The organism is Grimontia kaedaensis, from assembly GCF_023746615.1.
Taxonomy (GTDB): Bacteria; Pseudomonadota; Gammaproteobacteria; order Enterobacterales; family Vibrionaceae; genus Enterovibrio; species Enterovibrio kaedaensis.
Genome location: NZ_CP082276.1, coordinates 576,715 through 1,038,087 on the forward strand (window position 1 = coordinate 576,715; position 461,373 = coordinate 1,038,087).

Below are 461,373 nucleotides of genomic sequence, written 5' to 3' on the forward strand. Positions count from 1 at the left end.
CAACCAAGAAAGCTTTCATCGGCATATCAAAGATGCGTTGGATTCTATCGATATCAAAGTGAAAGATATGAGCAAGCACGTGCAATTTGATACGGAAGAAAACTGCGAGAAAGAAAACAAGGGTAAATGGAATGTGCGTTTCCAGCAACAAGGCTTTCAGGTGTAAGGGTTTCAAGAAAGCATCGATGGAGGCTAAAGTGTCTTCGAACGTTTCTTCTGGGCTCTTAAGATTCACCATTAAGGCAAGCCTTTTCTAGATTGCGGCGAATGAATCATTGCTGAGTCACCCTCTAAAAGGGTGACCTGACAAGGTTTAGCTCTGTCTATACTCCCGAATTAGTCAGTTGAGCGCATGAAGTGCGATATACACTAGGGAGTATTGATGAGATCTATATCTTTGGCACTGGGTTTTGTTTCGATCAGCAGCCTGTTGTTTTTCCCCTTAAGTGCAGCAGCAGCTGTCGAAGGACTATCTGCCCATAAAGACAATTACTTCCTTCCTTTCTACAAAGAAAGTCGTGTTAACCAACAACGGTTCGAACCCCTAAACCCGAATGGAACAGAAGCGAAAGACACGTTTATACAGTTCCAGTTCAGTGCAAAGTACCAATTGTTTGAAGTTGGAAAAGACGGTCTTTACCTGGCCTATACCCAGAGATCTAACTGGGAAGCCTACGATACATCTGCCTACTTCAGAGACAGTTCCTATAACCCTGAGCTTTTCTATCGGCTGAATTTGGAGGCTTGGCAAATTGACATTGGTGCTGAGCATGAATCTAACGGGGCCGGTGGTGACAATGAGGTGAGCTGGAACCGCATTTATGTTGATGCCAGAAGAGATTGGGCGTGGGGTTATATAAGCTTTAAACCATGGGTCAGGGTAGGAAACGTAACCTACAATCCTGATATTTCCGATTTTCTGGGCTATGGACGGTTAACAGTAGGTTGGCAGCCCACAGAAACACAAGAAGTCAAACTGACAGTCAGTAACCTGTTTGCTGATGAATTGGATCACTTGTACTACGGTGTCAGTTGGAACTTACCTATCTACCAAGGCTTGAGAGGTTATCTAAAGGCAGAAACCGGATATGGACTTACTGTGTCAAATTATCGCTTCGATGAAACGGCTTACGGTGTGGGTGTTGCATTTAGTTTCTAACCCATTAAGAGACCTTATGAATTAAGTATGAAATGTTGGGCGTAAATTAATTTTACGTCATGAAATATGTACAGGTCTGTATCTGGTTCTTTTGTCATGCTTAAGTTCTAATTGTTATTTTGTAACGTTAGCAGAGTTAGACAGCATGCTTAGGGCAAAAATTGACCAGCCTGGCAAAGACTTACCTGAGATTCAGGCAATAAATTGCTTAGACTGGTAAGAGCAGGTGTCTAACTCTTTGAATACTCGGAGTGACAATATTGGTCTGCAATTTGCTGTGTATCATGTCAGATTCATTTCTATAACTGAGGGACCGATGAAGTGAAGAATACTGTTGTGCCAACTCATTTTGATATGGCATATGCTGGTTTTGGTTCTTTTGCGTTGATATCTGGCTCTCTTGATGAGAAGAAGTATGACTGCGTTTGGCGCGTCTAGGAGTGACGTTAGCTGCCCACCTCAACCTTGAATCTTCAGGCCAGGGTAGAAGTGCTTGGGGAGAGTGTTGAAAGTGGCAAACCCGTTACCAGACTAGAGATACCCTAGGTTTTAACAGTATTGAGATGTTTTATGGGGTAGCTAAAGTTGGCGTAATATTCAAGCAATCTAATAGCACTGGCTAGTGTTTATTTGGTTTATAGTTACTCTTCTCTACAATTAAATATGTAATTAATTTTTTTATTCGTTTCATCTTATTTAAGAAAGTAGGTGATTTGTACCAACTTCATTTCTAATGCTTTTGTAATGCCCCTTATTGAGTCATTTGTCCAATAAACAATAAATCGCGACTGAGGTCTGGTTTTATTATTTCATGCCTGTAATTTAGTAAATTATACCTTGTCTATGCTCGTACTATTGAATAATCATAATTATAAAATTTTTACGCTTATATAGTCTCCTCGATGAAGGTTATCGGCATAGGCGTTTTAGCGAAAAGCTGATAAGAACCACAGAAAGTTTCTCCATAGGATTTTTCTGTGAGTATCTAAAAATACTAATAAATACATGACGTTGGTTGGCAAGGTTCTAAGGTGGTACAAGCTTAACAAGTGAATCATAATTGAATGTTATGCATTTTGTCGCAAGCATTTACGGCGAATTTATTTTGCATTGCATTGAATTTTTACTTGTTCTCTTCTTTTTCCCTCCAAAGTTCTTTTTGCTGTAAACACAGATTAATTAGCGATCTCTAACATAGTCGTTTCTTAACGAAAGAAACCCGGCTTGGGTTTGTTTTTCTTAATTTCTTCTGCCTCGGATGTAGCAGGAGAGGTTGGCTGCTTTGAAGTGTTTTTCTCCGATTTGAATAACACCTTAATGCAGCGTGAAATCGATGCTTAAACATGTTTAATCCGTAAAGTCTCTATAGCGAAAGGAGAGCGTAAAATGGCGAAAGAGGGAAGTGTTGCTCCAAAAGAACGTATTAACATTAAATACGTTCCAGCAACCGGCGATGCTCAGGCGGAGATTGAACTCCCGCTGAAAATGGTCGTTTTGGGCGACTTCAAAGGTCACCCAGAAGACACCTCAATCGAAGAACGCGAAGCCGTATCTGTCGATAAAAACAACTTCACCTCGGTCATGCGAGAGAGCAACCTTTCGGTGACTACTTCAGTGCCAAACGTGATGACAGAAGAGGAAGGTCAAGATCTTCCTGTCGAATTGTCGTTCAAGTCTTTGGCGGATTTCTCCCCAGATTCAGTAGCAAACCAGGTGCCTGAGCTGAAGAAGCTTGTTGAGCTTCGCGAAGCACTGGTTGCTCTCAAAGGCCCGTTAGGCAATATCCCTGCTTTCCGCGCCCGTCTCCAAGAGCTGCTGGCATCTGAAGATTCCCGCGAGAAATTACTCGCTGAACTGGAGCTGGTGGGTGCTGAAGAGCAACCGGCTGACGAACAGTAATCAACGCAGAAGAGAAAAGGATTTTGTTAATGTCCGTACAAGAGAAAACGCTTGAGAGTTCTGCCTATGAATCTGGCAGTCTGCTCGACGACATCATGGCTCAAACCCGCATGGCACCTAGCGAAGAAGGCTATGATGTTGCCAAAAAAGGTGTAGCTGCATTCATTGAAAACCTGATTGGTTCAGACCAGCAGGAAGAACCAGTCAACAAAGCTCTGGTAGACCAGATGCTGGTTGAACTGGATAAGAAAATCAGTGCCCAGATGGATGAAATCCTCCACAGCGAGCCTGTTCAGCAAATGGAATCTTCATGGCGTGGCCTGAAGTTGCTGGTTGACCGCACTGATTTCCGCGAAAACATCAAAATTGAAGTGCTCCATGCTACGAAACAAGAACTGCTGGATGATTTTGAATTTGCTCCTGAGACCACGCAATCTGGTCTTTACAAGCATGTTTACTCAGCAGGTTATGGCCAGTTTGGTGGTGAACCAGTGGGTGCTATTGTTGGTAATTATGCGTTCACGCCAAGCACTCCAGACATGAAGCTGCTGCAATATGTCGGTTCAGTAGGGGCAATGGCTCATGCGCCATTCCTGTCTTCAGTGGCACCGGAGTTCTTCGGTATCGACTCTTTCGAAGAGTTGCCAAACCTGAAAGATCTGTCTGCTACTTTCGAAAGCCCGCGTTACACCAAATGGCGTTCACTGCGCGAGTCTGAAGATGCGCGCTACCTGGGTCTGACTGCACCACGTTTCCTGTTGCGTGTTCCTTACGATCCAGTTGAAAACCCAATCACGTCTTTCAACTACCGTGAAAACGTATCGGATTCACACGAAAGCTACCTTTGGGGCAACACTGCGTTCGCACTGGCTTCACGTTTGACCGATAGCTTCGCGAAATACCGCTGGTGTCCGAACATCATTGGTCCACAAAGTGGCGGTGCAGTGGAAGATCTGCCTGTTCACCTGTTTGAATCATTGGGTGCGCTTCAAGCAAAAATCCCTACCGAAGTGCTTATCACTGACCGCAAAGAATTTGAGCTGGCCGAAGAAGGCTTTATCTCTCTGACAATGCGTAAAGGCAGCGATAACGCCGCGTTCTTCTCTGCTAACTCTATCCAGAAGCCAAAAGTGTTCCCGAACACCAAAGAAGGCAAAGAAGCAGAGACCAACTACAAGCTGGGTACCCAGCTGCCATACATGATGATCATTAACCGTTTGGCGCACTACATCAAAGTGCTGCAACGCGAACAGATCGGTTCTTGGAAAGAACGTCAGGATCTGGAGCGTGAGCTGAACACTTGGGTTCGTCAGTATGTCGCAGATCAGGAAAACCCACCGGCAGAAGTCCGCAGCCGTCGTCCACTTCGCGCAGCGAAAGTGGAAGTGATGGACGTGGAAGGCGATCCGGGTTGGTATCAGGTTTCTCTGGCTGTTCGTCCTCACTTCAAGTACATGGGCGCGAACTTCGAACTGTCTTTGGTAGGCCGTCTGGATCAGTAATCCATGGCTTTACCTGACGCAGAGGACTCCGCGTACGGCGTCAGCTTCTTCCAACGGTTAGAAACTGACGCACCAAAGCGGTCTGTCACTCAGGGACCAGATACCGATGAGGTTCTGCAGTCGTTGAAAAGAAATGTCACCAATCTTCTGAATGCGCGAATGGGAGAGTCCCTTAGCGCACCGGATCTTGGGTTGGTTGATTTCAACGACGCGTCCCTGAGTTCACATGACTTGGCTTTGCAGATACGCCGAGCCATTCGACGATGCATTGAAACCTATGAACCACGGATAAAGAGCATGGATATCCATGTGTTACCGGACAACGGTTCTCCGCTGAATCTCAGGTTTCAAGTTACCGCATCAATCAATGCAGGAGCCTTGCACAGGAATGTGCAAATGGAACTTCTGTTGGATAGCAATCGAAAGTACAGAGTAGTTTAAGTGTCACGGAATCGATTTTTCAGGGATGAGCTGGCGTTCTTGCGTGAGCAGGGCGTGGAGTTTACAGAAGTTTACCCTCAGCTTGCCCGCTTTCTGAACAGCAGAAATACCGACCCGGATGTCGAGCGTTTACTTGAGGGTTTTGCATTTCTGACGGGAAGATTGCGTGAAAAAGTCGAAGACGAATTTCCTGAACTCACTCACTCGATTATCAATATGCTGTGGCCGAACTATCTTCGTCCGGTCCCCAGCATCAGCATTGCACAATTCTCCCCAGACGAAAAAGCGCTGACTTACGCCCAACAAATCGAGAAAGGCACACAACTTGATGCCAATCCTGTGTTTGGCACTGTTTGTCATTTCAGGACCTGTCGTAATGTCGATATTTATCCATTGCGTCGCGACAAAGTCTCCACCGTTCATACCCGAGATGCATCGCTGGTTGATGTTGAGCTGACGATTCTCGGCGATCAAATGGCGGGTCAGCTGGGCTTGAACTCACTGCGTTTCTTCCTTGGAGGTGAAACCTACAGCGCTGAAATGCTTTATCTCTGGTTGAGTCATTACCTCGATAAAGTTGAAGTGGTGACTGGCGACAAAGTTGTCACTTTACCCAAAAACAGTTTCAGAGCCGTCGGCTTTGACAGCGATGATGCCATCTTGCCGTATCCGAAAAACGTCTATGAAGGTTACCGCATTTTGCAGGAATATCTCTCGTTTCCTGAAGCCTATCTGTTTTTCGATGTCCCCAATCTTGGCAAGTTTGTCCCTCAGGAAGCGCAGGGGAAAATTACACTGCGATTCAGCTTTTCAAAAACGCTTCCGCCTGATGTCCGCGTGAAAGATGAAAGTTTTGAGCTTTACTGCACGCCGATCATCAACCTCTTTTCTCACGATGCGGATCCGATTGATCTCAACGGGAAAAGCACTGAATACAAGATTACGCCTTCCAGCCGTTATGCCTCGCACTACGAAATATTCAGTGTGGATTTGGTTCAGGGCTGGCAGGAAAACAATGTAGGACGCATTCGCGGTCAGGTTCGCACCTATACGCCATTTGAAAGCTTTCAGCATGAAATCGAGCGTGCGCGCGATAGAAAAGCGCTCTACTACCGCGTTCGTGTGAAAGACAGTGTTCACACTGATGGCTTTGATCACCATATCTCTTTCGTCCGAAGTGATGAGACCGAGTGTGTGGATTTCAGCGAGGCGATCTCTCTAAGTTTGACCTGCACAAACCGTCAATTGCCTTTGGAGCTAGGAAAAGGCGATATCAGCATCCCAACGGATTCTTCGCCCGCGTATGCCAAGTTCAGCAACCTGACCGAACCGACTGCGCCCATGCGCCCAATGCTTGATGGCACCTTACTTTGGACGCTGATTTCCAATTTGTCGCTTAACTATCTGTCATTACTCTCCAAGGATGCGCTCTCTTCAGTTTTGCGAGCTTATGACTTCCGCGCCTTGGTTGACCGTCAGGCAGAGCGTGTATCACGCCAGCGTTTGGATGGCATTGTAGATATCCAATCCAAGCCGATCGAAAAACTCATTCGTGGCCTTCCGGTTCGCGGATTGCGTTCAGAAATTACCTTAACCCAAAGTGCGTTTGGCTCTGAGGGCGAGCTTTACATTTTCGGTACCGTACTTAGCCGATTCTTCTCACTTTACGCCAGCATCAACTCCTTCCACGAGTTGGTGATCATCAATGCTGATAATCAGGAAAGGTATACATGGGGCATTCAGAACGGACAGCAACCTCTGATATAGAGGAAACTGTTGCCCCTGACTTTCATGAAAAGGACGGGGGCGATAACAAGAGATCGGGCCTGCCTAAAAACGTCAGAGCCTACAACTTCTACCAGTTGGTGGAGCTTATGCACCACCTCAATGATTTGGATCCGGAAAGTGAAAAGTCGACCTCCAGCAAGCTGCTGTTCGGCAACCACCCTGGTCTAGGTTTTGCCGCCAGCGATGTCACTGCGCTGGAAGAAGTGAACGGTGACCGCTATCGCCTTGAAACCACATTCCTTGGAATGAGTGGAGCACAATCGCCACTTCCGGGCTTTTTCCTCGAAGAAATACTGACAGAGAGTGAGGAGACTGGCCTCAGAAAACCGTTTCTGGATTTCTTCAACCACCGAATTATCACACTGGTTTACCAAATCTGGCGCAAATATCGCTACTACATCCGCTTCCGTGAAGATGCTTCAGATGCTTTTTCTGCACAGCTTTTCGCACTGGTCGGTTTGGCTGACAGTGACCTTCGCGGTGAGACCCCGATTAATTGGTGCAAGATGCTCTCTTACGCCGGCACGTTGGCTGGACGTAGCCGTTCCCCTCAAGTGGTCTGCGGCATCATTGCGCATTGCTTTGATCTGGAAGATGTGACCATCCGCCAATGGGAATTGCGTCATGTTGATATTCCCCAAGATCAAAAAATGAGTCTGGGAATGGCCAATGTGGCATTGGGTATGGACACGGTGATTGGCGATAAAGTCGCAGATCGCAGTGGCAAATTTGTGATTTGCATTAATGGACTCACACAAGCGCGTTTCCGCGATTTTCTCCCTTCTGGGAAGGAATACATGCCTTTGCTCACACTGGTGGAGTTCGTGCTGCGCGAGCAAATGGCTTTCGATTTGGAACTTGGTTTGAAGCCTGACCAAGCACCGCCTATGCGTCTTTCAGCGCAAAATCCGGCATCACTAGGTTGGTCATCCTTTACGGGCGAGTTAGACCGACCGCGGATGGTGCGCATTCAGGCTCGGCAGTAGAGGGAAATATGTCTCAACACTATCCCAAGATAGAACAGGAATCGCGGTTGCAGCAGGCAACACTCACGGTAACTAACACCCAGAACCTAGAAGCAGGTTTGTCCGCAACGCACGTGTTTACTAATGAAGGTGGCTCAATTGGTTCTAGTGGTGCCGATGAATGGAACCTGATCGACAGAGAAGGCCGAGTGTTCCCGCATCACGCTGAGATCGTTGAAATCGATGGCGAGCTTTGTCTGCTAGATGTTCGCGGCGCGAGCTACATGAATGGCGCCACGATTCCCGTGGGCGCAGGCAAATCCGCGCGTTTGAAAGACAATGACATAGTCCTGATTGGCCCTTACCAAATCCGCATTCACTTAAGCGCTGCTGGCTCAGATGGCTCGGGCAAGCAGCACGGACTAGAGAGTGTTTTCCTGACGGAAAAAGACGCGACGCAGATTGGTGCCGAACGCGAAGACAGTGATGTTGAAAACCCTGATGACGCGGTAATTGATGACCCCTTGGCAGCACTTGACGCTGCGGCTCCCCAAATTTCTTCTGGTGATGACCCATTGAGCGAGCACCAGGAAATGTCTGCTGAGCAGTTGAAAGAAAGCTACCTGCTGGCAAAAGACACCGAATGGCATGGCGCAGAGAAAACCGTTCATGCAGACAGCGAATACGAAATGAGTTCAGCGATCACGCTGAAACGGACTTTACCCTATGAGGATGCCCTGATGGATGACAAAACCCTTGAACGCCTGGAACAAGAAGTAGGGCGTGACTACGCAAATGCTGACAAGTCAGAAAACGCTTATGGCGAAAACGGATTCAGTGGTTTTGCATCAGGCGAATATGGCAGCGAGGCATCATCGGAAGACGGCAATCACTTGGTAACAGGCCCCATCTTCCGTGGTCTTGGCGTTCAGGCGGGGAACAGCAGCAACATGGCTGAAATGCAGGCACTGTCAGAAGAAATGGGCGCTTCCCTACAATCTGCGATCCGTGGCCTTTTAGCGTTGCATCAGCAGGTCGAAGAAAGCCGCTTTGGCATGATGAACAAGAACCTTCAACCTATTGAAGACAACCCACTTCGCCTTGGTCTGCCCTATGAAGAAACGGTTGAAACCATGTTTGATCGTGACCGCAGTATGGTTCACCTATCTGCCCCTTCAGCGATCAGCGAAAGCTTGACTAACATCCAACACCATAACGAAGCCGTGCAAAGCGCCACCGTGGAAGCACTAGGCCAAATTCTCCGTGCATTCTCGCCGGAGGTGCTGATGCGCCGATTCAGTGCTTATCGCCGTCCTGGTGAAGTGTCGCCAGAGTCTGCAGATGCATGGGCATGGAATATGTACAAAAACTACTACAAGGAACTGACTTCAGACCGTCAGCGTGGCTTTGAAAAGTTGTTCTGGGAAATCTTTGATCAGGCTTACGACAGAAAGATTCGTGAGAAACAGCTGGAGGTATAAGGCGATGAAACGTCTGCTAGGTTGCTTTCTGTTACTCACGCTTTTTGGTTGTTCGAGCAGCGATGAAGCGCTGCCAAAAGATCAACCGACAACGGTGACGTTCAGTTTAGTGGCGACACAAAAGGTCAATCCCAACATCAGTGGCGATGCGACACCGATTGAAGTGCAGATCTTTGAACTGGAAGATGACTCCATGTTCCTGGCGTCAGGCTTTGACCAACTGGCAGGCGATGCTGAAGCCGCGCTGAAAAGTAATTATGTCGACCATCGGGATTTCTCTTTGATTCCGGGGCAATTCAAATTTATCGACCATTTTGAAATCGATGAAGCGACGCGCTACATCTCCGTGATGGCGCGCTTCTCTGACCCAGATGTCAGTGATTGGAAAAAAGTCGTCAAGGTTCTGCCGGTCGGTCGGGTTTACCACCTGCTTATGTACTTCGATGGTACCGAAGTGGTTCTGGATAAAGTGGAGTAAAAATGTCAGCGAGAAACCGGGTTGTCTGGAACGAAGGGCTTTTTGTTAAGCCACAGCATTTTCAACAGCAACAGCGCAATTTGGAATATCAGCTGGATGAGCGCGTAGGCTCTGTCAGCCGCTATCTCTATGGCCTGACTGAAATGACGCTGAACGCTGAGTATCTAAGCTTTGGTCGTATTGCGCTCGATAGTGCATCAGGCGTGATGCCGGACGGGACTGTCTTCCGCATTCCGCAGGAAGACATGCAGCCAGAAGCGTTAGAAGTGGCTGACAGCTCACTGGCGAACCAAACGATTTACTTGGCGATTCCTCTTCGCAGTGACTCAATCACCGAAGTGACTTGGCCGGAAGGAGCAGGCTCAGGCCGATACACTTCTGTGAGTCAGGAAGTACGTGATATTCACACTTACCAAGGTGACATGGCACCGATTGATGTGAGTCCGGTTTGCCTGCGTTTGATGCTGGAAAAAGAAGACCGCAGTGCTTACGCCTCCATCGCGATTGCCCGCATTCTGGAAAAGCGTCCTGACGGCAGCGTGTTGCTCGATGACAGCTTCGTACCTTGCCACTTGAACGTTGGTGCAGTGTCCGTGCTTCATCGTTTTATTGGCGAAATGGCGGGACTGATGCGTGAACGTGCAAAGAACATTTCCCAACGCATTGGCGCGCCAAGCCAAGGTGGTGTGGCAGATGTTTCCGACTTTATGTTGCTTCAATCGTTGAATCGCATGCAGCCGCAACTCCAACATCTGTCGCGACTGCGTAGCCTCCACCCAGAAAGGTTGTATGAAGCTTTGTCTTCCATGTGTGGTGAGCTGGCAACCTTCACCGATGAAAGCCGCATGGCACCGGAATTTGGTAGCTATCAGCACGACATGCCGGTTTCTTCATTCAAGCCGGTGATGACCAGACTTCGTCAGTCTCTCAGCATTGTGCTGGAGCCGCGTGCAGTCTCTATTCAACTTCATCAACGCAAGTACGGCCTTATGGTGGCACCGCTTCAGGATCCTTCGCTGGTCCGCGATGCCGATTTCATTCTGGCAGTACGCGCCCGTATGCCAATGGAAGAGCTTCGCAAGCTTTTTGTACAGCAAACCAAAGTGGCTTCTGTGGAAAAAATCCGCGAACTCATTTCACTGCAACTACCAGGTATTCCGGTTTCTCCGTTGCCGGTCGCGCCACGTCAGTTGCCGTACCACGCGGGATACACCTATTACCAGCTGGATAAAACCAGCGCTGCCTGGGCGATGTTGGCCAATGCCAGCGGTTTCGCCTTCCACGTCGCCGGTAACTTCCCGGATCTCGACCTGCAATTCTGGGCAATAAGGAGCTAAGCCATGGCAGAAATGTATATCGATGCGCCGGATAAAGAGCGCCATTACGACCACCTTTTGTTTGACGAAGCGACCAATATCGACGCGGATCAGGATTACTGGTTCAAGCTGCGCGGCGACAACATCAACCCACTGATTGATGCAGCGACCCCCCTACTGGGAATGGCCCTTCGAGTGAGAAAACTCTCCGAATGCCACAACGTGGAAACCATCTACAAACAGGCTGTAGAAGAAGTGAAAGCCATCGAAGTGGAGCTGACAGAAAAAAGTTACGACCACGCAGTGATCCTCGCATATCGCTACGTGCTTTGTTCTTTCGTCGATGAAGCCATCATGAGCACGCCGTGGGGCGCAGACAGTGTGTGGGCAGAGCATTCTTTGTTGACCCGCTTTCACAACGAAACTTGGGGCGGTGAAAAAGTCTTTACCATCCTGTCCCGTCTGGAGAGCGAGCCAGAGCGCTACAAGTCGCTGCTGGAATTCATCTTTCTTTGCCTGACGCTTGGGTTTGAAGGGCGTTACAAGGTGATGGAAAAAGGACGCGAAGAATATGAAAAGGTGATCACAAAGCTTCACCAACTGTTGCGTCAACTGGATGACAACGAACAAGTCTCGCTGACAAGTGCTGCGAATAACGTGGTTTCTACCAAATACCGCCTGAGTAAGCAGGTACCAGTGTGGACGATCTTCGCAGGCTTTATCACTTTGCTTGCGGTGGTGTTTACGGGGTACTCCATCGCACTCAGCAATAAAACATCCAGCGTGCTTGAACAGCTTAATCAACTTCTTCAGTAACAGGTGAACCCGTGATCCGAATAGAACTACATACGTTAATTGGCAAACTTAACCAGCAGACCAAACTGGCGCTGGAGCAAGCGGGGGCGCTGAGTATAGAGCGACAAAATCCGGAAGTGACGGTAGAGCATTTGCTTTTCACTTTGTTGGATAACCCGCTGTGCGATGTACGCGTGTTGCTGAAAAGCGCGGAAGTAGACCATACGCACATTCGTCAATTGACTGGCGATGCGCTCAGCCGTGAAATTGTGCCTGAAAACACACCTTCTTTTTCTCCGCTGCTGGTTGAGCTTCTTCAGGATGCGTGGCTTCTGGGCTCGACTGATCTTGGTCATTCAGAAATCCGCTCGGGTGTTATTTTCCTCGCGGCACTTATCCGCCCGGATCGTTATTTGCCGCTGAACCTTATCCGTCAGCTTGAAAGCGTCAATCGCGAAACGATGAAGAAGCATTTCACGCGACTGACAGAAGACTCCGCTGAAACAGCGGTCAAAGTGGATTCGGCCAAAGGAAAACAAGCAGTACCTGCTGAAGCTGAAACCGCACTGGCGAGATTCTGTACCAACTTCTCGGCAATGGCCAAGCAAGGTGAACTCGACCCTGTGCTTTGCCGTGATGACGAAATTAATCTGATGATCGATATTCTGTGTCGTCGCCGCAAAAACAACCCGATTGTCGTTGGTGATGCCGGTGTCGGTAAAAGTGCCGTTGTAGAAGGCCTCGCTCAGCGCATCGTTGATGGCAACGTGCCGGACTCGTTGAAAGGCATTGATCTGATGTCCTTGGACTTGGGTTTGCTGCAGGCGGGTGCTTCTGTAAAAGGTGAGTTCGAAAAACGCCTGAAAGCAATCATTGATGAGGTAAAAACCTCTCCGGTTCCTATCATTCTTTTCATCGACGAAGCCCACACCATGATTGGTGCAGGCGCACAGGAAGGTGGCGGTGACGCGGCGAACCTGTTGAAGCCAGCTCTGGCACGTGGTGAGCTACGCACCGTCGCGGCAACTACTTGGAAAGAATACAAAAAGTACTTTGAAAAAGACCCAGCATTGAGCCGTCGCTTCCAACTGGTGAAGCTGGACGAACCGAATGTCGAGCAAGCAGTGGATATCATGCGCGGTTTGCATGGCGTTTACGAAAAATCTCACCAAGTGCTGATCAGTGACGACGCTCTGGTGGCAGCGGCGGAGCTTTCCGAGCGTTACGTCTCTGGCCGTCAATTGCCGGACAAAGCCATCGACGTGCTAGACACCGCCTGTGCACGGATCGCGATTAACCAGAGTTCACCACCGCGTCGTCTGGCAGAGTTGGAAACCCGCACCATTCAGCGTCAACGCCAAATCGATATGTTGAACCGTCAGGCAGAGCTTGGCTATGACGTAGACGAAGCGCTGCTTGCATCACTCGAAGCTGACGAAGCAAAAGATCTCGAAGAGCAGGGGGCTTTGCGTGAAGCATGGCGTGTTCAGAAAGATCTGGTTGCTGATGTGATTGAAAAGCGTCAGCAGATTCTTACAGTGCCATCAGAAGATGAAGAGCCACTGAGCGACGAGGATCGCGAAGCCATTCGCAATGAATTACGCGGTTTTTATGCCGAGCTTGACGCCATTCCACACACTGAGCGTTTGGTTCATCCACATGTGGATGCGCAGCAGATCGCCGAAGTGATTGGTGACTGGACGGGTGTTCCTGTCGATCAGATGAACACTGATGAATTGAGCCGTATTACCCACCTTCCAGAACTGCTGGGTAATGAAATCAAAGGCCAGGATGTTGCGCTGGAAGTGATTCACCGTCACTTATTGACTGCTCGTGCTGACCTGCGCCGTCCAGGTCGTCCGAAAGGGGCTTTCTTGCTGGCTGGGCCAAGTGGTGTCGGCAAAACCGAGACTGTGGTGCAACTTGCCGAACTTCTCTACGGCGGCAAGCAATTCCTGACCACCATTAACATGTCTGAATATCAGGAGAAACATACCGTTTCACGTCTGATTGGCTCGCCTCCGGGGTATGTAGGCTATGGCGAGGGCGGCATCTTGACCGAAGCTATCCGCAAAATGCCTTACTCCATCGTGCTGCTTGATGAAGTAGAAAAGGCGCACCCGGAAGTGTTGAATCTCTTCTATCAAGCGTTTGACAAAGGCGAACTGGCGGACGGTGAAGGCCGTGTGATTGATTGCCAGAATGTAGTCTTTTTCCTCACTTCAAACCTGGGCTATCAGACCATCGTCGATTACGCAGAACAACCGCAACTACTGGAAGAAATGCTGTATCCAGAGCTGGCCGCTTTCTTTAAACCAGCACTGCTGGCGCGTATGGAAATTGTGCCTTATCTGCCACTTAGCGGCGATACGCTCAATGCCATTATCAAAGGCAAGCTAAGCCGCTTAGTGAAAGTGTTTGCCCAGCGTTATGACGCGGAAACAGAAATTGATGATGCGCTGGTGGGCGAAATTCAACGCCGTGCTACGCGCTCGGAAAATGGCGCCCGCATGCTTGAAGCCATTATCGAAGGTCAATTGCTGCCACCAGTATCGCTGGCTTTGCTCAATAAGCTTGCCGCTAGAGAGCCTGTGCAGCGCGTTTATCTCACCGCAGAAGACGGCGAGTTTGTCAGCGAGGTGGAATAAGCAATGGCAGATTGGCTTTCACTGGCAGCAACACTTTCTGGTATCCGTGATCAGCAAACGCTCGCGGACACCTTTGTTGATGCGTTGAAATCAAACCTGCAGATCAGCAATGTGTGGGTCATGCTCCCTTGCCAGCAGGGCAGAAAGCTGTGCGCCAAGGGTAATGGCCAACATTTTGACTGGGAAGTGGACGATTTCAGCCATCCGTTTGCGCATGTTTTCCAATCCTCATCAGCCATGCTGCTGGATCCAACCAAGTTAAATTACTGGCAGGAAAATGCGGTTTTCGTTGAGCTCATGAATCATCGCAAGCGCGGTGAAAGTGTATTGGTGATGCCGCTTCCGCCGGGCGCGAGAAAAACCAAAGCAATTCTGACTATCACAGGTTCTTCTCATGAACTGAGCAGTTTGCTGGCTGATCCTCAGTGGCAAAGCATTTGCGAGATCTTCATTAACCAAAGCCAGATTATTCAGGATTTGGGTGAAGAGCATCGCCAGATTTCAGCGCTGAGTTCATCCATCAAGCGTATTCGCAACGATGAGCAGAAGCGCGAACAAGCTTATGAGCTGAAAAACGTATTGATTGGCGAAAGCCGACTGATGCAGGAAATGCGAGAGAAAGTCGTTACTGTGGCGCAATCTTCGTTGAACGTGCTGATTTGTGGCGACACAGGAACGGGTAAAGAACTGGTTGCCCGCGCGGTACATGAACTTTCAGACCGCAAAGGAAAGCCGTTTATCGCCATCAACTGCGCGGCGATTCCTGAAAACCTCCTGGAAAGTGAGCTGTTTGGTCATGCGAAAGGTGCATTCTCTGGCGCTGACCGCGCCAAGCAAGGACTGATTGCTGATGCGCAGGGTGGCACATTGTTCCTTGATGAAATCGGTGACATGCCGTTGGCACTGCAAGCCAAGCTGCTGCGTGTGCTTGAAACCCGCACTTACCGTCCAGTGGGCGCTTCCAGCGAAGTGAATGCAGATTTCCGCTTGGTAGCGGCGACACATGTGGCGATGGAAGAAAAAGCCGAAGAGGGCAGTTTCCGTCGAGATCTTTACTACCGTCTGAATCAGTTCCCGGTCTTCATGCCAGAGCTGAATATCCGCAAAGAAGATGTTCCAGAGCTTTGTAAACACTTCATTGCTGAATACAACAAGCAGGCAGGCGTGCACATTGCAGGTATTCGCTATGCCGCGCTGGATTTGCTGAATCGACATAGCTTTCCTGGGAACGTACGTGAATTGAGAAACCTCATTGAATACGCCTGTGCGCTAACGGTGAATGGTGAAGAAATTACCCCTTCAAGCTTTAGCGGTCGCGTGTTGCAGCAAACCAGCCCAGTCGCCGCGAATTCTGATGATGTGAATTCTGAAAGTTATATCGGCGTGGATATTGATGACATCAACAACCTCAAGGCTGCTGTTCAGAACTTCGAAAGCAGCGTGATTCGCTATCGTCTGTCCAGTTACGGCGGCGATCGCTCAAAAGCTGCGGAAAGCCTTGGTTTACCCAAACGTACTCTCGCGCACAAATGCCTGAAAATGGAGATTGACTGATATGACGTACCAACCAATCTCTTTGTGTTTAATGGCGGGGCTGGCGCTCTCAAGCGCAAACACGCTGGCAAACGAGACTGATAACAAGGCACTGATTCAAAGCGCCTCAGAGTGTGTGAATATTCCAGCAAGGCTCGACCGGTTGGCGTGTTTTGATGAGGTGTTCAAAACGCCTGTTTCTGGTCAGCCAGAAGCTAGTGTCATTGTGCAAAAACCGGAAGCATGGGAACGTGCTAAACAGAGCGAATCTGAACGAAATGAAGATGAGACCGGTTTTGCGCTTCGCTATGCCAATCGGGCTGAACCTAAATCTGGCATTTGGATGACAGCGACTGCATTGCCTGACAGAAACCAGAAAAAGAATGAAATGCCCATTCTGATGTTCAGCTGTATCGACAATATCAGCCGGGTTGAGTTGATACTGCCAACCGCAACATCTGAGGGCAAAGCGGAAGTGATGGCTTCTTCAGGTTACAGTGTCACACAGCGTTGGTTAAGCGATGACACTGGCAACATCATGCGTGCGGGTCGTGGTATTCCAGCTATTGATGTGATGAAGGCTTTGATGTCCGGTCAACGCGCGGTGCTTCGCTCTGATTTGGAGGCGATCGGTAACCTGACGTTTGATACTGCCGATTTACGCGAGAGCATCAAACCCATGCGCCAGACATGTCGTTGGTAGAGGAGCAAATCATGGATATGCAAACCTACCGAGAGAGAGTCGCGAAGCCGATTGCCGGAGAAAACCCGGTCGGTGAACGTCTGCTTGACGATGCGCTGTTGGACTTTGTTGAAACACAAATGATGAAAGTCGGCTCACTTTCTCACGCAGAAGTGCAGTGGGGGGAAGCTGAACAAAGTGCGATGAAGCTGATTGAGACGCAAACCAAAGACCTCAAACTGCTGACTCATCTTCTGCAGTGTTTGCAGTATCAGTCTTCACCGGAGCGTTTCACTCTATCGGTGTTTATCCTGGCGGATTTCATCGCAGCCTACTGGGAGACTTGTTATCCCGCTCCCGGCCCGCGTGGCGTATTGCCGCGTCGTAAGTTCTTTTACCAGATTGTTCAGCGCACTGAGAAAGCGGCTGAGAAGCTCGACTTCTCCATGTTCGATGTCGATCAGAAAGAAGACGTGGAGAACGCGCTAAAAGAACTCGAAGCGGCGGCAGAAGAAAAAGATCTGCCGACAGAAGGTGTGTTAGATATCGCTTCCTTGCTGAAACGAAAACTGGCAAATCCAGAGCCGCAAGTTCAACAGGCACCTTCGTCTACACCCTCTGAAACGGCGTCCTCGTCAGCCAGTGCACCTTCTCCGAAACTGGAGATAGACGGTAGTTCAGACCGCGCTGTTAAACAAACGCTATTGAAAGTGGCTGAGTTTGTCTCTGAGTTGGATGGCGGCATTGCATTGGCACTGCGTCTTCGTCGCTTTGCCGTGTGGTTCTCTATTACCTCTGCGCCGGATGCAGAGGCGAACGGTGAAACACAGCTTATGCCGGTCTCAGCAGACCGCATTTCAGAGTATGAAGATCAACTTAGCCGAGGTGCTGACCACGCGCTTTGGCGCAAGGTAGAACAGAGCCTCACAGTCGCACCTTACTGGATTGACGGTCATTTTCTCAGTTATCGCATCGCGCTCAAACTCGGCAACACAGAGTGGGCAGATACCATCGCTTCGGAAGTCCGGAGTTTTGTGAAGCGTGTGCCTGCAGTGGCCGAGCTTAGCTTCAAAGGCGGCATGCCTTATGTCGGCGAAGAAACACGTCGTTGGCTTGATGAAGGTGACACCTCAAGTACGGGCTCAGCAACCACCTCTGATTGGGATGGAAAGCGTAAAGAAGCATTCACCCTCGCAGATGAAGGCGGCCTGTCGGTGGCGTTAGCCATGCTCAATGATGGCCTATCAACATCCAAAGAACCCAGAGACCAGTTTTATTGGCGCATGCTCTCAGCAGATGTCATGAAGCGTCACAACCTTTCTGCCATGGCAGATCAGCACTACCACCAACTTTTAGAGCAGGCCAACCATACCTCGCTCACCGATTGGGAACCCGCATTGATTCAACGTTTAGAAAACATTGCGAAGTCATAATTTAAGCAGGGATCGAAACAAATGTTCAGCAAGTTAAAATCGCTTCTTCTGAAAATGCTACCCGCCATGAAATCGGCGTTACCTATATTGCTGGTGGCCATTTTCGTCTTGATCAATGTCGCGATATGGTGGGCGGGTCCGTGGCTTAAAATTGACGAGAGCCACCCGCTGGAGCCCGTTACAGCTCGCCTTATTACCAGTGTAATTTTCTCCCTTTTCTGGTTGGCGGCTTGGGGCTTTTTGCAATGGCGAAAACTCAAAGGTTACCATGCAGATCAGGCGCGGGAACGTCAGCTACAGGAAGACCCAATCCAACGCTATGAAGAGCGTCAGGAAGCTGAGCTCAATCAGGTGATGACTGCGCTACATAAGAGCCTGAACAAGCGAAACTACCTGTATGCTTTACCTTGGTATTTGGTCCTTGGGCCAGAGAATGCGGGTAAAACCAGCTTAATTAACCGTTCAGGCCAGAACTTTGTTTTCTCATCTGTCATGCGTGCATCGGGCACGAAAAGTGAAAATCCGTTTTCCTTTGACTGGTGGATTGGTGATGACTCAGTACTTATCGACCCCGATGGTGAGCTGCTAACGCAACGGGCAACGAGTAGCGATGGTGAAGGGGAGATGGAGCGCCGCCTCTGGATCCACTTCGTCAGATGGCTTGAAAAAACGCGAAGCCGCCGCCCATTAAACGGTGTGGTGATTGCGCTGGATGTGGCGAAGCTTGCCACTGCCACGACGACTGAGCGTCTCGCGCACGCTAACCTGATCCGTGCCCGTCTGCGTGAGCTGATGGAAACCCTGTCTACCCGTCTGCCTGTTTATGTATCGCTGACTAAGCTCGACTTGCTTCATGGATTCGAACCCTTCTTCCGCAACTACTCGAAAGCTGAGCGCGAAGAAGTCATGGGATTCACTTTTACACTCGATTCCGTGGATGATCTTGATAGTTGGTTAAATGAGTTTGATAAAGACTTCGGGCAGTTTGTCGAGCGCGTTAACAAGATGCTGCCAACAGCTTTGATGCAGTGTTTCGATGGTGAAGATCGCACTGCAATCTACAGCTTTAGCCGCCAGATGGCAGGTCTGCACGATGTGTTGAAACAATTCCTGCAAGATGCGTTCGGAAGTGATCAGTTCTCCACTTCAGCACTGGTGCGTGGGGTATATTTCACCTCTGTATATCAACAGGGTGTGCCAACCAATGCGTTCATCGATTCTGCCTCTCGCCGCTATGGTATTTCCCATGCGGTGAATACGGCACAAAACGCTGCAAACTCGACCACTTACTTCACGCAGAACCTTTTCAACAAAGTGATCTATCCGGAAGCAGGTTTGGCGTCGGATAACTTCCGTGTGGCGAAAACCAAGCGCCGCGTGATCATGTTGTCGGCCGTTGCCTGTGGTATTGCGTCAATTCTATTGATCGGTTCCTGGCACAAGTACTACCTGAAAAACGTTAAACAGGCGGATGCAGTATTAGCCAAGGTTAACGAATACGAGAACAACTATGCATCTGAGGCGATTATCGATAATGGCGTCGATATCCTCGCGCCGTTGGATACGATTCGTCAGGCAACACTGGAGTTTGGGTTTTTCCGTGAAAAACCGAAGTTCATTTCAGATTTAGGTTTGTACCAAGGCCATGTCATTGGGCCACAAGTCGAAAGCACGTATCTCAGCCTGCTTGAAAATCGTTACTTGCCAGCTTTGATGAAAGTGGCAGCTGCAGATGTTGTTGGTGCAGACGATGACGAGAACAAACTGGGATCGCTGCGTGTTTTCCGCATGATGACGGACGATGATGGTCGTTATCAGAACATGGTGCAGAATTATTTTGCCAGTAAGTGGCAAGAACAGTACGAAGGCGACCGTGAAACACAAGAGCGCCTGATGCAGCACTTGGATTACGCGATGGAGCATACCGATCTGGTGGGTGATCGTGTTGATGGGCAGGAAGATGCAGAGAGAGTGCTGGCGCCATACGATGGACTTATTTACAACGCTCAGCGCGAACTGAGCCGTATGCCAATCGAGCAACGTGTTTATCGTAACCTCAAGCAAGCGTCGACGGCGATTTTAGGTTCTCCAGTCAATTTGGCAACCTCCATCGGACCTGTGTTTGATGTGGTCTTTACCGAGCGTGTTTCGGAAGCGAACAACCTTGATATCCCCCGTATCCTGACCAAGAAAGGTTTCGAAACCTACTTCATTCCTGAATCAGACTCTGTTTCAGAATTGGCGCTGGTAGATAGCTGGGTGTTGGGGCAGGTTGAATCGATAGATTTCTCTGATGAAGATAAGCGCGTATTGAGAGATAAGATCCGCAGCCTGTATGTGGCGGATTACTCCGATACCTGGCGTCGTGCGACTAACGATATCGATGTGAAATCTTTTCCGGATATCTACAACGCAGTGCTTGTGCTGGAAAGTGTTACAGGTAACAACCAGCCTCTGCACCGCTTGCTTGAAGAAGTCACGGATAACACAGATTTATTCCCGGCCTTGCCTGAAGGCGACGCAGCAAAAGAAGAATTGCTCAAGTCTCCGCGCTATCGTGTTGCAGCGATGGTTGATAACCAATTCTCCTCATTGAATGGACTTTCGGAAACCGAACCGGGTAAACCGATTTACCTTGATGAAGTGATGGATGCGGTCACCCAATTGACAGCTTACATGAAGTCAATCAACGATGCTCCGGATGTCGGTAAAGCGGCATTGGACGCGACCAAAGCGCGTCTCTCGCTGAACAACTCTGATCCTATTTATGTGCTGCAGCGCATTGCGTCTGGCATGCCACAACCTTACGACATCATGCTGAAAAAATTGGCAGATGAGAGCTGGTATGTGATTCGTCAGGAAGCCATTCGTTATCTGGAAGTTCGCTGGGCGGCGGATGTATTCAATCCGTTCCAAAGCAAACTCGCCTCGCGCTATCCGTTCAATGTACGTTCATCTAAAGATGTGGCGCTGGAAGACTTCGAAGCTTTCTTTGCCCCTAATGGCATTCTGAATAACTTCTACGAGACCAATCTGCGAATGTTCCTCGAAGATACGGGTGAATTTACTTCAGAAGAAGGGGGTAAAACCCTTATCCGCCGGGATGTGCTGAATCAAATTGACCGTGCAAGAGCGATTCAAGGTGCGTTCTTCAATCGTAAGGGCGTGCTGGATGTGGAGTTCACGCTTGAGCCGATTGAGCTGAGCGCAAATAAAAGACGTTCTGTCATCAACATTGATGGTCAGTATGTTCAATACAGCCACGGACCGCGCAAAAACGTAGGATTGGTATGGCCAAATACACTTCGTGAAGCTGCGGTCAGTAAAGTCACTCTGGTTCCTGTGGCAGCGAATGCTTCGCCAAGAGGGATCAGTATTCGAGGACCTTGGGCGTTTTTCCGCTTGCTGGAACAGGCCGAGGTTGTGGGATCAAGCTCAACCAGTGTTGATTATCGCTTTAACATTGACGGTGGAAACGTGATGTACCGTCTGCACTCTGAAGCAGACAGCAATCCGTTTACGGCGTCGATATTCCGAGGATTCAACCTGTCGCGGACCCTATATTAACGACAATAAAACCAAGCTACCAAAGGTCAACTGACCCTTTATCAACCGACAATAGGTAGCTTGATATAAAAACAAGGACAAACACAGTGTCGCAGTGGATGTTGACGGACATCGATGGCGTAAAACTGGCAGAAAATAGCGCAAAACTGCGGGACTCTTCTGACTACCAGAAAATACGCAGCGAGATAAACCGACGCTTTAACCCGCTTGCTGGCTCGACGAACTGGACGAAGGTTCGTGAGCTTTGTGAAAAAGTGGCAATAGAAGAAGGGGCAGATCTTCTCGTTGCCATCTACTTCACGGTTGCCTCGATGAAAACGCAGGGCCTTTCCGGTTTTGCTAACGGTTTAGAACTTCAGGTGGCGGTGTTGCGTGCGCCTGACGATGAGAACATGCCTCATGCTAAACGTGCTGAGCTCTATCGCTGGATGCTTGGACGTATCGGCGAGGAGGTTCGCGCGATTCAGCCAAGTATCGGCCAGCTTCGTGATTTATACCGTTGTGAGCGCGCCCTTGAAGCGATAGATAGAAATCTTTCCAAAGATGGCGGAGGTAAAGTCGACGATTTGGACGTGCTTGGCTTTACCATCTTCGAGCATATCGATCGCTTAGAGCGCCAAAGCAAAGGTGTTGCAATCGCGCCTCCTTCCGTTGAGGTAGAAGTGAAAAAGCAAAACGTCGGTGCAATGATTTTTATCAGTGGTCTGCTTGTTGGTGCAGCTTCGCTTTACGGACTGTTGGAAGTGCAGGGGAGCGCTGAAACGCCGCTTTCAACCCTGACTATTGCGGGCGCTGAACCCAAGGTCATTTCCTTGGAAGAAGCACAATCGATCCGTGCGGAATACGGCTCTCAGGCTTTGAAAGAATATCAGGCACAGTTGCTTCCAAGTTATGCTGACAAAGTGTCGATACTGACAGCATCGAATATTGGCGATAACTTTGCAGCGGGTATGGAATATGCCGATAGTCTTCAATACCTTTTCCCTGATACGCCGGAAGCGGAACAGGTCGCCAAGTCACTTCAACACTGGCAGTCTGGATTAGTTGCAGAATTTGATGCAATAAATGAAAAATTCGAAACCGCCCGAACTCGAGCTGCGAATATCAGCTTGTATGCCAAAAGTGGTCGAGCAGACCAGGTTCAAGCTCTCGCTCGAGGGTTGGAAAATTACGCTATTAGTTTGTCTCCGCTAGTCGCCCGAATTTCTTTTGCTGAAAAACTGATCAGTGATGGTGACGTTGAAAAGGCGAAACAGGAGCTAGATGTCTTAGATAAGCAACTGAAAGCATTAGTGATGAAAAAGATGTTAGTGAGAGAGACGTTGTTTGAGAGTGAGCAATTAGAAGTTAAGCAAGAATAGGGAGCCATTTGGCTCCCTATTCTGTGTAGGTGTGAGTTGGATTTAAAAACTCAGCGACGGACCAAATACGAGAGCATCGTTGCTGTTGTCGGCTTGTATGAGGAGGAATTAGTAGTTGCTCCAACTAACTTTCACCCCGTCGCCGCTTGGCTTACGACGTGAATTGTTGGGTTTGCGATTATTCGGCTTAGCCTTGTTTGAGTTTGGTTGGCTTGCATTGCCATTGCCATTGCCATTGCCAGCGCGGCGCGGCTTACCTTCACCGTTGTTCGTGCGATTGCCAGTATTGTTACCCGCTGGCTTTTGGCCCTGCTGTCCGCCATTACGAGGCTTACCTTTATACGGCTTTTTCTTCTGTGGCGCTTTGTCAGTGTTTGGCTGACCGTTGTTGGCTTTTGTCACACCTGATTTAGGTGCTGCTTTTGCCTCTCCGTTTTGAGCTTTTGGTTTTTTAGGCTTTTTCGGTTTCTTTGCTTTGATGGGGCGAGTATCCAGCGCCTTCTCTGGCAGTGCATTGGTTGGTTTGAAACCTTCCAGTTCCTCACGGCGTAACAGGTGTTGAATCAAACGCTCTATACCAAACAGATCATCTGCGTCGTCCGCACACACCAGTGAAACTGCTTTGCCGGGTTCACCTGCGCGACCAGTACGACCGATGCGGTGAACATAGTCTTCAGCCACATGTGGAATTTCAAAGTTCACCACTTGTGGCAGTTGTGGAATGTCGATACCACGGGCTGCAATGTCAGTAGCAACCAGCACGCGAACGTCACCGGATTTAAAGTCAGCCAGCGCTTTAGTACGGGCGCTTTGGCTCTTGTTTCCGTGAATAGGCGCAGCAGTGATGCCCTCATCGTTCAGGAAGTGGGAAAGCTTGTTGGCGCCGTGCTTGGTGCGGGTGAATACCAGTACCTGTTTCCAGTCGCCATCTTTAATCAGCTTTGCCAGCATGGCTGGTTTCTTTTTCTTGTCCGCTGGGTAGATCCATTGCTCAACGGTGCGAGCTGTTGAATTCGCTGGCGTTACAGAAATCTCCACAGGGTTGTTAACCAAGCCTTTCGCCAGGTCGCGGATTTCATCAGAAAACGTTGCAGAGAAAAGCAGGTTCTGTCTGTTCTTCGGCAGCAGATCGAGGATCTTTTTGATGTCGCGGAAGAAGCCCATATCCAGCATGCGGTCTGCTTCATCCAATACAAGCACTTCAAGCTGCGAGAATTTCACCGCGTTTTGCTGATAAAGGTCCAGCAGGCGGCCAGGAGTCGCCACCAGAATATCCGTACCTTTGCGAAGGTTCATCATTTGAGGGTTAATCTTCACGCCGCCGAAAACCACGCTGGAGCGCAGGCGAAGGTGGCGGCTATAAACCACTGCATTTTCGTGTATCTGTGCCGCCAACTCGCGGGTTGGGGTCAGGATCAGTGCACGAATGTGATTCGGACGCGTACGCGAACCTTCGCTCAAACGCTCAAGGATCGGCAGAACGAAACCCGCGGTTTTACCTGTACCTGTCTGCGCAGCGGCCATGACGTCCTTCCCTTCCAGGACAGCAGGGATTGCCTGAGCCTGAATAGGAGATGGTGTGTCGTAACCTTTTTCCTGAATAGCACGAAGGATTGGCGCAGAAAGACCTAGATCGGTAAAACCCATAAATTAACTTCTCGGTAAGTGAGTGCCCAAAAACGGGCTCGGTCGGCAAGTGTGCCGAAGACTGGGACAAAGGGGCGCTATTCTGCGCTTTTACCTTGGATAGGGCAATGAATATCTGAAAATGGCTGGATGGGGGTATATGTATGTGACGATTTACGCCAAACATCAATCATAAATACAGGCACTGCTTCAAGGATAAGACGTTGATGATCAGTGCGCTAGATATACTCAGTTGAATATCCATTCGGATCTATCCTATGCAGAAACCTTCCCATTTACTTATCGCATGCAATGAATGTGGATTAGTTTCTGCCATTCCTCATATGGAAGGCAGCAGTAAAGCGAGTTGCCCTCGATGCGGGCATACACTGGTGAGACAGGTCGAAAACAGTGCTTCCAAAGTGCAGGCATACGGTACTTCCTGCCTTGTCATGCTGCTGCTCAGTTGTGTTTTTCCTTTTATGTCATTCAGTGCCAGTGGGATCAGCAACAAGATTTCATTGTTGGATGCGCTGGAGGTCTTTCATACTTTCGACAACAACGCGCTCGCCGCTATGTTGCTCATCACTATTATTGTTTTGCCTGCTATATACATCAGTCTTGTGATGTTCCTTTTTCATGTGGCGAACAAATCTTCTAAGGGTAGGGAAGTGAATACGCCACCTTCACTGTTAAAACAACTTAGCCGCTTGGTATTTCGCGCAGAGATTTGGTTGCTGGTAGATATCTTCCTGGTTGGCGTGATTGTCAGTCTGGTGAAGATTGCCTCATTGGCAGACGTGGAGCTGGGTACCGCTTTCTGGACTTACTGTGCTTACAGTACGCTGGTCGTGTTTTTCTCCCGGGCGATTGATAAAGAATGGCTGTGGGAAAACCTGTTTCCAACCTATACGAGTAGAGACGTTAAACCGGGTGATACCCACCTCTCAGGAAATCACATTGGCTGTCGTGTCTGCCAACAAATCAACGAACCTCAGCACAAACATTGTCAGCGCTGCGACAGTCGACTTCATCCCTATAATCCAGCCATGAATGTAGGCTGGTCGTGGTCTTTTCTGGTTAGCGCCGTCATTTTCTATGTGCCAGCGAATCTCTATCCGATGATGTACACCGCCAGCCTTGGAAGCATTGAACGTTCTACCATCATGGATGGCGTTGTCCTGCTTTGGAATCTGGGGTCTTACCCCATCGCCGCCATCATCTTTATTGCCAGCGTATTCGTGCCCATGACCAAAATGCTGATCATGGTATGGCTGCTGAGAGCTGCGAATAGCGGTGTGGCAGAAGACAGTGACGCACTAAAAAAGCTCAAATACTACCGCTTTACTGAACTCATTGGTCGATGGTCAATGATTGATGTCTTTGTGGTCGCCATTCTTTCCGCCTTGGTCAATCTCAAAGGGCTGATGAGCATTAGCCCTGGGCCCGCAGCATTCTATTTTGCGCTGGTGGTGTTTTTCACTATGTGTGCCGCATTGATTTTTGACCCCCGTGTTTTCTGGGGACCGCTTAAACATCGTGACGCAGCAAGCACATCACCAGTCTTAAATGACGCTGTATAACAACGAAAAACAAGAGATAACAACGTATGAGTGATGAAGAACAAGTCACCGCGAAAGTGAAAAAAGGACGTTCCTTTTCTGCGGTTTGGATTCTGCCGATAGTGTCTCTTGCTGTGGGTATTTGGATGTTTTACCAATACGAGAGTAACCAAGGCACCTTAATCACTTTGCACGTTCAAACGGCAGATGGCTTAGAAGCGGGCAAAACCGAAATCCGTGCCCGTGATGTCAAAGTCGGCGTAGTCACAGATGTTCAGCTCAATAGTGATTATTCCGCCATTGTCGTTAAAGCAAGGATGGATAAGACCGCGGATCGTATGCTTCGGGAAGATGCCACATTCTGGGTGGTGAAACCGCGCATTGGTAAGGAAGGGGTTTCAGGACTCAGTACTTTGCTTTCAGGGGCATATATTGCGCTGCGGCCGGGTGTGTCAAAAGAATCTCAGGATACGTTTACTGTGCTTGAAGTGCCTCCCATTGCACCGCCCGATGCAAAAGGGCTTCGACTTGTGCTGACTTCGCCAAAAGCCGGGAAGCTCTCGGTGGGGGACCCTGTGCTTTTCGAAGGTTACACCGTTGGTCGCGTTGAACGGGTCGGCTTTGATTTGGAGAAAGAAAAGGCGACATACCAGCTTTTCATTTTCCAGCCTTACGATGCATTAATTCAGAGTGAAACCCGTTTCTGGCTAACGTCCGGGCTGGATATTCGCCTCAATGCCCAAGGTTTTGCGGTGCAGATTGCTTCGCTTGAATCTCTTGTGAGCGGTGGCGTGAGTTTTGGTGTGCCGGATGGACAAGCGAAAGGGTATCCCATTACGGAACAAATGACGCTATTTAAGCTCTATGATGATCTAAAGCAGGTTCAGGATCAGATGTTCGACAACTATCTGGAATACGCGTTGCTGTTCAGCGAATCCGTCCGCGGATTGAACCCAGGCGCACCTGTGGAGTATAGAGGTGTCCGAATCGGCACAGTGAAAAAGGTGCCGCTCCATCTTACGGATAAAAAGCGGGGCTTTGCTTCCAAGCAAATTCCTGTGCTTATTCACATCGAGATCGAGCGCATTCTTGAACCGGACGTGGAAATCACGCCGTCTGAGTTGAAAGAAGCGTTTGCCGCCGAGTTTAAGCATGGGCTTCGCGCAACATTGAAAACCGGGAACTTGTTAACCGGTGCGCTTTATATCGACACCGACTTTTTCCCTGATGAGGCCAACAGTGAGTTTTTAACAAGCTATCGCGGGTATGACTTTTTCCCTTCCGTATCTGGTGGTTTCGCTCAATTTCAACGTCAGATTGGCAGCATTCTTAACAAGATTAACAAGCTTCCTGTTGAAGGTGTGTTGACCTCTCTTGAAGAAACGTTGGATGCTTCCCAGGAAACGATGGCAACCCTAAATTCCGCGGGTAAAGAGCTGGATGGATTGATTCAGCGTCTAGATGGCTTGCTTGCTCAGGACGGAGCCCAAAACCTCCCTCAAGAATTGAGAGAAACGTTGGAAGAACTTCAGCGAACCTTACGCGGCTTCAACCCGGATTCAGAGTCTTATCAGAAACTTCAGGAAGCGCTGACAGGTTTTAATGACGCGATGGACGGATTCAGCCCGCTAATGAAAAAGCTTAATCAGAAGCCAGATTCTCTGATATTCGGTGAAAGCCAACTTTCTGATCCTATTCCAGTGAAAGGAGACCGCTAATGAAGAAGCCTTTGCTTGGATTGCTTTTCGCCGCTTTGTTGGCAGGGTGCAGCAGCACACCGGATTTAGCGACCAAAACCTATCTGCTTCCAAAAGCAAAATCCTCAGATGCTGCATTGAGGAAAAGTCAGCCAATATTGTTGATCCAAACTGTGAAAGTGGCTGGGTATTTGGCGGGCGAGGGGATTGCGTACCAAACCTCCGACACTGAGATTGTTATTGCCCAAAACAACCTTTGGGGAGAAAGCCTGTCGCAGCAAGTGACTGAGCGTTTGGTCAACCAACTGCGAACGTATCAGACAGATTATTGGCCTATGTACCCAAATGCATCATTGAATAGTGTGGAAATGCCCAGACTTCAGGTAAACATCAATCGCTTTGATGGAGACTATTTGGGCAATGCCACCGTGGCGGGTGATTGGGTCTTATTGGGAGCCGATGGAGATGTGATTGAGTCCCGAACTTTCTATGCGCAGGAACCCCTGGAAGACGAAGGGTATCAGGCCTTGGTGAATGCACTGTCAAAAGCGCTAGACTCCGCGGTTAGGAACATTGGCTTTGATCTCAATAAAGTGTCGTTTCGCTAATCAAAGTCATAGGATGACTGTCATCTCACTGTCATAATTCATCCCCAAGATCCTGCACCGAAAAATAAAATTAGGGAGATTCGGATGACACATCCAACTTGGGAATTGCCGGTAGAGTCTGGCGCATTAATTTTGACCCCTTGCCCGGGAACCAAAGAGATTTCGTTGTTGGAGAGCCTTCAGCAGCTCAAAGCGCAGGGTGCGACGGCAGTTGTAACTGCGATTAACGAAGAAGAAATGGTATCCAAAGGCGTTGAACAACTGGGTGAACTGGTTCAGGAACTCGGTATGGAGTGGTTCCACATCGTTATTGAGGACGATGAAGCACCAGACGCGACGTTCATGGCGAAGTGGGAAGCGAGCCAATCTGAATTGCATGAAGCGATCGCAAACGGTGACAAGGTTGTCATGCACTGCATGGGTGGTTCAGGCCGCACCGGTTTGCTGGCTGCGCACTTATTGCTAGAGCGCGGTTGGGAGCTGGAAGATATTATTCGTGACGTTCAGGCGCTTCGTCCGGGCGCGTTCACCAAACAGCCTCAAATCGATTATATCCACGCTTTTGTGAGTAAGTGATACCTCAAGGGCGGTTCACAAAAAGCCGCCCTTTACTTCTCTTTGCTATCTATCTTGATGATGGATTCCGTCGATTAACTCACCACTATAACCTCTCAACCCATCCAGCTAATTTCTGTCTATGTATGGAAAATCATACCATTCAAGAAAGAAATACATATTTTTCAATGAAAATTACTGTCAAGTTGTAAGAACGATTACATTGTTTCTAATGCACTGAAAGTTAGACGTTAGAACACTCGTGCTTTTTTCATCGCTTGCCTGCTAAGACTGTCTGACTCTTGCTTTTGCGACACGCCAAACTTTGATAGTTAGCCATCATCCTTTGTGTATTGCAGCACTGATACTGTGTCTGTAGTGGCATATCTTCCGTACGATGATTTAGTCATTTTTAGTCGGGGATCTGTCAGACCACTGTGCCGCTCCCAACGCCAGTTAAATCGATTTCTGTCATGGTTGAGGAGGTCACTCATGCCCGTTGCACTGACATATCCCGGCGTTTACATCCAGGAAATTCCCAGCGGCAGCCGCTCAATAAGTGGTGCTGCGACATCTATCGCTGCGTTTGTCGGTCGCTTTTCCCGAGGACCTTTGAACACACCGGTTCGTATGTTCCATGTCGGAGATTTTGACACCCATTTGGGGGGCGTTCACACCGACAGCGAAGTTAGCTATTCAGTGTCGCAATTTTTTACAAATGGCGGCGGCGAATCTATCGCGGTACGTATCGGAGGTGGGACAAACGGCAGTGCATCCGTTCAAAGCTGGAATGGTGGTACGACATTGGTGTTTAACGCCGGACGCCAGTTCCAGGGACAATCGGTGACCGACCCCGGTGGCTGGAACAATCACATCCGCATTGATATCGACTACATGACGTCTGATCCGGCTTCACTTTTCAATCTATCCGTTACCGAGATCAGACATGTCGATGGCATTGAAGTCCCCGTTCGTAATGAAACTTATCGCAATGTCTCGATGGTCTCGACCAACACACGCTTCGTGCAAAACGTGGTGAATGATGACTCTGTGCTGGTTCAAATCCCTAATTTTGTCGGGACAGACATGCCCGCACCAAGCGGTTTCTATTCCGATGTGCAGGATCCACTGCAATACGCTGGAGTGGCTGCCAACAATACGCTGCAAATTGATCTCGGGAACGGTGTCCACAACGTAGATGTTGATGCCACCACACCACCTACTACCCCAGCAGGCGCGGCGCTGATGCTGCAAAACGCTATTCGTGATACGCGACCTTCCGACCCACTTTGGGCGCAATGCTTGGTGGTGGTTCGGGGTGACAGATTGGCGATTTTCAGCGGCAGAAACAGCACGCAATATCGGGCCGGACAGGTTATCTCGATTGCCGAATCGGCCGGTGACTTCGGTACCGTGATGGGTCTGGTAGGCGCAGGTGCAAGGGCGAACGTCCAGCAGTACGCGATGAACACAGCAGCACCAGCGGGATTCCAAAGCGCGTCGACTGAGGGCGCAGCAGAAGACCTTTCTCTGCTTTCCATCGCGCAACAAGCCGCGCAATTCCGTGGTAACCGCAATGCCAGAACCGGTATATACGCGCTGGAGGATGTTGATATTTTCAATCTGCTGCTGATACCGGAAGCGTCAGATCTGAACAGCGGTAATGTCGCGGATATGTCGAGCGTAATTAGCCCAGCGATTGCTTACTGTGAAGAGCAACGTGCATTCATGCTGATTGATCCGCCAGAGAATGTGAATAGCGCTGAAGAAGCCATTGAATGGCTGGATGAGGTGGCAGGAGCAGGTCTGCGTCACCGTAACACAGCTGCTTACTATCCTCGCGTTCAGGTGCCTGATCCGAATAACGACAACCGTTTACGGACCATAGCGCCAAGCGGTACTGTCGCCGGTGTATATGCTCGTCGTGATTCGGAAGCGGGAATTTGGACGGCAGCAGCAGGCATCACTGCCAGCCTTCGCAATGTGATTAGTTTCAACCACAACCTCACCAACAATGAGATCGGACAGCTCAACCCCATTGGTTTGAATTGCCTGCGAAATGGCGGCATCAGCGGCAATATCGTTTGGGGGGCTCGAACTCTGCGAGGTGCCAACGAGCTGGCCTCAGAGTGGACGTATGTTCCTGTTCGCCGTACTGCGCTTTTCATCGAAGAATCCCTTTTCCGCGGTCTGCAATGGTCGCTGTTTATGCCGAATGACGAACCTTTGTGGTCGGAAATTGGCATTGCCGTTACCAGCTTTATGCAGGGGCTATTCCGTCAGGGGGCGTTTCAGGGCAGTGCGCCGGAACAGGCTTATCTGGTGAAGTGTGATGCCGAAACGACCACACAAGCCGATATCGACGCCGGTATCGTCAATGTACTGGTGGGCTTTGCGCCCCTCAAGCCTGCGGAATTTGTCGTCGTCAGTCTGCAACTGATGAACAACAGTGGAAGCTAAACTCTCCCGCCGATGGCGTTGGTCATCGGCGACTTCAATGAATTCTATGGACATGTAGCGAGGGGGCGTTATGTCTCAGCTCAACGTGAACGGTCAACGGGTTGTGCCGTATCCCGGGTACAAATTCATCATCAAGGAAGCTGGTGGTGAAGTGTTGGCGGCGGTGCAGAAAGTTTCTGGTCTCAGCCGCACGGTGGAGGTCAATGAATACCGTGCAGGCGGCGATCCATCCCACACGCGCAAGTCGCCAGGGCAGGTGAAATTTGAAGCCATCACTCTGGAAAGGGGTGTGACGGAAAATCTGCAATTCGAACAGTGGGCGAATAAGGTTTGGCGAATCGGCACTGAGCCAGGCGGTGAAGTATCGCTGGCAGATCTCCACAAAAACCTGATTCTGGAAGTGATGAATGAAGCTGGCCAGAAGGTGCTGAGTTACAGCATTTATCGTTGCTGGGTATCGGAGTACAAAGCCCTGCCTGGACTCGATGCTTCCAGTTCAGCGTTCATGATTCAGTCCATCAAAATCGAAAACGAAGGCTGGGAGCGTATGACGGTGACGCCAGCGCAAGAGCCAAGTTTCGTTCATCCGGAACAGTGAGTAGACGCTGATGGGAATGGTATTGCAGGCATTGAATGATAATCGTCAGGTGGAAGTCTGGGAAGCGGCTTCTGCAAGTCGAGCGCAGGAGCGAGCGGCAGTACTGGCGGGGGCGTTTGTGCCTGATTCGCTGAAGCCTTTATTGCCTGATTGGACGGTTGCAGGCCGTGATCATTTATTGATGCTTGCATACCAGCGCCAGTTTGGTGATGCCATCGAAGTAGAAGCGGCTTGCAGTGCCTGTGGAGAGAAAACCAAACTCTCATTTACTGTCTCGCAAATCCTGAGTACCGCCTCACCAGAACTCTCCAGCGCGTGGAATGCGGTGAAGGCTTCTCTGGATACGGATGCGTACCTCCCGGCTTATCACGACGTGGATCTTGAAGGGATCCCTTGTCAGTTTCGTCTTCCTCGTATTGCGGATTTAAGCATGCTGGATAGCAGCGAAGCCATGATGTTTCAATTCGCACAGCGAGTGATCGACCCCGAAGGTTTCCAACAAATCCGCGCTTCTCTGGCTGAGAAGGAGAATGCTGAAGGTGCCTGGGAGGTGCTGTTCGAACAGATTGAACAGCAAATGCTGGCCTGTGAGCCTCTTTCTATTGTGTCACTAAATTCGGCTTGTCCGGAGTGCGGTGCGGAAACCTTGCATCAATTTGATATTGCCAGCCAGTTCTGGGCACAGCTCTCTGCCAGTGTTGAGAAACAGCTTTGGGATGTGCATTTGCTCGCGTCCGCATACGGTTGGTCCAGCCAGGATATTCTCACCATGAGTCCTGCCCGTCGCCGTCGCCACATTGCGATGATTATCGAGTGAGGAGGAGAGTACGATGAGTCGAGGTCTCAGCCAATTTCTTCGCCGCAATGTCTCCGGTGAGCAATCGCTTAAACCTGTTGTGCATTCCTATTACTCCCACGCTGGAGAGACCATATCGAACACAGGGGCAGAATTTGTAAGTGACAGTGTCACTGAGTGGCTGACACCCGAGCCGACAAATTCGAAAGTCGAGCGAACTCCAAACCAGCACAGTGAAACCTCTCCGGCAGCCACATCAAACAATTCATTGTCGCAACGTATTGATAAAAATATTGAAACTGGCTTTCACAGGGAAGTTGACTCCTTACAGCTTCCAACGTCGCCCGATATTCCCGCTTCACCAGATAAGGTGATGAGTCACTCAATAAAGAGTTCCAAAACGGATGTGCAGTTAACTTCCGATGAGCAAGATTCATCAAACGTCGAGCGCCGGGGAATCACAGATAACCAGCCGACGAATTCCACTAACGTTGAGGCTCCCTCAAGTGATTTTAGTCACCCTGAGTCCAACAACATGACCCTCGCGGAGCTGAGGGATTTAGAGCAAGCGTCTCACTCTGTGGTGCCTGAAACTCAGCAACGGTCCGCTAAACGTCGTGACTTCACCAAGCAGGTGGCCGCGTCGATCTTAGGTAATGAATCGGATTCTACCCGAACCGACAACAAGTTATCGGCTTCGCCCGTTGAATCAGCTCTTTCAGCAGCAAGTGAAGGGAGCCCACAAGGCCATCTAGAAGTGTCTGTGACCATTGGTCATGTTTCCATTGTGCCAACGCCAAAAGCGGCAGAGAAAAAAGTGCCAAGCTGGAAGCCGCCAGTCAGCCTGACTGATTACCTCCGTGAACGACAGGAGGGCAAACGGTGAGCAGCGCACTGGCCATTGCAGGTATCACTCAACTTCTCCGGGATTTGCTGAATGATGGCTTGGTTGATCACGATGTGGCAACCATGGTCAACACCAATGTACCTGTTCACGCGCTTCCACCCGACCAAATGTTGGCGCAAGAAGAAGATAATGCGCCTGCGCTGAATGTTTTTCTTTATCACACTGAAGTCAACGCTGCCTGGGCAAACCAATGTTTGCCAACCCGAAACAGCGACGGCGATAGAATCAATAACACACCGCTGCCGCTGGATTTGTATTACATCGTGAGTGCGTATAGCACTGCTGATTTGCACAACGATGTATTGCTTGGCTATGCCATGCAAATTCTTCACGAGCATCCGGGGTTTACCCGCGCAGAAATTCAAACTGCGCTAAACCCTTCACCCGCGATTGCTGCGGGCCTTCCACCGCTTCTCCAAGCGCTGGCAGACACAGGTTTGGCTGATCAGGCTGAGGCGATTCGTATCGCGCCCCACCCAATGCCAGTGTCGGAAAAATCCGCGTTATGGAGCGCATTGCAAAGTCAGTATCGTCCCTCCGCGACTTACCGCGTATCAACCGTGTTGATGCAAGTTGAACAAGGCACGCGGGAAGCGCTTCCGGTATTGACCATTGGCCCCGGAAATACTGGGCCCGATGTCCAGCCAAGTCTGGTTCCGTCAGTTCCCCAACTGGCGCGCATTATCCCTCCCGCCTTGCAGCCCAGTGCAAGGTTGGGAGATACCCTGGACACCGAAGGGTTTGCGCTGGATGGCGCGAATCCTCGATTTACGCTCTCGCATATCTCACAGGAGGTGGAACATACAATCAATGCAGAGGCGGGCGGAACAGCACGCGCGCAGTCAGTGACACTGCCGAATGCTGCAGCCAATTGGGCAGCAGGTATCTATTCACTTCTCTTTACTGCTGACGTTGGTGGTCAACCATTACAATCTAATCAACTTTCCGCCCAAATCGCCCCAGTGATGACCTTGCCGCCCACCAGTGTGGTGCGAAATGGTCAAACTGTGGTTGTCACGTTAAGCGTTACGCCGCATGTTCATCCCGGACAACAAGCCATGATGTGGCTCGGTTCAGAAGGGGCGACGGCGGAATCTGTCGCAGTGGCGACAAACACCCTTGTTTTTATCTTCGGGCCACTGGCTGCAGGCAGTTACCCAGCCAGATTGCGTGTTGATGGTGTCGATAGCTGGTTTATCCTTCGTGACAGACCACCTGTTGCTCCTGACTTTACCCCTCGGGCACCGATTTTCGATCCGACTCAGGTAGTGGTGGTGCCGTAATGTCTGAGTCCATCCAATTTTCTATTTCTGAGCAGCAACAAGCCAAAGAGCTGCAATCTCTTGAGCGCTGGCAGGCGTTGAACAACGCTCATTTAGCCGCCTTGGTAGATTGGGCGCTCAAATTGCTGTCAGACGAAGATAGCACCACATCGTTGGAATCGGTTTCATCCGTAAATGCTCGATTTCGTTCTGAAACTAAAGTGGGCAACCCGATTTCAATCAATGTCTTGAACGATCAGTTTGGACTGAATGAAAGCGACCAGAGCGTATTGGCTTTGGTGATTGCCGCCGCCCTTGAACCATTGGTGGGAGAGCGTTGCGCGACACTTTCCGGCAACCACTCAACTCAATTTCCGAATGCGATGCTTTGTGTATCACGGATTCCGGAATGTGACTGGAGCAGCTTTTCACCGCATTCCCCACTTCGTTATTGGTTGCTGGTGGAATGGCAGCCGTTAGGTTCTGGCGACGGAGTATTGAGTGCCGATGAGCGGGTGGTGAATTTTGCCCGAGGTCTTAGCTATATCGATGAACGTCTTTCCGTATTGCTTGAACCTGCAAATGTGGAATCGGCCACTTCTCTTATGCCATCCCAGCGTCAACAACTGGACGCTGCATTGAATTACCTTTCTCAAAGCCAGCGTTTTGAAATGCAGAGCACCGCGACGGTGTTTGAACTTTTTGGTGATGATGCCTTTGCTAAGCGCACAATGGCGGTCTCTATTTCGACCGAATTAAATATCGGTTTGCAACGCATCAATGCAGTTAATCTACCTTCACGAGCTAACGATTTAGATGCACTGGCAAGACTCTGGCTGCGGGAAGCAAGCCTTATGCCCATGCTTGTTTTGGTGGAAGAAGCTGACGATGCGCTAAAGCAAAAGCTGGTAGCGCAGTTCACCGCGAGATTGCGGGGATTGGTGTTGATTGACACAGGGCGATCTCCAGCAGCCCTTTCGACCAGAAATTTCCCGCTTGAAGTAAAACGACCAACGGTGCAAGAACAGGAATCGATTTGGTCAGAGTTGCTTCCGGTTGAAGACAAACAGCTCCCTGCAAGATTGGCCGAACAGTTTTCGATGAGCGAGCCAGACATTTTCCGCTCCGCTTCAGTGGCCGCTGCGCAAAGTGGCTCAGATAGCGACTCAGAATTTGAAAAAACACTCTGGCAAATCTGCCAACGTGGCGCGTCTACTGAGCTTTCAAAACTCGCCCAACGCATCGAGTGCAAAGCCAGTTGGGAGAATCTGGTGTTACCGGAATCCCAAACCAAGATGTTGGAGCAGCTTGCTTCTCAGGTTGCTCTTCGTAGTCGTGTTTATCAGTCCTGGGGATTTCGTGAACGCATGAGCCGGGGCATGGGCATTAGCGCCATGTTCAGCGGCGAAAGCGGGACAGGGAAAACCATGGCAGCAGAGGTGATTGCCAATACCCTGAACCTCGATCTTTACCGCATCGACCTTGCCAGTGTGATTAGCAAATACATCGGCGAAAGCGAGAAGCAAATGCGCGCCTTATTTCAGGCGGCTGAGCGCTGTGGAGCCATCCTTTTCTTTGATGAAGCTGATGCACTGTTTGGCAAGCGAAGCGAGGTGAAAAACAGCAATGATAGATTCGCCAATATCGGCATTGATGACTTGCTGCAACGGATCGAAATGTTCAACGGATTGGCGATTCTCGCCACCAATCTAAAATCCCAAATCGACAAAGCCTTTATGCGTCGTCTGCGCTTCGTGGTCGATTTCCCTTTCCCTGCACCAGCGGAAAGAGAACGGATCTGGTGTTCTGTTTTCCCACCTCAAACACCGTTGGCCGCGGACGTAAACCCAGCTCGGCTTGCGAAGCTGAATCTTACTGGCGGCAGTATCCACAATGTTGCGTTGAATGGTGCGTTTCTCGCGGCGCAACACAATGAATCGGTGTCTATGCGGTGGTTGATGGAAGCGGCCGCGGCAGAGCTTCAAAAGCTGGAACGTCCTATTAAAGCGGGGGACTTAGATTATGGCTGAGTTCTCTTCGCTACAACCCCAAAAATCCCATGCCAAGAAAGCGGCCAATACCCCGCGTAACGGTTTTGTGATTCAGAAAAAATGCGGTTGTGGAAATGCAGCACCGACAGGAGGCACTTGTTCTGCTTGCGCTGCGAAAGCAGCAGCGAACAGTCCTGTATTGAAAAAGCCCGCTATCAGCACGAGTGCGACTCAGCCTGATGGCGCTATTCCGCAATCTTTAAGAGAGCGCGCGGAACAAACCTTCGGTACTGCGCTGCCGGATGTGAATTTCTACACCGGTGGTACGGCGCAAAATTATGCCCGACAACTCGAGGCAAAGGCATTTACCGCAGGCAATGATGTCTATTTCGGTAGCGGATTCTATCGGCCTGACACACCGGAGGGCTTAAGTTTGATCGGGCATGAGCTGACGCATGTGGTTCAGCAGCGTAGAGGACTGGCGTTTTCGAAGCTTCAAGGTGCGGGTGACACTTACGAGCAAGAAGCCGATCGGGGTGGTGATGCATTTGCTGCGGGTAAGCGCTTCAGTGTGTCGTCACCGCAAGGCTCGATCGGACGTTTCCCACAAAGGATGGGTGCGGCAGAATCTGCGGAAGTCGTGGGCTCGGAATCACCTTCCCATGACCTTGAATTTCTCGGCGAGATGATGGAACAGTCCGAGGTTGAAAGCCTGTTTACAGATTTACAGTCGCTGGAGACTCCAGAGAGCAAGCTCTATCTCATCCCAGAATCTGCGGTGGAATCTTTCGGCGATAACCGACCGCAGCCTTCGGCACCCATTCCTCAAGCTAAGTTGTTGGATGGCGTATCACGACGGGGAAGACTTCCAGTAATCCAGCGGGCAATCGTAGCAGGTTGTAACGTGCCAACGATGACAATGGGTCAAATTGGTGTCGCTGCACACCGCCAGATTGGCGGGTTCTGTGGCGCACTTCACCAAGCGATTTCTCCCACTACACCTTGTTTGGGAAATGGCCACCCTGGTTTTCAGATTCCCGGTTCAACGCGACCTGATATGGTGAAGCAATGGTCTCAAGGTCCTTTTGTTGATGAAGTTGGGGAAATCAAGCCTGCTTCTTGGTTAAACGGTCGTCAGGTTGATGCTGAAGCCCAGTTAAACCGCGATATTGCCAATTACCAGCGAATCATTGGCCCAGCAGCTACCATGTGGTCTTACGCCTTTCCGACCATGCCCTTCGTTGCCAACCCTTTGCAGAATATCGATGTATGGCCTGCCATCGGCGGTTCTGCTTCTAATGGTGTTTATTACTACCGCTGCCGTAATACGCGCAGAAGAAGAGCCCCGAGAAGAGTGCGAATCCGCGTTCGGTTGCCGGTTCCAGTTTTGCTGCCGCGCACTGTTCCCAGAGTTGTCCCACAGCCAAATCCACAGCCTGTGCCTTCACCAAGGCCCGTTCCGCGCTCAACACCAAGACCTGTGGAGCCACCTTTAGAGCCTTGGCGTATGCCAGAACTTCCCGAAATGCCGGATTTGCGCCCAGCCGTTAAACCGGTCGTTGCAGGGGCTGCTGCGGTGGGCATTGGTTATCTTATATATCGCGGTGTTCGGATGATCCCATCATTAGCGCCACCGCTTTGGTGGACCATTCCTGGCAATCTCGCGGTGCCATAGGAGGATGAATGAAAGTCACGATTAGGTTCGATCAGATCGAAATCGCTGAAAACGCCTCCTATCGCGAAATTTATCGCGTGATGTCTGACGCCGTTCGGGAAAACTGGCCGGGTATGACATCCGTCTCATCAGAGCATCAAAGGCTGGCACAGCAGCAAGCAGCGGCTTCAGCGGCAAGGCAATTATCCCGGACTGTTGCAGCTAGGAGGGCGCGCTAAATGCTGTCTTCCCAACCTAACTACCTAAAAGCGGGAATTGTGCTGTTGGATCCACAAAGCGCGGAGCCAATGAGTGCCATTCCGTTGCTGATTAATCCGGAATCACTCAATACCCAGTTTGAGGTGAAATCGCCATCGACCTCTGAAACCCGCAGTGAACAACTGCGCCTCAATGGTCCACCAAAAGAAACCATTACGTTTGATGCCATTCTCGATGCGACAGATGCCATGTCACGGGGTGACGAGGACGCAGTGAAATACGGAATAGGGCATTACATCGCTGCGCTTCGTAGCCTGATTTCACCAACCAAACGCCAGCTTTTAGACAATGACACGCTGGCGCGACAAGGCAAGCTCACCATTATTCCGATGACCCAGCCTTTGCCTGTTTTCAGTTGGGGATTGCGTCGAAGAATGCCTGTGAAAGTCGGTAGTCTTTCTGTGGCAGAAGAGTTTTTCAGCGCGCAGTTAAATCCTATCCGCGCCAAAGCCAGCCTTTCACTGCAAGTGTTGTCGGTCGATGATTTAGGCTTTGACCATCCTGCTTCGTCGCTCTTCCTGCATTACCTTGATGGCATCGAGAGGCAAGCAGCGAGAGTCATCAAACCCGCAGTAGATGGATGATTAGGGGCGAATAGCATGACTGATCTTACCCAGTACCTTCTCAGTAACACCGACGAAACCGCAGACTTTGCGCCAAGCAGCCGTTATGCGGGTGCGCCTTTAAAAGTGATGACGGACAGCAATGACACCGAGAGGGTTTTTGTAAGCCGTCGTTTCGTCCCCCAACCCGCGGCGGAAGGTACCGCACCCATGCTTTTGGTCAGGGAAGGAGACAGGTTGGATTTGCTGGGGGCAGCGTATTACGCGGAGCCATCGCGTTGGTGGCACATTGCGGATGCCAACCTGGAAGCTTATCCCGATGATTTGGTGGCGACACCGGGTCGGAAAATTGCCCTTTCTTCGGGCAATGGGGAGGGCTGATGTCTGATGTTGTTATGAGCCTCTACATTGGGCCTGTTGCGCCGGTTCCGGTTTCAAAAGCCGTTATCAACGCCTTTGTTTCCTGTGAAGTGCAATCCAAAACCGAGGGGCCTTCTGGTTTTCAATTGGTGTTTGAAGTTGACAACAATTCGCCGCTGCACACCATTTTTATGCTTGCCAGTAACAATCCTATCCCGTTGGTGCGCACCGTGGTTACGGTGGAAATGCACGGCAAGCAAAGCGTGTTGATGGACGGTGTTATCACTCAACACAATGTCAGCCCTGCCAGCGCTCCGGGTGTATCTCGGGTGACGGTGACCGGAAGTGATTTGACGCATGTGCTCAGCTATCTCGATTTCAGCTTTATGCGCTTTCCCGCCATGCCCGATTTTGCCCGAATCAACTTGGTACTGGCGAAGTATGCGTTCCTTGGGCTGGTCCCAAAAGTTATCCCGTCTGTGTTGATTGATGTGCCAGTGCCGACAGACCGCATACCCACTCAGCAGGGAACCGATCTCGCCTATATCCAATCGCTGGCCGATCGCGTGGGGTATGTGTTTTACACAGAAACCACGGATACCGTGGGTGTGTCTGTCGCGTATTGGGGGCCGGATGTTCGTATCGGGAAAGTGCAGAAACCGCTCAATGACGACTTGGATGCCAACCGTAACGTGACTTCGTTGTCTGGCTCATATGACGCGCAGGAAGCTTACATTCCGCTGATCACTATTCAGAATCCTCAGACCAAAATGCCACTGACGATTCCAGTGCCAGATTTCAATCCACTCAATCCGCCACTGGGCTTGATTCGCCCCATCACTTTAAAGACCAAAAATATCTATGAAACGGCTAAATATTCGCCGGTTCAGGCGGCCATGATCGGCATGGCGAAAGCGGCTCAATCTGCGGTTCGTGTGTTGAAAATGACAGGGTCGTTGGACGTACTGGCTTACGGTTCTTTGTTGATGGCTAGGCGCTTGGTGTATGTGCGAGGTTCGAGCCCAGCATTCAATGGCATTCATTATGTGGAATCTGTTACCACCACCTTTAAGGAAGGCGAATTGAAGCAGGATTTTCAATTGAGTAGGGACGGTTTGCTGTCGACCGTTAACAGGGTGTCCGCATGACAACACCTCTTTACGGTAAATTCCGCGGCACCGTGGTCAACAATGTCGACCCAATGCAGCAAGGGCGGATCCTCGCCACGGTTCCCAGCGTGTCAGGCATGGTTCCCGGAAGCTGGTGTATGCCTTGTCTGCCTGTGTTGGGTTTGAACTCAGGGATTTTCTCGGTTCCACCTATTGGTGCAGGCGTATGGATCGAGTTTGAACAAGGGGATGTGGATTACCCCATCTGGACGGGATGTTTTGCAGGTTCGCCTTCGGATGTGCCGACGCTGGCGCGAACCGCAGTGCCGCCCATTTCAGCCATCACGCTGCAAACCATGGCTAAGAACGGCATTGTGATTTGTGATATCGGCGGGCCAATGGGCATGGGTGGTATCACGTTGCAAACAGCAACAGGGGCAACGCTGTCAGTGACTGACGCGGGCATTTTCATCAACAACGGCAAAGGGGCGCAGATATCTATGGTGGGACCAACCGTGGATATCAATAACGGCGCGTTAACCATTACCTAAGAGGAATGCAGCAATGCCAGGAGCGATTCTTCATATTGGTGCCACAGTCACCTGCGCCCATGGTGGGCAGGCGACACCCACAGTGCCTAATCCAAGGGTGGTGGTGTCGGGACAACCTACCGTGCTGCAAACATCACCTTATGCCGTCGCCGGTTGTGCCATGCCACCGCCGAACGCTGGCAATGGTCCTTGTGTGACGGGGCAGTGGCTTTCTGGCTCAGTACGCGTTTTGTCATTGGGGCAGCCCTTCGCGTTACAAACGGGACAATCTGTTTGCGCACCCACTGGCACGCCTTTGCTCCCATCCGTGGCTCAACCGCGTGTACTGGCGACCTAAGGGAGTGAATCCTTATGGCTTATCCAGATTTTCCTTATCGCATTGATACCCAGGGCCGGACAGCGACCACGACGCGGTTGGGTGCCATTCGCGATCGTATCGAGCAGCTGCTTTTCACCGAGCCGGGCGAGCGGGTGATGATGCCAACATTCGGGTGCGGGCTGAACCGCCTTCTTTTCGCGGGCGTCAGCGAAGCGGTGATTGAGAACACACGGCGTCTGGTGGCAACCTCGCTGCAAACCTGGATGCAGGACGATATCGATCTTTCTGAGGTAGACGTCTATTTCGACAATGGCGCGCTTTTCATCAATGTCGCCTACATCGTTTTACCTACCGGAGAGCCTCAGCAGGCCACGTTTGAGCGGGAGGTGTCAGCATGATCTATTTTTGCTGCGACCAACGCCGACGTGAGGCAGTGCGCCAGTCAGATTTGAATGGCATCGACTTCGTTGAAGTCATCGATCGTGAAGCGGCGCTGGAAACTGATCGTCAACGGTTTCTTCATCTGTATTTGGTCAATGATCCCGGCGCGTTTGTTTACACCATCGATAACATTCGCATTGAAGGGCCGAATGCCATTGAAATAGTCAATGTCACGATGGGACTGGACGGACAAACTAATGTATTGGTAATTGAAGTCGCCGAGCCCGGTGATTTCTCGCCTTACACCATCAACATTGTCACCAGCGCATTAAATCCATTGCCACCACCAGAGATAGATCCTGCGCTGGCATCGGTTAGCTTCTCTTTCAAAGTAGAATGCCCCTCGCCATTCGACTGTCAAAGCAGTTGCGATTGCCCTGAACCTGAAACCCTTGATACAGAGATAGATTACACGGCGAGAGATTTCTATTCCTTCCGCCGCATGATGCTCGACAGGCTTTCCGTGACGGCGCCAGCCGCGGCGACCGGACACCCCGCAGACCTTTCTACTGCATTGGTGGAAGTGCTGGCTTATACCGCTGACCAACTGGCTTACCAACAAGATGCCGCCACCACGGAAGCCTATCTTAATAAAGCGCGCTCGCGGATTTCGCTCAAACGCATGACAAGGCTGGTGGATTACAGTGTGGATGAAGGCTGCAATGCCCGCTGTTTTTGCCACTTTGCGGTGTCGGCAGATGTACATCCTATTGCCCCAGCTACCTTGGTCATTCCCCAAGGCAGCGCTGTGTGCACCCAACTGAGTGAGCAGCCCAGAACCTTCGCGAGAAACGACGCCTTGCTGGCGCAAAGTGGCGCAGTGTATGAAACCTGCCATGATGTACCTGCACTTTATTCCCTCCATAACGAAATCACTTTTTATACCTGGAGTGACGCTCGTTGCTACCTGCCAAAAGGCGCTGTCAGTGCCACTTTAAATGGTCATTTCCCTGACTTGGAAGCGGGCATGTATATGGCATTTGAGGAAGTGATGGGGGCACGAAGTGGCAGTCAGGCTGACCGACAACTGTCGCACCGTCAGGTGGTTCTCATCACACAAGTGCAGGCATTTGATGTAGATGGTGAACCGCTCCTCGATCCGGTGACAGAATCGCCCATTACTGAGATTGTTTGGCATGGCGCGGATGCCTTGCGTTTCCCTATGTGCATTTCATCAGAAACTTCCATTGAGGAAGGACGCCGATACCTTGAACCCGTCACCGTTGCCCGGGGCAATATGGTGCTGGTGGATCATGGTCAAACGATCTCTGGCGAGCGTTTACCAGAAGTGCCACTGCCAACGCTGAGTTGGGCGCCGGGGCAGGGCATGCAAGCTGTTAGTGCGAAAGGAGCCAGCTGCGCAGAAGCCAATTGCGAGCAGGAACAGGCTGAAACCATCACCCCAAGATACCAGCCGACTCTCGCCAATCGTCCACTGACGTTTTCCCCTGACTATATGCTAGGCGCACCCGCGACGGAGCTTTTAAAAACACCTTCACCGAGCGAAACATTCGCCAGTGTCTCTCTTGATGCTGATGATGGCGTGGAAGTGCGTCCCTATCACGTCGTTAGGGATATGCTCGCGGCAGACGATTCCTCCTTGGTATTTACCACGGAAATCGAGCGTGATGGTACGGTGTCACTGCGTTTTGGTGACAACGTCTACGGTCGTCGTCCGTTGCCCGAAACCCGGTTTACAGCCACCTATCGGGTGGGCGTTGGGTCAGCAGGTCACATCGGTGCGGACAAGCTCTACCATCTCGCTCTGCCTATTCCAGAAGTAATCGAAGTACGCAATGTCACGCCCGGTGAAGGAGGGCGAAACCCAGAAACCAATGCGGAAATCAGAAAACGTGCGCCTTTCCTGTTCAAAACACAAGAGCGGGCAGTCACGCGGGAAGACTATCAAACGCTGGGTCGACGGGTGGCAGGTATTCAGGACGTCAGTTGTGCCTACATCCATACGGGTAGTTGGATGACGACCTTTGCCTTGCCCGATCCGGAAGACAGGGTAGAAGTGTCTGACACATTGCGAACCACGCTTCGTGACCATTACGAAAAATTCCGCCTCGCTGCCCATGATGTAGAAGTGTCGTCTCCGGTTTATGTTCCCCTTGAAGCGACGCTTCATGTTTGTGTTGCGCCGAATACGTCAAAATCCCATGTTCGCCAGCGCCTGTTAAAACTCTTCTCGTCAAACCGTTCACCCGATGGGGCTTTGGGTTTGCTTCACCCCAATCGGTTCCGTGCTGGAGAAACGCTCCATCTCTCACCGTGGTTGGCTGCTGCTCAAAATGTGGAAGGAGTGATTGCAGCTAAAGTGACACGATTCCGTCGTTTTGGGGACCCAAGAACCAGTGGATTGGTAGACAGAAAGCTCGAATTCGGCCGCACTGAAATCGCACGGATTGACAATGACATTAGTCATCCGGGCAATGGCGTGTTCCTTCTCGATATGGATGGAGGGCGTTGATATGGCAAACCATGAATCACATTGTGGCGCTTGCAGCGGCATCGAGGTGCTGACACCGAAAGCACCACAAAATACCCAAGGCTTATCCCGAATCGGTTATCGAAGCGGAGAATACCAAGATTTTTACGCCAGCATGACCGCGAGACTCTCTTCTGCCAAACATGGTGCTTTGGGTGTACTGACTTCCCGCGATTCTGGCGATTTTTCTTTGGCACTTATTGACGCCTGGGCCGCCAGTTGTGATGTGCTGACCTTCTACAACGAAATGTGGCTAAACGAAGCCTACGTTAACACCGCGATGGAAACCGGTTCACTTCATGAAATGGCGATGCTGATTGACTATGCGCCTCATCCTGGCGCAGCAGCGACAGCAGATCTGGCTTTCACCATCGCTGCGGGTGAAGGAATACCGGAAGAAATCACAGTGCCTGCAGGCACCAAAGTGCAGAGTACGCCGGGGCAAGACGAAAAGCCGGTTATCTACGAAACGCTGGAAGACCTGACAGCGCGGGCAGCTTGGAATGCGATGCGCCCGAAACTCACTGCGCCACACCCATTGACGGCAAGCACGACTCGTATTCCTTTGCCGGGTACCAATCTTAATTTGAAACCGGGCGACGCCGTGTTTTTTGTTTCTGACGATGAGCAACAGGTTTTTGCCACCATCAACGCGGTGACGCCTGTGTTGGCCGACATTGCCATAGACCCAGATGCGAAAGATCTTACCTTGCTGGACATATCGCCAGTCGGTGAAGGGCCATTAGTTACAGCTCATTCCGGCGCGACGGGCTCCATCACCACAGTATTTGCTGCTGAAGCGGGAGGGTATGTAGACAAGTCCATCAAGGGGAAAGAGCTTCGCACCGTGTTGATGGAAGAAAAAACCAGTGAAAAAGCCTTCTTTTCCGCGTTGGCGGCACAATCCAAAACCGTCAGACAGGTTCAGGTATTCCGCACCAAAGCGGGGATTTTCGGCCACGCTGCGCCGCCTCTCGATACGCTCCACTATTCGTTGACGGGGACATCGCCTGTTTACAAGAAAAGTGGCAGTGATGTGATTGTCGAAGACGTTGTTTCTGGCCCTTACGCCGGGTTGGAAGACGCTCAGTGGGCGGATGGCAAACTGGAGGTGATGGATGAAAACGCCAATCGCGTTTATCTGGAACGTGCAGTGTCTGAAATCAGCAAAGGCGGCACGGTTGTTCTGAAAGACGGGAGGAAATGGTCGCGCTATAACGTGACAGACACTGCCGAAACCTCTGCTTCATTCTTTTCTGTCACAGGTAAAAGCTCGCGTTTAACGCTCAACAATGATGATCACTTTGATGATCTATCCATCCGTGGAACCACGTGTTTTGGTGCCAGCGAATGGATTGATATTGCTGATCCGCCTATCACTGCGCCAATGGATGAAAACAGTATTTCGTTGGAGCTGAACAGTCTGTTTACTGCAGAAGAAGGACGAAAAGTTGTTCTGAAGGGTCAAGCGGATGGGTTCGGGGAAGAGCCTGTGGTGACGACACAGATAATCCAATCTATCACGCATGAAAACAGCACATCTACACTAACGTTCTCCGCGCCGATTGGCGTTGCCTATTTACCACAAAGCTTGCGCATCCACGCTAACGTAGCCTATGCAACACAAGGTGAGTCGGTGGCAGAAGTGCTGGGTGATGGCAGTGCGACGCCGCATCTTGCCTTCACTGCCAAACAAACGCCCCAAACCTTTGTGCCGGCAGCAACGGCGACAGGCGTGAAACCAACGATGGAAATCCGCGTTAACAAGATCCTGTGGAAGCAAGTGCCGCACTTCCTCGATGCTTCACCAACAGATCGGGTTTACACATTACGCATCGATGAAAACGGCTACAGCCATGTGGCGTTTGGTGATGGTGTGTTGGGGGCGATGCCGGGCAAAGGGCAACAAAATATTCGAGCCAGCTACCGTAAAACCTTGGGTTTGGAAGGCAGGGTGAAAGCAGGGCAACTTAATCTACTCATGTCCCAGCCCTTGGGTTTGCAGGGCGTAAACAATTTACTTGATGCGGAAGGTGGGGCTGACCCAGAAAGCTTCGATGAAATCCGCGTCAGTGCGCCGCTTTCCTGCCGAACCTTAGGGCGGGTAGTTTCCCTGACAGACTACGCCGATTTTTCCCGCGCCTATGGCGGCATCGCCAAGGCGACATCGCAATGGCTTCATCTGAGCAGTGGGCCTCAAGTCGTGGTCACCGTGGCGGCAGAAGCAGGCGCTCAAGTACCGGAAGGTGGCGATTTACACGATGCCTTAACGGAAGCGTTGGTGGCAGCTGGTGATCCATTTGCACGTTTTGTCTTGCGCAGTTTCAGGCAAACGTTTTTCCGTCTAGGCATAAAAATCAAAGTCAACGAAGACTATCTTGCTGATGATGTGATTTCCCGTACGGAAAGCCAGCTCCGGGACTCGCTTTCCTTTGAAGCTCGCGATTTCGGCCAACCGGTTTTTGCCAGTGAAATAGTAGCTTTGCTCCACAAAGTAGATGGCATAGATGCAGTGGTGGTTGACAGACTCTACACCGGAAACACGCCGACACGTCATGACGTTATTGCCGCTCCCGTTGCCGAAATAGTCTCGGGGGAAGTCGTAGGTGCCACGATATTAAGCCTACACCCTGAAGCGCTTGATTTTATGGAGGCCAGCTTATGAGTAGCTTGTCACCGGAATCCATATACAACCTCTTGCCAGAGGTTTACCGTCGGCGTGACGAAGAGCAGGGCTATCCGCTCAAAGCGCTGATGGAAATATTGGCTGAGCAGGCAGCCATCGTGAAGCATGATATCGACAGACTTTACGATAACCAGTTTATTGAAACCTGTGACGAATGGGCGGCTCCGTATTTGGGCGAGTTGGTGGGTTATCGGTATGGTCCGGAGATTCCCGGTGTCAGCCAACGCGCGTCTGCTGCCAATCAGATTCGCATCACCCGTCGTCGCGGTGTTGCCTTAGCCTTAGAGCAACTGGCGACAGACACCACACGTTATCCCGCCAGAGTAGTGGAATTCTTCCGCTTGCTGTCGAGACCTGAGCATTTGGCAGCACTTCGTCCAAACAATCACTACACCTTGGATGTGAGAAACAGCGTCAAGTGCGAATCCATCGGCACAGCCTTTGATTCTGCCAGCTATAGCACCGCAGTAGGTCGAATCAGTCAGGGTGAAGGGCTACATCATTTCCGGAATGTCGGTGTATTCATGTGGCGTCTCGCTCATCATCGTCAATCCATTGTGCCTGCTTATCAGGTGGATGCGCGACGCTACCTGTTCAATCCGCTGGGGTGCAATACTCAATTGTTCAATCAGCCTATCCCAGAGCCAAATATCAATCATCTCGCCGAAGAAGAAAACCTGCCTGTGGCGCTGAAACGAAGAAGCGTTGCAGGTTCGCGTTTGGCAACTTTTTATCCTCATGCTTTTGCCGTGGTGATTGACGGAATTTTGCAGACGGCTGATCAACTACAAATCTGCAATTTGAGTGATGACGGCGCTGACTGGGCGCATTCGCCAGTCGATCGTATTTCCGTTGATCCTGAGTTAGGCAGGCTATCACTTCCGACCTCAATACCCGTGCCGGACACCGTCGAAGTGACCTACCACTATGGCGCAGCCGCAGATATTGGTGGAGGGTCTTACCCTAGAAGCGAAGGCTTTATCGTCTTCAATACGCCATCCCAAGAGATTGGTGAAGGCGAAGCCATTCAGCCTGCGCTGGATCTGATTCAAAACGGCGGTGTTGCCGAGATTGGTGTTTCCCATGTGTTCACCGAAGCGCTTAATGTATCGGTCAATGCCGACCAAACATTGTCGTTGCGTGCTGCTGATGGGCATCGCGCCTTTGTTGAGCTTGATGGCGATGACATGACACTCATCGGCGGTGAAGAAGCAGAGATTGTCCTTGATGGATTAGTGGTAACAGGTGGACGTTTGCTGATCCCCGATACTGGCGACAACGCACTTCGCCGTTTGGTGCTGCGCAATGTCACGCTTGTGCCGGGGCTTTCGTTGAACGTTGACGGAGAGCCGACTTCGCCAGAGCAGCCTTCGCTGGTGGTTGAAATTCCCAATGTGACTGTTGAAATTGAACGTTCCATTATCGGCGGAATTCGCACTGTAGAAGGCGCGTCTGTCACGATAAAAGACAGCATTCTGGACGCCACATCCAATTCGCGAACAGCTTTCGCTTCGCTTGATGGTGCCAGTCATGGCGGTGTGCTGACACTTTGCGAAACCACCGTGATTGGTAAAATAGGTGCCCGCTCATTTCCCTTGATTTCCAACAGTATTCTGGAAGCGGCGTTGGCGGAAGGTGACGATTGGACAGCGCCAGTCTGGGCACTTCAACGACAGACGGGCTGTGCGAGATTTTCCTTTATTCCGCCAGATTCGCGAGTGCCACGTCAGCATCGTTGCCAGCCACAGTTTGCAGCATCAAAAGCAGTGGAGGCAGCAGAAGCAAGATACCCTGCGCTTTCCGACTCGGCGAGAACCCATATTATTCGCGGTGTTCGCGCACGTGTTGCGCCTGCGTTTACGTCCACCCGATACAACGACCCTGCCTATGGTCAATTGTTGCTTTCTGCTCCTGAGGAAATTCGTCGCAGCGCGGACAGTGGCAGTGAAATGGGCGTTTATCACCACCTCTATCACCCGCAGCGGCACAATGCTTTGCTGTTTCGTCTCAATGAATTTCTACCCATCGGCCTTGATGCGGGCTTGATCTATGTGACCTGAGGAGGAACTCATGGCTATAGATATTTCAGGAAAAACGTTTGACCCACGCCATAACTACTCCGAACTGGTGTCAATGCAGGGAAGAGTGGTGTCGGATACGCCACTCAATGAAGGTGCGGCGATTGTGGATCGACGCTTTCGTGCAGAAACCATCGATTTAGCGGGATTCAGCGGATATCCGGCTCATCTCCCAGAAAGTTTCCGGGTAGAAATCTCGGGTGGAGAATTGCTGATCCACCCCGGCCGCTATTATGTCGATGGCCTAATGGCGGAAAACTTCGGTCACGGGGAACACAACTTCTATCTGCCATTGGAAGAGTTGCGGAGCTCAGAACCTGTCCCTTTTGACTCGCAGCCTTATCTTCCCATTATGGAACCGCTTGAACTGGAAGATGGTCGCTATTTGGCCTTTTTGGACGTTTGGAAACGTCCGGTCACGTTTCTTGAAGATCCAGAACTCATCGACCCCGCTATTGGCGTAGATACCAGCGCACGGGTGCAAACCGTTTGGCAGGTAAAACTTTTCGCTGTGGATGACGGTGTCACCTGCAATACCGATGATGAAGATATTGAAGGATGGGAAGCGTTTACTGAACCTTCTTCTGCACGTCTTTCTACCCGAGCAAACCCAGCATCAGCGGTCGATGATCCTTGCTTACTACCACCAGAAGGCGGTTATCGAGGTTTGGAAAACCGCACTTACATGGTGGCCGTGCATGACACTAATGAAGATGAAGTGCCACTGCTGAAATGGTCCCGAGTTAATGGTGCGTTTGCCGGACGAATCCTCGCACAACCTGCAAACAATACCCTGACGTTAGAGCAGGTAGCGAAAGACGATTACCTCAGATTCAACGCGGGAGATTGGGCTGAAATAACGGATGATGTGCGAGTGCTGGAAGGTAACCCTGGCACCATGGTGCAAATCCTTTCTGTGAATGATGCGACCAATACCGTTGTACTCACAAACCCCTTAGGTGTTGGCGAAATTATGCTGATGCCCGCATCGAATGCCGCTAATCAGTCTATTCATCCAATACTGCGCCGCTGGGATCAATCTGGTGTGGTTTTGGACACTGACGGTAATGAAATCGTTAATCTGGATGCGCCAGGAAGTGATGGCTTAATCCCAGCACCAGAAGGCACATTCATCGCTTTGGAAGATGGCGTGGAAGTGGCTATCTCGCTGGAAGGTGGCGCCGGAGAATACCATGTCAGCGATAACTGGAGCTTCATTACCCGCTATGCAGACAGCTCGGTAGAAACGCTGACAGAAGCGCCTCCTCAGGCCTTTCATCACCACTACTGCCGACTGGCGGTTCTGGATGTACTGGGAGGAGAGTTTGTTGAGCCGATTTTTCAGGACTGCCGTGACCCGATTGGCACAGCTGGCTGCTGCACCGTGGTGGTTCGTCCGGGCGAAGATATTCAAGCCGCGTTGGATAGTCTCTCCCCAGAATTTGGTGGTTGCGTGTGCCTGAAAGTGGGTGTTCATACCATTCGTCGAGCGCTTCGAATACGTTATCCCAATGTGACGATACATGGGGAAAGCCATGGCGCACAAATCAGAAATTTGTCGGGAGAATCCGCCATTACAGTGCAATCTGAAGATGGTAGTGCACTCAGTGGCATTCACCTCTCAACGATAACTATTCTTAACGAGGGAGCGACGAAAAAGCCTGAAGGCATTATTTCATTGAGAACCGTTCAGGATAGCTTGGTCGAAGATTGCGTGATGTTGACACTCGAAGATAGTAACCAGTCAAGTCATCACCCTGGAGTAGGTTTGTTTGACTGTCAGCGTATCAGGGTCAGTCATTGCCAGCTGGAAGGTTCTCCGTTTGGAGTCTGGATTGATGATGGTGGGGAAGACATCACCATCAACAACAACGTCATTCGTTTCAATGCAAAGCAATCGCCCGGTTTGATTGGCATCGCTGTCGCCAAAATCACAGGAAGGGCGCGAATCACTGACAATGACATTCATGGGTTTGCCCATGGTGTTGTGATAAATAACCAACCTACAGGCCCTGCATTCTCAACGGCTGCATACAGTGAAGTGAAAGGCAATCGGATAACACTGAGCCGCCTGGCAAGTCACATGGATGCGGTAGCTATCGAGTGTCAGTGCGCTTACGGAATAGTGTCGGAAAACCAGATCCTCCTCTTAGCGGAAGACAGCACGGGTGTGATGGTAGGTGGTGTTGGCACTCTGATCGAACGTAACCGGATTCAAACTGAAGAGCAGGTTGAAACCCAAGTGGCGGTCTTGGTTGGTAGTGAGGATGACGATCTCCTTACTGGTGGCATTACGGTGGCGCAAAACTGGTTTCACGGTTGTCGCGGCGGTGTGGTTGCTGAGAATGTGATAGGGCTTCGAATCGTTAATAACGACATATTTGGTGATAGCGGCGAAGAGCTGGCGGTGTCCGTGACGGGTTGCACTGTAGTCAGGATCGAAAGCAACACCATGGTGTCGGCTGCTTTGGCAGTGTTTACTAGCGAATGTGAAGACGTTCAAATCAACAGCAATCAAATCCACGATGATGCCGCTGCCATTGCCTGTGAACGCAGTGTGCGTGTTGATATCACTAATAATCAAATTGCCAACTGTACCCACGGCGGGATAGTCGTTCTTCTGTGTATCGCGCGAGCTGGCATTATTGGAAATCGGCTGAATTATGTCGGCGTATCTGGTGCCAGTATTTTTGCTTCATCGATCATGAGCCTGTTCCACCTCGGCGAGTGTCATATTGAATCCAACGAAGTGCTGAATACTGGCGTTGGGCGAGACGAAATGGTGAACCAACAAAGAACCGTGGGCATCGGAGCGCTGTATGTGCTTGAAGCCCGAGTGGAAAGCAATCTGGTTTCCTATTCTGATTTGCTGATACGGGAACGTGTTTTGGAAGACCGCGCCTTGTTAATGCAAGGATTAATGGAAATTTCATTCCCTTTTGGCGACAGACGCGTGGTGTTTCTTGGCTATGCCTGTCAGGTAGCCAACAATAAATTCCTTGGCCGTGGTGCTGACACCTTGGTAGAAATCCTTTCAAACAGATTGAACGACAATATTCGTGTTCGTTTTGAACGTGTCCTGTTCAACAACAACTTCATTGAGCACGTCGGAAACAACGACGACAACATCGCGAACGGCGCGACAGTCATCCTCAATGGCAGTCAGGCCTCTGTGATGGGTAACCACGTCAAATCCGGTACTTTCTTCCTTCCCTCGTTCAACTTCAACGGTATGGAAGGGCCTTTTATTGGCAATGTCGTCCGCGGCTCTATCATCAATCACCCTGAATTCCCTGCGCCTGAGTCTGGCTTTAACACTCAGGCATAACCAAGGAGCGAAATCATGGCAAAGGCAAGCACAGTATTGAAAAAACACCTTTCGCTCATCAGCGAAATGGAAAAGGCGGGTCAACCGAATAACGTGAAAAATCCGGTAGTGAAAACCCGCACTGCCGCTGCGGCCAAAAAGGCAAAGGTTGAAAGTCGTATCAAAGAGCTGGAAGAACAACGCGCAGCGTTCAATAAGAAAATGGATGAAGCGATAACGCGAGAGAAAAAACAGCTCATTGAGATAGAGCGGTTCGAAAAGATGGTCGCGGAGCCAGAAGAACCCAAAACCGAAGAAAAGCCGAAAACAAAACCCAAGCCTCGCACACCAAGAACACCCAAGGTAAATACCGAGGCCGTGCTAAAAGCAACAACGAAGAGAAAGGTTTCACCGGCTACGCCGAAAAGAAGACCGACGAAGAAGTGATAATTAAAAGCCTTTCGAAATGGTTTGATTCAGAGGGTTACGTGCAAAAAGCCCTCTTTTGAGAGGGCTTTGTTACTAATCAGCCATATTTTTCAAAGTTACTTATCGACCCACTTGTTGCATACCTTTGGCCAACCTTGCTCCCACTCTATCTGTCTGAGTTGCAGTGTTGGTTTGTAGTTATTAGTAGAATCATAGGCGTGGTGCACCAGCCAGTCTTGATTGTCTTCTGTGAAGACATCGTTGTGGCCTGTTCCAATTTGCTCACCATCTTTGTCTAGTAGTTTTGTGCCGCCGCCTTCATTCAATAGCCTTCCATAGCTATCTACATAAGGTCCTTGTATATCTTTAGAACGGCCTACCCTGATTTCATATTTTGTGTCTGGGCCTTTACAACAACTGTTGTAAGACATGTACAGGTAGTAAAAACCATTTTTGTACTGGATGAATGGTGCTTCAACCACAAATTCGCCAGTGGAAATATCGGTAATGGGACGGCTGGCTAAAGTGATCATTTTACTGGGATCGATTGGCTTCAGGGTCTTAGGATCAAGTTCCAAGAGATGGATACCTCCCATGTAAATTTGAGGAATAACACCTGCAAGCGATATGTCACCCATTGTAGAACCAAATACTAACCAGGGTTTTTGGTCGTCATCGACGTAAAACATGGCATCGATAGCGTTATAGTGCCTGCCATAACCGCCACAAATGATCTCTCCCAATAAAGGTTTTGAACGCAGTATTTCACCATGATCCACCCATTTGTAATCAGGCGCTTCTGGGTCAAGAGTGGTATTTGTCAAAAGGCCAGTGGCTGCATTGCAAGTGCCTGATTTATGTGACTGATAAAAGTAAACGTACTGCCCGTTATAAAACGAAATATCTGGAGCGCCGATGTGATCAAGGTTCTCGATGGAATCTGTCAGCCATACAGGTATTTCTGAAAATACATTGCCACGATAGTCCCAGTTGACTTTATCTAATGAGGAATAAAATGCGCCGAGGGGACTGCTGGAATATAAGTAGTAATATGAGCCCTGCTTTTCCATGGTGGGGTCATGAATGTGTTCGCTTATGGCTTGATAATTCGCGATATTTGGAGTGGCATCAATACAGGTTTGATTATCGTTACATCCTTGAAGAAGAGCGGCAGTAAGTAGTGTGTACGGGATAAGGCGAGGTGTCATTTTTCGCTCCTATATGACTATGTTGTTGATACTTTTTTTTAGACTAGGAAAAAAGACTAAGCAGTTGTTTCATTACTGGGCTTCAATTGAATGTATTTACCTCATTTGATGGGTTTTGAGAGGCAATCTACGAATCAAGGTTTAGTTGACCTTTTGCTGTGCTCAAGAGACAGCAGCAGTTCATCTGGGTTTCAATAGTTCTTTGAGGGGTCATGTTTAACAAAGGGTATTTAAAGTCGTTGGGTGGAGATGAACGCAAAAAGTACTGCAGTGGAGATAAGTAGGTAAATCTGCGATTTGTGGGTTGAATAGCGCAAAAAGGGCAGTAGTTTCCCCGCCTATTTAATGCTGGCCATCTCCGTCATTCCTTCAGAAATGTTATGAATCGCGTGAGATAACGAATCATCGGGCTTTCTATAAAACAGCCTGACTTCAAACGGGATATTCCATTTTTCATCGCCTGCCAGTGCAAGCTCTCCACGCACCAATTCATCCTTCACAAATGAATAGGGGAGCCACGCCAGGCCATAGCCGCCAAGCACCATGGATTTTAGCGTGTGGGCGAAGGGGTTTTCATAGCGTCTGTTCAGGTAACACGCTTCTTTGTTGAGCAATTGGTCGATTGATTTACCAAATAAAGACTGATGGGTGTAAGCCACCAAAGGAATCGGGTTATTGGCTTCACCGGGAAGGTGAAACATGGCTTGCTTGTTGGTTGCTAGCGAGACTGGGACTAAGGTTTCTTGGCCAATGACAGTGCTTTGAAAACGGTTGTCATCAATAGCGTTTCCAAGCTCGTTGTGGGTATAACAAAGCAGGTAATCAACAGACCCATTTCTAAACATTTCTATGCAATCAGCAAGACGATCAGACGAAAGTTTTACATAAACAGGGCCGACTTCTTTTTCGATTTCATGCATCCATGACATAAAGACGGTTTGAACGATCGAGTTCTGTGCAGCAACAGAAATTTCATTGGTTCGGGTTTTCTTCAATGCCCGGGCAGACTCTCTGGCAAGATGTAGTCGATTGAGGATCTCTTCCGCTTCAACCAAAAAGGCTTTGCCTTGTTCGGTGAGTTCCAGTTGCGGAGAGTCGCGGTTCACGAGATCTGTGCCCACCCATTGTTCCAAGGCTTTGATGCGGCGACTGAACGCGGGTTGGGTGACAAATCGCTCCCTGGCGGCAGACGTAAAGCTACTTGAATGCGCCAGACAAACAAAATCTTCCAATAACTTAAAATCCAATACTCCCTCCGAGCCAGTTACAGCGTGGCTTGGTGCCAATGTCGTTCGCGAACTGCATTCTTTCGATTTATTAAAACTATCAGAAAGTGTACTTATCGTAGGCTTAAAGATAAGAAAATGGCCTATTCACCACTAAATTTATGGATAAGTGTGAAAAGTTTTTCTTTTCTAGGGTAAGAGAAGTATCGATGTTTAATGCTATGAATTTATGAGAGTTATTTAGGGGCATAACTTTTCGGTATGTAGGGCAACCGAATTGGCATGATGCAAAATTGGCTCTCCTGACCATGCTTAATTGAGTGTTTTCAGCCGCACGCTACCTCGGCGGCCGAAAACCAATATGGATGAATCGCAGCGAATGTCCAGCGCTGCAAAGCATGGAAAATCAGACTAGGGAGAAGTCTCATGAAGTACCGCAACAACGTCAGTTCTTTACTGAAAAGTGCAGTAAGTGTCGCCATTGTCGGTGCCTTACCTTTCACTGCCCAAGCGGCTGAAACCATTCGCCTGTCCACTTATGTCAACGAGTCCGACATTCGCTATCAAGGTTTCCAGAAATTTGCAGAACTTGCGGCAGAGAAAAGTAATGGCGACTTGAAAGTTCAGGTTTTCCCATCCGGCACCTTGCATGGCTGGAGCGAAGGTGTAGATGCGGTTCAAGGTGGCGTATCGGATATCAGTTGGATTCCTGCTGATAAACGCTTGCCATGCTACCGCGTCACTTCACTGTATCCCGTGGCCATTAACCTTGAAAAACAAATCGAGCTTGATGCTGATTACGCGGCATTGATTGAAGCGGAAGCGGCGAAAGCTGACCTTATCCCGCTAATCAATTCTAATTATTCCTACGACCAAGAGTGGTGGTTTGAAGAGCCTGTATCAGACATCGGTAAGCTGAACGGGAAGTTGGTTCGCTCAATTGGTCCTCTGGTGAGTTTGATGATCGAAACCTGGGGCGGCAAGCCAGTGTTCGTTGCACCGAAAGAGGTGTTTCAGTCAGCAGAGCGAGGCGTGGTTGATGGCATCAACATGGGCGTCGCGACATACAGTTCATGGAAACTGTGGTCGGTGATGCCTTACATGGTTAACGCCAACATGTTCTACGGCAACATCATCTACATGATGAACAAAGACAAGTTTGATGGCCTGAGCGCAGACAACCAGAAAGCATTGAAGGAAGCGGCGAAAGAAGCCGAGGCTTGGCTGAAACCGCGTTATGAAACTTGGGTCGATGAGCGTGTCGGCAATGCAGTGATGGCGAACGGCGGTTCAGCGGTTTCCATGTCTGAAGAACGTACGGGTGAACTTCTTGCGGGTATTCAGGAGAAATGGACGCCGGAAGTAAATGGTGCCTGTGGCGTGCCACTGGCTGACAAAGTCCGGAGCTTGTTTGCAGCGCACAGCGAATAAATGAAGAGGTGCGCAGTATGAAATCAAACCTGTTAAAGGCTTTGAACTGGCTATCTCTAGCGTTGCTCTACTGCGGTGCCGTTATCGTGCTGATCCAGGCTGTCTGGATCAGCTACGGTGTTGGAGTTCGCTATATCCTCGACTCGCCAGACGGCATGGTGACAGAAGCGACGGCATTGTTACTGGTGCCTGTCGCGTTTCTCGGTATTTCGTATGCGCTGTTGAATGATGCCTATCCCAAGGTGGGGATCGTGCGCGACAAGCTACCTGCGACCCTACAATTTTGGGTCGACAAGCTGAACATGTTGGTGATGTTGCTGATTGGCGCATTCTTCTTTACTGCATCAGCGAAAGCCATGTTCAAGTCGATTGATTCCGGTGCGGCATCCGAAATTCTTCTCTGGCCACGATTCTATTTTTGGATCCCTGTCGTGTTATCCCTGATGGCCTTCTGCCTGACTGCAACTTATTTGCTGCTCGCTGGCAGACCACCTCGTAAGCCGCAAGGAACAGCGGCAACGGATAACGCTGAACTCAGCCAAAACAAACAATAACAAGGAAGTGTTATGGAATGGTACGTAGTTGGGCTAGGTATGCTGGGCTTGTTGATGGGATTCATCATCATTGGCTTGCCGATCCCCTTTGCACTTGCCGCTGCATCAATCCCATTTTTGCTCGATATCCTAAGCCTGAAGTCCTCTTTGGTGACGGTAGAACTGAAACTTTGGGGCGTGTGGTTTGACTACATTCTTCTGGCGGTTCCGCTGTTCGTTTTTCTCGGTGAATTGATAGGGCGTTCCTCGATTGGTCCCAACCTTTACTGGTTTATGCACAGTAAGCTGCCGCTACGCGGTGCGGCAGCGTATGGCAGTATTGGTGCGTGTGCAGGTTTCGGTGCTGTATGTGGTTCGAGCATGGTCGGCTCGCTTACTATCGGTGGTGTTGCCTTGCCGCAAATGCTGAAGCTGGGTTATGGGAAACGCCTGTCGAGCGGTGTGTTGGCTGCAGGGGGGACGCTAAGTGTTCTGTTGCCGCCGAGCTTGATCTTGCTCTTCTATGGCATCGTGACAGATCAGTCTATTGGCTCGCTGTTTATTGCGGGTGTGGTACCCGGATTGGTATTGGTGACCATGTTTTTCATTATTGTCGCGGTGTGGGGGAAGGTTGCACCTCAAGATATTCCGGGACAAGAAAGCATTCAGCCGATCCCTTGGCTGGTGGCGCTGTCCGCACTGACGCCCGTGATGATCATCGGCTTAGTCATCACCATCTCAATCTATGCCGGTATCGCGACACCAACAGAAGCGGCGGCAGTTTCTTCGGTTATCACCCTCATCATGGCTTTTTGCTTTGGTGGCCTTCGTTGGGATGGCTTGCTTGAATCCCTCAAGTCTACGATGCAGACCATGGGATACCTTGGCTTGCTGCTGTCATCAGGGGTGTTATTTGGCTTCGTGATGACCTACCACCAAATCCCGCAACAGTTTACCCAGCTGTTCGTTGAAATGGATTTATCGCCTTACGCCGTGCTGGCAATGATTGTGGTGTTCTACATTATTCTCGGCATGTTCTTAGAACCTGTCTCCATGACCTTTATTACCCTGCCAACCCTGTTCCCATTGGTGCATGCGGCAGGCTTTGACCTGATTTGGTTTGGGGTGGTTTATACCATCACCATGGAGATAGCAGTACTGACACCGCCTGTCGGGCTCAATCTCTTTGTTATACAGAGTCTCGCCAGAGATGACGTGACTATTGGGGATGTGATCGTTGGCTGTGTTCCGTTTATTTTCGCGCTTGTGATTTTGCTGCTGTTGTTGGTCGGACTGCCTGACACAGCGCTTTGGCTCCCTGAGTTAATGGAATAATAACGATGAATTGTATACGTGTAGGAACCGGACCCACGTTGGTACTGGTTCATGGGTTTCTCAGCAGTTTGACCTATTGGGAAAAACAGATTGAATTGTTTTCAACGCGCTTCGACGTTGTCGCGTTCGATTTGCCGGGATATGGGGGAAAGGCCAAAGAAACGGGTCTGGACAGCGTTGAAGGCTTTGCAGATTTTGTATTGGGAAAACTGGATGAACTAGGCATTGACTGTTTTCATCTGATGGGACATTCAATGGGAGGAATGATTGCCCAGGAAGTGGCAATAAAAGCGAAAGACAGGGTGATGGGTTTAGTGCTGTACGCAACCGGTCCGAATGGCCGCTTGCCGGGGCGCTTTGAATCGCTTGAAGACAGCATGGCACGCGCCGAAAAAGAGGGCACAGAGCAAGTGGCTCGGGATACCGTCCGAACCTGGTTTTCTGAAGGGGAAGAGGATCCTGATTTTGTTGGGGGAATGGCACTTGCTGAACGTGTGTCCACACAAACCTATATCAATGGGCTGCGTGCGATGGCGGGGTGGAAGTCTCTGGGACGCCTCGATCAGATTGAAGCGAAAACGCTGGTGTTGTGGCCAGACAGCGATCGCTCCTATATGTGGGAGCAAACCGAAACACTGTGGCGAGGAATAAAAGATACTAACCTCGCGGTGGTGCCGCTGGCGGCGCACAACACTCATCTTGAGAAAGCGCGGATTTTCAATCTACTGGTGATTGAATTTCTGCAAAGCGAAAAAGTGAAACAACGTCAGTTGGCAGTTACGAGCTAGTCGTGATCCCTCCGGAGTGCATCCAGGTAGGCGATGTGCTCCGGAAAAATTGCACAGCATCCACCCACAATATTTGAACCCGCATTCAACCAGGCACGAACGAATGCTGCGTATTCATCGGCAGGTAAATCACGAACTGTAGTGAGTGAATCATTGGCTTCATGGTCTTGATGGATGACCGTAAACCCATTGGCATACGCGCCGAGGGAAATTTGCTTGCCGCTTTCGTCAATGATGGCTTTTGCTACCGCAATGGCATCCAACATCACTTCGGGCTGTGAACAGTTAAACAGCACGCCATCGACGCCTTTTTCACAGACAACGCGAATTGCATCTGCCACAGATTCACCAGAACGTAATCGAGGTTGATCGATTTCAGTGTCCATTAAGCTGAAAGCAAAGTAAGCAGGCTGATTGGTGGTTTGGAGTACGTCGAAAATCGTTTCGAATTCTTCAATCAAGCTAATGGTTTCAGCTATCCAAATATCTGAGTAACCCGCTTGTGCATCAACCAGTGTTTGAATAATAGGACGCGCTTTTTCTGCTGAGAAAAGATCAGGGCGGTAGGAACCCAAAACCGGAGGAATACAACCTGCAACGTTGACTTTCTTCTCGCTGTCATCAGCGGCACGGCGGGCAATTTGTGCGGCAGACTCAGCCAGTACAAAGCCTTGTTCCTGATATCGCTGCTCGCCCAAGTGGAAAGGGACGCAGGCATAGCTGTTGACCGTGATGACATCGCATCCCGCATCAATAAAGTTCTGGTGCGCCTGATAAACACAATCTGGCGCTTCAATCAGCGCTTGAGCGCTCCATAAAGGCTGGGAAAATGGGGCGCCGATACGTTGAAGCTCTCGCCCCATGCCGCCATCTAATAAAACAAACATCCGTGATCGCTCTTTCTTGTTGTACCCCAAACAGATTTGGGTATTTCAAAACTTTTGCGAAAGGTCTCACAAAATATTTGCGATGTCTAGACGGGTTAGACGGCTGCTTTGGTGGTGTCTTTTTTACCCTGTAACATCAAAAGGCCAAATACGCCCAGCGCATATAGCATCGACCAGCCAAGGCAGACGAAAACAATTACACAAAGTGCCAGCGCAATCCCTGCCTGCCATCTCGCTGCACCATCCAGAAGTTTCAATGCTGCGAGCATCGCCATCAGATAAACCAACACGAACACACTGTTGGCGAGCTTGAGAAAAAACTCCAAATCTAAGCCTGACCAATACCCTATGATGCAGGACGCTGCCAGTACGCTACCGACACTTAAGGTCGCATTCTGGGGAACGCCACGGGTCGAAACCTGAGCCATTTTTCCTTCTGGCTTGTTCTCTCGCGCTTGCGCCCAAACCATACGTGAAAGGCTTTGGGTGTAAAGATTGACACTCGCGAAGCAGGCAGAGAAACCAATCACACTGATCAGCATTTTAAAGTTCGGGCCAAACAAGTTCTCACTCAACCAGGGGATTGAAGCGCTATCAAACTGTGGGGTGCCGTAAGCGCCGAATTTCAGTATAACCACAGACATGGCCCAGTAGGTCGCACCAGCTACGAAACAGCCGGCGATAATGGCGATGGGGAAATCCCTTTCCGGGTTTTTAAATTCTTCCCCCATATGGGCGAAAGCTTCAATGCCAACAAAGCACCAGAACATCACACCAAGCGCAGCACCAATGGGCCATAAGGACTCCTCGCTGATGGTGGGCATGTTCAGGTCGGTGACACCAACGCCGCCTTTCCACAGAAAAGCGCCAACCAAGAGAAAGATGCTGATGGCGATAAGGGTTTGCAGTTGACCCGAAGATTTAGCGCCCATCAAATTGACACCCACCAAGAGCGCGACGGTAAGAAGTTGAGCTGTTAGAGAGCCGTTAATCGGCTCAGGCAAAAGCTGTTGTAGAAAGCCCGCGGCAAGAGCAACAGCTGCTGGAACACCAACGGGAATCACACTGACAAACAGCCAGGCAACGCTCCGCTCTGACCTCTTATCAAAAGCTTTGCGGACGAAATAAGCGGTACCGCCTGCATTCGGGTAGCGCTTACCTAATTGGGCGAATGTCAGAGCTATCGGGCAAATAGCGACAAACAGGAAGAGCCATGCCCAGAGGGAAAACTCACCGGCGATACCTGCTGCAATTGCAGGGATCATGAATAGTCCGGTACCCAAAAGGGTGGTGGAAAGTTGGCCGATACCGGACAGCAATGTGATTTCTTTTTTGAGTTGATTCATGGGGCGTCCCAGCCAGTATTTTTGTATTGATGACTGCTGCCAGATTAAAACTGATTGAATGAAAAAGCATCGCGCAGAGTGTCTTTGTTCAGCGTCAGATTGACGGTTTTTATTGCTGAGGCTGACAAAGTGACAGTTTTCGCGCAATATCCTGCGAGAGAAGTGATTTACGAAAAGAGAATCGAAAAGAGAACATGGATAAGTTCGACCAACAAATATTGGATATTCTGCGTGTGAATGCACGTCGTTCCGTCAGCGAAATCGCGCGGGACGTCAACTTGTCACGCTCTGCGGTGACAGCGCGAATCAAAAAGCTTGAGCAAGACAAAGTCATCCTTGGCTATCACGCCGATGTGGTAGAGAACAAAAGCGTCGAAATGGTCTGCGCGTACCTTGCATTGAAATACGACACTTCATCCAGCCAATACCACTGTGAGGCTTATGCAGAAACCATTCGCCGGATTGAAGGGGTGAAATGGTGTCATGCGATTAGCGGCGAAACTGACATGATGCTGTATGTGGAAGTACCCAGCATGAACCGTATCAATCAAATCCGCGAAGTGATTCAGGCGATTCCAGACATCAAACAGGTAGTGACCCATATCGTGCTGACTGAGTTTTTCAACACGACTAAGTAAGTGAAGCTTACTTATTCACGTATTCACACTGCCATTAGATAAAGCCTCTATCACTTGTGGGCATGTCTCTTAGTGTAAGTTTGATCACAAAACATGCTGCTGCTGTTTTTGACAAACGTTATATGATACGAAACGGTAGAACCGTTTAGTTAACTTAATTCCATATAATCAATGTATTAGTTAAGTCATGCTCTCGTTATGCCGAAAAGTAACCGGGGCCCCTTCAATATAGGTATTGGCGTAAGTCAAAAAAGTTTCTCAGTCTGAAATAGCAATGAATTTTTCTATTTTTTAACTGTTAGGGACAACGACATGCACCTTTCACGATTCCCACGTTTGCGCTTTGCGCATCTACCTACACCGCTTGAGCCAATGAAGCGCCTTTCTGAAGCTTTGGGCGGGCCAACAATCTGGATCAAGCGCGACGATTGTACCGGTCTGGCTGGCGGTGGTAACAAAACCCGCAAGCTCGAATTCCTGATGGCAGATGCACTTGAACAAGGCGCAGACACCATCATTACCCAAGGCGCGACCCAAACTAACCATGGACGTCAGACAGCAGCAATCTCCGCGAAATATGGTTTGGAGTGCCATATTTTGCTGGAAGATCGCACTGCGTCGGAGGACCCGGATTATGTACTCAATGGCAACGTGATGCTGGAACAACTGTTTGGCGCATCACTCAGCAAATATCCAGGCGGTACAGACATGAATGCTGCGATGGAAGATGTTGCTGCCACACTGCGTGCCGAAGGCAAAAAACCTCACATCATCCCGGGTGGTGGCTCGAATGCAATTGGTGCATTGGGTTACGCCAACTGTGCGTTGGAGTTGGTCAACCAAGCCAATGAGATGGGCTTGAGAATCGACCACCTTGTTCATGCGACGGGCTCTGCTGGCACACAGGCAGGCTTAGTCACTGGTCTTATCGCCACCAACAGCCAAATCCCTTTGCTTGGTGTTGGCGTTCGTGTACCTCAACCACAGCAAGAAGGGAATGTTTTCAAGTTAGCGGAAAAGACCTGTGATTTATTAGGTATCTCTGGCGCGGTTAAACGTGAAGACGTGCGTGCTAACTGTGATTACGTCGGAGATGGTTACGGCATTCCGGCTGAAAGCACCATGGAAGCAATAGAAATGTTTGCCCGCTACGAGGGCATTTTGCTGGACCCAGTTTATTCTGGCAAAGGCGCAGCGGGACTTATCGACCTTATCCGTAAAGGCGAATTCAAAGACTGCGACAACATTGTGTTCTTGCATACAGGTGGCGCTCAGGCATTGCCGGGCTATCGCGATGCTTTTGATTTCGAGAGCTACTGCTAACACCAACTAATACAATGAAGTGGTTATCTCTATCAAGCCTACCTTCTAGGGGCTGTTGACCTTTGGTGATGATTTTTGCAGCAGTTTGTGGGGATTTTATGCAAGGCAGAGGCTTCGATGTGTAGCTGGCCTGCATGAGAAGCCGATAACGCAGCAGAAATTCCCCACAAACGCGGCCCGAAGGGTTCGACTGCGCGTCCCGTACCCTAAACGTTTTATGCTTTGTTGAGGTGTATTTGCTTAGAGTGACTAGGCGGCACACACCTCGCCGCGCCTAAAACGTTTATGGCTAGAACAAAATTTAACCACCAAAGGTCAACAGCCCCTAGCTATTGATAAAAACGCAGCACTTCGCTGCGTTTTTCATTAATCACAAATTTTACAAAGCACAGTGAAATGTTATGTTATAACATTTTACTGTTGTCGCATCACTATTAGAGCAGATTTAGAAAGAGGTAAATTCTGATGGCTAAACTCCCTGTGACTGTGCTCTCGGGCTTTCTAGGTGCCGGAAAAACAACGGTGCTTAGCCATATTCTCAATAACCGTGAAGGGAAGAAGGTTGCGGTGATTGTGAATGACATGAGTGAAATCAACATTGATGCTTCCATGGTGAAGAATGAAGTTTCACTAAGTCATCAGGAAGAGAAGTTGGTGGAAATGAGCAATGGCTGTATTTGCTGCACCCTTCGCGAAGACCTCCTGCTGGAAGTGAACAAGCTATCCCAGGATGGAAAGTTTGATTATCTGGTGATTGAATCGACAGGGATTTCAGAACCCTTGCCCGTCGCAGAAACCTTTACCTTTGCCGATGAAGACGGCGTGTCTCTTTCCGATGTTGCGACCTTAGATACCATGGTCACTGTCGTCGATGCAGTGAACTTCCTTAAAGATTATGACGAAGCAAAATACTTGATTGAAACTGGCGAGTCGCTCGGAGAAGAGGATGAGCGCAGCGTGGCTGATTTGCTGATTGATCAGGTGGAATTCTCTGATGTCATCTTGATAAGCAAAACGGACCTCGCTGAGCCCGCCGACATTGAAAGGCTGACGGCCATCCTCAAAACCCTTAATACCCGCGCCCGAATCATTCCTATCTCACATGGACAAGTGAATGTTGATGATGTGTTGAATACCGGACTGTTCGACTTTGAACATGCACAGCAAGCACCTGGTTGGCTTCAGGAAATGCGCGGTGAGCATGTACCTGAAACTGAGGAATACGGTATCGGCAGTTTTAGCTATGTTGCGCGCCGACCGTTCAACCCAGAGAAGTTTTTTGAGTTTCTACACAATACACGAGACTTTGGAAAGCTGATCCGTTCGAAAGGATATTTCTGGCTGGCTTCCCGTCCTGAATTTGCTGGGCAGTGGAGTCAGGCTGGTGGCATTGCGCACTATGGTTTTGCCGGTTTGTTTTGGAAAGCTGTTCCTGAGGCTCATTGGCCGACTGAAGAAGAATACCTTGCGGCAATTCGCCAAACCTGGGTTGAACCATTTGGCGATATGCGCCAAGAGTTTGTGTTTATTGGCCAGGGACTCAATCAGGATGCGATGACACAGGCGCTGGATGACTGCCTGTTATCTGAAGAAGAAATGCTGAGAGGTAAAGATTATTGGAAGAGCTTGAATGACCCATTCCCACAATGGGAAGCAACAGGTTGATACCTGTGTGGTTTGAAGCCTTCTTGGACAGGGGATAAAACGCTATGAATACAAAAACAAAAATACTCACAGAAGAAGAGATTCTGAAACAACCGGAATCGAAGTATATGGACGACGATCAGTTGGCTTTCTTTAAACAAAGATTGATCGACCTGCATGACAGCACACTTGAAAGGATCAAGTCAGCGAAAGAACAAATGGTCAGCCCGATGGATTTCAGCGACCCCAGTGACCGTGCCACTTGTGAGGAGCAGTCTGCATTGGCATTGCGAATTGTTGATAGAGAACAAAAGCTGCTTCCTAAAATCAAATTGTCGTTGGAACGTATTCGCTTGGAAACCTATGGATATTGTTTACAGACTGGTGAGCCGATTGGCATTCCTCGCTTACTTATTCGACCGACGGCTGAATACTGTGCAGATGTCAAAGCGATTCTTGAAATGAAAGAAACGCAATTTAAGGACTGATTATTACATAGAGGAAATAATCTGTTTCGGATTTGGTGGATTATCAAAGCTCAGCTTGAAATCTATACTCACTTCATCACTGAAAGAGGAGGTGAGTTATGGATGAGCAACGTGCCATCAATCTTTATTATTTCCTCAGATCCCAGAATGCACCGCAGTCTCAGATCAATGAGGTCGTGGAACGAATCAACCAGTCTTACGGTATCAACCTAAGAAGCTTAGACACCCAGTACCGTAAGCAAAGAGGTTATTCACCCAATCGATATGATATCAACACCTATGGAACGGCGGGTTCGAGAACCATGAATCAAACCCGCCAAATGCAAAAGCCAGCACATTAGTGCTTGATTGAAACTGGTGCCTATAACTCTTTCTGGGCAAACATTCATATGTTCCCGGAGCAAAGCGAGCAGGCACACATTGACCTCAAAGGTAGTGTGATGTTGCCCATTCACAACAGTACCTTCGATCTGGCGATGCATGACTGGAAAGAGCCGATGAAAGAGGCGCTGGAAATTAGCAATGAGCGTGGCGTGACCATGGTTAGTCCAGAGATTGGTCAGCGTTTGGCTATCGGTGGGACGTTGCCAGTGGTCGAATGGTGGAATTAGGAATGATGAAGAAATTAGGACTTGCGGTGGCATTGGCTGCCGCTGTCTTAGTCAGTATCCCAGCTTCCGCATCGGTAAAAAACGATGTGGAATACCTCATTGCGCAGATGAAAAGCTCGGATTGTACCTTTGTACGCAATGGTTCGGAATACGATAACCTGCAGGCGGCCGAACATCTTCAGAATAAGTGGGAATACGCCGAAGACAGGGTGGAATCGACGGAAATGTTTATTGAAGAGGTGGCTTCGAAAAGCTGGTTTACTGGCCGTGCGTATCAGGTGAAATGTGGCGAAGAAACCCAAACCAGCCAACAGTGGCTAACCGAGCGGTTGGCGGCAAAAGAAAAGTCAGATTAGCGCCTGTTTCCACCGAAAAGCTCAGCAAGATAAGCAGAAATCACGCTGCTGAAAATCCCGATAATCACTGCGACAGCAATAACCACCAAAAAGGTAATGGCGGCAATAAAAATAGAGCCGATAAAAAGGCCGACTAACGGAAGAATCACAAAGAAAACAAAAGCAATGACCAATGCAGCAACGATTAATGCGCCAGCTTGGAGCGCCAAGATGGCAACCGGGTTAGAGATTTCTTTTCCGTTAATGACAACTCTTCTGTTCATCTTTCCCTCCTCAATGTACACCCACAGAATAGCACTTCGTTTTGCGCAGTTTTTCAGACGACTTAACAAACTTGGGTAGAATTTGGGCATAGGGGAGAGGAAGCCTGACGATGTTGTTTCGTCAGGCTTTTTTGATCAGAAGTGATAAGCGACTGTCGCACCAACCAGCCATTGGTGTTTGCTGTCAACGATTGGGGAGTCACCAACTTCACTGCCTAATTCTGTGTATTGGGCAGATTGGGTCAGGTTCCAGTTCTCGCTGATAGGATAAATCAGCTTATAACCTACTTCATAAGCGACTGAGCTGCCACCCGTGTACTGAGGTCGGTTGGCGCGTGCTTCTTTTGGCTTTACGCCGAAGTAGTAGTCCACAAAGTCTTTGCTTTGGAACATCACCCCTGCGAAGGAAACCAAATCCGCGTCGCCAATAGAAAAGATGTCGAAGTATCTCACACCAGCCAGATAGCCTTTGTAAGCCCCAGATATATCATGCTGGAAGTAAGTGGAGACCACGCCAGTACCAACTTGGAAGTCAGCATTTAATCCAAGATCGACACTGAAATTCCTATCGTCCATACCTTTTAGAAAATCTGAGGTATCGTCATCGTAACCAATACCTGCGCTGGTGAGATGAACACCAAGATTGACCAGATCGCCGTCGGTTCCATAAAAGCGGTAGTTTGCGCCACTGAAGTCAATGTTGAAGTCTTCACCGTGGTAGCCAAAGTTAAGGAGTGGAACGACAGAGTGATCTTGCTCTTTGAAGAGATCGCTGGTGGCAGCTACGCCTGCTTCAGCTATCCAACTGCTTTGCTTGCTGTAGATGTTACCGTTGAGAATATAAGTTTGATTCGCTGCCTGTACCGCAGGTGCAGCGGCGAGAATGGAAAAGAGTAATGCAGATTTATTCATGATTCTGTCCTTGTTTGTGCACTTAATGAACACCGTACAAAACTCGGCTAACTGACAATAGAATCAATTTGTCATGGGTTTGTCAGCGATTGTCAGGGTCTTTGGTTTGGAATGGTTAAGATGAGTTTTGCTCCTCCTTTTGTGCTTTCTTCGAACACGGCATGCCCGTCGTGTTTTTCAACGATAAGTTTGACGATGGCAAGACCCAGTCCATGGCCCATATTGGCTTTGTTCCGGGAAGGGTCGACACTGAAAAACGGCTCAAAAACGGATTCGCGATATTCGTCAGGGATCCCGGGGCCATCGTCTTCAACAATGATCTGGGATGATCTTCCGTTTTGTTGGCAAATGACTTTGACGGTTGATTCCGCATACCGCACTGCATTCGTTAATATGTTTTCTATAGCGCGTTTCAACAAGGGTTTATCAGCCAGAAGTGAGATATCAGGCTCGATAACCAATTCTATTTCACGATTTTCACGGTTGGGTAGTCGCTCAACCAAATGCTGGATAAAGGACAAGGCAAGGAAGGCTTCTTTCGTCAGTGATCTATCCTGGCGACCAATTTTGGCAAAGTAGAGCAACTCATCGACCAACTGCTCCATCTCTTCTGTGTCTTCTATAATGCTGGTGACTTTTTTTCGCAACTCCTCTGACTGAGCTTCCTCCTTGATAAGCTCTGCCTGCCATTGAATCCGGAAAATGGGCGTGCGGAGGTCATGAGCAACGGCTTGTGTCAATGAGCGGTTGCTGGTTATCAATAGCGAAATCTTGTCAGCCATTTCGTTAAAGCTATCGTTTAGCTTTCCGACTTTACTCCCACTATTTGTTGGTGCTCGGGCGTTTAAATTCCCCTTAGCAAAGTCGGCCGTTACACTTTGTAACACCCTAACTCTGCGGCTGAGAAACCAAATGAGCCAAGTTGAATAAACAAGGAAACCACCCAAGATAAACACAAAGAAGAGGGAGTCGCTAAATTCTATTTTCTGTCTAACCAGGGTCTCTATGTCGGGGGCGAGGTGGTAGAAACTGGGCGAGTCAGAAAGTGTGAACCAAAGCCCTCTATTTTCATCAAGAAATGAGAAAGGGTGGGGGATGTTATCGCCAGAAAAATAGTCTTTCACTTCTGCCGGAATGTTGTCAGCATGGACGAGATTTAGCGTATTTGCGGTCGATTTAGCATATTCTGCTAACAGTTGTTTTATCGCTGTATCATCGTGTTGCTCATCCAAAGTGTTAACTAAGTTTTGGAAAGCGGCAGCTTCCATGTCCTCAAGCATATAATCGTAATCAGTCGTGAGCTCATAAACAAAAAAGTTAAAGGCAAAGCTACTCACGATGAAAAGGACAAAAAGCCCGATAAAGGATTCAATATAGATACGCCACATATTTAACCTGGTCTTGTTATTCCTTCCATGCGTCCGGCACAAAGAGATAGCCTTTACCTCTCACCGTCAGTATCCGGTGGGGTGATGAGGGGTTATCTCCCAGTTTTTTCCGAAGACTGACGACCTTGTTATCGACGGTGCGATCCAGTCCATCGTACTCAATGCCACGAACGGTGAGTGTAAGTGTTTCTCTCGATAAAACTTCGTCAGCAGAAGTGGCGAGTAACCATAAGAGGTCGAATTCACTGTCTGATAGAGCAATATGCTCACCAGACAACTCACACCACCTTCTTACCTTGTTGAGAGATAAACTCCCAAAGTTTAATACGCTGACAGTCTCTGGCTCTGTCGTTACGGGCATTTCATTTTTTGAATCATCTCTTCGCAGTAAGGCACGCAATCTAGCGAGCAATACGCGGGGTTTAATCGGTTTGGTGACAAAGTCATCAGCCCCAATTTCTAGTGCGGCGACATGGTCGAAGTCGTCATCGCTTGCCGTCAGCATCAACACCTTACCGGAGAACTGCGAACGAATCTGTCGGCAAATTGTCAGGCCGTCGATATCCGGAAGCATCAGGTCGAGCATAACGATGTTGGGCTGTTCAGAAAGAATTGCACCAATCGCACTTTCACCATGATCAAACTCCTTTACGTCAAAATCCTGCTCACGGAAGTAGGAAGAAAGAAGTTGTCGAAGCTTGGTGTCATCTTCAACGATATAAAGCAGAGGTTTGGGTGACATTGAAAATCCTCATACCCGTATACATGTTCTATCAACGGGATAGCACGCTAAAACTGGTTTGTCACCGCTTTAGCGTGAGAGTTGAGGGCTTTGTACGAGAGTGGTTTAAAAAGGATAAAGTTGGCTCGAAGAAGCCAGTGGAAGGTAGGTGCTTCGGAACCCCTTATTCCACTCATGCAACATATAGCCGCCGGGATCTTGTGTAAAACCTACAGGCGCATCACTTCGATGATCCGTCAAAAAGGAACTCGCTGTTGCGGGGGAGGACAAGACTGTGGCTCCACCTATTGTGCTAACAATGCTGTTATGAAGATGGCCGCAGATAATCCGCACTTCACGGGGTGATTTCTCCAGAATCTCTGCCATTTCATCTGCGCCTTCCAGACCAATGGCATCCATAAACTGAATACCCGAAGCAAAGGGAGGGTGATGCATAGCAATCAAAGCGGGTTTATCTGGGTGACGTGTCAATGCATGTTCGAGAAAAGCCAAAGCAGTGGGAGATAAACGACCACCGCCTTGGCCTGGAATTACGGTATCCAGACCAATGATATCGAGGTCTGGGAAGTGTTTCACCCAGTTGATTTCTTCACTGATCGCTGGTGTCAGATTCTCAAAGCAGTGATGCATAGAAGAGCGAAGATCATGATTGCCGGGTATCACGAAATAGGGAATACCCAGACGCCTTATTACAGACTTAAAGGCTTCGTAGCTCTCGACGTCGCCGTGGTCAGTGATATCGCCAGTCACGATGATGGCATCGACGTGTCCAAGCTTCTCTAAATCCTGCTCAATCTTAGTGATGGCCTCTTCAAACAAGGTCAGCGTGTCGAGCACGCCGGAAACCTTGTTGGGAGGGCAGACAACGTGCGTGTCTGTCAGTTGTATGATTCGTGTCATAACGCCCTCCTTACTTGATACCTGCACGCAAGAACGCTTGCACGAACTGACGTTGGAAGATCAAGAACGCGATAAGCAGTGGTGCAACCGACATCATTGTCGCAGCAGAAATCACGGATATATCTACACCGTTTTCCGGCGCACCAAATATCGACAAACCCACGGTGAGTGGTCGGGTATCGTCAGAGTTAGTCACAATCAAGGGCCACAGGAAGTTGTTCCAGTGGGTCGAGACAGAAACGAGTGCATACGCGAGATAAGTCGGCTTTGCGAGGGGCACATAGACTTTCATCAAAATGCCAAACAGCGAACACCCTTCGACGCTGGCTGCTTCATGCAACTCATAAGGCACCGATTTAAAGGACTGGCGCATCAGGAAAATACCGAATGCACTGGCCATGTATGGCATACCCACACCCAAGATAGTGTCGAACAGACCAAGCTTGGATGTGACTGCGTAGTTTTCGACGATCAATACTTCAGGAAGAATGAACAGTTGCAGCAAGACCAGAATGAAGACGAAGTCTTTACCCGGAAATGACACCTGTGCAAACGCAAAGCCCGCCAGAGTAGTAATGATGAATTGCCCAATCAAAACCACTGTTACCAAACAGAAGGTGTTGATGAAGTACTGAATCCAAGGCGCACCTTCCCAAGCGACGCGGAAGTTATCGAGTGTCCAACCCGAAAGCAGGTTGAAATTCACGGCATCTGATGTGGTGTGGAATGCAGCCCAGAACGCAAACACTAAGGGTGATATCCAAATGACGGCAAGCAGGAGCGCACCAAAGGTATCGAGATACTTTTCGACAAATTTCATTGATAGTGCGTCCTTTTATCCAGATAAGTGAACTGAATCGCTGCTGCAATCCCAAGTACTATCAGCACCAGCACTGTCATGGCAGCAGCATGTGGTGCATCGAAGAAGGCAAACGCCATCTCCCAGATGTAGTAGAGGATCAGTTTGGACGCGTCGGACGGCCCACCCTTGGTCAGAATGAACAGGTGGTCAATCAGCTTCACCGAGTTAATCATGGCGTTGACAACAATAAACAGGGTGGTGGGCATCAGCAGTGGCAACACAATTCGGCGTGTGTAAGTCCAGCGACTGGTGCCTTCAATATCTGCGGCTTCTTTGTAGTCTGCAGGAATGGTCTGCAAAGCAGCGAGATAGAAAATCATGAAGAAGCCTGCTTCTTTCCAGATGGTGACAATAATCACCGCCCAAAGCGCGGTTTCAGGTCTGCCCAACCAATTGACTGATTCAAAGCCAAACAGCGCACCGATTTGATCGAGTACGCCCAAATCTGGCGTGTAGAAGAACAGCCAAAGGTTCGCAGCGGCAATCATGGGAAGTACGGTTGGGGTGAAATACGCGGTGCGGACAAAGCCCTTGGCCGATATTTTTGAGTTAGCCCAAAGCGCCATAATGAGTGCGATAGCGATCGAAGCCGGAATGGTAATCGCAGCATAGAAAAGATTGTTTTCGACGACGATCCAAAAGGTCGGATCGTTAAACAGATCCGAGTAGTTTTCCAGCCCGGTAAATTCTGAAGGGCGACGACGCGTTCCTTTGGAAAATAGACTTTCCCATAGGGTAGCTACCGAAGGGTAGAACGCGAAAAGCGTCAGTAAAATGGCAGCGGGAGTCAGCAGAAGCCAGCCATACATGTGCTGTCTGCGGCGCTCCATTTCAGCGTAATGATTCATAGTACTGCTCAACTTCCAGAGAGTCCCCCCACCTGAGTCAGGTGGGGGAGACGTGCTTATTGATAATCGCGCAGGAGACGTTTTGCGGATTTCTGAGCTTCTTCAAGCGCAGCTTCCGGTGTTTTCTGGTCGGTCAGGGCAAACTGAATCGCGTTATTCAAACCTTCACGGACACGCGCGGTTTCGTAAGTGGAGAACTCGGCAACCGCATGCTCAAGTTGGTTACGCGCAACCAATGCTGGTGGGAACGCTGCTGTGTATTCTTGCAGCGCTTCGGTTTCGTATGCGCCTTTCGACACACCCATGTAACCGGTCGCGATCGACCATCTTGCGGCTTGTTCTGGTGAAGTCATGAACTTGATGAGCTTCATGGCTGCGGCTTTTTCTTCGTCAGAAGTGTCTTTAAAGATGTAGAAGTTGCCGCCACCGGTCGGTGAGCCTAAACGGACATTGCCTGGCAGCATAGCGACGCCAAAGTCGAACTTAGCGGCCTTTTTGACTGCCGTCAGGTTACCGGTTGAATGCCACATCATTGCCGTATTGCCTTCAAGGAAAGCTTGGCGAAGTGTGCCCCATTCAACAGTGCCTGTCGGCATGACACCATGCTCCTGTGAGAGTGATTTCCAGAAATTGAGTGTTTCGATCACGGCCGGATCATCGAAGTAGGTGGTGAGGCCATCGTCAGACATCAGTTTCTTGCCATTCTGAATCGCCAGTGCCTGGAACATCCAGTATGGGTAACCAGTGGAAGGGATCATGATGCCGTAGGTGTCGTCGTTAGTGAGTTTCTTACTCACTTCAACCAACTCATCCCAGGTTGTCGGCGGCTTTTCCGGGTCAAGACCTGCAGCACGGAACATGTCTTTGTTGTAGTAAGCAACAATGGTGGAACGTTGAAACGGAATACCCCAGGTTTTGCCTTCCGCCTGACCGTTTTCCATCAGTGCAGGATAGAAATCAGCCAACCAAGCTTTGTCGGCATCACCTTGCATCAGGTCGTCAAACGGTGAGATCAAATCTTGCTCAATCAAGTCGTATACGTCGATAGAAAACATAACGGCCAACTGTGCAGGCTCGCCAGAGTTCAGTGCGGACAGTGCGCGCACACGGGTGTCATCGTAGTTACCAGAGTAGATAGCGTTAACCTTGATATCTGGGTTTTGCGCTTCAAAGTCATCAACAATCCCGTCAACCACTTTTGTTAGCGCGCCACCCACTGCGATGGGGTAGTACATGTTCAGTTCTGTTGCCGCCATTGCTGACTGCGAAGCGAGAGTAAACGCACCGGCAAAGGCACAACTCATTAACTTTGAGAACTTCATAGTTTCACCATTGGTTACGTATTTAATTTCGGAATCAGCTTTCTTTTTGGTGTTGAGAAAGACCGTTCCACTCCTTGTTAATTGATTCTTTTTCCATCACCGTCAAAGAAGTGCAGAGCACTGTCCTCAAAGGTTATGTCTACGGTGCTTCCTTCTTGAAGCGATGAATAGCCGTGAAGCTTGACCACTAAGCCTTTGGCTTTGGGATGGTCAAGCAGAACATGGGTTTCATCACCCAGATATTCGCTTTCAGAAACGATACAACTGATTCGGCCTTGGCCTGCCCCTACCAACTCCACGTCTTCGGTACGCAAGCCAACTTTGTGCGCGTGCTCAGTGCCAGGAATAACGTCGCCGTCGATCAAAGCCATCGGTGGGGCACCAATAAATTCAGCCGCAAAGGTATTTTGAGGAATGTTGTAGAGCTCCTGCGGCGTTCCTGCCTGCATGATGTGACCGTCTTTCATCAAAATGATCAGGTCAGCCATACTCATGGCTTCCGTTTGGTCGTGGGTGACGTACACCACAGTCATGCCCAGATCTTTCTGGAGTTTTTTGATGTCTTTTCGCACAGAGTGACGGAGCTTGGCATCCAGGTTGGAGAGAGGTTCATCCATCAGACAAAGGGGTTGACCTGCAACAATCGCACGCGCAAGAGCTACACGTTGACGCTGTCCACCGGAAAGTTCGCCCGGCTTACGCTCTTCGTATCCCAGAAGGCCGGTGATCCGCAGTGCGTTCTCAAGTTTCTTTAGGCGTTCATCTTTGGGCACCTTTCGTACCTTCATGCCAAACATGACGTTTTCTGCGACAGACAGGTGCGGGAAGAGTGCATAAGACTGGAATACCATGGAGAGATTTCGCGCTGAAGGTGCCATTTCAGTTACGTCGGTGCCTTCAATGCGAATAGAACCCTCATCAGGGATCTCCAAACCGGCTAATAAGCGCAGTGTTGTGGATTTACCGCAACCAGAAGGACCCAACAAGGCAACAAATGCGCCTTCTGGGATATCGATAGAAATGTTTTCAACACCAAGTTGTCCGTTCCACCTTTTTGCGATGTTGTCGAACGAAACAAAGGGTTCTGTGTTCATGAAGCGTCGCCTCCCACTAACTTCAAACGATCTCCGACACGGTCACTCAGCGCTGAAAAGTCATCGCCGGGATGTTGGTCCATGATGATCAAATCCACGTCGAAAATACTCCCGCCAATAGCAGGGGCTGTTCGCGTCAACTTAGTACTGTCCATGACTAAAATGGACGTTTTGCAATGGGTGCGAATGGCTTCGCGAACCCTCACTTCAGAGGCATGGAAATCCAACATGCCTCCGTCTTCCGATACGCCAGCTACGCCAAAAATGCCGTACTCAGCACGATAACTGTTGAAAAACTCAAGCACGCCGTCACCGAGTACATCCCGGTCAGGCATGCGCACCTCTCCACCCGGAATGATGATGCGGTTACTTGGCTCATTACTCAGAACCATGGCGGCATTGAGGTTATTAGTCATCACCGTCAGCCCAGACTTCGCAGTCAGCGCTTCGGCCACAATCGTCGGTGTCGAACCAATAGAAATAAACACCGTGGCACCGTCAGGAATAACATCAGCCACTGCTTTAGCAATAGCGCGTTTCTCTGTTGGGTTTGTTGCTGCACGTAAGTCATAAGGTGCATTCAACTGCTCTTCAAAAGACTCGACACCGCCGTGACGACGGCGAAGCAGGTTTTCGCTGCACAACTGATTAAGGTCGCGCCGTACGGTTTGGGATGACACTCCCAATATTTCCGTGAGTAATTCGACAGATACATTGCCGCGCGCTTGTGTCAGTTCGATGATCTTTTCGCGTCGAATCTCTGTTTTCGATTTGAGTTTGGTTGCTACCGTCATAACTGCTCACATCTCCACTTTCATTTCAATCTAAGATCATATTTAACAAAAAGCCAACATATAATGAGCAAACGAACATAAAAATGTTCATTTGTTGATCAAAAGCGCAATGTTGATTACCTTATTAATAAGCGAATGCTCAAGCGGTATGGGTATAGAGGTGAAACAGAGAAGTGAGAACACGCACGTCGTGCGCTAGGTGATATAAGAATGACAGGAACATCTGTACTAATTAATTTGTTGGGAGGCGTAGCACTGCTGCTGTTTGGTCTTGCGCTGGTCAAAGAGCATGTATTGAAAACCTTTGGTGGACGGATCCGCCGTAGTTTGGGACGGTCGGCTTTTAACCGTTGGCGCGGGTTTGGTGTCGGCCTTGGAGTGACATGCCTGCTACAAAGCAGCACTGCCACGGCGCTATTGGCCAGTTCGCTGGGTAGCCAGGGGCTGGCAACAGCAAGTGGTTTAGCGATTTTACTGGGTGCGGATGTTGGTACCACTCTAGTAGCTAAACTCCTGACATTCGATTTAAGTTGGCTTGCCCCTGTGCTGTTATTTGTTGGTTTTATAGTCATGTCTTCAGGGAAGAAGGATAAAACCAAGCATATTGGCCGAATCATGATTGGCCTTGGCATTATGTTGCTAGCGTTGAAAATCATCGTTTCTACGTCAGTTCCTATGCGCGATTCTGTGGCAATTCAATCCTTGATGGGAGCGCTTAGCGATGAGCCTTTGTTGGCTGTCATCGTCGGTATGTGTATTGCGTTTCTGGTGCATTCGAGTCTTGCAACCGTTTTGCTCATTGTGGCAATGGCCGGTTCTGGTGTGATTACCCTGCAAGGTGGAATGGCGCTGATTCTAGGTGCAAACCTAGGCGCAGCCCTACCAGCTGTGATGAATACGGTTAATGCAACACCAGAAATTCGAAGGGTGCCTCTCGGGAATTTGGGCTTCCGCGCCGTCGGTGTAGTGATTACTTTGCCTCTGCTGGATGTACTGAATTCAATGGCGTTGTTTGCGTCTGATGAGCCCGCAGTAGTACTTGTTAACTTCCACCTTCTTTTCAACGTATTGTTGGCGATGACATTTTTGCCCTTGGTGACGCCTAGCGCACGTTTGCTCGAAAAATGGGTACCAGCGAATACCTTGGATAAGGCAGACAACAAGCCTCGTTATCTGGATAGAAAAGCATTTCGTACACCTTCAGTGGCACTGTCTAATACTGTTCGGGAAGTGCTGAGAATGGGGGATTTGCTGAGAGGCATGCTTGATGGCGCGTTTGAGGCGTTGAACACCCGCAACCCTGCACAGTTACAGCATATTAAGCGTTCGGATGATTTGGTCGATGAGTACTACGAGAAGATAAATCTTTATTTAACGGAGCTCAGTCGTCAGGACATTCCTAAGAAGTATCGCCGCCGTTGCTATCGCATTTCGTCTTATACGACCAATCTGGAGCATGCAGGCGACATTCTCGAATACAGCATGACAGAGGTCATCAATAAAATTATCCAACAAAATATTCTGTTGCCTGATTATGAGCGTAAAGCGATTGATGAACTCAAGAACTGCATTTACCGTAACATGGAACTCGCCTTCAGCGTGCTACTCACTGGTGATGTAAACAATGCGCGTGCGTTAATTGAACAGAAGAGCGTAGTAAAAAACATTGAGCGCGAGGCAATACTGGCTCATCAAAAAGGCCTCCGTGATCAGACGATTACCGTTGTTGCTGGTAGCTCTTTGTATTTGGACTTATTGAGAGATTTAATCCGTATCAACTCTCACTTTACGTCTATTGCGTACCCTATTTTGGATCAAGCGGGCGAGTTAAGAGCCAGCAGATTGAAAAATACCCAAGCGGAACCGTCAAACAGTGCGGAACCAACGATTAATAGCAATGAATCTCCAACGTAAGGTTGCTTGAGTTTTCACTAAGGAAGGAAGAATGACCGTTTTCAAGAATACTTACCTCATCATGCGCCATGGACAGAGTGAAGCAAATGTGGCTGATATCGTGGTGAGCGATCCTGCTATTGGTTGCGCCAACTATGGGTTGTCTCCACTCGGTCAAACGCAAGCCAAAGCATCGGCGCAAGCTTTCCGAGATAAAGGGATAGCGCTTATTGTCTGTTCCGATTTCAAACGTACCAAGGAAACGGCGGCCATTGTTGCTGATGAACTCTCCCTGCAATCGGCGGTTGAGGATATCCGACTGCGAGAGCGTTTTTTTGGTGAATGGGAAGGGCAATCGTCATCTGCGTATGAAAACGTGTGGGCTAAAGATTTGCAGGATTCAAACCAAAGCTTTAATGGTGTTGAAAGCACCGTGAGTGTCCGCGATCGTTCTATTAGTTTGATTAAAGAGCTAGAAAACCAATATGAAGACAAAGCCATCCTGTTGGTTGCTCACGGTGATATCTTACAGATCATGAAATCGGCTTTTCACGACATTGAACCGGGTCAACACCGCACTTTGCCTCACCATGAAACCGGTGAAATCAAACTACTGGTGTCTAAAGGGGATAACATTCACCTGCCGCTCTAAAGTTAATAATAACGAAAACTGTTGAAAACTCAGGGTGGTACGTTGTGTTTCTCTGGCGAGAAAACGTACCACTTTCTGTAGTCATCTCTTCTTTCCTGACTTCCTTTGATCGCTGACCTTATACTCAAATCATCGTTGTGTTAAAAAAATGTTATGCGTGAGCATTTAGAAACATCGAAGGAGTAAACTCCTCATACAAATACGATCATTTCGAGGGTTTCCCCATGAAGGAAAATGGACAAACAAAATCAATTCAAATCATCGGCGTGCCTGTGGATCTCGGCGCTTCCCGGCGCGGAACAGATGGTGGCGTTTCAGCGGTTCGCATAGCGGGGCTTGGTGAGAAGCTGACAAAGATGGGTTATACAGTGACAGACGAAGTGGACGTTGCCGTTCCTTCTAAGGAGTCGAGACCCAAAGAGACCACAGGCAATATGCGTTTCCGCAGTGAAATTCTGCAGGTTTGTCGGGACCTTGCCGTCGTCACACGCGATGCACTAACCAAAGGCAATGTGCCGCTGGTTGTTGGAGGTGACCATTCCCTCGCAATTGGTTCGATTTCCGGCATCGCTGACTATTTTCAGGAGAAGGGCGGCGAGCTAGGCCTTGTTTGGTTTGATGCTCATGCAGATATGAATATTCCGGGTATTTCACCATCGGGCAATATTCACGGAATGCCGCTATCCCATCTGCTTGGCTACGGCGACAAGGAATTCACAGGTATTCTCAGCGCCAACCCAAAAATAAAGTCTGAAAATGTGGTGCTGGTGGGCGTAAGGGATATTGATGAGAAAGAAAAAGAGCTGATCAAGCAATCCGGCATCAAGGTTTACAGCATGCGAGATATCGATGAGCTTGGTATGAGCCGCGTAAGCGACGAGATCCTGGAAATTGTGACTAAAGGAACAGTGGGTTTCCATGTCAGCTTTGACGTGGATGGATGCGACCCCGAAGTGATGCCGGGTTCAGGGACTTTGGTTCCGGGCGGGGTGACATATCGCGAAGCGCATTTGTTGTTAGAAAAATGCGCGGAGACTGGATTGATGACTTCCATGGATTTGGTGGAATTGAACCCATTCCTGGATAAAGGAAATATCTCCGCCGAACGTGCCGTGTCACTGGTGCTCAGCGCGTTTGGGCAAAGCGTACTATAACTCTCCTCTGAAGGCTGCCGTGTTTCCACGGCAGTTCATTCCCTGTTTCTTTTTCCTCTCTATAATCGCTCTGTGTAACAAAGGTATTTTTATCTGACTCCCTTGTGAAAGTAAGCTATGTTGATGACTTATCAGAGAAAATTGAGAGGGTAAAGATGGAGCGTAAAAATATCCGAAATGTCGTGTTTGATGTAGGCAATGTAATTGTGCGTTGGTCACCATTGGAAATTGTTAGGCTGACTTTCGGGAACAAAATAGAACACGAATCTATTGCCAGAGAGATTTTTCAAAACGACATCTGGATGGACTTAAACAAAGGCTTGATGACGGAAGAGGAAGCCCAAAAACGCTACCAATCTGAAATGGGTTTCTCGCCAGACACCACAAACAAGCTCTTTTACTACGTGAAGCAATCCCTGATCCCTCTATATGGTTCACATGAGCTTATTCAACGCGTGAAACGCGCAGGTTATGGCGTATACGCATTAACCGATAATGTGCACGAAATCGTTGCCTTCCTCAAAGCAACCCAGGACTTCTGGCAATTGTTTGATGGGGAAATTGTGTCGGCAGAAGTTGGTCTACTCAAACCCCAGCCTGAAATCTATCAGGCGCTTTTGACCCGCTATGATTTGAATGCAGTAGAGACCGTTTTCCTTGATGATATGCCTCATAACGTCAAAGGTGCTCAAGATGTTGGCATCGCAGCGATTCAATTTGAAAATGCTGAGCAGGCAGAAGTGAAATTGAAACATCTTGGGGTACGGTTTTGATTTAGCTGAACTGAAACATCTTCAGAGCAAATCATCAAAATGACCGCGGTCCTTGACTATGGAAAGGTCGTGCGTTGAAGCTGGCAAAGATCTTTAATGATCAGCTTTACCATTTCCTTATTTAACCTAATCACCTTGTGAGAAGATATTGGGATAATCTGGGTCGTCTATATTTAACATAATTTACCTCCAATAATTGGTATCTGAAAAACAAGGATAATTTAAGGAATTTATTAAGTGCACATGAGTTCATAATATGCAGTAATTAGTTTTATGTATGCTCTCCTGATAGGGGTGTCTATTTTCTTTGGCACTTTGAGTCTGCAAGGGACTTGTTGGAATTTTGTATGTGAGCAAAGTCAAGATTACAGGTTTTCTTTTGATGAGCAATCCTTCCTACTTGTTTATATTTTCTGCGCATTTTAATTGCTGGAGTATCATTACCTCTAAACCGTGACTTGAAACGACAACATTTGTGAAAAAAGCTAACCTATCAGTAGGGTCAGAATAACGACATTAGAAACTGGGCTTAGACTCAGTGCTTATAAAAGGATTGTGGTATCAAAGGTATGTTGATGCTCGACAAAATCAAAAAGAAATTATCGAAGGTATTTATTGGCGGTGATAGTCATACAGATTTCACTGCATTGAGAACCAGTGAGGATGTCTACAAATGCATCCAAGAGGCAGATAAAGTGAAAACTCAGCTCGCTGAGTTTATGGGTGATAGCGCCAAAAACACAAAGTTTGTTTCACTGGGAGAAAATTGCAGTTCCGCTTGGTACCTAAAGCAGCTAGGACTCAAAAAAGCGTCTTATCCGTTTGACTGGGTGTTCAGCTCTCCAGAAATTATTCTCGATTGTTTGAATGACAACTTCGAGAAATATTTAGATAAAGGCCTTATAGTCCCAAAGCGTGGGGGTACTTCGGCTGGACACTCTTATTATCATGATGATTTATTTAATCATCGAAACCCCTTAGCAAGTGATAATGACTATAGTTATCTTCAAAGATGCTGCGATAGATTGACTGGATTGGTTCAATCACAGCATAGCGCTTGTTATTTGATAACCTTGATTAATGAACCAGGTAAAAGACTAAATTGGGCAAATGGGTTCAACAAGCAATTCGCTATGCCGGAAGGCGAGAGGCTGCAGTCAGTATCCAGTTTGGTTGAATACTTAAGAGAACGAAATGAAAACTCGAAATTTGTTCTCGTGGATCACTACACAGATAGTGACAAACCTTTAAAGTGCGGACGAATGAGTGATGACGTCTTCTTTATGCAGTTCCATGCTAGAGGAAAAAGCACTGGGGTTTTGTATGAGAATGAGCTTGATGACTTTTGTTTTAAACTAATTTTGACAGGGCTGTATGGAGAAGCAAAAGGATCATAACGCCATACCCAAACTATCGGTTGAGAGCGAGAGTGACAAAAAAGGGTTGGCAAATGCCACCCTTTCTAAAGCAGATGCATGATTAATCGTTATCCTCTCGTTCAATCTCGCGAGCAACATAGTCACCGTTGATAATCACGCCTTCAACTTCTACATATTCGCCTTCCAGGAAATCGAAGTCTAAGCCGTCATCAAACTCTGTGTTTGCATCAGTAAATATCTTCTGCTCAAGAACTTCGAATGACTGCTCCACGTCCTTGGTATTTTCAATGGTACCTTTGCGTTCGAATTCAAACTTGTCCCAGTCGACATCAAAATCGAAGTCATCTTCAAACTCGATTTCTTTGGCGATGGTGCGTTTGGCTTAGTTGACGTATTCCACCTCAACTTCTGCACCAAGACGCAGATCTGCCTTTGAGCCATCATCAAACTTGGTAGAAAGGTCGATATCGAAAATACCTCGATAGTTAAGTTCGAAGCGGCTTTGATCATTCGCTACCCAGGTAATTACTCCTTCAGTTTCACCTCGGCCAAGTACACCGTTAAAGCTCTTGAGTTTTAGCGTTTCTGCAGTTAGCTCACCTTTGAACTCGTTGTATGTGCCGAACACTTCGACCCACGCTACATTTCGAAGATTGCCGGTTTTGTATGAGCTTTGAGTCGAATAACACAGTTAGTGAGTTGCCAATCTTAAACGTATTATTGTTGACGTTGATGTTTGAAATGCGGCCCTCGGCTTCGACCATGCCATCAGCATCATACTCAAACTGAATAACGCTCAGTACTTTGTAACCTGCGTTGGCGGTTGGCAATGTGGAAACCATCACCCAATCGCCCTCTGAAATTTTATTCGACAGACGATCAAACTGAAGCCCTACACCATTTACTGTTTAGCTCTTTCCATTGATATCAGTGATCTTGCCAGTGAAAGTAGGGTCGAGCTGAACATTCGCGCTGGTTGCACGTGAAGAGGTGTTCAACGACACCATCATATCGGCCTCAAGCGCTTCATTGCTTAGGTTATGACCAGCATATTCCAGTTGCGCTACCTGATACGGACGATTGTTGACGGTAATGGTTGAGCCATTCACGTTCTGGATTTTGCCTTCTACAGCGCTTGGTGTTGGGGGAGCGGACGTCTCGCCGCTTTCTTCACCGCTGCCGCCGCACGCTGTTATAGCCAAAGATAGAAGAGGAAAAATCGCGTAACGTTTCATTAAGTGAGCTCTAAATAAGTGTGGGTATTTGACGGCGCGGAATGTATTACTGCGTATGTCCGAGGATTTCTGGGGGAATTGTAAGGGCTCTGTCATCGAGAACTCGACTGATGATTGCTTGTTCGTGTCGTTACTTTTTCAGTCAGTGGTTTATAAGAAAACGTTTCAACATGAATGGGTTGTAATGCAGCACTGTATAAAATTTGAGAATGCGATACGCGGCTGAGACGGAGAAATACTCTGACTGAAGTCAGGTTGAATTTTCGACGGTCTCTTTGTAAAAGAAATAATGAGATAGCGTATTTTCGCTGTGTATCAACACACTGCAGAGCTACCAATCATGAAAATTCAGCCATATGAAGATATCGAAGACGCAACCATCGTGGCAGAGACTAAACTGATAAATGGCGTCTATGTCATGGATCGACGCGATCGTGGAGACCGACGTAAAAAGCGAGGCAAATATCACGGGTATGATCGCCGTGTGAGCGCTGATCGTCGTGGTTCAACAGGCGTTGATGAATTTATCTAGTCCAATGCGCCTCCCTGCGTTTTAGAAGCGGCGACTTATTCAGGTCGCCGTTCGCTTTTTCCCTATCTAAAAATCCAGCCTTGTTCGCCATTCCTAATTTGTTACCACTCGGAATAATTCGGCAAAAAAACCATATAAAAATCATGATATTTGTGATGGGAAACATAAGACCCATCTCAAGTTATTGGTCACGTGTATCAATAGTTGGGCGCGTAATTGAGCCAGATCAAAGTCTTGCACACTGGCGGGGTGTTACAAAATTCAGGTACGAAAGAGGTAGGACAAGCCTATCTTCGTGCACCCTACATATTCAAATAACAACTCCAGGAGAATCGCAATGACGAGCGCATTTTTTATCCCTACCGTTAACCTGATGAGCGCAGGTTGCCTTGTAGATGCTGCTGATGCCATTAAGTCTCACGGCTTCAAAAATGGTCTGATTGTGACCGACAAGGTACTGAACGAAATCGGCGTTGTAGAAAAAGTTGCGGCTCTTCTGGCTGAGCGCGATGTGCAAACTGCGGTGTTTGATGGTACACAGCCAAACCCGACCATTGGTAACGTTGAAGCGGGTCTGGCTATTTTGAAAGAAAACGGCTGTGACTTTGTGATTTCTCTTGGTGGCGGCTCTCCACATGACTGTGCGAAAGGTATTGCGCTGGTGGCAACCAACGGCGGCAACATTAGTGATTACGAAGGTGTCGATCAATCTGCGAAAGCCCAGTTGCCACTGATTGCTATCAACACTACTGCGGGTACCGCGTCTGAAATGACCCGTTTCTGCATCATTACCGATGAAGCGCGCCACATTAAGATGGCGATTGTTGATAAGAACACCACGCCGCTGATTTCAGTGAATGACCCTGAACTGATGCTTGCAAAACCTGCGTCACTGACAGCAGCAACCGGTATGGATGCGCTAACTCATGCGGTAGAGGCGTATGTTTCAACTGCAGCATCTCCAATTACTGATGCGGTTGCGATTAAAGCGATTGAGCTTATTCAGGCGAACCTGCGCACCGCCGTGACTGATGGCCAGAACCTGGTTGCGCGCGAGCAAATGGCTTACGCGCAGTTTATGGCGGGGATGGCGTTTAACAACGCATCTCTCGGTTATGTACATGCCATGGCACACCAGTTAGGTGGTTTCTACGACCTTCCTCACGGTGTATGTAACGCCATTCTGCTGCCGCATGTGCAGCGCTACAATGCGCAGGTTTGTTCAAGCCGTCTGCGTGATGTAGCAAAAGCGATGGGTGTAAATGCAGATGCTTTGTCACCAGAAGAAGGTGCAGAAGCAGCACTTAACGCCATTCAAGAACTGTCAAAAGATGTGGGTATTCCAGTAGGTTTGGAAGTACTGGGTGCGAAAGCAGATGACATCCCAGTATTGGCGGATAATGCCCTGAAAGATGCTTGTGGTTTCACTAACCCGAAACAAGCTACGCACGAAGAGATTTGCGAGATTTTCCGCAACGCAATGTAATCTCATCAACATGACTAAAAAGCCGCTTTTCGAAGCGGCTTTTTTGAACCATAAAGCAAGGTCTCCCGTAACTTTTTGTTGTTCAGAGGAGGCCACCATGAAAACACCACTCACCAAACTCGAAAAATACTTCGTCATCGACAAGCTTATTATCCATTCTCTTGATCTCTGCCTCTATCAGGCCTCTGTCGTTATTGATGGGGAAGAGCACTTTGTGTGTTATGACGACGGTAACTTCCTCCGAACCCATTCGCTGATCGAAATTCAAAAGTGTTGTAAAAACCTAAAAGCGAAAGAAACAGTTCTCCGTCAGGAAAGCGCCTACGACGAAATGGTTGGTGCGCCAGCCAAAGGCGAAACAAATGCGCTGGAAGTGCCTTTGAAGGACTGCGGACTTTACTGAGCCCTGTATCAAAATTGCCTCACCGGACAGGAAACCTGACTGATACGCTCAATCAGTCAGAGAAGGGAGTTCGGTAGATGTTAGATCATGGTGTTCGCAAGTACGTTACTGACAAGTTGACACAAATGGGGTTCGATACGGACCCTTACGGCGCCGAACCTACCTTGGTATTTATCTTGGCTGCCATTGGTATTGCGGGCATCAGCTACCTGCTTGTTCATCGCGTTATCGTTCGCTACGTGAATCTCGCCATCAGCAAAAACAAGCAATCTTGGGCTAACAGCCTAACCAAACATGAAGTATTAGAAAAACTCGCTGCGCTTGTGCCAGTGATGATTCTTGATGTCTTGGTTCCACCCATTCTGACCCATCATCCTTTGCTTGCGACCATGTCAGACCGATGCCTTGGCATCGCTGTTATCGTGATGTTTATCTGGATGATGTTTGCGCTTCTTGATGCCCTTCATGATATTGCCTACCTAAAAGGCATCAGCCGCCGGATGCCAATCAAAAGCTTTGTTCAGCTCATCAAGCTATTCACTTTCTTTGTCGGCATCGTGATCTGTATTTCTATTTTGTCGAACGAATCACCCATCATTTTCCTCAGTGGATTAGGCGTGGCGACAGGCCTTGTCATGTTGGTGTTCAAAGACACCATCTTGGGTTTTGTGGCGGGCATTCAGCTTTCCGCTAACCGTATGGTCAGCCTGAACGACTGGATCCAAATGGATGAATACGGAGCAAGCGGCACGGTAGAGGAGATCTCTCTGACAACGGTGAAAGTGCGCAACTTTGATAACACCATCAGCATGCTGCCGGCCTACGCGTTGGTACAGAGCGCATTTATCAACTGGCAGGGGATGTCCGATTCGGGTGGCCGTCGTATTAAACGCTCTGTACATATCGACTTAACTTCTATTCGTTTTCTCTCCGAGGGTGAGATCGAATCGTTGAAAGAAATACGCATCCTACGCGAATTTTTGTTTGAGCGGGTCAAAGAGATCAAAGAGTTCAACGAGAGCTTTGAAGATGTCCATCACGCCGCGAACCTGCGTCAAATGACTAACGTTGGAGTATTTCGCGCGTATCTTGCTGTTTACCTTCGCGCACACAAGGATGTTCATAATTACATGACGTGTATGGTGCGCCAATTGGAACCCACCGCGGAAGGTTTGCCGCTTCAGGTTTATGCTTTTGTGAACAACACGGACTGGGTGTTTTATGAAGGGGTGCAGGCAGACATCTTCGACCATATATACGCCATCATGCCGATGTTTGGTTTGCGACCCTTTCAGTCATTTGGTGGCCATGATGCAGTCAATATTGGGTTGGGTAGTCAGCAGAATAATGCCGCGCCGATTGGTGACCAGATAGGACGATAGCTTTCCACCCGCATGATCTGCTTTGCCGTGGTAAGGTGTTGGTAAATCTTGATTTGGGAAACCGAAATGGAAATTCGACACATCAGTTGGCAGGAAACCATCGACATTCGTCACAGAGTGCTGTGGCCAGACAACCCCCCTGAGTTTTGTAAAGCGAAAGGGGACGATGAAGCCCTTCATCTGGGGGCATACGTCAATGAGGAGCTGATTTGCGTGGCCTCGTTGTTCTTTGATGGTGAAGTGGTGCGCTTGCGAAAATTTGCAGCATTACCTGACTACCAAGGTCAAGGTATTGGGTCTTCGGTATTGAGAGCAGCGTTTAAAGAAATGAAGGCACGTGATGTTTCAATGTTTTGGTGTGATGCACGTGAAGCTGCCATGGGGATATACCGAAAATTTGGGATGAAACCATCCGGAGAGCGCTTTTATAAAGGCGACATTCCTTACTTTAAAATGTCGATAAACTTCGCAGATTCTCCCTAACTATGTGCCATGTCCCACGCCTAGAGAATGAGCGTTTGAATCTAATTCCGTACGGTATATTCTTTAATCTCAGCGTTTTAAACATACAAATCTTCAGTCGTTTAGTTGAAGGATAGCCAAATACGATGGGTACATTTTGGGGTAAAGTGAATGACTCTCTCGCCGATACACTCAATGACTTTTTTGAGTATCGCGGGCGAGTGTGGATCGTGAGTATTCGCGAGAATCAATTGTTGAATGACTCTTTGATTGTTTCCGAAGATTCTTTCCGTGAACCTATGGACTGGATGGTTGACCAAGGCTATCCCGATGATGTCCTCGAAGAGCTGGAATACCTCAAGTTGTCTCAATCGATCAGTGTCAAAGTGGGTGATATCGAACACTGCATCATGCGCGTGAAATAACACGACGAAACTACGAAAATCCCTCCAAAATCAAAGTGCAAAGTCGGTGCATCTTCTGCACCGACGATGATCATACCTCTTCACCATACAAACCCATTTCAATAGTAATTATATATAAATCAGTCAGTTAAAAAGTTGGCAAGATGGTTGCTATTAAAAGTATGGCGTGCGAATGCAGAACTTCTGCAAGCGTTACGTTTACTCCTTGCTGTCGTTGTTGGTTTCTCTGTCCTATCGATCCTCCGTTGATTGGACAGGGAAACATTTTTTTATCGGCATCCTAAAACCTCAGATTTTCACCTACCGCTAGTTTCGTCCGAGTTCATTTATAAACCCAAACAACCTGGAGATGCTCACATTGAGGGCCTCCCTTCGGGCTAGTTGACTGACGCTGTGCTCTTTGTTGTTCCTTTTTGATGGAGGTGACTACACCTGCAAAGGAACGCCGCGATCACAACGCCAGTCAAACTCGCTGAATCCAGCATCCTCAGGTTATTTAGGTATATGTGGTTTGCTTATCCTGCTATTTCCCGATGGTCGACAGACCCTTGCGTGGATCAAAATAGTGCAATTCTGCACCCAATCTGTTCGGCTTCTTCAGGTGGTAAATTGGAAAAAAAAGTAAATGTCATTAAATACAACGATATAAAAAATTGGCAAGCCCATTGCTTCTAACATCATCAGCAACGCACCAAAGATGTATCGTTCGAAAGCGTTCTGACAATTTGAAAATAGACAACTAGGGTTCCGATGCTGACAAGGAAAAGCATGCCTGGTCCGAGAGTTGTCAACCTCACCTAAATCAGCGCGATGCTGGCTAAGAGGTCACACGGAGGGATAAAAGCCCGGGAGATTCGTTTGATATCTCTTTGGTGCTGTCGGTTCGTGAAAACTCAAGGTAGAGGTAGTTATGAAGTTATATTCTTCCGTTCTTCGCAAAATTTCCACTCGTCTGGCGCTTGCCGCCACATTATGTCTCACTCTGATCTCAGGCCCAGCGCTCGCTGAAGATAAGCCAACGTTTCGTTTGGCTTGGTCAATCTACGTTGGTTGGGTGCCGTGGGATTACGGTAACAGTGAAGGCATTATCAAGAAATGGGCTGACAAGTACGGTATAGAAATCGAAGTTGTTCAGGTCAATGACTACATCGAGTCGATCAACCAATACACCGCGGGTGCATTTGATGCGACAGTGATGACCAACATGGATGCACTGACCATTCCTGCCGCGAGCGGCGTTGATTCAACGGCACTTATCGTCGGTGACTTCTCAAACGGTAACGACGGCATCGTGCTGAAAGATGCCGCTGAGCTGGCCGATATCAAAGGCCAACGCGTCAACCTGGTTGAACTGAGTGTCTCGCATTACTTGCTGGCGCGAGCGCTTGAAAGTGTAGGCATGTCTGAGCGCGACGTGACTGTGGTAAACACCGCTGATGCGGACTTGGTGTCGGCGTTTGCCACAAAAGACGTGACCTCCGTAACCACGTGGAACCCGCTGCTGGCAGAGATTGTATCTATGCCAAACGCATCAAAAGTCTTTGACTCTTCTCAAATCCCCGGTGAAATCATCGACCTTCTGGTGGTAAACAGCGACACCCTGGCGCAGAACCCAGAACTGGGTAAAGCCCTGACGGGTGCTTGGTATGAAATCATGAGCCAGATGCAGATGGACGACGAAGTTGGCACCAAAGCGCTGGAGTTTATGGCGGCATCTTCTGGTACTGATTTGGCTGGTTACAAAGCTCAGTTAGATTCAACCAAAATGTTCTACCAGCCAGCAGATGCAGTGACCTTCACTGAGTCTGAAACATTGAAAGACACCATGGGTAAAGTGGCTGAGTTCTCATTTAAGCATGGTTTACTGGGTGAAGGCGCGCCTGATGCGGGCTTTATCGGAATTGAAACCCCTGCGGGTGTGTTCGGCGACAGCAGCCACGTTCTGCTTCGATTCAATCCAACCTTTATGGATATGGCAGCGAAAGGCGAGCTGTAAGGCGGGCTTATGACGCGAATTATTAACCTAAAGCCGTCGCCATTTGGTCGCTCGGTTCTAGCTTGCCTGCCGTTTGTGCTTCTGATCGCCGCCTATTTGGTGGCATCAGATGCCCGCTTAGCAGAAAACCCTAACGATAAACTGCTCCCGTCATTTGCCAGCATTGCCGATGGTATTGAGCGTATGGCGTTTGAACCCAGCCGTCGAACCGGAGAGTTTCTACTATGGGTCGACACCTGGGCGAGCTTGGAACGTCTATGCCTCGGTGTGGGTATCAGTGCGCTGTTGGCGCTGGTGGTGGGTGTGGCGAACGGCATGATCCCCTATGCACGGGCGCCACTGTCTCCTATGGTCAGAGCAATGTCTCTGATCCCTCCGATGGCGATCCTTCCGATTTTGTTTATTGCTTTGGGCTTGGGAGAGCTGTCAAAAGTGGTGCTGATTGTTATTGGTATTACTCCAATGATGATCCGCGATTTGCAGCTTCGCACAGAAAGCCTTCCGAGCGAACAAATCATCAAGGCGCAAACACTGGGGGCGAATTCATGGACCTTGCTGGTTCGGGTCGTGTTACCTCAGGTAATGCCTCGCCTTATCGAAGCAGTGCGGTTGACGCTTGGCAGTGCGTGGTTATTCCTGATTGCCGCAGAGGCGATTGCCTCCACTGAAGGTCTTGGCTATCGCATCTTCCTCATCCGCCGCTATCTGGCGATGGATGTGATTCTGCCTTACGTCGTCTGGATAACCATTCTTGCCTTCCTGATGGATTGGCTGCTGCAAAAACTCTCCGCTAAATGCTACCCGTGGTTCCACGCGACTCAGGGAGGGAAATGATTATGGACAACTCAAATACACCCATTATCGAAGCCAAAAATGTCTGGAAAGAATATGGCGACCATGTGGTGCTGGAACGTCTGAACCTGAAAGTGATGCAGGGGGATTTCATCAGCATCCTTGGTACTTCGGGTTGTGGTAAATCCACCTTTCTCAATATGTTGCTCGGCACCCAGGCACCTTCACGCGGTGAGCTGCTTTTGGATGGCAAGCCTCTGAGTTCGGAACCAGGCCCTGAACGCGGCATTGTGTTCCAGAAATACTCAGTGTTTCCACATATGACAGCGTTGCAAAACGTCATGGTGGCTGATGAATTCGAATTGGCGAAAGTACTCGGAAAAGTGTGGGGAAGCAGCAAGGGCGAGTTGAAAGATCGTGCCATGGCACAGCTAGAAAGGCTTGGCCTCACACACGCGGCCAACAAGTATCCCGCTGAAATGTCAGGCGGGATGCAACAGCGTTTGGCGATTGCTCAAGCGTTGATGAAAAAGCCACGCATCCTGCTGTTAGACGAACCTTTCGGGGCACTAGATCCGGGTATTCGGAAAGATATGCATGTGCTGATCAACGATATTTGGCAGGAGCAAAACCTGACCATCTTTATGATCACCCACGACCTTCATGAAGGCTTCAAACTGGGTTCGCGTCTTTGGGTGTTCGATAAGCCAAGATTCGACCCACAAGAACCAGACCGTTATGGGTCGCAGGTGACGTTTGATATTCCGCTGAATGACTTAGGTCAGGAAGAGATCATCGCTTCAATACAGGCGAAAGAACAAAAGGAAGTGGCATAAGCCACCGGAAACCAGCTTCGATAGCAAAGGAGATAGCAATGACACTGAATAGCTTGTTTAAGCACAGTTACCAAGGCGGGCAGCATGGCTCGCTGGAAGTACCTGCTGGTTACAGCTTACGGTTTACCGCGAAAGACAGCGGCGCAAACCTAAGTTTGTTGATGTACAACCCGCGTAATACGTCAGAGCGCATCAACCTGCCGGACACGCTGAAATGCCAGCACACGTTTAAGCTCACCGCAGGCAACTGCGTGTATTCCGACATGGGGCGTATTTTCTGCTCCATTGTCCGTGATGACGCGGGATGGATCGATAGCATTGGCGGCCTCAGCAACAGCCAACATGTCACCAAAAAATGGGGCGCGCGCGATTATCAGCATCACCGTAACCTTTGGATGCAAAACGGCCACGATGCCATGTTGGTTGAAATGGCGAAGTTTGGATTGGGATTACGTGATGTCGCCGCACCGATGAACCTCTTCAGCAAAGTCTCCACGACCGATGACGGTGTGCTGGCATTTGATAGCGAAAACACCGGTGCAGGTGATGTGATTGAGCTGCGATTTGAAATGGACACTATTGTGCTGTTGAGCACCTGCCCACATCCGATGAATCCATCTTCTACTTATCCGAGAACGGGCGTGGACGTCGAAATGGTGCGTGCTGAACCAATCACAGAAGATGATGCTTGTTTGAATCACTGCGATGAAAACCGCCGTGGATTCGTCAACACCCGCCAATATCAACCGCAACTGATGGGATAAGGAGCCAGTCATGATTGTTGAGAGCCAACTTTGCACCCAGGAAGCCAAATTGAAAGAGGTTGTGGATGCTGGAGATTACTACTTCAAAGTCATGAAGCAGGGAGAGCGCATGCGCATTACCGATCTTGAAGGTAATCAAGCCGCGGACACCTTGTTTTATAACGCTAACAACACCGAAGAACGTTATTCGGCGATGGATACACTTCGCGAGCAAGGCAATGCCTACCTGACAGCGGGCTCAATGTTGTTATCAAATCTGAACAACCCGATGCTGGAAATTGTCGCGGATACCTGTGGTCGCCATGACACCTTGGGTGGTGCTTGTTCAACCGAGAGCAATACTGTGCGGTACGCGCATGAAAAGCGCTGCATGCACGCTTGTCGTGATTCCTGGTTGCTGGCAGTCACAGAAAACCCCGAGTATGGCCTGACCAAAAGAGATATCAGCCACAACGTGAACTTCTTTATGAATGTGCCAGTGACAGCGGAAGGCGGACTGACCTTCGCGGATGGCATTAGCGCGCCGGGTAAATATGTGGAGCTGGAAGCCAAAATGGACGTGATCGTGCTGATCTCTAACTGTCCACAGCTCAACAACCCTTGTAATGCCTATAACCCAACGCCGATTGAAGTGGCAGTGTGGGATGCCGCTTAACGCTGAGCACTAAGTAATACGCGCGACAACAAGGTTACCAAGGAGAGGTAAGGGACGACCCTTCACGCAGGAAATGCACCTCAGGTCTTTGTCCGGGACGACCCGGGTAGATGAAGACAATGCTATGTTCAAAAAAATTCTTATCGCCAATCGTGGCGCCATCGCTTGCAGAATAATTCGAACGCTTGATGCCATGGGCATCGCAAGTGTGGCGGTTTACCACGAAGACGATGCAGGCAGCCTGCATACTCTCAACGCTTCAGAGGCATACAGCTTAGGCGAGGGCAGTGCCGCTGAAACCTATCTCGATATTGACAAAATTCTTGCCATCGCCAAACAAACGGGTGCCGAAGCGATTCATCCCGGCTATGGCTTTTTAAGTGAAAACCCAGAATTTGTGGCGGCCTGTGAACGTGAAAATATCGCTTTTCTTGGCCCAACCAGCGAGCAAATCAATCTCTTTGGTTTGAAACACACTGCCCGCGAATTGGCGGAAGGCGCCTATGTTCCTCTGTTGCCGGGAACAGGCCTGTTGGAAAGCGTTGAAGAGGCGCTTAGCAAGGCAGAAAAAATGGGTTATCCGGTCATGCTCAAAAGCACCGCTGGTGGCGGTGGCATCGGCATGCGCCTTTGTGAAAATGCCGAACAGCTTCAGGATGCCTTTGAGGCAGTAAAACGTCTGGGTGAAGCTAACTTCAGCCATAGCGGTTTATTCATGGAGAAGTTCATTACCTCAGCCCGCCATATCGAAGTTCAGGTGATTGGTGACGGTGAAGGTAACGTGATCGCGTTGGGAGAGCGGGATTGTTCTGCACAGCGTCGTAACCAGAAAGTGATGGAAGAGACACCGGCTCCCAATCTGAATGAAGAGACCCGCCAAGAGTTACAACAAACAGCTATTCGTCTTGCCGCGTCGGTGAACTACCGAAATGCGGGTACGGTTGAATTTATCCTCGACCAATCTACCCAACAGTTTTACTTCCTTGAGGTTAATACGCGCCTTCAGGTTGAGCATGGTGTGACTGAGCTGATCTTTGGCGTGGACATTGTTCGTCTGATGGTAGAAATCGGCTGTGGCGAACATGCTGATCATTGGCAAGAGGCTCTAGAAGCCAAACCAGTGGGACATGCTATTCAATTCCGTCTTTATGCAGAAGATCCAAACAAACAGTTTCTGCCATCAACCGGCTTAATCACTCTGTTAGATTTCCCAGAAGGTGTTCAGGGCAATGCCGTGAGTCAGGACGAGAATGGGCGCACGGTACGCATTGATACTTGGGTGGAAGCGGGCGTGGAAGTCAGCCCATTTTTCGACCCGATGATTGCCAAAGTCATGGTGCATGAACCCTCAAGAGAACAAGCACTGGATAGCATCACCAGCTTGCTGGAAAACACCGCTCTTTATGGCATAGAAACCAACCTTGATTACCTTGCACAACTTTCCCGCGAGCCTCGGGTGAAGCAGGGAGAAGTGCTGACATCGAGTCTGGCGTCATTTGATTATCAGCCTCATTCTATCGATGTATTAAACAGCGGTACCCAAACCACCATTCAGGATTACCCCGGTCGCAGTGGCTATTGGCATGTTGGTATCCCGCCGTCTGGCCCCATGGATAACCTGAGTTTCCGTTTAGGTAACCAGTTATTGGGCAACGATGAAACCGCTTCAGGTTTGGAGGTCATTGCTAACGGACCCACCCTCAAGTTCAACGCTGACACCCAACTGGTGGTGACGGGTGCTGAATTGCCCGTCACGATTAATGGCGTTGAAGCGCCGATGTTTACCGTACTGGCAATATCGAAAGGCGATACCGTCGCGCTTGGCGTGGTCCAAAACAAAGGGGCGAGGGCGTATCTATCAATCAAAGGTGGATTTGATTGCCCTGAATACCTTGGCAGCCGCTCGACATTTACTTTGGGCAAATTTGGCGGACATGCCGGCCGTGCATTGATGGCAGGAGATGTACTGCACCTCAATAGCACTCAATTGGATAAAAAACGCGTTGGCGAAGCATTGCCAGCTCCGGACCTTTCCATGACGCATACGCTGCGTGTTATTTATGGCCCGCACGGTGCGCCGGATTTCTTTACTAATGACGATATCCAATCGTTTTTTGATGCCGAATGGGAAGTTCACTTCAACTCAAGCCGCACGGGTGTGCGTTTAATTGGGCCAAAACCCGAGTGGGCGAGACCAGACGGTGGTGAAGCCGGGCTCCATCCTTCTAACATTCACGACAATGCTTACGCCGTCGGAACAGTGGATTTTACCGGTGATATGCCTGTGATTCTCGGGCCAGATGGCCCAAGTCTGGGCGGCTTTGTTTGTCCTGCCACAGTGATAAAAGCCGACCTTTGGAAGCTTGGACAATTGAAGGCGGGAGATAAAATCCGTTTCCAGGCGGTGTCTTTGGAGCATGCCGAGCGTGCGGAACGTCATCAGTTAGCAGCCATTGGTATGTTGTCTTCGAAGGAATTGGCATTGCCAAGTGCTTCAACCCGAACTTCTCCGGTATTGAAGGAAATCCCAGCGGATAAATATGGCGAGCAGGTGGTGTATCGCCCAAGTGGAGAAGATTTTCTGCTCGTGGAATATGGCCCACAAATGCTCGACGTGAAACTGCGCTTTCGTGTTCACGCATTGATGCTGGCGCTGGAAAAAATGGCGATCCCCGCCATTAAAGAGCTGACCCCTGGTATTCGCTCGCTTCAGGTGCACTTCGATAATCTGCAAATCAGCAGTGAAGCAATGCTTTCTCTGCTCGAAAAAGCAGAGGCGACCCTCGGCGACATCAGCACATTGGAAGTGCCCTCCCGGGTCGTTCACTTGCCGCTTTCCTGGGATGACCCTTCCATCCAGTTAGCAATGAAAAAGTACGATGAAGTGGTGCGTAAAGACGCGCCATGGAGCCCGGACAATATTGAGTTCATCCGTCGTATTAACGGACTGGAAAGCAGAGAATCGGTGCAGGATATCGTGTTTGATGCGAGTTATCTGGTGATGGGCTTGGGTGATGTTTATCTTGGCGCACCTGTCGCGACACCGATGGACCCTCGCCACCGACTGGTGACAACGAAATATAACCCAGCGCGTACCTGGACGCCTGAAAATGCGGTGGGTATCGGTGGTGCTTACATGTGTGTATATGGCATGGAAGGGCCGGGCGGTTACCAGTTAATGGGGCGCACACTCCAGATGTGGAACCGATACAACCAGACCGAGGCATTTACTCAGCCTTGGCTATTACGCTTTTTCGACCAGATTCGCTTCAATCCTGTCTCGCCTGAAGAGCTCACTCAAATTCGCCGTGATTTTCCACGTGGCAAGTTTGATGTCCGCATTGAAGAAACCCGTTTTAGTCTCGCTGAATACGAGGCCATGCTGGCGAAAGAAAGTGAGTCTATTAGCGCGTTTAAAACTCAACAGCAAGCTGCGTTTGACGCAGAGCGTCAGCGTTGGGAAGAGACGGGACAGGCGAACTTTGTTGCCGAAGTCGTGGACAACGCAGAGACAAGCCTCGACGTGCTAGAAACCGGCCAGTTTCCAGTGACCGCTCAGTTGGCAGGTAATGTGTGGCAACTGCTGGCTAAACCCGGCGATACCATCGAAGTGGGGCAGCCACTGCTTATCGTTGAATCAATGAAAATGGAAATAGAAGTGACAGCGTCACAATCAGGGCGCGTGGTTCGAATGTCTAGAAGCGAAGGGGAGCAAATTCGCGCCGGACAAACACTGTTAATCATGGAGCAAATCTAAATGGAATTTACGTCAATTCAACAACTGTTGGCGGCTTATCAGTCAGGTGACATCACGCCGGCAGATTATCTCTATTCCAAGTGGAAAAAAGCGCAAAACGATCAGCATAATTGCTGGATTAGCCTGATCAGCGAAGCGCAATTGGATGGCTACCTCAAGGCGTTGAGAAACCACAAACCGGAAAATAAGCCGCTTTATGGTGTGCCATTTGCCATTAAAGACAACATCGATCTGGCGGGATTGCAAACGACAGCAGCCTGCAAAGAGTTTGCCTACACACCAGGTCAATCCGCGTTTGTGGTGCAAGCCTTAATCGAGGCGGGCGCGGTGCCACTGGGTAAAACCAACCTCGACCAATTCGCGACAGGGTTAAACGGCACACGCAGTCCATTTGGGGCTTGTAAAAACAGCATCGACCCAGCTTATGTTTCCGGTGGTTCAAGTTCCGGCAGTGCAGTCTCCGTTGCTCTGGGTCAGGTCATGTTCTCTTTGGGAACAGACACTGCAGGTTCAGGCAGAATACCTGCTGCTTTTAACCGTTTGGTAGGCATGAAAGCGAGCATTGGACGGATCAGCTGCCGTGGCGTAGTTCCGGCATGTAGAACGCTTGATTGCGTGACATTGTTTGCACACAGCGTTGAAGACATTGAATACCTGCTGCCTATCGCCGGGCAGTATGATTCGGGTGATGCTTACGCCCGTGACTTTTCTGAGTCTGATGCTGACATCGTTTATCTTTCTGATGCCGTCAGGATTGGTGTACCGAAGACAGAGAACCTGGAGTTCTTTGGTAATGCTGACTTTCAGCGTCGGTTTGAGCTGAGTAAAGAGAAGTTAGCGGCAAATGGTGCTGAGCTGGTGGAGATGGACATTCAGGATTTCCTGGATGCTGCGACCTTGCTTTATCAGGGGCCTTGGGTAGCAGAGCGTTATGCCGCCATAGAAGGCTTTTTCGATGAGCATGAAACGCAATGTGAACCGACGATTCAGGCGATCCTTGGCAGCGCTGCCAAGTTTTCGGCGGTTGATGCGTTCAATGCTCAGTATCAATTGAAAACGCTGAAAAAGCGCTGTGATGCCAAGCTGAAAACCGTTGATGCAGTCATCGTTCCGACGTCTGGGACGATTTACACCATCGAAGAAATGCTTGATGACCCCATCCAGAAAAATACGGACTTTGGTTATTACACCAACTTCATGAACCTTCTGGATTATGCTGCGATTGCGATTCCGGCGGATGACGAAACGGAGCAGATGCCATTTGGCATTACGCTGTTTTCTGACCAAGGCAGTGAATCCAAGCTGCTTGACCTAGCTAAAGCTTATGCCGCCAACAAAGCCGTTTCGGTGGGTGAGTCGATTGATGAAACCATGGTCATTGCCGTTTGTGGCGCTCACATGGAAGGTTTGCCACTGAACCATCAGCTGAAAGATCGCCACGCGAGCTTTATCGATAAACGCCGCAGTGCACCGAGTTACCGTTTCTATGCGCTGGCAGGCGAAGGCCCAAAACGCCCTGGCATGGTTCGCGTGAACGAAGCTGGCGTCAGCATTGAAATGGAGCTTTGGGAAGTACCGACATCCCGCGTGGGTGATTTTCTCGCTGGCATTCCAAGCCCTTTGGGGTTGGGCAAAGTGGAGTTGGATGACGGTACCTGGGTGACTGGGTTTATCTGTCAGGCATCTGCTATTGAAGGCGCAAAAGACATTTCATCCCATGGAAGCTGGCGTTTGTATCTGACTAACAATAGCTAGCTAGAAAAGCAGGCCGTAAAGCCTGCTTTTTTTGTTTGCTTTTGGCTCGCTGGGAGATACACTCCGCGCCCTTGAACTTTGAGAGACTCATTGTGAATGAAAAAGGTAATGCTGAGTGTGGCGCTGGCGTCAGCGACACTGCTTTCAGGTTGTGTAACGTTTCCAACGCGACAATCTGAACAAGTGAAAGTCATCTGGGACGACGTAAATGCTATTCAGGGATGTAAACACAAAGGCACGGTGATCGGCTCGGAAGGCCACTTCTATGATTACTGGCTTCATGCAGACAAAGACATGGTTTGGGGAACCCTAAACCAAATGCGTATCAAAGCGGCAGAAAAAGGTGCGAATGTTCTCTATTTGTATCAGCCGCTTAACTTCTCTTCTTCGGTAACCATGTTCGGCAATGCGTATGCGTGCGAAAATACTGCTGCTATCGAGGAAACGATGGCTGATTCAGACGCCGTTGAGATCGAAGTAAGCAACGAACTAGAAGCGTCTGAAACGCCGTAATTCGGCTATCTTCAGAGGTATTTTAAAAGGTCGCGGATACTCACCGTGGCCTTTTTTGTATCCTCGATTTCACGTACCTCTCTGAAAACATTCGCACCACTCATTATGCAAATGATAATGATTAGTATTTGACTCAATGAATTTAAATGTTATGTTATAACGTAGCAATCATGAGTTGGAGGGCATTATCATGAAACCAGGTATCCATCCTGAATACAGAACTGTGGCGTTCCACGACACAGGCGCAAACGAATACATTCTTGTCGGTTCGACAGTACAAACCAAACGTACGGTGGAGTTGGATGGCAAAACCTATCCCTATGTGACGCTGGATGTTTCATCGCATTCGCATCCTTTCTATACCGGTAAACAAAAAATGGCGAAGCAAGATGGTCGCGTGGCGCGATTCAATCAACGCTTTGGTGGCAAAAACCTGAAGGCAGGGAAGTAAACGATGCAAGTATTGAGTTCACTGAAAAGTGCAAAGAACCGAAGCAAAGATTGTCAGGTGGTGAAACGTCGTGGACGTCTCTATGTGATTTGCAAATCCAATCCGCGCTTCAAAGCGGTTCAGGGAAAAGTGAAGAAGAAGAAGTAATTAACTGTCTTCTGGCTATGCCGCTGATAGATGACAAAATGGAACGGGTTACTTTTGGGTTGCCCGTTTTTTGTTTTTGACTGGCACTATTCTTGACACGAGATGATCCTGTCTTTTGAATTGTACGCTAGCTTTGCAACACATTCCTCATAGAAATAAAGCTCTACGTTTTCAAAGATTGGGTTGTCAGACTTTAGCCGAATATTTTTGCCTGATTCCATGATATCGATGTAAGAAATCCGATTCTCGTTTTCAAAGTGCCAACCACCAATTGATACGGGTGAGCTAAATAGTAATCTTATCAGGGCCCCGTCTTTGGAAGGCTTGGAAGGGTGAGAAACAGGCATTGCATCTTTTGGTATCACAACAGCGGGAGTATTACTGATCGTATCAGGGGGGGCTTCTGTTAAAAAGTCTTCACCAGCTTGTGGGGGCTCAGGCAGCCATATTGGCGCTTCCTCAGCATCTTGTCCTTCTGGCTCTTTCGAGTGATTGAGGTATGAACCAACACTGAACTCTTTCTCTACTGAGAAATTCAAGACAACAGAAGCAACAAGAAATATGGCGATGAAAGGCCAAAACATCATACTGCTGTTAATGTCTGCGTAGACGACATTACCTGTTTCTAAGTAATTTTTTTTATAGAATGAGTCATAAAGTGAAAACACTTTTTTATCATACAGCCTTAGCCTTGAGTTTAAAGTTACACTTCGGAATCGACTTGGAATCCCATCATAGACCTTTTTTATATATGTTTTGTTTTTTAGAAATAGAGGGTTATGCGTGGTTTTATGAGAGAAAGAAACTAAGTCTCTTAACTTTTCTGGGATAGATAACGGTGATTGAGTAATGATAAAGAAGTCTGTATGAAACTTCCTATGCTGTGCAAATAACTGAAACCATCCTTCATCATTTTCTCTCGCTGCAAATTGAAATTCATCAATAACAAAAATGACTTCCCTTTCTGCCTCATCAACAATAGGAATAACGTCGGATAGTGCAATATCTTCGATATATACAAGGTTGGGGTTGTCTACATGTACTGGGATATTAGTGACGACGAGTGTACCTTTTTTAAGGTTAGGAAGTATGTGATATTTTACTGCTTCATAAGACTTTCCTGTGCCTGGGCGACCGTATATTAAAGAAAGCAATTTTCAAGCCCTCAATATTCTGATGATAGTTATGACAGGTATGGCAAGAAGACCACAAAAGACGACGAGCGAAAAACCGAGGAAAAATGCCTCGTTGACCAAATCTGATGGCGTGAGCCCTTTGTCATCAGCTATCTCAGTGAGTTTTAGTACTGCTTCTGTCAGTTGGCTCAACACTTGATCACATGTACTAGAGTTCCCGTCGTTACTCGAATTACAGGTGTTGTTGCTGGGATTATTATCGTTCATCTATTATCCGCGAAACTGACCAGTGCACCCACGTGTCAAAAGCACACTTAAGTCAGCGAGCGTTGACAAGCGGATCTATTATTAAATTATAGATACTAAACAGGTGACTAGTAATGGATGCGATCAGTTTTCTTGTAGGTTCTTTATGTGGGTTTGTGTTTATTCTCCCTATTTTAATGTCTATTGTTAATTGATGTTTATGAATATAAAGAATTAAATAGATAGACGTTATTATATGGTCTTCGATACGGTATAAATTCCTCAGCTCTGTACAACTTTCACTCCTTTGTGCTTATCTATTTGGGCTATTTCTCATTTTGATAAAAGCTACGATTTCTTTGTTTTTGATTTTATTGAGTAAATATTTTTTATTGATTTTCTCATTTTGAGAACTAAATTGAGAAGGGTGAGGTAATTTTTATCATTCCTTGTTAAACGCAGGTCTGCAAGGAAGCTGTTGAGGATCTCTGCTATGAAAATAAAATACTTTTTCGTTCTTGTCGCTGCTTTGTTTGTACCATTTGAAGTACTTGCAGATGCAACTGAAAGTATCGGTCAAGTATCAAGCTCGATTGACTTGGGGTCAGTCGAAGATACAGCATCCGATGTGGGTGTTGCGGCAGTTGCCGTAGCAGCGACAGTGAAAGCGGTAGGAATAATTAAAAACGTCATTAATCAAGCCTAAATAAAACCACTAGACAAAACGAAAGGTGGCATATTTGGGTTTCGATTGAGGCGTAGGTCGGAAACAATACCTACGCCTTTTTCTTGTTAGTCCAAGTGCTTCGCTAGGCCATCAGCAAGCCTCGAAATCGCCATCACCAACTCGTCTTTTGTCGCATTGGTAAAGTTTAGCCGAAGAGCTGCTTGTGCTGCTTCTGGTTGCGGGTAGAAAACCGGACTTGGTACGACAGCAACACCTTCTTTCAAGAGCTCTTTTGCCAACTCAAACGTGTCGCAGGTTGGCAGGGTGACCCAAACAAACATGCCACCATCAACAGGTTTAATTTCACATCCTTCCGGCAACTTATCTTGCAATTCTGAATACAATGTTTCGTAGCGCGATTTGTAAAGCGTACGGATAGTATCAATGTGGTAGTCAAAGTTGTCATGTTTCAGAAGGCCGAGCAAAAGCGCCTGCATTGGCACGCTGGAATGTAGATCCGCACCTTGTTTGATTTTGATGAGTGGTTCAAGGTAGCTGCTTTTGCCGCTTACAATGCCAATGCGCAGACCGGGCGAGGCAATTTTAGAGAAAGAGCGCAGCACGATTGAGTGCTGCGGGCAGAAGTCGGAAACCAGTGGAATCGCTTCACCTGAAAAACGCAATTCGCGGTATGGAGCATCTTCAATCAGTGCCACATTGTATTGTTCACAAAGCGCCGCCACTTGCTTACGGGTTTCCAGCGACCAACACACACCCGTTGGGTTATGGAAGTCCGGCACTGCATAAAACATCTTTGGTGACTGCTCATAGAATACGGTGCGTAGGGCTTCGATATCCGGGCCAAATTCGGTTTGTGGAACAGTGACGATATCTGCTTGTACGAGACCGAACACCTGCATTGCACCCAGATAGCTTGGTGCTTCCATCACGACTTTATCGCCAGGGTTCACGTAAGCGCGGGCAATCAGGTCAAGCCCTTGTTGAGAGCCAGTGCAAGCCATCGCAATATGAGTATCAGGCAGTTGGAAGTAATCATTCAGGAAGTTCAATAGTGGCGTATAACCTGCAGTGGCACCGTATTGAAAGAGTTCTGGCATATCAGAAAGGCTTTCCAGCATTGGCTTCATTAAATCAATAGGAAATGTCTTTTCATCAGGCAGACCACCTGCCAGTGAAATAACATTTTTGTCTGACGCCGCAGCAAGAATTTCACGAATGTATGACGATGGGGTCTGTTGAAGAGACTTAGCGATTTCCATGTTTGCACCTGATTGAGTTTTTATTATTGGCCCCGTTTGAGGGGATAGGATTTATATTACTCCTCGTTGATTGTTTTCGTGTGTCCATTTATGCTCTAAAACATGTCCATTTATGCTATTTCCATTAATGAGCCAACAGCATATTTCACGCATCAATGATGTGCTCTATTACATTCACAAAGATATCAGCCGCGACTTACCTGCAAAGAAGCTGGCTGATGTGGCTGCATATTCAGAGCAACACTTTCACCGTATTTTCAAGAGTGTAGTGGGCGAATCGATTCACCAGTACATACGAAGAACCCGCATGGAGTATGCGGCGAATCAGTTGATGTTTGATGCGGGATCATCCGTGCTAGAGATTGCCAATAAATGTGGCTTTAATTCGGTGTCTTCGTTCAGCCGTGCGTTCAAAGCGACTTTTCATGTCTCACCGGGAGAGTGGCGAAGGCATGAGTTTGAAGGTGACGAAAAGCCTTACTTACGTGACCCAGAAGTGGCGGCGGGTTATCACAGAGTCTCAACCCGACAACTACCGGAACCCAAAATCGTAGAAGTGCCAGAGCGTTTCGCAGCATATGTTCGTCATGTTGGTTATAACCGCTCTATCAAGAACGCTTGGCGGGTGATTAAAGCTTGGGCGAACGCAGAAGGACGAGATGACATTATTCAGTTTGGCTTGCATCACTCAAACCCAGCATGGGTTGAGTTGGATAAATGTCGCTATGTGGCCTGCATTGCCATTGATAAGCCCATAAAAGTACGGGGGGTAGTCAACCAGCTAGTGATACCTGGAGGATTGCATGCGGTATTCAGGCTGACGGGCGTTTATGGTGAATTGCTTCCACAAATCAGTAAGGTACTGGAACAATGGCTTCCGGCTTCTGGTTTTAAGCTGAATTCGACGCCCGCGTATGTTCACTATCATAAAAACCATTTCCTGAATGAGGATGAACAGTTTGAGCTCGATTTCTATCTTCCTATCAGTTTCTATTAGCTACGCAAAAACCAGAAACAAGAAAGCCGCCAAGTTTGGCGGCTTTCTTGTTTATATCAGCGACGATTTACGCAGTTTGCGGATTAGGTTGGTAGCGACCTGGCTTATGGTTGATTGCCAGTATCAGATTTGTGGAAATAGCGCCGACAATAGATAGGGCAATCAACCAGAAATCAACGATAAATAGCGACATCACTACAATACTGCAGTCCAGGGCCATCTGTACTTTTCCGGCGCGGATACCAAAACGTTCCTGTAAGTACAGGGCGAGAATGTTGAAACCGCCCAGACTCATCTTGTGGCGGAAGATCACCAACATACCCATACCAATCAACCCGCCGCCGATAATAGCAGCGTAGATAGGGTCAATGCGGGCAATCTCAATCACATGGTGTAGATGATCAACAGCGACTGAAACAATAGTAACTGCAATGAAGGTATTGAGGGTGAATCGCCAGCCCATACGCATGACAGACAAAACGTAAAACGGCAGGTTTAGAGCAAAGAAGATTTGACCGAAGCTAAAGGAGCTGACCTTAGTAAGGAAAATGGCAAGCCCTGCTGTACCACCAGTCAGTAAGCCGACTTTGTTGAAAAAGATAACACCAAGAGAAACAAGCGCACTGCCAAGTAGCAAGGCAAGTAAATTTTCTCTCAGACTATGTTCCTTATCCATGATGTAGATTCCTTCCTTGGGGCGCCACCAAAAGTAAAAGGCAGCGAAAAACAGCGCACAAGATGCGTAAATCAGGAGAGAAAGTCGAGGTTAATTGGGACATTGGAGAACATTGTGGTGTGGAGCAGGATTTACACATTGGGTTAACAGGGATGAGTTTTGACTGAGGGAAAAACCCAAAAACTTGTACAAGACTAATTATTTGTATCACTTTTGCGAGGTTGGGTTAGTCTCTTAAACTATTCATCAATATCTATTTTTCTTTTTTCATATTGTCGTATAGCTTTATCAACCGGGCTCCAAAAAATGTTGCACTGCAAGCAATTTCGTTCAGCTAGATTTAGAGTCAGTGAGCAGATTGCCCGGAAAAACCGGGCATCGTATTACTCTATGTGTGTTGGTGTATACGCGATGAAGAATAACAACTCAATGCAACATCTATTCACCAAGTTAGTATCAAGGACCGTTGAAGCTTTGTGGAGCCCATTAAGGGCAGTACGTGATGGGATGCTCTGGCTGGTTCCGTGTTTGATCCTCTCTAATACCTTGGTATTCACCTCCAGCCTTCTCGACTTTTTTGGTTTTTCCGCTCCCATCCTTCAGGAAAATCTCACCCAACTTATCGACATGTTGGTGCGGCTTTACCCCTATCTTTTTGCCGCTTCAATAAGCTCAATGTTCGCTATTTATTGGCGCTTACCCAGGCCGCCTGTTGTCATCTTGAACATGGCATACGTGGCTGTGACTGCACAGGTAATGGGCAGTGAAGACAAAGCCGTCGATACTTTACTCCTCTTCGTTGGGTTGACCTTACCGCTTTATGCTGTGCCTTTACTCTCCAAGATAAAGCGCTTTCGTTGGACAAGGGTTCTAAGCAGTGAGATTGCCGGTAAACCGGTAAAGGATTCCATGAATCTGATGTTGCCTGGCGTGATTGTTGCTGGACTTGTTGCAGTAGTGGCAATGGGACTTTCCTGGGTATATCACCTGTTCGATATGGAAATTATGTTGCAGACGCTCCACAACACGGATTTTGAGAATTCTCCTATTGAATCTGGGGCTGTCTTTGCTTCACTGAATTCTGTGCTCTGGTTCTTGGGGATACATGGCTACTATGCGTTAACCCCATTGGTTGAACCTCTAGTCCATGCGCTCGAAATCAACCGGACAACCGTGATGGCCGGCGGCGAAGCTCCGAATGTGATGAACCTTTCAACCATGGCACTGTTTGTGTTTGTGGGTGGTGCTGGTTCGACGCTTGGGCTTTCATTTGCGGTGTTGATGTTCTCCAAGAGCACTAAGATGCGGTTGATAGCTTTAACAAGTATTCCTCTTGGTCTGTTTAACATTAATGAGTTACTTCTCTTTGGCTTGCCGATCATCTTTAACTTGCGTTTATTCCTACCATTTTTGCTGACGCCTTTGATCAATGTTTGGGTTGCGGTTCTGGTACTGAATAGTGGACTTGTCACTATTCCATATACGTTGGCACCGCTAACCAGCCCTGTCGTGATCAATGCTTATATCGCGACAGGGGGAGATATCGCTGCAGTGGTCTTCCAGATAGCGATTGTTGTGATGAACATCTTTGTGTATCTGCCGTTCCTGAAAATGGTGGATGAGCAAGCGAGCAAGCAAAACGTTTATCTTCCATCGCTTGATACCACATATACCCGCAAGGAAGAGGAGGCTTATGTACTGTCATACGACCCAGTACGCGAGTCTCTGTTGCGTCTGCGCGAGATTGAAGTGACCCAGCTTCACATGGAGTCATTTTCCCATCGTGAGTTCTTTCTTGAGTTCCAACCTCAGATCAGCTGTGAAACCCGCAGGGTTGTTGGTGTAGAAGCCTTGATTCGGGTGAAAGATCAACAAGGTAATGTCGAGCTGCCTGGAGATTTTCTGCCCGTGTTTGAAAAAGCCCAGATGATGAGTGATATCGACATGTGGGTGGTGGATAAGTGTGTTGAGCAGTGTCATCAGTGGATGGGTCAAGGATTGGAAATCCCTATCAGCGTGAATATTACTGCCGATACATTGAGTGATGGGCATCGCATGGAAAGGATCGTCACCAAAATAAGCAGCATACCGGGTTTGATTCACTTTGAGATCACCGAAGGCGCTTTGTTGGGGAACGAAAAAATGGTGGGCGATTCAATCCGTCGTCTGCATAAGGTGGGTGCATCCGTACACATCGACGATTTTGGTACGGGTTATAGCTCGTTGAGTTACCTGAACCGCTTTGACATTGATGCGCTTAAAATTGACCAGAGTTTTGTCCGCGCACTAGCAGACGAAAAGGGCAAAAAAGTGTTCAATGGACTGATAGCGATTGCCCATGAACTGGGCATGAAGATCATTGTTGAAGGGGTGGAAACCCAAGAGCAGTACAATTACGTCGCCAAGAAGCATGATGTCAAAGTACAAGGTTGGTACTTCGCACGCTCAATGGGGGCTAATGACTTCTTTGATTACTCGGAGCGATATGCCCGGGCGTAAAAAAAGCCCCGGGTTAGGGGGCTGGATACAGAGATCAAAATTTTAATGCGTTAAATCTATTGAGATGCATATTTTGCATGAGCCAATGCCCAGTAAAATTTATCATGATAGATAAATAGCCTCCTGTTTACCACTTGCTGCCCCTTACTAATACGCTGGTAGTGAAAAATGGTAGGTTTTTGAATCCTCCATCATGAAGTTCTAGAGCAAAAGTGTGAGTTGACTATCAGTACAAAGTACGGTTTATATTTCAATTGGCTTAAGCCCTATGTGCTCCCAGATGAACAGAAAACAAAAACCCGGCGGAAGCCGGGTTTTTGTTTGGCTACTGGCTCAACCTCGAACAGGTTATTGCCTCATGGGTGACCAACTCCAGTGAGGTTTAAACGTGGCATGGCACGTCGAAAAGCAGTGAGTTGAGGGAATCGACTTTGATCATTTCATCGGCATTAATATCAAGCTGTATCGCGATTATCCGATTGTAGAGAGACCAGTGTTTCATCAGAAGCCTGTCATGGTCACCTTCGCACTCTGGCCAAGTTTCTGCCATCATCGGGCGCAAGCTGGTGGCGGCATGGACGGTTTGTAGCATCTGCCATTTCATTTCCCACATATCGATAGGATTTTCTGGATTGTCGCGGTTGTATTCATCAAACAGCGAAGAGAAAGCGGCGGAAAACTCATCTTTTGAGCGCAGGAAGTAACGCAACAATGCGTCGTCGTCTTGTCGCACAGCATCAGCGATAAACTGGATTGGGCGAGGGTGAACCAGCGTGAATGCACTCATGTAGGACAGGAAGTGATAGACACGTTGGGCGCTGGTGTATGACTCGGGAAGATAGTTGAGGATGGCGGTAATGTAACGCTGCATGAAGTCATCCATACCGTCACTCACTGCTTGCCAGATCTGCTCTTTGCTGCCGAAGTGGTGGCGGATCAGACTGTGTGAAACACCTGCTTTTTCGCTGATGTTTCTGAGTGATACGCGCTCAAAACCCTGCTCGGCAAACATGTCTGCTGCTGCATGGAGAATGTCGCATTTCGTCTGCTCTGCTGCTTCCGCACTACGACGGCCTTGCTTTCGTTCTTGCATATCTGTCTGCAGTTTCCCCTAAAACACTGTGCATATTTACCAGATCCCAGAAAAGGACTCCAATATTTTTATTATACACATGGAAAATATATTGATCTGTTCGTATTCGGTCTTATACTGCACAGGTGTATAATATAAACCTATGGAGTGAGAGTTGTGCGATATCAACGAATGAAACGCACCCTCGGAAATGTCCTCGCCCTGCTTGTCATGGTGGGATTGTTGTCTGGATGCAATGAAGCCGTCTCTGAAACGCCGGAACCTATGCCAGTGAAGCCTGTAAAGCTTTTGGCAGTGGAAGATTATGTACTGTCCAGTTCGGATAACTTTTTGGCTGAAATTGATGCTACAAATCGTGCTCAGCTTTCTTTTCAGGTTGGTGGTGAAGTCCAGCAACTGAATGTGCGAATGGGGCAGCGCGTTGCCGAAGGCGATGTGCTTGCGACGCTGGATGACAGTGATCTGACTTTATCTCTGGATTCAGCGAAAGCCAGTTATTCTCTGGCGCGCACTCAATGGGAACGCTCTCAGCGCCTTTACGCGAAAAAGCTCGTGAGCACTGATGTCTATGAGCAGGCGGAAACCAACTACAAAGCGGAACGCGCCCGTTACGAGCAAGCCAGAACAGAGTTGGGGTACACCCAGTTAATCGCGCCATTTGATGGTGTCGTTTCCTACACCTTCGTCAAACCGAATCAAGTGGTTGCTGCGAAACAGCAAATCCTGAACATCATCGACAATACAAAACTGGATGTGTCTTTCACTATGCCAGTTAGCTTTGTGGAGAAAATGGGGATTGCCAACCTGCCAGCCCAAACCATGTGGCTTTCTCTGGATAGTGAACCCAACGTAAAAATCCCCGGCGCATTCAAAGAAATCTCGACCCAGCCAAATACCGATACCAATACCTATCAAGCGACCATGACTGTCGTTCGTCCTGAACACCGTAACTTATTGATCGGTATGACAGGGCAGGTACACATTGTGCGATTAGAAGCAGGTCTACAGCTCTCGTTGCCTGAAAGTGCATGGGTCAGCCGAAATGACAGCGAAGGGACGGTTTGGGTAATGGACCCATCTACCCATCGCGTCGCAAAAGCGGCAGTTTCTCTGACGCCACAAGGCAAGATTCTCTCTGGTCTGGATGAAAAAGACCTGGTGGTTGTCGCCGGTGTAGAAACGCTTCATGAAGGTCAGGAAGTGAAAGCATGGGAACGTGAGGAAGGGATTTGATGAAAGTAAAAGCACTCACTGCCGCCATGATTAGTGCGCTTATGCTGACTGGCTGTCAGACAGAAGAACAGAACGTGACGGCGTCACTTTTATATGTGTCGACCGTACAGGTTGATGCTCCGGTGAAGAACCAATTCCGTACCTTTAAAGGGGAAGTGGTGCCTGCGGAGAAAACGCCTATCGCGTTTCGAAGCACAGGTGAACTTCGCGAAGTTTATGTTAAAGCCGGCGACCATGTAGAAGCGGGTCAGTTGATTGCACGTCTCGACGACAACGCCGTCCGTCAAACTTACAACGATGCGAAAGCGCGATATACCCTGGCTTCCCGACAGCTTGAGCGTGGACGTGGTTTACGTTCAAACGAAATGATCTCAGAAGCGGAACTGGATGAGCTACAAGCCAATGCGCAATTGGCACGCGCCCAGTTTGCTTTAGCGCAAAACCAGTTGAAATACACCGAGCTGAAAGCGCCATTCACAGGCACGGTTTCTGATGTGCCAAAAGAGCGCTTTGAGCGCGTTCAGGCAGGTGAACCAGTGGTAAATCTGTATCAGGACAACAAGGTCTATGTGCAGATTGAGCTTTCTGACAACCTGCTTTCGATGATCAACCCAACGGGTGAACGCATTCCTTACACACCGCAGGTGACCTTCTCCGGCATCGATGGCGCATACCAAATGCGTTATCTCGAACACACCAGTGAACCGAACGAGCAAACGGGCAGTTACGAAATGTGGCTTTCCATGGCACAGGTTTCACCGGAGATTTTACCAGGTACCACAGCAACTGTTTCTGTCGACATGGTGCAGGCTGGTATCTCAGCTGTTGATGGCTACAAAGTGCCGATGACAGTGCTCCAGGCTGGTGACGAAAAAGGCCGTTTCTATGTGTGGAAGCTCAAAGACGATCAAGTTAACCGCATTGAAGTGGCCGTCTCAGAAGTAACGGGCGACGGCGCCATTGTCGCGTCTGGCATTTCTGAGGGAGACATTCTGGTGAACTCAAACCTGCGCAAACTGCGTGAGGGTAAAAAGGTTGAGGCGACGGAGAAAAGTAACGGATGAACATCGCTGAATATTCAATAAAAAACAAAGTCATCAGCTGGCTTTTCATCGTCATCCTCGCAGTAGGAGGTGTGTTCTCTTTTCTCGATTTAGGACGACTCGAAGACCCTGCATTTACGATTAAAGATGCCATGGTGGTCGCGACTTATCCGGGGGCGACACCAAAAGAAGTCGAAGAAGAGTTGACGTATCCGCTGGAAAAAGAAATCCGTCGTTTACCTTACATCGACAAAATCACGTCCACGTCCTCAAGCGGTATGTCGCAGTTGATGGTGTCGATGAAGATGGATTATGGCCCGGATGAACTCCCGCAAATTTGGGATGAAATGCGCCGTAAGATTAACGATCTTCAACCCTCTCTTCCGAGCGGCGTAAATTCACTCTCTATCATCGATGACTTTGGTGACGTATTCGGGGTGATGCTGATGCTCACCGGTGATGGCTACGATTATGTTGAGCTAAAGCGCTATGCCGATTACCTGGCCCGAGACCTCGAACTGGTCGAGGGCGTGGGCAAGGTATCGATCGCGGGTGACCAGCAAGAGATGCTGTTTGTTGAGATCTCCCTCGACCGACTGGCAGCGCTTGATCTGGATATGACTACAGTTTCGTCTCTGCTCAATCGCCAGAACAATGTCGTCTCTTCCGGTGAAGTCATGGTGAACGGTGAAAGTCTGGTGATTCGACCAAGTGGTACTTTGACCTCAGTCGAAGCGCTGGAAAATCTGATTATTCACGGCCGTGACACCGGCAATTTGATTCGCCTGAAAGATGTAGCGACAGTATCTCGTGGCATTCAGGAAAAGCCTGGTAATGTCATCAGCTTCAACGGTAAGCCAGCGATAAACATCGGTATCTCATTTGCCTCTGGTGTAAACGTGGTGGAAGTAGGGCAAAGACTGGATGCAGAACTTGAGCGTCTGGAGTCGCTCAAACCTGTTGGTATCGAATTGAACCATTTCTATAACCAAGCAGGAGAAGTTGATGCCTCGGTTCAGGACTTTGTAGTGAGTCTGGGGCAGGCGGTGGCAATTGTTATCATCGTGCTGCTGTTCGCCATGGGGATGCGAAGCGGGATAATCATCGGCCTTGTGTTGCTGTTGACTGTGTTCGGTACCTTCATCCTGATGGATTACAACGAAATTGAGCTTCACCGCATCTCACTGGGCGCGTTGATCATTGCTCTCGGTATGCTGGTGGACAACGCCATTGTGGTAGTCGAAGGCATATTGGTTGGTCTGAAGAAAGGGCGCACCCGCGTGCAAGCGGCGGCTGACATTGTTAAGCAGACCCAATGGCCTCTGCTTGGTGCAACCGTGATTGCGATTACTGCTTTTGCACCGATTGGTCTTTCGGAAGACGCGACTGGTGAATTCATGGGATCGCTTTTCTGGGTACTGTGTTATTCACTGTTCCTGAGCTGGGTAACGGCGCTGACTATCACGCCTTTCCTCGCGAGTTTGTTGCTCAAAGAAGAAGACGCTGCAAGTGAAGATGTCGACCCGTATAAAGGTTGGTTGTTCACCCTATTTGGTTGGTCGCTGAAGCTGGCGATGCGCTTCCGCTGGCTGACAGTGGCAGGTATGGTCGCCTTGTTGGTCGCTGCGGTGATGGCGTTCGGTATGGTGAAACAACAGTTCTTCCCGCCGTCAAATACGCCAATGTTCTATGTCGATCTTTGGATGCCGGAAGGCACAGATATCCGCAAGACGATTGAAGAAACGAAGAAGGTTGAAGATTACGTTCGCCAACAAGACCACATTGATTTTGTATCGTCTTCTGTGGGGCAGGGTTTGCAGCGTTTTGCGCTGACTTATCAGCCAGAACAAAGCTATGAAGCTTATGCGCAGATCCAGATCCGTGCGACGGACCGTGAAAACATGTTCGTAGTATTGCGCCAACTCAACGCAGAGCTTCCGCGGGAATTTGATACACCAACATTCCAGTTCAAGTTGATTGAGTTCGGACCGTCTCCGGCTTCCAAAATAGAAGCACGTATCACGGGCGCAGATCCGCAGGTATTGCGCGAAATCGCAGTACAGGTGGAAGACATTCTTCATACCGATCCGGGCGCGAGAAACATTCGCCATGACTGGCGTGAGCGCACCAAAGAGTTGGTGCCCGTGTTCAACGAGTCCAAGGCTCGACGCCTGGGTATCTCGAAGGAAGATTTGTCGAATACTCTGCAAATGACTTTTGGTGGCGCGGCGATTGGTCAGCTTCGCGATGGTACAGACATTTTGCCTATTGTTGGCCGTTTACCGGAAAATGAACGAGTCGATTTCGAATCGATTCAGAACGCGACGATTTGGAGCCCATCTCTGCAAGCTTATGTGCCCATCGATCAAATCATTGATGGTGTTGAGCTGACGTGGGAAGAGCCGCTGATCAAGCGTCGTGACCGCAAACGCACACTGACGGTGTTGGCAGACCATGACATTCTGAGTGAGGACACGCCGGCAGCACTGTTGAGCCGTATCCAACCGCAGGTGATGGCTCTGGTATTGCCAGCAGGATATGAGATCAGCTGGGGTGGTGAGTACGAGTCATCTAAGGATGCGCAGGATTCGCTATTTGGCTCGTTACCGATGGGTTATTTGCTGATGTTTGTCATCACCATGTTGTTGTTCAATTCGCTGAAAAAGCCTTTGGTTATCTGGTTTACTGTCCCGTTGTCGATCATCGGTGTGGCCTTTGGTCTGCTGCTGTGGAATATGCCATTTAGCTTTACCGCGTTCCTTGGCTTGTTGAGCTTGAGCGGAATGATCCTGAAAAACGGTATCGTACTGCTTGACCAAATTAACCTCGAGCTGGATTCGGGCAAAGAGCCCTATCAGGCGATTGTGGACAGTGCGGTAAGCCGTGTTCGTCCAGTGAGCATGGCGGCGCTGACAACCATTCTGGGTTTGATCCCATTGATGTTTGACGCCTTCTTCGGCTCAATGGCGATCACCATTATGGCAGGTCTTGGCTTCGCAACCATTCTGACGCTGATTGTGGTTCCCGTGATGTTCTCTATCTTGTTCGGCATTAAGCCGCCGAAGAAGGTGAAAGAGGCGGAACTCGCTCCTGCGGTTTAGTGGGTAGTAAGTAGTAAAGAAAAAGCCCCGAAAGGGGCTTTTGTCGTTTATGCGGCTTTCCAACTGCCATTATTCACCAAGTTGTCGGTGACTTTATCAATGGCTTTCTTGGCACGGGCGACGATTTCATCAATATCTCCACGGTCGACCACTAATGGTGGGGCAAATCCCAGAATGTCGCCATGTGGCATTGCCCGTGCAATCAGCCCTTGCTCCATACAGGCCGCCGCGATTTGTGGGCCCACTTTTAGGTTAGGGGCAAAGTGCTCGCGTTTGTATTTGTTGCTGGAAAACTCCAGCGCATGCAGCAAGCCAATTCCGCGGCTGTCACCCACCAATGGATGGTTGGCAAACGTCGCCTGCATTTGCTGCTGGAAGTAAGCACCCGTATCCCGTGCATTGGTGGTCAGGTTCTCGCGCTCGATAATATCGAGATTGCATAGTGCCGACGCTGCTCCGAGCGGATGGCCGGAATAGGTGTAACCATGGCCAATCGCTCCCCATTTGTCAGTGCCATCTTCCAGCACTTTCCAAACACGCTCACCAACCATCACACCAGATAGTGGTTGATAAGCGGATGTCAGGCCTTTAGCGACGGTGATTAAGTCCGGTTTCATGTCGTACATGATCGAACCGAAATCTGCGCCCAGACGACCAAAGCCACATACCACTTCGTCTGAAATCAGCAGAATGTCGTATTTATCCAGTACCTTGCGGATTTCCTGCCAGTAGCCTTCTGGTGGTGGAACAATGCCGCCCGTTCCTAACACAGGCTCACCGATCATGGCTGCCACAGTCTCTGGGCCTTCAGCGAGGATCATTTTTTCAAGCTCGTCAGCGCAATGTTTCGAGAATTCGCGCTCTGTCATTCCATCGTCTTCGCGGCGATAGTAATAGGGCGCGAGGGTGTGTTTGATACGCTCGAGCGGCAGATCAAAATGTGCATGGAACAGAGGAAGACCAGTCAATGAACCTGACGCGATACTCGAACCATGATAACCACGGTCACGGGAAATGATTTTCTTTTTCTCTGGCAACCCACGTGTGTTGTTGTAGTACCAAACCAGTTTGAGCTGAGTTTCGTTCGCATCACTACCAGACATGCCGTAATACACCTTACTCATGCCTTGGCCTGCCATTTTCAGAATGCGCTCAGAAAGGGTAATCAAGGCTTCGTTAGTGTGACCGACATAGGTGTGATAGTAGGCGAGCTTTTTAGCCTGCTCATAAATCGCCTCGGCCATTTCCTCGCGTCCATAACCAATGTTGACGCAATACAGGCCAGCAAACCCATCAATCAGTTCAACGCCTTCAGAATCCTGAATACGAATGCCTTTGGCATGAGTGATAATGCGGCCAGCCATTTCGCCGTGTGCATATTGTTTGAGGTGTGTCGATGCATGAAAGACGTTCTGACGGTCAATCTCTAGCAGCGCTTTGGTATCAATTTTATTGTTCATAGTGAAGTTCCTTCTAGCATCCGCTGGCAGTGTCGAGACCGCCCAGACAGTAGTATTTAATTTCGCTGTATTCATCGAAGCCGTGGCGGCTGCCTTCGCGCCCAAGACCGGATTGTTTCATCCCGCCGAAGGGAATAGGGTGTCCCGTCATCTTGACGCTATTGACGCTGACCATGCCGAACTCAAGGCCTCGCATTAGCTTCCAGATGTCGCGAATATCGTGGCCATAGATATAAGCTGCCAAGCCGTATTCAGTGTCATTTGCAGACTCAATCAAGGCGTCCAAATCGTCATAGCCGAGCACACCCGCTACCGGGCAGAAATTTTCCTCGCGGAATACCGCCATTTCTGGTGTGACGTTGGTGAGTAGCACTGGGTTAAAGAAATTCGCCCCAGGCACTTTCTTGTGGCTCGTGGCAATCAAGGTCGCACCTTTCGCGAGTGCGTCATCTACCAGCATTTGAGCTTTCTCAGCTGCCTGAGCATTGATGAGAGGACCAATGTCCGTGGTTTTCTGCATGCCGTTACCCACGCGCAGCTTTTGCATCTCGGTCGCGAAGGCATCAATAAATGCATCATAATGTTGGCGAGGGATGTAAATGCGATTTGCCGCTAGGCAATCCTGCCCGGAAGTTTGGAACTTAGCATCAATCGCCGCTTTAGCTGCCTGCTTGATGTCCATGTCTGGCAGCACAATGAAAGGGGCATTGCCGCCCAATTCCATTGAACACTTTTTCACTGTGTTTGCGCTTTGCTGAAGCAGCAATTTTCCGACCCTGGTTGAGCCTGTAAAAGAGAGTGCTTTGACCTTATCTGACGCGCACAGCACTTCAGAAATCATGGGTGCATCGCCAGTGACGACATTGAAGACGCCTGATGGAATACCCGCGCGCTCGGCTAATTCAGCCAATGCGAGGGCAGAGAAAGGGGTTTCGTTTGCGGGTTTCACCACCACGGTACAACCAATCGCGAGTGCCGCCGCAGCCTTTCGTGTGATCATCGCGTTGGGGAAATTCCATGGTGTGATAAGGGCAGCAACACCAATAGGTTCACGCAGTGTTGCTAGCTGCGCGTTAGGAATATGGCTAGGCATGGTTTCGCCATATGCCCGTTTGGCCTCTTCAGCAAACCAACTGACAAAGGAGGCGCCGTAGTCGATTTCTCCGCGAGCCTCATCGAGGGTTTTGCCTTGCTCCAATACCATCAAATGCGCGAGATCTTCACAGTTATCGAGCAACAAGTCGTGCCAAGACATCAACTTAGTGGCACGTTGTTCTGCGGACAGCGCGCGCCATTTTTTGAACGCTTTGTCTGCGGCATTAATAGCGCTATCTATCTGCGGTTTTCGAAGTGCTGTAACATATCCAATCACGTCATCATCGGCTGGATTGGTAACAGCGATGTCTTTGTTTCCTGCGACCCACTTACCGTTGATGTAGGCGAGTTGACGGAACAGGCGTGCGTCACGCAAGTGGTCGAGCACGGCATCCGTCGCTTTCCCATCATGGGGCAAATTCAATGCGGCCATAAGTTGACCTCCCAAAGCAAAATGATGTTCTCAGTAGAACTTTAAGCCAGCATCTGGGAATGGGTTTTCTGTATTAGGGGGCTGTGGTTGGTGATTTTTCGGATTTTCAGCCGAAAACTTAGTGTTTTTTCTGTTTCGGCTTTAATTAACTGAAAAATAGAGAATATATTCGCCGTTATTCAGCGAGGCTTTCGTCGATATCGAGTGATTGTGGTGTTTGTTTGATGGTTTTGGTAACGATGTAGGTGTAGTAGCGCTCTATGCCTAAATCTGACATTAGCCAACTATCAATCAGTCGTTGGTACTGGTCGATGTCTTTTGCCATGACACGGATGATGTAATCTACTCCTCCGCCTGTGGCGAAACAATCCGCTACTTCTGCGCAATCCTGCATGGTTTGTTCGAAACGTTGGAAACTGGTTGCGTGATGTTTGCCAAGTGTCACCTCGACCATCACAGGCGTTTTTTTGGCAAAGAGGTCGGCATTGATTTTGGCGCCATAGCCTTCAATGATGCCTGCTTCTTCAAGGCGTTTAACACGTTCCCAGCAAGGGCTGACCGACAAGTTTATGGATTCTGCGAGATTGGATTTAGTTATCCTTCCGTCTCTGGATAAGATTTGCAGAATTTTGATGTCATATCGATCAAGCTTCATCCATTACTCCCAGAAAAATAAAGAAAACCACGCATATAAGCGTGGCATATAGACTGGGGTAGAAGCGAGTTTTATTCGACAGTTTTGGCGATAACCGCAAAAGTATCGCCGATACTGATGTTCGAGGCGTGCCGTCTGGCCGCCAGAATGCCTCCAATGGTAGCGCGATAATAGGCAGGTGTTTGTCCTGTTCGATCGGTGGAATAAATACGTGCAATCAGGTCGCCTTCTTTGATCTCATCACCCAGGCTTACACACATTTCCAGAATGCCGTTATGTTCGCTTTGTAGATATGCATCTTTATCTGGAATTTCCAGCGAGACGGGCTCACTTGGCGGGTCGATATAGTTTTTCTGCAAGATGCCGCTGTAAACCAGAAAATTGTGGATACCACGATCTGCTATCGCGATGGTGTCGGGGGTGGTGGTGCCACCGCCACGAAGCTCGGTGGTAACGAACACCTTGCCTTTGGATTCAACAGCGGTGTCGTAAAGCTTGGTGGGGTCCATTTCTTCCATAAAGAAAGTATATGGTGCGCCGAATAAACGTGCTCCTTCAATACAGCGAAATTCCTGCGCTTTGTTTTTTAAGCGGTGAGCTGCAGCAAAAGGAATGATATCCAGCGTTTTACCGCCAGAGTGAATATCTAATGCTGTATCACACATCGGGATCAGATGACGGGTGAAATAATCCGCCATGCGTTCAGTCATTCCACCATAAGGATGACCAGGAAAGGCGCGGTTCATATTGCCATTATCAATCGGTGAAACCCGTGCCGATGCTTGAACCGCTGGCGCATTCATCATTGGAATGATGATTATTCTTCCCCGAATTTGCTTCGGTTTGAGCTTACTGGTGAGCTTTAACAGCGAAGTGATTCCCTCGTACTCATCGCCATGATTCCCGCCGGTCAGCAGCGCAGTTTGTCCATCTCCGTTTTTGATGACGGTGATGGGCGTCATGATCGCGCCCCACGCTGAATCATTGTGCGAGTAGGGTAATTTTAGAAATCCGTGCTGAATCCCGTCAGCATCAAAATCGACAGTGGCTGAAACTGAACTTGGCGGTAATTTAGGCATGACAAAATAATCCGTTTCTGTTCACTCAATGTTTAACAAATAGCTGACGAGGGAATTCGCAGAGTGTCTCAGCGCCACGCCTTGTGATCACGATGCTCTCTGTGGTCTCCATTCCCCAATCATCCATCCACAATCCGGGCATAAAATGGAACGTCATGCCTTCTTTCAATACCGTGCTATCGGTTGGACGCAGGCTCATGGTTCTTTCGCCCCAATCGGGCGGATAACTGAGTCCAATAGGGTAGCCACAACGCGAACCTCCACGGTCAAAGCCGTATTTTTCCATTGTCGCATTGAGTGCCGCTGCAATATCACCGCAAGTATTACCGGGTCTGGCGACTGCCATGCCAGCTTCCAAGCCTTCATTGAGCGCATCATTGGCACGCTTGAAATGGTCTTCTGGCTCACCGAGATAGATGGTACGCGAAAGCGGGCAGTGGTATCTGCGATGAACACCAGCCATTTCGATGAAGGTGCCTTCACCGGATTTGAACGGCCTGTCATCCCAGGTCAAATGAGGCGCTGATGCGTCTACACCAGACGGTAAAAGCGGCACAATGGCAGAGTAATCGCCGAAGTGGCCATCATGTCCCATCACCGCATGTTTATTGATTTCCGCGACAAGAATGTGTTTCGGTAGCCCTGGCTCAATGAGCTCGTAAGCGACGCGATGCATGTTCTCCACAATTCTTGCTGCAGCACGCATGTAGTAAAGTTCTTGGTCCGATTTTTCAGCGCGGCACCAATTCACTAGCCCTGTCGCATCCGCAAAAGAGGCGTTGGGAAGATTATCCTGAAGCGATTCATAGGCCGTGGCGCTGAAGTAGTAGTTGTCTTTTTCCACCCCGATACGGCCTCTGTCCCAAAGCTTTTCGTACAATACAGCGTTGGCAAGGTATTCCATAGGATGAAGGGGAGGGTTCATCACATAGTGGTCGGGATAGCCGATAACATTGTCATGGCTCATGTAAACAGTGCGTCGAGCGCCATTGGCATCTTGGCTCCTACCAAACCATAGCGGATCGCCTGTATGCCCAATAACAACGCACTGCGGGACGTAAAACGACCAGCCGTCATATCCGGTCAACCACGCCATATTTGAAGGGTCGTGAATGATAAGTAAATCCAATTCACGGTTTTCCATGGCCGCACGAACTTTCGCCAGCCGGACGCTGAACTCATCAAGCGTAAAATTAAGCACAACGTCACTCATGCCCCATGCTCCTTTTGGTACCGCCCATACAGGACGAACGTTGACATACAGAGTCATCGCCAGTTATCGCTATGGGTCTTGTTGGGGCGACTTATCGCTCAGACCAGATAACTGTTTTGCCTCTCAGCTTTGCGCTACCCGTTTTCATTTTTGCTGTGCGGATGCGCTGCTATTTTTGTCACCTTTCTCTGTTGCTATGTAACGCAAGTCATTTGCGTCTCATTACTTACACTTACACCACTGTTCAAAAAACAGTCAATATTAATTTACTCTGTAGTTTGTAAGATCGAGCACTAATCGCGGCTCGACACGGCTGAAAGTCTCGGTTTCTCATTTTTGATACGCAACTGCGGAAATTTCTGAACTTTGCAATCAGCTAGCATAAATCAGACCGAATTTTTATCGAACTCGATACGGTTCAAAGATATAGCGGATAAAAAGCGGTAGTATCTTTGGTCTTGAATCTTTCTGAACTCATGGAGCGCAAGCCAATGTTGAATTGCTAATCACCTTAAATTTATGCCTTTGTTTTTATGCTTAATTTTATCTGGTGATGACGCGATCCATCATGGTGAGCTTTGTTATTGTTTTGTTTACACCCATGCTTACCCTTTGATACGTCGTTGATCGCCAAACATGGAGCCACATATGGAAAAACTCTCTGGCGGTCGTGACGGCATTTATCGGACGAGAAGTCACGTTATTCGTCCCGCTAACCAAACGAGCCAAACAATTCACAGCCTATTGAGTCATCTTCATCGACAAGGCTTTCATCAGTGCCCGAAACCCATTGCGCTTGACCATGAGCATGAAACAGTAAGTTTTGCTGAGGGGCAGGTTTACAACTATCCGCTTCAAGGTAATGTTGCATCAAAACAGGCGTTAACAAGTGCGGCAAATTTACTCAGACAAATGCACGATGCGTCTGCTTCTTTTGTCGAGGGTTTAAGGGGGGATGAAAATTGGCTGCTTCCGATAAGAAAACCGGCGGAAGTAATTTGCCACGGCGATTTCGCGCCATACAACCTCGTTCTTAATGGGGAAGAAGCAGTGAGCGTGATTGATTTTGATACCGCCCATCCTGCACCGAGAGTCTGGGATTTAGCCTATGCGATCTATTGTTGGGCACCTTTTAAGACCCATGAATTCGATAAAATGGGGACATTGGATGATCAGATCGCCCGAGCTGGCATGTTTTGCAAAGCATATGGCGCGACCCAAGGTATGTTAAGTAACTTGCCTGATGTCATGATCGAAAGATTGCAGGCTTTGGTTTCGTTTATGCGAGAAGAAGCAGAGAAGGGGAACGCGGCATTTCAACAGAACTTAGAAGATGGACACCACTTAGCCTACGAGAAAGATATTCAATATATTTCTCAAAATAAACAAATGTTTTTAACTGAGTTGACGAAATAAATTAACTATTAGCACATATACCCAAACAACCTGAAGGTGCGGGATTCAGCGAGATTGACTGGCGTTGTGATTGCGGCGTTCCTTTGCCAGTGTAGTCATCTCCATCAAAAAGGAACAACAAAGGGCACGGCGCTAGTCAATCTCGCCCGAAGGGAGGCCCTCAATGCGCCCACGTCTTCGTTAAATTCCAAGAAAATAGAACGACTATTCTTCGCGAGATTTGCCTCGAATTGAACGCATTGATGACCTCTGAACTCAAGCATCTTAAGGTCGTTTGGGTATAATATCATTAACGGCGATGTCTATTTAAATAGCTTCGCTGTTGATTTTTCTGGTTGGTTGCGAATAATTAATTTTATTAACAGTAAGTAAAAATCTTTTCGATGAATTAATATTAAATTTCCATCTATTTTTAATTGAGAGCATCTAATCCCACATATATAATCCGCCAACTTTTTTGGCCTTGCTCCGAGAGCTAACTCATCAATATGTGGAAAATGCCTTCTTTAAGGTCCTGTTACGATACCTATGTTCGTGACATCTCAATCGTCTTCTTGCTTCTTCTTCCTTTGACTATTTGTAATGCGATTTCGATTTTTGTAGGCCATTTTTTAAACTTTGCTGCACTTCCTCACATTGCGCAAAAGTTTTTCTATTTTTCAAATTTGTTAATTGGTATTTACCCAACAGCACTTTGCATTATCACGACTTATTATTTGTCGACAAAGCATAACGTCAACCCAATGGTTGTGGTGCCTTACTCATTGGTTATGTTTATTGCTATTTCTTTATCTAATGGACTGGTAGCAAGCAATGGCTTACCAAATAATCCATTGGTGGCGTTATTAACGGCTATTATTGCCGCAATTTGCTGTGTTTCTGCTCGGCTTTATCCATTAGACCCTTCCAGATTGGACTTTGTTAGTGCGCTGTATAAACAAGCTGCCCATTTCTTCGGCTTTTTGTTGTTGACGATCCTCTTTACCCGAATCACCGGGAGCATAATGCAGAGCTCAACGCTGTTTAAAGATCATCTCAGCTTAGATCCACTCACGTTTGCTGGTGGCTTGGCTTATCAATTCGTGCTCGGCCTTTTGGGTGCAGTTGGCATTAATGGCCATAACTTTCTGTTTCGCATCAAGCAACAGCTATTTGAAGATACACAGCAGAACATTTCAGCGTGGCAGTTTGGTGAAGAACCCCTGAATATTTTGAGCCAGGGCTTTTACGACGCCTTTCTGGCGATAGGGGGATCCGGTAACTCTCTGAGTTTGCTTTTGTGTGTTCTGTTGTTTTCCCGAGAGAAAAGACACATTGCTCTGGCACTTTCCGCGATGCCGTTGGTGATGTTTAACATCAACGAGCTTTTACTATTTGGTTTACCTATCATCTTCAATCCAACGCTAATCGTCCCATTTGTGTTGGTGCCAATGGCGAGCTTCATTGTGGTATACGGTCTGATGGCGTTGGGACTGGTCAATCCGGTAAGTACCATTGTTGACTGGATGACACCGCCATTTCTGAGCGGCTATCTCGCCACTCAAAACAGCTTTGCGGGGACTGCATTGCAACTTGTTGTAATTTGTATGGGTGTGCTGATTTATCGTCCTTTCTATCTGCACTATGCGGGCAAAAGCAGCACGGATAGCAAAGGTATGTTGCGAAAAATGGAGATTGAACGCAGTACCCTGAAATCCTTTTTGGGGGATGTAAACGAGTCGATGGGTAGTTATATCAGCAAACATGAAGTTAGCCAGCGCATCAGCAAAATGATGAATCGCGGCGAATTCGTCATGTACTATCAGCCTCAAGTGAATGTAAAAGACAGCAATCACTTGGCATTTGAGTCACTGGTTCGATACCGTGATGAACATGGAAACATGATACCTCCGACTTTTATCAACGACTTCCAGATGTTGGGCGCGATTAAGCAGCTCGATGAGATGGTGATCGACCTCGTGTTAGCGGATATGAAGACTTTACCTTTACTAGAACGCTGTAAGGTGGGAGTGAACATTTCCGCAGAGTCGATTTCAGACAGAGATATTGTCGATAGTATTGCGGAGAGGCTGCATTACTACAAAATTCCAGCAACCTCCTTGGAAATCGAGATTACAGAAGAAGCCCTTCTTGAAGACCATGAACAGATCAGCCGCAACATTGATGCGCTGCAACGCCTTGGCGTGAAAGTCGCGATTGATGACTTTGGCTCTGGTTATGCGTCTTTCCCTCACTTGCTGAAATACAACTTCGACAAGGTGAAACTGGACCGTTCTTTGTTGCTGAACGTGAAAGAAGAAAGAGGGCAAAACCTCTACCAACTGTTGGCAAAAATCAGTGAGGTGACGGGATGTGCGCTGGTCGCTGAAGGGGTAGAAACCGAAACAGAGAAAACTTTTGTGGAAAGCTGCGGTATTGATATTTGCCAAGGGTTTTACTTTTCCCGACCGTTGCCGCTTGATGAAGCCATTGCCTGGTCTAAGGAGCACACAGAGGCGACTGAGGGCAAAGCATTACAACCCGCTGAGTGATAAAAAGAAGGCCGCGAACGCGGCCTTCTGCTATCTCGGATACTGATTATTTGAAATCGAGAAGTTCTACTTCGAATATCAGAGTTGAACCTGGTTTTATCGAACCTGCTGACATATTGCCGTAAGCCAGCTCAGCAGGGATGAAGAAGCGCGTTTTACCGCCTTTCTTCATCAATTGGACGCCTTCGGTCCAGCCTTTGATGACCTGGTTTAAACCGAACTCGATGGGTTCGCCGCGTTGGACTGAACTGTCGAACACTGAACCATCAAGTAAGGTGCCGTGATAATGCACTTTTACGCGAGAAGTGGCAGTCGGTTGTTCATCTCCTTCACCTTCTTCCAGAATCAGATACTGCAATCCAGAATCAGTAGTGATCACGCCTTCTTCCTTAGCATTTTTGGCCAGAAACTCCGCACCGATTTTCTTGTTTTCTTCAGCTGCTTTCTTTGATTTTTGGCGGATAAGGATGATGAAAACAACCATCACGAGGATGACGAGGGGTAAAGCATAATCCATTGTAACTCTCTCAGTTGGGAATCTGGCAGCGCCAGCGGATAGCAACCATTATCCAAAACTCAGTACCGAATTGGAATACATGGAATTGCATCCTCTTCCTGTTTGGCAATGATGCATTGCTTTGGTGCAAAGCTTGCCCCAAATGCAATCATTTTCGTGTTTGTAAACAACTGAAAAGATTAGATTTCCCAGTTTAGGGGGCAATTTAATAATTGGTACGGTGTTTGCTATATAGAATTTGTGCTCCACAGCACGGCTTACACTCACTATCTCCGAAAGGAGATGAATTAGTTAGCGCATTCTCCTTGTTGCTTGTCTCCGCTACGTTTTGCACTGGCGGAGATTTTTTTCGTCTGTACTTAATTTGCTTCCAATTCCTGATTGTGATCTTTGTTCAATCTCATTGAATTATAAAGATTTTGTATACAGGCCGTTGTGCGGAAACCTACCAGCCGAATCTTGTGAACCATGATGTCTTCCTGCAAAAAATTCCCGCAAAAAATGTAATTAATTAAATTCATTCCGAAGCACGATACCAAAGTTTGCGATTTTCATTCGCGTCAGAAATTAAGTGGTGGAAGAGTAAATCCGAAGGAAAACACCAACACCCAAGACGTGGAGAAAAATAATATGAATAAAGGACTTAAGTTCACTGCGATTGCTGCATGTGTGGCCGGAGCGCTTGGCGTTACTGCGACTGCTACCGCAGCACCATCGCACGATAAAGCAGTTATCGGCTACCTGACCCAATGGGAAGCATGGAAGGGAACCGATGCTGGTTTTAGCGTAAAAGGTGAAGCTACACACCTCAACGTAGATATGGATATCTACAACATCCTCAACTTTTCTTTCTTCGGCGTAGCGAAAGACGGCTCCCTACACAGTGGCGACCTTCGCAACAAGAGCATTTATCAGCCGGGTGCGGTTCAAGAGCCGGGCCCACTGCTTCACCCCGATGTTTATTCAAGCTGGGACTTCCACATCTTGTGGGGTGAGTTGGAATATATCCATGAATATCCTGGAACTGAACCTTGGCAAGCAGAAGCACTGGCAAAAGTTCAGGCTCAAGGTTTTGTAAAAGATGGTCGTGGTTGGAAGCATGCACCAAGTGGTGTCACTGGCCAAATGCCAATCCCTTTGAAAAAAGCGGGCGGCGCACCGGGTTTGATCGACTTGGCGAATGAAAAAGGTGTACAGGTGATGGCGTCTATCGGTGGTTGGAGTATGTCCAAGCACTTCCCAGAAATGGCGGCAGATCCAGTCAAGAAAGAACGCTTCCTGCAAGACATCGACAAACTGATCGCGCTCGGTTTCCACGGTATTGATATCGATTGGGAATACCCAGGTTCTGGCGGCATGAACTTCACCGGTACGGATGCAGACTACGCAAACTTCGAACAGCTTATGGATGATATCCGTGAGCGTATTGGTCCAGACCGTCTACTGACGGCGGCATTTAAAGCTGTGCCAGCAGCATTGGAAGGTTACGATTGGGCGCGCCTGCAACGTTCAATGGACTACTTCAACATGATGACTTACGACCTGAATGGTGGTTGGTCTAATGTTAGCGGTCATAACTCTCCACTCTATCCATATCCAGAAGAAGAGTTTGAAGGCTTAAACCTGGATACCCTGAAAAACTGGATGGTGAACGTTAAGGGTATCAACCCTAAACAAATTAACTTTGGTGCCGCGTTCTATGGCCGTGGTGTTCAAACAACAGAAGCTGAAGCTTACCTTGGTGCACCGACTGACAAACGTAATGTGAACTTCTCAGTTGATGGCCCAAGTGTTTCTGCAGTTGACCTTACCAACTGGAAAGCGTTCGAAGGCCAACCAAACTACAACTATCTGATCAAACAGCCAGGTTGGGCACACAAGTGGGATGCAAACGCGGAAGTACCATATGCAGTGAAAGGCAAATACTTCCTGAGTTATGACGATCCAGGTTCCATCCGTAAGAAAGCAGAGTACATCGTAAATAACGATTTGGGCGGCATCATTGTATGGCAGGTGCATGGCGACATTCAGTGTGAAGGTACGTTCGTTAACTACGGCACCAAGCTGAAGCAATGTACCAATCTCCGCTCGCCGTTGGCTGAGCAAATTGATCAGGTGTTCAGCGCGAATATCATTCCAAACGAAGCGCCAGTTCTGGCCTTGCCAGGCGCTCAAAATGCAGAGAGCGGGGCGGTGATTAGCTTTACCGTGTCAGCGACTGATGCCGACGGCGACGCGTTGTCATTCACTGCACAAGGTGCCGACGTAACCGACAACGGTGATGGTACCGCAACGGTGACGTATAAAGCGCCAAACACTTCGGTAGACCTGAATGAAACGGTGACCGTGAAAGTCTCAGATGGGCGTAAATCTGACAGTGGTTTAGTGACGGTGAGCGTTAAAGGCTCAGGTGATGTGGTTAACACTGCACCGGTACTGACTGCACCTGCATCTGTTTCTGTAAAAGCAGGCGAAACTGCGGTGATTGACCTTTCAGCAACTGATGCCGAAGGTGATTCTCTGACGTTTACTGCGTCTTCGGGAGAGCTGGTTCAAACAGGCAACACTGCAACGGTATCTGTATCGACAGTCGACTCAACAGAAAACAGTTTGGTTAATGTCGTTGTTACTGTGACTGATGGTGTAGAAACTGTTGAAGCAACGGTCGTTGTAAACGTTGAAGGAAATACGCTAGTAGACAGTAACTGGGATCGAAACAAGGTTTACAATACTGGTGATAAAGTCGTTCATAACGGTGTCGAGTACACGGCCAAGTGGTGGACCAAAGGTGAGGAGCCAGGAACGTCAGAAGTGTGGGAAGCGTTTGATGATGGTTCAGCACAAGGCTGGAGCGCTGGCAAAGCATACAACGGTGGTGATGTTGCTATCTATGAAGGCAACACTTACAAAGCGAAGTGGTGGACGAAAGGTGATGTACCTGGATCTGCTTGGGGTCCGTGGGAACTTCAATAACCTTCGCGGGTAAATAGCAAATTTTAAGGCCTCATAAGATGAGGCCTTTTTTTGGTCAAAATTCTTACTAATCTGATTGGATGTTTAGTAAATAAGATATCGTATACATTTTATGTTATTGAAAAATAAAGATTAATAAACCTTTCGAAGTGAGATGGTTTTTATCTATCGCTGTTGTCGAAACAACCCATTGGTTTCCATATTAAATTGCTCCTATACCTAAAACTACCGAGTACATGGAACAGCAAATGGAGAGCAATCATGTCTAACGCAAGTCAATGCCCTTTTCACAATGCCGCAGGCGGCGGAACCACAAACCGAGATTGGTGGCCTAATCAACTGCGTCTCGATATTCTTCATCAACATACCTCAGAATCAAATCCACTGGATCCAGATTTCAATTACCGCAAAGCCTTCAACACACTTGACCTCGAAGCGGTGAAAAAAGATTTACATGTCCTGATGACTGACTCTCAGGAATGGTGGCCAGCAGACTTTGGCCACTATGGTCCTTTGTTTATCCGCATGGCTTGGCACAGCGCGGGTACTTATCGCATCTCTGATGGACGTGGTGGTGCAGGGACAGGTAACCAGCGTTTCGCGCCTGTAAATAGCTGGCCGGACAATGGCAACCTTGATAAAGCGCGTCGCCTGCTTTGGCCAATCAAGCAAAAGTACGGACAAAGTATTTCATGGGCTGACTTACTGATCCTCACCGGTAATGTGGCACTTGAGTCAATGGGGTTCAAAACCTTTGGTTTCGCAGGTGGCCGTGAAGATATTTGGGCGCCGGAAGAAGATATTTATTGGGGGCCAGAAAATACATGGCTGGACGATAAACGCTATTCGGGTGAGCGCGATCTGGAAAATCCGTTGGCTGCCGTACAAATGGGTCTGATCTACGTCAACCCAGAAGGCCCGAATGGCAATCCTGACCCGCTTGCTGCAGCAAACGATATTCGTGAAACCTTTGCTCGCATGGCGATGAATGATGAAGAAACTGTTGCGCTGATTGCCGGGGGGCATACTTTCGGCAAAACCCACGGCGCTGGAGATGCTGCGTTGGTAGGAGCTGACCCAGAAATGGCACCGCTTGAAGCACAGGGCTTTGGTTGGGCGAGTAGCTATGGCTCTGGTAAAGCGGGAGATGCTATCACAAGCGGTTTGGAAGTAACCTGGACACAGACACCAACCCTGTGGAGTAACTATTTCTTCGAAAATTTGTTCGGCTATGAATGGGAACTTGAGAAAAGTCCAGCTGGCGCGCACCAATGGATTGCCAAAGACGCGGATGGAGTGATTCCTGACCCGTTTGAACATGGTGTAAAACGTATACCAACCATGCTGACGACGGATCTGTCACTGCGTTATGACCCTGCTTATGAGCCGATTTCCCGTCGCTTTATGAACAGACCGGACGAATTTGCAGATGCCTTTGCTCGCGCATGGTTCAAACTCACTCACCGTGATTTGGGTCCACGTGCCCGTTATCTTGGTTCAGAGGTACCTGCTGAAGAGCTGATTTGGCAAGACCCAGTCCCTTCGCGTGATTATGACCTTATTGATGATGCGGATGTGGCACTGTTGAAAGGAAAAATTGCTGAAGCAGGACTGTCTGTCTCTGATCTGGTCACAACGGCATGGGCTTCGGCGTCGACTTTCCGTGGCTCAGATAAACGCGGCGGTGCAAATGGTGCCCGTGTTGCTCTGGCACCGCAGAAAGATTGGCAGGTTAACCAACCTCAGAAACTTGCAAATGTGATAAAAAAACTAGAAGGTATTCAGCTTGATTTCAACAGCGCTGAGACAGGCAGCAAACGAGTATCGTTGGCAGACTTGATTGTGCTGGCGGGCAGCGTAGGCGTTGAAAAGGCTGCGCAGAATGCAGGCCACACTGTATCAGTACCATTTACCGCTGGCCGCACCGATACATCCCAAGCGCAAACAGATGTAGAGTCATTCGCCGTGCTCGAACCGCAAGCAGATGGCTTTCGTAACTTCCAGAAAACCAAGTATACCGTTTCTTCAGAAGAGTTGTTGGTTGACCGCGCTCAACTCCTGACACTAACAGCGCCGGAAATGACAGTGCTGGTGGGAGGCCTGCGCGTGCTGAACACCAATGCTGGTGGAGATTGCCACGGCGTATTCACTGAACGACCGGAATCGCTGAGCAACGATTTCTTCGTGAATCTGCTCGACATGAGTGTGGAGTGGAAGCCGCAAAACGGTGATGATGTTTTTGAAGGCCGTGACCGCCAGTCAGGTGAACTTCGCTGGACAGGAACCCGGGTAGATCTGGTGTTTGGCTCTAACTCTCAACTCCGCGCGTTGGCAGAAGTTTACGCCACGCAGGATGCGGAAAAGAAATTCGTCAGTGATTTCGTTTCAGCTTGGGTAAAAGTGATGAATCTCGACCGTTTTGATTTGTCTGCATAATCAAAAATAAAGCCGCCGCACAGTCAGCGGCTTTTTCCTTCATTGCTCTGTATGTTCAGCCTAAATTTCCAGTAAATGGTAGAAACTGAGAATCTTCATAGGGTTTAGGGATACTTGCCTTTACTGATTTACCTATCTTGTGCTTGATTGAAAGCATCGCATTCATTTTTAATCACTTTGTCTGGTGCTCATATGCTCGCTCGCTATGCGGTCGCTCTTTTAGTTGTATTCATTTCCGGCTGCGCTTCATTATCGAAATCGCCACCCCTGACAACCGACCCCAATTGGGTATCTAACACTCTACCAAACGGTATGCGTTATCACCTTTATCCCATTGAAGGTGAGCAGATTGAACTGCGCTTAGTGGTGAACGTGGGCAGTTTGAATGAAGAGGATAGTGAGCGGGGCTATGCGCATTTCATAGAGCATATGGCTTTCAATGGCACCCAACGTTTCCCAAACAATTCTGTGTTTACGGAGTTTGCTCAGGTGGGGGTGGAATTTGGTCCCGACATCAATGCGGTGACTGATTATGGACGAACGGTTTACCAACTTTCCCTGCCCGACAATAAACGCCTGCCGGAAGCATTGGACTGGTTCCGCGATATCTCAGACGGCATGACGCTAGATCGTAATGAAGTGGCAGGTGAAGTGGGGGTGATTTTTGCGGAGTGGCGGCGGGATAATCGAGAAGATACATCCTGGCCTTTGAAGCTCTATGAGGATTTGATTGATGACTCCCTTTATATTGAGAGAGATCCCATTGGTACAGAATTCACATTAAACAGGGTCACGCCAGAACGTCTGAGAGCATTTTATGACAAATGGTATCAGGCGAACCGCATTCAATTAGTGGTTATTGGCGGCTTTGATGCCGAGAGTGTGCAGACAGAAATTGAAGAGGAATTTGCTTCACTCCGAACAGAAGGCCCAAACCCAGAGCCACACAGTATTATTCCTGTAGATAGAGATACTCAATATCCACTCACGCTTTATGCTTCTCAAGGGGAATCGCCTGCGGTGGTTGTGAGCTTCAGGGATGGTGAGGACAAATACCCACAAACCTTGGTTGAGCAAAGGGAATTGTGGCTTCACTGGATGATTCTGGATGCTGTTCAGCTTCGTCTGGAAGAACAGTTTGAGCGGGAAAACCTCGCTCATAATGGTCTGTATTTTAACTTCGGCTTCCTACCGGGCTGGACCGTGTATGAACTGAGCGTCGAGTTCAACGATATCGATCGTCCTTATGTGATGGACTCTGTCGCGCGGAACATTGCATCGCTTAGAGATCATGGTGTGACCTATGATGAGTTTCTATCGCTTCTTGAACAATATGGGTCCAGTATTTTCTTTCATGAAGATCAACTTCCTATCGAAGTGGCGGAAAATGTCTACAACGATCTTTACTACAATCGCTTGCCTCAGAGTCGCTCAGAGCAAAACGACAACTTCAACAAATTCCTTGAAGAGATTGAACTTGACGATCTAAACCACGAGTTGGCGCGTCTGCTAAAACCTTCAAACCAGTCACTATCATTGGTATACGGCAAAGGAGAGTCTATCACCAACGCTGAAAACCAGCGTGATCGCTATATGAATACGGTCGCCAAGCAAGGCGATGTCGTCAAAGTCTCTTATGCAGAGGTACAGATCCCTCAGCCTGAATCATTTTTATCCGTATCAGAAGATGCGATTGAAATGGCTGAGAACGTGTTTCGCTGGAAGTTGCCAAATGGCCTGCCTGCGCTCTATTACAAAATGGACGACAGCTATTACGAGACCCAAGTCGTGCTTCAGGCCAAAGGTGGTGTGGCCGCTATGTCAACCAAAGAAAGGGCGGCACTTGACCTCCTTTTCGAGACATATCGCAACGGGTCAGTGGGTGACGTGTCATCGAATGATTTTTCCCACTATCTAGAATCACTAGGCGTCAATATCGAGCCGCAGGTTTATGGAAATAGCCATAACTTTTCTATGTATGTGCCGACAGAAGCCTTTCTGGATGGCCTCAATGCACTGCGTTATCTCGTCGAAAATGTCAAGCCAAATAAAGTGGCGTTTGAGCGGGAAAAGGTGCGGTTGATTGAACGAATGAATCTCGCACAGACATCCCCTTATGAAGTCTTTGGACGTGCGTCTATTGGTTTGATTTATCCTGCTCCGTCCTATGAATCAGCGTTGACGACTGAGGACTATGAGTCAGTGACATTTGAAGATGTAACAGCGTTGTTCGACAAGCTGTTTGGTGACATGGGACATTTCAGTGTGTATATCGTGTCAGACGAGCCATTGCTGGCTGTTCAGGGGATTGTCACTGCTTTTTTGGGTGATTTGAAAACCACTCGTGAGAAAACAGAAGCGAGACCGTTAAGCTACAACCAAAAGGGGGGAAGGGTGATTAAACATCTCTCGCCTGAAAATCGGACATATGTAGAGCAAGTCTACATTCGCAGTTCGACGCCTCGTACAGTGGATTCGGTGTTTGCGGAAGACTTGCTCAACCGCGTATTGCAGACGCGCTACAACCAAATTGTTAGGGAAGAGTATTCGCTATCGTATGACCCATATTTTTCATCCTGGACCTGGGATGGCGAGGATGTCGTTACAACGACAATGACTGCGCTGGTTTCCCCTGATAAGGAGAAAGAACTCACATTGCTATGGCCGAAAATCAGAATGTCATTGACTAAGCCTGTGACGAAAACAGAACGAGATAATGCTGCGCGCCAGTTAATAAAAGATTTGTATGAATCTCAGACTGATCCGCAATTCCTGGTGGGAAGTTTCGCCCGATACGATCTTTGGGGCTATGACCTTGAAGGTCTGATTTTCCCAGAGCAGGTGATAGAGAGAATTGATAGCAAGACATTATCAGAAATGGCATCGGTGCTGTTTGAAGATGCCGCCTTCTTTGAAAGCATCCTGAGACCAGCCAGACCCAACTAGCCCATAGAACCTAAAAAACGCGCCTCGAAGGGCGCATTTTTTTATTGTCCTTGCTAACAGGCTTTAAAACCTATCAGTTTGATTGTTTGCCACCGAAGTATTTCTCAAGGATTTCTGGTGTTAGTTCGCCTTTCTCTTCCAGCGCTTTCAGCTCAGCAACGATACGCTTTTGCTCTTCCATTGAAGGCAATGGGATGTCTGCTTCACGCTCTGGCGCGTCTTTCATCAGGTTTTCTAAATCGATCATACGGTTAATACCTAAATTGTATTTATTGGTATTTTAATGAAAAAGTGATGAAGCTATCAAGGCCGCAGCACGTCTATCGTTGCATGTCTTAATATCAATCAATTTCTTGTGTTTTATGGCATTTTGTAACACTGTAACAAAGATACCTGAGTGAATTGATTCCGTTTTACATTAACTTCTTCAACAGATAGAACGGGATAGAGGAGCTTGGTGTAGGTGCTGAACATTTTGGCGTGTTCAGGCTGAATTGACTCGACATCTTATGATGGAAAGCCAACTGACAATAATAAGAACTAAGGAAAGGTAACTATGTCAGATATTCTTGAAGTCTACGTAACCAATGCTTTTGTAGCAGACAACCAAGGCGGCAACCCAGCAGGGGTTGTAATAAACGGTGAAGGCCTGACCGCCGAACAGATGCAAACTATCGCGGCGGAGCTTGCCTATTCTGAAACCGCGTTTATCTCACCTTCCAAAAAGGCGGACTACCGCGTTCGCTTCTTCACACCGACTGAAGAGGTTGATTTCTGTGGTCATGCTACGGTGGGCACATTTTCAACGCTCTTGAAAACAGGCAAAATAGAACCGGGCGAATACAAGCAGGAAACAGGCGCTGGAGTACTTGGTGTGTCCGTAACGCAAGAAGGGCGTATCAATATGGAGCAAGTCCTGCCTGAGTTCGGTCAGACCTTCAGCGAGGAAGACATAGCACCATTGCTCGGTCTATCAGACGAAGACATCTTGGCGACAGGTATGCCAATTAAAGCTGTTTCAACAGGGCTATGGGATATCATTGTACCCGTCGATGACGAAGCGAAACTACTTGCCATCCAACCTGACCAGAAAGCGATTGCTGCTTTCAACCGTAAAACCAATACTGGGGCTATTCATGCGTTTGCCCTGACACCGACGGAATCTGATATTTCTGCACGATGCAGGAACTTTGCCCCAGCATTGGGGATTGAGGAAGAATCAGCAACGGGAAGTGCGGCAGGTGCTTTGGCTTCGTATCTTCACGTTTATCAGGGCGGAAAATATCGTTACCTATTCGAGCAGGGCGAGGTACTGAACAAGCGTTCACTGTTGTGGGCGAGCGTAGAGTCAAATAATGACGAGATAAGCGCAGTATTCGTTGGTGGTTCAAGTGACAAACCAGTACGCATTCCCTACCGGTTGGAAGCAGAAGCGGTTTAACTAAGAAAAGGAAGCTGAAAGGCCTCCTTTTTCATATACCTAGCTATGAAATTCTCTTGCTTGGTTCGTCACTTATTTAACGGAAAAAGAAGGAAAAATACGGTAATTGGTCTAGTTTTTAATGAGGAATCTTAAATATAGGACTCACTCTTCGTGGCCGAAGTATTTTTCTCATGTCAGCCGATATTTGATAAAGACCTCCAACACTGGGGGAGTGAACTGCTGTTTCGCGAAGGACTGGAAAACAAATTCCCCTCCATCGATGAAGACACCGCAACTTCCCGCATACTCAGTGCCAATTTTCTAGCTTGCGGCGGTAAAGCAGAAAATACCCGTTACATTGTTAGCTTTGGCGAGTCGTCTTTGATGGATGAAATCCCGCTCTCCATGCCACCTCAACACTTGATCATCGCGGTAACCGATGAGTGTTTACCGACACAAGAGATTGTCAGTAAGCTGCGTACTTATCGCACGGAAGGCTATCGCATTCTGATGGATGGCAAAGCGATGACAAACGAATGGCGCAACCACCTTGAGCTGGTGGATATATTCAGCATCAGTATGGAGCGCTCGAAGCCTTCCGAATGGGAAGATGTGATTTCTCAGTTTTCGCAGCAGGTTTTTCTTGCTAGGAAAGTGGAAAAGCAAGACGAGCTGGCAGCCGCTCAAGGATGCGGCTTTGCCCTCTTTCAAGGGTATTTCTTTGAGAAACCCCAAATTAAACGTTCAGAGGATATCGCTCCGTCTGTGATGTCATTACTGGATGTGTGCATCATCATCAACCGCAACCCAGATGATATCGACACGCTGACCAAAATCATTTCCAAAGATGTTTCGCTGCTTTACAAAGTGGTTGCCAGTGCCAACATTCTCGCGAAGACAAAAACCAATAAAATTTCTAACCCTCGCCAGGCTGTGGTTTATCTGGGTGTGCAATCGCTACGTCGCTTGGTCTCACTGCTGATCATGACGAACTTAAATCACCAACATGCACACCAGCTACAAAGCGCTTCGTTAACGCGTGCAACATTCCTATCGATGTTGGACACAAATGTGCGGGGCTTTGACAGAGATGAGGCCTTTATTGTTGGTGCGTTTTCTATGTTGGATATCATGCTGAGTAAGCCGATGGAAGATATTGTAGGGGAGCTGGATTTAGCGAGCGAAGTGAAGCGTGGTTTGATTTCTAAAGAGGGCGTCTACGGACATTTCCTGTCACTTTGTCATGATATCGAACATGCCAATTGGAATGGTTTGGTGCATTGGTGTAACCAGCTCAAGCTCAATGACAAAGCGGTGTTGAAAGAATACGAACAGGCTCGCAGCAGTACAGCGGACATGACTTCCAGCATGCAGGTGTGACCCTATGCTGATGATGCGAACAAAACTCGCGGTAATCCTTGTTGTTAGCGGCACACTGATCCTCAGTGTGTTCGGTATTTTTAACTACTACAAAACCCACGATCGCCTCTATGGCGAAATGGATTACGAACTCCAGTCAATCATCGCTCGATTATCTTACCGGCTGCCTGCCCAGATGTGGAATTACGACTTTGATTCCGTGGCTAAAGACTTAGACAGTGAATCTCTCTCCCGTTTTGTTTACCGCATAGAGGTGGTATCGAAAGACGACAATTTCCGACATATCACAAAGCCTAAGAGTGGCGAATTCAGTAATGAGTTCCGTCTTCGCAGTATTCCGCTTATCTATGATGAGCTGAATGAGGAGACCAAAGTGGGCGACCTTATCATCTATGAAGATCCAAGACCGATTGAAAGCACACTGACATCGGAAATTGTTTCCGGTATTGCGCAGGTTTTCTTGTTAGACCTGATGATTATGTTTCTAATCTGGAAATATGCTCGTGCAATCAAAGAGATAGAGTCTAGTAAGAACTACCTCAATACTATTATTCACAGCTACAAAGATGGTCTTTTAGTCCTTGGTGAAGACCATGAGATCTCTACGCTGAACGAAGCAGCCAGACGGATGTTTGAGCTTGATGATGTGTCGCTGGACAAAGTGACACTATCAAAAATTATCGCCAAAGTAGTGCCTGATTCGCGGGCTTACTTTTCACAGGCGCTTTATGGCTTCAACACCAAGAGCCTAAACTACGAGTTAATCAGAAGTAACGATCGACAGATTGTCCAGGTACGTTCAAATAAAATCGAAGTGAACGAGAAGCCGCTGCAAGTGGCGATCATTCGAGACATCACCGAACAGCATCTAGACAAAATCAAAGTCTCCAAAGGTGCGGAGTTGTTCTCCGCAGTGAAGACCTTGCAGGATAAGTTCCTGATCAGCGATGACTTCCATAATAGCTTCCGTGAAGTGTTAAAAATCCTGCTAAAGATCGGCGAAAGTAATCACGGGATTATTGTAGAGCTCGATTACGAAGCACAAAACAACTATCGCGTGCTCGCTCAAACACGTTTGATTGCTAATGGTTATGTCTCGGAGGATTTTGTACGCAACGTTGTCACGCGGGTCATCGATACACAAAAAGGTGACAGAAGCCTGCAACTTGCAGGGCTGTCAGCTAATAATGGAAAGTTAATTATCAACTCTCTGAGTATGCCGCTCTTCCTTTCTAATCAACTAGTGGGTGTCGTGTGCCTGTTTGACGAGTCCACCAACTATGATGAGGATTTGGTGTCCTGGCTTGAACCTGTGTTGTCTAGCTTGAGCGCCATGGTGAACTTTGTTCGTCAGAAGAAACTCAATGACCTTATATCTGAAGAAATGGTGCGCGCCAAAGAAGATGCGGAACGCGCTAATGAGGCTAAAACCAATTTCCTTGCCATGATGAGTCATGAGATCCGTACGCCGATGAATGGCATTGTGGGGATGTCGAACCTTCTTAAAGAAACTGACCTCAGTCAGCAGCAGACTTACTTCGTCGATACCTTGGTTCATTCTTCTAATGCGTTGCTCAACATCATCAATGACGTTCTCGACCTGACCAAAATCGAGGCGGGTAAGATGCGCCTCATTGAACAAGAGTGTGAGCTAACAGATTTAGTTCATGACTCGCTTGTGGTTTTCCATGCAAAGGCGGTCGAGAAGAGTTTACGACTTCACTGTTTGATTGAGCCAGACCTACCGCGCTGGTTAATGCTTGATCCAGTGCGCTACACACAAATTATCCTTAATTTGGTTGGAAACGCGCTCAAGTTCACCAAGCATGGCTCTGTGATGGTTCATGTCAGTTTGGTCTTTGTTAATGGGCATGAACATATCCGTCTGGAAGTGAAAGATTCTGGAATAGGTATACCTGAAGAAAAACTGGGTAATATCTTTGAAAACTTCACTCAAGTGGATAACTCCTATTCGCGCTCATATCAGGGAACTGGGCTGGGATTGCCAGTTTGCTTAAAACTGACTGAGCTAATGGGTGGCACCATCAAAGTGGTCAGTAAAGAGGAGGTTGGCACAACGTTCACGGTTGATGTGCCGCTTACAGTCGTCGAGGAACATACAGATACCTTATTGGGCAAACTGACGCTTAAACCAAAAATAGAGAGGATGTCCGCATTGGTCGCCACCCAGGATGGTCAGCTCTATTCCGTGTTGAATGCCTATCTGTCCAATGTCGGAATTAACGTTTCCCAGTGGTCTGGAGAGATACCGCCGGTGGAGGTGGTATCTGAGTCAACGCTCCTGTTTATTGACGATAATATGATGAGTGAAATGCGTCCGGCGATTAATCCAGCAGGTCACACCATCGTCATCAGTCATAGTGGTGTCGTCGATGAATTTGGCATGCCGTGCTTAATTAATCCGATTAATCCCGACGCCTTAATCCATGCACTTTCTGCTGATACACCCATAAATGCAGATATACCGGAAGTCAAAGCTGATGCTGTGAGGTTTGATGGCCTGAATGTACTCATTGCTGAAGACCACTTGGTCAATCAAGATCTGATGGTCTTGGTTCTCAACAGCCTTGGTTGTCAGTCTACACTAGCTGACAATGGTCTAGAGGCGCTTGATAAACATCGAGCTGAACCGTTTGACCTGATTCTAATGGATTGCCAAATGCCGGAAATGGATGGCTTTGAGGCAACCCGCAATATTCGGGACTTTGATGAGAAAGTGCCGATTATTGCGGTTACTGCGAATGCTCTTTCCGGTGACGCAGAGCGTTGCCTAGAGTCGGGCATGAATGCCCACTTGGCAAAACCCTTCACTAAGGAGCAACTGGTTAATCTGATGTTGCTCTATGTTCCGGCTCACAAAGCGTTTCCTGTGTCGAAAGGCTGGGAACGTCAAATCCCACTAAGAGATGAAGAGCTAGATGCTATCGTCGAGGCGCCTGTGCCAGGCGCGGGTTTGGAAGACTGCACCACTTTCGATTTGGATCAGCTTAAAGATCAGGTGGGAGAAAGTGAAGAGATGCTTCTTCACATCCTTAGCAAATACCTCACCACGCAACAGGCAGATATGGAGGCACTTCAGAATGCAATGACATCTTCCGACTTTTCAGGAGTGAGAAAAATTGCACACAGAATGAAAGGGGCTGCTTCTATGATTGGGGCGAAAGATCTTGCGGAACTTTGCCTGTCTATTGAAAAAGAGCACGAAGAGGGCCTTGATCTAATCAAGGAGAAATACGAGCAGCTTAATTTGAAGACAGCGGCGATAAAGCGAGAAGTTGAGAGCCTGTCAGGAACTTAGGAGCATAAGCCCTCGGGCAGCGCTTGTGCGGACTTTGTCCTGCTTTATCGGTTTCTCATGCAGACCAACTGCCCTTAGTGTCAGTTAAATCACGTACGGGCGATTATGAGAGCAGTAAGTTGCATTCTTGGTTGCCTTCAGTCATCTCAATCCTCAGAATTTAAACAAAATTTAATCTCATTCACTTCCAGATATATCCCAGATAGTTTAGAAATTGCTACTATTTTCTAAATACATAATTTTCTAGTCATATCATTAAAGCTACTAATGATTCCTTTGGTGACACAAAGCAAGGAGCGCGACCATGAAGAAAACGCTATCAATGGCGTTGGTCTCCCTTTACTTAACTGGTTGTAGTGAAGAACCCCCAATCCCCGAACCTGAAGCCCGCCCCGCGAAACTGATGACGGTTGCCATTGGTGACAGTGATGTTGTTCGTGAATTCCCCGGGACCGTAGAAGCTGATGATGAAGCTGTACTCGCTTTCCGTGTTGCAGGGGAGATTGTCGATATTCCTGTCGTAGCGGGACAAGATGTGGAGACAGGTGATGTTCTTGCTGAGTTAGATAAGAACGAGTACAGCCTTCTTTTGAAGAAGGCCAAGGCGAGTTACCAACTTGCAAAGGTGCAATATGATCGCGCAGTCAAACTAAAGAAAACTAACGTTATCTCCGCACAAGACTTTGATAAAGCAAAATCCAGTCTTAATGAAGCTCAGGCTGGGTTAGATTTAGCGCAATCAAACTTTAATTACACCACTCTCAAAGCGCCTTACACCGGTACGATTTCTCTGCGAATGAAAGAGAGAAACGAATTTGCCAACGCCATGGAGCCAGTCATGCATATCCAAACTAAGGATGTGATTAACGTGAGCTTCCAACTTCCGGAAAGACTGATTAGCTTCTTTGACCAAGAAAATGATTCTACTCACTCCAAGCCCCGCATTCGCTTTGACGCTTATCCAAATCAAGAGTTTGAGGCTGACTTTAAGGAAGTCGATACCGAAGCAGATGCAACATCCGCCTCCTATCGCATCACGGTCTCTCTGCCTCGCCCAGAGAAAGTGAATGTTCTGCCGGGCATGGCGGCGCAAGTCTTTACTTCTATTTCTGCATCCAGTCACAACAAATTGCCAGAGACGGCTGTAGAAGCCAGTGATTCGGGTACCCATGTCTGGCGTGTGGCGGAAAATGGCGCGGTTTCGCGCGTTCAGGTTGAGATGGGTGAAGATAACAAACTCGAAGCTGGGCTAAACAATGGTGATGTCATTGTGGTGAATGGTCTATCCAGTTTGGAAGAGGGTATGGTGGTGTTCCCGTGGGTTAAGGAGCGAGGACTGTAATATGAAAAATCTAATCGCCCTTACCGTTGCAATGACCGTGTTGGCGTTGTCCCTCTTGGGGTGTGGCAAAGCGCCTCAGCTCAAAGAAAAAGCATTTCTGAATGTTGATGTCGTGGAAATTGGTGATGACTCATTGGGTAGCGAGTTGCATTTCCCAGCTATTGCCGCTGCGGCAGACAGAGCTGAACTTTCATTTCTTGTCGCTGGCGAGATCAATAAGATTAACGTAAAAGCCGGGGATATCGTTAAGAAAGATACCGTGCTGGCAACGTTGGATCCTACAGATTACAAACTGCAGGTCGACAATGCAAAAGCAAGATTCGATGTGGTGGATAGCCAATATCGACGCTCCAAACCTTTGGTAGATAAAGGCTTACTGGCGAAATCCCAGTTCGACGAAATCGCTGCACAGCGAGCGATTGCCAAAGCTGAACTCGAATTGGCAAGGCTCAAGCTTTCGTACACCGAGCTAAAAGCGCCGGTTGATGGCGTTATCAGCCGTGTTCCAGTTCAGCAGTTCGAAAACGTGGGTATTGGGCAGAGTATTTTGAATATTCATGATGCCACTCAGGTGGATATCCGTATTCAGGTGCCGGATGTTTTGTTCTCCAAGCATGGAGGTAAAACCCGTGAGGAAAACAACGCGACCATTCGCCCACATGTCAGGACAGAAGATGGCAAAGAGTACCGTGCTTCGGTGAAAGAATTCACGGCCCAGCCAGATCCTGAAACGGGCTCTTTCATGGTGACCCTGACTATGCCAATGCCGGAAGATAAATTCATTTTGGATGGCATGACGGTTGAAGTAGTTGTTGAAGAGCTTGGTCTATACAAGGATAGAGCGAGTCAGGTTGAAATCCCGATGGAAACGGTCTTCAACGAAGATGGCGATGCGCTCGATCCTTCCAACAAATTTGTTTGGGTAGTTGGCGCTGATAACACAGTTGAGAAACGCAAAGTGAAAGTGGGTGAACTCACGCCGACAGGCGTCTTGGTTACCAGTGGCTTAGAGCGGGGAGACAAAGTTGTCTCTGGAGGTGTGAACCGCCTTCGTGCCGGGCAGTCAGTCAATATCGTTGCGAATAAGGAAATCAACTGATGAAACAGACCGTAGCCAGCTACTTTATCAATAACAAGATCATCAGCTGGATGCTGACGCTGATATTCCTTATTGGCGGCACCACCTCATTCTTTGGTCTTGGACGACTGGAAGACCCCGCATTCACACTGAAAGATGCTCTTGTCATTACTAGTTACCCAGGAGCGACGCCTCAGCAAGTAGAAGAGGAAGTGACTTACCCGCTTGAAAAAGCCGTTCAACAATTGGTGTATGTCGACGAAGTAAGGTCGATTTCCAGCCGCGGTTTATCGCAAATCACCGTGACCATGAAAAATAACTATGGTCCAGACGACTTACCACAGATATGGGATGAATTGCGCCGTAAGGTCAATGACGTTAGAAGTAGCTTGCCACCTGGCGTTGGTGATCCTCAGGTCATTGATGATTTCGGCGATGTATTTGGTGTATTGCTCGCTATTACGGGGGAGGGGTACTCTTACAAGGAACTGTCTGACTATGTCGATTTTCTGCGCCGGGATTTGGAATTGGTGGATGGTGTCGGCAAGGTTCAGGTAACTGGTACCCAGCAAGAGCAAGTATTCATTGAGATGTCGATGAGAAGGCTTTCAAATCTGGGTATTTCACCTGATACCCTTGATAGTTTGCTTGCGACGCAGAACATCGTCTCTAGTGCTGGTGCATTACGCCACGGAGACGAGTACCTTCGCATTCACCCCACAGGTGAGTTCGAGAGCGTTGAAGAGCTCGGTAATCTGATCCTCAATGAGGCAGGTTCCCAGGAACTTATCTACCTGAAAGACGTGGCGGATATTAAGCGCGGTTATCAGGAAGTACCAACCAATGTATTAATGTATAACGGTCAACAGGCTCTGCACCTTGGCGTGTCGTTTGCCGACGGCGTTAACGTGGTGGAAGTAGGCGAACGTCTGGAACGGCGATTAGCCGAGTTAAAAGAGAACCAGCCGATTGGTATAGACATAGGCGTGGTTTATGCGCAGCCAGTGGAAGTAGATACCTCAGTCAAGGGCTTTGTGGTGTCTTTGGGCCAGGCTGTGGCGATTGTTATCATTGTTCTTCTCTTCTTCATGGGTTTGCGCTCAGGTCTGCTAATTGGTTTGATTCTGCTGCTTACTGTGCTCGGTACGTTCATTTTCATGAAGTACTTTGCTATCGATCTTCAACGAATTTCCCTTGGTGCTTTGGTTATTGCTCTTGGTATGTTGGTGGACAACGCTATAGTGGTGGTAGAAGGGATACTCATAGGCTTGAAAAAAGGGCGAACGAGGATAGAGGCGGCGTCTGATATAGTCACGCAAACAAAGTGGCCGTTACTGGGCGCGACAGTGATTGCAGTAACAGCGTTCGCGCCAATTGGTTTGTCAGATGACTCTACTGGTGAGTACTGTGGCACCTTGTTCAGTGTGCTGTTGATCTCATTGATGCTGAGCTGGTTTACCGCAATTACTTTGACGCCATTTTTTGCCAGCCTGTTCTTTAAAGAAGAGAACGCAGAAGACGGCAAAGCAATGGAAGACCCATACAACGGTATGTTGTTTGTGGTTTACAAAAAGTTTTTGGATATCTGCATGAAGCGCGCTTACCTAACCATGATCATTCTGGTGGGAGCACTGGTGGCGGCGCTTTATGGCTTTACTCTATTGAAGCAGTCTTTCTTCCCATCTTCTACCACGCCAATGTTTATGGTCGATGTTTGGATGCCGGAAGGAACCGATATCCGCGCCACAGAAGAAACCCTGATTGAGTTGGAGTCCTGGATTCTTGAACAACCCAATGTCGAGTATGTAAACACCAGTTCTGGTAAAGGTGTTCAGCGTTTTATGTTGACCTATGCACCGGAGAAAAGTTACTCCGCTTATGGTGAAGTGATTATTCGTGTGAAAGATTACGAGTCAGTGGTACCAACTATGGCATCGATTCGCAAGCATATCGATGCCGATTTCCCGAATATCCAATACAAGCTGAAGCGCATTGAGTTGGGGCCATCATCCGGGTCGAAAATTGAAGCCCGTATCGTGGGTGCGGACCCAACTATTCTTCGTACGGTTGCAGCTCAGGTTACTGACATCCTGAATGCTGATCCGGATACAGTAAATGTGCGTCATGACTGGCGTGAAAGGACCAAGATTCTCGAGCCACAATTCAACGAAAGTCAGGCTCGTCGTTATGGCATTACCAAAAGAGACGTTGACGAACTGCTGATGATGACCTTCTCGGGCCTGAACGTCGGCGTTTATCGTGATGGCACGACATTGATGCCGATCGTGACACGTTTGCCAGAGCAAGAGCGCGTTGATGTGAAGACTATTGAAGGAATGAAAATCTGGAGCCCTGTACTGAAAGATTACATTCCGTTGCAGCAGGTGATTTTGGGGTATGACCTGATTTGGGAAGATCCACTTATCATGCGTGAAAACCGCAAACGCACTCTAACGGTATTAGCGGACCCTGATCCGCTTCAGGATGAAGTGACAGCTGCGACGCTACAAAAACGTATTCAGCCGTTGGTGGAGGAGATTGAGCTGCCAAAAGGTTATTACATAGAGTGGGGTGGTGAATATGAATCTTCCGGTGAAGCGCAGGAAAGCCTGTTTACCACCATGCCAATGGGTTACCTGTTCATGTTCCTGGTCACTGTTGTGCTGTTTAACTCTGTGAAAGATTCGTTGATTGTGTGGCTGACAGTACCATTGGCGATCATCGGTGTTACCACAGGTTTGTTAGTGCTGGATACACCTTTTGGCTTTATGGCATTGCTGGGTTTCCTGAGTCTATCGGGCATGTTGATCAAAAACGGTATTGTCTTGATTGACCAAATCAATATTGAAATGGAGAGCGGGAAGGACCATTACAATGCGATTGTTGATGCTGCAGTGAGCCGCGTTCGTCCGGTGTGTATGGCGGCAATCACTACGGTACTTGGTATGGTGCCTCTGTTGCCCGATGTTTTCTTCAAGCCGATGGCTGTTACCATTATGTTCGGTTTGGGGTTCGCAACGGTGTTGACCTTGATTGTGGTGCCGGTGCTTTACCGGATCTTCTATAAGATAAAATATCATCCTGTGTAACCCTGACTTTCACGGAAAAAAATGCCTGCGTAACGTAGGCATTTTTCATTTGAAAATAGTGCTAAAAATCACACAGAAAAAAATTGTTTCACTTGTCTGTAATTACTTGTCATAAAAGAAGTCAATTAAAACAATATATTACGGTTATATTTAGCTTGTGGATAACGGACTTTTTATCCACAAAAACAGTTGATAAGTCAGTAGACTTCTCCCCCAAAACCTTTTCCGAAGCGGCCTCTGGGAATGTCAATACCTCGTCTGTTTCAATGACGAAATATAATATCTTGGGTTGCAGAATTCTAAGCTTTGACTACCCATTGTTGATGATTACAGAATAAATAAAAAGCCCGTAAAAAGAACTTTTTATGGGCTTTAGGGAGTTGATATATCGGGTAATATTCGGCTATCGAGCTTCTGGTTCTTCGGCCTCAGTAGTGTGGCTCGGAATGCGTTCGAAAGTTTGCTTTAGGGCTAGATAGCCGAAAACTGAAGCGAGGAATGAGCCGATAAAAATTGCAATGCGTGATAAGTCAACCAATGCGTGGCTGTCTGTGCCTGGGAAGGCTAACGTCGTGATGAATATCGACATCGTAAAACCAATGCCACAGAGAATGGATGAGGCCATAATGTGCGCGAAATGTAGGCCTTTAGGTAAACTTGCGATCCCCATTTTTATTGAGATATAGCAGGCCAAAGAAATGCCAATAGGTTTACCTAGCAAAAGGCCAAGAGTTATGCCAAGAGGCAGGGGTTCTAACAACAAACCGAGACTAAAGTTATCAAGCGGTACACCCGAATTCGCAAAAGCGAACGCAGGTAAAATCAAAAAGCTGCTCCACGGGTGAATGCCGTGCTCAAGAGAGCGCAGAGGGCTTGGGTGATGTTTGATTTTAAGGGGAATAGCAAATCCCAGAATGACACCAGCGACGGTAGCATGGACTCCAGATTTTAGTACGGCCACCCACAGAATGCCGCCTATGAGTAAATAACCTGTCAAACGTGCGACGCCTTTAGCATTCATGTAAAACAGAGTCGCGCTTGCAAGTACTGCTATAACCAGTGAGATGATAGACAGATCGCTGCTAAAGAAAAGCGCAATAATGATTACCGCGCCCAAGTCATCAATGACTGCCAGTGCCAGCAGAAACACCTTGAGACTGAGCGGGGATTGCTTACCGAATAATGCCAACACTCCGAGGGTGAAAGCTATATCAGTCGCAGCTGGAATTGCCCAGCCTTGCATCGCTTGCGGATCGCTGTAGTTGAAAACTGCAAAAAACAAGATGGGTACCACCATGCCGCCAATGGCAGCGACAACGGGAAACATAGCTCTTGAGCGTGTTCTCAGCGCGCCTTGAATCAATTCCCGTTTCACCTCTAAACCTATTAGAAGGAAAAAAATGGCCATCAAGCCATCGTTTATCCAAAGCAGTAGGTTCTTTTCGATATCCAGAGAACCGATTTTAAAATGTATTGGGGTATCGAGAAAGGCGAGGTAGAAAGGTGCTAGAGGGGAGTTTGCAATGATCAATGCCAAAAATGCCGAGGCGATCAGAATGATACCGGGGGCGGTATCGAGCTGAAAAAATTCGACTAGCTTTTTGTCCAAAACGCTTCTCCCGATCTCTTTTAATACTACTTAAGTCTAATGAGTAAAAAGAGAAAAGGGCAAAATATGCCCTTAAGAAAGGTAGGAAAATTGTGATGGAAGCTAGACAGATCGCCCTTTAGTGCAAAAGGATGCTTAGTTAATTATCCGACTGCTTTTACGGAAAGAGTCAGATCAAATACCGCCATGGGTTCGTCACCATGTAATGAAGGACAGGTCGCTGTAATTCGAACAGGTTGGTTTACGCGCTCTCCGCTCTCCATGGTTTGATCCAGCATGTCGTCGATTAACTGGCCGTCATTGCAGGTGAAAATCACATCTGCTTCCGGGCGTTTCAGAAATTCCCCCGTCACAGCTTTGAAAGCCAGTGAGATTTTCTTTCCGCGAGATTCTGCTTTACTCATCGCCATAAAGCCACCGGCCACGTCAGCACCCACCGCAAGTGTGCCGAAATACATGCTGTTGAGGTGATTCTTGGTTTTTCGCTTGAGCGGAATACGGATTTGAACTTGCTCTTCGTCCAACACCAAAATTTTGGGCCGGCAGTACCAAATCAGAGGAACTTTGAAGAAGCCAAACAATTTAAGCATGCGATTGGCGTGGGCGAGAGTCTGCTTCATGCTTCATCCTTGAAGAGGAAAGATGTAATCACCCTAATTTTCAACTGGTCGGATGTCAATGTTAAGCCACTGTTAATGAGTGTTCTATGTGATCAGTCCCAGTAATTGTGCACGACAAAACGCAACGATGGTTTTGCTGTCCTGAATTTCATTTTCAGCGATGAGTCGTTTCACTTCATCGACTGAGAAATGTACTACCTCAATGACCTCATCTTCGTCCATTTGCGCCTCACAATGAGACAACTGCTTGGCAACGAACAGGTATTGGGTTTCATTGCAAAAGCCAGGGGCAGGCAGGGATTCGCCTATAGCATGCCACTCATCGGCTTTTAGCTGAGCTTCTTCGGCTAGTTCTCGTTGGGCGCAATATCGTGGGGACTCTGAAGATTCGAGGGTGCCAGCAGGAAATTCATAGATCCAACGGCGTATTGAAGGGCGATACTGATGAATCATGACCAGTTTGCCGTCATTGGCAACAGGCAGGATTAGCACGGCACCGGGATGCTCAAGGGTTATGTGATTGGTGACAAGACCATTTGGCAGCGCGTGTTCGCTCTCTTCAAGAGAGAATCTTTTCCAGGCAAAGAGTTGTTTCGGTTGGTTCATAGGTGAAAATTCCATCGAAGTGCTGTCAGCTACGCTAACTGCAATACCGTGAAAGGCAGAAGATTGGTTGATTAGGCAGCTTAAAAATGTGATCCACCACAATAAAAACTGCGGCAATTTACAGAAGTATGGTAGAATCCGCGCCAATTTTGTGGGAGTTGAGAAAGCCAAGTGGGCTCAGTAACTCTCTGTATAGATGATAATTCTGGAGTATTACCTTGCAATTTGAAGACCTGGGTTTAGACAAACGCCTACTTAAAACGATGGAACTATGGGGATTTAGCACCCCGACTGATGTGCAGGCTTCTGCCATTCCTGTCGTTTGCGCAGGCAAAGATCTGCTGGCGTCGTCTAAAACCGGATCAGGTAAAACCCTGGCTTTTCTTCTGCCTGCACTGCAACGCGTAATGCGCAGCAAAGCATTTAGCCGTTCTGGCCCTCGTGTTGTCGTTCTTGCACCAACCCGTGAGTTAGCCAAACAGGTTTACGGCGAACTGCGTAAGCTGCTGGCTGGCACCCAATACAAGGGAATGCTGATCCTGGGTGGCGAAAACTTTAATGATCAAGCGAAAGAATTCCGCAAAGATCCTGCGTTCATCGTTGCTACACCGGGCCGCCTTGCAGATCACTTGGAGCATCGTCATTTAGCGCTGGAAGGTCTGGAATTGCTCATTCTCGATGAAGCAGACCGTATGTTAGACCTGGGTTTTGCTCCGCAACTCGAAGCGATCAATAACGCCGCCAGCCATCGTCGTCGTCAAACGCTGATGTTCTCTGCAACTCTGGATCACCAGCAAGTTAACGAGATTGCTGCTGACATGCTCAAAGAGCCAAAGCGCGTTGCAATTGGCTTTGTGAATGAAGAGCACAAAGACATCGAACAACGTCTTTTCCTTTGTGACCATCTTGACCACAAACAAGCCTTGCTCGATCGAGTCATGGAAGAAGAGCAGTACCAGCAGATGATGATCTTCACCGCGACCCGTGCGGATACTGATCGACTGGCTAGCTTGTTCGCAGAACGAGGCATTAAGGCCGTTGCCCTGAGCGGTGATCTCAGCCAAAGCGCACGTAACCGCATAATGAATGAATTTGAGCGTGGTCTTCACAAAGTGATGGTAACCACTGATGTGGCCTCACGTGGTCTGGATATCTCAAACGTATCCCACGTGGTGAACTTTGACATGCCAAAACATGCTGAAGAATATGTTCACCGTATCGGCCGTACCGGTCGAGCAGGTAACAAAGGCATCGCGATTTCTTTCGTAGGTCCTAAAGACTGGAACAGCTTCAAGAGCATTGAAGGTTTCCTTGATAAGCGCATGAGCTTCGTAACTTTAGAAGGCCTTGAAGGCAAGTTCAAAGGCCTGGCTCCGAAGAAAAAGAAAACCTTCAGCAAAAAGCCTCAGCATAAGAAGAAAACCAATAAGCCGTCAGAGAAGAAAGCTGCGTCACCTAAGAAGCGCAACAAGAGCTTCTATCAAGGTGTTGCAGTGGGCGAGCAAGTGTTTGCTGTTAAAAAGAAAAAGCCTGCGGAAGAATAATCAGATTCTCATTCCAAAAAGCGCCTTTCGTTGGCGCTTTTTTTCTATATCGTCGGTCAATATAAATCCATATAACAGAAGTATAAATACAGGGAAACTTAATGAATTCAATTCAGATAAACGGCAAAAATATGTCGTACTTGGATGTTGGTGAAGGTCCAGTTGTACTGCTAGGTCACAGCTATTTGTGGGACAGTGAAATGTGGCGTCCACAGATTGATGTGCTAAGCCAAAACTATCGCTGCATCGTTCCGGAACTATGGGCTCATGGTCAGTCGGATGCAGCGCCGGAAAGCACCACTTCGCTGATTCACTATGCTGATGACATTCTGTCATTGATGGATCAACTTGATATCGACAAATTTGCGTTGATTGGCTTGTCAGTTGGGGGAATGTGGGGTGCAGAGCTAGCTTTAAAAGCGCCAACACGTGTAAATGCCTTAGTATTGATGGACACATTCATTGGTTATGAGCCTGAAGTAGCTAAAGCTAAATATTTCGGCATGTTCGATACCATTGAGCAAATGGGGCTCATTCCGCCACCAATGATCGACGCGATTACGCCTTTGTTCTTCGCCAGTGATGCGGAAACGGCCAATCCAAAATTGGTCGCCGATTTCAGGGAAAAGCTAGCAAATCTGAAAGATGAAGATGCGAGAAACGTTGTCATAGTGGGCCGTATGGTCTTTGACCGCAGAGATACCTTTGACGATATCGAAAAACTGACTTTGCCGACACTTATCATGGTCGGTGCCGAAGACAAACCGCGCCCGCCGCTCGAATCCATGTTGATGCATGATGCGATTGATGGCAGCGAATACATCGTCATTCCAAATGCTGGTCACATTAGCAATCTTGAGCAAGAAGTATTTGTTACCGAAGCATTGAGCAAGTTTCTCTCAAGCCAGCGATAACCCTGATTAAAGCAATGATTAAGCCGCAATTTGCGGCTTTTTTTATGATGATTTTCTATCAAAACTCATCGGATCTGTTTAGGTAGTGAGACAGATCGAACGATCGTTTGATTCAACGGCAAACCCTCATTGTTAAGGGAATGTGAATCCTTATACTGCACCAAAAGAAAGCGCTTTCTTCTATTTTTTAGTGCATACACCATAAGGAGTCTGGGTTTGAAGAAGTACTGCCGTTTGCTGTTTGTGACGTTAGCAACTCTAGTTCTTACTGCCTGTGGGGGCGGAGGTGGAGGAGATACCGACTCCGGCACTCAACTTTATTCCCTGACTGTGAATGTCACAGACAACTCCCGTGCTCCGTTGAGTGATGCGACAGTGAGTGTTGATAACATAAGCGCTCAAACGAATGCTTCTGGTGTTGCAGAGTTCTCACTCGCCAGCGGCACTTACAGTGTGTCTGTTCAAAAAAGCGGCTTTGAAACCTCTCAGTTTACAGCCCAGTTAGGAAGTACCGCCCAAACTGTCGACATCAGTATGGCATCAACCCAGACTGTAACAGAGGGCGGAGAGAGCGGCGGTGACACTGGCGGTGGCTCCCAGGGCGAATCAGGGGATAGCGGTGCTGGTTCCGAAGAGGGATCAGAAGGCGAAGGCGGAAGCGAAGAGACTGGCAACACTAGCGACTTGACTGTAAAAGTGGTCAATGCGGATACAAACGAAACGCTAAGCGCTGCCACTATTGAAATTGATGGAACAACACTTCAGACCGACACAGCAGGTGAAGCTGTATTCAGTCTGGCTCATGGTGCATATCAGATCTCCGTATCTCATACAGAGTACGAATCTAAACAGCAGATCACCTATCTCTCAACGAGTGAACAGTCAGTAACTGTTGCACTTTCTACTAAAGAAGTGGAACCGCCTGTAGAGCCACCTAGTTCCAATGAAATCGCCTATGTTTACCATTCATCATTCGCCTCTTCTTTCGAATTTGAACATCAGGGTGACGCTTGGAATTCAGGCTCTACAGCAGTATGGAATCCATCGGATAGCCAATTTTCTCAAAGTATTCAGGTAACAAGTGGCAGTAGTTGGGGAGCCCCATTTGCGGTAGCAGCATGGGGTAATGAGTCTGCAAATTCAATTGATACGACAGGTTTTGATCTTCTTCGCTTCAAATACAAATCAGACTTCGCATCGCAAGTTGAAGTGTCTATCCAAGGTGTAAACAGCACAGAATCAAAAGTGGTTTACTCGCTTGGTACTGCTGTTGCTTTGGGTAACGACTGGTATGAAATGGAGGTGCCATTCCCAGGGTTTGACGACCTGACTTGGATTGGTTTGATGTTCGCGGGTGACGGCACTGTTGAAATCACAGACGTTTATCTGGAAAACGTACCGTCAGATGCTTTCGTGACGCAATATGGCGCCGGTAACGTTGCAAATACATTCAACCCTGAAGGTTATGGTTGTACGGTAGACCATGGTTTTTGGGTTTCGAATGCTGGTGTTGTTGAACCGGGTGTACCTTCGTGTGACAACATAGGCACGCCAAAACAGCTTTACCCACAAATCGTTCCTGAGCTGGAAGACCAACCCATTGCTACTCACAAATGGTGGGGTTCTGTTTCATTCTACGGTGAAATGACGATCGGCGATCCGAACGATGCTGGCTACATTACACCTGATCCAGTCACCGCCCGCATTTCAGAGCGCGGTGCAAGAATCATGGGCATTCCCAATGCGTTGCAAGGACAGGGTAACTTGTTCCAATACGTGGTACCTGACCCATTCAATGAAGTATTTGATGGTATTGCCGTTGCAAACAGCAAGCACTCCAATATGGAAGGCTATCTGAAAGACCACAGTGATGGTGCGATGACGGTTGAGTGGTGGGCTGATTCCTCGCCAGTGATGGAAGCCACTTTTGTACATGGTTCACCTTATGTCTATTTCAAGTCTTACGACGGTGATTTCCAGATTAAAACGACCAGCTCTGATGGAGGCCAGAAAGGCACTTTCTATCAAAACAGCCAATCATTGGGTGTCTGGACGGATATTGCAGGCAACAGAAACAGCTTCCTAATCGTTGGTGAAGGCAATACCACCTTTAGTAATGTTTCGGGCAACCTAATTACGGTCAGTAACCTAGCGAAAGAAATGACAGTGGCCCTTTTACCATCAGCGGGCACGCCAAGCAGTGCTGAATCAGCATATTTCGAGAGTCTTGCTCGACAGGTTGTTCGTGATGTAGAGATCGCTTATTCAGTTAATCATACAAATAATGAAGTGACGGTGTCACATACATATCTTGATGCAAGTGGTAATCTAATTGAAACCCTTGCAGGTATGCAGCCTCTGCATTGGAAAAACAGCAATGCAACGCCGACACAATACAGCGTGCGCAGTACTCGCGGTATTACCAAGTTCGTTCAAACTAACGGCTTCAGTTATACGCTGCCATTTGTGGGGGTGTTGCCTTTCTTACCGAATGTTGCTGACCTCGATCTGAACACTTTACGTGCTCTGGTTACTGAATACATGAACGGTGGAGAGCACTCCTGGAACCCTTACACAGACACCTATTGGTCCGGTAAGAGCTATGGTAAAGCTGCCGAAATTATCGCTATTGCACGTGATATTGGTATGACATCAGAAGCCAATACCTTAACCGCTTGGTTGAAGGGTGAACTTGAAGATTGGTTTACCGCTGATACATCTGGAGATCTCGATACCGTTAAGTACTTTGTCTATGACGAGTTATGGACGACCTTATTAGGTGTTGAAGAATCGTTTGGTGCGCATCAACAGCTTAACGACCACCACTTCCACTATGGCTACTTTGTCCGTGCTGCTGCTGAAGTATGTCGCACAGATAAATCATGGTGTGGTGAAGATCAGTATGGGCCAATGGTTGATTTGCTGATCCGCGATTACGCAGCGAGCAAAGGTGATGACATGTTCCCATACTTGCGTAATTTCGATCCGGCCAATGGTTTCTCCTGGGCGTCCGGCCACGCGAACTTTGCGTTGGGTAACAACAACGAATCAACGTCTGAAGCGGCAAACTCTTACGGTGCCATCATCCTTTATGGGTTAATTAAAGGTGACCAAGAGTTGGTAGACAAAGGTATCTATCTACACGCTTCCTCTGCTGCGACGTATTGGGAATATTGGAACAACCTTGATGGTTACCGAAATGCCTCGCCGTCCTACCCAGATCTGGGCGACAGCTATGACAATTTCCCGGATAACTATAACCAGATCACGACATCGATCATCTGGGGACAAGGCGCTTCTTTCTCGACCTGGTTCAGCCCTGCCTTTGCGCACATTCTGGGCATACAAGGATTACCGCTGAACCCATTGGTATTCCATGTTGGTTTGCATGCGGACTACATGAAAGATTACGTCGAGCTGGGTTTGACAGAGTCTTCAAACCTTAAACCTTCGGGTTTGCTGGACGGCCACTGGCGAGATATCTGGTGGAACCTTTGGGCGATGACAGATGCTGATGCGTCTATAGCAGATTATGAAACCGTAGGCTCCAACTACATACCGGAAGAGGGGGAATCAAAAGCCCATACCTACCATTGGATATACAACTGGCAGGCGTTGGGACAACTTGAAACCGGAACGGGCGAATTGACAGCAGATTACCCTGCGGCTGTAGCCTTCAAAAACGGGAATACGATGACATACCTTGTCTACAACTATGATGATGTAGCCAAGACCGTGCGATTCAGTGATGGAACAACGCTGAACGTACAAGCAAACAGTTTTGGCACCTTGGTGAAGTAAAGACGCGATTATGTAGTTAGCAGAATTATCATATTCAAACAACCTGAATCCAACATCTTCAGGATGTTTGGGTATTTACCAATGTGTCGTTGACCACTGCCACTGGTTATTAGCGATACGATTGATACGCGCTCAACGGGGGAGACCTCGTTGAGTTTTTTTATTTGTGGCAGAGCCTACAAAACCAAAAACCAGATGCAATTTATAGGTCTTTTTTCTTATCTGTCTTAGAGCTCAACACTCAGAAGGAAAAGATAATGAAAAAGTTGGTATTGGCTGCGGTGGCTTCAATAGTAATCACATTTTCTGCACATGCTGACAATGAACTCATCAAAGTAAAAAGCGCACACTCCGTTTCCCAAACAGCAGATAACATCGAAGGGTTTCTCAAGGAAAAAGGGCTCACCCAGTTTGCGCGAATCAATCATGCTGCCAACGCCGAGAAAGTGGGTTTGGAACTACGTCCTACAGAACTGATCATCTTTGGTAATCCAAAGGTTGGTACTCCTTTGATGCAATGTGCACAAAGCGTGGCGATCGATTTGCCACAAAAAATGCTGATAAGCCAAGATGCGGAAAGCAATGTTTGGTTAACTTACAACGACCCAATGTATCTGAAAGAGCGCCACAACATCGAAGGTTGTGAAAAAGTACTGAAGAAAGTGTCTAAAGTGCTTGGTGCGATCAGCAAAGCCGCGACGAAATAACACATTCAACCTATATGAAGCCTGGCAAGCAGTTGGGCTTCCTGTTATTGGCATATATCCGATTTCTGCCGCAATTTGATGTAGCATGAATCGACAATCCCTCTTTTGTGCTGTCCAGTGAAAACCTGTCTGGGATGTTGTTTAACAAAAAGAGAGTACGATGAAATTGGTGACCCATCACCGGGATATGAAAAAGCATTTCTCGCCTTTTATGATGACTTTTCAATGAATGATCCAGAAAATGCTAATTACTATCAGGCAGCTAAAGTAGACTTTTCTGGCTTCGTTCAAAGCTTGTTAGATGAGTCTAAAGGGATCAACCTTCGGGAAGGATTTGTACCTTGCAGTCACTTTTGGCTGATAGATGACAAAGACAACATTGTTGGGGTTATCCGCGTCCGACACCATATAGACAATGATTTCCTCGCGCTGAAATGTGGCCACATTGGCTATGATATCGCGCCGTCACATCGCCGAAAGGGTCATGGCACCACCATGTTAAAGCTTGCCTTGCCGCGGGCAAAATCACTTGGCATATCCAAAATCCTGATTACGGCTGATGAAGATAATCTGGCCTCTCAAAGAATCATTCAAGCCAATGGTGGCCAGTATGAGAATACAATTGTTGGGAAAGTGAACAGCTGGCCAATTGCACGCTATTGGGTGGAATGCGAATGACAGTGTCTCTAAAGCCTATTGATATCCGAGAACGGCATGTACTAGAGAATCTGTTTTCTTACTATGTGTATGAGTTTTCGCGACCTTTAGAGCTGAACCTTGATAGTGACGGTAAATACGCATTCAAGTCCGAAACCCTTAATCCATATTGGCTTCGTGATGATCACCATCCGTATTTCATTCTGTCTGATGGTGAATTAGCCGGCTTTGTGCTGGTTCGTCGTTATCCACCCAACATTGCTGTGTGGGACATTGACCAGTTCTTTGTCTTACGCAAGTTTACAGGCAAAGGGGTAGGTAAAAAGGCGTTATCAGCTGTGTTGAATAAGCGGTTAGGGGATTGGCAAATCCGCATTCTAAAGGAAAATGTTTCGGTGCTTGGCTTCTGGCAGTCTGCGGTCGAAGCGCTCGTAGAAGGTGACTACTCTTTGGGCTTGGAAGTGGACACCGATTTAGAAATGTATTTTATTCATTTTCAGCATCCAAGCACCTCAAAGATATCAGAGTGAAAACGTGTCAAACGCGCCTAGCCAGCTCTTACACTCTTCAATCTCCCGTTACCAATTTCTCTTTATCTGATAAAACAGTTTGCACTAATATGCTAGAACTCTATGCAGACTATCCCAACTTAGGCGGATTATGATGAAAAAGATGATTGTTTCAGCGGCTATAGTTTGCGCGCTGGCAGGTTGTGAAGAGGCCAACGAGGCGATTGATAAAGCGCAAGAAGCGGCGAATAGCGCAGTAGATAGCATTCAAGATAAAGTCGATGCCGTTGATTTTAGCGAACTGAATTTGGATTCGCTGGAGAACGCGACCGCGTATGCTAAAGAGTTTACTGAGTCCATGGAAGAAGCGCTCACCGCTGATTTGACGAACGCGGATGTTGTTGCGGACGTTCAGGAAAAAGTGGCGAACTCTTACGCTTGCTTGGTTGACGCCACTTCTGAAAGTACGGCAGAAAAGCTGCTGAACAAGTTCATGTCAGCGATTGGCAGCGAAGATACTCAATCTTTGATTGAGAAAGGCGTAGAGAAAGCCAAAGCGGCAAAAGAGTGTGTGATGTAACCAAAGACGCTACACATTGAACAATTAAAAAAGTGCCGGGCTCAAGCTCGGCACTTTTTATTTAGGGCTAGTTGACCCGTTTGATGCTGACTTTTATGCCGGGATTATCAAAACGATGATGCCCAAACAGAGCAGACGTTGTTAACCCATCATCTTGAGAGATAACACCTGCATGAATGGTGACACGGTTATTATCATTTCTCGCTGGATTAAAACCTTCTCCGCCACCGGCCGGCCCAGGAATACTGGCTGCCAACTCATCATTGCCCTCTGTTCCTGCATCCCATACTTCTGCGCCAAATGTGCGCGTGATGCCTTCGTCGACGCTTGAAAGATCAAACTGAGTAAAACCAGCAAATGCATCATTTGTGTTGACCAGCATGGTGCCGAGAGAGAGGTATTTTGCTTTTGATAGGTCAATGTCAAAAGAAAGGGTTTCGGCACTTCCAGGCGGCACAATTCCGTTGCCGCTTGCTGTTGTATGAACACTTTCCAGTGAAGACATATCGATTAATCCTGTATTGTCTCCAGACTCTGCCATGATCTCCAGCGCGTCTGACGAGGCTTCACCAGTCTTAAACAACGTATAGTTGTTATCGTGAGCTAACAAAGCAATCGGTGATAATGGTTGTGCCGAAGTGGCGTTGGTCACTGTGACTTCATACGTGGCCATTTGAGTGGTTTCAGCCTCTGGTGGCGAGGATTGTGACGGGTTAGTTGTATTGTCATCTGAGTCGAATGGGCAACCTGCCAGAGCAAGCGCCGAGCCAGCAATAATAATTAAACGAGAGTTCATGCTGCCTCCTTAGTTAACGACAACAGTCATTACAGCAACAGGATTTAACCAGCGGTGAACAGAGAAGTCGACGTCGCTTCGACCGCCATTTGCATCACCATCTCCAATGTTACCTGGGTGAACATGAACGGTATTATTGTTAACCGTTGTTTCCACGCCAGTACCATTCGCACCAAAGGTGAGGAAAGGAGGGTTAGGGATGCTTGTGCTCAACTCATCGTTTGCTTCTGTACCAGCATCATAACCATTCAACTTGATGTGATAAGTTCCCGGCTCTGAAGGAATTGGCCAGCTATCTAATCCTACGAATCCATCGTTTGTTGGCAGTAGCATGGCAGTTAATGAGAGATAACCCATTTCTCCGGTATCGATAGAAAAGTCAGTGCCAGTTGCCGGTGCCAAAGGGCCAGAAGCAGGGTTTTCAACAACAATTCCTCCAGCGTTTGTGATAGCAGAAGATAAACCTGAGATATCACCCCCTTCAGCCATTGATTCTAGCTCCGCAGACGCACTGGTTCCTGCTCTAAATAAAAACGAAGAACTATCGTGAGCCGCAACAAGCAGAGGGGTAAAGTAAATGCCTTTGGTCGCATTGGTTAAACTGATATCGAGTTGAGCTGCGAGGCCAGAAGCGGAAGCCATTGAACAGGTCAGGGCGATTGCTGTTAGATTTAATTTGGTGGGCTTTCTCATTTTGCTCTTCCTTAACGAGTGAGTGTTTAAGTAGTGTGAAGAGCAAATTTCTCAATCAGGTCTCAAGAGTTTCGTTAAAACCTCACAAATTTATTGCAATGAAAATGGGTTTATTGAGGTCTATATGAATGTGGTTATTGCAGTTTGATACTAATAGCATGCTCAAAGACAGTTTTCTAAAAGAAGACTTATTTGGTGAGCCGAATATGAGCACCTACATAAGTAAGGCTAAGGAGTGAGTCGTTGTGACTAAGCCAATCAAAGTAACGCTATATCGCTGGGGTGGCAGTTGGGGACCTTTCAGTGTGAAAATCCCATGCGGGGAATGCACACTTACCAAAGACATCCTGAAAGATACTTTTGAAAAAGAGCTCGGTGATGTGCCTATCGAGCTGGAAGTGAAAGATTGGCTTTCGCATTGGTGGGAACCACTTAAAGTGGGGGCATGGCATGCGCCAATCCTGATGGTAGAAGGTAAGCTCGTTAGCCAGGGTGAAGCGCTTAATCGCGGAGTACTGGTTCAATCTGTTATCAAGGAGTGGACGAAGCGTGACACCCTGCAAGGCAACATTGTTTATGGCAAAGCAACGTGTCCGTATTGCGTGAAAGCCAAAGAAATGTTGGCAGAAGCCGGGATTGAATATAACTACCACGATGTGGTGGTTGAAAGCGCCGCTTTATATCGAATGATCCCGGAGGTAAAAGCCATCATTGGTGAGAAAACGCCGGTTACCGTTCCTCAAATCTGGATGGATGGAAAATACATCGGTGGGGCAGATAACCTAGAGCAATGGCTGGCTTCGAAAACTAACGCGTAAATAGGTAAAGTATTTGAAAGCATCCGCTTGAGTGACTCAGCGGATGCTTTTTCATTTTAGTCAGTGACCTTCAACAGTGTTTTGCTCTCGTTATCGAAGGTGAAAACGCGCGATCGGAAAGCCATGGTCGACATGAAATAGGGAACAATATCGACCGTTTCGCGGTACTCATAAACGTAAACCGTGGTATCAGCGGCTTCAATGATCTCATCAGGTTCACCATGATAAGAAACAACGCTGTCCAATGTGGTGACATTGGTTTGAGCGTTGAAAGCATTGAACTTTGCGCTTTCATCAAAAGGCGTGGAACAGCCAGTCAGAGCGACTGATAGTGCGATAGCGCATACGAGCTTTTTCATGTTATTTCCCTACTTGCAAAAAAAGGGCGAATCAATACCGCCCAGTAAAAATGGGTGCCAAATCCAGCGTGAACTCTTTTAACGATTCACAAAGAAGTGTTTGTTCAGGTATTCAACCATTGGAATGAAAGCGGGGTTTTCCCAGCTTCTAAGCACTTCATGCGGCAACAGCGTTGGATCATCAGTGCCAACAATTCCCTTATTGATGAACTTGCTGCCGTCATTAATTTCGAGCTCTCCAAGCGGTGAAGTTTTTGAACCTTCAACCATATACTCGTAAACCGTGCCGGCTACTGCCCCAGGGTTCATGTCGACACCAGCAGCTTCGTGAATTGGGTCAGGATCATTGGTGCATGATGGGATTTGACCATTGGAGTAAGGGCAATAGTCGTAAGATGAGATGTGTGGCAGCACTACAGATTGAGCATTTGCCTGCGCCGCAACAAACGGGATAGCGATATTGAAGGCGACATAGGCTGTATCCAGCTCATCACCTGCCAGCGTTTGATCATCAATGTAGTAATCAAAAAGCTGCATCACTTTCTGGTAAGTCGTTGGGCCGTTCGTCTCATTGATACCGCCATCTTGAGTGAACAGTAACTCAACGCCATTGACCACACTTTTACCATTCAAGGCGAGGTTAACAACAAACTCTCCTGCTGGCGTTGGTGAAGAAGGGTCAACATTGTTCCGAGAGGGAATGACGCCCAATACCAATGTTTTAGCATTAAAGGCATTTTGAACATCACGACTCGCCCAAGTCATCATATTGGTTACCCGTGTTACAACGGCTTGATGTTCTGAAGCAGAAATATTGGAAGGGTCAAAGTTAAGAACGTAAACCCCTTTGTTGAAAGGACAGTTATTCACGTCCTGTGCTGATGTGAATTCACAGTTATCAATGGACTGATAGATATTCACTGTTGTTGCTGTGTTACCTGAATTTGACTTGTCCTCGCCACAACCTGTGATGGCTAACCCCAAAGCCAGTGCAAGGCTGATACTTCCTGCTTGCATCTCTTTAATCCTAAATATACGAAAACACCAAAACATCCCAGTAAGGCGCTTTGTTAATCCTTATAGAGCATCCAAGCTCAATGCATTTGTTTTGCGAATCATCGTCCGGACAATCAATTCGGCGGCATTATATGAACGGTGTTTTTAATTCTCAAGATGAAATCACATGTAAAAAATATGGGTATATATTTGCTTTTGCTGATAGATGAGGTGGTGAGTGTTCAGGTGGGAAAATAGATAGATACATCCCGTTAACAAGGCAGGATGTGGCTGTGTTGGACAATCGTTTGCGAACCAGCGACAACACCTTGCCAACTGTCACGTTGTTTAAGATTGTATAGACAACTACATGAATACTTCACCTAAAAGATTTACTAATTAGTTATCTTAACCCTGTTTAAATGAGATCTGAGTTTTAACATTGAGTTAAAGTTTTATTGCTCAATAAATGAGCTAGTCGGAATAAAAAAAGCACTTGGTGGGCCGATCACCAAGTGCTTTTTATGCAGTATTATCGAAAGCTACTCAACGATAAATGTTCCCGCCATGCCTTTACTGGCAAATCCAGCACATTCAAAGGCGTATTTGCCCGGCTTGATCGGGACAAAGAAAAGCTCCACTTCGCCTTCATCTTCAAATTCTATCTCATAGAATCCATTAGCTTTGATCTCGATACCGCCAGCTTCTACCTTCCGCATCCAGACATTATCAAAGAAGCTATGTGCCTCGAACGCGCATTCTTTTGCGCCAGTACTGGTTATCGTTAGCGCATAGGCTTTACCCGTCTCCATCAGGAACTCTTTTTGGGAAATCGCAAATCCCGCATCATCAGTTCCGAGCACGAGCTCAGGTAAGTCTGTTGCACGTTGGGAGAGATTGCCTTTTGCTGTCGCTTGAAACGACAGAACTGTTGAGAGTGCAAGCACCAGAGATAAACCCATCTTCGTTGCATTCATCCTTAACCCTTTGAATTTAAATCTTTATGAGTAGTGAATTTGATATTAGTTAATCCCTTAGCTTCGATAAATCCTCCTTTGGGAGGTTTTATTTGGACTAATTGAGGAAAGTGTTTTACAAGGCGTGTTCTAATAGTGCTTTGGAGAAGTACCGTTTAGATGGAATAAGAAAGCATGGAGCAATCGATCATCCACATTGCCTTGGTCGTGAAAGACTATGACGAAGCGATTGATTTTTACATGAACAAGTTGAAGTTTGAATTGATTGAAGATACTTATCAGCCAGAGCAGGATAAACGTTGGGTTGTAGTGTCACCACCAAGTTCAAACGGCGTGACCTTGTTGTTGGCAAAGGCATCGAAACCTGAACAACTGGATTTCATCGGGAACCAAGCTGGTGGCAGGGTATTCCTGTTTCTGAATACTGATGATTTTTGGCGTGATTACCATAAAATGGTATCGCTGGGAATCACGTTCGTCCGTGAACCGAAAGAGGCGGATTACGGCACGGTCGCTGTGTTTGAAGATTTGTATGGCAATCTCTGGGATTTACTACAAATGAACGATGACCATCCAATAGCCCTTCGTGCTGCTCTGTGTTCAAGATTAAGTAGATGGTGAAGAGAAAGAAGACCTCTGGCTGCATGCTGGCAGAGCGCTGCTGACAGAGGCCTTTTATTATCAGATTGTTTGTTCAGCGGTTGTAAACAGATTGGCCGTAGGAATAGGTGTCACACACGGTTCTGTCATCACCCAAGGTCATTAGCACAAAGAGCTTGTCTTCTAATGACTGAGCATGTTCCATCCTAAACTTCATTAGTTGGGTCGCATGTAAATCCAACACAACAAAATCAGCTTCTTTTCCTGATTCGAAATTACCAATCAAGTGATCCAGAGAGAGCGCTTTGGCTCCGCCTAATGTGGCCTGATACAGCGACTTCAATGGGTGCAGCTTTTTACCCTGAAGTTGCATCACTTTGTATGCTTCGCTCATGGTTTGAAGCAGTGAAAAGCTGGTACCAGCGCCGACATCTGTTCCCATTCCTACCTTAATACCCTTGGCTTCCATCTCGGAAAGCGGGAACAAGCCGGATCCTAAAAACAGATTCGAGGTAGGGCAAAAGGCTATCGCTGAATCGCTTTCTGAGAGCCTCTTGCATTCGCCATCACACAAGTGAATACCATGGGCAAACACCGAGCGGCTGGAAAGCAATCCGTGTTGGTCGTAGACATCCAGGTAGTTTTTACTTTCTGGGAACAGCTCCTGCACCCATTCGATCTCTTTCTGGTTTTCAGAGAGGTGAGTGTGCATATAAACGTCGGGATACTCTTCAAGCAGTTTGCCTGCTAAACGTAATTGCTCAGACGTGCTGGTGGGCGCAAAACGAGGTGTCACGGCGTAATGCAAACGTCCCTTGTTGTGCCACTTTTCGATCAGCGCTTTGCTATCTTCATAGCCAGACTCAGGGGTGTCGGTCAGATCTTCAGGCGCATTTCTGTCCATCAGTACCTTGCCGGCAATCATCCGAAGATTTCGTTTCTCCGATTCCTGGAAAAAGACATCGACGGATTCTTTATGGACCGTGCCGAAAACTAAAGCCGTTGTCGTGCCATTTCGTGCGAGTTCATCAAGGAACTGTACGGCAACTTCACGAGCGTAATTTACATCAGCAAAGCGCTTTTCCTCTGGGAAGGTGTAGTTATTCAGCCAGTCTAGAAGCTGTTCACCGTAGGCGGCGATCATCCCTGTTTGTGGGTAGTGGATATGGGTATCAATAAATCCCGGTGTGATCAGTTTGTTCTCGAGTACGACCACTTCAACGCTGGGGTCGAGCGAAGGAAGGATATCGTCAGCGTGACCGACTTTCACAACGTGACCATCGGCAACCAGCAGAACGCCATCATCAAAGTACTGATAAGAGTCTTCTAAACCCACGTCCGTTGGGTTGGCAAGGCTATGTAATATGGCAGCGCGAAAGGCTTTTGCCGGATGAGCTTTTGGGTCTGTCATTCCTTTATGCCCTTATTTTCTCGTTATTTTTATTATCGTTATCTTCAGGCTCTCGTTTAAGAATAGAGAGTTTCTCAGCCTGTTTCTGTGATGCTGAATGGGAAGAGGACTCGCGTTTATTGGCAATCTGTTCACCCTGATAGCAAGCGATAAGCTCACCTGTTACAGATACGGCGATCTCCGCCGGGTGCTTTCCTTTCACCGCGTCGATGCCGATGGGGCAAATCATAGTGTTGATGGTTTCATCATCAAAGCCACGTTCTTTTAAGCGATAGTCGAAGCGTTTGCGTTTTGATAGGGAACCAATCAGGCCAAAGTACTTAGCGTCTCCACGTTTCAAAATGGCGCGCGAAAGATCGAAATCCAGCTGATGATTATGTGTGAGTACCAGATACATACTGTCAGTTGGGAGCGTGGAAATTTCGCCAACAGGGTCGTCTGTTAAGCGCATTTCCACGTTGTCAGGGATGACATCGGGAAATTGATCTTCACGCTCATCAACCCAAATCACCTTGAACGGTAAAGTAGCCAGAATATGAACCATGGCTTTGGCGACGTGTCCTGCACCGAACAGTGCAAGAACATGACGTTGTTGGCCAATAGGCTCAAAGCTTAGTGTGACCATGCCTCCACAACATTGGCCAAGACGAGCGCCTAGATTAAAGCGTTCGATTTTCATGTCACTTTCACCATGCACCAGCATTTCTTGAGCGGCTTTCATCGCGACATGTTCAAGGTGACCACCACCGATAGTGGCGATAACTTCACTTTCAGTCACCAGCATTTTTGTGCCAGCGCCGCGCGGCACCGAGCCTTTGTCTTCAAGCACCGTGACCATCACACAGGGCGTGCCTTTGGCTTCGAGCTCTGCCAGCGCCTGGATCCAATTGTCTTTAAACATCACTGACCTCCACTTTTCGACGCTTACATCTCGAATGGCAAAGGCGATTTGCCTTTTCGCGCTTGTTTGATGGCGTTGTAAACCTGCTCAGGCGTCGCTGGTGCAGGCAGGTGAGGGATTTCGCCTTCATCTGCCACGCTCACGACAGCATCATGAATAGCGCTCCACACCGAAATGGCCAACATAAATGGTGGTTCGCCGACCGCTTTCGAATGGAAGACGGTGTCTTCTGGGTTGGCACGGTTTTCTACCAATCGAGTGTTGAATATTTCCGGTGTATCAGCGACAGCAGGGATCTTGTAGCTGGCTGGGCCTGAGGTCATCAACTGGCCTTTGTCATTCCAAACCAACTCTTCTGTTGTCAGCCAGCCCATGCCCTGAATAAAACCGCCTTCGACTTGGCCAATATCAATCGCAGGGTTAAGCGATGCGCCTACATCGTGAAGAATGTCAGTGCGTAGCACTTTGTATTCGCCAGTGAGGGTATCGACGATCACTTCTGAACATGAGACGCCGTAAGCGAAGTAATAGAAAGGGCGACCGCGTGCTGTTTCGTGATCGTAGAATATTTTGGGTGTGCGATAGAAACCGGATGCCGCCAACGAAATTTGGTTAAACCAACACAGTTCGGTGAAGTCAGCAAAGGTCATGGTTTGCTTGTCGCCAATCGACACGATGCCGTTGCTGAAGACCACATCTTTAGGTGAGACATCGAAGTGCGAGGACGCAAAGTTGACCATCCGCTCTTTGATCGTGAGTGCGGCATTCTGCGCAGCCTTACCATTCAGATCAGTGCCGGACGATGCCGCTGTGGGTGAAGTATTTGGCACCTTTTCGGTATTGGTTGCGGTTACCTGAATCGCGCCGATATCCACACTAAAGGTTTCAGCAACAATCTGCGCGACTTTGGTGTTCAAGCCCTGACCCATTTCTGTGCCACCATGGTTCAGCGAGATGCTGCCATCGGTATAAACCGTGACTAACGCGCCAGCTTGATTAAGAAACGTGGCGGTAAAAGAGATACCGAACTTCACCGGAGTGATAGAAATGCCTTTCTTCAGGATAGGGCTGCTGGCGTTGAACTCCGCGATGGCTTTACGGCGCTTTTCATACTCGCAGGACATTTCCAAATCGGCGGTCATTTCGTGAATGAAATTGTCCTCTACCTTCTGGTAGTAGTGCGTTTCGTCGCGACCCTCTCCTGCGTAGTAATTCGCTTTACGAACCTCGAGAGGATCTTTCTTGAGGTGACAGGCGATGGTGTCCATCACATGTTCAATAGTCATCATGCCCTGCGGGCCACCAAACCCGCGGTACGCAGTATTCGACGCAGTATTGGTTTTTACACAATGCCCGGTTACCGTGGCATTGCCGAGGTAATATGCGTTATCAGAATGGAACATGGCGCGGTCGACAATTGAGCGAGATAAGTCCGGTGAGTGTCCGGCGTTACCTGACACCACGATTTCAATCCCTTGAATCACGCCATTGTTGTCGAAGCCCACTTTGTATTGATTAAAGAAGGGGTGGCGTTTACCCGTCATCATCATGTCTTCACGACGTGGCAAACGGAATTTCACCGGTTGGCCTGTTTGGTTTGCAATTACGGCTGCAATACAGGCTGGAGCGGCTGCTTGTGTTTCTTTACCACCAAAGCCACCCCCCATACGGCGCATATCGATCAATACTTTGTGCATCGAAACACCCAATACGGACGAAACCAGCTTTTGCACTTCGGTCGGGTTTTGAGTGGAGCAGTAAACAATCACGCCACCATCTTCAGTGGGGACAACACTTGAAACCTGCGTTTCAAGATAAAAATGCTCCTGACCGCCGACATGAAGCGAGCCCTCCAATACGTGTTCTGCATTGGCGATGGCTGCCGCTGAATCTCCCCGCTTTTGGGTATGACTGTCGGTAACAAACAGCTCCTGTGCCAGGGCCTCTTCCACATCAAGAGCGGCAGGCAACAATTCGTATTCAACGATGGCGGCCTCTGCACCTTTTCGGGCATTGTCGAGGCTGTCAGCGGCAACAGCAATCACAGGCTGACCAACATAAACAACCTTACGGTCGGCGAGCATAGGATCGCCGGGAAGGATAGGGCCAATATCGAGTTCACCCGGCACATCTTCGGCGGTGATCACAGTGCGAACACCGGGCACTTTGTAGCAAGGTGATACATCCAACTTGATAATATTCGCGTGAGCATGTGGGCTCATCAGCGCGTACACATGAAGCTGATTAGGGAATTCGCCGCGATCGTCTATGTAGAGCGCTTCGCCTGATACCTGCTTTTCAGCACTTTCATGTTTGACCGATTTGCCGACGCCAGTGGCTAATCCAGCTTTCGCTTGCGCGGTCATTTCTTCCATGGTCATCGCTGGAGTCGTTTTACGAGACATAATGAATCACCCTCGTTTCAATTTTCTTTCCATCAGCCGTATAACTGAGCTCGGTGAACAGACGGTAAAGCAGGTTCGTTGCAGTTTCAGCGCGATATTCCTTTGTCGCTCTGAAGTCGGAAATGGGCGAGAAGTCATTCTCCAATGCTGACATTGCGGCTTGAATAGTGGCGGCACTTAGCGGCTTGCCTACAAGTTCCTGTTCACATAGGGCAGCACGCGCTGGAATGGCGGCCATGCCACCGAAAGCAATGCGGGCTTCAGTGACAGTGTCACCTTGAAATGTCAGTCTGAATGCGCCACAGACTGCTGAGATATCATCATCAAAACGCTTCGAAATTTTGTAGGCTTTGAATGCCTGATTAGGTAGCGGTTTCGGCACACGAATGGTCTGCACGAACTCAGAGGGCTGCAGCGCTGTCACTTTGTAATCTTTGAAGAAGTCTTCAAGCAGGATTTCCCGTGCTGTTTCACCGCGGCGAAGAATCACGGTTGATCCCAACGCAATTAGCAGAGGAGGCCCGTCACCAATGGGAGAAGCGTTCGCAATATTGCCACCAATCGTTCCTTGGTTACGGATCTGTAGGGATGCAAAGCGTTGTAACAGCGCGCCAAAATCTGAGTAGTGTGGCTCCAAAGCACGATACACATCAGTGAAAGGCACATTGGCACCGATTTCGATGTGGGTATCGGTTTCGTTAACGGTTTTGATATCGTCAACGCGGCCAAGATAAATCAGTTTGTCGATATCGCGATGAAACTGAGTCACTTCCAGTGCAAGATCAGTGCCGCCTGCCAGCAGTTTAGCACTGGGGTGCGCCATCAGCGTTTTTGCCAGTTCATCGCTACTCGTCGGTGTGAATGCCGTTTTGCCGTCTGCGTGATATTCCAGCTCAGGCTTACCAATCGCATTCAGCTTTTCAATCGTTTCACGCTCGTATTCAGCAAACTGGTCGCGAATCGGCGTTTCCTGACTCAACGACAATGCAGCTTCTACAATAGGGCGATAGCCTGTGCAACGACACAAGTTACCTGCCAGAGCTTCATAAGTGTCTTCTTTGTCTGCATTGGGATGATTCTTGGAGAGTGCGAACATCGACATGATAAAGCCAGGTGTACAGTAGCCGCATTGGCTGCCGTGGAAATCAACCATGGCCTGTTGAACGGGGTGTAGCGAATCATTTGTTTGCAAGTCTTCTACTGTGATGAGTTGTTTGCCGTGAAGGGCGGAAACAAAGGTTAAACAAGAGTTAACACTTCTGTATTCCAGCTTACCATTTACGACTTCACCCAAAACCACGGTACACGCTCCACAATCACCTGAGCCACAACCTTCCTTGGTTCCTGTTTTGCGTATATGTTCACGCAGGTAATTTAACACAGTCAGGTTAGGAGAAATGTCTTTCTCTTCCTGCAAAGTCTGATTTAAAAGGAAACGGATCACACGGCCTCCATGACGTTTTCGTATCCATTAGTTACAAACTAGTCATTTCTGACCGTACGGTCAACTTTCTGTTAACAAGTGATTATTCTAAAATTAACAGCAAAATATCTAATAAAAACAGTGGGTAATGAATCTTTCTTGGGGGCGACCACATAAATGGCAAGTATGGATTGTATACAATCTGTGAGGTTGATCGTTACTAATTCTCATTTTTGATAACAGAGGTGAAGATGATAGAAAGAAAAACGGCCTGAATGCTTCAACATTCAGGCCGTTTTTAAGCTGATTGAGTGAGGTATCAGGCTTTCTTCTTCAAGACATTCGAAAACACAGCATGAAGATCTTGTGTGCCAGAGTCATCATGTAGGTTCAGTTTAGAATTGATATGGTCAAGGTGGGTCTTCATTAGCGCGATAGCCGCTTGTTTATCTCCCGCCTCAATCACATCGAGTAGCTGGGTGTGCTCGTCACAAGAGCAGTGCGTTTTCTTTGATGACTCATACAAAGCAATGATCAGTGAACATTGGGACACCAAGCTACGTTGGAAGCTCATCAAAGGAAGATTATTTGCCATTGCAGCGAGTTCGATATGAAATTCGCCGGAAAGGCGGATGCTGCGTCCCGTATCGTTTTTCGCAATCGCTTCATTTTCCTCTGCCACCATGGCGCGGCATTTGACGATCTGTTCCGGTGTCGCGTTTTCTGCTGCAAGCTCGACAATTGCCAGTTCCATCACTTCACGCGCTTTGAGGATTTGCATCGCTTCCTCAACGGTTGGCGATGCCACAATAGAACCGCGATTTGGACGGGTACTGACAACCTGCTCTACAGAGAGTCGCAGTAACGCACGACGAATAATGGTTCGGCTGACTCCGAAGATTTCGCCCAATGCTTCTTCGCTGAGTTTGGTACCTGGTGGCAGGCGTTGTTCCAGAATGGCATCAAAAATATGACCGTATACGATGTCATCCTGTGTCATTTTAGGGTTTGTCTGTTTGGTTTTTTTATTCGTTGCTTTGAGAAGCCCTGTCATACAGTCGTTCCTTTCCCGACTCGCCGTCTCTAGCGAGTCCGCTGCAAAATAACGTTCTAAAAGAAAACGTAAAGGTTATGCGTGTTGTTTTGAATAAGAATAGCCATACCCAAACAACCTGAAGATACAGGATTCAGCGAGCTTGACTGGCGTTGTGATCGCGGCGTTCCTTTGTAGGTGTAGTCACCTCCATCAAAAAGGAACAACAAAGAGCACGACGTCAGTCAACTCGCCCGAAGGGAGGGCCTCAATGCGACCACTTCTTCGTTAAATTCCACGGAAATAGAACGACTATTCCTCGTAAAATTTGCCTCGAATTGAACGCATTGATGACCTCTGAATGCGTGCATCTTCAGGTCGTTTGGGTATAAGGTGATTGTACAACATTGGTGCAATTATTGTATTGGTGCTTTTATCGGTTTGCGGGGCGGGTACTGTTCCAAGGTAGAGAATTGATGATAGAGACTTAACGGCCGGAGAAGCCCGGCCGTTTGCAGGTGAAATCAGTTTGCCAGAACGGCATCAGTTTTTAGACTGGAAGCAATGATGCCGGCAATCGCGACGGCCTCATCAGTATCGGAAATATCGCCTGACACTCCTACTGCACCGAGCAATTCAGATGCCGCATCTCGGATGAGTACACCACCGGGAACAGGAACAAGGTTTCCCTGTGCAAGCGTAGCAACTGACGAGATAAAGCAAGGGCGGGTTTGAGCATCATCCGCAATCTTTCTGGAAGAGCAACCCAAAGCTAATGCCCCCCACGCTTTTGCAATCGCAATTTCTGGCCGCATCATGCTTGAGCCGTCTTGCCTCTGCAGCGAAATCAGTGCGCCGCCTTTATCCAAAATGGCCACCGTTAACGGCTGGGTTTTCCGTTCTTGCGCCGCATGGAACACCTTAGTGGTGATTTCCAGTGCTTTTATCATCGTCAGATTTTCCATTGAAAGTCTCCTAGATTTTAAGGGCGACTTAAAGCAGTCGCCAATGCTTGTTATTCGAGTTTTGCGTAGCAAGGAATGGTAAGGAAATCCGCAAAATGACTATCGGTTGATAGTGTGAAAAAGAGCTCCGACGCTTCATCAAATTTCCTGTTTTCACCATAGCCCGCTGATGCTTTCATTTCTTTCACCTCTTGATCGAGCCACGCTCTAAATAGCTCAGTGGTAAATGGACGACCATCGTCCAGAGACACTTGATGCTTGAGCCATTGCCAAATGTTGGCGCGGGAAATTTCCGCTGTAGCGGCATCTTCCATTAACCCGTAAATAGGTACGCAACCGATACCGCGCAACCAAGCTTCCATGTAAAGCACTGCGATTCGGATATTCTTTCTTACACCAGGCTCATCTTTTGGTCCTTGGCTTGGTCGAAGAAGCAGTTCGCTGTTAAAGCTTCCATTAGGAATAAAGTGGCGTTGGTTTGTCGCGCCATTGAGGTATTCATCAAATATTTCGCGGGCAAGTGGTACCAAGTAAGGATGTGCGACCCAGGTTCCATCATGACCATTCGTCGCTTCACGGCGTTTATCTTCAATTACCTTCTGTGTTACGCGAGCCATCTCGTCGGGGTCTTTAGCTGGAATAAAGGCCGACATGCCACCAATTGCCAGTGCTCCACGGCGGTGACATGTTTGGATGAGACGTTTGCTGTACGCCTCTAAGAAAGGCTGATCCATGCCGATGGCATGACGGTCAGGCAAGATGCGATCGATGTGATTCTTCAGCGTTTTGATGTAGCTGAAAATATAGTCCCACCGGCCACAGTTCATGCCCACGATATGCTTACGCATTGCGTAGAGGATTTCTTCCATTTGGAATACAGCAGGAAGGGTTTCAATGAGAACAGTGGCGCGTATCGTGCCTGTTTCGACAGAAAAGTACTCTTCGGTGAAATCAAACACGGATTCCCACCATGCAGCTTCTTCCATGGACTGAAGCTTAGGCAAGTAGAAGTAAACGCCTTGGCCACTGGCTTTGCGGGATTGGTAATTGTGGAAAAAGTACAACCCGAAATCCATTAGGCTAGCCGGTATGGGTTTACCGTCGAAAAGAATATGAGATTCCTGAAGGTGCAAACCTCTTGGACGATGGATCAATGTCGCCGGGTTATCAGCTAACTGGTAATGCTTGCCATTTTTCGGGTCGCTGTAAGAAATCATGCCCGCATTGGCATCACGCATGTTGACTTGGCCATTGACCATGTTTTCCCAGGTCGGTGAAGTGGCATCCTCGAAGCAACACATAAATACGTTCGCGCCCGAGTTTAGCGCATTGATCACCATTTTCCGGTCAATGGGGCCTGTTATCTCAACACGCCTGTCGAGCAATAACTCCGGAATATCATCCACCTTCCAATCTCGATCGTCTCGAATGTAAGCGGTATCGCTGCGGAAATCAGGTAGGACTCCGCCATCGAATGTCTCCTGTTGACGTTTCCGGTCAATCAGTAGCGAAGACAATGGTCCCGTGAACTGTTGGCAAAGCGCAGATATAAAGTTCAATGCGTCCGCACTCAGAATGCTTTTAGCGTCTTCACTGAACAGAGGCCCAGTGACCTTTACGCTGGAGCAAGCTGCTGAGCTGGAACGATTTTCTGAAGTACTGTTTAATTCGTACATCGGCAGGATCCTTTGATTAAATGTATACAATAAAAAACTAATAATGTTTATTTTGTTTTGTCGTTATCGAGAACAATAAAAGCACAATGTTAATGCATTGTGAATAGGGTGGTACCAAAATTCCTTTTACTCAGTATCTTGTCTGACCTCTTTCTAATGCACTGTTAGTAATGATTTTGCCGACCTTGCGCTTCATTCACTTGTTTTAAAACTGTTAAAAATTCCTTGCGATTAAAAAACAATCGATCTAAGAATACAATATACACTCAAATTGTATACAAAAGGAGTTTTGTATGGGAAAGATGAGAGCGATTGATGCAGCGATCGAAGTGTTGAAGAAAGAAGGTGTGGTGAAAGCCTTTGGTGTGCCAGGCGCTGCGATAAATCCTTTTTACTCTGCGTTAAAGAAAGTGGGAGGTATCGACCACATACTTGCCCGCCATGTTGAGGGGGCCTCTCACATGGCTGAGGGCTACACTCGAGCTAACCCCGGGAACGTCGGTGTTTGCATAGGGACTTCGGGCCCTGCGGGGACGGATATGATCACTGGGCTTTACTCTGCACAGGCAGACTCAATTCCGATTCTTTGCATTACCGGACAGGCGCCGCGTGCTAGATTGCACAAAGAAGACTTCCAGGCGGTAGACATTGAATCCATAGCAAGTCCTGTGACTAAGTGGTGTTCAACGGTTTTAGAACCCGCACAGGTTCCACGAGCAATTCAACATGCTTTTCAGGTGATGCGCTCAGGTCGCCCTGGCCCTGTACTGATTGACTTACCTTTAGATGTTCAACTGGCCGAAATTGAATTTGATATCGACACTTATGAGCCACTTGAGCCTTACAAGCCTTCTATCTCGCGCAATCAAGCGGAAACTGCTTTGGCGATGATAAATGAAGCTGAACGTCCACTGATCGTTTCTGGCGGCGGTGTGATCAATGCAAATGCTTCAGCACTTTTACAGGAGTTTGCCGAAGTCATTGGGGTACCGGTTATTCCAACTTTGATGGGCTGGGGCTCTATTGCAGATGACCACGAGTTGATGGCAGGTATGGTTGGACTTCAAACATCCCACCGCTATGGTAATGCATCATTGCTGGCGTCTGATGTGGTTTTTGGTATCGGTAACCGTTGGGCAAATCGGCATACGGGCTCGGTCGATGTGTATACCGAAGGGCGTAAGTTCGTTCACATCGACATTGAACCAACCCAAATCGGGCGCGTGTTCTGTCCGGATCTGGGCATCGTGTCTGATGCCTACCAAGCGCTTACTGTGCTGATCGAAGTAGCAAAAGAATGGAAAGCGCAAGGGAAACTGAACGATCACTCTTCATGGGTTGGAGATTGTCAGCAGCGCAAAGCTACCATGCTGCGAAAAACCCACTATACCGAACAGCCAGTTAAACCAATGCGTGTTTATGAAGAGATGAACCGCGCGTTTGATCGTGAAACCTGTTATGTCAGCACCATAGGTTTGTCTCAAATAGCTGCTGCTCAATTTCTACATGTTTATAAACCTCGTCATTGGATCAACTGCGGTCAAGCCGGACCTTTAGGCTGGACCGTGCCTGCCGCACTAGGTGTTCGTGCTGCGGATCCTGAGCGCCAAATTGTCGCTATTTCAGGTGATTACGACTTCCAGTTCATGATTGAAGAACTCGCTGTTGGTGCCCAGTTCAACCTTCCTTACATCCATGTGTTGGTGAACAACTCTTACCTGGGGCTTATCCGTCAGGCGCAGCGTCAATTCGATATCGACTACTGCGTACAGTTGGCTTTTGAAAACCAGAATGCACCTGAACTTGCCGATTATGGTGTCGATCATGTGACCGTGGTGGAAGGGTTGGGTTGTAAGGCACTGCGTGTTACCGACCCAGAACAAATTGCGTTGGCGTTTGAAGAGGCAAAGGCCTTGATGGCTAAGCATCGTGTGCCGGTTGTTGTAGAAATCATTTTAGAGAAAGTCACCAATATCTCCATGGGTGTAGAGATTGACTCTGTGAATGAATTTGAATCTCTGGCTGACTCTATTGCTGATGCGCCTACTGCATTGGCAGCCAATCGCCAATAACTGTTTGGTTCTTATGGAATAAGGAAATTGAAATGCCAAAGTTAGCTGCCAATTTATCAATGTTATTTACTGAACTGCCTTTCATCGAGCGCTTTAACGCCGCGGCAAACTTCGGTTTTAAGGGAGTGGAGTACCTGTTTCCGTACGCATTTGATGCCTATGAGCTGAAGGCAGAACTGGACCGCAACCATCTGAAGCAAGTGTTGTTTAACCTACCTGCAGGGGATTGGGACGCGGGAGATCGCGGGATTGCAGCGGACCCAGCACGTGTTGATGAGTTCCGGGCAGGCGTTGCACTCGCGATTGAATACGCAAATGTATTGAACTGTGAGCAAGTGAACTGTCTCGCTGGGATTGTTCCTTCGGGTGTGAGTCAGGACCAAGCTGAAGAGACTCTGATTGAAAACCTGAAATTTGCGAATGCTCAGTTGGAAAAGGCAGGTATCCGGTTGGTTCTGGAAGCAATCAATACAAGGGATATCCCCGGCTTTGCGCTTACCAATACCAAACAGGCAGTTCGGATTTGCGATGCTGTCGGGAGTGACAACCTTTCACTGCAGTACGATATCTACCACATGCAAATTATGGAAGGGGATATTGCCCAAACCTTAAGCTCGACGTTAGACCGTATTGGGCATGTTCAGCTTGCAGATAATCCCGGCCGTCATGAGCCTGGGACCGGGGAGCTGAACTACCATTTCCTGTTCAGCCACTTAGATTCTATTGGCTATGAGGGTTGGGTTGGGTGCGAATATAAGCCGGCTACCACCACCGAAGAAGGCATGAAATGGCTTCATACATACGGACAAAATGAGGAGTAATGGAATGACAACTATCGCATTTATCGGCACCGGCATCATGGGTAAGCCAATGGCTGAAAACCTACAAAAAGCCGGGTATCAACTCAATTTGTCAGAAAGCCGTACAAGGGCACCTGCTTCATTAGTCGAAGGTGGTGCAAAAACCTATCCTTCGAATCGTGAAGCGGTTAATGACGCGGATTTCATTATCGTGATGGTGCCAAACACACCAGATGTCGAAGATGTTCTGTTTGGTGAAGATGGTATAGAGCCAGTGCTGGATGCCACAAAGACAGTCATCGACATGAGTTCTATTTCTCCCATTGATACCCAAAGCTTTGCTGCGCGGGTCAACGAAAGTGGCGCTGCTTACCTTGATGCGCCTGTTTCTGGTGGTGAAGTCGGCGCCATCAATGCCACCTTGACCATCATGGTGGGTGGCGAAGAAGGCACGTTCGAAAAAGCATTGCCGCTGTTTGGTGCTATGGGGAAAAACATCAATCTGGTAGGTGATAACGGTGCAGGTCAGGTGTGTAAGGTTGCCAACCAAATCATTGTGGCACTGAATATTGAAGCCGTATCTGAAGCACTGGTGTTTGCCTCTAAAGCAGGCGCAGATCCGGCGAGGATCCGTAACGCGCTACTGGGTGGCTTTGCCAATTCTAAAGTGCTGGAAGTTCATGGAGAGCGCATGGTGAAAGGAACCTTTGACCCTGGTTTTAGAATCCGCCTGCATCAGAAAGATTTGAACTTAGCATTAACAGGGGCTGAAACGCTTGGCGTTTCACTGCCGAATACAAAATCCGCACAAGAGCTATTTAGCTTATGTGCTGAGCAAGGTGGGGAAGATTGGGATCACTCTGCGCTTATCAAAGCCATTGAATCGCTTTCTAACCACAACATCCGCGGCGAATAACGCCGTGAACCATACCAAGCAGTTTGAAGTGTCCAGCTTTTCGCTGCTTGGAGTACCTCCAACTTGAGTTTACGTTTTACAGGTCCTTAGTATTTTGCCCGCTTCTTTCACGACGGGCTTTTTTTTCTATGGAGATAAGCAATGGATCAGCAGGAAGTGTTCAAGGAAGGCGAAGAAAACCTAATAAAATATTCTGAATCAGAAAAGACATTTGTTGGAGCTTTATCGCCCTCGATATTTCTCCGGAAATTGTTCGGCGCTGCGGTTGATTCAGCCCTTCCTTATGGAAATATTGGTAAGTATCTGCCTGAAGACCGCTCGGGAAATTTAGTTGTGATCGGTGCAGGTAAAGCGGCTGCTTCAATGGCTCAAGCGTTGGAAGATGAATGGGATGGGCCGATAAGTGGCGTTGTTGTCACACGTTATTTACATGGCGCACCTTGTAAGCACATCGAAGTATTGGAAGCGTCACACCCGGTTCCTGATGGTGAAGGAGAGAAAGTCGCGAAGCTCATCCTAAATTTGGTCACGAACCTTGATGAAAATGACACGGTGATATGTTTGCTATCCGGCGGAGGCTCAGCTTTATTAAGCTTACCTGCACCTGGCATCGACTTTTCCGAGAAACAGGACATCAACAAAGCCCTGTTGAAATCGGGAGCTGCCATCAATGAAATGAACTGTGTAAGAAAGCATCTTTCGGCTGTAAAAGGAGGGAAGCTGGCACAAGCGGCTTACCCTGCAAGTGTGCTTACGCTTGCGATATCTGATGTGCCGGGAGATGCCGCAGATGTTATCGCATCAGGTCCGACAGTCGCAGACCCGACGACACGTTTTGATGCTATTAACGTATTGAATAAATATGACATCCCAGTAAGTGACAATGTCACTTCATGGCTGGAAAGCGAAGCATCTGAAACCCCAAAAGCCGGTGACGAGAGACTGTCAAAAAGCCGTTTTGAGATTATTTCAACGCCTTTCGAATCTCTGACTGCTGCGCAGATTTTATCGGAATCGCTAGGGATACCCGCTTACATTCTGGGAGATACTCTGGAGGGAGAATCAAGGTATGTCGCACTGGTGCATGCAGCTATGGCAAGCAGTGCAGCTAAACATGATCAGCCTTTCCCTGCTCCTTGCGTCATCCTCTCTGGCGGTGAAACCACGGTAACAGTCAAAGGTAATGGTCGTGGAGGGCGCAATTGTGAGTTTCTGTTATCACTCTATCAAGCGCTTGAGAAAGAGCCCGCGATACGGGGCAGAATTTATGCGTTGGCCTGCGATACAGATGGCATTGATGGTGTGGAAGACAATGCCGGAGCAGAGTTGAAACCGGAATTTTATGTCGCCGCTGCAGAGAAGAAACTGTCACCCGAACCTTACCTGGCTAACAACGACAGTTATGGTTTTTTTGAAGCGCTTAGCGGCTTGATTTTTACCGGGCCAACACGCACCAATGTGAATGACTTCAGAGCAATATTGATATTACCAGAGTGATTCACTGGATGAATTGTCTAGGATTCATTAAAGTTGTGATTACACGCTTTAGTGAATCCACGGACGGTCAATGTCACGCATCAGGACAAAAAATCAGGAAAAGATAATCGAAGTCGCCAGTCAACTGTTCGCAGAAAAAGGCTATGCAGCAACGACGACAGCCGAAATTGCCCAACGCGCCGAAATTCCTAAGCCCAACCTCTATTACTATTTCAATACCAAAGACAATCTTTATCGTGCAGTGCTGGAAAGTGTCACCCAGCCGTTGCTCGAAGCGTCTTACCCTATCGAGCAGCTCAACGACCCGCGAGATGCGCTTACCCAATATATCCGTACCAAACTGCGTATATCTAAAGAATACGCCGCCGCTTCGAAGACTTTTGCTGCTGAAGTGATGGCTGGCGCACCCCACCTCCCAAGTGACATTGCAGAATCCTTGATGGATCAATCTCGAATGATTCTGAACAAGTTCGAATACTGGATTGAACAGGGTTGGATGGAACCTGTACCTCCCAAGCATCTGATGTTTATGCTCTGGTCTTCAACCCAAACTTACGCAGACTTTAACTGGCAGATTTGTCAGGTCAGTGGTCAGTTTGAATTAGAAGATCAAGACTTCGAAGATGCGGCAGAATTTCTGGTGAATTTGGTGCTGAGAGGATGCGGCGTAAAGCATGCGGATTGAAAGTGGAGGTAAATATGGTGTTAGGTATCTCCCAAACGCATTTCCAAACCTCTGTGAATGTATTGTGATGTTGAAAAGTAAGATAGGTTGTTTATGACTTTATTAATAGTATTTCTAAGTGGAATAGGCATACTCTTCTCCGCGATTTCGGGGTTTCTTATGCCTTGGTCCGTTGTTGTGTTTTTTGTTGCTTTCGCCACCGCCTTCTTCATATATATAACTGACCCCAATCGCCCACGCGACGATTCCCCAAAGTCTCGTGACAGTTCAGACAGAAATGACCCCGGAGGAGATTTCGGAGGAGACTTCGGCGGGGGAGACTAGTAACCATTAATGCTGATAACAAATATTTCCCATCGCAATTGAATAGTCTGAGTAGTGAATGCCATGATCCGCGAAATAACCCCTCAAGACTTCCAATCCTTCTGGCCGACATTCTCCAGTGTCATTCAGGCAGAGGAAACCTATGCTTTTGATGCGGATATGACTGTCGAACAGGCTTATCAGCTTTGGTGCGAAGTGCCACTGAAAACACTTGTTTTCGTTGAGGATAACGTTGTCCTTGGCACTTACTACATCAAGCCTAATGCCATGGGGCCAAGCCGTCATATTTGCAATTGTGGGTATATGGTTTCCGACCAGGCAAGGGGCAAAGGCATTGCCCGTCAGATGTGTGAACACTCTCAGCAAGTTGCGATAGAGCTTGGTTTTAAGGCAATGCAATTTAACAGCGTGGTTTCTAGCAACGAAGTGGCAGTAAAACTCTGGCAGAAACTGGGTTTTGATATCATCGGTACCATTCCCAAAGCTTACAAACATCCACGAATGGGCTATGTCGATAGCTTTGTGATGTATAAATGGCTGCTCTAGGGGCGTTCACCACTAACCACCAAGGGCAGCTTCTCTCGAATAAATTCCGCCAACGCTTTGGTATGTGGCGGTACGCCCAGCCTTGAAGGCATCAACAAACTTAAACTTGCCGACTGTGAAAGCCAATCGGGCAGAACACGCACTAGCTCTCCCGTTTGTAATGCAGTGCGGCATACGTAGTCAGGTAGTGCAGTCACACCTAACCCTTCAATTGCGGCTTGTCTTATGGTGGACATATCTTCTGAGCACAAAGCGATATTGGATGTTTGGTGGGTACGGAGACCATCACGGTTCATGAGTGGAATCGCGTCTTTGGAACCGCTTCTGCCAACTTTTAAAAACTGACAATCAGCAAGATCGTAGGGCGTGTTTAACTGTTGAAGCGTATCAAGGTAACGGGGCGAACAGTAGAACTGCCATTCCACATTAGTAATAAATCGTTGGATGAGACTGGAGTCAGGTAGCTCTGCGCTATGTCCGCGGATAGCAATATCAATGCCTTCGGCCACAAGATCTTCCATTGCGTTTGTGACACGTTGTTCGATATGCACTTTGGGGTGTAGCTTGGCAAACTCGGTCACAATGCTGAGTAAGGCAAATTGAGCAACACCTGTTGAGCAACTAATGACCACTTTCCCTGTGAGTTTCCCACTGCGGTTATCCATGGCAGCTTCGGCAAGTTCTAAGGTATCTACCAACTTTCGGGCATGCTGGTAGAAGCTCTTGCCCTCTTCTGTGACCGCAACATTGCGGGACGTTCGCTGCAATAACCTGACACCTAAGCGCTCTTCCAGCTGTACAACATGTCGGCTCAACCGCGACTTTGGCATATCTAACGCTTTAGCGGCGGCAGTGTATCCCTTTTTCTCAACGACATGCACAAAGTAAAAGTAGTCATTCAAGTCGACTTTCATTTTATCGTCCTATTTATGGAACGTAGAGTTCAAATTCTAGCGGTTTTTATCCGAAATCCAACTGGTTACATTGTTTTTAGGCCAACAAATAGAACGGAGTAGAGCAATGACACATTCAGCAATCCAATTAAACCAGAGTACTGTCTCGGATAAGCATGTGACTGGCAGCCCATTGAATATTGGTGAAGGATTCACGGGTCTTGGTTTTCGTCATACGCAATTTGAAGGGGCGATGGACCCAATCATCATGGTTGACCATTACACCATGACAGTACCGACATTCGGCGCGCACCCACATGCTGGTATCTCAGCGGTTTCCGTGCTGTTTGAAGACACAGAAGGCAAATTCAACAACCGCGATTCGCTAGGCAACGACTTCGATATTCATGCAGGTGATCTCTATTGGTTGAACGCCGGTCGTGGCGCGGTTCATGACGAAGCACCAAGACTTGGTGCGAAAATTCATGGTTTGCAGATCTTCGTTAACCTCCCGGCAACGCTGAAACATGAATCGCCAAGCTCTCTTCATGTGAAGCGAGAGGATATGCCTATGCTGGTGGGAGAAGGGTATCGAGTGAGACTGGTACTTGGAGAAAGTAACCGCGCAAAAACACAGGCTTCCTCGGTATGGCCGTTTACCATTCTTGATGGTTTTGCCGATGAGCGTTCAGCTTTTGAACACCAAATTCCATATGGCTTCAATGCTTGGCTTTATGCCGTGGAAGGAAACATCGAGTATCAATTGGACGACGAATGGCATGTTCTGGATCAAGGCGAGTCTGTCTCAATCGTCCCTAAAGACGTTTCCGTGTTGAAAGTCCGTGGTGATAACAAGAAGCAGAGCCATTTTGCGCTGCTGTCTGGAGAAATCATTAACGAGAGCTTTGTCCAGAAAGGACCGTTTGCAATGAGCTCGCAACAAGAAATCAATGAGGTTGTTGCCCGCTATCAAGCCGGAGAATTAGGCCAGACCGACCTAGATTGTGCCAAGTATCATTATTGAACGAGATAAAACGATGAAAATACTCGCTTTTGCTGCAACAAACAGCCGTAAATCAATTAACAAGGAACTCGTCCAATATGCGGCGGGAAAGATAAAGAACGCTGATGTCGACTATGTAGAAATTAATGACTTTGATTTACCTATCTACAATAGCGATTTGGAAGAGGATTATGGCATTCCGAGATGTGCCTACGCTTTTCAGAAGCGGATAGAAAATGCCGACGTAATCTTAGTGTCATTTGCTGAGCACAATGGCAATTTTACGGTGGCATTTAAGAACCAATTTGATTGGCTAAGTCGTATCGATAGAAATGTTTATCAAGGAAAGTCGATTGTCTTACTTGCGACATCCCCTGGTCCTGGTGGCGCAAAAACAGTACTGAAGTTGGCTAAAGAAGGGGCTCCGCATTTTGGTGGCAATGTCGTCGGAACATTTAGTTTACCGAGTTTCTATGACAACTTTGACCAGGAAAAAAAAGCCATAAGAGATACAAGCCTTACCGCAGAATTAGATGAAATATTGCGTCACTTTGAGGGCGCTGTTTCTCCAATCTAGCAAGTTAACTCTCCTATTTACTCCGATAAAACCCGCAGCCCAATGCGGGTTTTTTGTATGCGAAAACACATAGCCTAAGGCGGTGGCTTAGTCGAATATACCGAAATGGATTAGTGCTTATTTCCAGAACTATTAGTTTATTTAATGCCGGATTATGTTGCTAATGACGGTGCTGTAGATTGGTTTCTGTACAACAAACAGTACGACTATGGATAAGGAGTTCGCATGACAATCAATAAAGTCACCTTAGCAACAGCGCTTGTTACTTCAATGGCACTTGCTCCGGGGGTTATGGCGAAAGAAGGAAGCCCAAAAGGCACTGACACTGTGAAATCTCACAAACCGTCTTATAAAGGTAAGCGCTTCAGCAACTCTGATGTAGATTTCTCGAACTGTCGGGAAATTGCGGGAGGTATAGCTGTACAGAAGGATGCGCTGATTTCGCTGGTTCCGTCAGACATTACAGTAAACAGCCTTTCAGATATGGGGTTTGTGTTCGAAGGTTCAGACAACCTCGGCATGCTGATTATTCGTTCTTTGCAGTGCGAAGTCATTCAAGTGACAGATGCCAAGGGCCGAGTATTTACTGATGAGAATGTCGCATTTGCTCATGTGGGCACACCAATCAATACATCCAATCTACCTGCGACGACGTTTAATAACGACGGTTCGAACGGCGCTGATTTCAATATATTCGCATTGAGCTATCAAACCTCTTCTCCTGCATATTACGGCGCGATGAAAAGAATGGGTATGAAAACTGCGATGTTTAATAAGCACATGATTAACGCGCAGGTTGATACCACGCCGGGTACCTGTGATGTTGCACAGCTCAGTGTGAGTGTGCCGGGTAGTCATGACTATTCATTTAGCATATTCGGCGAGGTAGTTGAAGCCACGGCCGAATGTCACCCTGGGGGCGCAAACTTTGTGGCGAACTGGTGGAGTGTTGATCGCAAAAAACGCATTTCAGCTCTCAGCAACTTAGTGATGGATCAGACGTTCACAGAAACTGCTGGCCCGAACGTATACGTAGCAGCGAAACCCGGGACGACCATGAGTGAGCTTATTGGTGAAATGCCGTCAGCATTCACGGGATTCTCCGGTAGTGGCTATTTGCCATCCGGTGGTATTGGTAATGTCGATATGGTGGCAGAAGCTTTAGGTAAATTGGCGCGTTAAACTTCCACTGCAAATAGCGCTATTAAGTCAAACGCCCCTAATAGAATAGGGGCGTTTGTTTATGTGCTCATTCCGCGAGCTGGTCTGCCAAAACCGAGCCAACAAGAGCGTTAGATTCTCTCTTCAGGCTTCATCCGGACAAACCGTATAGCGTCCCAGCTCGCGAAGCGACCAATTAGGGAAAAGTTGTACTAAGGCACCGGATCTCAATCCTGGTTCAGCGATGTGCTGAGGCAAGATCGCAATTCCTGCATTTTGGTGGGCAAGATGGCAAAGTGCCTCTATCATGTCGACTCTCAATTGAAAGTGAGTGAATACGACATTCACTGAATCATCGCCAGACAAAAACTCCATTCTGTTCTTGCGGTGCTGATAGGCCATTATTCTGATATTTACAGCTCAGGGTCCGACAGCTCCTTTTTTCTTTCCTTCATAAACTCTATCAATGTACGTACTTTTCGTGATAGCAGCGTGCGCTCTTGGTAAACGATAAATAGCTCGAATGGCTGCAAAGGTTTATCAAGATGAATTTCTGTGAGTTCTCTGTTTGCTACCGACTGTTTTGCGTAAAACTTGGGTAGGCGTACCAGTCCTAGATGGTCTTTTGCAGCTATGAGCTGAGCGGTAATGCTATCAATAGAAAAACGTCGCTTTACTTCAAATAACTCATGCCCTTGTTTTCCCTTAAATGTCCAATGTGTCTTTGAAGCATGTGAGATACAAGGGAAATTCGCTAAATCTGAAATCGATTTAGGCTTTCCTATCGCTTTCATCGCACACGGAGAAATATATAAGCCACTTTCCAGCGTCGCGAGCTTCTGTACGATATAATTAGCATCGACTAAAGGTAACTCATTGATGATGAAAGCCACATCATAAGATTCGATGGCTAGTTGGGAATAATCCGATGCTATTGCGCAATCGATCTCGACATCGGGATAGAGTTCGCAGAAGTAGTTGAGGATACGAGTAAAAGATGTGGTGGCAAGATCAATAGGTATACTTAATCGAATCCGTCCAGAATACCCTCTATTTTCTACTAATTCTCGTCCTGGAAGTTGCTTGCTAAGGTGATACCAATCTGAGCAGTACTGTTGGTAATCCATACCTGCTTGAGTGAGTAGTAGCCGGTTGCTCACACGATGAAACAGTTTGACCCCAAGGTCTTCCTCTAGCTGAGAAATTCTCCTGCTAAATTTCGATTTGCTCATCCCATGAGCTTTTGCTGCCTCATTTAGACTCCCTAACTCTGCGGTTGCTAAGAACATCATTAGGTCATTCAGGTTTATCAAAGTTTGGCGTCCTACTCGATGATTAAATCCAGCTATTCCAGAGGTGGATGAATCTTAATGTTGCAGTAATAGAACATTATGTCCTGATATTGTTTCTTTTATGCGACAGGGGTGGACATTAAAGTATTTTGAACTTGTACGTAGAGGAGCGACATATGACCAAACAATCACTGTTTTTCTCTGCCCTATTTGTAATAAAGGTATGCGTTGTAAATGCCAGCGAAATCGAAGAAGTTAGTGTTCCAGCCGAATCATTAAAAAACGCAATGGTAGAGCAGGAAAAGACACAAAGCGCGCTGGTATACTTGCCAACTGACTACAGAAAAAAGCCGCATAAAAAATACCCCGTTGTGTATTTTCTTCATGGCTTTGGTGGGACCGCACAGGGATTTTTTGCGTCTTCAATTCTGGAACCCAATATTAAACGCTCCATGGACGCTCTGGTTGCCAAAAATAGGGTGAGCGAAATGATCGTTGTGGTTCCGGATACAAACACCATGTACCGGGCCGCTTGGTATCAAAATAACCGGTTGACGGGAGACTGGGCCGACTTCATTCGAACTGATTTAGTTGATCATATAGATATTCAATACAGAACGATCAAAAATCCCAAAAGCCGTGCCCTTGCTGGCCACTCAATGGGTGCATATGGTGCCATCGATATAGGTCTGGCTAATCCAGATATTTTTGGTAGCGTAATAGCGCTTAGCCCACCTACTGGGCTGCTTCAGCCTGGAGACTATGCACTTTTTAAACAATTTTATGATGCACAAAAGCAGCAAATGGTGAGCGTTGAGTCGTTTGATGAACTTCCACATTTTGGACAGGCCATCATTTCGATGGCAGCGCTGTTTACTGCAGACGAAAACTATAAGCCTACCTACCTTCCAGAGAGTATTAACCGTGTGGCATTTGAAAAACTTAGTGGTTTAGCTCTGAGTAACAAGTTAGAACGTTATGAAGATGAGAGCTTTTCTATGCCTATTTACACAGAGCTTGGAGTTAAGGAAGGTGAAGAAGCGGTGAGAGATTTCACTAACTTCACAAAGCTATATCAAGCCAAAGGCTATGAAGTAAAAGAATCCCTTTTCGAAGGTGGGCACTTAGATAAACTCTATAAGAGAATTGATACAGCATTGATTTTTGCCAGCGAGAACATGCTGTCTAATTAGACGGTTATAGAAATAGACTGTAGACAAAAGGGGGAAAAATCCTATCTCAATGCATGGGATTTTTCCGTTCTGTAGTACGAAAAAGACCATTTGATTACCGCAACATAGCGTCACTATTAATTTATTTAATGCGCGACTATAGAGATAATTAAACCGTCGTAGATTGAGGTTGTCTGTTAGACATTACGACATACGTATAAGAAGAAAAGGATGAAATACAATCGATTGACACAGGCTATAGCGCTATTAACCGTTATTACAATCTCATCGAATGTTGATGCAAAAGATAGGTCTAGTGATAGCAAACGTGTTTTTGCAGATCAAGATACTACTCAAAGTAAGCACTGGTCCCAAATGGCGTTTCAGTAAATAGCCTAACTGACATGGGGCTTGTATTTGAGGGGCCAGACAACCTCGGCATGCTGATTATTCGGTCATTGCAGTGCTAAGTCATTCAAGTGACAGATGCGAAGGGTCGAGTATTCACTGATGAGAATGTCGCGTTTGCTCTTGTGGGCACACCAATCAATACTTCCAATCTACCTGCGACGTCGTTTAATAGCGACGGTTCGAACGGCGCAGATTTCAATATATTCGCATTGAGCTACCAAACCTCTTCCCTAGGATATTACGGCGCGATGAAAAGAATGGGCATGAAAACTGAGATGTTTAGTAAGCACATGATGAACGCGCAGGTTGATACCACGCCGGGTACCTGTGATGTTGCACAGCTCAGTGTGGGCGTGCCGGGTAGTCATGATTATTCATTTAGCATTTTCGGCGAAGTCGTTGAAGCCACCGCCGAATACCATCCTGGGGGGACGAACTTTGTGGCGAACTGGTGGAGTGTTGACCGCAAAAAACGCATTTCAGCGCTAAGCAATTTAGTGACGGATCAGACGCTCACTGAGACAGCGGGCCCGAACGTACTTGTTGTGGCGAAGTCGGGTACGACCATTAGCCAGCTTATCGGTGAAGCACCGTCTGCGTTTACAGGGTTCTCTGGGAGTGGTTCTCTGCCATCTTGTGGTATTGGCAATGTGGATATGGTCGCTGAAGCTTTAGGAAAATTGCCTCGCTAAGCAATAGAGACATCAATGACTATACAAATAACAAAACGCCCCTATTTTTGGGGCGTTTTGTTATTTGTATAGTCATTAATCTGCGAGCTGCTCCGCCAAAAACCTCGCCAGTAATAGCGTTAAGTTTTCCCTTCTTGCTTTATCGGGCCAAACCGCATATCTCCCAAGCTTCCGCAAGGACCAATCTGGAAGAAGTTGAACAAGCGCGCCTGACTTCAATCCTGGTTCAGCGATGTGCTGAGGCAAGATCGCAATTCCTGCATTTTGGTGGGCGAGATGACAGAGTGCCTCTATCGTGTCGACTCTCAATTGAAAGTGAGTGAATACGACATTCACTGATTTATCGCCAGACATAAACTCCATTCTGTCCTTGCGGTGCTTGAAGCTTATCCATTCAAGGTTAACAAGATCCTCCGGGTGTTTTGGTGCGGGGTTTGAAGCCGCATAATCAGCACCAGCAACCAGAACGCGCTGGTATTCACCGAGCTTTCTTGAAAGCATGGAACTGTCGTCTAGCCAACCAATCCGTACGTTCAAATCATACCCATCGTCAATCAGACTGACGGGTTTATCTGTGTAAGAAATCGAGAGAGAAACTCGTGGGTATTGTCGGGTAAATGCCGCAAGTGCAGTGGATACGTCAGAGGAAGCAAGAAATGCCGGAAGCGAGATCCGCAATTCTCCGACGGGTTCCACCGAGATAGCATTGAGCTCGTTTAAACCTAACTCTGCCTGATTGAGCATTTCTACCACTCGAGGGTAAAACATTCGCCCCTCATTGGTCAGGGAAAGCTTTCTTGTAGTGCGGTAGAGCAGCGTCCTCCCTAGGTAATCTTCAAGGTCTGAAATGGTTTGGCTCACTCGGGAAGGAGCAAGATTTAGCTGTTTGGCGGCAGCTCGGAATGATCCACCGTCGACAACACGGACAAAAATAGCCATATGTTTGAGGTATTCAATCATTGTTCTTCCTGAGCGAATTATGAAGTCCGTTAATACACGATAATACAAATAAACATCTTCTTGTACATTGTTTGTGTGCGACATGGCGTACACAAACAAAGGGACATGAAGATGATTTCAAAGAAAACCAGGTTCTCGCTTGCGGTATTGGCCGCGACTGTATTCTCTACTTCGACTTTTGCAGAAGGTGTGTATGTCACTGTGCTGGCGGGTAAAAGCTATCAAGCGACAGACAGCGAAGCCTATGGCAATAACATTGCTGTTGATGCGGATTTTCCGAATGACTTTGATTCCGGTGATGGTGAGGTAGGCACGATTGGCTTGGGCTATGTCGTTAATGAGTCATTCCGAATCGAAGGGCGATTGGGTTACCGCGAAAGCGATTTTAACAGCACACGTTTTGGCAGCGGAGCGAGAAATGGGGAGGAGTATGCCCTGGTCGGAAAACTTGAGAGCACAACGCTAACGGTGGAAGGCTTTTATGATATCGATACAGGCACTGGTTTATCGCCCTATATCAAAGGTGGCTTGGGTATCGCCCGTAACAAGTACAGTGCAAAGTTAGGTGGCCAAGGAGTTCAAGGCTTTTTTGATAGCCTGGATGGTACGGTGGATGGGTTCTACGATGACTATCCAGACAAAACGGAAACCGAATTCACCTGGAATGTCGGCCTGGGAGCAAGCTATTCCCTCAATGAAAGTTTTACAGTCGTCGGGGAGTATCAGTATGTCTCGCTGGGTGATGCTCAAACTTATCAGGACTCCTTTACTGATGGCTTCCAAATAGACCGCGCTACTGCCCACGAAGTGGCTCTTGGGTTGCGTTATCGTTTCTAATACGGTTGGGAGAGAAAGCTTATGAAGTTCAGAGTGAAAAGCGTGTGTTGGTTTTCAACAGTTTTGCTTGCTACAACATTAAATGCGCATGCCAATTTGGCTGGCGACCTTTCTCCAAGAGAAACGGCCATTCCGGATACAACAGATAGCGTTCCTCATGTGCAGTTGAATGTGAAAACAGATACTAGCCTGATTGCTGAACTCAGAAACAAGGTAGCAAAGATCCCTGATGTATTTTTGCAAGGCTCAATGCTTTCTCTTCCAGGTGCGGAAGGCTTTTGGATTCGCGACGGTGTTCCGCTTGCGAACCCTCAGGCCATCGTCGGTGGCAGAGAATTCGCGCATTTACACCCCGACGGCAGTCTCCATGCTTCACTACCGCCAGAATTAGCCAAAGAAGCGGTAAAAAACAACTGGGCAACCTTTCATCCTTGGTCATCTAAACGTTTGGGTTGGGAGGGCTTTGTCATGATCTACACACCTTCTACTCAAACTGAAGTCGATGTTGTTTACGCGCTGGTGGTTTCGTCGTTCAACTATGTCACCGGCAAAGAGATCAACGCGCAAAGCTTGAGCGGCAAGAAATCGGTTAAGCGCGCTGATAATTAGTATGGCAAAGACAAAAAAATTAAGGCGCTTTTTAGCGCCTTAATTTTTGAGCTTTATCAGCCAACCTTCTTGCAGCTGCACGGTGTCTTACCATCAACTCTTGCTTATCAACATCGACCAATTCGCCATCAACTACGCGCCAATCACCATTAACCATGACACGGTCTGCACGATGGTGTCCACAAAGTACTAGCGCAGCGAGAGGATCGTGGCTGCCAGAGAATTGAATTTCATCTAGCTTGAACATAGCAATATCTGCCAACATACCTTTGTCCAGCTTGCCGATGTCTTTTCGGCCGATATTTCTCGCTGAGCCCTGTGTCGCCCAGCGAAAAGCATCAAAGTGACTGACTTCGGCAGAACCGTATCTCAGCCGTTGAATGTAAGTCGCCATTCGTAGTTCATTTACCAGATTGGAACCATCATTTGATGCTGAGCCATCCACGCCAAGCCCGACAGAAGCGCCGGCTTCTTCTAGCTCTAGATTTCGGCAAATACCTGAGGCGAGCATCATGTTAGAACTTGGGCAATGACAAATTCCAATACCAGATTGTCCAAGCCTGCTAATCTCTTCGTCGTTGAAATGTATACCGTGTGCCAGCCAGGTTCTGTCATTCAGCCAGCCGACTTCTTCCAGATAATCAACGGGGCGATAACCGAAACGCTCCAGACAGAAGTTCTCTTCGTCTATGGTCTCGCAAAGATGGGTATGAAGCATCACATTGTGTTGTTTGGCAACGTGAGCCGTTTCTTTCATGAGCTCTGTGGTGACAGAAAAAGGGGAGCAGGGGGCGAGGGCAATTTGGGTCATGCCGCCAAATTCAGATTGATGATATTCGCGGATTAGGCGAACGCTATCATCAATGATGGTTTGTTCAGTTTGGATGGTGTGCCTTGGGGGTAACCCGCCCTGATCTTCACCAAGGCTCATTGATCCTCGTGTAAGCACAGTGCGCAAACCGAGTTTTCTTGTGGCCTCTACTTGAATATCAATGGCATGCTCCAAACCAACAGGGATTAAGTAATGGTGGTCGGAAGCTGTAGTGCACCCGGAGAGCAGCAGTTCAGCGCTAGCGAGCTCTGTACCAAGCTGCATCATTTCTTCATCAAGGCCTGCCCATACTGGATATAGCGCCTTTAGCCAATGAAATAACTCTTTGTCCAATGCATCTGGATAAGCACGGGTGAGCGTCTGGTAGAAATGGTGATGGGCGTTAACCAAGCCGGGTAACACGACGTGCTCTGAAGCATCCAGGGTATGGTCGAATGGTTGGGTGGGAACTGCGCCTTTGGCGACTACCTCTATAATGGTGTTTCCTTGAACAACAATACCGCCAGTGGCGTCATCATTTGTACCTGTCCATATCGCGAGCGGATTTTTAATCCAGGTTGTTGCCATGTGTCTACATCCTTTGCTGGAAAATAAACAGCCCCGAGCTTTTAAAAACTCGGGGCTGGCGCTGAGGGACTTTAAGTCGGTTTAGAGGTTTGATCTGTTGACGTATCACTATGAGAAGAAGTGCTAGTCATCGCTGGCTCCGCGGTGTCTTCACTGAGCGGGATCGAATGATCGCTGTTCATTTCCTCTTCTTCTGCCTGTTTTTCCGCATGAACATCTTCTTTTGATTTAGGAAGCACCAGATTCAGAACAACAGCCACGATAGTACCTGTGGTAATACCTGAGTGAAGAAGCTGAGCGACATCATGATGCAGATGCTGAAGTAGAGAAGGCTTGATAGTGACTGCAAGACCTGCTGCCAAGGAGACACAAATGACAAGAGCATTGCGGCGTGTGTCAGCGGCTTTTACCAACATACGGATACCCGCATAGGCAATCATGCCGAACATGATGAATCCAACACCACCCAGCACTGGTTTTGGTACTGTCACCGCGAGTGCCCCGAATTTCGGGAAAAGTCCAGCAAGGATCAATAGAGCACCTGCGGTGCCCACCACGTAACGGCTTGCTACGCCAGTGATACCAACGATGCCGACATTCTGGCTGAATGAAGCCAATGGCATGGCACCAAATAATGACCCTACCGCACTACCAATGCCATCGCCCAGTAGACCGCGCTTGAGGTCTTTACCTGAAATCGTACGGTGACAATTGCTAGCAAGTGCAAGGAAATCGCCTGTAGCTTCTGCGATCACGACAATATAGGCAAGACACATACTCACGATGGCTGGCCATGAAAAGCTGAGTCCAAACTTGAGAGGGTCAGGTGTCGCGAACCAACTTGCTTCGCCGATTTGTTTCATGTCAACCATGCCCATACTCAGTGCCACCAAGTACCCGCCAGCCAAGCCGATGACAATCGCTGATGCAGCTACTGAGCCTTTTGCGTAAGTCGCAACGAGCAAAACAACCAAAAGAGAAATGGCAGCAAGGAAAAGCTTGGGTAGCGTTGCAAAATGTTCGCTTCCTGCCGGTGCATCACCCACCCAGTTCATGGCAACGGGCAATATGGTTAAACCAATCAGCGTAACGACAACACCACTGACAACCGGTGGAAATAGTTTACGGATTTGCTCCATAAAAAAGGCGGAGACGATCACCATGCACGCGCCAACCAGTGCAGCGCCCATAATCCCAGAAACACCGTCAGCCTTACCTATGCCGATAGCTATCCCTAGAAATGCAAAGCTGGAACCCATGACGACTGGCAGTCTGATGCCCACAGGCCCTACGCCAATACACTGTATTATGGTAAAAGCACCTGAGATGAATAGTGCAGCATTAATAAGAGTGACAACGTCACTGGTTGGTAGGCCAATGGCAGTGCCAACAATGAGTGGTACAGCAATAATACCGCCGATAGAGGCAAGCATGTGTTGTATGGCTAGCAGGACTGTGGAGCCTGCAGGTGGTTTATCGTTTAATTCATAGAGCAGTTTCATAACTTCTTCCTTTAAGCTGCCGGCGTTCCTTTTTTAATGCGGCAGCGTTAGTGGTGAATATCGAATTACCCTTGGGACGTCGTTGGTCCTTTTGAAACGAAAAATTAAAAATTAGCGGCCTCTTTGGGCCCCTTTTATTAGTTATCCGAGAATGATCAGTTTGAACACAAAGAGGATGCTCAATACATACATTGCAATCGAAATATCTGAGAACTTTCCGGTACCCGCTTTGAGTACGGTGTAGGTGATAAAGCCAAGTGCGATACCGTTTGAGATGGAGAAGGTCAGCGGCATCATTAAAGCGGTAACTGCGGCTGGAACGGAGTCAGTAAAATCATCCCAGTTCACGTGGCGGATACTGCTCATCATCAGGAAAGCAACGTAAATAAGCGCACCTGCTGTAGCGTATGCTGGGATCATCCCTGCCAGCGGCGCGAGGAAAATAGCGGCCAGAAACAGCAGACCAACCACGATAGCAGACAAACCTGTTCTTGCGCCTGCTGATACACCAGAGGCACTTTCCACGTAACTTGTGACGGGTGGACAGCCGAAACATGCGCCGATAACGCTCGACATACTGTCTGCTTTCAGGGCTCTCGGAAGACCATCAATCTGTCCTGTTTCATTGTTGATAAGGTTTGCACGTTCTGCTACGCCCATCAGTGTGCCTGCGGTGTCAAACATGTTCACAAACAGGAAGGCGAGAATAATGCTGATCATGCCGACATTCAGTGCGCCAGCAATGTCCATTGCCATGAAGGTTGGCGCGATGCTTGGTGGCGCTGAAAAGATGCCGCCGTATTCGAAGAGACCAAGACCTAAACCGATCAGCGTGGTACCGAAAATACCGATCAGAACAGCACCGAACACTTGTTTAACTGCCAATATAGAAATGATGAAGAAGCATACGGCAGCGAGAATGGCAGGTGGCTGAGTAAAGTCGCCAAGTGTGACCAAAGTGGCGGGGCTGCCAACAACGATCCCAGCGCTTTTTAAACCGATAATACCAAGGAATAAACCGACGCCAGCCGTCATGGCGTAGCGCAGTGAAGAGGGTATGCTGTTGATGATCCATTCGCGAACTCGGGAGACACTCAAACCAACAAAAATGACCCCGGAAATAAACACCGCGCCAAGGGCAACTTGCCAGCTATATCCCATTTCACCTACCACGGTAAATGCGAAGAAAGCGTTCAAGCCCATGCCCGGAGCAAGCCCCACCGGCCAGTTTGCAAATAGCCCCATCATCAGGGTACCGATTGCGGCACCAACACAGGTAGCAACAAACAGCGCGCCTGGATCCATACCGGACGCAGACATAATGTTGGGGTTCACAAAAATGATATACGCCATAGTGGCAAAAGTGGTGACCCCACCTATGAGTTCGTTCTTAACCGATGTGCCGTGTTGGCTCAATTTAAAGTAGCGTTCAAGAAAGCCACTCTTTCCTATGGGTTGTTCAGCAGTGCTTTGCTTATCCATTGATATATTCCTTCTAGGAGTTACTGCGAGTTTTTCCTTTTCGCATTGATTCTGTTTATTTAAATGAGCATTCGTAGGCCAGTCAGCTAGCTACCTCTGTATGTTGAAAAGCTATAGGGAGAAACCAGTAAAGGGACGTGGTAATGCGCTTTCTCGTCATCGATGCCAAACCGGATAACGACATCGTCAAGAAAAGGGATATCACTTAGGGCTACACCGCTATTTTTGAAATATTCGGCAGTATTAAACTGCAATTGGTATTTTCCTCGTTGGAAGTCTGTCTCTTCCAGCAATGGCTCATTGGTACGCCCGTCGTGATTGGTAGTCATGGTGATGACATGTTGAAGATTGTTTCCGTCTAAACGGAATAACGACACTTTAATCTCCGCCCCCGGCTTACCTTTGGCCGTGTCGAGCACATGCGTTGTGAGCTTTCCCATTTACCTCTGTCCTTTTCTTTATGGTTTATTCCTTCGTGCTTTCTTGTATCTAGCAAGGATGATCGTGATTTCGAGAGCGAATAACATACATATGATCCGATACATTTCATTACGTGTGCACATCTAATAAATTAAAATGTACACAATACTTAATTCTTGTAAAGGTCGAAAAATGCGCAGTATCAATAGTGGGAATCCTATAAGAAAGCCGTTATCTAAAGGGGTTAACGCAGGAATTTGATGCAAAACTCGCATGAGATGGATTTCTAGAAATATGAAGGCGACAACATTTCGTCAACTTGTTCTTGTAAATTGTATACAAAATGTAATACTAAAAATGTGCTTACCAGCTAGGAGAAAGATCTTCCTTTGATTGCTCCTAATAAACTGATAAAGAAAAACGGTGAGCCTCAGGCTTTTAATGCAAGGATTAATGATAGGAATGGCGCGATGAGTAGTGACTATCCTCGGGATTTGAAAGGCTATGGTGCTCGTCCCCCTCATCCAAGATGGCCGGGGGAGGCTCGGATTGCGGTTTCGTTTGTACTGAATTTTGAAGAGGGCGGCGAACGCTGTGTATTGCATGGGGACAGGGAGTCAGAAGCATTTTTATCTGAAATTCCTTCCGCACAACCCTTAGCGGGTGTCAGGCACATCAGCATGGAGTCAATCTACGAATACGGCACGCGTGCTGGACTTTGGCGGACTTTAAAACTTCTCCGACAACATGAGATTCCCTTGACGGTATTTGCCGTTGGGATGGCCGCAGAAAGGTATCCAGAGGCCATTCAGGCGATGGCAGAAGAAGGTCACGAAATTTGTAGCCACGGATACCGTTGGATTGACTATCAATATGTTCGTGAAGAAGACGAACGGGAAGACATGCAAAAAGCTATCGCGGCGATTAAAGCGGTCACAGGAGAGCGGCCATTAGGATGGTACACGGGCAGAACCAGCCCAAACACACGTAGACTGGTCGCTGAAGAAGGTGGTTTTCTTTATGACTCTGATGCTTATGACGATGATCTTCCGTACTGGCATGAAGATGGAACCAAACCAGGTAAGCCTCAGCTCGTTATTCCGTATGCCTTGGATACAAACGATATGCGCTTCTCTACCGCTCAGGGCTTCAATTCTGGCGAGCAATTTTTTCAGTATCTCAAAGACAGTTTTGATGTGCTGTATGAAGAGGGACAGGACGAACCGAAAATGCTTTCTATCGGTTTGCATTGCCGCTTGATTGGCAGACCGGGAAGACTGGCTGCGCTTAAGCGGTTTATAGAATACGTGAAGCAACATGACAGGGTATGGATCACCCGTCGAATTGATATCGCCAAACACTGGCACAAGCATCACCCACATCCAAGCATGACTAAACAGGTCTAAGGAAAGGCATAGTAATGGCACGATTTTCAACCTGTCGCCCCAGCGAGCAAACGAAAGAAGAGTTTGTCGATACGTTTGGCGGGGTTTACGAGCACAGTCCCTGGGTAGCAGAGCAAGCTTATGGTGCTGGGCTTGATGCAGCGTTTGATGAACAGGAGACGCTTCACTCCCGCATGGCAGATGTGCTCAACAATGCGGAAGACTCTTCAAAAATGCAGGTCGTTCTTGCTCACCCCGACCTTGCCGGTCGAGCAGCTCAGGCTGGTGAATTAACGGCAGAGTCAACGTCAGAACAGGCAAGTGCAGGTATCGATCAATGTACCCCAGAAGAGTTTGCCCGTTTCACCGATTTCAACGATCGCTACAAAGAAAAGTTCCAGTTTCCTTTTATCATGGCGGTGAAAGGGGCAAACAGACACTTGATTCTTGAAGCGTTCGAAAAACGTTTAGAAAACGATGTAACAACTGAATTCAACACTGCGATTGCTGAAATCAACAAAATCGCACTGTTCAGGCTACGTGATTTGTAGCTCTCTGGCCGTCGACATATCAATCCTATTTCAGGGCTTGTCGACGAATTCAGCGTCTCGCAAATTGAAGCTCGCCGGAAGCACACTCGATGCTTCCAGCTACAGTGAAAGGGGAAAAGACGCGACCTTTTGTATCCACCGACACCACAGCTTTAACGTCATCCGGTGTCTCAGATATATGTGATAAAGGAAGCAATGGAAATGGATAATCGTCCTGACTTCGTCAAGCTCGTTAATCTCGCCAGTAGCCGGCTCGGTACTGAAGCGATCTACGCGACAGATGACTTCTTCGCAGACAAACAACGTCTTGTTGATGATGCGCCTCCGGAATGGAAAGAAGACGTTTACGATGATAACGGTAAATGGATGGATGGCTGGGAATCGCGACGCAAGCGTGAAGAAGGCCACGACTACTGTGTGATTCGCCTTGGTTTGCCGGGCAAGATCATCGGCGTAGATATCGACACCTCTCACTTCACTGGAAACTATCCTCCTTCAGCATCACTGGAAGGTTGTTACTGCCCTGATGGTAATCCAACCGACGAACAGACTTGGGAAGAACTTCTGCCTTCAATGAATCTTCAGGGAGACAGCCACCACTTTGCAGATATTTATTCTGACCGACCCTTCACCCATGTCCGCTTTCATATCTATCCAGACGGTGGGGTAGCAAGGCTTCGTGTTTATGGTCATCCTGAAATTGATTGGGAACGCGTTAACCCGGAAAGCGAACTCGACCTAGTCGCTGTAGAAAACGGCGGACGCGCTCTGGCATGTAATGACCAACACTTCGGTCACATGAGTAACCTGATCATGCCTGGTCGCGGTGTCAATATGGGAGACGGCTGGGAAACAGCGCGTCGTCGCGTGCCTGGGAATGACTGGGTCATCCTTTCTATGGGGCATGCGGGATTGGTAGAGCGGATTGTTATTGATACAGCCCATTTCAAAGGAAATTTCCCAGATAGCGTCTCGATTCAAGCGGCTTTTGTAGAAGGTGGCACTGACGAGCAAATTGCCACGCAAAGCCTCTTCTGGCGTGAGCTCTTGCCAAGTCAGAAGCTGTCTGCAGACGCCATCCATGAGTTTGCTGAGCAGGTGAATAATTTGGGTGCGATCTCCCACGTCAGGGTCAACATTTTCCCAGATGGCGGCATAAGTCGTGTACGCCTATTTGGCAGGAAATCTGGCTGAGCTGATTACCCGTTACAGTGAGAAAAAGACAAAGGAGAAGGAAGAGTGCCAGTCACGGAATTGATGTTAAAACCGGAACCGCTGACGAAAGAATCGTTTACGCCTTTTGGTGATGTGATTGAAGCCGAAAATCGTGACTACTTCATGATTAATAACGGCTCTACACGTCGCTACCATAAGCTCGCAACGACCCAAGTTGATGAGGGCAGCGGCGTTATCATCAATATCTTTCAGGCGACGCCTCTTTCCTATCCTTTGCACATCATGATGTTGGAACGTCATCCCAAGGGCTCACAGGCTTTTATGCCTTTGCTAGGCAATGACTATCTGGTGGTTGTCGCGCCGCCGGGAGAAGTGCCGGAGCCAGATTCGATCCGCGCTTTTCATGCGAAAGCTAGCCAGGGCGTGAATTACCATAGGGGTGTTTGGCATCATCCTGTTCTTGCATTAACACCTAACGATCAGTTTCTGGTGGTCGACAGGGACGGTGTGGGTAATAACTGTGACGAGTTTTTCTTTTCAGAACAGATACGTGTGATATTGGCGCCCAATTGATAACGTCATCATATTAACGTAAGCGATTTGTTGCTTTGGTTAATGAACAGGCCGATATCTGAGAAAAACAGGAAGGGACGACGTAAGCTTTTTTGTAGCAGACAAATTTAGCGACGGCGTCCGTACAGGAGGTTGTTATGGATCCGTATTTCACGGAATGGCTCAATCTGGCAGTGCGCTGGGTACACATGATTACTGGTGTTGCCTGGATCGGTGCATCTTTCTACTTTGTATGGCTGGAAAACAACTTAAACAGATCGAACCCCAAAGAGGGGTTGTCCGGCGATTTATGGGCGATACACGGTGGTGGTATCTATCACCTCGAGAAATACAAACTAGCGCCGCCTAAAATGCCTGAAACACTTCATTGGTTCAAGTGGGAGGCTTACTTCACCTGGATCACGGGTGTTGCACTGCTCACTATTGTTTTTTACTCCAATGCGGACATTTACCTCGTTAAACCGGGGTCGGGTATAGAGCCAATGACAGCGGTGGCGATCGGTGTTGGATCTTTGGTTTCAGGCTGGTTTGTTTACGATTTTCTGTGTGACTCCCCATTGGGCAAAAGGCCCATGTTGCTTGGGTTGGTGTTGTTTGCTTTCTTAGTCTTTGCTGCCTGGGCGCTGAGTTTGGTCTTTAGTGGCCGTGGCGCTTACATTCATGTTGGCGCCATTATCGGTACCATTATGGTTGGTAATGTGTTCCGTATCATCATGCCTGCACAGCGTGGATTGGTGAAAGCGATTGAAGAGGGTACAGAGCCGGATCCTGAGCTTCCTGCTAAAGGCCTGTTGCGTTCACGTCATAACAACTATCTCACGCTGCCCGTGCTGTTCATTATGATCAGTAACCATTTCCCCAGTACTTATGGCAACGAATACAACTGGGCAATTTTGGCGGGTCTTTCAGTGATCAGCGTATTGGTTCGTCACTATTTCAATACACGTCATGGAAGCCAAAAGTATGCGTGGACAATCCCAACTGCTGCGTTAGGTTTGGTTTGTCTGGCATTTGTCTCAGCGCCTCAGTCAAATGCACCGACAGCGTCTGCCGCTCATTCTCATGATATGGCTGCGACCGCTGGTGGCGAAGAAACAATGTTTGTATCCGTAAAAGGCATCATTATGGAGCGTTGTACGGTTTGTCACTCTCAAGCGCCGACTCATCCAGCTTTTGCCACCGCTCCTGCCGGTGTGATTTTAGATACGCCGGAGCAAATGAAGCTAGAAGTGTCCCGGATTGTGGCACAGACAGTCACCACCAATATCATGCCTCTTGGTAATCTGACGCAAATGACACAGGAAGAGCGCGAATTGATTGGTAAGTGGGCGGAAGGTGGTGCTCACATTCAATAAGATTTGATATTTTTATGTGAATAATTGGCCGCTCCACTATGGGGTGGCTTTATTTTTTTGTTGAGTTATATCAATGAAATAGTGCTTATTTATATTTAATATGAATGATTGGTTATGGAGTCAATTCACGTATTTTATTGAGTGTGTGAATTTTCCACCTTAAAAGTTAACAAATCACGAGATTTGCTGACAGGTTTTGGTTATAATTCGCGCCGAATAAAAAATCATCAATTCGCAAAAGCAAGACGTGGCAGTAGTTTTGGCGGTGCTACGAAACGCAGAGCAAAACTTTTTAGGAGAGAAACGTGGAAACTATTCTGGTCGTCGCATTTATCGTTGCAGCATTCTTTATCGTCAAAAAAGAGCGTGCTTGCCGTTCGTAATTGCCTAGCTACGACTGTTTGATTCTTTTTTGAAAGCCCATTTTCCAGTCGACAAGTAAAATAAAAGCGCTAAAGCGGAAAAAAGCAGAGCCTGAGCTCTGCTTTTGTGTTTCTGGGAGTGCATTACGCTATTCGCTAACAACGTTTCCATCACCTGCGAGTGAAATAAGGTGCTGTTTGATGGCGTTTGAAGCGTGAGTCGTCAGTCCGTATACATCGTAAATTCCGATGACTTTTCCATCAGACTCTTCTGAGCTAAATAACATTCCCGTTGCCGCTGGCGTGCCGTCTTGCATTGCGACATACAGTTCGACATGCATGCCGTCAGGCGTCGGCAGATCTGTAAGCGAAAGTTGAGAGAGGAACTCCATGATGGTTTCGCGTTCTGATTCTGGCCATTTTTGTGCGAGCGTTTTTGCGTAGCGAACCATCAGTGGGTGGCAATCAACCTCGTAAAATGTAAAGCCTTCTGTTGCGCTGCCAGTAGATTTCTCCGTTGAGATGGGCTCTGATTCCGCTGCGTTATACAAACGCAAACCTTCTTTGCTTTCAGCCGTTGGAAATTGTGCACTCTCTACGTGGCTTGCCATCCAGGCCTGTTTTTTGTGGAAGTGGGAAAGAACGGTGGATTCGCTCATAAGAACTCCGGAATCTAGAATGTCCGAGAACTAAACCTCTCGGCAGCGTGAAGGCAATCTTCAATCGTGCTTCGATAATAGCGCTGTTAGATGAAATAACAATGGCTCACCGACAAAATGAGGAAGTACCAATGCTGAGTGGCGATAAGTTGAGCAGCTAACCATTGCTGGAGAATCATGATTTTAGGTATAAAATAGGAAATGAATTCGATAATCGCTGACTACTCAGGTTCCCCTTTTTATGTCCGGACAACGCCTTCAAACACAGTTTTCAATGATTTATAACCGTTTCGACGGTAAAGACGCTGATACCAATCTTGAGACCATGGCGGACATCTTTTGTTGTACACGTCGTAACGCAAGAATGGTCCTCAACAAGATGGCGGAGCAGGGCTGGTTGACCTGGGAACCCGCTGTCGGCCGAGGAAAGCAGAGTCGCCTGACGTTCCACCGCAGTGATTCCGATCTTCAAATGCGCCGTGTTAGAAAGTGGGTTCAGGAAGGCAAACTGGACGCTGCACTAGAAGAGCTGGATAACGACGCCGCCAAATTGGCAAGACTGATCCAGGAACAGTTGGGCGTCTCTACACAAGAAGGTAAGCAGATCATCCGCCTTCCCTATTACCGCTCATTCCCTACGCTAAACCCAGCCAAACCTTTGCGCCGTTCCGAGCAGCACTTGGTCTCTCAAATTTTCAATGGATTGACACGACTGAGCGAAGCTAATGAGAAAGTCGAGGCAGACTTGGCACATCACTGGGAATCCATCACAGATACCCATTGGCGATTCTATTTGCGCCCTGCAGTCAAATTTCATGATGGCACGCTACTGAGTGCAGAAGATGTGATTTGGTCAATCAATACCATGTCCGGCAGTCCTTACTTTTCTCATATTAAGCACATTGAAGCGCCAGCAGAGAACGTCGTGGATTTCATTTTGAGCCGACCCGATGTGAGGTTTGCTGAAACTTTGGCTGTTCCTATGGCATCGATTCAATCCCACAAGGCGGCAAAAAATAAAGATGCTGACGCTTTTCCTGTAGGGACAGGTCCATATCGAATCGTCGAAAACAACAGACGGCATCTAGTGCTAAAGGCACACGACCAGTATTTTGGTTTTCGTGCACTGACTGATGAAATTGAAATATGGGTGCTTGATAGCGCGGCAATGTGTTATCTACAGCCCACAGCGTCACTTGATCCTACCGCGTTGGATTCTCGACAAGGTGCGCTTCAAAGCGCCGCTAACGAGCGACTGGAGATTGACGAAGGTTGTGATTACCTTTTGTTGAATAGAAAAACGGGCATTGCGAAGGACAAGCGCTGGGCGGATTACCTTTGTCAGCGCGTTTCATCTCTTTTCTTGTTGCCTCACTTAGCTGAAAGAGGCATCGGTGAATACCGTCTTACTAATGCCTATGGTTTAGTTCCAGGATGGATACATACCAAAACGGCGAGACAAGATGTATTGCCCCCTGCAAAATCAAAGCTTAGGCTGGCTCATCAGGCCGATAATCCTCTCTTTCCACTTCTTGCTGCAGCACTAAAAGAGATGTTGGAAGAGGATGGCGTCGAGCTAGAAATTCATACTGTGCCATACGAAGAGATGATGCAGCCGACCAATCCGAAAAAAGTGGATATCTGGCTTTGTGGGATGAGTTTGGGTAGCAAGAAGCATGATGCTATTCTGCCCTGGTTGATGAATTTTGATCATATCTCATCAGCAATGCCAGAGGGAGAGTTTGCGGCATTGGTTGAGAAAATGGTGGCGTGGCGCGCCCAAAAAAGCGAAACCTTCAACGCAGAGTCATTAGGACGTTTGTTGGTTGAATCCTCACAGATCGTCCCACTTTTCCATATCTGGCAGGGCGTTGTAGATGGGCAGGAACTGGAAGATGTTGCCTCAAACCGCGTCGGCTGGTTTGATTTCAAATCAGTTTGGAAGAAGCCCTCTCTTTAATGCTTCACAACCATGCAAAAGCCGCGATAAGCAATAAAGGCAGCGTCAATACGGTAAATCCATTTCCAAACAGCACCATTGACGCTACCTCGTCTGCGCCCACTTTAAAGCGCTGGGCGTAAAGAAAATTCATGACGGCTGGTGGTAACATGGCGAACAAAAGCATCATTCGCATGTGTTCTGACGGAAGAGGAATAAAAAAGTAGATCAGAGTAAAACTGGTTGCTCCTGTCACCAAGCTCAGTACCGTGCTCAAAATCCCAACACGAATCCCAGACCACTTAATGGCAGTAAGCTGAACGCCAAGCGAAATCAGCATAACAGGAACCGCTGCATTTCCAACGAGCGTCATACCTTCTTTGAGTGGATTCCAAACGGTCCAGCCATTGAAATTGAAAACCAGCGCGAGCATAGCCGCCCATAGCAATGGCATTCTAAGGACTTTGGTGAAGCGATATTCGCTGTTGCTTAGCAAAGCCATGCCCACAGTAATATGGAGAATGACGGAAACCACAAATAGCAAGACAGCAGGAGCCTCTGCATTAACCCCAAATGCATAGCCAAAAAGAGGTATGGCAAGGTTCCCGCTATTGCGGAACATTTGAGGTGGTCCCCAGGTTTTAAAAGGTAGTGACATTACTTTTCCGATGCCGAACATTAAAACACCTGGGAGTAAAACAGCGAGAACTGCTGCGGCGATGAGCGAGTTTTGTTGGCCGCCCATAGGCATGACAGAAAGGGTGGTGAACACCAGACACGGCACCATTAAATCTATGTTGATTCGGTTGATATGGCGCATATCCGGTTTGAATGCCTTGCCTACAAAAAAGCCAGCGACGACGACGGCAAATACCGGAAATAGTATGCTAATGACTTTTTCGAGCATCCTTGCCTCTTATAGTGGTTGATTTCCCTGTGACTCCGTAACGGACTGCGTTTGATATAGCTTCCACAGCATCCATGCAGTGAGTAGAGTGCTTGTACAGGCGAGAGAAATCCAAGTGCCTGTTGCGCCGAGTAGTTTCGTCATGCAATACAGCATTGCGGCAATAATGACCAGTTTACCGCCAGTCAGCCAATTGGCAATGCTTGCTTGGTTGATTGATTGAAAATAAATGGCTCCGACTAAAAGCAAACCTTCCATCGGTAATCCCCAAAAATAGAGATACATTCCTTTCTGCGTAACACCTGCCAGTTCGGGGTTATCACCAGCAAAGGCATAGATAATAGCTTCAGGAAATCCGTATACGATAAACAATCCAAAAGCGGCGACAATTATGGTCGCAGCAAAGGCGATATTCCGGCTGGTTTTAACACGCTGAATTTGGCCTGCACCCAGGTTAAAACTGGTGATTGGCTGCATGCCCAAAGCGATACCTTCAAAAGCTAAATAGAAAAAGGCTTCCGTATAACTGACTATGGCATAGGCAGCGACATTGATCGGAGCTCCAGAGGCGAGAAACGCCATATTGTGAAAAGTGAGCACAACAGACAGATACAGGTACATCAGAAAACCCGGAATGCCGAGTTGAATAATGTCTGTGACCGTTTTGGCCCCAATGGCAATGGAATTTAGTGTAAAGCGTAGCCGGGTGGTTGGTTTGAAGAAGTGGCGCAAACAAAGCAATGCAGTTGCGGCTTGCGACAGCATGGTCGCAATCGCTGCGCCTTTCAACTCCCAAGGGATCAAGACGATAAAGACCCAATCTAGGATGATGTTCAGTACACCGCCGAAGATCATAATGAAAGTGACGCGATTTGGTTCTCCATCATTTCTTAGCAAAATAGAGAATGCCATGGATACCAGTGCAAATACGCCCATCCCGAAATACCACCGAAGATAAGTGACAGCCATTTCTGCAACCCGACCTTCTGCACCGAGTGCGAGAATAACATCTTGGCAAAACGCCACTCCGACTATTGAGATAAAAAGACTGACAATCAGAGAGAAGGACAATGCGTTCCCGACAATATGTTGCGCGACGTTTGCTTTCCCTTGTCCAAGATTGATAGAAACAAGAGATGCTGCACCCATGCCAATCAGGTTGCCGAGAGCATAAAGCACTGATCCAATGGGATAGGCGAGCATAATTGCGGCCAGACCTTCTTCGCCAACGAAATGGCCGATAAACATACCATCGACCGCAACGTAAATTCCGGTTACCAGCATGGCAGTAATGGTAGGTAGTGAATAGCGAAGGAAAAGGCGTAACAATGGTGCGTCGCGCAACACCGCATCGTTAGCGTGAACTTCTGTGGTCATGATATTCCGTTCAGGGTGGATTAGTTACAGCGTGTAGGCAGCGGTGAGTAGCATGTATTTGAACAGTGGCAATCCATCGCGATGCCGGAAAAGAGGATGAAATATTCGGTGTCGACCGTCACTTAGGTTGCATTCTTGCTCAATATCCTCCGAAAGGCTGCGATCTGCGTCGACTAATCGGATCCCTTGTGCGGCATACTCTTCTTTATGTATAGGTTGGTGACCGAGCCACCAACTCGGTACAGACTTACTTGCGCTGGAGCGGTCGACCCAGTGATCGGCAACAATGATTAGTCGTTTTTCTTTACCACTTGCCCTATCTAGATGCTCTAAGGTCCACTGGGTATCTTTTACAAGACCTTTTCGGCAGGCAACATTCGCGCTGATTAAGCGGTGTGCGACTATATAGATTTGATGTTCAGGGCTCTCAATTCGAAACGCAGGGTGTTTGAGCGTGGCTGTTTCATCGAGCTGTGTGTATATGGCAGCGATTTTAAGGTTGTCATAGGAGTGTATTAAACGACGCGCCAAGGCTTTGCCTAAATGGCTCTCTTTCATCCCACGGTTGTGGATCGTCGGATAATGGTGTTCGCAGAAGCTGACACAGTCAGATTGAAAATCTCTCAAGCTCTGCGAAATGAGTTCGTCCAGCAAAAACGCCTACTCCAAAAAATCAACACTACAACATAGGGTTGCGTCAAGGTTCCTTAAAGTATGGCAAAAATTTGAAATTTGCTATATCTGGATGCGCTAATTGTGCAGAGCTGTTCAAAAGTGAGGCTATGTCCTTCTAAATACTGGTCTCGCAACGATTCTTTTTAGGGTTTTCCAACGAATCGCTAGCAGCGTGAGCGCCAAAAGTATGTAAATCGTCGGTTCAATAAGTTCTGATTTTGAGGACCAGTAGAAATGAACTGGTGCAAGAATAAGTGCTAGATAAACTAGGTTATGTAACTTCTGCCATTTCGCGCCCATACGGCGTTGGATTTTTGCAGTTGATGTAATTGTCAGTGCAAACAGAATTAGCCAGCCAATTGCACCAAATGTCAGATATGGTCGCGACAGGATTTCTGTCCCAAGTAGTGAGAAATTGAAGGTCAGATCCAGCGCAAAATAGGTCAGCATATGTAATGTTGCCCAAAAGAACGCATAAAGGCCGACGACGCGACGACAACGAACCAGCAAACCGTTTTTAGTAAAGCGGGCGATCGGGCTGACCAACATAGTCACCACCAAGGTATTCAGCGCAGCGATGCCTGTGTAATGAGTGATGCCATCGACCGGATCTGCACCAAACCGACCCGATAAAGCCAAGTTCACCAAGTTGACCGCAAACCCAAGACTAACAAGGTGAACAATCGTTTTGATCAGCGTGATGTGCGTGGGCGTTAAACGCATTAATAATTCGCCTTCAGGTTCATGTCCGTATATAGGTGAGCGACTTCTTCCTGATAGCCATTAAACATCGCGGTGGGCTGACGACGCGAGCTGAAAATGGAACCCTCACCTATAAATCGCTCTGAAGCTTGGCTCCAACGAGGGTGGTCAACCTGAGGATTGACGTTGGCATAGAATCCGTATTCGTGTGAAGCCAACAAATTCCAAGTTGTCGCTGGTTGCGCTTCCAGAAGGTGAATCTTCACAATGGATTTGATGCTCTTGAAACCATATTTCCACGGTACAACCAAGCGCACTGGTGCGCCATTCTGCGGTGCAAGTGTTTGACCAAATAGTCCGACGCTAAGCAAGGTCAGTGGATTCATGGCTTCATCCAGTCTCAAGCCTTCTACGTAAGGGTAATCAATACCACCACCTACAAACTGAGAACGTTGTCCTGGCATTTGCTTCGGGTCATGAAGGGTTTCGAATGCCACATATTTTGCGCTTCCCATTGGATCCGCTTCTTTCAATAGTGCAGCGAGAGAGAAGCCTACCCAAGGAATATTCATGGACCAGGCTTCAACACAGCGCATGCGGTAGAAGCGGTCTTCGAGCGGGAATTTTTTAAGCAAGTCGTCATAGCTCAGCTTCATGGGGTTGTTCACTAAGCCATCGACTTCTAGTGTCCATGGATTAACCACGAAATTTTGGCTGTTTTCTACGGGGTCACCTTTTCCTGTGCCGAATTCATAGAAGTTGTTATAGGTCAGCACTTTTGACTCAGGCGTTGTTTCGAGCCCTTTGCCATAAGGTGTTTTCTCTGAAACCAGCGGAGATCTAACAAACGTTGTGCCATCAGGCGCTTTGTCATCATCACTACCGAAAATACCAAAAATATTGGCCTGAGATTGGGCGGCGAAGGGGAGGCTCGCTGTCACGATTCCGAGTTTTTTCAGAATTTCACGACGGGACTTGTAAACACTTTCCGGGGTGAGTTCGTTTTCTTTTATTTCTGATTTCTTTGTCACTCGGATCAGCATCGGGTTACTCCGTTTTTCAATTTGTGCAAAAGCATGTCACTTACTTATCAGACCTATATAACGTTAAAAATCTTTCAGGAGATTAGGGCCTGTTGACCTTTTTTGTTAAATATTGTTCTAGCGAAAAGCGTTTTAGGCGCGGCGAGGTTTGTGACGCCCAGTGTTTCTAAGCAAACAGGGCTCAACAAAGAATAAAACGCTTTTAGCACGGGAAGAGAAGTCGAACCCATCGGACAGCTTTTGTGACTCCTTTCTTCTGCGTTATCGGTTGTTTCAAGCAGGAGAGCTATACATCAAAACCTCTACTTGAACAAAGCACCCACAAACAGCTGCAAAATTCATAACAAAAGGTCATCAGACCCTACGTTTTTATGAAAAAACGTTCATTACAGTATGGTAGTTGTCATCGATGATGGGTAGAGTGAGCCCCCAACGGTCAGGTATTAATTAAGTGGTTAATTAGCCGCCAGTTTCCAAAAAGCACTTCGGGAATGGAATTTCTAATGAAACGTTATATTTTGATGTTCGCACTTGCTGCAACTGCACTGCCAGCTTCTGCACAAGGCCTTTCTGCGGGCGTATTTTTTGGTACCCCTATGTCGGGAGTCTCTATTGGTCAAAACAATCTGCGTGTTTCTCTCGGTATTGAAGAAACAGGCGTCGCGGTGGATGGATTGTGGAACCTCGGAGATTGGTTAGCCCGTCCTGAGTTTTCTCCAATGTATGCGTACACGGGTGCGCAGTGGGTAGATGACAAACACCACGAGTGGGGACCGAGAGCGGGCCTGGGTATCGCTGTCCCTATGGGACATGGAAACATTGAACTATACGGTGAAGCGGGTTCAACCTGGTATTGGCAGGAAGATGCAGCCTTTAAGTTTGAAGGCTCCTTTGGTCTACGTATGTTCTTCTGAGCACATTGTGAGCAAAGTACTATTTCGTTAAAAGAGCGCTGACAGGCGCTCTTTATCTTTATGTGTCGGCCATGAGAAACAAGAGCGAATAATCACGGATATTGAAAGGCATAGCAGATAGCAAAGGTCATATCTCGTGTTATCTTTTAACTAGATTCTAAAAACTCATAAATGCGAGAGAAAAAAGCGAGATGAAATTCGCGTGTAAACTTATCCCTGTCTTGTTTGCTGGCCTTCTTCCGACGTTATCGATGGCGAACGAGTATGCCTGGCCAGAGGCCGAAACACGCCTGATAGGGGACAACCCTGTCCATATTGTTAAGCCTGGTGAACACCTTGAATTGATTGCCAAAGACTACAACGTGGGTTTTTTGGCCTTGCTTTCTGCAAACCCGGGCGTTGATCCTTATCTGCCAAAACCGGGAATTTTTGTCACCATTCCACAGCAACTGATCCTTCCTGAAGTTGATTACGAAGGTATTGTTATTAATCTGGCGGAATTGCGCCTCTACTATTTTGATACGGAAAACCGAAAAGTTCATATATTCCCGATTGGTATTGGTAGTGTTGGTCGTGAAACGCCGATTATGACAACTAAAATTAGCCAGAAGCGCGAAAACCCGACTTGGACACCACCTATAAGCCTGAGAAAAGAGTATTTGGAAGAGCGCAATATCGTGCTGCCAGATGTGGTACCTGCTGGCCCCGAAAATCCGTTGGGTACTCACGCGCTGAGATTGGCATATGGTACCGGCTCTTACCTCATTCATGGTACAAATAAGGATTTCGGTATTGGGCTTCGGGTCAGTGCTGGCTGCATTCGCATGAGACCGAGCGATATTGTTTGGTTATTTGAGAAAGTCGCATTGGGTGAAAAGGTTCGAATTATCAATGAACCGGTAAAAACCAGTTATGAGCCAGATGGTGCCGTGTTTGTTGAAGCACATAGACCGCTTTCTGTTGATGAAACAGAAGTAGGTAAACGAGTTCTGACTCAACCTGATCCGCGTATCACGCATTGGTTGAAATCGAACCAGATGAATTTTAGCCGGTATCGCGCAGCACTTGCTGTGCAATCCGGTGTGCCAATAGAGGTAGGAAACGCTTTCGCACAAAATGCTACGGCTCCCGAGGGAGCCGCAGAATTATAGGAGGAAAATGGTGCAGTTCTTACTTGCTGTAAGACTGCGCCATGTTGTCAATGCGCTCATTTGCACGAGCCGCTTCATCATAAGAAAGCGCTGATGCCGCTGCTACGTCTGCTACGTCGCCTTGTAGAGCTGAAACTTGGTTAGACAGAGAGTCCACTTTAGACGACAGGTCAGCTACGCTTTGCTCAAGACCTTTATTGCTTGAACAACCAGCCAGTAATGCACTGGAAGCGATTGCTGCTACTGCTAGGAGACGAATTTTCATAGTAAAAACCTCTTCGTTTTTGTTGGGTTGCCTTACTGCTTTATATTTACCTGTTATACAAACAACTGGCTGCAGTATAACAATAGACTGCGTTTTAGTATTCTGCCGCTTGGTCGCAGGCTTATCCGCCTCAATGTTGATACAGCTTAAAAAACTAAGCATCTCATCAGCATAATAGATTAGAACTTTGGCAAATTAATGACCATTTCAGTGCTTATGTTTCATATGTGCGCCAGACATGACCTTTTTGACGGGTATCTCTTTGGTTATTTCTGAACCATCTGAGAAGGTTAGGGTAAGGGTAAGCGATTCACCCTCTTTGAGCGGTTTCTGCAAATCAAACAGCATAACGTGTAAACCACCAGGCTTTAATTCGGTCATTCCTTGAGCTGGCACATCGATGGTTTCCACCTGTCTCATTTTCATCATGCCGTCATGCATTGCGTGTGTGTGCAGTTCAACTGTTCCTGCTACCGGGGTTGCTGCCTCTACGAGAGAAACCAATTCGTCTCCACTATTTTTCAGGGTCATAAAAGCAGCGCTGTTAGGGGCATGGGGTGGCGTTGCACGTGCATAGGGCTCTGATACATCAATTGCTGCAAAAGAAGAGAAAGAAACAGCGCTAAATGCAGCGGCAATTAATGAGGTGCGAAAGTTCATCGAAAACTCCTGTTAATTTGAAAGCAATCGGTCTCCACCGAGTACTTTATTGCTTTTAGTATTTATTGGGTTTGTGTGGTGAGACGAAGAATTGCGTCTGACACCATGTTTGGATTTAACGTATGCGGGACTTTCTCAAGAAGCTCGCCATTTGGATTGAGGAAATAGAAGTAAGAACTGTGGTCCACGGCATATTTCATCGCTGAATCTTCCATTTGAGTGATTTGGTAAAGCACACCATATTTTTGTGCTAGTGCGTCTGTTTTCGCTTTGGAGGTGCTGGCTCCTTCAATACTTGGGTGGAAGTATCCTGCATATTGTTGTGCCGCTTCTCCATCGTCGCGTTCTGGATCCAGCGTAATGAAGACAGGCCTTATGTCCTTAAGCTTTTCTTCCGGCAAAGATTTCAATGCTGCTGACATAATTGCGAGAGAGGTGGGGCAAACATCGGGACAATGTGTATAACCAAAATAAACTACCCGGACTCGGCCATCTTTATCATCAAACAAATTGATGGTTTCTGTTCCGCTTTGAAGTAGACCTATTTCTGATGGGGCAGCAGCAGGTTTGTCGTTTTGGTCAACGAGGTACCGTGCACCAAAACCTGCTATCAGTGCAGCGACAACAACCAGAGCTTTTACTTTCATCGAGCCATCCTTACGTCAATGGGTAAAGTGAGAGCGTTATCTGGGCTTTTGATTACGCCTCGCCACGTCATTTCATCTTCCATGCAGATAGGGAGCATCAAGTCTCCTGTGTACACGTTATTGCCTACTGAAGAGAGTTTGAGTTTGTAAATTCCCATGTTCATCTCAACGCCTTGAAGCTCTAACATGAGGTGGTCGATATTTGCATTGGAGACTTCTACACGGATTTCGGTCGGAATAAGAGGAGCGGCCGTGGCTGATGCCATAGAGACGGTTGCACTGTCAAACGAACAAGGTGTAGTGCCGATAGTGCAATTTGATGCGAGTGAAGGCATGGCGGGGGTTGCTTCATCAAATAGGGTTTTATCTGCAAAGAAGTAGCCAAAGGCAACAACAAGCGCTAGACCCATGAATTCGACACCGCGTCGGCGTCCTGTGCCAGTTAAATTCATAAAAGAACTACAAACAAAACAAAGAGTGGGCAGCTTATCATCTCATATATGTTGAGGTTGTGAGAAACCTCTTGAAATGAAAGCAATCGTGCTCATATTGATATGACAAATAACGAAATAAGGCCTCATGAAAAGGCCTAATTGATCAAGGCGGAGATAAATTAGTCAGCGAGTTTTTCTGACACTTTTTCCAGGCCAATCACCAGTACAAAACCAACAATCATCATGACAATTGCAGTGCCCAGAAGAGCAGGTTGTCCTGTTGCAACTTCAAAAGCGCTCGGCGACAAGACTTTCTCGATCAATGGCACTTGCTCACCTGAAGAGTTTACGCGGAAACTGATGGCTTCTTTCCAGGGCCATACTTTACCCAAAGCGCCAATCAGTAGACCAGTCAGGAAAGCTATGGTGACACTGCGGTACTTGTTCAGTAGCCAGGAAAGCACGTGAGAGAATGACAGGATTCCGGCAAGACAGCCTACAGCGAACAACGCGAGAATAGGAATATTCAGGCTTTTTACAGCGTCCAATACCGGGGCATACATGCCAAGTAAAAGTAGAATAAAGCTGCCTGAGATGCCTGGGAGAATCATGGCACAGATAGCGATTGAGCCAGCAATAAACACTGTCAGCATATTGAATTCCATGCTGATAGGGTTGGTTACTGTGATGCCATAGGCAAAGATGGCGCCGGCAACTGCCAGAATAAGTTCAACCACAGACCATTTTTCTACCTGCTTAATCATGTGAATAGCAGAAGCGATGATCAAGCCAAAGAAAAACGACCAAATAACAATAGGATGGTTTTCGAGGGTGTAAGAAACCGCTTTAGCCAAGGTAAGAATCGCGGTCAGAATACCAGTAAGTAAAGAGGCGAGGAAAGTACCATTAATATGCTGCCAAACTGCTGCAAAGCCTTCACGGCGCCACAGCGAAAAAATTGATGGGTTTACCCGACGAATGCTCTCGAGAAGTGTGTCATAAATGCCGGTGATGAATGCGATGGTACCACCAGAGACACCCGGAACGACGTCTGCCGCACCCATCGCCATTCCTTTGAAAAAGGTGAGAATATTTTGCTTCATTGCGTGAATAACTAGCCATGTTTATAAGAGACTGGCCATTATACCCAAATAACCTGAAGATGCTCGCATTCAGAGGTCATCAATGCGTTCAATTCGAGGCAAATTTCGTGAGGAATAGTCGTCCTATTTCCTTGGAATTTAACGAACAAGTGGGCGTATTGAGGCCTCCCTTCGGGCGAGTTGGCTGGCGTCGTGCCCTTTGTTGTCCCTTTTAGGTGACTACACCTACAAAGGGACGCCGCGATCACAGCACCAGTCAAGCTCGCTGAATCCGGCATCTTTAGGTTGTTTAGGTATATTACTGCTCAATTAGAAAGGGCTATGAATTCCTATCTCCGTGAAAAGCCCACAAGTAAGCGGCAGCAAGCTTCTCCTTTCCGTTAAAAACGATGGGATCGCCGTGAATCGGAAGAATATGATCGAAAGGCCATGTCAGGATCTCTTGCAAAGACTGACGCAGCAACTTCGATTCCTTTATCTGTACTTGGTAGGTAAGCGGAACACAGGCTTCTTTGTGGCATCCTAGTAGGCAACCGATAAACTGCCTTAACACGCTACCTTCCCGAAGTAACAAAAGGCTTTCACCTAATACCAATGTGCGACTTTTGGGATCGCAGAAGATCACTTCTTCGCAGGCGTCATTACCGCGCAATACCGTTTGATATAGCTGGTTGCGCCAAAGTGTTGAAGTGGTGGAATTAAGCACGCCATCAAACCCTAAATCAGTGCGCTTGTTGTATAAACCTGGTGCAGCAAAAAAACGAGCTTCGGGATAAGTGAGCCACCAATCTGACAAGTGTTGGTGCAGATGAAGGTTGGCTGTCGTTATACAGCTAATTTTGCCAATACGTTTTAGCTGCTCCTGCAAATGAGGTGTAAGGCTTGTCGGATTGTGAACAAGAAGCGAGTTATCATTGAGGCGGAAAACCGTCATTCTTTGTCCTACATTGACGCCAAAGCGGCAATAAGACTCTGTATGGTGCCATGTTGTATTGGCGTGCCATTCGATCATTAAAAGTCATCCATGAATGTCGATTAGTCAGATCAATATCAGAACGCATGACATTCGAAAAGCATTTCTTTTTTAGTTCTAATCCTCTTTGTCATCCACGTTTAAACTCTTGTTCGAAAAAATTGAATGACTTGTTAGGTTTAAGGTGGTGTTAACTCGTGACTGGCTTGCCTAAACTGGCTGCAACTAAGGAGTTAAGTATGACTATTCGAACTGTACATCGTGTTATTCGCTCTCACGCTTCGCAAGATGGCGACGGTGTGAAAATCAGTCGTGCACATGGATTCAATGACCCTAAATTCAGTCCATTTTTGATGATTGATGAGCTGAAAAGTGAAAATCCGGATGATTACATTGGTGGCTTTCCGCCGCACCCGCACCGAGGTATTGAGACGCTGACGTACATGTTGAAGGGACACTTTCAACATCGCGATCATATGGGTAATGTGGGTGAACTTAAATCTGGCGGGGCACAATGGATGTCTGCTGGGAAGGGGGTCATTCACAGTGAAATGCCTATCATGAGTGATGGCGAACTTCACGGGTTTCAAATCTGGATAAACATGCCGGCAGCCAAGAAAATGCGCCCTGCACAGTACCACGATTTTCAGTCACCTGAAATTAATGAGTATGGTGAAACTGAAAACTTACTGCGGGTGATAGGTGGTCATGCAATTAGTAACGGCGTACCTGTTGAAGGCCCATTACAACAAACCAGTATTGAGGTTTTTGTTGCCGATTGGCGTGCAGAGGCCGGGCAGTCAAGTGAGATCAAACTTCCAAGCAACTATCAGGCAAACCTTTACGTTTATAAAGGAGAAGTAGAGATTGCCGGGGAGTCGGTCAAGCAAAGCCATTTTGTTCAACTTTCAGGTGGTGAAAGTCTATCTATGAGGGCAAATGAAGAAACAGGCTTATTGATTCTTTCAGGTTTGCCGATAGATGAGCCAGTCGTACACTATGGTCCGTTTGTCATGAATTCAATGGATGAGATTAATCAGGCTATAACCGACTACCAAAATGGTGTGTTGACTGATTGATTTAAGTCGACGGATAGAAGGGAGCTTAGCGCTCCCTTTTTTACGTGAGTATATGATGCTTCACGATTACAGGCGCCAAAGTAAACAAAATGTTGAATAGCTTTAACTCTTTTGTTTTATTTCTAGATAACAAAACAAATGGAGTTCCCCCCCTTGTTAGTGGTTATTGCACATGCGATTGAAACTGTCTTGCTTGTGACAGGTGTTGTAGCGCTTATTCGCTGCGCTTTTCAATACGCATCCCGAACAGAAAACTGGCATCAGCTCAATGTTGTTCTGTTCCACGTGCAGAGTCTTTCCAGGGAAGAAATGAAGTGGTGGTATATCGCAATGTTCAGCTTGATACTGGGCGGTATTATCAGAGTTCTCACTATGGTTCTTTTTACTTAACAAACCTTGCAATAAAAATGTGATGTGTGTGAACTAGGATTAAACTCTGGTACACTCCGATTTTGTGTATCGCATAAAAGGAAATCATGCCCAACGTCACACCAATCACGCTATCAATTGCGCACATCAACGATACACACTCTCACTTCGAGCCGACCCCCATTTCGCTGGCTGTAAAAGACTTGGAAGATCGCATATACGCCAATGTTGGCGGTTTTGCACGTATCTCATCTGTCGTTAAATCATTCAAACAAGAAGCAGAAAACGACACGGATGGATTCCTCTTTCTTCATGCGGGGGACTGTTTTCAAGGCACCCTTTATTACAGCCTGTTTAAAGGTGAGGCTAACGCCACTCTCCTTAATATGTTGAACCTCGATGCGATGGCATTGGGGAATCATGAACTAGATCTAGGGAATGCGGCAGTTTCGAAATTCCTCGATCAAATTACATTTCCATTCTTGGCCGGAAACTGGGATGTCAGTAGGGAATTGCCAAACAAAGAATTTCCGGTAAAAGGCAAAGCGCCTTTGCTGCCTTACGATTCAGAGCTAAAAATTGCCAGTGTGTTAACGAAAGAATTTGGCGGTAAGAAAGTGGCTATCTTTAGTGTGGCGCTAGATAAGATGGCCGATATCGCGATGCCGGACCCTGACACGCCATTTGTGAATTCGAAAGAAACGATCATCAACACGGTGAAATACATTCATGAGGAAATCGGCACTCCTCACATCATCCTGCTTAGTCATTTGGGGTATGACCAGGACCTTAAAATGGCGGAAGAGGTAGAAGGCTTGTCGGTTATTGTTGGCGGCCATAGCCATGTGTTACAGGGTGACTTTAGTAATCTCGGATTAGGTGACATGGGGCCATATGGGCGTCAGATTAATAACACGCTGGTGGTTCAAGCTGGCTGTCACTCCCTGGCGCTGGGGAAGTTGAAGGTTTCGCTTGATGATAAAGGTCGCGTCATTTCCCACAATGGTGGGAACTTCCTTATGCTTGGTCGAAGCCTTGCTATGGATGCCTCGTGGGATCAAAGCCTTCCGGATGAAGTCTTTCAGGCGGCAAAGGCTTATCTTCTAGAGCAACCCAACGTCATTCATTGCCGTGGTGATGATGCAATCAAAGAAGTTATTACAGAAAGGTACCGTCCAGCTGTGGAAAAACTTAAGAGTGACGTTGTCGCTAAGTTGCCGGCCAGATTACGTCACATTCGGGTGCCTGATGAAAAAGGCGGAAGTGAAATAGCCCCTTTAGTCTGCGACGCAATGATTTATTCATCTAGAACACGCGGCCATGCTGTTGACTTTGCCATTCATAATGCCGGCGGCGTAAGGATAAGCCTTGAGCAAGGCAAGCTGACAGCTGCTGAAGTTGCTGGCAGGTTGTTGCCGTTTGCCATTGACCTGATGCTATATAAACCAACAGGCCTTCAGGTGATGCAGGCACTGGAAGGTGCTATTAATAACGCGACAAATAACAGCGTTGAAGGAACAGGCGATGGTAGCTTTCCATATACATCAAGTATGCGATATACCTATGAAAGCAACAAACCAAAGGGAAGCCGCATTACGCAGCTAGAATATCAGACACTGGAAGGTACATGGCACGCAATCGAGCTGGATAAGCATTACATAGCGGTTTCTTCTGCATACACTTCACAGGGTAAAGAAGGTTATGACTCGCTCAAGAACATGAGCGAGTGCCCATCTTCGATTTACGTGACACTCGCAGACAGTTTTATCGAGTTTGCCCGTTCTAAAGAAGTTCTATTGGCGCCAGAGCAATCGTTGCAAAACTATTTCAGCTTGAGCTGACGGCGTTTTGTTCGAAATATTAATTGTGACAAATCCGACAGTTAGGTGGCAAATTTGCCGCCTATTTTTATACTAATCACCTCAAATACTGCCTCAATTCACATTTTCCTAAAATTTGTGCCCAATATTTGCATCACCACGGATACATGGCGGAAATTTGCCGTCTATGAAAACAGCTAAGATAAAACTCAATTTCTTTATCCGTTTACCGATATATATACAACGAAGTTGTTTAAAAGGGGGAAATCATGGTGGAAAAGCGTGATTGGCTTGATTTCGGACTTATCGCTTTCTGGATTGCCGCTTGGGCATCGCTGGTTTACTTTGTGCCAGCAGCAGGCCTTTAAGCGGTAGAGAGGCAACAAAATTTAAAAAAACTACCTGAATCAGGGCCCATTCAGGTATTTGCGTGTAGGTTTGCTTTACGACTAGAGCATTTATGCTTTAGCGGTACTCTTCCTGTCTCTCCTCAAAAAGAATTTTACCAGCACCGGCTGCATATATATTGGTAACTGAAGCGCGCCAATTAAAGGTAGATACAAAGGTCCTAAAAATGCACCAGCAACAGAGTAAGTAAGTAGGACATTCCTGTTTCCTGATGTGATTGCCGCGACATACGCCTCTGAGCGCCCCTTACGCCAATAAAACGCTAAACCAATGACGAAAAACAAAATACAAATTGCAAATGCGATAAATAGCATTGTGATAGCAAAAGAGCGGTCGCTATCCCAAAGCCATCGGTATTGACCAGTTAATCCAAACGGAAAACTGAACACCAGGATAATGGTAAATTGCGCCAGCTTTCCATGAATGCGAGAAAGACGATGTTCTGGTACTAGCTTATGGATCGTGTAAGAAAAAAGCATCGGGCCGAAAATAAAGATGGATAACCTTAGGCAATAGTCTTGAAGGTCGAGTGAAAACTCATCAGTACTTAGCATCGTAAGGTTGATGTAAAGCGCCACTGGCATCATCAGTGTGCTGGTTATGGTAAATGCCATAGCTTTTAGTGGCTCAAAACCAACAGAGCGGACGATAGCAGGCGTAGCGAAAAGTGTTCCTGTGGCGCATACTGCGGTAGCAGCCATTAACAACTCTGTACTGGCACCAAAACCGATACCGAAAATCGAGACAACAATCGTCGTCAAACCACAGTGAACGAAGGCGTATACCCACGCGCTCGGGTCAATAATCGCTTTAACCAACGCTCTTTGGTCAATGCCAATCAACGTGAACAGCATCAAAGTAAAAAGTATGTAGGGGAGAAACGGCAGAGCAGATGATGAAAGGTCGGGGAAAGCAAAGCCTACAAAACCAGCCACTATGAGCAGGATAGAGGAATGTTTACTTAAAAGTGAAAGCAAGGGAGCCTCAGGCGTGTATTGTTAAAACCAGATGTTAACAAACTGAAATGGTTTTGATAAATAAATATTAATAATGAGTTTTATTGTGATGAATTTAGAGAGGAACCCTTAAATCCTCATTTTTTATGGCCTTTCATAATGAAGATGGTTTTTCATTCGGATTAATAAATCTAATCCTAAAAAGCAAATTAAGTCATTTTATTAACATACACCGAATGGATACAATTTGCTCAGTAAAGACAATCACATAGTGAGGCCGTTATGACACAGGCAGTTAACTTCGCTCCAGCAGTTGCTTCTGTAGAAAAAGTGCAGAAAAACTATGCGGTTTCTTTCAAAGGATTGATTGCCCATGCGATGGACCTAGTGCGCAAACGTGATCTGAATAAAGCGATTCGTTCGACGAATGAACTTCCAGAACACATCAAGCGCGATATCGGGCTGATCCGCTAAAAGTATATCTAGATTTGCTAATAGATAAAAAGCGTTGGCGTTAAAGTCAACGCTTTTTAATTTTGGCGTACACCAAGAATTTATATCAATCTAACTTCAACTTTCCCCCTCTATTCTCTGGACAAAAACTGGGCGTTTCGTCACTATGAACTACCGAACTAGTTCAATTATTGAGAGTGACTTAACGTGGGACTTTTTGATTGGTTATTCAGTAGTAAAGAAAAACCGACTAAAGAAACAGAGCCAAACGAATACAAAGGTTTTCTGATTTACGCAGAAGCTAAATCAGAAGGCGGTCAATTCCGAATTAATGGGCGCATTTGTAAAGAATTGGATGGTGAACTTAAAACGCACAGTTTCATCCGTTCAGATTTATTGCCTTCTGAAGACAGTGCCAATGAGTTGATGTTGAAGAAGTCTCAACTATTTATCGATCAAATGGGCGACAGAATGTTTTGATTGATCAGACTCTTATGTTCATAACAGATAGATTTGTCGGAAATGACCCAGATAAGCAAAAGCAAGGATTTAGGTCAAAAAGTACATCAGAAGTTCGTAAGGATACGGAACGTCGCAGATATGTGAGCTAATTGAAAGTTAATAAGATTTAAATCAGAACGTTAGTAGTAGCGCGTTACATCAGGTCTGACCTCTGGCCTTAAACAAATGGCGTTATTTTATTACTAAAAGTCATTAAAATTGCCTCGTTATGAGCTTGATAATGAATTATTTTGGTTTTTTTCCTACAAAAGTGTTGATTAAGCTTTTTCAGTTCGCTACAAACAATTTACTTACACTGCCAATAGTCAGGGACTAACTATGCAAATTGGTGTACCAAAAGAAATACTTGCGCACGAAACGCGAGTTGCTGCCACACCGAAAACGGTTGAGCAGTTATTAAAAATGGGCTTCGAAGTTGTTGTCGAAAAGGATGCTGGGCAACTGGCGAGTTTTGATAACGCTGCTTTCGAGCAGGCCGGAGCGAAAATTGTTGATGCCGACGCTGTTTGGCAGTCCGACATTATCTTCAAGGTCAATGCGCCGCACAGAGATGAAGCAGCAGGTATTGACGAAATCAATCTCATCAAAGAGGGCGCAACGCTCATTAGCTTTATCTGGCCAGCCCAGAATGAAGCCTTGATGCAAGAGCTCACCACAAAAAAAATCAATGTTCTAGCGATGGATTCTGTGCCGCGCATTTCTCGTGCACAAGCGCTGGACGCATTGAGCTCCATGGCAAACATTGCTGGTTATCGTGCAGTGGTTGAAGCCGCACACGAGTTTGGTCGCTTTTTCACAGGCCAAATCACTGCAGCAGGCAAAGTACCGCCAGCAAAAGTATTTGTAGCCGGGGCTGGCGTTGCTGGTCTGGCAGCCATTGGTGCAGCGGGTAGCCTTGGTGCAATTGTTCGCGCGTTCGACGTTCGTCCTGAAGTAAAAGAGCAGGTTGAAAGTATGGGCGCTGAGTTCCTGCAAGTCGATTTTCAGGAACAGGCGGGCAGTGGCGATGGCTACGCAAAAGAGATGTCTGATGACTTCAATAAAAAAGCTGCTGAGCTCTATGCTGAACAAGCCAAAGACGTTGATATCATCATTACAACAGCATTGATCCCAGGCCGCCCGGCACCGAAGCTGGTGACCAAAGAGATGGTCGATTCGATGAAAGCAGGCAGCGTAATTGTTGACCTTGCTGCTGCGAACGGTGGTAACTGCGAATACACAGAAGCTGACAAAGTTGTTGTGACTGATAATGGCGTGAAAATTATTGGTTATACCGACATGGTTGGTCGTCTGCCAACACAATCGTCACAGCTTTATGGTACCAATCTGGTTAACCTGATGAAGCTGCTGTGCAAAGAAAAAGATGGCAACATCGATATCGATTTTGAAGACGTGGTTCTGCGTGGTGTAACTGTTGTTAAAGACGGTGAAATCACCTGGCCAGCGCCACCAATTCAAGTGTCTGCGCAGCCACAAGCTAAAGCAGAACCAATTGCGCCTAAAGAAGAGAAAGTCGAAGAACCAACATCACCAGTGAAGAAAATTGCTGCACTGGCAGTGGGTCTTGGTGCATTTGGCTGGGTGGCTTCTGTTGCACCACCAGCTTTCCTCTCACATTTCACGGTATTCGTACTGGCTTGTGTTGTTGGTTACTACGTAGTTTGGAACGTGACACATGCTCTGCATACCCCACTGATGTCGGTTACTAATGCTATTTCAGGCATTATTGTTGTGGGCGCGCTACTTCAGATTGGTCAGGGTAATGGTGTGGTTTCTTTCCTCGCCTTTATTGCCGTTCTCATTGCAAGCATAAATATCTTTGGTGGCTTTACTGTTACCAAACGCATGCTTGAAATGTTCCGTAAAGATTAATAGGAGTAGCAAAGAATGTCTGCAGGACTAGCACAAGCAGCCTACATCGTTGCTGCATTGTTTTTCATCTTGAGCCTTGCTGGCCTATCAAAGCAAACTTCAGCAAGATCAGGTAATTACTTTGGTATCGCTGGTATGAGCATCGCGCTCATCGCGACCATCTTTGGCCCATATTCTGAAGGTCTTTCTTGGATCTTTATTGCGATGGTCATTGGTGGTGCTATCGGTATCTACTACGCCAAACGCGTAGAAATGACTGAAATGCCAGAACTGGTTGCGATCCTACATAGCTTTGTAGGTATGGCTGCCGTTTTGGTGGGTTACAACAGCTACTTAGAGCCACCAGTATATGCTGGCGAGTTTGCACACACTGAACACGTTATTCACATGGTGGAGGTGTTCTTGGGTGTGTTCATTGGTGCTGTTACTTTCACTGGTTCGATTGTCGCGTTTGGTAAGCTACGTGGTATCATTTCGTCTTCTCCTTTGAACTTACCACACAAGCACAAGATGAATCTGGCAGCAGTTGTTATTTCAACTTTGCTAATGGTTTACTTCGTGAAGGCAGACGGCAGCACGTTTGCACTGCTTGTGATGACGCTGATTGCTTTTGCTTTCGGTTATCACTTGGTTGCCTCAATTGGTGGTGCGGATATGCCGGTGGTCGTTTCAATGCTGAACTCGTATTCAGGTTGGGCAGCAGCGGCGGCAGGTTTCATGCTGGCAAACGATCTCTTGATCGTTACTGGTGCACTGGTAGGTTCGTCTGGTGCGATTCTGTCTTACATCATGTGTAAAGCCATGAACCGTTCTTTCGTCAGTGTTATTGCTGGTGGCTTCGGCCAGGAAATCTCTGTGTCTTCAGATGTTGAGTACGGCGAACACCGCGAAGTGTCTGCTGATGAAGTTGCGGAGATGCTGAAAGATTCTCGCTCTGTGATCATCACCCCTGGATACGGTATGGCGGTTGCTCAGGCACAGTACCCAGTACATGAAATCACTGAAAAGCTGCGTGCGAAAGGCGTTGATGTTCGCTTTGGTATCCACCCTGTTGCGGGGCGTCTGCCAGGCCACATGAACGTACTGCTTGCTGAAGCAAAAGTACCTTATGACATCGTTCTGGAAATGGACGAGATCAATGATGATTTCCCAGAAACAGATACCGTTCTGGTTATCGGTGCTAACGACACCGTAAACCCGGCGGCGATGGAAGATCCAAACAGCCCAATCGCAGGCATGCCGGTTCTGGAAGTTTGGAATGCGAAGAACGTTATCGTATTCAAGCGCTCTATGAATACAGGTTATGCTGGCGTTCAGAACCCACTGTTCTTTAAAGACAACACGGCAATGCTGTTCGGTGATGCGAAAGAGAGCGTTGACGCGATCTCGAAAGCTATCTAATCCAGTAAAACGAATGAATCAGGCCAGCAAGTTGCTGGCCTTTTTCGTGCGAGAAAGCCGCAGATAGCAACTTTTCTTGCCGAGACTCTTACAAACCACTGACATTGTGAAATATTTTGATGGTAATCTCACCCCATGCAAAAGTTCCTGATTGTTTGTTTTACATTGTTCAGTTCGCACGGCTGGGCAAACGCGTCGTTTCCTGAACAGCTGAGTGCGTTCAGGCTATCGCTATTGGCTGAACGACCAATCGCTACTTATGCTCTTAATGCCATTCACAGCGAGTACCCAAAGGCACTGTTAGTGCCTGACAGTCTTCTACCGCAATCTTCGAACTACCCGTTGAAAGATCTTAAGCGTCTCTATCAGTCATCAGAAAAATGCAAAGGACCATGGCCTGTGAGTCCTCTGGTGACGGATCCTTTGGTATTTACCCGTGCGATGTGCTTCAACACACAACTGCCTTCTGTATGGTTTTCTCGCTCTAATCTTATTCACCCGGGCGGGGGGAGCTATGCGGCAAAGTACGTAGAGAAGTTTCCTGATCGCCGCGATGAGCTACTTCGTTTTTTCCACATAAAAGAAAGGTTGCTGTCACCGCCGGATACCTTGCTCGGTCGCTTACAACGTATGCCTGAAAATGGCATCAATGCATTGAACGGTGGTGCGGAATCAATCTTGTCAGGAGAAGACCTTTGGGTTCGCGAAGGTAGCCAATACAAGCTTTACAACACTGAAGCTTGGTTGCCGCTTCTTGAAAAGCAAAACCTCATGGCTTCGCCGATTGACGAAAATGGGTTCTGTCTCTCACGTATAGGTAATGTCTGTTGGAATCAGAAGCAGGCACCGTCTTATTGGTCTCAGCTTGTTATCGCGTTGGCAGTCATCAACATTCTATGGATTGCAGGATGGGTGTTTAACCGTTGGACGGTAAAACGTCGTTTGATGCAGGAGCGGATGCTGGTCTTGCAGATCCTGACCCACGAGCTTCGCACACCAATAGCCAGTTTAGGGATGACGGTAGAAGGGTTTCGCCGTAAATTCGACAGCTTGCCAGAGCCCCTTTATGATGAGTTTCGTCGCCTTTGTGAAGATTCCATGCGACTAAAACAACTTGCCGAGGCGAGCAAAGACTACCTGCAATCCAACCAGCAACAACTGGTAAAGGAAGATATTCCTTCTCTGGAGGATTGGCTTGGTTACCTGTGCGAAGAGCGTCAGGTAAAATTGGAGGTGAAAGAAGACGGACCGATTACTGTCAATATTTATTGGTTGACGACTTCACTCGACAACCTTATAAGCAATGCCAAAAAGTACGGTGTAACACCTGTGATGGTATACGCCGAAATAAACGACGACATGTTATCGATTCGTGTTCAGGATCAGGGAAGACTGACCGCCAAGGATTGGAAAACGATTCGAAAACCTTTTGTCAGCGAAAAAGGCCTGGGGCTTGGACTGACAATTGTGGAAGCAATGATAGAAAGGATGGGGGGCAGACTGACTTTGTTTGGGCCGCCTACCACATTTACTTTGGAGATACCTTGTGACCCAACAAACGACTCTGTTGCTGGTTGAGGATGATGCAAACCTGGCAGATGGTCTTCTCGCCAGTTTGGAACAGAACGGTTATAAATGCCTTTACGCCGATTGCGCCGGAAGAGTAGAGGCGCTATGGGCGCAAGCTGATTTAGTCGTTCTCGACCGTCAGCTTCCGGAAGGCGATTCTATGGAATGGCTTCCTGCCTGGAGAAAAATTAAAGAAGTTCCAGTCATCATGCTCACTGCGATGGTCTCTGTACGAGACCGCGTAGGAGGCCTTGATTCCGGTGCAACGGACTACATGACCAAACCATTCGCGGAAGCCGAACTTCTGGCACGTATCCGTGTGCATCTGCGTCGTCCCCTGACTGAGGGCGACACGGCTGCCGTTGATGACATTGTGGTCGGTAAGCTTCGCATCAATCTATCTACGCGCTCTGTGATTTGTTCAGAGAGCGAAGTTATCCTCACACGTACTGAGTTTGATTTGCTGGCATTTCTGGCAAAGAATGCTGGTCGTGTTTTCACCCGTGATGAGCTACTTGACCAGGTTTGGGGCTATAACCATTACCCAACCACACGAACGGTCGATACCCACGTGTTGCAGCTTCGCCAAAAATTACCTGAGTGTGAAATCGAAACTCTTCGTGGTGTTGGTTATCGGATGAAAATGTACTAATGAAACCCTCGGTATTCCTTTTAATAGCATCGATTGTTCCATTTGGAAGCACAGCAGCATGGTTCAGCGGATCAGACGCACTAACATCTGCTCACCAACGTTTACTGGAAGGGAATACCGCTCAGAGTTTTGATGCCATGGTTGAAGCATGGCAACAGGACAAAACAGATACAGAGCAACGTCACCTGACTGAGCTGCTTTCGCTGGCCATCAGTGAGGATTGCGGGAGAAGTTTGAGTACACTTTCTCTTCCAAACTGGCTTCAAGCGATGGTTATTCGCCGCGAAACAGTACAAACCCCGAACCGTGTGTATTACCAATTCTCGATCTATGGTTCTTCTGACGCGGGCATTTCCAACGTTACCTTTTCTGAGTGGCCTGAAAGGAAACTCCTGAATGCGAACCTAACGTCTGAAAATTCAAACAGTTTCAAGCTGGATATAGGTGGTCTCTCAGGCGCCGTTCACGCTGGTCTCTACAAGCTTGATGTGATGTCGACTGAAAGTGAGAGCTGGTCATCCTGGGTGTTGGTTTCTCAGCCAGAGCCAATTCAGAAGATCAGTTGGAAAGACAGTCGAAGCTGGCGTATCGCGCCACCCACAGATTTGAAAAGCACGTGTCCTAGGCCTTTCTTGTCAATGAACCTGTATCAAACCGATGTCGGTGAGGATGCGCCAATCTGGTCTGAGGAAAAAGATAAGAATTTGCCTACATCGCTGCCAGTTATTGACGTACCAAACGGACAATACTGGTTTTCTGTAGCGCTTATCGAAAGGCGTTGGCAAGGAGCTATATTGTTTGAAGATGTCCAACGAATTGCCAGATTTATTGATTTACCTGATGTGGACCTGAGGGAGCTTTCACTTAAACCCGGTCAAGAATAAGCCTGTTAACATAATTTCTTTGATCTTCTATCAATAACACCACTCATTGGTTTGAGTGATGTCACACCTTCAAGAATTGTCTCTTTATTGCTAAAAGGCTTCTACTACCCTCTGTAGAGAAAGTAGACACAATGCCGTTTTAAAGTACAAAACTCGCAGTGTCTCCCGCCTTTTGAACCACAGAGATGGAATTCTTACCATGAAAAAGAGTTTACTCGCATTCAGTATTGCGCTGATTTCTATGCCCGCACTGGCTGCTAATTACAGTATTGATACCCGAATTGATGCCATGGGTGGCGCGGGTACTGCCGCAGCAGATTTCCTATCTGCTGGTTTCCATAACCCTGCGTTAGTCGCTATGGATCCAGACAGCTCTTTTGGTGTGTTGTTTCCTGTTATCGGCTTACAGTATCGCGATCCAGATAAATTGGTTGATGGACTCGAAGATTTCGGCGGAGTATTTGATACGTTTCAAGCTGACCCAACAAATAGTGATAACCGCACTAACGCTGCTAATGCACTAAGAAACTTACAAAATAAGCTCGCTTATGTAAGCGGTGGTATTGGTGGTGCGATTGCGCTTCCAACCTCTACGATATCAGGCAACTTCTTCGTAAAAGGTTATACCGAAGCCGTGGTGATGCCAGAAGTCTCGGATAATGACATATCGAACATAGAGAACCCTGCACTTGATCCTAACGGGGATTATAGTTTGACCTCTCAAGGCCGTGTGTTGGCATTCGGTGTTGTTGACGTAGGATTAGCATTGGCGGGGAATCTTGAATTAGCAGGGCAGCGCTTTGCTGTTGGTGTAACGCCAAAATCACAGAATTACTATACCTATCACTACCAAGTCTCAGTTGAGAACTTCGAAGGAGACGACTGGGATTCTGATGCGAACCGCACGGAAGAGAGTGCGTTCAACGTTGACCTGGGCGCAGCATGGCAGACTGGTCCATTCCGTGTTGGCTTCGCCGCCAAAAATCTGATTTCACAGGAAATCAAAACGGTTAACCGAACGCGTGAATACACTTACCATATTGAGCCGGTTTATACCGTTGGTGGAGCATTTGTGACGGATCTTTTTGTTGCAGCGATTGATGTGGATCTGAATGAACAAAAACGCTTCTCAGCGCCAAGTGGTCCAGCTATTGTCGACAATACTCAGCTAGTGCGTCTAGGCGCTGAATTTAATGCTTTTGGTTGGGCGCAATTGAGAGCAGGTTACATCAACGATCTTGAAAATACGCTGGATGGCACCGTGACGTTAGGTCTTGGCCTATCGCCGTTCAATACGGTTCACTTCGACCTTGCGGCCCAACTCATAGATAGCAACAGCTACGGTGGTTCTGCTCAACTGGCATTTACCTTCTAAGGCAATTGGCAGTAGAATATGCGGCTTCTGAACAGGTTGATTTTGAGGTCGTAAATGAACGATATGCCAACGCTGAGCCATGCTGAGCAACAAGAAGCAGCAGAGCGAATTCATGCATTGATGGCTCAGGGCATGAGTAGCGGAGAAGCCATTATGCTGGTGGCCAACGAGATTCGCGAACGCGAAGCGTCCAAAAAAGATGATTAATGTGAAAGCGGCCAATATTTGGCCGTTTTCTTTTTATTTCCTAACGTTATCCTAAAGACTGTAAATTTAACCCTGCATAGCGAAGGGAATTATTAGATTAAAGGGGCGACGTTGAACGATCGGCTAATTCTGGCAAAAACATTCGCTCGTGCCCGTCATGAAGGGCAGAGATATGGAGAGTTTCCCTATTACGTTCATCTGGATGATGTGGAGAAACTGGCGCAACCTTTTGGTATCAACGCAATGATTGTGGCGCAACTGCACGATGTGCTTGAAGACACAACAACAAGTGTGGACGAATTAGTCCATGACTTTGGCGATAAAATTGCTCTGTCAGTCAGTTACCTCACCGATCCTGTCTCGGGGAACAGAAGTGAGAAGAAGCGGCAGCTTAACCAAAGGTTTCTTCAGCTTGATGAATCCGATGAAGCAGCAAGATTGGCCTTAATCGTCAAAGCTTGCGATCGATTATCCAACGTTAAAGCCTGCCGACTTTTCCATCCCGAAAAATTCGCTATGTATCAAGGTGAGCATCCAGAATTTCGCAAAGCAGCTTATCGTTATGGCTTGTGTGAGATGATCTGGTGGGAGCTGGATATGTTGATTGAAGTCGGAGACAAGATAGCCCGCTACTAAGGTGGGATGTCATCAGACCCTAGCAATATATAAAAAAGCGCTCACCTTGAGCGCTTTTCTCTCACTAGTCGCTAAGTTTACTCATCGTCATAGATGGTAGGAATGGGTTGGCGCTTATGCTGAGTGGCATTGTAGATAGCCACCAATCTATCTTTAACACGTTCTTCAACGGCTTTGCCTTCAAGAAAATCATCAATCTCGTCGTAAGTCAGCTGAAGGGCATCTTCATCTGCTTTCTGTGGAGATAGTTCTTCGAGGTCTGCTGTAGGGGTTTTCACAACAAGAAGTTCAGGTGCACCCATGTGCGCAGCAAGTTGGCGGACCTGACGCTTGCTCAAACCAAACAGTGGTGCCAAATCGCATGCGCCGTCACCAAATTTTGTGTAGAAGCCGGTGATGTTTTCGGCTGAGTGATCGGTACCTAGCACCAAGCCACCAACCATGCCTGCGATTTCATATTGGGCTACCATACGGGCACGTGCTTTAACATTACCCTTAACGAAATCGACCTTGGCATTGTCTGTTGGGATAAGACCAGTACCATCAAGTGCAGAAAGCGTTGAAGCATGCAAGCCATCTACACCATCTTTAATGTTCACGCTGACAGAGTGTGTAGGTTGGACAAAGCTGAGCGCTAACTGGGCTTCGTCTTCATCTTTCTGAACGCCATAAGGCAAGCGTACTGCAATGAATTGGTAATCAGATGAACCTGTTTCTTCATTCAGTTGCTCAACGGCTAATTGTGCTAGACGACCACAGGTAGAGGAGTCGACGCCACCACTGATGCCCAAAACCAAAGATTTAGTACCAGAGGCCTTCAATCGGTTTTTGATGAAAGTGATGCGACGTTGAACTTCAAACTCAGCATCGATTGTTGGCAATACTCGCATTTCTTCGCGGATAGCTTGTTCCATTTCAAGACAGACCCTTTTGACGTGTTTCGTTTATTCTGCAACATCCTAAGCTCAAAATCATGATCAATATTGCCTCAAGTTGTAGTTGGTGAAGATTTCACTCTTTAAGCGCGCAAGTCACCGTACTTTCTCACCATATTGATGCAATAACAGACTTGGTAGATGGTTTCTTGTTCATCTAATCCCGCTTTGACTGCAAATTGATTGAAGGTGATAGAGTGAATCGGTTATCAATAGATTATGGATGCAAAAATACATAAGAAAAAATGAGTAAAACGGAATTACGGCAAAACATTGCCATCTTTGGCAGCGCATTTAATCCGCCGAGTTTGGGGCACCTGAGTGTTGTGCAACGGCTCCACCATTTCGATCAAGTACTATTGGTGCCAAGCTTTGCCCATGCATGGGGTAAGCAGATGGCGGATTTTGCTCTGCGTTGTGAGTGGGTCAACGAATTTATTCGCGAAGCAAAATGCGAAAATTTAACGCTTTACCGTGAAGAGGAAACCCTTTGTGAGGAAGAGTCGGTGACCACATGGACTCTACTTAATCATATTCAGCAGCAATATCCCAATTCTGATCTCACCTTCGTACTAGGGCCAGATAATCTTCTAAACTTTTCAAAGTTCCACAAATCGGCAGAGATTTTGCAAAGGTGGAACGTACTTGCTTGCCCTGAAACTTTACCCGTCAGAAGTACGGCGATCAGGGAGCGTTTACTGGCAGGGAAATCTATCGATGACCTAACTACGCCAGCACTGGCTAACAAATTGACGTCTGACGACTTCAGCCAATAAAAGAAACAACGACTTTATCAGCGCAGTATTTTGATAGACCCTTTGGCGTGATCCCGACGCGCAAAGGCACTTTGGAGGCGTTTGATAAAGCTAGGGAAGATGCATAATCTTGATTTCTATAATAATACCCAGACTCATTGCGGCGACATTCTTTGTTACGCCGTCACTTTCTACGGCCGCATTTATTGAAACAAGCACTGTCATTGACGGTGTAGATGTCGCCAACTCTATTAATTTTTCACAATCGCAAGATCGCAGTGTGATTGAGTGGCAAGTAAAAGACCAGGTTCTTCCGACTGTTTGGGACAGTTGGAAACATGACTGGGATATTCCGCATTTCCTCTCCACGCAAACTGGCGCTTCGTACTATGGATTTGGAGTATGGAAGCCGGAAGAGTATCAGCAGCAAAGCTTGACTGAGGTGGGGATGGAAGACTGGTTACTGAACCATGGTCTGAATTTCAGCTTTACCACGGAATCAAACAGCAGAGATACCCGATACCGATTTGATATGCGCTGGCATGAAGAAACCAATACCGAGTTCTTGCTTCAAATGCAGGTGCCTATTAAATAGCTCCAATCGTTTTTTCAATCTGTAGCATCAATTCCTGTTCAGTTATTGATGCTTGCTGCGCGATTTTCGCCAATTTCTGGCCTGACTTCAGTTTTTTCACACAATCCCTAATACTGAGCTGGAGTGCAATTTGTTCTCCAGAAAAGCCAGTCAGTTGAAAAATGCTCTGGTCCTTTTGCTTTTTTTTATCATTCAAGTTTTCAAGCTTTGTAATGGCTTCAGCCAATTTTAAGGTGTTTGCATCGTACCTGTCGTTTGGTGACACCGTCGAAAGATAATCTCTGGCACATCTTAAAAGGCGACCATGAGAACCAGACCAACTTCCATTGGTTTCCAGATTTAGTTGCTGTGCTATACCTTGGAGGAGTAGAGATGGTAAAACATAACCTGCGGAATTTGGCAGCACGACAGTTGAACGCACAGAGAAATCAAGCGTTGAAACGACGGAGCCTTGCAGAATGGTAACGGCGCTCAAGCAGCCTGTGGGCAGCCAGAACCCTTGGCCTTTACAAACAGGTAGTTCCAATTTTCCAAGACGGATCAGGGCCAATCCCTCGTGGACCAGGATGTAAGAAGACTGAGGCTGCTTTTTTCGAGGGCCGACGATGAGATGGTCTGCTTTTTGGTGCAAAAACTCTATGGCTTGTTTCATGTTAACCTTCTCTCATTGCAAGGCGCACATAGTCTTTGGTTTTCAAGGGGAGATCAAGCGCGGTGAATCGTCAAGTATGGCTTGTTGTCTAAAAATACATCGAGTTGTTACAATCATTAGTAACTAAAGTGAGGTAAGACCTCCAACCTCTGTATAATGGCGATTAAAACAATGTTCGAAATCCCATATCTGCGTAAAATGGCGCAGTTTTTATCGGAGCAAGTAGAATCACGTGCAACAAAATAATGATCCTTTCTTAGAAATTCGTCCTTACAATAACGATGAGGTGCCTGGTGCGATTGATCGTCTCATCGAAGACGAAGAATTCATCTCAGCCATTTTAAAGTACCGCTTCCCACAGTTTTCTGGCATTGCTGGCTGGCTTCTTAAGCCGATTTTGAAGCGATACCTACATTCCAAGTGGAATAAAATCAAAACTGTTCGTGACGTTCAACTCCATATTGCCACATACATGGATTCAATGATAAAAAGCACGTCGGAAGGTTTGACGACAAGTGGTTTGGACAAGTTGGATCCTAACAACAGCTATTTGTTTGTTTCTAATCACCGCGATATAGCGATGGACCCAGCGATGGTCAACTGGTGTCTGCATGAGAATCAGTTTGATACGGTTCGCATCGCCATTGGTGACAACCTGCTTAAAAAGCCTTGCGCAACTGAACTGATGAAACTGAATAAGAGTTTTATCGTTAAGCGCTCTGCGAAAGGCCCACGAGAAATGATGAAGGCGTTGGGTCAGTTATCTGCTTACATCAAAGCCTCTTTGGATGAAAAGCAGTCTATTTGGATTGCGCAGAGAGAAGGTCGTGCGAAAGACGGCAACGATAAAACAGATCCTGCGATTTTAAAAATGTTCTTCATGGAGGGGCGTCGTCAGAAAATTGAATTTGCTGACTATGTGGCTTCGCTGCGTATAGTTCCGGTGACAATCTCTTATGAAAACGATCCATGTGATGCAGCAAAAGCGAACGAGCTTTACCGCAAGCAGCAAGAAGGTGGATACGAAAAGGGTGAGTTTGAAGATATCGAAAGCATCGTTCAAGGCATTGTTGGCCAGAAACGCAGAATCCATGTCGCGTTTGGTGACGTGATTGGTAACGAGTTCGATTCACCTGAAGCGCTGGCTGTAGAGATTGATCGCCAGATTTATCAAAACTATCACTTGTTCCCAGCAAACTATATTGCTGCGGGCAAAGAGCACAGCTCAATCACCGATAGTGACCGCGCCCAGTTTGATAGCAAGCTTTCGTCATTGCCAGAAGGTGTAGCTCAGATTGTTAAGGCAATGTACGCGATGCCGACCGATAAAAAAGCTGACGCATAATATTGATTTATAGAACGAAAAGGGGATGTGACATTGTCACATCCCCTTTTTCTTTATCAGCTTAAATGACTCGAATATTTTCAGAAAGGAAGTCTACAAAGTGTCTGACCTTCGGTGCTAAATACTCTCTACGAGGGTATACGGCATAAACGGGCAGCTTCAATGTCGGCTTCCAATCCTTCATCAATATCGTCAATTCGCCATTCTCAATTTCACTATCCAATAGATAAGTAGCGATATAAGCGATGCCTACGCCTGACTTGGTCGCCTCCAAAACTGCCGGGGCATTGTTAATGCGGTATGAGCCTCTGACAGTCACTGATTGCTCGCTACCATCTCGTTTGAATGGCCATTGATCATAAGTGCGCTGGACACTTTGATAGGTAATACAATTGTGTTCGCGAAGATCAGAGGGATGCTTTGGTGATCCATGTGCTTCGAGATAAGAGGGAGAGGCAACAAGCTTAAATTGGCAATCACCAAGTTTCCTGGCAACCATGCCTTCCGGCGGTGCTTCATGAATCGCTAACCAACAATCAAATCCATCCTCTACCAAGTTCGGGCGGTGATCGAACAAGTGTATTTCTAATTCGAGCGCTGGGAACTGTGTTTGAAATGCTGAGAGCAATTTTGTGATTTGAGCATTACCAAACGACTGAGCAACACCAACCTTTAATCTTCCGGAAACCTCATTCCTAAAACCTGCAACCATGGCTTCAGCGTCTTGCATGGTTTCGACAATCTGGCGCCCGAAGGCTGCATATTGTTCGCCGGCTTCGGTTAGGGCAACAGAGCGGGTATTTCGTTGAACCAGTTGAACACCTAATCGTTCTTCGAGATAGCGAATTTGCTTACTGACTTGAGACTTTGAAATCCCAAGGTACTCGGCCGCGCGGGTGAAGTGTTGTTCATGCGCCACAGTCGCCAGGACTACCATTTGCTGAAGGTTATCTAACATATGGAATTTTCGTTAGTTATCGAGAGGAGGATAGCGTATCACATCTCTTCCCAATTCACTGAGTGACGTTGTCACAAAGAAGTGAAACTCATTTATTTAAATTTGATACTGCCAACATTCCTTCAATGAGGAGAGAGCAGGAGCTTGAAAAACATTTTCTCTGCGCATTTGTCATCAAAAATTCATTCAAGCAAAAGGCTAGAAGTAGCTGCGTAAGGATTGTGTTCAATGATCCGCACTCTAGTTCTGAATCTGCACAAATCAGGTTCCAGATCGTTTTATGAAAGGGAATTACGAAAAGCGTTAAACGCTATAGCATTGATAAAAACCTCAATAAATCCTTTTATAACAATATTTTATATGATTTGTTTTCAAGTGGAAACAATATGAATAAGTGTAAGTAAGCACTAACATACATTTGTTGTAAACCTACAGATCTAGAGGATCTTTTGTCGTTACTTTGAATAGATCGTGAACATGACTAAATGGAGAATGAATCAAATCGATTTGAAGGATTGATAAGAATTGTTTCTATTGATGGGGAATGAGATTTAAAATTGCGGCAGAAATTCAGGTATTTGATGTGAAACTCATCAATGGCCTGGTTCATTAAGGAGGTTTGTTTTCGGATGTTAGAAGTACTGTTTCGTTTCTTTGTGCTGGGATGCATGAGCTTTGGTGGTCCTGTCGCTCATATTGGCTATTTTCAAAGAGAGTTTGTTGAAAAACGTAAGTGGATTGAAGAAGAAAAGTTTTCGATGGCGTTAAGCCTATGTCAGTTCTTACCTGGGCCTGCAAGCAGTCAGTTGGGGATGTTTATTGGTTACCATCGCGCGGGCTACATTGGTGCAATGGCCGCTTTTATTGGCTTTACCTTCCCATCTTTTGCCTTATTGACGGCAGCGGCCATGTACAGCGCCAGTCTAGGCGAATCTTCGGCGCTCACTTTGCTTATCTCTGCTGCAAAGCTGCTTGCAGTGATTGTCGTGGCTGATGCTATCTGGACGATGGCCCGCAAGTTCATCAGTGACGCTGTCACATTTGTTGTTTGTATAGCTTCTGCTGCTTGGATCCTTTGGCAGACTGGCCTCGTGGCTCAACTGATGCCAATACTTGCCGCTGGTATTCTTGGTTGGTTGTTTATTCGTAAGCCAGAAGTAGCGACTGAAGCCAAAGAGCCAACAGGTATTAAGCAAACAGCCATTCTTTTCGGCGTGTTTGCTGCGCTATTAATACTTCCTGCTCTCAGCAGTGAACCGGTTATCAGCTTGTTTAACCACTTTTATCAAGCAGGAAGCTTTGTATTTGGTGGTGGCCACGTTGTGCTTCCACTTTTGCAACCTTTGATTGGTGACTCGGTTTCTGGTGATGCTTTGGTTGAAGGTTACGCAGCAGCACAGTTGGTTCCGGGGCCGATGTTTACTATTGCGAGCTACATTGGTGCTTCAATGGAAGGGATCAATCCAATCCTCGGTAGTGCAGTAGCAACCATTGCAATATTCCTTCCTGGGGCATTGCTATTGTTTGCTGCCATTCCCGTTTGGCAGGCTGTAATGAACCATCATAAGTTTGCAGGTTCTGTAGTACTGATTAATGCGGCAGTGGTTGGTCTTCTGGTTGCAGCATTCTATCAACCAGTTTGGATGTCAGCCGTTCATGGTGTTTCTGATGTCGTGGCAGTCATTGTTGGCTTTGCGGTTCTGCGTAAGTTTAATTTGTCAGTATTCTGGCTGCTTGCAGGTATGCTGGTTTACGCCATTGCTAAGAGCATGATGTAACACTAAATTGGTCACTCATTATTGAGCCCGCAAATGCGGGCTTTTTTGCTTTTACGGGAAACATCCATCCATCATAACGCACTATAACTATTTGTCTTTGCGTATTAATTGACAGTTCGGCAATGGTGCTACTTTATGAATTTGAGTGGGCTTTCTTGGGCAGGGACAAAGACAAAACGACTCTCGAGAAGTATAAAAGCGCCGAAGCTTCTCGGCGCTTTGGCTCTGGTAAAAGCCTAAAACTCCCATCGCTCAGTCTTACCTGCCTCTGAAGCGTGTTGAGCAAGTTCTAAGGTGTAAATACCTTTTACTGCGTCATAGGGGTCGATTGGCGGTGTGGTGCCATTCAAAATAGCTGATGCCAGGCTGGCAAAGAGCTCAGAGTAGCAGCCATGTTCCAATTCGATATCTTTTTCAGTGACGTTGTCACCGATTTCGAGCTTGCCAATATGTTGCTGGCGGCCAAATTCTGAATTTGTCACCGTGACGCCGTCACGTAGTTGTTGTTCCTGAATATCCAAACCGGCGCATGAGAAAGTGGCTTTGTCTCCTTGTACGACAAAGCGAGATCCTTTGCCTGAACGGTATGGACTGGAATTCAACACCACTTCTTTGTCAGCGTAATGCAGCGTCATCTTGAAGTAGTCGGTAGCTTGAGATTGTGGACGCATAGCTTTGCAATGAGCGGTGACAGCTAAGGGAGAGCCGAACAAGTGAAGCGCTTGGTCGACTAGATGTGAACCCAAGTCATAAAGAATGCCCGATCCTTCGCCAGCCTGTTCACGCCAGCGCTGGCGAACCTCAGGACGAAAACGGTCGAAGTTCGACTCGAAAACACGAACTTGTCCTAGTTCGTCAGATTCAATCAACGCTTTTACTGTAAGGAAGTCACCATCCCAGCGTCGATTCTGGTAAGGACAAAGAATTTTACCGCGAGCATTGGCGATTTTGATCAGCTCTAAACCTTGTCCGCTGTTTACCACGAAAGGTTTTTCGAGCAACACGTGGCAATCTGCTTCCAGCGATTGTTTGGCAAGGTCGAAGTGCGTGTGATTTGGCGTGGTGATAATGACCAAATCCAATTCCGCATCTCGAAGCATTTCTTCTATGTTTGAGTAGTACGCCGCGGAGGGGAGTTTCTCTGCCACTAAATCATGATTTGAAGAAACAACCGCGACAGGCTCGAAATCCGGATGAATAGAGAGAAAAGGAAGGTGGAAAGTCTGGGCAGCAAAGCCAAATCCTACGATGCCAGTACGAATCATTTGTCGTTCCTTGTTTTGTGTTCGTTTAGCGCTAGTATACGTGAGCAGATATAAAAAAGCCCTCATCAGAGGGCCGCTTACAGAGTTTGCTAACGTCAAGCCAGTACAACAGGATAATCACCCGTTGGATGAGGCATAACAGACACGGGCCAGCCGTAGACTTCCTCGATTATTTCAGGCGTCAGCACATCTGTTGGGATGCCATTTGCCGCTATTTTTCCTTTATTTAATATTAAGATACGGTCTGCATACTGTGCAGCAAGGTTGAGATCATGGATCACGGCGATCACCGCCGATCCGGCTTGTGCCATCTCTTTCGCCAAGCTTAATGTCTTGTGTTGGTGGCCAATATCCAGCGCACTCGTTGGTTCATCCAGCATCAATATGGTGTCTCTTGGAGATTTTGCTATTTGAGTTAGCACGCGGGCAAGGTGTACGCGCTGTTTCTCGCCCCCGGAAAGACTCGGGTAAAGCCTGTCAGCAAGATGGAGTACATCGGTCTTTGCCATGTTGTCAGATGCGATCTCAGCGAGTTCAGCTTGGGATGCACTCAACGCCAGCCCACCAAGTTCAACCACTTCTCGAGCGGTGAAGGCAAATGTCAGGCTACTGGACTGCGGGAGTATCCCCATTGATGCGGCGAGGTGTTCAGGTTTCCAATCTTTTGCGGATTTTCCATAGAAGCGAAGTTCGCCATTACATGGCCATTCGCGGCTAATCAATTTAAGCAGGCTACTTTTACCGGTTCCGTTTGGCCCAAGAATAATAGTTAGCTCACCCATTTTGAAAGACGTGCTGAAGTTATCCAGTAGAACCTTGTTACCCAGCGTTAGCGACGCATGTCGAATATCAATACCCATTATGCCAAACGACCTTTTTGTTTAAGCAGCAACGCCAGGAAGAAAGGCGCCCCTAGAGCCGCTGTGATAATGCCTACCGGGATTTCAAGTGGTGCAACAATGGTGCGAGCAATCATGTCGGATGCTAGCAGTACCAAACCACCTAAAATCGCTGAAACCGGAATGAGGGTACGATGATCTGGGCCAGTCAGCATGCGTCCGATATGGGGAACAACAAGGCCAATAAAACCAATCATGCCGGAAAGGGCAACTGTCACGCCGACGCCTGCAGCAGTGAGAAGGATGAGATTGCGCTTGAGCGATTGTACGTTAATGCCGAGATGACGGGCTTCAGCTTCACCCAGCAGCAAAGCATTTAGAGGTTTTGCATAGCGTTGGAACAGGAAGCCCAATACGGTTAATGAAACAAAAGCCAACCCAATCGCATCCCATGAAGCGCCGGCTAAAGAGCCCATCGTCCAAAGAGAAAGGTCGCGAAGCTCCTGATCGTCAGCAAAATAGTTTAGAAGCCCCATGCCAGCGCCAGCAATCGCGCCAAGCGCAACGCCTGCGAGTAACATGATCGTGACTGAAGTGCCATTACTACTGGTGCCCATGTAATAGATGGCAAAGGTCGTTAGCGCACCGCCCAGAAAAGCAAATACCGGTACCGTGCCCAGCACCAGAAATGCCGTATGGGTAATCACGCCACCAAATAGAACAATCGCAATGGCTGCTCCAAGGGAAGCACCGGCAGACACCCCGATAATACCGGGATCTGCCAATGGGTTTCTGAAAAGCCCCTGCATGACGGTCCCGCACATCGCAAGAATACCGCCTACAGCGATAGCCAGAAGTGTGCGTGGTAAACGGACTTCCTGAATGATCACAGAAACATAGTCAGGAAGGTCCGATTGAACGGGAAGTAATGCTTTCAAACTGTCGAAGAAGCCGATATTCATCGGCCCCAAAGTAATTGAGCTCACGACAGTGATGTACAACAAGATCGAAGATACGATCATCATCCACCGCGCTGAGACGCGGCGAGTCAGCAAATCATTCATGGAAATGTACTACTCACCAGCCACAATGCGTTTGTTAAGGTCGTTAGCGAGATTTAGGCTCGCCAAACCAAAGCCACCCAGAATTGCGTAGCCAGAAATAGGGATTATGTTGTCGTTCTTGAATGCAGGTGTTGCCCTCAATAAAGGCTGTTGCTTCACCATACCTTCAATACCGCCAACCTGCGAAAGGGTGCGTTCGGATACCAGAATGTATTCAGGCTGCATTTCTACGATAGACTCGGTAGACAGCGGCTTGTAGCTGGTGGTTTCTTTTGCCGCAGGGTTAACTCCGCCAGCCAACTCGATCACTGTGTTCACTGTGGTTTCATCACCCGCGACGGTCAGTGGGCGGCCATCAGACATCATCATGAACATCACTGAAGGGCGTTTTTCAGGTGCTGAGGCGTTCAACTTTCCTATTTTCTCAGCAACATCCGCTTTAATTTCAGCACCTTTGTCTTCAGTACCAGTAATCGACGCGACTGAATCCACGCGCTGATTAAAGTCTTCAATGGAAGTGCCTGTTGGCAGTTTTTGAACATCGACTTTTGCCGATTTCAATAGGTTCAACGTGCTTTCCGGACCCATCTCTGGCGAGCCCACGAGATGGGTAGGGCTTAGCGCCAATAGGCCTTCCGCTGACAACTGGCGATGATAGCCCAGTACGGGAATTTCTCTGCCATCAAGGTAATGGCGGCTGGTTAAATCTACTGCAACCACTTCTTTTTCTGCGCCTAGTGCAAACAAAAGTTCAGTGACGGTTGAGCCAGCGCTGATGATTCTTGCATCCTGGGCGAACGCCGATGAAGTAAATAAGCCAGTAAAAAGCAGCGCAGCAGCGCCAAGTTTGAAATTCTTTTTCATTGTTCTTCCATCACAATATTGGTGGCGTTGATATTGTTGTTTTGCATGAAGGCGAGGACTTTAAGCATGCTTTCCACATTGGCTTGTTTGTCCGCAGCGATCACCACCGGTTTATCAGGGGCTTGGTGAATAGCTTCCAGAAGCTGTGCCGTAAAGGATTCCCAGTCGTGAAGAGGTTCACCTTGAAGTGCCCACGAAGGTGAACCGCTCAACACGTTGATGGCGATAACTTCACGGTTTGGAGATTCCAGAACTTCTGAATCATTGGTTTGGGGAATCGCGATATCCATGGTTTTAATTTGGATGTTTGCCGTAAGCAGCAAAAACACCATCACGATAAAAATAATGTCCAGCAACGGCGTGAGATCCGGAGTGAATGATGTTGATTCACTTTCTGGTTGAGAGCGGATCATGCGGCGCTTTCCCTCGGTGACTCTGAGCTAGAACCAGCGCAAGGTTTGCAATGCTTCGGACAGTCCGCGCTTTCATCGAATGACACACCGGCGAGATGCAGGTTGAAGTGGTTCAGCACGTATTCAATTTTTGCTAGTGTGCGATCTGCCCACAGCGCAAAAACTTGTGATGAAGCAATAGCTGGCAGGGCAATCAGCAACCCCGCGGCTGTTGTAGACATCGCCAATCCCAAGCCATCGGCCAATTCTGCAGGTGAAATACCACCTTGTGTGGCTGAAAGTCCTTTAAACATTTCTATCAGGCCGACAACGGTTCCCAGCAGACCAATCAAAGGACTCAGCACGCCAATAATGTTCAGCAATTTGAGACCTGCAGTGAATTGACGGCGTTTCTTTTGCAGCCAGATAGAAACAGCTTCTTCACGCAAAGATTTAGTGAAATGACGATGATTGATCAGCATGCAGATCCCTTGGGATAGGGTGCTTTTGTCCTGCTGATGACGCTCTACATACGTTTCTAGCTGTTTATCATTGGTCAGCGAAAGTGAGTAGATCTCTTTTTGCAAAGGTTTGCTGCCCGTTTTGGTATTCATAACAACGAAAACGATGCGCTCAAAGATGAGCATCAACATGAGTGCGGAAAGCAGTGTCAAAGGCCAGGTCATGATGCCCAGCTGAGCGTGGATTGACGTGAAAAATTGTAAGTCGAACATGATTAATCCAAATTAAAACGAACAGGAATTCTTACTCTGTGCGCCAGGGCGACACCGTTTTCTTCGTGGCCGTTGAAGCGCCACTTTTTCACCGCATCCATTGCAGCGCCATCAAGCAATTCAAACCCTGAACTCTTCAGTAAGGAGCGATTGGTTTGATTGCCTTCTTCGTCCAGCCAGACTTCTATAAGCACTGTGCCTTCCATCCCTTTACGTTTTGCCATTCTCGGGTATTTAGGTTGGGAAGGGCGGACTTTAAATGTGGGCCTTTCGACCAACATGGGAGAAGATGATTTCGCTTGAGTCATTTGACTTTCTTCACTCATCTTTTCAGCAATTTCTTTCGGTTTTTCCTCAGGTTTTTCTATTGTTTTTTTCGGTGGAAGAGGCTTTGTTTTCTCTTCTTTGCTTTCCTTCTTCGTCACCTTCTCAAGTGGCTTTTTCCTGGTTTCTTTTGGCGGGTTGACCTCAGGCTTCACCTTTTTCTGAGTTTCGACTTCTGCCTTCTTAGGTGGCTCCTTTTTTACTGAAGGAGATTTAACCGGTTTAGGTTCTGGCTGTGGCGTTTCTTGCTGTGGAGGATCTTCGACAGGAGCGGGTTCTGGCTCTTTTGGTACCTGTTTCGTCGACGCAATGAGCTGGATAGCCACACGATTTCCCGCATTGGCATCGTTAATTGTGAATTGAGGCGAGGGCGGTTGAGCCCAAATCGCCAAACTATGCAGTGCAACTGAAACGACACCACAAACTACGTACCGTCGAGTGTTCACACGTACTCCTGAAGAACTGATTTTAATAAGTGATTAGGTGCATTATGCATGAAATGCTAATGAGATCAATTATCAGTTGCATTATTATCTTTTATGAATATGATTGAAATCACAAGGAAACAGCTCGCAGTTTGACGCTGTTAATGTTAAAGGTTGCAAAATGAGATGAATGTTGATCTTCACAATCCGGAATTGGTCGGGCTAAGAACACCTGATCCACTTCGTTTTGCTTTTCAACGCAAGAAGAGTGCGCATGCCGGTGGCATGATGCGTTCAGTTAATTCTGAAGATATCCAAACTACGCTTGAAAAAGCACATGCAATCCCAGCGTCATCGGCGCATGCACCGCGCTGCCTGTACATTCACATTCCGTTTTGTCGCGTGCGTTGTACCTACTGCAACTTCTTCCAATACGCATCCAGCAAGTCATTGTTTGAAGGTTACGTTGAAGCACTGCGCGCAGAAATTCGATGGAAAGCCTCGCAAGTCTGGAGTCAGTCAGCGCCGTTCCAAGCGGTATACATTGGCGGGGGAACCCCAACCGATCTCAGTGGCGAACAAATCCGAATGATCGTCTCTGATATCCGCAGCCAATTTCCGCTGACACCGGACTGCGAAATCACACTCGAAGGTCGTATCAACCGTTTTGGATTGGACAAATTTGAAGCGGCACTGGAAGGAGGCGTTAACCGCTTCTCGTTCGGCGTTCAGAGCTTCAACACTCAGGTCCGTCGCAGTGCGAAGCGCCTTGATGACCGGGAAGTGGTGTTGGACAAAATCCAGCAATTAGCCAAATACAACGCGGCACCTATTGTTCTCGATTTGCTTTATGGCTTGCCTCACCAAACTCTGGATATCTGGCAGCAGGACTTGAATGACTATCTTGAGTCCGGTGCTCATGGTGTCGACCTGTATCAGCTCATCGAAATGCAGGGCTTGCCAATGGCAAAGTTGGTTGAGCAGGGCAAATTGCCGTATCCGGCAGATACACAAATGAAGGCCAGTATGTTTGAGATGGGCGTGAACTTCATGGCGAAGCACCATCAGAAACGTCTCAGCGTTAACCACTGGTCTTCAGACAACCGTGAACGCAGTATTTACAACTCGTTAGCGAAAACAACTGCGGAGATCATGCCTTTAGGGGCCGGGGCTGGTGGCAATGTCAATGGATGCCAGATGATGCAGACCCGCGATATGGATACCTACATCTCAGCGATCAATGATTTCCGTTACCCTGTCACTATGATGACGCTAGCGCCTGCTAATAGAGGTGTATCTGCTGAAGTGAAAAGCGGTTTTGATGACGGTGTGCTGGCTCAACACAAGTTGGATTCAGTGGCTGGACAAGGCTCGTTTGAAGCGCTGTCTCCCTTATTCGAAGCGTGGCAGGAAAACGGTCTGGTCTATCTTGAAAAGAATGAAAATGGCAGAAGTTATCTCACGCTGACTCTCGCCGGACAGTTCTGGGCGGTCACACTGGCCCAAAACCTGATTGAAGTATTACAAAACCAAACAGCGCAGAAAGTGCAAAGAAAAGCGGCAAACGTCGCAGCTTAGGAGTAGTTAAACGATGCAACAAGCGATCATCGTGACGGAAGAAACCAAAAAGCGCGTGGCTGAATATCTGGCCCAGGATGAGCACACACCAGTATCAAACATGGTGGATTCACTGAAACTGACGGAAGGTGAAATTACGCTGGCACTCCCAGAAAGTATGATTTCCCACGTGAAGGGTGAACTTGCACAGACCATTCTGGAAGCAATGCCACTATGGGGCAAGGTGACCACCATCGTACATTCTGGTGGCTCTGTCTTTGAATTTAAAGCGGCCTTTCCGAAAGGAAAAGTTGCACACGGTTACTATAACCTGATGGGGCGCGAAGGCCAGTTACATGGTCATCTTCGTCTGGATTTGGTCTCTGACATTGCATTTGTCAGTAAGCCATTCCGTGGTGCTGAGAGCCACTACATTGGTTTCTTCGACAACACTGGTCACTGTGTATTTAAGATTTACCTTGGCCGTGACAAAAAGCGTCAGCTATTCCCAGAACAAATTGAACTGTTTAACGCCATGAAGCAGGAGTTGGCAAAATGAGTGACAAAGCAGAACGTTTACAAAACCGTCTAGGCCCAGAAATCCAGGAGTTTCGTGATTCTCGCAACACGCTTCAATTGGGCACTGTAGACAAAGAAGGTAAACCACATACCAGCTATGCGCCTTTCGCTTTCTCTGAAATGGGTTACTACATTCTGGTTTCAGATCTTGCTACCCATGGTCAAAACCTCAAGCATCGCAAAGCCGTCTCTATCATGATGATCGAAGACGAAAGCGAGGCGCGCTCGATCTTTGCGCGTCGCCGCCTGTCATTTGACACCAATGCCGAACTGATTGAGCGTGATTCAGAACACTGGAAAACGGCAATTCAGGTAATGAGTGATCGTCTGGGCGAGATGATCGACAACCTCAGCCAACTTGGCGATTTCAACCTATACCGTTTGAATCCAGTCATCGGCCGTTACGTGAAAGGCTTCGGTCAGGCATTTGATGTGTCGGGTGAAGACATGCTTTCCGTGATCCACCTGAATGAAGGTCACGTGAAGAAGATGAAAGAAGAGAACGCTTAATCTCTTTTATCAGGCCCTTATTCTGAGGGCCTGATATCACCTCCCATAACTAGAAAAATCGCACGGAAACCAGTGTGAGTAGGTTTCTTTTGCCTGAAGAAAACTAATTGGGATTTCTCAGGCGCTTTAAAGAGTGGAAATTATGACTATCAAGAAAAACAAGCTGGCGATTTTGGTCGGCCTTCTCTGTGCGGGCAGTGCTTCAGCCCAAGACGTTTATACCTTTGACGAAGTGGTTGTCTCTGCAACCCGAAGTGAGCAAAACATCAGTGATGTAGCCGCTTCTGTTGATGTAGTGAACAGCGAAACAATCGAAGAGAACCTTGCTCAAGATCTTGAGCAGGCGATTGCGAATGAGCCGGGCGTGTCGATGCCGGGCACGGGTCGCTTCGGTAACTCAGGCTTTAATATTCGTGGTTTGAGCGACAACTACGTAAAAACCATGGTGGATGGCGTTGAACAACCTTCATCGTTCAACCCAGGCGCAGATGTGATGCGCAAATACAACAACACCGTTGAGACCGACACCTTGCAGCGTGTTGAGATAAGCAAAGGTCCTGCCTCCAGCCTATACGGCAGTGATGCACTGGCCGGTGCGGTGATCATCCGCACCAAGAACCCGGGCGACCTTCTGGTCGCTGAGGGTGATGACACCTATGCCAGCGTTAAAGGCGGTTACTACAGTGCTGATGAGAGCTACAAAGCGACTGCAACTTTGGCAAACCGTACTGGCGATCTGGAAACCTTGTTAATTTTCACACATCGCGATGGTCACGAAACAGCGACCCACGGCAGTGGCGCTGATATTGAAGGCCGCGAACGTGGACAGGCTGACCCATTTGATATCAACTCAGACAACCTTTTGCTGAAAGCTTTCTATCAGTTGAATGATGCGCATCGAATTGGCTTGACGGGTGAGATTTATAACCGGGAAGCAGGTGGCCTGGTGCTGTCTAACGAAGGCTATGAAATCATACCAGGCTTCGTATATACGCGTAACAGCGCCAGTGATGAAGACAAACGCAAGCGCGTCACCTTCGAGCATGAATGGCAAGCGAACAACGTCGCGTTCGACCACCTGAAATGGCAAGTGACCGCCCTGGAAAGTGAAAGTAATCACAACACCTTTGATGAAACGCCACAGCCGCCAACGTCATTTGGTCATGGATACCGTCAGCGCATGCGTAACGGTGTAGATAAGAGCGCCCAGTTTGATGCCCAGTTCGACAAGGCCATTGAACTTGAGAACAGCTTCCACGAAATCAGCTATGGCGTGAATTACATCACTAACGAGTTTGATCTGGATTACCGCGATTATTACCTAGAGGGTTACAAAGCGGGTACGTCAGTAGATAAAACCGGTGAAGTGCCAAACGCAGATTCAGTGAAATGGGGTATCTTTATACAGGATCAAGCTTTCTTCCTGGAAGAACGACTGGTAGTGAATGCGGGTCTTCGCTATGACAAGTTTACCGCAGAGCCAAAACAAGCTTCAGAAGATAATCCAAAGTCCAAAAGTGATGCGTTAACGGCGAAACTGGGTGCGGTTTATCACTGGACCGAAAGTCTGAGCAGCTACGGTAATATCAGTCAGGGTTACAAAGCACCAACACTTCAAGACCTTTACTACTTCTATGAAACTGACGCGGCAAGTGGTGCGGTATTCGAGGCAAACCCGAACCTGAAGCCGGAAGAGAGCATTGGTTACGAAACTGGTCTGCGCTTCACTCAGGACTTCGGTCGTATTGAGTTCTCGGTCTATTACAACGACTACAAAAACTTTATCGAAACGCACAAATTGGCTGATGACAACGGCCAGGGTAAAGAACTTTGGACCAAAGAAAACATCAGCAAAGCAGAAATCTATGGTGCTGAACTGAAAACACATTTGGCGTTGGATGTGCTGTTTGGCGCCCCTACAGGTCTATTTAGTGACATGAGCGTGGCTTACACCCAAGGTGAAGACAAAGAAAACGGTGAAGCGCTGGATACTGTCGCTCCACTTTCTGGTTACTTTGCGCTGGGCTATGCCGACGTTGAAAACACTTACGGTGGTAAGTTGTCAGTGAAAGCTGTTGCGGGTAAATCCGGCTCTGATTGGAGTAACTCAAACGGAACTGAAAACGTGGGTGCACCAGGTTACGCTGTAACAGATGTGACAGCGTTCTACCGCCCGGTGACAGATCTGACGCTGCGTGCCGGTCTGTTTAATGCCTTTGATAAGAAATATTGGGACTACAACGACCTGATTGGTGCGGAATCAACCACAGACGGACTTGATCGTCGCACGCAACCAGGACGTAACTGGGGTATAGAAGCCGAATACGTGTTCTAAACGCAGAATACCCTCTGAAGATAAACACCCCGGATTTCTCTGGGGTGTTTTCGGTTCTAGCCTGAGTTATGCTCAGAAGGTACATGATAATAAAAATGACAAAGAATTCTGGAGATACAGTGACTAGCAGTACGCTAACAACCATTTCGACACGTTGGTTGATTGATCAGGCGAAAAAGCACAAGAAACGCCTGATTACCGCCAACCTTATCGCTATCTGTGCGACGCTCATCAGCGTGCCAATTCCTCTGTTTATGCCGCTAATGGTCGACGAGGTGCTGCTAAACAAACCTGCCGGTGGGGTGAATTTCTTCAACCAGATTTTGCCTGAGTCACTGCAGCAACCAGCCAGTTATATCGTCATGGTGCTGATACTGGTGATTGTGATGAGGATTGTCAGCCAGGCGCTGAATATATGGCAAAGCCGTCAGTTTACCCTAGTGTCCAAATCCATCACTTGCAATATTCGCCAGCAACTCCTCGATAAGCTTGGCCGCATCAGTATGAAAGAATACGAAGAGCGTGGCAGCGGGGGAGTGAGTTCTCATCTGGTGACGGACATCGAGACTATCGACTCTTTCCTCGGCAACAGTTTGAGCCGTTTTGTGGTGGGTGTTCTGACGGTCTTTGGTACCGCAATTATCCTATTATGGCTCGACTGGGCGCTTGGCTTGTTCATTTTGCTGGTTAACCCATTAGTCATTTACCTCTCCCGCAAGATGGGCCAACGCGTTAAGCACCTGAAGAAGGCCGAGAACCAATCTTTTGAGCGCTTCCAGCAACGTCTGGTAGAGACGCTGGATGGCATCTATCAGCTTCGTGCTGCTAACCGTGAACGTGCTTATCTTGATGTTCTGAAGACAGATGCCGAAGCGATTCGCCACGATGCTGATAAGTACGCCTGGCAGTCAGAAGCGGCAGGGCGTGTTTCCTTCCTAATGTTCCTGATCGGTTTTGAGCTATTCCGTGCGGCGGCGATGCTGATGGTGCTGTTCAGCGACCTGACCATTGGCCAGATCTTCGCAGTATTTGGCTACCTATGGTTTATGCTCAGCCCGATTCAAGAACTGCTCGGTATTCAATATGCATGGTTCAGTGCTTCTGCAGCAATGAAACGTTTGAACGGTCTGCTTGCATTGGATGAAGAGCCACGCAACGCATCCGAGAAAGATCCGTTGGAATGCAAAGAAACCTTTGGCGTGGAATGTCGCGACCTGACCTTCAGTTATGACAGTGAAAAAACGGTGTTGAACGGTCTTTCTCTGAACATTCCTCAAGGCAAGCGTGTGGCGCTGGTTGGCGCATCAGGTGGCGGTAAATCGACGTTAATTCAACTGCTGCTGGGGCTTTATCGCAAGTCTGACGGTGAAATCCTGATTGATGGTAAACCTGTCGAAGAGATTGGTTACGAAACCCTGCGCCAGCATACGGCCGTGGTATTGCAACAACCGATGATCTTCAACGATACATTGCGTGAAAACCTGACATTAGGGCGAACCGACTTCTCTGACGATCAGCTGTGGCAATCTCTGGAAATTGCTCAGCTAAGTGATGTTGTCGATAAGCTGGATAACGGATTGGAATCCCAGTTGGGTCGACAAGGTCTCAAGCTTTCGGGCGGACAACGTCAACGCCTAGCGATTGCGCGTATGATCCTGACCAACCCGAAATTGGTTATTTTGGACGAAGCAACCTCAGCGCTGGATACCGCAACAGAAGCCGCATTGCATGAAGCACTGAATAACTTCCTGCAAGGCCGAACCACACTGATTGTGGCGCACCGTTTGTCTGCAGTGAAACAGGCCGACCTGATTTATGTGCTGGAAGATGGCAAGGTTGCACAAAGCGGTAACCACAGTGAACTGGTGCAAGAAGAGGGGGTTTATCAAACCCTGTATGGCAACCTTCAAGTTGGTTGATAACAAACAAAACATAAATCGAAGCCCTGCATCAGCAGGGCTTTTTACTTTCTTGAGCGGTACGGATTATTTCACTGTCAGCGAAGCACCCTGGGTTTTAATCACATCCTGGTACCAGAAGAAGCTCTTCTTACGTTTGCGTTCCAATGTGCCGGTAAAGTCGTCGTTTCGGTCGACATATATAAAACCATAACGTTTCCGCATTTCCGCGGTGGAATTCGCGACGAGATCAATCGGTCCCCACGTTGTGAATCCCATTAACTCCACACCGTCTAACATGGCTTCACTGGCCTGAACTAAATGGTCATTAAGGTAAGCAATGCGGTAGTCATCCTGAATCTCACCCTTTTCATCCAGTTCGTCGATTTCGCCCAGCCCATTTTCAACGATGAACAGAGGCTTCTGGTAACGGTCATAGAGGAAATTCAGCAAAATACGCAGGCCTTTCGGGTCGATGAGCCAGCCCCATTGGCTCTTGTCCAGATAAGGGTTTGGCACACTGGCAACGATATTTCCGACCTCTTTTTGCTTTGGGTCAGCACTTGCACAGCCACTGGCGTAATAACTGAACGAGATAAAATCGACTGAAGCGCTGGCAATGACTTCCAGGTCGCCATTTTCCATCGCGATATCAATGTCATTTTCTCTGAAGTAACGAAGCATGTAGCCCGGGTATTTCTCGCAATACGCTTCAATTGGGCACGGTAGACAAAGAAGGTAAGCCACATACCAGCTATGCACCTTTCGCGTTCTCTGAGATGGGTTACTACATTCTGGTATCAGATCTCGCTACCCATGGTCAAAACCTCAAGCACCGCACAGCCGTCTCTATCATGATGATCGAAGACGAAAGCGAGGCGCGATCGATCTTTGCGCGTCGCTGCCTGTCGTTTGACACCAATGCAGAACTGATTGAGCGAGATTCAGAGCACTGGAAAACGGCAATTCAGGTAATGAGTGATCGTCTGGGCGAGATGATCGACAACCTCAGCCAACTTGGCGATTTCAACCTATACCGTTTGAATCCAGTCATCGGCCGTTACGTGAAAGGCTTCGGTCAGGCATTTGATGTGTCGGGTGAAGACATGCTTTCCGTGATCCACCTGAATGAAGGTCACGTGAAGACGATGAAAGAAGAAAACGCCTAATCGCGCGTTTAGCAGGCCCTTATTCTGAGGGCCTGATCTGAGTTATCCCATAACGATAAAAATCACACGGAAACCAGTGTGAGTAGGTTTCTTTTGCCTGAAGAAAACTGATTAGGAACTCTTAGGCACTTCAAAGAGTGGACATTATGACTATCAAGAAAAACAAGCATGCCAGCGTTAAAGGCGGTTACTACAGTGCTGATGAGAGCTACAAAGCGACTGCAACTTTGGCAAACCGTACTGGCGATCTGGAAACCCTGTTAATTTTCACACATCGCGATGGTCACGAAACAGCGACCCACGGCAGTGGCGCCGATATTGAAGGCCGCGAACGTGGACAGGCTGACCCATTTGATATCGCTCTGAAAGCCGGACTCTCAATCCCTTTTTTGAGGCCGCTTGGGTATACTAAAAGACATGCATAATAAAAGTGGATAACCACAACACATTAAACAACGTTGCTAGGAAAGGCATTTGCTTATGGACAAGCTAAGACTGTTCGAACTCTCCAACCAGCTCAGGTGCGCCGGAAGCTCTGACGCTATTCATGCTTGGTTTGGAGAACTACAAAACGAAATTGATTTTGAATTCAGTATCCTCGGTTTATTTGGTGATGATTACGCCCCAGACCCTGTCTGTTATGGTTTCTCTACCGATCAATTTGCCAACTGTTTTAGTAAAAAAACCGCCGAAAGTGACCCGTTAATCGCGGCATTACAACAATCCAATCACGGCATCATGGCTCTGATGGACTCACATACCCATCCAGATTACGGTAAGCGCTTACTGCTGGCCGGATATCATGGCGACAAGAAGGCCATTTACCTCACCTCCTTTGGTGACCGCCAACCTTCCAGCGAAGAGATCGACGCGTTATATCTTTTAACGCCCCACCTCTATATGGCTTCAAGTTATGTCTGTGATCGTAACATCCGAGTGGAAACGCTACCTGCTCCAGAGAGCCAACTGACGACTCGAGAATGTGAGTTGCTTCCTTGGTTAAAACTGGGTAAGAGTAATTGGGAAATCAGCCGCTTACTCAACATCAGTGAACGTACCGTCAAATACCACCTACAAAATATTTATCGTAAGTTGGACGTACATAACCGAACGCATGCCGTGTCAAAAGCGATCGAGTTAGGCTGGTACGAGGATTAAAAAAGGCTTAGGACGAATATCCTAAGCCAAGTGGTACAAGCCAAGAGTGTCAGTAAATTAGGCGGTTTGTGGTTTGTGGTTTGTGTTGTGCCGCTTTGGCTGATTTCCCAGTCACTTTAAGCAAGGCAGGAATCAACAACAAATCAAGCACAAGCGCGATAATGATGGTGATTGCGGTCATCAGGCCCATGTCCGCATTCATCTTGAAGGAACTGCTCGCCAACACAAAGAAGCCTGCACTGAGCACTATGGTGGTACCTATGATTGCCAAGCCAGTCTCTCGAACGGCGGTAACAATCGATTCTTCTTCCGACTTCCCTTCCTTACGAGACGTGTGATAACGGTAGAGCAAGTGAATGGTGTCATCCACGACGATACCTAGCGTCATACTCGCAATGACGGAAAGACTCAAGCCAACTTCACCAATGCTCAGTCCCCACAAACCAAAGGCAATGGAGGCCGGCAAGATGTTTGGCAAGATGCTAATCACACCAAGGCGAACCGAGCGCAGAATCAAACCAATGAGGAAGGAAATCACCAATAGTGCCGCGGCAGACGCCGTCAACATGCTCACGTTGTTGCGATAACCAATGTGCGCAAACATGATGTCAGCACTCACTCCAGGACTAACGCTGCTTTCAGGAAATAAGCCTAACAACTGGCTGCGTAACGTCGATTCTAGAGCAATCAAATCATTGGACGACATCTTCTTCGCCGTTACGATAACGCGCAGTTCTTTTTTATCCAACGCGACTTGGTTGCTGAGGTTCAATCCGTAAGGAAGCGACATGTCATAAAGCAAAAGTGTTTGAGCAGACAACTCAGGATCACTGGTGAGACGATATTCACCTGCTTCATCGTTATGCAAGCTGCTGTTCAAGCGCTTCATGATGTCAGTCAGCGATTGAATGTGATACACGCCTTCGGTTTGGCGAGCCTGTTGAACAAACTGATCCAACTTATGCAGGAAATCAGGAGAGGTAATCAGTTCACCTTGTTCTGGTCGAATCGCATATTGAATACTCGCCACACCCGTTAAGTTAGCGTAGGTGAAATCGTTCGCTTGACGCACCGCATAGGATTCATCGAAATACTCAAACAAGGTGTCATCTATATCGTTTCGAACCAAGTTTGCAGCAATGACGCCACCACCAAGTACAACTACAGCAATCTTTAATCCAGGTTTCACCATGGCCCAGCGAGCGATGGCTTCAAGTGGCTTAGCAAGCCCTGAGCGCTTCACTACTTTACTCTTTCTTGCTGGTAACACGGCCAAAAGCGCAGGTACGAAGAACAACGTCAGGAACATAGCAGCAATCACGCCCATCGCGGTGATGTTGCCCAAATCGTTAAACGGAGGGGAGTCACTGAAGTTCATCGACAAGAAACCAACCGCAGTAGTCAAACTGGTCAGAATAATGGGTAAACGATGTTTCTCCATCGATTGCTGCAAAGCCACCAGCTTGGTTTCGCCTTTGTTCAGCGCGTGTTTATAGCCTTGCAAATAGTGAATGCAGTCGGCTACCGCCATGGTCAAAATGATAAGCGGTGCAGATGCAGACGGAGAGGTAATTGCCATGCCGAGCCAACCTGCAGCACCAAGCGCGATGAAGATTGAAGAGATGATGGTTAATGTCACTACCACCGAACTCCACAAGCTACGCAGATAAATGCCCGTGCCGATGACAATCAGCAGCAATGCGCCCGGCACCAAACTGCCCATATCTCGCTGTGTCGCCTCACCAAACGCGTCATTTTGCATCACCTGCCCCGTCAGATAAAACTGCACATCAGGGTAACGTGTTTGAGTTTCAGCAATCTTGTCTTGCCAGAACTGCGCGATTTCACGCACTTCTTCGGACTGACCTTCCGTCGTCAAACGCACCAACACATTGATTGCCGTCGAGTTCGCGTCTTGAGCTAAGTAACGATTAACCAGCTCAGGTTGTTTAAGCGCATAGGCTTTCTTCTCTGCAAGCAGCTCGGTATCAATGAGTTGGTTTGTGTTCACAAAATCTTCGACGATCAGGTCATCATTTTGAGCATGGGTATATTGGTAGTTGGTCAATGAATCCACACGATATGAGTGAGGTGTTTGCCACGCATATTCCGTCAGTTCCATGACCGCTTTCAGCACATTTTCCTGAAAGACATCGCCCGATTTCGGGTGCAAGACAATCAATACGCTGTCATTGCTGTTGTATTTTTCTTCGATGCTCTCAAACGCGATCAAATCTGGATTGTCGTCGCTAAAGAACACTTTATAGTCATTGTTTAAGCCGAGTTTCCCTAAGCCAACAAACGCTAGGGCCATGATGCAGAGCCACCCCACAAGGGCGAGCAAAGCTCTGGGTTTTGTCCATTTTTTCATTATTCGAGACTTCCTTTGAATTAAGCCTACTGAGTCGCCAACACAGACAGGCGGTGGTTTTCTATTTCTATCGCTTCTGCTTTCACCTTATTCACCGCTTTTTCGATCGCTTCATCTGGGTCGACATACAAAGGCAACTCAAAGTGTTCCGCGATGGTAATCAATCGATGACGCAAATCACCGCCAACCGTGATGTAAGGGATGTTGAGTTCTTTCACAGTAGAGAGCAGAAGATCATTGGAGAGCGTTCTAAAACTTTCAGACACAGGACGGTGGCCATCTTCCACCAAATCAAATTCAATCGGCAGGTGCACAAACTTGCTGTAAGTCTTTTTCGCATGACGCTTTGCAACGTTGCCAAAAGCATCAATGTAACCACGGTGAATTGACGCATACGGTTTGCCTATCAGTCTTTTCATAGCCAAAACCAAGTCGCTGTCATTTGGGTTAATCCCTGTTTCCAAGCGAGCTGCCCCATACACCCATTCATGCAAACAAGAACCATCAGAGAAAAAGCGATCACCACATCGCTCTTCATTCACAACACGCTCACTCAAACGACTAAGCCCCAAGTTCAGCAGCTCCGCAGGATTACACTGCTCTAAGGTTTTACCCGGCACCGCATCTGGTAGAATCTCACGCATGGTGCGCGCTTGAGTTCGTGGAACTTGAGTCGCGATCGCCAGCGCTTCCGTTAATGTCGTTTTTCCGGTTGAGTACGTTCCTGAAATGGCAATTTTCACGCTGGTTCTCCTTGTGGTAATTGATGGCATAGTTTTGCAGTTATATTGAACTCTGGATGGCCGGAAACCGAGCCGTTTACGGTGGCAAGTCGCCATGAAGAGTCTTTCTTTTTCACTAAAGAACTCTTCATGCTGCGAAGTGTGAGTGTGTGTTTACGACGAGGGATGATGGGGTACGGCGTTGTGACCGTAACAGAGCGCATCCACAAGTTGTGAGTCTCATTACGATCTAGCTTATCGAGGCGATACATCAACAACTGCGACAGCTGAGCAAAACAAGTCAGCCAATCCACCATCATCAGTGCATTGGGGTAATGCCCCATCGCGCCCGTTGATGGTTTGCCTGGGCATTGAAACAGCAAGTCACTGGAGACTGCACAAATGGCGTCACAAAAGGTGTTGTTCGCAAGGTGGCAATGACGCAAACGGAAATCGCTGTTGAAGTACTCATCCTCATCCGAAAATGACACGACAGATTGCGAGTGATCCGCTTCCGTCTCATGATCGATGATCACTTCAATTTCCATACTGTCGAGCTTGGTTTTGACACGAGTTAAGGTGCCAAACAAACTGTCTTGTGAACTGCCGGTATCAAGTAACTGGGCAGAAAGGCGCACCGCATCAAGATCCTCTAACGCTTCTGCGCCAGCTTTAATCGACACGTGGCGGATCCACGCTTGAGACGACTGGTGGGCTGACAACTGATAATGGCGTTTGATGATCGCGTAGGAGACACGACCAGCAATCAGAAACGCATCAATCGTACTAAGATGAGGCCGACGAGATTGCGTCTTCTTTTGTGACCAATCTGTTCGATACGCAACACTTACTAATCCTTGTGCAGAATCCGTGTCGTAATTGATGTTGCATTCATATTGAGTGCGCTTGTAGCCTTCACCGAAGTAGCGCTGTTCCGAGGGGCCCAAAATGTCATCAATACTGGTGACTACCTCGTTAATTTCCTTACCTGAAAGATTAAGCTCCATAAAAACAAATAGTCCTTGTGCGAATCACATTGGTTGCGGAGTTTTTATGCTACCTCCTATGTTTCTATTTTTATCCTGTCCGAATACCCGCTGAGACTGTCCACTCGTACAGGTTCACCTCTGTCTGATTTCTTGTAACTTGCACAACAAAACTCGTCCTTCAACAAGGAGTTAACTATGAGGATGTTTTTCGGATTGCTCATGACACTCTCAGCAACGGCCGCCGCTGAGGGTGTCTCCGGGTTCGATGTAGCAAAGGAAATGATCAGTCGAGATACCGGATATGTTTCCTATACATCGGATGTGGAAATGTCGATCGTCGCAGCCAATGGCGACACGGTACGCAGACAATTGACCATCAAAGGTATCGAGCAGGAGAACGATGGCGATAAGATCATCACTTACTTCCAAGCGCCACGAGACATTGCAGGAACCGCCCTACTTACGTTTAGCCACGCCATCGAAGCGGATGATCAATGGCTGTTTTTACCTTCTATCAAAAGGGTTAAACGCATTTCTTCTAACAACCGTTCAGGACCATTTATGGGCAGTGAGTTTGCTTATGAAGACATGAGTTCGTGGGAGTTGGACAAATATCGCTATGAGCTCGTCGAAGAAAAAACACAAGATGGGCAAAGTTACTGGCTGTTGGCTTGCTTCCCTCGCTACGAAAATTCCGGCTACTCGAAACTTGTCGCTTGGATTGATCAAGACATTTATCAACCACGAAAAATCGAATACTACGACCGAAAAGGCACGTTGTTTAAGCAGCTAACCCTCTCCGATTATGAGCAACATAACCAACGCTACTGGCGTCCGAAGTTTGCTCAAATGGACAACTTAAAAAACAAGCGTTCCTCTTCATTGTCATGGAAAAACATGACGCTAGGTGTAGATGTTCCACAAAGCCAGTTTGAACCCAAACAACTCCGTAACGCATACAGGCAAAACTGATGAGTAAAGTGCGCACCTTACTACTCACCAGTTTGTCTCTTTCCTTCTCATCGGCAGGGTTTGCCGATTGGCAGACAGAGGGTTTTGTTGGGTTAACCGCAGACCTCTACAAAGACGAGGCACAAATGGGGCAATGCTGTGACACACTCGCCAATCGAGCTCTTATTGCTCCTCGTCTACTGTGGTGGAACGATTCTGGCTGGGCAGTAACCTTCAGTCCTTATGTGGAATATGAGTTTCAGTCCGAACAAGGGTTCATCAATCTGCGCGAAGCCAATATCACTTATGCGGGAGAAACGATCGAATGGCTGCTTGGCTATGGTGTGGTTTATTGGGGTGTCACGGAAGTCTACCAACCCGTCAACGTAGTAAATCAATATGATGGGCGCATCTCCTTGGGGTATGAAGAGAAAATGGGGCAACCCATGCTTCAAGCGCGTTGGTTACCTGACTGGGGAGATGTGCAAATGCTGTTGTTGCCATTCCACCAACCTCGTAAGTTTAGAGAACCAGATCAACGCCGAACCTTGATTAAGCCTGTCGACGATAATGCGATCTATTCTGATGGAGAGAACACCCTCGATAGCGCGATACGGATTGGTTTTTGGCAGGATGCATTAGACGTTGGCATTAGCGCTTTTTACGGCAATAGCCGAGAACCTTTGCTCGTCGAACGTCCTAATGACTGGCAAGCCTCATACGCACGAATATTCCAGCTCGGTACCGAGTTACAATGGACACAGGATGACCTCTTACTCAAATGGGAAGGGACGTTTAAATCTGGGGAAGGCAGTGACTACTTTACCCTAGTCACAGGGTTTGAATATTCGGTGTACGGTTTTTCCTTTAGCCAAGGTACTCTTGGTTTAATTGCCGAATACGCATGGGACAATAGGGATACATACGCGCCACCTACTATCTACAACAACGATGCTTTTCTTGGTTTGCGTTGGCAAGCGAATGATGTCCAAGATACCGAGTTTTTGCTGTCTGGGTTGTTCGACTTTGATCAGACTTCACCCATCTACAAACTGACTGCCTCTGGGCGCATCAATGAACACTGGAAATGGATAGCAGAAGGTTACTATCTTTCTTCCATGTCCAGTAACGAACCCATTGCTTACCTAGAAAACGACAGTTACTTCTCTATCGGCGCAGAACACTACTTCTAAAAAGCAGATCGATTTCTCGTTGTCGCAGCAGCTCACAACATCATTAAATGCCTTTTGATAACATGGCGTTAAAAACCAGTGAGCCAATCGTGAACCTACTTAACCCCAAAGCTCTGCGCCATTTTTTGTTGGTCTTGCTCGCCATCGGTCTGGTCGGGCTAATGTTGACCCATAAATACGCAACCCAGCATCAACATGATCAGTGGCAAAGCAAGTTACAAACTCAAGCTTCACAGGTCGCCCAAGAAATCGATTATGAATTGGCAAAGTTTGAGCAAATCCCGAACTTACTCAGCCATGATCCAAGATTGCTTGAAGCCGTCAAAGTAGGTAAGCCATCAGAATCGCTCAACTTATTGCTCGCCGATTGGTTAGTACAAAGCCTCGCTGATAACTACCAGCAAGACGACAGCTTTGTGGGCTCGAACTTTGCCTTCCGTCCATACTTTCAACACGCTTTAAATGGGGAGAAAGCTCAGTACGTTGCCCTTGGCGTACGTTCCAATAAACGCGGCTACTTTTTCTCATCCCCGCTTTGGGTTGGAGGCGAAGTCGCAGGCGTGATTACGGTTAAAGTAAACTTGGAGCAACTCGAAAAAGGGTTAACCCAAGAAAATGGTGGGTTACTGGTTACCGGTGTGCACGATGTCGTCTTCATGAGCAACTTGCCCGATTGGCGCTACCGAGCCCTATTCCCATTGTCTGAACAGGGAAAACGAGAGCTTAACTAGACTCAACAATACGGTGATACCTTGCCTCAATATCGTGGCGAGTTGACTGGGCAAAGCGACGCGACGCAGTTTAAAAACCATCAACTATTGGTTTCACCCAACTACCTCGCTTACGCAACAAACTTATTAGACAAAGGTTTTCGTGTTGTCGCTCTGATTAGCCAACAAGAAGTGTTTGCTGCGGTATTGCAAGCGGATGTGATTTACCTTTTGCTGTATTCGCTCGTTGGCCTAATAGCCTTAGCGTGGTTTCAAATGCTGGTCAATAAAGCACGATTAGCAAATATGAATACAAACTTGGAAGAAAAGGTCACGGAACGCACCATAGTACTGAGCCAAGCCAACCACCAGCTGCAACAAACCGTGCACCAATAATCAGGTGGCGGTAAATCGACGTTAATTCAGCTGCTGCTGGGGCTTTATCGCAAGTCTGACGGTGAAATCCTGATTGATGGCAAACCTGTCGAAGAGATTGGGTACGAAACCCTGCGACAGCATACGGCCGTGGTCTTGCAACAACCGATGATCTTCAACGATACATTGCGTGAAAACCTGACATTAGGGCGAACCGACTTCTCTGACGATCAGCTGTGGCAATCTCTGGAAATTGCTCAGCTAAGTGATGTTGTCGATAAGCTGGATAACGGATTGGAATCCCAGTTGGGTCGACAAGGCCTCAAGCTTTCTGGAGGACAGCGTCAGCGCTTAGCCATTGCCCGTATGATCCTGACCAATCCTAAGCTGGTGATTTTGGACGAAGCGACCTCAGCACTGGATACTGCAACAGAAGCAGCATTGCATGAGGCGCTGAATAACTTGCTTCAAGGCCGAACCACACTGATCGTGGCGCACCGTTTGTCTGCGGTGAAACAAGCTGACCTGATTTATGTACTGGAAGATGGCAAGGTTGCGCAAAGCGGTAACCACAGCGAACTGGTGCAGGAAGAGGGGGTTTATCAAACCCTATACGGTAATCTTCAAGTCGGTTGATTACAAACAACGCCTTAAACGAAAGCCCTGCATCAGCAGGGCTTTTTAGCTTTATGGCGCGGTACGGATTATTTCACTGTCAGCGAAGCGCCTTGGGTTTTAATCACGTCTTGATACCAGAAAAAGCTTTTCTTACGTTTTCGTTCTAGAGAGCCACTGAAGTCGTCTTGTCGGTCAACATAAATAAAACCATAACGTTTACGCATTTCCGCGGTGGAATTGGCGACAAGGTCAATCGGTCCCCACGTTGTGAATCCCATTAATTCCACACCGTCTAACATAGCTTCACGTGCCTGAACTAAATGGTCATTAAGGTAAGCAATGCGGTAGTCATCCTGAATCTCACCGTTTTCATCCAGTTCGTCGATTGCGCCCAGTCCATTTTCCACAATGAATAGAGGCTTCTGGTAACGGTCATAGAGGAAATTCAGCAGAATACGCAGGCCTTTCGGGTCGATGAGCCACCCCCATTGGCTCTTCTTCAAATAAGGGTTTGGCACGCTGGCGACGATATTTCCGACTTCTTTTTGTTTAGGATCAGCACTCGCACAGCCGCTGGCGTAATAACTGAACGAGATAAAATCGACTGAAGCACTGGCTATTGCATCCAGATCTCCGTTTTCCATCGCGATTTCGATACCATTTTCTTTGAAGTAACGAATCATGTAGCCGGGGTATTTTCCTCGCGTCTGGACATCACCAAAGAACAGCCATTTGTTGTTCTCATGCATAGCAGCGATGACGTCGTCTGGGTTGCAAGTAAATGGATAATTGATTGCCCCCAGCAGCATATTACCGATCCTGGCGTCTGGAATAATTTGATGGCAGAGCTTCACCGCTTTCGCATTGGCGACCAGCTGATGGTGAATTGCCTGATAGATTTCCTGCTCGCTGGCATCTTCCTGAAGCCCAACGCCGGTAAAAAGCGCATGTAGCGACATATTGATTTCATTGAATGTCAGCCAGAGCTTAACTTTGTCTTTATACCGTTCGAAAACGGTGCTGACATACTGCTCAAAGAAGCCGATCAGTTGTCGGTCTGCCCAGCCTCCATAGTTTTCTACTAGTGAGTAGGGCATTTCGTAATGGGACAGGGTTACAAATGGTTGGATATTGTGTGTGGCCAATTCATCGAAAATACGGTCGTAATAAGCGAGGCCTGCTTCATTTGGCGATTCCTCATCACCGTTGGGGAAGATACGGCTCCAAGCGATGGAAAGGCGCAGGCAGTTGAAACCCATTTCATTGAAAAGGGCAATGTCCTCTGGGTATCTGTTATAGAAATCTATGGCCATATCTTTAATGCCTGGCGTTCGTTCTTCACGGGTTTGATGCGGACTTAGAATACCTGAAGGGAGCATGTCTGAGGTTGAAAGCCCCTTACCATCGTGATTGTAAGAGCCTTCTACCTGGTTAGCGGCAATCGCACCGCCCCAGAGAAAATTGTTTGGAAATAGCTTCATGTGAACCTCTGAATTCACGTTTTCAGTATGCTGACAGCAGGTAACAGTATTGATAACTATCAATGGAAGAAAAAGAGAGTTTTCGCATGAAAAGCGCTTCCTCATTTGCTTGAGGCTGCCTCAGAAATTAGGTGTTTTGCGCCCAAGAGGACAAAAAGGGGAAGACAACACGAGTAGGAATGACAACATTTCCCATGGCAAATACAGAGATGTGGTGGCAAGAGTGCCAAGAGTGTTCCACCCTTATTAATAGATTTCTTTATAGAGGGGTTACTGTCGCTAATGAAAGTGCTGCTGAAATCCAACATAACCTGCCCGAAATGCGGTCACATAAAGTCAGAACTCATGCCAATAGATAAGCCCTTGCAACACTATGAATGCGAAGGATGTGGCGAGATAATGATCGTGCAGGAAGGCATGTGCTGTGTGTTCTGTGCCTATGGTGATGCTCCTTGCCCTCAAGCGCAGGTGAAAGGTGTTGGGCGATGCACCGACAAGCTCCATTGATTATTCGATCTCTCCAGAAGGGTAGAACACCGCCAGCCAAACAGTTTCTCGCTCCGGATCAGTCCAGCTGACTTTATGCCTGGTATGGGCTGGGATATTAAGATGGTCACCCGCCTCCAAAGATACAGATTCACCGTTTTCAAACGTTAGCTCTGCGTTGCCTTGCAATACAACTACCCATTCGCTTTCTTCCTGATCATACCAACCTGTTTCAGGTGACGTTTGGCCTCGCGACACTATTCTCTCAATTCTGACAAACGGGTGTTTGATTAAATCTTCAAATACTTCATGATTTCTGGCGTTTGGCAGGGTTTTTAAGAGGTTTCCTTGTTTGAACATCTTTTCTGACTCCCTCTGAAGCAACCTGTTGAACATAAAGAATAAACGTAATTCTTTATTGGATAAGAAGGTGCCTAAAAATCCTTACGTAATGCTGTTTTCCATGTCGAAAATCATCCGGAAAAAGTCTATTTCCGACAAATTGCTCTTTGTCTCAATATTGCATCACGAATTGGGAGTTATATGAAATTACACTCACCGCGACGGAGCAAGGTTTTTGGCAAGGAGATAACGATGAGTGTACACACTTGGTATTGCGCTAACTGCAAAAAAGAAACTGGACATGAAGTACGTGAGCAAGCTCACCATGATCCAGCTATTCGCGCGCTAACTGCCCCTCCAAAGGGTGATAACTATAAAGATGACACTGAGTGCACTTGCACAGTTTGTGGAACGGTAGAGTGGGTTGATCCCGTCGATATCTTCCAGTTGGCTGTGCATGACTTTGGTGATTAAATCGTCGCTGGTGGAGGAGCAGGACATATACTGCTCCTTTTTAACCAAAACTTAATGCACTATAACTTTATATTTGCTGTTTTAAAATCAAATAAGTTATTGTGTTTAAAAATTTTTAGCTCCTCTGCATTCCATCATTGCTTATCTAACTAACAGATTTCTTCAAATCTTAGGGAATGATATTTGTCATTCGCGGTCATAATGCTTATCAATATAAAACAGTGTTCAATTGATGGGTTAACTTTACAAATCGCTGACAATCAGCGTTTTACAGAAGCCTAAGATTGGTCGCCTTATCAATACGCATAACTTTGGCGTAATGCGTCAGGACAATACCCTCGAAGTGTGAGGGAAAGAAAGAAGGAGAAAATTTATGCGTAAGTCTATTCCCGTTATGACGTTATTTGCAGCCTCACTGGTACTTGGAGGATGCGCTACAAACACAGGCACTGGCGCTGCCATTGGTGCCGCTACTGGCGCTGCACTGGGTAAAGCCACTGGCAATCACAAAGACAAACGTATTTTTATTGGTGCAGCCATTGGTGCTTTGGCGGGCGCTGCTGTGGGCCAATATATGGATCAGCAAGAGGCTGCATTACGTGAAGAGTTGGCAGGCTCGGGTATTGAAGTTGTGCGCGAAGGTGACAACATCCGTCTGGTCATGCCTTCCAATATTACATTCAGCTCAAACCAAAGTGGTATCTCACCAGGTTTTTATCAATCTCTTGACGCTGTAGCGCGGGTAATGAACGAATATGAAAAAACCTTCCTGAGCATAGAAGGGCACACGGACAGCACAGGTGATGCTGCATATAATATGACCTTGTCTGAAAAACGCGCTGAGAGTGTGAAAGGGTATCTGCTTCGCTCGGCGGTCAATGCACAACGTTTGTATGTGACTGGCTATGGTGAAACGCAACCTATCGCCTCTAATGAAACCTCATCAGGCCGCGCCGAGAACCGTCGCGTAGAGGTTCAAATCGTACCTAATCAAGCGTGATCCCTTTTCAAGGAGAAGCTGCCCAGCTTCTCCTTCACGCCATTTTCGGTAGAAAGTATGTGTTTTTCATGAATTCTCTTAGGAACTTGATCGTTTCTGTGATTTCTTTCTTATCGGCCTAGTTAGGTTAAGTGAGTCGTAATAATATGTAACGCTAAATGCCATTTTGCTGTGGCGATCATTATAAGATTCAGAAAGGAATAAGAGGTCGAAATGCCATTAGTTGCTTGCCCGGTTTGTGAAAAGCAGGTTTCCAAACGCGCGCTGTCTTGTCCTGGATGCGGAGAGCCGGATCCAGCCCGTTATCACTCGCGTAATACCTGGTTGTCACGTCTGTTTTGGTTACTGGTTTGGATAGGTATCGGTGCGGCAGTTTGGTACAAAGTGGTACCGCTGGTCATGGATGTTTTCAAACAGTAATTGATTCGAAAGAGGATGGCGAACCCACCCTCTTTTTGATTCTAGTGCTGGTCTTCGCCTTGAGAGGGAGACCAATCCGACAAGCTCAAATGAGTCAGCAAAACGCCCGGTGAACTTTCTCCAACAGCAATAGAGTAGAAGAGTACAGCGATCTCTTCATCGCCTCCGAAACAACAAAGAATCGAGTTGATGATCTCTTCTGTTTCGGTACCTTCTTCGACTTGTCTCCTTATCCAGTCATACTCTACAGAGCATTCATTAATAATGGTTTTTCTGCCCAGCGCAAATGTCGTCATGATGCCTCCTGACACCTTTATTCTTATAACTGTGACAATTACGTTCTAAAGACCATTAAACCTCATAGAAGCTATTGTTATTTGAATCTACATCTCAAAAATAATCAATCAGTAGCATATTGATGTGGATGCTTCTTCAACATGCATGTTGAAGATCACATCAATTTGAGAACGATTATTTATACTCGAAGAGCTTATTAATTTAAAAAGTGGAGCTTAAAGCGCAAAAAATTTTGATAGACCTAACCAAAACGAACGGAAGAGTGGTAGGTTAGCGTCGTTGATAGACCCAAGACTTGAAAGCTTATGAAATGGATTCTAACGAACTGGATTCGCAAGAAGAAGTTTGAGAAGTTCTTCACCCGTGTAGAGGAAGACTTCTTTAATAAGAAGAAATACACACCATACCTCGAAGAGAGGATCCTCGAATCCCTCAAAGAGGCTGGCGAGACCAAACCAAAACGTGCATCGCGTATTGTACTTGCTTGTATTCGACAAGCACTACTGGACAAGTACCTTACTGAAAACCGATACATCCGTTTCCTTGAAGACAACAAAAAAGAGTTTTTCATGGAACAGGTGTCAGGTAGTGATGTCGACGTTGATTACGAGCATATTATTCGTAATTTCATTCACAACAAACACGGTGAATGCTCAGACTATATCCTTTCCCATGTACCCAAGTATTTCCAGAAGTTCGCCAAAGAGCTGGAAGTCGACATGGATTACCCAATGAACAAACTGGGTGAGAAAGAGATGTTAGATGACATCATCATGCTGCTGAATCACAAATAAAAAGTTTCATACCAAGGCGGGTGACTATCCGCCTTTCTCTCCAGTCTTCACTACAAGCCTATGTAAGCAGATACTGATTTTTTAGACCGTTACCGTTAACAGTCCAATCAAAGCTGCTTGCCGTTCTCCATAAACAGAGTAGAATTATACTGTATATATAAACAGTAGTTGTTGTTATGCCTGCAATCCGATACCGACACAATTATAAAGCCGTTGTCATGAGCGGCACCGACGAGCACCGAAAGGGGCAAATGATCCCCGCTTATTTAAAAGACGGTAGCTTGATTTACTATCCATTTGGCGGCTTCGTCAGGCGCGAAGTATTGACCTATGAACAGTATGTCAAACTGACGTTCATTGACGCGTTTTCACATTCTGATGATGGCGTGACGTGGGAAGATATCAGCAGTCATAAAGTCTTGGGCGTGTTTATGCGAGGAGAGTACTTTGTGGTGCTCTCTGGTGGAAAGCCCATTATGGTTCAGTAAATTAATACCTTTCTTGTTAGCTATATATTTGCTTATTAACACTTTTTGGCGATAGCCAAAAATAGTGAAGTGGTTCCAGAGCCTCGTTATCGCGGTCGACTATTCCCCGAATGTTCCCATAATGAGGAGCACAATTAGGTCAAGGGTAGTCGGCATGTCGAACAGTAAACAGCAAAACTTCACTTCCACGCTAAACCAAGGCTGGCAACAACACGAATCAGAACCAGTTAGTGTTTTTGATTCGATGGCCTCTATGTTAGATTGCCTGGATCCAGAACAAACCGAATCTGCGATGACCTTATTGCTCCATACAGCAATAGGGCACCTGAACGCTCCTGACAAGCTATTACACCTACTGTCATCATTGCCACCTAACCAAGCAAGCCTTCCTTCCAGCCTTCGTGCGCAAGTCGTGGCTGATTACTTTCATACCAACAACCTCTCCGACATGAGCCACTTAACAACTGATGAACAGCGCCGAGTGTTGGCTCAGATTGCCAATGAATACACCGCATTACAAAACACAGCGCAAGCTTCACAATGGTTAACGATGGCCGCGGAAGGTGTTAACGAAAGCTCAGTATCAAAACCTCTAGCGCGGGCTCTTGCTATCACTGGTAATAACCTAGCCTGTCAGTTTGAGGAATTGAAAGAACGGACCTTAGAACAAGACCAACAAATGATCAAAGCAGCACAACTGGCTTTACAGTATTGGCGAGTTGCAGGTGGCTGGATGCAAGAAGAGCGCGCTGAATATCGATTAGCTATGAGTTTAATAAAAGCAGGTCAATATCAAGACGCCCGAACACACGCAGAGCGTTGTGAAGCAATATGCATTGAAAATGAAGCAGATGATTTTGAGAGATACTTCGCCAGTGACCTGTTGATGTTAGTGCACTTCCACTTGGCACAAAGCTTCAAACAGAATGTGAGTGAAGAACTTCGGCGTTATTGTGAAACAAGCCCGCTAAGCTGACGCAAGACGCTTATCTTAATCATTCCTGCTTGGTGCCTATTCAGCCTGAAAACTCCTGCAGTGCTTTCAGCGCTGCTTCTGCTTTTTCCGCCTGCACAAAGATATGATCGTGATAGTAGGCGGCGAGTACATTGGCGCTTATGCCTTTTTCCGCCAATTTAGTTGATACCGCAGCCGTTAAACCTACAGCATCGAGGCTGGAATGGACTGTCAGGGTAATTTGACGATAGACGCTTTCGAACGCAATGTTTGCAGATTCAGCCGCTGATTTCTCCAGCAGCAAGGTTAACCCTTCGGCTTCCCGGAAAGTGGCCAACGGCTCAAGCTCAACGTAATCCGACAGCACACCTGATACGGTACAAAACACAAACTCCCCGTCAATCAGAGCTGGTTCCATCGATGACAAAAGAGCCTCTAATTCAACAATTCCCGCCATATTTATCTCCCTGTTAGAAGCGTAACCACCCGTCACTCAATGTATCGCTTCTGTTTAGTCAAAAGAAGTGTAGGGTGGTTCAAACTCTCACACGTACCACTTTTATCGAAAGCTGTATTTATATACAGTATCGCTTATTAGCGATCCATATTCAGGGAAAACATGAGAGATTCACTGCGCGAAAAAGTTATCGAGGTCTGCAAAAAGAAAATCCTGACCAAAGGGGATAACGTAAATGTCTCCTTCTATGCCTTCTTTGCGAACAAGAATGACGACCCCGAACTACTCATGGAAGCCGCCACTTGGTGGATCAAAACCCATGAACTCGATCATTTCGTCAAAGCGCGGGATGTTATCACTCTGGTCGAGAACGACAGATAATCAGTGTGCTGCGAATAGAAAAATGGCGCAACAGCGCCATTTCTTTTGGCCGCAAGCGGCCTGGTCTAGGTGATAACTAAAAAGAGAATAGGGCGCATAACTGCTTACGCGCCCAGCGTCAGAATCTTAGTTCACGATTTCAGACAGCAGATCTTTGTTCACCACAAGGTTACGCACGCCATGTGCGTGGTCTTCATCGAAGACATTGCCTTCACACCATTCACCAACGGATTTGATATTCACTTTCGCCACTTTCGGACGAACGCTCCAAGTCACCTGGAATGGCGATCCTTTCTCGTTGTAGCCGGGGCCCGTGGTTGAACCCATGTATTGAATTGGCTTACCCGTGTTAGCAGGAATTGCGACCGCTTGATGCACGCCATCCTGAACTTCATGCTCTGTCAGCTCTTCAAAGTCGTAAGCATTTTTGTCGTTCACCAGCACGTAAACCTGCGTTTCTACACGAAGCTGCGGGTTTTTGTTGGCATCACTCAAACACGCACCAAGCGTCGGGCCCGGTTCAACCTGCGCTGTTGAGTGAACATAGTGAACTTCAATGGTATCACCCGGTTTCAGATCGCCATGCTTGCTCGGGCAAACCTTGTTTTTCACTGGTGCGAGTTCAGCGTCTGACAGCTTGCCAGCGTAACGATATCCGGTCTGGTAGCCTTCACCGTCGCCATTTCCAGCATAAAGCGTAAATTCACCGCCTTTATGCTCGGCATTTTTGTGGAAGTGGATGTTGCACAGGTTCATTTCTGTGTAAGACGGAGCAGTGCTGAACAACGTGGTGTTATTGCCTGCTTTAGAATCAATATCACGTGGCGATTGAGGACCAAATCCTTCATCTTCTGTGTTTTCAGCCAGTTCTTGACGTTGCTCAGAAATAACAGCGTCTGATACCGGCGGGTTTGCGTCTTTTGCCAACACACCGAACGACGTTGTCATAGCCAATGTAATGATGCAAAGGTTGCTTGCTTTCATTGGTTTATCCCTTATTGATTTAAAATAGTTAGATAGACGCTCTCCCGGAATTCATTGTGAAAAAACAACCTGATAGTTTCACATGTCCTGAAGGCAGTTTTCCGTTTATTGAGAACGCATGACGAGAGTATCTAAAGTCGGCTGAGATGTTCATAGACGAAGCGGGTCAGTCTCAGATCTTTACGAGGAATTCTCTGAACTGAAGCAATTGGATGTATCGAACTGCCATGCATCTGGGGGAGATGTCATGTTTAGTCTTTGTCGCTATCGTCCGCATTCACGGTTGTTGCGCTCAAAGTCGATATGCGTTGGATGAGGGAAAACTGTCTGACCATGAGCAACGCCTGCGCAAACGGGCTTTCAGGGCGTAATACTGGTCACGCCAGAGCGGAAACGCTTCCAGCTCTCTGGGGGCAAATTCTCGGCCTTCGGGGGTAATGATGACGCTACGCTGTTCGTTAACCTTAAAACCTTGCCAGTTGAGGTCGTTGGGCAAATAGCCACGGGCTCTTATAATAAGTAGTTTCTCGGCCATGGCATTGGGCGGAATGGTGCCGTCCAGCCAGCGTTTAACGGTGATGGGTTTAACGTGAAAATACGCTGCGCCTTCGTCTAACGAGTTGAAGTTTTGCCAATAAAAGTGTCGAAACGAGTGAATCAGCATTCGTGTAGCTTCCTTGTTGAGGGTGGTGAGTATGAGTTAGGGTTGCAGGCAGCTCGAGGCTGAACGGGAAAGCACACCCAAAGCGGCAGCAGAAAGCCTAAATTCATCCTATTTACATCTCACCTTTAAGTGCGCATTATCTATCTTATGTTAAATATGATATGCAGCTACGCCAAATCTGACTATACTACGTCTGTCATTACCCACTTTCTTCAAAGATTTCAGTCTATTAAACGTAATTATCTATTTACCATAAAGTAGATAATTACCAGCTCTCTAAGACCCTCATAATGGATCATTCTGTTCCAACTGAGCTCTTCGCGCCTCTGCAATTATCTTTAAGAAGCGTTGGCGTTGTTGCGTCATCAGCGCTTTTGCTTGGAATGACTTTCCTAACGCATCATTCGCTTCAGACGACTGTCGTAATAGAAATCACGTTGGTCGATGATTTTGACTTTGTGGCTGTCAGGATGCGCGGGATTAATCAGGAAGTTGTACTCGCTTGCGATGATCGCTGATGGTAACTGAATGACTGGTGTCGTCATTTCTCGAAGCCAGGCGGTTCCGTAGTTACGTGACGTATCGGCATCTGGCACTGCATCCCAACCATTTGGGAGTTCTTGCTCAGAGACACGTTTGATTGGCAGATCGTCGGGTATGTAGATGGTCATCATGACCAAAGGAGGCATTTGAACTGGGCTTTCATGAACAAAGCGTTCAAGCGCAGCCAAAGAACGAGAGCCTGCAGTATATAGAATGGGTTGGCCTCTCTGATGCCAACGGCCAGATCCAAACATGCCCCCCATCCCACTGAGATCGGCAAACCGCTTCACGGAGAGTCGAAATACTTCCATTAAGCGGTCATGCCATGCATCAGGCGGTTAAGAACATTCTCTACATATTGAATGCCGGTGTTGGTATCCAAATAATCAACAGCGGCTTTCCCACCAAAAGCCAGTTGTGGCGTTTTCAGCCAATCTAACGCTGTATCACGGTCTTCGTAGTATTCGACTGCTAAATCGACCACTCGGCGAATTGCCAATGTTTTTTCCGACTGCGAAGGTGTCAGCAAATCAGAATCGCTTTTGCGCTGCAGGCTTCGTGGGCTCAGGCCAATCAAAGTGACCCACTCACCACTGCTCATAGCCATTTCTTTCATCACCTTGCGCGCATGTTTTACTTTCAGCCCATGGCGGATGATATCCAGTTCCATATCCTGATTGATAACCTGCCCCTCTTTTACGATGCCAAGCGACATTAACTGTTCTGCGTACATATCAACCTCCAATAACCTTTGGTTAAATTATGTGCGTCATTTGTCGCATTGTAAAGCGACACTTGTCGTAAAGAAGAGTTGTAGTACGGACTGAATCGAAAGAAGCCATGGTCTAAGGTATTTGAAATTTAGTATGTTTTTCTGTGCAAGCGCTTGCTTGAAAAAGAGCGCGGCCCAAATAAATTAGGCCGCAAGTTGGCAAAAAAGTACTTATTCTTTGTTAGCTACACGAGCAAGAGGGATTGCTCTGTAGTGGAGTTACGCAGTTGCTTTGAACTAACCCTAACATTGCTGCGGGAATATATAATAACCACAATTAATACAAGGCATATACAAATTGAGCTTATAGTGTGCTCACTCAAGTTGATATCGTAAACAGTGATATTTGTATAAATCATTACGGATTCTGGAAAGTTAGGTAAAGCATGACGTCTTTTAAGAAATCTCTGTCAATGATAAAGCCCATCTCCCACTTTTTAGCTGTCGTGTCGAACCAATCTGTCACGCATGCTGGAGAAGCGCTGGGAATTGCGCCGTCAAGGATTAGCGAATCTCTCAAATATTTAGAAGAAATTTGGAATGTTCAGTTATTTCTCCGTGAAGGCCGTCAAATGAAACTGACGAATGCTGGCCAACGTGCTTATGAACGATACCACCACTTAGTTTACGCCTTACTCGACACTGTGATCGAGGATATCGATCCTGACGTCATTCCCTCAGTCTTGTCTGTTACCACGCCCGTAGATATTGGCACCCACTTGATGCCGAGCGTTATATCGAGCTTCAATAAGCAATACCCGAATGTGGAAGTGAAGCTGTTTGCTTCCGACCAAGTCATGGATATGTCTGAAGCTGATATTGATTTAGCTATTCGCATAGGCAAGTTAAGAGGCAAAACAACAGCTCAGGAAGAGGTGATCATGAAAGCCCGCCCTTTCCTGGCCGCTTCTCCAAAAATTATTCAGAACATTCGTGAAGGTTTATACCCTGACGGTGCACCTTTTATTCGTTTGTTGCGCCTACCGGAGAGTAAAGAAATGAAGCTTCAAGATACGGATACCATGCTCAAATTAAAGGCCGTCGCGGCTTCAGACAATGCCACCGCCGCACAACAAATGGCTTACGACGGATTGGGTGCCGCTCTGTTTAGCGGTTTGCCGACTAAGCCTTATCTGGAAGAAGGAAGACTTGAAAAGATAGACCATGTTGTGATGCCAGACATTTACATCTTTGCCAGTTGGCCAGGAAGGCGTATGACGCAGGGCGCCAAAGCGCTTCTAGAGCTGTTCAAACTGGAGCTACGCGAGCAACAAAAACTATATGGGTAAGCGAGACCGCTTTTTCACCTGTCCAAATGCAAAGCTGGATTCAATAGCTGCAATATTGGGAAGGCGGGTCAACTCTCTGCGAATAAACCGTTCGTATGTTTTGAGTGATTCACTCACGACACGAAGTAGGTAGTCGTGGGTGCCTGTCATGAGAAAGCACTCAAGTACTTCATCCATTTGGTCGATTAACGACTCAAACTTCACCATGTTCTCTTCCGTGGGCCTTTCGAGTTTTACCAAAACAAAGACGTTGATAGGCAACCCACATTTTTCCTGATCAATGTGAGCGTGGTAACCAGTGATTATTCCCTTTTTCTCCAGCGCTCTCACCCGGCGCAAACAAGGCGAAGGGGATAGTGATACGCGATCTGACAGTTCCTGATTGGTTAGGCGTCCCTCTTTTTGTAGCTCGTCGAGAATTTTCTTATCAATGCTATCAAGATTATGCTCCATGCCCTTCTCCATCCTCAGATTAGTAGCGCTAAACTATTTAATATTGGCAGATACTGCCATTTAGTAACAACTAAAGAGTGAAATTCGCAATCATCCTTATCGTTAGGTTAGCTAATTTATCGTTATACCTACTACGTGATTTAGTTAAGGGAGATATTGATGAACAAAACCACTCAACTCAGCCCGCTGCGTAATACGACGAAGCTGGAAGATTCAGCATCTCTAGCAACAGAGCAGGCAAAGCACTTTGGTATCGACACTGATTCAGACTTTGGCCAGGCGTTGGTCTCCCTTGCAACCACCTTATACACTGCTAACCATCACACGCATGACCTGTGGGCAATTACATTAGATGGCCTTAACGATTTAGACAGAAATGACCGTATAGCTTGGTTCAACGCTAAACGGTTCCTGTCTTTTCAGTTAGCGAAAATTCTCGACAACCTACAGAACCCGATGCGCGCGACTTATAAATCCATCGCCACCAAAAACGGGCACTTCGCTGCAAAAGGGGCTTACCCAATATTTGATAATGTGGCTGCGATATTCTCAGCAGCACCAGTGATAACACGCACTGCCACCTATCTATTTGCCTGCACAGAATGGGTAGAAGATGCCTTTAATGGCCGGGAACCCCTGCATGAAATCTATTCCCGACTGCTGAACCCAACTTCTATCGCGTTGGCTAACCATATTGTCGATATCGAAGCGGGAGACATGGCGGATCAATACCTCGCTTGGAACTTCAATTCCGGAATGGCAGCGATTGATGGCTTGCTAAGTCATTTGTTAGGGCGTGAAGATATTGTCTTGGCCTCTCGCAACATCTACGGTGGTAGTTACCAGTTACTTCAAGATTGGTACCGTAAATCTTCGAATCTGGATGTGGCAATAGAATGGGTGGATGGCTACGACGCAGCAAATTTTGCAAAAGCCATGGATGCAACGGCGGAGAAATATGCAGACAGAATCAAAGCTGGCCGCAAGATCTATATCTATCTTGAGAGCCCCTGTAACCCCCATGGTTTCGTTTTGGATGTCGCTGGCATCAGCAGAGCTGCTCATGAGCGAGATTGGAACATCATGGTAGATACCACGGTTGGCACTCCCTTTCTTCATCCTGTGTTAAAAAGAACTGATCCTATGGAGCGCCCCGACTTTGTTATTCATTCGTACACGAAAGAATTGGCAGGCTCAGGAAGCACAACAGCCGGCGTAATCATTGGGCGAAATGAAGACATGTTCATTCCAAAGGGTGACAGCGTAACCTGTAAGACACCAAGTGGAAAGCAACGTGAAGTAAGCTGGAGTAACACCCTGTTTTGGAACGTCTATTACATCAAAGGCGCTTTTCTTGATGCAGACAAAGCGTTTGAAGTCTTGAATGGCATGAAGACCTTTGAATTACGTGTGCTGCAAAAAGCCATCAACACGCTTTCTCTGGCGCGCATATTCTCACTTCATCCCGATATCAATGTGTCCTGCCCCGCTCTGCCTGAGAGCCCTAACTACCCTTTGATGCAGTCACAAATGCGCCTTGGTCTACCAGCTTCTTTATTCACCATTGATATGGAAGGAAAAGCGGACCGCCAACCTATTGATCAGTCTTCTTTTAAACAGTTCTTTGACATGTTGGAGCCTGCTATTGGTATGCAAGTCAGCCTTGGGCAAACCAACACAGTTGCTTTATGTCCTGCTATGACGACACATTCGGAGCTATCAAGCGCGGCTTTAGCCGATGCAGGTATTAAACCGACAACACTCCGCATAGCGGTAGGCTTGGAAGACCCGAGGGCGTTCATTGCTCATATGCAGCGCGCAGCTGAAATGACGATTGATGCAGCACACCCCGGTTTCTCGGATCTTTTCCCGAGCGCAGACAAGATTGATGATATCTACAGAAAAACGTATTTGGATGTACAGCAGCGCTTTGTTGAACACCTTCCAAACTACGCCACATTGATTCAATAAGAACTGGCAACATAGCCAAGTACAACAGGCTGTTAAGGATCCAGCGCTTCACTTGGACTCAAGTCTAAGGAGGAAGCGCTGGACATCATTGTTGTACCATCGCGGTTCAGATAACAAAGGGTCACTTGGTATTGAGGTCTCACACTGAGTGGTTCCAATTGTTCTATTTGATTAACCAACTGAACATTCGGTTCGCAGCCCCTATCGCCAAAGCGGTGTAACTCCCTATCGTAGTCTGTCTTTTCCACTTCTTCGTTGGTCCGCAAAATTTCAATCTTCATTGCCAAGCGACGCTTTTCAAAGCTGGAATATTGACTTGAGAGCAGTTTAGCAAGCGTTTCTTCGAGCATATCAACTTGCTGCGGGACAAGGACAGTTTTGTCTGACGCTTCCAAGGCACTTTGCGCCTTAACCATTTCTAGAGAAATTGAAGGCAGCACTTCCAAGTACTTTTTTAAAAGCACCCGACTGGATTCTGATTGCTTCTGCATCGCTGCACCTGACACGATCGTTGCTACAGCGATCGCAGTGAAGATCAGCGTTGGCGAAGCGGTAAACTTTGCTAACCACTGCATGACTGAATTTCTAATAAGAAGTGACTAAATATGCTTAATAACCGAAATTAATTGGATATAAATTCTTAACGTGACATAAGTCACCAAATAAAGGGAATAGTTGGCGAAAAGTTGCCCAATACACGGCGCATAGTTTACTTCGGTGAATCATTTGCTACGCATAAAGTTTGTATCAATTATAAGAATGACTAACTTATTTACAGCCTAATACTTTTCTAATTGCAGTGCTATTTTCTTGCTAATTTAGTTTTGTCTTATTTCCAATTCACTTTCTCTATTTTGCTTTTTTAGAAATAGTTATTTAAATTCATCTGTTAACATAGCCATATATCAGCCCGCTTTACAGTGGTGCAATTCATGCCCCAGCAGAAAGCGCTTGCAGCTATATGATTGAATTAGAGAAAGCGAAAGTTATGTTTGCACAATTACTTATACACCTATTGCCGGATTATTTTTTTGGCAGGGTAAATTCGCGAAATAAATTATGAAATGGAGATTTCTTTAGAAAAGTGTGAGCACTTTATCTTGTTATAAAAAATGCAAAATCGAGGGGTCGAAATATATTGCAAATATGTTTATACGTGAAATAATCCGCAGCGCAATGGTTGTTAACAATCATGTAACACAGCGTATTGCGGTAAGTATGAAGCTATATAAAAAAGAAAAGGACTCGGTAATGAAACGTATAATGACGACTGCTGGACTTTCGTTGTTTGCGAGCTCAGCCTCTGCGGCAGGGATCGATGAAGCAATCAATGAAATAGTCGCTCCAATTGTAAACCCATTCGTGGGTATGATCTTCTCCTCTGTTCCACTCCCCTTTCTAGATGCTGAAGCGCCATGGATCGTAATGTGGCTGGTTGTTGCCGCTGTCATCTTTACGCTGTATCTGGGCTTTATTAACGTTCGTGGATTCACCCATGCAATCCGTCTTGTTAAAGGTGACTACACAGACCCTAAAGAGCCAGGTGAGGTCTCGCACTTTCAGGCCCTTGCAACAGCACTCTCCGGAACGGTTGGTCTTGGTAACATCGCTGGTGTTGCCGTAGCAATCTCGATCGGTGGTGCAGGTGCAACATTCTGGATGATCCTTGCGGGTCTGCTTGGTATGTCTACCAAGTTTGTAGAGTGTGCCCTTGGTGTTAAATACCGTAACACTAACCCAGATGGTTCTGTTTCCGGTGGTCCAATGTACTACCTGAGCAAAGGTCTGGCTAACAAAGGTAACCCAGCATTTGGTCGTACCCTCGCCGTTTTATTCTCAGTTTGTGCGGTCGGCGGTGCTTTGGGTGGCGGTAACATGTTCCAGGCTAACCAGGCGTTCAAGCAAGTGGTTGGCGTTACTGGTGGCGACATGTCTTTCTTCGCAGATAAAGGCTGGTTGTTTGGTCTTATCATGGCGGTTATCGTTGGTGTGGTTATCATCGGTGGTATCAAGTCAATCGCGAAAGTGACTGAGAAAGTCGTTCCTTTCATGGCAATTGTTTACGTTGGTGCAGCTCTGATTATCATCCTGATGCACATCGACCAAGTAGGTGCAGCATTCGGCGCAATCTTCAACGGTGCATTCACTGGTGAAGGTGTCGCGGGTGGTGTTATCGGTGCCATGATTCAGGGCTTCAAACGAGCCGCGTTCTCGAACGAAGCGGGTGTTGGTTCTGCGGCAATCGCTCACTCAGCAGTAAAAACCAAAGAACACATGTCTGAAGGTTTCGTATCTCTGCTGGAACCGTTCATTGATACCGTTGTTATCTGTACCATGACTGCTCTGGTTATCATCATTACCGGCCAGTTGTACGAAGGTCAGGAGCTGAGCGGTGTTGCACTGACGTCAGCAGCATTTGAAGCATCACTGTCTTGGTTCCCTCTGGTTCTTGCAGTTGCTGTTGTACTGTTCGCGTTCTCAACCATGATTTCTTGGTCTTACTACGGCCTGAAAGCTTGGACTTACCTGTTCGGTGAGAGCAAGCGTGCAGAGATGATTTTCAAAATCATGTTCTGCTGCTTTGTTGTTATCGGTGCATCGATGAACCTGGGTCCAGTTATCGACTTCTCTGATGCAATGATCTTCGCAATGGCTCTGGTTAACATCATCGGTCTGTACCGTCTGGTTCCAGAAATCAAAGCGGACATGAACGATTACCTGGCGCGTCTGGAAAGCGGTGCTATCCAACGTTACAAAGGCTAATCGAACAACCCTTCTTGCATAACAAAAAAGAGATGCCATTTGGCATCTCTTTTTTTATGTTTTTCCGAAAGAAAAATTAACCACCGGCCAGTTTGACTGTGTGACCCTTCTTCTCAAGATATGCTTTGATTTGGTCGCGCTTATCACCTTGGATTTCAATCACACCGTCTTTTACAGCACCGCCACAACCGCAGACTTTCTTTAGCTCGGCGGCGACCAGTTTCAGCGCGGTATCATCAATGTCCAACCCTGTCACCAGACAAACCCCTTTGCCTTTACGGCCTTTGGTTTGACGCTGAACCCGAACGATCCCATCGCCTTTTTCACGAACTGGCGCCTGCTTTTCTTCCTTAATACGCCCGGCATCGGTGGAATACACCAGGCGGCTGTTATCGTCTCTCATATTTCACTCTTTGACGCTTGTTGATAGCACCAATGCTATCAAAACTGGCTCTATCAGAATACGTTAACGACGGAATTCGCGAGAAAGCGCGTTTTGGTCGATAAACTGCTTAATCTTTGGTAAAGGACCTTTCAGAAGTTGTCCACGAACCAGGATATACCAAAGCCCTGGTTGTTTGTCGTCAGACATAATCTGAATACCTTTATAGATTTCAGAGGAAGGCCCCTGTGCCGTTCGAAAGGATTGACGCTCAAATTCCGCCGGCCGACGGAAAATACGGGTATCGCTCCACCAATCAATACACTGCTTTACGCCCAGCATCGTGCCGGATACCGTTCTCCCTGCGACAATTGACGTATAAACATCGTCCTTACATTCAATAGTATGACCACGATGAGAATATCGCTTTTTCATTCGCTACCTGTTCTATGGATTGCTTACCCATTAACTTAACCGCCAAGTATCAGGCAGTTACAAGCAATTTGAGTATAGAGTTGTTATCGGGGCGATTTTAATGAAAAAGAAAGGATAATTCGACAATTAACGTGGCTTCTGCCCAACATTTATCTTTGTAAATACGATTCGATAAACGTGGGGTAACAAGCGCACTAAGATTTGGTAACTAGCTTTCCACCTAACCGTGCGCTGTATTCCTGTGTATTTTCATCAGCCGGTTCGATGTTATATCCACGATGATATAAACGCTTTGTCATCGACTCTCTCCTCTTGGAGAAAAATCCAGGCACTTGCTACCTTTTTGTAGACTGTAAAAGTTGGCGACATATGAATAAGTTATGTGATCAACGTTGGTTCCAACACTTCGGATTGGATGTGATAATAATGAGTAAAGCAATTTAGTTATAGTGCATTAAAGCAATGAAAAAAATTGAAGCTATCACTGACCCAAACACTGTAAAACGAAGCATTACGCTGTTTAAACAAGGGAATGTATCACTTGAAGAATGGCATGCGCTCACCCAAGGCCTTTACAGCAAAAATTCCTTATTGAGTTTCCAAAATGATTGGCAGGTTTTCGTCGATTACTGTCGGGAAGTCAACGTTTCTCCCCTACCTGCAGCCGTGACAGCAGTTCGTCGATTTGTGGAAGCAAAAGCCACAATCCGGAAAGCCTCTAGTATTAAGCGCTATATCATCACTGTATCTATGATGCATCGAATACACAGCCAATCCGACCCTACCCGGCACAGAGAAGTTCGCTTTACGCTTAACAAGCTATATCAGGACAAAGCAGATGAAGCAGGTCAGGCCAATGCATTCCACTATCATCACCTTCAGTCACTTCACTCCAAACTCTGCACCAGTGACCGCTTGAAAGACATCAGAGATTTGTTGATCTGGACGCTCTGTTTCGAATGCATGCTAAAGCGAAGTGAGTTGGCAGCTATTCAATTTGAAGACCTAACCAAAATGGAAGATAGTTTCACGCTTCAAATTTCTGATAACGTCATGAAGCTTTCTTCGGAAGCCTCGGGTTTGATTGAACAATGGTTTGAAATGACAGCCATGTCGGAAGGCCCGTTGCTGCGTCGTATTAATAAACACCAGCAGCTTGGTGACGCACCAATGGATCATTCTTCCATTTATCGCGTATTTCGCCGAGCTGCAGAGGAATTGGGCGTTCAGGGCACACTAACTTTCTCTGGCCAATCGCCACGTGTAGGTGCCAGTCAGGATTTGTCAGACTCTGGTTTGACAATAAAAGAAATTCAGCAACAAGGAAGATGGAAAAGCCCCGCTATGCCAGCACAGTATGTAGGAAATAAACAGGCAAGAGACGAGGCTATGGATAAGTTCAAACGTAAGCTGGATAAGGATTAGGAGCCGATGGCTCTAACCGACTTTAACGCCTGAGCGAATACAGCTAGCCAAATACTCAGAGAAAGTATGACCATTGTGCTCGACGAGTTTTGGGAACATTGAAATCGGCGTCATACCAGGGAAGGTATTGATTTCGTTCAACAGGACTTCACCTTCGGGGGTTAGGAAGAAGTCGATACGGGACAAGTCTTTCAGTTTCAAGTGAACAAATGCCTTCTCTGCATACTCTCGCATTTTTTCTACCTGCTCTTCCGTCAGACTCTTTGGCTCCACTGTCGTCTGACTGTGGCTTCCTTCACTGTATTTCTCTTCGTAGGTGTAGAAGGTGTCTTCTGGGCAAGCAATCTCACCAGGGCGCGTCACAATGACTTGGCCATCATAATGATAAGCGGCAATTTCCAATTCGCGTGGACGAACGGCTTTCTCAACCAACACTTGATTAGAGTAGCCAAACGCACCTTCAACCGATTCGCGAACGGCTTTTTTGTCTGTCACTTTGTAGCAACCAACGGAAGAACCCTGACACGCTGCTTTAACGAAAATTGCGCCCCAGCGGTCAAAAGCATCTTCCGCTTTTTTAATACTGTCTTCGTTGTTGTCAGTCAGAAAAACATAAGGGGTGTTTGGAATGCCAATGGCATCAAACCAGAGCTTTGAAGTGATTTTGTTGAAGCAAACATTGCTGGCAGAAGAATCACACCCCATGTAAGGAACACCAGCTAACTCAAACAGAGATTGGATGTCGCCGGTTTCGCCTGGAAATCCGTGAATACATGGTACGGCAAAATCGATGTCGATAACTTCATCACCTACCTTAAGCGTCTTATCCAGATTCAGGCGACAATCTTGTCCGTTGCTGTCTTTCCAGCCATCATTTTTAGTGATTTCAACACGAACAACTGAAACGGTTGGCAGTTTCTTTAATTCAGATTCCAGATAATTTGCTGACACCATCGATACTTCATGTTCAGCGCTACCGCCACCACACAGCAACAATACTTGAGTTGGGTTCATGACCATTCCTACTTCGCCCCGATAAATCGCTCAGGGATAACAAAATCTAATCGCACAATCCGTGAGGCACCTACTATACCCAAACGACCTGAAGATGCTCGCATTCAGGTCGTTTGGGTATAGTAAACAAACACATTGGCGCTTTCACTTAATCAAACGCAAATAACTGGCAAATTTTGCGTGATCGCGCAAAAACCCGTCATTGCTTGATTCATAAGCCACCACTTACCCCGTGCGTAAAACTACAAGCAAGAAAAAAGAGAGCCTGAGCTCTCTTTTCAAATTGATTTATCAGTTTAGTTCAAGCGTTTAACTTCTGGTGTCGCAGACGACTTAATGGAAGCAAATGAGCGGATAAACGGACCGTATTGTTTAATGTCATTGGGTAATGCTTTGAGCGCTTTTTGCGCTTCAGCTTTGGATTTGAACTCACCGTAGAGCAAGGTGTACCAAGGCAGACCATCGACCATCTTCTTATTTGACCAAACTGGCTTATCAGACGGCAGTCTGTTGATGTACTCGCTGAAGCCCTTATTGTGGCTCAGTGCGATAACCTGAATGGTATAAGTTGACGATGAAGTCGCAGACGGCTTCTTGGCTGGCTTGGGTACCGGCTTCGGTTTCTTCTGCGCAGTCATAACTGGTTTAGGCGCTGGCGCTTTTGGTTTTTCTGCCGAAACAGGCTTGGGCATCGGCTTTGTCATCTCTGGTTTTGAAGCAGGAGCCATATTTTCAGTCACTGGCATCACTTCTTCTTCAGAAGATTGGGTCAGAATTTGAGTAGTGCTGGTACCCCCGGCACAACCGGCAAGCGCAAGAGTAAAAGCGATCGAAAGGATTTTCTTCATGAATATTCTACTTTTAGGAGCCACTGCCCTTATTCTGTACCCACCCCGCCATTCATTCAACTTAAACCAAGCCCACTCTGATAAGTATCTGCCACATGTCACACATCATTTCGCGGTTTCTAGCTATCTGACGGTGCTTTTAGCTACGGATCACAGCCACGCTAACCGATTGAAACATCGTGCAGTGAAAAACAGTAAACTGTATAAGGGTTACCAAGTCGGAGAGCGAAATGACCAGCCTGGATACGCTGTTTAAACCAAAATCAATTGCCGTTATCGGTGCTTCTGACACAAAAGGACGCGCAGGTAACGTAATTATTCGCAACTTACAATCAGGCGGCTTCCAAGGTCCCATCATGCCTGTCACTCCCAAATACCAGGCTGTTGCCGGGATCCTCGCTTATCCGACTATTGAGGCTTTGCCTCTCATTCCTGATCTCGCGATTCTCTGCACACAAGCCTCACGCAATAGCGAACTGATTCGTCAATTGGGCGAAAAAGGTGTGAAGGTCGCGATTATACTGGCGGCTGGCATGAAGAAAACCAAAGCCGAAGATGGTCGCAGTGAATTTGAAGTGATGAGAGACATTGCCTCACAGTACGCGATGCGGGTGATTGGTCCGAACAGTCTCGGATTGATCTTGCCTTGGTTGAATCTGAATGCCTCTTTCTCTCCCATTCCGGCAAATCGCGGGAACATTGCTTTCGTTTCTCAGTCCGCTGCGGTGTGCACCACTATTCTTGATTGGGCACGTAACCGCCGAATCGGGTTTTCCACATTTATCTCTCTGGGCGAAGCCAGCGATATCGATTTCCCTGAGCTGCTGGACTACTTGAGCCGCGAGAGTAAAACAGATGCCATTCTACTTTATATCGACAATATTCAGGATGCCCGCGCATTTATTTCCGCTGCCAGAGCGGCATCCCGTAACCGTCGCGTTCTGGTTCTGAAAAGCGGACGTACACCCGAAGGCGCTTCTATCCTTCCTCATCTGCAGGAAAATGACATTGGATTAGACGGCGCTTATGACGCAGCCATTCGACGCTCAGGTATGTTGCGGGTGCGTACAACACACGAGCTATTTGCGGCAGTAGAAACACTTTCTCACTCCGTTCCTCTGCGTGGTGAACGACTCGCGATAATTTCCAACGGCGGCGGCCCTGCGGTCATGGCAGTCGATACCTTGTTGGAAATGGGCGGTAAACTGGCCGTACTCAGCGAAGAAACCAAAGCGAAGCTTGATGCCATTCTCCCTGCCAGTTGGTCGCAATCAAATCCTGTCGATATCGTGGGTGATGCAGATACTGAGCGCTATAAGAAGGTGACAGAAATTCTACTTGAGAGTGACGAAGCCGATGCACTGCTAATCCTGCACTCTCCTTCTGTGACTGCACCTGGCTTAAAAACAGCAAAAGCGCTGGCGGATATGCTGAAAAACTCACAACGAGCCAAACGCTTTAATATTCTGACCAATTGGCAAGGTGAAAGTGATGATGCCACCGTCGCACGACTCGCTTTCGCTCATGCCGGCTTTCCTGCCTATCGAACGCCGGAAAGTGCTGTCACCGCCTTTATGCACTTGGTTGAGTATCGGAGAAACAAGAAACAACTGATGGAAACGCCGACTTCTATCGGTCAAATTGATTACGATGTGGAAGGCGGTAAAGCCCTAATCCAACAGGCTTTGGAAGAGAACCTACGCACGCTGACCACCCATGAGGCGCGTCCATTTCTTTCAAAATATGGCATCAATGTGATGGCAACATGGTTAGCGTCTGATGCCTCTGAAGCCGCCCAGATTACCGAGCAGGTCGGCTACCCCGTTGCTGTTAAACTCCGCTCTCCAGACATCGCTCACAAATCTGACGTTAACGGCGTGATGCTGGATTTAAACAACGCCACCGAAGTAGCAAATGCAGCGCAACTGATGTTGAACCGTGTCAGCATGACCTACCCGACAGCCCGTATCGAAGGTCTACAAATTCAAAGCATGGCAAACCGCGCAGGGTCACAGGAACTTCGTGTTTGTGTGCGCCACGATCCTGTGTTTGGCCCTGTGATTTTGTTGGGAGAAGGCGGTTCAGAATGGGATGTAAACCGTGATGCGGCCGTTGCGATTCCGCCGCTCAACATGGCACTTGCACGCTACTTGGTGATTGGTGCGATCAAAAGTGGAAAGCTCCGCCAACGCGGCCATCCCTACAATTTCGATGTAAACGCGCTGTGCCATTTCTTAGTGACACTGTCACAGATTTTAATTGATTTTCCTGAAATCACTGAGCTGGACATCCATCCTTTGCTGGTAACTGGCGACAGCTTCACGGTGCTGGATGCATCTATTCAGCTCAGACCGTTTGAAGGTGATGCTAATACCCGCTTGGCGATTCGTCCTTATCCCAAAGAGATGGAGGAACGCGCTGAATTGAAAGATGGTAGAGCTATTTTACTGCGCCCAATCCTTCCAGAAGACGAGCCTAACCATAAGTCCTTTATCGAACATGTATCGGTAGAAGATCTCTATAAACGCTTCTTCTCGGATGTAGGTGAGTTAAATCATGAAGCGTTGGCAAACCTAACCCAGATTGATTACGACCGCGAGATGGCTTTTGTGGCCGTTCATCGATTGGACGAAGGTTCTGATGAAATACTCGGCGTGGTGCGTGCCCTGGCCAACCCAAAACACACTGATGCCGAGTTTGCGGTTTTAGTTCGTTCGGATCTTAAAGGCATGGGACTTGGCAGAATTCTAATGGAGAAAATCATCAGCTATGGTCGAGTAAGTGGCCTTCAGCGCTTTAATGGCATGACCATGCCTTCAAACTCAGGGATGATTGCTCTGGCGCAAAAAGTCGGGTTCACTATCGATGTTCAACTACAGGACGGCATCGTTGAAATGGACATGACGCTCTAACCTTAAGCGCACTAGTTAAATGCTGTCAAAAAAGCCGCTCGATGCGGCTTTTTGCTGTTCAATGCCCATCCGAATCAAGCAGAAGGTAAGGTGTAATCCACCACAATAATGTCTTCAATATGCGGTACGAACACCTCCTTCAATGCCTCATGCTCTGGGTGAAATAAATAGCTCTGGCGTCCCTCTTCATTAGCAAAGGTCATAAAGACAATATGAGTGTAGCCTTGGTTTTTACCTTCCGGGCTGTCATTCTCGCCCCACTCAACAGAAACAACCCCTTCGACACGATCAGTCATCGACATAAACTCTTCGCGAATTTCTTCAAAATCCGCGTCATTTGACGTCGGTTTGAATTTTACCAGCAGTACGTGTCTGATCATTGCTTGCTCCGTGCAGTGCTTAAAGTAAAGATAAAATGATCCGCCATATTACCGGACCAATGTCTTTATCCTACTTTCTCTTCGGGAATCGGCTGAATCACTTTTAGTAATCGTGGAATTTCACGAATCATCCAGCTTTTCGCATTCCCCATACGATTGCGTTTCCACGCCATCACCCAATAAAGTTTGTAAGCCTCACTACCCTCAATGATTTTTAAGCGACCGTCTTCGATATCTTTGCTCACCCACCAATCCGGCATGGTTCCGATACCATAGCCATCAAGAATTGCATGGTATTTTTCTGTCATGGAGGAAACGGTCAAGCGGGGTTGTTCATCAAGGATGTTGAAGGTATATGTCTTCGCATTCCGCGCTGAGTCCGCCACAGAAATACTTCGGTATAAACGACGTACATCAGCATCATAAGGATTAGAGTGACGATGGATAGGGTGGTTTGCGGCTGCAACCCAGTAGCCATCAGAAAAGCCAATTTCCTGCATTTTAATTCCTGGAGGCGCTGCAGGTGGCTTGGGACTAATTAAGATATCTGTGCGATCTTCTTCAAGTGATTCCCAAGCACCGGCCAAGATCTCCTCTTGAAGACGAACACGTGTGCTGGCTTCTCTCCCCAGCTTATCCACCAGCGGAAAAAAATGGCGAGCAGTTAACAGCCCATCAAAGGCGATGGTAATGTCTAACTCCCAACCGTGGGCCAGCGATTTGGCATCTGCCACCAGTTCGTCTGCGGCATTCATCAGAACACGTCCTCTTTCCAGAAGCAGCTTTCCAGCGTCCGTAAAGATAGCCTTATGGCCTGAGCGATCAAAAATCACCAGGTCTAAATCCTGCTCAAGTTTTTGAACTTGATAGCTTAACGATGAAGGGGCTCGATTTAAAGAGTCTGCCGCCGCGGCAAAGCTTCCTTTACGGTCAATGGCATCCAGTACCTGAAGAGCTTCGAAAGATAGCATGGGTTTTCTCGTTCCTTATTTTTGTTCCAAAGCCATTTTTGATGTTGTTTGGGTTTGGGTAAGTATATGACCCGATTAGAGACGTTTTATATTCGTTTCGGGATGCACCAAAAAATATGACTATTACAAATGTGTCACAATCAGCTGATAGAAAACAGAAAAAACTGTTAGATCAATAAAACCGTGATTTACACACCTCGCCACACCTAAAACGCTTATGGCTAGAACAAAAATTTAACCACTAAGGGTCAACAGACCCTAGGCTTAAGAGAGAGGTGATTATGAAGTTAGACCGTATTGAGATTTCCGGTTTCAGAGGCATTCGACGCCTATCTCTGAGTCTTGATGAGCTCACTGTACTCATCGGTGAAAACGCTTGGGGTAAAAGTTCACTGCTAGACGCCCTTTCACTTTGTTTACCATCTTCCGGCGAGCATTACGATTTTGTCCGCTCCGATTTCCATATCGACTATACCTTGGGCAACGCCCAAACCAACCAAATTCAGATCATCTTTCGTTGGGTCGAGACCTTCTCTGGTGAACACAGAGCTAGGCGATATCGTCCGTTCAATGAAGTTTGGAATGGCAGTGATGACAATGGCTTGCGCCGACTCGATTTTCATATCAACGCGCTTCATGTTGATGGAAAAATCACGGTAACGCGTGATTTCCTTGATAAGAACGGTGCCATCATCGAGACACCAAACAGTGAAAGTCTGTCGCGTAAGCTCATTTTTCTGCACCCAATTATTCGTATTCAAGATGCTCGTCGTTTACGCGACAGCGACCTGGATTTGAACGGCAATAAAACGAGGTTGGAAAAGCGGTTGGAGAACACGGTCAAGCGACTTCAACAAAAACCCGGTCATGTGAATAAAGGCGAGGTGCGTAGTGGCCTAAAAGCGATGCGAACGCTTCTCGACCACTATTTTGCTTTTGATAGTCATAACCGGTCACCCGCAGAGATAGAGCCTTCAAGGCACCTGAACATGCGCGCTAATTATGTACATCCGTTAGAGATGGTCGCTAACAACACGTCGAATCACAGTCGCCTACTGCTGATGGGCTTGCTGAGTACTTTTGTCCGGGCGCGGGGGCCTAAGCAGCTTAAAGCCAACGCCCGACCCATTGTGATCTTCGAAGATCCGGAAAGCCGGCTGCATCCAACCTTGCTCAATCAAGCTTGGCGACTCATCAGTTTAATGCCTATGCAGAAAATTCTGACCACCAATAGTGGGGATTTGCTCTCTGCCGTTCCCCTCAACAGCATAAGACGATTAGAGCGTGGCGCTACCCAAACCGATTCTCATCAAGTCCCACACAACAGCCTTAGTAAAGACGAAGAGCGCCGGGTGTCATTCCATGTCAGATTTCATCGCCCAAGCGCCCTATTCGCCCGTTGTTGGCTGCTGGTGGAAGGAGAAACGGAAGTTTGGCTATTCAACGAAATGGCACGTATTCAAGGCTATGACCTGGCGGCAGAAGGTGTCCAATTGATCGAATTTGCACAAAGCGGTCTTAAACCCCTTATTAAGCTAGCTATCGCTTTGGGTATTGAGTGGCATGTTATTGCAGATGGCGATATGGCAGGCCAAAAATACGCCCATACGGCTCGCAGTAAGCTTGATGGAGAAAAAGAGAAGCACCGCCTTACTGTGCTTCCAGACAGAGACATTGAGCATTACCTGTTTAACCACGGATACGAGCCACTGTTTCGGGAAATGGCGCATATTGAAGGTAATACCTACATTGCCCCGAAGAAAATCATCGCGCGTGCTCTGAAGAAGTACGCAAAACCCGATGCGGCCTTGGCCATCATTGAATACACAGAGCAGCATTTGGAAGATGATATCCCGCTGCTACTGAGGTGGATCGTGCAGCGGGTTGTGAGTATGGCAAGAGGTGCAGGTTAGTCTTGTTTTTCAAAGAAAATTGATATTTTACCGACCTCGACGCCGAATTTTTTCATCGAGGTGAGATTGAAGGCTCGTTTTTCGTCCTGACGGTAAAGCCAATCATCGAGTGTCAGCACATAAGTATTGTCGCCCACTTCTACGCTGAGGTCATAGATCCAATTGAGGGCATTGCCAGATTCACTCCCCTTCGCTGTGCCGACAACGTCACCTGCTGTACCCTCATAGCTTCCATCTTCAAGGCGCTTTATCGTCCAAATGCGTTTTTGTTTCTCACCATCATCGAAGATAAAATCTTCATCTAAGGTGATCTGATCGCCTACCACGGTGCCAGTAATGCTGACTTCGAACCGACGGGTTTGTTTGCCGGTATAATCCTGGACCATACCCCACGCCAAGGTTTCCCCTTCAAAATATTCAAACAGATTAAAGTTGGGGCTAGACGCTTTGTAATCTTCAAGGGAAGCTGAACATCCAACTAGTGCGGTCATCAATGCAAAAGCGGCGATAAGTTTTTTCACTCAGGATTTCCTCCAATTAGAGCTAGACGAAGTGATGGGTACGCTGTTGCCGGCGAAAGCCAAATAGCGGAAAACGCATTGGCAATGTCCGCGTTTCTCAGTTTTCCGTAAGGAGATGCTTTACCTTGTTCGGGCTGATAGAAAAACTGTCCTTGATCTTCTGACAGAACATAAATAAGTCGGTCACCTTCTTTCACATCAGGCCACGCATTTTGCATTTGAGGGAGCCATTCTTGGGTTTGTTGTTCACTAAACCCAAGGTGCTCCCACTGTTCGACTGTTGCATCGAGTAAGTCGTCAGCATCGATGTCGCGGCTATATGTGATGACCAGCGCCAATGGCTCCCCAGAAGCTGGTTCAAACTCACCTGAAGGGGTTCTAAGTTCACTGTCGTAGATTTTCCAGAATCCCCAAGTAAGAGATGCCGCACCGACAGGTTTCCACCACACCCAGTCTTCTGCGGTTTGCATACCTGTGGGACTAGCTGTGATTGGTGTAGACAGCGTGAGCGCTATGACGAATGCAGAAAAAAGCGCAGCTATTCTTTTTCGGCCAGCGACTTTTCTGTCATAGAAAGATGTGATTTTGAACATGTCTCCCCCTTCCTTGAAAGACGTTTTAAGATGACAAGGAAAACAACACTGTAAATGAACCAAGCAGCAGCAAGGACAAGCACAGTGCTCACAAGCGTCATAGAGAACTCAACCGCGCCAAGGCGCTCTCCTCCTAGGTAGCTCCCTGCTCCCCCGACAGCACCGACAATAGTGAGTAGCCAGAGCGGCTTTTCCATCAGCCAATCTCGAACCAGCCAGATGTAAGTTCCAAATCCTGCCCACAGGAACCCAAGCCATAAAGGCACATAGGAGGTATCGAAATTCAACACTTGTAGGTGGGTCAGTACGCTGTCGCCTGCTACACCGATCAGCGTAAAAAGTGGCGTAGCAAACAACACGCCTCTATCGAGCAACACAGCACCAATAAGGGCAAGCACTAGGAAAGGAAGCGTACTGTTTTGGCCCAGCACAGCAGCAAACCAGTAAGCGTTGAATGCCAGTGATATCAAGACAATTCGCATGCTTCCTCCTTACTCACATTGGGGTTATTCGCGCCAATCTGGACGGCTTAGCACTAACTGAACCGTGCTAATGGTACGTTCGCGGAAGCCACCTTCACAGTAGCAAAAGTAGTACCGCCAGAGTCGTGCGAAACGTTCGTCATACCCCAGTTCTGTAAGCTCATTGAGATTGTCGTTAAAACGTTGATGCCATTCTTCCAGCGTTTTGGCGTAATCAAGACCAATGTCTTTCAGATCTCTCACTACCAAATCACTCTTGCGGGTGAACTGGTCCAGAAGCACGCTGACTGAGGGTAAAAAACCGCCTGGGAAAATGTGTTTTTGAATAAAATCGACGTTACTGCTGTAGTGTTCGTAACGCTGGTCAGCAATAGTGATCGCCTGAATTGCCATCAAACCGTTTGGTTTTAAGAGTGATTCGCATTTCTTGATATACGTGGTAAGAAATTGCTTGCCTACCGCTTCAATCATTTCGATCGAAACAAGCTTGTCGTACTGCCCTTCGAGGTCACGATAATCTTCTTTCAACAAGGTGATTTTATCGGTAAGCCCTTCCTGATCTACGCGGCTTTTTGCCCACTCATACTGCTCGTTGGAGATTGTCGTTGTCGTCACGCGACAGCCATAATGTTTTGCAGCATGAATGGCCATACCGCCCCAGCCCGTACCGATTTCTATCAGATGATCGGATGGGCTAAGTTTCAACTGACGACACAGACGGTCCATCTTAAGAAACTGTGCACGCTCTAGGGTGTCGGTATCACTTTCGTAGATACCACTCGAATAGAGCATCTCCTGGTCAAGGAACCGCTCATAAAGATCGTTTCCAAGGTCATAGTGTGCGGAAATGTTAGAACGCGAGTTTTCTTTAGTGTTTCGGTTTTTCCAGTGGCCAATCTTAGTAACAATGTTGGCAAGCCAGCCCACTTTACTTTCCAAACGATCAAGCGCTGGCAGGTTGCGGCAAACTGCGCGAATAACAGCGGTTAGGTCCGGAGAGTCCCACCAACCATCGACATAAGCCTCAGCGGCCCCAATACTGCCACCGGTCAGCACACGACGGTAAAATCCTGGGTGGCGGATAATCACCTCTGCATGAAGATCAGCGTTAGGATCACCCAGCTTTTGAGTCTGCCCGTCGAAATCGACCAAGGTCAACGAAGCGCCTTCAAGGTAGCCAAACGTGGAAACCAACATGCTTCTCGCGAAGGTATCCTTCTTCGTGACTGGCCAGGCTGATGATTCGATATTGCTTGAATACATAATTACTCCTTTGCCTGTTCTGGATGACCGTAAAATGGCGCGCCTTTTATCCAGAGTTTTAGCGCTTGCCAGTAGATCGATAACACGACCTTTACCGTCATCACGGGCGTTTTTACGATAAGTTTGATGAGCTCAGAGGAAGTAAACGGTTTCTTCTTCATAGCAAGTGTTGCGTCGAATTCTCTGCCTTCCCGATGTGTTTCGAGATGGACAAAAGCCGTCTTGTCGACAGGACGCAGCTTCCAAACGTACTTTTGATCAATTGGATTAAAGGGAGAAACATGGAATGCTTTGTTGTTTTCCCAATGTTTACCGGCTGGAACGGCATAATAATGCCGTTGATTCCAAGGCGTATTGCTGACCTCTGCAAGCATGTAAGCCCAATTGCCTTCATCGTCGTAGAGGTAATAGAAGTTAACGGGACTGAAATACAAACCGAAGTAACGCAAGTGGCAAAGAGCCAGAACCTTACCGGTGTAACGTTTCCCCGTCAGCGCAAAGATCTTGTCCTGTACCGCTTGCTTAGTATCTTCACGACCTTCCATGTAGTCGGGTCTGTGGAACGAAGCCATTCCCCATTTATTTGTGGTGAAACCTCTGACAGATCTGGCTAACTCATCGACTTCATCCAAATCAATTAGCGGCATAAACATGGGATAAGAAAACACATGCTCTATGGGCGTAAAGCGACGGTGACGGACACTGCCGACAAATAGGCCACTGAGCGAGTCGCCGTTCATGACGCGCTCCGAAGTGGCATCGGCTCAACGTTACGGTTTATGCTTGCGACAACGTCGAGTGCGCTACGGACACCATCTTCGTGGAAACCGTTATACCAGTATGCACCGCAGAACCAGGTGTTATTGATGCCTGATACCAGATCACGCTTCTTCTGTGCAGCGATACATTTTTGGTCGAACACTGGGTGTGCATAGACGAATTTTCTCAGTACTTTTGACGCGTCGATGCTGTCTGTTTGATTGAGTGTTACGCAGAACGTTTCGGGTGACTTGATGCCCTGGAGAATATTCATGTTGTAAGTCAGCGCTGCTGGACGAGATTCTCGTCCATCGTTTTTGCCCAGATGATAGTTCCAGCTCGCCCAAGCAGCTTTGCGCTCTGGCAGCAATTTCTCATCCGTATGCAACACGACATCGTTATCTTGATAGTCGATATCTCCCAGCACCTCAGTTTCGTGTCTAGAAGGGTCAGCCAATAACGCCAGCGCTTGGTCGCTGTGACAGGCAAAAATCACCTTGTCAAAGTACTCTTCGCCCTTCTCAGACTCCACAACGACGTGGTCGTGGTAACGAAGAACCTGTTTAACGCGGGCTTTGAGACGAATGCAGTCTTCAAACGCCGGCACCATCTTTCGAACATATTGGCGAGAGCCGCCCGGGATGACATACCACTGCGGACGGTTTGCCACTTCAAGCAAGCCGTGATTGGCAAAAAAGCGCAGAAAAAACTTCAAAGGGAATGCACGCATATCTGATAGCGTCGAAGACCAAATCGCTGCGCCCATTGGCAGAATGTAGTTCTGGCAAAAATAGTCGCTGAACTTGCGACGCGTGAGGAAATCACCCAAGGTCTGCTCAATAAGAGGGTCACCATGAGTTGAAACAGCATAAGCTTCGCGTGCTTCTTTGTTAAATCTTAAAATCTCAGAAATGAATTTGTAGAATTTTGGATTGAGCAGATTTCGCTTCTGCGCGAACAAAGAAGCAACATTGTTCCCGTTGTATTCCAAGCCGTTCTCATCATTGTGGACACTGAAACTCATCTCAGTTTCTTGCGCGCCAATACCGATGTCTGCCATCAAACGCTGAAAGTTCGGGTAGGTGCGGTCGTTGAAAACGATGAATCCGGTATCAATAGCATACTGACCGCTGGCGACTTCAACATCCACCGTGGCTGTGTGACCACCGATATAGTCGTTGTATTCAAACAACGTGATGTCGTGCTCTTTATGCAGATAGTGAGCACATGTCAGGCCTGAAATACCTGAGCCGATAATTGCAATTTTCATCATGCTTTCCTTGTTATTTTTCTTACCAGCGCAAGTTGCATTGCCATAGGCATTGAGGATAGAAATTTGAGAAAGTAGGTGAACTTTTTGGGGAAGTGTACTTCCACTTTCTTCCTATCTAAGCCGTGTCGAATTGCTTCAGACGCTTCTTCTGGGGTTACCAGCATAGGCATAGCGAAATCGTTTTTGTCAGTGAGTGGCGTTTTAACAAAACCCGGAGAAATAAGTGACACGGTCACGGCTTTGCTTTCTAAATCTACTGAAAGAGAACGTGCCAGGTACGAGATTGCTGCCTTTGAAGCGCCATAAGCTTCTGCCCTTGGCAGACCCAGATAAGCAGCAGTAGAGCCCATTAGAGCTAAGTGTGTTCCACGCTGAAACCTGCCTTGGAGCGCTTCAATACAGTTCAAAACACCAAACAGGTTTATATCGAAAACGCGTTTGAACAAAGACACATCAATCTCGCCATGATCAATATACTCACAGGTGCCAGCGTTCAGAATGATTAAGTCGTAGGCCATGTCTTCTTGCGTTAGCGCCGCTCTCGTCGCCTCAGCGTCTGTGGCGTCGAAGCTTAATACGGTGACGTTGTCACGGGTTTCTGCCCAAGATTGTAAAGTCAGCACATTGCGACCACATGCAGTGACGTGCCAGCCTTCAGCAGAATAGTCCTTAGCAAGTTGCAGACCGATGCCGGAAGTTGCGCCTGTGATAAGTACGCGTTTCATTGACCCAACCTCTTTTTGATCATTCGAACCGCTGAGCCCAATACAGGAAGTGCTTCGTACAGCATTTCGCCAAGGTCAAAATAATCGCGATGAAGAACAACGCGTCCTTCTTTTAACACGAGCCGCGTACAACCCTTAACTGCCCTTTCTGCACCACCGTCCAACTTTGGATGAGACAAGTTCATCGTCCAACTGATAAAGGCAACGTCTCCATTCACAGCGTGTTCGTGGATGTTAAAGCGGCAGTCAGTCACGTTCGTGTACATGGCTTCGAAGTACCGAGAAAGGTTGTCATATCCCTCGATGCGGTGAGCGGGGTCTTCAAACACGACATCTTGGCTGTAGATGTCATCCAGCGTGTTTAGGTTGTCCTTTCGTAGCGACGTGTAGACGGTAATAAAACGATCCAATGCGTCGTTTTGTGATGTGGCTGCTGTTTGCATCATGATTCTGCCCTGTGCGTGTTCTGATAGCTTTTTGCCACCTCGAACATTTGGATGGCTTTTTCCCGCGCCTGTTTATGGTCTACAACCGGTTTGGGGTAGGAGAGCTCTATTCCGTTTTTCTCTGCCCAAACATGGGGTTCGTGGAGTGACTTGTCCGGGACAGACTCTAGTTCTTTCAACCATCTACGGATAAAACGCACGTTAGGATCAAATTTCTTACTCTGCGCAGTGGGATTAAACACCCGAAAATAAGGTTGGGCATCGGTGCCTACAGATGCAGACCATTGCCACCCACCATTATTCGCGGCAAAATCACCATCGATCAGCTTGCACATAAAATATTGCTCCCCCCACCGCCAATTGATGTGAAGGTCTTTCACCAAAAAGCTGGCAACAATCATGCGAAGGCGGTTGTGCATCCAACCTGTATCATTCAATTGACGCATGGCGGCATCTACGATTGGATAGCCAGTTCGCCCCTGTTTCCATCGTTCAAACAAGATCTCGTCGCGGTTCCATTCAATGGAGTCTGTCCATTCAAGGAACGCTTTTCCCTTACTGATATCTGTGTACGCAGCAACGATATGTTGGTAGAACTCTCGCCACACCAATTCAGAGAGCCAAACGTTCGCCCCTCCTGAGCTTTTGTCGAAGCAGTTAGGCTCTTCAACCAACAAACGAGCCAGACACTGACGTGGCGATAATGCACCAATGGCAAGATAGGGAGACAGTTGGCTGGTAGCTGGAATCGCCGGGAAATCTCTTGTCGAATCATACTGGTCTACGCGATATCGGCAGAAATCACGCAGTCTCTGAATGATAGCACTGTCATCGATTGGCCAACCCACTGAGTCTGTTTGCGGGTATCGCAGAGAAATGCTGAACGGTTGGCGCAAAAGAGATGAAGTGATGGAATTGGTTTGCACAGGTTCAGGCGCACTAAGAGGAGATAAGTTTTCCTGCGTTGCTCGAGCAATCCAGGCTTTCTTGAAAGGTGTAAAAACGCGATATGTATTTCCAGCACCATTAGTAATAGTTCCTGGACCAAAGATACACTTATAATCGAAGCGATGAAGCAGCGTCCCCGTTAAGCTAAGTATTCCGGCGATAGAGTTATCACGGTTTACTTCATCAGATTCGTAATCCCTTGTGCAATAGATATCAGCAATTTGGTATTGCTGGCAAAGCTGTGCCAAAGACTGGTTAACGTCTCTAAACGTGTCAACGGAACGAATCAGTAAGGGAATATTCAGCGCTTCCAGTTCTTGCTGAAGTACAGCAAGACGACGGCGAATGAGATCAGCCTGAATGGGTGCCATTCTGTGAGAACGCCACTGAACTGGCGTTTCGTAGTAAATGGCCATGACTGGTTCACCACTTCGGCAGGCTTCTGTCAAAGCGATATTGTCTTTAATCCTAAGGTCTCTCCTGAACCAAACCAGCTTCATCCTCTTGCTCCCTTACATGTTTTTTTGCGTTCTGTTGGCTGCACTGACGCTCGCCAAAGCTAGTTCTGGGTGAATCTTCGTTGACTCACCTGATATCTCTACCTCAATCGGAGCTGATACCATTAGCTCAGCGATCTCTCGTCTCATATTTGGTGTAAAGGCTTGGTCTGAGTGAATCACAAATCGCTTCACGCCTTTGTCCACCAGACTGTTGCAGAGAATAGATAAGCCTGACCCTACGCCACCCAAAGTTGTGACGGCGTAACCTTCAGACTGTAACATCAGCGCTTTTAGGTAAAAGCGATAACTTTGATCTCTGCTCACGCTGACAATCCAGCATTTGTCTTTGCCTTTTGCTTTCTTGTTCATATGCAAGCAGTGAACAAGCACGTTGTTCAGCTCCGCCCGCCAAATCTGTGAACACAGCGCCCCGGCTTCAGAGGATTGTTTATCAAACCAATCGGTTAACGGCTCAAACAATTTTGATTCAAGTACATGAATGGGATAATTTTTGGTGAGTTCATAGAGGCGCGCTTCTAATGCCTTCAGATCAAAACTCATCACAAGGGCCTTCAAATTTTCCCATTCCGGTAAATTCTGGACATTCTCAATATGCCCTGAATTTGTTCCCAGTAACTCTTTGACTTGGCTTACAGGTACACCTTTATTAAGCCAAGAGAGGATTTCCTGAATGTGCACAACATCGTCTTCCGAGTAGAGACGATGACCTTTAGGTGTCCTCTGGGGAGTAATTAAGCCATAGCGACGTTGCCAGGCACGCAGGGTAACGGAATTCACCCCGGTGCGTTCTGACACTTCGCCTATGGACAGCAATTTTTCTTTAGAGGCCATAACGCAATCTCAGACTATCCGGATAAGGATGAAGGTAGCTTTGCTGTTGCAGATAAGGATCCGGATTTTGGTTAAGGTGATGATTGATAAGCGTTAACGGTGCCAGGAGCGGCATAGTTCCTTTGCGGTAAGCATGGATTAAGTCCGCGAGTTCCGCTTTCTGTTGCTTATCGAGTGCGCGCTTGAAGTAACCTTGAAGGTGCATCAACACGTTGGTGTTATTTTTGCGGGTAGCACGTTTGGCAATGGCCTGCATGAAACGGATGCGGTACTCAACGAAGAACTCGTCGATATCGTGATTTGCAATGTCAGCAACAAACTTTCCGAGTTCCTTGTACTCAGCTGGGCAATGTGCCATCAAAACAAGCTTGTAACGAGAGTGGAATTCTACGATCGCACGTCGGCTGATGCCTTTTGCCATCGAATCGTAGAAGTCACGTAATGCAAACACACGAAAAACAAAATTCTCTTTGAGCACGGGATCATTGAGTCGACCATCCTCTTCAATCGGCAGCCAAGGCATGCGCTCCATCAGTTGCTGCGTGTAGAGACCAACACCAACCTTCTCCGAAGCCACATATCCGCTTTCACGGTAAACCTTCACTCGTTCCATGCCGCAGGTTGGAGACTTTGCACACACCACATAACCGCAAAGTTCCATGCCAGCTAGGTGCTCCGCCTTCTTCTTGCTGAACTCGACCATTTTTTCGGTATGATCTGCTTCAGCATCTTTAGTCTCAACCAATCGCACGCCAATTGACTCTCCACGGTCAAGCAGGCGGATGGTGGGGCGTGGAACAGGTAATCCGATGCCCACTTCCGGGCAAACGGGCACAAACTCTACGAACGGCTCAAGCTCTGTCGCCACGAAATAGCTGCGTTTGTGTCCACTGTCAAAGCGAACTTTGTCGCCAATTACGCATGCGCTAACGCCAAGTTTAATAGCCATGATGCTGCTCCTTGTTGTACAGGTTTTTTTATTTGTACAACTTAAGCATATGAAAGGATCACTCTTGTACAAATATTTTTTCATGTACAAGGTAATAAATTAGCGTAGTGTATAAAAAAACGCCCCTTCCAAGCCAGAAGAGGCGCTTATAAAACGTGGCTTTGGCGCTTAATCAGTCGCAGCGGACTGCTCTGCCTCAATGGCCAAATCAATTTGTTCCTCGAAGCCTTTTAAACGCTTGTAGATGGACATCAACTCAACAATGGTTGACCAAGAATTCACAAGGAACTGAAAAGAATCTTCAACCTTGCCAAATGCACGGATGATTTGCTGAAGCACACCTAAAGTGACAGCACCTGAGACAATGGTAGGTCCCAATGCAATGTATGGCACTATGACGGTACCCTGCAGATACGACCACTTGGCGATATCAAAATACAAGTAGTGGCGATACAGGTTGAAGTAGTTACGTCGAACATTAAGGAAGAGTTCTTTTAGCGTTTCTGGCTCTGCGCGATCTTCATGGTCTTCACCGTACACCAATTCTTTGCGATAAGCCGCTTCGACTTTTTGATTCTTAAACTCTAACCCAGGCAGTTTTATACCCACAATAGCCAGAAGCACAGTGCCAAACAACGCCGACAGAATTGCGATATAAACCAGTGAACGTGAGACTTCGCCAATCCACGGTAGTTCTGTGATGTTTTCACTTAGCACCCAGAGAATAGGAAGAAATGCAAAAAGCGTCATGATAGAGCGCATAAAGCTGACGCCCAGAGACTCAACAATACGGGCAAAACGCATAGTGTCTTCCTGAATACGCTGAGAAGCACCTTCGATATGGCGAATTTTGCTCCAATGAGAGACATAGTAATCGTTCATTGCGGTTCGCCATCTGAACACATAGTGGCGGATAAAGAATTCCAGGATTACGGCAACCACAATATAGATGGTTGCGATAGTCAGAAAATCGAGGCAAGAAGCAAGGAACTCATTGAACTCAACCGTATTTGGCTCTGCGAGCGCTTTTTGGATCAAGTTGTAAAAGGAGCCGAACCATTCATTTATCTGTACATCCAGTTCCACTTTGTACCAGGTCACGTAGAGAATGAGTGCGGAGCCTAATATCGACCAGTGAAACCAGCGTTTATCCAGAAAAAAAGATTTAAACATAAGAACACTTCCTAAAACTCTGTGTGACTCTTTGAGTGCCTAAACACTAAAGAGTTTCTCTCCCCTCGACCTAATCTGTCAGAGGTCAATAAAATGAACGTCTTTCCAAGCAGAATATTTCAAGTCTAGTCATTAGTTTGCTAATTTACGAAAAGATAAGAAATTGATCTAATTGATTATTCTATCACTTCAAAGGAAATTTATTGATTGAGTTCACACCTTGCCAAATTGTGTGATCTAAGTGGACAAATTGCGGCCGTTCAGACCGCAATCAGGAGAGGTTATTAAAGCGCCATGTTTTGAGTGCCAATAAGGTCATCGCTATCAACAAGCTTGCGGAACACCTCAAAAGGTACTGGATCTCCGAAATAGGAACCTTGCAACATCTCAACGCCCGACTTGATGAGATAGTCTGCTTGCACTTTGGTTTCGATGCCTTCCGCCACCACATGAAGTTTTGACTCACGTGCAAAAGCGAGGATTGAATCAAGAATGGTGTTTTTAAAGTCTTCCAAACCGATCCCATCAACGAACATACGGTCAATCTTAATGGTGTCGATATTCAGGACATGAAGATAAGAAAAAGCGCCGTATCCAGTCCCGCAGTCGTCAAGCTTGATTGAGATACCTCTATCCGTTAACGCTTCGATACAAACGGCCGCTTTGTTCAAGTCGCCAAATTTTGTGCGCTCTGTGATTTCCAGGGACAACAAGTGCGGATCTAAACCTGCATCCTCCATCTTGGTTAAGATTTTGTCTGCAGTATCAAATTTTTCGAGATAACTTGGAGAGACATTCACGCTGACGAAGAATCCCTGCGGGACACTGATATCGTTCATATGCGCTAAAACGTTATCGATCAGCTGATCAGTAATCCGGTCAATGGAGCCATTTTGTTCGGCAAGCGGGATGAAGGTGTCCGGTGGGATATATTCGCCGTGACTCGCTTGCCAGCGAACTAACACTTCCGCACCCACAATCTTATAGCCATTTCCGTCTGGCATAACGATAGGTTGATAGAATGGCTTGAGCGCGTTGGATTCAATAGCTTCATTCAATAAGCCAGTGAGACCTTTACGCTCTGACTGATTGAGCTCTACCCCAACCGCAACTAACACACCGAATAACGTCACTAAAGCTGAAAACAAAATTACTAAATCCCCGACAAGGTACTCAACCCCATCCTCATTGATGTACAAACTGACATTGATGTCACCATCAAGCTCTCCGCTATGAACCTGGCGGTATGGCAAATCATTTCGCTGGTAAAGGGATATTTCCTTTCCATTCACATTCACCACCATGTAAAGGCACTGCTCGCAGTTGGAAAGGAAATTGCGCGGCTGTTGAAATATGAAGCGGAGCAAGCCTTGCTCATTGCGAAGGCGCATCTCTTCAAACTGGTGGTCACTCAGAATCAAAGAGACTTTGTTGAACACAATTTCGTCTTCTGGTGCAAAAGTGACCATTTCGCGACCAGCCTTATCACTATTGTAAATCGAGCACGATCGACCACTTGGTAGATGAAGGTCGACGTATTCAATGAAAAGGTTTTCGTTTTTTACCTCGCTCATCAACTCAACATCATCAATGTCACACTGATAAAGTAGGTTTCCTTCGAGTACACGCATCTGCTCAAAACTCTGGCGATAGAGTTCAGAGTAAAGCTGTGAGAGCACTGAAACGTCTTCCTTTATCTTCTTCTTAACCAGCCAGTTAGAAACGGCAAACTGGGAAAAGTAAGCAAAAAGAACAGAAACAAAAATAATTGATAGCGCTTTAATGTGTTTTCTGAGCCAATCCACCGCGGCTCCTGTTGAATCCCAAATCATTGCTTCTAAGGATAGGACAAATAGCAATGCGATCTTTGTAAAAATACGAGACTAATTCAAAATTAATCTCATCCCCTCGAATACCGCCTACGATGCATCGTTTTGTTAGACAAACTATGAATTAATCCCTATTTTTCAGAAATAAAGCGGTTTCTTACCGTTTAATTCTTCTGTTTACATGGTTGTGGCGGAATTATCCATATCAACCGTCTTCGACAGAAATTCCCCAGTAACCGTACTTTTTCTCCATTCTTCGACACTTTCACAAGGCTAAAGACATGACTCGCATTGGCTAGGCGAAATCTCGCGTTTTAAGGTCGACAATATTTCCCACCTTTGAGACAGGAAAAATTTCATTTTTCAAAGTAATTGAAACGACGGCGAGGTTATGAATTTCTGGGATTTTTGTTCCAATCGGCGTTGCGATCTGACGCATATGTCATAGACTTTTTTAAGAGACATATGACTCATATATAAGGTTTAAATTTGCCGTCAACACCAACTCTTTCTGAGAACATCACCACCGCCGATGCCAATGCCCCAAGATTTTTATCGCTGCTAGGCATCGTCGTCGTGTGCATGGTTATCCTGATTTCGACCTTCACCCTTTATAAAAGCGCCCTATCCCGACAGATAGATCTCCAAAACCAAATGTTGAGTGTGGAAGTAAACCGAGTTCAAAGAGCAATTGAAGTTAACTTGCAAAAAGAAGCCTATTTTCTTGTTTGGCTAGCCAATAATCTTCAGAACAAAGGTGAGATAAACGAAAAAAACTGGCAAACAGCAACAACAGGGATCGAGCGGACCTTTCCATTTTTCTCAGGCGTCTATTGGCAAGACCAAGACCAGAAGATCCTCTTTACCACGCCGACATACTTTGTCCCGAAACCTATGGAAAGCGCATGGCAAATTGCCCCATCCGTAAGATTCACGAGCATACCGGTGCTTTCCAAACTCTCTACTTCAGATGTAAGAGTCGCGCCAAATGGCTCTATTTCTATCGCAATGCTTCACCCTGTTTTCTTCGATGGTCGGGTTGCTGGCTATTTGGGTGCCAGCTATAACATCAAACAAATGATTGAGGCCATTTCGGTTGAGTTTCTCCGCCCTGAACAACAACTGGTGCTAAGCGATGGCGTATCTCCATTTATTGGGGAGTTACCCGACTTCAGTGGTGCCATGTTGAACACTGTGGAGCTCTCTTCACTCAATGGGCAATGGCAACTCACGGTTTGGCAAAGGCCCGAGTCTGAACAGGTGTACTTCTCTCTACCCATGCTGATTTTCCTTGCTGGGCTAGTGGTAACGATACTTGTTGCTATTTCGCTGTATCTCCTTGAAGTCAATATTATTGGTCGTCGCGCAGAATCCGAAACAGTCTACAAATTGAAGAAAGAGATCATTCAACGTCGTGAAGTAGAAGCTCAGCTTCAGTTTACGGCAAACCATGACCCTCAAACCCATTTACCCAATCGCTTTGCATTGCAAACCTACCTGGGCCGCGCTCTGTGTTCGGAGCAGGACATCGTACTCATGTGTCTTTCTTTAGATAAGCTGCGTGAGATTAATGATATGTACGGCCATGTGGTTGCAGACCAATTGGTCTTCGAAGCCGCCAAACGTTTTAAGACCGTCCTACCACCACACGCTATTCTTGCCCGAACGAGCCATGACCAATTTATGGTCGCTTGCGCGGGTATGTCTCAGTTAGAAGCAGAGATGCAGGCCAACCAACTGCGCATGTGTCTGGAAGAAGAGTTCTACATCGAAGATAACGACATTCTTACCAGTTGTGCCATTGGTATTGCCTACCGCTATAGCAATGATCTTCGTGCAGAAAATATGGTTCGCCATGCTGATACTGCCGCAAATAAAGCCCGTGCGCTGGGAAACAGGAAAGTCGTGGCCTATAACCAAACCATGCAGGACCAGCTTAATCACAAGAAAGAACTCGAACGCGCCATTCGCAAAGCGATCAACAACGACGAATTGGAGCTTTATTTTCAGCCACAAGTCGATTTGCGTACGCGACAGATTGTTGGTGTGGAGGCGCTAGTTAGATGGGAAGCGAAAAGTGGTGCCGCTATAAGCACTGATATCATTATCAAAACCGCAGAAGAAACCGGTTTAATGCAGCGACTGGGGCATTGGGTGGTGGATACCGCCCTCAAGCACTACTCGCACATGTTGGACGAACGTTGCGCGCCGAAATGTATTGCTATTAATGTGTCTGGCCATGAATTCCAGGACGGCTATCTGGCAGACTATGTCATTCGCTCCGTTACCCGTTACGACATTCCGCCTTCACGCGTTCAGATTGAGCTGACAGAGCAAGTCTTCATTGAGAATCTGGAGCGCAACCAACACATACTGAACAGACTAACTACCTCCGGTATCAGCTTGGCGATCGATGACTTTGGCACAGGCTATTCATCGCTTGCTTATCTTAAACACTTCCCGGTCAATACAGTTAAAATTGACCGCGGTTTCATCAAAGATCTTCCACAGTCGAAAGATGACTTGGTGATATGTCAGGCCGTCGTCAGCATGGCAAACCTATTGCAGCTAAAAGTGGTTGCGGAAGGCGTGGAAACGATTGATCAACAAGAATTGCTGCGAAACATCGGATGCAACTTCGCACAAGGCCATTATTACTATGCGCCGATGACTGCGGAGCAGTTGATGATGGAGCTTAAGAAACAAAGAGCCGGGCGTTTATACCCGGCTTCTTAATTGACATGGTTATCGCAAATTGCAAAGCATTCTGGTTATGCGGCTGCAGTTTTCCAGACATCTGGTTGAATCGCAATGACTGAGTCTCCTACCGAGAACCAGATTTGGCCGTCTTCGATAGTCGCTTGAATCGCCATAGTGCGGCTGCTTGCTGCTGCCGCTGCATCCAGTACTTCATCAATCACGTTAATCACAGTAAGATTTTTGAATGGAAACAGTTTGTTCAGCATGCTTTCCTTCCAAGCGCTCGCGGCATTGTCATCATAGGTAAACAGCACCACTTCTTTCGCCTGAGTACAGGCTTTCTTCAAGCGCTTTTCATCTGGCAAGCCAAGCTCTACCCAAAGTTCAATTTCATCGCTGTAGTTTTTGATCCACAGCTCTGGCTCTGTGTCTTCGCACAGTCCTTTTGTAAATTGCAGACGCTCATCGGCGTACATGGTCCATGCAAGCAGACGAAGCATCATGCGCTGTTCAGTTTCTGACGGGTGCTGCGCCAGCGTTACTGAATGGTCGAGATAAACGCTTCTCGACATGTCAGCCACATTGATGGAGGCTTTATACACCGTTGCTTTAAGTGCCAAGGTTATACCCACTCTAAAATTTGTCGTTCAATAAGACCTGTATACGGCCCGGGTTTTTGCAAAGTTGTTCTTTTTCTCTTTTTGTCAGCCGCTTGATATACCACTCAAGCGACATCGCCTGTTGTTTCGTTCCCACCTCATACGACCAGGCTAGTGTAAGAGGCTGTTTGCCTCTTAAGTACTTTGCAGTTTTCGTGCCGTTTTGCTGGTGCTCATCAAATCGACGCATGACATCAGTGGTAACACCACAATACAAAGAGTTATCGCGCGCACGAATGAGATAGACGTGCCAAAGTGGCACGTCGTTGGAAGGAGTCAAAGTCATGACGTAAAGATGTGTTAGTCCTGATTATCCAGAAGTTGATTAACCAAGGCTTTCAATTCAGCCACTTCAGCTTCTAAGGCTTCGACACGCTCAGCCAATCCGCTTTCTTGAGGTTCTGCAGAGAATGAAGGTGTGACTGTTTCTTCTGGCGCTTCAGTGCCGAATAGATGTGCATAACGGCTTTCACGCTTACCTGGCTCTCTTGGAAGCTGAGCAACATAGCCTTTTTCAATAAGACCGCTCAGCGCAGCTTCGACCTGACTCATGTCGCTGAACTCGCAAAGACGGTTTGTACGGGTACGTAGCTCACCCGGAGTTTGAGGACCCCGCAGAAGCATGACGCAAACAATGCCCTTTTCCTGCTCGGAAAACTGCAATGAGCCGAATTCGGTGTTACAGAATCTGTGTTGGTATTTCGTCACACGACTACCAAAACCTTCCAGGTCACTAATCAGTCGTTTGGATTTTAGCGATTCCACTGCGTCCAACACTTCTGCTTCGCTTAGCGCATAAACAGGGTCACGATTACTTTTTTGGTTGGCTGCGGTGGTCAGGCTGTTGAGGGTCAGTGGATAGAGATCCGGCGTAGTGACTTCTTTTTCCAATAAACATCCAATCACTCGCGCTTCATAAGGGTTGAGTTCAATCGCCATGAGAATACCTCAGTTAAATCCTATGCAGCGGGTTATAGCAATCAACCGCTACAACGGCAACTGCACATATGACTATTTGCCAAATCAGCGTGGTAACTGCCGGAACTTTGGTCAATTTATGGAATGTCGAACTGCAATTCTGTCTTATTGGTGTGATTTTGGCTCAATGAAGAAAAATACCTGTCACGTGATTTATCAGTTTTCAGATAAAATCAACCGATTATTGGTTCAGGTGAATAATTTTGCCGACTTGGAGTACAGGAGAAAGTAATGGGTATGTTCGGAAAGAAGGCAACATCGAGCCCATGTTTGTCACTTATCGCTAAAGAATGCCGGGTTGTTGGTAAGTTTGATCTGGAAGGTGATATTCAGTTCGATGGCCAAGGTGAAGGCAGCATTGTCAATGCCCGTAATGTCGTTATCTCTTCTACTGGCCATTTTAAAGGCGACATTCGTGCAGAGCACGTCACCATCAACGGTTATGTTGAAGGTACTTGTGTTGCCCGCGAAGTGAACATCCTGAGCTCAGGCAAAATGAAAGGCCAAATTCAAAGTGAACAACTCACCATCTCCAAAGGTGGCTGCCTGATGGGTGAAAACAAGCTGAAAGACGAGCCATCACTCAAAGTGGTGAACGAAGACAAAGGCACAACTGATAAAGCAGCTTCTGCATCAGCCTAAGATGCCAATCTGATGCAATGATCAACAGTTGAGTGCCCTATCCGCTTTCAACTGTTGACTTCACTCCCCAACATTATACGATCCGCGAAATTATGTAATTTCGGAAGTACGAAGATGTCTGAACAAGCAAACCAAGCGCAAGAAACTGTAAAGCTGGAAGATCTGTCTGCTGAACTGCAGCAAGTGATTAAATACGAACAAGTGCCAGCTGAACTCTTCACCATGTTAGCTTCTATCCATGAAGCGTCTGAGAGTGTAGTTCGTGAAGCTTGGGATGTAATGCCAGCAAGTGCACAGAACATTTTGGATAACTTCGAGCAGTTCCACGCACTGGTTAGCCTCAGCCAAAGCTACGCAGGTTTGGACTTCATGCAAGAAACTCAAGACATGAAGTTTGATGACATGGACGACGAGCAAACTTCTGAATACAAAGCCGTTTTGTTGGATAAACTGCTGCATAACTGTGTAAAAGATCTGGTCAAGCAATTGAAGCAAGCTCGCCTGAAACCTGCTATGAAACGCGAATTTCGCGAAATTTTCACTAAGTAATTTAGGCCCAATAGAGCAAGAACAAAAAAGAGGTGACATTGTCACCTCTTTTTTGTTCTTGTAACTGTCAGGATATTGTGTAAGAAATGAAAATTCAGATTCGCACATAGGCACGAGCTAATTACGCTTAAAGATTGTTTCCATAAACCTGCGTCCTGTCTCTCAATTCTCCCCTATATAAATTCCAGAAAAATTAATACAAACTGTAACAAGCAGAACAGAATCACAAACTTGTCATAAAGTGGCCTCATTTTACGACCTAGTTATCATTAATTAAGTGTAAGTCGCCATCCTATTTCATTTAGAACCTATATTTGTAGGCTGTGCGAAAGCCAGCCTAAAAATCTACAGAACTACAGGGACGAAAAATGAAGAAAAGCCCACTAGCATTAGCTTTCTTGACAGCAGCAGTCGCAACAGGATGTGCTGTCGACAATTCGAACAATGCTCCGTTCGATCTCACTATCCTACACATTAACGATCACCACTCTCATTTAGAGTCCTCTTCTCAAAAGTTGAAACTGGCAGGTAAATCTACCTATGCAGAAGTCGGCGGGTATCCAGCATTGGTTTCGGCACTGGATCAGCGTACCAACGCAAATGACAACGTATTGAAGCTTCACGCAGGTGACGCGATCTCAGGAACGCTTTACTACGCACTCTTCAAAGGCGAGGCTGACGCCGCCATGATGAATCATGCGTGTTTTGATGCGTTTGCATTAGGAAACCACGAATTCGATGACGGTGATGCAGGTCTGGCACAATTCCTTGATTGGTTGAACGAAGGTAACTGTAACACAGAAGTATTGGCTGCAAACGTTATTCCTGAGCAAGGTGTTTCTGCCCTCGCCCAGAACTCTGCAAACGACTACTTCAAGCCTTACACTGTTAAGCAGTACGGTGGCCAAAAAATCGGTATTGTCGGTATCGATATTGCCAACAAAACGATGAACTCTTCGAACCCAGACGAGTCGACTCAGTTCCTAGACGAAGTCGAGACTGCTCAGAAGTACATTGATGAGTTGGTTTCTAAAGGCGTTAATAACATCGTTTTATTAACCCACTACCAGTACTCAAATGACCTTCAACTTGCTGAAGCATTGACAGATGTAGACGTTATCATCGGTGGCGACTCACACACCCTGCTGGGTGATTTCGCGGATGTAGGCTTAAAAAGCGATGGGCCATATCCAACGCTGATGAAAAACAAAGATGGCGATACTGTTTGTGTTGCTCAAGCTTGGCAATACACCCAAATTCTTGGTGAACTTTCAGTATCGTTTGATGGAAACGGCAAAGTGGCCTCATGTAATGGTACGCCGCACCTTCTGATTGGTCAGGAGTTCAAACGTAAAGATGAAAATGGCAAGAAGCAGGTTCTAGCTGGTGCTGAACTTGCAGAAGTGATTGCAGATGTTAAAGCCAAACCTAACCTTGTACAGGTTGAGCCGGATGAAGCAACAGCAGAAACACTGTCTGTATTCAGCCAAAAGCTGAATGTGCTAAAAGATCAGGAAATTGCTCAGTCTTCCGAACTACTATGTTATGACCGTGTTCCGGGTCAACAGAAACATAAAGGTGCAGACGGCTGTGATACGCAAACCAATCTGCACGGCTCTCAAGTCGCTGACCTCGTTGCTCAAGCCTTCCTTGCAGAAACAAAGCGCGCTGACGTTGCTATCCAAAACGGTGGTGGAGCGCGTGCAAACATCACGCAAGGTGCATTTACGGTAGCTGGCGCGACCAAAGTACTACCGTTCAACAACACCATGGTTAACTTGACCATGACGGGTGCCCAGGTGAAGAAGGTCATCAACGAAGCTGTTGATAAAGCTTACCTGGAATATGTAGACAACAGTGCTGAAGGTTCAGACGGCGCTTACCCATACTCTGCCGGTATCCGTTACGATGTTGATTTCAACAAACCTGCTGGTCAGCGTGTTCACAACTTCGAAGTGAAGGCAAAAGGCGATGGTACTTGGTCTAAGCTAGCTGACGACCGCGAGCTTGTTGTCGTTACCAACAACTACATTGCAGGTGGTAAAGACGGTTACCTGACCTTCGGTGAAATTTCTGGTGATAAATCGAAGTATGAAGATACGTTGAAGCTCTATACGGAAACCTTCATCGATTACGTTCGTGGTTTGACCGAAAGTGGTCAGAAGATTCAGCCAGTTTCTGAAGAAGATCGCAGCACCCAGATGTTTACACCAAAACGTTAATGACTTAGAAACCAAAACTGCAAAACTAAAAGAGGCCAAGTGAATCACTTGGCCTCTTTTTATGTTCTAAAAACCGAAGTTTTATAAGCAAATCGCTCTTTTCAGGTCCGGTAAAGCACTTTCACCACGTGCCAGCCGAAGCGGGTTTTCACAATATGCGGCGTCAACACTTCAGCGTTAAAGCACACTTTGTCGAACTGAGGCACCATTTGGCCGCGTCTAAATTCGCCTAAATCTCCACCCTTCTTACCAGACGGGCAGGTAGAATATTTCTTTGCCAACGTTTGAAACTTTGCGCCTTTCTTTAATTGACTAACAATGTCTTCCGCTTGGTTTTGGTGCTTGACCAAAATGTGGAGTGCGTGTGCTGTGCTGGCCATGCATGTGCCCTTTTACTGCCGTTCTTTTCATTGGCCGCGGATTATATCTCCGAGACCTCTACCATTCCAGATTTAGTTCGCTGTGGTATTTTTCAGCGCTTCCAGTGGCAGCCAAGTGACTTTCACACCGGCTTGTTCAAACATATCTGCGCTGACTTTAATTTTTTCGCCCCAACGGGAAAGGAAATCTTCCGTTTGTTCTGGACAGTGAACCTGCGTAATACCTGTTTGGATAATCTTCGCCGCACAATTCGGACATGGGAAATGCGTTACCCAGATTTCACAGTCTGCCAGATCGCGTTTGGCAAAGAGAATGGCATTTTCTTCCGCATGCAGGGTTTTAAGAAGTTTCATTTCACGATCATCAGTATCTGCACTATCAGAAATGCCATGCGGATACCCATTGAATCCGACTGAGACAATACGATTGCCTTTTGTTATGACAGCACCAACCTGTGTTGAGGGATCTTTACTCCAAGAGCCCACTAGCTCTGCCATTTGATAGAAACGTACCGCCCACTTCGAGATCATTGCCTTTCCAATAAGTTACCCATTCGTAATGTCGCTATTTTGCTTAATCCATAAGCTCAGCTCAACAAAAAAGCGGCCTTAGGGCCGCTTTCATTATGAAATACTGAAAATCGTTAAAATAACGACTCATTAAGCACTAGATGGCACATTATTGATGCTGCATAACCCAGCATAATCACTGGGCTCCACTTCAAATGGCCAAAGAAAGTGTACTTGCCTCGAGCCTGCCCCATCAAAGCAACGCCAGCTGCTGATCCCAATGACAAGAGGCTGCCGCCGACACCAGCAGTCAGTGTCACCAACAACCAGTTACCCATGGACATATCCGGCTGCATCGTTAGTACAGCAAACATCACCGGGATGTTATCAACAATCGCCGATAGTATACCGACAATAATATTCGCCCAGACTGGATCCCACTGTAGGTACATGACATTGGAAATCGTCGCCAAGTATCCAATCAGACTCAAACCACCTACGCACATTACAACACCATAGAAGAACAGCAACGTGTCCCACTCTGCATGTGAAACCCGGCGGAAAACGTCAAATGGAATAACTGAACCCAATCGTTTCAGAGCCGCTTCGTCTTGCTTAGCCTGCGCAACAGCGCGTTTTCTCGCCAAAGAACGTGGCAAGGTTTTGCGAAGGTAGAATCCGAAGAATTGCAGGTATGCCAAGCCCATCATCATGCCGATAACTGGCGGGAAATGAACCAGACCATGGAACCCTACCGCTGTCACTATGGTAAAGAGGAACAAAACGACAATACGCTTCGCACCGCGTTTGATTTCGACATACTCATTCACCACGTCAGGTTTATCTTTCGGTATAAACATAGACATGATGAATGCTGGTAATACGTAGTTGACCACAGAAGGAATGAACAGCGCGCCGAATTCGGAGAAGCTGACTAATCCCGCTTGCCAAACCATCAGCGTAGTAATATCACCAAACGGGCTGAAAGCCCCACCAGCATTCGCCGCAACGACAATGTTGACGCAGGCAAGATTGATAAACCTTGGGTTATCACCACCAATTTTCAGGACCACGGTACACATCAATAGCGCAGTGGTCAGGTTGTCAGCGATCGGAGAAATAAAGAAAGAGAGGATACCGGTAATCCAAAATAACTGGCGAAGATCATAGCCTTTACCGACGATCCAAGCTTTCAGACCATCAAACAAGCGTCGCTCTTCCATTGCAGAGATATACGTCATGGCCACAAGCAGGAACAACATTAACTCGGCATATTCCAACAAGTTATGTTCAATGGCACTCTGTGCAACTTCAATTTCACCGGCGTTTGAATAAACGAAACCTAGCATTAACCAAATTAGGCCCGCTGCCAGCAAGACTGGTTTGGATTTTCTTAAGTGAAGTTGCTCTTCGAGCATGACGAGGGTGTAGGCTGCCGCGAAAATGATGAGAGAAATGTAGCCGACAGCTGATTGAGTTAGATCTAGGGGGTTACCACTACCTGTAGCAGCGGCGAATGCATTGCTGGAAAACAGCAACACAAACGCTAATAAACACTTCATCCTTGTGCCTCCAAGCGAATTTAAATGAATTTCGCGAGGGGCACTGCCGGGCTACATGAGCTCGTTCAATACACTCACAGACGCAACGCCCCTAAATCATGACTCCCTGATATATATAGATTTATTGTTACCCTACAGTTAATGAAGGGCCGGAAGCCTAATTGTCGCGCCACAATGATAGATCTTGTTACAGAATAATGCAGAGTAAATTGTTTACTTTTCAGGCATCACCCACAAACCTGATTTTTAGCAAGAAAATTGACGTTTCACTGTTGGTAAATGAGAGGGTGATCTGTCATTTCAAAACCGAAAAGTGCTATGCGCCGTGTCACAGAATTCTGCGGCCTCACCATGGCATTTCGATTTACATTGTAAAAATCAACGCGAGGATCTACTCAGATCAAACTTTTTTACAAAAAGCACGGACAACCACTGTAAAGTGATTGTGACATATCTTTCACTGCTTTATAACTTAATCAAGAAATCTTTCGCTATTTTAATCAAAGAACTGTAGGCATTAGATTGGCGTGAGCAAACTTTAAGCAACGTTTACTTATGACTAAAAAATCTCTTTTATTCATAGGGTTAACAACAAATATGCAAATAAGACCTCTGCAATCATGTAAACAGTCGTCTTAACCGGCAACTTTAGTGCCTGATTTAGCGTCAGATTTTGGATATAACAATGGATTAACACTGGCGGAAAGATTGAGTGTAAAGCTCAGTCGCCATTTCATCACGGAGAATGATATGAAAGTGTCCAAACTACTTCTTTCGGCATGCTGTGCCGCAACAATGATAACTACCCCCTTCGCAGCAATGGCCGATACGGCAAAGGTAGCCGTTTCACAGATCGTTGAGCACCCAGCACTTGACGCAACCCGCCAGGGTCTTCTGGATGGTCTTAAAGCTAAAGGCTATGAAGAAGGCAAAAATTTAGAATTTGCTTACCAAACCGCTCAGGGTAATCCTGCAATCGCAGTTCAGATTGCACGACAATTCGTTGGTGAGAAACCCGATGTATTGGTTGGCATTGCAACCCCTTCTGCACAAGCCCTCGTTGCTGCCACGAAATCTATTCCTGTTGTGTTTACTGCTGTTACTGACCCTGTAGGCGCAAAACTCATCAAAGACATGGAAAAGCCAAATGCTAACGTGACTGGCCTTTCAGATCTTTCCCCAGTAGCTCAACATGTAGCGCTGGCTAAAGAACTGCTGCCTAACATGAAGTCTATTGGTGTGGTGTATAACCCAGGCGAAGCTAATGCGGTCACGCTGGTTGAACTTCTGCGTGAAGCTGCCGATGCCCAAGGCCTTAAAGTGGTTGAAGGTACTGCACTGAAAAGTGCCGACGTTCAGTCTGCTGCGCAAATCGTGGCTTCTCAAGCAGACGCCATTTACGCACCAACTGACAACACTGTAGCCAGTGCGATTGATGGACTTGTTGGCGCAGCTAACCAAGCGAAGAAACCTGTCATCGGTGGCGCTACCTCATATATTCCTAACGGAGCAGTCGCAGCGCTGGGCTTCGACTACTACCAAATCGGTGTTCAAACCGCTGACTACGTCGCTGCACTATTGAATGGCGAAGCAGTATCCGCGCTACCAGCAAAAGTCGCAGTAGGTTCTGATTTGGCGATTAACATGAAAGCCGCTCAAAAACTGGGGCTGGAAGTGCCACAAGCATTGCTGGATCGTGCAACAACAGTAGAAAAATAATAACGTCAGGAGCAGTACATGACCTCAATTGCCTTTTTTGGCACGCTGGAAGTAGGTCTGGTTTATGGCCTGGTTGCTCTAGGCGTATATCTGACTTTCCGGGTTTTGGACTTCCCGGATCTGACTGTCGATGGCAGCTTCCCAATGGGAGCTGCTGTTGCAGCCACGCTTATCGTTTCCGGCGTTGATCCTTGGATTTCCACCTTTGCCGCTATCATTGCCAGTTCCATGACGGGCTTGATCACTGCATTTCTTACCGTGAAATGCGGCATCTTGAACCTACTGGCCAGTATCCTGACGATGATTGCCGCTTTTTCCATCAACATTCGTATCATGGGACGCCCAAACATCGCCTTATTAGGCGTGGATACGATTCTTACTCCATTTGAAAACATGGGTATCGACCCTGTTTACGCCCGCCCGCTGGTGGTTTTCGTGCTGGTTGTACTAAGTGCGCTGTTTGTTATTCGCCTACTCAGTAGTGACTTTGGTTTGGGTCTGAGAGCGACTGGTGTCAATGCCCGCATGGTGAAAGCACAAGGCGCAAGCACTGCCTTTTATACCTACTTTGGCCTCGCATTATCAAATGGCTTTGTTGGTTTCTCAGGCGCCCTTTTTGCCCAAACCAACAGCTTTGCTGATGTGACCTCAGGTGTAGGTACCATTGTTGTTGGCCTCGCAGCCGTCATCCTTGGACAAACCTTGCTGCCAGGACGCAAAGTCTGGGTAGCTGTCGTCGCCGTTATTCTTGGTTCCGTTTTGTACCGCTTGGCCGTGGCTTTCGCGCTTAGCTCTGGCATGTTCGGTTTGGAGGCTTCCGACCTGAACCTTGTGACCGCGGTGCTGGTAGCGCTGGCGTTGGTCGCACCGAAAGCAAAACAGCAGTACCAGAAGAACAAAAAGATGAAAGAAGCGGGGGCGGTGAAATGATCGAACTTAAAGACATTCAAGTTACCTTCAACCCCGGTACAGTGCTTGAAAACCGAGCCCTTCGCAGCGTTTCGCTTACTGTTCCTGAAAACCAATTTCTAACGATTATTGGCTCTAACGGTGCAGGTAAATCCACCCTACTTGGCGCAGTTTCCGGTGAAACGCCGATGGTTGGCGGCCGCGTGATTATTGATGGAACTGATGTGACTAAACAGCAGGTCCACCAGCGCGCTGCCCTCGCCGCCCGCGTTTTTCAGGATCCACTCGCAGGTACATGTGCCTCTTTGACCATAGAAGAAAACCTCGCGTTGGCTTATAAGCGCGGAAGTCTGCGTGGTTGGAGCCTTGCTTTGTCCGGAAAACGCCGTGAAGTCTTCAAAGAACGTATCTCGATTTTGGGATTGGGTCTGGAAGACCGTCTTGGCGACAGCATTGGCTTGCTTTCAGGTGGTCAACGTCAGGCAGTTAGCTTAGTCATGGCGACGCTCTCTGACAGTAAGCTGCTCTTGTTGGATGAGCATACAGCAGCGCTAGATCCTCGTATGGCTGCTTTCGTTATCGATCTTACCAAGAAAGTCATCACAGAGTTTGGTTTGACGGCGCTGATGGTGACTCACTCTATGAAAGATGCACTGGCATGTGGAGATCGAACAGTGATGCTTCACCAAGGTGAAATTGTTCTGGATGTCGAAGGTGAAGAGCGCGCCAATATGGGTGTTCCGCAGTTACTGGAAATGTTCAGCAAAGTCCGTGGTGAGGAGCTTGCCGACGACAGCTTACTACTAAGCTGAGTGACATCTGGACAGATTAATCTTGAAGGGCAGTTTCGACTGCCCTCTTGTTTTCATGTGGAAGTATTTGGCAAGGTTTCAAACCTACGGCAAGTAAATTAAGTCGATTGGCGACATAGTCTAGTGACTAGAGGCTGCAGACCTATTTTAGAAAGGAAGGAAATGATGGTTAGTTTAGAGTTCCTAATGACCTCTCTGGTCGTTGTGCTGATTCCCGGAACTGGTGTGCTTTATACCGTTTCGATGGGGTTGTTTCTCGGCTCTAGAGCAACGATTTGGGCCTCTTTAGGCTGCACAGTGGGTATTGTTCCTTCCATGCTTGCCAGCATTACAGGTCTCGCCATTATTCTGCATACCAGTGCGTTAGCGTTTCAGGTTGTGAAATACGTCGGGGTGGCTTATCTGCTTTACCTTGCCTGGACAATGTGGCGCTCAAGCAGTGCTTTGTCACTGAGTGAAGAAAAAGAGCCGATGAGTATGACAGGCATAGCCGTTAAAGGCTGCCTGATGAACATACTCAACCCTAAACTCACGATTTTCTTTATGGCTTTCCTACCTCAGTTTGTTCCTGCTCAAGTGGCTTCTCCCACTACTAACATGTTGGCGTTGGGAAGTATTTTTATGGCGATGACGTTTGTGGTCTTTCTGGTTTATGGTGCACTAGCGGCGTCAGTACGAGATTACATCATCAATTCAGAACGTTTAACGGTCGCGTTGCAAAGAGTATTCGCTGGCAGTTTTGCTGCCTTGGGTTTAAAGCTAGCGTTCTCTGAGCGAACCCATTGATGCTCTTAAGGATTAAAAGATAAAGCCCCGGAAATCCGGGGCTTTATCTATGTACTATTGCGCGAGAGGGAGACTAGAAACGTTTAAGCAACCTACCCACTAACGACGGATGGTAGTCCCATGTATGATCGAACATTTCCATCAACTTAGGGTTTCCATATTTTGAAAGATTGATGGCATGGAAGCGGTTGTGTTGCTGTTTCAACATATCCACTTTGTCCTGCACTTCTTTTGGTTGTACCGGAGCGATGAAATCGGAAATCACGACAAGATCTGCGTTGCGATACTTGTCTGTTCCCATCAAATCAATGGAATGGTTCAGGACGGGTGCTAAGTCTGTTCCGCCATGGAAAGAATAAGACAGGAAGTTTAACGCTTCTTTCAAACCATCTTCACCGGTTAACTCATAGGTGATGTGGTCAGTTGAGAAAATCATCACAGAGCAATCACGATCTTCCTTTACAGCGATTTGCATCAGGGCGTAAGCCATTGCCTTTGCACACTGCTCAGGAAAGCCACTCATTGAACCAGAAGCATCTACACAAATCAGGAAAGGTCCTTTTTCTATTTCTACCTGTTTACAGGCTGGTTTGAAGGACTTCACTTTACGTAACGTGCGTTGCATACCCTGCATACGATATGTCAGCAACCGTTTATCGGCAAAGTGCTTATAGAAAAGGATCTCCAGGGCAGGCTCAGCGAGGAAAATCGTTTCATTCGGGACGATTCGCTCAAGGTTGTCGCTTTGGTGAACACCGACAATATCATCAGCGACATTGTCGTCAGGCTCTTCAACTAACTTCAATTCCTCGGCAGGAGAACGATGCAGCGATGGATCATCCACTTCATTCGCCATACGCCCAAGCTTCTCAGCGATATCTTGCAGATCTTTGTTTTCTTTCAGAAACGCCACAAAACGTTTCAGTAGCTCGACGTCAGTTTGTGTCACTTTCGAAGAAGCCAAGTCCCACAGGCGGCCGACCTTTTCGATGGTGCCGTGTTCCTGAACATTTTCGAGCGTCTTGTAAGTTTCTATACGTTGGTAGAGTTCTTTCAATAATTTATCTTTATGAGCCTCTAACTCTTTTTGTTGGGCTTGTTGGATCGCACTGGCTAAATGCTCGTACCACTTGTTGCAAAAATACGCCTGAAACATAGGGGTCTCTTTTGCAATGTTCTTCTCGAGCATTCTTCGGGCTTCAAGGTAGAAAGCTGATTTACCTTCTAACTTTCTGAAGATCAACTTTGCCTGATTGGCAAAATCCTGCTGCGGCAGAGCGACAGCTTCTTGATATAGCTGTATCTCTTGTTTTAAGTCACTGGTAATGCAATCTGTGCTAAGGCGGCGCTTAACAGAGTGGCGCCATTTGCGGATATGCTGGCGCACAGCAGACTTGGCAGAAGGACTGGCCTCCGTCATCACGAGGAGCTGAGGTTTAGCCATTACTTCTGTGACAGCATGTTCCAGCATGCCGGTTTCCGCCAACATCATACCTAGATGGAGGCTTTCTGGACTTACCATAACGCCTCCTTACTCAAAATACTCGGTTAACATTCGTGTTCTGAATGCGCTTTTTTCAAACTTGGTCGTTTGACGCTGCAACGTCTCTTCCGCATCCGTAATGCTGTTTGCTAACAGTTCCAACAAATCTGAATTAGCAAAGTGATGAGGTAAAGCTGCATTGATTTGCGTTCGGGCAACCCGAATTAGATGCTTCGCATCATCAATTTTAGCAATGGATGCTTCATTACGCGCTTGCCACTCCGAAAAGGTATCTGGGTCGTTATCATCAATACCAACGATTGCGACAGGGACAGGTCGATTCGCAATGTCTTTGATTACCAGACGATGCTCGCCATCGACATCAAATTTCAACATGCATAGATTCGGGTTCTTGTTCACATAGCCATAGACTTCGCATACGCCATTTTTTATTTTCTTTTCAAACTCATTGGCATCAACATATACCCAACGGCTGTCACCCTTTTCTTTTTCTGACACCGAAGGGTTGGAGTCTAACATCACGAACTTCACAAGGTTATTCGCCATATTGATCGAATAGCGACGCGCACCGCTTAAATCAATGCGGTTCTTTTCTTTGCGCATTGAAAGCTCAGTGTCTGCAGTGTGGCCCAACACATCTTTGATTTCTTCAGCAAGCTCTCGACTGTCTTCGTTTGCTTCATTCGCAATGGCCAGTGCCTCTTGCTGACTAAAACAGATTTCCTGCGCAAACCGCCGCATTACATCTGTCACCACATTGCGCGATTCAGGGCTATGCCATAAACATTCCTGAAGTAGCAAAAGATCAACTGGATTGACGTCGTTTCTCCCGTTAAAGAATGCACTTGCTTTGAGAAGACGAACTGCCTTCTTCCATCGACGATCTGAAATGTACAATTCTTCTGATGGGAAGTTGTTCCCTTCTTCCTCAGCTTCTCTCTCGAGAAGCATTTTCAAAGCGTAGATTTTCTCGAAAACATCATCAGAAAGCGAAACGTTGTCGATCTGACGCTGCCACTGTTCGTATTCATGAGCTTTGATAGAAATATCACTGCCGATGGAAATCTCAGCCTCGCCGCTATCGCCGGTCAGCAAGCGTTTGAAATTGCTTTTTTCCTGAATACGGTTGACGAAGATTCGCACCAGCATGCGGTCATACAGCGCGTCTAAACCGCTATTGGGTTCAGGAAGCTCGTTGGATGCTGTCACCAGAAGACGCATCGGAACCGGCAGCACCTCGCTTCCGTTTCGAAAAACCCGTTCGTTAACGACGGTCAGTAAGGTATTAAGAATCGCGGGACCGGCTTTCCAGATCTCATCAAGAAACACGACGTCTGCAGTTGGCAAATAGCCATCGGTTAGTCGTACATACTTACCGTTGTCTTTGAGTTCCTGAATCGAAAGTGGGCCAAACACCTCTTCAGGCGTTGAAAAGCGGGTCATAAGGTATTCAAAAAAGCGGCTGTCATCAAAGGCTTCAATCAAGCGTTTAGCGATATAGCTTTTGGCGATACCTGGAGGTCCCAACAGAAAAACACTTTCACCACTGAGTGCTGCAAGCAGACAAAGACGAATAGTGTTCTCCCTCTCATACACACCATTAGAAAGGGCGTGTACAAGTTTCTGAATGCGCTCCGGGAGTAAAACGTTATTTGTAGTCATAGCGATTTGATTCGTCACGTTGCTGCTCCGTGTAGATTAATCAACAACATGACTCCACTCTTATCACATTGTTAACACTTTGTAACCATTAATATCTGCTTACACCTTGTATACCATTTCAACTTTGATCCCTTCCACCCTTCAATCTTAGTTTTCATTTTTGTTGCATGGAAATTATGCAATACACGTCGAATTTTACATCGTTTCATTCACACACTGACAACATCCTAGATTTTCTTAGATCAGCAGACATAAAAAGCCCTCGCTTTAGCGAGGGCTCATTCGAACACCAGAATATCTCGATGTGTTAATCAGTCTTTGACGACGGGTAGCTCTTCGTTACTACCCCATTCACTCCAGGAGCCATCGTAAACCGCGACTTTGGCATTCAATGCCCATTTTGCTGCTAACGCAAACGTACATGCGGTCACGCCAGATCCGCAGGAGGAAACATTAGGTTTGGTTTCAGAGAGTACTGGTGATAACAACGCTGTAAGTTCTTCTTTCGTCTTGAACTTGCCATTTTCAGTCAAAACGGGGAAAGGTAAGTTCTTCGCATTAGGCATATGCCCGCTTCTCACTCCAGGCCTTGGTTCAGCGACACTCCCAGTAAAACGATCTGCAGGTCGTACATCAATAACGTTTAGCGAGTCTGATTCGATTCCAGCCAATAAGGCTTGTACATCAATCATACCTTCTTTATCAATGTGCGCTTTGTATGAGCCTACAGTCTTGAATTCAGGCTCATCTGAATCCACCCTACCTCCAATAGTCTCCCAAGCAGGCATGCCCCCATCTAGCAATGCTACGTTTTCATGGCCCATGACTTTAAACATCCACCACACTCGCGGAGAAGAGAATATACCTACCGTGTCATAAACAACGATATGGTCATCGTTATTGATCCCCAAACCCGCAGCGGCGGTTTCAAAGTGGTTTTCTGTTGGCAACATATGTGGGAGTGGAGAAGCTTTGTCGTAAATCTCGCCATCAAAATCAAAATACACCGCGCCGGGGATACGTTTTGTCATCCATTCTGATTTAGCATTTCTATCAGTGCCCGGCATAAACCAACTGGCATCCACCAACTTCAGCTTTGGCGAACCTAGGTTATCTCTTAACCATTCAGCACTGACTATTACTTCATTTATCTGTAGCAAATCACTCTCCTTATAGTTCGCCGTCGTAAGACCCTAGCGAATGGTATAGCATGAGCCAAGTCGCTATTAAATAATACAAAGGACGTTATGTTGTCACGCAGATTAATTGGCGCAGCGATTTTCGCTTTACCTCTGTTGAGCACCACAACCCAAGCTGCCACTGTTTCATTCTCTATCGACAATGATGGCGCATTAGGTACAGACCGGGATTACACCAGTGGTCTTTTCCTTCGTTGGTCATCTGACCCAAGCGTGATTGGGTACAGTCTCGAAATTGGCTCACAAATGTGGACGCCTTCAGATATTGAGCTCACCACGCCACAACCGAATGAGCGCCCTTATGCTGGTCTAGTCTATGGTATGGGCCGCGTTTATCACCAAACCGATATCAACGCATTTAAAGGAAGCCTTATGCTTGGTATGGTCGGCCCTGATTCAAATTCCGACAACGCTCAGTCTGTCGTCCACGAAATTGTCGGCTCTCCCGACCCCAAAGGTTGGGAATACCAAATTGACAACGAGTTTGTGTATCAAGCGGGGCTTGAGGCGCATCAACTCATCACACGAAGCCCAATTGGTGAGTTCAGCGTGTTTGGACGTGGCCAGGGGGGAAATTTCCAAAGTGACGTCGCCATTGGCGGTACATATCGAATTGGTTTTGACCTAGCAAATACCTTTGGTTCGACCTCTGTATTACCGGGCAATGCGGTTGATGTCGGGTTGCTAAGCCACAGTGAAAATGGCATGTTTTTCTTCACATCAGTAGAAGCAAGATACCGCTTTGACGACATTACCATTGAAGGTGACAAGCCTGCCGGAAACGATGATATTCATGTGGAGAACACACAGGCCGCCGTTTCAGGTGGCGTCGCGTGGTACTCGCGCAATTGGGGAGCTGTCGCCTCTGTTACCGGTCAATCCAAGCAATTTGAAGAGTCAGATCGCGATTTCAGTGCTTACGTTAACTTTACGCTTTTCTACCGCTACTAGTTAGTTCTAAACAAACAACAAAGGGCTGGTTATCCAACCCTTTCTGATCAGATGCTTACAAGCCTAATTCTTTGACGATAAGCTCCAGTAGGTACGTTTCCCGCTCAATAGAAAGGCCTTGCTTATCGCTACTGATAATCGTCTCTTTGTTGTGTGCAATAGCTTTATGAATGTTAACCCACAGAGGGCGCATTCCATTTTTTACTTCGTAATCTTCGAGCGACACTTCGCCGAGTTCTTCATCAATATCGCACCAGAAGCAATAAGACAGCATATGTACCACGTCGAAATCCGGCTTGTGCCATGGTCGGTATTCTTCATAAGCGCCGAATTCGCGAATATTTCGAATATTCTTCGCACCAGTCTCTTCGCCCAATTCACGAACCAAACCCTGCACCTCATCTTCATGCTCGTCAACGCCACCACCTGGCAATGAGTAGTCATGATAGCGCTCAGTAAACAGAAGCAGGATCATGTCTTCTTTAACAACGATTGCACGGGCGGCGCGTCGGTGGAAAGTGGACTTCCCCTCAAGTGGAAGAACATCTGGGTGAAAGCTGGTTTTTAGAATTTGCATGGAATAACTCGAGTTGCTAAAAACGCGGAGAGACGCACTCTAACGAGAACAACCATACAGGGCAAATATAAAATGCGAGTGACCTAGTGCTTTGCGTTATTGAGATACATGACAATTGTTGCATTTAACAATTAGGGTCTTAGAATACATGCAACCTTAAAGCCATGCTGTTTTCGAGTAGCCCGAAAGGCTTTTGTTGTGGTTGCAGGCTGAACTTAAACATTCCCCGCGCCAATACCTCGAGAAGTATTTCATACAATTAATCCCTAAGATTCATTGACCTATAGAAGAATAAACCTCCATAGATTGATGAGCATACAGAATTACACTCGATGAACTGTAAACTTTACTGACAGACGAGTCTCATTATCGAATCGTAAAGTCGCATATTGTATATAATTATATTCATCAATAACGTAGTTCACCCAATTACTTTTACAGCATGGCGTGGCTTAAAAAGCAAAAACCTATTACGAATGATTCTTAACGGAGCAAGCATCAATGCTGCAGAAAGTCGCCATTGATAGAGTTGATATCGGTATGTATGTTGAACAGATCGAGTCTCAACGCGCCCGCACGAAAATGAAGAAGCCGGGCTTCATCAGACGAAAGGAAACCATTGATAACCTGCGTGAGAAAGGTGTGCTCTTCGTTTATATTGACGCCGACCAGATCACATCAGACGAAGACATTCAGTACCGCGAGACCAAGGTAGGAAAACACTCCTCCATCAAAGGCAACGATGAATTCGGCGCGGCAAAAGAACTCGTAGATAAGTCGAAGAAACAGCTGAGTAAGCTTCTCAATGATGTCTACGAAAACAAACCCGTCGATATCGAACCCGTCAAGCAAGTCAGTTCAGACATCGTAGAAAACATCTTCGAGCGACGCGATGCTGTGCTTTGGATCAGCGGTATCCGCGAAAAAAGTGCCTATCTGCTTGAACACTCAATGAATGTAGCGTTCCACTTAGTGAACTTTGGCCGTTATCTTGAACTTGACCGCCAAACTTTGGAAGAGTTGGCGATCGGTGGACTTGTTCACGACATCGGTAAAATTTTGGTGCGTGATGAAGTGCTCAACAAACCAGGAAAACTGACCGATGAAGAATTCCTTCACATGAAGGAACACCAAACATTGTCACAACCTGTTTTGGACAGCATGATCGACCTACCTAAACTGAGTAAAGATGTCAGCGTCATGCACCACGAAAAAATTGACGGGAATGGCTATCCGAACGGTTTAAAGGGCGACGAACTGACGCTCATTGGCCGCATGTCATGCATTGTTGATATCTATGACGCATTGACCGCAGAACGATGTTACAAGCCCGCCCTTTCACCTTCTGAAGCATTTAAGATCATGATCGGCCTCACTCCTTTCCATCTGGACTCTGATCTGCTGAAGAAATTTATCCGTTGCGTCGGCTTCTATCCGATTGGATCTGTCGTTGAGCTAAGCAATGGCCGAGTCGGACTGGTTTGTGAAGAGAACCCAGATGATTTGATGACGCCAACCGTCAAACTCTTCTACTCAGCAAGAACAGAATCTTTCCGCGAAGTGGAATATATCGACCTCAAGAAAAGGCCAGATCTAAAAATCATACGCGGTTTAACGGAAGCTAAACTGAAAACAGATTTCGCCGAGTTCCGGTAATCGTTCCATTCTTCACCAATCACACCACTTCTCTTTTTTATTTCATGACCTAGCCGACAGTTTTTCTTATACTTGTCGGCTCTTTTACTTGTGGAACTGAAAAAATGCGTATTTGTGCTGTCGATCTAAAAAGCAACGAAGCGAACATTTGCCTGCTGGAATCTAATCAAGGTCTATTTGAAGTGCCTGAGTGTCGCGCGCGAAAGTTTACGATGACTGATGCGGCAAGTGCCGAGCAGATCCGCAACTTCCAAAAGCAATTCACCAAGCTGATCGAAGACTATAAAATTGAAAAGATTATTATCCGTGAGCGTCCTACTAAGGGTAAATTCGCGGGCAGCGCGCTAGGCTTCAAAATGGAAGCAGCACTACAACTTATTGATGGGATTGAAGCAGAAGTATTCAACTCTTCTGAAATGAAAGCATCACTGAAGCGCAACCCTATTCAGGTTTCGCTGAAAGAAGTAGGCCTTAAGCAATTTCAAGAGCAAGCGTTCTTGACTGCTTGTGCATACCTAAACAAATAATCCTTCGGATTAACGAACATTAAGGGCTGCTTTCGCGGCCCTTTTTCTTTCCTAGAGTTCGAACTTGTCGTCTATTCAGTTCCGTTTCTGGCTAATACCTTTTATTCATGATGATATGTTAATAGAAACTCTCATCAAGGCTCAGAAATAATGTTGGACACTACCGCCTGTCAGCAAGCCAGACTTTCCCGAGATGCCCGATTTGATGGACTGTTTTTTACTGCCGTGATATCAACTGGAATCTACTGTCGACCGATTTGCCCCGCACCTTCTCCGAAAGAAGAGAACGTTCGCTACTATTCCTCTGCCATCGAAGCAGCAGCCCAGGGGTTTCGACCCTGTCTGCGTTGTCGCCCAGATAGTGCGCCTGGCTCTCCAGCCTGGATGGGAAAAGAAACCACGCTTAGACGTGCTTTGAATTTAATTCAGGAATGCTATCTACATGAACATAGCATTCCTGAATTGGCTGACAGACTCGGTGTGAGCGATAGGTATCTTCGTAAACTCTTTACTGAATCGCTTGACTGTTCACCAAAGCAATATGCCCAATACCAACAAATCCTTTTTGCAAAAAAGCTGCTACACGAAAGCCAATTATCTGTCTCTGACATTGCCTTTGCATCAGGCTTTAACAGTGTGCGGCGCTTTAATGACTGCTTTCAACAACAGCTTTCTCTTTCACCCACTCAAGTGCGCCGTAAGGATTTAAAAAGTCATGAAGCAATGACGCTTAGCATGAGCTTTCGCCCTCCTTACCGTTGGGATGCATTCAAGCGTTTTATTGCGCCTCGCATTATTGCAGGTCTTGAGTGGCTCACTGATAATAGCTACGGAAGACGCTTCGTCCATCAGGGAAAACAAGGTAGTTTTACCGCGACGTTGCAAGAAGGGAAAAATACGTTTCAGGTAGAAATTGAACTCGAGGATCCAAAGTTTCTTTACCAAGTCGTCAACCGCATTCGCCACCTTTTGGACTTGGATGCCAACCCAGATGTCATTGACGAAACATTACGGAAAACTGCACCTAAGGATAGATCTTTGGGTTTGCGCATTCCCGGCTGTTGGAATATGGAAGAAGCAGGCTTAAGAGCCTATTTAGGTGAAAGTTTAGTCACATGTCCTGTACTTAGTGAGCAAGCTAACCCGTTATCCGACGTCACTAATTCAGATCAGGCAGGTTTCCAAAAACATTGGGCTGACATTTGTGAACACTTTAAACACGAACCATGGCCAGAATCTTCGCCATCAACATATCTGACCCAAGCCCAATATTCATATGCACGTCTTAGGGGGTTAAGCCTTCCTGACATTTCAGACGATGAATTGCTTGGCAAAGCGCTTACAAGTTCGGCCAAACCCTGGAGAAGCTATCAAGCTCTCGCATTCACCGAAAAGAACACATCAGTTCAAACTGCTTCCATTGCGGGAAATGAGTAAGGATATCCTATGAAACAGTACCGTTATGAATACGCGTCTCCTCTCGGCACGATTACGCTAACAGCCTCCGATCAAGGACTGACTTCTCTTTCATTACCTGAATACAAGTACGACATTCCGGTATCTGACGAGGAAGTCATCGACCGCAAACCTTTCGAGTCCATCATTTCACAATTGGATAGATATTTTGCTGGTGAGGCGGTGGAATTTGATGTGCCATTAGATCTGTTAGGTACCGCGTTCCAATGTGAAGTCTGGAAAGCACTTAAATCAATTCCAGCCGGTGAAACGCTTAGCTATGGAGAGCTCGCCAATCAAGTAGGCAGGCCAAAAGCGTCACGTGCTGTCGGCGCTGCAAATGGACAGAACCCCATCGCAATCATTGTTCCCTGCCATCGGGTCATTGGAAAGAACGGAAAGCTGACAGGATACGCTGGGGGGCTCGAAGCCAAGGCCTGGTTGCTTAAGCATGAACAGGCCATGGCGAAGTAGCTTAACTCGCGACAACCAGCACACGTTGAGCCAGTAGTTTAATAAACCGAAGGGGCGTAATGCGGTAACCTAAGTGAAGATAAAACCCATGCGCCTCTTCGCGACTAATATGACTGGTTACTTCAATACGGTGACAGTTTTGTTTTTTAAGGTAGGTTTCAGCATGTTCGAGTAACTGCTTGCCAATACTCATATCTCGAAAGTTTTCATCAATGACCATGGATGAAATTCTTCCCCAAGGCATATCATCGTGAACCACATCAACGGTATGCACGGCAATAAAACCCACCACCATGTCGCATAGCTCAGCCACAAACAGTGCATCCCTCGGCTGGATCATGATCTTTTCTAAGCGATGCTCGGTGCCTCCGAGTTCAGAAGGGTAGCCAAGGGTATGGCAGAGCGCATTAATACGCTCTGCATCTTCCAATGTTGCCGGACGAATAATCATCTCCAGCTCCTTTTACTGATTGTTTGCCGTAGGCATTGCATCCGATACAGAGCGCAGGCTCACGCGGCGGTCAAAGAAGTAGCCTTCGCGGTCACCTTCTTTTTCAAGCGCCAGTTGATTGCCAAATGCGCTTTGAGCCAACTGCGAAGGAGCAACACCCTGCTCAACCAAGTAGTCATAGACAGCCTGAACACGCTGCTGAGAGAGTTTCAGGTTGTATTCTTCATCACCACGCACATCGGCATGTCCTTCTAAATCCCACTGCACATCAGGTTGCTGGCGCATCAAAGCCGCCACTTCATCGAGCTGCAACCGGAAATGTGGCTCAATTTCTGATGAATTAGTGCGGAATTGAATATCCATCGCTAATTCCATCGCGATTTCTTTCTCGTTCATTTTGGCTTTCAATTTCGCTAACTCAATTTCGTTTTCCGCATACAGCGAGCGGTAGGTTTCCAGTTGCGCGTTTTGCTCGCTGATGTCTGCAATCACCATCGCTTGCTGCTCGCTTTGCTCGTCGATACTGGCTACCTGACCGATCAGCCCACCTACGATGGCACCAGCTACCGCACCAACAGGTCCACCGATGACAGCACCTAACGCAGCGCCACCACCGAAGCCAATCATTTCTGTCGTTTGGTCACGTTCAGGTTGCAGCGTTTGGTCTGCGGCAAAAGCCGTAGAAACAGTCATCGGGAATACCAGAGAGATTGCAGCCAGTGTTTTATTCATCTTGTTCATTGTTATTTCCTCATCCATTTCAGGTTGTGAAGGGAGAACCCGTTCGTTGTTTCGATGAGGTCATTAAAACAAGGCAAAATGGCACGGGCTGGGAACAAAAAAGGCAATGCTCGGGGCAATTGTGGCAAAAAAATGGCTTTTACCCTGAATCAGTGACATCCCCTTTTTCAAGGCGCAATTTGCGGTATAGTCAAACCATCTTCTGTTTGATTACTTGAGTAAAAATGAAACGTATCGCTATTGTTGAAGACGAACCTGCCATTCGCGAAAACTATGCAGATGTATTGCGAAAACAAGGTTATTCCGTATCTACCTATGCCAACCGCCCTGATGCTGAAGAAGGTTTTAAGCAACGCCTTCCGGATTTGGCGATCATTGATATCGGTCTTCAGGATGAAATTGATGGTGGGTTTCAGCTTTGCCAATCGTTGCGAGCTATGTCTGCCACCCTTCCGATCATTTTCCTTACCGCAAGGGACAGCGATATAGACACGGTTGTCGGCCTGCGAATGGGTGCTGATGACTATCTAACAAAAGACATTAGCCTCCCTCACCTGATGGCGCGCATCGCCGCTCTTTTCCGTCGCAGCGAATTACTCAGCCTAGCATCGACACAGACAGAATCTTTATTGGAGCGCGAAAACCTGACTCTTGATCTCAACCGCATGCAGGTGAAATGGAAAGATCAAACGGTGGATCTCACCGTGACGGAGTTTTGGATGGTCCATGCCCTAGCAAAGCGTCCCGGGCATGTGAGAAGCCGCCAGGATTTGATGCAAGAAGCGCACGTGGTGGTTGATGACAGCACAATTACCTCCCATATCAAACGCATACGCAAAAAATTCATCGCTCTGGATAGCACGTTTGACCATATCGACACCGTCTATGGCATGGGTTATCGCTGGGACAGCACAAAATGAAGGCAGTAACCGAAAAGGTGTGGCGCTGGATATCAGGCATCCGAACAAAAGTGGTATTGCTGAGCGGGCTTTTACTCTTACTACCCTTTATTGGTTACAACTATGTCTGGGAACTTGAAAATGTGCTCAGACAAGGTCAGGAGCAAACCCTGATGGGGTCTGCCCGTGCTTTCTCAATGGCACTGAATCAACAGCCTGAATTGTTTGAGCGCCAGCAAAAGACCAAACCGCGGCTGGAAGAAGGAAAAGATCTCTATGCTGTGGCGCTGGAATCCCCCATCGATATTGATGGCTCTACGCTGGATTGGGAGCGCTATAAAAAACACAGAGTCAACTATGCCGACGCCCACGTAATTTTCAGCCGGTCCCCTTATCAATCAAATGAACTGAACTTCGATTTGATCATGGCGAGCGACGGTGATGATTTATATGCACTGATTGATGTCATCGACAATTCACCTATCCTTCGGCGTGAAAATACAGCACGGATCGACCGAAATGACCACTTGGTGGTCACTTTAACAACCCCACAAGGCGAGCTTAAACGTTACGGCGTCACCACTACAAAAAGTGGAAGTGCCGACATCTACCTTATTGAAAATACAATAGAAGATATAGAGCATAATTTTCCTTCAGAAGCGATTCGGGGCTGGTGGCAGGAAACTGCACAAGGCTACGTCATTGAACTGGCTATTCCAGATTGGCTTGTCGGTGAAAAGCTCAGTTTCGCCTATTACGATGTGACTGACCCTTACAATCGGGATGTTGAAACTATTCTCGCCACCTCAAACCCGCGCAGTGCCGAGACTCTGGGTACCCTTCTCGTTCCATCTCCTGATATCGAGAAAGTGCTAGAAAGAATGAACGATGGAAGCTCTAGGGTTTGGGTTGTCGATCAACATGGACGCGTGTTGGCCAAAGCCGGAGATCTTCAATCAGCAAACGGGGTTTGGGAAACCACCATTAAATACCATGAAGAACCGACAGGCATAATGGGCTGGATTCAAAACAACATTCTGAACCCCTTCTATTACCGCTTGCTGGAGCGTCCGCCTGAGAAAATTATCGATGCGATGCACAATGCCGCTGTTTTCCGCGGCGTAGAAGTTCAGCAGGCACTCATAGGACGTCCTTATGCCAATTGGCGTCTGACACCGGATGAAAGTACTACAATCCTCTCAGCAGCCTATCCGGTGAGAGTGGGTTCGAATGTGGTTGGCGCTGTTGTGGTTGAAGAAACAACAAAAGGGATCAAAACATTACGCAATAAAGCGCTTGAGCAATTGTTTAATGTCCTACTTGCCGTCATTTGTACCGGTGTGGTCGTGCTGCTACTTTTCGGGTCACATATATCACGTCGCGTGAGAAAACTACGCGACGATGCAGAGAGCGCCATCGACCCGCAAGGACGCGTGTTACATCAACTGAAGCCTGCTACCAGCAAAGACGAGATTGGAGATTTGTCCCGCACACTGTCGACAATGGTAACGCGCCTATCCGACTACAATGCCTATCTGGAGAAGATGTCTTCTAGCTTATCCCACGAACTGCGAACACCTGTCGCCGTTGTCAGGTCTTCGCTTGAAAACCTGGTATTTGTTACCAAGGAAGACGACCAGCTTCGTTACATTGAGCGAGCTCAGGATGGCGTCACAAGATTGGCAACTATTCTGTCGAGTATGACGGAAGCAACCCGTCTTGAGCAGAGTTTTGAACATGCCGAACACATTGAGTTTCCACTCGACAAAGTGGTATCCGGCTGTATACAAGGCTACGAATATGCCTACCCGGATCAAGGTTTCACCCTACATATTAAAGACGGCAACTACCAGATGTCCGGCGTACCTGAGTACATTGCACAGCTTTTAGATAAGTTGGTTGCCAACGCGGTTGAGTTCCACCAGCAAGACACCAATGTCGAGATGTACTTGCTTATTCACGACAATATGGCACGCATCACAGTCTCTAACATTGGACCTCAATTGCCTGAAAATATGGGAAATCAATTACTCGGTTCCATGGTCTCTGTTCGGGAAGAAAAGCGTAAATCAGACAAGCCACATCTCGGCTTAGGATTGTATGTCGCCAGATTGGTGGCAGAGTTCCATCAAGGGCGGCTCTCGATAGCCAATCGACCAGATGGCAAAGGCGTGAATGTCACGGTTTGGCTACCACTCGCAACGACTCAAACTAGCTGAGTAGACAATTAGGGAAAACAACAAAAGGAATCTCCATGAAACTACATGAGTTTGCACCCGCTCCTAACGCAAGGCGCGTTAGACTTTTCCTTGCTGAAAAGAAAATTGATATACCCTCAGTGCATGTTGATATTCGTGGAGGCGAAAACCTAACAGACAAGTTCAAAGCCATGAGTCCGAATGGACGCATCCCTTTCTTAGAATTAGATGATGGGACAACGATCTGCGAGTCTATTGCGATATGCCGTTACTTGGATGCTGCTTTCCCAACAGATCACAATTTATTCGGCTCTACGCCAACCGAGATCGGACAAGTTGAAATGTGGAACCGAATTGTCGAACTTCAAGGTCTCTTCACTGCCTTCCAAGCTTTCCGGAACCTGACGGGCATATACAGTGACCGTGAGCGCTGTATCAAGGCCTGGGGCGAAGAAAGTAAGCTAAGAAATATCGAGTTTTTGCCGGTACTGGAAGAAAGGCTTACCCAATCAACCTATTTGGCTGGGGAACACTTTTCCGTCGCAGATATTTCCGCTTATATCATGGTGGATTTTATAAAGAACATTGATATTCATATTGATGACAGCATGCCTTCTATTCAGCGTTGGTATGAACAAGTCAGTCAACGAGAAGCATTCATCGAAGCACAGTCGAAATAAAAAGGATTGAACCAATGATTGAGCTATACACCGCAGGCACGCCAAATGGCTACAAAATATCGATTGCCCTTGAAGAAATGGGGCTGCCTTACGAGTACCAAGCGCTTGATTTGATGGCCGCAGATCAGAAGAAACCGGAATATCTGGCGATTAACCCCAACGGACGTATTCCAGCGATTGTTGATAAAGACAACGATGACTTCGCAGTTTTCGAGTCAGGTGCAATTCTTATTTATCTCGCAGAGAAAACGGGAAAATTCCTTCCTACCGATCCAAAGAAGAAAAGCCAAGTGCTGCAGTGGTTGATGTTTCAGATGGGTGGTGTTGGGCCAATGATGGGTCAGGCTAATGTCTTCTATCGTTACTTCCCTGAGAAAATTCCAGCTGCGATCGAGCGCTACCAAAACGAAGGGCGTCGCCTGTTCGAAGTCATGAATGGTCAATTGGCTAACAATCGTTATCTGGCTGGTGACGAATACACAATTGCAGATATCTCGACCTGGCCTTGGGTGAGGATCCATGAATGGAGCGGCGTTGATATCTCCGGTCTGGAGCATCTCCAACGTTGGGTGGACGAATTGGCAGAAAGGCCTGCTTGTCAAAAAGGCATTCTGGTTCCTCCTCCGTCTAATCTGTCAGACGAAGAGAAAGCAAAACAAATCTCTAAGATGGTAACGAAGTAAAATCTCTCGTATCCATCAACACTAAAGCCGTCCCGAAGGACGGCTTTTTAAATTTCTTTCACGTATTCGATAAACACTTGGTCGCCTGAATATTCGACCTTGGCAATGGTGCCATCAACGGTTAGAGAGGTTCTTACCACGATGGGTCCGTTGTTCATGATTTTTTTGTTGTCTTTTAGACTGGGTAATGAGCTACCAGGATCCAACCCCATCTCTTTACAGAAACGGAAAACGAAGTTTCTATCCATCGGAACATCACCGCGCATGGTCTTTGAGAAGTCCAACTGACTCACCCCAAGGCGTTTAGCCATTTCGATTTGGGTTATTCGCAACTTCGCTTTGTAAGACATCCACGCGTCATAAAGTGTTTGCCTATCATGATAGGTAAATTCCATAAATCCCCGCTTGTTACCTACCTCTCCATATAGAAAATCATATCGGTGAAGCCTTTTCTCAATGTCAGCGAAGCGTAAGTGCGGCGTAAACACTTGTCGAAACTGGTGCTCTTCGCTATGTTATCGCCCTGCCTGGTCGTTCATTTCATTCTGGGCAAATCATGACAAAGAGAGAGTTACTATGAGCCACAACCTTGCATTGCTGCCACCAGATAAAAAACAAGAAATTGAACTCGATAAGCAAGCAGCTTATTCGGTGTGGCAGGTTAAAAATGCATTGGCAGAAAGAAGTACACTCGCGCAGCAGGCAAAAGACATTTCAGATGAAAATGAACGAGCGCATTTTGTTGATTGCGTTGATAAGTATTCAAAAATAATGGGGCTTTAAAGCCCCATTTTTCCTAACTCATTTGGGAAAATTCTCGTTTACCGTTTTGTCAGCAAAGCCACGTACTTGTTGCTGTCATCACAGTAAACGATGCGACAGTTAAAGTGATGACTGTCAGCCACTCTTCGGAGCGTAGACATGCCGATATCAAACCACGGCGCTTCTTCACTCACTCTCCCGTCAAATTCAAACGTTAAATGACGCGTGCGATAGCCCTCATAACGAAGGTTTTCTGAACTCAAGATCAACCTGCCGCCTGGATACAAATTCCGATGCGCCAGATTGAGAAAATGAAAGAAGTTGCGAATATTACCCAACTGCCCTATCACTCCGCGAAGTGCCAACCAGGTAAAGGTGCGATCAAACATTGGGTGCTGATCAAACAGATGACCACAAATCACTGATGGGACGCCGCGCTGATGCATAATTGCGCAAGCAATAGGTGAACTATCAATCGACGTCACTTTGATACCTTTGGCGATAAGGTAGAGAGAATGCTCTCCACTACCCGCGCCAACGTTCAATACGCTGCGGCGACAATAAGAAAGAGCTATTCTGTCAGTGGCAACATCTTCCGGGCGACGGAAGAAGTCGGATGTTGGGATCACAGATGTGCCATTGTTTTCCCTAACAATGAGTTTCCCTGATTTATTGCCGTTGTAATAGCTGGCTAGCGCGGTACCAAATACCTCTACAACACTCTGCATTGCCATTCCCCCTGTTATTCAACTAAGAGAATACTTGGAAGCGTTACACTCATCTGTCTCATTTATAAAACAGCCGATGGGTATCAGAAAAAAGTCTGAGAAGAATGAAGTTTGTCGTTGCGTCACACTGGGATTAACACGGATATGAACACCAAGTTTCAGGGAGTTAGGTGGCTAGAAGTACGAGATTTTGAGCGACATTCCCCAATTTAAACAGGAAAACCGAGGGATAGACGCATCACAGCGTTATCTAATGCTTTCGACTGAGACGATTTTTTTTGCGGGCACGCTTATGTTGATACATCGTTTTATCTGCTTCGCTAAGCCATTGTTCTGCCGAAACAACTTTCTCTGACAGTTCAATTGCACCAAGACTGATGGAAACATTGATACCTTCCGGTAAGCCTTCACATTCAATATCGCATTTCAAGCGCTCGAGGATATGCGGAATTTCAGCCTTTGCGGTATGCCTTAATAGCACAACAAATTCATCACCACCGATACGGCCCGCAACATCAGAATCACGAATATTAGAAGTAAGATGACCAGCAATGGCTTTCAATACTTCGTCACCTACGTCATGGCCGTATGAGTCGTTGATGTTTTTAAACCCGTCCGCATCGATGTATACCAGTACTGAAAGCTCACTTACCCGATCATACTCCTGATAGGCTTCTTGAATGTCGGTCATGATCGCATGACGTGATTTAATACCTGTAAGAGAGTCATACTCCACAAGTTCACGAAGTTTCTTTGCCATCACAACCACGGTGTCACGCTGTTCGATTTCAGCAGTGATGTCGGTCAGGGTGCCTACACGATAAAGAAGCTCACCATTACCATCAAAAACACAGTTACCGCTATCGCGAATATGCTTCACTCTTCCATCTTCGAAAAGCAATCGATAATTGATATTCCATGAATTAGTGGATGACGAAAATCGTGTACTCTCCGCCATCTTTCGTTCTGCCGGGTGGATTTTGGCGAGAAAAGCGTGAGGGTCGCTGTAGAGCGTTTCGACTTTTTCTTCCCAAATAGTGTCGTAGCATTTGTTCACGTAAAACAAACGCAAAGGATCAGCCGAGGAGATCCAAACAACCGAACTAACGTTCTCGGCTATAGCCCGGAAACGCCTCTCTGACGTAGCGATAGTTTCCTGAAGCTGTTTCTCTTCATGAATATCCAGTACCGCAATCAGAAATTGTTGTTGGTTGGTGTACTTACACAAAATAGAAGACACAAAGGTGCGAACCCAAATTTGGTGACCATTTTTGTGGATGTAGCGTTTGTCCACTCTATACTGATTGCCAGCACCTAAGGTGATGTTTTCCCGCAGTGGTTTCTCGCTATTTGCATCAGAGTGATAAGTTAAATCAAACTCGGTGAGCTGCAACAAGTCATCATCGTTATAACCAAGTAATGTCTGATACGCGGGATTAACGCTGATAAACCGCCCTTCTGGATCGACACGCACCATACCCATCGGTAGCCTCGCCTGCAGTGCTTCATTTAATTCATCGTCCTGCTGGTAAAGGGTAAGTGCAGCAATAAAGGCATTCGTAGGAACGGTGTTGACTAAATTCACTTTCAGCACGTAAATGTCTTTGCTGCGCGAGAGCCGAACTAATTTCGTAAACGGTTCGCAATGGGAGGAGTTAGAAACAACCTGGAAATATCTTACTGCTTCATTCCAAGCGCTCGCGGTCAAATAGCCATCGATGTTTGTATGATCGGGCTGAACGTGGAACAACTGTTGACACTCGAGATTGCTTTGAATGATCTCGCCGAGCTCATTCAATAGAACCATGGGTACAGGTGCAAATTCAAAAAACTGCATCTGAGGAGGGCTGTGAGTCTGAAACATCCGGGTTCGTCATATCCTGTCGCCACTGAGGCATTTTCAAGAAAAAGCTCGAACATTCGAGCCTTACACTCAACCACTATACTAGCGATATAGCGGATTGACATTTGTCTCATTTTTACGCTCAAATCAATAAAATATGCAATCCTCTTATCTGTAGTTGGATAATCTATACATCCACTTTTCTAGACCACTCCTGGGTATGGAAGATGTCCAACTTTTACCCAAAGAAGGGTGTCTTCTTCTGCGTATGGGTTGTACTCGAACATGTGTGGATTTCTAATCCAGGTCCCGGGTCCATATTTTCCATACTCATCCCGATATTCCCCTTGTAAGACATACACCTCTTCACCACAGAAATGCGAAATACTGAAGAAGTGTTGTCCTGCTGGCCATTTGATCATGGCAACCTGCTCACCATTGAATTCGTGCAGAGGCCTCATTAACAGGCGCCCCTGCCCTTTAATCCAGCCTTCTTCATGCAAGGTATTGATACACACTTTGTGATGATCATTCGCAGAGAACTGATGGAGTTTGACTAATAGAGTACAACCAACATAACTAAAAGGGGTGTGTGAGAAACCGGGAGGATTTCTTAGATAAGTCCCTGCTGGGTAATCACCGGTTTCGTCAGAAAACACGCCATCAAGGACAAGGATCTCCTCGCCTAATGGATGTTCATGATGGCGAAAGGAAGATTTGGGAGAGTACTTTACAATACTGGTGGCGTGCCCTCGCTCGGCTTCTTCCCGAGAAAGAGGCTTGCGATAAACGCCCTCTACCGATGAAGATTGCCAATCCATATCGCTGGTGTTAATGATCACCCGCTTATCAAACTGCATGTTCAGCATAAAACAGTCCTCAAACAGGGAAACAACATATACCCAAACAACCTCACCCACCTCGACGATGGATATTACTCGTCAGAACAAATTGAGACGACTTGGGTATATCCCCACCCAATCTAAACAATATCGATTGTGTGGGTTATATGAATAATGCCCAGTTTCGGCTTGCTGTTTCAAGAATATAGCAGCACAAAATAAACAGCCTCGTCCCAATGATTGGAACATCGTCCATTACTTTAGCAAGCACACATGTAATCGATTCTTCACACCCGAAAGTCTAAATTGACACAAGATGTCGCGGAAGCTGTAAACATAAAAAAGCCCGCATTAAGCGGGCTTTTGGATTTTTTAAAGTGAGGCAGTTTAATTATGCGTCTGCGTGACGGCGCTCTCCACGGAACGAACGCTTATCGCCACCGCGGTCACGGTCGAAACGACGGCCGCCTTTGTCACCACGACCTTCGCCACGGTTGCCACCGCGAGAGCCACGGTCATCAAAGCGACGTTGACCACGATCACCACCGTTGCGGTCACCGCCATTGCGACGACGTGGTGGAGACATGTCTACGTGACCTTCAACCAGTTGGGCGTCAGTTGCTTTCTGGCGGATACGCAGTTGCTTCAGTTGACCCAGAATTTCTTTAGGCATTTTCTTTGGCAGCTGAACGTAGGTATGACCTGTAGCCAGCTTGATTGAACCGATGAATTGCTTCTCAAGACCCAGCTCGTTTGCGATAGCACCAACGATGTCTTTCACCTGAACGCCCTGGTCACGACCAACTTGCAACTGGTAAGTGTCCCAGTCTGCTGCATTGTAGCTGCGACGCTCGCCACGATCTGAACGATCACGTGGTCCACGGTCATCACGACGTGATTCACGGCGACGGCTATCACGTTCCATGGCCGCGATCATTGGATCTGGACCGTTGTAGAACAAAGGACGTTTGCCTTGCTGACGTTGAAGCAGCATAGCCGCCAACGTTGCAGTATCAACTTCGATTTGCTCTTGTAGTTTCTCGATCAGGCCAACAAATGCTTCCAGGCTATCAGACTCTTTCTGCTCTGCCAGATCAGCAGCGAGACGAGCCAAACGTGCTTCAGCAACTTTATCGCGTAGTGGAAGTTGAACTTCTTCCATGCGAGTAGAAGTTACGCGCTCAATAGTACGCAGCATACGGATTTGGTTAGTACGAACCAGCAGGATTGCTTTACCTGCACGTCCCGCACGACCGGTACGACCGATACGATGGATGTATGACTCAACATCGAACGGAATATCGTAGTTGAATACGTGAGTGATGCGCGGCACATCAAGACCACGTGCGACTACGTCGGTCGCTACCAGAATGTCAATTACACCACGTTTGATATGGTCAACAGTACGCTCACGAAGTGACTGTGGAATATCACCGTGCAGCGCAGCAGCTTTGAAGCCACGCGCGCTCAGCCAATCAGCCAGGCGCTCGGTATCCTGACGCGTACGAACGAATACGATAGACGCATCAGTTTCTTCAGTTTCAAGCAGACGAGACATTGCTTCATCTTTCTCAACACCTTTAACAACCCAAAACTGCTGTTCAACTTTCTCAACAGTACGGTTGCTGCCAGCTACGTCGATACGTGCTGGTTCGCGCAGGAAGCGGTCAACAATTTCTTTAACCATTGGAGGCATGGTTGCAGAGAACAGCACGCGTTGCGCTGATGCTGGTGCTTGTTCCATGATCCAGGTTACGTCGTCAACGAAGCCCATTTTCAGCATTTCGTCAGCTTCGTCCAGAACGAAGGTATGAACTTCGTCCAGTTGCAGACGTTCACGATTAATCAGGTCTTTAACACGGCCAGGGGTGCCAACAACAATGTGAGCACCACTGCGCAGCGCTCGCATTTGATCAACGATTGAAGCACCACCGTAAATCTCAAGCACTTTCAGGCCATTGATATTTTGACCTAGTTGCTTAACTTCAGCTGCTACCTGGATAGCCAGTTCACGAGTTGGAGCCATAACGATGGCTTGTGGTTTGTGTTGTTTCAGATCCAGCTTATTCAACAGTGGCAGAGAAAATGCTGCTGTTTTACCGGTGCCTGTTTGTGCTTTACCCAGTGCATCAACACCGGTAAGTAGAAGGGGAATCGAAGCTGCCTGAATAGGAGTCGGCGCTACAAAGCCGATTGCGTCAAGAGCAGAAAGAATGTTTTCAGCCAGATCTAATTGGCGAAATTCAGTAACAGTATCTTGCATTGGGATCCCAATATATAGACAAAAGTAACGGGGCCCCTGCTAGCGGTTTCGCACTGTTATTTTTCACTGATACAGGGTCACTTAAACAAAACACGGTGACAACCTACTCTCTGTAACAGTATCTAACGCTACGGGCCTCGACAAATAAGGCGTGCATTCTGCGCCACTAGACCAAAAAAATCCAGAAAAAATTGAACAAGTTCACAATTCTTTCTACGACTGATGGCTTTTTGAGTGCAAAAGCTTATTTCCGCAACAATTTGCTGTTATTTCAGGCAACCAATTTCCTAAGAGTATGACTTCTTAGTCGAGGCAAACGCGGTTTTGTCCTAGTTTTACCGCCGTCGTTTTAAGCTTTTCTGCCCGTTTCATAATTTTCAATTTCTGGGTAAACAGTGAAATAGACGTGAGTGTCATTCCCACACTTAATGTTACTCGCTGGTAACCTGGCGAATTCTTGTTGGGGATATTGAGATGGTAAACGGCATGCACCATATTTTCTGCCACTTCTCGCAGCATCAAATCATCGTCATGAAGTAAAAGAAGAAAAAACGTACCTGATGATTGGTAACTGAGAATGCCAGGAAGCAATGTCCCCGCTTGCCTTTCAAGAACGTCAGCCACTTTTTTTACCAAATTTGTCGCTGCCGATTCTCCATAGAACTTTCTGTACCCATCAAAACAATCTATATCGATGGCAATTGCAGCAACGCGCTGTTTCTCTTTTCTCGCCTGTTTAAAGAGACCGGGCAATGCCATTTGTAATGCCTGCTCATTTGGCAAGCCCGTATCAGCATCGCAAAGGTTCATCCAACGCTCATTCCGCTTCTTCGCAAACAGTTTATGTTTTAATGCCTTTAATTCTGATTCCCGTTTACTGTTCACTGATATGAGTTCATCAAACCGCACGTTAGATGCTTCTGTCTCTCTCACTTTAACAATCTTTTGGCTAACCGAAGCAGCTAGCAGTTTTAGTGCTTCTTTTTTAGGCTCGTCCAGTGGTGAACCGTAGAGAAGGTTATCACCAGCCAACCAACCAATGCATTCATCACCATTCCACATCGCCATCATGATATTCCAGCCAATACCTACTTGCTCTTTGCCGAAATATAGAGGGACGTTTTCTTTCACGATAAGCTGATTCTTCTTAGTGAACGCCTCTTCCATAAACAGGGTTTTTGGCATTTCCTGACAGAATTCAGAACGGTCAACAACATTACCTTGTGGATCAGTCCCCCAAGTCCCCCACATTTTGTGAGATTCCATGTCGCAGAGGAAAATGCCCATCCTGTCTACCTGAAGCTTGTCTCTGCCAAGTTCAACAGCTATCCGACACAGCGAATGGATGGTTGTCGCTTTAGTAAATCGAAGTGAAATCTCATGAAGATTCTGTAGGTAGGTAAGTTGTGACGCGAGCGTGTGTTTATCCAGAGCGAAGTCTAATTCACTCTTTCGACGATAGATATTCTGTTGGTTTAGCCTGTGCGCCAGAATCTTGCACTTAAGGTGTGTATCGGCGTTTTCCAGTAGCCAACTGAAATCAAGCACTGAAAGCGCTCGTTCGCGGGTTTGTGTGATAGACTCCACCAGCAAATAGCCTAGCCTCTCCTCTCTTTTATACAGAGGAATGACAGCATGCTCCCAAAGTTGACCGTCTTGCTGCCAACCACCGTTAAAAGGCAACTCGGAAATAAATGAGAACTGATGTTCATGCTTGTTAGCGAGAGATTCCCAATCAATGTAGTAACCACTGTATTCTTCACAGGGCTTAAAGGAAGAATAGAAGTTGAATACATCCTGAGTCTGACTGGCTGCAAGCTTTAAGTCATCATCAACCCAGACAAAAAGCGCGATATTACTAATCCCATTCTGACAAACTAACCGACTGAAAATGTCTTCGCACCATTTATCCAGCGCGCTGCAGACATCTTCGGCTGTGCCTCTCTCATGAACTTCAGCACTTTCCATATGCCAAACCGTAATTCCTTTTTAACGAACAATTATTTTGTCATCAATGTCGCATTTATCCTCTCCGTTACATCAAGTTTGCGATAGAAATAGAGTTTGTTATTTCATTTCGCTGACTTAGCTCTCAGTTTGTGCTGTGTCTTAGAAGATATCGTCACGTAGGTTTAATGAGTGATGACTTGGTTTTGAGTTAGTGAATCCGTATAGTGTGGCGGTTCACAATCTGAGACCAGGCTAATGTTTCAAGACAATCCATTACTTGCACAGCTAAAACAGCAAATTAAAGAGACCATTCCGAAGAAGGAAGGCTCTATCAAAGCAACCGAAAAAGGTTTCGGCTTTCTAGAGGTAGACAACAAAACCAGCTACTTCATCCCACCTGCATACATGAAAAAAGTCATGCACGGTGACAAGGTCGTCGCGCTTATCCGCACTGAAAAAGAAAAAGAAGTGGCAGAGCCAGACGAACTGATTGAACAATCGGTAGAACGTTTCATTGGCCGGGTAAAAATGATTCGCGACAAGCTGAATGTCGTACCGGACAGTCCTCAAATCAAAGATGCAATCCGAGCAAAGACTAAGAAAGGCCTTAGCCGTGATGCGCTGTCTGAAGGTGATTGGGTTGTAGCCACTCTTATCCAGCACCCGTTGAACGGCGACAACAACTTCTTCTGCGAGATCAGTAAAAAAATTACTGACTCAGATGACAAAATTGCCCCTTGGTGGGTAACACTGGCAAAGCATGATTTGCCAAATCAAGAACCAGCACCACAAGATAACTGGGCGATGCTGGACGAGTCATTGGTTCGAGAAGACCTGACCCACCTTCCGTTTATTACTATCGACAGCGAATCCACTAAAGACATGGATGACGCGCTGCACACAGTGGCTAACGAAGACGGAACCTTTACTCTAACTATCGCCATTGCTGACCCAACAGCTTACGTGGCACAAGGCACTGACCTAGATAAAGAAGCGCGTGAGCGCGGTTTCACCATCTACCTACCGGGTCGAAACATTCCAATGCTGCCACGCCAACTGAGTGACGATCTGTGTTCACTGCGTGAAGAAGAAGTTCGTCCAGCACTGTGTTGCCGCGTAACGGTATTGGCTGACGGCACGATCATCGAAGATGCACAATTCTTCTCTGCAACCATTAAATCTCAGGGCCGTCTGGCTTACGATAATGTTTCCGATTTGCTGGAAACGGGTTTGTGTGACAAATGGCAGCCAACGAGCATCATTTCAGAACAGGTGAATGCACTACATGCACTGGCAAAAGCGCGCATGACTTGGCGTGAAACCAATGCAGTGACCTTCCCAGATCGCCCAGACTACCGTTTTGAACTGAGCGAAGACAATGATGTTGTTGCTATCCACGTAGACCCTCGCCGTATCGCAAATCGCATGGTTGAAGAAGCGATGATCACCGCAAACATTTGTGCTGGTCGTGCGCTTCGCGAACACTTTGGCTTTGGCGTATTCAACACCCACGCTGGTTTCTCTCCAGAGAAGATGGCTGACGCAGTTGAGCTCATCAACAACAATGATGGCAACGTTTCAGCTGAACAGCTCGAAACTATCGAAGGTTTCAGTGCTCTTCGTCGTTGGCTGAACGAACAGGAAACCAGTTATCTGGATAACCGTATTCGCAAGTACCAATCTTATAGCGAGATTGGTAATGCCCCTGGGCCTCACTTCGCAATGGGTCTTGATGTTTACGCGACCTGGACATCACCAATCCGTAAATATGGCGACATGGTAAACCACCGCCTCTTGAAAGCGATTATCCGTGGTGAAAATGCCGCAACTACGCCTGACGAGATGATTGGCGAGGAGCTAGCCCTTCATCGTCGACATCATCGTATGGCTGAACGCGATGTGGCTGACTGGCTCTATGTCCGACTGCTAAAAGATAGCGTCGCCAAGAAAACCACCTTTACAGCAGAAATCTTCGACATCAACCGTGCAGGTATGCGTGTACACTTGTTGGAAAACGGTGCGATGGCATTTATTCCTGCACCGCTAATTGTCGATAACAAGAAGCGCATTGAATGTAATGGTGATATGGGCACTATCTCTATTGATGGCGTCAAAGAGTTCCAGTTGGGCGATACCATCGAAGTCGTTCTTGCTGAAGTCAAAGAGCCTACACGCTCAATTGTTGGTAAACCAACCCGCGAGTTTGCAGTGATTGCAGAGAAAACGGAAGAAGCGGTAGAGAAAAGCGAGTAAGTCGCCACGTTCAGTGAAAAAGCCAGACTGATGTCTGGCTTTTTTTATGTCTAATTTGGGCCTCTGCTTTTGCGTCAGACAATAAAAAACCCGGTCCATGGAAGCCGGGTATAGGTTACTTTTTGACTTTTCACGCAGCAAGCGAATGTAAAGTCCAGCTATGCAGTAACGCCAAAGTTGGACCAATCATTGGGTTGTCGGCGGCCAAACCAATTCCCGATGACTGTTTGTGTCCAATAGTTTGCTCTTCAACAAACCTTATTGTTATGAGAAAAACTCTACCAAGTGATGCTTAAAAGCTACTGAACGACAAAGATAATGCTTAGTATTCTATCGTTCAATAATTTGTATCGCGTCGCAATTCCAACCCAACCAATCGGGCAAACTCGACCTCAATGGTGACTATAATCACATATCCGAGTCGCACTTGTAAAGCATTTGTCAAAAACCACATCGACGGATAAGGCAAAAACCATTTCACATTCATTGGGTTACTACAAGTGTAGTAAATACCATTCAGGCATGACAAATTTTCAGGACAGCCCTTTATCTGCTTTTTTTCGACTCAGTCACGTTTTACGATGCAAATTTCAGCATGTGATTTTTGCATTTGTATTAACGGTACAAATAAAAAGAGGTCGACTCATTACTCAACATTCAGTTGACAGAATCTTCCAATCACCCAGGGTTTAGATAAAAAATACCGCAGCACCAGATTGGCGTGCGGCTGGATATGCGGAAGTATCCAAGGACTCGATTCTTAAAAAGGTTTACTGCGGCGAAGCTTTTTAATTTCTTTTTCTACCTGTGCTCTCGTCAAACCAACGTCTTGCAAAAAACGCTGATCATCTAGGTTTTTGGATAAATCTTGAATCAAATAGTGTTTTCGGTTGAAGTGCCACACGGCTTGTACCAACTTGGCTAGCAATCCGCCTCTATACACTACTTTGCTTAAGCCTTGCCTGTCTTCATTGATTAAATCGTTATCACTAGTTTTAACTGCCATACCTACTCTCCCCTGACGTCGTTTTTGTTTTCCTTCTTGACAGCTCAATATTTAATCAATTTAATTATTAAGAAAAGCCAATATTTCTTGCTTAATACTTCAAGGGAGCTGAAGTAATGACAAACTTCGATATCGACCAACTCCGCACTTTAGTCGCGATAGCTGATTGCGGAAACTTCGCTGCTGCCGCTGATAGCGTTCATAGAACGCAATCAGCGGTCAGCATGCAAATGAAGAAATTGGAGGAATTGGCTGGAGTCGCGATATTCCAAAAGCAAGGAAGACGACATGTTTTAACTTCCCACGGTTTAACTTTAGTTAGCTACGCCAGGCAAATGCTCAACCTGAACGATCAGGCAATCTCTCATTTTCACAGCCCAGATATGAATGGCATGGTTAAATTCGGGGTTTGCGATGATTACGTTAACCTCATTTTTCGCCGTGTACTTAACGGCTTTACCGAGCGTTATCCCAACCTTCAATTGTCTGTGCAAAGCAACAGTAGTCAGCGACTTTTAAAGCAAGTTCAGGATGGTCGGCTGGATATGGCTTTAGTCAATATTCACGACGAAAGTTACCCCGTCACTCAGCTTTCTACTGAAAGACTTGTGTGGGCAAAATCTCGTCACGTCAGCTACTGCAAAGACAAGCCTCTTCCCGTTGCGATTGAAAGTGATTGTCGTTGGGGACGCTTAGCGCTAGAGCTACTAAACCGCGCAAATGTCTCACACCAAGTTGTGCTGACCGCCGCTGATTTCCACGGTCTGAATGCAGCCATTGAATCCGGTATGGCTGTTTCTCTCATAGCTGCCTGTTCAGTCACAGACAAAATGGATTTACTCGAACGGATAAACTGCAATTCTCTCGAAACCGCCATTGCCAATGGGTTGGCCATCAAGCCCGGTGCCAACGAGCCTGCAGTGCTTGCGTTAGCGGATTATATTACCGAGTGGTATGTACGCAGGAACCAAACCGCTGCATAGAGTTCCAGACTTGAGAATTCTGTGACACCGCAAGCCTTTCGTCATTGCACGGTTATTTTTCTGTCAATAAACTCATTAGATATCATGCATCATCGAGTAGTAATGAAAAGAACGCAGATACTCTGTTTGGTCCAGAACCCATAAATCGATGGAAGTGACAATGCCGAAAAATTGGATTCTCATAACTGGCCTTTTTTCCAGCTTTTTACTGGTGGGTTGTGAATCGCCGACACCTGATGGTAATGACTCTAATTTCTCATCGCATTACGAGACAAACCGTCCCGGAACGTTCGCTCCATCTGGTTCTTCATTTGAATCTTCAAAGAGCCATGCACTATTTGCTTATTTTAAAGAATGGAAAGGCACACCATACCGCTACGGTGGTGCCTCTAAACGCGGTATTGATTGCTCAGCATTTATCCAACAAGTATTTTTAGCTGTTTATGAACATTCACTTCCCAGAACGACGAGACAACAAATTAAGATGGGAGACAAAATCACACTAGCCAATGCAGGACACGGTGACCTGATTTTCTTTAAAACCGGTTCAAGTCGATACCATGTTGGCATTTATATCGGTGAGAAAGAATTCATGCACGCATCTTCATCTAAAGGAGTCACTATTTCCCGCGTCGACAATCCTTACTGGTCAAAAAGAGTTATTGATGTTCGCCGCTACCCTTTGCAATAACTACCAGGGAATAACGCTTCCATCGTGATGATAGAGTTTTCCCGTGCCTTCAGCAGACATACTTTCAAATACAGAAACAATTCGCTCTGCCGTTAATTCCGGACTGTAGAGCTTGTGTTTCGGCCAGTTCCGGGTGAAAGGCTCTGAGAGCGCACTTGGTGTCGTTCCCGGGTGCATGGCTATCACAGAAGTGCCTGATGCGCGCCTTCCCCATTCAATAGATAAGTTTTTTATGAACATGTTCAATGCCGCTTTGGACATTCGGTAGCTATACCACCCGCCTAAACCGTTATCTTCAATGCTGCCCACCTTGGCGCTAAGCGACAACCAACGCAACTCAGAACGTCGTCGAATTAAACTATCCAGAGCCTGAGCCAGATGGACATGACTCATTGTGTTCACTTGTATTGATTGATGTAACCAGTCCGCATTGAGTTGCTTAAGGTTCTTCTCTGGTCCTTTGTCACCCTCATGAAGGAAGCCTGCGCAATGAATCACACCGACAAGATTTTTCATTCGCTCACTTAACCAATTCGACATCGCTGCAACGCTTTCCGGCTCTGTCATGGCAATATTGAGGTGACTGAGTGACGTTTCCTGAGCGCGACTGATTGTCAGCGTTTCGTATCCTGCCAGTTTCAATCGTTCACAAACGGCTTTCCCAATCGTTCCATGTGAGCCAGCCACCAATACGCTCTTTTGCATCCTTCCCTCTCTCACTGTTCTGCTAGAATCTAACTCACTGATTTTAAAATTATCATTTCCCAATTCTGATCTTTTTTGAACTGTGTCCGTATTGGGAACCGCACATCAAACGTTAATAAGCCCTAGAACTAGAAATATATGACTGAAGAAACAATTGTGATCACTGGTGCAGGGCAAAGAATCGGATTCGCGCTTGCTAGCCACTTTCGCTCAAAAGGGTATCGTGTGATCGCGTCTTATCGCTCAGAGAAGCCAGGGGTCACCGCGTTAAGAGAGTTAGGTATAACCTGTATCCAAGCTGACTTCTCTTCTGATGGTGCAATCCATCAGTTTGCCCGGGAGATCGCTGAGCTGAATGTTGAGATACGTGCGCTGATCCACAATGCGTCTGATTGGAATGCGGAAAGCAAGACTGATGACTATGCGGCATTGTTAAATGACATGATGCAAATACATGTAAAAACACCCTACCTGCTCAATCTAGCTCTGGCGCCATTCATGGCATCTGATTCACCAGCCGATTCAGACATTATCCACTTCACTGACTATGTGGTACGCAAAGGCAGCGAGAAGCATATTGCTTACTCAGCCAGTAAAGCCGCATTGGATAACATGACTCTCTCTTTTGCCCAGAAGTTGGCCCCGGGTGTCAAAGTCAACAGCATTGCACCAGCACTTATCATGTTTAATGAAGGGGACGACGAGGCTTACAAAAAGAAAGCGCTGTCCAAGTCACTTATGGCTATCGCTCCCGGCGAGCAAGAAGTCGTCAACGCCGTGGAATTCATCATGAACAGCAATTATATGACCGGCCAAAGCATCAATTTGGATGGCGGCCGGGCACTCAAATAAACAACGGAGGATGCGCTATGCAAAATGCCATTATCAAAATTACAAATCTTCGCCTGCGTACTTACATCGGATTCAACCCCGAAGAACAACAGAAGAAGCAGGATGTCGTCCTCAACATTGAAATACATTACCCTGGCGACAAGGCGTGCATGAACGACAACGTTGAAGAGGCTTTGAATTACAAAGTGATCACCAAGTCGATCATTGATCATGTCGAAAATGGTCGATTCCTGTTGTTAGAAAAATTGGTTTCCAGCGTATTGGATATTTCACGTTCTCACCACTGGGTGACCTATGCTAGTGTGACCATCGACAAGCCTCACGCTCTGCGGTTTGCCGATTCAGTCTCACTGAGTTTGAGTTGGCAGCAAGAGGAGTAATTCACCCTAATTTTAAGAGTTCCATCAAGATTTTCGAATAAGTCGTTCAGTTGTATCCGGTTCACCTACATTTAATGATGATTATAATTCTCATTAACTTACTACATTGGACACGAACGGAAGATGGAACAACCCACGCAATACAATGCGGTTCTGCGCACTATCCATTGGCTGACAGCTTTGGCCGTTATTGGCCTTTTTGCGGTTGGCTTATGGATGGTTGATCTGACCTACTACAGCAGTTGGTACAAAACCGCCCCCTACTTGCACAAGTCAATCGGTATTCTTCTCGCTGCATTGACTGTATTCAGATTGCTTTGGCGAACTGTAAAAGGGACGCCGGGCATTGAGGGAAATCGCTTAGAACGCACTGCGGCTCATTCGGCTCACCATTTTATCTACGTTTTGCTGTTCGTCATTTTCGCGTCTGGCTATCTGATCTCCACGTCTGATGGTCGGCCTATCGAAGTATTTGATTGGTTTGAAGTACCCGCCCTTGGCGAACTCTTCCCTAACCAGTCGGATATTGCAGGCGCGATTCACTACTACGCAGCCTTCACATTGATCGGCCTTGCTATTCTTCATGCGGCGGCGGCGTTAAAGCACCACTTTATAGATAAAGACAATACATTACGGAAAATGATTGGAGACAAATCGCTATGAAAAAGACACTTGTTGCTCTGGGATTCGCTGCGGCAACCATGCTGCCAACAATGGCTACTGCGGACGATTACGTGATCGACACCAGTGGTGCGCACGCGTCTATTAACTTCAAAGTTCCGCACCTTGGATACAGCTTCATCAAAGGCCGATTCAACAACTTTGACGGTGAATTCTCTTACGACCCAGCAAACCTTGCTGCGTCAACCGTCGTTGTAAACATTGACACGACTAGCCTGGATTCAAACCATGCTGAGCGTGACAAACACCTTCGTTCTGGTGATTTCATCAATGCTTCAAAGTTTTCTACCGCGACATTTAAGAGTACATCTGTAGAAGACAATGGCGACGGTTCAATCACAATTAATGGTGATCTAACTCTGCATGGTAAAACCAACCCTATCTCTATCGCTGCAAACTTTATTGGCGCAGGCAGTGACCCATGGGGTGGTTACCGTGCAGGTTTCGAAGGTACTACACGTTTGGAGCTTAAAGACTACGACATCGCTGTGATGGGTCCTTCAAGCTATGTTGATCTTGAGCTGCATGTGGAAGGTATCCGCAAGTAATTTCACGCGACATTACCTACTGAAAATGGCAGGTTTTTACCTGCCATTTTTTTGCCCATTAAGCACAAACAGAACGAATAACAACTCTGATCACCATCCCCTTACAGATCTGACTTTGATCACATAAATAGCGTGCTTCAACGCGTAGAGTGTGGAGCTTATTTCCGGTTGTTTGGGGGAATCATGTTCAACCCTATCCTGTTTAGACACCAACTACATAAAGCACCTGAGCTCTCTGGTTTCGAAGAAAATACCGCAAAACTAATTGCCGATACTTTGCGAAGTTTTGGCTACGATCCTCAGGTGAATATCGGTGGTTATGGGATAGTACAAACGATTGAAAGTGGCGTACCCGGCCCTCACCTGTTGTTCCGTGCTGATACCGATGCACTTCCTATTGATGAAGTCGCTTCTCACACTCATTGTTCTTGTACTCAAGGCATCATGCACGCCTGTGGGCACGATGGTCACTCTGCAAGTCTAATGGCGTTGGCCTACCGTCTATCGATGTCCTCTCTCCAGCGGGGAAAAGTTACCCTGATTTTCCAACCATCAGAGGAAAATGGTCAGGGTGCTCGCGCAATGTTAGATGATGACAGTTGGTCCAAAGGCAAAATCGATTACGCATTTGGTTATCACAATGTGCCGGGGCACCCACTTGGGCAAATACTATGTCGTGAAAACACATTTGCCTGTGCTTCTGCCGGTGTCTCAATCACGCTGACAGGGAAAACGGCTCACGCAGCTTATCCTGAAACCGCATTGAACCCCACTCGGGCGCTAAGAGAACTAATGCTCGAGATCGAACAATTACCCCAAAAAGCATCGGGTAGTTTTTCACTAGCTACCATCGTTCATGTGAGTTTGGGACAGCCTGCTTTTGGTACAACCCCAGCAAAAGCAACTTTAATGGCCACACTGAGAAGTGATAGCAACAAGTGCTTTGAAGCACTGTGTTGCGAGGTGGAAAACATTGCGGGACGCTATGCAGAAAGAGATCGGCTAGATATAACTATCAAGTGGTTTGATAAGTTCAATGCCACCATTAATCACAGTGAAGCAAATATGCTGTTGAAGCAAGCCAGTAAAGAGCTAGGGTTTGATTACAATGTTCTCGATAAACCCATGCGCTGGTCTGAAGACTTTTCTGAATATTCCCGAACCTGGCCATCTGCGTTTTTTGGGCTCGGTAGTGGTGTGGAGCATCCTCCGCTGCACGACCCTCACTATGATTTCCCGGATGCGTTGATTGACGTTTCCAGCAAAATCTTCGAACAAATCATCCGAGATATGAACGGACTGAAAGCGCAGGACTTTATCCAAGCGATTTGATCGGTAGATTCACAACAAAAAAGCGAGGCCAGAGCCTCGCTTTTTCAATGAATATTTTTTGTTTATAGCTCGCCACGTAACTCAATCAGTTTTTGCTTGATTGCACGCGCTTTCTCTTCGCTCAGGTCATATTTCCACATGACAAGAATAGCCAAGAGCGCAGTAGACGCTGGGATGATGATATCTGCCAAACGAAGGTTCGTGATGGTTTCAACAGACTGTGCACCAGCACCTGGGTCAAAACCAACCACTTTAAGCACTAAACCACCAAGGATGAGCGCCAGCGCTTGGCCAATTTTCACCATCAGCCAATAAATCGCCCCAAATGTACCCTCTTTACGTGGCATACCGTTGTCCAACTCATCCATATCACAGACGTCAGCTGTCATGCTCATCATCAGAGTAAACAGACCGCCGATACCGAAAGACATCAGTGGAATAGGCATAAAGATCATCCAAGGATTGCTTGGGTCGAAGCCCCACCATTTCAGGCCATAGCCAACAATTGAAATAGCAGTGGAGATAATAAACGCGTTGCGCTTACCCCATTTGTTTGCCATCCAGGTAATTACAGGGATAACAACAAACGCGGTAACAATCGCGCTTACCGTAGAGAACCATGCAGGCCACGTACCTGTTGCACCATAGTCACCACCAAACATGTGGAACACGATGATGAAGAAGCTGAATGACGCAACAAGCTGAAAGCCATTAAAGACCAAGAAGGTTGCACCACAAAGACGAACGAAAGGTTTGTTTTTGAAAACTTGCTTAATGCCTTTAAAGACTTCCTTCAAGTTAGAGAAAATCGTCTTGAAAGAGATCTCAGCGCGGTTACCCATGTCTGAAGCATCAATACCTTTACAGAACAGACCAGGAAGAATACCCAGAGTGATACAAGCACCTGCGACAAACAGTGACAATTGCTGCACGCCTTCGGCCTGGCTACTAAACAAATCAGGGTCGGCGATAAGTACCCAGAACCAAGGTACGATCATCCAAGCCACCTGGCCCATAGTATTTGCAAATGCCATCAAACGAGTACGTTCGTTGTAATCAGAGGTCATTTCATAACCCAGACCAACAAACGGTGTTGCAAACATAGTGTTACCGATAGTGAAGATCAAAGAGAAAATGAGGAAATACCAGAAGTTGTACTCTTGTGATGCTTCAGGGTCCAGCTGCCAAAGCATGGCAAAGAACACGCCACTCAAGATCGCACCAACGACAATGTAAGGACGTCGTCTACCCCAACGTGATTTGGTGTTGTCCGTGATAAAACCCATGATAGGGTCCGTGATTGCATCAAACAATCGTGGAAGACCACCTAACAAACCTGCCAGGAAAGGGTCCATGCCGAAAGCGGTAATCAGGAAGAAAGAGAATACTCCCAAAGCACCAGGAAGAAGGTTAAGCGTCAGCGTACCTGCGCCGTAAGCCCCTTTCTGAATGACTGGAACGCTCTCCCTTGCGTCGTGAAGCTCACCTGCTGTTGTTTCTACTTGTTGTGACATAGCAAAATGTTAACCATATGTGAATTCCGTGTTGTGATATTACCTAGCTATGCTAAAACTCAGCAAATTTAGCTCATACGATATATATCTCCGAAACCACTTTTTGAAAGCGCTTTCTTTGGTTTTAAATAGCGTCAATAAGAAAAGCTATCGGAAAGCCGTTTAAATACAGTTTGATTGCGCGATTATATGCTGATTTTGTCTCAAATCACCCTATTTTTGGGTTCCGCTGATAGCAAGCGATTTTTTATGAAACACCAAGTAATAAGTCTCAAATTAAAGAATAAAAGTGGCATTGCGAGGCGTTGAAAACACTTGAATAGGTTAGGCAAAAAGACAAATAAAAAACCGCCGAAGTCACAAAACTTCGGCGGTTTAATGTATGAAGAAATTAGCTAAGCTTACTTCTTGGCAGCTCTGCGCTCTTGAACAGCATCTGCCAGAATATTTAACACTTTCTCAGTATCTTCCCAGCCAATACATGCATCGGTGATGCTTTGGCCATAAGTTGGCGCTTGGCCATCAATAAGGTCCTGACGCCCTTCTACAAGGTGGCTCTCAATCATCACGCCAAAGATAGCATCGTTACCACCAGCGACTTGGTTTGCTACGTCTTCACCTACGACCAGCTGACGCTTGTATTGCTTGCTGCTGTTTGCATGGCTGAAGTCAATCATCAGCTTGTTACGCAGTTTGGCGGAATCCAGTTGCTCAGTGATTGCTGCAACGTGATCTGCAGAGTAGTTTGGCTCTTTGCCGCCACGGAGAATAATGTGGCAATCTTCGTTACCTGCAGTCTCAACAATCGCCGAGTGTCCAAATTTAGTCACAGACAGGAAGTGGTGAGGAGATTCTGCCGAACGAATCGCATCAGTCGCAATCTTTATGTTTCCGTCGGTACCGTTTTTGAAGCCTACCGGGCAAGACAGACCAGATGCTAGCTCACGGTGAACCTGAGATTCGGTAGTACGCGCGCCAATGGCACCCCAGCTGATAAGATCACCCATGTACTGTGGCGTGATCATATCGAGAAACTCTCCTGCAGTTGGAAGACCCATGTCGGTAATATCCAATAGCAACTTACGTCCCATACGAAGGCCATCGTTTAACTTAAAACTGTTGTCCAAGTACGGGTCATTGATAAGGCCTTTCCAGCCTACTGTTGTGCGAGGCTTCTCGAAGTAAACACGCATTACGATTTCTAACTTGTCACTCAGTTTGTCACGGATAACTTTTAGCTTCTTACCGTATTCAACTGCCGCTTCTGGGTCATGAATTGAACAAGGACCGATGATAACGAGAAGGCGATCGTCCTTGTCGTTCAGAATATTGTGGATTGCCTGACGAGCGTTAAACACCGTTTCAGACGCATTTTCAGTCGCAGGAAACTTTTCCAGCACCGCTACTGGTGGCAGAAGTTCTTTGATTTTACTAATTCGGACATCGTCTGTTTGATGGAAGCTCATTCATTCACCCTTGCTACATTCTTCACACCAACCTTCACTGGTTCAGTGCGTATTACCTACTTATTTGTAGTTAACTTATCGCCATTCCAAAGAGAGTGCAAACCTATTTTTACGCTTTTAGCTACATTTTTATGCCACATAAAGATTGACTATTATAATAATCGTGCTAGCAATTAATTTTCAACTGTATTGGGGAAGAGAAGTTCAAGAGCCACATACTCTTCAAGCGCATCCGCTAATACATCAATACTCCGTTGTTTTTCTTTTATTAAATCAATACCTTTCTCCCCATCCAGACCTGCCCATTCTAGAATGAGTGCTAGCGCCTCTGGGTGATCGAACAAACCATGCCAGTATGTCCCAAAGACATTGTTGTCCGTATTGACAAGACCATCATCACCTTCATCACAGGCGACAAGGTTCACACCTTTCGATGTGGTTACACCCATATGAATCTCATATCCCGTGACATAGCTCACTTTGTTATTTAAGTGAAGATGCCCTGACTTTTTGGTCAAGACTTTCTCTTTTTCGATCACCGTAGTGGCTTCAAGATAACCTAGTCCTTCCGCATCCAATTGATGTCCTTCCAGCCCCTGAGGATCCGAAATATGCTTTCCTAGCATCTGGTAACCACCGCAAATACCGACGACTTTGCCACCATATCTCAGGTGCTTTTGAATCTGTTTGTCCCAACCAAACTCTCTTAAGCTGTTTAGGTCTGAAATCACACTTTTACTGCCCGGAACTACAATCAAATCACACGAAGGAATGGGTTTTCCTGGCGCCACATATTGCAAGTTAACCTTTGGATGGGCTCGCAATGCATCAAAGTCAGTGTGATTACTGATCCTTGGCAAAACAGGTACAGTCACGTTCAGGACATTTTGGCTTGAATCGATGTTGTCCTGTTTCGTATCGATTGCATCTTCTGCATCAAGCATCAACCCCTGAAGATATGGCACAACACCGAGAACCGGCTTTCCTGTTTTTTCTTCAAGCCAATCCAGCCCAGGTTCTAGAAGACTGATATCCCCACGAAAACGGTTAATGACGAAACCAACCACTCGATCCCGCTCTGATTGGGATAGACAATCCAAAGTTCCAACCAAATGCGCGAATACACCTCCCCTATCTATATCTGCCACAATGATTACAGGAACATCCGCCTCTTCCGCAAACCCCATATTGGCAATGTCATTCTCGCGCAGATTAACCTCTGCAGGACTCCCCGCCCCTTCGATGAGTACACAGTCGTATTCAGCAGTCAGTTTCTCAAATGACTCCAACACGGGCGGCATGGCAAACGCTTTATAGGATTGGAAGCCAATAGTATTCATGGCATCAACCGCTTTTCCTTGAACAATCACCTGAGCAGCGCTGTCCGTGCTTGGTTTTAGCAAAATAGGATTCATATGCACGGTCGGTTCAATGCCACAGGCGAACGCTTGAAAGGCCTGTGCACGACCAATCTCACCACCATCGTGAGTCACAGCGCTGTTAAGTGCCATGTTCTGGGGCTTAAATGGAGCAACTTTTACACCCCGGCGAGAGAGAATGCGACAGAGACCAGCAACAATAACGCTTTTACCTGCGTCAGATGTTGTGCCCTGAACCATAAGGGCTTTAGAGGTAGATAACATGGATGAATCCGAAAGGTATGAAACTGTGATATGAAAGGCAAAGATATCATAGTCATTGCAAAAAAATGCTAGCGCCATCGTTTAGCAGCAAATTCTTTGTAATGGCGGTCAAAGTTATTTGCATCGTCACTAAAGTTTTCGCGCAGGTAGCCATACACTCAAAGCCATGTTGCAAATAACGCTTGCTGCAAGGAACGCTGTGAAAAATTTAAAAAAATCATGTTCTATCAAGGCGATTGTTACCGCTCTGACTCTGACTTCATCAGCCGCTATGGCGACCAATTTTAGCTACACCAATTTAGAAGTCGGATTTACCAGTAACCCTTCCGGACTTGGCGCGACAGGTCGGTTGGCCTTTATGGATGGTGCGCACTTTATTGTTAACGGTAGCAGTCAGTTTGAAGGGGACTGGATTGTTTCAGGCGGCGCTGGTTTCCATGCCCCCGTCAACGGTTTTGTCGATATTCATGGCGACGCACGCGTCTATTCCGTGAAATTCCCAGATGATGATAAACACGATTGGGGTGAATTAGCTTACGGCGTCAATGTTGGCGCGAAAGCATGGGTCCTGCCCCAAATCGAAGCTAACATTCTTGTCGGCCAGATTGCTTTTGACTCAGACGATACACGCTCTGTCGTCGAATTGGGGGGCCGCTTCCATTCAACAGATATCCTTTCTGTCGGTGCGACGTATCGGGCTAATGGTCTCTACAAAGAGCAGTTCTATTTCGACGTAAGTTTTAATTTCTAATCTACATATTGCATCGAATGAAAAGCGGGCCGGGTGTCCGCTTTTTATTCGATGGTTGAAACCAAAGAACGTGCTTCGCTTGGTGTAAACCCAAAATAGCGCTTAAACTCGCGGCTGAATTGAGACGGACTACTGTAACCCACCTCATAGCAAACCTCCGCTACTTGATACCCTGAAGAAAGCATAGACCTGGCTTTATGCAGCCTGAGTGATTTCACATACTGCATCGGCGAAACTGTCGTAACCTGCTTAAAATGCTCATGAAGCGTCGAAGCGCTCATTCCCGCCACGCTCGCAATCTCCTCAATCGCCAAATTTCTTTCAAAGTTCTGCTCAATGTAATGAACAACCGGCGCAATACGGTTGGCGCCCGCATGGTTACTCACGCAATTTCGTAGCAATCCACCACCAGGCCCTTTCAACACTTCGTAGTAAAGTTCTCTAAATATTGAAGGCGCTAATATGTCGCGATCCATTGGGTTATCCAGCAAACCCAACAATCGAGCCACCACGTTTTCAATTGCCGGAGTCATTTTGGTCGACTGAGTAAAGTCGCGCTGCGGTAGCGAAGAGGTTTCCTGCTGCCAAGGCGACATTTCCATCATCAATTGGCCGACCATTTGCTGGTCTATAGCCAGACTGAAACCCACATAAGGCCTCTCTTCACTAACATCTAAAAGGCTTGCTTCTACAGGCCGCGTAACAGAGTTAATTAGGTAGGAATCTTCACTGTAGACAAAGGCTTGCTTTCCCGTAGAGACGTGCTTTTCTGCTTGCAACACAAAACAAATTGAAGGCTGGAGCACTATCGGCATCAAATCAACCTTTTCTAAGCTCGCGTACAACTTCAAACCCTCTATGTCAGACGTTTGAACGCACTCACCTCTTACTTTTTCAAACACTTGCTTTGCAAGTGCCGAGACGAATTCCATGTTATTAACCTTTTGCTAAACATTGTCTACACGACCGTAGGATTATGACACTAAATACGTACTTAGAATGATACTCCTTATATATTCCGGAGGAATAGGCAAGACTTCTGGAACATCTCGATAACATTAGCCTCAAATTGAATACATAGTAAATAAAGGCTAATGACCACGGTTACGTGTGTTAAAGCCAAATACACTGCCGTTCTATGTACGAAAGGAGACTACCATGAGCGTATCCGTGAATATAAACGGACAGGACCTTGAGCTCGATGTACCTGCGGACACCCCATTACTCTGGGCCATTCGTGACAACCTCAACTTAACAGGCACTAAGTTCGGATGCGGTCTCGCACAATGTGGCGCCTGTACTGTTCATATGGGTGGTCAGCCCATTCGTTCTTGTGTCACCCCGGTATCTGCCGTTGCAGGGCAGAAAATCACCACCATTGAAGGCATTGAGTCAAAGGCTTCCAAAGCGGTTCAAGCCGCATGGGAAGAGATACAAGTCCCGCAATGTGGGTACTGCCAATCAGGCCAGATCATGGCTGCCAGCGCACTACTTGCCAGCAATCCATCCCCTACCGACGCAGACATTGATGCGGCCATGAACGGAAACATCTGCCGCTGTGCAACCTATGTCCGTATTCGTGAAGCAATCAAGCAAGCAGCCACTGAACTGAGACAGGGATAGAACCATGCGTGATTTTCTGAACGGTTATCAGCCCGAAGCGGCTTTCCTAAAAAATACTAAACAGGTGGGAACCAGCCGCCGTAACTTCATTAAACTCATGTCGACAGCCGGTGCGGGATTAACCTTAGGCGTTCACCTCCCTTCTGTTGCAGCCGGTGCCAGTGAAACAGCAGGCAAGCCTTTTGAACCCAACGCTTTTGTGCGCGTCGGTTCAGATGACACAGTCACCATCGTGATTAAACACTTGGACATGGGCCAAGGAGTGACTACGGGCTTAGCAACCATTGCCGCTGACGAACTCGATGCAGATTGGAGCAAAGTTTATACAGAGGCTGCTCCTGCAAACGCCAATGAATATAACAACCTACTGTTTGGCCCAGTGCAAGGTACAGGCGGCAGTACTGCTATTGCAAACTCCTTCATGCAGCTCCGCATGGCAGGCGCAAAAGCCAAAACTATGTTGGTGAACGCTGCCGCTAAAGTGTGGGAAGTCCCCGCTTCAGAAATCACGGCAAACAAAAGCACTCTCTCTCATTCTCGTACTGGCAAGTCAGCAACTTATGGTGAGATGGCCGAGCTAGCAGCACTGAAATCAGTTCCTGCCGATGATCAAGTGGTCTTAAAAACGCCCGAGCAATTCACCATCATCGGTAAAATAGGAACCTCCCGAAAAGATAAAGGCAAAAGCAACGGCACAGCGACATTCACACAGGACGTACAACTGGACGGCATGCTGACCGCGTTAGTCGCTCATCCACCGGCATTTGGTGCAACAGTCGTTTCGTTTGATGCCACTGCAGCCAAGCAATCTCCCGGAGTTGTCGATGTTGTGCAGATCCCGACAGGTATTGCGGTGATTGCAAAAGATTTCTGGAGTGCAAAAACGGGACGCGACAAATTGTCGATCGAATGGGATCGCTCTGCGTTCACCAAGAACACTGAACAGCTCAAAACTGAATACACAGCACTTGCCCAAACGCCCGGCCTTACGGCCCGCAACGATGGCGAAGCCAGTAAAGTGCTCGAAAGCGCCGACAATGTTGTCGAAGCCACTTACTATTTCCCTTATCTTTCCCATTCACCAATGGAACCTATGAACTGTGTGGTTCTGGCAGGCGATGGTAAAGCTGAACTTTGGTATGGCGCCCAGATTCAAACCATCGATCAGTTTGCCGTAGCTACCGTCCTTGGTATCAAGCCGGAGAATGTGACCATCAACACCTTGTTTGCTGGGGGTAGCTTCGGACGTCGAGCCAACCCACAAGCAGATTACGTTGTTGAAGCGACAATGATTGCCAAAACGCAGCCGGGTGTGCCAGTAAAATTGGTATGGACGCGTGAAGATGACATGCGCGCGGGTTATTACCGCCCAATGTACATTCACAAAATCCGTGGTGCCGTCGACGATGAAGGCAACATCACTGCATGGGAACAACGTATTGTTGGGCAATCGATCGCAGCAGGTACCGCATTTGAGGACTTCATGGTGAAAGATGGCGTTGATTCATCTTCTGTTGAAGGCGCTTCCACTCTGCCTTATGCCATTCCCAACTTAGCCGTTGAACTGCATACCGTTCAGCAACCTGTTCCTGTTTTGTGGTGGCGCTCAGTGGGTCATACCCACACCGCGTTTTCAACGGAAGCCTTCCTGGATGAACTGGCACACAAAGCTGGTAAAGACCCTGTTGAAATGCGACGAGGTCTGCTCAAAAACCATCCTCGACATCTTGGTGTTCTGAATCTGGCCGTTGAAAAGTCAGACTGGGGCAAACCACTACCGAAAGGTAAAGGACGCGGCGTTGCGGTTCATGAGTCGTTCCGCACCTTTGTTGCTCAGGTTGTCGACGTCACCGTAGAAAATGGCCAAATCACTGTCGACAAGGTCGTTTGTGCCGTTGATTGTGGTGTTGCTATCAACCCGGACATCATTAAAACCCAGATGCAAGGCGGTATTGGTTTTGGTCTGTCACCTGCGCTTGTCAGCGAAATAACACTGCAGGATGGCGCCACGGTTCAGTCAAATTTCCATGACTATCTGGTGCTAAGGGAAATGCAGATGCCAGACATTGAGGTACACATTGTGCCATCTGCCGAAGCACCAACCGGTGTTGGTGAACCCGGTACACCACCGATCGCGCCCGCTGTCGCAAACGCCGTGTTTGCTGCAACAGGCCAGCGATTACACGATCTGCCAATGAAGCTGTCTTAATCTCAACGTCATCAAGGAAGGATAATGGCAAACCACCTACATTACTTGCTGAACGAGTGGTATCCGGAGAAAGACAATGCCGAGTGGGTACTCGGCACGATTTATGAAACGGAAGGACCTTGTTATCGAAAAGCCGGTGCAATGATGCTTTTCGGTAGTTTGGGTCAACAACTCGGTATGCTTAGCGGAGGATGTCTGGAATCAGACATCCAACGTCATGCAAAAAAGGTGATGATGACAGGTGAAGCCTGCACGTTAACTTACGACAGCCAAGATGAAGATGATTTGTCTTTCCAACTTGGTATTGGCTGTGGCGGCACCGTTCATATCATGCTGCAGCCAATCCACGCGGGTAACGGCTACTTAAGCCTCGATGTTATTCATGCGCAGTTGGAACAGAGAAGATCTGGCTTCTACTATCAGCGTATCGGTAGTAAGAGCGTCGCTGAAATAGAAGCGAACTATATCCCCTCAGAAAAGATTCACCAGCTAAAGGCTGATAAAAACACCATTGGCGAACGACTTGATGAAGGCGGTCAGCGCTGGCTGAAAACCTTCATTCAACCCCCTACTCACCTTCTCGTTTGTGGTGGAGGGTTTGATGCTAGGCCTATAGTTTCCCTTGCTCATCAATTAGGTTGGCGCGTTACGCTTTGGGACCCCCGCCCTGCAAATGCAAGACGCGATTACTTTCGAACCGCGCATCACATCCTGCGAGAAGAAGCAGAGACCTTGGGGTATTTCTGCAACGAAAAGCATGTCGATGCTGCCGTAGTGATGACGCACAGTGTTTCTCTCGACGCCTCCGTATTGAAATCGCTCACGGATACGCGTTTACGTTATCTTGCCCTACTTGGCCCAACACATAGAAAAGAAGATGTTCTGCAAACCGCAGAGTTACAGGAATCACAATTACCGTGCAAACTTGCAGGACCAGCAGGGTTGCAACTGGGTGCAGCATTGCCAGAAGGGATTGGACTTTCTATTCTGTCAGAATGTATGGCGGCTCTTAACGATTCAAACGCCAAATCTTTCAGTGGAATAGTATAAGAATGATAAAACTTGCCGCAGTGATCCTCGCTGCTGGCCGCGCTTCACGTTTTCGCGAATGCAAAGCGCTGGCTGAAATCAATGGCTCTCCGCTCATCAGCTTCCCCATCAACGCAGCAGTTCCTGTTACTCAGGACATATTCATCACAACAGGGTTTTGGCATAAGGAACTGGAAGATGCCTGCAAAGACAATAATTGGCCAGCAGAAATCTTACATATCGACTGCTGGAGAGAAGGGATTGGCAGCGTTATATCTTCGGTGACCGAGAAGCTTGAGAATGACTATGATGCCATTTTATTTATGCTTGCTGATCAACCTGCAGTAAGTAGTGACAATGTCGAACTACTTTGGAAAGTATTTATTGAACACGTTAACGATGCAGTTTGTTGCCAATATCACGATACAGTGGGTGTACCAGCGATTGCATCGAAAACCATGTTTGAAGAGCTTAAAACGTTGAAAGGTGATGCAGGCGCTAAGCACCTGCTTAACAATGGCAGATATGTGGTCAATGTGGTTGCTATTGATCAGTGCAACATAGATATCGACACTCAGGAAGACTTGGAAAACTACGTTCACTACCTTAATCATATGGCGTCGCTTTGGTAACGACGCCATGTTCGTCAATCAGGCTAACGCCTCATGAATCCGCGCGTTAGTCGCAGACATACTTTTCAAAGCCACTGGCGCAGAAATCAGCGTCGTGGCTATCAACAACGAAACTGGCACTGCTGTAATCACGATAAATGACTGCAACGCCGCCAAGCCACCGTTTCCAGCAGTTAGCAATACGGCTGCAACCACACCCAACATCACTGCCCAAAACAGTCGCTGATACTTCGATGGTTTCGCATCTTCGGACGTGACGACAGCAATGGAATACGCCATGGAATCACCCGTTGTCGCCACAAAGGTAGTAGTTAGGATCAGGAAAGCAGGCACCAATATAAACTGAAGTGGAAGTTGCTGAAGCGTCGCAATCAATACACCGGGTAAACCCGTGCTTTCTATTGCGCCGGATATCGCGCCCGGATTGGTCAGCTCAAAGAAGATGCCCGTACCGCCCAGTGCAGTAAACCAGAAGTTGGTCACGATTGGAGACCCAACTGCCACAGCAAGGATCAACACGCGAATACTCCTGCCACGAGAGATCTTCGCAATGAAAATCGCCATCATAGGCGCGAAGCCAATGAACCATCCCCAAAAAAACCACGTCCAGTTGGTCATCCAAGCTGCTTTTTCAGTATCCAGACTCATCGAAGAAAAGTGCTCTAGATAACTACCAAATGCGGTGACAAAAGAACCGAAGATGAAAGACGTCGGCCCCAATGCTAATACAAATAGAAGCAATGCCAAGGCGCCAAGTACATTGAGTTTAGAAAGCCACTGAAGCCCCTTATCCATTCCGGTAAAAGCAGACAGCGAGTAAATGGCTACAACCGCCATAAGAATCATCACTTGTGTGCTCATGGTGTTTTCGATGCCAAATAAAGCTTCAATGCTGAAACCCAGTTGGCTAGCCAAAAACCCGATTGGACCGATCGTACCCGCTGCCACACCGACAATAGAACAAGCATCTACTAACGCACCAAACCAATGCTTTTCAAAACGCTCACCAAATAAAGGATAAAGCAATGCACGGGGTCTTAGCTTCAGTCCCTTTTCATAGTGGGCATGCATGAGAACAATTGTCGCTAGGGTGCCCAACACAGCCCAAGCAAGAAATCCCCAATGAAGAAAGCTCTGACTCAACGCAGCAGTCGCTGCGGCTTCAGTGTGCTGTTCAACGCCAGAATAGGAAGGAGAAGGTGAAAGGAAGTGATACACAGGTTCAGCAGCCGACCAAAATACGCCACCACCAGCCAATAAGGTACACATGATCATCGAGATCCAACGAAACGCGCTGATATCCGGTTTACTTTGGTGACCGAGCTTCATCTTTCCATAAGGGGAACAAGCAATGACGAGCGCCAATGCGAGATTCGCTACCATCAACCATTGCCAGAATGCGCCAAACTCTTCAGCTGCGAAACCAAACATATTGTTGATAGTCTTGGAGAAAAGCGACATGTCTATCATCGCCGCTAAAAGGAACAGAGCAAAAAAGCTAATGGTTAAAGTCGATACCAGCTTTTCAGCTTTAAATAGAGAAGTAAAAGTCATTGTGCTCTCACATTGTGTGTGAGGGGCGGCACCTTAGCAAAATCATAATGTGATATCTATCACTTTTATTTGAGATCTAATATTTAGCGTTACATTTTCAGGTGATTCAATATCACCTCCCAATTCTATAAGCATCTGTTTTTATTAAGTCACACATCAAATAGACCATAAGCAATCGTTATCAACACTAAACAAATACCCAAACAACCTGAAGATGCAGAATTCAGGCCGTTTGGGTATATGAGGTGTTCGGTAATAGGTTGAATAGTGGTTGAACCCAAGAGGAAAACTGAGAGAAGCAATGAAACAGTGGGAAGGAGTAGAGAGATTGATGTGGGTGAGTAGGTACAAAAAACCTGATTTCTCAGGCTTTTTCTGTTGGTCGTTTCTTAGAGCTCGCATGGGCCTCAACAATCTGTTTGTGAAGCGAAGTCGCGGCGCGAAGCAGTCTAGGATGAATTTGTAATTGCTTCCCTTCCACCAGCGTCTTGTTGTAGTTAATCACAGAAGCAGTCAAACATGCGGCCACTTTAATCTGATTAAGCTTGTTAGCATACATTGCCGTTTTTATAGCAATGAATGCTCGCTGATCGTTCTTCTTGTAGTTTTGAACGGCGAATCGCTCGAATCGCTGGAAATCCTTGTTGTACGACTGGTGGATTCGGGTCACGTGTTTATCGTAGTAATCACGATACTTTCCATAACTACCAGTACGATTCGCTTGCATGAGCTTTTTTACCCAATCCGTCGACTTGAGCTTTTTTTTCTTAAACAAGCCGGTTAGCCATGCAAACATTTATCTCTCCTACTACTCATCACGAGCTATCTACTCAACGAGAATATCTAATCTGCTCGTGAAAATTATGCTGTTGCTTGTATCTAAAGGGGAATTTTGCGACTCATCATACAAGTATCCACCCCGGAACGTTTCACTTGTACATCACTTTGCACAAACGGATACTATTTAGCGTCAGTGGGCAAATACGATGTACGGCAAACTCTGGGGATTCTACTTCAATTTGCGACAGAAACGGCAGAGAAATTATTAAAAATTCTTGTTCTCTTGGGCCAAATCGCCCTTGGTAATGCTCACGCCCTTAAGCTGAACAAACACTGAATCACCTTGCAATAGATGAAGGTCATCAACAGCCCACTGGGTTATATTTGCCAGTAATCTTTGGTTACCAATTCTTAACACAACCTGACAATAGCCCGATGCATTTTCGTCGCATTCGGCACGACAAACTTCTTCTATAACCGCAGGAAGAATATTCCGAATACTGGTATCAGTCGGGCGAGATTTCACAATGGATATATCATTAGCGAAGATACGGAGACGAAGCATAGAGCCCTTTGCATCATCTACCTTGGTCACCCAGATTGTTTCCCCTTCCAGATCCAATTGCGTCATCCCGTAAATTGGGTGATGCCCTATCAGTTTTGCCGTTACCAATGCACTTTGCTCTCTGGTTGATAACCAAGGCCGCATGGGTGCAGAGCCCCAAACTTCAAGCAAAGGACCATTAGCCACAACCTGCCCTTCATTCAGGATCAGCATGTTGTCAGCAATCTGAAGAATTTCATCAAGACTATGGCTGACATAAAGCACAGGGATTTTAAGTGACGTTGCCAGACGAAGCAGGTATTGAATTAACTCTTGTTTTCGGGGGCCATCGAGCGATGCGGTAGGTTCATCCATGATTAAGAGTTCAGGTTCAGAGAGTAATGCTCGGCCTATCGCTACACGTTGCTTCTCGCCGCCAGATAAGGCCGATGGATGGCGCTTCAAAAGATCCTCAATACCGAGCAACTGGATTACTTCCCCAAACTTAGCTTTATCTTCATTCGGCTGTCCATAACTGAGGTTCTTTTCCACAGACATGTGAGGAAACAAACGGGCTTCCTGGAACACATAGCCAATCCGACGGTGCTCCGGCGCGAGATCTATTTTGGCATCGCTATCAAACAGTACTTTGTCACCCAGAGTTATGCGTCCTGATTGCGGCGCCACCAAACCACTTACCGCATTGATTAGGGAGGTTTTACCCGCGCCAGAGCGGCCAAAAATGGCAGTAATACCCGATGAAGGAATACTCTCATCCACACTGAGTTTAAAAGGCTTATGGTCAACGTTAAGCGTCAGCGTAATCATTAAAGTCCCATTTTCCTTTTCATCCGACGGCTCAACCATTCAGAGCCAAACAATGAGAGCAACGCAATCACGACCGAAATAATGCAAAGACGAGCAACACTCCCTTCCGCACCAGGCGTTTCAAGGAAGGAAAACATCGCAAGAGGAATGGTTTGGGTTTCACCGGGAATATTCGAAACGAATGTAATGGTTGCGCCAAATTCCCCCAAACTACGGGCAAAGGCTAAAACCAATCCAGACAAAATACCTGGTGCGATTAAAGGCAAGGTTATGGTGAAAAACACGCGCCATGGAGATGCACCTAATGTGCGGGCAGCCTGCTCGAGCTTTTTATCGACAAGCTCAATAGATAACCTCACAGCCCTAACCAACAGGGGAAACGCTACGACGGCAGATGCTAACGCAGCCCCTTTCCAACTGAATGAAAACGACACGCCGAAGGTATCATAGAGCCAGCTGCCGACAGCACCACGACGGCCCATCACCACCAGTAAGAGATAACCAATCACGACAGGCGGAAGCACCAACGGAAGGTGAATAAAGCCATCCAGCAGAGACTTACCAGCAAACTCCTTTCTTGCCAGTAGCCAGGCAGTTGCAATGCCAAGTGGCAAGCTAGCAGCTACAGCCACAAGAGAGATTTTCAGGCTGAGCGCCAGCGCTTCCCATTCAACAGGTGTAAGTAACATCAGTGCTTATTGCTCTTGTGTTGTTTGCATCACCACAAACCCATTGTTTGCGATAATGTTTGCAGCGACGTCTGATCCCAGAAAACGGAAAAACAATTCAGCATTCTCACCCGCCTCCTTGGTCAGCGCTTTAGGAAAAATGATTGGTGCATGGGCATTTTCAGGGATTTCAGCGATGACCCTCACCTGAGAAGAAGCTTGGGCATCGGAAAAGTAAACAATACCAAGAGGTGCCTCACCGCGCTCAACCAGAGCTAAGGTGGCTCTCACACTGTTAGAAAAAGCCAGCTTATTTTTCAGGCTATCCCAAAGACCCAGTGTTTCCAGAGATTCTTTTGCATAGATACCTGCCGGCACATGGCCAGGGTCGGAAATCGCCAATCTGCTATTCCCAATTATCTTGTTTAGGCTTTCGCTATCCAAGGAAGGGAGAGCGGTAGCATCTTTCCCTGAGACCAAAACCAACTGGTTTTCAACCCAAGGCATTACGGCACTTCCTTCAATCACGCCCTGCTCTACCGTGTAATCCATCCACTTTTCATTAGCGGAAATATAGATATCCGCAGGCGCGCCATAAGCAAGCTGCCTCGCTAATGCAGATGAAGAAGCGTAAGAGACGGTCACTTTCTTTCCGCTCTGCACTTCGTACGCACTCGCGATTTCATTCAATGCTGTCGTCATTGAAGATGCCGCGAACACCAAAACATCATCACGCGCTAATGCCGATGAGGAAAATAGGAGCATGAAAGAGAGAAAAGTGAGAAGAATGCGTTGCATGCAACCTCTGACTGGCATAAGACAGAAAGGTAATATCATAACAACGAATCTATCAAGACGGAAAATCAAAGCGATACGTAAAGGCTTGCTTGGCGAGTATACGAACAAAAGAGGCGTAAAACGTTACGCCTCAGTGTTAATCGTAATGGTGTAGCGGTTGTCTTTGGCTTGCATCATATAGAGGATTTGTTGCCCCATCGATGGATGCGAAATGAGATAGTTTCCCTGTGGAAATTCAGCCTCTTCCGGCCCAAGCAAAACCATGGTGTAGTTTTCAACAAGGCGGTCATCTTTTGTCGTACCGTTACCCTCGCCTTCATTCACCGCTTCAACCAACACATCGTATTCATTTTCCGCACCATCGATCAGTTGAACGGTTTGTCCGGTTAACTTGGAGATATTTTCCCAAGACAATACATTCATTTTTTCTCTCCCGACATCCGTGTTAGTTTTTGTGTTACATCCTGATTGAATCGTTATTTTTGTGTATCAACAGGCATAGTTAAAGTGTAGCCAGCAACGGGTTGGGATACTGATTTTAAATAGAATTTTCTGACAGTTGCCCCACTTTTTCTGTGTAAGTATCAATAAAGCGAGGGTTTAATCGGGACAGAGAGAAATTGGGGAGATATTTTGGAACCAGAAACGCCGAATGGCGTTTCTGGTATCTTTGCGATTAACGCAGTTTTGATGGACGCGTCTTTTGCGTTTTACTTTGATGGTAAAACCATAGGCGTCTTGCTTTATTACTCATAGAGAACACCTCTTTTTTTAATCAGGTTCAAATGAGCCGGCCTTCCTGAATGGAGGTTCGCACGCATTACATTCCTGAGTGTTTAAAATACACTTCATCCGCAGTTGCCAACTTATTGGCTGTCTCCCCTTATTTGTTTACCTCAAGGAGCACACTTCTTAAGAATGAAAAATTCATTCTTATAATCAGGACGAAGCTAATGATATGACAGTAGAAATCGGAAAAAATTCCAGAATTTGTCACAACGAAAGTATTTTTATTACATCTTTTTTCAAGTTTCAAGAGATTCCGAACATGTGCATAATCTGCAGGTCACTGTTCTGCATCACAACAGCTCACCTGAATAAGGTATCAATGTTCTATCAATACCAGGTTATTCGTGCGTTTCAGAGTGCACAGGTATCGAATCTTACGCTAAACTCCCGACGAGCAAATCACAAAGAAATGAGTAGCGAACATGTCGCACGAAGAAATTGAAGTAGAAGCGCTGGGTATCGAAGTCTCTTCACAGCCAATAGAACTTTACAAAGTACTAAAAATTGCCAATGCCGTTAGCGGTGGAGGTGAAGCCAAAATGGCCATCGCTGAAGGCTACGTTATTGTTAACGGTGAAGTAGAAACACGTAAGCGCTGCAAGATCTATGGTGGCGATGTGATTGCTTTCAATGAAGAGTACTACGTAGTACTTTGCGATACGCCTCCTGCCCCTTTGAAACCAAAGCCGGAAGCGAAACAACACGCAGGGCATAAGCCAGCCCAAAAACCAAAGGCCAAACAGCCTTCTGCAAAAAAGTCCGCTAAACCTGCAAAAGAAAAAAGCCCCCCCCAAAGCGAAGAGCGGGCACCAAACGGTAGACGCCAGATCTCGTTCTAACATTCAGAATAGTCGAAAAAAAAGCCACCTAAACGGTGGCTTTTTGCTTATCTCTAAAGGTTGAAAATCGAATACTGTGGTGTTGTCGTAGATATAGCGTGCCTTACCTTGCTCACTACGTTGAGCTACCTAGCCTCGTGCATTAGCAACCATGGGCCATGCGGTTTGTAAGGACTTATTCGGTTTTGGTGTATTTCTACACTGGTGTAACATTCCAAATTGTTATGCGACCCAAACTCGTCGCCGACACTTTTTTGCCCGGCGGACTCGAGCTTCAAAGCTCATCCTCATTCGTCTAAATTTCTGGGTGCAATTTGAGTATAGGTAAGCATTCGAAAGGATCTATATTGAAATTCTGTGATTGTGATCAAGTTTCCGCTTTCGACAATATCAGTCTTTTGGGGTGATTTTTCGGCAGGAATTATGCTTTAAAGCCCCGTCATTTAAGGCCTGAGCAGAAAGGCATTACAAATTTTGTTGTCTATTGGCTGAATTTGTTAAGGAAATTTCGCAAACGCACTCACAACCATAAATCAGCAGGCGTATAATGCCCACTCTGCAGTTAGCTCATGGATGTTAGATTGACGGCTTTCCACTCCCCATTTCGATTTATACCTACCGCCCAGTCTTCCCTTGCGATGGCATTTTTTGGGCTAGGTGTCGCATGGTCTCTCTATCACCCAATAACTGGACATCTCACCCGCCCCATTCTTTCGACAATCGGCATTTTGTTGATTGGTCCAGTGTGGCTCAAATATATCTTTGAGCCAAAGCGTTTCTTTCAAGATCTCCGAGACCCACTCTACGGTAGCTTGATGGCGCCCATGACCATGTCACTTTTGTTGATGGCAGATTTTCTGGCGGAAGTGAATGTCAGCGTGGCAGCCGTTGTCTGGTATCCCGCGATGGCGATGCACATCTTCATGATGTGTTATTTCCTCTTTTACCAATTGAAAAACTTCGAGAAGTGCAACATCTACCCGAGCTGGTTCCTTTATCCTGTGGGATTGATCAGCAGCACATTGGCAGGTCCAAAACTGGGTTTTGATAACGAATCTGCCCTGCTCGCCCACATCTGCATCGGTGCGTATTTCTGCATGCTGCCGTTTGTGCTTTACCGGCTCTGCTTTTTGGAAAGTTTGCCGAGGAACTCACGTCCGGTACTGGCGATCATGGCGGCACCGGTGAACCTCGCGCTCACCGCTTATTTGGTGAACATGCCAAACCCTGATCCTGTTTTGGCTGGCGCATTGGCGGGAGTGGGTATCATGATGACCCTGTTCGTCTATCTCTGCTATATCGACCTACTCAAAGAGCCGTTCCAACCCACGCTAGCAGCACTGACCTTCCCTTCGGTTATCAGTGCCGTTGCAATGGAGCGATTGATTCTCTGGTTAGGCAAGGACTTCCCACACTGGGCATGGCTGGAGCGATTAGGTCTGGTCGAACTGACAGTCGCGACGCTTCTGGTGAGTTGGGTCAGTTTTTGCTATTGCCGACACTATGGATTCGGTAAGTAAACAGCGCCAGATATAACCAAAAAAGAAGCGGGTTTATGAACCCGCTTTATTTAGCATTCCTTCCGTCTCGAGAAAGTGAATCACGTCCGCCAGCCCCACCTCTTCTTTAAGGTTTGAAAACACATAAGGCTTCACCGGACGCATTCTTTTGGTATCCGAATCCATCACATCGAGGTTTGCACCAACGTAGGGTGCCAGGTCGATTTTATTGATCACCAGCAAGTCAGAACGTGTAATGCCCGGCCCACCTTTACGTGGAATCTTTTCGCCTTCAGCCACATCAATCACGTAGATTGTCAGATCAGCAAGTTCAGGGCTAAATGTGGCACTCAGGTTATCGCCGCCGCTCTCGATAAACACCAAATCCAGATCTTTGTGAAGCTTTGCCAATCCCTCAACAGCTTCTAGGTTCATTGACGCATCTTCACGAATCGCAGTGTGCGGACAACCGCCTGTCTCTACACCAACAATTCGCTCTGCAGGCAAAGCCTCGGCCTCAGTCAGAATACGCTGATCTTCACGGGTATAAATATCATTCGTGACGACAGCCACTGAATAGGTATCACGCATGGCTTTACATAGTACTTCCAAGAGCGCCGTTTTTCCTGACCCAACCGGGCCACCCACACCGACTCTTAGCGGTTGTTTATAATCCATCTTCATTCTCCTTATGAGCGGAATAGCCGCGTGTATTGCGTTTCATGACAGCTCGACGCGATGGCCTGCGCAGGTGCGAAAGAGCCGACTTGTTCGTCAGCGATAAAACGCGACGCTTCGACGACTTCATGCAAAGCATCCGACACACCCATCAACACACGCTGTCCCGCTGTTTGCCCTAACGGCACCATTTTCACGCCAGCGACGACACAGTTTTCCAACCAGCTCCATGCATAACCGTGGCATAGGGATTCTTCTTGGATGCCCCATTTCATTCCGGCATACGCGAAGCCTGCAACCTGAGTTTTCGCCAGCACCACATCCAACTGGCTTTTGGCTTCAATCAGCTCAAGCTGCTGCAACAACTTCAGCATGGTGCGTCCACGCTGGAGCTCTTCCGTTCGTAGTTCCATTGTTTCGCGGCTGGCATACAGCCAATCGCACCAATAGTTTGCTGTCTCTAAATCTTCAGCCTTGAGCGCTGCGAAAAGACGGCGCAGCACGGGCAGTTCGAGCTGTTGCAAACTGTCTGTTGCCAAACTCACCAGCCAGTCCTTCAATGCAGATTCACTGTCGACCCAGCCTGTTTCTATCGACCATTCCATACCTTGTGAGTAGCTAAACGCACCCACTGGCAAAGAAGGGCTAATCAGTTGAAACAGACGATAATCGGATTGCATGACTAGCGGCCGTTGAATATGCGGTGAATCATGTAGCCAATCCCCGCCGCAGCCACCAGCATTAACACAGTTTCAAATGGGTGTGCCTGCGCGGTGGCTAAGATATGATGCGGCGTCTCTGCATGTGGTTCGCCAGTGATGTGTGCAAACGCGGGAAATGGCAATGCCAACGCAGCGATAAGTAATTTTTTCATAGTCCTGTCTCCTTGACTGAATGCATTAAATCTAAAATCAATGATGATGGTGATGACCGGATGAGTGGCCACCATAAGCGCCCGCTTCTGGCTCAAAGGGAGCCATTTCGACCACCACACGGCCTCCAAGTAATCCCACCATTTCGTCTAAAACGTGGTCGTGCTGATAACGCACCCACCAATCACCCACTTGCAAAGGCACATGGCGGTTACCCAAGTGGTATGCGAGACGAGCCAATAGAAGGCCATCTTCGGCGTGTACCGTTGATACTTTTTCCTCCGCAGCGATAACACGTACGTGGTGGCCGCAGGTCGACACCAACACATCGCCACCGCGAAGCGTTTGACCACGAGGAAGAAACAACCCAGCCTCACTACCGTTATCCAACGTGACACGGATACGGCTTTTTATTCTTGAATCAATGCCAAGATGAATAGTCGCCATCTCGGCGATATCACTACTCCTAACATCCGATGCTTTAATGATTGCTGTAAACTCGATCATTTTTCACCTCAGAACAGAAAGTAACGTTGCGCCATTGGCAACACATCTGCGGGCTGACAGACCAGTAATTGACCATCAGCACGAACCTCATAAGTTTGAGGATCCACTTCGATCGTTGGCTGCCAGTCATTAAGCTTCATGTCTTTTTTGCGGATGTTTCTACAGTTTTTCACTGCCACTGCACCACTCTTCAGACCGAGCATTTCCGGTACACCGTGATCAATCGACATCTGAGACATAAACAACAGCGAGCTCTGCGCTGGAGCAGCACCAAATGAACCAAACATAGGTCGGTAATGGACAGGCTGAGGTGTTGGAATGGAACCATTTGGATCGCCCATTGGTGCGGTAGCGATTAAACCACCCTTTATCACCAGCGAGGGTTTCACGCCGAAAAAGGCTGGCTTCCAAAGTACCAAGTCCGCTAACTTGCCCTTTTCGATAGAACCCACTTCATGGGCGACGCCGTGGGTAATCGCAGGGTTAATGGTGTATTTCGCCACATAGCGTTTAATGCGCGCGTTATCGCTATAGCTACTGTCGCCTTCCAACGCACCAAACTGTACTTTCATCTTATGCGCTGTTTGCCAGGTACGAAGGATGACTTCACCCACACGCCCCATCGCTTGCGAGTCTGACGAAATCATCGAAAAAGCGCCCATGTCGTGGAGCATGTCTTCCGCCGCAATGGTTTCGCGTCGAATACGGGATTCCGCGAAAGCGATGTCTTCGGCGATTGAAGGTGAAAGGTGGTGACACACCATCAACATGTCGAGGTGTTCGTCCACCGTGTTGACCGTGTAAGGACGGGTTGGGTTGGTTGAAGATGGCAATACATTCGCAAGACCCGCAGCCTTGATGATGTCCGGCGCATGACCACCACCCGCCCCCTCGGTATGATAGGTATGAATAACGCGGTCACCAATGGCATTCAGCGTAGATTCCACAAAGCCACACTCGTTGAGCGTATCGGTATGAATTGCGACCTGAGTATCTGTCACTTCCGCCACGCTTAAACAGCAATCAATCGCTGCTGGCGTTGAGCCCCAGTCTTCGTGAAGTTTCAAACCACATGCGCCTGCGGCAATTTGCTCGTCCAGTGCATCCGGTAAGCTCGCGTTTCCTTTACCCAGCAAACCGAAGTTCATCGGGAACGCATCCAGCGATTCGAGCATACGGTGAATGTTCCAAGGTCCCGGTGTACAGGTTGTCGCGTTGGTGCCTGTCGCGGGGCCAGTACCGCCACCGATCATAGTGGTCACGCCAGAGGTGAGCGCTTCATCGATTTGCTGCGGGCAGATAAAGTGGATATGAGAATCAATGCCGCCCGCTGTCAGGATTTGGCCTTCTCCCGCCACCACTTCAGTGCCCGGGCCAATGATGATATCTACGTTGTCCTGAATGTCCGGGTTACCGGCTTTACCAATACCCGCAATGCGACCGCCTTTTACCGCCACATCCGCTTTTACGATGCCCCAGTAATCGAGTACCACAGCATTGGTGATCACCATGTCCGGTGTTTCGCTACTCGGGCGCTGACTTTGCCCCATACCATCGCGGATGGTTTTACCGCCGCCGAATTTCACTTCGTCGCCGTAAACCGTGAAGTCTTTTTCCACTTCCAGCCAGAGGTCTGTGTCGGCCAAGCGCACGCAGTCTCCCGTGGTTGGGCCGAACATTTCGGCATAGGCGCTTCGGGATATTTTCTTACTCATCTCAATCATCCTTATCGCTGTTTGAAGCGCCATCTATCGGACCCATACAGCGTCCTTGAAAGCCATACACTTCACGAGAACCCGCGTAAGCCACAAGCTCTACCGAGCGGCTCTGACCGGGTTCGAAACGCACCGCCGTGCCTGAAGGAATGTTGAGGCGAAACCCTTTCGCCATGTTGCGTTCGAATACCAAAGCATCATTCACTTCGAAGAAGTGATAGTGAGAACCTACCTGAACTGGCCTGTCGCCCGTGTTTGCTACATCAACGGTAACAGTTAGGCGACCTGCATTGAGTTCAATGTCTCCGTCTGCTGCACGAATTTCACCCGGCGTAAATGAACCTGTTTTTAGTTTCATATTGGCCTCCTACACAATCGGATCGTGAACAGTGACGAGCTTGGTACCATCAGGGAACGTCGCTTCCACCTGCACGTCGTGGATCATCTCAGGCACCCCTTCCATCACGTCATTGACGGTCAGGATAGTGCGACCGTAATCCATCAACTCCGCCACGGTTCGACCGTCTCGCGCACCCTCCATAATCGCGGCGCTGATCAAGGCGACAGATTCGGGATAGTTCAGCTTCAAGCCGCGCTCTTTACGTCGTTCGGCAAGTAACGCAGCGGTAAATAGCAGCAGCTTGTCCTTTTCTCTAGGGGTTAACTCCATGTGTTGACTCCTCGCAGTTTTCGCGGTCAATACACCGCTATAAATCAGTTACGCCAGAACACCGCTATACATCAGGTACGCCAGATCCTCGGCACATCAGGGGTTGTGCCGGTCCAGTGTTTTCGAATTCTTAGCCAGCATTCCGTCAGAATGTGGAACAGGGTTTCTGTGTTTGATGCCAATGCCCGAACAGCCAGCAACCCGTCGATATAGGTAATGCCAAGCTCCAGCTCTTTCGGTTTGTCCTGTTCAGCACACCAGCTTTTAAGCAACTCAGACAAAGCCTCTGCGTCGCCATACACGAACATCGAACCGACAACTGGATAGCCACGAAGCGCCGCGGCAGAGTGTTGTAGCGTGGCTGGATTGACGCGTAGGCGCTCGCAGAGAACGAGCTTGTCGTCGATGGAAATCGTGGTCATTCCATCAATCACACCTTTGTCAAAGGCTTGGTTGGAAACAGGTTGCCCTAAAGTCCAAATCTCCCAGCCTGCAAAGCGCGCATTAGAAGAGATTTGAATATCAGTGCGCGTGACAAGATGGGCATTCGGAAACGCAATGTTTTCCAACGGCAACCACTCAAGACGGCTGTCTTCATCGACTTTCAGCGATTGATTTAACATCGCGACACGACCGTCTGAACGATAAAAACGGGTTGCGCCCGGTGTGGTAATCAGCGCTTCTGCGCCGTCTTTGGCATCGACAAACACATTCAGGCTATCACCACCCACTACACCACCCGGCGGATGCAACAAATGGCTGTGGCAAACGCCGCCTTCAGGATACAAAGCGCGCTGCACCGCCAAAGGGCCACGGTGGAGGCAATCACGCAGTACCGTTCGGGTACCGTTGTGCTGATAGCCGAGGCGAAGCTCCGCTTCCCATCGGCCATGAGACTGGGTGTTCAGGACATTGCTTTCATAAACATCAGAGAGCGTTTGTGCCATGCAATCACTCCTACACCGTCAGATACTGTCGAATCAGATCATCTGAAAGCTCGTCCATTTCGCCGCTAGCCACGCTTCTTCCGCGATCAAGCAAACAGAATCTGTCGCCGACTTTTCGTGCGAAAGGCAACTTCTGCTCAACAAGAATGACAGTGAGACCCATCTCTTGATTGAGTTTGCAGATGATGTCACCAATTTCCTGCACGATGTTTGGCTGAATCCCTTCTGTCGGCTCATCCAAAAGCAATAGCTTGGGGCCGATCACCAAAGCGCGGGCAATCGCCAGTTGCTGTTGCTGACCACCTGATAAATCCCCGCCAAAGCGACGCTTCATTTCCGCCAGAACAGGAAACAACTCATAGATGTAATCAGGGATTTTCCTGTCGTTCTTAGGGCGGATGGGCAAGCCGATTTCCAGGTTTTCCTCAACGGTTAGTCGTGGGAAGATCTGACGACCCTGCGGCACGTAGCCCACGCCAGCTCGCGGTCTGTCTTCGGCGCGACGTGGGGCAAGATCGTTGCCCTCCATCAGAATTTGTCCGTTATCGACTTTCAATAATCCCATGATGCTCTGCAGCAAGGTGGTTTTCCCCACACCATTGCGTCCCATCACCACGGTGCATTGTCCTTTTGGCGCTTCGATAGAAAGATCCCAGAGTGTCTGACTCTCCCCGTAACGCTGATTTAATCCATTTACCGTCAGCATTAAACTCTCTCCTATTGGCCCAAATACACTTCACGTACACGCTGGTCATCCTGAATCGACTTCATCGATCCTTCTGCCAGCACATGCCCTTGGTGAAGCACGGTCACCGTCGACGCAATACTACGAACAAAATCCATATCGTGTTCAACCACCATGATGGAATGCTCGCCAGCCAGAGAAAGTAGTAGCTCAGCAGTGCGATCCATTTCCTGATGCGTCATGCCCGCCACAGGTTCGTCCACCAGCAACAGCTTGGGTTTCTGCATTAACAGCATGCCGATTTCCAGCCACTGTTTTTGGCCATGGGAAAGCTTACCCGCCAACATTCTGGACTGCGTGTCTAAGCCTATTAGCTCCAGCACTCTTTCTATGTCGCATTTCTGCTCACCGGATAAAACAGCCCGGAACAAGCGCCATGTTGACTTCTCTCCCGCCATCGCAAGTTCGAGGTTTTCCCACACAGTTAGCGCTTCAAATACAGTCGGTTTCTGGAACTTACGGCCAATACCTGCGTTGGCAATTTCCGCTTCATCCATCTTGAGCAGGTTCAATTGCTGACCAAGCCAGACGTCACCAACGTCCGGTCTCGTCTTACCCGTGATAATGTCCATCATGGTGGTTTTACCCGCACCATTAGGCCCGATAATGCAACGAAGCTCGCCTTCTTTGATGTACAGGTTCAAATCGTTAATCGCTTTGAAACCATCAAAAGATACCGACACGCCTTCGACGTAGAGCAACATGCCGTTTTTCACGTCGACTTTTGGGTTGTATTGAGGCTTCAGGAAGCTGAATACCTGATCACGTCGGGTGATTTCATTCAGCAACTCCGACGTAGGATTGATTTCAGGCAGTTGTTCTTTATGGTGGTTCATGCCTTCTGCCACCAGCGTTCTCGACATCATGCGTTTGCCTCCTTGCGAAACAGTCCACTTACGCCTTTTGGCAGATACAAGGTGGCAAGTACAAACAACGCCCCCAACGCAAACAGCCAGACTTCAGGAAATTCAACTGTGAACCAACTTTTAGCGTAGTTCACCAGCACGGCACCAATGACAGCACCATAAAGGGTTGCACGACCACCTAGTGCCACCCAGACCACAATTTCAATAGAGATTAAAGGTGCAAATTCACCCGGGTTGATAATACCTACCTGAGGTACATACAGAGCACCAGCAACACCAGCGATGGCAGCAGAAAGAACAAACAACCAGAGCTTGCTGTTCTCGACGCGATACCCAACGAAGCGTGATCGGGATTCAGCATCACGAATCGCTATTGTCAGTGCACCTAATCTGCTCACAACCACAGCACGGCAAAGTAAGTAAGCCAGAATTAGCGCGACCACGGTTGCAGTAAACAGACCAATTCGGGTAGCGTCGCTTTGGAGACTAAAACCGAGAATATCTTTGAAATCCGTCAGACCATTGTTGCCGCCAAATCCCATTTCATTGCGGAAGAAAGCCAGCATCAAAGCAAACGTCATCGCTTGCGTCATGATGGAGAGATAAACCCCCGACACACGCGAACGGAATGCCAGCCAGCCGAACACAAAGGCCAACAAACCCGGCACGGCGACCGCCATCAAACAGGCAAACCAGAATTGGTCGAAGCCAAACCAGAACCAGGGTAATTCCTGCCAGTTTAGGAACACCATAAAGTCAGGCAGTTCTGGGTTACCGTAAACGCCACGATCACCAATCTGGCGCATCAGGTACATGCCCATGGCATAACCGCCGAGTGCGAAAAAGGCGCCGTGGCCCAGACTCAAAATACCAAGATAGCCCCACACCAAATCCACTGACAGCGCGAGAATGGCGAAGCAGAGATATTTGCCGAGCAAAGAAACGGTATATGTTTCCAGATGAAAAACGCTACCTGCCGGCACCATCAAATTTAGGATCGGCACCAGAAAGCCGATGCCCAACAGCACGGCAATCATCATGACCGTTGAGCGGTCGAAAAGAGATTTAGTGACCATTTAGTTGTCCTCCGCCATGCGTCCACGTTGCGGGAACAAACCTTTTGGACGTTTCTGAATAAATAGGATGATGAACACCAGAACGAGAATCTTCGCCAATACGGCACCCGCCCAAGGTTCCAAGACTTTGTTGAACACGCCGAGACTCAGGCCCGCAGCCAAGGTTCCCCATAGGTTTCCAACACCGCCAAAGACCACCACCATGAAAGAATCGATGATGTAAGCCTGACCCATGTTCGGCCCCACGTTGGTAAGCTGGGAAAGTGCCACGCCAGCAACACCGGCAATGCCTGATCCCAAACCAAACGTCGCCATATCGACCCGTTCTGAGCGCACACCCATCGCGCGGGCCATTGCACGGTTTTGCGACACGGCCCGAACCTGCAAGCCCAAAGGCGTGCGCTTCAAAATAAACAGGAGTGCAAAGAAGACCATTAGGCAGAACACCATGATGTACATACGGCTGGCCGTCAGCTCTAACATTGGGGTGACTTCAATCATGCCGCTCATAAAATCAGGCGTACTGACAGAGCGGTTAAGCGGCGAGAAGATGCTACGAACGGCTTGTTGCAGAATAAGGCTGATACCGAAGGTCGCCAGCAGGGTTTCCAAGGGTCGGCCGTAAAGATGTCGAATCACCGAACGTTCAATCGCCATGCCCACCAATCCGGAAACCACAAAGGCACATGGAATAGAAAGCAGCAGAGCCATGCCGGTTTGCGCAGGAAAAAGTTGTTGCAGCACATAGGTCGTATACGCACCGATCATGATCAGCTCACCATGCGCCATGTTAATGACGCCCATGACACCAAACGTGATGGCAAGGCCGATCCCCGCGAGCACCAGTACCGAACCCAGGCTCAAGCCGAAATAGAGGGTTTGGGCGGCATTTACTACACGCTGACTTTGTTCATATTCAGCAATCGCTTGATCCAGTGCCGCGATGGTTTCAACATCATCACTTTGCACTTTCCCTCTTGCTGCCTGGAGCGAATCAAAAGCTTCCGGCAAACCAACTCCAGACAGAAAAGCGATGGCTTCCATAGTCTGTTTTGGTGCGCTGCCTTCTGTCACTGCGTAAACAGAAATCGCCGTGGAGAGATACATTTTAGTGGCAGTATCACTCTCATCATCGCGTATGGAAACGATGACAGGCATTAAGGATGCATCAAGCTCCCCAATCATACGTCTAGCCGCAGTTTGTCTAGTTTCTGTATCAGCACTGGATAGCGCAGCTGTCGCCATCGCGGTCCTTATCTGACTACGGATTTTGTTATTGATGGTCACCGCACGGTACTGGCGTTTCTTTTCTACCGTCACAATGTCTGCAGAGAGGATATTGGTCAGCTCGCTGCCTTTCGCCAGTGGCGGCTCTGCAAGATACCAAATGGATTTGGCTTTCCTATCGTAAACCACCTGCTTATTAAGCAAGCCTTCAAGAAGTTGAATGTTGGAGATATTTGCTTGTACTGAAGACTCTGCTGACGCGATAAAAGCAATCGCCGCTTCTTTGTCATCAAACGATTTTCCCGCAAGTGCGCTTGCGGCTTGCGACATTTCCGAAATATCGGCATTCGCCTGTGCTGTTATCAGCACGCTACTCATCAGAACGAGTAAACGGCACAACCACAGCAGGCGATTCATTGTTGCTGTCAAACGTTGCATGAATCGGTCCTTCGAAAAAGTCCTGCCAATGCGGTTCAGATGCAAGGAGACGGCACCGCAAAGGCAGGTAAACTAGAAGTAATTTTCCGGGCGGGAGTCTCTCCGGACTCCCTGCCCTGATTGATGAGGTTAAAACTTATTCAGCAACACCTGAGCACTGGCCCGTGGTGACATTGAAGCTGCCACAAGACATTGGCTTCAGCCAGCTTGCAAACAGGTCTTTTGAACCAGTTAGGTAATCAGACCAAGCATCACCCGCAACGACGTCTGGGGTTTCCCACACTGTCACGAACTGGCCATCGTCCTGAATCTCACCAATCAAAACAGGTTTAGTAATGTGGTGGTTAGGCATCATGGTCGCGAAACCGCCAGTCAGGTTCGGTACAGTCACACCAATGATCGATTCCTGAACGGCTTCAGACTCTGTGGTGCCTGCCTTCTCAACCGCTTTCGCCCACATGTTAAAGCCAAGGTAAGTGGCTTCCATTGGGTCGTTAGTCACGCGCTTGTCATCTTTGATGTAGGCATGCCACTGCTCAACGAACTCGTCGTTGGTGTCAGTTTCAACACTCATGAAGTAGTTCCATGCCGCCAAGTGACCTACCAACGCAGAAGTATCCATACCAGACAGCTCTTCCTCACCAACCGAGAATGCAACTACTGGAATGTCTTCCGCTTCTACGCCCTGAGCCGCAAGCTCTTTGTAGAAAGGCACATTGGCGTCACCGTTGATGGTAGAAACTACCGCAGTTTTCTTACCGGCAGCCCCAAATTTCTTGATGTCAGCAACGATTGACTGCCAATCAGAGTGACCGAATGGGGTGTAATTGATCATGATGTCTTCTGGCTTAACACCACTATCAATCAAATAAGCTTCTAGGATCTTGTTGGTCGTGCGTGGGTATACATAGTCAGTACCCGCCAGAACCCAACGTTCAACGCCAAGATCCTCTTTCAGGTAATCGACTGCAGGAATAGCCTGCTGGTTAGGCGCAGCACCGGTGTAGAATACGTTTTTCGAGGACTCTTCACCTTCGTACTGAACAGGATAGAACAGCAGGCTATTGAGCTCTTCGAATACAGGTAATACGGATTTACGTGAAACGGATGTCCAGCAACCGAACACTACGTCCACTTCTTCTTTCTCAATCAGTTCGCGTGCTTTTTCAGCAAACAGTGGCCAGTTTGAAGCGGGGTCAACCACAACGGCTTCCAGTTTCTTACCAAGCAAACCACCTTTCTTGTTTTGCTCGTCCACCATCATCAACACTGTGTCTTTCAACGTGGTTTCACTGATCGCCATCGTCCCAGATAGCGAGTGCAGGACCCCCACTTTGATAGTGTCTTCATCAGCGACAACCTGAAATGAAATGCCAGCACCCGCAATCACTGCAGCGCTTACCCAATTTAATGCAAACTTATTCCCTTTCATTGCAAAAGCTCCTTTTGAGTGTCTGAGAACACCTTGAGCAAAAGCCTTGCCAGAATAGAGATATCACTCGCAAATTAAATGCAATCCAATGAATTAAATAGTTTTTTTACCGAGCACCAAACGCTATAAACCAAGAAGCAAAAATCAGGGTGCATAAGCTTGGTGCATGAAAACACAGCTATTGCACCATATTAGTCTTTTCTTAGTGATTGCCTTATTCATGCACTTTAATAGAGCATCGTTCGGTTTAATGAGTAGAGATCAATCCGGACAAACTATGCTTACGTAGTGGTAAACATGTTCTTGCAGGAAGAGCGTGTATGATGAAGCACCTAGCCTTTGTTTGGATGAGCGTAACAGGACTGGTATTCAGTACAACCACGCTCGCCTACCCGGCCTATGGATTGATTGAACCCCACCGTACACTCATCTATTTTTCAAAAGGTTTTGACGAGGACGTCGCCTCATTTGAGCGTCAATTGCTGGTTCATCGCTGTCAGATTGATGACAGAGATCTTCATACACTGATCCTGGATATGAACAACCTCTCTGATTCAAGCGGCCTGTTCTCGTCACGGGAAATCATCAAACTGATGAACAAATATCGCGTCAGAAACAACGAGCATACCGCGGTATTGATAGGCAAAGATGGCACCGAAAAAGCGCGCTGGAAAGAAGGTTTCGATATCAACGAAATGGTGCAGATTATTGATCAGATGCCCATGAGGCAGGCAGAGATAAGGGAACGCGGTTCGAGGTGCAGTATATAAGGTTCAGCATGAAGACAGTAAAGGGGCATTCGCCCCCTTTGTAGCTTCTCGAAAAAATTACTCTTCCAATAACAAGTCCGTCTTAGATGCACAGATAAAATCATTTTTGTGCAGACCTTTTATCTTGTGCGTCCACCAAGTCACAGAACAGCTTCCCCACTCAAGCAGAATCGCAGGATGGTGCCCTTCCACTTCAGCAAGCTCGGCCACTTTATCTGCAAAAGCCCAGGCCAATTTAAAGTTTCGAAACTTGTAAACACGGCGCAATTGATTGATGCCATCTAGATCCACAAGTTGCCATTCTGGCAATGTCGTCATCAAACTTGCTGCTTCATCACCGCCCACCATTGGAGCATCTGCGCGGCAGGCTTCACATTGCAATTCAGACAATTGTTTCATCTCTTTCTCCCTATTTACGCGATTTTTTGAGGGTAAAGTGGTGCATGCAATCCAAGCGTTTTCGCTTTGTTCACACATTCAAGCAAATCCAGTTGTTCGAGTTCATATAATTCGTCGAGCGTACTTAAATAAAAGTAGATAGGTTGCAGTATGTCGATGCGGTAAGGCGTTCTCATTACGTCAACCACATCCAGTTTTTTCCTGATTGGCTCAACACTGCCATATGCGTATTCGGTTTCAGAAGGTGAAGACAAAATACCACCACCATAAATCGATATGCCGTCGTCGTTTTGGATCATTCCAAACTCGACAGTAAACCAATACAACCTAGCTAAATATACGCGATCAGACTTCGATGCGTTCACTCCCAGCTTTCCATAATGCTGGGTAAAGGATGCAAAGGCAGGATGAGTCAGCATGGCGCAATGGCCAAAGATCTCATGGAAAAAATCAGGCTCCTTTAGGTAGTCAAAATCTTTCTGGGTACGAAGAAAAGTCGCAACCGGAAAGCGTCTAGATGCCAGTAGTGCGAAGAAGTGGTCAAAATCAATCAACGCTGGCACAGGTTCAAGCTGCCAGCCAGTCGTTTCAGCCAGAACACGATTGATGTAAGGGATTTGTGGCGCACGATCTTTGGGCAAATCGAGCAGTTCAAGTCCATCAAAATATTCGCGACATGCCTTGCCTTTGATGCACTCCAATTGTCTGGCTACAAGCTGTGTCCATACCTTATGTTCATCATCGGTCCAACTAATCTGACCTTTAGAATCCAACGGCTTGGATTCGTATTGATGTTGTTTCATCGCTACGTCTCCCTGTTTCGTCTCTACGAAAAACGATAGCGGTTCGGCATCAAGAGGAAAACATCTAACGGGTTTTACAGAACTAAAGCGCGTAACATTTTATTTACATATCGCTTTTACGAAGGGATTTCATCAGCGTCATTTCAATGTGAGCCAGATCGAATCTACACTCGTAAGAGAGGCACCTAAAATATGGATAAAAGCCCCTGGCTAAACAGGGTTTATCCGGGCATTTTCACTGCTCAAAATGCACACGACCTCGGATAAGATCACATTAATTCACTCTTCGAACTAATGATTGATTTGACGATAGTGTGCTTTGTCGTAACATCGGTCGAATCCGATTGAGAGGTAAGGTAGTTGTGGTAAAGCACTTAAAGACACAATCTGAATTTGAGGAATGCCTGCGCACCGACGATAACGGCGACGTTATGGCTGTCTTCAAAGGATTGGAGCTTAGGAGTGTCTTCCAACCTATCTTTCGGGCAAATGGTACCGTTCTCGGGTTTGAAGCACTGGTTCGCGCCAGAACGTTAGATGGAGAACCTGCATGCCCTGCCAAATTGTTCCGCAAACTCGATCACGATCATCCAGATTTTGTAAACCAAATCAGCATCGATAAACTTGCCCGCGTTATCCATCTTCGAAATTTTTCATCGTTTGCTGGCAATCACTCAATCTTCCTTAACATGCTGCCCTCTACCGCTGTCGTTTCGATAGAAACTTTCTCGAACCGGAACCTGATGGTCAGGCGCCTTGCAGAATTGGGTATTCCTCGTCATCACGTTGTGTTGGAAGTTGTCGAACATCTGCATGAAGACACCCTCTCGCTCTCCGTTGCCATAACACAATCTATCAACAACGGTTTCCAAATCGCGGTGGATGATTATGGTGTAGAGGGCTCAGAGGAAATGCGTGTACGAATGATTCGCCCAAGCCTGATTAAGATCGACCGTTCTTTAGTGCAACGCTATGTTGAAGGTGAAGTGGAGGCGATGCTGCGTGCTATTGCCCTGGCTAATGAAGTGAACGCAGAGATATTAGTAGAAGGCATTGAGAATCAGGAAGAATACGAAGCAATGCGCTCACTGCGCATTAATTACTTCCAGGGGTTCTACTTGGGTATGCCACAACGACTCGAAGACTTTTTCGCCGCCAACCCAACCAAGCGTGGACCCACGCAGAAAGTCCGATAAACAAATCGACTAATCTCTCACCACTCTCCCTCTGTTCTTCCAGTTATTTTTTGTCAAGCCTCCGTTAAGTGCTAAAATCCCGACAACTTTTCGCCTCAGTGTCGACTGTTCGGCGTTTATACAGAATTACAAAGGCAATCATTCGCATGATTAACAATTCCATCCAGTGGTTTCCGGGCCACATGCACAAAGCGCGCAAAGAAATCGAAGAAGTGGTACCGAAAATCGATGTAATCATTGAGGTACTGGATGCTCGCATTCCTTTCAGTAGCGAAAACCCGATGATTCGCCGCATCCGCAAAGACAAACCAGTGATCAAAGTACTGAATAAGCGAGACCTGGCTGACCCGGAAATGACTGCTCTTTGGCTGGAACACCTTGAGAAAGAACAAGGCGTTAAAGCAATGGCTATAACCACTGAGCAAATCAGCGAAGTGAACAAAATCATGGATCTTTGCCGTAAGCTTGCCCCTCACCGTGAAGAAATGGGCAAGAACATTCGTACCATGATCATGGGCATTCCCAACGTGGGTAAATCCACCATCATCAACACATTGGCTGGCCGTGTTGTTGCGAAAACCGGTAACCAACCGGCAGTAACCCGCCAACAGCAGCGCATTAACCTGCAAAACGGTGTGGTGCTCTCTGACACCCCAGGGATTCTTTGGCCTAAGGTGGAAAACCCGCACAGTGGTTTCCGCCTTGCAGCAACCGGTGCGGTAAAAGATACGGCTATGGAATATGACGAAGTGGCGTTCTACACCGTGGAGTATCTGGCAAGCGCGTACCCGGAACTGCTGAAAAAACGCTACAACATCGAGGAGCTACCAGAAACTGAAGTAGAACTGATGGAAGCGATTGGCGAGAAGCGCGGCTGTTTGCGTGCTGGCGGCCGTATCGACCTGCACAAAGCCTCAGAGATTCTGATCAACGACCTTCGCAACGGTGCTCTGGGTCTGATCACGCTGGAACACCCAGACATGATTAGCCAAGAGCTGGTTGAAGTAGAAGAAGCCGCAGCGCAGAAAGCAGAAGAAAAAGCGAAACACAAAGAAGAGCGTCGTAAACGTTACTTGAAGAATAAGCGCTAAGGCGGAATTCGAGAAAAGAGTTTCGAAAGTTGAGATTGAAGAGCCCTGCGAATGCAGGGCTTTGTGTTTTGGCTAGCTTTTGGGTCCATCCTGATGCTTGATGGCCTTGATATATAGTCACTCTGATGCTTTACGGCTTTTAGCCTTCAATATGATTTTCTCCAGAGTTAAGATCAACTAATCATCATGACAGGCGAAATCTGGTATATCAGTTGATTTATCGAATACTTCCCCACAGATGGCGCAAGTGTACTCGCTTTTTTCTAATATTCCCTTTTCTAGAGGCTGTCCGAAACATAGGTTGAAAAACCGCTTAGCAACTGTAATAAAACCACTTTTAGCCTTTTGAATTTGATGATTTTCACCTAAGACTTGACGCTTATGTCGTGTGATTCTCCGACAATTACAGCAATACAATTGATACTCGACATTATCCATTGCGAGATTCCTTCGTTTTATTTGAAGCGTCGTATGTATAAGGCTACAAGCGCGCAGTAAACTATAAATCTACATAACTCTGCAATAACGGGCGCTTACTAAACCACCCAAAACTGCTTTCATTCCATGCATTCACAACACTTTGAAAAGCTGCCGCAGTGACAAAGCGTCCCTTGTTCATTGTATAAATTAGCTATTTACGCCATAGTCTCTTGCTAGCATGTCTTCTCCGCAACAAATTCATTGACTTGAGAGCGTGAGGTGAAACGTCTTTTGTTGCCACGGAAATCACTGAATAATTTTTGATGAAATTTCAGAGAGCTTTTAGACTCTCGAACCGGATATTCAGAAGCCCAAGACAATAACTCAAGAAAATTCTTCTCTGCCTTTTCTACATCAAGTTGCTTCGAACTCTCGGAACCCCGCGCATACAAAGAACTCTCACACACGGACCATTCCAAATCCAAGAACAACAGCATATCAGCGGAGGGAATGAGTTGCTCCGCTAAGGCGCCAAATACCCCTTCAACGACCCAACCATGTTGAGAGCGCAAACTAACAATTTCATTCTCGATTACTTCAGGAGAACGTTTCCGGTTATAACCACCTGGCTCCCATACAATCGAGTCCAAGTTAACTTCTTGCAGCTGGAGCTTTTGGGACAATTGTTTGGACAACCAAGTCTTACCTGATCCCGAATTACCAATAATGAGGATTTTCTGCATTTTTCTCCATTATGCTAAAGCCTCAATCAGAGGCAATAAAATAGCTGGCTAAAATTAGCGAAGAAGGAGCAAAAGCCAGCTGTTTTTTGTCCTTTGAATGACTTGTATGGATAATAATAATCACTCTATAGTTTTAAGCTCAAAACTATCAAAATGAGAGATGTACTGCATGCCATAAAGGTTCTAACCTCATTTGATTTATTCCAGCGAGGCTCAAATTCAAAGCGAACTGCTTTAAGCTCTTCTTCGTTGGAGTTATCGACGTCTACTTTCTGCAATTTATTGTTCAGTGGAAGATGTATAATAATTGTAGGCATCTGAACACCTAAAATATATGTAGCTAAAGCCAATAACATCAGGAAAAAATCGATACCATTTAATTTTCCAAAACTACTGACAGCAAAAATAATAATAGAAACTGCTGAACCGAGCCAAACTAGAAGAAACAGGGGGTGATTATCCTGAATAATACGATCTGTGACTTGAAAGGCCTTGATAAAACTCTTGTCATCTAGCCCCTTTAAACCAGGCATTACCACTATCGCATAGGAAAAAAGGAGTCCAGCGACTAGCGAACACATCAATGTAGATAAAACTAATGAAACATCCGAAATAACCATCATTCTACCTCTCTGCTAGATTCTTAGCCTAACGTCGTAATAACGGGCACTTACCAAACCGCCCAAAACTTATTTAACCCTTTGTATTCACAACACCTTGAAAAGCTAAAGCGGTGACAAAGCGTCCCGTTGATAGCGCTTGTTATGTAACTTTTCCGCGTAAACCGATTAAGTTTCCGAACGGATCTTCGAGCTGACACATTATTAGCCCATGCTCAATCACCATTGGCCCCCGATACAACTTGGCTCCGAGGGCCTCGAGACTTGAAAGCCTCTCCGACCAATTTTCAACAAATCAGTAAACAACAGTACCCTTTTTGCCTTCTGATACTTTTTCATCTGCTTGGACTATCTCCAAACTAATGCTGTCTAGCTCAAGTACTGTAAAGTCTGATTCTGGGTAGTAAACAAATGATGCTTCTGGGAAGGCTTTTTGATACCACTTGAGTCCCTCTCTGATATCAGGAACATGGATAAATACTGCTACTGGAATCATTGCTTTCCTTGGTACATAACAACTTATTAGCGGGCATAAAGCTCATCTAGTCCAGAATCAAGACGCCCGATTAGTCCGCGTACACTTGTGCAAGTTTACCGTATAGCTTCTTAGATTCAGTGAATTAGCTTTTTAGCTTGCGATCTAAAAGAGAGAAATCGGGCATCCCGTATTAAAAATATACATATTCTTACTACATACATATCGCTATATTTTTATACATAGGAAATGCATAAGCAAAATTTAGTCGTTGTGCGACGATTTAAGGGCTCCTTTGTTCGAATACGAAGCTCAATATTGGGGAAAATCAATCTTAACCTCCCCCCTCAGAAAAGGGAGTGAAAAAGAGCCTACCCAAACTCCCTTAGTACCCAGGCACACACATCATTCGCGGTTAGCCTTTCCAGTTTAACCACAGATAAATGGTGCTTTCTGGCATGAGTCAGCAATGCAGGCAGATCAGCAACAATGGTTTCGTTGCATGACATATAAAGGCGTTTTTTGGTTTCTACCGAGACTTCAATCAACTTGAGCAGGTCAGGCATTTTAAGCAGGTGGGCATCATCAACGGTGATAAATGGGCAATCACGTTCCATGATTTGTTGCCACTCGTTGTCTGTGATGGTGGTATCGCTGCCGCAGTAAGCGAGCTTGGCTTTGGAAACATCAATGGTGAAAAGCGTATCGCCATATTGCTCTACCAGAAACTTGGTTTTGTCTGATCGGTTGGGGCCAACGACGAGGCTGATATCGTGGAGTTTGAGCTGGTTTTGAACCTTGTGCCAGAGCATGTCTTCCCTATATGCAACTGAATTAAATAAAAGAAAATTCATCCTAGTTGCGCTTGCCTAAGAAGTCTAATGATATGAATCTTTTATGTATGTAAAACGGGACACCAGCAAGCTTGTTGTAGAATTGTGTCGGTTCTTACCTGGCGTCTCATTCCTACCCCACCCTGACACTCGGGGCTGTTCTATCCTCACTTTGATTTCAAACTTATATCAACAGGAAGATGTATGAACGAGCTCGTGTCACTGGCGCAGCCAGGCGTATTGTCTAACCCTACCACTCACTCTGAATTTCTGACCTTCACTCTGAAAGATCAGTGGCTGAATATGGAACAAATTAATGAGGCACTTTCCCAACTGCCGGGCATTGAAAAGTCGATCCGACAGAAAGATACCTCTGCCGGCTTATCTGTCACCATAGGTTTTTCTGCTAACAGTTGGCCGATTCTGTTTCCTGATGTGCCAACCCCTTCTGAGCTCCATGACTTTCCAGCGCTGGCTGATGGCCCCCGCCTTTTCCCTTCCACATCAGGTGATATCTTTTTGATGGTGAAATCAGAACGCAAAGACCTCAACTTTCAGGTCGCCAAATACGCCGCGCGTGCGCTGGCGGATGTGGCGGATCTCGTTGAAGATATTCAGGGTTTTAAGTATCTGGATAACCGAGACATGATTGATTTTGTCGACGGCACGGAAAACCCTCTAGATGAAGAACGCGCGGAAGCAGTTTTGGTACAGGAAGGCAGTGATAACGAGGTGGGCGGCAGTTATCTCACGGTTCAGCGTTATGTCGACCGTCATCAGGACTGGGATGCTCTACCAACTGAACAGCAAGAACAAGTCGTTGGCCGCACTAAGATGGATGACATTGAACTCAGTGACGATGTAAAACCTGCTTGGGCGCACAATGAGAAAAGTAAGGTGGAAGTGGATGGCGAGGAAATCAAAATGTACCGCCAGAACCGTCCTTACGGCAATGCCATAGAGCACGGCACCATGTTTGTTGGGTTTGCTGCTTCGTCGTCTGTTGTGGAAACTTCATTGAAGCAGATGATCACCGCGGACGAAGACGGAGATTACGACAAGCTACTGGATTATGTTGAAGCGAAGACTGGCACTAACTACTTTGTGCCCTCGCAGCGATTTATCGACGCGAGGTTCGACGACTAGTCACTCTTCACCATGATATTAGTGGTGACTGAGTTAGCTATGAAGCAATGCTTGTGCGCAAGTTTGTGCATTTTAGCCAGCAGATCAGGTGTAGGCTGATTACCCCCGCTGAAAACAATCTTGGGTTTCAGCACCACGTCAGTGACTGCCGTTCTTCCGTTTTCCAGCTTTCCTAGCGTGCCGATGGCCACATCGGCATAGCTTTCAACACTAAAACGCTGTTTCTCTGCCACTGTCAGAAAGGTCATCATATGGCAACTGGCAATGGCAGCGATAAACGCTTCTTCCGGATCGATGGCTTCTTCTTGTGCCTGCAAAGGCATCACAAAGGGAGATGGTGATGCATCGACTTTGATGCCTCCATCAAATGTCCATTCATGAACAAAACTGGTCGGTTTTTCATGCTCACCTTCCACATTTCTATGCCACCAATTGATTAAAACTTTGTGTTTTGACGTCAATATTCTCACCTTTAATACATTTTTACCGATATTTGTTCGGTATTTGCCAACTTTCTTGACACCCGAATCTAGAATTCACTCAACAGGAAACATTTAGAAACATCTTTTATGCAACATATTTTATTGATGCGCTTTTTTGATTAAGTGGATCCACAAGGAGCTCAAAAATGTCTCTTCAACGTAAATTCCTCGCTGCCATCGCAACACTCGGGGTAATTGCCAGTGCAATTGCATTTGTACTGACCAATATCAACGAAACAAACCACATCAAAGAAAGTGTGTATGTCCAAAAAGAGAACCTAAGTCATGATTTACTTGGCTTAATGGACACAACGCATAGCCTGATAATGGAACGTGTTGGCGCGAGTATGGCGTTGCTAAAAAAAGAAGGTCAAGAACTGGGCTCCCCTCGCCTTGGAGAACGTACCACGGTCAGCAACCGTCAAGCTTTGAATCTCTACCTTGGCGATAATCCCCAAGCCAACAATTTTGAACTTGTCGATAGGATAACCAGCACCATGGGGGGAACTGCAACCCTTTTCGCAAAAGATGGTTCTGAATTTGTGCGGGTCGCTACCAACGTAAAAAAGAACGGAAAACGCGCGACAGGCACAATATTGCTCCCGGGCGGAGACGTCGATAAGAAAATAAAGGCGGGAGAAGCCTTCTACGGAAAGGTTGATATTCTCGGCGATCCTTACCTCACCGCCTATGAACCCATTTTCGACGAACAAAACGCAGTGATCGGCATCTGGTATGTCGGGTATTCAGCAGATTTAGAACAGCTCGCGTTTGCCATCGGCAAGTCAAAGGTGCTGAATAACGGTTTTGTCGCGCTATTGGATAATCAAAAACGCGTTAGAATGTATTCAGACTCAGTTGATGCCGCAACGGTTGAACTGGCACTGAATGTTGCTCCTGATGCATGGTCTGTAGCACGATTCCCCTATGACAAATGGAATTACGAAATTGTCATCGCCTATCCAAATGAAGATGTTTCGGCATTAATCTTTCAATCAGCGCTAAAAGCTTTTGCCGTCGTTGTCTGCTTTGTGATTGCGTTTATGGTGGTTAACTTTTTAGTGATGAACCAAATTGTAGGCAAACCTTTGAATGCCTTTATTGCAGCTATCAAGGATATCGCAGAAGGTGAGGGTGACCTCACTAAACGCTTTAACTCTGATGCCTCAGACGAGCTTGGTGTCATGGCAAGGCACTTCGACAAAGTGCTAGAACGTATTCAAACCACCATCAAAGAGGTCATTGAATCTTCGGGTAAACTCTCTTCGGAATCTGAAGTATTGGCCAATATCGCTGCTCACTCTTCAACAGCGATGAGCAAGCAAAATCAGGAAGTAGAACGCGCAGAGTACTCCATTCGACAACTGAATGAATCCGCTCAATCTGTCACAGATAGCGCAAGCGCCGCTTCGGACGCCATTAATAAGGTGGATCAGGAAGTCGTGCGCGGTAATTCTGTGGTTCAGAACGTCATTGTGAGCTTAGAGAGCCAAGATGAGTCTATGGTGAAATCTGCCAACGTTGTGAATGAACTGGCGAGCGCGACAGGTGATATCAGCGGTATTCTTGATGTGATACTCCAGATTGCAGAGCAAACAAATCTGCTAGCGCTGAATGCTGCAATCGAGGCTGCGCGAGCAGGAGAACAAGGTCGTGGGTTTGCCGTTGTTGCCGATGAAGTGCGCTCTCTTGCCAGCAGAACACAAGATTCGACTGGAGAAATCCGTGTGATGATCGAAAGGCTTCAAAATGGCACTAACGAAATGCTGTCGCTAATGGAAAAGAATCGGGAAATTTCTGTTTCTAATGTCGAGGAAGCGAAATCTGCAGGGGAAGTTTTAGAACACATTTTGTCGGCCGTAAAAATGCTGACTCAAAGTAATATTTCCATCAACAACGTGGCTAACGAACAACACGTGGTGGCTGGAGAAATTCACCACAATGTCGACCAAATTGGCTCTATCAGTAAGGAAAATGCGCAGTATATTGAGGAAACCCAACAAGCCAGTGAATACCTGCGATTGCTCTCAACACAATTGAATGAACTGCTTTCGACTTATCGTGTGTAGTTTAAAGGTCAACAGACCCTAGCTTCTAGAAAAACAAAACGCCCTGCATTTTACAGGGCGTTTTTGGTTCGTAGCGAATTTAGCTTACTGGAACTCTTCGCCAGCAGCGGCTACAAATGCCATCTCAACCAAGTAATCTGGGTCTGCCAGCTCGGCCTTTACGCAAGCACGGCTCGGCGCAGTGCCTTCTTCAAACCAGTTATCCCACACTTCATTCAGTGCTTCCAGGTTTGCAAAGTCAGTGATGTAGATAGTCACAGACAGGATGCGAGTTTTGTCTGCACCTACCGTTGCCAGCATTTCTTCTGCCTGCGCGAAAATTTGTTGCGTTTGGCCTTTGATGTCTGCACTCAGGTCACTTTCTGGCACTTCAACGAAGTTTGCAATGCCATTGAACACGGTAACGTCTGACCAACGCTTTGTAGGGTTAATTCGATGTATTTTCATTGGGTTACTACCAGATTAGGTTTGACATCACATACTAACATTTGAATGTACTGCTCGTCATCCCGGCCAGATCGAATTATCACCGGTCAACATTTTATTGATAGGTATAAATAAATTAACCACACCCTGTTTTATTTTTGATTCACTTGAAACAGATAGGAATCAATCGAAAATTTAGAAAATACGAATCGAAATAAAACGATGTACAAACTGTCTACTGTTAACAAGGATATAAAAACCAATCAATAAAAAAGGAATAAAAAATGAAACGTATGTCGTCGGCAATACTATTAGCTTTGTCTTTATCACCGTCTCTTGCTTTTGCCTCAAACGATTACGCAGTTGACAGTGAAGCCTCTTCCATTAGTTTTGCAACCATTAAAAAAACTTATGTCGTTGAACCTGCCAACCTGAGCGGTTTAGAAGGCAGTGTCGACGCTTCTGGTAGTTTTAGCATCACTGCACCACTCTCTTCAATTTCAACTGGCATTCCCATTCGTAATCAGCGCCTTAACGACCTTTTCTTTGACTCCAAGAAGTTTCCCATGTTGAAGGTAGAAGGTCAGGTTTCAATGGAAAGCTTGGATGAATCTGGCGCGCAACTTCAGCAGGCTATTCCTGCTAAGGTCACTCTGTTCGGCAACACTAAAGACGTGACGCTGAATATGAATATTATTAAATCCGGCGACAATATCTTCGCATTTACCACCAAACCAGTCATTATCAGTGGTGCAACATTTGGTATTCCTGAAGAAAACCTAAAAGCAGTTTCAGCGACAGTCGGAAATATTGATATTTCCAGTACTGTGCCTGTCAATGTCAGCCTGGTATTTAAAGAAAAGTAGTCATCTAAATAATCTTTAATTCAAAATAATAAAGCCAGCAATTACTGGCTTTATTTAAATCAAAATGAAATTGATTATTTCGCGACAGCGATCAATGCATCTGCCAGATAGTCAATTCGAGTTTCCGTTAAACCCGCGACATTGATGCGACTATCGCCGACCGCATAGATACCGAAGTCATCACGCAGCTTTGCTACTTGTTCTTGCGTCAGACCCAGCATGGAGAACATACCTTTGTGCTCTTTGATGAAGTCAAAGCGGTTGTCGCCGGTACGTGCTGCTAACGCAGAACTCAAACCCTCACGCAGTGTGATGATTCGTCCGCGCATTGCATCCAGCTCATCTTTCCATTGTTTGGTCAGTTCATCACTCGTCAGGATGGTTTCGACGATCGCTGCACCGTGATCAGGCGGCATAGTGTAAGTTGCACGAGCTAACTGCAGGATGCGCCCTTTTGCATTACCTGCTTCTTTCGCGTTTTTGCCGATAACAATCGCTGCCCCTGTGCGTTCACGGTACAAACCAAAGTTCTTCGAACAAGATGTCGCAATCAACATCTCTTCTACTGAATCCGCAAGCAGGCGCAAACCGTTCGCGTCTTCTTCCAACCCTTCACCGAAACCTTGGTAAGCAATATCAACAAATGGCGTGAAACCATTTTTTTGCGCCAGTTCGTTAATCGCTTGCCAGTGTTCTGGACGGATATCAGCACCTGTTGGGTTGTGACAACAGCCGTGCAGCAGAACCACATCATCAGGGCCTGCACTCGCCAGTGCATCCAGCATTGCATCAGCATCAACTTGCTTGGTCGCAGCATTGAAATACGGGTAAAACTTGACCGTCAAACCTGCTGCTTCCATCACTGGCTTGTGATTCACATAGCTCGGGTCACTGATCCATACCGTAGTGATCGGCTTCGCAAGATACATCAAGTCAGCCAACATACGCAGTGCGCCACTTGCGCCAGGGGTCTGTACCGCCGCACTGCGTGAGAATCCGTCAGTGCCTTTTAGCAGTAGGTTTGTCATCGCTTGGTTGTAGGCTTCACTGCCTGCCAATCCGACATAGCTTTTCGTCGTCTGGGAATCTGCCAACTGTTGTTGCGCCGCTTTCACCGCCTGCATGATTGGGGTGTTGCCTTGGCTGTCTTTATAAACGCCAATCCCGAGGTCCATTTTTTCTGCTCGGTTGTCTTCGCGGAAAGCGATGGAGAGAGACAAGATAGGATCTTGTTGCGCCGGAGATAGCAGATCTAACATTCGATAACTTCCTTATTTAAACGGCCTTGCTGTTTCCTAATCAAGCTACATTACTAGATGTTGTTGAAGGCGCAACTAAAAAAGCGCATCTCAATCAGATTGAAATGCGCTTTTGGCTGTAAATTCGTCAAGTGAGATTTACTGATTCAATTTCTCAGGTTTTGGCTGCACGTATTGACGGCTCACATCCACCACGGCGGTTCCTTTCAGATAGGTTCGCCCCAACAGCACAGGAAAATTGAGATGATGCCTGTCACGCAGAGTAAATTCTGTGGACTCCGTGACATCACCAATGGTGATCGGCATTTCCACTACATAGCGGCGATCATAGCCTTCAGTGCTTGATTGGATAATGCGAACCGTGCGGACGACTGGCAGTTCTATTAAATCACTTTCTTTTTCATCAAGGGCCAATCTGAAACTCACCCATTCTTCGCCATTGCGCTCAAACTCTTTGATGTCGATAGCGCTGATTGAAGACGTCGTCGCCCCTGTGTCGACTCGGGCTTTCGCGATCACGTTGATGTCGTCAACCCTCACCCACTCTTTCTCACCCATCACCAGTTTTCCATCTGGCAGGTGTTCATAACTTTCAGCAATTTTCGCAGTATTTGCAAAGCTGAACGGGCTCAATACAAAAAGCAAACAGAAGGCGGCAATACGTTGGTTCATTGCGATGTCCTTGTGGTAACAGCAAATTCATTGGAATGGACAATGCGTGTTGTCGAAAGTTCGTAACGGCTTTAAAACTACACTAAGTTTCTGAATTTCAACTTAATATGGCGAGAAATTTACGGTTTGACAAATAGCAACGCCGCAATTAAGCGGCGTTGAAGGAACACTAACAAATTGTAGCTCGTGCTGTGTTAACGTCACGTCAAACGGTGCACAACCTGATTCGAACTACCTCGCCAAGGTAGCGAAGGATCCGCTAACGCTTTTTCAAACTTGCCGTCCACCAGCACATCCACATAACCTACCACTTCGCGCTGTGCTTCGGTCAGGTTATCAAGCGTGTATCCGGTCCACATCCAAATGTCTTTGGCTTCGCATTCGTCTTTCACGCGCTGAACCAGCTTCAATATGCTTTGCAGATTCGCTGGAAGCAGCGGGTCACCACCGCTGATCGATAAGCCACGACGCTTGATGCGGGTGTCATTTAAATCAGCAATGATGCGATCTTCCATTGCCTGATCGAAAAACTCGCCAGACGATGGTGACCAGGTACTTTGGTTATAACAGCCTCGGCATTGATGTTCGCACCCTGACACAAACAGGGTGCAACGTGTGCCTTCGCCGTTAACTACATCAACCGGATAGTATTGGTGGAAGTTCATTCTCGCTCGCTTACATGTGCTTAACGCGACGTTTAACTTCTTCCTGCTTACCGTCGTTAAATGGTCGTGCATCCGGGCTGCCCAGGTAGCCACAAACGCGGCGGGTTACTGACACTTTGATCGAGTCATGGTTGCCACAGCTTGGGCATACAAAGCCTTTACTTGAACAGTCAAACTCGCCAGTGAAGCCACATTCGTAACACTCATCAATGGGTGTATTCGTGCCGTAGTATGGAACGCGCTCGTAACTGTAGTCCCAAACGTTTTCGAGTGCTTCCACGTTGTGCTGAATGTTCGGATATTCGCCGTAGCAGATGAAACCACCGTTCGCGATAGCTGGGTAAGCCATCTCGAAATCAATCTTATCGTAGGGGTTCACTTTCTTTTCAACATCCAAGTGGAAACTGTTGGTGTAGTAACCTTTGTCTGTCACGCCATTGACTACACCGAACTCTTTGGTGTCGATTTTACAGAAGCGGCTGCACAAGTTTTCACTTGGTGTGCTGTATAAGCTAAAGCCGTAACCTGTTTCATCTTTCCAGCTGTCTGTTGCCGCTTTCAAGTGTTTAACGATGTTCAGCGCTTTTTCGCGCAGTGCTTCTGAATCGTAAACGTGCTCTTCAACGCCATACAACGCGTTCATGGTCTCGTGAATACCGATGTAGCCAAGAGAAATAGAAGCACGGCCATTTTTGAAGATTTCGCTGACATCATCATCTGGGTTCAGGCGAACACCACACGCCCCTTCCATGTATAGGATTGGAGCAACACGGGCTTTCACGCCTTGAAGACGGGCAATACGGGTGTCCAGACCTTCACGGGCAACGCCTAAGACTTCATCCAATAATTTGTAGAAGGTTTCTTCACAACCATTTGCACGAATCGCGATACGCGGCAGGTTAATCGACACGACACCGATGTTATTGCGGCCTTCATGAATCAGTTCGCCATTTTCTTCATACGCAGACAAGAAGCTTCGACAACCCATCGGCGTTTTGAACGAACCTGTCACTTCAACCACTTTGTCAAAGTTCAGGATGTCTGGGTACATACGTTTTGACGCACATTCCAGCGCCAGCTTTTTAATGTCGTAGTTTGGTTCACCATCTTTTAGGTTCAGACCCGATTTCAGACTGAAAACCAGTTTCGGGAAAACTGCGGTTTTACGGTTCTTACCCAAACCTGCAATGCGGTTGCGCAAAATGGATTGTTGAATAAGACGCGCTGCCCAAGATTCACCCAAACCAAAACCGAAGGTAACAAACGGCGTTTGACCATTTGCGGTATGCAGAGTGTTCACTTCATATTCCAGCGATTGGAAAGCGTCGTAACATTCTTTCTCGGTACGCGCACGAGCATAACTTTCTGCGTCTGGAGTATCCCACTCACGTGCCACCATCAGATGTTTTTCATAGCTGATTTCAACGTAAGGAGCCAGGGTCTCATCAATGCGGTTAATTGTTGTGCCACCGTATATGTGGCTAGCGACTTGCGCGATAATTTGTGCTGTTACTGCTGTTGCGGTCTGGATGGATTTCGGTGTGTCGATTTCCGCATTACCCATCTTGAAACCATGCGTCAGCATGTTCTCAAGGTCAACGAGCATACAGTTGAACATTGGGAAGAATGGCGCGTAGTCCAGATCGTGATAGTGAATGTCACCTTGTTCGTGCGCGTGGACCACCGCTTTCGGCAGCATGTACTGCTTGGCGTAGTGCTTCGCGACAATGCCCGCCAGCAAGTCACGCTGAGTTGGGATGACCTTGCTGTCTTTATTCGCATTTTCGTTGAGGATGTCAGAGTTAGTTTGCTCAACCAAGCCACGAATTTCATGGTTCAGCCGGCTTTTCTTCTCTCGAATGCTATCTCGATCATGACGGTATTCAATGTATGCACGGGCAACCACCTTGTATGGCCCTGCCATCAGGTGGTTTTCCACGGCATCCTGAATTTGATTGATATCTACTTCATCGCTGCGCATGAACTGCGCGAGCACGCAATCCGCTACTGCTGCTGCATAGGCTTGATCCATGTCTTCTACTGCAAACGCCGCGCTCAGTACTGCATCCTGAATACGTTGGCGCTCGAACGGTACGCGGCCTCCATCGCGTTTGATGACAACAGGTTTCACAAATAGCTCCTCAACAAATCGGCCCTCTTTAACTGCAAGGGAAAAAAATCAGGTCGACCACTTTAGGGTCTCGTTGACACCAGTAAGTCGTCGTTAGGTCTGGGAAAGTAGCCAGCCATATCCGTGAAAAAGCGCGCCATTTAGCGTTAGTTGATCGAAATCGAACAAGGATCCAGCAAGATCAAATCGAATTACACGTAAATGTGAATGGCGTCAAGAAATACCAAATATGGGCGAATTCAAAGCCAGGACTACAATATGTGGTGTATTAGACCGTCGAGCTGAATACGATACTTTGATTTAGATCATGGCCCGAAGGGATGCGATTTTTATCTATTCGATTAGTGTGGGCAAACTTCAAGAAATGAAAAAAGACTGTCAAAATTTGCTACAGGCACCCCAAATTCTTTATGTTGTAAAAACTGTGGGATACCGTATGAACTACTATGCGCTTGAAGGCCTTGTATTTTCTGACCCACAACGCACCCATTTTAAGAACAAACACTTAGCAACTATTTAATGAATTCAGCAAAAACATCACGACACCCTATTTTATTCCAGCAGACGCTATGTTCATGGCTAGCTGTTATTGTGCCTTTGCTGTTTTTGCTCAAGGTTTCGAGCGCTTACGCAACCTTGTCTATAGCGACTTGGAACATGGAATGGTTGAGCGACAAAAACGACATCATTCAGAGTAAGCGAACGGAAGACGATTATTTGATGATGCAAACCGTATCTTCAGTCATTGATGCTGATCTTGTTGCGTTTCAGGAGGTCGATGGCGCAGCATCGCTTGAGAAAGTGCTTAACCCTGCCGACTACGAATTTTATTTCTCAGATCGCGCCAAGTACTTCAAGAAAAGCCGTGGTAGCCATCAGTTCACTGGCTGGGCAGTAAAGAAAGGCATCACGGTCATCGATCACAAGGATTATCAGCCGCTAGGTTTACCCACTTTCCTATCTAGGGGTGATTTGCGTTATGGTGCGTATATCGAAGTGGTACGCGAAAACCAGCCCTCGCTGCATCTGCTTTCCATTCACCTCAAATCGGGCTGCTTTGAAACGCCAGTTCGACGCAACAACAGCTGTAAAAAGCTCGCCAGACAAATAGAAGCACTGGGGATTTGGATTAATGCCCGCCTCAAACTCGGTCAGGAATTCGTTATCGCCGGTGATTTTAACCACTACATGAATGAAAAAAATGAGTGGGTCTGGGAACAGCTCGTGGACGAAGTCGGTGAAGAGAATATGGTGAAGCTCACCAAATACACAGACGCCAAATGTAAGGCGCGAAAATACAACTATCGAACCAAACGCTGGGAACATGTTGTCTATCGAAAACTCATTGACCACATTATCGCCAGCCCGGGTGCGTTACCTGAATCTTCGACGCCAAAAGCGCGCCAATACCAATACTCTTATCATGCAGTCGCGACATATCGCCTTTCAGATCACTGTCCTGTGATTGTCGACTTGTAAGTTGCCTGAACTTTCCCACAATGCCTTCTTTTTGCGACGCTTTTAAGTCGCTCTGACTTATTACTGACAAAACTCGCAACGCCCGCTTTTACAATGCGGTAAAACAAGAAAGATGGAACACCACAATGAAAGTTTACAAAGCACCTTTGCTTGCTGCTTCCCTACTCGTATCCCTACCTACCCTAGCTGCACCGGAATTGATCCCTGCCACCATGCTCGATTACGGGCACTATGAAAAAGTGGAAGAGGTAACCATTCATGGAGACATCAACGACAACATTGTCAATCTCGCAGAAAACAATCTGACGAACAATGACGCTGATCTGTTCGTGATTGACGAGATCAGTGAAGATATCGACCATAATATGTTGGTATTGGGTGTCTCTCTTTATAACGACCTTAACGATGGATTGGTGAAAGCGAAGTAAGATCCACACTGTCAGTCATCTCTTCATGTGCCGCGGTTTTTCTTAACTATCATTCGTTGTAGAATCTCGGCACGTGAAGGACAACAATAAAATACAATGATTACTGGCACTCTGAGCAAAATGAAAAGCACGCTGGATAACGGCGTCAACTATTCCCTTCCAGTCGGTGATACCGATATTTCTCTCAATTCACTGATCGGTAAATCACTCAAACTGACATACACTGGCAATATCTACTGTGACGCATGTGGCGCCAAAACCAACAAAAGCTTCAGCCAGGGTCACTGTTTCCCTTGCACCAAAAAGCTTGCGCGCTGTGACATGTGTATTCTGAAACCAGAAACCTGCCACTTTGCCGAAGGCACTTGTCGTGAGCCTGAGTGGGCAGAACAGTTCTGTATGACCGACCATATTGTTTACCTTTCGAATACTTCGGGTTTGAAGGTCGGTATTACCCGTGCCAACCAAATTCCGACCCGTTGGGTGGATCAAGGTGCAACTCAGGCATTGCCTATTCTGAAGGTGAAAAGCCGTCATCTATCAGGTCTGGTGGAAATTGCGATTGCAGAGTTTTTGGCGGATAAAACGAATTGGCGCGCAATGCTGAAAGGCGACAATGTTGAGTTGGATTTGCACGAAGAAGCGCGTCGACTGTTGCCTCAAATTGATGCCAAGATTTACAGCCTAAGACTGCAATATGGTTTTGACGCCGTTGAGCCGATTCAGAACGACATCATCGACATCAGCTTTCCTGTGACGGAACACCCAACCAAGATTACGTCATTGAACTTCGATAAAGATCCTGTGGTTTCAGGTGTGTTGAAAGGAATTAAAGGCCAGTATCTGATTTTCGATACCGGTGTGATTAATATCCGAAAGTTCACCAGCTACGAAGTGACTGCAGAATATTAAATATGCCCAAACATTTCCCCTTCCATCAGGAAGGGGGAACTTTCAAAACTACTTCAATGTTACTTTAAACTGCTTTCCACCCCAGCCATGCACGTTGTCATGAGCTTCTACATAAACCTCCTTAATATCTACTGGAATCTCTACACCAGAAAGGCTGCGTGTAAAAGGCTGCTCGTTGACATGGGGATGATGTAACACACGTGTACCCAACACTTCGCCCTCAGCGGTAACAACACGCCAAGCATCGGCATAGTGCTCCCAACCTTCATCGGCGTGTTCGACTGTGGCAGAAAAACGGTAAGACTCACCACTTTTAGTCGCCGTCGCGTTCACCACATCAGCCTTGCCAGCCCACACGGCTCCTGCAAAGAACATTAAACTTGCAGCGATCAGTCTTTTCATTTTTCCGTCCTTCTCTAGGGTCTAGCGTTTAATGGCGATCCCTGTCGCTTCTGACACTGCATTTAAGTTGTCTTCTGAGCCAAGTGACAAGCTCCAGTTCACTGTGCCGCCATTGGCAATCAACATACAGGGAGCGCCCAGCAAATTGATGTCGTCGGTCTGAGCCTGAAGTGTCATCTGGTTTTCCTGAAACTTCACCATTACTTCATGTATTGTCGCAATAACGCGGCCGCCGGGAATCGTAATCACCATGTTTATTTCCCTTTGTGCTGAAGAACAGCCATCGTCAAGCGACTTGTGCAAACTAAACGTCCCTGTTCATCAGTGATTTCAATCTGCCAGACTTGTGTCGTCGCGCCCATGTGAATCGCTTTGGCTTTGCCAGTGACATACCCAGAGCGAATTGCGCGAATATGGTTAGCGTTAATATCCAGACCGACGCAGTACTTGTTTTCTTCCACTGCCATATTGGCCGCCAGCGAGCCCAGAGTTTCTGCAAGAACCACTGACGCACCGCCATGTAACATACCTAACGGCTGATGGGTTCGGGAATCCACAGGCATGGTGCCCGTCAGGCTGTCATCACTGAACTCGGTGTAAACAATACCGAGATGTTCAACCAAGGTGTTTTTCGAGGTGGCATTCAAGCTTTCAAGCGAAATGGGTTTCTTCCAGATAGACAAAACAGTCCCCTTCGATGATTTTTTGGTTTTAGGTTGTTTTGGTATTATCTTTGTTGTCACTTTTCTATGCTACTGGCTTTTCTCGCAATCAGTGACATTTAAAGTCTTCTGACAGTCATACTTGTTTAATTCAGACCTATGGATCCTTTACTATATAGCCAGGATTATTAAGGGCTTAAGGAATAGCTTCATGAAGATCAACAAAATCAAATACACAGTCGCTGCAGCGCTGTTGAGTGCGTTGATTGCTGGTTGTACGACATCACCGACCGGTCGCAGCCAGTTTATTCTCGTTTCAGGTTCAGAGATGGCAACTCTTGGAGCGCAGTCTTTCTCTGAACTCAAGAAGAATGAAAAAGTCAGCACAGACAAGAAGACTAACCAATATGTTCAGTGCGTGACAGATGCCATTTTAGAAGTAACGCCTCCGCAGCCGGACTTTGATGAATGGGAAGTGGTGGTTTTTGATAGTGATCAGATCAATGCCTTCGCGCTCCCTGGTGGGAAAATTGGTGTATATACTGGTTTACTGAAAGTCGCGAGAACACAAGATCAACTCGCATCAGTTATCGGCCACGAAATCGGTCATGTTATGGCGAATCATGGTAGCGAGCGCGTTTCCAGCTCACTCGCTGCAAATAGCGCCTTACAAATCACCAGTATCGCTTTGGGCGCGTCGGGGACAGCGGATGCTGACCTTATTATGGCGGGATTGGGCCTTGGTGTGAACGTCGGCGTATTACTTCCATTTAGCCGTACCCACGAATCAGAATCGGATTTGATTGGTGTGCGATTGATGAACGAAGCGGGATTCAATCCCAACCAAAGCGTCGCTTTATGGCGTAATATGGCGAAAGCTTCTGATGGCGCTCCACCAGAGATTCTCTCCACTCACCCTTCACACGACACCCGAATTTCTGACTTGCAGACGGCCATCAATGAATTGCCTCCTCCGACCCGTAAAGCGCCGAACTGCGGCAGCCCGAATCTATTCGGCTAACGCTGTTTGATTGACTGGACATCAGAAACAAAAATGCCAGCGAGGACGCTGGCATTTTTCTATCTGGTGAGAGCTATTGAGAAGCCAAAGCTTCACCCGTTACGTCTGCCACCGAGATAAACATGTGCTGCGCTTCACCGCGCATGTTTACCATGGGGTTTAGTGTTACATTCTGGTACATGAAGCTCGCTTGGCCCGTTATCGGGCGAACGTTGCGGCAATGGAAAAGGTATGGGCGCTGCTTCCACACCACAAAGCTTCGGCACTTTAATTCAAACACTGGGCGGCATTTAGCGCGGAACCAACTTTCCGGTATTTCAGGGAAGACATCAAACAGTGACTGCCCTTTCACCTTGTTTGGGTGTTTTCCCGTGTGGTGAACCATAAATCCATTCCACATATGGATGTTGAAATCTCGGTCGACGACAATCAAACCCATGTCGATATTCTGAACCATATCGACCATCCAGTTGAATTGTTCAAATTCTGGTGAGTCAATCATGGTTACTCCTCGTCATCCATCAGGTAAGCCAGTTTCGCGTCTAGAAGTGGCAAGGACTCATCAACCAATAGCAGCAACAAATCACACTTGATGTTGGTGCCATCAATGGCGTAACTCACTTCGATTGTCACAGTACGCTTCCAAGTACCGTGCATATTTTCTGCCAGCTTATCGACAGATTGGTGTTGCCCAATAATGGCTGGATAGCTTTGGGCAAAAACTAAACCAGCTTGCTCACCAATACCTGAAAGGAACGCACTGATCAGCACGTTGCTGACATCGACGAGGACTTCGAGGTCATTATCGACACTACCATCATCCGGATAATCCAGAATACTCAGCAGGTCTTTCATCGAGGAATCCGAGATTAGCATCAAGGCTTCACCCGCTAGGCCTTCCCCACTGAACCCCTGACAAATTCCGTTCATGTTGTCGTTATTGGCGAGGTGCTTGATGGTCATAGTGAGTTCACTCACCTCAAGCACGTTCACCTGTGGAAGAGGCATGTGCACAAACACGTCAAAGTAACGTGCCAGCGAATCTGCCGCACGACCCATCGCCACGTTTACCACTTCCATATACATCTCACGGCGTCCAATTTTCATGTCCGCTGGTTGTTGAGCAGGCTTTGGTGAGGTAGAGGGCTCGTTGTTTTTAAAAGGTTGTAAAAGCTCAGTCAATTTTTCCTGACTGACAGGCTTCTGTACGAATGCTTTTGCGCCCAGAGAGATGACTCTCTCTTGCGCTTTTGGTTGTATATCGCCTGATACGACAAAGACGGGAACATTGATGCTGTTGGCTCGCATCACTTCCAGTGTTTCAAAACCATCCATTTCTGGCATGGTCAAATCAAGAAACATGACATCGAAACTGGAAGACTGAAGTTGCTCGATGGCGACTTTGCCATTTTCCGCGAACGTCACTTCTGCATTAACAAATGCTGGCAGCGACCGGGCAAGTTGCTTTCGTGCTAATGCAGAGTCGTCGGTGATTAATACTCGGGTTGTCAAAATCTCCACCCCTAAATCCGGCTGCGTATTCTATTGATTTGAACTGTTGTTGTAAGCAAGGCTACGAAATATAACGCAATTTTCAAGAAAATATGACCTTACTCCCATAAGCATAGTTGTTAAACAAGCCTATTGGTCTCTGTGGAAGTAATTTAATGTGATGGGGAGATGGATTGACCGAGCTTCGACTCCCCCATTTGGTCCTAAGGATGATCAGGAAGTGGCACATTACCAAATGCTGAAAGTTCCCTTTTCACTTTGTCGAGATCTGAGCTTAGGTGGTCAAATTGCTCAATCATCGCAGTGTTCTCTAGTTTCTGCGAATTAAAACTGTCGCAATCGCTTTGGGATACCTTGTTCCATGAGTTCCCTTTCTTGTATTCGGCACAGGCTTTTTGGCTTAGCTCTAACTTGTGTGCACCTTTGAGGATTTTCTCGTTCAGCTCACCAACCGCTTTTGTTAAACGGTAACGTTCTGCATACAAAACATCAGTATCCGTCACCCGCTTTTTCAGTTGTGCTATCGCGATGGATTGGGCTTCCATCGTCTTTTCCAACTGTCCGGTTTTACCTGCGTAAGCTTTTGCCTTCTGTCCTAACATCGCTTTAAGCGCCACAATTTCAGCATCTTTCTCTTCAATTTGTTTTGTGAGGGATTCAGCATGTTCAATCGCTTCGTCACCTTGGGTACCCAATTGAGCCAGTTGTTTCTGGGCATCTGCCAACACCAGCTGCACATCGGACAACGCAGCGTTTGCTTCCTCCAACTGTGACTTCATAACGTTTTCAATGGAAGACCAATGGTTCCAGGCAACTAGCCCACCTAAAAGCAAACCACCCGCGAACAGCAATGCACCTTTTTTATTTGTGCTTGTCATTGTTTGTTCCTTACAGCTGTCACTGCCTAATCCCAAAAAAATAACTGCCACCATGATAGCGCATGGTGGCAGTTATTAATGTTAGCTGAAGGAAAATTTTCTTTATATTTCTTTCACTTGCTCAAGGTTTGACCAAAGTGACGTCACCTTTTGGAATACAACAACATGCGAGTACAAGACCATCTTCTTTCTCACCCGGAAATAGAGCCGGCATATCCGGTTGTTCTACCTCACCTTCGACTAAACGAAGCTTACAGCATCCACATACGCCTGCGCGGCAGCTGTAATCGACATAGACACCTGCCTCTTCAGCTTGAACCAAAATTGGACGCTGATTTTCACCGCGGATAAACTCACCTTCGATATTAATGTTCACTTCCATCGCTGGCGCATCATTACCTACAGTTGGCGATGTGAAGAACTCCTGGTGGCGTTGGTTCTCAGGAACACCCAAGGCTTCAAGTAGGTTCATGGCGGACTCCATAAACCCTTCAGGGCCACAAACAAAGACTTCACGTTGAGGGAGTTTAGGCACTAATGCGAGATGCTCCTGGCTCAAGCGACCCGACATTCCCTGCCAATCATCTGAAGGCTGACTCAACAAAGTCATGACGTTGAAGCCAGCATGGGCAGCTTCAAGAGATTTAAGTTCTTCTGCAAATGGGATGTCTGCTTCCGTACTGCATAGGTGTAGAAAGACCACGTCATTAACTTCGTTATTATCCGCCAGAGCACGAAGCATCGACATCATTGGCGTGACACCACTACCGCCTGAAAGTAGCAGCAGTTTCTGTCGCTTGCCTGAATCATCACTCAGGTGGAATTGCCCCTCCGGCTGCTGTGCTTTGATTTTGTCGCCGGCTTTTAGGTTGTCGTGAAGCCAGTTAGACACTAATCCACCATCAACGCGCTTGACCGAAATCGATAGCTTATCCGGACGAGTTGGGGAAGAAGAAAGCGTATAGCGACGCTGGATGCGCTCACCATGAATATCCAATTCAATGGGAAGGTGTTGACCTGCTTTATATGCAGGTAAGGTGCCTTGCTGACTGGTAAACCAAAAAGTTTTAAAATCACGCGCGACGTCTTCGATCTCACTACATTTGAGATTTAGCTTTGGCGTGGTGTTATCTTCGTAGACTTCAGGTTCACGGTATTCAAGAACTTTGATTTCATCATCTGCGGAAATCAATCCTTCATTCAAGGCAACCAGATTCATCCCAAAATTCACGTTACCGTCTTTGTCGGTGCGGAACTGGCTCAGCGTAGTGATAGGCTCACCGTTCACACGGAATCGACCACTTTCTAAATCAAGCGTGGTGAACACACAGCGGCTGCATGGGCGGTCGACCTGAAACGTCACGCCACCAATGCGTATTTTTTCCCAGCGATCTTCTTCGAATGCATCACAGCCGGCCGCCACAATGTTAGTACGGAACTGGTCCATGATGTGTTTATCTGGGGAGCGTTCGTTCAACGCTTCCAAGGAGGCTTCTGAAATGACCAAAAGCGGATACCCATCAGCAAAGCTGACTTTGGTTTGAGCGCTTTGGGAAAAACGTGGGGAAGATTCTTCACCCGTAAACAACAACTGCTTGTTACCACCTAGCAAGTGGCTGAACCATGCATTGGCGGTAGATGTTGTAGAGTATCCTGCGAACTCGTCTTTCCAGACGCCCGTCTGCACTTCAACCATAGAGAATTGAGAGTACTTCAACACCAAAGGAGACATGGTGGGATGGGTCAACGTAATACCATTGGACTGAATAGCCACAGACACTTCAGTCAGCTTTGGTTCGGTGCGTCCGGTGACCATTTTCCCCGTGCTATCCGTCACCATAAAGCGGCGATCGAAGCTCAGGCCAATTTTTTCTACCCAAGCGTTGGAGAGCGAGATGCCTCCTGCCGATTTAACGGGAAATACATTTATCTGGCTGACTTTTGTGCTCACGCTGACTCCTTTCTTTTTATATGCATACCCAAACGACCTGAAGATGCTGGCGTTCAGAGGTCATCAATGCGTTCAATTCGAGGCAAATTTCGCGAGGAATAGTCATTCTATTTCCGTGGAATTTAACGAAGAAGTGGGCGCATTGAGGCCCTCCCTTTGGGCGAGTTGACTGACGCTGTGCTCTTTGTTGTTCCTTTTTGGTGGAGGTGACTACACCTACAAAGGAACGCCGCGATCACAACGCCAGTCAAACTCGCTGAATCCAGCATCTTCAGGTTGTTTGGGTATATACACCGACTCCGTATTTTACAGAATCGGCGTTTTATTGCTCCAACAAACTGTTCAGTAAGAGAAATGCTTCACTGATATCTTACTGAACTAACAGGCAACGCTTTTCCCTTCAGAAGCGATGATTTGAGCTAGTCGATCAGGTTCACTCACTAACGTCGGATACTTAAGATACAAATGATGCAAACAGGTCAGACATAGAGATATACAGTCATTAGTTTTCTCACGGATCTCCTCTGCATCCCACCACGCTTCGCCGGACAGGATGAGGTTCCAATCACGGGTCAGCATTTGAGCGACTTCAACGGCCTCTTGTGCATCGCCTTTGATCAACACGCTGACTGCCTGAGCAACGTTCTCGGCTTGAGAGCCTGCACCGAAAATATTCCGCAGTGCGAGGATCGCATCTAACAAGCCATCTAAACGATCGGGCTGTCTCGCCGCGCTAAATAGCCTTCCGAAAGCAAGTCGAATACCCGTTGAATCAGTATCTTCAAGCAAAAGGCTCCAGTTTTCCAAATCATCCAACACACTGTTAGTGACTGAAACCGGCTCTTCAGCCTCTTTGACCGTATCGACAATCTGTTTTGCCCCTTCCAAGGAGAAAGGGTCGATATGCCATGCCCATTCTGGCGCAACGAAAGGCGGAGTTTGCTCAAGGAAACACATCGCCATACATAAGGTAATGTTCAGCTCGGTAGCGACTTTGTCATTCTCCGCATCCATCACATCATCCGGCCATTCGTCATCTTCCAGCAAATCACCCACATTGATGGCGTAAGCAAAACCGGATTCCAACATAAAGCCGCTGTCTTTGCGTTTAGCCATCTGGCTCGGCAGTTGAAGTACATATTCAGCAATAGCCGGTGTGTAGCGGCGAATGGTTCCCCACTTGGTATCCAACGCATCGAAGTCAATTAACGCAGCATTGCGGAAGCCAACAAACAGCGGGATCTGGGCGACTTCGCCATCGGCCACACTTCGTGCGATTTCCAGCATCTCGAGGACCGTCTCGACGAAGATATCTGAGGAAATTGGCCCACGCACACGCATTAAGTCGTAGCTGTTAATCAATAACGCAGCGGGAAGCGAGGAAAGCGTGATCACGCCGCGCTTGCCTTTAGAATCCGCATAGTGACCGAAGGTTTCGCTCGGCTCGTTTCCAATGGTTTCAAAGACACGCTCAAACGAATGATCTTCAATGAAATGTCGATACAAGGTCTTGTGACCGGGCAGATTCATGATCGCCGCGCTCAAATGACCCGAAGCACGGTAAAACAGATGAGGACGAGCCCCTGCTTTTACCAGGAACAGCGGATAAAGCTCAGCCGCAACATTCGCCAAGCTGCGCGCGAGCGGATCTGTCGCATTAACTACCGGCGTTGCACCACCATTTTGGCGACGCCAGACAGAAAACATATGCTGACCATTCTGCAGCACGTGAGGCAAACGATGGAAAAAGGATTGTTCGATGTCACCCTGTGAAACCGCCACGGCACGCATTTGTCGGCACAGTTGAATGTAGGAAGACAGTGTGTCTTTTTGCTTGGCGTTCAGACGCGCCTGGTGTTGCAACACCAGCCTCGCATCCGCTTCAGAAACGTTCAGGATATAACTGACAACGCGATGCCCCATGGCTTTGACGAAATTCGGGATAGGTTCTTTCAACGGCATGTCACCCCCAGCGTCAATCTCTTCCGCTACACCCCATTTAGCGAGAGAGTCGTCTATCCAAACAGCGCTCACGAGAGGCTATTTGATCGTATCACCACGTGCTTTGAGAAAAGGCAGGCTGTTTGGACTTCTTATGCTTTAGTTATCGGCAGCGCGTTAAAAAAATATAGCAGCTACCCGACAAGATCTTTCGAGCCACTAGCCTGTTTCTTGAATTTCCGTTGTCAGTTGAGAGAGTTACCAGTGGCAATTTTTTTCAGCGCCGACCACACTTTTTCTCCCGATGGATGCAATCGTGACTGATACCGGTAAGCATAGTAGGCGACTTGCCGGACATGCTTCTTATCTCCCAACACGAACAAGCGGCCCTCTCTGATTTCATCTCGAATCGAAAAGTCCGGTAACCATGCCACTCCCTGACCTTTGAGGGCCTGAAGCTTTAACATGTCGACCATCGACGAAAGAAAGACAGTTTTTAGACTGTTCTCAGTGCGAAGGGAGTCAGTTTGTCGCCCCATGTAAGACGTCGGATTATAGGCCAGCCATGGTGTTGCTTCTTCAGATACGAGCGAAAATTTTGGCAACCCTTTTTCGTTAGGCGCTGTGACGGGTAGCAAATCAGCATGACCGACCTGAATGTAATCAAATGGCGGTAATTTCAGGTGTTCGTTCTCAAACGCCAATAACAAGTCACACTCGCCTTGTTGAAGTGCGTCCACGGCTTCATCCACGTTCATGGCATCAACACTTAGCATAGGCTGTATTTCGGGCGTAAAGGCTTGCTGAATCGCGAGCGTCATATCCAAAGCCAGCGAATGGGCAGAAGCAATGCGCACTACGCTGCCATCTGAGTAATTGAGAGCGGATATCTGGCTGATCCCCTCTTCCATCTGATGAACCAGAGTTCTCGCGGTAACCCGGAATATTCGACCACTGGCTGTTAATGCAACGGGGGTTTGAGTGCGGTCAATCAGTTCAGCGCCGACAGACTGTTCAAGCATACGAATGCGACGCGAGAAAGCGGGCTGGGTAATATTTCTAAGCCCTGCTGCCGTCGAAAAATTCCGTGTTTCTGCCAATGCCAGAAAATCTTCCAGCCACTTACTTTCGATATTCACGCCAACTTCTCTTACTTTGCTTCTGTCCCTATCGGCATTTTAATTTCATAGGCAAAGCTTAAGTCGATACATATCACATTATTCTAAGTTTTTGATAACCAATCGGCATGGGCGAATCACAAACGGCATTTTTCCGTCAGGCCCAACCCACCTATAGTGAAAACATCACCTTAGGACTTCATGCTGCACGCAAGGGCGTGCCGGAGAAAAGGAATAAAATGAACATCCCAGCCCCTTACCTTCTTATGCTCGGCGAAAGCCATGACCCTCTTGCGATTAAAACTGCCCGCGGAATCCACTACTGGCGACCAGAGAAATGTCTGGGTCAATTACGTTTGAACGATGGTGTACCTTCACTTGGCCTTCTGGATATGGATGCAAAAACTGCATACGCGCAAGGCGCCAAAACCTTTGTACTGGGTACAGCAAACGCGGGCGGCGTATTGGCCGAACACTGGATCCCGATGATTGTTGAAGCGATTGAACTAGGTATGCATGTCGCCTCTGGATTGCACCAACGTTTGGCGGATGTGCCAGCTATTGCTGACGCGGCAGAAAAAGCGGGCGTTCAGCTGTTCGACTTGCGCCACTACGCTGAAAAACTGGATGTCGGGAATGGTAAGAAACGCTCTGGTCGACGTCTGCTTACTATCGGCACCGACTGTTCCGTCGGCAAAATGTTCACCACCTTGGCGCTCGAAAAAGCGATGAAAGCGCGCGACATGAAAGCCACTTTCTGCGCAACAGGGCAAACAGGCATTTTGGTGGAAGGTAAAGGTATTGCAGTAGATGCAGTGATCTCAGACTTTATCGCAGGTGCAACGGAAGCGTTATCGCCAGCATGCGACGCCGATGAATGGCAATTGATTGAAGGTCAGGGCTCTCTGCTCAACCCTGCATTTTCCGGTGTCACTATGGGTCTACTGCATGGTTCCCAGCCTGATGCATTGGTCCTCTGTCACGAAGCCAATCGTCCGCACACCCGCCATATGCCTCATATGCCAATGCCAGCAGTCGAAGACATTATGGAGCTTGGCTTGAGATTAGCAAAACTCACCAATCCTAATCCTCGCTTTGTTGGCATGGCAATTAACACCTCTGCACTTAGCGAAGAGGACGCCAAGGTCTATCTTAAAGAGATGGAAGAAAAGCATGGATTGCCAGCCACGGATCCGGTTCGATTCGGTGTAGAAAACATCGTCGATCATCTGGTCACCAGTTACGAGGGTTAAGATGCAGATAAACGCACAGATAGCCACATACAAACTAAAGCGCCCCTTTACGATTTCTCGTGGCAGCCGAACTCTAGCGGAAGTGATTCAAGTGACCATCGAGAAAGATGGCAAAAAAGGGACGGGTGAATGTTCGCCAACTGGACGTTATGGGGAATCCTTTGACAGCGTCTTAGCACAGATTGATTCTGTGAAAGGAAAAGCCTTTGACCGTTCACAATTAAAAGCGCTTTTGCCTGCAGGTGCAGCCCGCAATGCCTTAGATTGTGCGCTCTGGGATCTGGAATCAGACAACTTCCCTGATGGATTTTCGTTGCCAGAGCGTATTCAGACAGCAATGACCGTTTCCATTGCTTCACCGCAAGAAATGGGCGAAGAGGCTAGACGTTATGTGGAGCAAGGCGCAACGCTTATCAAGGTAAAATTAAACGGTGATGATGTGTTTGAGCGACTTTCAGCGGTTAGAGCTGCTGCTCCGGATACCACATTGATTGTCGATGCCAATGAAGCTTGGGGGGATCTGGATATCGAAGCGACGATTCAACAAATCGCACCGCTAAATATCGCCATGGTTGAACAGCCCTTACCTGCCGCTGAAGACGAAGTTTTGCGCCATGTTTCCAGCCCAATTCCACTTTGTGCCGATGAGAGCTGTCATACCGCAGATGATGTCGACAGCTTGATCGGCAAATACCAAATGGTGAATATCAAATTAGACAAAACTGGCGGTTTGACGGCAGCGTTCGAATTGGAACAAGCAGCGCGTGCCAAAGGAATGCAAGTGATGGTCGGTTGTATGCTTGGAAGTTCTGTCGCCATGCGCGCAGCACTTCCAGTCGCAGCTACCGCGGTATTGGTCGATCTCGATGGTGCGTTCCTGATCAGTGATGATGTTCAGGGCGGCTTAAACTACCAAAACGGTAATATTGTCCTGTAGTCATATTCTTAGCTCACAAAGAGGATGAAACGCTTTCATTGCGTTTCATCCTTTTTTGTTGCTTTGGATCGGGTCACAAAAATAGACACCTAAATTGCGACAAATTGTTAACAGCCATCTTGACCACCTACATACCGACCACTATTCTAGCGTACATGTGTACGCTGGAATTTTGCGGTATTTAACATGGAATCAAATAACACAAATAAACCACCGATCATTTGGCTGAATGTCTCGGTATTTGTCGTCACTTTTGCGATAGCGATAATTGGTACGCCACTTTGGGCTTACTATCATGGCTTCGATTGGGCCCAAATCGCGATGCTCCTCGTCGCCTTTACCTTTAGCGGTATGTCAATCACAGCGGGTTACCACAGACTCTGGTCTCATAAAACCTATGAAGCCCACCCTATTCTTAAATTCATTTTTGCTCTTGGCGGCGCTTATGCTGTTCAAAACAGCATCCTTCACTGGTCTTCTGACCATCGCGTGCACCACCGTCATGTCGATGACAATGACACCGACCCATACTCCGCCAAGCGCGGCTTTTGGTATTCACACATCGGATGGATGCTCCGTGAATATCAAAAACACCGCTACTCCGATTACAGCAACTGCCGTGACCTGCAAAAAGACAAGATCGTCATGTGGCAGCACAAGTATTACCTGCCATTGGTCATTGCCACCAACTTCGGTATTCCTATTGCCTTTGGTCTGATTCACGGTGATTTGTGGGGCGCTATCATCCTAATTGGTTTCACCCGTTTGGTGTTGAACCATCACTGTACTTTCTTTATTAATTCTCTGGCACACATCTGGGGTAAACAACCTTACACAGAGAAAAACACAGCGCGTGACAACGGTATTCTGGCATTCCTGACTTTCGGTGAGGGCTACCATAATTTCCACCACATCTTTGAAAATGACTACCGCAATGGCATCTACTGGTGGCAGTTTGATCCAACAAAGTGGCTGATTAAATCAAGCAGCTGGCTTGGATTGACGAAAAAGCTTCGTATCACCCCGCCAGATCGCATTGAAAAAGCGAAGGCAAGAATGATGCTGAAAACCATTCAAGCACGTTTGAGCCTGACGCCAAATGCAACTCACCGCTTGCAGATTGTTGAGCAAGAATATGAGGCACTGGTATCTCGCATGAGTGAATACTATGAAGCCAAGAAGCGACTGCTTGACCTGAAAAAGCAGAACCTGCTGAAGAAGTACGAGCGAGCCATTCTGGTGCAGCAATTGCAGATCCTGAAAGCAGACTTTCAGAAGCAGAAGCGCAATTGGATGACGCTTACCGCATCTTACGCCTAACCGGCCAATGAGACTATCTACGCAAAAGGGCAGAGAAATCTGCCCTTTTCGTTTTTTAAACGACAGCCTCTTCGCACCCATTTTGCGAGCATATGGGATTCACCTTGTTGAAAGCACAAAAGGCAAACATCCGCAGCGCTGTTATGACAAACTTTCAGATGGAACGCGCTGAAGAGAAAGGAAACTGAACTTGGAAATACGACAAGCAACGCCATTTGATATCGAAGAGATATTCGACATCTATCAACAAATTGCCCAATCACACTTTGATAACGCACCGAATGCATTTAATCCTCCCTCACAAGAAGACAAACGTTTTTTGCTTTCCAAAATCCATGATGATGCCTGGTGGTTTGCCGTGGCCGAATCTGAAGGCAAGATCATCGGATATACCATGGCAAGGCTGGACAAAAATGAGACCGTTCCATTTCTCGCCAACACACTTATTTGCCGCCTGAACACCATTGTGGTTGACCAAAATATTCAAACCAAAGGTGTTGGACGTGCACTTATCGATGCTTGTAAAAAGTGGGCGGAACAGAATGGTGCTGTTGAAGTGCGCTTGGAAGTGATGTCATTCAATGAAAAAGCCGTTGGTTTCTATGAGCATATCGGATTTGAGAAACTTTCCCACACCATGTGCCTATCTCTCTAACGCTCACGAAAAAGCCGGAGAATTTCTTCAACTCTCCGGCTTTATTTTTCTTTAACTGATTGCTTAGTTGCGCGGCGCTCTTATCAGAACGGCTGGCAGCATCAGCGTCAATAACCAAAGAGGCATTGAACCACCACCACCGCTGGTGCTTTGGGTTAGCGGTATTGTTGTGTCAGGTGCGTAGTCAGAGCCTAAGTTAAAAATATCTGTTGTGAAAGTCACGTTAGGCTTCTGATAACCCAACATTTTTTTATCAATCCAATCGTAGAAAGTTGATATTTGCGCGAATCCATCGGCGTAATCAACTAAACCGCATCCATATTTCGAGGTGTAACTAACCACACCAACCGCTACATAGCCTCGGTCCGTATCCGATACTGCTGATGGGTCTTGCCAAATTAGTGGACCACCAGAATCTCCCTGACAAACACCTGTTGAACGTTCACTGTTTGCGCAAATGAACGAATCATGTCTGCCATAAGTGTCGTTGCCATAACAGCTGAAGTCTTCCTTACCAGTCATCAGTGTGTACTGTAAGAATCGGCTACCCTTTTCTTCAGTCGCCACTCTTCCCCAACCCGATACAAATAGATTCTCTCTTTCCGCCACTGCAAATTGGGCTTCTAAATCAATCTGGGTAGTTTGGGTTGCGATAGCAATAGGAGAAGCCGTGGTCGCGATGTCTGAGGCAAGATGAATCAACGCAATATCTGATGTTAACCACTTATCATCGTAGTCTGGGTGGATATCGATTTTAGAAACCGCAGAGATATTTTCATCAGGAATGTACGCAACATCTTCATAGCCAGTGACGACACTTAATGTTGACGTGCTGACATCAATCACGCAGTGTGCAGCGGTTAAAACATGACGCTGGCTGATAATGATACCACCGCAGAATTTACCTGAATCGTCGATGAGTGCTGCCTGCCATGGCACATCGCCAATCTGCACATAAGCCCCATCAACGATAGCGGGTGCAGGCACATTTTCTGCCGCAATCGCGGTTTCCAAGAAAGAAGTGCTAGCTAAAATGCCGCCCAACACTTTTACAGACCAACTATTAATCACAAGCACCTCAAATCTCCACACTATTTAATGAGTTCGAAGATATCCTGCAGGCAAGTCTGGGTCGTATCCTCTTGGAAAAGACGCGGCGAAATTCTCAATATTCGATTTTTAGTGAGAACACTTTACTTTGGTTCTATGCGCCAAGTAGCCAGACCTTTAGTGCTCTCTCCCTTCATCAAACTGCGGCAATTTATCGGTAATGTCATACCATTGCGCTTTGAATTTCTTGAAAATATGTGCATCAGGCTTGAGTGGAATATCACTTTCCAGCGTGCCAAGCGTAAACTCAACTAAGCTACCGTCACTGTTAGAAGCCTCAAACAGCAAGCTGAATCCGCAGTTTTCACAGAGGGTTCTTTTGGTGCCATTTTCCGCCACATAGACTTTCAGCTTGTCCTTACCTTGGGTGAACCTGAAATTCTCCGCTTTGGCTTCACCAAAAGTGGCGAATGCGGCACCATGAAATTTTCGACACATTGAACAATGGCAATGCCCCATATGTGGTTCGATATGACCAACTTCATATTGGATTTGGCCCCAAAGACACTAGCCTTTGTAGCTTGAAGGCTTTGACATCGTAAACTCCTTTTACTGGTGAGTTATCACCCTACCCTAGCCCCAACTGAACTAATAATAGAAATGGGCACCTCACAGGGTGCCCATTTTGCTTTTCATAGTTAACGTTTACAGATAACTCAATTCAGTTGCTTTCCCTTTAAAGATTCTATAAATCATGAAGGTATAAAGCAGGATCATTGGCATCACGATGGCCGCTCCCACACCCACTATCATAAGGGTTGCAGGTGCACTCGCTGCTTCACTCGCAGTCATGATTCCTGGCACTACATCAGGAAAGAAGCTGTAAGCCAATCCGAGAAAGCTAAGCGCAAAAATTAGGCTAACGCCGAAGAAAGGCCATCTTGCTCCCAAGTCATCTTTCACTGGCACCTGACGCAAGTAACGGTCAACGAGGAAAATAATCGACATCACCACCAACGGTACAGGCGCCAGTAATAGCATTTCAGGGAAGCTGAACCAGCGCGCGGCGACTTGTTGATTGACTAGCGGATTGACGATACTGACCGCTGCAATACCCAACGCCGCTAACCAACCTGCACGTCGTGACCATTTGGCTGCCCTGATCTGCAATTCACCTTCGGTTTTTAACACCAGCCAAGCACCGCCGATATAAACATAGGCTGCGGTCACACAGAATGCACTCAATACCGCGAAGCCATATGCTGAAACAGAATCCTCAAAGCCCATGATATAGCGACCCATCATGTAGCCTTGGGAAAGCGAAGCGATCAGTGAGCCTGCTTTAAAGCAGAGGTCCCAGTTGTCTTTTCTGTCAGCCTTTGCCTTGGCACGGAAGTCAAACGCTACCCCGCGCATGATCAGGGCAATCAGCATAAACGCCGTAGGCAAATAGAGCTCGGTCAGAATTAGACTGTGAGCGGTTGGGAAGGCAATCAGCAAAATGCCAACCGCCAATACCAGCCAGGTTTCGTTTGCATCCCAGAAAGGGCCAATGGATGCAATCATACGGTCACGGTGCGCTTCATTGTTTGAAGGCAGTAATATTCCCACACCAAGGTCATAGCCATCTAAAATCGCGTACATGAACGCGGAGAATCCAAGGAGCAGCAGATAAATTTCCGGTAAATAGTCCATCATGCGCAGGCCTCCTTAAGGTTTTTGTTTGGCTCAGTTGATTCAGCGTTCAGTCCTTTCCTTGCGAGATAGAAGAGCGTGCGAATATAGGCAACGAGTAAGACCGCATAAACAACCAGATACATCACCAGTGATAACACGACATTACTGCTAGAAACCGTTGTAACGGCATCCGAAGTACGAAGTACACCATTAACCAGCCAAGGTTGGCGTCCAATCTCAGTCACATACCAACCTGCTAAGGTGGCAACCCAACCAGAGAAAGTCATTGCCACCAATACATAGAGGTAGGGTTTCGGAAGTTCGCGCTTCTTCAATATTTTGAATGCGCCATAACCCGCAACCACAAGCATCAGAACGCCAACACCAACCATGATCCTGAAACCATAAAACAGCGGAGACACTGGCGGATGGTCCTCAAAATCATTCAATCCCACCAATTCACCATTCAGGTCATGTGTCAGAATCAGGCTCGCCAACTTCGGAATCCCAACGTCCAAATCGTTAGAACGGGTTTCTTCATTGGGCACAGCAAACAAAAGCAAGGGCGCACCATTTTGTGTTTCCCAGACGCCTTCCATCGCCGCAATCTTTTCCGGTTGATGCTCAAGCGTATTTAGCCCATGCAAATCGCCCACGAATATCTGAATTGGGATAAGCCCTGCAGCTGCTAATACAGAAACTTTCAATCCGTTTCGGGCAGGTTTGTGGTCTGGTTTTTTCAGGTATTGGTAGGCGCTGATGCCAGCAATCAAAAAGCTTGCCGTCAAACCCGATGCCAACAATGTGTGTGCGAGGCGATATGGCATAGACGGATTGAATATCACTTCCTTCCAGCTGGTGACGTGAACAATACCATCAATCAACTCATAGCCCGCTGGTGTGTGCATCCAACTGTTGAGTACCAAAATCCAGAAGGCCGACAACGTTGTACCGATGGCCACGAGGAAAGTCGCCAGCGTATGTACCCATTCGGCAACGCGGTTACGTCCAAACAACATGACGCCGAGGAAAGTTGCTTCCATGAAGAAGGCAGTCATTACCTCGTAACCGAGTAACGGCCCTGCCACATTGCCGACTTGCTCCATAAAGCCCGGCCAGTTAGTGCCAAACTGGAAGCTCATGGTAATACCCGAAACCACACCAAGCGCAAAAGTCAGTGCGAATACTTTGACCCAGAAGTAATAAAGATCCAGCCAAGCCGAATCTTGAGTTCGGTTAAAACGGAGTTTAAAAAACACCAACATCCAGCCCAAGGCGATGGTGATGGTCGGGAAGAGTATGTGGAAACTAATGTTCGCAGCGAATTGTATTCGCGAGAGCAGAAGGGTTTCTAACATCGTTGTACCTCAATCATAAACAACTCAAAAAATGGGTTTTGAAAACACGTTCAAACAGAAGAAATGAGGTGTTTGGTGTGATGCCTAAAGGCCTTGATAATTGATCTATATCAATTTTCTTTTAGGGTACGAAAGAAGGATAAAGTGAGGATCTACGTCGAATTGTATAGAAATATTAAGGGTTAACATCGGCACAACAAACAAATTACATACCCGTGATTTACGTGCTGCTGGACAGCGATTTCAGGGAGGCGTAAGGTTTTGCTCCCATTACTCAAATGGCTAAAAAACCGACTCGCATGGATGCAATGAAACAGATTATTGAGCAGGTAAAGCAGGAGCTTCCTCTCTACGAATCCGATACGTTTGTTTGCGGTCCTGAAGGTACCTTTATTGATTGTCCGAAGAAGCGGCTGGAAATGGTGGGCTCAGGACTGAGTTATTGGGAATCAGCAATGCCCCGAGGCATCACACCGCAATTCGACGAACTTCACCGGTTTGGGAAAATGTGCACCAGCGTCCGCCGTGGTTTGGTCCGTAACAACATCATTGCGGCATGAAACCTTTAAAACTACAGGCCTAGGAGCGGCAATTTTCTTCTCGATTGATAAGTAAACGCCGCTTCAATGCAAACCCTCAAAGCTTTATCCGGAAGAGGCTGATTTAATGGGAACGAGAGTTCGCGGTTTCCAGAATAACTGAATGCCTCTGGCATCAATTCTCGCAGCGTTTCGACCATCAAACTCTGACAATGAAAGTAAATGGAGACCGATTCTGGCGCTTTGGCCTTCCAATCGAACCGCAGTGGCGTTCCGCCTTTTACAGCATAACTCGGTTCACCCCATTTCAGACTTTCATCAACACTGACACCACTTTGTGTCGCTACGGCGAAAATCAATTCCCGAAGCTGCAGCAATCTTGATTGTGCTGGCTCAGGGTAACTTTCAAACTTTGCCTGTATCTCTTTCTTCATCGTGCTGAATTCCGTTTCTGATCAAAAAGCCCGGCTTTTAACCGGGCGTGATAACTACTCTGCGATGAAAGACAGTAGAATTTCTTCGAGCTCATCCCAAGGCAAGGGCTCTTTGTCGATGACTTCGACACGGGACTCAACGCCTTGCAAACTGATTGGACTGACTGTCACCATCTGGTTCACAACGTTAAATGCAAACATGCCATCATCGGTGTTCATCACGGCTTTTACTCGCTCCGCATTCAAGTTCGCAAACAGGCCATAAAGCGAATCGAACGGAAAAACCGTGTTTGGCTCGAACACCCAGCCGCAGCTGACATAGCCCTGCCCTTTGTTTTCTTTACGACGGTATTTTTCACCAGGTTCCAGTTCAAACGGAGTCATCTCATCATCATCGTGCGAGTGATGATGTCCAAATTGCGCATTACGATCAATGCGTGGCAAGGATAACCATTCAGGATTGAGTTGTCCTTGTTCAACATAACCGGAAGCTAGTTTAGCGATTTCAGCGCTCTGCACGTAATTGTCGAAAGCTTCGAGATCTTCAGGTGAACTAAGATCGGCTTTGTTTGCCACCACAACATCAGCCAGTGCCAACTGATCGCGAAAGTTCTGGTTCTCAGTGTAACGAACATCTGCGAAGTTACGCGGATCAACTAACGTAATCGTCGCGTTGAGTTCTATATAGTTTTCGTAATGCTCCGAGAGTAACTTACCGATAATGTCTTTCGGGTGACCCAAACCGGTCGGTTCAATCAGCAAACGATCTGGATTTTGAGCGAGCAACGCATTGATGCCAATAGCCATAGGTAAACCCGCCACACAGCACATGCAACCGCCAGGAACCTCTTTCACCATCGCGCCCTGCTCACTAAGGAAAGCACCATCAACGCCCACTTCACCAAACTCATTCACGAGCACAGCCCAGTTTTCATTTTCTGGCTTTTGTTTGAGCAGATTGAGAATGGCAGTTGTCTTACCTACACCGAGGAAACCGGTGATGATATTGGTCGGGACTTTTTTGGTTAGCTTGTCGGCCATGGAAATTCCTATCAGTACACTGATCATTGTCAGGCTGAGCAGTGTATCAATCCAGCAGAGATACGAAAGTACAAATTCCTTATTACTGCCATGAATACAGTGTATTCACTTACATTATGTAAATGTTTTGCATGATTTTTAATCAAACAGTCTCTACCTATATCACTAAAAGGCACACACGATTGGTGCTCTGGTTGCTAGCTGTTAATCTCAAAGTAATAGACGAGAAAACTGACTCTATTTAGGAGGAAGGAATGTTAAATACCAGCACTGCAAAAGCAGTGATTGACCATGCCCTGTTCTTGGGTGCGGATTTTGCGGAGTTGTTCGTAGAGCGACACCATTCGGGGAGCGTAGAGTTACTTTCAGGCGAAGTGGATAAAGTGAATTCAGGTATCGATTTTGGTATCGGTATCCGCCTTTTCTTTGGTCACAAAGTACTTTACGGCTATACCAACAGCCAAGATGAAGAGAAACTCAAACAAGTCACTTCACTTCTCTGTGCCAAGGATAAGCGAGACCAGATCGCACAAGCTGGCGCATTGAATTTCACACAGCGTGATGACCGCCACCCTGTGAGCATGCCTTTCTCCGCAAACAATCATGTCGAAGAGAAAATTGCATTCCTCAAACGTGTTGATGCGAAAGCCCGAGCGCAGAGCGACAAGATCTCTCAGATCATTGGTCGTATCGCACAACGTGAACAGCAGATCGAAATCTTCAACTCCACAGGACTGCACGTTCAGGACACCCGCCACTACATCCGAATCGCATCTTCGGTCGTTGCTACTCATGGCAACGAACAATCTACCGGATATGAAGCACCGGGAATGCTCTCTGGCTGGGAATTTAATTCTCAAATTGACCCAGAAGAGTTAGGTGAAATGGCAGCCAAACAGGCGCTGATTAAACTCGGCGCGGACGCCTGTCCTTCTGGTGAAATGCCGGTTGTAATTGGTAACGGTTTTGGCGGCGTGATTTTCCATGAAGCTTGTGGCCACCTGTTGGAAACAACATCTGTCGCTAAGAAAGCGTCAGTTTTCCACGACAAAATGGGCGAGATGATTGCTCACCCGGCAGTTAGCGCGGTTGATGATGGGTTGATGAAAAATGAATGGGGTTCTATCAACATTGACGATGAAGGCATGGAGACCCAACACACACAACTGATTAAAGACGGCAAACTGACGAGCTTTATGGTCGACCATATGGGTAGCCTGAAAACCGGGTTTGAACGCACGGGCTCTGGTCGTCGTGAATCCTACAAATATGCCCCTACCTCCCGTATGCGTAACACCTTCATTGAACCGGGTGACGCGTCATTTGATGACATGATCAGCGGCGTAGAGCGTGGTATCTATGCGAAGAAGATGGGTGGTGGTTCTGTTCAGCCCGGAACCGGTGAGTTTAACTTTGCGGTTCAGGAGGCCTATCTGATTGAAGACGGCAAAGTGACCAAGCCCCTAAAATCCGCAACCCTGATCAGTACCGGCCCTAAAGTACTGAAAGAAATCAGCATGGTGGGTAAAGACTTTGCACTTGCTGCCGGCATGTGTGGTTCTGTGAGCGGCTCCGTCCCCACTACGGTTGGACAACCCGCGCTTAAAGTCGACAACATTCTGGTAGGAGGCGGTAACTAATGAGCGACCAAAAAACATTAGAAATCGCCATCGAGCAGGTGCTTGAACTGGCTCAGAAAAGCGGTGCACAAGCTGATGTGATTGCATCCAGCAACGAGAGCTTTAGCCTGAAGGCTGACCAAGGCGAATTGTCCGAATATAAAGTGACAGCAAGTCAGGTCATCGGTGTTCGAGTAATTAAAGACGAACATGTCGCTATCAGCTACTCTGAATCCCTTGAGCCGGAAAACCTGGCGCAAATGGTCGATCAGGCGCTGACCAATGCCAGCTTTACCAAGAAAGATCCGCTCCAGAAAATTCATGCAGAAGGTCTAAACATCAGCACGGATTATCCGGAAATCTATCAGCAGGACGATGCAACGCCCGAGCAGAAGATAGAGTTGGCTTTGTCGCTTGAAGGAAAAATCCGTGAAAAACCATTGGCAAAAGGCGCGCCTTACAATGGTTACAGTGAAAACAGTGGTATCACCCTGCTGGGTAACACCCTCGGCACCCGCTGTTTCCATCAATCTCGTTCACTGAGCTGTTATACCGCCGCGTTGATTGACCACAACGACAAGCAAGCGATGCACGTTGCTGCGTCTGTTGCCCGCACCTTTGATGGCCTGACATCAGAAAAGGTCATCAACAATGCCTACGACATGGCTGAAGCCCTGTTGGAAGGCACGCCAATTGCGACTGGCCAATACTCGGTCATTTTCGAGCAAGACAGCCTGAATGAGGTGCTGGGTGCTTTTGGTAGTGTGTTCTCTGGTGAATCGGCAAAACGTGGTATCAATCCGTGGCGCGATAAAATTGGCCAGCAAGTCGCAAGTCCGCTGTTGAGTTTCAGGGATGTGGCTTACATGCCTGGCGGCCATGCTATCAAGTCATTCGATGGTGAAGGCTTTGCAACAAGTGACACGCCACTGATAGAAAATGGTGAGCTGGTTGGTCTGCTGCATAACTCAGCCACTGCCGCACACTTCGGCGTTGCGCACACCGCGAATGCAGGCCGTTCACCAAAAGGCACCTTGAGCGTCAGTTCTCGCCACGACGTGATTGGGGCTGGCACCAGCAGTGAAGCCGAAGTCACCGCAGGTGAATACCTTGAGCTGGTTGACCTCCAAGGCGTTCACTCTGGTGCAGATGCTATCAGCGGTGATTTCTCGTTTGGAGCAAGCGGATTCCTTTGCCAAGATGGTAAGCGAATCCAACCTGTACGAGGAATCACAGTCGCGGGTAACTTCTATAACATGATTAAAGAAGTGGAAGCGGTTGGTAGTACCGTGGTGCCGAATTATGCCGGACAGTTCTACTCTCCACTGATTCGCTTCGCGCGACTGAATATTGCCGGTAAGTGATACTCTCAATCAGTTAGATTGGAAATGCCCCGTTTATCGGGGCTTTTTTCTCATATCGACAATCATCGTTATTCTCAAATTGATGCATTATTTCTCGCCTTTCAAGTTGTAACACCTAGTCCATTGATTTAAAAAACAATTAATTCAGGCATTGTTTTTGCTGAGTCATCTAAAGATTTCACTTTGGAGGCTAGGTATGTTGTTGAGAAAAATGCTGATCACTGGAGGGTGCATCTTCACCACTTGCACTTACGCATTGACCGCAGAAGATTTGGTTTTTGAATCAGGTGCTGATTCAAGCAACTACTCTGCACTGGGTAAGCCAAATGATGTTTACTCGATAGCTGACCAACTTCCGCAAGATACACTAGACAACGTGTACTCCATGCTCCCTGAAGGCACTGTCGTTAATCCTGATTTTATCGACAGCGGTAAATATTCCAGTATCGATATCGATGACGAGCTGGACGGAGCTGCATACGCTACGGCGCGGGTCACTTTTCTTAATGAAGGTGCCGGTTACCTGAATGTGCTTGGCTATTTTGTCTTCGATACCGCAAACCCTCCAGCCTCGATAGATGATATCGACACACATATGATTATCTTTCCAAACGCCTCCAAACCCAATCAGGGTGAGCTTTTGGAAGGCGATACGATCGATCTGAACGTGCAACTTAATGCGGGTCAAACTCTGGGGTTCTTTATTCTATCCAATGCCTGGGGTTGGGGCTGGGGTTACAACAGTGTTCCTTATCTGGGCAAATGGGGAACACCGTTTTACAGCTACCCAGACCTGAACCCTGAAACAACATCTGATTGGCGCAGACATAACGTGGCCTTTATCGACACGCAAAATGACTTCCTCGTGTTGGCGTTTGAAGATATTAAGCGCCCTCAAGGCGACAATGATTTCAACGACCTCATTTTTACAGTCGAAATAACGCCATTCCAGGCAATCGATGGGGTTAACCCAGATGGTTCAACCGATTCAAAATATGAAGTTCTGACACAAAACAACAACCCTGAAATCACAGTTACCTCGGTCTATCCGAGCTCGAATGGCTACGCCACCATCGCTTTTGAAGATAACTGGCCGTTTAAAGGGGATTATGACTTCAATGATGTCGTTATGCGTTACAGAATCACTGAAACGATGAACGGGCAACGCGAATTGAAGAGCTTCTCTGCGGATTACACCCTACAAGCAATGGGAGCAGGCTATGCAAACGGTTTTGCTCTGCATTTGCCTAACGTCGATCCTTCGAATATTGCTTCAGTATCGTTGACGCGCAATGGACAAGCCGTCTCCCATACGGTGCAACAAGCTAACCCAGGCGAAACGGTTCTTATCATTTCGGAGAATGTCAGAGAGGATGTGGAGAATCTCGGTGTACTTTCTGAGGGTTGTCCGTTCTACCGGACTCAAACCGCGTGTTTAGATTCGCAAACGAGCAAACTGGACTACCAACTTAACGTCGAACTCACGACACCTGTAGCGCGTGCTGTCGTCGGCTATCCACCTTACGATCCATTTATATTTGCCACCGACGGTATTTATCACGGTGACTTTACCGATACGCCACCCGGAATCAGTTGGCAGCTGCATCTCAAACAATTTTCCGGCACCAGCGATATGAACAATGCCTTTTTCAACACAAACGACGACAACTCCGGTGGCGCAGAATCATTCCTGACCAGTAACAATATGCCGTGGGCCATCAATATCAGGGACGAATGGAGTCACCCAACAGAGAATACCGACATTAGCCACGCTTTCACCACATTTGCAGATTGGGTGACAAGCAGCGGCGAATCGGACAAAAGCTGGTATTCAGCGGCGACTTCCGGAAAAGTCATCGCACCATTGGCGGATGAGGAGTAATGAGATGAATACGATAATCAAAAGTCTTACGCTGTTTACCCTGCCGGTGTTTCTGATCGCCTGTGGAGGTGGCGGAGGTGGCGGAGATACTTCCGGCGGCAGTGGCGGTTCAGGTAGCACAGATATCTCAAGCTCTTCACCGACAACATCGTTAGTCAATACTGAAGATATCGTTGCACCTCGTGCTTTCAAATTTTGTATTGGTGACGCCATCCAATTAAGTGTGAATTACAGTGGCTCAACATCAGGGGCTCTGCATGTTTACTCTCACGCAGATTACGTTCACACCAACGGCGACGTAGATGTTGACCCATTGTCCCGATTGACGACGATTTATCCCGACCTGACAACAAGCGTTGATATCGAAATTAATGGTAATTGGGAACAGATATACGCCAGATGGGTACCAATGAGCAGCTCAGAGCCAGAGCAAACCTTTGTTGTCACCCTCAACCAAGCAAGCGGTGCTTATGTCATCTCATTCTAACTAAATCGTTTTATCTCAAGCAGCTATAATCATAAGAGCCCTTACTTTAAGGGCTCTTTTTTAGGGAATATCGATGCAACAACCCATACTAAGTACATCTCGATTAACGCTCAGAAACCTTAACGAGAAAGATGCAGGCTTTATCAACCGACTCTATAACACTGATGGTTTTCTTCAGTTTATTGGAGACAAAAATATTCGCAGTCCCATAGACGCTGCTGTTTACCTTCGTTCGACGCTGCTGCCTATGCACAATGTCCCCCTAATGGGTCTATTAGCCGTGCAGCTCAAAAACCATGAGCCCATTGGCGTATGCGGATTGATTGACAGAGATAACCTTGACGGAATCGATTTGGGATTTGGATTTTTCCCGGAATATCACGGACAGGGGTATGCAAAAGAAGCAGCAATGGCTGTGTTAGAAATGGCGAAAGATTCACTGGCATTGACAGAAGTGGTAGCCATAACACTTGAAACTAATAAAAGTTGCTTGAAACTACTCAAAAACCTCGGATTCCAAAAAGCGAAAGCTGCGCATCCTGAACCCGAAGTCATGCTTTTGAAATTGAAGTTATAGCAACAGATCTTCTTCAATGCGGATAAACTGGTCAACGCTGTTTATCAATGAATTAGCAGTCAGCATCGGCACACCGAACACAATCGCTTCTTTACTGTAGCGCTCGCGCACTTTATTCATCAGCAAGTCAAAATCGCCATCGCCGGAAAGCAGGATAATGGTATCTACCTCGGGTGCCATTTCCATCACATCTATTGCAATGCCGACGTCCCAATCTCCTTTGGTACTGCCATCACTGCGTTGAATGTAGGGCTTAAGCTTCACTTCAAAACCGATATGACGCAGAGCATCCTGGAACTTTATTTGCTGATCATCATCGCGACGGATGGCATAGGCGTTAGCAACCACCACGTCTCCCATGTACTGCAGCTGCTGCCAAAGTTTTCGATAGTTAAACTGGCGGCCATAGGCCTGGCGGGTGGTGTAATAGATATTTTGTACATCTGCGAATACAGCGATTTTCTTCAAAGGAAGTTCCGGTGTGCTTATTGAGGGACGGGAAGAGAATAGCACACCGGATGTGAAAAAATCAGAAGATACCTAGATATAGCGCCCATAGTGCTGAAGCTATCAACACTGAGAAAGTCAACAACATACCGTAAACACGAAATTTTAGAGGCTCACTGGGTTGGCTCACCGCATAAGCGTGGAGCAATCGACCAGCAAATAAGGCAATACCGAGCACATGAAGATACTGGCTTTGCTGATCTAGCTGAAGTTCCACCATCAACATCAGCAACAAAGTGAACGGTACGTACTCTGCAAAGTTACTGTGAGCGCGTATCGCTTTCTTCAATAACTTTTCATCGCCATCACCCAAGGCCACTTTATATTCTCTACGGAACTTAATGACCCTCATTGCCAAGTAAATAAACACCATGCAAAGCAGCGCAGCATAGATAGGTGTGGTCATGAGTTTCCCTTCCCGATGACTAATTTAAACAAGCGGCCGAGCCACTTTAGAGAATGCTTCTTTCAGTGGATCGCTTTTCAAAACACGACCATGCCCTAACCCTTCCGTTTCCACCAAAGTGACATGGTCATAGATTGTCGCTTCTTTTGACACTCCAAATGGCGCGAAACGGTCACCTTTGTCATGAACAATCACAACGGGAGATTGGCGCTTACCCAGCTTAACGAAGGGGTCGATATCTTCAATGCGGACATTGTATTCCTGCCCAACAGAAGCGATCACTTCTTTAAACAGCTTCATTGAGTAACCAGAAGCTTCGATAGTGCCAAAAAGGTTGTCCCAATATTTGAGTACCGGTGCCACCAGAATAATCGGTTTACCTTGGAGCGATGGATGCTCACTTTCCAACAAGGTTGCACCTCCCATTGAGTGTGCCACCACACCTTCTATTTTTTCCTGCTGGTTGAGAATACCATCCAAAGCGTTGAGAAAAGCAGGAATGCTCCCCTCTTTGCCTTCACTCTTACCGTGTCCTGGATGGTCATAAGCCAATGCGGTAAAACCCGCTTCTACGATATGCTCCATCAAAGGAAAGAACTGGTTTGAAGAACCTGACCAGCCGTGCGTGAGCACCCAAGTTGGGCCAGAACCCAACTTATAGGTCATCATGTTACCCTGCTTGGTTGGAACGGCTTCTATGACCATTCCTTCTGGCACAGGGTTGGTTTCCCGCCCTTTTGCAGGTGTAAGAAATAAACGACGCGCCGTTTTAAGTGCATGCTTAGGCGCAATTTTGTGATGAAGCCGACTCGCAACGCTCAATGCGCCACGTTTAAAGCTGAACCGGTTGTTATTGCCAAAGTAGATTTTGCTACTCATGGATGTCCCTCTTAGTTTTCGAACGGTCGTGCTATTTTCATTCCAAGAAAAAGCAGACTCAGTATTTGTCTGCTTCCACTGTTTATTTTCTAACTTTATTGAACAGGCCATCAATACCTGTCCAGAACTTCTGCGCCCCTTCAGATTCCAATTTCAGGGTTCTGAACAAATGGCTACTCAGGTACAAACCATAGAGTTCATATACGGTTTGCCAGCAATCCAAATCTTCACGAAACTCGCCAGATTCAATGCCTTTCTCGAACTGAATGTGTAGATAGTTTAGCCACTTTTTTATCGTCCCTTCTAGTGCCTGCTGCATAGGATCTGCATCATCATGGCTTTCACGCCATGCATCCAGAAACATGCAGCTTCCTTGGAAGGAGCTGTTCCAAGTCAGCCAATTGTCCAGCATGTGGCGGATCTTCGCTTCAATGCTCGGATGTGAAGCTTCTCTGCAAGGCACAATAATACGAGCAGTGAAACACTCCCCAGCAAACATCACTACAGCAGCCTGTAAATTGCTCCGCGAGTTAAAATGTGCAAACAGCCCGCTTTTCGACATACCCACCCGTTTGGCTAATTCGCCAATGGTGAGGCTTTCCAACCCTTCATGACTCGCCATTTCGAAGGCAGTGCTCAGTATCTGTTCCCGCGTCTGCTTTTTCTTGCTCATTCTATAATTCTCAAACTTCTCATTTAAAAATAGCACGAACGTTCGATTTATCAATTCAAGATAAGACTGGTCAGAGTAGTATCATGAGACCTCGTTCTTGGCATCTCTATCGCATAAAACCTTTTCTTGGACCAGTAAGATCCTCTCCGACGAAATCCCGAAGCTTTAGTCTTGGCGTCATCAGTTCAAACATTTACGCCGGCCTAACTCATGCAAATCCGGAAAGTCATTCTTTCTTTTAATACTAATAAAATCAGAAGGTTGATTAATCTGATATTCAGACTATTTACTAAGGCTTAACCCTTAATAAACGTGACGAGATTAACACTTTCCTGTCAACGTGACTTACCGTCAACGCATTCATGAGGAAAACACAAATGAAAAAGACTCTTGCTACAGCTCTACTCATGCTCGCTGCTTCACCTTTTTTCGCGGCCAATGCTGACATTACTGTGGTTCCCGTTTCCGGTGGCGCTTTTGTCACAGCGACTCAATATGGCCAGCCACTTGAAGGCACTAAAGTGAGTCAAACTCGCACGATAGAGCGCAGAGAGTAGACAGAGACGCCCACAGTGATAAATCTGCTGTGGGCGTTTTCCAAATTATTACCAATAAAGTACTACTCCCACTTCCATTCTTTTTTCATCTAAGGCAGGAAATTCCCCAAAATATATTTCAACATGTATCTGTTAAATTTTAGAAGTATCTAACCAAGATCTGTGTTCCTTGGATCTTAATCTCAAATATTGTCCAGAATTCCATCAAAACAGTCATGTCATCCATAAGTCGAATCTAATTTCCATATTAATCGTAGATGAATTATTTCTACCTTCAGATAACTATTTATCATGAAAAATTTACCTTAACCCTCTATTCCGTTTCACCCCTGAGACATCACAACTCATCAGAACTGGCATTATCTCGCTCCACGTGAAAGCGGTTTCATCACGTTAAACGCTTCAATCAACACAAGAATAAGGAAAAAGCAACTATGACAAATATCATTCATGGAACCGAGAACGACGACATTATTGACGGCACAGACGGTGTCGATTTTATCTATGGTCATGGCGGCAATGACTATATCGAAGGTTGGGATGGCACAGACTACATCTACGGCGGTGACGGTGATGACACTGTTATCGGTGGTGATGGAACAGATGAAGTTCACGGCGATGCGGGTAATGACTGGGTGCGTGGCGGCCTATTGAACGACAACCTATTTGGCGATTCTGGCGATGACCGCGTTGAAGGTTTCGATGGTGACGACAACCTGTATGGTGGTACTGGGAATGACACCCTCTATGGCGGTAAAGGTAAAGATAACCTTTATGGTGGTGACGGGAATGATCGAGCTCGCGGCAACGAAGGTGATGACTTTGTAAGCGGTGGCTTTGGCGATGATGTGTTATTCGGTAACACCGGTAATGACGTTCTAGAAGGCGATGAAGGCAACGACGTACTTTGGGGCAATGAAGGCACTGATCAGCTGGATGGTGGCTTAGGTAACGATAAACTATTCGGTGGCGAAGATAATGACCTGCTTTCCGGCTTTGACGGCGACGATCTTCTCGAGGGCGGAGACGGCAAAGACGAAATCTATGGGGGTCGCGACAATGATTATCTGGACGGCGGCAATGGGGATGACATGCTGAATGGAGGCTATGGGAACGACGAGCTCCATGGCGGTCTTGGCAACGACGAAATGTATGGTCGTGGCGACGACGATCAGGTCTTTGGCGGTGCGGGTAACGATTATGTCAGTGGTGGCCTTGGCAATGACTTTGTGAACGGTGGCTCTGGTAACGACACTATTCTCGGTGAAGAAGGCGATGACAATCTGATTGGCCTTGAGGGTAACGATACCATTTATGGTGGTCTTGGCAACGATTTCATCGATGGTCACACTGAAGACGACCTCCTTTACGGCTGGTCTGGTAATGACACTATCCGAGGAGGCCTGGGTAACGACAAACTGTTCGGTGAAGCAGGTAACGACAAGCTTTACGGCCATGACGGACTGGATCGCCTAAATGGCGGTGGCGGTGACGACTATCTGGATGGCGGCATGGGTCGTGACATCCTGACTGGTGGCGCTGGCCGTGACACCTTCTTCTTCAATAACAGCAGTGAAAACGACATCATTCTCGATTTCAATGGTAACTTGGACACTATTGCGATTCAGAAGACGCTGGCGACACGCATGTCAGACATCAACATTCGCCAATCTGGTGAAGACGTTGTCATGACATTTGATAAAGCGCCAACCAAGATCGTGCTGGATAAGTTCAGCGCAACCGATCTGGATGCATCTATGTTTGATTTCGTATAAGGTTGAAAACCCAAAAGCGGAGGTTTCCCCTCCGCTTTTCTCTTTTACCGCTAGATACTTTCTCAGTCGATAACATCCGGTTTCTTGTCTGGTTTTGCGTAGCTTAGTCGCCCTAACCTATTGGTAACGTGGTAGCTATCAAGCCCTGAAACAGCAACTGTTTCTAACGCTTCAATGTCGATATAGCCATCGTTCGCTATCACATCGTCTTCTACCAGCACGTTATTGATTTCACCTATCACCAGCACTGTGCCATTGATTTCCAGTGTCTGCGATTCTCGCAATAGTAATGAATATTTGAGTCGACTCTCTGCGACAAAGGGAGCTTTCACTCCATCTAACCATTCAGGCGTCAGCCCAGCTTCCGTAAATTCCGAAACCAACTGTTCGTAACGGGCAGATGTTTGATGGGACTGTTTCCAGATATCAGCATTGACCTGGTTGATCGTGTACTCACCGAGTTCAAGTATGTTTTCTAGTGTGTCACGGGTGACGGTATGAGGGCGCATGATCATGCCTACCAAAGGCGGGTTGGCCCCAATGTGGAAAACCGAACTGACTATCGCGAGATTGTGATTACCCTTTCCATCGGTTGTGCCGATAAGATTTGCACTTTTGAATCCAGAGAGACTGTTAATCAGTTTGGCACGATATCTGTCTTCGAGCTGCCCTAACTCTTCGTTGTTGAAATGCATGATGACCTCTTTTTGCCATAGTTGCTTTCCAATACCAGAATAACGCCCATTTCGATCAATTATTGCATCTCCAGAATTGAGCCTACCGTTATTAACCCCATATTAACTCATAATCATGTAGGCACTGGATTTATGGACAAAATCTCTCACTTTCACCGACCACTCAGTGAAAGCTCTCAATAACAACAAAACATTCTGAAATTTACTGATTCTTATTGATTTTCCGGCTGTGTATCATGAAAGATAAACTGATGGTTTTGGCCTATCTCTGATTACGATCCACCTGTCCCAACTCGCTAAATGATAGCGATACTCTGATCCGTATCAGCAACTAACAAAAATGCTCTCTAATATGGAGGATATTTCTCTATCTCACATCATTGTTACTGACCATACTTTCGCTGGTATCTCGGCAACATACTCTCATTGCCAATAATGCCACCTTGGTGGACATAGAGCAGCGTCTTGTCCTTGTTTTCCGGTAACCACTCGCTCAGGCATCGCCACATCAATGGGTCGTACAATAAATCAAATTCAACGCCAGTCTGTTGCAGCAGCCTTTTCCACGTTTGGTAATCGTGAAGGTACAACTTTCCAAAATGATGCTTTGACGGCGCTTCTAAAACCGTTGGAAAGCACGACTCGCCCAGTTCTTCAAACTGCTGAACCAAATAGTCTTTCCCACCGACACAAGGGCATGTCAGTACTTCAATACCATGAGCTTTAAGATGCTTGTATAGAAATAGTGCGGTAGTGCCCGTTCCTGACGGCAACGCCACACAAACACTGTTCTCCTGTCTGGATTGCATCCAGCTAAGGATCTCTTGCGCCAGCTTCGCGACACCCTGCTCTGCTATCGGGGAACGCCCTCCCTCCGGAACATACAAATATCCTTCACCAAGCCTGTTAGCTTGAATGTAGTCGTGAGGATGAATTGGCTCATCAGTTAACTCCGAAACCGCAATCACTTCCGCGCCCAGTTCCAACGCTATCCGATAATTTCCAACGGGACTATCTTTCAACCAATCAGGGATTCGATCAACATAAAACTCCAATTGCCAGCCTTTGATATTGGCCAACGCTGCAAGCGATAACAGCGAGTTCGCCTGCGGCGAGCCGTAACCAATCAGACGGGTAATTTTCTTTTCTTCCAGTTCCAATAGCGCCATCAATTTGCGCGCTTTGTTACCTGAAAAATGTGGGTGCAACTGGTCGTCTCGTTTAAGAAAGAAGGAAAAGCCTTCAAAGCAATGTTGCGTAACGGGTGTTTGAGAAAGTTTCATTGATGCTGAATTTGTTTGGTGAAGGCTTCATCATACCTCAGTTTGCCCTTGCTATACCTGACACTTCTTACGAATGAACACCTTCCATCTAAACCGCAGCGATAAAATGCTTACCAAAACAAACGTCGAACGAAGTGAAAAAGGAGTATTCGATGGTAAACGCTATGAGTAGCTATTCTACCGTTCCGTTGCGACTGCTCAGTCTACTCAAATAGGGAGAACTTCTCCCCCTTACATCTTACTGTTCCAAATTAATGCCTACTCTTTTTGTCTTCCTTACAAATAAATACCATATAATCTTGACAATATTCGCTTTCACTCGTAGCACTTTCAAAAATTAACTTGATCAGTTTCAAAGTAGCCAAATAAATATCAATGCAATCAATCTCTAAGACTACTATCAAAATGAAACCAAACAGGGTGTTCAATAAAAAGGTGACAATATGTTCAGGTTCGTTTTTGCAATATTGCTAGGTTTTATTTCGTTCCAAAGTTCAGCAGATGACCGAAAGTTAGAATTCATTCTCAAAGATGGACAGCAGGTACTCTTTGAGAAAACAGTAGGCATTGATCAGATGCAAGCATCAGCAGCTCAGCGCTCACTGTCGTTTCAGTCTCCCGTTTACAACAAGCCAATGACCTACGAAGCTCTATCCTTTAAAGATGTTGCAAGTCTGGCAGGCGTTGACTTCAGCAAAGTAGAAGAGATCAAGTTTGTAGCATTAGATGGATTTGTGGCAACTTGGACCAAAGGCACAACGAAAAGCCCGTTGGTCGTGGTGACTGGCGAGCAAGGTACTGAAGGAAAGTTCACCGACATTGGTGAAGGCAAAGAAACGCTCAATCCTGGACCTTTTTACGTCATGACAACAGACCCAAAAGAATACAATAATTGGATATGGCCTTTTCAGGTTTATAAGATAGCATTCAATTATCAAGCACCAAAGCCAGATTATTATCCTACGGGTGCAGAAGATCTGCCAATTATTATGGCGGGATACAATGCATTCAAATCAACATGTATTTCATGTCATTCAATTAACTTAGAGGGCGGTGATATAGGCCCGGAATTAAATATCCCTAAAAACATTACAGAGTATAGGGATATTGAATATTTAAAGGCATTTATTAAGAACCCGAACTCATATCGGGCCAAATCTAGAATGCTGAAGTTTGAACACCTATCTGACCAGCAATTGAATGAGCTCATCGAATATATGGCTTATATGGGCTCTTTGAAAATGCTTGATAAGATTAACGAGTAAAACCAAAAGAGCCGACCACGTGTCGGCTCTTAACTTCAGGTAGTTTGACTTACACCTTACAACCATACTCGTCACACCCATAGCGATCATCGACAGCCTTACCGTCCTGGCGACGAGTGCTCACAGTCTCACTTGCTGCCTCAGCGTTTGCTCTTTCTTCCAGCAATGAACCAATGAGCCCACCCACCTGCAAATCGCTCAGCATACCAAAATGGTTTACCCTGAGTTTTCCATGCTGATCCAGAATGAGAAGCGTCGGCGTTCCACCAAACTGATAACGGTCCATGGTCTTTGGGATTGGGTTGTACTCACTCGGTTGATCAATCGCTACGGGAAACTTAATACGATATTCATGGATAAACGCTCGCAATGCATCAGGGGTCATCACATCGTGATGCTCAAAAACAGAATGCAGACCAATGACCTGAACGCCTAAGTCTGAGAATGTGCTCTGAATGTTCTTTGCCAGTGGCAGTCCATGAGAAATACAACCAGGGCACAGCATTTGAAATACATAGATGACAACGACTTTCCCCAGATATTCATTAAGTTCGATGGGTCGCTCCGTATTCAACCATTCACTAGCGGTCAGCTTGAAAGTCTGACCGGATAATACACTCGACATATCTTCCTCTCATCAATATTGGTTTCGATACGAAACTAATATATCTTTCTACAGATACTCACGTCAAGTTTACTTTGGTTGTCCGATATCTCAGGAGTATCATTCTCGCGCAGCAACTTCAGTGAAAAAGACCATGAACTATTTCGAGTCCCCTTTTGTCGGTAAGCCCATCGCCGAGCAGATTACCAATCCAAATATTATCGTAGGCAGACATAGTTACTACTCGGGTTATTACCATGGGCACAACTTTGATGACTGCGCCCGTTACCTGATACATAACCGCGACGATGTCGACAAACTGATTATCGGTAACTTCTGCTCCGTAGGCTCCGGCGCTGTATTTATGATGGCGGGCAACCAAGGTCACAGATCGGACTGGGTCAGTACCTTCCCCTTTTTCTATCAGGACAATGAGAACTTTGCCGGTGCCGAAGACGGTTTCAGCCGTGCGGGAGATACTGTGATTGGTAATGATGTGTGGATAGGTTCAGAAGCCATGATTATGGCAGGCGTGAACATTGGAGACGGCGCCATCATCGCCAGCCGTGCTTTGGTGACGAAAGACGTCGCACCTTACGAAGTGGTGGGCTCTAACCCTGCTAAACACATCAAATTCCGGTTCGGTGAGGCTGAAATTCAAATGCTACTAGAAATGCAGTGGTGGAACTGGAGCGATGAACAACTGAAGGGCTGTATGGATTTGATCTGCTCTTCAGAGATTGAGGGGCTATACAAATACTGGCAGACAAGTGTTTCCGAGTAGACTTTTAATGCGTTAGGGCGACAAGTCGCCCTTATATCTCCATCCCTTCCCTACCTATTTCCATCCAATCAGGGATATCGTTATCCATTAACCAACAATCAAGCTCATGGCCGATATGAGTGATGATGAGTTCTTTCGGTTGCAGCTTTTCATAAACCTGGCGAGCTACTTCAACGTTCCCATGGTTTGATCCCTCATGTTCAGGCGGAAACGAACAATCAAGAATCAACGCGTCCAATTGAGTTAGTGAGGCAAGGAAATCAAGTGTTTGGGCTGGTAACCCGTCGGTATCAGTCAGATACGCGATACTCTTTGGCCCATATTCCAGCAGGTAACCCACTGTCGGCCTGGAGTGTTTAAGTTGAAGCGGGGTGACGCGAAGCCCATTAATATTCACCACATCGCCATGATTCATCTCTGGCAGGAACCTGAGGCAACCTGAGTGCTTGAGAAGATCCGCGCAGCCTTGTTCGTCGTCCGGACACCACACAGGAATAGGAGAGGGCTTGCCCCATCTCAAATGAAAAAGCCCTTGTACATGATCAACGTGGAAATGGGTCAGCAGGAAGCCATGGTAAGTACCCGCAGGAAAACGTTCATGTAAATCCATCAGGCCTGCATCAATTAATAATCTCTCCCGGGCGCTTCCTTTTCCCCATTCTACCATGGCAGAACAGGGTTTTCGTTCAAATGCAGTGTGTTCTATGGCTCTTTGACATGCGGCACATTCACATCCATACAGGGGAACCCCCCCTGCCGCCCCTGTTCCTAGCAAGGTCACTCGTAACATTAGTTCTTCCATGCACAAAAAAGTTGGGTCTCTACCCAACTTTATACCCTTCAAATTATGACAGTCAGTGGCGCTTCTCTACTGCTTCAAGAAAGGCTTCGGCACTTTGCTGAAAGTAAGGAAAATACTGCCTGATTTTCTCTTCCGGCCAATCCCACCAGCATAGGCGTTCCAGCTTTTTCGCGGTTTCTATATTTTCAAACCTTGGCCGCAACGTCTTCGCTGGATTACCAACCACAATGGTATAGCTTTCCACATTTTTGGTGACCACACTGCCTGCGCCGATAATCGCACCATCTCCGACGCTGACGCCGGGGAGGATTATTGCACCATGCCCAATCCAGACATCATTCCCAATCGTTACACGGTTTTCCGCCCGCCAGTTAAATACCTCTGCATCCTTGCCCGAGCCGCCCTCTTGGAGATCTTCCATTCCATATTTTCCAGGTCGATAGGTAAAGTGATGCAAAGTCGGACGCCACCAAGGGTGGTTGCCAGGATTAATTCGAACCTTTGAAGCAATCGATGTGAACTTACCAATTTCAGTATTCGCCACTTCACTGTCGGGACCACTATAGCTGAAGTCTTGCAGTGCAACATGTTCCAATAGTGTACGTTCGCCGACTTCAGTCCATCGCCCGAGCACCGAGTCAGTTACCACAGCATCGCGACAAATTGTTGTCTCTTCATGCAAAGTGCGATTTGTGTCAATGTGATGCTCATCCATGGTGATTGCCTCCGTTTTCCTTACAGAGTGCGATATCTAATTGACCAGCAAACTGAGCGACGGTGTCTTCAAGTTTCCCGCTGTTGTTGAGATGAATCGCATCGGCCGGGCGCACTTCATCATACTGAATGGCGCGTTCCAATCGCCGCGCAATGTCTTCTACGCTTTCTCTGCCACGGGCTTCAAGGCGTTCTCTAAGTGCATCAGGGTTGACTGAGATCCATACGACTTCCAGCTGTTCTCCAAATACCCCTCTGGCAAAGGGCAGATACGCGCGAGAACCATTCACCATCACATCCATGCCCGACGCCAACCAAGTTTCCACTTCACGCCCCACCCCATAGCGAAGTCCGTTCGCTCGCCAGTGCATCGAAAACAGTTCTTGCTTGATACGAAGATCAAATTCGTCATCCGACAAGGCAACGTGGTTTTCACTGCCAGCCGAAGCGGGTCGTGTAATGTATCGATGTGCCACCATCAACTTGTGGCAGAAGCGCTCTCTGGCGGCATTGATCAGCGAATCTTTCCCTGCCCCAGAAGCACCAAGCACGTAAAACAGCTTTGCCATTTTCATCTCCTGTTTTAGAACACGCGACGCCCCTGACGCCAAACCTGCTGCACATAAGGCTGCTCGTAATGATGCTCCACCAGTAACAAATCTGCCCGCATTCCCTCTTTGATGATGCCGCGATCTGAAAGACTAAGCGCCGACGCTGGGTTACGTGTCGCCAGGCAAGTCGCCGAGGCCAGATCCAGTGCATTGCGGTCATCATCTGCAAGACGGAAAACCGCATCCAACAAACTGCCAGGGAAATAATCAGACGATAATGCATCTAACACGCCCAACGACGCCAGCTCATGCGCTGCTACATTGCCTGAGTGCGAGCCACCACGAACGACGTTGGGTGCCCCCATCATGACTTTCAGACCAAGTTCGTGGGAGCGTTGTGCCGCTTCAACGGTAGTAGGGAATTCCGCCAACACCAGTCCCAATGCACGGGATTCTTCAACATGGGCACGGGTCGCATCGTCGTGGCTTGCAAGAGGGATATTTTTCTCATGGCAAAGGCTCGCAATCGCTCGTCGGTTTAGGTCTGACCATATCGCGGACTTTTCACGCTGGTCCTGTTCGAATGCGGCCATCTCTTCGTCATTGAGGTTGTATTTACCCTGATAGTACTCGTAATACTTGATGAGATTCACGAACTGACGCTGACCCGGAGAGTGGTCCATCAGGGACACCATATGAGTCTGATCCAAGTCGAGATAAAGCTTAGCTAAATCAACCGTCGTCTCATGGGGCAACTCACAACGGATATGAACAAAATGCTCAGCGCGATTCAGACCTCTTTCGCCACTTTGAACAATGGTATTAATCATCTTGTCGAGGTTATCCTGACGATGACCACCATCGCGCACATCACCGACTGCAATCGCATCCAAAACCGTTGTGATACCGGCTCCGATAAGTTGAGCATCATGCGCTGCCATGGCCGAGAATGCAGGCCAGCTGACCTTTGGTCGCGGCGTGAAGTACTTTTCCAGATTGTCGGTATGCAGCTCAATTAGCCCAGGCATCAACCATCCTTGATTGCCATCTACTGCTCCTGGCTGATAGCTGGGCGAATCAGACATGGCGCGAATAATGCCGTTCTCAACTTCTAACGAGCCATTAACGACTTCGTCTTCCAACACCAGTTGAACATTGGTAATGATCATTGTCGCTTCCTTCCCTCAAGCCAGTTTCAATGTAGCGGTTGAAATGTCGTAGAACTTATCTGCCACTTGCTGGCGAACATATTCGTCGTGGAATATGCCAACAATCGCGGCGCCCCGTTGCTTAGCTTCCAGAATGAGTTCAATCACGACATCACGGTTCTTCTCATCCAGTGATGCCGTCGGTTCATCCAGCAACAGAATAGGTGATTCAACGATAAATCCGCGGGCAATGTTCACTCGTTGCTGTTCACCACCAGAAAATGTCGCGGGTGCCAAATGCCATAGGTGTTCAGGCACGTTGAGTCGTTTCAACAAAATCCCGGCCTTTTGCTGTGATGTTACTTTGCATTCCCCTTGTTCCACCAAAGGTTGCGCAACTACATCCAGTGCACTGATTCGGGGAATAACACGCAGAAACTGGCTCACCCAACCCAAGGTGTTTTTGCGAACATCCAGAATGTCGCCGGGCAGCGCACTGGCAATATCCACCCAATGCTCGCCTTGCGTTGTATTTTGGTGTCGTACCTTAATTTCGCCGTTATCGACAAGGTAATTCGCATATAGCGCGCGGAGTAAAGTACTCTTCCCTGCACCCGAACGACCCAGCAGTACAACGCATTCCCCTTTGTCGACAGAGAAGCTAGAGTCGGCAAGCACGGAGAGCTTCGCACTGCCTTGATTGTGAAGAACGAAAGTCTTACTGACATTCGACACGCTTAACATGGTTGTGTTTGTCATGGTCTTCCCTAACCCTGCAAGACGGATGATACGAGCAACTGTGTGTAAGGATGTTGCGGATCGTCGAGCACCTGATCGGTCAGCCCGGTTTCGACAATTCGACTCTCTTTCATCACCACCAATCGGTGAGCCAGTAATCTCGCGACAGCCAAATCATGGGTCACAATGACCACAGACAGCCCTAACTCCGTAACGAGATTTCGAATCAAATCCAGCAGCCGTGCCTGCACAGACACATCAAGCCCGCCTGTCGGTTCATCCATAAAGATGAGTCTCGGATTCGTCACCAGATTGCGGGCAATTTGCAGTCTCTGCTGCATACCGCCGGAGAAAGTGATTGGCATATCGTCGATTCGGTCTTTAGGAATCTCCACCTGAGAAAGCCAGTCCAACGCTTGCTCCCGAATATCGCCGTAATGTCGGTTTCCTACTGCCATCAGTCGTTCGCCGATGTTGCCACCAGCAGAAACCCGCGGGCGTAATCCATCCATCGGATGCTGATGAACCACTCCCCAATCGGTGCGCAGTAATCGACGGCGTTCACTTTCAGAAAGCGCATAGAGGCTCGCTTGAGAGCCATCTTCAAACTGGTAATTCACTGCGCCACAATCTGGCGTTTCACGACCTGAAAGCACACGTAACAAGGTGCTTTTTCCAGAGCCTGACTCACCCACAATACCCAGCACTTCACCTGGCCATATAGCAAAAGAGATGTCCTGACACCCCTTGCCTGGCTGATAAAGCTTGGTGAGGTTTTCTACTTCCAAAAGTGGCTGCAAATTCGTTGCTCGCATCGTCGCGTACTCGCGACCTAACTCTGTTACTGACACGCGCGCTTCTCCTCTTGCTCCTTTTTCAGAGCATTTTTTGACTGCTTGTCATTGCAATAATCGGTATCAGAACACACGAAAATTCGGTTGCCTTTATCATCCGTGACTACTTCATCCAGAAAGCTGGTTGTTGAACCACAGATGCAGCAAGGCTCACCCCATTGCTGAATTTCAAAGGGGTGATCGTCGAAATCCAGACTCTTCACATCGGTATAGGGAGGAATGGCGTAAATACGCTTTTCACGCCCAGCGCCAAAGAGTTGCAGTGCGGGCATTTGATCCATCTTGGGGTTATCGAATTTCGGAATAGGCGAAGGATCCATGATGTAGCGACCATTAACACGCACTGGGTAAGCGTATGCGGTCGAGATATGGCCATAGCGCGCGATGTCCTCGTAGAGCTTCACATGCATAACGCCATATTCTTCCAGACCATGCATTTTGCGTGTTTCCGTCTCACGCGGTTCAATAAAACGCAATGGCTCAGGGATCGGCACCTGATACACCAGTATCTGGCCTTCGTTCAGTGTTTTTTCTGGAATGCGGTGGCGGGTCTGAATCAGCGTAGCCTGCTCTGTGCGCTCAGTAGTTTCAACGCCGGCAACCTTTTCAAAGAAGTGGCGGATGGAAACCGCGTTTGTGGTGTCGTCAGCCCCTTGGTCAATCACTTTAAGCACATCAGGCCCACCGATAATGGCAGCGGTGATTTGAATACCGCCTGTGCCCCAGCCATAAGGCATGGGCATTTCGCGGCCACCAAACGGCACCTGATAACCGGGAATCGCAATGGCTTTTAGCAGGGCACGTCGAATCATGCGTTTGGTTTGTTCATCGAGATAACCGAAGTTATAACCACTTTGAACGGCTTGCGTAGTCATAGCGCTTCTCCTTCGCCCGATGCGTCGCGGGCATCAAATTCTTTTTGAAGCTTGCGGATGAGTTCAAGCTCAGCCTGAAAGTCCACGTAGTGCGGCAACTTCAAGTGGCTGACAAAACCCGCGGCTTCAACGTTGTCGCCGTGCGCTAACACAAACTCTTCATCCTGAGCAGGGCCTTGTGGCACTTCGTCATATTCGCCACATTGCAACGCTCTATCTACCAACGCCATCGACATCGCTTTACGCTCAGAAAAACCAAACGTGACGCCGTAACCCCTTGTGAATTTCGCTTTATGCTTTTTACTGCCTGTGAAGCCATTGATCATCTGGCATTCGGTCATTTCGATATCGCCAATTTCAATGGCAAAGCCTAATTCTTCAGGAACGACTTCAAGCGTGACTTTGCCAGAGCGGATTTCGCTGGCAAACGGGTGATTACGCCCATAACCACGTTGGGTGGAATAACCCAATGCCAGCAAGAACCCCTCATCACTGCGCGCAAGTTGCTGCAACCTTGCACTTCGGTTTGCCGGGAATGTGGGTGGATCCATGGTGATATCATCCGGCGCTACGCCGTTATCTTCCTCAGTCACCGTCAGGTCGAGGCTTTCCAGAATACTCATCACCCTTGGGCAATGCGCCATCTCATCAACATCACTCAGTTTTGCAGGTTCGCTAAGTTCTCCACCTTCTGCCAACAAAGCAAAATCAAGCAATCGATGGGTGTAGTCATAAGTTGGCCCGAGGACTTGACCACCCGGCAAATCTTTATAAGTTGCTGAGATACGACGCTCGATTTTCATCGTTTCGGTATTCGCAGGTTCAGTTGCTGCCAAACGAGGTAAGGTGGTGCGATAAGCGCGGAGAAGAAAGATAGCTTCCACCAAGTCACCGCCAGCTTGTTTGATAGCTAACGCAGCGAGTTCTTTGTCATAAATGCCGCCTTCGGTCATCACACGATCTGTCGCGCCAGCCAGTTGTTCTGCTATTTGTTCGACATTCAGAGCGGCTTGCGAAAAAGAACCCCGGCGTTTTTTGTTCTGCAATTCATGAGCAGCAGCGATCGCTTTCTCACCGCCTTTTACAGCTACATACATGTGGCCTCCTCAACTTCCAGGGTCACTTCGGTCGAGCGAGGCAAAGCAATAACGTCGGAGCCAGACGTAAACAGAATATCCACGCCATGGGGGAAATGGCTGCGTTTTGTTACCAAAGCCAGAAGAAGCAGCGGGTTCAAACCCTTCACTTTCATTTTCGTTGTCGACTGAATACCGGGGCCAGCCAGCAACAGCACATCGCCTTCTCTAAGGCTATCTACCTCAATAATCAAGGTGGTGCTTCTGTCCGGGTAGTGTTCGCTACCAACATTGAAACCTTCGAAGTCTTCCAGTTCACTACCTCTAGCAAGCGCAAAATCGGACTCACACTTCTGATCAATGAGCGGCGCTGCACAGTGAAAACGAATGTTTTCAACCAAGGCTTCATCTGAGTTGAAGCGTTCTGATAGCCACAGGCTGGTTGCGTTGTCGGCTAACGTCAGTAACACCTGGGTCGCAGCGCGGCTAGTTGTTCCAAACTCGGCGCTATAGTCCAGTGAAACCCGTTTCCCTGGACGGGACATCGCCTCCATTAACGCTCGGAAGACCTGCTGTGCATCATGCACGGGTGACTCAAAACCCGCTGTTATCTTGCTCATTCGTCCTCTCCTCTCACCATGGTGAAAAAGTCGACTTTACTGGTCGCCACTTCCCTTGCACGCAACTGCTCCTGTTCTGCTTTTTCTGCGGCGAGCGGCGATATCAGGGCTTGCTGCAGCACATCATGTGCTGGGGTTTGCATCAATGCATCCACCACAGCAGCGAGTTCTGCATGCGGCTTGTTTCTTCCAGTGACATAGCTGTAACCCAGCTCGCCACTACCCAGTCGAACCACAGCACGGGTGATGGTGACATCGCCCATATTGAAAGCGTTGCCTGTACCACCCATTCGAGCGCGTACCTGAGCCAACCCCAGTTCAGGTGCGCGAACCAACTGGTATTGTGGGTCAAGTGCGAGTTTTTCCCAGTGCGTTATCAGCGCATTGGTATCCGTTCTGGCGAGGACTGACATCCAGCGCTGGCGCGGTGTTTGCTGTTCCTGTTCCATTCAGTGCTCCAAAACAATCTCGACCAGATCAGAACGTGTGTGGGATGATGAAAACTCCACGATCCGGTCGGTTCCTGTGATCACGTTGGTGGTTTTAAACACCATGATGGGCGTCTTGCCAGATAGCTGAAGCAATCGGCAATCGGTCTTTTTCGGCATCATGGCTCTGAGCCGAGTACTTTTACGAGTGAGGTGTACGTCCAACTTGTCTTTGAGAAAAGCGTGTAGCGAACCCACTTGGAAATGCTTTACTACCGACCACCATTCAAGGTCGGCAAGGTAGTGATCAATCACGCTCGCTGGCATGCCATTAATCTTTCTGAGGGTGCGAAGTTTGATCACTTGCGATTCCATCTCGACATCAAACATGCCTGCTATTTTCTCGTTCGCAGCCACCAGCCCACTGCTGATCACTTGACTGGTCGGCAAACTGCCCTGTTCCATCAAGTTGTCCGTAAAGTGGGCACCGGCGTGAAGCGGATAGTCATAAGGTTGGCTGACCACCATGTTGCCCCGACCCTGTTGGCGCTCAATGAGGCCAGTAAAGACCAGTTCATCAATTGCACGTCTCACCGTATGCCGGTTCACGTCGTACTTCTTTGCCAGCTTGGATTCAGGCGGCAGGTAGTCCCCCGCCTGAAAATGGCTGCGAACTTCCTGTTCAAGATGTCTGGCGATATCTAAATAAACTCGCATGTTTGATCCCTCTGCATTCCACTGCATTTATGGGTTATCTAGACAAGTTGGGTGAAATAAAAATACGGCTTTTAAATAAACATCTTGCGGATGTGCTGGGATGCGAAGTCGATAAGACTGACAGTCACAATCACGATCAGCATGATGGCGGCGGTCTGTTGGAACTGGAATCCGCGAATCGCTTCCCATAGCAACACACCAATGCCACCCGCACCAACCATGCCGACCACGGTGGCTGAGCGGACATTTGATTCGAACCGGTACAAGGTGAACGAAATCCAAAGTGGCAATACTTGAGGTAACACCCCGTACATCACTTCCTCAATCTTGTTTGCTCCGGTCGCGCGAACGCCTTCGACAGGACCGATATCAATCGCTTCGACCGCTTCAGAAAACAGCTTGGCGAGCACGCCCGTGGTGTGAACAAACAAAGCCAATACACCAGCGAATGGCCCCAGACCGACAGCAACGACGAACAACATCGCGAAAACCATTTCGTTTATGGCTCGCGCTGCATCCATCAAACGGCGCATTGGCTGATAAACCCACCAAGGCACAATGTTTTCTGCGCAAAGTAGTCCGAAAGGAATCGAAAGAAGGACAGAAAGCACGGTGCCCCAGATAGCGATTTGAATGGTGATCAGGGTTTCATCGACATAAAGCTTCCAATGTGTGAAATCCGGCGGGAAGAAATCAGACCCCAGCTCTGCCATGTTTCCAGCATCTTTAATGAGTTGTGCTGGATTCATCTCAGAACCTTGCCATGACCAGGCAAGCACGATAGCCACAATCAACATGCCAACAAAGCGTTTCCAGTTAGAAGTTTGTGGCGCGGTTAAAACGGCGGTATTACTGCTCATTTTAGAATTCCATCAGGCTACAAATAACCGAGTTAATAAGAAGAGCCGGAGAGAACTCCGGCTCTGTTGAACCTTTATTCCATGGCTTCCAAAGCACTCATTTGGCGATTTAGTGCTGCCAGGGAACTCTTGATTTTAGTCAGCTCTGCGGCTTGCTTATCAGAGAGCTTGTCTTGGTTGCTCAGGCCATTCAGCTGCTTGTAAAGCGCCAGTTGACGAATAGGCAGCAGTTGTAGGTCGCTTGATGGCTTGAACGGCGCCCAGTCGAGACCTTTCAGAATCGCAACTTCCTGTGCGTCGCCCGTTGTGCCGTAGTTCATGAAGAAGCTGTAGATGTCTTGTTTCACGTTATCTGGCAGGTTCTTACGCCACACGATTGGGTCAGAAGGGATGAGTGGCGATTGCCAAATCACTTTAATGTTTTTGAATTTTTCAGGATTGGTGCGCTCGAAGCGACGCATATTTTCAGTGTTGTTGGTCGCCACATCCACTTGCTTGTTAGCAACCGCGAACAGGTTTACTTCGTGGCTTGAGTTGAGCGTACGTTTGAAGTCACTTGGCTGGATGTTGTTCTTCGCGAACACATAGTAAGAAGGCACCAAGAAGCCAGAAGTAGAGTTAGGATCACCGTTACCAAAAGCCAACTTATTGCGGCTTGCAATCATGTCTTCAACGCTATTGATTGGGCTATCTTTGTGGACCACCAAAAGGCTCCAGTAGCCCGGATTACCTTCTGAATCGACAGTTTGCGCGAAGATTTCACCGCCAGAACGGTCGACCGCTTCCATCGCGGATTTGTTGCCAAACCATGCAACGTCAACTTTGTCAAAACGCATGCCCTGAATGATTCCCGCGTAGTCAGGCGCAAAGTAGGCTTTCACTTCCATACCCAGTTTTTTGCTCATGTCGTCCAGGAACGGGTCCCAAACGGATTTGAGGTTTTGCTGAGATTCCGTAGAAATAATACCGAAGTTCAGGGTGTCCATTTTTTCATCTGCAGAAACTGGCGCAGCAACTGCCGCAGCCAGCATGCTAAGTCCACAGGTGATTGTGCGTAGTACTCGTAACATCTTCGTCTTCCTTTGTGTGTTAACGGTTTAACTGATTAGAGAAAGTGGCGCTCTTCCCAAAGAAATCGGTTGCTCTTCCACACCGACTTCCAAATTCATTTCTGATTTACTGCCATAGAGTTCGGCGAGGGCCAGCTTATCGATCGCCGCACTTTCGCCTTGATAGAAGATTTTTCCGTCACGTAATGCCACAACGTGCTGACAGTATTTGAGGGCGTGATCAACCTGGTGAAGCGTAACGATCACAGGGATACCCTCACGCTGGTTGATGTCGCTGAGTAGCTCCATCACGATGCGTGAAGACTCTGGATCCAGAGAAGCAATAGGCTCGTCGGCAAAAATGATGCGGGCTTTTTGCATGAGTGCACGGGCAATGGCGACACGCTGTTGCTGTCCGCCCGACAGAGTAGAAACGCGCTGATGAGCGAAGTCTTGCATGCCAACACGCTCTAGTGCGGCCATTGCTTCTGCTTTCTGTTGCTTGGTGAAGTTACCAGTGATCGTGCGCCAGAATGGCGTATAGTTGAGCGCCCCAATCAACACGTTGGTCATCACTGACAGGCGGTTCACTAAATTGAACTGCTGGAAGATATAACCAGCTTGGGCACGACAGTTTCGAACCTGACCTGAAGCTCGGCCTTGGCTCTGTACGGTTTTGCCAAGTACCTGAATCTTTCCGTCTTGCGTTTTGTCAGAAAAGACCAAACCGCTGAGATGCCGAAGCAGCGTAGATTTTCCTGAGCCCGAGGGCCCAAGAAGTGCGGTCATTTCTTTGTGTTGGATCTTGAGGTTGATCTGGTCAAGCGCTTTGTTTTTTCCAAACGTCTTCGTCAGACCATTCACTTCGATGATGCTATCCATTTTTCAGGGAACCTCGTTATGTGGTGTCCCTATCGTGTGGTCTGTTTGTGTCGTTTTTATAACGAAATGGTGTCAGGGAAGTTGACGTATAATTTGGTGAGATAGAGGTCTAATTAGCTTGGAAGCGCCTATTTACGGGGGCTAGAGAGGTTATCTAGATAAGTTAATCGACTTGTCTAGATAACGCCGTCATTAAAGATTAATACTCAGCCAGTGATGTAGCCAGTGGGTTAGTGGGTCACTTTAATCTGGACTTTGTAGGGTGTTTCTAACTGCATGGTGTCACCAAATTTCACTATGGTTTCCAATGCCAGGACTTCACCGTCAAATTTGGTTTTCTTGTTCTCAATGAGGTCGCGCCAAATGTCGTCTAACGACAAAATACGGGAATTATTAAACCCTTCAAATGACAGTCTCATACACTGCTGCCAATCTTTACCGCTGCCTGTTCTTTCATACTCAGCGCCGACTTCACCGACCGTTCTCTTGGACGACACTTCAACATAAAATTCGGCAACTTCTTGTTCTCTCCATGTGTTCATCTTGGATGCCTCTTAGTCTTAGCTTTTTGAAATTATAGATAGAGGCAAAACCATTTGTTTCTTTTGTGAGACAAATGTGACCTGCGGCGCTTTTAGCGACGCCACCAGATAATCAAATGAAGTAGAGCAAAAATACCATGCCCCAAAACATACGCTTCGACCGCGGTAACCGCTGTTTTATGGATGGTCAGAAAATCGGAGCTATTCGGGTTTTCATTAAGCATAGCGATCGCCCACAAAGCACCAGTGACTGTCGCTAGTATCAATGCTAACAACCCCAGTCCTTCAATCGTTGCTACTAGACCAGCCGGTTTTGGTGATGGTAATCGACCGGTTTTGAAAATGCGTAGGTCAGCTTTTATCACTTTGAAGTTACCAGATAGCCATGGGTACATGTCGGTCAAAGGACGACGGTTAATCACAGTGACAAAAAACACCATTGAGAAAAGTAGTAGCGCCACTCCGCTGTACATATGGATATGGTCAATCAATGTGAGGTGATAAACCGTTGCATCATTACTCACATGCATCCCTGCGGCAGATACCAACTGAAAGAGCACCCAACTTAACGTGATAAAGTGGAGCCATTTTTCCGCTGAGGGTAACCGTGCAAATAGGAAGGAAAGACCGCGGAGCGTTTTGTTAGGAATTTGAGCGTGCATAACACCATGACTGCTAATGAAATTTAAGCAAGTCTATGAAGGGATGTCACACCAAGTTGTTTCAAAAGTGAAGAATTTATAAAAAAAGCGGGAAACTATGTTCCCGCTTATCAATTTTGCGCTACTGCCCCGCATTCATGGCACTTAACTTATCACCGACAGGGCCAGAGAAATTGAAGCCGTCATGTTTGTCCCAGTTGATTGACCAGGTCATCACGCCACCAAAATTCGGGTAGTTGAAAGCGGGTTTCACTGTTCCACATGCCGTGCCTTTGGTCACACAGTCCAGAGCATCCAGAATGTTCTGAGTCGGCGCCTGGCCAGAGTTCGCAGAACTCGGGCCGGATGGCAGACCGATAGCGACCTGATCATCGCGAAGTGGCGCGAACGTAGTGCCGTTTGCCAAATCAAAACCTTCAATCAGCATTTTGGATTGCGCTACCATCATGTCCACTGAACCTTCAGGTGCTGCACCTGAAAGGTACGGGTTAGGCAGGCCCCCATTGTTGTAAAGCTGCACATGGAGAAGATCCAGCGTATCGCGTAGCTCATCAATCAGTGGTATGTAAGCTCCCCAAATACCGCTGTATGCCACCATACCACCATGCACATATGGGTGCTCAGGCGCCATGGTCAGGTACATATCACCCCCCATGTTCGCTTCAATTTGCTTCAAAGCACGAGGTAAACGAGCCTGAATTTGCGAACCGTGAACAAGGTTAGAGCCGCTTTCCAGATCGATATCCAAACCATCAAAGCCCCACTCTTTCACAATCGCTGTCAGGCTCGAAACGAAATTAGCTTCATCTGCATCGGTGTTCAGTGTGATTGTCCCTTCCGCACCACCGAGTGACAGGACGAAAATTTTACCTTTCGCCTGCAACGCAGCCATGTCTTGCTTGAACTTCATCGGATCAAGCGGGGGACAAGTGCTACGAATGTCACCGTTATATAGGTTGAAGTGAACCGTGCCGTCACTGTTACGATCATTCTCTGCGAAGGCGATATCAATAATATCCCACGCATCTGACATTTCACTGAGGTTGAGCGGACAGCCAGCACCGTTCACGAAGTTGTGCCAGTAACCAATCAGCTGATGTTTTTTCGCTGATTGCTCGAACACTTTCAACGTAACGGCTACGGTTGATGCATTCAGGCCATTGCTGTCAGTCGCTAGAGCAGAAACGGCGTAACTGCCTACTGCCCCTGGCGTCCAGCTTGCGCTGTATGGCGCAGTTGAATCAGTGGCTACAATCGCCCCATCCACAACGAAATCAACCCTAGTTATGGTGCCATTAAGCGCGCTTGCCTCTGCTTCCAAGAAGACAGCCTTACCCAGACCGATAGAGCTGCCAGCGGCTGGGGAAGTCAAACTTGCCACCAACGGCTGGTCACTGACGTTCACAAGAATGCCAGCATTACCTGTGTTACCTTCGTTGTCAGTAGCGACAGCGCTGATGCTCACTTCGCCTACGCCTGTTACAGCCCAATCAACGGCATAAGGCGCGGTGTTATCAACGGCAATACTTTGACCTGCCGAGAAAAACTCGACGCCAGTTACGCTGCCATCGGAATCAACGGCATCAACAGCAAGGGAAACCATCTCACCTGCAAGCAAAGTTGCATTATCCGACGGAGATGTGAAAGTCACGGTTGGAACAATGGCGCAGATACCCAGTTCAGTCCAAGCGTCTTGCCAATGAGCGCCGGTATTTGGCTCATATGCCCAAGCCGCATCTGATGAACACCATCCCGCGACGTCACATTGGTATTTGTAATTGCTGTTTTGAACAATATCGCCAACTGCATAGCTGGTGCCAGCGCTGTAAGTTGGCACGCCAGCGCAACCACCACCAACGGTATTACCGGCAACTTTGACGGAGACTTCACCTGCCCAAGCCTGCAAGCCATCGTTATCGGTCACTTTAGCATTGAAACTGTGGTTGCCTTCCGTAGCAAGCCAAGGGGTTTCAAATGGTGCTACGTCATCTGAACCGACAAGTTTGTTGTCGACATAGAATTCTACGAGCGTCACTGCGCCATCGGAATCTTCTGCAGTTACTGTCAGAGCAACAGTTTCATCAGCTTTCAGTTGCGAACTCGCAGTCGGGTTAGTCAGCTGCGCGGTAGGTGGAATACCAAAGACAGGATCCTCAACCGTAATACTCGCGCTTTGCTCAGAGTTCGCGCCCTCATTGTCTGTGACAACAGCACGAACTGTTGTCTGTCCCTGTTCTGCAACCCACTCTAAAGAGAAAGGAGGCGCGGTGACAACACCAACACTGTTCGCACCAATGAAGAATTCAACATCCGACACCGAGCCATCACTGTCAGAGGCAGTCGCTGAAAGAGTAATCACATCGCCAGTAACAAAATTGGAGTTATTCAAAGGAGAAGTTAGGTCGATGACAGGTGGCTCATTACTGCCGATAGAACATTGACCAAGTGCTTCCCACTCTTGCCATGGGCCTGAGTTTTCAGCAGGGTTCTTGCCTGTAGTCCACCATTTGGCTTTGTAAGCTTCGCCGGTATGTGCCACCTGATCACCGCCGTTATATACACCAGTATTTTCCCAGGTTGGCAAGGAGGTACAGTCAACTGCCCAAGCTGGCAGTGCTGTTGCTACGCTCAGCGCAATGGCCGAGAGCATCATTGGTTTGTGCATGATGAATTTCCTTATTCGATAATAAGTCACCACCATTTTCTGTCCCGTTCAGGGGACTACCGCAAAAAGACTTCGTGGCGTGGTTTGGGATCTGTCGACTTTATTCATATCGAGAATTATCCCATTTCCATCATGGGAGAATTAGCTAGCTAACTCCATGACAATACGGCTTTTTACCCTCACATTGGTGCCCATTGCACAAACACAGTCCGCAACTTTTTTATTTCATAAAGGAAGTTCCCAAGACATCACTTTTTGTCCCTGAATCTCAAGGACTAAACTGATGAAACATATCTATTTGCATTAACAATTAACTAAATCCATATACCCAAGCGAGGTGAGAATGCGCTATCTGCTGAGACTGTTTACGGTGACACTCACCTTTTTACTGGCATTACCCGTTCTGGCAACAAGTGAAGAAGAACGGTTGGTGTGGCGCTTTGGCCTAGAAGAAATTGATGGTTCAGTGCAGGACATCTATGCGAAAGAGTTCAAACGGCGCATAGAAGAAAAATCAGCGGGACAAGTGACCGTAGACATTTATTCCTATGGCACATTGGGGGAGTCTGAAGATCTCACCACGCTGACTTCTCTGGGGACATTGCAAATGACCCATGCTTCAGTCGGTATCATCGGCAGCCTGGTGCCGGAAATGCAGGTTTTCAACATCCCTTATATATTCTCCCAAGACGACAAACTCAACCAATCGGTTCTGACCAATAACACCACACTGTATGAAGTTGTCGGCAACGCCCTCATTGATCAGGATTTACGCCTGATGACTTTCTATCTTGAAGGTGACATGGTGTGGTCAACCAATACAGAAATCGTCAAACCTGACGATTTTAAAGGTTTCCGAATGCGTGTGATGAACTCACCTCTGGTGATTGAGTCGTTTAGTGTCTATGGCGCAGATACCATCCCTCTGCCCTACTCCCAGGTTTACGGTGCACTGCAAGCCAATATTATTGATGGACAGAGTAATCCGGTTTTCTCCATCGAAGAGATGAAGTTTTACGAAGTGACTGAATACATGATTTGGCCCGGGAAACAGAAATTCACCACATCAGTGATCGCCAATCAGGCTTGGTATTTGTCTCTCTCTGCAGAACACAAAGTGCTGCTTCGAGATACCTTTGAAGAAATGAGCGACTTCATCTTTGAAAAGCAGCAAGCGTTGAATAAAGCCCAACTCACCAAGATCAAGGAGTTTAAGCCCAATATGACGTTCATCACCCTGACCCGCGCGCAACAAAATGCGTTCAGAAAATTTTCAGTACCGATCAGGGAGAGATATGTCGAGTTAGCAGGTCAACCAGGAGAAAGGCTATTAAAAGCGCTGGATGAAGCGTTTGGAAATAAAAAATAAGAGAGCGAATCGTACTCTCTTATTTTATGCCCGGCAATCAAACATCAGGTTAAGCAACTTTCCCGATTCGTTCTCGCTTGAGGAACCTTGCTGATTGCCTGTCTTTGCTGAGCGTAATTTCGTACTTCAGATGCCGAAATCGCCTTGCTGTAATACCAGCCCTGAATCACAACGTCTGATTCCCGGGAAACGATATCAAGCTGCTCTTTGGTCTCGACACCTTCCACAATGATGTTCATACCCAGTTGCTTTGCGATACCAGTCAGACTATGAAAAACCTGCTTGCCACGCTCGCTGTTAAGCGCAAGAACAAAGCTGCGGTCGATTTTCATCGCATCGATATCGAATCGGTTGAGGTAACTCAAGGAGCTATACCCTGTACCAAAATCATCAATATGAACCGTTGAACCCTCAATGTGTAGCTGAGATATGGCGTCTTCCACCATCGCTGGATTATCAATCAGTGATTCTTCGGTGATCTCAAAGTGAATCAAGCCTGGCACCTGGGCAATCAAAGAAAGGATTTCCTCCATCGCCCCTTTGTTGGTCAAGGTATGACTGGTGATATTCACACTGATTGGCATGTAGAACTTCTGTTCCATCCATATCTTGCTCTGAGCCACAGATTGTCGAATCACCCACAAATCGATATCTGTCATCAGATTTGCTTTCTCAAACACAGACAGAAACTTACCCGGAGCTTCAACATTCCCCATGCTGTCGCGAAGGCGAATGAGGGCTTCAACTGCAGTTACCTGCCCGGTATGGCTCGAAATTTGTGGTTGATATTCCAAATAGAACTCGCGCGTTGCGAAGGCTTCCAACTGTAACTGTACACCTTGAATCTCGCGTACTTTGTGCAGCGATTCAGTCACAGGGTCAACAGCTAGCACATAGGCTTCTTCTTCACGTCGGGTGAAAGTAGTGTCCAGTGAAGGAATATACAAATCACGGGTCTTTGCATGTGCATCCAACAGGCGAACAAACGGGACGTAAATCAGCGTGCTGACTATCACCAACGCCACTTGTAAGATCACTGCGTTGTAGTCTCCACCAGTCGAAATAAAGGCATTGAGAATCAATGGACTGGTGATAGGTGCCATCACCACTGGAATGGCAACAAGCCCTGCAGAAAGCACTGTAAGGGCAATCCCCATGTTCACCAAGGGTGCAATCACGAAAGGAATGAAGAGGCGTAAATTGAAAATAATTGGCAGGCCGAACATCAATATTTCGTTGATGTTGAAAAAGCCAAGTGGGATGCTCGAAAGCGCAATCACCCGCATTACTTTATCTTTGGAGAATGCCAGAATAGCCAATGCCAGACCGAGTGTTGCGCCAGAGCCACCTATAAAAACAAACGACGATAGCGTAGAAATGTTCATGGCATTTGAAGGCACAGCACCCGCGCTGTAGAGCACGCGGTTGATATCAAGGACATCGATCAACGGCTGAACCAAAGGTGTCAATGCGTAATAGCCATGAATACCGAGGAACCAGAGTAAAGAGTTCAGAGTAGAGAGCAACGCGCCAACGATATAAGGTTCATTGACCGGATCGAACGCTTTCAAGAAAGCAGCAGAATCAAAGTAAAGACTGGTCAGGGTGAGCAATTTAGTCATCACGACCACCACCCCTGTCGTTATCACGCCAGGAATAATGAGATTCATTGAGTCTTTAACAAGCTTACCTGCGACTTCATTCTCGACAATACGTGCCCATCTTTGTCTTTTCAGCTTGGATAACAAAGGCACAGCGTAGATCGGGAGCGTTAGACCTACAAAGGTCAGCAGGATTGAGCTTGATTGATATTCATACCCCAACACCTTATCGGCAACAGCCACATAAGAGATACAAAGCACGGCTATTGGAGGACGGGGCAATCGCCACTGAATCGCCAGCATCATACTGATGGATGCGGCAAAAAGGTAAGGATAAAGAGAGGTCAGTGACAATCTCAACAGATTGAGTTCATGTATAAAAATGGGTGCATCCACATTGAGGAACTCAAGCATGCTCGCCATGAACCCTAGGATGCTTGACACTATTAGACATGGGACTAACCACAACATCCCATCGCGCATCGCGCGGAGCGATCGCGTCACCGCCTCAAACCGATACGGATTGAGCCAATGTAAGAAAAACTTGTTGTTTGGTGATTGCTTCATTTAATTCACTGAATGAGGATCAATAAAATGCCATTGACCTTTGTCGCAACAAAAAAAAGGGGTCGCGATGAAAAATACTGAGCGAGTAAATATGCTATTTCCGCGATAATTTGCGGGTATTGTAGTGTCTAGAAAACCTAAATCAACATCTCCCATAAATAAAATCGACTTTTACGAGCCATTAACATTCACAAAGTGAATGCAATACCAAATTTCATCCATCTAACCTCTCATTGCCAATCGATCATGTTGAAAATCTATTCATATTTTTTGCAACAAACCAATGATGTATAAGGATTAAAATCAGAAGACGAGATCTTAAGTCCAGAATTAAAAAATCAAATAACAACACTACCAATAGTGTTATTTGACTCGATGATCTTTAAGTCGTTAAATTTGCAACCTTCAGTAAACGTAAATTATCCGGTACAAGCTTGTTATATCATATTGAAAGAAATCTCTAATTTTTTCAAAAGGCAATCAAACTTTCGTATATAGTTAGTACGTTATTTTCCATTTTTCAGCGAGCAGATATGCCCGATAAATCAAAACTCAACTCCTGCTTGGTTATTCAAACGTTACTGCTTACCATAACGCTCGCTTTTTCGTTTCAAACCGTTCACGCAATGGGTAAGAAAAAGCCCCATTTCGTCGATACTCTGAAACTTCATGGGTACATTGATAACTATGGCAACGTCAGATTAAACAATTCGCCCCTGACAGAGCTGCCTGAACCCTTTGAAGTGAAAGGTTTTCTAGACATAGAAGGGAGTCAAATAAAACGACTGCCCGATGGACTCACGGTGAAAGGTTATGTAAATGCTGCCAACACCTTGTTAACGAGGTTTCCTAAGGTAGAAGTAGGCGGTTATATCAATCTGACCGGGTCGAAAGTGACGGTGTTGCCCACAGGGTTTAAGGTGAACGGAGACTTGAGTTTGGTCGATACCCCAATCGCTGCGCTTCCGAGGAGATTAAACGTGAAAGGAAACCTTTATCTTGGGAACACCAAGGTAAAAACACTGCCACCCGATTTGCGGGTTGGTGGCAACTTGTATATCAGGGGAACAAAGCTAGAAACAGTACCGGAGACAGTTCGTGTAGGAGGAAGAATATACCGCTGAGCCAGAATTCTATTGAACTTTACGCTCAAGCGGCACGTTTGATTTGTGACATTTGAACAGAGTGCAGTTTACGGCGCAGCGCCAAACCGTATCGATAGCGAACACGGCCACCAATTTTGACTTCGCCTTTATGACGAATTTCCACCCGAAGCTTTGGCATGGAGTTTACTTTCAACTCTCCAATGCCCTCTTCCAGCTTCCATTCTGAAATGAAACCCATCCCCCGCTCAGAAATATCCGTAATTTGGATACTCACCTTAGGGAAAATTTTGTGCGCCCAGTAAAGGGTTCCTCTCACCCTAGACTGACACTTATATCTTTGCCAACGGCGTACTTCACTCATCGCCCTACTACTCCAAACTGGTCTAACCTGACTTCGGATATAGTACGGAACAGGGCGAAAAAAATTCGTCTTATTTTGGAAACAAATTAAATTTAGCTCACGAATCGTCTCATCATTGAGTCACCTCATAGAGTTCCAGTGGCAGCCCATCTGGATCCTGAAAGAAAGTGAAACGCGATTGAGTGTAAGGATCTGTGCGCACCGCTTCACAGTCGACACCATGCTTTTGTAGATGAGCGATGACGTAATCAATATCCTGGGTTTGAAAAGCAAGATGACGAAGCCCTTGTGCTTCGGGAAATGAGGGACGCACTGGACTTCGAGGGAATGAGAACATTTCAAGCTGTCGGCCGTCAGGTAGCAGCACGTCGACTTTCCATGAATCCCGCTCTTTACGATAGTGCTCTGCAATGATCTTGAACCCCAGAATATCGCGATAAAACCGCTTGGAAATCTCAATGTCATTAGCAATCAATGCGACGTGATGAATTCCTTGAATCACTATTTTCCACTCCAACTTATTTGCCAACTATTGGTAAAGATTACCAATCCATGCACTGCACTCTAAATAAAATGGACCTAACTCATTGAAATTAAATGTTCATGAGTTGGCATCTAATTTGCTGTGTATTCACTACAAGTAGCAATATGGATGTGATTATGACGCTATCTACAAAACGTAGGAATCAGTATAAAGCAGGTTTTTCAGTATTTATGTTTGGCTTTTCAGTCGGCATTGCCCTTCTCGTCTCAGCTTTTTGAGCATTGTGATAACCATACTCCTTTCATCTCAATAAATTCCATGAATGCTGGCGTATCATGCGTCAGCCTTTCGCTTTTCTCTCTCTAACAAGTCTGTCGACAAGATAACCAGACGGCGCTAAGGTTATGAAAACATGTCGCTTAGACGTTAGGAACGTTCAATGCCGAACATCGATTTTAGGAAGAAAATCAGTCTCGCACGCCCAAGACCTTATGGCAGCAATCTTCAACGGGCACTTGAAAGTGACCGTGGGAGGATCATCAACTCTGCCCCAATTCGTCGACTTCAACAAAAGACACAGGTTTTCCCGCTGGAGCGAAATTCCGCAGTACGAAGCCGGCTGACCCATTCTATGGAAGTTCAGCAAGTCGGACGTTTCATTGTTCATTCAATTTATGACCGCCTCTCCGACAGTGAAAAAGATGCTTACGGGCTTTCATCTCTTGAACGTGCGGTGGAATCATTGGTGGAAATCGCCTGCCTCATGCACGATATGGGTAACCCCCCATTCGGGCATTGTGGTGAAGATGCGATTAACCGATGGTTCACAAAACACTTGAAAGAACTCGCTCCCATGCAGCAATTGCTGACGGGACTGTCTTCAGAGACAACAGACCCAATCATCCATGAGCTTTGTCATTTTGATGGCAACGCGCAAGCAATACGCCTGGTGCAATCACTTCACCGCTTTAATCTCACATACAGCCAGGCCGCTTCGGTATTGAAATATACCCGCCCAGCAACCGAGCGTACTGACCAAGTTCCCGCTGATAAGAATTATCTCACCAAAAAAGTCGGCTACTACATTACAGAGAATAGCTACGTCAACTCGTTGATGGATGAGCTTGAGATGGCTAAATACTGTCGTCATCCACTCAGCTATATCATGGAAGCGGCAGATGATATTTCTTATTGTTTGGCAGACTTAGAAGATGCTGTAGAGAAACGTATTCTTTCCCTGGAAACCCTGACTGAGCACCTAAAACGCACCTTTGCTGAATTGGAGCCCGATAACCGTCCAATCAAAGGCAGACATTGCTTTGATCGTTTGCTCGATAACGTTTATCAAGATGCGCAAAACGATGAAATCAGCCCAAACCATAAGTTCTTCATCAAACTTCGCGTTGAAATGGTGCATCCCCTGGTTAATCATGCTTCTGAGCAATTCACCAATAACCTTGAAGCGGTTTTCAATGGCGAATTAAACCGCGCCTTGATAGAAGACAACAGCCAATTCCACGCCTTGGCAAAAACCTTCAAACAAGTGGCGATCAATCATGTTTTTAACGATCCGGAAGTCGAGAATCTGGAACTTCAAGGCTACAAAATCATTGGTGGGTTGTTGGAAGAATACCGACCACTCCTCGACCTAGACACAGACACATTCCAGAAAATCGTTCGCGGAGAGGGCCGAAAATTACCAGTGGAAAGAAGGCTGTTTAACAAACTTTCAAGAAAACATGTTGCTGCATATGAAATTGCTTTGAAGGAAGAGGCGCCCGTTACCAACCCAACGCTGTGGGAGTTTTATTTGAGGTGTCGCTTACTACAGGATTACATCAGCGGTATGACAGATCAGTTCGCGTTCGACGAATACAAAACGCTCCTGGTCAGCGACTAATATTAGTACACCCAAACTACCTGAAGAAACCTGCTTCAGTGAGCTTGGATATAACCGTAGCCACGTAAAAACAGATCCACGCATGAATTCACGTAATCACGACGTGTCGTTTCATCCTCGCCAGAATCAAAACCTAAAAGCGCCCAGTACACCGCTCGCCCATGCAGCATAAGTAAAAGCTGCATGGCCGCAGAGTCAGTATTATCGCAAAGCGGCAAGTCACCCCGTTCAACCAAAAGACTCAAATAGTTACTAATACGGTTAATGTTTCGGATAGGTCCCTGTTCCAAGAAGATGCGGGCAATCTCTGGATGCGTGCCAGACTGGCGAATCGTGTTCTGAAATGTATTGCGTGCTTCTTCACCGAGCAGCATGGTTTGAAACAACCAACCAAATTCTCGAAGAACAATATGTGCAGCACGTGATTCGTGTTCCAGATCGAGATCCAAACCCGCAGAGATACATTTCTCAATGATGCAGGTTTCAAACAACTGATCTTTACTACTGAAGTGTGCGTAAACCGTTTGTTTACTGACATTTGCGCGCACTGCGATCGCATCCATAGAGATGCCATAGCCTTGCTTAGAAAACAGCTCAACAGCCGCCGAAAGGATTTGCTGGCGTTTTTGCTCTTTTCTCTGCGAAATGTGCGTAGTCATCAGTGTTCCTTAACTGAAAATATGTACAAAAAGCGTCTAATCAAACTGGACAGTCTAGTTTGGTTGCTTTATTTTTAATCTAATTGGACTGGACAGTCTAGTCCAGTAAAAACTAATCGTAACGGAAGACGAGAAATTTGCCATGCAAAAGTGCATCCCTTCAATCGCTATCACGGCGACTATCACTTTACTCACGGCCTGCAACTCGCAGACAGAAGAAGTGGCTGCACAGCCAGAGCTTAGCCTGCCCACGGTTAACGCCCTTACTGTCGAGCTCGCGCCAGGTTATTCCGTGGAGCGCGAGTATGTCGGCACCGTGCAAGCTGGTCAAAGCGCCAACCTCGGCTTTGAGTTAGGGGGCAAAGTAAACAACCTTATGGTTGATGAAGGTGATACCGTCGCTAAAGGTCAGCCACTGATTAAACTCGATACGCAATTGCTAGATACAGAAGCGCAGCAACTGAAAGCACAGCTTGAACAGCTTGATGCCCAGTTAGATTTAACTCGAACCAACCTGCAGCGCCAACGTCAGTTAAAGAAAAAGGGCTTCAGTGCAGATGCAGAAATCGACTCTTTGATCAGTCAACGTGACGCATTGCTGGCCAATGTTCGCCAGCTACAAGCCTCACTTTCTTCGAACCAACTTCGTCAGGAAAAATCTACCATCTACGCGCCTTACAACGGCAAGATCAGTCAGCGCTTTGTTTCCCAGGGTGATGTCGTCAATGTCGGTGCTCCTACCCTGACGCTACTCGCTGATGATCTGAAAGAAGCGCGTATCGGTGTGCCTATAAAATACCTCGAAGCACTCTCATCCAATCCGTCGGCCAACGTCCGGGTTGGTGAGAACAGCTACAAAGCCGCCTTGCTCAACCCAGGAGCAGCACTTGACATGCGTTCCCGCACCGTCACTCTGCGTTACTTGCTTCCTGAAAATGCCAATGCGCTTGATGGACAGCTCGCCTATTTGGAATTCGCTTTTGACACGCCCACAGAAGGGTTCTGGATGCCACTATCAGGACTGACCGATGGACTGCGCGGCACATGGAATGTTTACGCTGTGGTGGCTGGTGAATCCGGAAATCAGCTGATCTCACGTCGTTCGGTGCAAGTGCTCCATGCCGACGAACAACAAGCTTTTGTATCCGGTGCCGTTCAAGACGGAGACAAAGTACTGGTTGATGGCGTTCACCGAGTGGTATCCGGTCAGTCTGTGAATCTGGCTGCGGAGTAACTTAGGATGAGAAAGTTACTGAAAAACACACGCTTGTTGGTGCTGTTTACCGTTTTGCTTTTGGTATCTGGGCTCTCGGCGCTTTCTACGCTGCCCCGAGCTGAAGATCCGGCACTGACCAACCGTTGGGCCACCATCACCACGCCTTACCCGGGAGCCAGTGCAGAACGTGTTGAGGCCTTGGTAACAGAAGAGCTGGAAAACGAGCTGCGATCGTTGGATGAAATCAAACTGATTGAATCTCAATCCCGTCCGGGAATTTCCGTCGTTACCATTGAGCTTCATGACGAGCTGACTGAGACCGAGCCAGTTTGGTCAAAAGTTCGTGACAAGCTTGGGGATGCTTCCCCTAACCTTCCTTCCGGCGCACTTGAGCCAGCATTCGACAACGATCATTCCAACGCTTTCACCTATATAACCGCCCTGCAATGGAATGACGGAAGTCAGGTCGACCCGCTGATACTTGGCCGATATGCCAAGGAGCTAGCAAAACGTTGGCGGAACTTGGGTGGCACGGAGTTCGTTGAGACTCATGGTGCACCAGACGAAGAAATACTGGTTACACTGGATGTAGCGACTGCCAGTGTATTGGGCCAATCCGCCCTTTCTATCTCTGACTCAATTTCTGCTGCAGACGCTAAAAACGCAGCGGGTGAGCTTCACAACGATCTCAACCGCTTCCAGCTTGAAGTGGCCGGAGAGTTGGATTCCGTTGACCGGGTAAAACGCGTGCCAGTAGCCATTGACGAAAATGGCTTCCTCGTACGATTAGAAGATGTGGCGTCTGTTGAGCGGGCCCAAGCTATGCCGCAAAGCCAAATCGCTTTGATTGACGGCAAACCAGCAGTACTAGTATCTGCCCGTATGCAAGACACCATCCGAGTGGATAACTGGACGACATCTGCCGATGCACTGATTGAAGCATTTCGTGCTGACCTACCATCAAATATCAGTATTGAGCCCATTTTCAAACAGGCAAGATATACGGAAACCCGCCTTTCAGAATTGGTAGACAGCCTGCTACTAGGCTTCGGATTAGTACTGATCGTTCTGTTCGTCACACTTGGCTTCCGCTCTGCCATTTTGGTTGCCCTGTCTCTTCCTATTGCTTCAACATTTACCCTGGCTTTGATGAGTTTTACCGGTTTACCAATCAACCAAATGTCAGTCACTGGTCTTATCGTGTCGCTCGGTATCATGGTAGATAATGCCATTGTAATGGTGGATACCATCCAGCATTATCGCCACCAAGGTGTTAAACGCTTGGAGGCGGCGGTCAATGCCATCAAGCACTTGTGGCTTCCGCTACTGGGGTCAACACTAACGACAATCCTTGCCTTTGCCCCAATATTCCTTATGCCGGGACCTGCGGGCGAGTTCGTTGGAGCCATTGCAATCACAGTAAGCTTCTCGCTGATTGGCTCTTATATTGTCTCTCATTTTCTGGTTTCGGGTTTTGCTGCTCGCTGGTTGCCATCTGGAGAAAGTCACCAAAGATGGTATCAGTCTGGATTGACTATCCCTTGGCTAACTGGCGCTTTCCGCGCATCTATCCGTGCCGCAATCCGCTTCCCTTGGCTCGCCATTCCTATCGTAGTTATGGTGCCCTTCTCTGGGTTCTGGGCTGCCGGTCAATTGACCGAACAGTTCTTCCCACCATCAGATCGAGACATGTTTGAGGTGCAGGTGTTCCTGTCCCCACAGGCGAGTATTCACGCTACGTTGGAGACGACCCGTCAAATTGAAGCGGCACTGGAGGAAAAAGAGGGCGTTGAGCAAGTCGGCTGGGTGATAGGCGAGAACTTCCCTTCCTTCTATTACAACATGATGGGACGCCAACGTGGCGCGTCTAACTTTGCACAGGCAATGGTCAAAGCCAAAGACTTCCGTGCGGCCAATGAAATGATTCCACTGCTGCAACGACAGCTTTCCGAGCGATTTCCTCATGCACAAATCTTGGTGAGAAAACTGGAGCAAGGCCCTCCATTTAATGCGCCGCTGGAAGTGCGCGTTTATGGTCCTAATCTCGACCGCTTGCGAGATATCAGCGAAGGCATTCGCCTGTTGATGGCGTCAACGCCAGACGTGATCAATACCCGCGAAACGCTGCAGCCAGGCACACCGAAAATAGCCGTAAAGGTTAACGAAGAAGCCAGTCAGCTTACAGGCATGTCACTCAGTGATATCGCCATGCTGCTCAATGCTTCTATGTCCGGCATTGTTCAGGGAAGCGTGGTGGAAGAAACAGAATCGGTTCCAGTTAGAGTGCGTGTGTCTGATGATTCGCGAACCAGTATCAATGAGCTGAACAAGCTGAGGCTGCCACTGGCTGGAAGTGAAGGTCAGGCTGATCTTCCTATCTCAGCCATTGCGGATCTACAAATCGAGCCTAGCCGAGGAGCCATTCCGCATCGCGATGGTGAGCGCGTCAATGTGATTGAAGGCTACATCACAGCTGGGGTGCTCCCTCAAACCGTATTGAATGCATTTAATGCGAAACTGGCACAAGCTGACTTGAGTTTGCCACCGGGTTATCGCATCGAGTTTGGTGGCGAATCTGCTGAGCGTAATGATTCGGTGAACCAGCTTCTTGCTAACTTGACCATCGTTATCACCCTACTGATCGCGGTCGTAGTAGTCTCATTCAACTCATTCCGTTTAAGCGCCATCATTTTCCTTGTCGGCATGCAAGCTGCAGGTTTAGGTCTGCTGTCTGTTTGGGTGTTTGGCTATCCATTCGGCTTTACCGTGATCATCGGTCTTTTGGGTTTGATTGGTCTTGCTATCAACGCCTCAATTGTCATTCTGGCGGAGCTTAAATCTAGTCCTGAAGCTAAAGCGGGAGATAGAGAAGCCATCGTTGAAGCGGTTAGCAGCTGTGGCCGACATATTACGTCCACGACCATCACGACTATTGGTGGCTTCCTTCCATTGATTCTGGCAGGTGGTGGGTTCTGGCCTCCGTTTGCGATAGCCATTGCTGGCGGTACCCTACTAACCACACTATTGTCTTTCTACTTCGTGCCTGCAGCATTCAGGGTTGCTGTTGCGTGTAGTCCTTTGGATAAGCCAAATTCTTTGGAAGCGGCAGAAGCATAAGTCCAATAACAGGCATAAAAAAACAGCCACTTTTCAGTGGCTGTTTTCTTTAATGGTTAAATAGTATCCGCAAAAGCTAAAACGCAGAAAGAACAGGGCTAGCCATTAAGCCCATCAGCAGCAAAATTGGAAACATGATCTTAATGATGAACGGAATCCGCATTATCACATTCCTTTTTCTAATAGTACGGCTTCAACAGAAGGCGACTCTCCAACGCTTTCTGCACTCCGCCAAGCCAACAGCAGCAAAGCCAGTTAATTATAGACACAAAGTTTTAACAAGACATACAGCACTGCATACCTTTTTGGACAAAAACTTAGACATCGGGCTGTTCCATATGAAATATAAGGAATATTTTCTTAAATTATTTTTGCGACTCATCACGTTTTTATAGCAGACAACATACTCAAACAGACTCTCAATGACGATTAGTCAGGCCAGTACCAGTTCGGTGTATCCAACATACCTTGGCCTTGTACTTCTGTTTGACCGAGAACTTTCTCCAGTTCAATAGCATGGCAATCAGAATGCTGATTCAATGCGTTAATCAATCGGTTGGCATGGGAAATCACCCAGACCTGCGAATGCTGTGAGGCGTGGGTGATCAGTCTTGCAAGCGCAGGCAAAAGATCAGGATGCAGACTGGTTTCCGGTTCGTTGAGAACCATCAGCGCTGGTGGCCTTGGCGTCAGCAATGCTGCAATCCAAAGCAGAAACCGCAACGTTCCGTCAGAAAGCTCTGCACTGCTCAATGGACGAAGTAAGCCTTTCTGGTAGAACTCCATCGCGAAGCGGCCATCACGCCCAGCAACTATCTTGAGACTGCAACCCGGAAAGGCATCTTCAATGGCTTTGTCTAATGCTTCTTTGTCTCCGATTTCCATGATGGTCCGCAAGGCAGCCGCCACATCTCTACCATCGTGATGAAGCACTGGCGTTCGGGTGCCTAACTGAGGTTTTCTTGCAGGTGCATCGGCGTCAGTGCGGAAATGATCATAAAAGCGCCAGCTCCGAATCATTTCGCGGGTATGAAAAACTTCGGCAGCAGAGCTTGGATCAGCATGAGCATCAAACATGCTGTCATAAGCCTGAATGTGCTGTGATGCCACTTCCCAGCTTCGCCCTTCCCGGATTCTGACCATGCTCCCTTTGCGCTCAACCAAACAGCTGGCTGGTCGATAGTAAGGCCCACTGAAAATGCATTCGTGTTTGATTTCAGGATCGAAGTAAAAGAGAGAAGGCGGTGGTCCTTTAGGCGGCGGAGACGGTAGTCCCAGTGAAACCGTATACCCAAAGGTCTCGCTGGAGAAGCCAAGTTTTAGCCTTATCACATCTTTGCGTACCACTGGTTCCACATCCACATCGCCGCGGCGCATCGCCTCAGAGATTTCTTCCGGACCCGCCCAGAAGGTCGATTGCAATCCTCCTTCTTCCGCAAGCGAGTTGACCACGCCTCCGGATGCAGTTTTCGCCAGTAACCGAAGTGCCTTGTACAAGTTCGATTTGCCACTGCCGTTCGGCCCGGTGATCAGATTTAACGGCCCGAGGGGGATAGTGAGAGACTGTATGGATCGGTAGTTGGCAATGGAAAGCGTGGTAAGCATGATGGGTCCTGAAAAGTGTCCAGACGATGTAACATATCAATGTTATCAATCGCCTGTCACCCTTCATTTTTCCAATTCATTAAACTCCAGCACAGTGCCATCAGGGTCGCGGATAAAACAAACCACACGTCTTTCCCCGATGCGTATCGGCCCTTCCGTCACCTTGATATCCCTTAGCTTACAAAAAGAGAGAAACGCAGACATTGAGTCGATCACGTAAGCAATATGGGTAATGCCTGGAAACTTCGTGTCAGCATCCTGAAGAACATTGTGCCCGTGCAGCAAAGGTTCATCGCCACTGAATATCAGATTAATACGCTGACCTTCGCTGTTTTCCATCTCACAGGCGTTGTGCTCAGGCAACATCTGCACATGTGTAAACCCAAGCGTTTTGTAAAAAGACATCGCTCTTTGAGCATCACAGACCCGAATACCAACATGTTCGAAAGCCCTGATTTTTAGCTCAGCAGTCATCATCCAATACCCGGCATGGTGATAAACCGATCGAGCCCCTTGATAGCATTCATCCAACGGTTTACGTGCTCAAATTGCTCTCCACTCACACCGCCTTGATGCATTAATGCCACATACGGAAAACATGCAATGTCTGCAATGGTCGGAGAATCACCCACCAGCCAATCGTTATCTGATAGGTGATTATCCAATATCTCAGCACACTGAAGCGCCTTAGTTCTCGCGCTGTCCACATCCAACTCAACGCCAAAAAGGTCGTGCAGCCTAGCATCGTTTGGGCCTCTTGCGATTTCATTGGCAGCATAAGACAGCCACTGCATTACCTCTCCCTGACTTTTGGCATTCTGAGGCCACCAGGATAAAAGCTGATATTTTTGCGCGAGATAAATAAGAATTGCCTGAGAATCACGGACGATAAAACCATCGTCGTTCAGCACAGGAATTTGCCCTAGAGGGTTTATCTTCAAAAATGCATCCGTTTTGTGCTCACCTGCCATGTAATCAACGGCATAGATAGACAATGGAATATCGTTTAAAGCGCAAAACAAACGTACTTTGTAGCAGTTGCCGGAAAGCTCAAGGTCATAGAGTTTCATATCCAAAGCTCCTTCCAATGGATGATTGAGGTTTCATTACTGTAAGTCGAAAATATGCCTTCGAACATGGAGGTTAGTGCAATGCAGGATTGCAAGAATGCAGACCCATTATGGAATGACCTAAAGATTTATAACGCCGTCGTATGCGAAGGATCGTTATCGGGCGCATCCCGACGGCTGAGTATCAGTCACTCAACTGTGTGTAGGAGAATTTCACGTCTCGAAGATATTGTGGGCGTCCCATTAATCCGCCGACGCTCAAATGGTATTGCATTCACCAAAGATGGTGAGCAACTTGGTGGTTTTGTCAGGGAAATGGACGATCGCGCCAACGACATCATGTTTTGGATTAAGCAAAAGAAAGACGACCTGGCTGGCGTATTATCACTCAGTTGCTGCGATATCGCGTTAAAGAGCTTGTCACGAATTGTAGGTGACCTTTCCGTCTCCAACCCCGGCATTCAGTTCGATATTAAAGTCAGTGCCATGAATGCAGATTTACGACTTGCCAGCACAGATCTTGCTATTCGAGCGACGACTTCCCCCGATGAGTCTCTTGTTGGCGTCAAACTCAGCCACTTTCAGTTTCAGTTGGCAAAATGTGCAGGAGCTGGCTCTCATCCTCATGCGAACTGGATTTGCCTTAATGATGCTTTTTCCCACCTTCCTGCTGAACGCTGGCTGGGCGATCAAAAATCAGAGAGCCAAAGCCAAATCAAAGTCGATAGCTATATGAGCGCCGCAGAGTTGATTCGCACAGGGACAGGTATTGGTTTGTTGCCGGATTTTGTGGTGGAAAACGATCCCTACCTTGAACCCATTGAAGTAGAACAAACACTACCCAACTGGGACTTGTGGTTGGTTTATCACCGCTCTCAAATCAACAATGGTCTGGTAAAAGCATTTACTAATCACCTGAAAAGTCATTGGTCCGACAATCACGCTTTGCCTTTACCTCCCACCGATATGTCCTGGCAAAAGTGAATTGCCCTCTCATTCTTTGTTTAAACTGGACGGCGGCCCTCACACTAGGCTCAATGGATAGGAGGTTAAAACAAGTCCTCACCTATTGTTAAAAAGACATGGATTGTTTTCAGGGATGGAAAACATGAAAAGGGAAATACTCAAAGCACTCGAAGATATTGTCGGCAACGAACATGTGATTGCTGATGAAGAATCGATGCGTCCCTATGAGTGTGATGGCCTATCGGTCTATACCGAAATGCCAGCATGTGTCGTGCTTCCTGCATCGACAGAAGAAGTTATGGCAGTCATGTCACTCTGCAATGAGCACAAAATTAACATCGTTGCCCGTGGCGCAGGAACAGGCCTTTCTGCCGGGGCTTTGCCGATAAATGATGGCTTACTCCTTTCCCTTGCCAGACTCAACCTTATATTGGATATCGACAAAGAGACCGCGCTAGCTGTGGTTCAACCCGGGGTCCGGAATCTCGCGATCACAGAACAAGCGAGTCGTGAAGGCTTGTATTACGCGCCCGATCCTTCTTCCCAGATTGCTTGCTCAATTGGCGGTAACGTCGCCGAAAACGCAGGCGGTGTACATTGCCTGAAATATGGTCTCACTGTCCACAATGTCTTGTCAGCCGTGGTCGTCACCGCCGAAGGGGAGAAATTGATCTTAGGCGGAGCAGCTTATGATTTGCCGGGGTTTGACCTTCTGGCATTGATGACTGGCTCAGAAGGCATGCTGGGCATCGTCACTGAAATCGCTGTTCGCTTGCTTCCCATTCCAGAAGTGGCGCGAGTGATTCTTGCCGGATTTGATTCCGTAGAGAACGCAGCAAATGCAGTGAACGATATCATCGCCAACGGCATCATTCCCGCTGGCCTCGAAATGATGGATGCCTATGCCATTTCTGCCGCGGAGGACTTTGCCAAAGCGGGTTATCCGAAAGAAGCTGATGCCCTGCTGCTTTGTGAGCTTGATGGCAGTGAACAAGATGTGAATCATCAGCTTTTACAAACTCAGCAAATATTGCAGCAGGCAGGTGCGACCACGCTGAAAATCTCGGAGACCGAAGACGAGCGGGCGAGAATGTGGAAAGGGCGCAAATCTGCTTTTCCCGCTGTCGGGCGAATATCACCAGATTATTACTGTATGGATGGCACCATTCCGCGCAGTGAACTTGCCAGTGTGCTCAATCAAATCCACCAGCTTTCAAGATTCTACGGCCTGCGTGTTGCTAACGTTTTTCATGCTGGAGACGGTAATCTTCACCCTCTTATTTTGTTTGATGCAAACGTACAAGGTGAGCTGGAAAAGACCGAAGAGTTCGGTGCGGAAATTCTCAAAATCTGCGTCGAGGCAGGAGGCTGCATTACTGGTGAGCACGGCGTAGGCGTCGAAAAGATCAACCAGATGCACCATCAATTCAATGATGCTGAACTGGCGCAGTTCCATCGCGTGAAGGCAGCTTGGGACTCCGAAGGATTGCTCAATCCCGGAAAAGGCATTCCCGAGCCGAAGCATTGTCAGGAACACAAAACACTCATCCATTCTCGAGGAGCGAAATCAAAAAGCGTGGAGGGTTCGAATGGCTGACATCACCTCCAACTTAATCGAACAAGTCCACGATGCCATTGCAGATAAAGCTACCCTGAATTTGATTGGCGGCAATACCAAACATTTCATCGGCCGCCAACCTGTCGGTCAGGCGGTTTCGCTGAAAGGGCATGCAGGAATTATTTCTTATCGCCCGACTGAGCTGGTAATCACTGCCCGTGCAGGTACGACCATCGCTGAAATTCAAGCACTACTGGCGAATAACAACCAGACTCTGGTCGGCGAACCACCTGCCTTCAACGGGAAAGCCACGCTGGGAGGCTCTGTTGCTGCGGGCATCAGCGGCGCATCACGCCCATTTTGGGGTTCGCTGCGCGATGCAATATTGGGGGTAAAGCTCATCAATGGATATTGCGATCATCTTCAATTCGGTGGCCAAGTAATGAAGAACGTCGCAGGTTACGATGTTTCCAGACTTCAGTCCGGCGCCTTTGGGGCTTTTGGCATCATCACAGAAGTCAGTCTTCGTGTTCGTCCAAAGTCAGAAAGCACGGCTACGTTAGTGTTTGAGTTAGATGCGTCTGATGCCATAAAGGAAATGCGTCATCTCTCTGTTTCCGCCCACCCTATCTCAGCATGCGCATGGTGTTCAGGCCAATTGTTTGTCCGGCTATCTGGTAGTCAGTCTGCAG

At 47.3% G+C, this 461,373-nt stretch carries 431 protein-coding genes, 9 pseudogenes and 1 riboswitch (2 of these 441 cut by a window edge); of the genes and pseudogenes, 230 read left to right on the forward strand and 210 right to left on the reverse strand.

Annotation, left to right across the window (positions count from 1 at the left end):
- The 17 genes from K6Q96_RS19440 to K6Q96_RS19520 all read left to right on the forward strand — a co-directional run.
- A protein-coding gene (locus K6Q96_RS19440; RefSeq protein ID WP_251882058.1) for a hypothetical protein crosses the window boundary here: on the forward strand, positions 1-166 show its 3' end. The gene continues 182 nt to the left of window position 1, outside the view; only the last 166 of its 348 coding nucleotides appear in the window; its start codon lies beyond the left edge, outside the window; the stop codon is at positions 164-166.
- 216 nt (positions 167-382) lie between these two features.
- On the forward strand, positions 383-1,159 hold the full coding sequence (locus tag K6Q96_RS19445; protein ID WP_251882060.1) for a phospholipase A: 777 nt from the start codon (positions 383-385) through the stop codon (positions 1,157-1,159).
- A gap of 1,386 nt (positions 1,160-2,545) precedes the next feature.
- A complete protein-coding gene (gene tssB / locus K6Q96_RS19450) occupies positions 2,546-3,058 on the forward strand; it encodes a type VI secretion system contractile sheath small subunit (RefSeq protein WP_002538780.1) in 513 nt (170 codons plus the stop codon).
- Between the two features lie 29 nt (positions 3,059-3,087).
- Positions 3,088-4,560: a type VI secretion system contractile sheath large subunit gene (tssC, locus tag K6Q96_RS19455; RefSeq protein ID WP_002538781.1), complete on the forward strand. Its 1,473-nt coding sequence runs from the start codon at positions 3,088-3,090 to the stop codon at positions 4,558-4,560.
- Positions 4,561-4,563: 3 nt separating this feature from the next.
- Positions 4,564-5,001, forward strand: a complete 438-nt coding sequence (tssE, locus tag K6Q96_RS19460) for a type VI secretion system baseplate subunit TssE (protein WP_251882062.1) — start codon at positions 4,564-4,566, stop codon at positions 4,999-5,001.
- The gene (gene tssF, locus K6Q96_RS19465) at positions 5,002-6,768 is read left to right on the forward strand and encodes a type VI secretion system baseplate subunit TssF (RefSeq protein ID WP_251882064.1); all 1,767 of its coding nucleotides are present in this window, start codon (positions 5,002-5,004) and stop codon (positions 6,766-6,768) included.
- On the forward strand, positions 6,732-7,775 hold the full coding sequence (gene tssG / locus K6Q96_RS19470) for a type VI secretion system baseplate subunit TssG (RefSeq protein WP_251882066.1): 1,044 nt from the start codon (positions 6,732-6,734) through the stop codon (positions 7,773-7,775). Before tssF ends, tssG begins: the two co-directional genes overlap by 37 nt.
- A gap of 8 nt (positions 7,776-7,783) precedes the next feature.
- Positions 7,784-9,235, forward strand: a complete 1,452-nt coding sequence (gene tagH / locus K6Q96_RS19475) for a type VI secretion system-associated FHA domain protein TagH (protein ID WP_251882068.1) — start codon at positions 7,784-7,786, stop codon at positions 9,233-9,235.
- Between the two features lie 4 nt (positions 9,236-9,239).
- Entirely contained in the window at positions 9,240-9,713 is a 474-nt protein-coding gene (gene tssJ, locus K6Q96_RS19480; RefSeq protein WP_251882070.1) for a type VI secretion system lipoprotein TssJ, read from the forward strand.
- Positions 9,714-9,715: 2 nt separating this feature from the next.
- A complete protein-coding gene (gene tssK, locus K6Q96_RS19485) occupies positions 9,716-11,050 on the forward strand; it encodes a type VI secretion system baseplate subunit TssK (RefSeq protein WP_251882073.1) in 1,335 nt (444 codons plus the stop codon).
- A 3-nt stretch (positions 11,051-11,053) separates the two neighbouring features.
- Positions 11,054-11,845 (forward strand): type IVB secretion system protein IcmH/DotU, encoded by a 792-nt coding sequence (gene icmH / locus K6Q96_RS19490; protein WP_251882075.1) that lies wholly within the window; start codon positions 11,054-11,056, stop codon positions 11,843-11,845.
- Positions 11,846-11,856: 11 nt separating this feature from the next.
- Positions 11,857-14,472 carry a type VI secretion system ATPase TssH gene (tssH, locus tag K6Q96_RS19495; protein ID WP_251882077.1) on the forward strand — a complete coding sequence of 872 codons (2,616 nt, stop codon included), beginning with the start codon at positions 11,857-11,859 and terminating at the stop codon, positions 14,470-14,472.
- 3 nt (positions 14,473-14,475) lie between these two features.
- Complete coding sequence (locus K6Q96_RS19500; protein ID WP_251882080.1) at positions 14,476-16,026, forward strand: sigma-54 interaction domain-containing protein; 1,551 nt, start codon at positions 14,476-14,478, stop codon at positions 16,024-16,026.
- 1 nt (position 16,027) lies between these two features.
- A complete protein-coding gene (vasI, locus tag K6Q96_RS19505; RefSeq protein WP_251882082.1) occupies positions 16,028-16,708 on the forward strand; it encodes a type VI secretion system-associated protein VasI in 681 nt (226 codons plus the stop codon).
- 11 nt (positions 16,709-16,719) lie between these two features.
- On the forward strand, positions 16,720-18,120 hold the full coding sequence (tssA, locus tag K6Q96_RS19510; RefSeq protein ID WP_251882084.1) for a type VI secretion system protein TssA: 1,401 nt from the start codon (positions 16,720-16,722) through the stop codon (positions 18,118-18,120).
- A gap of 21 nt (positions 18,121-18,141) precedes the next feature.
- The gene (gene tssM / locus K6Q96_RS19515) at positions 18,142-21,687 is read left to right on the forward strand and encodes a type VI secretion system membrane subunit TssM (RefSeq protein ID WP_251882086.1); all 3,546 of its coding nucleotides are present in this window, start codon (positions 18,142-18,144) and stop codon (positions 21,685-21,687) included.
- Between the two features lie 86 nt (positions 21,688-21,773).
- Positions 21,774-23,048 (forward strand): type VI secretion system ImpA family N-terminal domain-containing protein, encoded by a 1,275-nt coding sequence (locus K6Q96_RS19520; RefSeq protein ID WP_251882088.1) that lies wholly within the window; start codon positions 21,774-21,776, stop codon positions 23,046-23,048.
- A gap of 108 nt (positions 23,049-23,156) precedes the next feature.
- Here the strand turns inward: K6Q96_RS19520 and K6Q96_RS19525 are convergent, their stop codons facing one another.
- The gene (locus K6Q96_RS19525) at positions 23,157-24,695 is read right to left on the reverse strand and encodes a DEAD/DEAH box helicase (RefSeq protein WP_251882090.1); all 1,539 of its coding nucleotides are present in this window, start codon (positions 24,693-24,695) and stop codon (positions 23,157-23,159) included.
- 257 nt (positions 24,696-24,952) lie between these two features.
- Here K6Q96_RS19525 and K6Q96_RS19530 point away from each other — a divergent pair, with 257 nt between their 5' ends.
- From K6Q96_RS19530 to K6Q96_RS19640, 23 genes are all read left to right on the forward strand, one after another.
- Complete coding sequence (locus K6Q96_RS19530; protein ID WP_251882092.1) at positions 24,953-26,257, forward strand: paraquat-inducible protein A; 1,305 nt, start codon at positions 24,953-24,955, stop codon at positions 26,255-26,257.
- A gap of 26 nt (positions 26,258-26,283) precedes the next feature.
- Positions 26,284-27,954 carry an intermembrane transport protein PqiB gene (gene pqiB, locus K6Q96_RS19535; protein ID WP_251882093.1) on the forward strand — a complete coding sequence of 557 codons (1,671 nt, stop codon included), beginning with the start codon at positions 26,284-26,286 and terminating at the stop codon, positions 27,952-27,954.
- Positions 27,954-28,541: a PqiC family protein gene (locus K6Q96_RS19540; protein ID WP_251882094.1), complete on the forward strand. Its 588-nt coding sequence runs from the start codon at positions 27,954-27,956 to the stop codon at positions 28,539-28,541. Before pqiB ends, K6Q96_RS19540 begins: the two co-directional genes overlap by 1 nt.
- 84 nt (positions 28,542-28,625) lie before the next feature.
- Positions 28,626-29,117 carry a cyclin-dependent kinase inhibitor 3 family protein gene (locus K6Q96_RS19545; protein WP_251882095.1) on the forward strand — a complete coding sequence of 164 codons (492 nt, stop codon included), beginning with the start codon at positions 28,626-28,628 and terminating at the stop codon, positions 29,115-29,117.
- A 471-nt stretch (positions 29,118-29,588) separates the two neighbouring features.
- The gene (locus K6Q96_RS19550) at positions 29,589-31,556 is read left to right on the forward strand and encodes a phage tail sheath family protein (RefSeq protein ID WP_251882097.1); all 1,968 of its coding nucleotides are present in this window, start codon (positions 29,589-29,591) and stop codon (positions 31,554-31,556) included.
- A gap of 70 nt (positions 31,557-31,626) precedes the next feature.
- Positions 31,627-32,154, forward strand: a complete 528-nt coding sequence (locus K6Q96_RS19555; protein ID WP_002538811.1) for a phage tail protein — start codon at positions 31,627-31,629, stop codon at positions 32,152-32,154.
- Positions 32,155-32,164: 10 nt separating this feature from the next.
- Positions 32,165-32,971, forward strand: a complete 807-nt coding sequence (locus K6Q96_RS19560; RefSeq protein ID WP_251882099.1) for a T4 family baseplate hub assembly chaperone — start codon at positions 32,165-32,167, stop codon at positions 32,969-32,971.
- 13 nt (positions 32,972-32,984) lie between these two features.
- Positions 32,985-33,836, forward strand: coding sequence for a hypothetical protein (locus K6Q96_RS19565; RefSeq protein ID WP_251882101.1), 852 nt, complete (start codon positions 32,985-32,987; stop codon positions 33,834-33,836).
- Complete coding sequence (locus K6Q96_RS19570) at positions 33,833-35,140, forward strand: Pvc16 family protein (protein ID WP_251882103.1); 1,308 nt, start codon at positions 33,833-33,835, stop codon at positions 35,138-35,140. The genes K6Q96_RS19565 and K6Q96_RS19570 overlap by 4 nt, the downstream gene beginning before the upstream one ends.
- The gene (locus tag K6Q96_RS19575; protein ID WP_251882105.1) at positions 35,140-37,149 is read left to right on the forward strand and encodes an ATP-binding protein; all 2,010 of its coding nucleotides are present in this window, start codon (positions 35,140-35,142) and stop codon (positions 37,147-37,149) included. The genes K6Q96_RS19570 and K6Q96_RS19575 overlap by 1 nt, the downstream gene beginning before the upstream one ends.
- A complete protein-coding gene (locus K6Q96_RS19580; RefSeq protein WP_251882107.1) occupies positions 37,142-38,785 on the forward strand; it encodes an eCIS core domain-containing protein in 1,644 nt (547 codons plus the stop codon). The genes K6Q96_RS19575 and K6Q96_RS19580 overlap by 8 nt, the downstream gene beginning before the upstream one ends.
- Before the next feature lie 8 nt (positions 38,786-38,793).
- Positions 38,794-39,003, forward strand: a complete 210-nt coding sequence (locus tag K6Q96_RS19585; protein ID WP_251882109.1) for a hypothetical protein — start codon at positions 38,794-38,796, stop codon at positions 39,001-39,003.
- Complete coding sequence (locus tag K6Q96_RS19590; RefSeq protein ID WP_251882111.1) at positions 39,004-39,627, forward strand: CIS tube protein; 624 nt, start codon at positions 39,004-39,006, stop codon at positions 39,625-39,627.
- Positions 39,628-39,642: 15 nt separating this feature from the next.
- Positions 39,643-39,987, forward strand: a complete 345-nt coding sequence (locus K6Q96_RS19595; protein ID WP_251882114.1) for a LysM domain-containing protein — start codon at positions 39,643-39,645, stop codon at positions 39,985-39,987.
- Positions 39,987-41,114, forward strand: a complete 1,128-nt coding sequence (locus K6Q96_RS19600; protein ID WP_251882116.1) for a hypothetical protein — start codon at positions 39,987-39,989, stop codon at positions 41,112-41,114. Before K6Q96_RS19595 ends, K6Q96_RS19600 begins: the two co-directional genes overlap by 1 nt.
- Positions 41,111-41,626: a phage baseplate assembly protein V gene (locus tag K6Q96_RS19605; protein ID WP_046303122.1), complete on the forward strand. Its 516-nt coding sequence runs from the start codon at positions 41,111-41,113 to the stop codon at positions 41,624-41,626. The genes K6Q96_RS19600 and K6Q96_RS19605 overlap by 4 nt, the downstream gene beginning before the upstream one ends.
- A gap of 13 nt (positions 41,627-41,639) precedes the next feature.
- Positions 41,640-41,963, forward strand: coding sequence for a hypothetical protein (locus K6Q96_RS19610; RefSeq protein WP_251882118.1), 324 nt, complete (start codon positions 41,640-41,642; stop codon positions 41,961-41,963).
- 14 nt (positions 41,964-41,977) lie between these two features.
- Positions 41,978-42,343, forward strand: coding sequence for a GPW/gp25 family protein (locus K6Q96_RS19615; RefSeq protein ID WP_251882120.1), 366 nt, complete (start codon positions 41,978-41,980; stop codon positions 42,341-42,343).
- Positions 42,340-44,859 (forward strand): baseplate J/gp47 family protein, encoded by a 2,520-nt coding sequence (locus K6Q96_RS19620; protein WP_251882122.1) that lies wholly within the window; start codon positions 42,340-42,342, stop codon positions 44,857-44,859. The genes K6Q96_RS19615 and K6Q96_RS19620 overlap by 4 nt, the downstream gene beginning before the upstream one ends.
- Positions 44,801-47,542, forward strand: a complete 2,742-nt coding sequence (locus tag K6Q96_RS19625; RefSeq protein ID WP_251882124.1) for a baseplate J/gp47 family protein — start codon at positions 44,801-44,803, stop codon at positions 47,540-47,542. The genes K6Q96_RS19620 and K6Q96_RS19625 overlap by 59 nt, the downstream gene beginning before the upstream one ends.
- Complete coding sequence (locus K6Q96_RS19630; protein ID WP_251882126.1) at positions 47,539-49,623, forward strand: hypothetical protein; 2,085 nt, start codon at positions 47,539-47,541, stop codon at positions 49,621-49,623. Before K6Q96_RS19625 ends, K6Q96_RS19630 begins: the two co-directional genes overlap by 4 nt.
- Positions 49,624-49,633: 10 nt before the next feature.
- The gene (locus tag K6Q96_RS19635; RefSeq protein WP_251882128.1) at positions 49,634-52,969 is read left to right on the forward strand and encodes a DUF6519 domain-containing protein; all 3,336 of its coding nucleotides are present in this window, start codon (positions 49,634-49,636) and stop codon (positions 52,967-52,969) included.
- A 15-nt stretch (positions 52,970-52,984) separates the two neighbouring features.
- Complete coding sequence (locus tag K6Q96_RS19640; RefSeq protein WP_251882130.1) at positions 52,985-53,395, forward strand: hypothetical protein; 411 nt, start codon at positions 52,985-52,987, stop codon at positions 53,393-53,395.
- A gap of 98 nt (positions 53,396-53,493) precedes the next feature.
- Here the strand turns inward: K6Q96_RS19640 and K6Q96_RS19645 are convergent, their stop codons facing one another.
- Both K6Q96_RS19645 and K6Q96_RS19650 read right to left on the reverse strand, forming a co-directional pair.
- Positions 53,494-54,585: an arabinan endo-1,5-alpha-L-arabinosidase gene (locus tag K6Q96_RS19645; RefSeq protein ID WP_251882132.1), complete on the reverse strand. Its 1,092-nt coding sequence runs from the start codon at positions 54,583-54,585 to the stop codon at positions 53,494-53,496.
- A gap of 338 nt (positions 54,586-54,923) precedes the next feature.
- Positions 54,924-55,832 (reverse strand): LysR family transcriptional regulator, encoded by a 909-nt coding sequence (locus K6Q96_RS19650; protein WP_251882135.1) that lies wholly within the window; start codon positions 55,830-55,832, stop codon positions 54,924-54,926.
- 405 nt (positions 55,833-56,237) lie between these two features.
- Between K6Q96_RS19650 and dctP (K6Q96_RS19655) the strand changes: the two genes are divergently transcribed.
- Genes dctP (K6Q96_RS19655) through K6Q96_RS19670 form a run of 4 tightly spaced genes read left to right on the forward strand, consistent with a single transcriptional unit; the run spans position 56,238 to position 59,898 of the window.
- On the forward strand, positions 56,238-57,242 hold the full coding sequence (gene dctP, locus K6Q96_RS19655; protein ID WP_251882138.1) for a TRAP transporter substrate-binding protein DctP: 1,005 nt from the start codon (positions 56,238-56,240) through the stop codon (positions 57,240-57,242).
- Positions 57,243-57,259: 17 nt separating this feature from the next.
- Positions 57,260-57,796 carry a TRAP transporter small permease gene (locus K6Q96_RS19660; protein ID WP_251882139.1) on the forward strand — a complete coding sequence of 179 codons (537 nt, stop codon included), beginning with the start codon at positions 57,260-57,262 and terminating at the stop codon, positions 57,794-57,796.
- Between the two features lie 12 nt (positions 57,797-57,808).
- Positions 57,809-59,110: a TRAP transporter large permease gene (locus K6Q96_RS19665; protein WP_062663929.1), complete on the forward strand. Its 1,302-nt coding sequence runs from the start codon at positions 57,809-57,811 to the stop codon at positions 59,108-59,110.
- A 5-nt stretch (positions 59,111-59,115) separates the two neighbouring features.
- Positions 59,116-59,898 carry an alpha/beta fold hydrolase gene (locus K6Q96_RS19670; RefSeq protein WP_165011417.1) on the forward strand — a complete coding sequence of 261 codons (783 nt, stop codon included), beginning with the start codon at positions 59,116-59,118 and terminating at the stop codon, positions 59,896-59,898.
- Here the strand turns inward: K6Q96_RS19670 and K6Q96_RS19675 are convergent.
- Positions 59,895-60,785, reverse strand: coding sequence for a homocysteine S-methyltransferase family protein (locus tag K6Q96_RS19675; RefSeq protein ID WP_251882141.1), 891 nt, complete (start codon positions 60,783-60,785; stop codon positions 59,895-59,897). The two genes, K6Q96_RS19670 and K6Q96_RS19675, sit on opposite strands and share 4 nt — an antisense overlap.
- Before the next feature lie 95 nt (positions 60,786-60,880).
- Positions 60,881-62,131, reverse strand: a complete 1,251-nt coding sequence (gene yjeH, locus K6Q96_RS19680; protein ID WP_251882143.1) for an L-methionine/branched-chain amino acid transporter — start codon at positions 62,129-62,131, stop codon at positions 60,881-60,883.
- A 194-nt stretch (positions 62,132-62,325) separates the two neighbouring features.
- On the opposite strand from yjeH, the gene K6Q96_RS19685 reads away from it, so the two are divergent.
- From K6Q96_RS19685 to K6Q96_RS19715, 7 genes and pseudogenes are all read left to right on the forward strand, one after another.
- The gene (locus K6Q96_RS19685; RefSeq protein ID WP_251882145.1) at positions 62,326-62,769 is read left to right on the forward strand and encodes an Lrp/AsnC family transcriptional regulator; all 444 of its coding nucleotides are present in this window, start codon (positions 62,326-62,328) and stop codon (positions 62,767-62,769) included.
- 312 nt (positions 62,770-63,081) lie between these two features.
- Entirely contained in the window at positions 63,082-64,092 is a 1,011-nt protein-coding gene (gene cuyA, locus K6Q96_RS19690; RefSeq protein WP_251882147.1) for a D-cysteate sulfo-lyase, read from the forward strand.
- A 465-nt stretch (positions 64,093-64,557) separates the two neighbouring features.
- On the forward strand, positions 64,558-65,757 hold the full coding sequence (gene zigA / locus K6Q96_RS19695; protein WP_251882149.1) for a zinc metallochaperone GTPase ZigA: 1,200 nt from the start codon (positions 64,558-64,560) through the stop codon (positions 65,755-65,757).
- Between the two features lie 44 nt (positions 65,758-65,801).
- The gene (locus tag K6Q96_RS19700; RefSeq protein ID WP_062663954.1) at positions 65,802-66,224 is read left to right on the forward strand and encodes a TraR/DksA family transcriptional regulator; all 423 of its coding nucleotides are present in this window, start codon (positions 65,802-65,804) and stop codon (positions 66,222-66,224) included.
- A 98-nt stretch (positions 66,225-66,322) separates the two neighbouring features.
- The gene (locus tag K6Q96_RS19705) at positions 66,323-66,565 is read left to right on the forward strand and encodes a hypothetical protein (protein WP_002538849.1); all 243 of its coding nucleotides are present in this window, start codon (positions 66,323-66,325) and stop codon (positions 66,563-66,565) included.
- A gap of 3 nt (positions 66,566-66,568) precedes the next feature.
- Positions 66,569-66,835, forward strand: a pseudogene (locus tag K6Q96_RS19710) (MBL fold metallo-hydrolase); the annotation flags it as partial.
- A gap of 2 nt (positions 66,836-66,837) precedes the next feature.
- Complete coding sequence (locus K6Q96_RS19715) at positions 66,838-67,191, forward strand: DUF5329 family protein (protein ID WP_251882151.1); 354 nt, start codon at positions 66,838-66,840, stop codon at positions 67,189-67,191.
- Here K6Q96_RS19715 and K6Q96_RS19720 read toward each other — a convergent pair.
- From K6Q96_RS19720 to K6Q96_RS19765, 10 genes are all read right to left on the reverse strand, one after another.
- Complete coding sequence (locus K6Q96_RS19720; RefSeq protein ID WP_251882153.1) at positions 67,188-67,454, reverse strand: hypothetical protein; 267 nt, start codon at positions 67,452-67,454, stop codon at positions 67,188-67,190. The two genes, K6Q96_RS19715 and K6Q96_RS19720, sit on opposite strands and share 4 nt — an antisense overlap.
- Positions 67,455-67,589: 135 nt before the next feature.
- Entirely contained in the window at positions 67,590-68,366 is a 777-nt protein-coding gene (gene ompV, locus K6Q96_RS19725; RefSeq protein WP_251882154.1) for an outer membrane protein OmpV, read from the reverse strand.
- Between the two features lie 92 nt (positions 68,367-68,458).
- A complete protein-coding gene (locus K6Q96_RS19730) occupies positions 68,459-69,754 on the reverse strand; it encodes an ATP-binding protein (protein WP_251882155.1) in 1,296 nt (431 codons plus the stop codon).
- A 16-nt stretch (positions 69,755-69,770) separates the two neighbouring features.
- The gene (locus tag K6Q96_RS19735) at positions 69,771-70,496 is read right to left on the reverse strand and encodes a response regulator (protein ID WP_251882156.1); all 726 of its coding nucleotides are present in this window, start codon (positions 70,494-70,496) and stop codon (positions 69,771-69,773) included.
- 105 nt (positions 70,497-70,601) lie between these two features.
- Positions 70,602-71,396 (reverse strand): phosphodiesterase, encoded by a 795-nt coding sequence (locus K6Q96_RS19740; RefSeq protein ID WP_251882157.1) that lies wholly within the window; start codon positions 71,394-71,396, stop codon positions 70,602-70,604.
- 10 nt (positions 71,397-71,406) lie between these two features.
- The gene (locus K6Q96_RS19745; protein ID WP_251882158.1) at positions 71,407-72,216 is read right to left on the reverse strand and encodes a carbohydrate ABC transporter permease; all 810 of its coding nucleotides are present in this window, start codon (positions 72,214-72,216) and stop codon (positions 71,407-71,409) included.
- Positions 72,213-73,106 (reverse strand): carbohydrate ABC transporter permease, encoded by an 894-nt coding sequence (locus tag K6Q96_RS19750; protein WP_002538861.1) that lies wholly within the window; start codon positions 73,104-73,106, stop codon positions 72,213-72,215. Before K6Q96_RS19750 ends, K6Q96_RS19745 begins: the two co-directional genes overlap by 4 nt.
- A gap of 56 nt (positions 73,107-73,162) precedes the next feature.
- Positions 73,163-74,428, reverse strand: a complete 1,266-nt coding sequence (locus K6Q96_RS19755) for an ABC transporter substrate-binding protein (protein WP_251882159.1) — start codon at positions 74,426-74,428, stop codon at positions 73,163-73,165.
- A gap of 77 nt (positions 74,429-74,505) precedes the next feature.
- Complete coding sequence (locus K6Q96_RS19760; RefSeq protein WP_251882160.1) at positions 74,506-75,522, reverse strand: ABC transporter ATP-binding protein; 1,017 nt, start codon at positions 75,520-75,522, stop codon at positions 74,506-74,508.
- Positions 75,519-76,316, reverse strand: coding sequence for a DeoR/GlpR family DNA-binding transcription regulator (locus K6Q96_RS19765; protein WP_251882161.1), 798 nt, complete (start codon positions 76,314-76,316; stop codon positions 75,519-75,521). Before K6Q96_RS19765 ends, K6Q96_RS19760 begins: the two co-directional genes overlap by 4 nt.
- Positions 76,317-76,526: 210 nt before the next feature.
- Here K6Q96_RS19765 and K6Q96_RS19770 point away from each other — a divergent pair, with 210 nt between their 5' ends.
- The 5 genes from K6Q96_RS19770 (at position 76,527) to K6Q96_RS19790 (ending at position 82,185) form a co-directional block, all read left to right on the forward strand.
- The gene (locus K6Q96_RS19770; RefSeq protein ID WP_251882162.1) at positions 76,527-78,230 is read left to right on the forward strand and encodes a Na/Pi cotransporter family protein; all 1,704 of its coding nucleotides are present in this window, start codon (positions 76,527-76,529) and stop codon (positions 78,228-78,230) included.
- Between the two features lie 31 nt (positions 78,231-78,261).
- Positions 78,262-78,861, forward strand: coding sequence for a histidine phosphatase family protein (locus K6Q96_RS19775; protein ID WP_251882163.1), 600 nt, complete (start codon positions 78,262-78,264; stop codon positions 78,859-78,861).
- Between the two features lie 224 nt (positions 78,862-79,085).
- On the forward strand, positions 79,086-80,015 hold the full coding sequence (rocF, locus tag K6Q96_RS19780) for an arginase (protein ID WP_251882164.1): 930 nt from the start codon (positions 79,086-79,088) through the stop codon (positions 80,013-80,015).
- Positions 80,016-80,170: 155 nt separating this feature from the next.
- Positions 80,171-80,788: an HAD family hydrolase gene (locus tag K6Q96_RS19785; protein ID WP_251882165.1), complete on the forward strand. Its 618-nt coding sequence runs from the start codon at positions 80,171-80,173 to the stop codon at positions 80,786-80,788.
- Between the two features lie 575 nt (positions 80,789-81,363).
- Positions 81,364-82,185 carry a DUF1796 family putative cysteine peptidase gene (locus tag K6Q96_RS19790; RefSeq protein WP_251882166.1) on the forward strand — a complete coding sequence of 274 codons (822 nt, stop codon included), beginning with the start codon at positions 81,364-81,366 and terminating at the stop codon, positions 82,183-82,185.
- 82 nt (positions 82,186-82,267) lie between these two features.
- On the opposite strand, the gene K6Q96_RS19795 is transcribed toward K6Q96_RS19790, so the two are convergent.
- From K6Q96_RS19795 to K6Q96_RS19805, 3 genes are all read right to left on the reverse strand, one after another.
- Entirely contained in the window at positions 82,268-82,438 is a 171-nt protein-coding gene (locus K6Q96_RS19795; protein WP_251882167.1) for a DUF5666 domain-containing protein, read from the reverse strand.
- Positions 82,439-82,549: 111 nt separating this feature from the next.
- The gene (locus K6Q96_RS19800; RefSeq protein WP_251882168.1) at positions 82,550-82,795 is read right to left on the reverse strand and encodes a DUF5666 domain-containing protein; all 246 of its coding nucleotides are present in this window, start codon (positions 82,793-82,795) and stop codon (positions 82,550-82,552) included.
- A 280-nt stretch (positions 82,796-83,075) separates the two neighbouring features.
- Positions 83,076-83,402: a hypothetical protein gene (locus K6Q96_RS19805; RefSeq protein ID WP_251882169.1), complete on the reverse strand. Its 327-nt coding sequence runs from the start codon at positions 83,400-83,402 to the stop codon at positions 83,076-83,078.
- Positions 83,403-83,742: 340 nt separating this feature from the next.
- On the opposite strand from K6Q96_RS19805, the gene K6Q96_RS19810 reads away from it, so the two are divergent.
- The 16 genes from K6Q96_RS19810 to ykgO all read left to right on the forward strand — a co-directional run bounded on the left by K6Q96_RS19810 (position 83,743) and on the right by ykgO (position 99,758).
- Complete coding sequence (locus tag K6Q96_RS19810; RefSeq protein ID WP_251882170.1) at positions 83,743-83,934, forward strand: hypothetical protein; 192 nt, start codon at positions 83,743-83,745, stop codon at positions 83,932-83,934.
- Between the two features lie 337 nt (positions 83,935-84,271).
- Positions 84,272-85,420 carry an L-threonine dehydrogenase gene (gene yiaY / locus K6Q96_RS19815; RefSeq protein WP_251882171.1) on the forward strand — a complete coding sequence of 383 codons (1,149 nt, stop codon included), beginning with the start codon at positions 84,272-84,274 and terminating at the stop codon, positions 85,418-85,420.
- A gap of 97 nt (positions 85,421-85,517) precedes the next feature.
- The gene (locus K6Q96_RS19820) at positions 85,518-85,823 is read left to right on the forward strand and encodes a DUF6482 family protein (RefSeq protein WP_251882172.1); all 306 of its coding nucleotides are present in this window, start codon (positions 85,518-85,520) and stop codon (positions 85,821-85,823) included.
- Positions 85,824-85,900: 77 nt separating this feature from the next.
- Positions 85,901-87,205, forward strand: a complete 1,305-nt coding sequence (locus K6Q96_RS19825) for a mechanosensitive ion channel family protein (protein ID WP_251882173.1) — start codon at positions 85,901-85,903, stop codon at positions 87,203-87,205.
- 66 nt (positions 87,206-87,271) lie between these two features.
- On the forward strand, positions 87,272-87,688 hold the full coding sequence (locus K6Q96_RS19830; protein ID WP_251882174.1) for a GNAT family N-acetyltransferase: 417 nt from the start codon (positions 87,272-87,274) through the stop codon (positions 87,686-87,688).
- Between the two features lie 125 nt (positions 87,689-87,813).
- Positions 87,814-88,092, forward strand: a complete 279-nt coding sequence (locus K6Q96_RS19835) for a hypothetical protein (protein ID WP_002542472.1) — start codon at positions 87,814-87,816, stop codon at positions 88,090-88,092.
- A gap of 728 nt (positions 88,093-88,820) precedes the next feature.
- A riboswitch (guanidine-I (ykkC/yxkD leader) is annotated at positions 88,821-88,946 on the forward strand.
- A 56-nt stretch (positions 88,947-89,002) separates the two neighbouring features.
- The gene (locus K6Q96_RS19840) at positions 89,003-90,088 is read left to right on the forward strand and encodes a putative urea ABC transporter substrate-binding protein (RefSeq protein ID WP_251882175.1); all 1,086 of its coding nucleotides are present in this window, start codon (positions 89,003-89,005) and stop codon (positions 90,086-90,088) included.
- 9 nt (positions 90,089-90,097) lie between these two features.
- A complete protein-coding gene (locus K6Q96_RS19845) occupies positions 90,098-90,922 on the forward strand; it encodes an ABC transporter permease (RefSeq protein WP_251882176.1) in 825 nt (274 codons plus the stop codon).
- Between the two features lie 2 nt (positions 90,923-90,924).
- Entirely contained in the window at positions 90,925-91,716 is a 792-nt protein-coding gene (locus K6Q96_RS19850; RefSeq protein ID WP_251882177.1) for an ABC transporter ATP-binding protein, read from the forward strand.
- 38 nt (positions 91,717-91,754) lie between these two features.
- The gene (locus K6Q96_RS19855; protein ID WP_251882178.1) at positions 91,755-92,480 is read left to right on the forward strand and encodes an urea amidolyase associated protein UAAP1; all 726 of its coding nucleotides are present in this window, start codon (positions 91,755-91,757) and stop codon (positions 92,478-92,480) included.
- 10 nt (positions 92,481-92,490) lie between these two features.
- Positions 92,491-93,135, forward strand: a complete 645-nt coding sequence (locus K6Q96_RS19860) for an urea amidolyase associated protein UAAP2 (RefSeq protein WP_002542466.1) — start codon at positions 92,491-92,493, stop codon at positions 93,133-93,135.
- Between the two features lie 124 nt (positions 93,136-93,259).
- Positions 93,260-96,892 (forward strand): urea carboxylase, encoded by a 3,633-nt coding sequence (uca, locus tag K6Q96_RS19865; RefSeq protein WP_251882179.1) that lies wholly within the window; start codon positions 93,260-93,262, stop codon positions 96,890-96,892.
- A complete protein-coding gene (atzF, locus tag K6Q96_RS19870) occupies positions 96,893-98,647 on the forward strand; it encodes an allophanate hydrolase (protein WP_251882180.1) in 1,755 nt (584 codons plus the stop codon).
- A 96-nt stretch (positions 98,648-98,743) separates the two neighbouring features.
- Positions 98,744-99,160 carry a DUF4156 domain-containing protein gene (locus tag K6Q96_RS19875; protein WP_251882181.1) on the forward strand — a complete coding sequence of 139 codons (417 nt, stop codon included), beginning with the start codon at positions 98,744-98,746 and terminating at the stop codon, positions 99,158-99,160.
- Between the two features lie 190 nt (positions 99,161-99,350).
- A complete protein-coding gene (locus tag K6Q96_RS19880; RefSeq protein WP_002542462.1) occupies positions 99,351-99,611 on the forward strand; it encodes a type B 50S ribosomal protein L31 in 261 nt (86 codons plus the stop codon).
- Positions 99,612-99,614: 3 nt separating this feature from the next.
- Complete coding sequence (gene ykgO, locus K6Q96_RS19885) at positions 99,615-99,758, forward strand: type B 50S ribosomal protein L36 (protein WP_002542461.1); 144 nt, start codon at positions 99,615-99,617, stop codon at positions 99,756-99,758.
- A gap of 86 nt (positions 99,759-99,844) precedes the next feature.
- Here the strand turns inward: ykgO and K6Q96_RS19890 are convergent, their stop codons facing one another.
- A complete protein-coding gene (locus K6Q96_RS19890) occupies positions 99,845-100,912 on the reverse strand; it encodes a zonular occludens toxin domain-containing protein (RefSeq protein WP_251882182.1) in 1,068 nt (355 codons plus the stop codon).
- A 721-nt stretch (positions 100,913-101,633) separates the two neighbouring features.
- Here K6Q96_RS19890 and K6Q96_RS19895 point away from each other — a divergent pair.
- Positions 101,634-101,846 (forward strand): hypothetical protein, encoded by a 213-nt coding sequence (locus K6Q96_RS19895; RefSeq protein ID WP_251882183.1) that lies wholly within the window; start codon positions 101,634-101,636, stop codon positions 101,844-101,846.
- 86 nt (positions 101,847-101,932) lie between these two features.
- Here K6Q96_RS19895 and K6Q96_RS19900 read toward each other — a convergent pair whose 3' ends face one another.
- Positions 101,933-103,087, reverse strand: coding sequence for an aminotransferase-like domain-containing protein (locus K6Q96_RS19900; RefSeq protein WP_251882184.1), 1,155 nt, complete (start codon positions 103,085-103,087; stop codon positions 101,933-101,935).
- A gap of 127 nt (positions 103,088-103,214) precedes the next feature.
- Between K6Q96_RS19900 and K6Q96_RS19905 the strand changes: the two genes are divergently transcribed.
- A complete protein-coding gene (locus K6Q96_RS19905) occupies positions 103,215-104,084 on the forward strand; it encodes an AraC family transcriptional regulator (protein ID WP_251882355.1) in 870 nt (289 codons plus the stop codon).
- Positions 104,085-104,151: 67 nt separating this feature from the next.
- Here the strand turns inward: K6Q96_RS19905 and K6Q96_RS19910 are convergent, their stop codons facing one another.
- Positions 104,152-104,760, reverse strand: coding sequence for a DUF6198 family protein (locus K6Q96_RS19910; RefSeq protein WP_251882185.1), 609 nt, complete (start codon positions 104,758-104,760; stop codon positions 104,152-104,154).
- 411 nt (positions 104,761-105,171) lie between these two features.
- On the opposite strand from K6Q96_RS19910, the gene K6Q96_RS19915 reads away from it, so the two are divergent.
- The gene (locus K6Q96_RS19915) at positions 105,172-107,259 is read left to right on the forward strand and encodes an EAL domain-containing protein (protein ID WP_251882186.1); all 2,088 of its coding nucleotides are present in this window, start codon (positions 105,172-105,174) and stop codon (positions 107,257-107,259) included.
- A gap of 382 nt (positions 107,260-107,641) precedes the next feature.
- On the opposite strand, the gene K6Q96_RS19920 is transcribed toward K6Q96_RS19915, so the two are convergent.
- Complete coding sequence (locus K6Q96_RS19920) at positions 107,642-108,352, reverse strand: TetR/AcrR family transcriptional regulator (RefSeq protein ID WP_251882187.1); 711 nt, start codon at positions 108,350-108,352, stop codon at positions 107,642-107,644.
- Between the two features lie 156 nt (positions 108,353-108,508).
- Here K6Q96_RS19920 and K6Q96_RS19925 point away from each other — a divergent pair, with 156 nt between their 5' ends.
- Genes K6Q96_RS19925 through K6Q96_RS19935 form a run of 3 tightly spaced genes read left to right on the forward strand, consistent with a single transcriptional unit; the run spans position 108,509 to position 113,729 of the window.
- On the forward strand, positions 108,509-109,585 hold the full coding sequence (locus tag K6Q96_RS19925) for an efflux RND transporter periplasmic adaptor subunit (RefSeq protein ID WP_434802183.1): 1,077 nt from the start codon (positions 108,509-108,511) through the stop codon (positions 109,583-109,585).
- Complete coding sequence (locus tag K6Q96_RS19930) at positions 109,585-110,649, forward strand: efflux RND transporter periplasmic adaptor subunit (protein ID WP_251882188.1); 1,065 nt, start codon at positions 109,585-109,587, stop codon at positions 110,647-110,649. The genes K6Q96_RS19925 and K6Q96_RS19930 overlap by 1 nt, the downstream gene beginning before the upstream one ends.
- The gene (locus K6Q96_RS19935; protein ID WP_251882189.1) at positions 110,646-113,729 is read left to right on the forward strand and encodes an efflux RND transporter permease subunit; all 3,084 of its coding nucleotides are present in this window, start codon (positions 110,646-110,648) and stop codon (positions 113,727-113,729) included. The genes K6Q96_RS19930 and K6Q96_RS19935 overlap by 4 nt, the downstream gene beginning before the upstream one ends.
- Positions 113,730-113,776: 47 nt before the next feature.
- On the opposite strand, the gene K6Q96_RS19940 is transcribed toward K6Q96_RS19935, so the two are convergent.
- From K6Q96_RS19940 to doeA, 5 genes are all read right to left on the reverse strand, one after another.
- Positions 113,777-115,189, reverse strand: coding sequence for an aspartate aminotransferase family protein (locus K6Q96_RS19940; protein WP_251882190.1), 1,413 nt, complete (start codon positions 115,187-115,189; stop codon positions 113,777-113,779).
- A 13-nt stretch (positions 115,190-115,202) separates the two neighbouring features.
- Positions 115,203-116,717, reverse strand: coding sequence for an NAD-dependent succinate-semialdehyde dehydrogenase (locus K6Q96_RS19945; protein WP_251882191.1), 1,515 nt, complete (start codon positions 116,715-116,717; stop codon positions 115,203-115,205).
- Positions 116,718-116,892: 175 nt separating this feature from the next.
- Positions 116,893-117,372, reverse strand: coding sequence for an Lrp/AsnC family transcriptional regulator (locus tag K6Q96_RS19950; protein ID WP_251882192.1), 480 nt, complete (start codon positions 117,370-117,372; stop codon positions 116,893-116,895).
- Between the two features lie 71 nt (positions 117,373-117,443).
- A complete protein-coding gene (gene doeB / locus K6Q96_RS19955; RefSeq protein ID WP_251882193.1) occupies positions 117,444-118,451 on the reverse strand; it encodes a N(2)-acetyl-L-2,4-diaminobutanoate deacetylase DoeB in 1,008 nt (335 codons plus the stop codon).
- Positions 118,452-118,476: 25 nt separating this feature from the next.
- The gene (doeA, locus tag K6Q96_RS19960) at positions 118,477-119,664 is read right to left on the reverse strand and encodes an ectoine hydrolase DoeA (RefSeq protein ID WP_251882194.1); all 1,188 of its coding nucleotides are present in this window, start codon (positions 119,662-119,664) and stop codon (positions 118,477-118,479) included.
- A 648-nt stretch (positions 119,665-120,312) separates the two neighbouring features.
- Here doeA and K6Q96_RS19965 point away from each other — a divergent pair.
- Together K6Q96_RS19965 and K6Q96_RS19970 are read left to right on the forward strand one after the other, a co-directional pair.
- Positions 120,313-121,080: a phosphotransferase enzyme family protein gene (locus K6Q96_RS19965; RefSeq protein ID WP_251882195.1), complete on the forward strand. Its 768-nt coding sequence runs from the start codon at positions 120,313-120,315 to the stop codon at positions 121,078-121,080.
- A gap of 488 nt (positions 121,081-121,568) precedes the next feature.
- Positions 121,569-123,611, forward strand: a complete 2,043-nt coding sequence (locus K6Q96_RS19970) for an EAL domain-containing protein (protein ID WP_251882196.1) — start codon at positions 121,569-121,571, stop codon at positions 123,609-123,611.
- A gap of 46 nt (positions 123,612-123,657) precedes the next feature.
- Here K6Q96_RS19970 and bamJ read toward each other — a convergent pair whose 3' ends face one another.
- A complete protein-coding gene (gene bamJ / locus K6Q96_RS19975) occupies positions 123,658-124,128 on the reverse strand; it encodes a BamJ family beta-barrel-assembly machinery protein (protein ID WP_434802184.1) in 471 nt (156 codons plus the stop codon).
- Between the two features lie 630 nt (positions 124,129-124,758).
- On the opposite strand from bamJ, the gene K6Q96_RS19980 reads away from it, so the two are divergent.
- The 3 genes from K6Q96_RS19980 to K6Q96_RS19990 all read left to right on the forward strand — a co-directional run bounded on the left by K6Q96_RS19980 (position 124,759) and on the right by K6Q96_RS19990 (position 132,483).
- Positions 124,759-127,101: a glycosyl hydrolase family 18 protein gene (locus K6Q96_RS19980; RefSeq protein ID WP_251882197.1), complete on the forward strand. Its 2,343-nt coding sequence runs from the start codon at positions 124,759-124,761 to the stop codon at positions 127,099-127,101.
- Positions 127,102-127,362: 261 nt separating this feature from the next.
- A complete protein-coding gene (katG, locus tag K6Q96_RS19985) occupies positions 127,363-129,537 on the forward strand; it encodes a catalase/peroxidase HPI (RefSeq protein WP_251882198.1) in 2,175 nt (724 codons plus the stop codon).
- A 192-nt stretch (positions 129,538-129,729) separates the two neighbouring features.
- Entirely contained in the window at positions 129,730-132,483 is a 2,754-nt protein-coding gene (locus K6Q96_RS19990) for a M16 family metallopeptidase (RefSeq protein ID WP_251882199.1), read from the forward strand.
- 73 nt (positions 132,484-132,556) lie between these two features.
- Here the strand turns inward: K6Q96_RS19990 and K6Q96_RS19995 are convergent, their stop codons facing one another.
- On the reverse strand, positions 132,557-132,730 hold the full coding sequence (locus tag K6Q96_RS19995) for an ATPase (protein ID WP_251882200.1): 174 nt from the start codon (positions 132,728-132,730) through the stop codon (positions 132,557-132,559).
- Positions 132,731-133,039: 309 nt separating this feature from the next.
- On the opposite strand from K6Q96_RS19995, the gene K6Q96_RS20000 reads away from it, so the two are divergent.
- The 6 genes from K6Q96_RS20000 (at position 133,040) to K6Q96_RS20025 (ending at position 144,114) form a co-directional block, all read left to right on the forward strand.
- Positions 133,040-133,924 (forward strand): PhzF family phenazine biosynthesis protein, encoded by an 885-nt coding sequence (locus K6Q96_RS20000; RefSeq protein WP_251882201.1) that lies wholly within the window; start codon positions 133,040-133,042, stop codon positions 133,922-133,924.
- Positions 133,925-134,077: 153 nt separating this feature from the next.
- Entirely contained in the window at positions 134,078-135,286 is a 1,209-nt protein-coding gene (locus tag K6Q96_RS20005; protein ID WP_251882202.1) for an EAL and HDOD domain-containing protein, read from the forward strand.
- 4 nt (positions 135,287-135,290) lie between these two features.
- Positions 135,291-138,605 carry an ATP-binding protein gene (locus tag K6Q96_RS20010; protein ID WP_251882203.1) on the forward strand — a complete coding sequence of 1,105 codons (3,315 nt, stop codon included), beginning with the start codon at positions 135,291-135,293 and terminating at the stop codon, positions 138,603-138,605.
- Between the two features lie 304 nt (positions 138,606-138,909).
- Positions 138,910-139,947 (forward strand): efflux RND transporter periplasmic adaptor subunit, encoded by a 1,038-nt coding sequence (locus K6Q96_RS20015; protein ID WP_251882204.1) that lies wholly within the window; start codon positions 138,910-138,912, stop codon positions 139,945-139,947.
- A gap of 1 nt (position 139,948) precedes the next feature.
- Positions 139,949-141,046, forward strand: coding sequence for an efflux RND transporter periplasmic adaptor subunit (locus K6Q96_RS20020; protein WP_251882205.1), 1,098 nt, complete (start codon positions 139,949-139,951; stop codon positions 141,044-141,046).
- A complete protein-coding gene (locus tag K6Q96_RS20025) occupies positions 141,046-144,114 on the forward strand; it encodes an efflux RND transporter permease subunit (RefSeq protein WP_251882206.1) in 3,069 nt (1,022 codons plus the stop codon). The genes K6Q96_RS20020 and K6Q96_RS20025 overlap by 1 nt, the downstream gene beginning before the upstream one ends.
- 403 nt (positions 144,115-144,517) lie before the next feature.
- Here the strand turns inward: K6Q96_RS20025 and nhaA are convergent, their stop codons facing one another.
- The 3 genes from nhaA to K6Q96_RS20040 form a co-directional block, all read right to left on the reverse strand.
- Positions 144,518-145,723: a Na+/H+ antiporter NhaA gene (nhaA, locus tag K6Q96_RS20030; protein WP_251882207.1), complete on the reverse strand. Its 1,206-nt coding sequence runs from the start codon at positions 145,721-145,723 to the stop codon at positions 144,518-144,520.
- A 143-nt stretch (positions 145,724-145,866) separates the two neighbouring features.
- Complete coding sequence (locus tag K6Q96_RS20035; RefSeq protein ID WP_251882208.1) at positions 145,867-146,343, reverse strand: PaaI family thioesterase; 477 nt, start codon at positions 146,341-146,343, stop codon at positions 145,867-145,869.
- An 84-nt stretch (positions 146,344-146,427) separates the two neighbouring features.
- Positions 146,428-146,949, reverse strand: coding sequence for an NUDIX hydrolase (locus K6Q96_RS20040; RefSeq protein WP_251882209.1), 522 nt, complete (start codon positions 146,947-146,949; stop codon positions 146,428-146,430).
- Positions 146,950-147,167: 218 nt separating this feature from the next.
- Here K6Q96_RS20040 and K6Q96_RS20045 point away from each other — a divergent pair, with 218 nt between their 5' ends.
- The 7 genes from K6Q96_RS20045 to K6Q96_RS20075 all read left to right on the forward strand — a co-directional run bounded on the left by K6Q96_RS20045 (position 147,168) and on the right by K6Q96_RS20075 (position 155,661).
- On the forward strand, positions 147,168-148,493 hold the full coding sequence (locus K6Q96_RS20045; RefSeq protein WP_251882210.1) for a DEAD/DEAH box helicase: 1,326 nt from the start codon (positions 147,168-147,170) through the stop codon (positions 148,491-148,493).
- Between the two features lie 101 nt (positions 148,494-148,594).
- On the forward strand, positions 148,595-149,407 hold the full coding sequence (locus K6Q96_RS20050; RefSeq protein ID WP_251882211.1) for an alpha/beta fold hydrolase: 813 nt from the start codon (positions 148,595-148,597) through the stop codon (positions 149,405-149,407).
- A gap of 216 nt (positions 149,408-149,623) precedes the next feature.
- The gene (locus tag K6Q96_RS20055) at positions 149,624-153,208 is read left to right on the forward strand and encodes a glycosyl hydrolase (protein ID WP_251882212.1); all 3,585 of its coding nucleotides are present in this window, start codon (positions 149,624-149,626) and stop codon (positions 153,206-153,208) included.
- Between the two features lie 257 nt (positions 153,209-153,465).
- Complete coding sequence (locus K6Q96_RS20060) at positions 153,466-153,915, forward strand: DUF302 domain-containing protein (protein WP_251882213.1); 450 nt, start codon at positions 153,466-153,468, stop codon at positions 153,913-153,915.
- Positions 153,916-154,032: 117 nt separating this feature from the next.
- Complete coding sequence (locus K6Q96_RS20065; RefSeq protein ID WP_251882214.1) at positions 154,033-154,593, forward strand: GNAT family N-acetyltransferase; 561 nt, start codon at positions 154,033-154,035, stop codon at positions 154,591-154,593.
- Entirely contained in the window at positions 154,590-155,102 is a 513-nt protein-coding gene (locus K6Q96_RS20070) for a GNAT family N-acetyltransferase (RefSeq protein WP_251882215.1), read from the forward strand. Before K6Q96_RS20065 ends, K6Q96_RS20070 begins: the two co-directional genes overlap by 4 nt.
- A gap of 133 nt (positions 155,103-155,235) precedes the next feature.
- Positions 155,236-155,661 (forward strand): hypothetical protein, encoded by a 426-nt coding sequence (locus tag K6Q96_RS20075; protein ID WP_251882358.1) that lies wholly within the window; start codon positions 155,236-155,238, stop codon positions 155,659-155,661.
- Between the two features lie 67 nt (positions 155,662-155,728).
- Here K6Q96_RS20075 and K6Q96_RS20080 read toward each other — a convergent pair whose 3' ends face one another.
- Together K6Q96_RS20080 and K6Q96_RS20085 are read right to left on the reverse strand one after the other, a co-directional pair.
- The gene (locus K6Q96_RS20080; protein ID WP_251882216.1) at positions 155,729-156,457 is read right to left on the reverse strand and encodes a spondin domain-containing protein; all 729 of its coding nucleotides are present in this window, start codon (positions 156,455-156,457) and stop codon (positions 155,729-155,731) included.
- A gap of 9 nt (positions 156,458-156,466) precedes the next feature.
- Complete coding sequence (locus tag K6Q96_RS20085; RefSeq protein ID WP_251882217.1) at positions 156,467-157,150, reverse strand: spondin domain-containing protein; 684 nt, start codon at positions 157,148-157,150, stop codon at positions 156,467-156,469.
- 245 nt (positions 157,151-157,395) lie between these two features.
- Between K6Q96_RS20085 and K6Q96_RS20090 the strand changes: the two genes are divergently transcribed.
- Positions 157,396-157,968 carry a glutaredoxin family protein gene (locus K6Q96_RS20090; protein ID WP_251882218.1) on the forward strand — a complete coding sequence of 191 codons (573 nt, stop codon included), beginning with the start codon at positions 157,396-157,398 and terminating at the stop codon, positions 157,966-157,968.
- Between the two features lie 56 nt (positions 157,969-158,024).
- Here the strand turns inward: K6Q96_RS20090 and K6Q96_RS20095 are convergent, their stop codons facing one another.
- The 3 genes from K6Q96_RS20095 to K6Q96_RS20105 form a co-directional block, all read right to left on the reverse strand.
- Entirely contained in the window at positions 158,025-158,327 is a 303-nt protein-coding gene (locus K6Q96_RS20095) for a hypothetical protein (RefSeq protein ID WP_251882219.1), read from the reverse strand.
- Between the two features lie 78 nt (positions 158,328-158,405).
- The gene (locus tag K6Q96_RS20100) at positions 158,406-159,344 is read right to left on the reverse strand and encodes a hypothetical protein (protein WP_251882220.1); all 939 of its coding nucleotides are present in this window, start codon (positions 159,342-159,344) and stop codon (positions 158,406-158,408) included.
- Positions 159,345-159,865: 521 nt separating this feature from the next.
- Positions 159,866-160,300, reverse strand: coding sequence for a cupredoxin domain-containing protein (locus tag K6Q96_RS20105; RefSeq protein WP_251882221.1), 435 nt, complete (start codon positions 160,298-160,300; stop codon positions 159,866-159,868).
- 174 nt (positions 160,301-160,474) lie between these two features.
- Between K6Q96_RS20105 and K6Q96_RS20110 the strand changes: the two genes are divergently transcribed.
- Complete coding sequence (locus tag K6Q96_RS20110) at positions 160,475-160,921, forward strand: VOC family protein (RefSeq protein WP_251882222.1); 447 nt, start codon at positions 160,475-160,477, stop codon at positions 160,919-160,921.
- Positions 160,922-160,994: 73 nt separating this feature from the next.
- Here K6Q96_RS20110 and guaD read toward each other — a convergent pair whose 3' ends face one another.
- The 7 genes from guaD to aceB all read right to left on the reverse strand — a co-directional run bounded on the left by guaD (position 160,995) and on the right by aceB (position 170,714).
- On the reverse strand, positions 160,995-162,311 hold the full coding sequence (gene guaD / locus K6Q96_RS20115) for a guanine deaminase (protein WP_251882223.1): 1,317 nt from the start codon (positions 162,309-162,311) through the stop codon (positions 160,995-160,997).
- Positions 162,312-162,315: 4 nt separating this feature from the next.
- Positions 162,316-163,212: a xanthine dehydrogenase accessory protein XdhC gene (gene xdhC, locus K6Q96_RS20120; RefSeq protein WP_251882224.1), complete on the reverse strand. Its 897-nt coding sequence runs from the start codon at positions 163,210-163,212 to the stop codon at positions 162,316-162,318.
- Positions 163,213-163,235: 23 nt separating this feature from the next.
- The gene (xdhB, locus tag K6Q96_RS20125) at positions 163,236-165,617 is read right to left on the reverse strand and encodes a xanthine dehydrogenase molybdopterin binding subunit (protein WP_251882225.1); all 2,382 of its coding nucleotides are present in this window, start codon (positions 165,615-165,617) and stop codon (positions 163,236-163,238) included.
- Entirely contained in the window at positions 165,607-167,004 is a 1,398-nt protein-coding gene (xdhA, locus tag K6Q96_RS20130) for a xanthine dehydrogenase small subunit (RefSeq protein ID WP_251882359.1), read from the reverse strand. The genes xdhB and xdhA overlap by 11 nt, the downstream gene beginning before the upstream one ends.
- A 355-nt stretch (positions 167,005-167,359) precedes the next feature.
- Positions 167,360-168,094, reverse strand: coding sequence for a GntR family transcriptional regulator (locus K6Q96_RS20135; RefSeq protein ID WP_251882226.1), 735 nt, complete (start codon positions 168,092-168,094; stop codon positions 167,360-167,362).
- Between the two features lie 503 nt (positions 168,095-168,597).
- The gene (locus tag K6Q96_RS20140) at positions 168,598-169,038 is read right to left on the reverse strand and encodes a GlcG/HbpS family heme-binding protein (protein WP_251882227.1); all 441 of its coding nucleotides are present in this window, start codon (positions 169,036-169,038) and stop codon (positions 168,598-168,600) included.
- Positions 169,039-169,088: 50 nt separating this feature from the next.
- On the reverse strand, positions 169,089-170,714 hold the full coding sequence (gene aceB, locus K6Q96_RS20145) for a malate synthase A (protein WP_251882228.1): 1,626 nt from the start codon (positions 170,712-170,714) through the stop codon (positions 169,089-169,091).
- Positions 170,715-171,007: 293 nt separating this feature from the next.
- On the opposite strand from aceB, the gene gcl reads away from it, so the two are divergent.
- From gcl to K6Q96_RS20175, 6 genes are all read left to right on the forward strand, one after another.
- Positions 171,008-172,786, forward strand: coding sequence for a glyoxylate carboligase (gene gcl / locus K6Q96_RS20150; protein WP_251882229.1), 1,779 nt, complete (start codon positions 171,008-171,010; stop codon positions 172,784-172,786).
- Positions 172,787-172,818: 32 nt separating this feature from the next.
- Complete coding sequence (hyi, locus tag K6Q96_RS20155; RefSeq protein ID WP_251882230.1) at positions 172,819-173,607, forward strand: hydroxypyruvate isomerase; 789 nt, start codon at positions 172,819-172,821, stop codon at positions 173,605-173,607.
- A gap of 4 nt (positions 173,608-173,611) precedes the next feature.
- Positions 173,612-174,502: a 2-hydroxy-3-oxopropionate reductase gene (locus tag K6Q96_RS20160; protein ID WP_251882231.1), complete on the forward strand. Its 891-nt coding sequence runs from the start codon at positions 173,612-173,614 to the stop codon at positions 174,500-174,502.
- A gap of 141 nt (positions 174,503-174,643) precedes the next feature.
- Positions 174,644-175,999 carry a glycerate kinase type-2 family protein gene (locus tag K6Q96_RS20165; protein WP_251882232.1) on the forward strand — a complete coding sequence of 452 codons (1,356 nt, stop codon included), beginning with the start codon at positions 174,644-174,646 and terminating at the stop codon, positions 175,997-175,999.
- A 70-nt stretch (positions 176,000-176,069) separates the two neighbouring features.
- Positions 176,070-176,684 (forward strand): TetR/AcrR family transcriptional regulator, encoded by a 615-nt coding sequence (locus tag K6Q96_RS20170; RefSeq protein WP_062664150.1) that lies wholly within the window; start codon positions 176,070-176,072, stop codon positions 176,682-176,684.
- Positions 176,685-177,071: 387 nt separating this feature from the next.
- A complete protein-coding gene (locus tag K6Q96_RS20175; RefSeq protein WP_251882233.1) occupies positions 177,072-177,554 on the forward strand; it encodes a GNAT family N-acetyltransferase in 483 nt (160 codons plus the stop codon).
- Here the strand turns inward: K6Q96_RS20175 and K6Q96_RS20180 are convergent.
- Positions 177,551-178,468: a LysR substrate-binding domain-containing protein gene (locus tag K6Q96_RS20180; protein WP_251882234.1), complete on the reverse strand. Its 918-nt coding sequence runs from the start codon at positions 178,466-178,468 to the stop codon at positions 177,551-177,553. The two genes, K6Q96_RS20175 and K6Q96_RS20180, sit on opposite strands and share 4 nt — an antisense overlap.
- Positions 178,469-178,574: 106 nt before the next feature.
- Between K6Q96_RS20180 and K6Q96_RS20185 the strand changes: the two genes are divergently transcribed.
- The 3 genes from K6Q96_RS20185 (at position 178,575) to K6Q96_RS20195 (ending at position 181,209) form a co-directional block, all read left to right on the forward strand.
- Positions 178,575-179,471 carry a pirin family protein gene (locus tag K6Q96_RS20185; RefSeq protein ID WP_251882235.1) on the forward strand — a complete coding sequence of 299 codons (897 nt, stop codon included), beginning with the start codon at positions 178,575-178,577 and terminating at the stop codon, positions 179,469-179,471.
- Between the two features lie 13 nt (positions 179,472-179,484).
- Positions 179,485-180,027 (forward strand): NADPH-dependent FMN reductase, encoded by a 543-nt coding sequence (locus K6Q96_RS20190; protein ID WP_251882236.1) that lies wholly within the window; start codon positions 179,485-179,487, stop codon positions 180,025-180,027.
- A 225-nt stretch (positions 180,028-180,252) separates the two neighbouring features.
- Positions 180,253-181,209 (forward strand): hypothetical protein, encoded by a 957-nt coding sequence (locus tag K6Q96_RS20195; protein ID WP_251882237.1) that lies wholly within the window; start codon positions 180,253-180,255, stop codon positions 181,207-181,209.
- A 123-nt stretch (positions 181,210-181,332) separates the two neighbouring features.
- On the opposite strand, the gene K6Q96_RS20200 is transcribed toward K6Q96_RS20195, so the two are convergent.
- Positions 181,333-181,563, reverse strand: a complete 231-nt coding sequence (locus K6Q96_RS20200) for a LysR substrate-binding domain-containing protein (protein ID WP_251882238.1) — start codon at positions 181,561-181,563, stop codon at positions 181,333-181,335.
- 38 nt (positions 181,564-181,601) lie between these two features.
- Complete coding sequence (locus K6Q96_RS20205) at positions 181,602-182,480, reverse strand: LysR family transcriptional regulator (RefSeq protein WP_251882239.1); 879 nt, start codon at positions 182,478-182,480, stop codon at positions 181,602-181,604.
- Between the two features lie 176 nt (positions 182,481-182,656).
- On the opposite strand from K6Q96_RS20205, the gene K6Q96_RS20210 reads away from it, so the two are divergent.
- A complete protein-coding gene (locus K6Q96_RS20210) occupies positions 182,657-183,673 on the forward strand; it encodes an alpha/beta hydrolase (protein ID WP_251882240.1) in 1,017 nt (338 codons plus the stop codon).
- A gap of 458 nt (positions 183,674-184,131) precedes the next feature.
- The gene (locus tag K6Q96_RS20215) at positions 184,132-184,755 is read left to right on the forward strand and encodes a hypothetical protein (RefSeq protein WP_251882241.1); all 624 of its coding nucleotides are present in this window, start codon (positions 184,132-184,134) and stop codon (positions 184,753-184,755) included.
- 75 nt (positions 184,756-184,830) lie between these two features.
- Here K6Q96_RS20215 and K6Q96_RS20220 read toward each other — a convergent pair whose 3' ends face one another.
- Positions 184,831-185,715: a LysR family transcriptional regulator gene (locus tag K6Q96_RS20220; protein WP_251882242.1), complete on the reverse strand. Its 885-nt coding sequence runs from the start codon at positions 185,713-185,715 to the stop codon at positions 184,831-184,833.
- Between the two features lie 111 nt (positions 185,716-185,826).
- Here K6Q96_RS20220 and K6Q96_RS20225 point away from each other — a divergent pair, with 111 nt between their 5' ends.
- The gene (locus K6Q96_RS20225; protein WP_251882243.1) at positions 185,827-186,552 is read left to right on the forward strand and encodes an outer membrane protein; all 726 of its coding nucleotides are present in this window, start codon (positions 185,827-185,829) and stop codon (positions 186,550-186,552) included.
- 21 nt (positions 186,553-186,573) lie between these two features.
- Positions 186,574-187,161 (forward strand): luciferase domain-containing protein, encoded by a 588-nt coding sequence (locus K6Q96_RS20230; protein WP_251882244.1) that lies wholly within the window; start codon positions 186,574-186,576, stop codon positions 187,159-187,161.
- 31 nt (positions 187,162-187,192) lie between these two features.
- On the opposite strand, the gene K6Q96_RS20235 is transcribed toward K6Q96_RS20230, so the two are convergent.
- The 4 genes from K6Q96_RS20235 to uraH all read right to left on the reverse strand — a co-directional run bounded on the left by K6Q96_RS20235 (position 187,193) and on the right by uraH (position 191,984).
- The gene (locus K6Q96_RS20235) at positions 187,193-188,560 is read right to left on the reverse strand and encodes an 8-oxoguanine deaminase (protein WP_251882245.1); all 1,368 of its coding nucleotides are present in this window, start codon (positions 188,558-188,560) and stop codon (positions 187,193-187,195) included.
- Positions 188,561-188,631: 71 nt separating this feature from the next.
- Positions 188,632-190,062 (reverse strand): nucleobase:cation symporter-2 family protein, encoded by a 1,431-nt coding sequence (locus K6Q96_RS20240; protein ID WP_251882246.1) that lies wholly within the window; start codon positions 190,060-190,062, stop codon positions 188,632-188,634.
- Positions 190,063-190,203: 141 nt separating this feature from the next.
- Complete coding sequence (locus tag K6Q96_RS20245) at positions 190,204-191,544, reverse strand: NCS2 family permease (RefSeq protein WP_251882247.1); 1,341 nt, start codon at positions 191,542-191,544, stop codon at positions 190,204-190,206.
- An 86-nt stretch (positions 191,545-191,630) separates the two neighbouring features.
- On the reverse strand, positions 191,631-191,984 hold the full coding sequence (gene uraH, locus K6Q96_RS20250) for a hydroxyisourate hydrolase (RefSeq protein WP_251882248.1): 354 nt from the start codon (positions 191,982-191,984) through the stop codon (positions 191,631-191,633).
- Positions 191,985-192,434: 450 nt separating this feature from the next.
- Between uraH and puuE the strand changes: the two genes are divergently transcribed.
- From puuE to K6Q96_RS20275, 5 genes are all read left to right on the forward strand, one after another.
- Positions 192,435-193,370, forward strand: a complete 936-nt coding sequence (gene puuE / locus K6Q96_RS20255) for an allantoinase PuuE (protein WP_251882249.1) — start codon at positions 192,435-192,437, stop codon at positions 193,368-193,370.
- A gap of 14 nt (positions 193,371-193,384) precedes the next feature.
- Complete coding sequence (uraD, locus tag K6Q96_RS20260; protein ID WP_251882250.1) at positions 193,385-193,900, forward strand: 2-oxo-4-hydroxy-4-carboxy-5-ureidoimidazoline decarboxylase; 516 nt, start codon at positions 193,385-193,387, stop codon at positions 193,898-193,900.
- A 201-nt stretch (positions 193,901-194,101) separates the two neighbouring features.
- Entirely contained in the window at positions 194,102-195,094 is a 993-nt protein-coding gene (gene alc / locus K6Q96_RS20265) for an allantoicase (RefSeq protein ID WP_251882251.1), read from the forward strand.
- A 63-nt stretch (positions 195,095-195,157) separates the two neighbouring features.
- The gene (locus tag K6Q96_RS20270; protein ID WP_251882360.1) at positions 195,158-195,649 is read left to right on the forward strand and encodes an ureidoglycolate lyase; all 492 of its coding nucleotides are present in this window, start codon (positions 195,158-195,160) and stop codon (positions 195,647-195,649) included.
- Positions 195,650-195,786: 137 nt separating this feature from the next.
- A complete protein-coding gene (locus K6Q96_RS20275) occupies positions 195,787-197,004 on the forward strand; it encodes a urate hydroxylase PuuD (RefSeq protein ID WP_251882252.1) in 1,218 nt (405 codons plus the stop codon).
- Between the two features lie 511 nt (positions 197,005-197,515).
- On the opposite strand, the gene K6Q96_RS20280 is transcribed toward K6Q96_RS20275, so the two are convergent.
- Positions 197,516-198,025, reverse strand: coding sequence for a hypothetical protein (locus K6Q96_RS20280; protein WP_251882253.1), 510 nt, complete (start codon positions 198,023-198,025; stop codon positions 197,516-197,518).
- Positions 198,026-198,266: 241 nt separating this feature from the next.
- Between K6Q96_RS20280 and K6Q96_RS20285 the strand changes: the two genes are divergently transcribed.
- Entirely contained in the window at positions 198,267-199,985 is a 1,719-nt protein-coding gene (locus K6Q96_RS20285; RefSeq protein ID WP_251882254.1) for an SgrR family transcriptional regulator, read from the forward strand.
- 4 nt (positions 199,986-199,989) lie between these two features.
- Here the strand turns inward: K6Q96_RS20285 and K6Q96_RS20290 are convergent, their stop codons facing one another.
- The 5 genes from K6Q96_RS20290 to msrP all read right to left on the reverse strand — a co-directional run bounded on the left by K6Q96_RS20290 (position 199,990) and on the right by msrP (position 204,668).
- Positions 199,990-200,871, reverse strand: coding sequence for an AEC family transporter (locus K6Q96_RS20290; RefSeq protein WP_251882255.1), 882 nt, complete (start codon positions 200,869-200,871; stop codon positions 199,990-199,992).
- Positions 200,872-200,880: 9 nt separating this feature from the next.
- Complete coding sequence (locus tag K6Q96_RS20295; protein WP_251882256.1) at positions 200,881-202,248, reverse strand: MATE family efflux transporter; 1,368 nt, start codon at positions 202,246-202,248, stop codon at positions 200,881-200,883.
- A gap of 24 nt (positions 202,249-202,272) precedes the next feature.
- Positions 202,273-202,902, reverse strand: coding sequence for a hypothetical protein (locus K6Q96_RS20300; RefSeq protein WP_251882257.1), 630 nt, complete (start codon positions 202,900-202,902; stop codon positions 202,273-202,275).
- 126 nt (positions 202,903-203,028) lie between these two features.
- Positions 203,029-203,646 carry a protein-methionine-sulfoxide reductase heme-binding subunit MsrQ gene (msrQ, locus tag K6Q96_RS20305; protein WP_251882258.1) on the reverse strand — a complete coding sequence of 206 codons (618 nt, stop codon included), beginning with the start codon at positions 203,644-203,646 and terminating at the stop codon, positions 203,029-203,031.
- Positions 203,646-204,668: a protein-methionine-sulfoxide reductase catalytic subunit MsrP gene (gene msrP / locus K6Q96_RS20310; protein ID WP_251882259.1), complete on the reverse strand. Its 1,023-nt coding sequence runs from the start codon at positions 204,666-204,668 to the stop codon at positions 203,646-203,648. Before msrP ends, msrQ begins: the two co-directional genes overlap by 1 nt.
- A gap of 503 nt (positions 204,669-205,171) precedes the next feature.
- Between msrP and K6Q96_RS20315 the strand changes: the two genes are divergently transcribed.
- Complete coding sequence (locus tag K6Q96_RS20315; RefSeq protein ID WP_251882260.1) at positions 205,172-205,582, forward strand: hypothetical protein; 411 nt, start codon at positions 205,172-205,174, stop codon at positions 205,580-205,582.
- A 191-nt stretch (positions 205,583-205,773) separates the two neighbouring features.
- The gene (locus K6Q96_RS20320; protein WP_434802185.1) at positions 205,774-206,733 is read left to right on the forward strand and encodes a L,D-transpeptidase family protein; all 960 of its coding nucleotides are present in this window, start codon (positions 205,774-205,776) and stop codon (positions 206,731-206,733) included.
- 19 nt (positions 206,734-206,752) lie between these two features.
- Here the strand turns inward: K6Q96_RS20320 and K6Q96_RS20325 are convergent, their stop codons facing one another.
- From K6Q96_RS20325 to K6Q96_RS20350, 6 genes are all read right to left on the reverse strand, one after another.
- Positions 206,753-206,998, reverse strand: a complete 246-nt coding sequence (locus K6Q96_RS20325; RefSeq protein ID WP_251882261.1) for an LPP leucine zipper domain-containing protein — start codon at positions 206,996-206,998, stop codon at positions 206,753-206,755.
- Between the two features lie 207 nt (positions 206,999-207,205).
- Positions 207,206-207,658: a copper chaperone PCu(A)C gene (locus K6Q96_RS20330; protein ID WP_251882262.1), complete on the reverse strand. Its 453-nt coding sequence runs from the start codon at positions 207,656-207,658 to the stop codon at positions 207,206-207,208.
- Between the two features lie 62 nt (positions 207,659-207,720).
- Complete coding sequence (locus tag K6Q96_RS20335; RefSeq protein ID WP_251882263.1) at positions 207,721-208,305, reverse strand: SCO family protein; 585 nt, start codon at positions 208,303-208,305, stop codon at positions 207,721-207,723.
- Positions 208,302-208,715 carry a hypothetical protein gene (locus K6Q96_RS20340; protein WP_251882264.1) on the reverse strand — a complete coding sequence of 138 codons (414 nt, stop codon included), beginning with the start codon at positions 208,713-208,715 and terminating at the stop codon, positions 208,302-208,304. Before K6Q96_RS20340 ends, K6Q96_RS20335 begins: the two co-directional genes overlap by 4 nt.
- Positions 208,716-208,918: 203 nt before the next feature.
- Complete coding sequence (locus tag K6Q96_RS20345; RefSeq protein ID WP_251882265.1) at positions 208,919-209,842, reverse strand: polyprenyl-phosphate transporter; 924 nt, start codon at positions 209,840-209,842, stop codon at positions 208,919-208,921.
- A 319-nt stretch (positions 209,843-210,161) separates the two neighbouring features.
- On the reverse strand, positions 210,162-210,854 hold the full coding sequence (locus K6Q96_RS20350; RefSeq protein ID WP_251882266.1) for a DUF4336 domain-containing protein: 693 nt from the start codon (positions 210,852-210,854) through the stop codon (positions 210,162-210,164).
- Positions 210,855-211,054: 200 nt separating this feature from the next.
- Between K6Q96_RS20350 and K6Q96_RS20355 the strand changes: the two genes are divergently transcribed.
- From K6Q96_RS20355 to K6Q96_RS20365, 3 genes are all read left to right on the forward strand, one after another.
- Positions 211,055-211,894, forward strand: coding sequence for a pirin family protein (locus K6Q96_RS20355; RefSeq protein WP_251882267.1), 840 nt, complete (start codon positions 211,055-211,057; stop codon positions 211,892-211,894).
- Between the two features lie 159 nt (positions 211,895-212,053).
- Positions 212,054-212,284 carry a hypothetical protein gene (locus K6Q96_RS20360; protein WP_251882362.1) on the forward strand — a complete coding sequence of 77 codons (231 nt, stop codon included), beginning with the start codon at positions 212,054-212,056 and terminating at the stop codon, positions 212,282-212,284.
- Positions 212,285-212,370: 86 nt separating this feature from the next.
- Positions 212,371-214,104 carry a bifunctional metallophosphatase/5'-nucleotidase gene (locus K6Q96_RS20365; RefSeq protein WP_251882268.1) on the forward strand — a complete coding sequence of 578 codons (1,734 nt, stop codon included), beginning with the start codon at positions 212,371-212,373 and terminating at the stop codon, positions 214,102-214,104.
- Positions 214,105-214,541: 437 nt separating this feature from the next.
- On the opposite strand, the gene K6Q96_RS20370 is transcribed toward K6Q96_RS20365, so the two are convergent.
- Positions 214,542-215,468: a hypothetical protein gene (locus K6Q96_RS20370; protein WP_251882269.1), complete on the reverse strand. Its 927-nt coding sequence runs from the start codon at positions 215,466-215,468 to the stop codon at positions 214,542-214,544.
- Between the two features lie 261 nt (positions 215,469-215,729).
- Here K6Q96_RS20370 and K6Q96_RS20375 point away from each other — a divergent pair, with 261 nt between their 5' ends.
- The 10 genes from K6Q96_RS20375 to K6Q96_RS20420 all read left to right on the forward strand — a co-directional run bounded on the left by K6Q96_RS20375 (position 215,730) and on the right by K6Q96_RS20420 (position 225,018).
- Positions 215,730-215,921, forward strand: coding sequence for a hypothetical protein (locus K6Q96_RS20375; RefSeq protein WP_251882270.1), 192 nt, complete (start codon positions 215,730-215,732; stop codon positions 215,919-215,921).
- Between the two features lie 186 nt (positions 215,922-216,107).
- A complete protein-coding gene (locus tag K6Q96_RS20380) occupies positions 216,108-216,380 on the forward strand; it encodes an HlyU family transcriptional regulator (RefSeq protein WP_251882271.1) in 273 nt (90 codons plus the stop codon).
- 360 nt (positions 216,381-216,740) lie between these two features.
- Positions 216,741-218,294, forward strand: a complete 1,554-nt coding sequence (locus tag K6Q96_RS20385; protein WP_251882272.1) for a Re/Si-specific NAD(P)(+) transhydrogenase subunit alpha — start codon at positions 216,741-216,743, stop codon at positions 218,292-218,294.
- Positions 218,295-218,309: 15 nt separating this feature from the next.
- The gene (gene pntB, locus K6Q96_RS20390) at positions 218,310-219,695 is read left to right on the forward strand and encodes a Re/Si-specific NAD(P)(+) transhydrogenase subunit beta (RefSeq protein ID WP_251882273.1); all 1,386 of its coding nucleotides are present in this window, start codon (positions 218,310-218,312) and stop codon (positions 219,693-219,695) included.
- Positions 219,696-219,830: 135 nt separating this feature from the next.
- Complete coding sequence (locus K6Q96_RS20395; protein ID WP_251882274.1) at positions 219,831-221,273, forward strand: ATP-binding protein; 1,443 nt, start codon at positions 219,831-219,833, stop codon at positions 221,271-221,273.
- On the forward strand, positions 221,242-221,916 hold the full coding sequence (locus K6Q96_RS20400) for a response regulator transcription factor (RefSeq protein WP_251882275.1): 675 nt from the start codon (positions 221,242-221,244) through the stop codon (positions 221,914-221,916). Before K6Q96_RS20395 ends, K6Q96_RS20400 begins: the two co-directional genes overlap by 32 nt.
- The gene (locus K6Q96_RS20405; RefSeq protein ID WP_251882276.1) at positions 221,916-222,800 is read left to right on the forward strand and encodes a DUF2861 family protein; all 885 of its coding nucleotides are present in this window, start codon (positions 221,916-221,918) and stop codon (positions 222,798-222,800) included. Before K6Q96_RS20400 ends, K6Q96_RS20405 begins: the two co-directional genes overlap by 1 nt.
- Before the next feature lie 199 nt (positions 222,801-222,999).
- Positions 223,000-224,175 carry a conjugal transfer protein TraF gene (locus K6Q96_RS20410; protein ID WP_251882277.1) on the forward strand — a complete coding sequence of 392 codons (1,176 nt, stop codon included), beginning with the start codon at positions 223,000-223,002 and terminating at the stop codon, positions 224,173-224,175.
- Positions 224,176-224,229: 54 nt separating this feature from the next.
- Complete coding sequence (locus K6Q96_RS20415; protein ID WP_251882278.1) at positions 224,230-224,382, forward strand: YoaH family protein; 153 nt, start codon at positions 224,230-224,232, stop codon at positions 224,380-224,382.
- Positions 224,383-224,493: 111 nt separating this feature from the next.
- On the forward strand, positions 224,494-225,018 hold the full coding sequence (locus K6Q96_RS20420; protein ID WP_251882279.1) for a nucleotidyltransferase family protein: 525 nt from the start codon (positions 224,494-224,496) through the stop codon (positions 225,016-225,018).
- Positions 225,019-225,095: 77 nt separating this feature from the next.
- On the opposite strand, the gene nadE is transcribed toward K6Q96_RS20420, so the two are convergent.
- On the reverse strand, positions 225,096-225,932 hold the full coding sequence (gene nadE, locus K6Q96_RS20425) for an NAD(+) synthase (RefSeq protein ID WP_251882280.1): 837 nt from the start codon (positions 225,930-225,932) through the stop codon (positions 225,096-225,098).
- A 266-nt stretch (positions 225,933-226,198) separates the two neighbouring features.
- Between nadE and K6Q96_RS20430 the strand changes: the two genes are divergently transcribed.
- Together K6Q96_RS20430 and K6Q96_RS20435 are read left to right on the forward strand one after the other, a co-directional pair.
- Positions 226,199-226,729 carry a nicotinate-nicotinamide nucleotide adenylyltransferase gene (locus K6Q96_RS20430; RefSeq protein ID WP_251882281.1) on the forward strand — a complete coding sequence of 177 codons (531 nt, stop codon included), beginning with the start codon at positions 226,199-226,201 and terminating at the stop codon, positions 226,727-226,729.
- A 109-nt stretch (positions 226,730-226,838) separates the two neighbouring features.
- On the forward strand, positions 226,839-227,303 hold the full coding sequence (locus tag K6Q96_RS20435) for a hypothetical protein (protein ID WP_251882282.1): 465 nt from the start codon (positions 226,839-226,841) through the stop codon (positions 227,301-227,303).
- Here K6Q96_RS20435 and K6Q96_RS20440 read toward each other — a convergent pair.
- The gene (locus K6Q96_RS20440; RefSeq protein WP_251882283.1) at positions 227,296-227,955 is read right to left on the reverse strand and encodes a hypothetical protein; all 660 of its coding nucleotides are present in this window, start codon (positions 227,953-227,955) and stop codon (positions 227,296-227,298) included. The two genes, K6Q96_RS20435 and K6Q96_RS20440, sit on opposite strands and share 8 nt — an antisense overlap.
- A gap of 232 nt (positions 227,956-228,187) precedes the next feature.
- Between K6Q96_RS20440 and K6Q96_RS20445 the strand changes: the two genes are divergently transcribed.
- Positions 228,188-229,300 (forward strand): 1-acyl-sn-glycerol-3-phosphate acyltransferase, encoded by a 1,113-nt coding sequence (locus K6Q96_RS20445; protein WP_251882284.1) that lies wholly within the window; start codon positions 228,188-228,190, stop codon positions 229,298-229,300.
- Between the two features lie 61 nt (positions 229,301-229,361).
- Here the strand turns inward: K6Q96_RS20445 and K6Q96_RS20450 are convergent, their stop codons facing one another.
- Positions 229,362-230,258, reverse strand: coding sequence for a LysR family transcriptional regulator (locus K6Q96_RS20450; RefSeq protein WP_251882285.1), 897 nt, complete (start codon positions 230,256-230,258; stop codon positions 229,362-229,364).
- 629 nt (positions 230,259-230,887) lie between these two features.
- Here K6Q96_RS20450 and chrA point away from each other — a divergent pair.
- A complete protein-coding gene (gene chrA / locus K6Q96_RS20455; protein WP_251882286.1) occupies positions 230,888-232,036 on the forward strand; it encodes a chromate efflux transporter in 1,149 nt (382 codons plus the stop codon).
- Positions 232,037-232,272: 236 nt separating this feature from the next.
- Here the strand turns inward: chrA and K6Q96_RS20460 are convergent, their stop codons facing one another.
- The 7 genes from K6Q96_RS20460 to K6Q96_RS20490 all read right to left on the reverse strand — a co-directional run bounded on the left by K6Q96_RS20460 (position 232,273) and on the right by K6Q96_RS20490 (position 237,844).
- Complete coding sequence (locus K6Q96_RS20460) at positions 232,273-233,301, reverse strand: Gfo/Idh/MocA family oxidoreductase (protein WP_251882287.1); 1,029 nt, start codon at positions 233,299-233,301, stop codon at positions 232,273-232,275.
- Between the two features lie 95 nt (positions 233,302-233,396).
- Entirely contained in the window at positions 233,397-234,161 is a 765-nt protein-coding gene (locus tag K6Q96_RS20465; RefSeq protein WP_251882288.1) for a heme ABC transporter ATP-binding protein, read from the reverse strand.
- Positions 234,161-235,204, reverse strand: coding sequence for a FecCD family ABC transporter permease (locus K6Q96_RS20470; RefSeq protein WP_251882289.1), 1,044 nt, complete (start codon positions 235,202-235,204; stop codon positions 234,161-234,163). The genes K6Q96_RS20465 and K6Q96_RS20470 overlap by 1 nt, the downstream gene beginning before the upstream one ends.
- A 9-nt stretch (positions 235,205-235,213) precedes the next feature.
- Complete coding sequence (locus K6Q96_RS20475) at positions 235,214-236,068, reverse strand: heme/hemin ABC transporter substrate-binding protein (RefSeq protein WP_251882290.1); 855 nt, start codon at positions 236,066-236,068, stop codon at positions 235,214-235,216.
- On the reverse strand, positions 236,065-236,481 hold the full coding sequence (locus K6Q96_RS20480) for an ExbD/TolR family protein (protein WP_251882291.1): 417 nt from the start codon (positions 236,479-236,481) through the stop codon (positions 236,065-236,067). The genes K6Q96_RS20475 and K6Q96_RS20480 overlap by 4 nt, the downstream gene beginning before the upstream one ends.
- A complete protein-coding gene (locus K6Q96_RS20485) occupies positions 236,478-237,194 on the reverse strand; it encodes a MotA/TolQ/ExbB proton channel family protein (RefSeq protein WP_002535873.1) in 717 nt (238 codons plus the stop codon). Before K6Q96_RS20485 ends, K6Q96_RS20480 begins: the two co-directional genes overlap by 4 nt.
- A 2-nt stretch (positions 237,195-237,196) precedes the next feature.
- Positions 237,197-237,844 carry an energy transducer TonB gene (locus tag K6Q96_RS20490; RefSeq protein WP_251882292.1) on the reverse strand — a complete coding sequence of 216 codons (648 nt, stop codon included), beginning with the start codon at positions 237,842-237,844 and terminating at the stop codon, positions 237,197-237,199.
- 285 nt (positions 237,845-238,129) lie between these two features.
- Between K6Q96_RS20490 and hutW the strand changes: the two genes are divergently transcribed.
- The 5 genes from hutW to K6Q96_RS20515 all read left to right on the forward strand — a co-directional run bounded on the left by hutW (position 238,130) and on the right by K6Q96_RS20515 (position 244,843).
- On the forward strand, positions 238,130-239,521 hold the full coding sequence (gene hutW, locus K6Q96_RS20495; RefSeq protein WP_251882293.1) for a heme anaerobic degradation radical SAM methyltransferase ChuW/HutW: 1,392 nt from the start codon (positions 238,130-238,132) through the stop codon (positions 239,519-239,521).
- Between the two features lie 13 nt (positions 239,522-239,534).
- A complete protein-coding gene (gene hutX / locus K6Q96_RS20500; RefSeq protein ID WP_251882294.1) occupies positions 239,535-240,059 on the forward strand; it encodes a heme utilization cystosolic carrier protein HutX in 525 nt (174 codons plus the stop codon).
- Complete coding sequence (gene hutZ / locus K6Q96_RS20505; RefSeq protein WP_002535867.1) at positions 240,056-240,589, forward strand: heme utilization protein HutZ; 534 nt, start codon at positions 240,056-240,058, stop codon at positions 240,587-240,589. Before hutX ends, hutZ (K6Q96_RS20505) begins: the two co-directional genes overlap by 4 nt.
- Before the next feature lie 142 nt (positions 240,590-240,731).
- The gene (locus K6Q96_RS20510) at positions 240,732-242,924 is read left to right on the forward strand and encodes a TonB-dependent hemoglobin/transferrin/lactoferrin family receptor (RefSeq protein WP_251882295.1); all 2,193 of its coding nucleotides are present in this window, start codon (positions 240,732-240,734) and stop codon (positions 242,922-242,924) included.
- Between the two features lie 95 nt (positions 242,925-243,019).
- A complete protein-coding gene (locus K6Q96_RS20515) occupies positions 243,020-244,843 on the forward strand; it encodes an ABC transporter ATP-binding protein (protein WP_434802186.1) in 1,824 nt (607 codons plus the stop codon).
- 66 nt (positions 244,844-244,909) lie between these two features.
- Here the strand turns inward: K6Q96_RS20515 and K6Q96_RS20520 are convergent.
- Positions 244,910-245,521, reverse strand: a pseudogene (locus K6Q96_RS20520) (family 1 glycosylhydrolase); the annotation flags it as partial.
- Between K6Q96_RS20520 and hutZ (K6Q96_RS20525) the strand changes: the two are divergent.
- The 3 genes and pseudogenes from hutZ (K6Q96_RS20525) to K6Q96_RS20535 all read left to right on the forward strand — a co-directional run.
- Positions 245,521-245,991 (forward strand): annotated as a pseudogene (hutZ, locus tag K6Q96_RS20525) (heme utilization protein HutZ); the annotation flags it as partial. The pseudogenes K6Q96_RS20520 and hutZ (K6Q96_RS20525) overlap by 1 nt on opposite strands.
- A gap of 167 nt (positions 245,992-246,158) precedes the next feature.
- Positions 246,159-246,350, forward strand: a pseudogene (locus tag K6Q96_RS20530) (hypothetical protein); the annotation flags it as partial.
- Positions 246,351-246,471: 121 nt separating this feature from the next.
- Entirely contained in the window at positions 246,472-247,149 is a 678-nt protein-coding gene (locus tag K6Q96_RS20535; protein WP_251882297.1) for a response regulator transcription factor, read from the forward strand.
- Between the two features lie 49 nt (positions 247,150-247,198).
- Here K6Q96_RS20535 and K6Q96_RS20540 read toward each other — a convergent pair whose 3' ends face one another.
- From K6Q96_RS20540 to K6Q96_RS20550, 3 genes are read right to left on the reverse strand one after another with little or no spacing between them, the layout of a single operon-like run.
- Positions 247,199-249,520 (reverse strand): efflux RND transporter permease subunit, encoded by a 2,322-nt coding sequence (locus K6Q96_RS20540; RefSeq protein ID WP_251882298.1) that lies wholly within the window; start codon positions 249,518-249,520, stop codon positions 247,199-247,201.
- A gap of 26 nt (positions 249,521-249,546) precedes the next feature.
- Positions 249,547-250,263 (reverse strand): ATP/GTP-binding protein, encoded by a 717-nt coding sequence (locus tag K6Q96_RS20545; protein WP_251882299.1) that lies wholly within the window; start codon positions 250,261-250,263, stop codon positions 249,547-249,549.
- Complete coding sequence (locus K6Q96_RS20550) at positions 250,260-251,249, reverse strand: AvrD family protein (protein ID WP_251882300.1); 990 nt, start codon at positions 251,247-251,249, stop codon at positions 250,260-250,262. Before K6Q96_RS20550 ends, K6Q96_RS20545 begins: the two co-directional genes overlap by 4 nt.
- 183 nt (positions 251,250-251,432) lie before the next feature.
- Between K6Q96_RS20550 and K6Q96_RS20555 the strand changes: the two genes are divergently transcribed.
- From K6Q96_RS20555 to K6Q96_RS25010, 4 genes and pseudogenes are all read left to right on the forward strand, one after another.
- A complete protein-coding gene (locus K6Q96_RS20555) occupies positions 251,433-252,203 on the forward strand; it encodes an outer membrane lipoprotein-sorting protein (RefSeq protein WP_353621795.1) in 771 nt (256 codons plus the stop codon).
- Entirely contained in the window at positions 252,203-253,375 is a 1,173-nt protein-coding gene (locus K6Q96_RS20560) for a malate transporter (RefSeq protein WP_251882302.1), read from the forward strand. Before K6Q96_RS20555 ends, K6Q96_RS20560 begins: the two co-directional genes overlap by 1 nt.
- 47 nt (positions 253,376-253,422) lie before the next feature.
- Positions 253,423-254,478, forward strand: a pseudogene (locus K6Q96_RS25005) (cache domain-containing protein); the annotation flags it as partial.
- A gap of 3 nt (positions 254,479-254,481) precedes the next feature.
- Positions 254,482-255,096 (forward strand): annotated as a pseudogene (locus K6Q96_RS25010) (ABC transporter ATP-binding protein); the annotation flags it as partial.
- A gap of 68 nt (positions 255,097-255,164) precedes the next feature.
- On the opposite strand, the gene K6Q96_RS20570 reads toward K6Q96_RS25010, so the two are convergent.
- On the reverse strand, positions 255,165-256,559 hold the full coding sequence (locus K6Q96_RS20570) for a glycoside hydrolase family 1 protein (protein ID WP_251882303.1): 1,395 nt from the start codon (positions 256,557-256,559) through the stop codon (positions 255,165-255,167).
- Positions 256,560-256,904: 345 nt separating this feature from the next.
- Between K6Q96_RS20570 and K6Q96_RS24910 the strand changes: the two genes are divergently transcribed.
- Positions 256,905-257,066, forward strand: a complete 162-nt coding sequence (locus tag K6Q96_RS24910) for a GDCCVxC domain-containing (seleno)protein (protein WP_231870108.1) — start codon at positions 256,905-256,907, stop codon at positions 257,064-257,066.
- Here K6Q96_RS24910 and K6Q96_RS20575 read toward each other — a convergent pair whose 3' ends face one another.
- The gene (locus tag K6Q96_RS20575; protein WP_251882304.1) at positions 257,067-257,405 is read right to left on the reverse strand and encodes a cupin domain-containing protein; all 339 of its coding nucleotides are present in this window, start codon (positions 257,403-257,405) and stop codon (positions 257,067-257,069) included.
- Between the two features lie 234 nt (positions 257,406-257,639).
- Here K6Q96_RS20575 and K6Q96_RS20580 point away from each other — a divergent pair, with 234 nt between their 5' ends.
- From K6Q96_RS20580 to K6Q96_RS20590, 3 genes are all read left to right on the forward strand, one after another.
- Positions 257,640-257,861, forward strand: a complete 222-nt coding sequence (locus tag K6Q96_RS20580; protein ID WP_251882305.1) for a hypothetical protein — start codon at positions 257,640-257,642, stop codon at positions 257,859-257,861.
- A 373-nt stretch (positions 257,862-258,234) separates the two neighbouring features.
- The gene (locus K6Q96_RS20585) at positions 258,235-258,861 is read left to right on the forward strand and encodes a YiaD family glycine zipper/OmpA-like lipoprotein (RefSeq protein ID WP_251882306.1); all 627 of its coding nucleotides are present in this window, start codon (positions 258,235-258,237) and stop codon (positions 258,859-258,861) included.
- 213 nt (positions 258,862-259,074) lie between these two features.
- Positions 259,075-259,281, forward strand: a complete 207-nt coding sequence (locus K6Q96_RS20590; RefSeq protein ID WP_062664282.1) for a hypothetical protein — start codon at positions 259,075-259,077, stop codon at positions 259,279-259,281.
- 41 nt (positions 259,282-259,322) lie between these two features.
- Here the strand turns inward: K6Q96_RS20590 and K6Q96_RS20595 are convergent, their stop codons facing one another.
- On the reverse strand, positions 259,323-259,577 hold the full coding sequence (locus K6Q96_RS20595; protein WP_251882307.1) for a hypothetical protein: 255 nt from the start codon (positions 259,575-259,577) through the stop codon (positions 259,323-259,325).
- A gap of 306 nt (positions 259,578-259,883) precedes the next feature.
- Here K6Q96_RS20595 and K6Q96_RS20600 point away from each other — a divergent pair, with 306 nt between their 5' ends.
- The 3 genes from K6Q96_RS20600 to K6Q96_RS20610 all read left to right on the forward strand — a co-directional run bounded on the left by K6Q96_RS20600 (position 259,884) and on the right by K6Q96_RS20610 (position 261,836).
- Positions 259,884-260,372 (forward strand): hypothetical protein, encoded by a 489-nt coding sequence (locus K6Q96_RS20600; RefSeq protein ID WP_251882308.1) that lies wholly within the window; start codon positions 259,884-259,886, stop codon positions 260,370-260,372.
- A gap of 176 nt (positions 260,373-260,548) precedes the next feature.
- The gene (locus K6Q96_RS20605) at positions 260,549-260,860 is read left to right on the forward strand and encodes a hypothetical protein (RefSeq protein ID WP_062707830.1); all 312 of its coding nucleotides are present in this window, start codon (positions 260,549-260,551) and stop codon (positions 260,858-260,860) included.
- Between the two features lie 154 nt (positions 260,861-261,014).
- Positions 261,015-261,836, forward strand: coding sequence for a hypothetical protein (locus K6Q96_RS20610; protein ID WP_251882309.1), 822 nt, complete (start codon positions 261,015-261,017; stop codon positions 261,834-261,836).
- Positions 261,837-261,876: 40 nt separating this feature from the next.
- On the opposite strand, the gene K6Q96_RS20615 is transcribed toward K6Q96_RS20610, so the two are convergent.
- Positions 261,877-262,272 (reverse strand): ACT domain-containing protein, encoded by a 396-nt coding sequence (locus K6Q96_RS20615; protein ID WP_251882310.1) that lies wholly within the window; start codon positions 262,270-262,272, stop codon positions 261,877-261,879.
- Positions 262,273-262,434: 162 nt separating this feature from the next.
- On the opposite strand from K6Q96_RS20615, the gene K6Q96_RS20620 reads away from it, so the two are divergent.
- Positions 262,435-262,653 (forward strand): DUF6500 family protein, encoded by a 219-nt coding sequence (locus tag K6Q96_RS20620; RefSeq protein ID WP_251882311.1) that lies wholly within the window; start codon positions 262,435-262,437, stop codon positions 262,651-262,653.
- A 126-nt stretch (positions 262,654-262,779) separates the two neighbouring features.
- Here K6Q96_RS20620 and K6Q96_RS20625 read toward each other — a convergent pair whose 3' ends face one another.
- From K6Q96_RS20625 to K6Q96_RS20640, 4 genes are all read right to left on the reverse strand, one after another.
- Positions 262,780-263,601 carry a delta-class carbonic anhydrase gene (locus tag K6Q96_RS20625; protein ID WP_434802187.1) on the reverse strand — a complete coding sequence of 274 codons (822 nt, stop codon included), beginning with the start codon at positions 263,599-263,601 and terminating at the stop codon, positions 262,780-262,782.
- A gap of 328 nt (positions 263,602-263,929) precedes the next feature.
- Entirely contained in the window at positions 263,930-264,301 is a 372-nt protein-coding gene (locus K6Q96_RS20630) for a DUF3653 domain-containing protein (protein ID WP_251882313.1), read from the reverse strand.
- Between the two features lie 392 nt (positions 264,302-264,693).
- Positions 264,694-265,155 carry an RES family NAD+ phosphorylase gene (locus tag K6Q96_RS20635; protein ID WP_251882314.1) on the reverse strand — a complete coding sequence of 154 codons (462 nt, stop codon included), beginning with the start codon at positions 265,153-265,155 and terminating at the stop codon, positions 264,694-264,696.
- Positions 265,155-265,577: an Xre family toxin-antitoxin system antitoxin gene (locus K6Q96_RS20640; RefSeq protein WP_251882315.1), complete on the reverse strand. Its 423-nt coding sequence runs from the start codon at positions 265,575-265,577 to the stop codon at positions 265,155-265,157. The genes K6Q96_RS20635 and K6Q96_RS20640 overlap by 1 nt, the downstream gene beginning before the upstream one ends.
- 452 nt (positions 265,578-266,029) lie before the next feature.
- Between K6Q96_RS20640 and K6Q96_RS24955 the strand changes: the two are divergent.
- Both K6Q96_RS24955 and K6Q96_RS20645 read left to right on the forward strand, forming a co-directional pair.
- Positions 266,030-266,152 (forward strand): annotated as a pseudogene (locus K6Q96_RS24955) (helix-turn-helix domain-containing protein); the annotation flags it as partial.
- Positions 266,153-266,188: 36 nt separating this feature from the next.
- Positions 266,189-266,905 carry a LysR substrate-binding domain-containing protein gene (locus K6Q96_RS20645; protein ID WP_251882316.1) on the forward strand — a complete coding sequence of 239 codons (717 nt, stop codon included), beginning with the start codon at positions 266,189-266,191 and terminating at the stop codon, positions 266,903-266,905.
- Here K6Q96_RS20645 and K6Q96_RS20650 read toward each other — a convergent pair.
- Positions 266,894-267,358: an Lrp/AsnC family transcriptional regulator gene (locus K6Q96_RS20650; RefSeq protein WP_251882317.1), complete on the reverse strand. Its 465-nt coding sequence runs from the start codon at positions 267,356-267,358 to the stop codon at positions 266,894-266,896. The genes K6Q96_RS20645 and K6Q96_RS20650 overlap by 12 nt on opposite strands.
- Positions 267,359-267,517: 159 nt before the next feature.
- On the opposite strand from K6Q96_RS20650, the gene K6Q96_RS20655 reads away from it, so the two are divergent.
- A complete protein-coding gene (locus K6Q96_RS20655; protein ID WP_251882318.1) occupies positions 267,518-269,329 on the forward strand; it encodes a trans-sulfuration enzyme family protein in 1,812 nt (603 codons plus the stop codon).
- Between the two features lie 32 nt (positions 269,330-269,361).
- Here K6Q96_RS20655 and K6Q96_RS20660 read toward each other — a convergent pair whose 3' ends face one another.
- A complete protein-coding gene (locus K6Q96_RS20660) occupies positions 269,362-269,904 on the reverse strand; it encodes a hypothetical protein (protein WP_251882319.1) in 543 nt (180 codons plus the stop codon).
- A 676-nt stretch (positions 269,905-270,580) separates the two neighbouring features.
- Between K6Q96_RS20660 and K6Q96_RS20665 the strand changes: the two genes are divergently transcribed.
- Positions 270,581-272,092, forward strand: coding sequence for an alanine/glycine:cation symporter family protein (locus tag K6Q96_RS20665; RefSeq protein WP_251882320.1), 1,512 nt, complete (start codon positions 270,581-270,583; stop codon positions 272,090-272,092).
- Between the two features lie 76 nt (positions 272,093-272,168).
- Here K6Q96_RS20665 and yciH read toward each other — a convergent pair whose 3' ends face one another.
- Both yciH and K6Q96_RS20675 read right to left on the reverse strand, forming a co-directional pair.
- Positions 272,169-272,495 (reverse strand): stress response translation initiation inhibitor YciH, encoded by a 327-nt coding sequence (yciH, locus tag K6Q96_RS20670; protein ID WP_251882321.1) that lies wholly within the window; start codon positions 272,493-272,495, stop codon positions 272,169-272,171.
- 63 nt (positions 272,496-272,558) lie between these two features.
- A complete protein-coding gene (locus K6Q96_RS20675) occupies positions 272,559-272,909 on the reverse strand; it encodes a DUF3319 domain-containing protein (protein ID WP_251882322.1) in 351 nt (116 codons plus the stop codon).
- Positions 272,910-273,371: 462 nt separating this feature from the next.
- Between K6Q96_RS20675 and K6Q96_RS20680 the strand changes: the two genes are divergently transcribed.
- Positions 273,372-274,334 (forward strand): tyrosine-type recombinase/integrase, encoded by a 963-nt coding sequence (locus K6Q96_RS20680; protein ID WP_251882323.1) that lies wholly within the window; start codon positions 273,372-273,374, stop codon positions 274,332-274,334.
- Positions 274,335-274,346: 12 nt separating this feature from the next.
- Here K6Q96_RS20680 and K6Q96_RS20685 read toward each other — a convergent pair whose 3' ends face one another.
- Together K6Q96_RS20685 and K6Q96_RS20690 are read right to left on the reverse strand one after the other, a co-directional pair.
- Entirely contained in the window at positions 274,347-275,348 is a 1,002-nt protein-coding gene (locus K6Q96_RS20685) for a D-alanine--D-alanine ligase (protein WP_251882324.1), read from the reverse strand.
- A gap of 296 nt (positions 275,349-275,644) precedes the next feature.
- On the reverse strand, positions 275,645-276,196 hold the full coding sequence (locus K6Q96_RS20690) for an SPOR domain-containing protein (protein WP_251882325.1): 552 nt from the start codon (positions 276,194-276,196) through the stop codon (positions 275,645-275,647).
- Between the two features lie 230 nt (positions 276,197-276,426).
- Here K6Q96_RS20690 and K6Q96_RS20695 point away from each other — a divergent pair, with 230 nt between their 5' ends.
- Entirely contained in the window at positions 276,427-279,108 is a 2,682-nt protein-coding gene (locus tag K6Q96_RS20695) for a bifunctional acetate--CoA ligase family protein/GNAT family N-acetyltransferase (protein ID WP_251882326.1), read from the forward strand.
- 74 nt (positions 279,109-279,182) lie between these two features.
- On the opposite strand, the gene K6Q96_RS20700 is transcribed toward K6Q96_RS20695, so the two are convergent.
- On the reverse strand, positions 279,183-279,488 hold the full coding sequence (locus tag K6Q96_RS20700; RefSeq protein WP_251882327.1) for a Dabb family protein: 306 nt from the start codon (positions 279,486-279,488) through the stop codon (positions 279,183-279,185).
- A gap of 65 nt (positions 279,489-279,553) precedes the next feature.
- Positions 279,554-280,459, reverse strand: coding sequence for a LysR family transcriptional regulator (locus tag K6Q96_RS20705; protein ID WP_251882328.1), 906 nt, complete (start codon positions 280,457-280,459; stop codon positions 279,554-279,556).
- Between the two features lie 281 nt (positions 280,460-280,740).
- Here K6Q96_RS20705 and K6Q96_RS20710 point away from each other — a divergent pair, with 281 nt between their 5' ends.
- Positions 280,741-282,372, forward strand: coding sequence for a DUF2813 domain-containing protein (locus K6Q96_RS20710; RefSeq protein WP_251882329.1), 1,632 nt, complete (start codon positions 280,741-280,743; stop codon positions 282,370-282,372).
- Here the strand turns inward: K6Q96_RS20710 and K6Q96_RS20715 are convergent.
- The 13 genes from K6Q96_RS20715 to K6Q96_RS20775 all read right to left on the reverse strand — a co-directional run bounded on the left by K6Q96_RS20715 (position 282,369) and on the right by K6Q96_RS20775 (position 294,661).
- Positions 282,369-282,863, reverse strand: coding sequence for a DUF3833 domain-containing protein (locus K6Q96_RS20715; protein WP_251882364.1), 495 nt, complete (start codon positions 282,861-282,863; stop codon positions 282,369-282,371). The genes K6Q96_RS20710 and K6Q96_RS20715 overlap by 4 nt on opposite strands.
- A gap of 26 nt (positions 282,864-282,889) precedes the next feature.
- Positions 282,890-283,486 (reverse strand): chalcone isomerase family protein, encoded by a 597-nt coding sequence (locus K6Q96_RS20720; RefSeq protein WP_251882330.1) that lies wholly within the window; start codon positions 283,484-283,486, stop codon positions 282,890-282,892.
- Complete coding sequence (locus K6Q96_RS20725) at positions 283,432-283,968, reverse strand: DUF2878 domain-containing protein (RefSeq protein WP_251882331.1); 537 nt, start codon at positions 283,966-283,968, stop codon at positions 283,432-283,434. Before K6Q96_RS20725 ends, K6Q96_RS20720 begins: the two co-directional genes overlap by 55 nt.
- A gap of 24 nt (positions 283,969-283,992) precedes the next feature.
- Positions 283,993-285,231, reverse strand: a complete 1,239-nt coding sequence (locus tag K6Q96_RS20730) for an SAM-dependent methyltransferase (RefSeq protein WP_251882332.1) — start codon at positions 285,229-285,231, stop codon at positions 283,993-283,995.
- A 2-nt stretch (positions 285,232-285,233) separates the two neighbouring features.
- Positions 285,234-285,971 (reverse strand): DUF1365 domain-containing protein, encoded by a 738-nt coding sequence (locus K6Q96_RS20735; RefSeq protein WP_251882333.1) that lies wholly within the window; start codon positions 285,969-285,971, stop codon positions 285,234-285,236.
- The gene (locus tag K6Q96_RS20740; RefSeq protein WP_251882365.1) at positions 285,968-287,260 is read right to left on the reverse strand and encodes an NAD(P)/FAD-dependent oxidoreductase; all 1,293 of its coding nucleotides are present in this window, start codon (positions 287,258-287,260) and stop codon (positions 285,968-285,970) included. Before K6Q96_RS20740 ends, K6Q96_RS20735 begins: the two co-directional genes overlap by 4 nt.
- A complete protein-coding gene (locus tag K6Q96_RS20745) occupies positions 287,260-287,988 on the reverse strand; it encodes an SDR family NAD(P)-dependent oxidoreductase (RefSeq protein WP_251882334.1) in 729 nt (242 codons plus the stop codon). The genes K6Q96_RS20740 and K6Q96_RS20745 overlap by 1 nt, the downstream gene beginning before the upstream one ends.
- Positions 287,985-288,434: a nuclear transport factor 2 family protein gene (locus K6Q96_RS20750; protein ID WP_251882335.1), complete on the reverse strand. Its 450-nt coding sequence runs from the start codon at positions 288,432-288,434 to the stop codon at positions 287,985-287,987. Before K6Q96_RS20750 ends, K6Q96_RS20745 begins: the two co-directional genes overlap by 4 nt.
- Entirely contained in the window at positions 288,431-289,882 is a 1,452-nt protein-coding gene (gene phrB, locus K6Q96_RS20755; RefSeq protein ID WP_251882336.1) for a deoxyribodipyrimidine photo-lyase, read from the reverse strand. Before phrB ends, K6Q96_RS20750 begins: the two co-directional genes overlap by 4 nt.
- A 12-nt stretch (positions 289,883-289,894) precedes the next feature.
- Positions 289,895-290,734 (reverse strand): MerR family transcriptional regulator, encoded by an 840-nt coding sequence (locus K6Q96_RS20760; protein ID WP_251882337.1) that lies wholly within the window; start codon positions 290,732-290,734, stop codon positions 289,895-289,897.
- The gene (locus K6Q96_RS20765) at positions 290,724-291,683 is read right to left on the reverse strand and encodes a YbgA family protein (protein ID WP_251882338.1); all 960 of its coding nucleotides are present in this window, start codon (positions 291,681-291,683) and stop codon (positions 290,724-290,726) included. Before K6Q96_RS20765 ends, K6Q96_RS20760 begins: the two co-directional genes overlap by 11 nt.
- A 168-nt stretch (positions 291,684-291,851) precedes the next feature.
- Positions 291,852-292,856 carry a peptide antibiotic transporter SbmA gene (gene sbmA, locus K6Q96_RS20770; RefSeq protein ID WP_251882339.1) on the reverse strand — a complete coding sequence of 335 codons (1,005 nt, stop codon included), beginning with the start codon at positions 292,854-292,856 and terminating at the stop codon, positions 291,852-291,854.
- A gap of 284 nt (positions 292,857-293,140) precedes the next feature.
- Positions 293,141-294,661 (reverse strand): EAL domain-containing protein, encoded by a 1,521-nt coding sequence (locus K6Q96_RS20775; protein WP_251882340.1) that lies wholly within the window; start codon positions 294,659-294,661, stop codon positions 293,141-293,143.
- Positions 294,662-295,267: 606 nt separating this feature from the next.
- On the opposite strand from K6Q96_RS20775, the gene K6Q96_RS20780 reads away from it, so the two are divergent.
- Complete coding sequence (locus K6Q96_RS20780; protein ID WP_353621796.1) at positions 295,268-297,421, forward strand: putative bifunctional diguanylate cyclase/phosphodiesterase; 2,154 nt, start codon at positions 295,268-295,270, stop codon at positions 297,419-297,421.
- 35 nt (positions 297,422-297,456) lie between these two features.
- Here the strand turns inward: K6Q96_RS20780 and K6Q96_RS20785 are convergent, their stop codons facing one another.
- The 3 genes from K6Q96_RS20785 to K6Q96_RS20795 are packed head-to-tail and all read right to left on the reverse strand — an operon-like array spanning position 297,457 to position 298,983.
- Positions 297,457-298,005 (reverse strand): YaeQ family protein, encoded by a 549-nt coding sequence (locus K6Q96_RS20785; protein WP_251882342.1) that lies wholly within the window; start codon positions 298,003-298,005, stop codon positions 297,457-297,459.
- A 13-nt stretch (positions 298,006-298,018) separates the two neighbouring features.
- Positions 298,019-298,330, reverse strand: coding sequence for a GIY-YIG nuclease family protein (locus K6Q96_RS20790; RefSeq protein ID WP_251882343.1), 312 nt, complete (start codon positions 298,328-298,330; stop codon positions 298,019-298,021).
- Positions 298,331-298,344: 14 nt separating this feature from the next.
- The gene (locus tag K6Q96_RS20795) at positions 298,345-298,983 is read right to left on the reverse strand and encodes a YceH family protein (RefSeq protein ID WP_251882344.1); all 639 of its coding nucleotides are present in this window, start codon (positions 298,981-298,983) and stop codon (positions 298,345-298,347) included.
- 270 nt (positions 298,984-299,253) lie between these two features.
- On the opposite strand from K6Q96_RS20795, the gene K6Q96_RS20800 reads away from it, so the two are divergent.
- The 3 genes from K6Q96_RS20800 to K6Q96_RS20810 all read left to right on the forward strand — a co-directional run bounded on the left by K6Q96_RS20800 (position 299,254) and on the right by K6Q96_RS20810 (position 302,435).
- Entirely contained in the window at positions 299,254-299,664 is a 411-nt protein-coding gene (locus K6Q96_RS20800; RefSeq protein WP_251882345.1) for a bactofilin family protein, read from the forward strand.
- A 114-nt stretch (positions 299,665-299,778) separates the two neighbouring features.
- Positions 299,779-300,213, forward strand: a complete 435-nt coding sequence (locus K6Q96_RS20805) for a DUF3069 domain-containing protein (protein WP_251882346.1) — start codon at positions 299,779-299,781, stop codon at positions 300,211-300,213.
- Positions 300,214-300,581: 368 nt separating this feature from the next.
- Positions 300,582-302,435, forward strand: coding sequence for a 5'-nucleotidase C-terminal domain-containing protein (locus K6Q96_RS20810; RefSeq protein ID WP_251882347.1), 1,854 nt, complete (start codon positions 300,582-300,584; stop codon positions 302,433-302,435).
- Between the two features lie 101 nt (positions 302,436-302,536).
- Here K6Q96_RS20810 and K6Q96_RS20815 read toward each other — a convergent pair whose 3' ends face one another.
- From K6Q96_RS20815 to nhaD, 3 genes are all read right to left on the reverse strand, one after another.
- A complete protein-coding gene (locus K6Q96_RS20815) occupies positions 302,537-302,815 on the reverse strand; it encodes a peptidylprolyl isomerase (RefSeq protein WP_251882348.1) in 279 nt (92 codons plus the stop codon).
- 72 nt (positions 302,816-302,887) lie between these two features.
- Positions 302,888-303,346, reverse strand: coding sequence for a dCMP deaminase family protein (locus K6Q96_RS20820; protein WP_251879759.1), 459 nt, complete (start codon positions 303,344-303,346; stop codon positions 302,888-302,890).
- Positions 303,347-303,459: 113 nt separating this feature from the next.
- Positions 303,460-304,887: a sodium:proton antiporter NhaD gene (gene nhaD / locus K6Q96_RS20825; RefSeq protein ID WP_251879761.1), complete on the reverse strand. Its 1,428-nt coding sequence runs from the start codon at positions 304,885-304,887 to the stop codon at positions 303,460-303,462.
- A gap of 750 nt (positions 304,888-305,637) precedes the next feature.
- Here nhaD and K6Q96_RS20830 point away from each other — a divergent pair.
- The 4 genes from K6Q96_RS20830 (at position 305,638) to K6Q96_RS20845 (ending at position 309,113) form a co-directional block, all read left to right on the forward strand.
- On the forward strand, positions 305,638-306,606 hold the full coding sequence (locus tag K6Q96_RS20830; RefSeq protein WP_251879762.1) for an ABC transporter substrate binding protein: 969 nt from the start codon (positions 305,638-305,640) through the stop codon (positions 306,604-306,606).
- An 18-nt stretch (positions 306,607-306,624) separates the two neighbouring features.
- Positions 306,625-307,536, forward strand: coding sequence for an ABC transporter permease (locus K6Q96_RS20835; protein ID WP_062664361.1), 912 nt, complete (start codon positions 306,625-306,627; stop codon positions 307,534-307,536).
- Complete coding sequence (locus K6Q96_RS20840; protein ID WP_251879764.1) at positions 307,533-308,327, forward strand: ABC transporter ATP-binding protein; 795 nt, start codon at positions 307,533-307,535, stop codon at positions 308,325-308,327. The genes K6Q96_RS20835 and K6Q96_RS20840 overlap by 4 nt, the downstream gene beginning before the upstream one ends.
- A 162-nt stretch (positions 308,328-308,489) precedes the next feature.
- Positions 308,490-309,113 (forward strand): LysE family translocator, encoded by a 624-nt coding sequence (locus tag K6Q96_RS20845; protein WP_251879767.1) that lies wholly within the window; start codon positions 308,490-308,492, stop codon positions 309,111-309,113.
- A gap of 73 nt (positions 309,114-309,186) precedes the next feature.
- Here K6Q96_RS20845 and viaA read toward each other — a convergent pair whose 3' ends face one another.
- From viaA to K6Q96_RS20860, 3 genes are all read right to left on the reverse strand, one after another.
- The gene (viaA, locus tag K6Q96_RS20850; RefSeq protein ID WP_251879769.1) at positions 309,187-310,635 is read right to left on the reverse strand and encodes an ATPase RavA stimulator ViaA; all 1,449 of its coding nucleotides are present in this window, start codon (positions 310,633-310,635) and stop codon (positions 309,187-309,189) included.
- Between the two features lie 9 nt (positions 310,636-310,644).
- The gene (locus K6Q96_RS20855) at positions 310,645-312,279 is read right to left on the reverse strand and encodes an AAA family ATPase (RefSeq protein WP_251882366.1); all 1,635 of its coding nucleotides are present in this window, start codon (positions 312,277-312,279) and stop codon (positions 310,645-310,647) included.
- Between the two features lie 311 nt (positions 312,280-312,590).
- Positions 312,591-313,439 carry a sulfurtransferase gene (locus K6Q96_RS20860; RefSeq protein WP_251879771.1) on the reverse strand — a complete coding sequence of 283 codons (849 nt, stop codon included), beginning with the start codon at positions 313,437-313,439 and terminating at the stop codon, positions 312,591-312,593.
- Between the two features lie 87 nt (positions 313,440-313,526).
- Here K6Q96_RS20860 and K6Q96_RS20865 point away from each other — a divergent pair, with 87 nt between their 5' ends.
- Positions 313,527-314,429 (forward strand): lipid A deacylase LpxR family protein, encoded by a 903-nt coding sequence (locus tag K6Q96_RS20865; RefSeq protein WP_251879773.1) that lies wholly within the window; start codon positions 313,527-313,529, stop codon positions 314,427-314,429.
- A 55-nt stretch (positions 314,430-314,484) separates the two neighbouring features.
- Here the strand turns inward: K6Q96_RS20865 and K6Q96_RS20870 are convergent, their stop codons facing one another.
- Positions 314,485-315,006, reverse strand: a complete 522-nt coding sequence (locus K6Q96_RS20870; RefSeq protein WP_251879775.1) for an NUDIX domain-containing protein — start codon at positions 315,004-315,006, stop codon at positions 314,485-314,487.
- A gap of 501 nt (positions 315,007-315,507) precedes the next feature.
- Here K6Q96_RS20870 and K6Q96_RS20875 point away from each other — a divergent pair.
- The 4 genes from K6Q96_RS20875 to K6Q96_RS20890 all read left to right on the forward strand — a co-directional run bounded on the left by K6Q96_RS20875 (position 315,508) and on the right by K6Q96_RS20890 (position 319,118).
- Positions 315,508-316,662, forward strand: coding sequence for an HD-GYP domain-containing protein (locus tag K6Q96_RS20875; protein WP_251879777.1), 1,155 nt, complete (start codon positions 315,508-315,510; stop codon positions 316,660-316,662).
- A gap of 104 nt (positions 316,663-316,766) precedes the next feature.
- The gene (locus tag K6Q96_RS20880) at positions 316,767-317,189 is read left to right on the forward strand and encodes a DUF3010 family protein (RefSeq protein ID WP_251879779.1); all 423 of its coding nucleotides are present in this window, start codon (positions 316,767-316,769) and stop codon (positions 317,187-317,189) included.
- Positions 317,190-317,339: 150 nt separating this feature from the next.
- The gene (locus K6Q96_RS20885) at positions 317,340-318,626 is read left to right on the forward strand and encodes a bifunctional transcriptional activator/DNA repair enzyme AdaA (RefSeq protein WP_251879781.1); all 1,287 of its coding nucleotides are present in this window, start codon (positions 317,340-317,342) and stop codon (positions 318,624-318,626) included.
- Between the two features lie 9 nt (positions 318,627-318,635).
- On the forward strand, positions 318,636-319,118 hold the full coding sequence (locus tag K6Q96_RS20890; protein WP_251879783.1) for a methylated-DNA--[protein]-cysteine S-methyltransferase: 483 nt from the start codon (positions 318,636-318,638) through the stop codon (positions 319,116-319,118).
- A gap of 1 nt (position 319,119) precedes the next feature.
- On the opposite strand, the gene K6Q96_RS20895 is transcribed toward K6Q96_RS20890, so the two are convergent.
- Positions 319,120-319,569: a GNAT family N-acetyltransferase gene (locus tag K6Q96_RS20895; protein ID WP_251879785.1), complete on the reverse strand. Its 450-nt coding sequence runs from the start codon at positions 319,567-319,569 to the stop codon at positions 319,120-319,122.
- Positions 319,570-319,581: 12 nt separating this feature from the next.
- The gene (gene pdsO, locus K6Q96_RS20900; protein WP_251879787.1) at positions 319,582-320,310 is read right to left on the reverse strand and encodes a sortase-associated OmpA-like protein PdsO; all 729 of its coding nucleotides are present in this window, start codon (positions 320,308-320,310) and stop codon (positions 319,582-319,584) included.
- 224 nt (positions 320,311-320,534) lie between these two features.
- Between pdsO and pdsR the strand changes: the two genes are divergently transcribed.
- The 4 genes from pdsR to K6Q96_RS20920 are packed head-to-tail and all read left to right on the forward strand — an operon-like array spanning position 320,535 to position 324,770.
- Positions 320,535-321,230: a proteobacterial dedicated sortase system response regulator gene (pdsR, locus tag K6Q96_RS20905; RefSeq protein ID WP_251879789.1), complete on the forward strand. Its 696-nt coding sequence runs from the start codon at positions 320,535-320,537 to the stop codon at positions 321,228-321,230.
- Positions 321,227-323,428, forward strand: a complete 2,202-nt coding sequence (gene pdsS, locus K6Q96_RS20910) for a proteobacterial dedicated sortase system histidine kinase (protein ID WP_251879791.1) — start codon at positions 321,227-321,229, stop codon at positions 323,426-323,428. Before pdsR ends, pdsS begins: the two co-directional genes overlap by 4 nt.
- Before the next feature lie 35 nt (positions 323,429-323,463).
- The gene (locus K6Q96_RS20915; RefSeq protein WP_251879793.1) at positions 323,464-324,087 is read left to right on the forward strand and encodes a glutathione S-transferase family protein; all 624 of its coding nucleotides are present in this window, start codon (positions 323,464-323,466) and stop codon (positions 324,085-324,087) included.
- Positions 324,088-324,101: 14 nt separating this feature from the next.
- Entirely contained in the window at positions 324,102-324,770 is a 669-nt protein-coding gene (locus K6Q96_RS20920) for a glutathione S-transferase family protein (RefSeq protein ID WP_251879795.1), read from the forward strand.
- Between the two features lie 47 nt (positions 324,771-324,817).
- On the opposite strand, the gene K6Q96_RS20925 is transcribed toward K6Q96_RS20920, so the two are convergent.
- Positions 324,818-325,165, reverse strand: a complete 348-nt coding sequence (locus K6Q96_RS20925; RefSeq protein WP_251879798.1) for an XRE family transcriptional regulator — start codon at positions 325,163-325,165, stop codon at positions 324,818-324,820.
- A gap of 181 nt (positions 325,166-325,346) precedes the next feature.
- Here K6Q96_RS20925 and K6Q96_RS20930 point away from each other — a divergent pair, with 181 nt between their 5' ends.
- On the forward strand, positions 325,347-325,553 hold the full coding sequence (locus tag K6Q96_RS20930; RefSeq protein ID WP_251879800.1) for a DUF3283 family protein: 207 nt from the start codon (positions 325,347-325,349) through the stop codon (positions 325,551-325,553).
- A gap of 38 nt (positions 325,554-325,591) precedes the next feature.
- Here the strand turns inward: K6Q96_RS20930 and K6Q96_RS20935 are convergent, their stop codons facing one another.
- The 5 genes from K6Q96_RS20935 to K6Q96_RS20955 all read right to left on the reverse strand — a co-directional run bounded on the left by K6Q96_RS20935 (position 325,592) and on the right by K6Q96_RS20955 (position 333,176).
- The gene (locus K6Q96_RS20935) at positions 325,592-326,260 is read right to left on the reverse strand and encodes a methyltransferase domain-containing protein (protein ID WP_251879801.1); all 669 of its coding nucleotides are present in this window, start codon (positions 326,258-326,260) and stop codon (positions 325,592-325,594) included.
- Between the two features lie 250 nt (positions 326,261-326,510).
- Positions 326,511-328,124, reverse strand: a complete 1,614-nt coding sequence (locus K6Q96_RS20940; protein ID WP_251879803.1) for a sensor domain-containing diguanylate cyclase — start codon at positions 328,122-328,124, stop codon at positions 326,511-326,513.
- A gap of 182 nt (positions 328,125-328,306) precedes the next feature.
- The gene (locus K6Q96_RS20945) at positions 328,307-328,972 is read right to left on the reverse strand and encodes a cupin domain-containing protein (protein WP_251879805.1); all 666 of its coding nucleotides are present in this window, start codon (positions 328,970-328,972) and stop codon (positions 328,307-328,309) included.
- Positions 328,973-329,336: 364 nt separating this feature from the next.
- Positions 329,337-331,208 carry a DEAD/DEAH box helicase gene (locus K6Q96_RS20950; RefSeq protein ID WP_251879806.1) on the reverse strand — a complete coding sequence of 624 codons (1,872 nt, stop codon included), beginning with the start codon at positions 331,206-331,208 and terminating at the stop codon, positions 329,337-329,339.
- 303 nt (positions 331,209-331,511) lie between these two features.
- Positions 331,512-333,176, reverse strand: coding sequence for a GGDEF domain-containing protein (locus K6Q96_RS20955; RefSeq protein WP_251879809.1), 1,665 nt, complete (start codon positions 333,174-333,176; stop codon positions 331,512-331,514).
- A 237-nt stretch (positions 333,177-333,413) separates the two neighbouring features.
- Between K6Q96_RS20955 and K6Q96_RS20960 the strand changes: the two genes are divergently transcribed.
- Entirely contained in the window at positions 333,414-335,411 is a 1,998-nt protein-coding gene (locus K6Q96_RS20960; RefSeq protein WP_251879811.1) for an exoribonuclease II, read from the forward strand.
- Positions 335,412-336,171: 760 nt separating this feature from the next.
- Here K6Q96_RS20960 and K6Q96_RS20965 read toward each other — a convergent pair.
- A complete protein-coding gene (locus K6Q96_RS20965; protein ID WP_251879813.1) occupies positions 336,172-336,417 on the reverse strand; it encodes a DUF1127 domain-containing protein in 246 nt (81 codons plus the stop codon).
- Positions 336,418-336,533: 116 nt separating this feature from the next.
- On the opposite strand from K6Q96_RS20965, the gene K6Q96_RS20970 reads away from it, so the two are divergent.
- Positions 336,534-337,400 carry a LysR substrate-binding domain-containing protein gene (locus K6Q96_RS20970; protein ID WP_062664420.1) on the forward strand — a complete coding sequence of 289 codons (867 nt, stop codon included), beginning with the start codon at positions 336,534-336,536 and terminating at the stop codon, positions 337,398-337,400.
- A gap of 160 nt (positions 337,401-337,560) precedes the next feature.
- Entirely contained in the window at positions 337,561-338,091 is a 531-nt protein-coding gene (locus K6Q96_RS20975; RefSeq protein WP_251879815.1) for an NlpC/P60 family protein, read from the forward strand.
- Here the strand turns inward: K6Q96_RS20975 and K6Q96_RS20980 are convergent, their stop codons facing one another.
- On the reverse strand, positions 338,092-338,796 hold the full coding sequence (locus K6Q96_RS20980) for an SDR family NAD(P)-dependent oxidoreductase (protein WP_251879817.1): 705 nt from the start codon (positions 338,794-338,796) through the stop codon (positions 338,092-338,094). It abuts the gene before it with no gap.
- Positions 338,797-338,934: 138 nt separating this feature from the next.
- Here K6Q96_RS20980 and folM point away from each other — a divergent pair, with 138 nt between their 5' ends.
- The 5 genes from folM (at position 338,935) to K6Q96_RS21005 (ending at position 342,589) form a co-directional block, all read left to right on the forward strand.
- A complete protein-coding gene (folM, locus tag K6Q96_RS20985) occupies positions 338,935-339,648 on the forward strand; it encodes a dihydromonapterin reductase (protein WP_251879819.1) in 714 nt (237 codons plus the stop codon).
- 17 nt (positions 339,649-339,665) lie between these two features.
- The gene (gene folX / locus K6Q96_RS20990; protein ID WP_251879821.1) at positions 339,666-340,028 is read left to right on the forward strand and encodes a dihydroneopterin triphosphate 2'-epimerase; all 363 of its coding nucleotides are present in this window, start codon (positions 339,666-339,668) and stop codon (positions 340,026-340,028) included.
- 123 nt (positions 340,029-340,151) lie between these two features.
- Positions 340,152-340,691 (forward strand): cytochrome b, encoded by a 540-nt coding sequence (locus K6Q96_RS20995; protein ID WP_251879823.1) that lies wholly within the window; start codon positions 340,152-340,154, stop codon positions 340,689-340,691.
- Positions 340,688-341,257 carry a YceI family protein gene (locus tag K6Q96_RS21000; protein ID WP_251879825.1) on the forward strand — a complete coding sequence of 190 codons (570 nt, stop codon included), beginning with the start codon at positions 340,688-340,690 and terminating at the stop codon, positions 341,255-341,257. Before K6Q96_RS20995 ends, K6Q96_RS21000 begins: the two co-directional genes overlap by 4 nt.
- A gap of 183 nt (positions 341,258-341,440) precedes the next feature.
- Positions 341,441-342,589, forward strand: a complete 1,149-nt coding sequence (locus K6Q96_RS21005) for an amidohydrolase (RefSeq protein WP_251879827.1) — start codon at positions 341,441-341,443, stop codon at positions 342,587-342,589.
- Between the two features lie 62 nt (positions 342,590-342,651).
- Here K6Q96_RS21005 and K6Q96_RS21010 read toward each other — a convergent pair whose 3' ends face one another.
- The 3 genes from K6Q96_RS21010 to K6Q96_RS21020 form a co-directional block, all read right to left on the reverse strand.
- On the reverse strand, positions 342,652-344,103 hold the full coding sequence (locus K6Q96_RS21010; protein ID WP_251879828.1) for an MFS transporter: 1,452 nt from the start codon (positions 344,101-344,103) through the stop codon (positions 342,652-342,654).
- Between the two features lie 401 nt (positions 344,104-344,504).
- Entirely contained in the window at positions 344,505-345,569 is a 1,065-nt protein-coding gene (aroG, locus tag K6Q96_RS21015) for a 3-deoxy-7-phosphoheptulonate synthase AroG (RefSeq protein WP_251879830.1), read from the reverse strand.
- Between the two features lie 173 nt (positions 345,570-345,742).
- Positions 345,743-347,212 carry a cobyric acid synthase gene (locus K6Q96_RS21020; RefSeq protein WP_251882367.1) on the reverse strand — a complete coding sequence of 490 codons (1,470 nt, stop codon included), beginning with the start codon at positions 347,210-347,212 and terminating at the stop codon, positions 345,743-345,745.
- Between the two features lie 199 nt (positions 347,213-347,411).
- Between K6Q96_RS21020 and K6Q96_RS21025 the strand changes: the two genes are divergently transcribed.
- Positions 347,412-347,963, forward strand: coding sequence for a hypothetical protein (locus tag K6Q96_RS21025; RefSeq protein ID WP_251879832.1), 552 nt, complete (start codon positions 347,412-347,414; stop codon positions 347,961-347,963).
- Positions 347,964-348,007: 44 nt separating this feature from the next.
- Here K6Q96_RS21025 and K6Q96_RS21030 read toward each other — a convergent pair whose 3' ends face one another.
- Positions 348,008-348,895, reverse strand: coding sequence for an AraC family transcriptional regulator (locus K6Q96_RS21030; RefSeq protein WP_251879833.1), 888 nt, complete (start codon positions 348,893-348,895; stop codon positions 348,008-348,010).
- A gap of 226 nt (positions 348,896-349,121) precedes the next feature.
- Between K6Q96_RS21030 and K6Q96_RS21035 the strand changes: the two genes are divergently transcribed.
- The 4 genes from K6Q96_RS21035 to K6Q96_RS21050 are packed head-to-tail and all read left to right on the forward strand — an operon-like array spanning position 349,122 to position 353,456.
- Complete coding sequence (locus tag K6Q96_RS21035) at positions 349,122-349,586, forward strand: (2Fe-2S)-binding protein (protein ID WP_251879835.1); 465 nt, start codon at positions 349,122-349,124, stop codon at positions 349,584-349,586.
- A gap of 4 nt (positions 349,587-349,590) precedes the next feature.
- Positions 349,591-351,795: a xanthine dehydrogenase family protein molybdopterin-binding subunit gene (locus K6Q96_RS21040; RefSeq protein WP_251879837.1), complete on the forward strand. Its 2,205-nt coding sequence runs from the start codon at positions 349,591-349,593 to the stop codon at positions 351,793-351,795.
- Positions 351,796-351,819: 24 nt separating this feature from the next.
- Positions 351,820-352,845, forward strand: coding sequence for an XdhC family protein (locus tag K6Q96_RS21045; protein ID WP_251879839.1), 1,026 nt, complete (start codon positions 351,820-351,822; stop codon positions 352,843-352,845).
- 2 nt (positions 352,846-352,847) lie between these two features.
- Positions 352,848-353,456: a nucleotidyltransferase family protein gene (locus K6Q96_RS21050; RefSeq protein ID WP_251879841.1), complete on the forward strand. Its 609-nt coding sequence runs from the start codon at positions 352,848-352,850 to the stop codon at positions 353,454-353,456.
- A gap of 18 nt (positions 353,457-353,474) precedes the next feature.
- Here K6Q96_RS21050 and K6Q96_RS21055 read toward each other — a convergent pair whose 3' ends face one another.
- From K6Q96_RS21055 to K6Q96_RS21080, 6 genes are all read right to left on the reverse strand, one after another.
- A complete protein-coding gene (locus tag K6Q96_RS21055) occupies positions 353,475-355,010 on the reverse strand; it encodes a BCCT family transporter (RefSeq protein WP_251879843.1) in 1,536 nt (511 codons plus the stop codon).
- A gap of 364 nt (positions 355,011-355,374) precedes the next feature.
- On the reverse strand, positions 355,375-355,806 hold the full coding sequence (locus K6Q96_RS21060; RefSeq protein WP_251879845.1) for a hypothetical protein: 432 nt from the start codon (positions 355,804-355,806) through the stop codon (positions 355,375-355,377).
- 249 nt (positions 355,807-356,055) lie between these two features.
- On the reverse strand, positions 356,056-357,162 hold the full coding sequence (gene modC / locus K6Q96_RS21065) for a molybdenum ABC transporter ATP-binding protein ModC (RefSeq protein WP_251879847.1): 1,107 nt from the start codon (positions 357,160-357,162) through the stop codon (positions 356,056-356,058).
- The gene (gene modB, locus K6Q96_RS21070; RefSeq protein ID WP_251879849.1) at positions 357,162-357,851 is read right to left on the reverse strand and encodes a molybdate ABC transporter permease subunit; all 690 of its coding nucleotides are present in this window, start codon (positions 357,849-357,851) and stop codon (positions 357,162-357,164) included. The genes modC and modB overlap by 1 nt, the downstream gene beginning before the upstream one ends.
- Before the next feature lie 6 nt (positions 357,852-357,857).
- Positions 357,858-358,628 carry a molybdate ABC transporter substrate-binding protein gene (modA, locus tag K6Q96_RS21075; RefSeq protein ID WP_251879852.1) on the reverse strand — a complete coding sequence of 257 codons (771 nt, stop codon included), beginning with the start codon at positions 358,626-358,628 and terminating at the stop codon, positions 357,858-357,860.
- A 123-nt stretch (positions 358,629-358,751) separates the two neighbouring features.
- Positions 358,752-359,051 carry a DUF6916 family protein gene (locus tag K6Q96_RS21080; protein ID WP_251879854.1) on the reverse strand — a complete coding sequence of 100 codons (300 nt, stop codon included), beginning with the start codon at positions 359,049-359,051 and terminating at the stop codon, positions 358,752-358,754.
- Positions 359,052-359,261: 210 nt separating this feature from the next.
- Between K6Q96_RS21080 and K6Q96_RS24890 the strand changes: the two genes are divergently transcribed.
- The 3 genes from K6Q96_RS24890 (at position 359,262) to K6Q96_RS21090 (ending at position 361,776) form a co-directional block, all read left to right on the forward strand.
- On the forward strand, positions 359,262-359,384 hold the full coding sequence (locus K6Q96_RS24890) for a hypothetical protein (RefSeq protein ID WP_256481842.1): 123 nt from the start codon (positions 359,262-359,264) through the stop codon (positions 359,382-359,384).
- Positions 359,385-359,839: 455 nt separating this feature from the next.
- A complete protein-coding gene (locus K6Q96_RS21085; protein WP_251879856.1) occupies positions 359,840-360,256 on the forward strand; it encodes an RNA-binding S4 domain-containing protein in 417 nt (138 codons plus the stop codon).
- A 569-nt stretch (positions 360,257-360,825) separates the two neighbouring features.
- Complete coding sequence (locus tag K6Q96_RS21090; protein ID WP_251879858.1) at positions 360,826-361,776, forward strand: TDT family transporter; 951 nt, start codon at positions 360,826-360,828, stop codon at positions 361,774-361,776.
- A 33-nt stretch (positions 361,777-361,809) separates the two neighbouring features.
- Here the strand turns inward: K6Q96_RS21090 and ureG are convergent, their stop codons facing one another.
- The 13 genes from ureG to urtA all read right to left on the reverse strand — a co-directional run bounded on the left by ureG (position 361,810) and on the right by urtA (position 372,928).
- Positions 361,810-362,433 (reverse strand): urease accessory protein UreG, encoded by a 624-nt coding sequence (ureG, locus tag K6Q96_RS21095; RefSeq protein ID WP_251879860.1) that lies wholly within the window; start codon positions 362,431-362,433, stop codon positions 361,810-361,812.
- An 11-nt stretch (positions 362,434-362,444) separates the two neighbouring features.
- Positions 362,445-363,113 (reverse strand): urease accessory protein UreF, encoded by a 669-nt coding sequence (locus tag K6Q96_RS21100; protein ID WP_251879862.1) that lies wholly within the window; start codon positions 363,111-363,113, stop codon positions 362,445-362,447.
- Positions 363,114-363,115: 2 nt separating this feature from the next.
- Positions 363,116-363,307 carry a hypothetical protein gene (locus tag K6Q96_RS21105; RefSeq protein WP_251879863.1) on the reverse strand — a complete coding sequence of 64 codons (192 nt, stop codon included), beginning with the start codon at positions 363,305-363,307 and terminating at the stop codon, positions 363,116-363,118.
- 37 nt (positions 363,308-363,344) lie between these two features.
- Positions 363,345-363,752 (reverse strand): urease accessory protein UreE, encoded by a 408-nt coding sequence (gene ureE, locus K6Q96_RS21110; RefSeq protein WP_434802188.1) that lies wholly within the window; start codon positions 363,750-363,752, stop codon positions 363,345-363,347.
- Positions 363,753-363,820: 68 nt separating this feature from the next.
- Entirely contained in the window at positions 363,821-365,527 is a 1,707-nt protein-coding gene (gene ureC, locus K6Q96_RS21115) for an urease subunit alpha (protein WP_251879867.1), read from the reverse strand.
- A gap of 1 nt (position 365,528) precedes the next feature.
- Positions 365,529-365,885, reverse strand: coding sequence for an urease subunit beta (locus K6Q96_RS21120; protein WP_251879869.1), 357 nt, complete (start codon positions 365,883-365,885; stop codon positions 365,529-365,531).
- Positions 365,886-365,894: 9 nt separating this feature from the next.
- Positions 365,895-366,197: an urease subunit gamma gene (ureA, locus tag K6Q96_RS21125; RefSeq protein WP_002536054.1), complete on the reverse strand. Its 303-nt coding sequence runs from the start codon at positions 366,195-366,197 to the stop codon at positions 365,895-365,897.
- A 71-nt stretch (positions 366,198-366,268) separates the two neighbouring features.
- A complete protein-coding gene (locus K6Q96_RS21130; RefSeq protein WP_251879871.1) occupies positions 366,269-367,144 on the reverse strand; it encodes an urease accessory protein UreD in 876 nt (291 codons plus the stop codon).
- Positions 367,145-367,154: 10 nt separating this feature from the next.
- Entirely contained in the window at positions 367,155-367,850 is a 696-nt protein-coding gene (urtE, locus tag K6Q96_RS21135; protein ID WP_251879873.1) for an urea ABC transporter ATP-binding subunit UrtE, read from the reverse strand.
- An 11-nt stretch (positions 367,851-367,861) separates the two neighbouring features.
- Entirely contained in the window at positions 367,862-368,755 is an 894-nt protein-coding gene (gene urtD, locus K6Q96_RS21140; RefSeq protein WP_251879875.1) for an urea ABC transporter ATP-binding protein UrtD, read from the reverse strand.
- Entirely contained in the window at positions 368,752-369,831 is a 1,080-nt protein-coding gene (urtC, locus tag K6Q96_RS21145) for an urea ABC transporter permease subunit UrtC (RefSeq protein ID WP_251879877.1), read from the reverse strand. The genes urtD and urtC overlap by 4 nt, the downstream gene beginning before the upstream one ends.
- On the reverse strand, positions 369,832-371,496 hold the full coding sequence (urtB, locus tag K6Q96_RS21150) for an urea ABC transporter permease subunit UrtB (protein ID WP_251879880.1): 1,665 nt from the start codon (positions 371,494-371,496) through the stop codon (positions 369,832-369,834). It abuts the gene before it with no gap.
- 136 nt (positions 371,497-371,632) lie between these two features.
- Entirely contained in the window at positions 371,633-372,928 is a 1,296-nt protein-coding gene (urtA, locus tag K6Q96_RS21155) for an urea ABC transporter substrate-binding protein (protein WP_251879882.1), read from the reverse strand.
- Positions 372,929-373,248: 320 nt separating this feature from the next.
- On the opposite strand from urtA, the gene K6Q96_RS21160 reads away from it, so the two are divergent.
- Positions 373,249-373,698, forward strand: coding sequence for a DUF4174 domain-containing protein (locus K6Q96_RS21160; protein WP_251879884.1), 450 nt, complete (start codon positions 373,249-373,251; stop codon positions 373,696-373,698).
- A gap of 57 nt (positions 373,699-373,755) precedes the next feature.
- Here the strand turns inward: K6Q96_RS21160 and K6Q96_RS21165 are convergent, their stop codons facing one another.
- Together K6Q96_RS21165 and phhA are read right to left on the reverse strand one after the other, a co-directional pair.
- On the reverse strand, positions 373,756-374,097 hold the full coding sequence (locus K6Q96_RS21165) for a 4a-hydroxytetrahydrobiopterin dehydratase (RefSeq protein ID WP_251879885.1): 342 nt from the start codon (positions 374,095-374,097) through the stop codon (positions 373,756-373,758).
- A 14-nt stretch (positions 374,098-374,111) separates the two neighbouring features.
- Positions 374,112-374,900, reverse strand: a complete 789-nt coding sequence (gene phhA, locus K6Q96_RS21170) for a phenylalanine 4-monooxygenase (RefSeq protein ID WP_251879886.1) — start codon at positions 374,898-374,900, stop codon at positions 374,112-374,114.
- 362 nt (positions 374,901-375,262) lie between these two features.
- Here phhA and K6Q96_RS21175 point away from each other — a divergent pair, with 362 nt between their 5' ends.
- Both K6Q96_RS21175 and ylqF read left to right on the forward strand, forming a co-directional pair.
- On the forward strand, positions 375,263-376,096 hold the full coding sequence (locus tag K6Q96_RS21175) for an EAL domain-containing protein (RefSeq protein WP_251879887.1): 834 nt from the start codon (positions 375,263-375,265) through the stop codon (positions 376,094-376,096).
- A 146-nt stretch (positions 376,097-376,242) separates the two neighbouring features.
- Entirely contained in the window at positions 376,243-377,187 is a 945-nt protein-coding gene (ylqF, locus tag K6Q96_RS21180) for a ribosome biogenesis GTPase YlqF (protein WP_251879888.1), read from the forward strand.
- Positions 377,188-377,364: 177 nt separating this feature from the next.
- Here the strand turns inward: ylqF and K6Q96_RS21185 are convergent, their stop codons facing one another.
- From K6Q96_RS21185 to K6Q96_RS21205, 5 genes and pseudogenes are all read right to left on the reverse strand, one after another.
- The gene (locus K6Q96_RS21185) at positions 377,365-377,625 is read right to left on the reverse strand and encodes a hypothetical protein (protein ID WP_251879889.1); all 261 of its coding nucleotides are present in this window, start codon (positions 377,623-377,625) and stop codon (positions 377,365-377,367) included.
- Positions 377,626-377,840: 215 nt separating this feature from the next.
- Positions 377,841-378,350, reverse strand: a complete 510-nt coding sequence (locus K6Q96_RS21190) for a P-loop NTPase family protein (protein ID WP_251879890.1) — start codon at positions 378,348-378,350, stop codon at positions 377,841-377,843.
- A 125-nt stretch (positions 378,351-378,475) separates the two neighbouring features.
- The gene (locus K6Q96_RS21195) at positions 378,476-378,973 is read right to left on the reverse strand and encodes an anthrone oxygenase family protein (RefSeq protein WP_251879891.1); all 498 of its coding nucleotides are present in this window, start codon (positions 378,971-378,973) and stop codon (positions 378,476-378,478) included.
- Between the two features lie 139 nt (positions 378,974-379,112).
- Positions 379,113-379,466: pseudogene (locus tag K6Q96_RS21200) on the reverse strand (VOC family protein).
- Between the two features lie 350 nt (positions 379,467-379,816).
- Positions 379,817-380,257 carry a hypothetical protein gene (locus K6Q96_RS21205; RefSeq protein ID WP_251879892.1) on the reverse strand — a complete coding sequence of 147 codons (441 nt, stop codon included), beginning with the start codon at positions 380,255-380,257 and terminating at the stop codon, positions 379,817-379,819.
- Between the two features lie 225 nt (positions 380,258-380,482).
- Here K6Q96_RS21205 and K6Q96_RS21210 point away from each other — a divergent pair, with 225 nt between their 5' ends.
- Positions 380,483-381,424, forward strand: a complete 942-nt coding sequence (locus K6Q96_RS21210) for a Dyp-type peroxidase (protein WP_251879893.1) — start codon at positions 380,483-380,485, stop codon at positions 381,422-381,424.
- Here K6Q96_RS21210 and K6Q96_RS21215 read toward each other — a convergent pair.
- Positions 381,421-381,885, reverse strand: coding sequence for an OsmC family protein (locus K6Q96_RS21215; protein WP_251879894.1), 465 nt, complete (start codon positions 381,883-381,885; stop codon positions 381,421-381,423). The two genes, K6Q96_RS21210 and K6Q96_RS21215, sit on opposite strands and share 4 nt — an antisense overlap.
- A gap of 167 nt (positions 381,886-382,052) precedes the next feature.
- On the opposite strand from K6Q96_RS21215, the gene K6Q96_RS21220 reads away from it, so the two are divergent.
- Entirely contained in the window at positions 382,053-383,975 is a 1,923-nt protein-coding gene (locus K6Q96_RS21220) for a methyl-accepting chemotaxis protein (RefSeq protein ID WP_251879895.1), read from the forward strand.
- Between the two features lie 84 nt (positions 383,976-384,059).
- Here K6Q96_RS21220 and K6Q96_RS21225 read toward each other — a convergent pair whose 3' ends face one another.
- Positions 384,060-384,422, reverse strand: coding sequence for a RidA family protein (locus K6Q96_RS21225; protein ID WP_002536081.1), 363 nt, complete (start codon positions 384,420-384,422; stop codon positions 384,060-384,062).
- Positions 384,423-384,685: 263 nt separating this feature from the next.
- Between K6Q96_RS21225 and K6Q96_RS21230 the strand changes: the two genes are divergently transcribed.
- Positions 384,686-385,267 carry a YceI family protein gene (locus K6Q96_RS21230; protein ID WP_251879896.1) on the forward strand — a complete coding sequence of 194 codons (582 nt, stop codon included), beginning with the start codon at positions 384,686-384,688 and terminating at the stop codon, positions 385,265-385,267.
- Between the two features lie 74 nt (positions 385,268-385,341).
- Here the strand turns inward: K6Q96_RS21230 and K6Q96_RS21235 are convergent, their stop codons facing one another.
- From K6Q96_RS21235 to nrdD, 4 genes are all read right to left on the reverse strand, one after another.
- Complete coding sequence (locus K6Q96_RS21235; RefSeq protein WP_251879897.1) at positions 385,342-386,526, reverse strand: amino acid aminotransferase; 1,185 nt, start codon at positions 386,524-386,526, stop codon at positions 385,342-385,344.
- A 138-nt stretch (positions 386,527-386,664) separates the two neighbouring features.
- On the reverse strand, positions 386,665-387,198 hold the full coding sequence (locus K6Q96_RS21240; RefSeq protein WP_251879898.1) for an ATP-dependent zinc protease family protein: 534 nt from the start codon (positions 387,196-387,198) through the stop codon (positions 386,665-386,667).
- Between the two features lie 200 nt (positions 387,199-387,398).
- Entirely contained in the window at positions 387,399-387,863 is a 465-nt protein-coding gene (nrdG, locus tag K6Q96_RS21245; protein WP_251879899.1) for an anaerobic ribonucleoside-triphosphate reductase-activating protein, read from the reverse strand.
- Between the two features lie 10 nt (positions 387,864-387,873).
- A complete protein-coding gene (nrdD, locus tag K6Q96_RS21250; protein ID WP_251879900.1) occupies positions 387,874-389,994 on the reverse strand; it encodes an anaerobic ribonucleoside-triphosphate reductase in 2,121 nt (706 codons plus the stop codon).
- A gap of 519 nt (positions 389,995-390,513) precedes the next feature.
- On the opposite strand from nrdD, the gene K6Q96_RS21255 reads away from it, so the two are divergent.
- The 3 genes from K6Q96_RS21255 (at position 390,514) to K6Q96_RS21265 (ending at position 392,813) form a co-directional block, all read left to right on the forward strand.
- The gene (locus tag K6Q96_RS21255) at positions 390,514-391,473 is read left to right on the forward strand and encodes an endonuclease/exonuclease/phosphatase family protein (RefSeq protein ID WP_251879901.1); all 960 of its coding nucleotides are present in this window, start codon (positions 390,514-390,516) and stop codon (positions 391,471-391,473) included.
- 125 nt (positions 391,474-391,598) lie between these two features.
- Positions 391,599-391,901, forward strand: coding sequence for a hypothetical protein (locus K6Q96_RS21260; RefSeq protein ID WP_251879902.1), 303 nt, complete (start codon positions 391,599-391,601; stop codon positions 391,899-391,901).
- Positions 391,902-391,997: 96 nt separating this feature from the next.
- Positions 391,998-392,813: a DUF2797 domain-containing protein gene (locus K6Q96_RS21265; protein ID WP_062664535.1), complete on the forward strand. Its 816-nt coding sequence runs from the start codon at positions 391,998-392,000 to the stop codon at positions 392,811-392,813.
- A 48-nt stretch (positions 392,814-392,861) separates the two neighbouring features.
- Here the strand turns inward: K6Q96_RS21265 and K6Q96_RS21270 are convergent, their stop codons facing one another.
- The 3 genes from K6Q96_RS21270 to K6Q96_RS21280 are packed head-to-tail and all read right to left on the reverse strand — an operon-like array spanning position 392,862 to position 393,898.
- A complete protein-coding gene (locus tag K6Q96_RS21270) occupies positions 392,862-393,215 on the reverse strand; it encodes a hypothetical protein (RefSeq protein ID WP_251879903.1) in 354 nt (117 codons plus the stop codon).
- Positions 393,216-393,236: 21 nt separating this feature from the next.
- Complete coding sequence (locus K6Q96_RS21275; protein ID WP_251879904.1) at positions 393,237-393,467, reverse strand: DUF3389 family protein; 231 nt, start codon at positions 393,465-393,467, stop codon at positions 393,237-393,239.
- A gap of 2 nt (positions 393,468-393,469) precedes the next feature.
- Positions 393,470-393,898, reverse strand: a complete 429-nt coding sequence (locus tag K6Q96_RS21280; RefSeq protein WP_251879906.1) for a hotdog fold thioesterase — start codon at positions 393,896-393,898, stop codon at positions 393,470-393,472.
- Positions 393,899-394,088: 190 nt separating this feature from the next.
- Between K6Q96_RS21280 and K6Q96_RS21285 the strand changes: the two genes are divergently transcribed.
- Positions 394,089-394,898 carry a M48 family metallopeptidase gene (locus tag K6Q96_RS21285; RefSeq protein WP_251879908.1) on the forward strand — a complete coding sequence of 270 codons (810 nt, stop codon included), beginning with the start codon at positions 394,089-394,091 and terminating at the stop codon, positions 394,896-394,898.
- Between the two features lie 73 nt (positions 394,899-394,971).
- Here K6Q96_RS21285 and K6Q96_RS21290 read toward each other — a convergent pair whose 3' ends face one another.
- The 6 genes from K6Q96_RS21290 to K6Q96_RS21315 form a co-directional block, all read right to left on the reverse strand.
- A complete protein-coding gene (locus K6Q96_RS21290) occupies positions 394,972-395,400 on the reverse strand; it encodes a PAS domain-containing protein (protein WP_251879910.1) in 429 nt (142 codons plus the stop codon).
- Between the two features lie 2 nt (positions 395,401-395,402).
- Positions 395,403-396,410, reverse strand: a complete 1,008-nt coding sequence (locus K6Q96_RS21295) for a response regulator (RefSeq protein ID WP_251879912.1) — start codon at positions 396,408-396,410, stop codon at positions 395,403-395,405.
- Between the two features lie 203 nt (positions 396,411-396,613).
- Positions 396,614-397,288, reverse strand: a complete 675-nt coding sequence (locus K6Q96_RS21300) for a hypothetical protein (RefSeq protein ID WP_251879914.1) — start codon at positions 397,286-397,288, stop codon at positions 396,614-396,616.
- A 121-nt stretch (positions 397,289-397,409) separates the two neighbouring features.
- Positions 397,410-399,239 (reverse strand): hybrid-cluster NAD(P)-dependent oxidoreductase, encoded by a 1,830-nt coding sequence (locus tag K6Q96_RS21305; protein ID WP_251879916.1) that lies wholly within the window; start codon positions 399,237-399,239, stop codon positions 397,410-397,412.
- 378 nt (positions 399,240-399,617) lie between these two features.
- Entirely contained in the window at positions 399,618-401,201 is a 1,584-nt protein-coding gene (locus K6Q96_RS21310) for a hypothetical protein (RefSeq protein ID WP_353621797.1), read from the reverse strand.
- Between the two features lie 224 nt (positions 401,202-401,425).
- A complete protein-coding gene (locus K6Q96_RS21315) occupies positions 401,426-402,319 on the reverse strand; it encodes a LysR family transcriptional regulator (protein ID WP_251879920.1) in 894 nt (297 codons plus the stop codon).
- 218 nt (positions 402,320-402,537) lie between these two features.
- Between K6Q96_RS21315 and dgcN the strand changes: the two genes are divergently transcribed.
- The 4 genes from dgcN (at position 402,538) to K6Q96_RS21335 (ending at position 406,463) form a co-directional block, all read left to right on the forward strand.
- A complete protein-coding gene (dgcN, locus tag K6Q96_RS21320; RefSeq protein WP_251879922.1) occupies positions 402,538-403,551 on the forward strand; it encodes an N-acetyltransferase DgcN in 1,014 nt (337 codons plus the stop codon).
- 1 nt (position 403,552) lies between these two features.
- Positions 403,553-404,488 carry an N-acetyl-D-Glu racemase DgcA gene (gene dgcA, locus K6Q96_RS21325; protein ID WP_251879924.1) on the forward strand — a complete coding sequence of 312 codons (936 nt, stop codon included), beginning with the start codon at positions 403,553-403,555 and terminating at the stop codon, positions 404,486-404,488.
- 186 nt (positions 404,489-404,674) lie between these two features.
- Positions 404,675-405,808, forward strand: a complete 1,134-nt coding sequence (locus K6Q96_RS21330) for a fatty acid desaturase (RefSeq protein ID WP_251879926.1) — start codon at positions 404,675-404,677, stop codon at positions 405,806-405,808.
- Between the two features lie 190 nt (positions 405,809-405,998).
- Positions 405,999-406,463: a GNAT family N-acetyltransferase gene (locus tag K6Q96_RS21335; protein ID WP_251879928.1), complete on the forward strand. Its 465-nt coding sequence runs from the start codon at positions 405,999-406,001 to the stop codon at positions 406,461-406,463.
- Positions 406,464-406,526: 63 nt separating this feature from the next.
- On the opposite strand, the gene K6Q96_RS21340 is transcribed toward K6Q96_RS21335, so the two are convergent.
- From K6Q96_RS21340 to K6Q96_RS21355, 4 genes are all read right to left on the reverse strand, one after another.
- Positions 406,527-407,540: a serine protease gene (locus K6Q96_RS21340; protein WP_251879930.1), complete on the reverse strand. Its 1,014-nt coding sequence runs from the start codon at positions 407,538-407,540 to the stop codon at positions 406,527-406,529.
- 150 nt (positions 407,541-407,690) lie between these two features.
- Entirely contained in the window at positions 407,691-408,032 is a 342-nt protein-coding gene (locus tag K6Q96_RS21345) for a GFA family protein (protein ID WP_434802174.1), read from the reverse strand.
- Positions 408,033-408,218: 186 nt separating this feature from the next.
- Positions 408,219-409,211: a cytochrome d ubiquinol oxidase subunit II gene (locus tag K6Q96_RS21350; RefSeq protein ID WP_251879933.1), complete on the reverse strand. Its 993-nt coding sequence runs from the start codon at positions 409,209-409,211 to the stop codon at positions 408,219-408,221.
- Positions 409,208-410,548 (reverse strand): cytochrome ubiquinol oxidase subunit I, encoded by a 1,341-nt coding sequence (locus tag K6Q96_RS21355; RefSeq protein ID WP_251879935.1) that lies wholly within the window; start codon positions 410,546-410,548, stop codon positions 409,208-409,210. Before K6Q96_RS21355 ends, K6Q96_RS21350 begins: the two co-directional genes overlap by 4 nt.
- A 278-nt stretch (positions 410,549-410,826) precedes the next feature.
- Here K6Q96_RS21355 and K6Q96_RS21360 point away from each other — a divergent pair, with 278 nt between their 5' ends.
- Positions 410,827-411,108, forward strand: coding sequence for a hypothetical protein (locus tag K6Q96_RS21360; protein WP_251879937.1), 282 nt, complete (start codon positions 410,827-410,829; stop codon positions 411,106-411,108).
- An 11-nt stretch (positions 411,109-411,119) separates the two neighbouring features.
- On the opposite strand, the gene K6Q96_RS21365 is transcribed toward K6Q96_RS21360, so the two are convergent.
- Positions 411,120-411,521 carry a DUF1801 domain-containing protein gene (locus tag K6Q96_RS21365; protein ID WP_251879939.1) on the reverse strand — a complete coding sequence of 134 codons (402 nt, stop codon included), beginning with the start codon at positions 411,519-411,521 and terminating at the stop codon, positions 411,120-411,122.
- 54 nt (positions 411,522-411,575) lie between these two features.
- Positions 411,576-412,562 (reverse strand): CobW family GTP-binding protein, encoded by a 987-nt coding sequence (locus tag K6Q96_RS21370; RefSeq protein ID WP_251879941.1) that lies wholly within the window; start codon positions 412,560-412,562, stop codon positions 411,576-411,578.
- A gap of 254 nt (positions 412,563-412,816) precedes the next feature.
- On the opposite strand from K6Q96_RS21370, the gene K6Q96_RS21375 reads away from it, so the two are divergent.
- From K6Q96_RS21375 to K6Q96_RS21395, 5 genes are all read left to right on the forward strand, one after another.
- Positions 412,817-414,202: a TldD/PmbA family protein gene (locus K6Q96_RS21375; RefSeq protein ID WP_251879943.1), complete on the forward strand. Its 1,386-nt coding sequence runs from the start codon at positions 412,817-412,819 to the stop codon at positions 414,200-414,202.
- Complete coding sequence (locus tag K6Q96_RS21380; protein ID WP_251879945.1) at positions 414,202-415,545, forward strand: TldD/PmbA family protein; 1,344 nt, start codon at positions 414,202-414,204, stop codon at positions 415,543-415,545. The genes K6Q96_RS21375 and K6Q96_RS21380 overlap by 1 nt, the downstream gene beginning before the upstream one ends.
- A gap of 196 nt (positions 415,546-415,741) precedes the next feature.
- Positions 415,742-417,427, forward strand: coding sequence for an LruC domain-containing protein (locus K6Q96_RS21385; RefSeq protein WP_251879947.1), 1,686 nt, complete (start codon positions 415,742-415,744; stop codon positions 417,425-417,427).
- A gap of 4 nt (positions 417,428-417,431) precedes the next feature.
- Positions 417,432-417,914, forward strand: a complete 483-nt coding sequence (locus K6Q96_RS21390; RefSeq protein ID WP_251879949.1) for a hypothetical protein — start codon at positions 417,432-417,434, stop codon at positions 417,912-417,914.
- A 73-nt stretch (positions 417,915-417,987) separates the two neighbouring features.
- On the forward strand, positions 417,988-418,491 hold the full coding sequence (locus K6Q96_RS21395; protein ID WP_251879951.1) for a GNAT family N-acetyltransferase: 504 nt from the start codon (positions 417,988-417,990) through the stop codon (positions 418,489-418,491).
- Here K6Q96_RS21395 and K6Q96_RS21400 read toward each other — a convergent pair.
- The 4 genes from K6Q96_RS21400 to K6Q96_RS21415 all read right to left on the reverse strand — a co-directional run bounded on the left by K6Q96_RS21400 (position 418,486) and on the right by K6Q96_RS21415 (position 420,956).
- Positions 418,486-418,959 carry an NYN domain-containing protein gene (locus tag K6Q96_RS21400; protein WP_062664579.1) on the reverse strand — a complete coding sequence of 158 codons (474 nt, stop codon included), beginning with the start codon at positions 418,957-418,959 and terminating at the stop codon, positions 418,486-418,488. The genes K6Q96_RS21395 and K6Q96_RS21400 overlap by 6 nt on opposite strands.
- 61 nt (positions 418,960-419,020) lie before the next feature.
- The gene (locus K6Q96_RS21405; RefSeq protein ID WP_251879953.1) at positions 419,021-419,404 is read right to left on the reverse strand and encodes an MAPEG family protein; all 384 of its coding nucleotides are present in this window, start codon (positions 419,402-419,404) and stop codon (positions 419,021-419,023) included.
- 24 nt (positions 419,405-419,428) lie between these two features.
- Positions 419,429-420,283 carry an alpha/beta hydrolase gene (locus tag K6Q96_RS21410; protein ID WP_251879955.1) on the reverse strand — a complete coding sequence of 285 codons (855 nt, stop codon included), beginning with the start codon at positions 420,281-420,283 and terminating at the stop codon, positions 419,429-419,431.
- A gap of 82 nt (positions 420,284-420,365) precedes the next feature.
- A complete protein-coding gene (locus K6Q96_RS21415) occupies positions 420,366-420,956 on the reverse strand; it encodes a TetR/AcrR family transcriptional regulator (protein WP_251879956.1) in 591 nt (196 codons plus the stop codon).
- Positions 420,957-421,333: 377 nt separating this feature from the next.
- On the opposite strand from K6Q96_RS21415, the gene K6Q96_RS21420 reads away from it, so the two are divergent.
- On the forward strand, positions 421,334-421,513 hold the full coding sequence (locus K6Q96_RS21420; RefSeq protein WP_251879958.1) for a hypothetical protein: 180 nt from the start codon (positions 421,334-421,336) through the stop codon (positions 421,511-421,513).
- A 434-nt stretch (positions 421,514-421,947) separates the two neighbouring features.
- Positions 421,948-423,288: a calcium-binding protein gene (locus K6Q96_RS21425; RefSeq protein WP_251879960.1), complete on the forward strand. Its 1,341-nt coding sequence runs from the start codon at positions 421,948-421,950 to the stop codon at positions 423,286-423,288.
- A gap of 62 nt (positions 423,289-423,350) precedes the next feature.
- Here K6Q96_RS21425 and K6Q96_RS21430 read toward each other — a convergent pair whose 3' ends face one another.
- Together K6Q96_RS21430 and K6Q96_RS21435 are read right to left on the reverse strand one after the other, a co-directional pair.
- A complete protein-coding gene (locus tag K6Q96_RS21430; protein WP_251879961.1) occupies positions 423,351-423,983 on the reverse strand; it encodes a flavin reductase family protein in 633 nt (210 codons plus the stop codon).
- 383 nt (positions 423,984-424,366) lie between these two features.
- The gene (locus tag K6Q96_RS21435) at positions 424,367-425,266 is read right to left on the reverse strand and encodes a pyridoxal-phosphate dependent enzyme (protein WP_251879963.1); all 900 of its coding nucleotides are present in this window, start codon (positions 425,264-425,266) and stop codon (positions 424,367-424,369) included.
- Between the two features lie 443 nt (positions 425,267-425,709).
- On the opposite strand from K6Q96_RS21435, the gene K6Q96_RS21440 reads away from it, so the two are divergent.
- Positions 425,710-426,531, forward strand: coding sequence for a c-type cytochrome (locus tag K6Q96_RS21440; protein ID WP_251879965.1), 822 nt, complete (start codon positions 425,710-425,712; stop codon positions 426,529-426,531).
- 49 nt (positions 426,532-426,580) lie between these two features.
- On the opposite strand, the gene K6Q96_RS21445 is transcribed toward K6Q96_RS21440, so the two are convergent.
- A complete protein-coding gene (locus tag K6Q96_RS21445; RefSeq protein WP_251879967.1) occupies positions 426,581-427,156 on the reverse strand; it encodes a redoxin domain-containing protein in 576 nt (191 codons plus the stop codon).
- A 133-nt stretch (positions 427,157-427,289) separates the two neighbouring features.
- On the opposite strand from K6Q96_RS21445, the gene catB reads away from it, so the two are divergent.
- Positions 427,290-427,919 (forward strand): type B chloramphenicol O-acetyltransferase, encoded by a 630-nt coding sequence (gene catB / locus K6Q96_RS21450; protein ID WP_251882368.1) that lies wholly within the window; start codon positions 427,290-427,292, stop codon positions 427,917-427,919.
- Positions 427,920-427,950: 31 nt separating this feature from the next.
- On the opposite strand, the gene phnP is transcribed toward catB, so the two are convergent.
- The 17 genes from phnP to K6Q96_RS21535 all read right to left on the reverse strand — a co-directional run bounded on the left by phnP (position 427,951) and on the right by K6Q96_RS21535 (position 443,102).
- Complete coding sequence (gene phnP / locus K6Q96_RS21455) at positions 427,951-428,709, reverse strand: phosphonate metabolism protein PhnP (protein ID WP_251879969.1); 759 nt, start codon at positions 428,707-428,709, stop codon at positions 427,951-427,953.
- 64 nt (positions 428,710-428,773) lie between these two features.
- A complete protein-coding gene (locus K6Q96_RS21460; protein ID WP_251879971.1) occupies positions 428,774-429,436 on the reverse strand; it encodes a DapH/DapD/GlmU-related protein in 663 nt (220 codons plus the stop codon).
- Complete coding sequence (gene phnN / locus K6Q96_RS21465; protein WP_251879973.1) at positions 429,429-430,004, reverse strand: ribose 1,5-bisphosphokinase; 576 nt, start codon at positions 430,002-430,004, stop codon at positions 429,429-429,431. Before phnN ends, K6Q96_RS21460 begins: the two co-directional genes overlap by 8 nt.
- Positions 430,005-430,018: 14 nt before the next feature.
- Complete coding sequence (gene phnM, locus K6Q96_RS21470; RefSeq protein WP_251879975.1) at positions 430,019-431,155, reverse strand: alpha-D-ribose 1-methylphosphonate 5-triphosphate diphosphatase; 1,137 nt, start codon at positions 431,153-431,155, stop codon at positions 430,019-430,021.
- Between the two features lie 15 nt (positions 431,156-431,170).
- Positions 431,171-431,893 (reverse strand): phosphonate C-P lyase system protein PhnL, encoded by a 723-nt coding sequence (gene phnL, locus K6Q96_RS21475; protein WP_251879976.1) that lies wholly within the window; start codon positions 431,891-431,893, stop codon positions 431,171-431,173.
- An 8-nt stretch (positions 431,894-431,901) separates the two neighbouring features.
- A complete protein-coding gene (gene phnK, locus K6Q96_RS21480; RefSeq protein WP_251882369.1) occupies positions 431,902-432,687 on the reverse strand; it encodes a phosphonate C-P lyase system protein PhnK in 786 nt (261 codons plus the stop codon).
- 26 nt (positions 432,688-432,713) lie between these two features.
- The gene (locus K6Q96_RS21485; protein WP_251879978.1) at positions 432,714-433,601 is read right to left on the reverse strand and encodes an alpha-D-ribose 1-methylphosphonate 5-phosphate C-P-lyase PhnJ; all 888 of its coding nucleotides are present in this window, start codon (positions 433,599-433,601) and stop codon (positions 432,714-432,716) included.
- Positions 433,598-434,698 carry a carbon-phosphorus lyase complex subunit gene (locus K6Q96_RS21490; RefSeq protein ID WP_251879980.1) on the reverse strand — a complete coding sequence of 367 codons (1,101 nt, stop codon included), beginning with the start codon at positions 434,696-434,698 and terminating at the stop codon, positions 433,598-433,600. The genes K6Q96_RS21485 and K6Q96_RS21490 overlap by 4 nt, the downstream gene beginning before the upstream one ends.
- A complete protein-coding gene (gene phnH, locus K6Q96_RS21495) occupies positions 434,689-435,297 on the reverse strand; it encodes a phosphonate C-P lyase system protein PhnH (RefSeq protein WP_251879982.1) in 609 nt (202 codons plus the stop codon). The genes K6Q96_RS21490 and phnH overlap by 10 nt, the downstream gene beginning before the upstream one ends.
- Complete coding sequence (gene phnG, locus K6Q96_RS21500; protein WP_251879984.1) at positions 435,294-435,746, reverse strand: phosphonate C-P lyase system protein PhnG; 453 nt, start codon at positions 435,744-435,746, stop codon at positions 435,294-435,296. Before phnG ends, phnH begins: the two co-directional genes overlap by 4 nt.
- Positions 435,747-436,442 (reverse strand): phosphonate metabolism transcriptional regulator PhnF, encoded by a 696-nt coding sequence (phnF, locus tag K6Q96_RS21505; RefSeq protein ID WP_251879986.1) that lies wholly within the window; start codon positions 436,440-436,442, stop codon positions 435,747-435,749.
- A 71-nt stretch (positions 436,443-436,513) separates the two neighbouring features.
- Positions 436,514-437,302 (reverse strand): phosphonate ABC transporter, permease protein PhnE, encoded by a 789-nt coding sequence (gene phnE, locus K6Q96_RS21510; protein ID WP_251879988.1) that lies wholly within the window; start codon positions 437,300-437,302, stop codon positions 436,514-436,516.
- A gap of 74 nt (positions 437,303-437,376) precedes the next feature.
- Complete coding sequence (phnD, locus tag K6Q96_RS21515; RefSeq protein WP_251879990.1) at positions 437,377-438,372, reverse strand: phosphonate ABC transporter substrate-binding protein; 996 nt, start codon at positions 438,370-438,372, stop codon at positions 437,377-437,379.
- Between the two features lie 27 nt (positions 438,373-438,399).
- On the reverse strand, positions 438,400-439,233 hold the full coding sequence (gene phnC / locus K6Q96_RS21520; protein WP_251879992.1) for a phosphonate ABC transporter ATP-binding protein: 834 nt from the start codon (positions 439,231-439,233) through the stop codon (positions 438,400-438,402).
- Between the two features lie 230 nt (positions 439,234-439,463).
- Complete coding sequence (locus tag K6Q96_RS21525) at positions 439,464-439,775, reverse strand: hypothetical protein (RefSeq protein ID WP_251879994.1); 312 nt, start codon at positions 439,773-439,775, stop codon at positions 439,464-439,466.
- Positions 439,776-439,867: 92 nt separating this feature from the next.
- A complete protein-coding gene (locus tag K6Q96_RS21530; protein WP_251879996.1) occupies positions 439,868-440,437 on the reverse strand; it encodes a hypothetical protein in 570 nt (189 codons plus the stop codon).
- A 121-nt stretch (positions 440,438-440,558) separates the two neighbouring features.
- Positions 440,559-443,102 (reverse strand): Ig-like domain-containing protein, encoded by a 2,544-nt coding sequence (locus tag K6Q96_RS21535; protein WP_251879998.1) that lies wholly within the window; start codon positions 443,100-443,102, stop codon positions 440,559-440,561.
- A 343-nt stretch (positions 443,103-443,445) separates the two neighbouring features.
- Here K6Q96_RS21535 and dctP (K6Q96_RS21540) point away from each other — a divergent pair, with 343 nt between their 5' ends.
- Positions 443,446-444,471: a TRAP transporter substrate-binding protein DctP gene (gene dctP / locus K6Q96_RS21540; protein ID WP_434802175.1), complete on the forward strand. Its 1,026-nt coding sequence runs from the start codon at positions 443,446-443,448 to the stop codon at positions 444,469-444,471.
- A 44-nt stretch (positions 444,472-444,515) separates the two neighbouring features.
- Here the strand turns inward: dctP (K6Q96_RS21540) and K6Q96_RS21545 are convergent, their stop codons facing one another.
- The gene (locus K6Q96_RS21545) at positions 444,516-446,495 is read right to left on the reverse strand and encodes an EAL domain-containing protein (protein ID WP_251880002.1); all 1,980 of its coding nucleotides are present in this window, start codon (positions 446,493-446,495) and stop codon (positions 444,516-444,518) included.
- 677 nt (positions 446,496-447,172) lie between these two features.
- Here K6Q96_RS21545 and K6Q96_RS21550 point away from each other — a divergent pair.
- A complete protein-coding gene (locus K6Q96_RS21550; RefSeq protein WP_251880004.1) occupies positions 447,173-447,763 on the forward strand; it encodes a hypothetical protein in 591 nt (196 codons plus the stop codon).
- 25 nt (positions 447,764-447,788) lie between these two features.
- Here K6Q96_RS21550 and K6Q96_RS21555 read toward each other — a convergent pair whose 3' ends face one another.
- Together K6Q96_RS21555 and gloA2 are read right to left on the reverse strand one after the other, a co-directional pair.
- Positions 447,789-448,106 (reverse strand): hypothetical protein, encoded by a 318-nt coding sequence (locus tag K6Q96_RS21555; RefSeq protein WP_251880006.1) that lies wholly within the window; start codon positions 448,104-448,106, stop codon positions 447,789-447,791.
- A gap of 112 nt (positions 448,107-448,218) precedes the next feature.
- Positions 448,219-448,608, reverse strand: coding sequence for an SMU1112c/YaeR family gloxylase I-like metalloprotein (gene gloA2 / locus K6Q96_RS21560; protein WP_251880008.1), 390 nt, complete (start codon positions 448,606-448,608; stop codon positions 448,219-448,221).
- A 421-nt stretch (positions 448,609-449,029) separates the two neighbouring features.
- On the opposite strand from gloA2, the gene dgt reads away from it, so the two are divergent.
- A complete protein-coding gene (dgt, locus tag K6Q96_RS21565) occupies positions 449,030-450,490 on the forward strand; it encodes a dGTPase (RefSeq protein ID WP_251880010.1) in 1,461 nt (486 codons plus the stop codon).
- 35 nt (positions 450,491-450,525) lie between these two features.
- On the opposite strand, the gene K6Q96_RS21570 is transcribed toward dgt, so the two are convergent.
- Complete coding sequence (locus K6Q96_RS21570; RefSeq protein ID WP_251880011.1) at positions 450,526-451,149, reverse strand: TetR/AcrR family transcriptional regulator; 624 nt, start codon at positions 451,147-451,149, stop codon at positions 450,526-450,528.
- Positions 451,150-451,291: 142 nt separating this feature from the next.
- Here K6Q96_RS21570 and K6Q96_RS21575 point away from each other — a divergent pair, with 142 nt between their 5' ends.
- Positions 451,292-452,383, forward strand: coding sequence for an efflux RND transporter periplasmic adaptor subunit (locus K6Q96_RS21575; RefSeq protein WP_251880013.1), 1,092 nt, complete (start codon positions 451,292-451,294; stop codon positions 452,381-452,383).
- A gap of 6 nt (positions 452,384-452,389) precedes the next feature.
- Positions 452,390-455,482 (forward strand): efflux RND transporter permease subunit, encoded by a 3,093-nt coding sequence (locus K6Q96_RS21580; RefSeq protein ID WP_251880016.1) that lies wholly within the window; start codon positions 452,390-452,392, stop codon positions 455,480-455,482.
- Positions 455,483-455,911: 429 nt separating this feature from the next.
- On the opposite strand, the gene K6Q96_RS21585 is transcribed toward K6Q96_RS21580, so the two are convergent.
- The 3 genes from K6Q96_RS21585 to K6Q96_RS21595 all read right to left on the reverse strand — a co-directional run bounded on the left by K6Q96_RS21585 (position 455,912) and on the right by K6Q96_RS21595 (position 458,157).
- Positions 455,912-457,087, reverse strand: a complete 1,176-nt coding sequence (locus K6Q96_RS21585) for an AAA family ATPase (protein WP_251880018.1) — start codon at positions 457,085-457,087, stop codon at positions 455,912-455,914.
- 63 nt (positions 457,088-457,150) lie between these two features.
- Complete coding sequence (locus K6Q96_RS21590) at positions 457,151-457,492, reverse strand: VOC family protein (protein WP_251880020.1); 342 nt, start codon at positions 457,490-457,492, stop codon at positions 457,151-457,153.
- 68 nt (positions 457,493-457,560) lie between these two features.
- The gene (locus K6Q96_RS21595) at positions 457,561-458,157 is read right to left on the reverse strand and encodes a glutathione S-transferase family protein (RefSeq protein WP_251880022.1); all 597 of its coding nucleotides are present in this window, start codon (positions 458,155-458,157) and stop codon (positions 457,561-457,563) included.
- 81 nt (positions 458,158-458,238) lie between these two features.
- On the opposite strand from K6Q96_RS21595, the pseudogene K6Q96_RS21600 reads away from it, so the two are divergent.
- The 4 genes and pseudogenes from K6Q96_RS21600 to glcE form a co-directional block, all read left to right on the forward strand.
- Positions 458,239-458,388 (forward strand): annotated as a pseudogene (locus K6Q96_RS21600) (helix-turn-helix domain-containing protein); the annotation flags it as partial.
- Complete coding sequence (locus tag K6Q96_RS21605) at positions 458,389-459,141, forward strand: LysR family transcriptional regulator (RefSeq protein WP_251882370.1); 753 nt, start codon at positions 458,389-458,391, stop codon at positions 459,139-459,141. It abuts the pseudogene before it with no gap.
- Positions 459,142-459,265: 124 nt separating this feature from the next.
- Positions 459,266-460,720 (forward strand): FAD-linked oxidase C-terminal domain-containing protein, encoded by a 1,455-nt coding sequence (locus tag K6Q96_RS21610; RefSeq protein ID WP_251880024.1) that lies wholly within the window; start codon positions 459,266-459,268, stop codon positions 460,718-460,720.
- On the forward strand, positions 460,713-461,373 hold the 5' portion of the coding sequence (glcE, locus tag K6Q96_RS21615; RefSeq protein ID WP_251880026.1) for a glycolate oxidase subunit GlcE. The gene runs 449 nt beyond the window's last position; 661 of the gene's 1,110 nt are visible here — the first part of the coding sequence; its start codon is at positions 460,713-460,715; the stop codon falls past the right edge of the window. Before K6Q96_RS21610 ends, glcE begins: the two co-directional genes overlap by 8 nt.

Excerpts from the sequence above, each read along its gene's own strand:
- K6Q96_RS19445 (WP_251882060.1), top strand. The coding sequence starts at position 383 with ATGAGATCTATATCTTTGGCACTGGGTTTTGTTTCGATCAGCAGCCTG.
- tssB (WP_002538780.1), top strand. The coding sequence starts at position 2,546 with ATGGCGAAAGAGGGAAGTGTTGCTCCAAAAGAACGTATTAACATTAAA.
- tssC (WP_002538781.1), top strand. The coding sequence starts at position 3,088 with ATGTCCGTACAAGAGAAAACGCTTGAGAGTTCTGCCTATGAATCTGGC.
- tssE (WP_251882062.1), top strand. The coding sequence starts at position 4,564 with ATGGCTTTACCTGACGCAGAGGACTCCGCGTACGGCGTCAGCTTCTTC.
- tssG (WP_251882066.1), top strand. The coding sequence starts at position 6,732 with ATGGGGCATTCAGAACGGACAGCAACCTCTGATATAGAGGAAACTGTT.
- tagH (WP_251882068.1), top strand. The coding sequence starts at position 7,784 with ATGTCTCAACACTATCCCAAGATAGAACAGGAATCGCGGTTGCAGCAG.
- tssJ (WP_251882070.1), top strand. The coding sequence starts at position 9,240 with ATGAAACGTCTGCTAGGTTGCTTTCTGTTACTCACGCTTTTTGGTTGT.
- tssK (WP_251882073.1), top strand. The coding sequence starts at position 9,716 with ATGTCAGCGAGAAACCGGGTTGTCTGGAACGAAGGGCTTTTTGTTAAG.
- icmH (WP_251882075.1), top strand. The coding sequence starts at position 11,054 with ATGGCAGAAATGTATATCGATGCGCCGGATAAAGAGCGCCATTACGAC.
- K6Q96_RS19500 (WP_251882080.1), top strand. The coding sequence starts at position 14,476 with ATGGCAGATTGGCTTTCACTGGCAGCAACACTTTCTGGTATCCGTGAT.
- vasI (WP_251882082.1), top strand. The coding sequence starts at position 16,028 with ATGACGTACCAACCAATCTCTTTGTGTTTAATGGCGGGGCTGGCGCTC.
- tssA (WP_251882084.1), top strand. The coding sequence starts at position 16,720 with ATGGATATGCAAACCTACCGAGAGAGAGTCGCGAAGCCGATTGCCGGA.
- tssM (WP_251882086.1), top strand. The coding sequence starts at position 18,142 with ATGTTCAGCAAGTTAAAATCGCTTCTTCTGAAAATGCTACCCGCCATG.
- K6Q96_RS19525 (WP_251882090.1), bottom strand. The coding sequence starts at position 24,695 with ATGGGTTTTACCGATCTAGGTCTTTCTGCGCCAATCCTTCGTGCTATT.
- K6Q96_RS19530 (WP_251882092.1), top strand. The coding sequence starts at position 24,953 with ATGCAGAAACCTTCCCATTTACTTATCGCATGCAATGAATGTGGATTA.
- pqiB (WP_251882093.1), top strand. The coding sequence starts at position 26,284 with ATGAGTGATGAAGAACAAGTCACCGCGAAAGTGAAAAAAGGACGTTCC.
- K6Q96_RS19540 (WP_251882094.1), top strand. The coding sequence starts at position 27,954 with ATGAAGAAGCCTTTGCTTGGATTGCTTTTCGCCGCTTTGTTGGCAGGG.
- K6Q96_RS19545 (WP_251882095.1), top strand. The coding sequence starts at position 28,626 with ATGACACATCCAACTTGGGAATTGCCGGTAGAGTCTGGCGCATTAATT.
- K6Q96_RS19550 (WP_251882097.1), top strand. The coding sequence starts at position 29,589 with ATGCCCGTTGCACTGACATATCCCGGCGTTTACATCCAGGAAATTCCC.
- K6Q96_RS19555 (WP_002538811.1), top strand. The coding sequence starts at position 31,627 with ATGTCTCAGCTCAACGTGAACGGTCAACGGGTTGTGCCGTATCCCGGG.
- K6Q96_RS19560 (WP_251882099.1), top strand. The coding sequence starts at position 32,165 with ATGGGAATGGTATTGCAGGCATTGAATGATAATCGTCAGGTGGAAGTC.
- K6Q96_RS19565 (WP_251882101.1), top strand. The coding sequence starts at position 32,985 with ATGAGTCGAGGTCTCAGCCAATTTCTTCGCCGCAATGTCTCCGGTGAG.
- K6Q96_RS19575 (WP_251882105.1), top strand. The coding sequence starts at position 35,140 with ATGTCTGAGTCCATCCAATTTTCTATTTCTGAGCAGCAACAAGCCAAA.
- K6Q96_RS19580 (WP_251882107.1), top strand. The coding sequence starts at position 37,142 with ATGGCTGAGTTCTCTTCGCTACAACCCCAAAAATCCCATGCCAAGAAA.
- K6Q96_RS19585 (WP_251882109.1), top strand. The coding sequence starts at position 38,794 with ATGAAAGTCACGATTAGGTTCGATCAGATCGAAATCGCTGAAAACGCC.
- K6Q96_RS19590 (WP_251882111.1), top strand. The coding sequence starts at position 39,004 with ATGCTGTCTTCCCAACCTAACTACCTAAAAGCGGGAATTGTGCTGTTG.
- K6Q96_RS19595 (WP_251882114.1), top strand. The coding sequence starts at position 39,643 with ATGACTGATCTTACCCAGTACCTTCTCAGTAACACCGACGAAACCGCA.
- K6Q96_RS19600 (WP_251882116.1), top strand. The coding sequence starts at position 39,987 with ATGTCTGATGTTGTTATGAGCCTCTACATTGGGCCTGTTGCGCCGGTT.
- K6Q96_RS19605 (WP_046303122.1), top strand. The coding sequence starts at position 41,111 with ATGACAACACCTCTTTACGGTAAATTCCGCGGCACCGTGGTCAACAAT.
- K6Q96_RS19610 (WP_251882118.1), top strand. The coding sequence starts at position 41,640 with ATGCCAGGAGCGATTCTTCATATTGGTGCCACAGTCACCTGCGCCCAT.
- K6Q96_RS19615 (WP_251882120.1), top strand. The coding sequence starts at position 41,978 with ATGGCTTATCCAGATTTTCCTTATCGCATTGATACCCAGGGCCGGACA.
- K6Q96_RS19620 (WP_251882122.1), top strand. The coding sequence starts at position 42,340 with ATGATCTATTTTTGCTGCGACCAACGCCGACGTGAGGCAGTGCGCCAG.
- K6Q96_RS19625 (WP_251882124.1), top strand. The coding sequence starts at position 44,801 with ATGACATTAGTCATCCGGGCAATGGCGTGTTCCTTCTCGATATGGATG.
- K6Q96_RS19630 (WP_251882126.1), top strand. The coding sequence starts at position 47,539 with ATGAGTAGCTTGTCACCGGAATCCATATACAACCTCTTGCCAGAGGTT.
- K6Q96_RS19635 (WP_251882128.1), top strand. The coding sequence starts at position 49,634 with ATGGCTATAGATATTTCAGGAAAAACGTTTGACCCACGCCATAACTAC.
- K6Q96_RS19640 (WP_251882130.1), top strand. The coding sequence starts at position 52,985 with ATGGCAAAGGCAAGCACAGTATTGAAAAAACACCTTTCGCTCATCAGC.
- K6Q96_RS19645 (WP_251882132.1), bottom strand. The coding sequence starts at position 54,585 with ATGACACCTCGCCTTATCCCGTACACACTACTTACTGCCGCTCTTCTT.
- dctP (WP_251882138.1), top strand. The coding sequence starts at position 56,238 with ATGAAGTACCGCAACAACGTCAGTTCTTTACTGAAAAGTGCAGTAAGT.
- K6Q96_RS19660 (WP_251882139.1), top strand. The coding sequence starts at position 57,260 with ATGAAATCAAACCTGTTAAAGGCTTTGAACTGGCTATCTCTAGCGTTG.
- K6Q96_RS19665 (WP_062663929.1), top strand. The coding sequence starts at position 57,809 with ATGGAATGGTACGTAGTTGGGCTAGGTATGCTGGGCTTGTTGATGGGA.
- K6Q96_RS19670 (WP_165011417.1), top strand. The coding sequence starts at position 59,116 with ATGAATTGTATACGTGTAGGAACCGGACCCACGTTGGTACTGGTTCAT.
- K6Q96_RS19675 (WP_251882141.1), bottom strand. The coding sequence starts at position 60,785 with ATGTTTGTTTTATTAGATGGCGGCATGGGGCGAGAGCTTCAACGTATC.
- yjeH (WP_251882143.1), bottom strand. The coding sequence starts at position 62,131 with ATGAATCAACTCAAAAAAGAAATCACATTGCTGTCCGGTATCGGCCAA.
- K6Q96_RS19685 (WP_251882145.1), top strand. The coding sequence starts at position 62,326 with ATGGATAAGTTCGACCAACAAATATTGGATATTCTGCGTGTGAATGCA.
- cuyA (WP_251882147.1), top strand. The coding sequence starts at position 63,082 with ATGCACCTTTCACGATTCCCACGTTTGCGCTTTGCGCATCTACCTACA.
- zigA (WP_251882149.1), top strand. The coding sequence starts at position 64,558 with ATGGCTAAACTCCCTGTGACTGTGCTCTCGGGCTTTCTAGGTGCCGGA.
- K6Q96_RS19700 (WP_062663954.1), top strand. The coding sequence starts at position 65,802 with ATGAATACAAAAACAAAAATACTCACAGAAGAAGAGATTCTGAAACAA.
- K6Q96_RS19705 (WP_002538849.1), top strand. The coding sequence starts at position 66,323 with ATGGATGAGCAACGTGCCATCAATCTTTATTATTTCCTCAGATCCCAG.
- K6Q96_RS19715 (WP_251882151.1), top strand. The coding sequence starts at position 66,838 with ATGATGAAGAAATTAGGACTTGCGGTGGCATTGGCTGCCGCTGTCTTA.
- K6Q96_RS19720 (WP_251882153.1), bottom strand. The coding sequence starts at position 67,454 with ATGAACAGAAGAGTTGTCATTAACGGAAAAGAAATCTCTAACCCGGTT.
- ompV (WP_251882154.1), bottom strand. The coding sequence starts at position 68,366 with ATGAATAAATCTGCATTACTCTTTTCCATTCTCGCCGCTGCACCTGCG.
- K6Q96_RS19730 (WP_251882155.1), bottom strand. The coding sequence starts at position 69,754 with ATGTGGCGTATCTATATTGAATCCTTTATCGGGCTTTTTGTCCTTTTC.
- K6Q96_RS19735 (WP_251882156.1), bottom strand. The coding sequence starts at position 70,496 with ATGTCACCCAAACCTCTGCTTTATATCGTTGAAGATGACACCAAGCTT.
- K6Q96_RS19740 (WP_251882157.1), bottom strand. The coding sequence starts at position 71,396 with ATGACACGAATCATACAACTGACAGACACGCACGTTGTCTGCCCTCCC.
- K6Q96_RS19745 (WP_251882158.1), bottom strand. The coding sequence starts at position 72,216 with ATGAAATTTGTCGAAAAGTATCTCGATACCTTTGGTGCGCTCCTGCTT.
- K6Q96_RS19750 (WP_002538861.1), bottom strand. The coding sequence starts at position 73,106 with ATGAATCATTACGCTGAAATGGAGCGCCGCAGACAGCACATGTATGGC.
- K6Q96_RS19755 (WP_251882159.1), bottom strand. The coding sequence starts at position 74,428 with ATGAAGTTCTCAAAGTTAATGAGTTGTGCCTTTGCCGGTGCGTTTACT.
- K6Q96_RS19760 (WP_251882160.1), bottom strand. The coding sequence starts at position 75,522 with ATGAACACAGAACCCTTTGTTTCGTTCGACAACATCGCAAAAAGGTGG.
- K6Q96_RS19765 (WP_251882161.1), bottom strand. The coding sequence starts at position 76,316 with ATGACGGTAGCAACCAAACTCAAATCGAAAACAGAGATTCGACGCGAA.
- K6Q96_RS19770 (WP_251882162.1), top strand. The coding sequence starts at position 76,527 with ATGACAGGAACATCTGTACTAATTAATTTGTTGGGAGGCGTAGCACTG.
- K6Q96_RS19775 (WP_251882163.1), top strand. The coding sequence starts at position 78,262 with ATGACCGTTTTCAAGAATACTTACCTCATCATGCGCCATGGACAGAGT.
- rocF (WP_251882164.1), top strand. The coding sequence starts at position 79,086 with ATGAAGGAAAATGGACAAACAAAATCAATTCAAATCATCGGCGTGCCT.
- K6Q96_RS19785 (WP_251882165.1), top strand. The coding sequence starts at position 80,171 with ATGGAGCGTAAAAATATCCGAAATGTCGTGTTTGATGTAGGCAATGTA.
- K6Q96_RS19790 (WP_251882166.1), top strand. The coding sequence starts at position 81,364 with ATGCTCGACAAAATCAAAAAGAAATTATCGAAGGTATTTATTGGCGGT.
- K6Q96_RS19805 (WP_251882169.1), bottom strand. The coding sequence starts at position 83,402 with ATGAAACGTTACGCGATTTTTCCTCTTCTATCTTTGGCTATAACAGCG.
- K6Q96_RS19810 (WP_251882170.1), top strand. The coding sequence starts at position 83,743 with ATGAAAATTCAGCCATATGAAGATATCGAAGACGCAACCATCGTGGCA.
- yiaY (WP_251882171.1), top strand. The coding sequence starts at position 84,272 with ATGACGAGCGCATTTTTTATCCCTACCGTTAACCTGATGAGCGCAGGT.
- K6Q96_RS19820 (WP_251882172.1), top strand. The coding sequence starts at position 85,518 with ATGAAAACACCACTCACCAAACTCGAAAAATACTTCGTCATCGACAAG.
- K6Q96_RS19825 (WP_251882173.1), top strand. The coding sequence starts at position 85,901 with ATGTTAGATCATGGTGTTCGCAAGTACGTTACTGACAAGTTGACACAA.
- K6Q96_RS19830 (WP_251882174.1), top strand. The coding sequence starts at position 87,272 with ATGGAAATTCGACACATCAGTTGGCAGGAAACCATCGACATTCGTCAC.
- K6Q96_RS19835 (WP_002542472.1), top strand. The coding sequence starts at position 87,814 with ATGGGTACATTTTGGGGTAAAGTGAATGACTCTCTCGCCGATACACTC.
- K6Q96_RS19840 (WP_251882175.1), top strand. The coding sequence starts at position 89,003 with ATGAAGTTATATTCTTCCGTTCTTCGCAAAATTTCCACTCGTCTGGCG.
- K6Q96_RS19845 (WP_251882176.1), top strand. The coding sequence starts at position 90,098 with ATGACGCGAATTATTAACCTAAAGCCGTCGCCATTTGGTCGCTCGGTT.
- K6Q96_RS19850 (WP_251882177.1), top strand. The coding sequence starts at position 90,925 with ATGGACAACTCAAATACACCCATTATCGAAGCCAAAAATGTCTGGAAA.
- K6Q96_RS19855 (WP_251882178.1), top strand. The coding sequence starts at position 91,755 with ATGACACTGAATAGCTTGTTTAAGCACAGTTACCAAGGCGGGCAGCAT.
- K6Q96_RS19860 (WP_002542466.1), top strand. The coding sequence starts at position 92,491 with ATGATTGTTGAGAGCCAACTTTGCACCCAGGAAGCCAAATTGAAAGAG.
- uca (WP_251882179.1), top strand. The coding sequence starts at position 93,260 with ATGTTCAAAAAAATTCTTATCGCCAATCGTGGCGCCATCGCTTGCAGA.
- atzF (WP_251882180.1), top strand. The coding sequence starts at position 96,893 with ATGGAATTTACGTCAATTCAACAACTGTTGGCGGCTTATCAGTCAGGT.
- K6Q96_RS19875 (WP_251882181.1), top strand. The coding sequence starts at position 98,744 with ATGAAAAAGGTAATGCTGAGTGTGGCGCTGGCGTCAGCGACACTGCTT.
- K6Q96_RS19880 (WP_002542462.1), top strand. The coding sequence starts at position 99,351 with ATGAAACCAGGTATCCATCCTGAATACAGAACTGTGGCGTTCCACGAC.
- ykgO (WP_002542461.1), top strand. The coding sequence starts at position 99,615 with ATGCAAGTATTGAGTTCACTGAAAAGTGCAAAGAACCGAAGCAAAGAT.
- K6Q96_RS19895 (WP_251882183.1), top strand. The coding sequence starts at position 101,634 with ATGAAAATAAAATACTTTTTCGTTCTTGTCGCTGCTTTGTTTGTACCA.
- K6Q96_RS19900 (WP_251882184.1), bottom strand. The coding sequence starts at position 103,087 with ATGGAAATCGCTAAGTCTCTTCAACAGACCCCATCGTCATACATTCGT.
- K6Q96_RS19905 (WP_251882355.1), top strand. The coding sequence starts at position 103,215 with ATGAGCCAACAGCATATTTCACGCATCAATGATGTGCTCTATTACATT.
- K6Q96_RS19910 (WP_251882185.1), bottom strand. The coding sequence starts at position 104,760 with ATGGATAAGGAACATAGTCTGAGAGAAAATTTACTTGCCTTGCTACTT.
- K6Q96_RS19915 (WP_251882186.1), top strand. The coding sequence starts at position 105,172 with ATGAAGAATAACAACTCAATGCAACATCTATTCACCAAGTTAGTATCA.
- K6Q96_RS19920 (WP_251882187.1), bottom strand. The coding sequence starts at position 108,352 with ATGCAAGAACGAAAGCAAGGCCGTCGTAGTGCGGAAGCAGCAGAGCAG.
- K6Q96_RS19930 (WP_251882188.1), top strand. The coding sequence starts at position 109,585 with ATGAAAGTAAAAGCACTCACTGCCGCCATGATTAGTGCGCTTATGCTG.
- K6Q96_RS19935 (WP_251882189.1), top strand. The coding sequence starts at position 110,646 with ATGAACATCGCTGAATATTCAATAAAAAACAAAGTCATCAGCTGGCTT.
- K6Q96_RS19940 (WP_251882190.1), bottom strand. The coding sequence starts at position 115,189 with ATGAACAATAAAATTGATACCAAAGCGCTGCTAGAGATTGACCGTCAG.
- K6Q96_RS19945 (WP_251882191.1), bottom strand. The coding sequence starts at position 116,717 with ATGGCCGCATTGAATTTGCCCCATGATGGGAAAGCGACGGATGCCGTG.
- K6Q96_RS19950 (WP_251882192.1), bottom strand. The coding sequence starts at position 117,372 with ATGAAGCTTGATCGATATGACATCAAAATTCTGCAAATCTTATCCAGA.
- doeB (WP_251882193.1), bottom strand. The coding sequence starts at position 118,451 with ATGCCTAAATTACCGCCAAGTTCAGTTTCAGCCACTGTCGATTTTGAT.
- doeA (WP_251882194.1), bottom strand. The coding sequence starts at position 119,664 with ATGAGTGACGTTGTGCTTAATTTTACGCTTGATGAGTTCAGCGTCCGG.
- K6Q96_RS19965 (WP_251882195.1), top strand. The coding sequence starts at position 120,313 with ATGGAAAAACTCTCTGGCGGTCGTGACGGCATTTATCGGACGAGAAGT.
- K6Q96_RS19970 (WP_251882196.1), top strand. The coding sequence starts at position 121,569 with ATGTGGAAAATGCCTTCTTTAAGGTCCTGTTACGATACCTATGTTCGT.
- bamJ (WP_434802184.1), bottom strand. The coding sequence starts at position 124,128 with ATGGATTATGCTTTACCCCTCGTCATCCTCGTGATGGTTGTTTTCATC.
- K6Q96_RS19980 (WP_251882197.1), top strand. The coding sequence starts at position 124,759 with ATGAATAAAGGACTTAAGTTCACTGCGATTGCTGCATGTGTGGCCGGA.
- katG (WP_251882198.1), top strand. The coding sequence starts at position 127,363 with ATGTCTAACGCAAGTCAATGCCCTTTTCACAATGCCGCAGGCGGCGGA.
- K6Q96_RS19990 (WP_251882199.1), top strand. The coding sequence starts at position 129,730 with ATGCTCGCTCGCTATGCGGTCGCTCTTTTAGTTGTATTCATTTCCGGC.
- K6Q96_RS19995 (WP_251882200.1), bottom strand. The coding sequence starts at position 132,730 with ATGATCGATTTAGAAAACCTGATGAAAGACGCGCCAGAGCGTGAAGCA.
- K6Q96_RS20000 (WP_251882201.1), top strand. The coding sequence starts at position 133,040 with ATGTCAGATATTCTTGAAGTCTACGTAACCAATGCTTTTGTAGCAGAC.
- K6Q96_RS20010 (WP_251882203.1), top strand. The coding sequence starts at position 135,291 with ATGCTGATGATGCGAACAAAACTCGCGGTAATCCTTGTTGTTAGCGGC.
- K6Q96_RS20015 (WP_251882204.1), top strand. The coding sequence starts at position 138,910 with ATGAAGAAAACGCTATCAATGGCGTTGGTCTCCCTTTACTTAACTGGT.
- K6Q96_RS20020 (WP_251882205.1), top strand. The coding sequence starts at position 139,949 with ATGAAAAATCTAATCGCCCTTACCGTTGCAATGACCGTGTTGGCGTTG.
- K6Q96_RS20025 (WP_251882206.1), top strand. The coding sequence starts at position 141,046 with ATGAAACAGACCGTAGCCAGCTACTTTATCAATAACAAGATCATCAGC.
- K6Q96_RS20035 (WP_251882208.1), bottom strand. The coding sequence starts at position 146,343 with ATGAAGCAGACTCTCGCCCACGCCAATCGCATGCTTAAATTGTTTGGC.
- K6Q96_RS20040 (WP_251882209.1), bottom strand. The coding sequence starts at position 146,949 with ATGAACCAACCGAAACAACTCTTTGCCTGGAAAAGATTCTCTCTTGAA.
- K6Q96_RS20050 (WP_251882211.1), top strand. The coding sequence starts at position 148,595 with ATGAATTCAATTCAGATAAACGGCAAAAATATGTCGTACTTGGATGTT.
- K6Q96_RS20060 (WP_251882213.1), top strand. The coding sequence starts at position 153,466 with ATGAAAAAGTTGGTATTGGCTGCGGTGGCTTCAATAGTAATCACATTT.
- K6Q96_RS20070 (WP_251882215.1), top strand. The coding sequence starts at position 154,590 with ATGACAGTGTCTCTAAAGCCTATTGATATCCGAGAACGGCATGTACTA.
- K6Q96_RS20075 (WP_251882358.1), top strand. The coding sequence starts at position 155,236 with ATGAAAAAGATGATTGTTTCAGCGGCTATAGTTTGCGCGCTGGCAGGT.
- K6Q96_RS20080 (WP_251882216.1), bottom strand. The coding sequence starts at position 156,457 with ATGAACTCTCGTTTAATTATTATTGCTGGCTCGGCGCTTGCTCTGGCA.
- K6Q96_RS20085 (WP_251882217.1), bottom strand. The coding sequence starts at position 157,150 with ATGAGAAAGCCCACCAAATTAAATCTAACAGCAATCGCCCTGACCTGT.
- K6Q96_RS20095 (WP_251882219.1), bottom strand. The coding sequence starts at position 158,327 with ATGAAAAAGCTCGTATGCGCTATCGCACTATCAGTCGCTCTGACTGGC.
- K6Q96_RS20100 (WP_251882220.1), bottom strand. The coding sequence starts at position 159,344 with ATGCAAGCAGGAAGTATCAGCCTTGCACTGGCTTTGGGGTTAGCCATC.
- K6Q96_RS20105 (WP_251882221.1), bottom strand. The coding sequence starts at position 160,300 with ATGAATGCAACGAAGATGGGTTTATCTCTGGTGCTTGCACTCTCAACA.
- K6Q96_RS20110 (WP_251882222.1), top strand. The coding sequence starts at position 160,475 with ATGGAGCAATCGATCATCCACATTGCCTTGGTCGTGAAAGACTATGAC.
- guaD (WP_251882223.1), bottom strand. The coding sequence starts at position 162,311 with ATGACAGACCCAAAAGCTCATCCGGCAAAAGCCTTTCGCGCTGCCATA.
- xdhC (WP_251882224.1), bottom strand. The coding sequence starts at position 163,212 with ATGTTTAAAGACAATTGGATCCAGGCGCTGGCAGAGCTCGAAGCCAAA.
- xdhB (WP_251882225.1), bottom strand. The coding sequence starts at position 165,617 with ATGTCTCGTAAAACGACTCCAGCGATGACCATGGAAGAAATGACCGCG.
- K6Q96_RS20135 (WP_251882226.1), bottom strand. The coding sequence starts at position 168,094 with ATGACAGGGCTTCTCAAAGCAACGAATAAAAAAACCAAACAGACAAAC.
- K6Q96_RS20140 (WP_251882227.1), bottom strand. The coding sequence starts at position 169,038 with ATGGAAAATCTGACGATGATAAAAGCACTGGAAATCACCACTAAGGTG.
- aceB (WP_251882228.1), bottom strand. The coding sequence starts at position 170,714 with ATGTACGAATTAAACAGTACTTCAGAAAATCGTTCCAGCTCAGCAGCT.
- gcl (WP_251882229.1), top strand. The coding sequence starts at position 171,008 with ATGGGAAAGATGAGAGCGATTGATGCAGCGATCGAAGTGTTGAAGAAA.
- hyi (WP_251882230.1), top strand. The coding sequence starts at position 172,819 with ATGCCAAAGTTAGCTGCCAATTTATCAATGTTATTTACTGAACTGCCT.
- K6Q96_RS20160 (WP_251882231.1), top strand. The coding sequence starts at position 173,612 with ATGACAACTATCGCATTTATCGGCACCGGCATCATGGGTAAGCCAATG.
- K6Q96_RS20165 (WP_251882232.1), top strand. The coding sequence starts at position 174,644 with ATGGATCAGCAGGAAGTGTTCAAGGAAGGCGAAGAAAACCTAATAAAA.
- K6Q96_RS20170 (WP_062664150.1), top strand. The coding sequence starts at position 176,070 with ATGTCACGCATCAGGACAAAAAATCAGGAAAAGATAATCGAAGTCGCC.
- K6Q96_RS20175 (WP_251882233.1), top strand. The coding sequence starts at position 177,072 with ATGATCCGCGAAATAACCCCTCAAGACTTCCAATCCTTCTGGCCGACA.
- K6Q96_RS20180 (WP_251882234.1), bottom strand. The coding sequence starts at position 178,468 with ATGAAAGTCGACTTGAATGACTACTTTTACTTTGTGCATGTCGTTGAG.
- K6Q96_RS20185 (WP_251882235.1), top strand. The coding sequence starts at position 178,575 with ATGACACATTCAGCAATCCAATTAAACCAGAGTACTGTCTCGGATAAG.
- K6Q96_RS20190 (WP_251882236.1), top strand. The coding sequence starts at position 179,485 with ATGAAAATACTCGCTTTTGCTGCAACAAACAGCCGTAAATCAATTAAC.
- K6Q96_RS20195 (WP_251882237.1), top strand. The coding sequence starts at position 180,253 with ATGACAATCAATAAAGTCACCTTAGCAACAGCGCTTGTTACTTCAATG.
- K6Q96_RS20200 (WP_251882238.1), bottom strand. The coding sequence starts at position 181,563 with ATGGAGTTTTTGTCTGGCGATGATTCAGTGAATGTCGTATTCACTCAC.
- K6Q96_RS20205 (WP_251882239.1), bottom strand. The coding sequence starts at position 182,480 with ATGATGTTCTTAGCAACCGCAGAGTTAGGGAGTCTAAATGAGGCAGCA.
- K6Q96_RS20210 (WP_251882240.1), top strand. The coding sequence starts at position 182,657 with ATGACCAAACAATCACTGTTTTTCTCTGCCCTATTTGTAATAAAGGTA.
- K6Q96_RS20220 (WP_251882242.1), bottom strand. The coding sequence starts at position 185,715 with ATGATTGAATACCTCAAACATATGGCTATTTTTGTCCGTGTTGTCGAC.
- K6Q96_RS20225 (WP_251882243.1), top strand. The coding sequence starts at position 185,827 with ATGATTTCAAAGAAAACCAGGTTCTCGCTTGCGGTATTGGCCGCGACT.
- K6Q96_RS20230 (WP_251882244.1), top strand. The coding sequence starts at position 186,574 with ATGAAGTTCAGAGTGAAAAGCGTGTGTTGGTTTTCAACAGTTTTGCTT.
- K6Q96_RS20235 (WP_251882245.1), bottom strand. The coding sequence starts at position 188,560 with ATGGCAACAACCTGGATTAAAAATCCGCTCGCGATATGGACAGGTACA.
- K6Q96_RS20240 (WP_251882246.1), bottom strand. The coding sequence starts at position 190,062 with ATGAAACTGCTCTATGAATTAAACGATAAACCACCTGCAGGCTCCACA.
- K6Q96_RS20245 (WP_251882247.1), bottom strand. The coding sequence starts at position 191,544 with ATGGATAAGCAAAGCACTGCTGAACAACCCATAGGAAAGAGTGGCTTT.
- uraH (WP_251882248.1), bottom strand. The coding sequence starts at position 191,984 with ATGGGAAAGCTCACAACGCATGTGCTCGACACGGCCAAAGGTAAGCCG.
- puuE (WP_251882249.1), top strand. The coding sequence starts at position 192,435 with ATGAGTAGTGACTATCCTCGGGATTTGAAAGGCTATGGTGCTCGTCCC.
- uraD (WP_251882250.1), top strand. The coding sequence starts at position 193,385 with ATGGCACGATTTTCAACCTGTCGCCCCAGCGAGCAAACGAAAGAAGAG.
- alc (WP_251882251.1), top strand. The coding sequence starts at position 194,102 with ATGGATAATCGTCCTGACTTCGTCAAGCTCGTTAATCTCGCCAGTAGC.
- K6Q96_RS20270 (WP_251882360.1), top strand. The coding sequence starts at position 195,158 with ATGTTAAAACCGGAACCGCTGACGAAAGAATCGTTTACGCCTTTTGGT.
- K6Q96_RS20275 (WP_251882252.1), top strand. The coding sequence starts at position 195,787 with ATGGATCCGTATTTCACGGAATGGCTCAATCTGGCAGTGCGCTGGGTA.
- K6Q96_RS20280 (WP_251882253.1), bottom strand. The coding sequence starts at position 198,025 with ATGAGCGAATCCACCGTTCTTTCCCACTTCCACAAAAAACAGGCCTGG.
- K6Q96_RS20285 (WP_251882254.1), top strand. The coding sequence starts at position 198,267 with ATGTCCGGACAACGCCTTCAAACACAGTTTTCAATGATTTATAACCGT.
- K6Q96_RS20290 (WP_251882255.1), bottom strand. The coding sequence starts at position 200,871 with ATGCTCGAAAAAGTCATTAGCATACTATTTCCGGTATTTGCCGTCGTC.
- K6Q96_RS20295 (WP_251882256.1), bottom strand. The coding sequence starts at position 202,248 with ATGACCACAGAAGTTCACGCTAACGATGCGGTGTTGCGCGACGCACCA.
- msrQ (WP_251882258.1), bottom strand. The coding sequence starts at position 203,646 with ATGCGTTTAACGCCCACGCACATCACGCTGATCAAAACGATTGTTCAC.
- msrP (WP_251882259.1), bottom strand. The coding sequence starts at position 204,668 with ATGCTGATCCGAGTGACAAAGAAATCAGAAATAAAAGAAAACGAACTC.
- K6Q96_RS20315 (WP_251882260.1), top strand. The coding sequence starts at position 205,172 with ATGAAACGTTATATTTTGATGTTCGCACTTGCTGCAACTGCACTGCCA.
- K6Q96_RS20320 (WP_434802185.1), top strand. The coding sequence starts at position 205,774 with ATGAAATTCGCGTGTAAACTTATCCCTGTCTTGTTTGCTGGCCTTCTT.
- K6Q96_RS20325 (WP_251882261.1), bottom strand. The coding sequence starts at position 206,998 with ATGAAAATTCGTCTCCTAGCAGTAGCAGCAATCGCTTCCAGTGCATTA.
- K6Q96_RS20330 (WP_251882262.1), bottom strand. The coding sequence starts at position 207,658 with ATGAACTTTCGCACCTCATTAATTGCCGCTGCATTTAGCGCTGTTTCT.
- K6Q96_RS20335 (WP_251882263.1), bottom strand. The coding sequence starts at position 208,305 with ATGAAAGTAAAAGCTCTGGTTGTTGTCGCTGCACTGATAGCAGGTTTT.
- K6Q96_RS20340 (WP_251882264.1), bottom strand. The coding sequence starts at position 208,715 with ATGGGTCTAGCGCTTGTTGTTGCCTTTGGCTACTTCTTTGCAGATAAA.
- K6Q96_RS20345 (WP_251882265.1), bottom strand. The coding sequence starts at position 209,842 with ATGAAGCAAAATATTCTCACCTTTTTCAAAGGAATGGCGATGGGTGCG.
- K6Q96_RS20350 (WP_251882266.1), bottom strand. The coding sequence starts at position 210,854 with ATGATCGAATGGCACGCCAATACAACATGGCACCATACAGAGTCTTAT.
- K6Q96_RS20355 (WP_251882267.1), top strand. The coding sequence starts at position 211,055 with ATGACTATTCGAACTGTACATCGTGTTATTCGCTCTCACGCTTCGCAA.
- K6Q96_RS20365 (WP_251882268.1), top strand. The coding sequence starts at position 212,371 with ATGCCCAACGTCACACCAATCACGCTATCAATTGCGCACATCAACGAT.
- K6Q96_RS20375 (WP_251882270.1), top strand. The coding sequence starts at position 215,730 with ATGACACAGGCAGTTAACTTCGCTCCAGCAGTTGCTTCTGTAGAAAAA.
- K6Q96_RS20385 (WP_251882272.1), top strand. The coding sequence starts at position 216,741 with ATGCAAATTGGTGTACCAAAAGAAATACTTGCGCACGAAACGCGAGTT.
- pntB (WP_251882273.1), top strand. The coding sequence starts at position 218,310 with ATGTCTGCAGGACTAGCACAAGCAGCCTACATCGTTGCTGCATTGTTT.
- K6Q96_RS20395 (WP_251882274.1), top strand. The coding sequence starts at position 219,831 with ATGCAAAAGTTCCTGATTGTTTGTTTTACATTGTTCAGTTCGCACGGC.
- K6Q96_RS20405 (WP_251882276.1), top strand. The coding sequence starts at position 221,916 with ATGAAACCCTCGGTATTCCTTTTAATAGCATCGATTGTTCCATTTGGA.
- K6Q96_RS20410 (WP_251882277.1), top strand. The coding sequence starts at position 223,000 with ATGAAAAAGAGTTTACTCGCATTCAGTATTGCGCTGATTTCTATGCCC.
- K6Q96_RS20415 (WP_251882278.1), top strand. The coding sequence starts at position 224,230 with ATGAACGATATGCCAACGCTGAGCCATGCTGAGCAACAAGAAGCAGCA.
- nadE (WP_251882280.1), bottom strand. The coding sequence starts at position 225,932 with ATGGAACAAGCTATCCGCGAAGAAATGCGAGTATTGCCAACAATCGAT.
- K6Q96_RS20430 (WP_251882281.1), top strand. The coding sequence starts at position 226,199 with ATGAGTAAAACGGAATTACGGCAAAACATTGCCATCTTTGGCAGCGCA.
- K6Q96_RS20440 (WP_251882283.1), bottom strand. The coding sequence starts at position 227,955 with ATGAAACAAGCCATAGAGTTTTTGCACCAAAAAGCAGACCATCTCATC.
- K6Q96_RS20450 (WP_251882285.1), bottom strand. The coding sequence starts at position 230,258 with ATGTTAGATAACCTTCAGCAAATGGTAGTCCTGGCGACTGTGGCGCAT.
- chrA (WP_251882286.1), top strand. The coding sequence starts at position 230,888 with ATGTTAGAAGTACTGTTTCGTTTCTTTGTGCTGGGATGCATGAGCTTT.
- K6Q96_RS20460 (WP_251882287.1), bottom strand. The coding sequence starts at position 233,301 with ATGATTCGTACTGGCATCGTAGGATTTGGCTTTGCTGCCCAGACTTTC.
- K6Q96_RS20465 (WP_251882288.1), bottom strand. The coding sequence starts at position 234,161 with ATGGGTATTGATATTCGACATGCGTCGCTAACGCTGGGTAACAAGGTT.
- K6Q96_RS20470 (WP_251882289.1), bottom strand. The coding sequence starts at position 235,204 with ATGAATGATTTGCTGACTCGCCGCGTCTCAGCGCGGTGGATGATGATC.
- K6Q96_RS20475 (WP_251882290.1), bottom strand. The coding sequence starts at position 236,068 with ATGAAAAAGAATTTCAAACTTGGCGCTGCTGCGCTGCTTTTTACTGGC.
- K6Q96_RS20480 (WP_251882291.1), bottom strand. The coding sequence starts at position 236,481 with ATGATCCGCTCTCAACCAGAAAGTGAATCAACATCATTCACTCCGGAT.
- K6Q96_RS20485 (WP_002535873.1), bottom strand. The coding sequence starts at position 237,194 with ATGTTCGACTTACAATTTTTCACGTCAATCCACGCTCAGCTGGGCATC.
- hutW (WP_251882293.1), top strand. The coding sequence starts at position 238,130 with ATGAATGTTGATCTTCACAATCCGGAATTGGTCGGGCTAAGAACACCT.
- hutX (WP_251882294.1), top strand. The coding sequence starts at position 239,535 with ATGCAACAAGCGATCATCGTGACGGAAGAAACCAAAAAGCGCGTGGCT.
- hutZ (WP_002535867.1), top strand. The coding sequence starts at position 240,056 with ATGAGTGACAAAGCAGAACGTTTACAAAACCGTCTAGGCCCAGAAATC.
- K6Q96_RS20510 (WP_251882295.1), top strand. The coding sequence starts at position 240,732 with ATGACTATCAAGAAAAACAAGCTGGCGATTTTGGTCGGCCTTCTCTGT.
- K6Q96_RS20515 (WP_434802186.1), top strand. The coding sequence starts at position 243,020 with ATGACAAAGAATTCTGGAGATACAGTGACTAGCAGTACGCTAACAACC.
- K6Q96_RS20535 (WP_251882297.1), top strand. The coding sequence starts at position 246,472 with ATGGACAAGCTAAGACTGTTCGAACTCTCCAACCAGCTCAGGTGCGCC.
- K6Q96_RS20540 (WP_251882298.1), bottom strand. The coding sequence starts at position 249,520 with ATGAAAAAATGGACAAAACCCAGAGCTTTGCTCGCCCTTGTGGGGTGG.
- K6Q96_RS20550 (WP_251882300.1), bottom strand. The coding sequence starts at position 251,249 with ATGGAGCTTAATCTTTCAGGTAAGGAAATTAACGAGGTAGTCACCAGT.
- K6Q96_RS20555 (WP_353621795.1), top strand. The coding sequence starts at position 251,433 with ATGTTTTTCGGATTGCTCATGACACTCTCAGCAACGGCCGCCGCTGAG.
- K6Q96_RS20560 (WP_251882302.1), top strand. The coding sequence starts at position 252,203 with ATGAGTAAAGTGCGCACCTTACTACTCACCAGTTTGTCTCTTTCCTTC.
- K6Q96_RS20570 (WP_251882303.1), bottom strand. The coding sequence starts at position 256,559 with ATGAAGCTATTTCCAAACAATTTTCTCTGGGGCGGTGCGATTGCCGCT.
- K6Q96_RS24910 (WP_231870108.1), top strand. The coding sequence starts at position 256,905 with ATGCCAATAGATAAGCCCTTGCAACACTATGAATGCGAAGGATGTGGC.
- K6Q96_RS20575 (WP_251882304.1), bottom strand. The coding sequence starts at position 257,405 with ATGTTCAAACAAGGAAACCTCTTAAAAACCCTGCCAAACGCCAGAAAT.
- K6Q96_RS20580 (WP_251882305.1), top strand. The coding sequence starts at position 257,640 with ATGAGTGTACACACTTGGTATTGCGCTAACTGCAAAAAAGAAACTGGA.
- K6Q96_RS20585 (WP_251882306.1), top strand. The coding sequence starts at position 258,235 with ATGCGTAAGTCTATTCCCGTTATGACGTTATTTGCAGCCTCACTGGTA.
- K6Q96_RS20590 (WP_062664282.1), top strand. The coding sequence starts at position 259,075 with ATGCCATTAGTTGCTTGCCCGGTTTGTGAAAAGCAGGTTTCCAAACGC.
- K6Q96_RS20595 (WP_251882307.1), bottom strand. The coding sequence starts at position 259,577 with ATGACGACATTTGCGCTGGGCAGAAAAACCATTATTAATGAATGCTCT.
- K6Q96_RS20600 (WP_251882308.1), top strand. The coding sequence starts at position 259,884 with ATGAAATGGATTCTAACGAACTGGATTCGCAAGAAGAAGTTTGAGAAG.
- K6Q96_RS20605 (WP_062707830.1), top strand. The coding sequence starts at position 260,549 with ATGCCTGCAATCCGATACCGACACAATTATAAAGCCGTTGTCATGAGC.
- K6Q96_RS20610 (WP_251882309.1), top strand. The coding sequence starts at position 261,015 with ATGTCGAACAGTAAACAGCAAAACTTCACTTCCACGCTAAACCAAGGC.
- K6Q96_RS20615 (WP_251882310.1), bottom strand. The coding sequence starts at position 262,272 with ATGGCGGGAATTGTTGAATTAGAGGCTCTTTTGTCATCGATGGAACCA.
- K6Q96_RS20620 (WP_251882311.1), top strand. The coding sequence starts at position 262,435 with ATGAGAGATTCACTGCGCGAAAAAGTTATCGAGGTCTGCAAAAAGAAA.
- K6Q96_RS20625 (WP_434802187.1), bottom strand. The coding sequence starts at position 263,601 with ATGACAACGTCGTTCGGTGTGTTGGCAAAAGACGCAAACCCGCCGGTA.
- K6Q96_RS20630 (WP_251882313.1), bottom strand. The coding sequence starts at position 264,301 with ATGCTGATTCACTCGTTTCGACACTTTTATTGGCAAAACTTCAACTCG.
- K6Q96_RS20635 (WP_251882314.1), bottom strand. The coding sequence starts at position 265,155 with ATGGAAGTATTTCGACTCTCCGTGAAGCGGTTTGCCGATCTCAGTGGG.
- K6Q96_RS20640 (WP_251882315.1), bottom strand. The coding sequence starts at position 265,577 with ATGTACGCAGAACAGTTAATGTCGCTTGGCATCGTAAAAGAGGGGCAG.
- K6Q96_RS20645 (WP_251882316.1), top strand. The coding sequence starts at position 266,189 with ATGAAACTGACGAATGCTGGCCAACGTGCTTATGAACGATACCACCAC.
- K6Q96_RS20650 (WP_251882317.1), bottom strand. The coding sequence starts at position 267,358 with ATGGAGCATAATCTTGATAGCATTGATAAGAAAATTCTCGACGAGCTA.
- K6Q96_RS20655 (WP_251882318.1), top strand. The coding sequence starts at position 267,518 with ATGAACAAAACCACTCAACTCAGCCCGCTGCGTAATACGACGAAGCTG.
- K6Q96_RS20660 (WP_251882319.1), bottom strand. The coding sequence starts at position 269,904 with ATGCAGTGGTTAGCAAAGTTTACCGCTTCGCCAACGCTGATCTTCACT.
- K6Q96_RS20665 (WP_251882320.1), top strand. The coding sequence starts at position 270,581 with ATGAAACGTATAATGACGACTGCTGGACTTTCGTTGTTTGCGAGCTCA.
- yciH (WP_251882321.1), bottom strand. The coding sequence starts at position 272,495 with ATGAGAGACGATAACAGCCGCCTGGTGTATTCCACCGATGCCGGGCGT.
- K6Q96_RS20675 (WP_251882322.1), bottom strand. The coding sequence starts at position 272,909 with ATGAAAAAGCGATATTCTCATCGTGGTCATACTATTGAATGTAAGGAC.
- K6Q96_RS20680 (WP_251882323.1), top strand. The coding sequence starts at position 273,372 with ATGAAAAAAATTGAAGCTATCACTGACCCAAACACTGTAAAACGAAGC.
- K6Q96_RS20685 (WP_251882324.1), bottom strand. The coding sequence starts at position 275,348 with ATGAACCCAACTCAAGTATTGTTGCTGTGTGGTGGCGGTAGCGCTGAA.
- K6Q96_RS20690 (WP_251882325.1), bottom strand. The coding sequence starts at position 276,196 with ATGAAGAAAATCCTTTCGATCGCTTTTACTCTTGCGCTTGCCGGTTGT.
- K6Q96_RS20695 (WP_251882326.1), top strand. The coding sequence starts at position 276,427 with ATGACCAGCCTGGATACGCTGTTTAAACCAAAATCAATTGCCGTTATC.
- K6Q96_RS20700 (WP_251882327.1), bottom strand. The coding sequence starts at position 279,488 with ATGATCAGACACGTACTGCTGGTAAAATTCAAACCGACGTCAAATGAC.
- K6Q96_RS20705 (WP_251882328.1), bottom strand. The coding sequence starts at position 280,459 with ATGCTATCTTTCGAAGCTCTTCAGGTACTGGATGCCATTGACCGTAAA.
- K6Q96_RS20710 (WP_251882329.1), top strand. The coding sequence starts at position 280,741 with ATGAAGTTAGACCGTATTGAGATTTCCGGTTTCAGAGGCATTCGACGC.
- K6Q96_RS20715 (WP_251882364.1), bottom strand. The coding sequence starts at position 282,863 with ATGACCGCACTAGTTGGATGTTCAGCTTCCCTTGAAGATTACAAAGCG.
- K6Q96_RS20720 (WP_251882330.1), bottom strand. The coding sequence starts at position 283,486 with ATGTTCAAAATCACATCTTTCTATGACAGAAAAGTCGCTGGCCGAAAA.
- K6Q96_RS20725 (WP_251882331.1), bottom strand. The coding sequence starts at position 283,968 with ATGCGAATTGTCTTGATATCACTGGCATTCAACGCTTACTGGTTTGCT.
- K6Q96_RS20730 (WP_251882332.1), bottom strand. The coding sequence starts at position 285,231 with ATGTATTCAAGCAATATCGAATCATCAGCCTGGCCAGTCACGAAGAAG.
- K6Q96_RS20735 (WP_251882333.1), bottom strand. The coding sequence starts at position 285,971 with ATGAACGGCGACTCGCTCAGTGGCCTATTTGTCGGCAGTGTCCGTCAC.
- K6Q96_RS20740 (WP_251882365.1), bottom strand. The coding sequence starts at position 287,260 with ATGAAAATTGCAATTATCGGCTCAGGTATTTCAGGCCTGACATGTGCT.
- K6Q96_RS20745 (WP_251882334.1), bottom strand. The coding sequence starts at position 287,988 with ATGAAACGCGTACTTATCACAGGCGCAACTTCCGGCATCGGTCTGCAA.
- K6Q96_RS20750 (WP_251882335.1), bottom strand. The coding sequence starts at position 288,434 with ATGATGCAAACAGCAGCCACATCACAAAACGACGCATTGGATCGTTTT.
- phrB (WP_251882336.1), bottom strand. The coding sequence starts at position 289,882 with ATGAAGCTGGTTTGGTTCAGGAGAGACCTTAGGATTAAAGACAATATC.
- K6Q96_RS20760 (WP_251882337.1), bottom strand. The coding sequence starts at position 290,734 with ATGGCCTCTAAAGAAAAATTGCTGTCCATAGGCGAAGTGTCAGAACGC.
- K6Q96_RS20765 (WP_251882338.1), bottom strand. The coding sequence starts at position 291,683 with ATGGCTATTAAACTTGGCGTTAGCGCATGCGTAATTGGCGACAAAGTT.
- sbmA (WP_251882339.1), bottom strand. The coding sequence starts at position 292,856 with ATGTTTAAATCTTTTTTTCTGGATAAACGCTGGTTTCACTGGTCGATA.
- K6Q96_RS20780 (WP_353621796.1), top strand. The coding sequence starts at position 295,268 with ATGGTTATCCTGATTTCGACCTTCACCCTTTATAAAAGCGCCCTATCC.
- K6Q96_RS20790 (WP_251882343.1), bottom strand. The coding sequence starts at position 298,330 with ATGACTTTGACTCCTTCCAACGACGTGCCACTTTGGCACGTCTATCTC.
- K6Q96_RS20795 (WP_251882344.1), bottom strand. The coding sequence starts at position 298,983 with ATGGCGATTGAACTCAACCCTTATGAAGCGCGAGTGATTGGATGTTTA.
- K6Q96_RS20800 (WP_251882345.1), top strand. The coding sequence starts at position 299,254 with ATGGGTATGTTCGGAAAGAAGGCAACATCGAGCCCATGTTTGTCACTT.
- K6Q96_RS20805 (WP_251882346.1), top strand. The coding sequence starts at position 299,779 with ATGTCTGAACAAGCAAACCAAGCGCAAGAAACTGTAAAGCTGGAAGAT.
- K6Q96_RS20810 (WP_251882347.1), top strand. The coding sequence starts at position 300,582 with ATGAAGAAAAGCCCACTAGCATTAGCTTTCTTGACAGCAGCAGTCGCA.
- K6Q96_RS20815 (WP_251882348.1), bottom strand. The coding sequence starts at position 302,815 with ATGGCCAGCACAGCACACGCACTCCACATTTTGGTCAAGCACCAAAAC.
- K6Q96_RS20820 (WP_251879759.1), bottom strand. The coding sequence starts at position 303,346 with ATGATCTCGAAGTGGGCGGTACGTTTCTATCAAATGGCAGAGCTAGTG.
- nhaD (WP_251879761.1), bottom strand. The coding sequence starts at position 304,887 with ATGAAGTGTTTATTAGCGTTTGTGTTGCTGTTTTCCAGCAATGCATTC.
- K6Q96_RS20830 (WP_251879762.1), top strand. The coding sequence starts at position 305,638 with ATGAAAGTGTCCAAACTACTTCTTTCGGCATGCTGTGCCGCAACAATG.
- K6Q96_RS20835 (WP_062664361.1), top strand. The coding sequence starts at position 306,625 with ATGACCTCAATTGCCTTTTTTGGCACGCTGGAAGTAGGTCTGGTTTAT.
- K6Q96_RS20840 (WP_251879764.1), top strand. The coding sequence starts at position 307,533 with ATGATCGAACTTAAAGACATTCAAGTTACCTTCAACCCCGGTACAGTG.
- K6Q96_RS20845 (WP_251879767.1), top strand. The coding sequence starts at position 308,490 with ATGATGGTTAGTTTAGAGTTCCTAATGACCTCTCTGGTCGTTGTGCTG.
- viaA (WP_251879769.1), bottom strand. The coding sequence starts at position 310,635 with ATGGTAAGTCCAGAAAGCCTCCATCTAGGTATGATGTTGGCGGAAACC.
- K6Q96_RS20855 (WP_251882366.1), bottom strand. The coding sequence starts at position 312,279 with ATGACTACAAATAACGTTTTACTCCCGGAGCGCATTCAGAAACTTGTA.
- K6Q96_RS20865 (WP_251879773.1), top strand. The coding sequence starts at position 313,527 with ATGTTGTCACGCAGATTAATTGGCGCAGCGATTTTCGCTTTACCTCTG.
- K6Q96_RS20870 (WP_251879775.1), bottom strand. The coding sequence starts at position 315,006 with ATGCAAATTCTAAAAACCAGCTTTCACCCAGATGTTCTTCCACTTGAG.
- K6Q96_RS20875 (WP_251879777.1), top strand. The coding sequence starts at position 315,508 with ATGCTGCAGAAAGTCGCCATTGATAGAGTTGATATCGGTATGTATGTT.
- K6Q96_RS20880 (WP_251879779.1), top strand. The coding sequence starts at position 316,767 with ATGCGTATTTGTGCTGTCGATCTAAAAAGCAACGAAGCGAACATTTGC.
- K6Q96_RS20885 (WP_251879781.1), top strand. The coding sequence starts at position 317,340 with ATGTTGGACACTACCGCCTGTCAGCAAGCCAGACTTTCCCGAGATGCC.
- K6Q96_RS20890 (WP_251879783.1), top strand. The coding sequence starts at position 318,636 with ATGAAACAGTACCGTTATGAATACGCGTCTCCTCTCGGCACGATTACG.
- K6Q96_RS20895 (WP_251879785.1), bottom strand. The coding sequence starts at position 319,569 with ATGATTATTCGTCCGGCAACATTGGAAGATGCAGAGCGTATTAATGCG.
- pdsO (WP_251879787.1), bottom strand. The coding sequence starts at position 320,310 with ATGAACAAGATGAATAAAACACTGGCTGCAATCTCTCTGGTATTCCCG.
- pdsR (WP_251879789.1), top strand. The coding sequence starts at position 320,535 with ATGAAACGTATCGCTATTGTTGAAGACGAACCTGCCATTCGCGAAAAC.
- pdsS (WP_251879791.1), top strand. The coding sequence starts at position 321,227 with ATGAAGGCAGTAACCGAAAAGGTGTGGCGCTGGATATCAGGCATCCGA.
- K6Q96_RS20915 (WP_251879793.1), top strand. The coding sequence starts at position 323,464 with ATGAAACTACATGAGTTTGCACCCGCTCCTAACGCAAGGCGCGTTAGA.
- K6Q96_RS20920 (WP_251879795.1), top strand. The coding sequence starts at position 324,102 with ATGATTGAGCTATACACCGCAGGCACGCCAAATGGCTACAAAATATCG.
- K6Q96_RS20925 (WP_251879798.1), bottom strand. The coding sequence starts at position 325,165 with ATGGAATTTACCTATCATGATAGGCAAACACTTTATGACGCGTGGATG.
- K6Q96_RS20930 (WP_251879800.1), top strand. The coding sequence starts at position 325,347 with ATGAGCCACAACCTTGCATTGCTGCCACCAGATAAAAAACAAGAAATT.
- K6Q96_RS20935 (WP_251879801.1), bottom strand. The coding sequence starts at position 326,260 with ATGCAGAGTGTTGTAGAGGTATTTGGTACCGCGCTAGCCAGCTATTAC.
- K6Q96_RS20940 (WP_251879803.1), bottom strand. The coding sequence starts at position 328,124 with ATGTTTCAGACTCACAGCCCTCCTCAGATGCAGTTTTTTGAATTTGCA.
- K6Q96_RS20945 (WP_251879805.1), bottom strand. The coding sequence starts at position 328,972 with ATGCTGAACATGCAGTTTGATAAGCGGGTGATCATTAACACCAGCGAT.
- K6Q96_RS20950 (WP_251879806.1), bottom strand. The coding sequence starts at position 331,208 with ATGCAAGATACTGTTACTGAATTTCGCCAATTAGATCTGGCTGAAAAC.
- K6Q96_RS20955 (WP_251879809.1), bottom strand. The coding sequence starts at position 333,176 with ATGGAAAGTGCTGAAGTTCATGAGAGAGGCACAGCCGAAGATGTCTGC.
- K6Q96_RS20960 (WP_251879811.1), top strand. The coding sequence starts at position 333,414 with ATGTTTCAAGACAATCCATTACTTGCACAGCTAAAACAGCAAATTAAA.
- K6Q96_RS20965 (WP_251879813.1), bottom strand. The coding sequence starts at position 336,417 with ATGGCAGTTAAAACTAGTGATAACGATTTAATCAATGAAGACAGGCAA.
- K6Q96_RS20970 (WP_062664420.1), top strand. The coding sequence starts at position 336,534 with ATGACAAACTTCGATATCGACCAACTCCGCACTTTAGTCGCGATAGCT.
- K6Q96_RS20975 (WP_251879815.1), top strand. The coding sequence starts at position 337,561 with ATGCCGAAAAATTGGATTCTCATAACTGGCCTTTTTTCCAGCTTTTTA.
- K6Q96_RS20980 (WP_251879817.1), bottom strand. The coding sequence starts at position 338,796 with ATGCAAAAGAGCGTATTGGTGGCTGGCTCACATGGAACGATTGGGAAA.
- folM (WP_251879819.1), top strand. The coding sequence starts at position 338,935 with ATGACTGAAGAAACAATTGTGATCACTGGTGCAGGGCAAAGAATCGGA.
- folX (WP_251879821.1), top strand. The coding sequence starts at position 339,666 with ATGCAAAATGCCATTATCAAAATTACAAATCTTCGCCTGCGTACTTAC.
- K6Q96_RS20995 (WP_251879823.1), top strand. The coding sequence starts at position 340,152 with ATGGAACAACCCACGCAATACAATGCGGTTCTGCGCACTATCCATTGG.
- K6Q96_RS21000 (WP_251879825.1), top strand. The coding sequence starts at position 340,688 with ATGAAAAAGACACTTGTTGCTCTGGGATTCGCTGCGGCAACCATGCTG.
- K6Q96_RS21005 (WP_251879827.1), top strand. The coding sequence starts at position 341,441 with ATGTTCAACCCTATCCTGTTTAGACACCAACTACATAAAGCACCTGAG.
- K6Q96_RS21010 (WP_251879828.1), bottom strand. The coding sequence starts at position 344,103 with ATGTCACAACAAGTAGAAACAACAGCAGGTGAGCTTCACGACGCAAGG.
- aroG (WP_251879830.1), bottom strand. The coding sequence starts at position 345,569 with ATGAGCTTCCATCAAACAGACGATGTCCGAATTAGTAAAATCAAAGAA.
- K6Q96_RS21020 (WP_251882367.1), bottom strand. The coding sequence starts at position 347,212 with ATGTTATCTACCTCTAAAGCCCTTATGGTTCAGGGCACAACATCTGAC.
- K6Q96_RS21030 (WP_251879833.1), bottom strand. The coding sequence starts at position 348,895 with ATGGAATTCGTCTCGGCACTTGCAAAGCAAGTGTTTGAAAAAGTAAGA.
- K6Q96_RS21035 (WP_251879835.1), top strand. The coding sequence starts at position 349,122 with ATGAGCGTATCCGTGAATATAAACGGACAGGACCTTGAGCTCGATGTA.
- K6Q96_RS21040 (WP_251879837.1), top strand. The coding sequence starts at position 349,591 with ATGCGTGATTTTCTGAACGGTTATCAGCCCGAAGCGGCTTTCCTAAAA.
- K6Q96_RS21045 (WP_251879839.1), top strand. The coding sequence starts at position 351,820 with ATGGCAAACCACCTACATTACTTGCTGAACGAGTGGTATCCGGAGAAA.
- K6Q96_RS21050 (WP_251879841.1), top strand. The coding sequence starts at position 352,848 with ATGATAAAACTTGCCGCAGTGATCCTCGCTGCTGGCCGCGCTTCACGT.
- K6Q96_RS21055 (WP_251879843.1), bottom strand. The coding sequence starts at position 355,010 with ATGACTTTTACTTCTCTATTTAAAGCTGAAAAGCTGGTATCGACTTTA.
- K6Q96_RS21060 (WP_251879845.1), bottom strand. The coding sequence starts at position 355,806 with ATGTTTGCATGGCTAACCGGCTTGTTTAAGAAAAAAAAGCTCAAGTCG.
- modC (WP_251879847.1), bottom strand. The coding sequence starts at position 357,162 with ATGATTACGCTGACGCTTAACGTTGACCATAAGCCTTTTAAACTCAGT.
- modB (WP_251879849.1), bottom strand. The coding sequence starts at position 357,851 with ATGTTACTTACACCTGTTGAATGGGAAGCGCTGGCGCTCAGCCTGAAA.
- modA (WP_251879852.1), bottom strand. The coding sequence starts at position 358,628 with ATGCAACGCATTCTTCTCACTTTTCTCTCTTTCATGCTCCTATTTTCC.
- K6Q96_RS21080 (WP_251879854.1), bottom strand. The coding sequence starts at position 359,051 with ATGAATGTATTGTCTTGGGAAAATATCTCCAAGTTAACCGGACAAACC.
- K6Q96_RS21085 (WP_251879856.1), top strand. The coding sequence starts at position 359,840 with ATGTCGCACGAAGAAATTGAAGTAGAAGCGCTGGGTATCGAAGTCTCT.
- K6Q96_RS21090 (WP_251879858.1), top strand. The coding sequence starts at position 360,826 with ATGGATGTTAGATTGACGGCTTTCCACTCCCCATTTCGATTTATACCT.
- ureG (WP_251879860.1), bottom strand. The coding sequence starts at position 362,433 with ATGGATTATAAACAACCGCTAAGAGTCGGTGTGGGTGGCCCGGTTGGG.
- K6Q96_RS21100 (WP_251879862.1), bottom strand. The coding sequence starts at position 363,113 with ATGCAATCCGATTATCGTCTGTTTCAACTGATTAGCCCTTCTTTGCCA.
- K6Q96_RS21105 (WP_251879863.1), bottom strand. The coding sequence starts at position 363,307 with ATGAAAAAATTACTTATCGCTGCGTTGGCATTGCCATTTCCCGCGTTT.
- ureE (WP_434802188.1), bottom strand. The coding sequence starts at position 363,752 with ATGGCGACTATTCATCTTGGCATTGATTCAAGAATAAAAAGCCGTATC.
- ureC (WP_251879867.1), bottom strand. The coding sequence starts at position 365,527 with ATGAGTAAGAAAATATCCCGAAGCGCCTATGCCGAAATGTTCGGCCCA.
- K6Q96_RS21120 (WP_251879869.1), bottom strand. The coding sequence starts at position 365,885 with ATGAAACTAAAAACAGGTTCATTTACGCCGGGTGAAATTCGTGCAGCA.
- ureA (WP_002536054.1), bottom strand. The coding sequence starts at position 366,197 with ATGGAGTTAACCCCTAGAGAAAAGGACAAGCTGCTGCTATTTACCGCT.
- K6Q96_RS21130 (WP_251879871.1), bottom strand. The coding sequence starts at position 367,144 with ATGGCACAAACGCTCTCTGATGTTTATGAAAGCAATGTCCTGAACACC.
- urtE (WP_251879873.1), bottom strand. The coding sequence starts at position 367,850 with ATGCTGACGGTAAATGGATTAAATCAGCGTTACGGGGAGAGTCAGACA.
- urtD (WP_251879875.1), bottom strand. The coding sequence starts at position 368,755 with ATGATGTCGAGAACGCTGGTGGCAGAAGGCATGAACCACCATAAAGAA.
- urtC (WP_251879877.1), bottom strand. The coding sequence starts at position 369,831 with ATGGTCACTAAATCTCTTTTCGACCGCTCAACGGTCATGATGATTGCC.
- urtB (WP_251879880.1), bottom strand. The coding sequence starts at position 371,496 with ATGCAACGTTTGACAGCAACAATGAATCGCCTGCTGTGGTTGTGCCGT.
- urtA (WP_251879882.1), bottom strand. The coding sequence starts at position 372,928 with ATGAAAGGGAATAAGTTTGCATTAAATTGGGTAAGCGCTGCAGTGATT.
- K6Q96_RS21160 (WP_251879884.1), top strand. The coding sequence starts at position 373,249 with ATGATGAAGCACCTAGCCTTTGTTTGGATGAGCGTAACAGGACTGGTA.
- K6Q96_RS21165 (WP_251879885.1), bottom strand. The coding sequence starts at position 374,097 with ATGAAACAATTGTCTGAATTGCAATGTGAAGCCTGCCGCGCAGATGCT.
- phhA (WP_251879886.1), bottom strand. The coding sequence starts at position 374,900 with ATGAAACAACATCAATACGAATCCAAGCCGTTGGATTCTAAAGGTCAG.
- ylqF (WP_251879888.1), top strand. The coding sequence starts at position 376,243 with ATGATTAACAATTCCATCCAGTGGTTTCCGGGCCACATGCACAAAGCG.
- K6Q96_RS21185 (WP_251879889.1), bottom strand. The coding sequence starts at position 377,625 with ATGGATAATGTCGAGTATCAATTGTATTGCTGTAATTGTCGGAGAATC.
- K6Q96_RS21190 (WP_251879890.1), bottom strand. The coding sequence starts at position 378,350 with ATGCAGAAAATCCTCATTATTGGTAATTCGGGATCAGGTAAGACTTGG.
- K6Q96_RS21195 (WP_251879891.1), bottom strand. The coding sequence starts at position 378,973 with ATGATGGTTATTTCGGATGTTTCATTAGTTTTATCTACATTGATGTGT.
- K6Q96_RS21205 (WP_251879892.1), bottom strand. The coding sequence starts at position 380,257 with ATGCTCTGGCACAAGGTTCAAAACCAGCTCAAACTCCACGATATCAGC.
- K6Q96_RS21210 (WP_251879893.1), top strand. The coding sequence starts at position 380,483 with ATGAACGAGCTCGTGTCACTGGCGCAGCCAGGCGTATTGTCTAACCCT.
- K6Q96_RS21220 (WP_251879895.1), top strand. The coding sequence starts at position 382,053 with ATGTCTCTTCAACGTAAATTCCTCGCTGCCATCGCAACACTCGGGGTA.
- K6Q96_RS21225 (WP_002536081.1), bottom strand. The coding sequence starts at position 384,422 with ATGAAAATACATCGAATTAACCCTACAAAGCGTTGGTCAGACGTTACC.
- K6Q96_RS21230 (WP_251879896.1), top strand. The coding sequence starts at position 384,686 with ATGAAACGTATGTCGTCGGCAATACTATTAGCTTTGTCTTTATCACCG.
- K6Q96_RS21235 (WP_251879897.1), bottom strand. The coding sequence starts at position 386,526 with ATGTTAGATCTGCTATCTCCGGCGCAACAAGATCCTATCTTGTCTCTC.
- K6Q96_RS21240 (WP_251879898.1), bottom strand. The coding sequence starts at position 387,198 with ATGAACCAACGTATTGCCGCCTTCTGTTTGCTTTTTGTATTGAGCCCG.
- nrdG (WP_251879899.1), bottom strand. The coding sequence starts at position 387,863 with ATGAACTTCCACCAATACTATCCGGTTGATGTAGTTAACGGCGAAGGC.
- K6Q96_RS21255 (WP_251879901.1), top strand. The coding sequence starts at position 390,514 with ATGAATTCAGCAAAAACATCACGACACCCTATTTTATTCCAGCAGACG.
- K6Q96_RS21260 (WP_251879902.1), top strand. The coding sequence starts at position 391,599 with ATGAAAGTTTACAAAGCACCTTTGCTTGCTGCTTCCCTACTCGTATCC.
- K6Q96_RS21265 (WP_062664535.1), top strand. The coding sequence starts at position 391,998 with ATGATTACTGGCACTCTGAGCAAAATGAAAAGCACGCTGGATAACGGC.
- K6Q96_RS21270 (WP_251879903.1), bottom strand. The coding sequence starts at position 393,215 with ATGAAAAGACTGATCGCTGCAAGTTTAATGTTCTTTGCAGGAGCCGTG.
- K6Q96_RS21275 (WP_251879904.1), bottom strand. The coding sequence starts at position 393,467 with ATGGTGATTACGATTCCCGGCGGCCGCGTTATTGCGACAATACATGAA.
- K6Q96_RS21285 (WP_251879908.1), top strand. The coding sequence starts at position 394,089 with ATGAAGATCAACAAAATCAAATACACAGTCGCTGCAGCGCTGTTGAGT.
- K6Q96_RS21290 (WP_251879910.1), bottom strand. The coding sequence starts at position 395,400 with ATGATTGACTCACCAGAATTTGAACAATTCAACTGGATGGTCGATATG.
- K6Q96_RS21300 (WP_251879914.1), bottom strand. The coding sequence starts at position 397,288 with ATGACAAGCACAAATAAAAAAGGTGCATTGCTGTTCGCGGGTGGTTTG.
- K6Q96_RS21310 (WP_353621797.1), bottom strand. The coding sequence starts at position 401,201 with ATGCCGTTGAAAGAACCTATCCCGAATTTCGTCAAAGCCATGGGGCAT.
- dgcN (WP_251879922.1), top strand. The coding sequence starts at position 402,538 with ATGAACATCCCAGCCCCTTACCTTCTTATGCTCGGCGAAAGCCATGAC.
- dgcA (WP_251879924.1), top strand. The coding sequence starts at position 403,553 with ATGCAGATAAACGCACAGATAGCCACATACAAACTAAAGCGCCCCTTT.
- K6Q96_RS21330 (WP_251879926.1), top strand. The coding sequence starts at position 404,675 with ATGGAATCAAATAACACAAATAAACCACCGATCATTTGGCTGAATGTC.
- K6Q96_RS21345 (WP_434802174.1), bottom strand. The coding sequence starts at position 408,032 with ATGGGGCATTGCCATTGTTCAATGTGTCGAAAATTTCATGGTGCCGCA.
- K6Q96_RS21350 (WP_251879933.1), bottom strand. The coding sequence starts at position 409,211 with ATGATGGACTATTTACCGGAAATTTATCTGCTGCTCCTTGGATTCTCC.
- K6Q96_RS21355 (WP_251879935.1), bottom strand. The coding sequence starts at position 410,548 with ATGTTAGAAACCCTTCTGCTCTCGCGAATACAATTCGCTGCGAACATT.
- K6Q96_RS21360 (WP_251879937.1), top strand. The coding sequence starts at position 410,827 with ATGGCTAAAAAACCGACTCGCATGGATGCAATGAAACAGATTATTGAG.
- K6Q96_RS21365 (WP_251879939.1), bottom strand. The coding sequence starts at position 411,521 with ATGAAGAAAGAGATACAGGCAAAGTTTGAAAGTTACCCTGAGCCAGCA.
- K6Q96_RS21370 (WP_251879941.1), bottom strand. The coding sequence starts at position 412,562 with ATGGCCGACAAGCTAACCAAAAAAGTCCCGACCAATATCATCACCGGT.
- K6Q96_RS21375 (WP_251879943.1), top strand. The coding sequence starts at position 412,817 with ATGTTAAATACCAGCACTGCAAAAGCAGTGATTGACCATGCCCTGTTC.
- K6Q96_RS21380 (WP_251879945.1), top strand. The coding sequence starts at position 414,202 with ATGAGCGACCAAAAAACATTAGAAATCGCCATCGAGCAGGTGCTTGAA.
- K6Q96_RS21385 (WP_251879947.1), top strand. The coding sequence starts at position 415,742 with ATGTTGTTGAGAAAAATGCTGATCACTGGAGGGTGCATCTTCACCACT.
- K6Q96_RS21390 (WP_251879949.1), top strand. The coding sequence starts at position 417,432 with ATGAATACGATAATCAAAAGTCTTACGCTGTTTACCCTGCCGGTGTTT.
- K6Q96_RS21395 (WP_251879951.1), top strand. The coding sequence starts at position 417,988 with ATGCAACAACCCATACTAAGTACATCTCGATTAACGCTCAGAAACCTT.
- K6Q96_RS21405 (WP_251879953.1), bottom strand. The coding sequence starts at position 419,404 with ATGACCACACCTATCTATGCTGCGCTGCTTTGCATGGTGTTTATTTAC.
- K6Q96_RS21410 (WP_251879955.1), bottom strand. The coding sequence starts at position 420,283 with ATGAGTAGCAAAATCTACTTTGGCAATAACAACCGGTTCAGCTTTAAA.
- K6Q96_RS21415 (WP_251879956.1), bottom strand. The coding sequence starts at position 420,956 with ATGAGCAAGAAAAAGCAGACGCGGGAACAGATACTGAGCACTGCCTTC.
- K6Q96_RS21420 (WP_251879958.1), top strand. The coding sequence starts at position 421,334 with ATGAAAAAGACTCTTGCTACAGCTCTACTCATGCTCGCTGCTTCACCT.
- K6Q96_RS21425 (WP_251879960.1), top strand. The coding sequence starts at position 421,948 with ATGACAAATATCATTCATGGAACCGAGAACGACGACATTATTGACGGC.
- K6Q96_RS21430 (WP_251879961.1), bottom strand. The coding sequence starts at position 423,983 with ATGCATTTCAACAACGAAGAGTTAGGGCAGCTCGAAGACAGATATCGT.
- K6Q96_RS21435 (WP_251879963.1), bottom strand. The coding sequence starts at position 425,266 with ATGAAACTTTCTCAAACACCCGTTACGCAACATTGCTTTGAAGGCTTT.
- K6Q96_RS21440 (WP_251879965.1), top strand. The coding sequence starts at position 425,710 with ATGTTCAGGTTCGTTTTTGCAATATTGCTAGGTTTTATTTCGTTCCAA.
- K6Q96_RS21445 (WP_251879967.1), bottom strand. The coding sequence starts at position 427,156 with ATGTCGAGTGTATTATCCGGTCAGACTTTCAAGCTGACCGCTAGTGAA.
- catB (WP_251882368.1), top strand. The coding sequence starts at position 427,290 with ATGAACTATTTCGAGTCCCCTTTTGTCGGTAAGCCCATCGCCGAGCAG.
- phnP (WP_251879969.1), bottom strand. The coding sequence starts at position 428,709 with ATGTTACGAGTGACCTTGCTAGGAACAGGGGCGGCAGGGGGGGTTCCC.
- K6Q96_RS21460 (WP_251879971.1), bottom strand. The coding sequence starts at position 429,436 with ATGGATGAGCATCACATTGACACAAATCGCACTTTGCATGAAGAGACA.
- phnN (WP_251879973.1), bottom strand. The coding sequence starts at position 430,004 with ATGGCAAAGCTGTTTTACGTGCTTGGTGCTTCTGGGGCAGGGAAAGAT.
- phnM (WP_251879975.1), bottom strand. The coding sequence starts at position 431,155 with ATGATCATTACCAATGTTCAACTGGTGTTGGAAGACGAAGTCGTTAAT.
- phnL (WP_251879976.1), bottom strand. The coding sequence starts at position 431,893 with ATGACAAACACAACCATGTTAAGCGTGTCGAATGTCAGTAAGACTTTC.
- phnK (WP_251882369.1), bottom strand. The coding sequence starts at position 432,687 with ATGCGAGCAACGAATTTGCAGCCACTTTTGGAAGTAGAAAACCTCACC.
- K6Q96_RS21485 (WP_251879978.1), bottom strand. The coding sequence starts at position 433,601 with ATGACTACGCAAGCCGTTCAAAGTGGTTATAACTTCGGTTATCTCGAT.
- K6Q96_RS21490 (WP_251879980.1), bottom strand. The coding sequence starts at position 434,698 with ATGTATGTAGCTGTAAAAGGCGGTGAGAAAGCGATCGCTGCTGCTCAT.
- phnH (WP_251879982.1), bottom strand. The coding sequence starts at position 435,297 with ATGAGCAAGATAACAGCGGGTTTTGAGTCACCCGTGCATGATGCACAG.
- phnG (WP_251879984.1), bottom strand. The coding sequence starts at position 435,746 with ATGGAACAGGAACAGCAAACACCGCGCCAGCGCTGGATGTCAGTCCTC.
- phnF (WP_251879986.1), bottom strand. The coding sequence starts at position 436,442 with ATGCGAGTTTATTTAGATATCGCCAGACATCTTGAACAGGAAGTTCGC.
- phnE (WP_251879988.1), bottom strand. The coding sequence starts at position 437,302 with ATGAGCAGTAATACCGCCGTTTTAACCGCGCCACAAACTTCTAACTGG.
- phnD (WP_251879990.1), bottom strand. The coding sequence starts at position 438,372 with ATGTTACGAGTACTACGCACAATCACCTGTGGACTTAGCATGCTGGCT.
- phnC (WP_251879992.1), bottom strand. The coding sequence starts at position 439,233 with ATGGATAGCATCATCGAAGTGAATGGTCTGACGAAGACGTTTGGAAAA.
- K6Q96_RS21525 (WP_251879994.1), bottom strand. The coding sequence starts at position 439,775 with ATGAACACATGGAGAGAACAAGAAGTTGCCGAATTTTATGTTGAAGTG.
- K6Q96_RS21530 (WP_251879996.1), bottom strand. The coding sequence starts at position 440,437 with ATGCACGCTCAAATTCCTAACAAAACGCTCCGCGGTCTTTCCTTCCTA.
- K6Q96_RS21535 (WP_251879998.1), bottom strand. The coding sequence starts at position 443,102 with ATGCACAAACCAATGATGCTCTCGGCCATTGCGCTGAGCGTAGCAACA.
- dctP (WP_434802175.1), top strand. The coding sequence starts at position 443,446 with ATGCGCTATCTGCTGAGACTGTTTACGGTGACACTCACCTTTTTACTG.
- K6Q96_RS21545 (WP_251880002.1), bottom strand. The coding sequence starts at position 446,495 with ATGGCGAGCATGCTTGAGTTCCTCAATGTGGATGCACCCATTTTTATA.
- K6Q96_RS21550 (WP_251880004.1), top strand. The coding sequence starts at position 447,173 with ATGCCCGATAAATCAAAACTCAACTCCTGCTTGGTTATTCAAACGTTA.
- K6Q96_RS21555 (WP_251880006.1), bottom strand. The coding sequence starts at position 448,106 with ATGAGTGAAGTACGCCGTTGGCAAAGATATAAGTGTCAGTCTAGGGTG.
- dgt (WP_251880010.1), top strand. The coding sequence starts at position 449,030 with ATGCCGAACATCGATTTTAGGAAGAAAATCAGTCTCGCACGCCCAAGA.
- K6Q96_RS21570 (WP_251880011.1), bottom strand. The coding sequence starts at position 451,149 with ATGACTACGCACATTTCGCAGAGAAAAGAGCAAAAACGCCAGCAAATC.
- K6Q96_RS21575 (WP_251880013.1), top strand. The coding sequence starts at position 451,292 with ATGCAAAAGTGCATCCCTTCAATCGCTATCACGGCGACTATCACTTTA.
- K6Q96_RS21580 (WP_251880016.1), top strand. The coding sequence starts at position 452,390 with ATGAGAAAGTTACTGAAAAACACACGCTTGTTGGTGCTGTTTACCGTT.
- K6Q96_RS21585 (WP_251880018.1), bottom strand. The coding sequence starts at position 457,087 with ATGCTTACCACGCTTTCCATTGCCAACTACCGATCCATACAGTCTCTC.
- K6Q96_RS21590 (WP_251880020.1), bottom strand. The coding sequence starts at position 457,492 with ATGTCTTTTTACAAAACGCTTGGGTTTACACATGTGCAGATGTTGCCT.
- K6Q96_RS21595 (WP_251880022.1), bottom strand. The coding sequence starts at position 458,157 with ATGAAACTCTATGACCTTGAGCTTTCCGGCAACTGCTACAAAGTACGT.
- K6Q96_RS21610 (WP_251880024.1), top strand. The coding sequence starts at position 459,266 with ATGAAAAGGGAAATACTCAAAGCACTCGAAGATATTGTCGGCAACGAA.